Below are 461,373 nucleotides of genomic sequence, written 5' to 3'. Positions count from 1 at the left end.
CGGCGTACATCAGCATCAGTTTGCATCTCGGGAGCCTGAAGGTCATCCCAATACTGGTCATAGCAGATAAGACCAGGCTCCGTTTCAGGAATATCTTTATCAAAGATGGCTTGGAACTTGCCCGTCAACGTTTTCAGCACCTCACGCTGTGATTTGCTGATGCGTATCTGCTGGAAGTTCTCAAAGAACGAAGGATTAACGGGGAAAAGCGAAACATAATCTTCCAGTTTGGCGTGCATGTCGGTGAAGAACTCCGTAAACTTGGAAAGGTGGCGACGAATAATATCTCGCTGGGCATCAGTCTTTTTCAATAGTCGTTGCTGAACCACAAACTGCACGTCTTGCTTGGTTATGGTAATGTCCTTATAGCGGTCATTTACCTTGTTGAGCATATCGGCAGCATACTGAAACTCTGGTGAGTTATATATCAGCTCCTGCACACCGAACATCATGCGGAAACGTGATTTATCACTGGTTTGACCAAGGGCTTGCAGCACACTAAGGTCACGGTTTAAACTAACGCCATTGGCACGTGATTTCAAGTATGATAACATTTCGTCGATGACAAGCATCAGCCCTTTGTCTGGGAACTTGGCTTCAAACTGTGCCATCATTCGACGCAGTTTGTCGGCATACATGTCGGGCTTGTTATCATTGGAAATACTGTAATCTACGCCCCATGCTGCAAGAGCTTTGTCTATCTGATAGCATACAACGCGCCACAGTTCTTCGTCGGTTCCTAACTCGAAGCGAATAACTTTGTACTTGCCAGCAATATTGCCAAGAACCTTACGGGCACTTTCGTTATTCACTTCAGAAAGTAAGGTCGCATCCTCAGCTACCAGTGATACAAGTGACATTAAGTGTGACTTACCTGTACCATAGTTACCGACAATTTGCATACCAAACGTCTCGTAACTAGCAGTATAGTCGAGGTTCTTGCAAATCGCAGGTATAAATGTCTTCTCGTATGTCTCTGAGAAAACAAAGTTGCGAACAAGGGAATGGCGATAGTCTTCATTCGACAGTTGATCGAACTTCACCACCTCGTTGATTGGCTCAAATGTTATTAGCTCTTTATATTTCATATGCTCAGCTATTTTAATTCAATAAAAGATAGTCCTTGGAGATTAAGTGTAAAACGATTGTCATCCATCAACAGATAGCGGCTTCCCTTGATTGAGCCATCAGATAGCAATATCAAACACTTGTTGATGGAGAAAGATTCAATGATACTTCGCAAATCAAGTTTTAAATCTGGCTCAAAAAGAATTGACCAGTTCGATAAGGCAAGGTATGGCCCTACAATCTCATCTTGATATGTCTGCTTGAAGATTAGTTTACAGGCACTTGAATAGCCGGAAGGCTCTTCTTGTTCTTTGATAGCGGATGACAATTCTTTGCCCATATCCACAAAATGTAGGTGGGTTATTGGCTCATGGCAGAAAATGATTTTGTTTCTGCTCACTTGCGAAATGAACTGTTTTATCTTCTCTTTGCCAGACATCTGCTACATAAAAGAAGGGCTCCCAAGTGATGTCTCAACAGGCGACCAAGCCCTTTTTACACCACAAGAGAGTCCCTTGTTTATCGTTTACCCATTGTTGGGCATTTTGGTGGTCTTTGTTGAGCAATATCCATTCGTCTCTTTCCAAGAGACGTAGACAATCACAATGCCTTTGACAGATAGCGTTTTCCGATGTGTTTTGCTTACATTTTGCTAAACAAAATGAAAAAGTATCATAATAAAAGCTCCTTTTCTTTTATAATAAGGTGGATTTTGGGATAATTTGACTACCTTTGTGCCCAAATATCCGTCTCTTGGAAAGAGATTGAGAATTTTGCTAAACAAATCTCAATCTACAGCAATCCCAATATCATCTTGTTTGCCTTGTCAACCACCGACGTTTCCAAAGAAGCGAGGTAGATTTGTGTCGTTGCTTCTGAGTCATGCCCCATGCCTTCGCTGATTACTGACAACGGCACGTTCTTTGCTTTGGCTGCACTTGCCCAAGAGTGACGAGCCACATACATAGTCAGCGGTCGCTGGAGTTTCAGCATTGTGGATAGTTCTTTCAGACGATAGTTGACAAGATGCAGGGCATTGTCATATTGCCTTCGGTCATTTCCTTCCTCTTTGATGATAGGGAGAAGGAAATCTCCTGACTTCATCACTTTTTTGCGCCATCATATAGCGCACAATGATAATCAGCGAGTTACGTAAAATTATTGGGTGGTTTGGGTGGCGCAAGCGAAAAACGTGTACCTTTGCACCATGTATGTACGCAAGAAACACAATCGTTCCGGCTCTACAAGTGTGGTAGTGGTCAGTAAAGCGAGTGGAAAGTATAAAGAAATAAAATCGTTTGGCTCCTCTACATCCGAAGAGGAAATACATTCATTATGCGATAAGGCTGCTGCATGGATACGTTCATTTGGCGGTCAGCAAGAACTTGACTTTGATGACCGCAAGGGAAAGGAAGTCGAGGAGACAGAGCGTTTCCTTAGCAATATTGACAACGTGTTGATAAACGGTACTCGGCTTCTGCTTGATCAAGTCTATGACAGCATCGGCTTCAACCGGATTCCCGATGAGATTCTGCGTCATTTGGTAATCGCAAGGGTGTCGCAGCCCAGAAGCAAACTTGCCACAGTAGATTACCTGAAGTCATATTATGATGAAGATGTTGACCTCAACCACATCTATCGCTACATGGACAAGCTCTACAATACCCAGATGGAGCTTGCGCAGCAGATTAGCGTAGAGCACACCCGGAAACTGTTCGGAGGCAAGATTGGATTGATGTTCTACGACGTGACGACGCTCTACTTTGAGACAGCACAGACGGACGTATTGCGTGAACCGGGGTTTTCAAAGGATGGAAAGACGGCAGAGTCACAGGTTATACTCGGTCTGCTTGTATCAGAAGGAGGCTACCCGCTTTCATACTCTCTGTTCAACGGCAGCCAGTATGAGGGCTTCACCATGATACCAATGATAGATGACTTCAAGCAGCGTTTCAATCTGGGGAAAGATTTTGTTGTGGTGGCAGACTCAGGCTTGATGAACAAGAACAATGTCACTTTGCTGCAGGAGGCTGGCTACAACTACATACTTGGAGCCCGCATCAAGAGCGAGAGCGCAAGCGTGAAGCAATGGATTCTCTCTTTAGAGAAGGTTGATAAAGCCTGTTACGACTACAAACGTGAGAATGGGGAAAGACTTATCGTCAGTTATTCCGACAAGCGTGCAAAGAAGGATGCCTACAACCGTGACCGCGGAATTGTCCGATTGAGAAAAGCCTATAAGACCGGACGCATCACGAAGAGTCAGGTGAACAAGCGTGGCTACAACAAGTTTCTTGAAATCAGCAAGGACATAGAAGTCGTCATCAGCGAAGAGAAGATTGCAGAGGACTGCCAGTGGGACGGACTCAAGGGCTACATCACCAATACAGACCTTGACGCCGAGCGTGTCATTGCCGAGTATCATGGACTCTGGGTGGTGGAACGTGCATTCCGTATTTCAAAAGGAACTCTGGAAATGCGTCCGATGTTTCATTTTACAGAACGTAGGATAGAGGCACATGTCTGCATTTGCTTCATCGCCTATAAGGTATATAAGGAACTGGAGCGACTCATTGCCATTAACAAGATTGGGATGAGTGTCGATAAGGTGCTTGAGGCAGCCAAAACTATCACGACAATCAGGGTAAGGATGCCTAAAAACGGGACTTACTTCACTAAGACACTCTTCTTGACGGAGAAGCACCTCGCAGTGAAACCACTTTTCGACATATCTGGCAACAAATCTTAATTTGGGTGGCGCATTGACGAAGTCAGGAAATATCCGTCTCTTGGAAAGAGATTGAGAATTTTGCTAAACAAATCTCAATCTACAGCAATCCCAATATCATCTTGTTTGCCTTGTCAACCACCGACGTTTCCAAAGAAGCGAGGTAGATTTGTGTCGTTGCTTCTGAGTCATGCCCCATGCCTTCGCTGATTACTGACAACGGCACGTTCTTTGCTTTGGCTGCACTTGCCCAAGAGTGACGAGCCACATACATAGTCAGCGGTCGCTGGAGTTTCAGCATTGTGGATAGTTCTTTCAGACGATAGTTGACAAGATGCAGGGCATTGTCATATTGCCTTCGGTCATTTCCTTCCTCTTTGATGATAGGGAGAAGGAAATCTGTCTTGTTTTCAGGGTATTTGGCTATGATTTCTGCCATGCACTTCTCCCACTTGATGGTCAGCTCCTGACCTGTCTTTCGTCTGCGATAGGTCAGAATACCGTTTTGAAGATCTGTCTTTTTGAGATATGCCATATCCACAAAAGACATACCTCTTGTGTAAAAGCTGAACAGAAACATATCACGCGCAAAGTCCAATGTTGGCTTCATGGATAAGTCCAACTCCTTCAATGCCTTGATGTCTTTTATGGGAATTGCTCGCTTAACAGTCTTATCCACTCCTGTATAGACGTGTCGGAATGGATTGTTCTGTGGAGTCAGTCCTTTTTCAACGGCGCGATTATAGACCGCCCGGAGGTTACGCATGTAAAACGAAATGGTATTCATACGTACACCTCTGGCTTTCAGATAGGCTTCATAGAGAAGCATCAAATCAGAACTGATGCCATCAAGTGGCACATCCTGCTCTTCACGGAATGCCATAAAGCTATTGAGTGTAGCAGTATAGGTTTCCGATGTGCGGACTTTACCCAACTGCTTCAATTGCGCTATGACACCATGCATAAAGGTAAAGAGGGAGGACTCCTTGGTCAGTTTATGGAACATGGTAATCACGTCTTCTGCTGTGAAGCGACGGCGTTCCGTTTCCAACGAACGGACGACCTTTTCCAGGCGGGCCACATCCCAAGTCAGACGTTCTTGAATACCCAACAATAGGTTGGAACGGTTACCTTTTACGATAACGCTTTCCGATTCTGCATCCCATTCCTCTGCAAAGACCTTATAATCAGTATTCAACTGACGGACTACCCGATTGTGGATAATCTGAAAATAGAGACCTCCCTCCTTGCCATCCACTGTGGATGTTCTGAACTTTACCTTTATTGATGTCATTATGTACGTTAATTAGTTATCATGCTATCCACTTGAAGTACACATAGAAAGCTATCTCTATGGCAAGCGTTATGATTGACAGTAGGGAAAGAGAGCCAACAATGTAGAACAGTTTTGTGGAAATCCATACGCCCTCGTTGTTCTTCACGATGTCTGTGAGTCGTTGGCTCTGCTTCTGCCAACTTTCTTTCTGCTGCCTGTGATGGTCGTCAAGTGTCTGTTTCTCCTGTCCCAGCCATTGGGTATGACTGTCATGGAGCTGTTTCAGACTTTCATCATCAAGCCTCGTTTTGACAGGTGTCTGCTGTGCCTGGACAATGGCGTTGCAAATGCCCGTGATAGCGTTGTCTGCGCTTTGGGTTGCTGCTTTGAGACCTTTCTGTGTCGTTACACTACTTTCTTTCGCTTCTTTAATTGCTTCAAGCAATTTCTGCAACAGGGCAAGCGCCTCCTTAATCTGCTCCAAGGTGGCATCGAAGCGGTTCTGCTCTTTCTCTTTTTCCTCGTCATCCTTGATGGACTGCACGAGGTTATTGTATTTGTCTTTTTGTGACATATTTTTATGTATTACTTGTGTTGATAATCTGTTTATATTACTTACCTCGTTTCCATCTTCTGACAATCGGCTTGCAGAGCCAGTTTGCCATCTTGGCACAGCGTCTGGCCCTTTCCAGCTCGTCTTCATCCTTGTCTTTTCCCCAACCTGTGCCAGCATCGCCACCGCCACCATAAGACTCGGACATGGCAGTAGCTGCATCGACGTAGTTCAGGAACAACAGCATGGCGACTTTCAGAATGTCCCCATGCGTGGCATTGCTGTTTTCGGGAACCTCGATGTTTCTGTCAAGCTCCTTGTAAATTCTTTCGGGGATGCTCAGCTGTACCTGCTTGCCATCGATGAGGAATACCTGACGATAGTCGTTGAATGTGGCAATCGGTTTGGCTTGTGAGGATAATGCTTGTGCCGTTGACGGTCTATCCGTGACTGGCTTCTTGCTGTCCAATGGCTTTGGTGCTTGTATAGCCATCGGCTTCTGAACAGGATGCAGTTTCTGCCATGTATCTCCTATCTTAGTCGGCATCAGGTTGCGTCCTGTGCCCAGTTCGGATGACTTATAAGAGGTATTGCCCTTCTTGATGGAATAGCCTCTAACCACATTCTCCTTGTCACGTTGCAATTTGACCTTATAGCCTCGTCTGGTCAGCAGGGCTTCGTAATCAGTCCAGTCGAAACGTGGCAGAGATTTGAGTATTTCCATACAGTCGTCGGTTATCTGTTGGAGGTGCTCATCCCGTATCTCCATCGGATCTTTCCAGCCGTGCCGCAGATTGATGGCATGGGCAGCTGCCACAGCCCGCTCGCCGATGAAGTGACAGTCATTGATATTGCCATCCTTGTCGATGCGGTTCACCACCAGATGCAGGTGAGGAATCCCTGATTTGGCATCATAGTGGAGAGCTGCGAAGTACTGCGAGTTCTTAATGTTCGTCGGGACAAGATTTTTGTGCTTGTCATCTGGTGTTTTGGTCACCTGGTCAAGTTCATCCACAAACTCCTCTGTGAAATGTCGCCAGTCATCGAGTTCCCATCCGTCACTCTCGTTCATGGATGGGGAAACCTCTATGCGTATGGACGTCTTGTCAATGGGCTTCCGTGCGAACTTCTGCTTGAAACGGTTCATGTGAAGCACCATCTCATCCCACATGCCCATCGGGGGCAGATCCTCTGTCAGAAGGTTCACCTTCACGATGTCGGCACGGAAGTCTTTCGTGGCATAGTTGGTCATGGCCTGACCATGCGCTATGGGTCTTGCAGTTGCTATCATAGTCCTATCCTCCAAAGTTTTCCTTGATGGTGTCCCAGTGCTGGATGAGGTAGTTCACGCCCTCTATCCATGCCGTCATGATTCGCTCGTTTCTGAAGTAACGCTTCCTCACCTCCTGCGGCAGTCCGTGAAGGGCATTGCGGATGCCGACAAGTTCTGACCTTGCAGCGGAGAGACTTTTCAGCGCTTCCTCCTGTCCCTCGGTCATCAACTGCTTTGGCTGGTGTCCAAGGACTGCATCGTGGACATAGTTGCTTTTGTGCATTCCGCACTTGTTGGCATTGGTTACAATCTGGTTGTATTCTTCTTCCGTGAAGCGGACATCGATGTGGTGTCCCTTATTCTGCCTCTTTTCTGAGGTCTTAGATGTTTTCTTGTTTTGCATAATGAAATCGTTTATAATAATGAATGATAAGATTGGTAAATGAGAGATTGAAGTACAAGCCTTGGACAGCCCGGTGCGAGCTTGCGAGCGGCGCAAGAGCCCAGTGGAAGGACAGTGCAGCGAAGCAAATCTGTCAGACATTGGGACTTCTTGTTTAGACCTCAGAAAAAATCACTCTTCTTCGGGCTTGTTCGCGGCTTTAGCCTTCTGTCAGTCGCTGCCATGCAGTGGGTATTCGGCACTGTCGGCTGCATCCGCAGCTGTTGTACTTGGAATTGGCGAGACAAGTTGATTGGTCGAGCCTTCAACATCAGAGATGCCCTCTGGATTGATAGGCATAGCAGGAGTGCCGCCTAATGCAACATCATTTGATGTGCTATATGGCTTATCGGCTCCTGGCAGCAGGTTGGCATAGTGCTCGTCAAGTTGGTCTAAGTAACCTACAGGCAGCTGTCCATCCTCTCCGTATGGAGATAGTTTATTCTCTTCCCTTTCATCGTTGTTGGCATTAGCCAAAGATGGAACGGGATTGATATAAGAAGATGGAGTTTGTTGGCTGTTGCCATTATCATTAGAATATGTCGGGTTGGCATTACCTTGGTCAGCCAGATTGGGAGTGACTGTATTCCGATGATAATTCGGATTCTTGATGGGAGCATCCCGCCCGTCCACAAACCAGAACGCCAGACAATGGATTGTGTGGATAGTCGTGCGGTTATTGGCAATAGATGTGAGAATACCCACCTTATTGAAAAGGTCGATTATTTTCTGTGCAGTCTTGCGGTCACAGTGCCATAGTTCGGCGAGTTCTACTTTCGATATGGCAAACTGACCGATACCGAGGTCAGCAGAAAAGTTCTTCTTCTCGTAATGGAAAGGCTCTATTGCCGCCAAAGAGAGAAAAGTATCAAAGGCTTTCATGCGGTGGAAGCCTTGGTTGTCATCTTTGAGGAAATCAAGCTGCTCTCTGGTCAGCAGGATTCCATACTTTACGTTGTTGTACTTCATTGTAATTTTTGTTTTGTGGTGAGGGCTGGCATTGGTCAGCCCTCAGCCGTTGTTAATAATGAGATTTGAATGTGACTTGAAAACAGGGTTATGTCGGACTGGTGTCGGCTTCGTTCTGCCAGTCATGCTTATCTGGCTTTCGTTTGTGTGAAGCGAGGATGGTATCGTTCTCCTCATCTGCGGTCATCGGAACGGAATTCCTGCGCTTCGTCTCCAGCCATTTGTCAAGCTCATCCTGATACAGGATCCATCTTCTGCCAGGCTTGGTGGCAGGGATGGTGCCGTCCTCCAGTTTCATGTACATCGTTCCCCTGGGGATGTGCGTGTACTCGATGGCCTCATCCACAGTCATTGGCTTGTGGCGGTTCTCCTTTACTGGTTTACTACTCTCTGCCTGCTGTCTGGACAGCATGGCTCTCATGCCCATCACCTCATCCCGAAGCTGGGCGACGACCTGCGGGAGGTCGTTGAATGTCAAATTCTCGTTTTGCATAACTTATCACTTTTTTGGTGAATCGGCTGCAAAGGAACTCAATGATGCCATGCTGATTCCGATTATTCACGATAATCCACGAATAATCATGTCAACATGAAATAATTGGGAAAAATCTGGGCTACAAGGGGAAGAATGATAGGGAAAAGGTAAGAATAGAGCTTGCGGCAAGGTTTATTGGTGCTCCCGACAGAAGATTACAAAACAGACAGTGGGCGAAAACCGATGCAATGACATCAGCTTTCGCCCACTATCTGGGGAATTGTCAAAGAAAGATTAAAATTGAGCTTTTCCCAAAACGTAGATATTACATCGGTTTAGGAAAAAACTCAACCTTAGTAGTGTTTATATATTAGAAGGATTAGAGAATCTAAGTTAAGCGGTCTGCAAATAAATTGTCCAACACAACAGACTGATTGACAATGCTGGCGTGTTCCCCTCGGGCAACACCCATCGTCGTAATCATAACCAACTGGATGCTGTGCGTCTTGTTGTGCATCTTGCTTGCGGCAAAGGCCTCTATCTTATTTAGGAAATCTTCTTCATCGGTTTTCGTTATGGCGTATTTGCCACCAGTGAACTTCATTTCACAAAGATAGTCCGTCCTGTCGGCCTTACTTTCCAGCAGCAAGTCAATCTGAGCACCCCTTCCGTCGGGACTTTTCCCACTCCAACAATAATTCCGGTTGATGGAGGCTATACGCAGGGTGTCTTGGATTTGGGGCAAGTGTTCCACACAAAGCAGTTCAAAGGTATCTCCAGCCCATGTGTAGAAAGTGGGAGTGCCGTGAATGGAATTCCATATTCCCTTCTTCGCCTGTTTGCCTTGTATGAAACGCAAATAGAAAAGTGAAAAGAAGTCAATCAACTGATAGACCGTCTCCACACGTTCCTTGCCATAGCGTGGATATGCCCTGATGATGCCTGACTCCATAAGGTTTTCAAGCAACTTAGTCAGCGTTCCGCCAGTCTTGACATCTATGGCTGTGCTGATCTCTTTCTGGGTCATGCCATAAAACTGACTTCCCAAAACTTTGACTATATCCACATACCGCTCCTTGCTGGCATATAGTCCTGCATAAACATCCAAGAACTCTTGATGTATCTTTTCGTCGGCAAAGAAAATGCGGTCTATATTCTCAGTAATGGTCTGGCTGTTGCGTAGCTTGTCAAGATAAAATGGGACACCTCCCAATGCCATGTAGCAGATACACATCTCATATCGGGACAGACGGAATCCGTTTCGTCGATAATACTTCTGACATTCGGCCAATGTGAAGGGTGCAAGCTTGATGGTCTCAGTGAGTCGTCCGTGCAGACCTCCGTAGTCACGTATCACATTGTCAAGCATCCAGCTCGTGGCAGATCCGCACACCACCAGAATGATGTTTCTCTGACTATCCGCCCATGAGTTCCAGAAATAGCCGAGTTCCGAAATCATCTCGGACGACTGAGGTCCAGCCAACCAGGGCAACTCATCAATAAGGATGACCTTCCGACGGGAGCGTATGCCTTCAAGCAGCCTTCGCAGAAGCAGGAAGGCTTCACGCCAGCATGTAGGTCTTTCGGTCGTAGCGGCATCCAGCCCTGACAATATCAATGAATCGTAGAAATGATCCAATTGCAGTTTACGGTATGTCTCGTAATTCTTGTCCCCGTCCTTTACGTATGTTCCGACGGCAGAAAAGACAATCTTACTGCCATACACCTCACTGACCAGATACGACTTGCCTATGCGTCTGCGCCCATAGATGGCGACAAACTCGGATTTCTTGGACTTGTACAAGCGTTCGAGCGTGGATATTTCCACTTCTCTGCCTATGATATTGGGGTACTTCATGCTGAATTGTTTTTATTGCTCTGCAAAAGTACAATTTTTATTTCAGACTCATACATCTTTTGCTTAAAAATCAGCGAAAACGAGAAAATATTATTGAATTTCGCTGATTTTTAAACGTGAAATCTACTCAAAATGGAAATGATAGTCACCCTTGTCCGGCTCGTCTATCACGATGTTCCCTGTATCGGGCTGGAACTTGAAGTTGCGGATGCTATCCTGCTCAATGTCTCTCATCACATCGGGGAACATGCGCTTGATGAAGTCGGCACGGACACGTCCCGTATAGTCTTTCTTGCTGCCCAACCTCTCGGCTATGTTCCAAACAAAGTGCCGAAGGTCAAGGGTGGTAAGAGTGGACTTCAACCTGATGGGGACAGGTGTATGCTGCCAGTCATCGGCCCACTTCCTGATTGCATCACAGAGTTTTTCCAATTCCTCATTATCATAGATATATGGGGACATGGTATGTACCACATATTCCATGATGGCCTCAATGGTGTCCTGCCGTCGCTGTTCCTGCTCACGCTGATATTCCTTGCAGCGTTGGGCATAAAGGTCGGGCTGCTCTGTACTCGTCTCTGTCGTATCAGAAACCTCCTTAGTAGGTTCTGCCGAATCGGAAATCTCTATCGTAGATTCTTGCAGTTCCTCTAACAAGGACTCTTGTGCAGCTTCGCATTGAGGAGGCATTTCTGCCAAACATTCTTGAACCTGTTCTATAATATCGTTGTTCGTTGAATCTTCTGTTACTGCTTCCGCTTCTTTGTTGGTTGGAAGTATGGCGGCAGAGCATTGTCTTTCCTCTAATCTAAGTGGCACTTCTGCCAATACGGACTGGAACAGATAATAGACTGTCCCCAGCAATCCACTGGAGATTACAAAGGTTACGAACTTGGCAAAGTTGTCTTGCCCAAAGTCGTTGCCCACCTTCAATGATACGAAGAGGGAGATGGTGAGAATGACCAAACCTGGGCATCCCCACACAAGGCAGTAGTCTCTTACTGCCATGTTTTCTGTCTTGCATTTTACATTGTTCATCTTTCTTGTTCCTTTTATTATATTGATTTGTACATTTCGGAATTGTCGGTATCTGCCAGAACTCGGCTATGCGATTTCCGATGCAAAGTTACTCCGATTATTCCCGACTGCTCAAAATCTTCCGAAAAATCTGCTCCGTTTTTACATTAGTTTAGGAATTGGTCCTATCGAGTATGAAAAAAGAACCAATAATCATACTATAAAATGTTGATGGACATGACGAATGGGAAAGAAAAAGGGAGAAGCAATGCCCCTCCCCAAAGATGATACATATATATTATAGGTGTCCGATAGAACAAGATGAAAGTCGTTATTGCCCTACGACCTTTAGTTGCACCGTCTTCATCGGTTTGAGCGTGATACGGTTGACGCTCTCGCGCTTGCTCTCGTCAGCCATCGCAGCGTAGATTTGAGTGGTCGAAACGTTTTTGTGACCCAACATGTGCTGAACGGTATAGACGCTTGTTCCTGCATCTACCTGTAGAGAACCGAATGTATGCCTGCTGCAATGAAACGAGATTTTCTTGGTGATGCCAGCAGCTTTCAGCCAGTTCTTCAAAGGTGCCTGGGTCATCTTGTCTGCAAAGCCGACAAAGACGAGGCCAGTTCCTCGCTCACCGATCAGTTCTAAAGCCTCGTCACTGATGGGATTGTTCACCAGTTCCTTGGTTTTCTGCATTCTCAGTGTGACATACATTCCTCCGTCGCCGTATGGCTGTATGTTTTCCCATGTGAGTTGCTTGATATCACTCTTTCGGAGTCCGGTCAGACAGGCAAAGAGAAAGGCGGTCTTTAAGACGGGATATTGGCATGGGGTGTTCGCCAACCTGACAAGTTCATCCTTGGACAAGTGCTCCTTTTCCGTGGGTATGGTGTCAATGCGTTCCAAGAAGCCGTTGGGATTCTCCATAATCTTGTGCTCCCTGTAGGCTGTATGGAGTACGGCACGGAAGGTTGACCAATAGCCTGCCACACTATTGATATGCAGTTTGTGTTCTGTGTGGATAGTCTGAGGTGCAGTCATCAGGTACTCACGGAACTTGTTGCACAGGTCAACGTTGATTTCATCGAAGCGGCACTTGTCATTGCAGAAACGGGCGAAGTGCTTATAGACATGCTGCCACTTGCAATTCTTCTTGTCTGCTTTCAGCTTGAAGTAGGCAAGAAAGTCGCCCTTCATCTTATCACGGTCAAAGAAGTCATACCTTTCATTCACTATGGACTCATAGCGACGGCAGCGGAGGGCTTCTGCCTTCTCGCGCATACGGTCGTTGTAGTCTTTCTCCCGTTGTGACTTCGGCTTGGCATAGATGTAGATACCGAGCGATTCATGGCGCATGACCTTCATGGTAGACTCGTCCCGATAGCCAGGATAGTAGTCGAGATAGAAGGAAAGCTGTTCTCCGCCTTTTATTTTACGTGTGCGGAGGGTCACGGTCTTGCAGATGTTACTCATACTTATATATTTTATTGTTAGTAATCATGGTGGAGCGTTTCTCCACGGGTGCAAAGAAACTCAATGATGACATGCTGATTCCGATTATTTCTAATAATCACTGAATAATCTGTCAATAAGGTAGAAACTCAGAATCCAGAGGGGACCATTCCCACGGATTCTCGTTCTTCCATTACTCTCTCAACGTCTGAACGGAGCAGGAGGTTAAGCCGTCCTACCTTTGTCTTCTCAATGTGCTTCACCTTGACGATGTGGCAGATGTTAGCCTTGGTCAGTCCGTAGAGTTGCTGAACCTGCTCGACGGTGTAGTAGTTATCGTCCTCCAACAAGTCCGTCCGGCGTAGTTCGTCAAAGTGGCTTTGAGAGTAGTAGGTGTGTCCGTACTCTCGTTTACTTGGAATCTTGTGGCGATGGGCATAGGAACGAACTGCCGTAAGGTTGATACCATAGCGGTCTGCCACTTCTTGGGGTGACAGCCAATCGACAATGGCATCTGTGTCTATGGTTGTGCCAAATACTGCATCAATGTGTTTCTTGCTGTAATAGTTCCGTCCAGCTATACGGCACATGGGAATCTGATGACGCTTAGCAGATGCATAAAGCCATGACTGTTTGACCTTGTAAATCTGCTTCACTTCTTCGCCAGAATAATATTCGAGAACTTCATCGGAATATGATGATGTAGATTGGATTTTCTGCTTCTTGTCACCAACAGGTCTCTTTTTCTTTGAAGTGGTATTCTTGGGCTTCGTACAAGGTAGAACACGATTATAAGGGTTTGCATCAAACATCCTTTCGATGTCACTCCTGCGGACAAGAGCCATGCGACTGCTCAGCCGTGAGGCTGGCAACTTCCCTTGCTCAACGAGTTTATAGACATACTGACGGGTGCAGCCTAAAAGGATGGCTGCTTTGGAAAAAGACAAATACTCCTGCTGCTGGAGTACCATCACAGGCTCGACTGCCCGAAGGAAATCCCGTTGTCTCTTTTTCTTGGTTTCCTTCGCTTGCTCGGCACATTCCTCTGAGCAGTACTTCTGCATTCCGTTGTTTGTGGTGAAGACCTTACCACAATAAGCACATTTTCTGGTCTTTGGCATACTTGCGTTATTTATGGGTTCAACATTCCATTTGTTGTACCTCTCCGCAAGTCATCACAAGTAAACTATCGACATCCCTTGTCAACTTTCGCCACGATATTGCTTTTCTCAAAAGCAGGTCATGAATCTGTCAACTCTAGTAATCTATCAGCAACCCTTGTCAACTCTTTCCACGATGTGGCAAAAATAAAGCCTCGTAAATTCCCTGCGGTAGAAATACGTTGCAAATTTATAGGGAATTTCCGAAGCGACCAAAAACAGCTTCTGAAGTGTTAAAATCTAAAAGTGGCTGTAATACAATAGTTTAAGTATGATTAGTTTTCGTTATTCATGGTAGTTTAGAGGTCTCTAAATACATAACATGAACGCAGAACTTCCAATGCTCGTCACGGAGTTAGGAATCTCAATGGATGTCAGACCTGTGCAATTGTAGAACGCATAACCTCCAATAGATTTTACGCTATCCCCCAACACATACTGATTCACTTGCTCGCCGAAAATATCCTTCATCGAAGAAGATGAAGTGTAAGTCTTAGAAGCAATGGCATTACTATTGATAGTGACGGATGTCAGACCGCTGCAACCTGAGAACGCCTTACTTCCTATGCTCGTCACGGAACTGGGGATGGTAATAGATGTCAGACCGCTGCAACCTGAGAACGCCTTACTTCCTATGCTCGTCACGGAGTTGGGGATGGTATATGCTCCTTGTTTCCCACCTGGATAGCAAACCAATTCTGTTTGTGATTTGTTAAACACGACCCCATCTATAGAAGAATAGGCAGTATTATTCTCATCCACATTGATTTCAGTCAGACCGCTGCAATACCCGAACGCCAGAGTTCCAATGCTCGTCACGGAGTTGGGGATGGTCACGGAGGTCAGACCTTTGCAACTTGAGAACGCAGACTCTCCAATGCTCGTCACGGGATAAGTCTCTCCATCATAAGTGACAGATTCAGGGATATTGACCACTCCCGAATACTCATTCGAATATGAAGAAGAACTGCTTCCCCGATAAGAAACCTCAACTTCAGTGCTATTGTTAATACGTTTGTATTTGTAATAGATGGCCTTGCCATCCCCATTCGCTACCGCAAAATCATGGGCGAATGCCTTTGCTCCAACCATGCTCATGAGCACTGCGAGCAGAAATGTAAGTTTAAGTTGTTTTGCTTCCATATGTTATAAATATTATTGTTGTTGATTTTTATTTGTTTGTTCATTTTTTACATGAAAAAAGGCGAGGACCTACTTCTGGCTAATCTGTCAGTGTAGGCTCTCGCATTGCCCGAATCATCAAATTAACAGAAGCGGCACTCACCTTAATGTGATAAGGTAAGAACTGCCACGTGCCGTATTTGAATGATTCAGTTCAATTTGCGAGATTTACACCGATCAAATCAACAGCGTGACGTTAATCACATGTTTTTGCCCTCAATGTCTTGTCGATGCTCCAACTCCGACGGAGTGGGACGACTTTGCAAATCTACAAAAGTTATTTGAGACTGCCAAACATTTCTTGCAAAAAGCGATTTGCCACTTCTGTGTAGGGAGCCCCTCCCTAACTCTCCCCCAAATGGGGAGGGAATGCCTCACGGGAGAATATCCGTGAGAGATTGGCAGTTTGGGCGGATACACCGATCCGCCCCTACGGAGGGCAAATAAACTCTGACCATCATTCTTAACTTTTAATTCACTCTGTTGCTACATGAAGAAAATGCTCGCATTGTCGCTCCCTTCCTTTTCCTTTCGCTCTTTCTCCCTCTGTTCCCTTCTTCTCCATCCTTCTTCGTACTGAATATAGCCGATGCCAAGTCGGTCGCGCCATGTCCAAGGGCGTATCCGGACGCTCCCGCATTTCGGACAACGATTGGGAAAGAAAATGCTGACGTTGTGGTCGGCAATCAGGGAGATTGTGGTGAGATACGTAACCTTAAACTTCTCCCCACATTGTGAACATACGAATGCCATAATTTTATGATTTGGTGTTTTTGTAATTAAAATGTTTCGAATGCAAAGATATGATTATAATCATGAACGCGTATGCGAAAAACGAAAATGTCGAAAAAATGTCGGAAAAGGAAAGCCCCCTCCTAACCTCCCCCCACTGGGGGAGGAATCTGTGAAATCGGCGGAATCTTGGGAGGGCTGGGAATGCTGGGAGGACTGGGAAAGCTGGGAGGACTGAGAGCACTGGGAATCCTGGGAAGGCTGGGAATCCCTAATCATATTTTTTTAATCGTCTTTGACGCTTTTACCAAGCGAAGCGACTAAAAGAATTCTTAACTCTTAACTCTTCATTTTTCGAAAAGGCGTTTGACTTTTTCGCGTATGGGCTTTTCGGCGGGTTCTATTTTGCGCAGGGAGACGTGGCCGCCGTTGCCGCGCGGACTGTGTTTGACGAGGATTCTGTTGATGAGTTTTTCGGGCAGTTCGTAGGCTTTGTTGAGCTGTTCGTAGATAGCGGCGTCATAGTGGTTTTTGTGAAGGGGATTGTTTTTGTTTGGCGGAAAGGTCAGTTCGCCGTTCGAGAATGTGATTAGTCGTGCTGTGAGGCAGTTGAAGAGTGCCTCTTCGAGTGTGAGATGGTTTTTCGGGCGCTTCTGGTTGGCGATGTCGAGCTCCCCTTCGAGCCGTTCGGCGAGATAGGCTCTGATGTCTTCTGCCGTCGGTATTTCGCTTGCTGTCTGGAAGGTGAATTTAGACAGGTGCATTCCATAGAATTTTCTTATGATGTCGGCTTCGTGCAGCCCTGCCGCTCTCAGCTCTTTGCTGTTGGCGAGTGCGTCGTGCAGCGGCTTGGTCCATGCGTAGATAACCTGCGGCTTGAGTTCTTCGAGCAGCGCCATGAGGGCAGGAATCTCTGCCCGATATTCCCGTTCGTTTCCCCGGTAGGGCTTGGGTGTGAGGTGTTGGCGATAGTGCTGGAAGAAGTTGAAGAAGGCGACATGTTCCCAGAAGTCCTTTTTCTGTTGCTCGTCGATGCTGTCTTCGGCTTGGAGCATGTAGCGTGTGAAGTAGGAGTGTGTGGGATATTTGAACCCGTCTTGTGGCATCGGGTCGAGAAACGAGTCCATCTCGAGGCTGTTGGCTTCGCGCAGTTCGTAGTCGGGCTGATGCAGGCAGACGTCCATCTGGCGAATGCCGTCGGGCGAGGTGCAGCGTCCGTAGGCGGGGCAGTCGGGATAGAGGCACACCTGATGGACGCCGAGCACCAGCGTGCGCCGCCCGTCCAGTCCCTCTTCGTAGTGTTTGCCCACTCTCGGTTTGAAGTAGTATGCTGCCATGTGTCTTTCTTCTGTCCTGCAAATATCGTGAAAAAAATCCGTAGCAGCAACATTTTGCGGTCGAAATTATGGGTGAAAAGGGTGGTGGGGCGGTGAAAAAGGTCGCCGCCTTTCGCTTTTTTCGGAATTATGTGTTATATTTGCGAACAGAAATTTAACGGAAAGACTATGAAAGAAACGATTAGTAACCGCCTGGCTGCCGTGCGCGAGGTGATGCGCCGCGAGCATCTGGCAGCATTTGTTTTCCCCAGTACCGACCCCCACAACAGCGAGTATGTGCCCGACCATTGGAAGGGTCGTGAGTGGATTTCGGGCTTCGACGGCTCGGCTGGTACGGCAGTCGTGACGATGACGAGTGCCGCGCTATGGACCGATTCGCGCTATTTCATCGCTGCCGCCGAGCAGTTGGGTGGCACGGAGTTTGTGTTGATGAAGGAGCGTCTGCCCGAAACGCCGACCGTGGCGCAGTGGCTCGGTGAGCAGCTGCGCGACAGCGACTCGAAGGAAGTGGGCATCGACGGCATGACCTGTGCCTACAGCATGGTGGAAGGGTTGATCGGTGAGCTGCGGAAGGCTGGCGGACTCACGCTGCGCACCAATCTCGACATCCTCGCGCAGGTGTGGACCGACCGTCCGTCCGTGCCGCTGAACGAGGTGGTGGTGCAACCGCTGAACCTTGCGGGAGAGCCGGCACGCGAGAAAATCAGCCGCATCCGGCAGGCGCTGCGCGGGCAGCATGCTGACGGAATGCTCGTCACGGCGCTCGACGACATCGCCTGGACGCTCAACCTGCGGGGTAGCGACGTGCACTGCAATCCCGTCTTCGTAGCCTATCTGCTCATCTCCTCGACGAAAGCGACACTCTTCGTTGACCGCAGGAAGCTGACCGCCGAGGCGCTTGCCAGCCTGAAAGAGGCGGGAATCGACGTGGACGACTACGGGAATGTGCAGAAAGGGCTGAAGGACTATTTCGAATATAACATCCTGCTCGACCCCGACAGCGTCAACTATACACTCTACAAAGCCGCTTCCAGTCACCGCGTCGTGGCTGCTGCATCGCCCGTGCCGGCGATGAAAGCCGTAAAGAACGATGCCGAGATAGCGGGTTTTCATGAGGCGATGCTCCGCGACGGCATCGCTATGGTGAAGTTCCTGAAATGGCTGAAGCCTGCCGTCGCACAAGGGGGGCAGACGGAAATGAGCATCGTACGGCGACTCTATGAACTGCGCAGCGAGCAACCGCTGTTCCGCGACATCTCGTTCGACACGATTGCTGCCTATCAGGAGCACGGCGCCATCGTGCACTACGAACCCACCGAGGCGACCGACATGCCGCTGAAAGCGGAGGGGCTGCTGCTCATAGACAGTGGCGCGCAGTATCAAAACGGTACGACCGACATCACGCGAACCGTCGCACTCGGACCGTTGACCGAAGAGCAGCGACGCGTCTATACGCTCGTGCTGAAAGGACACATCCAACTCGACATGCTGACCTTCCCCGACGGTGCCAGCGGCACACAGCTCGACGCCCTGGCGCGCAAGGATATGTGGGCAGAGGGGTACAACTATCTGCACGGCACGGGACACGGCGTGGGCAGCTACCTCAACGTGCACGAGGGACCGCACCAGATTCGCATGGAGTATCGCCCGGCACCGCTGCATGCCGGCATGACCGTCACCGACGAGCCGGGCATCTATCTCGAGGGGCAGTTCGGCGTGCGCATCGAAAACACCCTGCTCATCACGCCCTTCAAGGAGACCGCCTTCGGCAAGTTCCTGCGGTTCGAAGCGCTGACACTCTGTCCCATCGACACGGAACCTATCGTGCGCGAGATGATGACCGACGAGGAGGTGCAGTGGCTCAACAGCTACCACCACCGTGTGCGTGAAGCCCTCTCGCCCCACCTCAGCGACGAGGAGCGGGCATGGCTCGACGAGGCGACGAAGGCAATTGGATGACCGCCGGAAACGCCCGTCGGAGCCGTGTATAAATATGCGGGGAGAACTGTATAAATATAACACCTCAACTTTCGTTTTCCAAAAGTTCAACTTTTAGCTTGCAAAAGTGGCACTTTTAGCTCCTAAAAGTTCCCCTTTTGGAACGCAAAAGTTGCCCTTTTGCAAACCGCTGATATACAGCTTGTTGCGACGGTGTTTTCCGACGACTCTTTTTGCATATATATACAAAATGCGGCAGACGAGGGATTGCTCGGAAATGGAGCGGCTGGATGTGTTTCAGATGAAGACTGCAGTCAGTGCGCCGGTTCTTTTATTCCGCCACGCTGCGTCCGTTGAGTGCGCCTTTTGGCAGTTTGTCTTCATGCAGCGGCAACAAAAAAGCAGGCAAATATTTGGATATTTGGGAAAAAGGATGTAATTTTGCACCCACATTTCGCAAAATGTGCGATTGTGAACAAGAAGTTGAACTAAAATTTAAAAACAAAAAAGCATGATTATTGTACCAGTAAAAGATGGCGAGAACATCGAGAGAGCCTTGAAGAAATTCAAGAGAAAATACGAAAAAACAGGTGTCGTAAAAGAACTCCGCAGACGTCAGCAGTACGATAAGCCATCTGTTTTGAAGCGACTCAAGATGGAACGCGCTATCTACGTGCAGAAACTCCGCGCCGCAGAAGACTAAAAAACGTCGGCAAAATTTGGTGGTTCGGAATTTTCTTCGTATATTCGTTGCCAAATAAGAGCGTCTGGCACCGATATGATAGATAAATTTCTGAACTATTTGCGCTACGAGCGGAACTGCTCTGCACTGACTGTGCGAAATTATGGCAAAGACCTCAAAGCTTTTGAGGCGTATTTCAGAAATCTGAGCGATGAACTCTCCTGGCAGACGGTGGACTCCGATGTGATTCGCGACTGGATGGAGAGCATGATGGATAAAGGAAACAAAGCGACTTCGGTCAACAGACGGCTGAGCGCATTGCGTTCCTTTTTTCGTTTTGCACTCGCCAGACATCTCGTGGAGAGCGACCCGTCACACAAGGTGATGGCACCGAAAAAGACGAAGCCGCTGCCACAGTTCCTCAAGGAACGGGAGATGGATGAGCTGTTCAAGGATGAGATGTGGACAGACGAATATAAAGATGTACGCGCGCGTACTATATTATTATTGTTCTACTCCACAGGCATCCGGCTCGCAGAACTGGTCGGGCTCAATGATGAGGACGTGCACTTCACGAGCAGGGAAGTCAAGGTGACCGGCAAGCGAAACAAACAGCGCATCGTGCCGTTCGGCGACGAACTTGACCACGTGCTGCGCAGTTATATGGAATGCCGCGACAGGAAAGTGGCGAGAAAGACCGACGGACTGTTCCTCACGGAGAAAGGCATGCGGATGACCGACAGTCAGGTGAGGGACGAGGTGCGGAAACACCTCAGTCGCGTATCGACCCTGAAGAAACGGACACCGCACGTGCTGCGACACACCTTCGCCACGGCGATGCTCAACCATGAGGCAGGAATCGGAAGCGTGCAGAAGCTGCTCGGGCATGAAAACCTGAACACCACGCAGATCTATACGCACACGACGTTTGAACAACTGAAAGAAGTTTACGGGAAAGCCCACCCACGGGCGAACCATAATGAAAAGTAAAACATAACCTAAAAACAGGAGGTACTTATGGAAATCAACATTAAAGCAATTCGTTTCGACGCAACAGAGAAACTGGAAGCGTTCATCCAGAAGAAAGTTGAAAAACTTCAGAAAACGTATGAAGATATCCAGAGCATTGACGTGCAGCTGAAAGTGGTGAAGCCGGCATCGGCGATGAACAAAGAGACGAGCCTGACGGTGGCAGTGCCCGGACAGAAACTTTTCGTGGAGAAAACATGCGACACGTTTGAGGAAAGTGTGGACCAATGCGTGGACTCAATGAAGACACAATTGTCAAAATTTAAAGAAAAACAGCGCAACAGATAAAAAAAAGACTGAAAAATTTTGGTGATTGAAAAATAATGCCTATCTTTGCAGCCGCTTTATGATGTATGGAATCGCATGCCGGACGGCTGCAAAGATATGCCTCTTTAGCTCAGTTGGCCAGAGCACGTGATTTGTAATCTCGGGGTCGTTGGTTCGAATCCGACAAGAGGCTCAAAGATTCATCAATGCGGCGATGGAAGCTTGCTTACAAAAGTGGCAAAGATGAAGATTTGAAAGTCTGCCTGCGGCAGGCAATCGGATATCTAATCCGACAAGAGGCTCAAAGATTCATCAATGCGCGATTTGTTCAGACATCGAAAAGCGCAAAAGAATGGGTGGTTACCAGAGTGGCCAAATGGGGCAGACTGTAAATCTGCTGTCTTTCGACTTCGGTGGTTCGAATCCATCACCACCCACTCAGTAGGAAATGCGGGTCTTCACGACTGTGAATGGCGTAACACAAACAGTGACAGAAGAACCGTTTAATGCGGAAATAGCTCAGTTGATAGAGCACTAGCCTTCCAAGCTGGGGGTCGCGGGTTTGAGCCCCGTTTTCCGCTCTCACTTGCTGTAATAGCTCAGTGGTAGAGCACTTCCTTGGTAAGGAAGAGGTCCTGAGTTCAACTCTCAGTTACAGCTCTACTTGTTTTTTAGAAGCAGAAAATTTCGATTATTCATTTAAATATAAATACGAAAAGCTATGGCTAAAGAGAATTTTGTGCGTACCAAACCGCACGTAAACATTGGTACTATCGGTCACGTTGACCATGGTAAGACAACTTTGACGGCAGCTATCACGAAAGTTTTGGCTGAGAAGATTGAGGCTAACAAAGACAAGGTTAAGTCTTTCGATCAGATTGACAACGCTCCGGAAGAAAAAGAGCGTGGTATCACTATCAACACTGCACACGTTGAATACGAAACAGAAAAGCGTCACTACGCACACGTTGACTGTCCGGGACACGCCGACTATGTGAAGAACATGGTAACTGGTGCTGCTCAGATGGACGGTGCTATCCTCGTAGTTGCTGCAACTGACGGTCCGATGCCTCAGACACGTGAGCACGTCCTGCTCGCTCGTCAGGTGAACGTTCCCCGTCTGGTTGTGTTCCTGAACAAGTGCGACATGGTTGAGGATGAGGAAATGCTCGAACTCGTTGAGATGGAAGTACAGGAAATCCTCGGTCAGTATGAATTCGAAGATGATACGCCTATCATCCGCGGTTCTGCACTCGGTGCACTGAACGGTGTTGCTAAGTGGGAAGATAAAGTAATGGAACTGATGAACACTTGCGACGAGTGGATTCAGGAGCCTCCGCGCGATACAGAGAAACCGTTCTTGATGCCTGTTGAGGACGTGTTCTCAATCACAGGTCGTGGTACTGTTGCTACTGGCCGTATCGAGACTGGTGTGATCCACGTAGGTGACGAAGTTGAACTGCTCGGTCTTGGTGAAGATAGAAAGTCTGTCGTTACTGGTGTTGAAATGTTCCGCAAGTTGCTCGACGAAGGTCAGGCTGGTGACAACGTAGGTCTGTTGCTCCGTGGCGTTGACAAGAACGAGATCAAGCGCGGTATGGTGCTCTGCCATCCGGGTCAGATCAAGCCTTTCAAGCGCTTCAAGGCTTCTATCTACGTATTGAAGAAGGAAGAAGGTGGACGTCACACTCCGTTCGGAAACAAATATCGTCCTCAGTTCTACCTCCGTACAATGGACTGTACAGGTGAAATTACTCTGCCGGAAGGCGTTGAGATGGTAATGCCTGGTGACAACGTAGAGATTCAGGTTGAGCTGATCTATGCTGTTGCTCTGAACAAGGGTCTGCGCTTCGCTATCCGTGAGGGTGGTCGTACCGTAGGTTCTGGTCAGATTACAGAGGTTTACGAAGACTAAAAACTGATTTCCGACAGTGAGGGCAGCCTCTGCCCGGATGTCGGACAGTACAGATAAGTCATCAAAACTCCCGTCTTCGGGCGGGAGTTTTCTACGGGAATAGCTCAGTTGGTAGAGCATCGGTCTCCAAAACCGAGGGTCGTGGGTTCGAGTCCTCCTTCCCGTGCAAGAATTGAAAGTTTCAATTATGTTCAAAAAAATAGTAAACTATTGCAAGGCATGTTATGATGAACTTGCGCATAAAACTACATGGCCAACTCGTCGCGAGCTGACCCACAGTGCAGTGGTTGTTTTATCTGCTTCCCTTATCATTGCATTGGTGGTGTTCGCGATGGACTCCGTGTTTAGGTTTGTGATGAGTACGATTTATCCAGGTTAAATTGCAAGAAAATGGCTGAAACAAGGAAGAATTGGTATGTGCTGCGTGCTGTCAGCGGAAAAGAAGCTAAGGTGAAAGAATACATTGAGGCGGAGATGAAACACAATCCGTTGATTACCGCTCATGTGTTCCAAGTCTTGATTCCCACGCAGAAGCAGGCAACTACCCGTGACGGGAAAAGAGTAATCAAGGAAAAAGTCTCTCTGCCCGGCTATGTCCTTGTGGAGGCGGAACTCGTTGGCGACGTGGCGCACACGCTGCGCTTCATGCCTAATGTGTTAGGTTTTCTTGGCGGTCTGGATAAACCTTCTCCGGTAAAGCAATCCGACATCAACCGTATGCTTGGCAATGCAGATGAAGCTGAATTGGATGACAGTATGGACATCCCCTATTCAGTGGATGATGCGGTCAAGGTGACGGATGGTCCATTCAACGGTTTCAGTGGCGTCATCGAAGAGGTGAACACCGAGAAACGCAAGTTGAAAGTGATGGTTAAAATCTTCGGACGTAAAACTCCGTTGGAACTAAGTTTTATGCAAGTTGAAAAGGAGTAAGCGTATTGTTACGGATGCGTTTGTTCTTTTATAATCAAACTAATTATTAACAAAATGGCTAAAGAAGTTGCTGGATTAATCAAATTACAGATTAGAGGTGGCGCTGCAAATCCCTCTCCTCCCGTAGGTCCCGCTCTGGGTTCGAAGGGAATCAACATCATGGGATTCTGCAAGGAGTTCAACGCCAGAACCCAGGATAAGGCAGGAAAAGTGCTTCCTGTTGTTATCACTTACTACACCGACAAATCATTCAGCTTCATTATCAAGACACCTCCTGCAGCTGTCCAGTTGATGGAAGCAGCAAAGGTGAAAGGCGGTTCGCCGGAGCCTAACCGTAAGAAAGTCGCTTCCGTGACTTGGGATCAGGTGCGTGCAATCGCTGAGGATAAAATGACAGACTTGAACTGTTTCACAGTAGAGTCAGCCATGAAGCTCATTGCCGGTACAGCAAGAAGTATGGGTATTACTGTAAAAGGGGATTTCCCTGGTAAATAATTAAAAACTTCAATTAGAAAATGAGTAAACTGACAAAAAATCAAAAATCAGTAGCCGATAAGATTGAAGCAGGGAAAGCATACTCCTTGAAGGAAGCAACCGAGTTGGTTAAGGAAATCACCACGACCAAGTTCGATGCTTCTTTGGATATTGACGTGCGCTTAGGCGTGGATCCGCGTAAAGCCAACCAGATGGTTCGTGGCGTTGTGTCGCTGCCGAACGGAACTGGTAAGGTGACGCGTGTCTTGTGTCTTTGCACACCAGATGCTGAAGCTGCTGCAAAAGAAGCAGGTGCTGACTATGTTGGTCTTGACGAGTATATCGAAAAGATCAAAGGTGGATGGACAGACGTTGATGTTATCATCACGATGCCCTCTTGTATGGGTAAACTCGGTCCGTTGGGCCGTGTGCTCGGTCCGCGCGGACTGATGCCGAACCCAAAGAGTGGTACTGTAACTATGGATGTTGCCAAGGCAGTGAAGGAAGTGAAGCAAGGAAAGATTGATTTCAAAGTCGATAAGGCAGGAATCATTCACACTTCAATCGGTAAGGTATCGTTTACACCGGAGCAGATCTATCAGAATGCAAAGGAGTTTATCGCTACCGTCATCAAGCTGAAGCCTGCTGCCGCAAAAGGTACGTATATCAAGAGTATCTTTATTTCGAGCACAATGAGTAAGGGTATCAAAGTTGATCCAAAGACCGTTGAATAACTCTAAACTGCGTGTAAAATGAAAAAGGAAGTAAAAGATACAATCATTGCAAGTCTTGGTGAGAAACTCAAAGAGTATCCGCATTTCTATCTGGTTGACGTGACCGGACTGAATGCAGCCGATACGAGCGACCTTCGCCGCAAATGCTTTAAGAACGACATCAAAATGACCGTTGTGAAGAATACGCTTCTTCACAAAGCATTCGAGGCAAGCGAACTGGATTTCGAACCTTTGTATGATACACTGAAAGGCAATATCGCTCTGATGTTTAGCCAGACGGCAAACGTTCCGGCAAAATTGCTGAAAGAGTATAAGGATAAGAAAAAGGAGGTTCCGGCGCTGAAGGCTGCCTATGCAGAAGAAGGATTCTTCGTAGGAGCTGACAAACTGGATGAACTCTGTTCTATCAAGAGCAAGAATGAACTCATCGCCGATGTCGTGGCTATGCTGGAGGCACCGATGCAGAGCGTTCTTTCTGCTCTGGATTCAGGCGCAAACACCATTCACGGTGTGCTTGAGACATTGAGCAAGCGTGCTGAGTAAATTTAGTTAAACAATTATTAAAAAACAATTTAAAAACAAATAAAAATGGCAGATATTAAAGCTATTGCTGAAGAGTTGGTAGCTCTTTCAGTGAAGGAAGTACAAGAGTTGAAAACAATCCTCAAGGATGAATATGGAATCGAGCCTGCTGCTGCAGCTGTTGCTGTTGCTGCTGGTCCTGCTGCTGGTGGCGCTGCTGCTGGTGGTGCAGCTGAGGAGAAGACTGAATTCAATGTGGTTCTCGCAGAAGTTGGCGACAACAAGTTGAAGGTTGTTAAGGCTGTTAAGGAAGCTTGCGGTCTTGGTCTGAAAGAGGCTAAAGATCTCGTTGACGGTGCTCCTTCTACTCTGAAGGAAGGCATGTCTAAGGACGAGGCTGAAAACCTGAAGAAACTCCTCGAGGCTGAGGGTGCTAAGATTGAATTGAAGTAATCGAACCCCACGGTTCAAACAGCACGAGGGCCGCTCTCCCTGAGAGAAATAACGGTCCTGTGCTGACATGTGATAGATTTGGTTAGGATTTTCCCAGTCGGAGAGTCCTAACCATTTTGTGTCTTTCACAAGAGCGACAGTCCGTGTAGAATCAACGGGCGGAAATCGGCACTTCATCAGATAACGCAAAAGAATGAAGGAGTAATGCAGTCATAATATATCGTGCATGGCGAGTTGACGCAATAAGCATTCCATGTACTATATATTATTACGTGAAGAAACGCTCACAAAGATACAACATGACGAAATAAAAAACGCTAACAAATTAAATATATGGCTTCAAAAATTGTTGATAAAAGAGTAAATTTTGCCAGCGTTAAAAATCCAATGCCCTTCCCGGATTTCCTGGATGTGCAGCTAAAGTCGTTCAAAGACTTTTTGCAATTGGATACTCCACCGGAGGAACGCAAGAACGACGGCTTGTATAAGGTTTTCTCGGAGAATTTCCCGATAACCGATACACGCAACCAGTATGAACTGACCTTCTTGGACTACTTCATCGACCCCCCTCGCTATTCTATCGAGGAGTGTCTGGAGCGCGGTCTTACGTATAGCGTGCCGCTCAAAGCCAAGATGCATCTTGAATGTAAAGACGAAGACCACGTTGACTTTGCAGCGATTACCTCCGACGTCTTTTTGGGTACCATCCCATACATGACAGACAACGGTACGTTTATTATCAATGGTGCCGAGCGCGTAGTCGTATCACAGTTGCACCGTTCTCCCGGCGTGTTCTTCGGACAGGGCGTCCATGCGAATGGTACGGTGCTGTATTCAGCGCGCATTATTCCTTTCAAAGGTTCATGGATAGAATTTGCTACGGACATCAACAATGTGATGTATGCATACATTGACCGTAAGAAGAAATTGCCAGTTACCACTTTGCTTCGTGCCATTGGCTTTGAGCAAGATAAGGATATCCTCCAGATATTCGACCTTGCTGAAGAGGTGAAAGTCAATAAGAAAAACCTGAAAGCAGCCATCGGTCGCAAACTTGCTGCACGTGTGCTGAAAAGTTGGAACGAAGACTTCGTGGATGAGGATACCGGTGAGGTTGTGTCTATCGAGCGTAATGAAATATTGATGGACCGTGAGACCGAAATTACGAAGGAGAATGTGGAGGAGATTCTTGAAAGTGGAGCCTCGTCTATCCTCTTGCATAAAGATGCGGAGATGGCAAATAAATATGCCATCATCTTCAATACTCTGGCGAAAGACCCGAGTAATTCCGAGAAAGAGGCAGTTGTGTATATCTATCACCAGTTGCGCAACGCCGACCCGGCAGATGATGCAAGTGCACGTGAGGTCATCCAGAACCTCTTCTTCTCCGATAAGCGATATGACTTGGGTGAAGTGGGACGCTATCGCATCAACAAGAAGTTGGGACTCGATACAGAAATGGATGTTCGTATCCTGACCAAGGAAGACATTATCGAAATTATCAAATATCTCATTCAGTTGGTGAACTCCAACGCAACGGTAGATGATATTGACCACCTGTCTAACCGCCGTGTACGTACAGTCGGCGAGCAGTTGAGCAACCAGTTCTCTATCGGTCTGGCACGTATGAGCCGCACCATCCGTGAGCGTATGAATGTTCGCGACAATGAGGTGTTTACTCCGACTGACCTGATTAATGCGAAGACTATTTCGAGCGTAATCAATTCGTTCTTCGGAACCAATCCGCTTTCTCAGTTCATGGACCAGACCAACCCGTTGGCAGAGGTGACACACAAGCGTCGTCTTTCGGCATTGGGTCCTGGAGGTCTGTCAAGAGATCGCGCCGGATTCGAAGTGCGTGACGTTCACTACACCCATTATGGTCGTCTGTGTCCGATTGAGAGCCCTGAAGGTCCGAACATCGGTCTGATATCATCGCTCTGCGTCTATGCGACCATCAATGAACTTGGCTTTATTGAGACACCGTATCGCAATGTCAAGAACAGTAAGGTGGACCTTAAGAACGAACACGTGGTTTATCTGACCGCAGAAGAAGAGCAGGAGCATATCATCGGACAGGGAAATGCGCCGTTGAAGAGCGATGGAAGTTTCATCCGCGACGTGGTGAAATGTCGTTTGGATGCCGACTTCCCCGTAGTTCCGCCTTCAGAAGTGAGCCTGATGGACGTGTCTCCTCAGCAGATTGCTTCTGTGTCGGCAGCCTTGATTCCTTTCTTGGAGCACGATGACGGTCACCGTGCGTTGATGGGATGTAACATGATGCGCCAGGCAGTGCCTCTGCTTCACAATGACGCCCCCATCGTGGGAACAGGTATCGAGCGTCAGGTTTGTGTTGACTCCCGTACGATGATTGTTGCAGAAGGAGATGGTGTCATCGAGTATGTAGATGCTACGACAATCCGCATTCTGTATGACCGCACGGAGGAGGAAGAATTCGTCAGCTTCGAGCCGGCATTGAAAGAATATCGCATACCGAAGTTCCGTCGCACGAACCAGAATATGGTTATTGACCTTCGTCCTATATGTAATAAAGGTGACCGTGTCCAGAAAGGTGACATCCTGACAGAAGGTTATGCAACGGAGAATGGAGAGTTGGCTCTCGGTCGCAACCTGTTGGTGGCTTATATGCCTTGGAAGGGTTACAACTATGAGGATGCCATCGTGCTCTCAGAGCGTCTGGTCCGTGATGATGTCCTGACCTCAGTGCATGTAGATGAATATTCTCTGGATGTACGTGAGACCAAGCGAGGAATGGAAGAATTCACACCGGATATTCCAAATGTGAGCGAGGAAGCAACAAAAGACTTGGATGACAATGGTATCATCCGTGTCGGTGCACGCGTTGAGCCGGGTGACATCATGATTGGTAAAATCTCACCGAAGGGCGAGAGCGATCCTTCACCAGAGGAAAAACTGCTCCGTGCCATCTTCGGTGACAAGGCAGGTGATGTGAAAGACTCTTCACTAAAAGCAAATCCTTCGCTTTCGGGTGTCGTTATCGATAAGAAACTCTTCTCCCGTGCCATAAAGACACGTGAGTCGAAGAAGCAAGACAAAATCATACTTGCCAAGATTGACGAGGAGTACGAGGCAAAGAACAACGACTTGAAAGACATTCTCGTTGATAAATTGTTGAAACTGACGAAGGGCAAGACCTCGCAGGGAGTGAAAGATTATACAGGCGCTGAGATTATCGCCAAAAAGGCTAAATTCACGGCAGCCAAGCTGAAGAACCTTGATTTTGAAGGTGTTCAGTCAAACGACTGGACTGGAGATGAGCATACGAATGAATTGATTTCGAAGTTGATTATGAATTATATCCGCAAGTACAAACTTCTGGATGCGGAGAAGAAACGTCGGAATCTGTCTATCACCATCGGTGACGAGTTGCCTTCAGGTATCCTTCAGATGGCAAAGGTCTATATCGCAAAGAAGCGTAAGATTGGTGTCGGTGATAAGTTGGCAGGTCGCCATGGTAATAAAGGTATCGTTTCTAAGGTTGTTCGTCAGGAAGACATGCCGTTCCTTGAGGATGGTCGTCCCGTTGACTTGGTGCTCAACCCGTTGGGCGTGCCTTCACGTATGAACCTTGGTCAGATTTTCGAGGCAATCCTTGGTGCTGCAGGAAAACGTCTGGGCGTGAAGTTTGCTACACCGATTTTCGACGGCGCCAAGTTGGAGGACCTCTCGGAATGGACTGACAAAGCAGGTCTTCCCCGTTTGTGTTCAACGCGTCTTTATGACGGTGAAACAGGTGAGCAATTCGACCAGCCGGCAACAGTGGGTATAACCTACTTCCTGAAGCTCGGCCACATGGTTGAAGATAAGATGCACTCCCGTTCGATTGGACCGTACTCGCTCATTACCCAGCAGCCGCTTGGTGGTAAGGCACAGTTCGGTGGACAGCGTTTCGGTGAGATGGAGGTTTGGGCTCTTGAGGCATTTGGTGCCAGCCATGTTCTTCAGGAGATTCTTACAATCAAGTCGGATGATACGGCAGGCCGTTCTAAGGCTTATGAAGCAATTGTCAAGGGAGAAGCGATGCCTACGGCAGGAATCCCCGAATCACTCAATGTATTGCTCCATGAACTTCGCGGTCTTGGCCTGAGTGTCAAACTTGACTAAGAATGTTATTTAAGGAATTAAAAGTTTTCTACATAAAGAAAAAAGAATATGGCTTTTAAGAAAGAATCAAAGGTTAAGAATAATTTCACGAAGATTACCATCGGACTTGCCTCTCCTGAGGAGATCCTGGAAAATTCGTATGGTGAGGTAACGAAGCCTGAAACCATTAACTATCGTACATATAAACCGGAGCGCGACGGATTGTTCTGTGAGCGTATCTTCGGACCGACGAAGGACTATGAGTGCGGTTGCGGTAAATACAAGCGCATCCGCTATAAAGGCATCGTCTGCGACCGTTGTGGTGTGGAAGTGACAGAGAAGAAAGTGCGTCGTGAGCGTTCAGGGCATATCGAACTGGTCGTTCCCGTTGCTCACATCTGGTATTTCCGTTCATTGCCCAACAAGATTGGCTATCTGCTCGGATTGCCGACGAAAAAGCTCGATTCTATCATCTATTACGAGAAGTATGTGGTGATACAGCCAGGTGTCCTCGCAGGCAAAAAGACAAGTGAAGACCTTGAGATGAATGGTTCTCACAAGTTTGACATGCTGACGGAAGAGGAATATCTCGATATCCTCGACAACCAGCTGCCCGAAGGCAACGAGCGTCTGGACGACAGCGATCCCAATAAGTTCATCGCGAAGATGGGTGCCGAAGCCATCTATGACCTGTTGGCAGGATTGGATCTCGACTCGTTGTCATACGAGTTGCGCGACCGTGCCAATAACGACTCGGCACAGCAGCGAAAGACGGAAGCCCTGAAGCGTCTGCAAGTGGTAGAGGCATTCCGCGCCAGCAAAGATATCAACCGTCCCGAGTGGATGATCATGAAGATTATTCCCGTGACACCTCCAGAGCTTCGTCCGTTGGTGCCGTTGGATGGAGGACGTTTTGCAACATCCGACCTCAACGACCTCTATCGCCGCGTCATCATCCGCAATAATCGTCTGAAACGACTGATGGAAATAAAGGCGCCCGAAGTGATTCTCCGCAACGAGAAGCGTATGCTTCAAGAGGCAGTAGACTCTTTGTTTGACAACTCGCGCAAGTCTTCAGCAGTGAAGAGTGAGAGCAACCGCCCATTGAAGTCGCTCTCCGATTCACTGAAAGGAAAGCAGGGACGTTTCCGTCAGAACTTGCTTGGTAAGCGTGTTGACTATTCAGCTCGTTCGGTCATCGTTGTAGGTCCTGAGCTGAAGATGGGAGAGTGCGGTCTGCCGAAGTTGATGGCAGCCGAACTTTATAAGCCGTTCATTATCCGCAAACTCATTGAGCGCGGTATTGTGAAGACGGTGAAGAGTGCCAAGAAAATCGTTGACCGCCGTGAACCGGTTATCTGGGATATCCTGGAGAACGTGATGAAAGGACACCCAGTTCTCTTGAACCGTGCCCCGACACTTCACCGTCTGGGTATCCAGGCATTCCAGCCGAAACTCATCGAAGGCAAGGCAATCCAGCTCCACCCGTTGGCATGTACGGCGTTCAACGCCGACTTCGACGGTGACCAGATGGCTGTCCACCTTCCGTTGAGCAATGAGGCAATACTGGAAGCACAGATTCTGATGCTGCAGAGCCATAACATTCTGAACCCGGCAAACGGTGCGCCTATCACCGTGCCTTCTCAGGACATGGTGCTCGGTCTCTACTATATCACGAAGATTCGTCCGGGAGCGAAAGGCGAAGGACTGATGTTCTATGGTCCGGAAGAAGCCATTATTGCCCACAACGAAGGCAAATGCGACCTGCACGCTCAGGTGAAGGTTGTGGTGAACGACCGCGACGGCAAGGGCAATATGGTCAAGAAGGTCGTGGAGACTTCAGTCGGTCGCGTGATTGTTAACGGAATCATTCCCGATGAAGTGGGCTATGTGAATACCATTATTTCTAAGAAGAGTCTGCGCGACATCATTGCCGATGTCATCAAGACGGTCGGTTTTGCCCGTGCCTGCGAGTTCCTCGACGGAATCAAGAACCTCGGCTATCGCATGGCTTATCTCGCCGGACTTTCGTTCAACCTTGACGACATCATCATCCCGCCAGAGAAGCAGGGCTTGATAGAGAAAGGAAACGAGGAAGTTCGCCAGATTATGGACAACTATAACATGGGATTCATCACCGACAACGAGCGTTATAACCAGGTGATTGATACATGGACCCACATCAATAACGATATCGGTAACATCCTGTTGAAGGAAATGACCGAAGCGGACCAAGGTTTCAATGCCGTCTTCATGATGCTCGATTCCGGAGCCCGTGGTTCTAAAGACCAGATCAAGCAGCTCTCTGGTATCCGTGGTCTGATGGCAAAGCCGCAGAAGGCAGGTGCCGAAGGACAGCAGATTATCGAGAACCCGATTCTTTCAAACTTCAAGGAAGGTATGTCGGTGCTCGAATACTTCATTGCTTCGCACGGTGCCCGTAAGGGTCTTGCCGATACGGCGATGAAGACTGCCGATGCCGGTTATCTGACACGTCGTCTTGTTGACGTCTCTCACGATGTGATTATCACGGAAGAAGACTGCGGCACGTTGCGCGGACTGGTATGTACCGCTCTCAAGAATGGTGACGAGACCATCTCCACGCTGTATGAGCGCATCTTGGGCCGCGTGTCGGTACATGATATCGTCCATCCTACCACAGGCAAACTGATTGTTGCTGCAGGTGAGGAAATCACAGAGCCTATCGCACAGGAGATTGAAGATTCTCCGATAGAGAGTGTTGAGATTCGCTCGGTGCTCACATGTGAGAGTAAGCATGGTGTCTGCATGAAGTGCTACGGACGCAACCTCGCAACCAGCCGCATGGTTCAGAAGGGTGAGGCTGTCGGTGTCATCGCTGCACAGGCTATCGGTGAGCCGGGAACTCAGCTGACTCTCCGTACATTCCACGCCGGTGGTGTGGCTGGTAATGCCGCTGCAAACGCTTCTATCGTAGCAAAGAATGATGCGAAGATTGAACTCGATGAGCTCCGTACCGTTCCTTTCGAGGAAGACGGAAAGGCATGCAAGATGGTCGTAAGCCGTCTGACGGAAGTCCGCTTCGTCGATCCTCATACGGGAATTGTGCTCTCAACGATGAATGTTCCTTATGGTAGCTCGCTCTATTATAAGAACAATGATATGGTGAAGAAAGGCGACCTGATTGCCAAGTGGGACCCGTTCAATGCTGTCATCGTTACGGAATATGCCGGTAAGGTGAAGTTCCACGATGTCGTGGAAGGCTCTACCTTCAAGGCTGAGACCGACGAGACGACGGGTCTGACGGAGAAAATCATCACCGACTCTAAGGACAAGAACCGTGTGCCTACCTGCGACATCGTCGATTCAAAGGGCAAGGTAATCGGTACTTACAACCTGCCGGTAGGTGGACACGTTGTCGTAGAGAACGGACAGAAAGTGAAGACAGGTACGACGCTTGTGAAGATTCCGCGTGCCGTAGGTAAGGCGGGTGACATCACGGGTGGTCTGCCACGTGTGACCGAATTGTTCGAAGCACGTAACCCGTCCAATCCGGCTATCGTCAGCGAAATCGACGGTGAGGTGGCAATGGGCAAGGTGAAGCGTGGTAACCGCGAGATTGTTGTTACCTCGAAAACGGGTGAGCAGCGCAAATACTTAGTGTCTCTCTCCAAGCAGATTCTCGTGCAGGAGCATGACGCTGTGCGCGCCGGAACACCGCTTTCCGATGGTGTGATTACACCGAACGACATTCTTGCCATCAAGGGTCCGACCGCTGTTCAGGAATATATCGTCAACGAGGTGCAGGACGTTTATCGTCTGCAAGGTGTGAAGATCAACGACAAACACTTTGAAATCATCGTTCGACAGATGATGCGCAAGGTGCAGATCAATGATCCGGGCGATACGACCTTCCTCGAGCAGGAGATTGTTGACAAGCTCGACTTCGCCGATGAGAACGACCGCATCTGGGGCAAGAAAATCGTGATTGATGCCGGCGATTCTGAGAACATGCAGAAGGGACAGATTGTGACTGCCCGCAAACTGCGTGACGAGAACTCCAGCCTGAAGCGTCGCGACTTGCGACCGGTGCAGGTGCGCGATACCGTTCCAGCTACCTCGACCCAGATTCTGCAGGGTATTACCCGTGCAGCTCTCCAGACGAGAAGCTTCATGTCGGCAGCATCCTTCCAGGAAACGACCAAGGTGCTTAACGAAGCGGCTATCCGCGGAAAGGTTGACCACCTTGAGGGAATGAAGGAGAACGTGATTACGGGTCACCTCATCCCTGCCGGAACGGGTATGCGCCAATACGAGAAACTGATTGTCGGCTCACGTGAAGACTATGAACGCATGGTAGCCAACAAGAAGAATGTGCTCGACTTTGGAGACGAAGGAGCAAGCGAAGAAACTGAAGCATAATCAGTTTTGACGGAATATGAAAAAGCGGGAGCGCAGCCTTGTTGGTTGCGCTCCCGCTTTTTTTGTGCTGTCAGCGAAGTCTTTGAATGCCTTGAATGGCGTAATAATAATTTTTTGTAGATTCAAGTAGCAAGTGCAAGTTTAATTCAGCATGTCTGTATTGCTTTTTCGTCAGGCAACATTGTCAAAGAGATTTGTGTCTTATTAAATCGATGAAGCATGATATCAGCCTTCCTGTCCTTCCCCCAAATGAACCGATTCTGTACCTTCGTGGTATGGAAGCAGTTTTTTATCAAAACCGATTAACTCTTTTTAAGAAGTTGAATGTGCGTTAAATATGGTTTGTTGCATCGGTGATTGTCCTATATGAGAGGTGTCGGCAACGTGTTGTTTTTCAGGGAGTTAAAAATGGGCTTCCAAAAGTGCCACTTTTAGCGTGCGAAAGGGGAACTTTTGCAGTCTAAAAGTGCCACTTTTGCAACCTGAAAGTTCAACTTTTGGAAAACGATCTTGGAACGATGCCAAAATAGAAGTTTCGGAAAGTCAAAACGGGCGTTAAATAATACGTAAAAAGAAGTATGGTGCTTAAATATTGTTAATGTTAAAAGGAGGTTTCTGGATTGACCGTTTCTGAATGAATGAAGGAAGGAGAAAAAGGGTAGGGGTGTTTTGCATGGTGATGAAAATGTGGGAGGAAAGTTTGTTGGTCATGGAATAAATTTGTAACTTTGTCTTTTGAACGAAAAAGCATAAAGAAATGGACAACAATCAGAACGCTCAAGGGCACCAGTTACAGATAGATATTCCTGATGATGTAGTGCAGGGTGTGTATTCCAATTTTGCAGTGATTTCACATTCCAGTTCGGAGTTTGTGGTTGATTTTGCGCAGATTGCTCCGGGCGTGCAGAAGGCGTCGGTGCGCAGTCGTGTGATATTGGCACCCGAGCATGTCAAGCGGTTGATACAGGCGTTGCAGGAGAACGTCGTGCGCTATGAGAGTGAGTTCGGGCGGATACGGATACCCACCCAGCCTGCAGGTCCGGTCTCTCCGTTTGGCATGGGTAACAAGGGTGAGGCATGACGGTGGGCGCGCGTGTGGGTAACCCTTGCGTGCAGCGCTGCCTTTGAGTGTGTTGCCCGGTTCTGGAAGGCAATTTGGAGTTCGTTTGGCATCGGACTTAGTGCGCGTCCGGCGTATTTCGGCTTTGTCAGTCGCGCGCGTACACATGCGCGTATATATAAATAATGTAGGAGTTTGTTTCTTGAAACAGTCCTCCGTTTCAGGGTAGCGTTTGAAAGAAGGACCTTGGCAAGGTTAATTTATGTTACATTTTCTTATAGTTCTGTAAATATTTTATTTTTAGTTATTTTCTTTCCGTATATATTAGGTGTTTTCGAAAAAAGTTCGTACCTTTGCACGCCAAATGCGGCATTTCGAATTGTGCCATATTATAATGTGTTGATATAACGATAAAAACAATATAAACAAAAAAAGAAAACAATTATGCCTACAATTTCACAATTGGTAAGAAAAGGCAGAAAGGTGCTTGTTGACAAGAGCAAGTCGCCGGCTCTGGACTCCTGTCCTCAGCGTCGTGGCGTATGTGTTCGCGTTTACACAACAACCCCGAAGAAGCCTAATTCGGCAATGAGAAAAGTTGCCCGTGTTCGTTTGACAAACCAGAAGGAAGTGAACTCCTATATCCCGGGAGAAGGACACAACCTTCAGGAGCACAGTATCGTATTGGTGCGTGGCGGTCGTGTAAAGGACCTGCCGGGTGTACGTTATCACATCGTTCGTGGTACGCTTGATACCGCAGGTGTGGCAAACCGCACACAGCGTCGTTCAAAATATGGCGCTAAACGTCCTAAGGCGAAGAAGTAACAAAGCGTGATGCCATAAGTTCACAGTCGGAGATGGCTGGGAGCTTATGGTCGCTTCAAGTAGAAAACATTAACCGTTTTGCTGGAGAAAGTTAGGTTGAGTAAATGTCCGGGTGCGGACGTTGAAGAACGAGAAAAGACAGCCTCCGCAGAATAAAAGCAAACAAAAAAATGAGAAAAGCAAAACCAAAGAAGCGTGTGATCCTGCCGGATCCCGTGTTCAACGACCAGAAGGTCTCAAAGTTCGTGAATCACTTAATGTACGATGGAAAGAAAACCATCTCGTACAGGATTTTCTACAATGCACTTGACACAGTCAAGGAAAAGATGGCTAATGAAGAGAAGCCGGCTCTCGAAATCTGGAAGCAGGCTCTTGATAACATCACTCCTCAGGTGGAGGTGAAAAGCCGTCGTATCGGTGGTGCAACATTCCAGGTGCCGACCGAAATCCGTCCCGATCGCAAGGAAAGTATCTCCATGAAAAACATGATCAACTTCGCTCGTAAGCGCAGTGGAAAGAGCATGGCAGACAAACTTGCAGCTGAAATTATGGACGCATATAACAATCAAGGTGGAGCATTCAAGCGTAAGGAAGACATGCATCGCATGGCTGAGGCTAACCGTGCTTTTGCTCACTTCAGATTCTAAATTTCACATAGAAGATAAAGGATAAAAAAGAATGGCAAAGCAGGATTTACGTCTGACCCGCAACATTGGCATCATGGCACACATTGATGCCGGTAAAACAACTACCTCTGAGCGTATTCTCTTCTACACGGGAAAGACGCACAAGATTGGTGAGGTTCACGATGGTGCGGCAACGATGGACTGGATGGCGCAAGAGCAGGAGAGAGGTATCACAATTACCTCTGCTGCAACTACTTGCAATTGGAAATGGAATGATAAGACTTATAAAATCAACCTGATTGACACTCCGGGACACGTGGACTTCACGGCGGAAGTGGAACGCTCGTTGCGTGTGCTCGACGGAGCTATCGCAACCTATTCGGCAGCAGACGGCGTACAGCCGCAGTCGGAGACCGTTTGGCGTCAGGCTGATAAATACAACGTTCCTCGTATCGGTTACGTGAACAAGATGGACCGCTCGGGTGCTGACTTCTTTGAGACTGTTCAGCAGATGAGAGACATTCTGGGTGCCAACCCGTGCCCCGTTCAGGTTCCTATCGGTGCAGAGGAGAACTTCAAAGGGCTTGTTGACCTGATTAAGATGAAAGCCATTTTGTGGCATGACGAGTCGATGGGGGCAGAATATGACGTGGAGGAAATCCCGGCAGACCTCGTGGACGAGTGCAACGAATGGCGCGACAAGATGTTGGAGACAGCAGCCAACTATGACGACGAGCTGATGGAAATGTACCTCGAAGGAAAGGAAATTCCGGAAGACAAACTCATCGCAGCCCTTCGTAAAGGCACAATCAGCATGGAGATTACTCCGATGCTCTGTGGCTCTTCATACAAGAATAAAGGTGTGCAGCCGCTGCTCGACTATACTTGTGCGTTCCTGCCGTCACCGCTGGATACAGAGGCAGTGATGGGTATGAACCCCGAAACTGACGAGGAAGAAGGTCGTAAGCCGTCTGAAGACGAGCCGACGGCAGCACTTGCATTTAAGATTGCAACCGACCCATACATGGGACGTCTGGTGTTCTTCCGCGTGTATTCAGGTAAGGTGGTAGCTGGAAGCTATGTGTATAATCCCCGTTCAGGAAAGAAAGAGCGCATCAGCCGCCTGTTCCAGATGAACTCCAACAAGGAAATTCCGATGGAGTCAATCGATGCAGGTGACATCGGAGCGGGTGTGGGATTCAAGGATATCCGTACGGGTGACACCTTGTGTGATGAGGGCAAGCCTATCGTGCTCGAGTCAATGACCTTCCCCGACACGGTGATTTCTATTGCTGTTGAACCGAAGAGCCAGGCAGATATCGCAAAACTGGATAACGGTCTTGCCAAATTGGCAGAAGAGGACCCGACGTTCACCGTACGTACGGACGAGCAGAGCGGTCAGACCATCATCTCTGGTATGGGTGAGCTCCATCTCGACATCATCATCGACCGCCTGAAGCGCGAGTTCAAGGTTGAATGTAATCAAGGAAAACCGCAGGTTAACTATAAGGAAGCAATCACCAAGCCGGTGGAATTGCGTGAGGTTTACAAGAAGCAGAGCGGTGGTCGCGGTAAGTTCGCCGACATCATCTGTACAGTCGGACCGAAGGATCCTGACTATAAAGAAGGTGACCTGCAGTTCATCAACGAGGTGAAAGGCGGAAATATTCCTAAGGAATTCATCCCGGCAGTTCAGAAAGGTTTCGAGAACGCCATGAAGAATGGTATCCTCGGTGGCTACCCGATGACCGACCTGAAGGTCGTGCTGACCGACGGTTCGTTCCACCCCGTGGACTCAGACCAACTCTCATTCGAGCTTGCAGCAGTCAACGCTTATCGTAACGCCTGTGTGAAAGCATCGCCCGTCCTGATGGAGCCCATCATGAAGGTAGAGGTGGTGACACCGGAAGAAAACATGGGTGACGTAATCGGTGACTTGAACAAGCGTCGCGGACAGGTTGAAGGCATGGATGAAGCACGTAGCGGTGCCCGCATCGTGAAAGCAATGGTTCCGCTGTCAGAAATGTTCGGCTACGTAACGGCGTTGCGTACGATCACTTCCGGACGTGCAACCAGCTCGATGGAGTACGACCACCATGCACCACTCTCCAGCTCAATCGCAAAGACTGTTCTTGAAGAGGTGAAAGGTCGCGCAGATCTCGTGTAAGAAAAAGTGCCGTTGAGCAAATGACTCTTTAACGGCATGAAAATAAAGTATAATCAAAAAACAATTAAACAATGAGTCAGAAAATTAGAATTAAGTTGAAGTCTTACGACCACAAGTTGGTTGATAAGTCAGCAGAGAAAATCGTGAAAGCCGTTAAGGCTACAGGTGCAATCGTCAGCGGTCCAATACCCCTGCCCACCCACAAGCGTATCTATACGGTGAACCGTAGTACGTTCGTGAACAAAAAGGCACGTGAGCAGTTCCAGCTTTCAGATTTCAAACGTCTGATAGACATCTATAGCTCAACGACAAAGACTGTTGATGCACTGATGAAACTCGAACTTCCCAGCGGAGTAGAAGTGGAAATCAAAGTGTAGTCATCGTTGAACCCTATCTATAAGCGGCGCATCCCATTTGGCGGTTGTGCCGCTTTTCGTTTTTTTTACAAATCTGTTCTTGCTCTGAACAGGATTTTTCCTAAACGTTACTATTCTATAGGGAATCAAGGAAGTGTGAAATGTGAAAGCTATTACGTCGGTTTCTGTGTAATTTGTTGAAGATTAGCCCATTTGTACTAATTTGTATCTTTGATACTTACGAGCATGAACAAATATTGAGACTGTTTCATTACTAAAACTGCGAGTAAGCAAATGCTATGAAAACTTGTTTTCAGATGGTCGAGCGTGAACTGACTATCTAAAGTGTTATCTGCGATTGTTTGGGTAATATGTGTAGGATTGGGCAATCAGTACAAGATTCTTTGTGGCTCGGAACAATATATGTTTTGGGATGATGCAGTTAGTGCAGATTATGTATAAAATGACAGACGAATTTCAGAAAAAGATACAGAAAAGTGGGGAAAATAACATTAAAATGTGATTATTTACTAAATATACGAACGTTTTGTGTGTCCTTTCAGAGAAAATGAGTAACTTTGTACCAAGAGCAATAGAATTCCATTATGGACAAAGACATTAATCGCATCAAAGTTGTGCTTGCAGAGAAGGGAGGTGCTGCGAGACTATTGAGTGTTTTGTGGAGGGATACCAAAGAACCAATAAATGGTTGGCAGAGCAGTTGGGGTGTGCGCCTACTACCGTATCAAAATGGTGTACCAATGACTGCCAGTCAACGATGGAAACATATCTCAAAATTGCAGAACTGCTTGACATGGAACTAACAGAATTAGTAAGAACAAAGAAAAGTCAAACGAAACGCCCATCTTTTTGAGTTAGCGGGTAACTATAATACATTTAGTGGGTAACTTGGAAAAGTTAGTGGGTAAGTCAAATGTAAATATTACAAAATGTATGATACATTTCAATACGAAAGAACTGGCAAAACCATTTATTAAGTGGGTTGGGGGAAAGGGGCAGCTTCTCTCGCAACTGAACATGTGCTTGCCGCGTGAATTATACGAGGACGGATTTACTTACGTGGAGCCGTTCGTCGGTGGCGGTGCGATGTTGTTCTATATGCTGCAAAACTTCCTGAAAATCAAGCGCGTGGTCATCAATGACATCAACAAGAACCTGACGGATGCCTACACGAATATCAAGCAGGAGCCAGAGGGACTGGTATATCGTCTAAAGCACATTGAGCAGCAATATTTTGGCATCAAAACGGAAGAGGCACGAAAGGAATTCTATTTAGATATGCGCCGCCGCTTCAACGAGGAGCCATTAAGCAGCCTCGACAAGACAGCCATCTTAATCTTCCTTAACCGCACATGCTTCAACGGCCTTTACCGCGAGAATACGAAGGGTAAATTCAACGTCCCGTTTGGCCGCTACGCCAATCCCACCATCTGCAACGAGGAAGTCATTTATGCCGACAGCGAGCTGTTGAACCACTACGACGTGCAGATTCTCAACGGCGACTTCAAGGGAACGGCCAAGGCCATCGATAACGTGGGCTTGACTTTCTTCTACTTCGACCCGCCCTACAGACCTCTCAGCGCGACCTCCAGCTTCAACAGCTATGTCAAGGAGGACTTCAACGACGACAGCCAGCGTGACCTCGCAAACTTCTGCCGTCAATTAAACACCCGCAAAAATGTAAAATGGATGCTCTCGAACTCCGACTGCTCAGCAAAGAACCCCGCCGACACGTTCTTTGAGGAAATCTACGAGGGATTCAACATCCAGCGCGTCTATGCTTCCCGAATGGTCAACGCCAATGCCAGCAAGCGCGGCAAGCTGACCGAGCTACTCATTAGAAACTACACGACGAAGCCACAGAACGAAATCATCGATAACCAAATAAAACTTGCATTGTAAAATATGAGCGCACATACAGAAGCGGAGTTCAAGACCTTCATGTCCCAACTCTCAGAAACCAACGCCACGCTGAGCTCTTGGACAGACTTTACGAAAGTGAAGACCAACGTGGTCAGCATCGAAATCAAGTTGAACACCCTCAACTACCTGCTTGGCAAAGAAAACCTGCGGGCAGCCGTCACCGAGCTTTGGAACAACGACAAGCGGGTGTTCGACGTGCTGCAAATTCTCATCGCCTGCCGCAAGCGCGACAAGAAGAAGGTTATCAATGCCGATGCCGAGTTTGTACTGCTCGAAAGTTACCTCGCAACGATCGACGGCGTGATGGAGTTTATAGAGGGCACTGGCCTCGCCAAGATTTTCAAGGACAAGAACGTCAAGAACCTCGTCGATTATGTTTTCGGCGTGGAAGTAGGCCTCGACTCCAATGCCCGCAAGAATCGCAGCGGCGATGCCATGGAGGGCACCGTGGAGCTGATCATCAAGGGCAGCGGATTAAAGTACCGCAAGGAAGTATATTCCAGCGAGTGGCCGTCCATCACCGAAGCCCTCGGCACCGACAAGAAGCGATTCGACTTCGTGATTGAGGCCAAGAATAAGACCTACCTCGCCGAGGTGAATTTCTACAGCAGTGGCGGTAGCAAACTCAACGAGACCGCCCGCTCCTTCACCGAGCTAGCCCCGAAAATCAATGCCGTCGATGGTTTCGAGTTCCTGTGGGTTACCGACGGTAAAGGCTGGGAGAGCGCCAAGAACAAATTGCAGGAAGCCTACTATACAATACCAAGTGTCTATAACCTCTCGACCCTCCGAAGATTTCTGGACGGTCTAAAATAGGATAAGATTAAAGAAGTAAAGACATGGGCATGATAAAGAACAAATACAATCACGCTATCGATCTCAAAAAAATCCATATCTGCAACATGGATCGCAAGGCATTTGCGCAAGCCATCATAGATATTGAATACAGAGGCTACGAGGTGGAGCAAATTGACGACGGCAGAAAGATTGTCATCACCAAACCTGGTGGAAAGAAGGCTTTCGGTCGTCCTTATAAAGAGGACATACAGGTTTTCATCTTCGACTCGTCAGACAATTCTCTCTGGCAAATCTCGCATGACCAAATCATTGAGGATGTCAGGGCAAAATTAGCTGAAGATAAAACCCAAGGCGCGAAGTTGTTGGAATATCTGGAGCGAACATACAACGGTGAGGACCCCGAAGACTTCATCAGCGATATTCGTAGCCTAAACTTTCAGACAGGAGAAACCCCAGAAGCCCTTATAAAGGCTTACAAATGGATATGGGGGCAGGAAGATGTTAACTATCCGACACAAGCAGGCAGGGCGTTATCATGGGAAAGCTTCCAAGAAATGATTGACAGCCTATGATCACTCCTTACTACCGCTCCGCCTCCCACGACTTCACCCTCCTCCACGGTGATTGCTTCGAGCTGCTCCCTCAGTTCAAGTTCTACTTCGACATGATTTTCGCCGACCCGCCCTACTTCCTCTCCAACGACGGCATTAGTGTGCAGGCAGGGAAAATTGTGTCCGTCAACAAAGGCGAATGGGACCGCGGCGGCACGCCTGAGGAAATTAACGAATTCAACAAGCGATGGATAAGCCTCTGCCGCGACAAACTGAAGGACAACGGTACCATCTGGATTTCCGGCACCTATCACAACATCTTCTCCGTAGCCAACAGCCTCACCGAACTGGGCTTCAAGATACTCAACGTCGTCACATGGGCAAAGACTAACCCACCACCTAACATCTCCTGCCGCTACTTCACCTACTCCACAGAGTTCATCATCTGGGCACGCAAAAACGCCAAGTATCCCCACCGCTTCAACTACGAACTGATGAAACAACTAAACGATGACAAGCAGATGACCGACGTGTGGCGACTACCCGCCATCGCCCCGTGGGAAAAATCTTGCGGCAAGCATCCCACACAGAAGCCCCTCGCCCTGCTCACCCGCATCATCCTCGCCTCCACCGACAAAAACGCGTGGATTCTCGACCCCTTCGCCGGCTCTTCGACCACCGGCATTGCCGCCAACCTCATCGGCCGCCGCTACCTTGGCATCGAGCGGGATCTGCAGTTCGCCGACATCAGCCGCAAGCGCCGCGAGGAAATCGACAGTTTCAAGACCTACAGCAACTACCGCTCCAAGATAAAGGACATTGCCAAGTCGGAGATATTGGAACCGTCATGTTTTGTATGTGAAGATGGTGTCATTAGTGATCTGCCTTTTTGAATAGAGAGGATCATGAAATATACAAGCAGAACTGTCCAATGGCATCACGCAATATAAAGGATGCTTTGATTGCAGGAAAGATTAAGGAGGAGAAAACGGAAAACCAAAGCCGAAACAATAAGGGATATGTGCCATTCTGGGCATAGAGTATGTAACCAACACGTAACTGGAGGCATGTTTTAAAAAATGATTATTCTTGGATAGAGCCGATAAATAAAGGGATTTTCAGGTGTGAATAGTATGTAACTGATATGTAACCCGCATGTAACTGAGAGAGGGGAATACTATCGGCTATTGTATCTATGCTTGGTGGGAAGGCAAACAATCATTCGGGGTAAAAAATGGCGGTTGATTAAAAATAATGAAAAAAGTTTGGTGGAAAGTAAAAATATTCGTACCTTTGCACCCGCTAAAAAGTGTATTGCGCTGGCTCTGAGGCTAACAATACCCGGATAAAGAGCAACTTAGCCTTCGAAGACGAAGCGGTTCAAGTTCCTTTTTAAGTGGGTTGTTGAGCATCGGGCGGCAACAAACGATCACTTAAAAAGGAACAATTATTATATAGTATAACATATTAATTATTAATTGAAATGCCAGGATTAATAGGAAGAAAAATCGGAATGACATCCGTTTTCAGTGCCGACGGTAAGAACGTACCGTGCACTGTTATCGAAGCTGGTCCTTGTGTTGTAACCCAAGTAAAGACCGTTGAGAAAGACGGTTACAAGGCTGTTCAATTAGGTTTCGCAGAAGCAAAGGAGAAAAACACCTCCAAGGCGATGATGGGAGCCTTCAAGAAAGCCGGTACAACACCAAAGAAGCACTTGGCCGAGTTCAAGTTTGACGAGGAGTTAAACCTCGGTGACACCGTCACAGTTGAGATCTTCAATGACACTCAGTTTGTTGACGTTGTAGGAACTTCTAAGGGAAAAGGATTCCAGGGAGTAATGAAACGCCACGGTTTCGGTGGTGTAGGTCAGGCTACCCACGGTCAGGACGACCGTGCTCGCAAGCCGGGTTCTATTGGTGCATGTTCTTATCCTGCAAAGGTGTTCAAGGGTATGCGCATGGGTGGACACATGGGTACAGACCGTGTGACAACTCAAAATCTCAGAGTGTTAAAGGTAATTCCAGAGCACAACCTGATTCTCGTGAAGGGCAGTGTGGCTGGATATAATGGTTCAACCGTTTTAATCAATAAGTAATGGAACTCAGCGTATTAAATATTAACGGTCAGGAGACCGGAAGAAAGGTTACGTTAAACGAATCGATCTTTGGAATTGAGCCTAACGACCACGTTCTGTACCTGGATGTCAAGCAGTATCTTGCAAACCAGCGTCAGGGAACGGCAAAGGCTAAGGAAAGAAGTGAACACGCCGGTTCTACACGCAAGCTCGGTCGTCAGAAAGGTGGCGGTGGAGCACGTCATGGTGACATTAACTCTCCATTGCTCAGAGGTGGTGGACGCGTGTTTGGTCCCAAACCCCGCGACTATCGCTTTAAGTTGAATAAGAAAGTTAAAGCGCTTGCGCGCAGATCTGCGTTGAGTTATAAGGCACAGGAGAACGCAATCATTATAGTAGAAGACTTCACTTTTGAAGCTCCGAAAACTAAAGAATTCATAAATGTTACTAAAAATCTTAAAGTTGACGGTAAGAAGCTTCTCTTTGTTTTGCCAGAATCAAATAAAAACGTATATTTGTCGGCTCGAAATCTGCAAAAGGCAGAAGTCATGCTTGCGTCAACACTCAATACGTACAAAGTTTTGAATGCTGAGGTGCTTGTCGTGACTGAAAATTCTTTGAAGACAATAGACGGAATCTTAGACAAAAAATAAGGAGGTATATAGATATGGCATTTATTATCAAACCACTGGTCACTGAGAAGATGACCAAGATGACGGATAAGTCTTCAGAGGCAAAGACACTCAGAACGAAATCGAAAAAAGCGATTGAGACAAAGAATGCTGTCGAGGAAAAGATTACTTACACAGTGAAGAGCAAGACCCGCGCGAAGAAAGGTTTGCCAGAGGAAACTCGTGAAAAAACTGTATATAAGTATGAGAAACCCGCACAGGTGAAGTATGGATTTATTGTAAAACCCGAAGCCAACAAGCTGGAGATCAAGAAAGAAATCGAAGGTTTGTATAACGTTACTGTAATTAAGGTGAACACTTGCCGTTATGCAGGCAAACGCTCTTCCCGTTACACACGGGCAGGTCTGGTGAAGGGGCAGAAAAATGCCTTCAAGAAAGTGATTGTCACTCTGAAAGAAGGTGATGCAATTGATTTTTATAGCAATATTTAATAAATAAAATGGCAGTACGTAAATTTAAACCGGTAACTCCCGGTCAAAGACACAAGATTATTGGCACGTTCGAGGAAATTACTGCATCCGTGCCAGAGAAGTCTCTCGTTTACGGTAAGCGCTCTACCGGTGGTCGAAACAACACCGGAAAGATGACTGTTCGCTACAGAGGTGGCGGTCATAAGAGAAAGTATCGTCTGATCGACTTCAAACGAGAGAAAGATGGTGTTCCAGCTGTAGTGAAGACAATCGAATACGATCCGAACCGTTCGGCACGTATCGCATTGCTGTTCTACGCTGATGGTGAAAAACGTTACATTATTGCTCCTAACGGACTGCAGGTGGGTGCAACACTCATGTCTGGCGCAGAGGCTGCACCAGAAGTTGGAAATGCACTCCCACTTGCCAATATCCCTGTCGGAACAGTGATTCATAACATTGAATTGCGTCCGGGTCAGGGTGCGTTACTCGTTCGTTCGGCTGGTAATTTTGCTCAGTTGACTTCTCGTGAAGGTGCTTATTGTGTAATTAAACTTCCTTCTGGCGAAACCCGTCAGATTCTCTCTGCTTGTAAAGCTACAGTAGGTAGTGTAGGTAACTCAGACCATGCATTGGAGCAGTCAGGTAAGGCTGGTCGCTCTCGCTGGTTGGGACGCCGTCCGCACAACCGTGGTGTTGTAATGAACCCGCATGATCACCCGATGGGTGGTGGTGAAGGACGTCAGTCTGGAGGTCATCCACGCTCTCGCAAGGGTCTGTATGCTAAGGGACTTAAGACTCGTGCACCTAAGAAGCTTTCGAACAAGTATATTATTGAAAGAGCAAATAAGAAATAAACAAGTTAATTAGAGTATTTTTATGAGTCGATCATTAAAAAAAGGTCCATATATCAACGTCTCTCTGGAAAAGAAAATCCTCGCTATGAACGAGAGTGGAAAGAAGACTGTTGTTAAGACATGGGCTCGGGCTTCAATGATATCTCCTGATTTTGTAGGACATACCGTTGCAGTTCATAATGGAAACAAATTCATTCCTGTATATATTACGGAAAACATGGTAGGACACAAGCTCGGTGAATTCTCTCCGACGCGTAAGTTTGGTGGCCATGCTGGAAATAAGAAATAACAGGGCAATAAACATTGAATAAAAGAAAATAAGATAATGGGAGCAAGAAAACACATTTCGGCTGAAAAAAGAAAAGAAGCCTTGAAGAGCATGTATTTTGCTAAACTCAATGGCGTTCCTTCTTCTCCGCGTAAAATGCGTTATGTCGTAGATATGATTCGCGGAATGGAAGTGAACCGTGCCCTCGGTGTGCTCAGATTCTCCAAGAAAGCAGCAGCAGCCAATGTTGAAAAACTGTTGCGCTCTGCAATTGCTAACTGGGAGCAAAAGAATGACCGCAAGGCAGAAGACGGTGAACTTTATGTTTCTAAAGTCTTCGTAGATGAGGGTGTTACAATGAAACGCATGAGACCGGCACCACAAGGTCGCGGTTACAGAATCCGTAAGCGTTCTAATCATGTGACTCTGTTTGTTGATTCTAAAACTAATGACGAAAAAGAATAAGTATGGGACAGAAAGTTAATCCAATAAGCAATCGTCTGGGAATTATCAGAGGTTGGGACTCAAACTGGTTCGGAGGTAAGAACTTCGGTGAGAATATTGTGGAGGATCAAAAGATTCGCAAATATCTTAACGAACGCCTTGCAAATGCGAGCATCTCTCGCATCATCATCGAACGTACATTGAGACTTGTCACCATCACCATCTGCACGGCCCGTCCGGGAATCGTCATTGGTAGAGGAGGTCAGGATGTTGATAAGCTGAAAGAAGAACTGAAGAAACTCTACAACAAAGAGATTCAAATAAATATCTTTGAAGTAAAGAAACCTGAGCTTGATGCTACGATTGTGGCCAATAACATTGCTCGCCAAGTCGAAGGTAAGATTGCTTACCGTCGTGCTATAAAAATGGCTATTGCGAACACAATGCGTGCAGGAGCAGAGGGTGTGAAGATTCAGATTACAGGTCGTCTGAACGGAGCGGAAATGGCTCGCAAAGAATTGTATAAGGAAGGACGTACTCCTTTGCATACATTCCGTGCAGACATCGATTACTGTCAGGCAGAAGCACTTACTAAGGTAGGATTGCTCGGAATCAAGGTGTGGATTTGCCGTGGTGAAGTTTACGGAGATCGTGACATCACAGCAAGTTTCAGCCAAGAGAAATCCGGCAATGCTGGACGTGGTAATGGCGGCGGACGCATGGGTAGAGGTAATCGTAAAAGAAGTACTAATCGTTAAAAAGAAAAGCTATCATGTTACAGCCCAAAAGAGTTAAATACAGAAGACCTCAAGATGGACGTGGCAATAAAGGCAACGCCCATAGAGGTACACAGCTGGCTTTCGGTTCGTTTGGAATCAAAACACTTGAGAGAAAATGGATTGATAGCCGTCAGATTGAGGCTGCTCGTGTGGCAGTCAATCGTTATATGAACCGTGAGGGTCAAGTATGGATTCGTATTTTCCCAGATAAACCAATTACTCGCAAGCCGGCAGACGTCCGCATGGGTAAAGGTAAGGGAGACCCCGCAGGTTGGGTGGCTCCGGTAACACCGGGTCGCATCCTTTTTGAAGTAGAAGGCGTTCCTTTTGAGGTGGCAAAAGAGGCTCTCCGCCTTGGCGCCCAGAAGTTGCCGGTTAAGACAAAGTTTGTTGTTAGACGTGATTACGATAAAAACGCTTAAGCTATGAAGATCAATGAAATTAAAGAACTCGAGACCAAAGATTTGGTTGAGAGACTCGAAGGAGAGGAGCTCAGACTCCATAAAATGAAATTGAATCACTCAATTACTCCACTTGAGAATCCATCACAGATTAAGGCTGTTCGTCGTGACATCGCACGCATGAAGACAGAACTTCGTCAAAGAGAACTTAACAAATAACAATGGTTTAGATGGAAACAAGAAACTTAAGAAAGACAAGACAGGGTGTCGTAATCAGCAACAAGATGGATAAAACCATTGTTATTGCATCGAAATTCAAAGAGAAGCACCCTATTTATGGTAAATTTGTACAGCATACAAAGAAATACCATGTGCATGATGAAAAAAATGAGGCAAATATCGGTGATACAGTTCTCATTATGGAAACCCGTCCTTTGAGCAAAACAAAGAGATGGAGATTAGTTCAAATAATAGAAAAAGCTAAGTAATTATGATACAGGCAGAATCAAGACTTACAGTATGTGATAACAGCGGTGCACGTGAAGCTCTCTGCATCCGTGTGTTGGGTGGTACCCGCCGTCGTTATGCAAGTGTTGGTGACGTGATTGTCGTAGCTGTCAAGAACGTTATCCCGTCAAGTGAACTGAAAAAAGGTGCAGTATCAAAGGCTTTGATTGTTCGTACAAAGAAAGAGATTCGTCGTGCAGACGGTTCTTATATCCGTTTCGATGACAATGCTTGTGTACTCCTGAACAATGCTGGTGAACTTCGTGGCAGCCGCATCTTCGGACCAGTAGCCCGTGAGTTGCGTGCAGTAAACATGAAAGTTGTTTCTTTGGCACCTGAGGTTCTTTAATAATTAATAAGGAAAAGAAATGAAAAAGATGCATATTAAAAAAGGCGATACCGTGATTGTTCTTACTGGTGAAGACAAGGGCAAGACTGGTAAGGTGCTACAAGTTCTGAAGGAGAAGGAGCAGGCTATTGTTGAGGGCGTCAGAATCGTTACCAAGAGTGCAAAGCCTTCTGCTAAGAATCCTCAGGGAGGTTTCATCAAGATGGAAGCTCCGATTCATATCTCAAACATTAGTTTGATTGACCCGAAAAGTGGCAAGCCGACTCGTATCAGCATAAAGAAGACTGACGATGGCAAAAAAGTCCGTATTGCAAAAAAATCAGGGGAGGAGATAAAGTAATATGAATACAGCACAGTTGAAAAAAGAATATGCTGAGCGAATAGCTCCGGCATTGAAAGAGCAGTTCAAATATTCATCGGCAATGCAGGTTCCTGTATTGAAGAAGATTGTAGTGAACCAAGGACTTGGAGATGCTACTCAAGATAAGAAAATTATTGATGTAGCAATCAATGAGATAACGACAATTACAGGTCAAAAAGCCGTAGCCACCTATTCAAAAAAGGATATTGCGAACTTTAAACTTCGTAAGAAAATGCCTATTGGAGTAATGGTGACGCTGCGTCGTGAGCGTATGTACGAATTCTTGGAGAAACTCGTACGTATAGCACTCCCTCGTATTCGTGACTTTAAAGGAATCGAGAGCAAGTTTGACGGACGTGGAAATTATACGCTTGGTATCCAAGAGCAAATTATTTTCCCGGAAATCAATATTGACAACATTGACAGGATTCAGGGAATGAATATCACTTTCGTGACATCAGCTCAGACCGATGAGGAAGGATATGCATTGCTGAAGGCTTTCGGACTTCCCTTCAAAAACGCTAAAAACGATTAATAGATATGGCAAAAGAATCAATGAAGGCGCGTGAAATCAAGCGTGCAAAACTTGTCGCCCGTTATGCGGAGAAGCGTGCAGCACTGAAGAAGATTATTGCAACAGCAGAAGATCCTGCTGAAGCATACGAAGCTGCTCGTAAGTTGCAGAGTATTCCGAAAAATGCGAACCCCATCCGTTTGCATAACCGCTGCAAAATCACGGGACGTCCGAAAGGATACATCCGTCAGTTTGGTCTTTCACGTATTCAGTTCCGTGAGATGGCATCTGCAGGTTTGATTCCTGGAGTTAGGAAAGCAAGTTGGTAAGACAGAGTGTGTTATTAATATTGTCGGGGGAGTCCCGATTAATTAAAACTTTTATTTTATGACAGATCCAATAGCAGATTATCTGACCAGACTCAGAAACGCAATTATGGCTCATCACCGAGTTGTAGAAGTTCCTGCGTCTAACTTGAAGAAAGAGATTACAAAAATCCTCTTCGAGAAAGGTTACATCTTGAACTATAAGTTCATAGAAGATGGACCTCAGGGTACGATCAAAGTGGCTTTGAAGTACAATCCTGAAACGAAAGCAAACGCGATTAAGTGTTTGAAGAGAGTGTCCACACCAGGTCTTCGTAAGTACACTGGTTACAAGGACATGCCGAGAGTTATTAACGGATTGGGTATAGCAATTCTATCCACATCCAAAGGTGTCATGACAGACAAGGAAGCCTCAGAGCTGAAAATCGGTGGTGAGGTACTTTGCTTTGTTTATTAATTGGAGGATTTAGAATATGTCAAGAATAGGAAAATTGCCAATTAATATTCCTGCAGGAGTGACTATTTCTCAGGAAAATGGTATCGTTACGGTGAAAGGTCCGAAAGGAGAACTCTCACAGAAAGTCGATTCGTCAATTTTGATGAAAATCGAAGACGGACAGATTATATTTGAAGTGGACGAGAATAGTCCTGTTAACTATAAGCAGAAACAGGCTTTCCATGGACTTTATCGTTCGTTGGTAAACAATATGGTTGTAGGTGTAAGCGAAGGCTTCACGAAGACACTGGAATTGGTAGGTGTTGGTTATCGTGTTTCCAACCAAGGCAATCTGATAGAGTTTGCGTTAGGTTACACCCATCCGATATTCATACAGCTTCCGAAAGAAGTAAAGGTGGAGACAAAATCGGAGAGAAACCAAAATCCTCTGTTGATTCTGGAGTCTTGTGACAAGCAGTTGTTAGGACTCATTTGTGCAAAAATTCGTTCTTTCCGTATGCCGGAGCCTTACAAGGGTAAAGGTGTCCTGTTCCAGGGCGAAGTCATCCGCAGAAAGTCTGGAAAGACCGCTGCAGCTAAGTAACTTTAATAATTTACGATTATGACAACAAAGAAAGTAGAAAGACGAATTAAGATTAAATATAGGATTCGCAAACGTGTGAATGGAACTGCTGAGCGTCCTCGTATGAGTGTGTTCCGCTCCAACAAGCAGATTTACGTTCAGATTGTAAATGACCTGACAGGCACAACACTTGCATCAGCTTCTTCTCTGGGAATGGAAACGATGCCAAAGAAAGAGCAGGCAGCTAAAGTGGGTGAGCTTATCGCAAAAAAAGCCCAAGAGGTAGGTGTTGAGAAAATAGTGTTCGACCGCAACGGATATCTGTATCATGGTCGTGTGAAAGCATTGGCAGACGCTGCCCGTGAAGGTGGACTTAAATTTTAAACGATTATGGCAATAAATAGAGTAAAAATAAGCAGTGACATCGAGTTGAAAGACCGTTTGGTTGCTATAAACCGTGTTACAAAAGTGACAAAAGGTGGACGTACCTTTACGTTCGCAGCCATCGTCGTTGTAGGTGATGGTCATGGTGTAATCGGATGGGGACTTGGTAAGGCAGGTGAAGTAACTGCTGCTATCGCCAAAGGTGTTGAGGCAGCAAAGAAAAATCTGGTGAAGGTTCCTGTTCTGAAAGGTACGATTCCTCATGAAGTAGAAGTAAGTTTTGGAGGTGCGAAGGTATTCCTCAGACCAGCAGCAGCAGGTACGGGAATGGTTGCCGGAGGTGCTATGCGTGCCGTACTTGAGAGTGTCGGTGTGACGGATGTGTTGGCAAAGTCCAAAGGTTCATCCAATCCTCACAATCTCGTAAAGGCTACTATCAAGGCTCTCTGCGAAACCCGCGATGCTTATACCGTAGCTCGTGACCGAGGCATCAGTATGGAAAAAGTATTTAGAGGATAAGGAGGCAGTTATGGCAACAATTAAGATTAAGCAGATTAAGAGTAAAATAGGCTATCCGATAGACCAGAAACGTACGCTTGAGGCTTTAGGACTTCATCGAATCTCTCAAGTTGTAGAGCGTGAAGACACTCCTAGCCTTCGTGGTATGATTAGAAAGGTTCATCATCTGGTGACCATAGTAGAATAACACTTAAAAGGAAGATTGATTATGAAATTACATACGTTAAAACCAGCAGCTGGTTCAACACATTCTCCTCGGCGTATAGGTCGTGGTCCTGGTTCAGGACTTGGCGGAACCTCTACTCGTGGTCATAAAGGTGCAAAATCTCGTTCCGGTTATAAGCGTAAAATCGGTTTTGAAGGTGGTCAGATGCCACTTCAGCGCCGTGTGCCGAAATCAGGTTTCAAGAACATTAACCACAAGGAGTATTTCGCAGTTAATCTGTCAACACTTCAGAAATTGGCAGAGGAGAAGAACCTTACAAAAATCGGAATTGCAGAACTTCGTGAGGCAGGACTTACAAATGGTAAGGAGCTTGTGAAGATTCTTGCAAAAGGCGAATTGAAGGTGAAACTGGATGTTGAAGCCCACGCATTCTCAAAGACTGCGGAAGAGGCAATCAAGGCAGCAGGTGGTAATACAACTATAATCTAAGTAAATGAAAAAGTTTATTGAAGCACTGAAGAACTGTTGGAAGGTTGAGGATCTGCGTCAGCGCATCCTCATAACCATCCTGTTTGTGGCAATCTATCGTTTTGGATCGTTTGTCGTCCTGCCAGGCATTAATCCTGCCGGACTTGCCAACTTGCAGGCGCAGACAGAGGGCGGTTTGATGTCCCTTCTTGACATGTTCTCCGGTGGTGCATTTGCCAATGCATCTATATTTGCATTAGGTATTATGCCTTATATCTCTGCTTCTATCGTCATGCAGCTTCTTGCTGTTGCTGTGCCTTATTTCCAGAAGATGCAGCGTGAAGGCGAGAGCGGAAGAAAGAAAATCAGTTGGTATACGCGAATCCTGACCGTAGCAATTCTACTCTTTCAGGCTCCGTCGTATCTTATCAACTTGCGTATCCAGTCAGGAGGTGCTCTCGCGCAGGGTATTGACTGGACGGTTTTCATGATACCGGCGACGATTATTCTGGCAGCAGGCAGTATGTTCATTCTTTGGTTAGGTGAGCGTATTACGGATAAAGGCATAGGAAATGGTGTATCTATCATTATTATGATAGGTATTATCGCACGTCTGCCGCAGTCATTTGTACAGGAAGTTACCTCACGCTTTACAGCCATTTCAGGTGGTGGATTGGTGATGTTTATCATTGAAATCCTGATACTGTTTGCAGTGGTATGTGCTGCGATTCTTCTGGTACAAGGTGTGCGGAAGATTCCCGTTCAATATGCAAAGCGTGTAGTTGGCAACAAACAGTATGGAGGTGCTCGCCAATACATTCCGTTGAAGTTGTTCGCAGCTAATGTGATGCCGATTATCTTCGCACAGGCGTTGATGTTCATCCCGTTGGCAATCGTTCAATATTCTTCGGAAAACAGCAACTCGTTTGTCCGTTCACTGATGGACCATACAAGTTTGACGTACAATATTATCTTTGCCGTACTTATTATTGCATTTACATATTTCTATACAGCCATTACGTTGAATCCGACACAAATGGCAGAGGATATGAAGCGCAATAATGGCTTTATCCCAGGCGTAAAGCCAGGTAAGAGCACGGCAGAATATATTGATACGATTATGTCGCGAATCACCCTTCCTGGGTCTCTTTTTATTGCATTTATTGCAATCATGCCAGCTCTCGCTGGTTTGCTGAATGTGCAGCAGGCTTTTGCGCAATTCTTCGGAGGAACCTCTTTGCTAATTCTTGTCGGTGTAGTCATCGATACGCTTCAACAGATAGAGAGCCATCTGATGATGCGCCACTATGACGGTCTGCTTAACTCCGGACGTACACGTAATACAGGAGTTTCTGCATATTAATATCTGTCGGAATGAAGATATTTCTGAAGACAGAGGATGAAATTGAGCTGATGCGCCAAGCGAACCAACTCGTTGGCAAGACACTTGGCGAATTGGCAAAGCATATAAAACCAGGTGTAACTACACTCCAATTAGATCAAATTGCGGAAGAGTTCATCAGAGACCATGGGGCAATCCCGACGTTCAAGAACTTTCCGAATGACTATGGAGCTCCCTTCCCTGCCAGCATTTGTACATCGGTCAACGATGTGGTTGTGCATGGAATACCTGATGACAAGACCGTGTTGAAAGAAGGAGATATTATTTCCATCGATTGTGGTACGGTTCTTAATGGTTTCAATGGCGACTCTTGTTACACGTTTTGTGTGGGAGAAGTGAGTGAGGAAGTGAAAAACCTCTTGCGCGTCACCAAAGAGTCTCTCTATCGGGGAATAGAGAATGCCGTTGCGGGGAGGCATCTTGGAGACATAAGTGATGCAGTTCAAAGTCATTGCGAACAGAATAAATATGGTGTCGTAAGGGAACTGACAGGTCATGGTATCGGACGACAGATGCATGAAGACCCTCAGGTGCCGAACTACGGACGACGCGGAAACGGAGTGCTTTTGAAAGCAGGGATGTGCTTGGCAATTGAGCCAATGATAACAATGGGAGCCCGCGATATTTATATGATGCCGGACCGTTGGACCATCCGTACCCGTGACGGAAAATGGGCAGCACATTTCGAACACACCATCGCTGTGCGTAAGGGAAGAGCTGAGATTTTGTCCTCGTTTGACGAAGTAGAGAAGATAGAAGCAAAATTATAAATCAAGATGGCAAAGCAAACCGCGATTGAGCAGGACGGAACAATATTGGAATCGTTATCAAACGCCATGTTCCGTGTAGAACTTGAGAATGGAGTACAGATTATCGCTCACATCTCTGGAAAGATGAGGATGCACTACATCAAGATTCTGCCTGGAGACAAGGTGAAGGTAGAAATGAGTCCGTACGACCTGACAAAAGGAAGAATCGTATTTAGATACAAATAAACATCGAACACATATGAAGACAAGAACATCATTGAAAAGACGTACACCGGATTGCAAGATTGTCCGCCGTAAGGGACGTCTGTTTATCATCAACAAGAAAAACCCTAAGTACAAGGTACGTCAGGGCTAAGTACGTCAGTGTGTACGCGAAGACACAAGAAAAAAAGAACATTAGTTAATCATTTAAAAAACAAAAAATGGCAATAAGAATTGTTGGAGTAGATTTGCCCCAGAATAAGCGTGGCGAAATCGCATTGACCTATATCTATGGAATAGGTCGAAGTAGTTCAGCAAAGATATTGGATAAAGCAGGCGTGAGCCGCGACTTGAAAGTCAACGAATGGAGTGACGACCAGGCTGCTAAGATCCGTGAAATTATCGGTGCTGAGTACAAAGTAGAAGGTGATCTCCGTTCAGAGGTTCAGTTAAACATCAAGCGACTGATGGACATCGGTTGCTATCGTGGAGTTAGACATCGCCACGGTCTTCCTGTACGCGGACAGAGCACAAAGAACAATGCTCGCACCCGCAAGGGAAGAAAGAAGACCGTTGCAAACAAGAAAAAAGCTACTAAGTAATTGAAAGGGTTTTAGACATGGCAAAGAAAACAACATCATCAAGAAAAAGAAACGTAAAGGTTGATGCTATGGGCCAGCTTCATGTTCATAGCTCTTTCAACAACATCATTGTGTCTTTGGCTAACAGCGAAGGACAAGTAATCTCATGGTCTTCAGCAGGCAAGATGGGCTTCCGCGGTTCTAAGAAGAACACTCCTTATGCAGCACAGATGGCAGCAGAGGATTGCGCGAAAGTGGCATTCGACCTCGGACTGCGCAAGGTGAAAGCATACGTGAAAGGACCGGGTAACGGTCGCGAAAGTGCTATCCGTGCCGTCCATGGAGCAGGCATTGAAGTGACGGAAATTATCGATGTTACACCGCTTCCGCACAATGGATGCCGTCCGCCGAAGCGTCGTAGAGTATAATAATTGACGTTATTGCAATAACGTGATATCGAAAAACGAAACATTATTTTTTATATTATGGCAAGATACATAGGACCGAAATCAAAAATTGCGCGCCGTTTTGGAGAACCCATCTTCGGTGCAGACAAAGTTTTGTCCCGCAGGAACTTCCCTCCGGGACAGCATGGCAACAACCGTCGCCGCAAGCAGTCGGAGTACGCAGTCATGCTGGCAGAGAAGCAGAAAGCCAAGTACACTTATGGCGTACTTGAGCGCCAGTTCCGTAATATGTTTGAAAAGGCATCAAAGTCGGAAGGTATCACCGGTGAGGTTCTTCTCCAGAACCTTGAGAGTCGTCTCGACAACGTGGTGTTCCGCCTTGGTATCGCCCCGACCCGTGCAGCTGCTCGCCAGCTTGTCGGACACAAGCATATTATTGTGGACGGTAAAGTTGTGAATATTCCATCTTACTCGGTTAAGCCAGGTCAGATTGTTGGTGTTCGTGAGAAGTCCAAGTCATTGGAAGTTATCGAAGCATCGCTCGCTGGGTTCAGCCACAGTAAGTACCCATGGTTTGAATGGGATGAAAGCACCAAGAGCGGGAAATATCTCCATAAGCCCGACCGTGCCGATATCCCTGAGAATATCAAAGAGCAGTTAATCGTTGAGTTGTACTCTAAATAAATCATTAAATTAATGGCGATATTAGCATTTCAAAAACCCGATAAAGTTGTAATGTTGGAGGCTGACGATAAGTTCGGCAAGTTTGAATTCCGTCCTTTAGAGCCAGGCTTTGGAGTTACTATTGGCAACTCCCTGCGACGCATACTTCTTTCATCGCTTGAGGGCTTTGCCATCAATACCGTCAAAATCGGCGGCGTTGAGCATGAGTTCTCTTCAGTACCAGGCGTGAAGGAAGACGTCACCAACATTATCTTGAACCTGAAGCAAGTTCGGTTCAAGCAAGTAGTAGAAGAATTCGAGAACGAAAAAGTCTCTATCACCGTTGAGAATTCCACCGAGTTCAAAGCAGGTGACATCGGCAAGTATCTGACTGGATTTGAAGTGTTAAACCCAGATTTGGTGATTTGTCATTTAGATGCGAAAGCTTCCATGCAGATAGATCTTACTATCAATAAAGGGCGCGGCTACGTGCTTGCAGACGAGAATCGTGACTTCTGCACGGATGTTAATGTACTCCCAATCGATTCTATCTACACACCGATTCGTAACGTAAAATACAGCGTTGAGCCTTATCGCGTCGAGCAGAAAACCGACTACGATAAACTCGTGCTTGAAGTTACTACGGATGGTTCCATTCACCCGAAAGACGCACTGAAAGAGGCAGCAAAAATCCTCATTCATCATTTCATGCTCTTCTCCGACGAGAAGATTACGCTTGAGAATCCTGACCTTGATAACAATCAGGAGTTCGATGAAGAGGTGCTCCACATGCGTCAGTTGCTCAAGACCCGTCTGATTGACATGAACCTCTCCGTTCGTGCCCTCAACTGTCTGAAGGCTGCTGATGTGGAGACGCTGGGAGACCTTGTTCAATACAACAAGACCGACCTCCTGAAGTTCCGCAATTTCGGCAAGAAATCGCTTTCTGAGCTTGATGATTTGCTCGAAGGTCTGAATCTGTCGTTTGGAACCGATATTACAAAGTATAAACTGGACAAGGAGTAAGTCGCCATTTGACAAAACCTGTCCGCTTAAAGAAAAACGTAAAAAATGAGACACGGAAAGAAATTCAATCATCTGGGTCGTACTGCAGACCATCGTCATGCCATGCTTGCAAATATGGCTATCTCGTTGATTATGCACAAAAGAATCACTACGACCCTCGCTAAGGCAAAAGCCCTCAAGAAGTATGTAGAGCCCCTTATCACACGCTGCAAGGAAGATACAACCAACTCCCGCCGCGTTGTGTTCAGCTATCTGCAGAACAAGGAAGCTCTGAAAGAACTTTTCAGCAACGTAGCAGCAAAAGTCGGAGACCGTCCCGGTGGATACACCCGTATCATCAAGCTCGGTCATCGTCAAGGCGATGCTGCTGATATCTGTTTCATCGAGCTTGTTGACTTCGACGAGAACATGGCTAAGACACCGAAGGCTGCTAAGAAGACTCGTCGTAGCCGCCGGTCAACCAAGGCAGAGACTCCTAAAGTAGAGGAAGCTCCTGTTGCTGAAGAGGTAAAGGAAGAAGCTCCCGTTGCTGAAGAAGTGAAAGAGGAAACTCCTGCCGAGGAAGCCAAAGCAGAATAAGTAGCCAACAATACTTGCGAAAGTATTAAGGAGATAGATGTTAAGAACTGCCTCTACCCGTCTTGGGTGGAGGCAGTTTTTTTGTGGTCAGACTTCTCGTTTGGACATCAAGATGGGGATTAAGTCGGGCATTTGTGCAAAGACGCATGCTGTATATTTATGCAGTGGGGTGTGGATTGGGATGCGGTTTGTAACTTATTGATAGTGAATGTATTAGGATGTACTTTCTAAAAGTTCAACTTTTAGCGTGCAAAAGTTGAACTTTTAGGCGGTGAAAGTTGAACTTTCAGCGTGCAAAAGTTGAACTTTTGGAAAACGAAAGTTCAGGTGTTATATTTATACGGTGTTTCTGTATGTTTATGCAGGTGTTTCTGTCGTGAAACAGTCGTTTGTTTTGAGTTTTGTCGTAAATAATTCTTTTTTCTGTCCGATGACCGATTTGGGAGTGTTGTTTTTTTTTTTGCGAAGTGGCATTTCTTGATGTAATGGCGTCATAATTCGGGATTTTTTTCTAAATTTGTGCCAAGAAAAAATCAGTGTCATGAAAGAACTTGCGTTAAAGTACGGATGTAATCCAAATCAGAAACCTTCGCGAATATTCATGGAGCAGGGAGAGCTGCCTGTCGAAGTGCTCTCGGGTGCTCCGGGTTATATCAATTTTCTCGATGCCCTGAATGCCTGGCAGTTGGTGCGAGAGTTGAAGCAAGCCACGGGTTTGCCTGCGGCAGCATCGTTCAAGCATGTGTCGCCGGCGGGAGCAGCAGTCGGTTTGCCTCTGAGTACGACGTTGCGGAAGATCTATTTTGTGGACGACCTGCCAGTGGAACTCTCGCCGATAGCATCGGCTTATGCGCGTGCCCGTGGTGCCGATCGCATGAGTAGCTATGGCGACTTTGTGGCGTTGTCAGACGAGTGTGATGAGGCGACGGCGTTGCTGTTGAAGCGAGAGGTGTCGGACGGCGTGATTGCTCCGGGCTTTACTCCCGAGGCTCTTGCCATTCTTCAGGCAAAGCGCAACGGGAAATATAATGTGATTAAAATCGATGCGACGTATAAGCCCGCTCCGACGGAGTGCAAACAAGTGTTTGGCATCACTTTCGAACAGGGTCGTAACGAGATAGACCTGACTTCGCCAGTCTTGTTTGAGAATATTCCTACCAAGAATAAGGAGTTTACTCCTGAAGCCCGTCGCGACTTGCTCATCGCACTGATAACGCTGAAATATACGCAGAGTAATTCCGTGTGCTACGCAAAAGATGGTCAGGCCATCGGCATCGGTGCCGGACAACAGAGTCGCATCCATTGCACGCGCCTTGCCGGACAGAAGGCAGACATCTGGTGGCTGCGGCAGCATCCGAAGGTGATGTCACTTCCTTTCGTTGAGGGCATTCGTCGTGCAGACCGCGACAATACGATAGATTTGTATATCGGCGATGAGGCAGAAGACGTGTTGCGCGATGGTTCATGGCAGCAGTTCTTCACCCGTCAGCCCGAACCTCTGACGATGGATGAGAAGCGTGAGTGGATAGCACAAAACACGCAGGTGAGTTTAGCCAGCGATGCCTTCTTTCCGTTCGGCGACAATATTGAGCGGGCTCATAAGAGTGGTGTTCAGTATATTGCACAGGCAGGAGGCTCGGTTCGTGACGACCATGTAATCATGACGTGTGACAAGTATGGCATTGCGATGGCATTTACAGGTGTGAGACTGTTTCATCATTGATAGGGCGGTATGAGTGATATAGATGAAATCATTGCCGGTGGTGGCGTTGTGTTCAAGGGCGGTGCATCGAAAAACGGTGGACGGGATGCTGAGAAGGTAAAGACCAAGGCAAAAAAGAAGAAATATATCACCGGTGCACATGGCAGCGGTTCTGCGCGGCAGAAAGCAAAATATCGGGAGCAGCGTGCGAAAAGGCGTTGATGCGCAAAACAGCAGGTAGGGCAGGCGAGAGTCAGTCTTCTTTCATCATGGCACCAGTGAATATACGCCCGCTGTTGATACCCAGCCTACGTGCGGAAAAGTAGTCGTCAGCCTGTTCGTACGTACAGATTCGTGACATGTAGATGTTCTTGTCAGGAACTCCCATTCTCAGCAGTTGCATCTGGTTACATAGCGGCAGGTCAATGTGCCATTTATAGGTGTGCGTGGCTGTCGTGTCAGAATTTGCCCGGGCAGGATATCTTTCAGCCAATGCATCCATGTCGAAGCCGGCTTGCAGAAAATCCTCATAGACCTCATCTCCGACCTCAAAATGTTTTTTTGAAATGCCCGGGCCGATGACAGCACGGAGCTCTTTGGGAGCGCAGCTGTACGCCCGGCACATCGTCTCCACCGTTTTTTGCACGATGGCAGCCACTGTCCCGCGCCATCCTGCATGGACAACGGCAACGGCATGCCGTTCCGGGTCATAGATGATGACCGGGATGCAGTCGGCAGTGGACACGCCGATGCAGATGCCGCTGACGTCGGTCATCAGCGCATCAACCCCATCGATGAATGCTTCTTTCGCATCATCGCGGAGCGACAGGAATTCAGGTGTGATTTGTCGGATGGTTGTCTGATGAACTTGGTGTGGATAGACCAAGTGTGTAGGCGCGATGCCCAGTTCTTTACAGAGCAACAGGCGATTGTCTTCGATAGCCCTTTCATCATCACCACAATACCTGTTGATGTTGAATTCAGCATAATTTCCAGTGCTCGTGCCTCCGTGTCGGGTGGTGCTGAATGCAATGATGTGTGGGACCAGGTGATAATGATTCAGTTGTGGGCGCATCAGTCTTCGTATTCAAAATCCTCCAAGTCGTCAATGTCTTCCACATCCACATATTCAATCTCCTCATCTTCTCCTTCTGCTTGCATCTCTCTGGCAAAGACGGTCATGTCCTTGTCGCGGTGCACGAGTGTGTCTTCAGCCATGATGGCTTGCAACTTGTTGTTCTCGCTGTTGAGTTCTTTCCATAAGATGTCTTTCAGTTCGTTGAGCCCTTTTCCGGTGACCGACGAGATGAATACGGTCGGCACGTCTTCAGGCAAATGTTCGCTGAGCATCTCAATGAGTTCATCGTCAAGCAAATCGCTTTTTGTCACAGCTAACACGCGATGTTTGTCGAGCATGTCGGGATTGAATTTCTTCAACTCGTTGAGCAGAATCTCGTATTCTTTCTTGATGTCGTCAGTGTCGCCGGGAACCATGAACAGCAGCAGGGAGTTGCGTTCGATATGCCTCAGGAAGCGCAATCCCAACCCTTTCCCCTCGCTTGCCCCTTCAATAATGCCGGGAATGTCTGCCATGACAAACGACTTCTGGTCGTGATAGCTGACAATGCCGAGTGAGGGTTCGAGCGTGGTGAACGGGTAGTTGGCGATTTTCGGGCGTGCGCTGGAGAGTGATGAGAGAAGTGTGGACTTTCCTGCATTGGGAAATCCTACCAGTCCGACGTCAGCAAGAAGCTTAAGTTCAAGGATAATGGTCATCTCCTGCATCGGTTCGCCGGGCTGTGCATAGCGCGGAGCCTGATTGGTGGATGAGCGGAACTGGAAATTTCCAAGACCGCCTCGTCCGCCTTTTAATAAAAGGACCTCCTGCCCGTCGTACATCACGTCGCAGACGAACTTTCCCGTCTCAGCATTGTAAACGACTGTTCCGCACGGCACGTCGATGTATTGGCTTTTTCCGTTCGTGCCATGACATTTGTCACGTCCGCCGTTTCCTCCGTGCTCGGCGAAAACGTGTCGCTGATAGCGCAGGTGGAGGAGTGTCCAGTAATTATGGTTGCCCCTCAGATAGATGCTTCCTCCGTCCCCTCCGTCTCCACCGTCGGGACCTCCGTTCGGGTTGTATTTCACATGGCGCAGGTGCATGGAACCTCTTCCGCCCTTTCCCGAACGGCAGCATATCTTCACGTAGTCAACGAAGTTCGATTCAGCCATGTGGAATTAAAGTTTGTCAATGACGTTGCAGATGTCACTGAAGATGCGGTCGAGCTCACCAAGACCGTCGATATGGTTGCGGATACCTTCTTTCTCATACCAATCTACGAGCGGTGAGGTCTGGTTATGATATACGTCAAGACGTTTCTTGATGGTTTCTGCATTGTCGTCCGAGCGTCCGCTCTCTTGTCCGCGCTTGATGAGGCGTTTCATGAGCTCATCTTCCGGCACGTCCAATTCAATCATTGCAGCTACGCAGTGCCCGCGTTTCGACAGCATTTCTTTCAGTGCTTCTGCTTGCGGAATGGTGCGTGGGAATCCATCGAAAATAACGCCTTTATGGTCGGTTCCGAAAGTATCATATACGCTGGCGAGAATGTCAATCATCAACTCGTCGGGAATCAGCTGTCCGTTGTCGATATATCCCTTGGCGGTCTTTCCCAGTTCAGTCCCGTTTTTAATCTCATTGCGGAGCACGTCGCCGGTGGAGATGTGTCCGAAACCATACTTCACAATCATCAGGTCGCTTTGCGTCCCCTTGCCAGAGCCAGGTGCTCCAAAAATAACAATGTTCTTCATGTGCTTTATGTTTTTTTATTCTTCTACAATCGTATAAATGTCTTTCAGGTTCCGTCCCTGCTGGTCATAGTCGAGACCATAGCCGAGAATGAAGTCGTTAGGTATCTCGATTGCTGCGTATTCGATGTCGAGCGGGACCTGCAGCCTGTCGGGCTTGAGCAGCAGCGTGCAGATGTGGATTGATTCCGGATGGCGTGTGCCGAGGGTTTCAATCATTCTCTTCATGGTAAGTCCTGACTCAACGATGTCTTCCACAATGATAATCGTGCGGTTGGTGATGTCTTCATTGATGCCGAATACCTCAGTGACTTTCCCGGTTGAAGTCGTTCCTTGGTATGAAGCCAGTTTGACGAATGAAATCTCACAGGGGATAGTCAGCCGGCGCATGAGGTCGGCAGCGAAGATAAACGCACCATTCAATACGGCGAGCAACAGCGGATTCTTACCTGCCATGTCTTTGTTGATGCGGTCGGCAACGGCTTGTACTCGTTCGAGAATTTCCGCCTCAGGAATTGATGGTCGGAAACACTTGTCTTTGATTCTGATGATATCCATGATATGGTAAATTTGATTTTGACGCAAAAATACTAATAAATTTGTGATTTTTTGAGTTTTCTCCGATAAAATTGCGTGCAAGATGTCGATTATTCTCTAAAAAATGAAAAAAAAAGAAGCGAAAAGCCATCGTTTTACATTTATTTATTATTTTTGCAGTGATGAAGATTTTTACAGGTAATCAAATACGAGAAGTTGACAAATATACCATCGAACAGGAACCGATTCGTCCGATTGATTTGATGGAGCGTGCTGCAAGGGCAGTGACTCATGTTGTCATGGAGACATTGTCGGAAGGATGTCACGTGGTCGTCTTTGCCGGACCCGGCAATAACGGGGGGGATGCCTTGGCTGTTGCCCGCATGCTTGCAGAGCAGAACGTGTCGGTTTCGGTATATCTTTTCAATGTGTCGAATAAGCTTACTGAAGAATGTGCCATCAATAAGCAACGTCTGCATGATTGTAAGCGGGTGAAAAGTTTCACGGAAGTCACGCAGCAGTTTGACACACCACAGCTGGATGCTGGGACGGTGGTCATCGACGGACTTTTCGGTACGGGGCTGAACAAGCCGCTCGCAGGTGGATTTGCCTCTCTGGTAAAATACATCAATCAGTCTCCGGCGAAAGTGATTAGTATTGATGTTCCGTCGGGCTTGATGACGGAGAACAATACCTATAATATTCTTGCCAATATCATCCGTGCTGACATGACGCTGACGTTCCAGTTCAAGAAACTGGCGTTCATGTTTGCCGACATGCAGCAGTTTATAGGAGATCTTCGCATACTCGACATCCGGTTGAATCAGAGTTTCATAGCCCGTGCCCAGACGCAGTTCTCCATCCTCGAGGAAAACGATGTGCGTCGTTTCCTGCTTCCCCGTGGCGACTTCGCGCATAAAGGGAGTGTGGGCAATGCCCTTCTGATTGCGGGCAGTTATGGAATGGCGGGAGCTTCTGTCCTTGCTGCACGGGCATGTCTGCGGTCGGGAGTCGGGCGGGTGACTATCCATACGCCCAGACGCAATTACGATATTATGCAGACGGCAGTGCCGGAAGCCGTGATGCAGATGGATAGGGAAGAGACATATTTCTCAGAGGCAGTAGACTCTGAGGACTATGATGCTGTGGGAATCGGTCCGGGACTGGGCGTTGCGGAAACCACGGCAATTGCGCTGATTGCGCAGTTGCGCCGTTCGCAGGTTCCCATCGTTGTTGATGCCGATGCATTGAATATACTTGCCAACCATCGCGCATGGATGCAGCAGCTGCCTAAAGGGATGATAATGACTCCCCATCCGAAAGAGTTTGACCGCCTGAACGGCAGCCCTTGCAGCGATGACTATGAGCGGTTGATAAAGGCTCGCGACATGGCGCAGAACCTGCAACTCTATATCCTGTTGAAAGGACACTATTCGGCACTATGCCTGCCCAATGGCGAGGTGGTGTTTAATTCGACGGGAAATAGCGGTATGGCGACGGCTGGGAGCGGCGATGTCCTTACGGGAATGATAACAGCCTTACTGGCTCGCGGATATAAACAGAAGGAGGCGTGCGAACTTGGAATGTATCTGCACGGACTTGCCGGTGATTTGGCTGCGAGAGATTTGGGCAAGGAGAGTTTGATAGCAAGTGATATCATTGCTTATCTTCCGAAAGCATTTAAACGATTAAACGATTAAAAATACGATTCATGAGAAAGATTATTTTGTCGGCAGCCTTGTTGCTGGCAACGTCCATTCAAGCGCAGGAAATACAAACTGAAGGCATTGATTACTTCCTGCCGAAAACAGCGGTGCGTATCGCATTGAAAATTGAAAAGAAAACCTATACGCCCGGTGAATATGCTGAGTATGCAGAAAATTATCTGAAGCGCAGCGACGTGAGTTTAGAACCTGAAGTGAAGTATGAATTGCTCAACATTCATCTGTTGTCAGTCGGGATGCCCGATTCGACAAAGATGTTTACCATTAAAATGGATGGTAAGCGTAATATCAACCATGTGGATTTGAATGAGAAAGGTATTCTGTTGGCAATAAACATGACAGGTGAGGACGAAACGGCACCCAAAACTTTCGTCCCCAGTCCTAAACCGCAGCAATTGAATCCGCGCGACTTTATGAATGCCGAAATACTTACTTCGGGTAGTAAAGCCAAGATGGCGGAGCTGGTGGCGCAGGATATCATGGAGATACGCGAGAGTCGTAATCAACTCACACGCGGTCAGGCAGACTTTATGCCGAAAGATGGTGAGCAACTGAAGGTGATGCTCGAGAAACTGGATACGCAAGAGAAGGCTTTGTCGCAGCTTTTCCTCGGAACGGAAGATGCTGATACGACTGAAGTGATTCTCAATTTTATCCCGACCAAGGAGGTTGACAAGCAGTTGCTGTTTCGTTTCTCTGATAAGTTGGGAATGACAGATATCGACGATTTGGGTGGAAGACCTTATTATATTAGTGTGAAAGATGAGCATAGCGTTCCCTCTATGCACGCTTCATTTGGAGAAAACAGGGAGAAGGACGCTTCTGGCGTGTGTGTGAATTTACCGGGAAGAATCTCCATTGGCATTCACTCCAAGGACCAGCAGATTGCCACGTTCGGACTCTTTGCTGCGCAGTTCGGTAAGTTGGTGCATCTTCCTATTTACATTTTTACCAAGAAAACGATGACAAAGATGCGCCTGAATCCTACGACGGGCTATCCGGAAACTTTCAATGTGGAGAATCTGAGATAAATGGCGGGCTGCTGATATCGAATCGGCAGACGTTATCTGCATCATCAAAATGGAAATAAAAGAAGGCGGCTCAATCATTTTGAGCCGCCTTTTCTTATGCTGTTCCGTCCCATCATTTGTCTAAATGGGACAGCTGTTTTGAACATTTTGGGCAATAGTGAATAGCTGTTCCGTCCCATCATTTGTCTAAATGGGACAGCGGACTTGACTTTAGTCCATCTGTATCAGTTTGTTGTCGCTACCGAGCACATCGGTAATCTTGTGTTTATACAGCTCTGTCATGAGGTCGCGAGCCGGACCGCAGTATTTGCGTGGGTCGAACTCGCCCGGTTTTTCAGCGAACACCTTGCGGACAGCAGCGGTGAATGCCAGACGAGAGTCACTGTCGATGTTGATTTTGCATACGGCGCTCTTAGATGCGCGACGCAGTTGCTCCTCGGGAATGCCGACAGCATCGGGCAGTTTTCCGCCATACTGGTTGATGGTGTCTACATATTCCTGCGGAACGGAAGAACTTCCGTGCAGCACGATGGGGAATCCGGGGAGTTTCTCCATGATGGCGTCAAGCACGTCGAATGCCAATGGAGGCGGAATCAGTTTTCCCGTTTGCGGGTCACGTGTACACTGTTCCGGCTTGAATTTATAGGCACCATGGCTCGTACCGATAGAGATGGCAAGCGAGTCAACGCCAGTCTTAGTAACGAAATCAATGACTTCCTCCGGCTTGGTGTAGTGTGATTCTTCTGCCTGAACATCATCTTCCACACCGGCGAGCACACCCAGTTCGCCTTCAACCGTTACGTCGAACTGATGGGCATATTCCACCACTCTCTTGGTCAGGGCAACATTCTCATCGTAAGGGAGTGAACTACCGTCGATCATCACTGAAGAGAAACCGAAGTCCACACAGCTCTTGCATACCTCGAAGGTGTCGCCATGGTCCAGATGCAGACAGATTTCCGGATGGTTGCATCCCAACTCCTTTGCATATTCCACTGCTCCTTGTGCCATATAGCGCAACAGGGTTTGGTTGGCATAGTTGCGGGCACCTTTTGACACCTGCAGAATGACAGGAGACTTCAACTCCGACGAAGCCTTGATGATGGCTTGCAACTGTTCCATGTTGTTGAAATTGAACGCAGGAATGGCGTAACCGCCGTTGATGGCGCGTTTGAACATTTCTCGTGTGTTGACGAGACCGATTGATTTGTAATCTACCATAGTTATATTAAGTTTTAAATGTTATAGCTACTGCAAAAGTACAATATTAATTTTGGAAAACAAAATTGTTCTCGGTTTATTATTGTTGTATAAGATTTTTTGTATTAAAAAAAGGATATGCCAGATAGCATACTCTCATTTTCTTTAATTTGGTTTTCTTTTTATAATATGTTGGGAATTTTATTCAGTATCATTATGGAAATAATTAAACCGAATAATCTTATCAGAAATGGAATATGCTTTTTGGAGATGTTCAATTTCATTGGAAGGAACTGCTGTGGGGGTTCCTTCAAGATGGTAATCAGGTGCAACGGCAACAGGCAGTTTGTCAGTGGCTAAAATACTTTTGCCAATACCTTTCCAAACATAATTTTCAAGCCCCAGTAAATGAAGTAATGTTGGGTAGATGTCAATTTGTCCCATTACAGAATTATAGCGCATGGCCTTAGGAGCGTTAATGATAATCAACGGAACGAAAGACTTGTTGGAGACAAATCCTTTTCCCTCCTGAGAAGTGCATAGTGTTTTGCGATCGCCTGCCAACCCTTCGTGGTCTCCCATAATGACAATCATTGTTTCACTGTAATTCGGACGCGATTGCAGATAGTCAAGTAAATAACCGAGAGCGTGGTCTGTATAGTTGGCAGTGACGAGATAATCGCGAAGCATATCGGGATAGTTTTTCCGAAGATGAATCCGATGGAGATTATCAGACAATTTAAAAGGGTGATGACCAGAGTAAGTAACAATCTGTATAAAAGCGTGTGTTCCGTGAGGCCATATCTCTCCTTTTTGCATGAGATTGACTGCTTGTCGCATGAGTGCTGCGTCACCGATGTTATTTCTGGGGCCACTAGCTTCCTCCAACTTCCAGTCTTGGCGATATTTCGCATAATCAATACCAAATGCTAAGGTCACTGCTTGTTGGTTCCAAATGGTAGGTCTGTCTGCTGTTAGCAGCCAACTACGGGTATCCCAACATTCTTTCATGGCTTGATTAAGTGTAAAAAAACGATTTTTTGGATAGAGAAGAGACCATGCTCCACTTTCTACAGGTAATAAACCAGCATTAACTATCAGTTGACAGTCAATGCTGCGCCCACCTTTTACTTGTGAAAGAACATGAGGTGCGTAGAGTGTTGTCGGTTGGCGAATTGCTCGATTGAGATGGGGTGTTATTTCTATTCCTTCCACCTTCTTTTCGAGCACCCATGACTCCAATGACTCACAAAATACAAGAATTAAATTTTTGCGTACACTAAGGGTGTCTGTTGATAGCGGTATAGCAACATGTTGGTTGAGGTATGCTGTTATTTCTTTTGCATCTTCATCACTAATCTGTGTCCCACTTGTTAATGCATCATATAGCATACCCCCGAAAATGGTATATGCAGGCGTTATACACATATAGTCATTAACCGTTTTCTTTGACTTAATCGCATGAACAAATCCACCTAAAATAAATATGAGGCATAATGAAACGGACGCTGATAGCCTGAAGCAATGCCAATAACCTTTACGCCATGAATGTTCTTTTGATTTTTTTCTCATGAAAAAGAACGGAATCATCAATAATGGCAATAGAAAATCAAACCAACGAATGGAGGCTACTATGCTTGGAATGAAATCCGTTAGATTGTCAGCGATGAGATAACTATTTAAGGGTATCGCACTGTTATAAGTGCGATTATACATTAAGTTTGCAATTAAGAGCAGGTTAAGGATGAAAACAATCGGGAAAAAGGACCAGTCGCGGCGCGTTAAGATATATGGAAATAGTAATATTAGGCTGATAGTCAAAGCATTGATATATGTCTCTGGATATGAAAACGCCCGGAATGTCGTCTGAATACACCAAAAAAAATCAAACAATAAAAATGTCAAAACGACTAATAGTAGACGGATGCCAACTTCATGAGACAGTTTAAACTTTTTGAATATTTCTTTCATCAGTTTCTCTTTTTATGATGTTACTAAGTCCATGACCGTTCCATAGAGGGGTAATAAAGTACTAATTGCTTGCAAAGATAAGCATTTTTTTATAAATAACCTTTCCCGCTTAGTTAAAGTTTGTAGAAACCCGTAACAGAAAAAGACTGCGTGAAACAGGCCGTCCTTTCTGATTTTTCTCAATGAGAAAGAATTTTTCAGCCAGATATAAGATTAAAAATAAAAAGAGTAGGATTTGTTGCCAAAGGCATGTCCTACTCTTATTTTTCTTATCTGTTGGTCGTATTACTTACTCTTTATCAGACGGTTCAATCAGTTTCCAGATGCATGCTGCGCAGGCACCACCGATAAACGGACCTACGATAAAGATCCAAAGGTTGGTCAGTGCTGTGCCTCCCTGGAAGATAGCCGGACCGATAGAGCGTGCCGGATTGACGGATGTACCGGTGTAGCGGATGCAGACGAGGTGAACCAGAACGAGTGCCAGACCGATTGCCAGACCAGCGAAGTTGTTGGTCGCACCATTGGTCTTTGAAGTTGCACCGAGCACCACGAGCACGAATACGCAGGTGAAGATAATCTCTGCAAGCAGACCGCCGATGGCTGTTACGCCAAGTTGCAGGTCGTTTGCGCCAGTACCTACAATCGCACCGTCACTTGTTGAAGTCAACAAGTAGAGCAGTGCAGCGCCGATGATGGCACCAATCACTTGGAAAATCATGTACATTGCGCAATCTTTCGCATTCATGCGACCACTCAGGAATACACCAAGCGTGATTGCCGGATTGATATGGCATCCACTAATTCCGCCAATGGCGTATGCCATGGCTACTACGGAGAGACCGAAAGCCAAAGCTGTTCCTACAACGGCAGGAATGTTGCCTGTCGGATCACATCCTAAACTCACTGCGACACCGCAGCCCATCAATGTCAACACCATCGTGCCGACCATTTCTGCTAAATACTTTTTCATATTAAGATAAGTTTAATGATAATAGTTATAGTTACTTTAATAACGCAAAAGTACTTATTTTATTTCAAATAAACAAATTTTTTGTTAAAAACATGGTGCAGAATTTCGCAGAAAACCAATAAATAGGTAGGGCGTAGAAGGATTGAGGGTAAAGAAAAGGGCATGAAAAAAGGACTACCGCTGTAGTCCAATCTTTGTTAACCTTAAATCTAATACTATGAAAAACACGATGCAAATATATCCTTTTTTGAGGGATATGTCCAAGAAAAGTGATGTTTTTATTGCAAAAAGTGGCGTTTTCTTGACATAAATCAAGTTTTTGTGTGTGCGATAACAGCAAGCAAAGCGTTTTTGAAACGCCATTTTTTCTGACAAAAAGATTTGTTTTTTGTCTTTTTTGGTTTTAAAGTGAAAAACGATGGTGCGCCGTTCGTTTTTGAAATGCGACAGCCCACACATCGAGATGCAATCGAAAAGCAACCGAAAAACGTGATTTGCCGATAAAAAACCCGAGGAATTTCTTGGCTGTTTCATTTTTAAGTCTTAATTTTGTAGCATCTAATACAATATTAATTTTAATCATCAAATTTACAATTATGAACGTTGAGAAAATCATGCAGAACTTGGAGCAGAAGCATCCAGGTGAATCAGAGTACCTTCAGGCTGTTCGCGAGGTGCTTGAGTCAGTTGAGGAAGTTTACAACCAGCATCCCGAATTCGAGAAAGCAAAGATTATCGAGCGCATCGTAGAGCCCGATCGTATCTTCACTTTCCGTGTAACTTGGGTTGACGACCAGGGTGAGGTTCAGACCAACCTCGGTTATCGTGTACAGTTCAACAGCGCTATCGGTCCGTACAAAGGCGGTCTCCGTTTCCACAAGGCTGTGACTCCTTCCATGCTGAAGTTCCTCGGTTTCGAGCAGACATTCAAGAATGCGCTCACCACACTGCCTATGGGTGGTGGTAAAGGTGGTTCTGACTTCGACCCAGTGGGCAAGTCTGACGCTGAAATCATGCGTTTCTGCCAGGCATTCATGCTCGAACTCCGTCATAATATCGGTCCCGATCAGGACATCCCTGCTGGTGACGTAGGTGTTGGTGGACGCGAAATCGGTTTCTTGAACGGTATGTATCAGAAGCTCTCTCGTCAGTATCACACTGGTGTCCTCACTGGTAAGGGTGAGACTTGGGGTGGTTCTATCCTCCGTCCTGAGGCTACTGGTTACGGTGCTCTCTACTTCACAGAACACCTTCTCCACAAGGCAGGCAAAGACATCAAGGGTCTGACAATCGCTCTCTCTGGCTTCGGAAACGTGGCTTGGGGTGCTGCCAAGAAAGCAAAGGAACTCGGTGCTAAGGTAATTGCTATCTCTGGACCGGACGGCGTATGCCATATTCCTGAAGGAATCACCGACGAAATGATCGACTACATGCTCGACATGCGTGCTTCTAACCGCAACAAGGTTGAAGACATGGCTACCAAGTTCCCAGGCAAAGCACAGTTCACTGCTGGCAAGAAAGCATGGAGCATTCCTTGCGACATCGCACTTCCTTGCGCATTCCAGAACGAGCTGAGCGAAGACGACGCTAAAGAACTGAAGGCTAATGGCTGCTGGTGCTGCTGCGAGGTATCTAACATGGGATGCCAGCCGGGCGCAATCCACTTCTTCCAGAAGAACGGTGTGCTCTTCGCTCCGGGTAAGGCAGTGAACGCCGGTGGTGTGGCTACTTCTGGTCTCGAAATGACACAGAACGCTGCTCACCTGAACTGGTCAGGTAAAGAAGTTGACGACAAGCTCCACTGGATCATGGAAAACATCCACGAGCAGTGCGTGAAGTTCGGTACACAGGCTGACGGAACCATCGACTACGTGAAGGGTGCTAACATCGCAGGCTTCATGAAGGTGGCAACGGCTATGCTTGAGCAGGGTATCATCTAATCATTCAATAAAAAAGTCCTCTTCCGAAATAAAAAAGGAAGGGGACTTTTTGTTTTCTTATGAAATACTTTCTGAGTTTTTTGCTTGTCGGCTGCAGCCTGTCGGCTCATGCACAGCAGCGGGGCGTCGCTTCCTACTATTCGAAGCGGGCAACAGGTGCCATGACTGCCAGTGGGGAGAAACTGCACCACGACAGCATGACCTGCGCACATCGGACACACCCCTTCGGAACGATTCTCCACGTGAAGAATCCTGCCAACGGGCGCGAGGTGGTGGTGCGAGTAACCGATCGCGGACCTTTCGGCAGAGGGCGCATCATCGACCTGTCGTGGGGAGCGGCGAAAGAACTGGGCATCCTCTCACAGGGAATAGCCCAAGTGGAGGTCAACGTCATCGGAGAAGGGGAGGTCTATCGGACGAAAGTAGCCTACAAACCCAGCAAGAAATATCGGAAGAGCAGCTCGGCGAAGTATAAGAAAAAGAAGGCTCAACTGAAATCCAAGAAACGGAAAGGCAAGAGCAAAAGTAAAAAACGCCGCTAAACTCGAAAAAACGGGGCTTGTATTCTTCATCTCAACAGCCATTTTCCCCCACCCGGTTCCTCCATTTATTTGGGAACAATCGGTGTGCATAAAAATACAGAAACGGGCATATAAATATACAGTTGAACTTTCGCTTTCCAAAAGTGCCACTTTCGCACTCCAAAAGTTCCCCTTTTAGCTCCTAAAAGTGCCACTTTTGCAAGCTAAAAGTGGCACTTTTGGAAACGCCTTTCTAATGTGCTGATTTCCAGTGTTTTGTATTTTAACATTCCGTCCCTTCGTTTGTGTATAAATATGCAGAACCGGTTTTGTCTTGGGTGGGCGATGAGAGGGGCGGTTGGGGGTGAATTTTATGACAGAGTTGTCAACATGTTGCAGATAGCCTTGGGAGTTTTTGCTGGCGGAAGTGGGAAATCGTGAAAAGAAAAAGCCCCAAAAGTCGGACAAGGACCTTTGGGACTTACTTCATTCTGACAGTCGTTCCTGTTCGAACAGCGTCGTATGCGTCGGGATGCTATCTGCGCGTCTGAATAGTGAATTCCGATACTTTCGACATCTGTCTGTTGCCTTGCAGCACCGAGAGGCAGAACGTTGCCGTGCCGTCTTTCAGTTTTCCGGCTTTCACCATAGCCGTATAGCGGATGGCTTTTCCGGGTGCCAGGCGTTCTACGTGCACGCTGGGCGAGATGTAGATGCGCTTGTTTCCATTCGCTTCAATCACGGTCGGCTGTATGTCGTAGAACATGTGGTCGGAGGTGTTCACCACTTCGAAAATCACTTTGCTGATTTCGCCTGAGCTCAGCGTGTTGTCGCGGTTGTCGTCAACAAAGCGCGCGTTGCGAATCTCCAGCTGGTTGTTTACGTCATAACCCGTCGTCAGCTCTTCCACGCTTGACGCACTGGGGTTCATCGTGCGTGGCTCAGAAGCGCTGTAGTCGCCCGTGTAGTCGTTGCTGTGGAAGTCGTAGAGGCGGTCGTCGCCGCTGTTCGTCGGGTCATATCCGCTCTCGTCCTTATAGGTTCCCTGCTTGTAACCATCCTGATAGCCGTCTTCGTAGGCACGCTCCTGTGCTTTCCGTCGCTGTATCTGCTCATAGCGGTCGTGCACTTCCTGGCGGTCAGCCTGATCTTTAGCCTGCCCGATAGCACCACCGATAACTGCTCCGCCAGCCATACCGATGATTGTTCCCAAATGGCTGCCACGATACCCGTCGCTGATGCCGCCGATAGCCGAGCCTAGGATTGAGCCTAACGTTGCTCCCGTATAGGCGCCGGAACCCGCATAGGTACCACAGCTGCTCATCATCAACAGTGCACCGAATGATAATACCATCATCTTTTTCATACGCTTCTTCTTTTTGTTTTTCGTTGCAAATATACAATAAAATTGTCAGTTGCGGTTTTTTACGACCGATTTTTTCGGTATGAACCACGATGCAAATGTAGTTGGTTTTCGCAAAGCGGCAAAGGGGATTTCCCCAAAGCGACATAGGGGAAACCCTAAATTTCCGCCTTTTTCTTGTCGTTTCCGAAAACAATTGCTATTTTTGCAAATGACGGAGGCGGCGACGGGATGTGAAGCGCATGCCAATCGGTCTTCTATATATATAATAATGTGTAACGTGAATCGTAAAAGAAAGGAGTATTTATGATGAAGAAAATATGGTTTGTGGCGGTGATGGCAGCTATATGCGTCGGTTGCGCCACGTCGGAGGCTACCAGACAGGCGCGTGCCGAGCGGCAGGTGAAGGAAGCTGAGGCAGTGAAGAAAGGTATAGAGGCGAAGGATTTCAAAATCAACGTGAACTATGTTTATCCGGTGGGAGCCAGTCCCATGCAGTTGTCAACGCCCTACTACCTAAAGGTAAAGGGCGATACGGTGACGTCCTACCTGCCTTATTTCGGACGTGCCTACAGCGTGCCCTATGGCGGTGGGAAGGCTTTGAACTTCGATGGGCGGATATTGCGTTATGCTGCCGAGCAGGTGAAGTCCGACCGCATGGTCGTTCACATGGATATTGTCAACGACGAGGCGGAGTATGTCTATACGGTAGATATCTTCGACAATGGCTCGTCAACGATAGACGTAGTGTCAAACAGCCGCGAGACAATCCGTTTCTCGGGAAATATGGAGATGCCAGACTAAGCGTATGGGAAGACGTATTTGCTTCTTGGTATGCTGTTGCATGGTCTTCTGTTTGGCAGATTTGTTCGGGCAAAGCACGGGCAAGTCCTGGAAAGACGGCTTTCGGGTCAGCTATGTGCAAGACCGGCAACTGAGAAAGCATGGCAATCACCTCAATTTTGTCCGATTAGACCTTGAGTGGCCCGAGCAGTTGAACGGTTCCACCCTTCAGTCCTTGCAGTCGCATCTTTGCAAGCGTCTTTTCCAAATGGAAGGAGCTTCTCTGCATTCTGCCTGCCAGCAGTTCCTTGAGGATATGGGTACCCCTTTGGAGACTGTTCCGGAAGATGGGAGCCTGAAAACCTATTATGTTACCTGCGATTTGAAGGAAGTGGCTTATGACGAGCGCGGATATGTCTCATTGCGGGCATTCCGCTACGTTGAACCCAAAGACACTTCGGAGCGAGCAACCCTCTATCAGCAACTGATTACGTATGATTTGCTCAACGAGCGGATACTGACAGTGGCAGATATCCTGAGTATGCGCATGTTGAATGACATGGAGCTGCGGGTTGCTTTGATGGAGCGGCTCCTCTATGAGGCAGGTATTTCAGAGATTAGCATGGAGAATCAGACCTTTTCGCTTGATGCTTGTTTGGTGAACGGTGGTGTCATGTTCGGCTTTACTTCGGGAGGGGAGGAAGGACAGCACCAAGAGCTGGTGATCTTGCCGTTGGAAGAAATAAGCCCGTTTCTTACAAAAGATGCCAAGCGGTTGTTGCGAGGCGAGATGAAAGCTCAGAAGAAAAAGGGTGTGAAGGGATTGGAATCTTCCGTTTCGGAGGAGAGTATCGCGTCATTGCCCGATTCGATGAAAATCCATACGGCGGTGGACGAGATGCCAGTGTTCAGCTTTGATGGGCAGGGGATTGCCCCGTATATCTCCACTCGCATGCGTCTTCCTGAGGGGATGCAATCGTCGGGCAGGGTGATAACGACTTTCGTGGTAGAGAAAGATGGCACATTATCGGACTTTTCCATTCTGAAACCTATCTCACCAGTGGTGGATCGTGAGCTGGTGCGTGTCTTGCGCAACATGCCGGCATGGCAACCGGGTAAGCTCGACGGGCAGCCCGTGCGTGTGCGGTTGGTCGTTCCCGTCTCTCTGCAAGCCGGGTGAACAAAGGGTGAGTCCCGTGGACTGTGATTGGTAAAAAAAGAAAAGGGCAGGAATTCCTGCCCTTTGTTTCTGTTTTTAAGAAGTCTCTGTTTATAGACCTTCTGGCATACCCAGTGCTTCTTGGAATTTCATTTTGAACTCGTCGTCAGCTTCCAGTTCTTTCATTGCAGGAATTTCTTCAGCAATCTTCTCAAATTCGTTCATAAGGGGCTCAATCTCTTTGAGACCTTCCAGTTTTTGCATCATTTCTCCTGCTTTAGAAGGATCTTTTTCTACTTCCTTCATCATATCAGCAATCTTTGTCATCTCTGGTTTCAGGGCTTCTGCGAATTCCATCATTTTAGCCTTCAGACCTTCTTTATCCAATTTTGCACCGTCAGCTTTCAGCTCGTTGATAATTTCTTTTGCTTTCTCGATGCCACCACCGTTAGAGCAAGATACCATGAACACGCCCATCAGAGCGATGAACATACCAACTAATACTTTTTTCATAATAAATTTGTTTTTGATGATTAATGATAGTTAATGAACTCTATATGGATGCAAATATAAACATATTTTTTCAAATTGTCAAACATATTTGCGTTTTTTTTATATCGAGTCCGCATTGATTCTTATATCGAACTGTCGTTCAATATAATTTCCACCGGGCAGTGATCGGAACCCATGATGTCGGTATGGATGTTTGCCTCTTCCACGTTGTCCATCAGTCTGTTGGACACCACAAAATAGTCAATGCGCCACCCCGCATTCTTTGCCCGTGCCTGGAAGCGGTACGACCACCAGGAGTAGGTGATTTGGGTGGGGTGGAGTGAACGGAACGTATCGGCAAATCCGCTGTCGAGCAACGTGGTGAATTTCCCGCGCTCTTCATCGGTAAAGCCGGCGTTGCGCCGGTTGGACTTTGGGTTTTTCAGGTCAATTTCCTCGTGTGCCACGTTGAGGTCTCCGCAGACGATGACGGGCTTTCGCTTGTCCAGTTCCATGAGATACGCCCGGAAGTCATCTTCCCATTTCATGCGATAGTCGAGTCGTCGCAGTTCGTCCTGCGAGTTGGGGGTATAGACCGTCACGAGGAAGAATCGTTCCATTTCCAGTGTGATGACTCGTCCTTCGTGGTCGTGCTTGTCAATACCGATGCCGTAGCTCACGCTGAGGGGCTGATGCTTGGTGAAGACAGCCGTCCCCGAATAGCCTTTCTTCTCGGCAGAGTTCCAGTAGGAGCGATAGCCGTCGAAATGGATGTCGAGCTGTCCTTCCTGCATCTTGGTTTCCTGCAGGCAGAAGAAATCGGCATCGAGCGTCCGGAAGATGTCTTCAAATCCTTTCCCGACGCATGCCCGCAGTCCGTTGACGTTCCATGAAATGAACTTCATATTCAGATGCGTGTTTTATTTAGTTCCGCTGAAGGTGAATGTCTTTATCTTCTGCGAGTTGATGATGTCGTAAGTGAATCCGTCAATCACGATAGAGCTGACATAAAGCCTCAGCATGAATTTGTTCAACCAGTAGTCTGCATACGGGAAATAGGCGCGCGAGACGTTATGGGAATCATAGAAATAGATGATGTTCGCAAAGTTGACAGTCACCGAGTGTGGCACTCCCTCGTGTTGAATGGTGGTTGCCAGGGAGTTGTCGTCCTTCAACGAGAACAGGTAATAGACCTTGTCGCTTGTCCGTTCGATGTTGTTTGGATGCACGGTGGTTTGGAATTTCACGTTCCCGCCCGCTTGTAGGATGTTCTTGTGGTTCATGTCATCCACATAGTTGGCAAAGATGGAAACGGGAATGTTGTTGGTCTGGAACAATGAGTCGGTCTCAGTGACGGTCCAGTTCACCTCGGCGGAGTCTATCTCCGCTGTGGTTGTTGCGTAAGGATTGTAAAAGAACACCTTGCCCGAATACGTTCCCTTAATAGCCTGAATGGCTGTTTTCTTCTCAGCAGGTGTCAGGTTTTCGTATGGGATGTCGTTTTCGTCGTCATTGCCGAGGCAGGCAGTCATGGAGACTATCACTGCCATGCAGGTTAGGATGAAAAGGTTGGACTTGATTTTTTTCATGATTCTATGGTATTAAGTGATGTGTTAAATTCTCTTTGATTCTCCGCGTAGCAGGTTCATGAACTCCTCGCGTGTTTTGGCTTGGTTGAACGCTCCGCAGAAATCGCTCGTCGTCGTGATGGCGTTTTGTTTCTCCACGCCGCGCATCTGCATGCACATGTGTTTTGCTTCCACGACAACCATCACGCCCATGGGGTGGAGCGTCTGTTCGATGCACTCCCTGATTTCCTGCGTCATCCGTTCCTGCACTTGCAGGCGGTGGCTGAAGATATCCACCACGCGGGCAATCTTGCTTAGCCCTGTGATGTAGCCGTTGGGGATATATGCCACATGCACCTTCCCGTAGAAGGGAATCATGTGGTGCTCGCACATGGAGAAGAAGTCGATGTCCTTGACGATAACCATCTGGTTGTATTTCTCCTCGAAGAGTGCATCGGTGAGCACTTTGTTCGGGTCTTGCAGGTAGCCGCGTGTGAGAATCTGCATGGCTTTTGCCACACGCATAGGCGTTTTCTGCAGTCCTTCTCTCTCGGGGTCTTCCCCCAGCAGGGTGATAATCTTTTTATAGTGTTCCGCCAGTTCTTCGAGTCCTGGACGGAATTCAATTTCTGGATTCATATATATAATAATGTGTAAGGATAATCAATGGACGGAAATCTTGCTCTTGACGATAATCGCCTGCTTGAATCCGAGTGCTTTCATCTGCCTCAGCACTTTCTCGGCTTCCTTGTATTCGATGAAGTTACCCACCAGACATTTCCAGTGAGGTGAGAAGAAGTGCGTGTAAACGGGCAGACTTGGATAGTTCTGTTTTGCCCGGTTCATGGCTTGATGCGCCTTTTCCCTGTCCGCACGGGTGTTGCCTCCGGAGAAGACCTGCACGCGATAGCCGTTGACTTTATGTGTGCCACGCATGATTTTCTTTCGGTTATCGACTTTCATCGTTTCCGTGCTTTCATCGTTCGGTTCCCGTTCTTTTCTGACGAGTCTTCTATGGGGCTTCTCGGTGACTGTAGAGTCTTTGACAACCTCTTTCTGGACGGTGTCCTTTTTCAGTGAATCCTTGTCCACTTTTGGCTTAGGCACTCCGTTGATGAGATAATCCAAGTCTTTGCTCTGTGTGACGGTCACCGTCCCTTGCCCCTGCTGCTTTTTCTGCAGGTGCTCCAGGAATGTCTGTGCATGGGCGGTTGCCATGCAGGAGAAGGTCAGCAATAGCGTTACGACTATTTTATTCATAATTCATTGTTTTATAGATTGAAGCGGTGTGGCAGCGATTTGCATGCCTCCGCTTGCCGGCATGTTATTTCCAAGCGTCGATGATGCCTTTGAAGTCGGCTGCTTTCAGCGATGCGCCTCCAATCAGTCCGCCATCGATGTCGGGTTTTGCAAAGAGTTCCGGTGCATTGCTTGCCTTGCAACTGCCTCCATAGAGGATGGACGTTTGTTCAGCCACTTCGTTTCCGTATCTCTCTGCAACCGTCGAACGGATGTAGGCGTGAATCTCCTCCGCTTGCTCTGCGGTGGCAGTCTTGCCTGTTCCGATTGCCCAGATGGGTTCGTATGCGATAACGATGTTCCGGAACTCCTCTGCCGTCAGGTTGAAAACACTTCCTTCGAGCTCAGCCTTCACCACTTCGTTCTGTTTTCCAGCCTCGCGTTCTGCCAGCGATTCGCCGATGCAGAAGATGACCTTCAGTCCCTTTTGCAGGGCGAGCAGCACCTTTTCTTTCAGAATCTCCGGTGTCTCGTGGTAGTATTCGCGTCGTTCAGAATGTCCGATGATGACATATTTGGCTCCGGTGCTCTTCACCATTTCTGCCGATACCTCACCCGTATAGGCTCCTTTGTCTTTGTCGGCGCAGTTCTCTGCTCCAAGTCCGATGAGGTCTTGGTTGAGGAATTGTGCGATGGAAGCCAGGTGGATGAACGGTGTACAGATGACCACGTCACAGTTGGGCTTCTCTGCTGTCAGCATTTCTTGAAGTTCTTTAGCCAAGTCGATACCTTCTTGCAGGTTCATGTTCATTTTCCAGTTTCCTGCAACGATTTTCTTTCTCATGATGTTTCTTTTTTTATAGTTGTTTTTATTTCATTTTCTTTCTTCTTCACCCATTGTGTCCATGCCCACAGCCGGTCGGCAATAGCCAGAAGCAGGAGCGGCAGGACGAACCACAGCAGGATTCGGATGATTTTTCCCGAAACGCTTTCTGCCGGCAGGCTGCCGTATTCCGATGTGGCAAGCGGCGCTTTCAGCTCCGGCAGTCTGTTGTGGCTCCACTTGCGGATAATCTGTCCGTCTTTCAGCAGCAGCAGTCCAGGGTTGCTCCGTATGATGGTTTTCAACGTCGTCTCGTCGGTCGTGCAGAACGGGTATTCGGCTCCCGTGCGCTCCGTCCATTCCCTGACCGCATCGTCGCTGCTGGCAGTCAGGCAGTAGAAGGGATATTGGTGCTCCAGACAATATTCATATATCTGGTCGATGTCGCCGAAGTTCGAGTCGTCTGCCTTGTCGAGCTGTGGTGCAATCAGCAGGAATGTGTATCCCTTGTCGCTGACGACCTCCTCCGTGATGTCTTCATCGTTGTCGCGTCTCACGATGCTGAAGTCGTGTATCGGAGGAACATATCCTTCTGCCGTCTGCACGGTCTTGCTGTCGATGAACGTCCAGGTCGAGTCTGGGTATTCGTCGAGCGTGAACGTTTTCTGCACGCCGTCTTTCTCCAGGATGAACGTCGTCTCAAACTGCGGTCCTTGTTCTCCTTCCGGAATCTCCATTCCTTCGCGGATGTTCGCTCCGATATGGTAGGGACGGAAGTCGAATATCGGTCGGTCATACAGGCACCATGCGCTGACCACGAGGATGAACACCACCGTATAGTTGATGACAATCCATTGGTTGGTCTTCGAAATGAACCGCATCATGTCCAGCGGATATTTCCAGACGACGATGGCTGCTGCAAGCAGCAACAGGTTCTTTAGCAGCGTCTGTCCGTTGGTCAGTGTGACTGCATCGCCGAAGCATCCGCAGTCCTTCACGGGATTCCATATCGCCAGCCACAGCGAGATGAGCGTCATGACAGCCATGAGCACCAGCACCATCTTCGACACCACGCGGCGATGGATGGCAAAGAGCAGGAAAATACCGAGGCAAAACTCCAGTGCTGCCAGTCCGACGGATGTGCATAATGTCAGCCAGTCGGGCAAGACGTCGTGCAGCGACAGCGCCCCTAGGTAGTCCTGTATCTTGTATTGCGTGCCCAGTGGGTCAACAGCCTTCACGAATCCCGAGAAGATAAAGGTCATCGCAAGGATGATGCGGCATACGTTGACGGCTATTCGTCTGACATTCATTATTCGTAATCCTTATTCTTCCGACAGTTTGATGACACCGAACACGGCATAGTTGATAATGTCCATGTAGTTGGCGTCAACCCCTTCCGAGACGAGTGCCGCACCTTTCAGGTCTTCCAGTTCCTTGATGCGCTGTATCTTTGTCAGGATGAAATCCGTGTAACTGCTGATACGCATAGAGCGCCATGCCTCGTCGTAGTCGTGGTTCTTTTTCAGCATCAGTTCGAGCGCCTCGCTGGCGAAGTGGTCATAGAGGGCGATCGCCTCTTCGTTCGACAGGTCCACCTTGTCCACGTAGCCACGTTCCAGCTGAATCAATCCTACGATGCCATAGTTGATCAGCGCAATAAACTCAGGTCTGATGCCCTCGTCCACCTTCGCTTCCTTTTTGATTTCGAGCGAGCGGATACGCTTGGCTTTAATGAAAAGCTGGTCGGTCAGCGACTCCGGACGCAGGATGCGCCACGACGCCCCATAGTCGTGCAGTTTTTTCTCAAAGAGCGAGCGGCATTCAGCCAATGCACTTCGGAATTGTTCTCCTGTGCTCATATCTTTCATCTTATTTTCGTGCAAAGTTACGAAAAAATCGGATAAGTGAGCAAAAAAGGAATAAGTTTCTTTTTTCGAGCGGGAGATTTTTCTTTAATAAGCGAGCGAAAAACCAAATTTATTTGAATTTTTCATTATCTTTGCAGGCATGAAACAGATATTGATTTCTTTTGCGGTATTGACCGTCATGATGGTGTCCTGTCGTCCGTCGGCAGAGGAGCGGGGCGAGAAGATGCTCCGCCAGATAGAAAGTGCCTATCAGCAAGGGCAGTACGACGAGGCGCTGGTGCTCATCAACTCACTGCGACGGGACTATCCTAAAGCTTTCAATGCGCGGAAGAAGGCACTGAGGATATATCAGAACGCAGTCCTGAAAAAAGCACAGAAAGACCTTATGCATACCGACACGTTCCTGCAGCGGGTCAACAAAGAGTATGAGCAGGCGCGCATACAGGCAGAAGCCGCTAAACAGGTGGGGACAGCCACCGCGCAACAACTCTCTGACGTCACACGGCTGCGCATACTCAGAGACTCCCTGCAAGTGCGGTTCGACACCCAGGTGGCACGGATACGCTTCATTCATAAAAAGCAAAAGGAGAACTGATTGTTCTCTCCCGTAGGGGCGGATCGGCGTATCCGCCCGAATCTTGTTGACCGCAGATTTCGCTGATTACACAGATTGTTTCTTTGCGGGCGGATACATTGATTCGCCCCTATACCACAAATGAATTTAGAATGATGATTGGAGGTTGTTTTACCACCCCACCCCTGCCCCTCCCCTCGGCGATGGGAGGGGAGTGAAGTTAGTGGCTTCCCCCGTCAGGCGTTCCCCTCCCTTCTCAGGGGAGGGGAAGGGGTGGGGTTCCCATGCTTCGTATATCCCCTTTCGCTCGGCTGGATTTACACTCCTCCCGTCAGGCGTTCCCTTCCTTCTTAGGGGAGGGTTAGGGAGGGACCATAACGCCTGCGTATCACGTCATTAACCGCAATAATACATTAAAAATTACGTTAATTGTGTTAAAAAACCAAAATGGGGGGGGGTAATTTCTCTATAAAATAGATTAAGGTATTAAACTTTTATTTTATCTTTGCATCCCGAAAAGTGAGTGTATTTTCAATTGTTAATATTCTTTGCCGAATGTTTGGTGGTTGGAAGATGCTCTCTGACTGCGATAACGCAGTGTCCCTCCCTGTTTCGGAATGGAGCATGGAGGTAAAATAAACTAAAGACAAAACAACATTTTTAAAATACAGTGTTATGAAAAGAAAAGCAATGTATATGAAACCCCTTATGGAGGTTGTACATGTAGAGGAAGAAGCTCCGTTGGCAAAGTATTCAACTCAAGGCTCTGGCGGTGCTGGTGGCTCTGTTCCCGGTGGTGGCGTTGAGGAAGCAAAAGGGTTCACCTGGGAGGATATGGAAGGTGACAACTCTGATGATGACACGTCTAAAACAAATTTTGCGTGGAGAGAATTCAAAAAGCAATAAATGCTATCTTTTAGACAGAATTTCGTAGTATTTAAAAAGTAAAACATATAATTTAAAAGACGATGAAATCAAAGAAAATGTATAGCTTGTGGATGATGGCTGCGATTGTGGCAATGTCCTTTATAGCTTGTTCTGAAAATGTGGAGCCAGAAAAAACCACATTGGATCATTCGAAAATGACATGTTTCGGTTCGAGTGAAGTTGTTACGCCCGCTGTCGTTGCAAGCGTTGACGGTTCAAATGATGGACCCAGCTTCCTGAACGGCCTGAAAAAAATCGCGATGGCTGCCAATGGAAAATTTTCATGGGTAGAAGGCGACAATATTTGGGTAAATAAAGATGGCGAATGGGTTAGTTCGGTTGATATGCAAATCAAAACTGACGACAATTGGGCTGACTTCTATTTCGACGGTGGCTATTATGACGAAACCTACGAGGTGCGTTATACTGGAACGAGTGAAGACCCGAATGTGGTTACTATTACTTCTGAACAGGTACAAAAGAAAGCCAACAACTCTGAGCACTATGCTGCTTGCGGTGATGCTGCATGGGGTGTTGCAAAGAAACTGGGTGAGTTGAAATACCGTTTCAACTTCAAAACCGGTAAAATCAACTCTACTGACGAAGATGAATATCTGGGTAACCACGAGGCTTCTTATATTTATTTTGAGCCGCGTACAAATGTTGCTCCAGCAACTGAGTACTGTCGAGTGAGGAAAGTCAAGATTACTGAATTGCAAAATAAAAACATCTGTGGAACGTATAACTTCAATAAGGAAGGTGAAAATTACCAAAAATTGAACGACGAAACACGTACCTCAAATGGCGGAAACGTCATCACTGTCTATTGTGGAGAAGACGTGCAGAAAGTTGACAACGGCGAATTGTCTCCAGCAGTAGCACAAAACAACGGATTCCCCATCAAGGAAGTGAGAGACCCAGATAAAAACCGTGCTTTCATGGTCTTGCAACCAGGAAACTATAAGTTAAAGATAGAGTATGAAGTAGCTCTTTATCTGGAACAAACTACAACACACGGTGCGCAGTGGACACCTTCTTATGAGGAGAAAATCACTACGATAGAGAAAACTTATGATATTATTTGTGAGCCCAATACCTATTATTATATGAGACATAGGTTGGATATTACTGATTCACCTACGCAATTAGTATTCCCGTTCAAAGAATATTATATGTGGGGAGCTACGGATTGGTTCTGGAAAGGTGCAGAAAATTTAGGCATCCCATATCCTGTTCACAACGATGCGTACCAGACTGATGGCGCTCCGACCGAAGACCAAAAACACTCAAATAGCTGGTTCTATAACTCTTATCAGGTAGAGGATATTTGCGTTTGGTCATTCAATGGCGATAATACGCACATGTATATTAATAGAAGTCAGGACGCAAGTAGTAGATTGAAAGCAAAAATACGTAAAGGTAAGCGTCGTGACCAACCGGCAGAAAAAATCTGGAAAGATAGTGTGTTAAATGCTAATGAAATGAGTTTCTATGTTGTATTCGGTGACCCCTATTACGACAATAAGACACCATGGATTCTCGAAGAGTATAATGGTGGCGGAACCGTATGCTATGGTGGTGTATGGCTCTTGAAGAAAGATAAGATTATAAGTGGACCGCTGGCTGCTTATAATGCTGATAAACCAATTGATCAGATAGTTTATTGGCCAAAGCATGATGACAGTTCTCCTAATGATGTGGAAAGTTTAAGTGCGCCATATCCAACCGATGCACTCGACCATTTCGATGTTGACGAGGATACCAAAAACTTTATTCGGTTGAAGATGATGGGTCAGCAATACAACCTGCGTTATATGGCACCTCCGTTCAACTTCCGCAAGCGTTATAGTAATGATGGAAGAATGGCAACTTGTTGGAGACCAGACCAAGACGGGAAAAACATTGATGACTATTTCTTCGTACCGTGTCTCGGACGATTCGAATATGATAATGAGCAGACGGCAGTAAAGACAACAGTTAAATATCCGATTGCTTATAGCGACCAAGTGGGGGAGGAGACAACAGAGGAGATGTTGATAGAAGGTACTGGTGAACCAACGCTGACGCTTGTAGGCTCGCAGGGCTATTATTGGACAAGAACTCCGTTGATGTTTAACTATTTCGGAAACTCCAGTACTAGTGGAAATGACCAGAATGAGCTATATGGTACCCGTTTCTATAAATATACTTATGACCAAAACGGAACCCTGACAAGCACAAATAGTCATTTGGATTATTATAATTTTAATTATGCTGATTATCAGCGTTATTGGGAATTGAAAGGGAAAGGCAGTTCGCGGACTGCTGCTGAAGAAGAAGAGTATCAGGATTTAATAAAAGGTAAAAAAGGCGGTTTCTTAAACTTCGGTCCAGGACTGTCACAAAATGCAATTCGTAATGTATTCCGTTTTGCAAACTATGGCACATGGAACGATAATGCCTTCTATCTCAATATCCACCACGATTACCTCGGATTGAGCTGGCAGCAGCACAGCATCTATGTGAAGACTGGTATGCGTAGAGCAACGACAGGAAAGAATGGTATCTTTAAGTAAATCCCGAATATAGAAGATGAAGAGACCCTGGGCGTAATTGCTCAGGGTCTTTTTTGTTAACCGCCGATTACACAGATTGTTTATTTGCGGGCGGATACGCCGATCCGCCCCTACATCACAAATGAATGAAGAATGATGAATAGAGATTGTTTTCCCCCGTCAGGCGTTCCCTCCCCATTTGGGGGAGGGTTAGGGAGGGGCCCTCATTTGGCGTCGAGTCCCATTTGTTTAGCCTTTTTCTTCAGCAGTTCCATGAGTGCTTCCCGCTCGTTGGGCACGCGGTTATCGAGCACGGCATCCTTGAGGCATTGTTTCAGAGCGCCAACCTCGATGCCGGGGCTCAGATGGAACATTTCCATAATTTCGTTGCCGTTGATGCACGGCTGCAGAAGCCGTTTATAGTCTTTCTCTTTCAGGTCAGTCAGTTTCTCGCGCACGATGCGGAAATTCTCCCGGAACTGTGCCTTTCGCTGACTGTTCTTACTGGTGATGTCGGCTTCGCAAAGCGTCATAAGGTCGTCGATGTCGTCGCCCGCATCGTTCAGCAAGCGTCGCACGGCACTGTCGGTCACACCATCGTCGGCAATGGCGATGGGACGCATGTGCAGGTCGACCAGTTTCTGCACATATTTCATCTTTGCATCCATCGGCAGCTTTAGTCTGCGGAAGATGCCCGGCACCATCTTTGCCCCGATGAAGTTATGGTTATGGAACGTCCACCCCGCGAGGTTGTCCCACCGTTTGCTCTTTGGTTTCCCGATGTCGTGGAGCAGAGCCGCCCAGCGAAGGTAGAGATTGGAGGAGGCTTTTGCCACATTGTCCAACACTTCGAGGGTATGATAGAAATTGTTCTTGTGGGCACGCCCGTTGCGGGTCTCCACGAGGTCGAGCTGACAGAGTTCGGGCAGGATGATTTGGAGCAGCCCACAGCGATAGAGGTCGTACAGGCCTTTGCTCGGTGTGGCGGTCATCATGATTTTGTTCAGTTCGTCGGCGATGCGCTCCCCACTGATGATGTGCAGCCGTTCGGCATTCCTTTCGAGTGCGTCGAACGTCTCTTCTTCAATCATGAAGTTCAGCTGGGCAGCGAAGCGTATGCAGCGGAGCATGCGCAACGGGTCGTCGGAGAAAGTGACATCAGGGTCGAGCGGTGTGCGTATGATGCCGTCCTCCAGGTCGTCGAGACCTCCGAACGGATCGACGAGTTCGCCGAAGCGCTTTTTGTTCAGGCAAATCGCCATCGCATTGATGGTGAAGTCGCGACGGTTCTGGTCGTCCTCGAGCGTTCCGTCCTCCACAATCGGTTTCCGCGAGTCGTGGCTATAGCTCTCCCGCCGAGCTCCGACAAACTCAATTTCAAGCCCTCCTTTTACTTTCACCTGCGCCGTTCCGAAATTGCGGAAGACGGAGAGGATTGCCTTTTTCCCCAATCGTTGTTTGAGGGCTTGTGCCACGGCGATGCCGCTGCCCACGACCACCACGTCAATATCGTTCGACGGGCGTTCGAGGAAGATGTCGCGCACGTAGCCACCCACCACATAACACTCCACCCCCATCTCGTCGGCGACGGCGGAAATCGTGTGGAATATCGGCTGGTCTAACAGTTGCGCCAGTTCGGCATCGGAATATAGTTTCATCGGTTGTTCACGCTTTCTCGCTGCAAAGGTAAGAAAAATCTGCGATTTCTGCAAGAATAAAGAAAACTGGCTGGGAATTCTGGGAACACTTAATCTTAATTCTTAACTCTTAATTTTAATTTATTACTTTGCCCTGATGGTGCTTGTGTGCGCCATGAAAACAGTCGAATATTCGCCAATATATGTTAAATGTGAAGGCAAAAATGTGGTTTTTTGGAAATAACCTATTATTTTTGCACCTTGAAAAACTTAAATACAACAAAGAAGTTTTCAGATAACGACAAAATTAAAACATATTATTGAGATGAAAAAAGACAGAATTTTGCTTGTGGCAGCGATGGCAGCCCTGTTGGTTTCCTGTGGTGGAAAGAAGGGTGGCATGCCCAATTTTGGCGACAATGAGTTTCCCGTGAAGACGGTCGGCACGTCGAATGCCGACTTGCAGACGTCGTATCCGGCAACCATCAAGGGTGTTCAGGACGTGGAGATACGTCCGAAGACGACTGGGTTTATCACCCGCGTGTATGTTCAGGAAGGTCAGTCGGTAGGTGCCGGTCAGATGCTCTTCGCACTTGACGACGGTCCGTCGCAGGCACAAGTGCGCCAGGCGCAGGCTGCGGTAAACACGGCTCGTGCGCAGGTGAATACGGCGAAGCTGACTTACGACAACAGTCAGAAACTGTTTGAGAGCAGCGTCATCGGAAATTATGAACTTCAGACGGCAAAGAACACCTATGAAAGTGCGCAGGCACAGTTGGCACAGGCGCAGGCTTCCCTTTCGGCAGCGCGCGAGGCGCTGAGCTTCTGCTATGTGAAGAGCCCTGCAAGCGGCATCATCGGCAGTCTGCCGTATAAGGTTGGAACGCTGGTGAGCCCCTCGGTTCAGCCCGCACTGACCACGGTTTCGAACAACAGCGTGATGGAAGTTTATTTCTCGATGGCGGAAAAAGACATGCTGGAGATGTCGAAGACCTCCGGCAGCATGAAGAATGCGATTGCCGAGTTCCCCGAAGTGAAACTTCAGTTGGCTGACGGTACGATTTTCAACCAGGCGGGACACGTGTCGAAGGTGAGCGGTGTCATTGATGCTGCCACGGGTGCCGTGTCGATGATTGCCCGTTTCCCCAACCCCCAGGGGTTGCTGAAGAGCGGCGGTTCCGGTTCGATTATCATTCCGAAAACCGCCTCCAACTCCATCGTCATTCCGCAGCAGTGCGTGATGGAGGTGCAGAACAAGTATTTCGTGTATGTGCTCGGAGCGAAAAACAAGGTGAAATATACTGAAATCACGGTGGCTCCGCACAATGATGGCATGAACTATGTCGTGACGAGCGGCCTGAAGGTCGGCGACAAGTATGTGACCAACGGACTGACGAAGCTCAGCGACGATATGGAAATCAAACCCATCACCCCCGAGCAGTATGAGAAAAAGGTGGCAGAGGCAGAGAAACTGGGTGAGAACCAGAGTTCTCCGAGCAAGTTCGGCGATGCCATGAAATAAATGATAAGATAACCAAAGACGAGAAAACATGACATTTACAACATTCATAAAACGTCCGGTACTCTCGACGGTTATCTCCGTGCTAATCGTCATTCTGGGATTCATCGGACTCGTATCGCTGCCGATAGAGCAGTATCCCGACATCGCCCCGCCGACGGTAGTGGTCTATACCTCCTATCAGGGTGCCGATGCCGAGACGGTGAAAAACTCCGTGCTCGCACCGCTGGAGGAGAGTATCAACGGTGTGGAGAACATGACCTACATGACGTCGTCGGCATCCAATGCCGGTTCGGCGAGCATCCAAATCTATTTTCGTCAGGGAACCAATGCCGACATGTGTGCGGTGAACGTGCAGAACCGTGTGAGCCAGGCGCAGGCGTTGCTGCCTGCCGAGGTGACGCGCGTCGGTGTGACCGTCATGAAGCGCCAGACCTCGCAGGTCATCATGTACACGCTGACCTCCGACGGTCGCTATGACGACGAGTTCCTGACCAACTATGCCAACATCAACATCGTGCCGGCGCTGAAGCGTATCCAGGGTGTGGGTGACGTGCAGTCGCCCGGTATGAAAACCTATTCGATGCGTATCTGGCTGAAGCCCGAGGTGATGAAGCAGTATGGCTTGATGCCGACCGACATCACCGGTGCACTGGCAGAGCAGAACGTCGAGGCGGCTCCCGGCGCGTTCGGTGAGCAGAGCAACGTGGCGTTCGAATATACCATGCGTTACCGCGGACGACTGAAGACCGCCGAGGAGTTCGGCAACATCATCATCAGCAGCGACCAGAGCGGTCAGACGCTGAAACTGAAGGATGTGGCGAAGATAGAACTGGGCGGATTGCAGTACAGCGTGTCCATGAAGAACAACAACAAGCCCTCAGTGATGGGTATGGTGCAGCAGATTGCCGGTTCGAACGCGACACAGATTGCCAGCGAAGTGAAGAAAGAGTTGGAGAATCAAGCCAAGAACTTCCCGCCGGGCATGGTCTATAAAATCAATTACGACGTGACCGAATTCCTCTTCGCATCTATCGAGGAGGTGGTGAAGACGCTGTTCATCACGCTGTTGCTCGTATTCCTCGTGGTGTATGTGTTCCTGCAGGACATCCGTTCGACGTTGATTCCGATGATTGCCGTGCCGGTATCGCTCATCGGTACGTTCTTCTTCCTGAGCATTTTCGGCTTCTCCATCAACCTGCTCACGCTCTCGGCATTGCTTCTGGCGATTGCCATTGTGGTGGACGACGCCATTGTGGTGGTCGAAGCCGTGCATGCCAAGCTCGATATGGGCTATAAGAGTGCACTGACGGCAAGTATCGACGCGATGAATGAGATTTCTGGTGCGATTATTTCCATCACGCTCGTGATGGCATCGGTGTTCATCCCGGTGTCGTTCATCGGCGGAACGTCCGGAACGTTCTACAGGGAGTTTGGTGTGACCATGGCGGTGAGCATCTTCATCTCAGCTCTGAACGCCCTGACGCTGTCTCCGGCACTTTGTGCCATCTTCCTGAAACCGAAGAACGAGGACGGGACGGAGCGCAAGATGAGCCGCGTGGAGCGATTCCACACCGCTTTCAACACCTCTTATGAGAAGATACAAGGCAAGTATAAGAAGAGCGTGGAGAAGCTCGTGCGCAAGCCGATGGCTATCGGCATCGCCGTATTGATAGGTATCGTTGCCCTGGTGGTTACGATGAAAACGACGAAGACCGGTCTGGTGCCCGACGAAGACACGGGAACACTGTTCTGTATGGTCAGCATGCCGCCTGCAACCAGCGTGGCACGCACCCAGGAGATTATCGACCAGGTGGACTCGATGCTGGCTTCGAACCCAGCCATTCAGAGTCGCGAGCAGTTGCAAGGCTATAACTTTATTGCCGGTGCCGGTTCAGACCAGGCGACGTTCATCATCAAACTCAAACCCTTCTCCGAGCGCAAACCGGAGATATCCAGTTTCAAAGACTGGCTGATGTCGTGGGTCATCAATCCGATGGACGCCAACATGGTGCTGGGTATGATTTATAAACAGGCAGCCCAGATAAAGGATGCGCAGATTCTGGCGTTTGCCCCGCCGATGGTGCAGGGCTACTCGCTGTCGAACGGTCTGAGCATCGTGATGGAAGACAAGACCGGCGGCGACCTGACCAAGTTCTATAACATCACCATGCAGTATCTGGCAGAGCTGAACAAGCGTCCGGAGATTCAGATGGCGATGACCTCTTACAACCCGAACTATCCGCAGTATATGATTGACGTGGATGTGGCAAAGTGTAAGCAATCGGGCATCTCGCCCTCCTTGGTGCTTACCACGCTGCAGGGATATTACGGAGGTCTGTATGCTTCGAACTTCAACGCCTATGGTAAGCTCTACCGTGTGATGGTGCAGGGCGACCCCGAAAGTCGGAAGACTCCTGAAGGGTTGAACAGTATCTATGTGCGCACGCCGCATGGCATGGCTCCTATCAATGAGTTCTGCTCCATGAAGCGCGTGTATGGTCCTGCCAACATCAACCGCTTCAACCTCTTCACCAGTATCAACGTGACGGCTACCGTCAACAGCGGCTATTCTACGGGTGAGGCTATCAAGGCGGTGGAAGAAGTGGCACAGGAGATGCTGCCGCAAGGATATACCTATGAGTTCTCCGGTCTGACCCGTGAGGAAGCCAGCTCGACGAACTCGACGGCATTGATTTTCGTGCTCTGCTTCATTTTCATCTACCTGATTCTCTCAGCGCAGTATGAAAGTTACATTCTGCCCTTGTCGGTGGTTCTCTCCGTACCGTTCGGACTGGCAGGGGCCTTCCTGTTCACGCAGTTGTTCGGTCATGCCAACGACATCTACATGCAGATTTCGCTGATTATGCTGATTGGTTTGTTGGCGAAGAATGCCATCCTGATTGTGCAGTTCGCTTTGGAACGCCGCCAGACGGGTATGGCAATCTTATGGTCGGCAGTGCTCGGAGCTGCAGCCCGTCTGCGTCCGATTCTGATGACCTCGCTCGCAATGGTGATCGGTCTGCTCCCGATGATGTTTGCTTCGGGTGTGGGCAAGAACGGAAACCAGACGCTCGGTGCCGCCGCCGTCGGTGGTATGTTGATAGGTACGATCTGTCAGGTATTTGTAGTGCCCGCATTGTTTGTCATCTTTCAGTCCCTGCAGGAGAAGTTCACACCGTTGAAATTCGATGAGGAAGAAGATGCCGACCTGGCTGGCGAACTGGAGCAGTATGCAAGTGGTCGTCCCGTAGATTATAAACTGGAGGAATAAGCTATGATGAAGAAAAAGAATATCCTACTGATTGGGCTTGCGGCATTGACCGTTGTCAGTTGTAAAAGCCTGTACGGAACCTATGAGCGTCCGGATGTGAAGACGACAGGTTTGATTCGTGACGCAGTATCCGTTTCCGATACGCTGCTGGCTACCGACACGTTGAGTTTCGGTAACCTGCCGTGGCGCAGTGTGTTCACCGACCCGCTGCTGCAACGCCATATTGAGACGGCGCTTGGAAACAACGTCAATATGCTCAATGCTGCACTCAACGTGAAGATGGTGGAGGCACAGCTGAAGGCAGCCAAACTGGCGTTCCTTCCGCAGTTCACCTTCACACCGCAGGGAACCATAGCCTCGTGGGACGGCGGCAAGGCATCGAAGACCTATCAGTTGCCAATCGCTGCCAGCTGGAATGTCGATTTGTTCGGCAATCTGCTTTCGCAAAAGCGTTCGGCACAAATGGCGCTCCTGCAGACAAAAGATTATCAGACCGTTGTGCAATGCAATATCATCTCGAATGTTGCCAACATGTACTACACCCTTCTGATGCTCGACAGTCAGCTCAATATATTGGGCGACATGACAAGGCTGACGAAAGATACGTGGGACTTGATGAAGCTGCAGATGGAACTGGGACGTGCCCGCTCGACGAGTGTGCAGAGTGCGGAAGCGAACTACTATTCCGTTCAGGCACAGACTGCAGAGATGAAACGGCAGATACGCGAAGTGGAAAACTCACTTTCGCTGCTCCTCGGACAGCCGGCACAACAAATTCCGCGCGGAAAGCTTGAGGAACAGTCGCTGCCGAGCGAGTTCTCTACGGGAGTGGGCATCCAACTCCTTGCCAACCGTGCTGACGTGCATGCGGCGGAGATGAATCTGGCACAGTGTTTCTACAACGTGCAGACAGCCCGTTCGCGCTTCTATCCGAGTCTGACGATTTCACCCTCAGGTACGTTTACCAACAGTGCAGGAGGCGGAGTCGTCAATCCTGGAAAATGGTTGCTCTCGGCTGTTGGAAGCTTGGTACAGCCTATCTTTATGAAAGGACAGCTGACGGCAGGGCTGCGTGTGGCAGAAGCTCAATACGAGCAGGCTTACAACACTTGGCAGAATACTGTTTTGCAAGCGGGCAGTGAGGTGTCGAACGCTCTTGTGCTATACAATTCGTCGAACGAAAAGAGTGCGTTGGAAACCCAGCAGATAGACGTGCTGAAGAAGAATGTGGAGCACACACAGTTGCTCTTCAAGAGTTCCGGCAGCAGCTATCTGGAAGTGATTACGGCTCAGCAGAGTCTTCTCAATGCGCAGTTGTCGAAAATCACCGATGACTTCCATAAGATGCAGGCGGTGGTGAATCTCTATCAGGCATTGGGTGGAGGTGCTAAATGAATTGATAAACGATAATAGAAAGTAATTATGGCAAGTGAAATAAGTGCAAGAGCAGAAATCGCCCCGAGAGCGAAAATCGGCGAGAACTGCAAGATATTTCCTTTCGCATATATCGAGGGAGATGTGGAAATTGGTGACAACTGCATCATCTTTCCGTTCGTAAGCATCCTGAATGGCACGCGAATGGGGAGTGGTAACAAGGTGCATCAGGGCTCTGTTGTCGGTGCCCTGCCACAGGATTTCAACTTCCGCGGAGAAAAAACCGAGTGTATCATCGGTAACAATAATATCATCCGCGAGAATGTGGTCATCAACCGTGCCACGCATGCTGGCGGTCAAACCGTGATTGGCAATGACAATGTCCTGATGGAAGGTGCGCATATTTCCCATGACACCAAGGTGGGCAATGCGTGTGTATTCGGTTACGGTACGAAGATTGCCGGGGATTGTCTGATTGATAATGGTGTGATTTTCTCGTCCAGCGTCATAGAGAATGCCGGTTCACGGGTGGGAGAAGGTGCCATGATACAGGCAGGCACCACTTTCTCGAAGGACGTTCCTCCTTATGCCATCGTGAAGAGTAATGCTACTTATGGCGGAGTGAACACTGTGATGTGCAAGAACTACGGGATAGACGAAAAAGTGCAGAAGCATATTGCTAATGCTTATCGCCTGATGTTCAACGGACAAATCAGCGTGTTCGATGCGCTTAACCAGATTAAGGAACAGATTCCTGACAGTGAGGAAATCCGCAAGGTGATTTCCTTTATCAGTGGAACGGAAAAAGGTCTTATAGGAAAAATGTAGAGGCTTCGTGCTTTTTTACATTTTGTGGTGGGAAGGGCTGGCTGTTTCGGTCAGCCCTTCTGTGTTTTCTTTTTCTGCTATTTTTATTTATAATGTCCGCGCTTTTCCGAAAATAATCAGTATATTTGCAGAAAATTGAAGATTGAAACGAAAAAAAAGAGTGCATGAGTACAAGTGATAGTGTCGTGATTATTCCGACGTATAATGAGAAAGAGAATATCGAGAAGATTATCCGTGCCGTTTTCGGTCTGGAGAAGGTTTTTCATATTCTTATTGTGGATGACGGTAGTCCTGATGGAACGGCAGGGATTGTCCGACGGCTCATGGCTGAATCTTTTCCCGATCGCCTCTTTATCATCGAGCGAGAGGGAAAGCAGGGTTTGGGAACGGCGTATATTACTGGTTTCAGATGGGCATTAGAGCATGGTTATGACTATGTTTTCGAGATGGATGCCGACTTTTCTCATGACCCGAATGATTTGCCTCGTCTTTATGATGCTTGTGCGAAAGAGGGGTATGATGTGGCTATCGGTTCGCGCTATGTGAGTGGTGTGAATGTTGTGAACTGGCCTATCGGTCGTGTTTTGATGAGCTATTTTGCTTCGAAGTATGTGCGTTTGGTGACCGGTTTCAAGATTCACGACACGACGGCGGGCTTCAAGTGCTATCGTCGCCGTGTGTTGGAAACGATAGAGCTCGACAAGATTCGCTTCAAAGGCTATGCTTTCCAGATAGAGATGAAGTACACCGCCTATAAGATTGGTTTCCGCATCAAGGAAGTTCCAGTGGTGTTTGTCAACCGCCGGGAAGGTGTGAGCAAGATGTCGGGAGGCATTTTCGGCGAGGCGTTTTTCGGTGTGATGCGTCTCCGTTGGGACGGTTGGTTCCGTAAGTATCCGAAGATGCTCGAAGCGTAAGTGTTGTAGCGATGACCATCAACGATCTTTTGTCGTCCTATGCAGCCTCGCAGCAGGCTGTTGGACTGGTTAAATCCTTAGAGAAAAAGTCAATAAAGACCATGTTTCTGGAGGGGCTCATTGCCTCTTCGGCACCCTTGTTGTTTGCAAGCATTTTTAAGAAATGCAGACAGCCGTTTCTTTTCATTCTCCAAGATGCGGAGGAGGCGGGCTATTTCTATCATGACCTGACGCAGTTGTTGGGCAATGAGCAGGTGCTGTATTTCCCTTCGTCTTATCGCCGTGCATTCAAGTATGGTCATCGCGATGCCGCCAATGAAATATTGCGAACGGAGGTGTTGGCTCGGCTTGCTGCGTTGAAGGCGTCAGAGGGGATGCCCCTCTTTGTGGTTACCTCTCCCGAAGGGCTCTGTGAGCGTGTGGTGGGGAAGCGTCAGATGGACGATTCGCGCTTGTCTCTGCATGTCGGTCAGCAGACGGGCTTGATGGATGTGGAGAATCGGTTGCGTGAACTTGGTTTCTCAGAGGTGGACTATGTCTATGAGCCGGGTCAGTTTGCTGTTCGTGGAAGTATTGTTGATGTTTATTCTTTTTCGAGCGAATATCCATTCCGTATAGACTTTTTCGGTGACGAGATAGACACAATCCGTACGTTCGGGGTGGAAGACCAGCTGTCGAAAGAGCGGAAGGAGCGGATAGAGATAGTGCCCGAATTGGCTGTGATGGTCAGTGAGCGCGTGCCTTTCATGCGTTTCTTGCCGAAGGAGACGGTCGTGGTGTTGAAAGACTTTGTGTATGTGCACGACACGATAGAGCAGATATATCAGGATGGTATATCTTCGCAGGTGCTGACCGAGCGCATGGACGAATTGCCGGAGATGGAGCGGAAGGAGCTGATGGAGGCGATGCGCCGTGAGAACAGTTTGCTCTCTGGGATGCAGTTTTCCGAGGAGATGGTGTCTTTTCGCCGTATAGAGTTCGGACATCAGCCGACGGGTGTTCCGCAGGCAACCCTCAGGTTTGATATCGTTGCGCAGCCGTTGTTTCATAAAAACATGGAACTTCTTCGGCAGACGCTCAACGAAGAGCTTCTTGAAAAGGGCTATACGATTTGTCTTCTGACGGACCAGGCGAAACAGGCACAGCGTCTGCGAGACATTCTCGGTGATGACCTTCCTTTTCAACCGCTGGAAAAGACGCTGCATGAAGGGTTTATCGACCGGACATTGCGCCTGTGTCTGTTTACGGACCATCAGATTTTCGACCGCTATCACAAATATAGTCTGCGTTCAGATGCTGCCCGTTCGGGCAAGATGGCGCTTACGATGAAAGAGTTGCAGGAAATAGAACTGGGTGACTTTTTGGTACACGTGGACTATGGTGTCGGTAAGTTCGGCGGTTTAGTGCGCATTCCTATTCCCGCATCGGCAGGAAGCGGAAAGGAAGGGGGCTATCAGGAAGTGATTCGCTTGGTGTTCCAGCGTGGCGATATTGCCGACGTCTCCATCCATTCATTATATAAGATATCGAAATACCGCCGCAGTGATACAGGCGAACCGCCCCGACTCTCCACGCTCGGAACAGGGGCATGGGAGCGGATGAAGGAGCGCACCAAGCAGCGTATCAAGGATATTGCACGCGATTTGATTAAGCTCTATGCCCGACGGCAGCATGAGAAAGGTTTTTCCTTCAGTGCCGACTCGTTCATGCAGCACGAACTGGAAGCCGGCTTCCTTTATGAAGACACGCCCGACCAGTTGAAGGCAACGGCAGAGGTAAAGGCGGATATGGAGAGTGTTCGCCCGATGGACAGGCTGATATGCGGCGATGTGGGGTTTGGAAAAACAGAGGTGGCAGTCAGGGCAGCATTCAAAGCCGCTTGCGATTCCAAGCAGGTGGCAGTGCTTGTGCCGACTACCGTACTTTGTTTCCAGCATTTCCAGACATTCAGCGAGCGCCTGAAAGGTTTTCCCGTCAGGCTGGATTATCTCTCGAGGGCGCGTTCTGCCAAGCAGACAAAACAACTGCTCCAGGATTTGAAGGAAGGAAAGATAGACATACTGGTCGGAACACATAAACTCATCGGGAAATCCGTGGAGTGGAAAGACCTCGGACTGCTCATCATCGACGAAGAACAGAAATTCGGTGTGGCGGTAAAGGAGAAACTCCGCAAGATGAAGACGAATATCGATACACTGACGCTGACCGCAACACCGATACCGCGAACGCTGCAGTTCTCACTGATGGGGGCACGCGACATGAGTATCATGCGCACACCGCCACCCAACCGATATCCTATCTATACCGAACTGGCGACCTACGGGCATGAGGTGATTGCTGATGCCGTCAACTTCGAGATGAGTAGAAACGGACAGGTGTTCTTCGTCAGCGCACGCATCAATACGCTCCAGGAAATAGAGCAAACGATACGGAAATACGTGCCCGATTGTCGGATAGCCATCGGGCATGGACAGATGAAGCCGGAACAGTTGGAGAAAATTATTCTTGGTTTTATCAATTACGACTACGATGTGTTGCTTTCTACGACCATCGTGGAAAACGGCATTGACATACCCAATGCGAATACCATCATTATCAACGATGCGCACCGGTTCGGACTGTCCGACCTGCATCAGATGCGGGGAAGGGTGGGGCGCAGCAACCGAAAAGCATTCTGCTACTTGTTGGCACCACCGAAGTCTCTTTTAAAGCCCGAAGCTCGTCGTCGGCTTGAGGCGTTGGAAACGTTCTCGGAGCTTGGCAGCGGATTCAATCTCGCCATGCAAGACCTTGACCTGCGTGGCGCAGGCAATTTGCTCGGTGCAGAACAGAGCGGATTCATGGAGGATTTGGGCTATGAGACGTATCAGAAAATTCTCAATCAGGCGGTTACGGAACTGAAGAATGAAGAGTTCGGAAGCCTTTACGCGGAGGAGATAGCGCAGGGAAGGGATGTGAAAGGTGATGAGTTCGTGGACGATTGTAGTGTGGAGAGTGATTTGGAGATGTATTTCCCGGATGATTACGTGCCGGGAAGCAATGAAAGAATATTGCTCTATCGTGAACTTGACAGTATTACTTCCGACGAAACGCTGAATGCCTATCGCAAGCGACTTGAAGACCGGTTCGGTCCGATGCCGGAAGAGGGAGAGGAACTTCTGCAGGTGGTGGCGTTGAGACGTCTTGGTCGCGGGCTTGGTGCCGAGAAAATCTTCCTTCGACAGGGTAGGATGAGTCTGCAGTTTGTCAGCAATGCTGCCAGTCCGTTCTATCAGAGTGCCGCGTTTGGAAAACTCTTGCAATATGTGGGCGTGAATCCCCGCCGCTGCAATCTGAAAGAGGTGAAGGGGCGTCGCTTGATGATTGTTGCCAATGTGGCGACGGTCAGTGAAGCTGTCGCCGTGCTGCGCGAGATAGAGGGGTGAACGCCGGTTCGTCTGCCTGAATAAGAAAAGAGGGTGTGTCAAAATAGGAATTCAGTCGTCCTACGGACGAGAAATCCAACAAATCTATACAAATCTAACAAATCAAAGTGCTGATATACAGAATGAAAGATTTTGGATAGATTTGTGAGATTTCTGCGCGAAGCGCACTTCCTCCATTTTGACACACCCTCTTTTTTGTATAGGCATGGCTACATGACTTTTGGAAGATTTTCCAGATTCTTCTGTATTTCGCTGTCGGGAATGTCGTAGTTGCGCAGGTCGCCGTTGAGATACTGGTCGTATGCGGTCATATCGATGAGCCCGTGTCCCGAAAGGTTGAAGAGGATAACTTTCTTTTCGCCCGTCTCCTTGCACTTCTTTGCTTCACGGATGGTCGCTGCAATGGCGTGACTGCTTTCCGGAGCAGGGATGATGCCCTCTGTGCGACTGAACAGGATGCCTGCTTCGAAACTCTCCAACTGTGGAATATCCACGGCGCTCATCATTCCGTCTTTGAGCAACTGGCTCACAATCACGCCGGCGCCATGGTAACGGAGACCGCCGGCATGGATATTTGCCGGACGAAAGTCGTGACCGAGCGTGTACATCGGCAGTAGTGGTGTATAACCGGCTTCGTCGCCAAAGTCATAGCGGAATTCTCCGCGGGTGAGTTTCGGGCAACTGTTGGGCTCGGCAGCAATGAACTTCGTCGTTCTGCCATCAAGAATGTTATGGCGCATGAATGGGAAGGCGATGCCTCCGAAATTGCTTCCTCCACCGAAACAGGCGATGACCGTGTCGGGATATTCGCCTGCCATCTCCATCTGCTTCTCTGCCTCCAGTCCGATGATGCTCTGATGCAGGGCGACGTGGTTAAGCACCGATCCGAGTGTGTATTTACAGTTCGGTGTCGTCGTGGCGAGTTCAATCGCCTCGCTGATGGCTGTGCCCAGTGAGCCGGAGTGCATCGGGTCGGCAGTGATGATGTCTTTTCCTGCCCGTGTTGACATAGATGGCGAACCGACCACTGCTGTTCCAAACGTACGCATGATGAGCGAGCGGTAGGGCTTTTGCTGCATGGAAATCTTCACTTGATAGACGGCGGCTTCCAGTCCGAACACCTTGGCGGCATAGCTGAGTGCCGTTCCCCATTGACCAGCTCCCGTTTCAGTCGTCACGTTGGTGACACCCTCTTTTTTGCAGTAATAGCATTGGGGCAGGGCGGAATTGATTTTGTGCGAGCCCAAAGGGTTGACACTCTCGTTTTTGAAATAGATATGTGCGGGTGTGTCGAGCGCCTTTTCGAGGGCGTAAGCGCGCACCAATGGGGTAGAGCGATAGTATTTGTATTTATCGAGCACTTCTTCAGGAATATCTATCCATGCATGCTCGGTGTCTAACTCCTGTTTGGAGCATTCTTCACTGAAAATGTGTGCCAAGTCTTCTACCGACAACGGTTCTTTCGTGGCTGGGTTGAGTGGTGGCAACGGTTTGTTGGGCATGTCTGCCGCAATGTTATACCACTGCGTGGGAATTTCGTTCTCTTGTAAGAGAAAACGTTTCTGTTGTTTCATTCTGTCAAGTTGTTTTAATAAATGTGCGAACAAAGGTAAAGCATTTTTTCTTGTCGCAAAATTTTTTCGCAAAAGATTTTTATATAATCGCCCGTTTTTTATAATTTTGCAGTGCTTATGAGCATTATACTTGCTGTTCTTATCTATTTTGGACTTTTGATGGCGGTCAGCCGACTGACATCTCGCCGTGCCGGAAACGCGGCTTTCTATCGTGGAGAACGTCGTTCGCCATGGTATATGGTGGCGTTTGGAATGGTTGGTGCTTCCATTTCCGGCGTTACATTCGTCTCGGTTCCGGGAATGGTGATGGCATCAGACATGACTTATCTTCAGACGTGCATCGGTTTTATCTTTGGTTATTTCGTCGTGGCATTTGTCCTGCTTCCCGTTTATTATAGACTGAACCTGACGACCATCTATACTTATCTGAAGAATCGGCTCGGCAAGCGCTCCTATAAAACGGGAGCAGCATTCTTCCTGTTGTCGAAAATGGCAGGAGCAGCAATTAAGTTCTATGTCGTGTGCATTCTGTTACAGCGCTTTGTGCTTGATGACATGGGTGTGCCCTTCCCTCTCACGGTTGTAATAATGGTGGCGCTGATATGGCTTTACACCCGACGTGGAGGCATTAAGACCCTGGTCTGGACGGACACGTTTCAGACATTGTGCATGCTGGCGGCGCTGACGTTGATTATCATCCACGTAATCAGTGCTTTGTCAATGACTCCCGCTGAGGCTGTGACAGCAGTTGCAGCAGATAGTCATAGCCGGATATTTGTGTTCGACGATTGGTTTTCCACACAGAATTTCTGGAAACAGTTCGTCAGCGGAATCTTCATTGTGGTCGTCATGACGGGACTTGACCAGGACATGATGCAAAAGAATCTGACGTGCAAGACGTTGCGTGAGGCGCAGAAAGATATGTGCACCTATGGTTTCGCCTTTGTTCCTGTGAATCTGCTGTTCTTGGGTTTGGGCGTACTGCTGCTCTTGTTGGCACAGAAAGAGGGGCTGGCCCTGCCAACCCGCGGCGACGAACTGCTACCGATGTTTGCTGCTACCGGGATGCTTGGCGAGGCGGTCGTGATATTCTTCTCGATAGGTGTTGTGGCGGCATCGTTTTCCAGTGCCGACTCAGCACTGACAGCCATGACTACCAGTTTTTGCGTGGACATCTGTGAGCGCGACAGCGATGAAACATTGCGTAAGCGGGTGCATCTGGCGATGGCGGTGGTTTTCATGCTGTTTATCATGACTTTCCGCATAGTGAACTCATCGAGCATGCTTGATGCGATTTATACGATTGTCGGCTATACCTACGGTCCGCTGCTCGGACTCTTTGCATTCGGTCTGCTCACCCGTCGTCCGGTCAACGACCGACTGGTGCCCTATATTGCTGTTGCAGCACCTGTCATTTGCTTCTTGATTGACAGTGCCACGAAAGCATGGTGGGGCTATCAGTTTGGTTATGAGTTGCTGTTGTTGAACGGGTTGCTGACGTTCGTCGGGTTATTCCTATCGGGATTGATGCATAAGAAAAGCGGTATCTGCTGATAAAACAGATACCGCTTTTTTCTTATCTCTCAAGCAAGTTAGAGCCTCCCCCAGTGGGGGGAGGTTGGAGGGGGCTCCTCTATACTCTTATCAAATATATTTTCAACCGAGTTTCTCTCAAGCAAGTTAGAGCCTCCCCTAGTGGGGGGAGGTTGGAGGGGGCTCCTCTATACTCTTATCAAATATATTTTCAACCGAGTTTTTCTCAAGCAAGTTAGAAGCCTCCCCTAGTGGGGGGAGGTTGGAGGGGGCTTCCTCTACAAAGTTTGCAGGTATCGCTCTGCTTCGAGTGCCGCCTTGCAACCGCTGCCGGCAGCAACAATAGCCTGCCGGTAGTGCGGGTCGGCACAGTCGCCGGCGGCAAACACACCGGGAATATTGGTGCGTGGTGTGTCGCCCTGCGTCTTGATGTAGCCCGTCTCGTCCAACTCCAGCCACTCCTTGAAAATCTCGGTGTTCGGTTGATGTCCGATGGCCAGGAAGAAACCGTCGATGGGCAGGTCGTAGCGCTCTTCGTCTGCCTCGCCTTTTCGCTTAACGAGGTGAGCACCTTCGACACCGTTTTCTCCATAGAGTCCCAGCGTGTTGTGTTCATAGAGAATCTCAATCTTCTCATTGCTTTCAACGCGCTTCTTCATGATGTCTGACGCACGAAGGTAGGGCTTGCGCACAATCATATACACCTTTGAACAGAGTTGTGCCAGATACGTGGCTTCCTCACAAGCAGTGTCACCGCCACCGACCACGGCAACGACTTTCTTGCGATAGAAGAAACCGTCGCAGGTGGCACAGGCGCTGACACCCTGACCGTTGTATTTCTTTTCGTCGTCCAGCCCCAGATATTTGGCACTGGCACCGGTAGCGATGATGACCGTGTCGGCTTCGAGTTCGTCATTGCGGTCGGTCGTCAGCCGATAGGGACGTTTCGAGAAGTCGGCTTTCACGATGATGCCGTCGCGAATATCGGCACCGAAACGCTCCGCCTGCTGACGAAACTCCATCATCATCTGGTTGGCATCCACCCCTTCGGGATAGCCGGGGAAGTTCTCAACGATGGTTGTCTGCGTCAGTTGACCACCCATCTGCAGTCCGCAATAGAGTACGGGATTGATGTTGGCGCGTCCGGCGTAGATGGCAGCAGTGTAACCGGCAGGTCCGCTGCCGATTATCAAACATTTAACGTGTTCCATATAACTTCTTTGCTGGGGATTTTAAGCTTTCAGCAGTTCAACAATCTGCTTCTCGATATTCTCTATCTTCTCTGTCGGTTCGAAACGAGCAACGACCTGTCCCTTCTTGTTGACAAGGAATTTGGTGAAGTTCCATTTGATGTCTGATTTCTCCTTGTAGTCAGGGTCTTCTTTCGACAGCATGTCGTCGAGGATGTGAGCTATCGGATGTTCCATGTCCCAACCGGCGAAACCTTTTTGTTCTTTAAGGAATTTGAAGAGCGGGTCAGCATCCTCACCGTTCACTTTCACTTTCTTGAAGCGCGAGAATTTCGTCCCGAATGTCAGTTTGCAAAACTCGTGAATCGACTCGTCGGTGCCTGGTGCCTGCTGACCGAACTGGTTGCAGGGGAAGTCCAGCACCTCAAACCCTTCGGCATGATATTTCTCATACAGTTTTTCCAGTTCGTCATATTGCGGAGTGAATCCACATTTCGTGGCGGTATTAACGATGAGTACAACTTCGTTTGCGTATGCTCTGAGCGATACGTCTTGTCCTTTTCTGTCCTTGACAGAGAATTCATAAATCGTTTTCATTTCTCGATATCTGTTATTACGTTAATAATCTTTCTGCAAAGATAGGAATTCTTTTTCAAATAACACTTTTCCTCCACAGAATTATTCAGGGAGCGTATTTCCCACCTTGACGAGATGCTCTTCGTGAATCAGTCTGCCTTCGCTGGTCACTCCTTCAACGATGATGCGGCATTCGCCGGGAATCTCTGAGGCGACGAACTCCAGTGTGTCGCTCGTGATGTTGGGATTCCAGTAGAGGGTCTTTCTCATGCCTGACGGGTGGTGGAAAGGCATGTCTCGCTGGAAGCCTAATGGGGTCACCTTCTTCTGATTGACCTTCTCCACTTGTTCGGTCGCATATACTCCGTTTTTGGTGGTGATGGACACGACACCGCTACCGCCGCGTGCGCCCCACAGGACCGTGGAACCGGTCTTGAAGACATCCACGCGTGCCACGTCCTGCATCTGTATGTTGTCCAAGTCGTAGTCTGCATCCATGAGCACTCCGTCGATGGCGAAAACGATGGGGTTGTCGCCGTAGATGCTGGTGCTGGCACGGAGGTAGAACTGTCCGTCGTGTTGGAATATGCCGGGAATCCGTCGGAGTAGTTCGTGCAGGCAGGTGACGCCAAACTCCTCTATCTGGTGCAGTCCGAACGAGAAGTCGGACGCCCGTGCATAGGCATCTCCTTCGCTGGCGGAATTGCGGAGGATGCCCTTTACCTCTACGCTCTCGAGGAAGATGCCGTCGTTGTAGAGCATCATCAGCGAGTCGAGCGAAATGTCTTCGTGTTCGTGGGCTTTGTATGGTTCGTCGTCCTTGTGGGCTGTTGCCGGGAATTCGGGGAACACTTGGTCTTTTACTTGCAGTTCGATGCGCTCGTTGCCTTTCTCCGTCTCGGCTTTCAGGACGAAAGTCGTGTTTTCGGGTGAGTCGATGCCGGTGAAGGTAAACAATCCGTGCTCGTCGGTATTGGTGATAGCGAATCTGCCGGTCTGCGGGGAGATGAGTGTGACGACAGCTTTCTTGACGGGCTTCTTGAAGATTAGCGTGCGCACCTTGCCTGAGAGTGTCTGTGAACTTTCGGGAGTGAGCGTCGGTTGTCTGAGTTTTCCTTTCGCCACTTCTCCGATGTCATATCGTTCCCACGCCTGATTGGCGATGAGCGTGTCAGTCGTTTCGGGATGGTCGTAGTGCCATTCCGGGCGTCCGATGCCGTTTTTCACGTCGCTGGCGAGCAGCAGATGCGCGAGAATCGACGAAGGGCGATGCCCTTTGGTCGTGATGGGACCGGTGACGGAGATGGAGAGATCTGCCCGTTCGCCCTCCCTCAGTTGGGGGGCTTCCAGTTTCAGTCTGACTTGCTCCGTCGTTCGGTAGTTGTCTTTGTCTGTTGAGAGTGTGAGTTGACAGCGCTCCGCATCGTTTTTGCTAAACAGCTGGCGCTGGGCGAGGAGGTTCCATTTCGTGTCGAACAACAGGAGCGAAACCACTCCGGCGGGAAGTGAGTCGCGGTGCAGCACGATTGTCTGTGAGCTGTTCATCTTTCGGGTGAGGAAAGGGTATCCGCGGCAGTGAGCCAGCAGGTAGAACTCCTTGTGGTGGAGGCTCCGGTCGATGCGGATTTTGATGTTCTCACCCTGTCGCTCGTAGTGAATCTTCTGTGGGATGTGCTTGTTTGCAGATGGCGAGCCGCCCGCTTTTCCTTTCTTGTCAGCCTTCGTCTTCCCTGTGACGTAGATGCTTTTCATGTCTTCATAGCCTTTCAGCTCGGTCATCATCTCCGTGTAGGCGCGGAGGTGGTATTTCCCGCTGACAGCCGTAGTGGGTATATCAACAAATCCGGCATATATGCCCTCGCGGTTCATCAGTTTCACGCGGTTGACGGTCAGTCCCTCATCGTCCGTCAGTTCCACATACACGTAGTGGCTTTCCTCCGTCGGCTCGTGTGTCAGGGCGTTCACGATATAGACCTTTACCCATATCCTGTCGCCCGGTGCATAGTCGGAAGCGTCTGTGTGCATATAGGTTTTCTCCTGCGGGAAAAGCCTGATTTGCTGCACAATGCGGTCAATGACCGTTGCCGGCTCCTGGGCAAGGGCAGGCATATTTGCCAGAAAGGCAAACAGCAGGACGGTCTTAATGGCTCTTGTTGCGTTCATCTTGTTTGGACAAAGTTACAAATATTCGTTTGTTTTGCCAAGCGTGTTGTCGCTTTTTTTCGTGTTCTTTACCAAAATGGGGTATTCCTTCGCAACTTTTTTGACCATTCTTTTCATGGCGGACGCTGACATTTCCTTCCATTTCCGATTGCATAAATATGCATTCGATGAGAAAAAGGGTGGTGTTTTGTAATGTTTTGGAAATCAAGTGGTTAAGTATGGGTTTTCAAAAGTGCCACTTTTGGCTTCTAAAAGTGGCACTTTTAGAGGCTAAAAGTTCCCCTTTTGCATCCTAAAAGTGGCACTTTTGGAAAACAAGAGTTGACCCCTTGCTTTTTTTGTATAGATATACGGTGATTCTGTATATATATACATTCCCGCTCTTCCCGGAAAAATGTGTTTTTGTCACGCCCATTAGACTGATGAAAATCTGGTTTTTTGCAGTGCCTTTTTGTCGGTATGGTCAGCCATTTCGCCGTCTCTCCCGTCATCAATAGGGGAATTCCTACTGAAAAATATGGAATTTACTTTTTGGAGATTCTTATAAAAGCATTATTTTTGCATCAGAAATAATCAATAACACGATAAATTATGAAACGATTTACTACAACCTGGACCCTCGTACTCATGGCAGTACTGTCCTTTTCCCTGATGAGTTGTCAGAACGACGACGAACGCTTGGCTTATTATCTGGATGGGGTGTGGCAAGGAAACATCACTACAGATAGTCAGGATTATAGCACCACAATTGAGTTTTTCCAAGACGGCTATTATGCCACCTCTGGATATGGTTATGAAACATCCAAAGGTTGGTCGTATGGACATACTACTCGTACATATTTCGAGTGGTGGGTACAAGATAGAACCATTATTCTCCACTACTCCGATTCGCATCGATACATTGTGATGGACTGTAATTGGCTCCCGGGGACAGACCGCCTCGGTGAAGTGATAGAGGGCTATTTCGTTGATTATGACACAGGGTATGACCTCGCAAGATTCTACCTGCGCAAGGTGTATAACAATGACAACTATTATTATGCGAAGGAAAACCATCATACCGAAGACGACAAATAACTACGGTCGGGAATGAAAAAGCGGGCGGCAGATTCACTCATCTGCCGCCCGCTTTATATATAATAATGTGTATTACTTCTTTTTCTTACTGCTCGGATTCATGTAGCGTTCGCCTGTCTGCTCGGCGATGGCACGCTTCACATACTCCGGATATTCCAGTCGCTTCACTTTCTCGCCGCGTCCGTATTGGTTGCGCAGGAACACGCCGTCTTTCTCAGGCTTCTCTGCCATGTCGTTGTATTTCACAATGAGGAAGAACGCCAGTTTCTGCCAGCGCGCGAGCATCTCCTGTGCCTTGTCCACAGAATAGGAAGTCAGGTATTCGATGGCTTCGTTGCGATTGGTCTTCAGCAGTGCCTGTGCCTTTGCCTCCACCGCAGGGAGTGCTACCTGATAGCTGTTGTCTAAGGAGTCGCGCACCTGTTTCAGGTCTTTGAACATGATGCCGTAGCGGGCATAGACCATGTTGGCAACCCAGTTGGACACCCAGAAGGCGTTGTCCATGGAGAACGTCACGTCGTCGGCACCGTTGATGTCGTAGCAGGGCGCCGTGCGTGTAGCGCAGCAATAGAATGGCGTCTGTGCCACCATGTTGGCTTCGTCGTTTCCGAACCAGATGATGCCGCCAATCTCGCGGGGCAGCCATGAGCGCATCTGGGTCACCCATGAGAAGGCTGACTGCGGAGAGGCGATATAGCGCTCGTTGAAATATTTCTTTCCTTTGTACGTGAATCCGATGCCCTGCGGGTAGGGGGAGTTGGTCAGACCGCGCGTAATGTCGTCGCCGTGCTCCAGCTGCGTACCCTCATAGTGGTCGCGCATGGCTGCTTGAACGTCCTGCAAAGTCAGCTTCTTGTCGGGCACAACCCATATCGGCATGTCTTCCCATGTGTCTTCCTCGCCTAAAATATAAGGAAGGTATTTCTCCATTCCCTTGCAATGGCGGTTGTAAAAACTCCATACACGGGCATCACACATACGTCTGCCGCTGAATCCAGGTTTATTGTACGCATCGCGGAAGCTGAACTCGCTGTCCTTGCCACTGAAACGACCAGACTCACGGGCATACTTGATGACATCCTTGTGGTACATCACATTCTTCTTGTCTTTCATATTGAAACGTGTGATGCGGCTTTCGTTGGCATGTGCGCAAATGGCATTGTCGGGAATACGGACAGCCACCCATACCGCCTTGCCTGAACCAGGACCTTGACTAACCACTTCCAACAGCCATGCTTCGTTGGGGTCGCAGACGGAGAACGATTCTCCCTGACTGCTGTAGCCGTATTTCTCCACGAGGTCGGTCATCACTTTGATGGCTTCGCGGGCGGTCTTTGCGCGCTGTAGTGCAAGCAGCATCATCAGCGTGTGGTCCATCATGCCAGTGGAATCGACCAAACTTTTATCTACGTTGAACGTACTCTCGGCGATGCTGACCTGCCATTCGTTGATGTTGCCTACCACATTGTAGGTTTCTGCAGCCTCGGGAATGACACCTTTCGGCTTGCGCGAGTAACAACTGATGAGTTGCCGTTGTGTGCCTGGTGCGTATTTTGCTGCAGGATAGTGGGCAAGTCCGTAGAACAGCCCGTATGAGTCGCAGCAGTAAGTACAATAGACGGAGCCGTCGCTGCTCGCATCCTTACCAACCATGATGTTCGTACACGCTTTTGACAATATGGGGAATCCCATCATCAGCACGAACAATGAAATTGCAATCTTCTTCATATTTCAATAGTCTTAAGTGAAAAAATTAGTGGTTTTTGTCAGTTATATTTCCTGAATCGTTTCAGTACGTCGCATTTCGTGATATGTCCATCCATCTGCTTGGCGTGTTGAGCCGCGAATCTGCTGAGCTCATCCAGCGCAAGATACTGTCTGGATGTGCGGAGAGGAATATTGAACCAGGTGTGGGTCGCGTAGTCATATTCTTCTTTGATCCACGGGTCTAATGGGATAAACGACAAGGCGTAGAGGCTGTTTGCCCGCATTTGCACATTTCGGCTCTGCTTGCTGACTTTCAGATAGTCGATGGCTTTGCTCACGAAATCCATCTCTCCTGCGCGCACCGTGTCGTTGACGCTCTGCCCATAATGCGTGAGGTACCAGCATTCACCCAGATAAGATGCCTGGTAATAGCCCGTGGCAAGTTCGTAGGCAAGTTGTTCGCGCTTCTCACCCTTTGCCCGTTTGAACTGTTCTTCCTTCTTTATGATATCCTGACAGAACAGGAGTTTCTGATTGGAAGTGAGTGTCGCCAAGAACGGACCTTCCGTCTGCCCCTTCTCGCTTTCAGCCTGTTTGACGAACCATCGGGGCGTGGTGTATCTCCGATGTGCGAGATAATAACTGATGTTTTGTGCCTCCATAAAACTGAACGGAACCTTTTTCAAATAGGTCATCGCCTGTTTGAAATTGCCCTCAGCCATGTAACGAGTGCCGATGAAATCGTTGAAAAAGTCCTTGTTGGTGACAATCTGTCTCTTGAGGAATTTCTCCATTTCGCCCTTCGCACTCTTGCCGGTCCACTCGAAATATCTGACCAGTTCCTCTGCCCGCAACGTGTCCAGGTTGCAGTAGTACTCACTCCATGAGTAGTTGGGGTTCCAGCTGCTGCGCTCCTCAGGCGTTTCGGGCAGTCCATACAGCTTTTCGCGGTTGTCCATGACGGCAGTCAGTGCCGTAGCTACCTCCACTTTATTCTCCTTGTAGTATTTCGGGACAAGATTGTTGTACACCAAGCGTTCCAGCATGTCGGTATAGTGATTGCCCGAATAGCTGTCTTGAATGCCCTCTTCCTTGATTTTCGCAATCAGCCATTTCATTTCATTGACGATAAAGCGCTCATAGTTTGCATCCGTTTTGCTGCCTCTCACAGACGCTATGGCACGAATGGCGCGGGCGTTGTCCTTCATGCGCTGTGTGCCGTTCATCTTCATTGCCTCTTCCAGGCTCTTCATCGCTGCTTCCTGCTGTCCGCTGAGGTATTGCAGTTCGCCGACTGCAGCTTTCCAAAGGGCGGGCGACTGTGTCTTGCCACTGCGTACGACTTGGTTCGAAAACTCGATGAAATCGGCAATTTCTGCACGTTTTATGGGTCGGGCATCGATGGTTGAGAGCCAGTCCTCATCGCTGTCCATGGTCTCTTGTGCATTGTTGACGAAGTCTTGAATCAGGAAGTTCAGTATGGGCGAATTGGGATCTTCGTCATACACATTCTTGATGCCTGCCAAATTTCGGTGTTTGCGCATCGCCCACTTGATGCTGACCATGTCTCCCTGCTCGGCATAGATGTCGCATGCCTGTTTGCGTTTTCCCGTCCGCAGCAAAGCGCCGGCATAGATGTTCTGCATCATGTCGCGGTAAACGCTCTTGCGTAGTTTAGAGCCTTTGCTGTTCCAGAGGCTGATGTTTTCCTGATTCTGCCCGAGAACCATGTTGGCGCGCATCCGTAGCAGCAGCCACTGGTCAGCCAGCCGGGTGCCCTTATAGCTCTTGGATTGTTGAATCATCTTCTGGAGGTTGGTCTTGCGTTGCGCCAACTCAGCTTTGGTGGGATACGACCATGTTTCTTTCAGTTGGTCGCTAATCTCCAGATACTCATTCAGTTGGGTGAGATAGGCAACCATCTCTTTGTCGCCATTGTCGTTTGCAATCTGCATGATGCGGTCACCGTTCCACTGATAGTTGGTGACTTCGCCATTGCTGTATTGCTGCCAATAGGCATCCAGTTGGTTGGTGAACCGGTCGTTCATCGCTTCGCGACGGAACACGCTGAACATATAATAATTATATGTGGAGCGTTCAGAAAAGCAAGCCCAGGTGTCGGCAAAGAAAAAGACAGCACTTAGGCTAAGGATTAAAAATCTTTTCATAATGGTATCTTTTTATTCGTTCAATATTCTCGTTACTGATGTCAAAAAGCACGATTTCATCGTTGATTTCTGACTTTTCCTTTCCAATAGCCTCTTTGGTCTTCATGACCATTTCAAGGGTCGGCTCCCTGACGACGATGCTGTCACCTTCTGTCGTGGGCAACTCATCATCGCTGTGCATGATGCCCACATACTTCCCTCCTCTGAACAACACCCGCCACGCATACACCGGGTAAGCGGCAGCTAATGGCAAGCGATAAGCAGACAGCTTTCGCAGATACGGGGCGGCATCCTTGAGGTCAAGAATAGGGTGCTCACAGTCGAGGCGGGTCACATCGCCCGTGTTATACATCATCAGGATGCCTCGGTCAACAGGCGGTGGCGCTTCTCCTAACTGGTGGAGGCGGATTGTTGCCGAAAGGGCTATGCCCTGTTTTTTTGCCCGCTTCCTCAGTTTAGTGAGCAGATTCATATAGCGTTCGCGTGAGCGGGCAGTCCAGTCGCAATCAATCTGTAACTCGCGGAGCGGGCTGATGTCGTTTGTTTCACACATCTGGGTAACACGTTGCAAAATCAGCGAGTCCAGCTTGTCAATAGGCTGGTATAGGCAGTCGTTCACAATATAGACGACAGGAATAATTTCCACTCCGATGGGGGCGGGCGATGCAAAGCGGACTGTCGCATTGGGCATTACCTCACCTCGTTCGTTTACAACCACATCGAAGAAGCGCAGATACATCTTTTTAATCTTGTGCTCGTGTAAGAACGCTTCTTGCACGCTGTCATTCCTGAACGTCGTGCTCCAATAATACACGGCATTCGTCTTCACACGTTGCTCTGAACATGCGCAAAGGGCGAGTAGTGTTACGAACAGGAATGACAGTTTTGTTTTCATACGTTTGCAAAAATACAATAATTTAATGGAATATCAAAATAAATTCCCCTTGCATCAGGACACAGACAGGTACAGATAATCCCAAATGAGTTGAATGTCAACATTTTGCTCTTCAAATGGGGAGTCGTTAATGTGTAAAAACTGCAATAATGTGTAACGAAACGTGAAATTCCTTTCAAAAAAGAGTTGTTTTAGGGATAAAAAGAGGGTGAAATGTTAAAATCAATAGACAGATTATCCCAAAAACGCAAGAATGTAGGAAAGGTTGTCCCAATTAGAACAAAGTGTTTGTATAACCATCCTTTTTTATATATTTTTGCAATCAAATATTTCGAGAATTAGACATTATGTATTAATAACTTTATTTAAAATCTCTATGAAGAAAAGACTAACTATGATTGCGGTCAGCCTGTTCCTCTTAATGGGTACAGCTCTGGCTCAGACGAAGATCACAGGTACTGTCATTTCAGGTGATGACGGAGAACCGATTATCGGTGCTTCTGTCGTTGTTCAGGGAGCTACGGGTGCCGGTGCTATTACCGACATTGACGGACACTTCACGATTGACGTACCTGCTGGTAAGAAATTGGTAATCAGCTACATCGGTATGACGACACAGACCGTTACGCCGAAGGCTGGCATGGTGGTCACGTTGACTTCGGATGCCCAACTCGTTGAAGAAGTGGTCGTGACGGGTATGCAGAAGATGGACAAGCGTCTGTTCACGGGTTCTACGACGAAAGTGGACGCCAAGGAAGCAAAGATCGATGGTATGGCTGATATCAGCCGTTCGCTCGAAGGTCGTGCTGCCGGTGTGAGTGTGCAGAACGTGTCGGGTACTTTCGGTACAGCTCCGAAAATCCGCGTGCGTGGTGCCACTTCAATTTACGGTTCGTCGAAACCGCTGTGGGTGGTTGACGGTGTGATTCAGGAAGATGTCATCGACGTGGATGCCGACGCGCTGTCGTCTGGTGATGCCGAGACGTTGATTTCTTCTGCTATCGCAGGTCTGAACGCCGACGACATCGAGTCGTTCCAGATTCTGAAGGACGGTTCAGCTACTTCTATCTACGGTGCACGCGCCATGGCAGGTGTGATTGTTGTGACGACGAAGAAAGGTCAGGCAGGTACAGCCCGTATCAGCTATACGGGTGAATATACCTTGCGACTGATTCCGAGTTATTCGACATTCAACATCATGAACTCTCAGGACCAGATGTCTATCTATCAGGAGTTGCAGCAGAAGGGTTACTTGCTCTATGCCGGTACGGCGAACGCTTCTTCAAGCGGTGTATATGGTAAGATGTATGAGTTGTTGAGCCAATATGACGCTACGAGCGGTCAGTTTGGTCTTCCTAACACGCCAGAGGCAAAGGCTGCTTACCTGCGTGATGCGGAGTACCGCAACACCGACTGGTTCGACGAGTTGTTCAAGACTTCCATCATGCACAACCACTCTGTCAGCGTTTCTGCCGGTACGGACAAGGCTCAGTACTATGCTTCTCTGAGTGCAATGTTCGACCCGGGCTGGACACTTCAGAGCAAGGTGCAGCGTTACACAGCAAACATGAACTCTACGTTCAACATTTCGAAGAAGGTTTCTGTGAACCTCATCAGCAACGCTTCCTATCGTAAGCAGCGCGCTCCCGGAACGCTGGGTTCTTCTACCAACGTAGTAACCGGTGAAGTGTCTCGTGAGTTCGATATCAACCCGTATTCTTACGCGTTGAGTACCTCTCGTGCCCTTGACCCGCATACGTTCTACAAGCGTAACTATGCTCCGTTCAACATCCTTCATGAGTTGGACAACAACTACATGGACCTGAACGTGGCTGACATCCGTGTGCAGGCTCGTTTGAACTATAAGCCCATCACGAAAGTGGAACTGAGTGTGCTCGCAGCAGCGAAGTATTCAACAACCTCTCAAGAGCACTACATCAGAGATGACTCCAACCAGGCAATGGCATTCCGCGCAATGGATACAGCGACTATCCGCGACAGTAACTCCCGTCTCTATTCAGACCCGGACAATCAATATGCCCTGCCAGTGTCAGTGCTTCCTTATGGAGGTATCTTCAACCGCACCGACAACCGTATGTTCGGTTGGGATTTCCGTGCATCGGCACAGTATAACGATGTTTACAACGATATTCACATTGTCAACTTCTATGGTGGTCTGGAAACCAACTCTTACGACCGTCACTCTACTTGGTGGCGCGGTTGGGGTATGCAGTACAGCATGGGTGAAATTGCCAACTACGACTACCGCGTGTTCAAAATGGGACAGGAAGATGGTACAGACTATTATACCATGAGCAACCGCCACTCGCGCAGCGCAGCATTCTTTGCTAACGCCACCTATTCTTATAAAGGACGTTACACCATCAACGGAACCTATCGTTACGAAGGTACGAACGGTCTGGGTAAGGCGCGTAGCAGCCGCTGGATGCCGACATGGAACGTTTCTGCCGCATGGAATGCGCATGAGGAAACTTGGTTTGAGAAACTTCAACCTGCACTTTCTCACTTGACGCTGAAAGCCTCTTACTCGCTGACAGGTGACCGCCCGGCAGTGACCAACGCAGAGGCGATTATCCGCAGCACAACGCCGTGGCGTTATTCTACAAAAGACAGTGAGTCTGGTTTGTATGTGTCCAGCACAGCTAACCCCGACCTGACCTACGAGAAGAAGCACGAGCTGAACCTCGGTTTTGAGGCAGGATTCTTGAGAAACCGCATCAACTTCACCTTCGACTGGTACACCCGTAACAACTATGACCTCATCGGCCGTGGCGACGTGGATGGTACTGACGGTTCGTTGACTAAATATGCAAATATTGCTGAGATGAAGTCGAACGGTATCGAGCTCAGTCTCTCAACCACCAATATCAAGACGAAAGACTTCACCTGGACCTCCAGCTTCATCTATTCTCATACGCACAATAAAGTGACGAAGCTGAAGACAACAACCCGTATGTATGCCTTCCTGACCGGTAGCGGTTTTGCACGCGAGGGCTACCCCGTACGTGCACTGTTCTCCGTTCCGTTCATGGGTCTGAACTACGAAGGTCTGCCAACCTTCCTCAACGAAGATGGTGAGGTGACGGTGACAGGTCTGAACTTCCAGCTTACCGACCAAGACAAACTTGCTTTCTTGGATTATGAAGGTCCAACCGACCCGACAGATACCGGTTCGTTCGGTAACATCTTCAAGTACAAAGGCTTGACGCTGAATGTCTTTATGACCTATTCGTTCGGAAACGCCATCCGTCTGGATGCAGTGTTCAGACGCAGCTACAACGACTTGGTTTCTACACCGAAGGAGTTCCGCAACCGCTGGACAGTTCCTGGTGACGAAAACATTACAGATGTTCCTGTGATAGCTTCGCGCCGTCAGAACTGGAACAACACCAGCCTGAGCTATGCTTACAACGCTTACAACTACTCAAGCGTGCGCACGGCGAAGGGCGACTTCATCCGTATGAAGGAAATCTCTTTGGCTTACGACTTCCCGAAGACGCTGATACAGCCGCTCGGTCTGTACAACTGCTCACTGAAGTTGCAGGCTACGAACCTCTTCCTGATTTATGCTGACAAGAAACTGAACGGTCAGGATCCTGAGTTCTTCAACACTGGTGGTGTTGCCGCTCCTGTTCCCAAGCAGTTTACACTTACACTGAGATTAGGAATCTAAAAAACAGATACAGATATGAAAACAAGAAATATAATCTATTCCGCCCTATTGGCGGTTGCAGGACTGGCAATGACCTCATGCGACCACTTCCTCGACACGATGCCGGACAACCGTACGACCATCGACAATGAGGAGAAAGTGAAGGGAATTCTTGTTGGCGCATACCCGACTCACGAGTATGCAGTGTTGACAGAGTACTCGTCAGACAATGTGGATGAATTCAACAACACCCTCGGTTCCGGAAACAGATGGTTCATGGAACTGGGTCACTGGGAGGACATTACGGAAACCTTCAATGAGGGTCCAAACTCTTTGTGGACTGATTATTACAAAATGGCAGTGCATGCTAATTTCGCACTGCAGGGAATTGAAGACCTCGGTGGACCGACCACTACATTGTTGGAAGAATGCAAGGGTGAGGCGCTCGTGTGCCGTGCTTACGCACACTTCATGCTTGCCAATATCTTCTGTAAGGTGTATGCTCCAAAAACGGCAGGAACCGACCTGGGCGTTTACTATCAGTATGGGACTGCTACAAAAGTTGGTACGGTGAATGACCGTGGCAACTTGCAGGAAGTATATGAGAAGATTGAAGCCGACCTGTTGGAAGGACTTCCATTGTTGGGTGATTCTCATTACGATGTTCCGAAGTATCACTTCAACAAGAAAGCAGCCTACGCATTCGCTTCCCGTTTCTTCCTCTATTATGGTAAGTGGGAAGAGTGCATCAAGTATGCTAATCTTTGTTTAGGCGATGTGCCAAAGGCGATGTTGCGCGACTGGGTAACGTATGCAACCTATGAGAAGTCAAGGTATGGACGTCCGGTTCAATATGTGTCGTCAGACCACAATTGTAACCTGCTCCTGTCAGCTTGCTATTCGCGCCTCGGTTCAATGTTCACGAACTATAACAGCTACAAGCACTTCGCACACGGCTCATACATCAATGGTAATGAGACATTCGGTGCTACGCATATCTGGGGAACAGGAAATAGTTCTTACATTGACGGCGGAACGGGATACTATCCCGGTGGTGACGACATTGGTTACAACGTGGCATTCCGCTGCCCGAATCTGTTCCAATACACCGACCCTGTAGCAGGTATAGGTTATGCTCGTACCATCTTCCCGATGTTTGTTGCCGACGACTGCTTGTTGGAACGTGCTGAGGCTTACATCCACCTGAAGAACTACGACAAGGCTCTTGAAGACATGAATCTCTGGATGCGCAATGTGACAACATCAGATTTGGTGCTGACAACAGATACCATTCAGAAGTTCTACAATAAGGTCGGCTATTGCTATACGGAAACGCAAGAAGACCAGACGGGTATGGTTTCAACCATCAAGAAGCACCTGAATCCGAAGGGATTTGAGATTGATGCTGAGGGTAGCGTACAGGAGACCATGTTCCAGTGTCTGCTCAACATGCGCCGCATCGAGACCATGTTCCGCGGCAACCGTTGGTTCGACATCAAGCGCTTTGGTATCGAAATCAAGCGCCGTATGATGAGAAGCCATGTTCCCGGAACGCTGGTGGATGTGCTGACCTCTGACGATGAGCGTAAGGCGATTCAGATACCACAACAGGCACGTGATGCCGGTGTTACACCGAATCCGCGTTAAGTTATTACACTGTAACTATAATAATATAATGTGATATGAAAAAATATTTGATATATTCGTTACTGTTGCTGGCGGGAGCCTTTACCATGGTTTCCTGTTCAGAAGACGAACTCAGCAAGGAGAGTGTCATCATGGTTGACCAGGTTGACCAGAACCCATTCGACCTTTGGCTGAAAGCAAACTTTATCGATACCTATAATATCGAGGTTAAGTATCGCTTTGAGGATATTGAGTCTGACCACAATTACTACGTAATCCCCGCAGACTACAATCAGGCAATCAAACTTGCACATATCGTGAAGTATGCTTGTCTGGAGGCTTTCGATGAAGCATGTGGAGTTGAGTTTACACGTGCCAACTTCCCCAAACTCATCTATATGGTGGGCAACTGGGAGTATCGTAACAACAACACGTTCGTGCTCGGTACGGCAGAAGGTGGAAAGAAAATCTTCCTCGCAGGTGTGAACCATGTGGATCAGTACACACGTACGCGTGCAAACTTGAACCACTATTATCTGAAGACCATCTTCCACGAGTTTACCCACATTCTGAATCAGACGAAGGACTATTCACCTGAATTCAGAATGATTTCCGCATCCAACTATATCGCCGGTGAGTGGAGCCAGGGCACCAATAACACAGCATCGGTGTACCGTCCCAAAGGATTTATCTCCGGTTATGCACAGCATAGTGCAGGTGAGGACTTCGCCGAGATGTTCTCTATCTATGTGACCAACGACGAGACCACTTGGAATGGCTATCTGGAAACAGCGGGAACTGAAGGTGCTGACATTATTGAGGCTAAACTTGAAATTGTGAAGCAGTATATGCGTGATGCATGGGGATTTGAAATGGATGACCTCCGTAGCATCGTTTTGCGCCGGGAAGCTGACGTGGCAAACCGTACTGTGGATTTGACAGACCTAACCGTAAACTAAAAAACGAGAAAGAATATGAAAAAGAATTTGATATTATCACTGCTTCTCCTGTTGCCGGCATTCATGATGCAGTCGTGTCTGCACAATCAGGAGGACAAATTCGATGAGGTTTCTTCGCAGCGTCTGAAAGAGTATCTGCAGAAAGCCAAGAATGTGCTCACAAGTGCGGAGTACGGATGGCTCTTCGAGATATTCCCGAAGAACACGCAGGAGTATGGTGGGTATGCTTTCATCTGTAAATTCGATGAAATGACCGCAACGATTACAGCGGAACCGCTTCCCGGAACGAATGCGCCGTCGGGTACCGACGAGTGTTATTACAAACTGGGAACGGAAGACGGACCTATCTTGATTTTCGATACCTACAGCCCCATCATGCACTATTTCGCTGAAGGAACGGGTAGCGGCTATCAGGCATACGGCGGTGACACCGAGTATGTGATTGATGAGATTACAGACGATGTCATCAAGGTGCATGGCGCACGCTCGAAGAACAAGTACTATCTCTATCGCCTGACTGTTCCGGCAGATGAATATCTGGCAGCAAGGAGCGAGTTCGAGAGCGCTTATCTCGACCCGACGGATGCTTATTACACCTGCATCACAGGTACCATCAACGGTGAGGCATTCGAAGGTGAGTTCCTGACCAGCCGTCAGATGGAATATGCCGTGGGCGGTGCTACAGGCTTGAGTACGAAGGCGTTTGTCTATACTGACGAAGGAATCCGTCTGTATAGTGCCATCACCATTGGCGGTGTGAAGATACGTGAGTTCAAATACAACTTTGACGACCACAGCTATACCGCTATTGACGAGGATGGCAAGGAATATCCGCTGGAAGGCTCATTCCCACAGTGGGTAATCAACTACGACGAATGGGCAGGCAGCTACGAGTTCTATATCAGCAGTACAACTGATACGAAAGTAATTTCAACGATGGACGTAGAACTTGTTCCGGTTGCTGACCGCAGCGTATATTTGATGAAAGGTGTGAATCCGAACTATGACCTCACGCTGAATTATAACAAGGCAGAAAACTTCCTTGAACTCCAGCCGCAGCTTATCGGTGAACCGCTGGCTAATGGTCATGTGGTACTTTTGGCAGGACGTTCACCTGTGCAACCTAATGGTTCTCGCTATGTACATTACGGACTCTATACAACAACAATAGCTTCTGGTATGAAGACCTATTGGAATGAAGAAGAACAGATGTTCAAGTGGATTGACAATGGTAAGTGGGGCAGTTACAAGATAGATTCCTACATCATCTATGTCTTCAACGGAAAGACCCGTGTGGGACAAATCTCTCTCTCTGGCGAGCAAGGAGCTTATGCCATCAACGGAGCTGCACTAATTTATGCAATGCATGGACTAAAACGTAAATAGTTATGAAAAAGTTAATAAGTTTAATCAGTATTTTTGTTTGCGCGTTTGCTGTCTTCTCTTGCAGTGACGACGAGATGACCAATCCGTATGCAAAAGAGTCGCAGGTTACCATTGATAGCACGGACGTCTTCTTCCAAGCTGCTCCGGCAGAAGGAACGATTAGCGTGTCCATCCCAAGCGGTATCTACAAGGTGGAGACAACAGCCCACTGGTGTTCGGCTACCTATAGCGGCAATACAATCTATGTCACTGTAGAGCAGAATGCGGAGAAGTCTTCGCGCGTTTGCCGAGTGAGAATCTATGCCAGCGAGGACGACTACAAAGAAGTGACCGTCCAGCAGATGGGACTCATCTTCCAGGTAGAAGGACTCAGTGGCGATATCAACTCTGATGATAACTCGAACAGGTTTGCCTATAAGTATCGCAGCAATTCAGAAACTACGATTGAGACGGTAGGCGATTTCTTCACCGCAGAACTGACAGAGGACAGCCTGATCGTTACCCTGCAGGAAAACACCACAGGTAAGATCCGTACAGGATACATCAACTACGTGGTGGGCGGACAGCCGGGAACCATCAAGGTGCAGCAGTACGACTATGAGAAGGACGTGCTTGGCGAGTACACACTTTACTATGGAACGAGTGGAACCTCAACGGCAGACTGCGTGCTTCAGAGAGATGACGAAGGAGCCTACTCCCTGAAGTTCGATGGTGGCGTAATTCCTATCAGCGTGACGAGTATGGAACTCAACGGGGCGAAGATTCAACTCTCCAACCGTGAGGTGATAGGCAATTGGACATACAATACTACCACTACGGAGAACGCCATCCTGTTGCTCTGGTATCTGAGTGGAAGCAGTATCTATCGTTCAAACACCGCCTTCACGCTGAGTGCGACGTCGGCACTCGACGAGGAGTCGGGCGTGCTGACATGGACCTTCGACGAGTTCTTCTCAAGCGGCAATACCTGCTATCGTTTCAGCGTTGTCAACACAACAGCTAAGACGTATGCAACCTATACCGCTATTATCCAGTCATGGATTTATCCGGACAGACTCGTGAAGAAGTAATAGTGTTTCATATAATTCATATAAACTCTCGATGGCAAGGGGCATTTCCGTGATGGAATGCCCCTTGCTTTTTTTTGTTCCAAAGGCAGGGTAGTGTCTTATATATAATATAATAATGTGTCGATAGATATATCGACTCGCAGTCTTATTAACCGCAGATTCCGCTGATTACACAGATTGTTTTCTGCGGGCGGATACATCAATCCGCTTGCAGATGCTCCCCACCCCTAACCCCTCCCTCGGCGAAGGGAGGAAGTGAAGTTAGTGGCTTTCCTCCCGTCAGGCGCTCCCATCCCATTTTAGGGGAGGGGTTGGGGTGGGGTCCCGTCAAACAGATTCCCGTCCCTTTCCTCATCCCTCCCTTTAGGAAGGGGTGAGTGACCTGCATAAACATACGGAGAAGGGCGTATAAATATACGGTTGAACTTTCGTTTTCCAAAAGTTGAACTTTTGCGTCCTGAAAGTTCAACTTTCACCTCCTAAAAGTTCAACTTTTAGCGTGCAAAAGTTGAACTTTTGGAAACCGCATCCTAACGTACTGAAATACAGTGGTTTGCAAATCGCCCTCCCGAACTGTCACCTATGTATAAATATACAACAGCGAAGGAATGGGAGTGCGGATGAAAAAACGGAACGCTGCCCGCAACGAAAAAATATCAAGCGTGCACGCAGATAGAAAAATACTGCAAAAAACCATTTCCTGTGGGCATGTTTTTAGTCGTTTTACGGCTTTGTTTAGATGCGGACAATCTTTCCATCTGGGAAAAAACGTCCCATCAGGTTTGAAACGGTGACAAAAAGTTAATGTTTTCAAACGAAATTTTGCAAAATGGGCAAAATAAGTACCAAAAAGTAATGTTTTAACCAAAAAAATTTGGAAGTTACTTCCTTTATATTTATATTTGTACCGATTTTCGGCGAATTTGTCCTCGCTTTTTATTGCCATGGTAATGCCCAAATCGCTTTCCTACACGGCGTTTGTTGTCATTCATCAGGCTTAACTAAAACATTAAGAAAAATAATTTAAAATATTGAAATGTTATGAAGAAAAGACTAACTATGGTTTTTGCCGGTATGTTCTTGTTGATAGGAACAGCGCTGGCGCAGACAAAAATCACGGGAACGGTCATGTCGGGCGATGATGGTGAACCCATTATCGGCGCCTCAGTTGCTGTTCAGGGAGCAGCGGGTGCAGGCGCCATAACAGACATTGACGGTCATTTTACGATCGAGGTTCCTGCAGGTAAGAAACTTGTTATCAGCTACATTGGTATGACGACGCAGACCGTCACGCCGAAGCCTGGTATGGTTATCACGCTGACTTCCGACGCCCAGCTCGTAGAGGAAGTGGTCGTGACGGGTATGCAGAAGATGGACAAACGTCTGTTTACCGGTGCTACGACAAAGATTGCGGCTGACAATACGAAGCTTGATGGTATCGCAGACGTCTCGCGTGCATTGGAGGGTCGTGCTGCCGGTGTGAGTGTGCAGAACGTGTCGGGTACTTTCGGTACAGCTCCGAAAATCCGCGTGCGTGGTGCCACTTCAATTTACGGTTCGTCGAAACCGCTGTGGGTGATTGACGGCGTGATTCAGGAAGACGCGGTGGATATGAACGCCGACGATTTGTCTTCTGGAGATGCTGTGACGCTTATCTCAAATGCTATTGCCGGCTTGAGCGCCGACGACATCGAGTCGTTCCAGATTCTGAAAGACGGTTCAGCTACCTCTATCTACGGTGCACGCGCCATGGCGGGTGTGGTTGTTATCACGACAAAACGCGGTAAGGCAGGTAAGAGCACCATCAATTATACAGGTGAGTTTACATACCGCCTGAAACCCAACTATGGTGAGTATAACATCTCCAACTCGCAGGAGCAGATGGGTATCTATAAGGAAATGGCTGCCAAGGGATGGCTTGAATTCTCTACGTTGGCAAACAGCAGCACTTCCGGACTTTACGGAAAGATGTACAACCTGATTGCGCAGTATGATGAGACGACAGGAAAATATGGACTTCCTTATACAGATGCGGCGATGAACGCTTACTTGCAGGAAGCGGAATTCCGCAACACGGACTGGTTTGACCTGTTGTTTAAGAACAATATCGTGCAGAACCATTCTGCAAGTATCTCAACCGGTACCGAGAAAGCCAGTCTTTATGCGTCAATCTCGACCATGCTTGACCCAGGATGGACTATGGACTCGAAGGTTAACCGCTATACGGCAAACATGAACGCTTCGTTCAACCTCTCAAAGAAGTTGACGGTTTCAATCCTTACCAACGGTTCTTATCGTAAGCAGAAAGCACCTGGAACCTTGGCACGTTCTACTGACGTGGTGAGTGGTTCGGTCAACCGTTCGTTCGATATCAACCCGTTCAGCTATGCGATGAATACATCCCGAACACTGGACCCCGCTCAGATTTATACACGTAACTATGCGCCGTTCAACATCTTTAAGGAGTTGGACAACAACTACATCGACCTGTCTGTGGCAGACATGAAGTTCCAGGGCGAATTGAGCTACAAACCGATTATGGGCTTGGAAATCCGTCTGTTGGGTGCATATCGCGTTCAGAAGACTTCACAGGAACACTTCATCCTGAATGAAAGTAACCAGGCAGAGACCTATCGTGCAGGTGTGGGTAACCCGACGATACAATATAACAACACCTATTTATATACCGACCCCGATAAACCCAACTCGCTGCCGATTTCAGTGATGCCGACGGGAGGTATCTATACACGTGATGATTACATGGTGGACCAGTTGGACTTCCGTGGAACCGTTCAATATAATAAGGTGTGGAAAGATACGCATATCATGAACCTGTTTGCCGGTATGGAGGCAAACCGCACAGATAAGGACAGGATGTACCATTCAGATTATGGCGTGGACTACAATTCTGCCCGTCTGATTACCATTACACCAGAGTTCTTCAAGCAGGCAAAAGAGGAAGGAACAGTCCTTTCGTCATTCTCAAAGTCATGGACACGAAATCTTGCGTATTTCTTCAGCGGAAGCTATTCGTATAAAGGACGCTATACAGGTAACTTCACCTATCGCTACGAAGGAACAAACAAACTGGGACGCGCCCGTACCGCCCGTTGGTTGCCGACATGGAACATCTCCGGTGCATGGAACGTGCATGAGGAGCCGTTCTTCCAGAGATGGATGGAGCGCATCAACGGAGCAGTTTCACATTTGGGCTTGAGAGCATCCTATTCTCTGACAGCCGACAGAGGACCTTCCAGCGTGTCTAACGCCTTGCCGATATATTATTCTGACAATGCGTGGAGACCTCAGGGCGACCAGATTGAGACTGTTATCTATCTGAGCAATATTGCCAATACGGAATTGACATACGAAAAGAAACATGAGTTGAATATCGGTTTCGACGCAGGTTTCTTGAAGAACCGTATCAATCTTAACTTTGATATCTACTGGCGTAACAACTACGACTTGATTGGATATATCCAGACACAGGGAGCCGGAGGTTTCATCGACAAGCTTGCCAACGTGGCAACGATGAAGTCGCATGGTGTGGAGTTAACCTTGTCAACTCATAACATCCGCACGGATGATTGGCGATGGGACACCGACTTGACATTCTCTTATGCAGCAAATGAGATTTCCGATTTGAAGTCGCGTTCAAATGTAATCAGTCTTGTCAGCGGAACCAGCAGCAACCACTTCCGTCAGGGATATCCCGTGTCGGCATTGTTCTCAATTCCGTTCGTCGGGCTGAATGACGAAGGTATTCCGGTTGTCATCAACCAAGACGGAAACCTGACAACGACAGATATCTATTTCCAGGAATATGAGAAACTGGACTTCTTGAAATATGAAGGTCCGACAGAACCAACTATCACCGGTGGTTTGAATAACACCTTGAAGTGGAAGAACTGGCGTCTCAACGTCTTCCTGACCTATTCTTTCGGAAACAAATTGCGTCTTGCACCGACATTCTCTTCTGTTTATTCAGACATGTCAGCAATGCCGAAGGAATTTAAGAACCGTTGGGTGCAGTCGGGAGATGAGAATATCACCGATATCCCCGCTATCGCAAGCCGTCGCCAGTATCGTAGCATCAACTATCTGGGATACGCTTATAATGCATACAACTATTCTACAGCCCGCGTGGCTGACGGTGGATTTATTCGCCTGAAGAATGTGTCTCTTACCTATGATGTTCCTCGTACGTTTGTCACCAAGCTGGGATTGAGCCATGCTTCCCTGAAGTTGGATGGCACCAACCTCTTATTACTCTATGCGGATGATAAGTTGAATGGTCAGGATCCTGAATTCGTGAATTCAGGTGGTGTGGCTACACCAATGGCTAAGCAGTTTACATTCACACTACGTCTTGGAATATAATAATGATTTATCTGAAATATATTAATGAAAAGAAATATGAAAGCGATTAGATTTGTAACTATAGCATGTTGTTCTATTGCAATGTTGATGTCCTCATGCACCGACAGTTTCTTGGATAAAGTTCCAGACGAGCGTGTTGAGCTGATTAACGAAGATCAGGTTCTTCAGCTGTTGGGTACGGCCTACTCTACAGGAAACTATGGCTGGGTATGCGAGGCTTCCAGCGATAATATAATAGACATCAATGCACCGTATAGAGCAACTCAAAGTAACGGAACACAGGTTGACGTGCGTTTCAACCTTACTTCTTACAATCGTATGGATGAGGAGTTGTATTGTTTCGAACCCGTAAAATCTTCAACAGGTAATGATTCACCGTCTTCTATCTGGGAACGTGGATATAAGGCTATTGCCGTAGCAAACCACGCCATTGAGATTCTGGATCGCCTCAAGGAAGAGAACGGTGGGGTAGAGACGAAAAAGATGACAGCAGCGTATGGGGAAGCATACATGACCCGTGCCTACCATCATTTTATCCTCGTGAATATCTTCTCACAAGCCTATAAGGACGATGCTGCCAGTCAGAAAGACCTTGGTGTTCCTTATGTGACAACGCCGGAAGACCGCGTATTGGTTTCTTATGACCGTAGCACCGTGACAGAGACTTACAACCGGATAGAAGAAGATATGCTTAAAGGTCTTGAGCGCATCAACGACGTTTACTATGCAAAACCTAAATGGCATTTCAATATAAATGCCGCCCACGCTTTTGCTGCCCGCTTCTATCTCTACAAGCGCGAGTATGACAAAGTGATAGAGCATGCCAATGCCGTTTTGGGCGAAGGAACAGCCAATCTTCCATCAATGCTGATGAATCTTGAAGGCTTTGATGATGCAACGACCGTGACGGACCGTGCCGAAATATGGCAGGGACCAACTGAGCCTAACAACCTGTTGCTCGTTGCCACCTATTCCTTGCAGTGGAGACGCTCTGTGGGATATCGTTTCGCAACGGCAGGAAATGCACTCCGCGACATCTATGGCCACTTAGGTCCCAACTGGACATATTACTGGTATCCCACGGCAGGTATTGCGGACGGATATTTCTGGGATGGAAACAGCGACCACGGATATAAGAGCTCACGCATTGCCGAACGCTTCGAATATTCAGACAAGGTGGCAGGTATCGGTTATGCACACATTATTCGCCGAGAACTTACTTGCTCAGAGCTGTTGCTTAACCGCGCAGAAGCAAAGTTGTTGGGAAATCATGACATTGACGGCTGTGTAGAGGATTTGATTGCTTATGAGGAAAGCCGTCAGTCATATTCGGAAAAGACCAAGGCAAGTAGAGCCACAGGATTGCGCCCGCTGACCAAGGCAAACATCGAAAGCTGGTATATCAACCCCGAACATAGTAATACGTTCCTGAACTGGGATTTCACGCAAAACATGAGTTCCAGCTTCGTTATCCCTTCTGATGTGACCGTGTACATGAACTGTATCAACGACATGCGTCGTTATGAAACAGCATGGATGGGACTCCGTTTCTTCGACCTGAAGCGTTTCGGAATGGAGATTTTGCATACGTTCGGTCCTGATGCAATCGAATACCGATTGGCATGGAATGACCCACGTCGGGCGATAGAACTTCCTCAGGAAGTGTTGATGGCAGGCTTGGAGTCTTCTCAACCGGAAACAGTTACTCCGGGTGACGGAAACAACTCCACTGCTGCAGATAATAAGGTTCAAAAAAAATAAATATAGAAGACCATGAAAAAGCTAATAATTTATTCCATAGTAGCCCTGTTGTCTTTCAATGTGGCATCATGCTCTGATGATGATTTGGGAGCTACAATCTTTGATACGACAGAGTATCCGTTAGATAGAACCGTGTTTACTTTCCCGCTTGATACGTTCCTGAAAGTAAACTTCCAAGAGCCATACAACCTGCGCTACCTGTACAAGTTGCAGGATATCGGTTCCGATATGGACTATAACCTGATTCCATGTTCTTATGAGCAGAGTGTCAACCTGGCTGTGCTCAACAAGTATCTTTGGTATGACGTATATAAGAAAATCGTAGGCGAACAATTCTTGAAGAAGTATAGTCCGCGCGTGATTCACTTGATTGGCTCACCAGCCTACAACCCGACTTCCGGTACGATAACGCTGGGAACGGCAGAAGGTGGTCTGAAGATTACACTTTACAATGCAGAGAATCTGACTCCCGACAATCTGGAGATGACCAACGAGTATTTCTTTAAGACGATGCACCATGAGTTTGGACACATCCTCAACCAGAACGAGAATCGTCCGACAGAGTTCGACTTGATTTCAAACACCTTCTACAACACCGCCGGCTGGCAAGACACGCCAGACTCCGTGGCGTTGGGACAGGGATTTGTGTCTAAGTATGCCTCTTCTCAGGCACGTGAAGACTGGGTTGAAGTGATTGCCAACTACATCGTGAAAGATACCGTCACATGGGAGAACATGTTGAATGGTGCAACGAAGAGCTGGGAATTGGCAACCGACGTGCCGGCAGAGCGTTTTGCAAGCTATTTCGTGAATGGGACAACCAGCGTTGATGCTGATCCTACAACTTGGAGACTGAAGCCCGGAATCCATCGCGACTCTGTCGGCTACTGGCACCGGAACGGAACAACCAGTGGCGATGTCGTTGCCACCTATCAGGTCGTGCGTAAATATATCCAGCGCGATGCCAGTGGCTATGCCGTGCCTGATGCAGAAGGAAACATCGTCTATCTGAGCATTGTTGATAAAACCAATCAAGAAAACGGACGTGACGTGATTCTGAAGAAGTTGCAGATGACCCGCGAATGGCTGATGGAGCGTTTCAATTACGACCTGGATGCCGTGCGCTATGAGGTACAGCGTCGTCAGTATATGCATGACGATAATGACAAGCTGATGCTTGACGAAGAAGGAAAGCCAGTCAATAAGCTGACCTATGTTCGCGCTGACGGTACGACACTGTTGGAGGAATTACGCCAAGAAGTTGAGAAATATAAGGCACTGATGCCTTGATGATTGGAGCATATTTGTTTAATAGATTAAATTTAAAGAATAACAGAATATGAAAAAAATATTGTCATTGTCACTGCTTTTCTGCATGGCGCTGCTCTTTTCGGGATGTGTAGGTGAAGAGAAAGACCTCTTTGATAGTACTGCGGCAGAGCGCCTGCAGCAGACGCAGAAGAAATATACAGAATATCTTGAAGGTACGACTTGGGCGATGGAGTATTATCCCATTGTTTCTTATACCGCACCGAAAGGCTTGGGTTACCTGATGCTTGTCCGTTTCAACGATAACGGAACGGTGAACATCGGAATGAAAAACTCAGTCAGTGGTAATCAATATGTTGAAGACACCTCTTTGTGGGAGGTGATTACAGACCAGGGCATGGTGCTCTCGTTCAACTCCCACAACAATGTGCTGCACACCTTCTCCGACCCGGGACTCCTTTCCACAGGTACGGGATATGAAGGCGACTATGAGTTTGTCATGGTCAATGTGCCAGAGGACGGAGAGTATGTGATGCTTAAAGGAAAGAAACGCGGTACTTATATCCGTCTCACCCGCTTGCCATATGACACGGATTTCGAGACCTATCTCACCGACCTTGAGCAGTTCAAGAACCGTTGCTTTGGCTCGACCTTCCCGAACTTTGCGCAGCTGAACATGGGAGAATATCACTATTATATGAAAAGTGTAAGTTCGGGAATGCCTGAGACCTATCCCGTAGGTGGCGACGCAATCACCGAGACGACAGTTCACCCATATCTCCTTACGCAGAAAGACGGAAAATACTATTTCCGCTTCCGTGAAACCTATATCATGAGCGACGAGGTGCAGCAGCAGGAATTCGTTTATGATGAGGAGGCAGATGTGTTCCGTGGAACAGAAAATGCTGAATATACAATCTCTGGAGAAGATGCAGGAGGATTCTTCCTGCGCAAGATGGTTGAGAACGGACAGAGCTGGACGATGACGGCATCTTCCTCTATGTCTGACAAGATGAAAACGTATATCACTGAGTTGAGTACGCAGTATGCTACCAAAAGATTTACGTTCAACAATATAGTCTTCTTGTACGACTCATCAGAAGAGACGTTCAAGTGCAGAATCGTCTATCGTGCAGCGACGGCTCCGCGTAACCGAACAGACATCTTCAACTTCACAGGAACGCAAGACGATGCAACCCACGTGACACTGGGCTATGTCGGTCCGGCAAATACTGCTGCAGAAACCAATTATGGGCAGTTCAGCGCACTGGTAGATTTGATGAATCTCCTGTCTCAGCAGTTTGTCGTATCTCCTGAGGGTGGCAACAACTTCAACATGAACAAAGTCCGTCTGACAAGTGCTTCAGACCCAGACATCTGGTTCGTCTTGTAAAAAAGCAGATGGCAAAATCTTTAATATAATATATTTTTTATTGTTTAACTAAAACTTTACTATTATGAAGAAATCTTTACTGTTAATGGCTGCATTATTCGTCGCATCGATGGGTTTTGCACAGCAAGTGAGCAAGATTGAAAAGTCCTCTCTCAAGGACGCTCATAAAATGATGCCTGTCTTGTCAGCAGAAAGCGCTGCAAACGAAAAGGAGGCAACGCTGTTTTCAAAGCCGCGTAAGTCCGTTGCAAACGGATGCTACTACTCTCGTCCGATTGGAACGTACTATAGCTTTAGTACGGGAGCTACCTATTTGAATATTCCCGCGTGGGGTGCGCTCTTTATGAACCGTTGTTCTGCAGCTGTGAAACCAACGTCTGTATGGCTCAATAATGCAGGTAATCCTTATACATCGGGTATGGACGATGACAACAACTATGATCTTTCCCTTTATCCGAGTGATTATGTGTGGTATCTGCCGCAGATTACTGCTGCTGATTGTGATACCTTCCGTCTGGGAAATGCTACAGCCAATCGCTATGCCGTAGTTGCTGACTCAATTGCTACAGGGCTGCTCCATGTGGATTTGAAGAATACAGGATTCTATTCTGCAAAGTTCTCTGATGGAGGCTATGCTTTCGGTAGCGGCGACGCAATGAAAGTGGAGGTTAATCCAGAAACGAAAGACAGTATCACCGTGACGAAGGACAAGTATTTCATCTTCTTCGACAAACCCGCAAAGCCGTTCTATCTGAAGGAACTCTTCTTCCGCGTGGCTTCCAACAGTGGTTCTTACATTGCTGACGGTGTTTCGATGAAGGCAGAGATCTATACTAGTCCGGACCCTACCACATTGGGTAACCCGACTTCTGCAGTCAACTCTCTCGGAGAGAAATTGGCAACGTTCACTTTCACCAAGGATAATATTGACACATCTTATGGCGGTCTCACCATTTTCAACGATGAAGTGGATGATTTCGGAAGTCCGATGCCGGTGATTCTGACCGAGCCGTTTGTTGTTGTTGTCAGTGGCTTTGCACAGGAAGGTGTCGATATGGGATTCCTCTGGACACAGCCTAACAGAAATCCTGTTCCGGAAGAGCGTCCTTTCCCGACGATATACCAGTATGTGAAGGAAGACGGAACTGTATATAGTTCTGGTTGGAGAAACTTCACGAGCGGTCGTATCGACCATATTATCTGCGGTCTGAACGGTATGTGGGATGTTGTTGATGTAGATCCTCTGTTCTTTGACATGACGGCTCCTGTAGAGGGAGGTAATATCGCTACGACTGAAGGTGGCGGCACCGATGGTACTGTTCACTATGCTTCTTTACAGTTTTCCAGCACATTGCCTATCGAGTCAACATGGACTGGCGAGGAAGGATTTGAGAACTATTACATCGATGAGCTGCCAACATGGCTGTCGCAGGTTGATCTCTATGACTGGTCACAAGTTCCAGAAGCAGGTGCGGCTGGTAACTATATATATCAATACGGATTTGTTATAGAGGCAGAACCGCTTCCAGCTGGTGTAGAGGGACGCAAGGCAACCATCCGCATCCTCAGCGATAAGGGTGGCGATTCTGGTCCTATCGAAATCTATCAGGGCGACCGTGATGCAGCAGGCATCAACGGCGTGACTGTAGAGGAAAAGGTTACAGGCATCAAGCGCGGTACATTCAACCTCGCTGGTCAGCGCGTAGGCAAAGACTACAAGGGTATCGTGATTGAAAACGGTAAGAAAGTGATTCGCAAGTAATTTGACATAGACTCAATTTACATAATAAAAGGAGGGGAGTGCAGAAAAACTTCCCTCCTTTATTTATGCGTTTTATTAACCGCAGATTTCGCTGATTACGTGGATTGTTTGTATTCCGAAAATACCCTAAAAAGACGAAAATAGCGAAAACTATTATTTTCGGATACGTTCGAAATTTTCGGATGTGTTCGGGATAAAAAAGAATTTCTGTCGGATTCGCAAATCTAGTACAACGAGGCAGGGTGGGGAGCCGCTTTGGGAAAGACATTCTGACTGCTCACTCCTGTCCGTTTCTTACTTTTTTTACTTTTTCGGATAAAAAAGTAATAGAAAATTCGTGCATATGAAGAAAATTGTGTACATTTGTCACCTATTATTTAAAAAGAACAAGATATGAAAAGAATTTTCACGCTTGCAGTGTTGTTCCTCTTCACGATGATTGCCTTTGCGGGCAACGTCAGTGAGCAGCAGGCACTGCAAAAGGCGATGGCTTTTTTGAAAGCCAACAACCGTTCAGGTATCAATGTGAAAGCGAAGACGGCAGCGCATAAAGCCCCGCGAAAGGCGCAGGCTGCAGCCAGTTCGTACTATTACGTTTTCAATCTGGAGAATAGCCAAGGTTTTGTGATTGTCTCCGGCGACGACCGCACGGAAGCCATCCTGGGCTATGCAGATAACGGCACGTTTGATGCGAACAACATTCCTTCGAATGTGAAATATCTTCTCGACGGCTATATCGAGGAGATGGAGTGGATGGAAGAGAACGGCTATACGGGTGTGCAGACTGCTCCGCAGCAGGTTTCCACCACAGTTGTTGCACCACTGCTGAAGAGCCAGTGGAACCAAGGTGCTCCCTACTATAATCTCTGTCCGATGCTCAGCGGAAGGCGCTCTGTGACAGGCTGTGTGGCTACGGCGATGGCGCAGATCATGTATTACCACAAGTGGCCCACAGGAACAGTCGCTAAGATTAACGGATACACCTGTGACAGCGGTGCAAAGGTAGATACGTTACAGGCTACGACGTTCGACTGGAGCAACATGACCGATATCTATAACAGCTATTCGTCGTCAGCCAGCCGTACGGCAGTTGCGAAGCTGATGGCATATTGCGGTTCGGCGGTCAGAATGAACTATCATCCCAACGGTTCGGGCGCTGTTTCCTATAATGTGGTCAGTGCGCTGAAAAACAATTTTGGCTATGCCAGTTCCGTGCAATACGTCAGCCGCGCCGGCTATTCGGTTGAGGAATGGGATGCGCTGATTACGAACGAACTTGTGAACAATCGTCCGGTGTATTACTCGGGCAGTACCTCCTCGAATGAGGGGCACGCCTTCGTTTGTGACGGGCGCCGCGCCGACGGCATGTTTCACATCAACTGGGGATGGGGCGGTTCAATGGATGGCTATTACCGTCTGTCACTGCTCGATCCATCTTCACAGGGAATCGGCGGAAGCTCTACGGGTTCAAAGTTCTCGATGCGACAGGCAGCAATTGTCGGTATTTCAAAGACGGCGGTGACGGTACCCACTCAGAATGAGACGATATCTGTGGGCAGACAGAGCATCAAAAATACGCGCGAATATACCCGTACCAGCACCAGTGCGAACTTCTCGAATATTACAATAGCCGTGCCGTTTAGCCTGTTGAGTGGAACTTATAATGTTCAAAGTGTCGGTTTGGCACTCTATCAAAACGGAACATATTCCAGCCTGCTGACCAGTAAGAATATCTATGTTTATAATACGTCCATGTACGCGGCGGGACCATCGGAGTTCACTATCGAGTTCGGCTCCGGTTTGTCAAACGGCACCTATCAGATTGTGCCCGTCGTCTATCGCAGTAGTTCCAGCCAGTGGGTGAAAGTTGCTCAGGCAGACAAAAACTATATCGAGGCAGTCATCAACGGCACAAAACTGAACCTTAAAATCTATCCGCAGGGCGATTTCCAGGTGACCAACACCAGTTTCACCGACAAAAACCTGATTGTCAACTTCGTGAACAATACGGAGGAATACAACGGATACATCTATATGTTCAAGGAAGGAGGCTCTGATTGGGGAGAAGAGATTGTTGCCGTTCCGGCAGAGAGTTCGGATAAGGTCAATATCTATGTGGATGATGAAACGTTCACGGAGAACGAGGCTTTCTTCCTCTCGACCGACTACTATAGGCGGGAATATTTCTACACGAACCTCAGCGCTGCAAATACAAATGTGACAAAGACGATTGACTTGCTCAATGCCAATGAGGAAAAGACTGCCGTCTATGGAAAGACGATACGCTTCAAAGTGGCGTTGACCAATACGGGAACGGGCGACTATCACCACCGGCTGATAACGGAGTTGTACGACGCTACCAATACCACCACCGCCATAGCCACCAACAAGCAGGTTGTGGACGTGCCGGCAGGAGAGACGGTGACGGTGGAGCAGGAGTTCGCTCTGACCGATGCGCAGATGGGTAAGACATATCTGATAAAGGCAGCACACGTGAACGGCTCAAGCAATGTGTATCTCTCAACCAACCAGTTCGATGTGGAATACGGAGCCACAGCATGGGATGCGCAAGGAAATGTGATGAGTATTCCTGCAACCGACGGGGCGTTTATCGTGCCGGAGACAGTCGTTGCCATCGACCTGCGTGTAGTAGGAACCACAAACATCACGCCGAACAGCAACCCGAATACCATCTACCTGCTGGAAAGCGTGCCCACAAGCCTGAAAGGAAAGAACGTGATGAATTCGTTGGGACGAACGGGAACGTTGACTCTGCATGACGGCTATCCGTACTATATCCCGCAACAACTTCAAGCCAAAAAGGTTTATTATAAACGCACATTCACTGCCGACGAGGCTGGCAGCTGGACGACGATAGCCTTGCCGTTCGCTCCAAATGCGGTGAGAGATGACACGGGTAACAAGGCGCTTACTTGGCACACAAGCGAAGCTGACACGGGGAAAGACTTCTGGATACAGGAACTGAGCAGCGTGTCGGGGAATAATCTGACGTTTACAAACATTGCCACTTTCACGGCAAACCGCCCCTACATCATCTCAGTGCCGGAAACGTTGGCAGGAAAGACCATTTCCTTCCAGAAAGTTTCTACCGTATTCTTCGATGTAGTTCCCGCAGCCATCACGCATACCGTCGGACAGGTGACGCTCTACGGTGTATGCGGCGATACGGATGTCAGCGGAAAGTATGTCCTCAGAAACGATAAATTCATGAAGGCTGGCAGCAGTGCCGGTGCGAAGGGCGCCCTGAAAGCAGGTGCCAATACGACGGCAGCTCCGTTCCGGGTTTATGCGACGATGGAGGGCAGCAGCTACGACCAACTGCTCATCAACTCCTCGCACACGACGGCAATACGCACCATCAATACAGACGAAATGCACGCCGACGGCAACGAGACGTGGTACACCATCAACGGCGTGCGGCTCAACAGCCGTCCGACGACGAAGGGTGTATATATCGTGAATGGAAAGAAAGTCGTGGTTAAGTGAGTGCAAAGCGAAAATTCATTTTCAGCTTTGCCGAACGTGAACTACTTCGATGAAATCAAAGTCGTGGTTAAGTGAGTGCAAAGCGAGAATTCATTTTCAGCTTTGCCGAACGTGAACTACTTCGATGAAATCAAAGTGGTTGTGAAATAGGGCAGAAGCGAATCAGAAAGAGGGGCATTTTCCGGCGGAAGTGCCCCTCTTTTTGATGTCCGCATGAATATGCAAAAACCGCCGTAAAAGTGCATAAAAATAATAGTTCCGAAACGGTTTTGCAAAAGTTCAACTTTGAGCTTCCAAAAGTTCAACTTTCACCGCCTAAAAGTTCAACTTTTAGGACGCAAAAGTTGAACTTTTAGAAAGCACCTTTCAAGCTGTTGATAATCAATACGTTGCAAAATCGAGTTTCAAAATTCTCCTGTCGCATAAATATTCATTCCGTCAGAGGCGGTGATTCCCAATCAGTCATCATAATTCGTGGAGAGTTGTATTCCTTCTGTAGGGGCGGATCGGTGTATCCGCCCGGTGCCATATATAACGTGAGTTCGATGAATTTGAAGGGAAATGTGACCCCACCCCTGCCCCTCCCCTGAGATGGGAGGGGAGCGCCTGACGGAAGGAGAGCCACAAACTACACTCCCCTCTCTTCGTTGAGGGGAGCGCCTGGCGGAAGGAGAGCCACTAACTACATTCCTCTCTCTTCGTTGAGAAACGTCTGACATGACCCCACCCTAAGATGGGAGGGGAGCGCCTGGTGGAAGGAGAACCACTAACTACATTCCCCTCCCTTCGTTGAGGGGAGGGGTAAGGGGGGGGGGCAGGGGATTATGGCGAACTGGCGTAATTCTTAATTCACAGCGGTCTGCTTATTCCAAAAAAAATCCCTGACTGCCGGGTGGCAATCAGGGATTTGTTGTGCTGTTGGGAAAGGATGTTTCCCGATGATGTGTTTGTTATTCGTTGTTCAGGCTCAGTCCCCATGATTCCATGACGTGGTCAAGACTCATGGTTTCTACTGCTTCCTCCACGGGGTCGGGCAGGTTGCAGAAGAAGTCGATGCCGGTAAGGCTTTCCAGCTCGCGGATGTTGATGGCATTCTTGGCGAGGTTGACGCTGGTGAGGATTCTGTTGGTGTGTTCGAACCACAGTCCCAGTCCAGGTGTGTAGCCTTTCGGGGTCTTCTTGAGCAGTGCCACGAAGAAGTATTTCGGCACGATGAGTCCGTCTTTGAGATAGCGGATGACATTCGGCTCTTCGATGGTTCCGCCTTTCACGACGTAGATGGTGTCGGTAGCGGCGAGGTTGCCGGTCCATGTGCGGAGTTGGTCTTCCATCTTCACCCATTCGCCTGTGTAGTTGGTTCCCGCATTGAAGTTGTTGTACTGGGGATAGGCGTTAGTGTAGTAGAAGGTCTGCAGGTTGGCTGTCAGCGAATACTGGCGGTCAGCCGATGCACACATGTGTCCGCGGTCGAATCCGGAGCCCGAGTACTGATAGTTGGTGTCGGGGAATCGTGCACTGGTGGGCAGGTCGGGGTCTTCGAGGAAGATGTCCGATACGCGTCCTGCCGTTCCGCCGTAGCCCTTGTGCATCTGGTATGCTATCCAGCGCGGTGCTTTCTTGGTGCAGTCCCACTCAACGGAATAGTTGACTCCGTATGCGTCGAATTTATAGTCGGCAGTCTTGTGTATGAGTACGAGATGCTCGTCGTCATTGGATATTCTCGGCATCTCGAGCCTGCCGTATTCTACGCGTGTCTGTGGATTGGCATTGTCGTTGGTCCAGCCGGCGGGAGTTGTTCCGCTGCCGCTGTTGTCGTCTTTGTCGTCGTCGCAAGCAACGAGTGTAAGACAGCCAGCGAGGAGTAGCCACAGTATTTTGTTTGTTTTCATGTGAGGTGTGTTTTTAAGTGCGAAAAGGTGTACTCACCACGTATATGCAACTACGTCGTGAATGCACCTCTATCGTCTTTGTAAATGAAATACGGTCTGTTATTTCTTGATCTTACCGTAGCGGTTCATGAAGCGATCCACGCGACCTGCCGTATCGACAAGTTTACTCTTACCTGTGTAGAACGGATGAGAGGTGCTGGAGATTTCTACTTTTACCATTGGGTAAGTTTCGCCTTCAAATTCCACCGTCTCGTTTGTTTTGCAAGTGGACCTTGTAAGGAACATATCGCCGTTGGACATGTCACGGAACACGACGGGGCGATAGTTTTCGGGATGAATACCTTTTTTCATTTTGTTTACTTGTTTCTATTGTTTATACTTAATATTTTCCTTTTGAGGGGTTTGGGCTGCAAAATTACGAAGAATTTTGCAGCCTGCCAAATTTTCAGTCTTTTTTCTTATTGCGCATAAGTGATTGTCACTTTCTTGATGCGGAATTGCGTACCTCCAGAAGTGCCTGTCCATTCGTTGACTATTGATACGGCATTACCCGAAAGTGTTGCCTCTGCTTGCTCATTACCAACGTATTTTGTTGATCCGTAGGTTGTACAATGCAACTTGATAGAATGGATATTTCCATTTGAAGGAGTGATTGTCAACTTGTTCTTCGCATACATACGAAGCTCATTGTAATCACCAGTATTCCAATATTTTGGAGTTGTTCCACCACCATTAACTGCAAATGCGAATGATACGCCATTGATGGTGAACGATGGGTTCTCTGCCTGGTGTGCCAGTCCGCAGGTTGTCAGGTCGTATTCAACCACGTTGCTGCTGGCGGTTGTTCCGCTGGCAGTGAACGTAACAATTGCATTGTCAGTGTCCACACTTCTTGTAAAGCCTCCGTCGGTCGTTCCACCACCGCCACTTCCGCCGCTGTTGAGCGAGTAGAGGTGTGCCTCTCCGGCTACGGTCTCGGGCGTGTTGCCTTTGTAGTTCATGAGTTTGCCGTAGATGACCACTTCGTCACCGACTTTGATATCTACCTTCTCACCAGTGTATTCATTGTACTTGGTGTTGTTCAGATAGAGAACGCGGAAACAGTAGAACTCGCCAGACTCGGTGCCGTCTTCAGAGATGTAGAAGGAAGCGTTTCCGTATGTGCCGCCGTCCGTATAGGTTCCCTTGGTGGCGATGCGTGAAATCTTACCCTTCACATATACGTTGTCAGTTTTGTCGTATTCAGTATTGGAGGTCCATGTCAGACCGCTTACGGCTTGAGCTGCGCCAAGCGGATTGTACGGATTGTTGAGTGTACCGTCGCCCTTTGCAGTTCCACCACCGCTGCCACCGTCGCCGGTATTGCCGTTGTGAGAGTATATATAGCCATTGCCTGCAGAGGTCTCAGGTGTCGTGCCTTGATAGAGCACCAGTTTAGCGCAGACGATGACTTCGTCGCCGACTTTGATGTCTGTCTTGGTTCCAGTATATTCGTTGTATTTGGTGTTCTTCAGATAGAGCACACGGAAGCAATAGAACTCGCCGGTTGCCTCACCACTGTCGGAGATATAGAAGGAAGCGTTTCCGTATGTGCCGCCGTCCGTATAGGTTCCCTTGTTGGCGATGCGTGAGATTTTACCCTTGATGTAGTATTCCTTATCGGTAACCACATCAGATTCCAGTGTCTTGCAGAAGAGGTTGGCTGCACCCGGAGTATATGGGTCTTCGAGTGTACCGGTTCCGCTGATTTCACCCATTCCGGCAGCACTCTCGCCGTTGAGGTAGTAGATGTAGTTGCCTTGTGTGAATTCGTATTCGCCGTTGCGGCTCACGAGTTTTCCGCAGATGATGACTTCGTCACCGGGTTTGATTTCGTTCTCAGAGATGAACTTTCTGTTGCCCAGTGCCAATCCGCGATATACCTGCAGCACGTTCTTTGCCGTACCGTCGTCGGAGATGGTGTAAGTAGCGTTTCCGTATTGTTTGATGTCCACCTCGCTGACGGAAACGATGATACCGCGTACATAGACAATCGCGTCACCGTCATTACCATCGGCAATGTATTTGTAGGCTCCAGCCACATTGAACGGGTCTTCTTCCGTTCCTTGTCCCAGTGGGCTGATGATGGAACCGCCGCCTTCCGACGGGTCATAATAAGGCGCCGGAACGTCTTCGCAACTTGTGAATGCCATGGCGAACACCAGGGCAAACAGTGAATAAAATAGCTTTTTCATATTCTAATCGTTTTTATTATTGTCTTTATATATATAATAATGTGTACTAATTGATGACCACATTCTTCACTTCCCAGTTTCCTGCTTTGGACTGAGGACTGGTATATTTGAATGCGATGCGGACGTTCTTATTGCCAGTATATGATGTGATGTCGCAAACTGCATCAACAAACTTGAAGTCGTTGGCAGGCCATGTGTCGATGTTGAGTTCGGTCCATGTGGCTGTGCTTGGCGCTCCAGAGTCGTAGTTGGTACTGATCCATACGGAGCAATCGTCCTTACATTCGCCGCCGAAGTAGTTGGCTGCGTGACTGAAAGAGAGTGTCGCTTTCTTCACACTGCTCAGGTCGATTGCCGGACTGATGAGCCAGCTCTCAGAAGCGTAGTTTACCTGATCTTTGTATGCAGATGCCAACATGCACGAATATCTTGCGTTGTGCGCCCAGATGTAACTCAATTCGCTTGGCATGTTGACGTTGACGATTGAGAACGAGCCTTGTCCTTCCAGGAACGTTTCGCTGAAGATGGCGGTCGGCATCACCTCAATGTCGTCGAGTGTGCGGATGAGAATCTGCCACGTGTTGCGATAGCGCGTGAAGATACCTGTGATGGAAAGTTCACCTTGCGGCATCACCTCGTTGGCAAACTCGGCGTATGTGCTTGTACGGAGCACCATGCTGCTCGAGCTGATGCCGGAGAATGCGCGGTTGGCAGCATTCGCCGTGAGTGAGATGGAACCGTCGTCGGGAGCAAAGACTGCTTTTCCGTCAGCGTCTTTCAGTCTCACGTTCTTGATGGTCATCAGTTTGCCGCAATTGGCTGCGATATAGTTTTCGTCGGCAATCTTGCTGATGTCGAAGGTGGTTGGCTTGATTGCTTCCGGGTCAGCCTTTCCAAAGAGTCTGTAATGGCTGTCCCAAGTGTATCGGCTCATGCGTCCGACGCTCTGTGCACCCGTTTTCGTATTGGTGTAGATACCACCGATTTCCGGCTGCATGCCGTATCCGCCGATGATAAGTCCTTTCAGAGAAACGAGCACCTGCTGTCCGACGGGCAGTGAACCGTAGAGTCCTGACTGGTTGATGCACACGAGGATGGCTCCCGTCTCATCTTGCAATGAGAATTCGTTATAGATATTTCCGCCGATGTCGTTTCCTGTTACTCGTCCGAGCAACTGAACATCTTCGGTGATTTCAGTCATGCCGCTATTGGCAATGACCGTAGCATATTTCTGTTTCAGCTGTTCAATCGTAATGACGTTGATTGCGTTGATATCCAGATTTCCGTAGGGGATTTCGCCCTCTTCCGGATCTGCGTAGCGCTCGCCCATACAAGATGCGAAGAGCGTGCAGACGAGTGTCAGTAAAATATATTTCAGTTCTTTCATATCTGTATGGTGTTAGAATTTGTAAGCAAGGTTAAGCATTCCGTTTGTTCCGAATACATAGTATTTCTTCGGTGTGAAGGAGTAAGCGCGGGTGTTGTTGAGTTCGCCGGTGCTGGTTGTGGTGTAGCTGCTTCGGCTCTGCTCGTATCCACCGCTCACAATCTTCCGGTTGTTTAGGATGTTTGCCACCATAAAATTGATGGAGAGCGACTGGTTGCGTCCGATGCGGATGTTCTTTCCGATGGAGCCGTCAATCATCCATCCGCCATGTCCCTTCGCTTGTTCGGGGATAGGTGCTTCGATGACTTTGATTTCCGCAGTGTTCGGGTCGATGAAGATGTCTTCCGTCTTACCGTAGTTCATACGCTTGATGGTCTCTCCGTAACGACGGTTCGGAGCGTATGAGAGATAGATGCGGTCGTAGTAGTTGGCATTGAGGTCGATGAACCATCCGCCCTGGTGGAAGCTCAGTCCAATGCTTCCTGCGGTGAGCGGTGTGCCACTCTCGCGCATACCTTTATTATATACGATGTCATCAATATATTCTCCCTTGGTTGAGAGCATGTAGCGCACCTTGGCATTGTTGAAATTCTTTGCGTCGCTGATGGTTCCGATGGTTACCAAGTCGAGGAATGAAGCGAGCTTGAAGCGCATACCGAGTTCCAAACCGTAATAGTGCTTCTTGATGTCTCTCATGCTCACGTAGGTGAATGAGTTCTCATCGTCGAAATAGAAGTTCTGCCATTCGGTCACGTTGGTCATGCGGTTGTAGTAAGCACTGAGGTTGGCGTGCAGCCAAGTGTTCTGATATTGGTAGCTGATTTCGCTGCTGAAGATACGTTCGTTGCGCAGGTTGTCCACGAAATCGTTACTCATCTCAGGTGAGACGAAAGCCGTCAGGATTTGCGGTGCTCGGTGCTCGTATCCCAAACCGACCATGAGTGTTCCGCCCTGACCGAACTTGGTGCTTGCGCTGGCTTTGACACCTCCGCTCACGAAGTCTGCTGCCTTGCTCTTACCGAACGAGAAGTCGGCAAACATACCGTTGCGCATGTGTCCTTTGCGCTGCATGCGGTCGTATGCCAGCTTGGCTGAAACGTTGTAATGGAGCGTTCCGTAGTTCTCCGTGAAGCTTGCCCACACGAGTCCTTTCTGTGCTTTCAGCGTGTAGTCGTATCCGAACTTGTCGCCTTCATAGACCAGTTTGCCGAGTCCGTTTGTCCCTGCGGTATTGAGGTCGTAGTGGATGCGTGGGTCGGAAGACGGATAGTCGCCCAATGTGTACGAGTTGATGTTGTGGAAGGTAGATGCTCCGAGCATGTCTTCCAGCGTCTGATAATGTCTTCCGAGGTTCTGTCCGAGTGTGAAGCCGACGTTCAGAGTCTTGTTCTTGTCGAGACGTGAGGTCAGTTTGGAAGACAGTGTGACTGTCGTGTTGTCGTTGTGTTTGGCTTGCAGATAGTAGAGGGCGTCTCTTCCGATGGCTGCTGCCTGCTTGTTGGCATAGTACAGCTTGTCCCAATTGATTTGGCGGTTTGCTTTCGATGCCGTCCAGAAGTTATATGCCGCCGTCCAGTCGGCAAGCGCCTGGTCTGTCCGGTTATAGTAATCGGTCTCATCCCATACGTTGAAGTAGCTGCTCGGCAGTGTCTTCCAGTAGTCGGGATGTGGATTTTCTGCGTTATTGTAATTGAGTTTCGTGCTCTTATAGCTGGAATATTTTCCGAAGAGTGACGTGGTGAGTCGATTGTTCTTGTTGATATCCCAGTCCCATGTGGCGATGGCTGATGGTGCGAAATCGTTCACTACGCGTGAATTGCGCTTGTGTCCATTCTGGTATCCCCAGTAAGGATTGTAATAATAGTCGTTTGCCAACCAGTACGCCTCATCGGTAGAAGCTCCCTGTGTGGAGCGTTCTGTGGGGTTGCCCCATGTGGAGATGGCGAGCGAGTGCCCATTGTTCCATCGTTTCTGCACGCCGAAGAAGTAGGAGAGGGCGTTGTAGAACGTACCTTCCGCATAACCTCTGTTAGCCCAGCGGTAGGTGACGTTTCCAGCGATGGCCCATCCGCGGCTGTTGAATCCGGATGCGTAGGTGTACATGCCGCGCAGCGTGTAGTTACGGTTGGCAGCACTCAGTGTCAATCGGTGTCCAGCTGCCATGCTTCCGGCGCGGAAGTCGTAATTGTTGCTTCCTGCCATTCCTGTCATTGAGAATGTGTTGTCCTCAAATGGCAGGGAGAAGTCAACGTTACGGGTCTGTTGATTCAGACCGCCGACCATTGAATAGCGGAACTGTCCGCTTTCCATGTCGTTCATCGGTGCACCGTTGATGTACACATCATTGTATTTCTGATTGAGTGCGCGATAACGGAAACGTACGGGTGAGAAAAGGAATCCCACCTCTGACGCATACACATTGCTGTTCGAGTTTAAGATGGTGACGTTGTCTGTCATGTCGTTATCCTCTCCCAACTGTGCTTCAGTAAAGGTGAAAGCCGATTCGTCCATCGGTTCAATGGTCTGCTCAGTGTTGTTCTTTTTAGTATTTTGAGCAAACGCCATTGATGCACAACAAAAGGCTAACACCGCAAGTTTCAGCTTGTTCTGCATAGTGTTTGATAAATTTGTTATAGTTTAGGGTGCAAAGTTAGGAAAAAAAATAAAAAAAGGACCTACAATCAATACTTTTTTTCCAAAAACTGCAATTTATTCGGAATAATTGCCGATATTTGCAAAAAAATAATACAAAAGCATGATGAAAAAGCAAATATTTCTCTTTTTGACGGTCCTGTTGTTCGGCGTTTCAGCATCGGTGCAAGCCCAGAAAAGCTTTTCTGTTTACGGGATTGGATTCTATAACTTGGAAAACCTGTTTGACATAACGCATGACGAGGGGAAGAACGATTATGAGTTTCTTCCTGATGGAACCAATAAATGGACGGAAATGAAGTACACCAATAAGCTTCACAACATGGCGACAGTCCTTGCTGAAATGGGGACCGACGTGTTGGCGAATGTAGGGTGTGCGGTCATTGGTGTGAGTGAGGTGGAGAACGCGCATTGCCTGGCAGATTTGTGCGAGCAGCCGGAGCTGAAGGCACGTAATTTCCAGTTTGCGCACATTGAGGGTCCCGACCGTCGTGGCGTGGACTGCGGGTTGCTCTATAATCCGTCATTGTTCGAGGTGCGCGACATGACGTTGGTGCCTTATGTGTATGAACTTCCTGCCGACAGCAATCGTGCCACGCGCGGTTTCCTGACCGTCAGCGGAACGCTTGCCGGCGAGCATGTGGCGTTTATCGTGTGCCACTTGCCGAGCCGTTTTTCCGGTTCTTATTACAGGGAGTTGGGTGCTAAGCAGATACGGGTGGTCAAGGACTCCCTTCTCCGCGAAGACCCTGCTTGCAAGGTCTTTGTCATGGGCGACATGAATGACGACCCGACGAACAAAAGCATGTATGACGAGCTCGGGGCGAAAGAGGATATGGAGAAAGTAGGCGAGGGCGACCTGTACAATCCGTGGTACAATGTGCTCGTAAAACAAAATACCGGAACGCTGAGATATGACGGCAAATGGAATCTTTTCGACCAGATTGTGATGACTCCGAATGCTGTCAACAAAAAGGGTGAGAAGGATTTTTCTACTTTGAAATTCTGGAAAAGTCAGATATTCCGTCGTGACTATCTCTTCCAGACCGATGGAAAATATAAGGGCAATCCGAAGCGTACACACGCAGGAGGCGTCTGGCTGAATGGCTATAGCGACCACCTGCCGGTTGTCGTTTATATGGTAAAGGAAAGGCAATAAGCAAAAAACAGGGCGGACTTTTGTGTCCGCCTCTTTTTTATGGTTGCAACGATAGAACGTCATCCGCTGACTCCATTCCTGCCGAAGGGAACGCGCCTGCTGATGCTCGGCAGCTTCCCGCCGGCACGCCACAGGTGGTGTATGGAGTTCTTCTATCCGAACTTCACCAACGATATGTGGCGCATCTTTGGAATCTGTTTCTTCGGAGACAAGTTGCATTTCGTGGATGAGCAGGAAAAAGCCTTTCGGAAAGAGGCACTTGAGCGTTTTCTGACGGTTGCGGGAATCGGGCTCTATGACACAGCCGTTTCCGTGCGCCGATTGAAGAATACGGCATCCGACAAGGATTTGGAGATAGTGGAGGAGACTGACATCAAGGCGCTTCTGCGCGAACTGCCCGAATGTGGCGCGATAGTGACAACAGGACAGAAGGCGACCGACGTCGTATGCCGGCAATTCGAGACCATAGCCCCCACAGTCGGTGCGTATGCTGATGTTACCTTCGGTGGGCGCCACCTGCGGCTGTATCGGATGCCGAGCAGTTCGCGTGCCTATCCGATGCGCCTGGAGCAGAAAGCGGCATTCTATAAGGAAATGTTCGACAGAGAAGTTAGCGAGATTTTAAAATTAAAACGATAGAAGATATGACCATTATTGGAATAGCTGGTGGTACAGGCTCAGGAAAAACCACCGTCGTCAGGAAAATAGTCAACGCCCTGCCGCCTCACTACGTGGCAGTGGTTCCCCTTGACTCGTACTATAACGACACGTCGCACATGACCGAAGAGGAGCGGCACGCCATCAATTTCGACCACCCCGATGCGTTCGACTGGAAGTTGCTCAATCGCCATCTGAACGACCTTCGAAACGGAATCGCCATTGAGCAGCCCACCTATTCCTACATCCTCTGCAACCGTTTGCCGGAGACTGTTCACGTGGAGCCGAAACCTGTCATCATCGTTGAGGGAATCATGATGCTCATCAATAAGAAACTGCGCGACATGATGGACCTGAAAATCTACGTGGACACCGATTCCGATGAGCGGCTCATACGCAACATCCAGCGCGATGTGGTGGAGCGCGGACGAACGGTCGATATGGTCTTGGAGCGCTATCTGCAAGTGCTTAAGCCGATGCATGAGCAATTCATCGAGCCGACGAAGAAATATGCCGACCTCATCATTCCGCAAGGAGGCGAGAATCTGAAAGGTATTGGAATCCTTTGCAAATATATCGAAGGCTTGGTGAATGTCTGAAACTGCATCATCGGAAAGCAAACGCAACAGATGTGCACGGCTTTAATAGACAGAATGATGGTGAAATTGATACTGGTGCGTCACGGTGAGACGGTCGATAATGTGAACCAAGTGCTGCAAGGACAGACGCAAGGCATGCTGAACGAGCATGGCAGGCGCCAGGCGCAGCAGTTGTGTGAGCATCTGGCAGGTCAGGCGATAGATGTCTTTATGTCGAGCGATTTGGAACGGGCTGTAGAGACCTGTCGGATTATCGCTGAACCGCATGGGGCACCTGTCGTGACAACACCTCTGTTGCGGGAGCGTGACTGGGGCGGTTTCACGGGCGAGTACATCCCCGACCTGAAAGACAAAGTGTGGCCGGCGGATGTGGAAACGCTGGAGAGTCTGAAAGGGCGCGCCGCATCGTTTCTCAACGAGTTGCGTGCGGAGTATGCCGGGAAGACCGTGTTGGCTGTCGGTCACGGCATTATCAACAAAGCCATCCAGTCGGTGCTGTACGACAAGCCGATGAACGAAGTGGACAAGATGGGGAATGCAGAGGCGAGGGAGTTGATAATCTGACCTTCCGACACGGGTGTTCGGCGATAATCGGAACTGAAACAATTCCCTGCATAAACATACAGGAAAAGACGTATAAATATGTAGTTGAACTTTCGTTTTTCAAAAGTTCAACTTTTAGAACGCAAAAGTTCAACTTTTAGGCGCTGAAAGTTGAACTTTTACAAGCCAAAAGTTCAACTTTTGGAAAGCAATCCTTAACTTATTGAGATACAACATCTTACGGATGAGAGTGTGAAACATTTGCCTGTGTATAAATATACAGCTTCTGACTTTCATCCAAAAAAACACTATTTTTTTATCTTTTTTCGAAAAAAAACGAGAAAAAATTTGGAGGATTCAAAATAAAACCATACTTTTGCAGTGTACTATTCAACTATTACACTATATAGCTTGATGAAATTGACTTCCTGAACAGTGCCTTACACCTTATTATATATATAGGAAGGGGGATTGAAAACAGGCGAAAGACTGAAGGCAGGGGGCGATAAAAAACAGGAGACAGGAGCCGAAAAGGTTGAAGGTGAGGGCAGTAAAGACTGGAACCGGAAACCTGAAAATCTGAAAAAAGGGGAGCGAGAAGAGCGAGCAATCCTAAAATCAAGAAGCAGGGAACTGTCTCAAGAGAACTGAAATATTCACAACTAAAAACATAAAAGAATATGATTGAAGTAAAAAACATGAATTATCACTATGCCGGTTCACGGCATCAAGTGTTCCGCGATTTCAACTTGTCACTCCAAGAGAATCGCATCTATGGTCTGCTGGGCAAGAACGGAACGGGTAAGAGCACCTTGCTCTATCTCATTTCGGGACTGCTCCGCGCGCAATCGGGCGAGGTCTCCGTCGATGGAGTGCCAAGTAAGAAGCGCATGTCTCAGACGCTGAGTGAGGTATTCATCGTGCCCGAGGAGTACGATCTTCCCAACATGTCGCTCAAGACGTTCATCAAAATCAACCGCCCGTTCTATCCTCGTTTCAGCGAGGAGGTGCTCAACAAGTGTCTCACCGCTTTCGAGATGCCCACCAAGCTGCATCTGAAAAAGCTGTCGATGGGTCAGAAGAAAAAGGTCTATATGAGTTTCGCCCTCGCCACCGGCACCCGTTTCCTGCTGATGGACGAGCCGACCAACGGGCTCGACATCCCTTCGAAGAGTCTTTTCCGCCGCGTGATTGCCGAGAACATGACCGACGACCGCACGCTCATCATCAGTACGCATCAGGTGCACGACGTGGAGCAACTGCTCGACCACGTGATGATTCTCAGTCAGTCGGGACTTATCTTCGACATGCCGACGGGCGAAATCGGCGAAAAATTCACTTTCGCATTGCGCCAGCCGGGCGATTCCGATGCCGATATCCTCTATTGCGAGCCGTCACTGCAAGGCAATGCCTGCATCAGTCGTCGGAAGGCGGGCGATGCCGAAACGCAAATCAACCTCGAACTGCTGTTCAATGCAGCCACGATGGGAAAACTTTAAACCGATAATCCTTTTTTAAAAAAACATTCACAACCATGAAGAATTCATTCAACATATCAAGATTCTGGCAAGTTCTCAAATGGACCTTTGCCAACAACCGCCAGTCGGTGGTGAAGATGCTGTGGATATGGACAGCCATTTTCGTGTGCTATTTCCTGTTCACCCTATTCCATTATTCCAGCATTCATCTCGTCACGAGCGGTGCTATGGGACTATTCGTCGGCATTTTCTTCACCCTGCTCATCGTCTTTCCGAGTCTCACGCTGAAGAGTATCAATAAGAACCGACAGCACAGACTGAACACGCTCATGCTGCCGGCAACTAACACAGAAAAATTTCTGTCGCTAATCATAACGGTCTTCTGCACTTATATTCTCACGATGATTGCAGCATTTCTCATTGCCGATGGCGTGCAGTTCCTCGTATCCACCATCTTCCGCCTCAACGATACAGGATTCGTAACGGCAAAACTCTACCAAGCATATATGTCAAACCGTATGGCCGGTACTAATGTGGGGTCTCAAGATATGCTTTTCAGCACCATGCTGACAATTTGGGTAATCTCTGTCTATCTGCTCGGAGGAATGTTCTTCCGTCGTTATGCGTGGCTGTTTGTCTCGCTCGGTTTCTTCTTGATCCTCATGGCAATCGGCTACTTTGGGAGCCGCTACGAGCCCGACTATATGATAGAGATAGACAAGGACGCATTCCTCTATGGTGCCAGCCTCGTTTTAGCCATCCTTTCGCTGCTGAACGTATGGCTCTCTTACCGGCTCTTCTGCCGTCTGCAACTTATCAACCACAAATGGATTAACATTTAAACATTATAAGACTATGAACAGAATTAACAACAGCATCATACTCGCACTCGTGTGCATCACATTCAGCGCTTGCCGTATCGTTCACAAAGACATGTCAGGCCCGCTCGTCACAAAGGACTTTCAGGTGTCATCGTTCGAGAAAATCAAGCTCTATGGACCGAATAACGTCTTCTTCAAGCGGAGCGACACCATCAAGGTGTATGCCGTCACCACTGAAAAGATGATGGAAGAACTGAGGATTTTCACGGAAGGGAATACGCTGGTCGTTACTACCGAAGAGCGGAGAAACGTCATCCGCATCGGAAACGCAGGAATTTCTGCTGACATCTACGTCCAGGCACCGTCGCTCTCCATGATACAAATCACCGGTAGCGGCACCTTCGAATGCTCCGACTCGCTCAGTCCGGAGAAGTTCAGTGCCAACGTTACAGGCAGCGGCGATATTCGCATGGGAGACATCGTTTGCAAAAGCGCTGACATCTCAATTACCGGCAGTGGCGACATCAGGCTCGGAACGCTTTCCGCCAACCGCGCCAGCGTAGCCATCAGCGGCTCGGGCGACATCACCATGAGTGAGAAGGACGTGCAAAAAACCGACATTTCTATCACGGGAAGCGGTGATATCGAAATGGCACTCGACAACTGTGACGAAGCTGTTGCCACCATTTCAGGTTCGGGCGACATCACTCTCACCGGTACGCTGAACAAATTGAAGAAATCAGTGAGTGGCAGTGGAGAAATCACTACACAGGGACTGACCATCAGAAAATGACAAAAACACTTACAGATATGACATTCAGTAACGACAAGGCCATCTATCTCCAAATGGCAGACCGCCTCTGCGACGAGATTCTTGCCGGTAACTACAAGGACGATGAACGCATCCCGAGCGTCAGAGACTATGCCGTCATGCTCGAAGTGAACATCAATACGGCAGTCAAGGCGTACGAGGAACTGGCACGTATGAACATAATATACAACCGCCGGGGACTCGGATATTTCGTCACGCCCGGTGCCCGTGAGGAAATTCTTCGCTCACGGCGCGAGACATTTCTCAACGAAACCCTTCCTGAAGTGTTCCGGCAGATGGAGCTGCTGGGGCTTGATGCCGAAGAGGTGTTTAAAAGGAAATGACTATTTCGTGTAGTTTTTGAGGAACATCTGAGTCTAACACATAAAAGACCGTTAACAAAATGGCGACAAAGACAACGAGCGAAACCGACTTCGAACGAATCGTGAGGGAGCATAAAAGCACCATCTACACCGTGTGCTACATGTTCTCCAACGACCAAGACGAGGTGAACGACCTCTTCCAGGAGACGCTCATCAACCTGTGGCGGGGATTCAATAAGTTCGAGGGACGTGCGAACATCCGCACGTGGATTTATCGCGTCAGCCTGAATACCTGTATCAGCATCCATCGCAAGAAGAAAAGGATGAAGACGCTGCCGCTCTCGATGGACATCAATCTGTTCGAAGACCGCGACGAGGACACCCGACAGATAGACCTCCTCCGACACCGCATCAGCCGTCTGCAGCCGTTCGACCGCGCCATCGTACTCCTATGGCTCGAGAATCTTTCTTACGACGATATCGCTGCCATCACAGGCATCAGCGTCAAGAATGTGTCCGTCAAGTTGGTCAGAATCCGTGAACAACTCAAAAAGATGTAAAACCTCAAAAACTACACGATATGGAACAGAACCATGAATTTGAGGAGATGAAACGCCAACTCGAGCTCCTCAAAGAAAAACTCGACAGGCAGACCATCATCAACGACAAGATGTTGCGCGGCAAACTGAAAAACGTGTCGCGCACCATCAACTACTCTGCATACGCCACCTTGCTCATAGCCCTCGTCATGACGCCCATCACCTACGTCATCTTCAACCGCGAACTGCAGCTGCCACTCTATTTGTGGGTCACGCTCACGGTCATCATGTTCGCTGGAACTGTTGCCGACCACGTGCTGCGGCGAAGCATACGCGACATACAGCAGCATGACCTCACAGCAGCGGGACAGGAACTGTCAAGATTCCGTCGCCGATACCTGCGCTACGAGATGATTTCGTTCCCCATCGCCATCGCATTCTTTGCCCTGTTCATCTACGAACTGGCGCAACGCTGGCAGTTCACCGACCTCACCAAGGGACTCATCTTCATGGCAATCGGCATCATAGCAGGCATCGTCATCAACCTGCGTTTCTTCAAGCAAATGTCCGAATTGCAAAAACAGATAGAAGAAGCAAAAGACTGAGCAGATGGCGTGGGCATCCTCGTCGGGCACGCGTTTGGCACATAAAAACAGAAAAAAGGGAAACCTATCCATCGTAGGTTTCCCTTTTTCTGTTTGTATTGATGATTGAATACAGTTTTTTCTTTGTTATCTGCGTCCGCCGAAATGTCCGCCGCCACGGCTGCCAGATGAACCGCCTCCGAACGAGCCGCGGCTGCCTGACGAACGTGAACTGCTGCCGAACGAACTACGACTGCCCGATGAATGTGAACTGCTTCCGAACGAGTTGCGGCTGCCAGATGGGCGCGAGCTGCTGCCAAATGTGCTGCGTGTGCTGCTCGACGGTGCTGTTGCCGTTGGGCGCTCTCGGTGCGATGATGAAGACCTGTTGTAAACATCTCCGCTTCTCGAGCCGTTAAATCTGCGGTTGTCACTGTTCGTTACGGTCGTGCGGGTAGAACTCTCACGTCCGTTAGGATTGTTGGAACGTCCGACGCCGTTGTTCTGGTTGCGGTCATTGTTGTTTCCGAAAGTGCGGTTGTTCTGCCCGCGGTTGTCGTCGTTTCCGAAGCGGCTGTTGTCACGGTTGTTGTCACGTGAGCCGAAGCGTCCTTCATTGCGGTTGTTGTCATGGTTGTTGTCACGCGAGCCGAAGCGTCCTTCGTTGCGGTTGCGGTCATTGTTGTTCCCGAATGTGCGGTTGTCCGGTCGGTTGTTACGCCCAAAGTCTTTGTTGTGACCATTGCGGTCCCTGCGGTCGAAGTGGTCGCGCATGCCGGTGTGATGCCCGCTGTGGCGTGGTCTCAGGTCGCGTCCGTGATACCAGCTGCGTCCGCCGTTCATGCGCCAGCTGTGACCGCCGCGATAGACTGTCCAGAAAGTGGGTCTTCCGAAATAGAGATAGGTGCGATGCGGATAGCGCGCATAGACAGCGAAGTGCCAATAGCCGGCATCCCAGTAGAGTGGGCGATAGAAATAGGCTGCATCGCAGAATGCACGGTATTGCCAGTCGAGCAGGATATAGCTCATGTCCAGGTTACGCTGACGCCAATACATCCCATAGAGGTCATCCCGGGTGTTGATACTCATCAGGTAATCGAGGTTGATTTCGTAAACTGCTTCATATTGTTCCTCCGTGAGGTTCAGTTCGTATGCCATCTTGTCGGCAAGGAACAGAGCTTGCTGACGTGCTTGTTCGTAGCTCATGGCATTGGCTGCTATTGTCAGTGTGAACAGTGCGACAATGGTTAAAATTAACTTTTTCATAATCGTATGTTTTTTAGTTCATAAATTCGTTTTCACACTGCAAAGAAAAGAATAATCAAGTGCATGTGAAAAGGATTTTCCCTAAACTGGGAGGGGAAAATCCCTATTGTTGTATTTCGGTGGTATTCCGTGCTCTCTAAAACTGCTCTTTAGCTCATGTACGGGTGCATTTTCTCCAACCAAATCAACTTGATTTGGTCATCAATTCAACTTGATTTGTTTTGTGAAAGTTCGACTTCTGAAAACCAAATTCACTGAATTTACTCACCAAATTCACTGAATTTGGTCATCAATTTCACTGAATTTGGTGTTATGAAGTGCAGAAAATGCGGTCAGTATGATGCCGTGCAAGGTATGCCAAGTGCCGTGACGCGGTCGCGGATGCTGTCGAGTTCTTCGCGAGAAGCTTTTTGGAGTGTCTGTTGCGGTGTCTCGCGGTCGATGGTATAAATCATGACATCTTTCGGGGCGATGCGTTTCAGTGCTTCCAGCCATGGTGTGACAAACTCGTCTCCGGTGTTGTTGACATCTTCTCCCGTGCCTGTCGTTCCTTTGAGAAACATGGTCTGTATGGTGACGTGCCCGTGGAAGAGTCTCAGTTGTTCGATGACCTCCTCCACGTTGTAGCGGTTGCTGACGGGGCGGTCCACCTTTTTAATATATTCGGCAGACACGGTGTCGAGTTTCTGGATGTTGTTGTCGATACGCATTAGTGCCTCTCTCACTTTGGGCAGATGGATGCGTGTGGCATTGCTGAGTACAGACACTTTCGCTTTCGGGAAATAGCGGTCGCGCAGTTGCAGCGTGTCGCCGATGATTTCGGGGAAGTCGGGGTGTGCCGTCGGTTCGCCGTTTCCTGCAAATGTCAGTACGTCGGGAGGTGTGCCGTCGGTTTCCATCTCTTGCAACTTCGCTTCGAGGGCAGCAGCGACTTCCTTTCGTGTGGGGCGCAGGAGGTGTGGGGGGAAGTCTTTGTTGAACCCGCATTCACAGTAAATGCAGTCGAAGGTGCATATCTTCCCGTCTGCAGGCATCAGGTTGATGCCGAGCGATGTGCCCAATCGTCTGCTGTGGACGGGACCGAAAATAGGTGAGGGGAAAATAATCGTACTCATAATGTCTGTTCGTGTGAAACTTCGTATTAAATTTCGTGCAAATTTAAGAAAATAATCGGGAATGCGGGACGGATGTGAAAATAATCACTTAGTTTAGCGTTAATAGTAGTTAAAGTCTCGTTTAGAATGATTTTTTTTCGTTACTTTGCAAGAAATTTGGTGTATTATATCCTTTTTGGAATGGGAAAGAAACATAAAAAATCCCGCAGTCACATAGGATTGCAGGATATTACTTTGTGCATAAGCACGGCTATGGTGCTGGTCTTGCTGGGACTGGTGGTCCTTACTGTTTTTACGGCTCGGAACCTCTCGGCAAAGGTGAAGGAAGATTTTACGATTACGCTGATGCTGGGTGACGACATCACGCAGGGAGAAGCGAAGGCGGTATGCAAAGAGCTCCAGTCGCGTCCGTACATCAGTGGCATGCAGTATATCAGTAAGGAACAGGCATTGGAAGAAGGAAAGAAGGCTCTCGGGGCTGACCCCTCCGAGTTTGTCGGCGTCAATTTCTTCCCTCCCTCGGTGGAGATGCAGCTGAAGGCTGACTATGCCAACAGTGATTCGTTGAAGTGGATTACGGCAGAGCTGGAGAAGAATCCCAAGATTGCGGAGATAGAGTTTCCGCAGGATTTGATAGATAGCGTGAACTATACGCTGCGCAACGTGATTATCGTTCTGCTGGTGTTGGCAGCGCTGCTGACTTTCATCTCGTTCGTGCTCATCAACAATACGGTTCGCCTCGCAGTTTATTCCCGTCGCTTCGGCATTCATACGATGAAGCTGGTCGGCGCGTCGTGGGGATTCATCCGTAAGCCGTTTATGAGCCGCGCCTTCAAGCAGGGCTTGTTGGCAGGTTTCCTAGCTGTCGTGGTCTTGGGCATCGGGCTTTATGTGTTCTATATGCAAGAGCCGGGCGTCTTGACGATTATCACGCCCGAGGTGATGGCAGTGACGGCAGGTGCGGTCCTGTTGTTCGGCATACTGATTACCTGCCTTTGTTCATGGCTGTCAGTCAACAAGTTCCTGCGCATGACTGCCGGTGATTTGTATAAGATATAGGCGTATATAATATAATGTAACACTTAATAGCAATCGAAATATGGATAAGAGAAATCTCGCTTTTGATAAAACAAACTTTATTTTGCTCCTTGCAGGCATGGTGCTGGTTATCCTCGGTTTTATACTGATGGGTGGCAGTGGGACGACAGAGACGGAGTTTAACCCCGACATCTTCAGCGTGAGACGCATCAAGGTGGCTCCGGTTGTCTGCTTCATAGGCTTTGTGTCAATGATTTATGCTATCATGCGTAAGCCAAAAGAAACGAAAGAGGAGGATAAATGAGCGAGTTTGAAGCATTGATTTTGGGACTGATTCAGGGGCTGACGGAGTATCTCCCGGTTTCAAGCAGCGGCCATCTCGCAATCGGTTCGGCATTGTTCGGCATCGACGGTGAGAGCAACCTGACCTTTACGGTTGCCGTGCATGTGGCGACCGTATTGTCCACGCTCGTCATACTTTGGAAAGAAATAGACTGGCTGCTGAAAGGGTTGTTCAAGTTTGAACTGAACGAAGAGACCCGCTATGTGATAAACATTGTCGTGTCAATGATACCAATAGCCATCGTCGGCTTCTTCTTCAAAGACAAGGTGGAGGAAATCTTCGGCTCCGGGCTGCTGATTGTCGGTCTGATGCTCTTGCTGACAGCCAGTTTGTTGGCATTCTCATACTACGCAAAGCCCCGCCAACGTGGGAAAATCACGATGAAGGACGCCTTCATCATCGGCATTGCACAGGCTTGTGCCGTGATGCCGGGACTGTCGCGTTCAGGCAGTACGATAGCCACAGGACTGCTGTTGGGAAACAAAAAGGAAAAATTGGCGCAGTTCTCATTTCTGATGGTCATCCCGCCAATCCTTGGTGAGGCACTGCTCGACATAAAGAAAACGATAGAAGGCAGTGCGGAAGCCGCTGTGGGAAAGATAGAACTGCTGCCACTCATCATAGGTTTTACGGCAGCATTCGTTGCGGGTTGTTTCGCATGTAAATGGATGATTAACATTGTCAAGAAAGGAAAGTTGATTTATTTCGCCATATACTGTGCCATTGTTGGTACAATCACTTTAGTCAGTACATTCTTTTAATCAATGAATTTCCAGGAAGGAGAGATTATCTGTATCGATAAACCTTACGGCATGTCCAGCTTCGGAGCTTTGGCACATGTTCGCCATCGGCTGTCCCGACATCTTGGAGTGAAGCGGTTGAAGACGGGACATGCGGGGACGCTCGACCCGTTGGCGACGGGTGTACTGATTCTCTGCACGGGAAAAGCCACCAAGCGCATCGGGGAATTGCAGGCGCACGTCAAGGAATATGTCGCAACGCTGCAACTGGGTGCTACCACGCCGAGCTATGATATGGAACACGAGGTGGACGCCACCTTTCCGACAGCGCATATCACGCGGACACTCATTGAGGAGACGCTTCTGCAGTTTGTCGGAGAGATACAACAGATACCGCCAGCCTATTCCGCTTGCAAGATAGACGGAAAGCGGGCATACGAACTGAAACGCAAAGGGAAAGAGGTGGAATTGAAACCCAAAATCCTGAATATTGACGAGATAGAACTGACCGATTTCGATTCCGAACTGATGCAGATGAGCATACGGGTGGTGTGTAGTAAAGGTACATATATCAGGGCTCTTGCACGGGATATTGGGGAGGCGCTTGGAAGTGGAGCCTATCTGACCGCTTTGCGCCGTACACGTGTCGGGGATGTCAGGGTGGAAAATTGCCTGACGCTCGACGAATTTCCCAAATGGTTGGAGCAACAAGAGATTGTTCCTTATGAAGAAACGAATAAAACACAATAAACGAGAAAGATATGAAACTGTCACAATTCAAATTCAAATTGCCAGATGAGCAGATTGCACTCAATCCGACTTACCACCGGGATGAATGCCGTTTGATGGTGTTGCATCGGAAGTCAAAGACAATCGACATGTACAAGACCGATGAAAACGGGAAACCTCTGAAGGACAAGAAGAAAAAGCCCGTATTCCTCGATTTCCGCAATGTGCTTGACTATTTCGACGACGGCGATGCGTTTATCTTTAACGACACGAAGGTTTTCCCAGCCCGGTTGTACGGCACGAAGGAGAAGACCGATGCCAAGATAGAAGTGTTTCTTCTCCGTGAACTGAACAGGGAAATGCGGTTGTGGGACGTGTTGGTGGAGCCTGCGCGCAAGATTCGAATCGGCAACAAACTGTTTTTCGATGAGAGCGGAACGATGGTGGCAGAAGTGATTGACAATACCACCAGCCGTGGTCGCACGTTGCGCTTTCTCTACGATTGTCCGCACGATGAATTTAAGCGCGAGCTCTACGCGCTCGGAGAAGCACCGCTGCCCAACTATATCGTAAGCCATCGGAAGGCAACACCTGAAGATTTGGATGACTTCCAGTGCATATACGCAAAGAATGAAGGTGCCGTCACGGCGCCTGCATCCGGCTTGCATTTCAGTCGTGAACTGATGAAGCGCATGGAAATCAAAGGCATCAACTTTGCGTTTATCACACTTCATTGTGCACTTGGCAATTTCCATAGCATTGAAGTGGAAGACCTCACCAAGCATAAGATGGACAGCGAGCAGATGTTCATTGAAAAAGAAGCATGTGATATCGTGAATAAGGCGAAGAAAGCCGGAAAACATGTCTGCGCCGTAGGAACGAGCGTGGTGAAGGCAACAGAGACGGCAGTAGGAACCGACGGGTTGCTGAAGGAATATGACGGATGGACCAACAAGTTCATCTTCCCGCCCTACGATTTCGGACTTGCTGACTCCATGATAGCCAACTTCTATCATCCTTACTCCACACTTCTCATGTCAACGGCGGCTTTCGGCGGCTATGACTTGGTGATGGAGGCATACGACTTGGCGCTGAAAAACGATTATCGTTTCGGTTGTTATGGCGATGCGTTGCTGATTCTTAACGACTAATCTTAAAGGAGAGGCTTTGCATACCGTATATCTTGGACTCGGCTCGAATCTTGGTGCGAAGCGCCGACATCTTCGTCGTGCCGTGACACTGATTAAAAAGCAGATTGGTGCAGTAGTGCGCCAATCTGCTTATTTTGTTTCCAAGCCCTGGGGATTTGAATCGCCCAACGACTTTGTGAATATTGCTGTTTGTTGTGAAACCTTGCTTTCACCGCATGAACTTCTTGAGCGCACGCAAGCCATTGAACGGGAAATGGGGCGGACCCACAAGTCGGTTGACGGCGTTTACCATGACCGCATAATCGATATTGATATCCTTCTTTACGATGACCTGCATGTCGATGATCCCGACTTGAAAATACCGCATCCGTTGATGTTTGAACGGGATTTTGTCATGGTGCCTTTGCGGGAGATTTGCAACGACATTCCCAGTCCCGATTTGGGTTGAATGCAAACCGCCGTCTCCTACTTCTTGAAATTCAATCGCACAAAGACGGGATAGTGGTCGGACGGCAAGCGTATTTTGCCAGTTTTGAAACCTATCTCCCGTGGAGCATCATGTCCTTTCCCCTCCGTAGTATGCTCGTCGGTTGTCCAATAGGTACTGGTCATCACCCCGTAGTTCTCAACCTCAAACTTCGGCGAAACGAAGACGTGGTCAATGCGGCTGTCGGTCATCAGATAAGGATTGAAACTGTTGAACGTGCCGTTCTCCGCAAAACGTTGCCGGGCATAAGTGTAGGAGTCTTTCAGGATATTCGATTGGGCAAATGTCTGGTAGATTTCGTTATATTGGTCAACGTTGAAATCGCCCGTTAAGATAGCAGGATGTTTCCCCCCGGTGATTTCTTTTATCTTGCTTACGACCAGCCGTGCAGCCTCTCTTCGTGCAACAATTCCGACGTGGTCCATGTGCAGGTTGAAGAAATAGAATTTCAGTTTGGTCTTCTTGTCTTTGAACAGTCCCCACGAGCAGATGCGCACACATGCAGCATCCCATCCGAGTCCTGGTCGGTCGGGTGTTTCCGAGAGCCAGAAGTGTCCTTCCTTGAGAAGCCGAATCTTGTCTTTCCGATAGAAAATGGGTTCGAATTCGCCAGCTTCTTTCCCGTCGTCGCGACCGATGCCGATGTGGGCATAGCCGGGCAGCGTGCGGTCGAAATCGTGTAATTGGCTCACTAACACTTCCTGTGCACCGAAGATGTCGGGTCGCATGAAGTTGATTTGGTCGCTGATAACCTGGCAGCGCTTTCCCCAATAGTCGCCGTTGATGGAGTCGTGGTTGTTCTTGTAGCGGATGTTGTATGAACCGACGAAAAGCGACTGTGCCGCTGCTGTCATGCAGAGAATCAGGAAAAACAATATGGTTCCTTTTCTTTTCATGTCTTTGTGTCTTTTTTATTGGTTAATAAAAATCCCCACAATAAAAAGTTATTGCAGGGATATTCTTTCTCATGTAGCACCAAAGTGCTTATCGGCGCAGACCCAGTGCCTTCACAATCGCACGATAGCGCTCGATGTCGCGGTCGTAAAGATAGTTGAGCAGTGCACGACGCTTGCCGACCAACTTGGTCAATGAGCGTGCGGTGCTGTGGTCTTTGTGGTTTTTCTTCAAATGCTCGGTCAGGTGCTTGATGCGGTATGAGAACAATGCAATCTGGCTCTCTGGTGAACCTGTATCGGTAGCACCGCCCTTACCATACTGTCCGAAAATCTCTTGCTTTTTTTCTTTGTTTAAATACATGTTGTAAATTGATTAATAAGTTTTTAATTACATCCTTCAGATGCGGGCTGCCTTAATCACAACAGGACATCCTCGAATGCATCGGATTTTCCGAATTCGGCTGCAAAGTTACGCATTTTATTTTAATGCGACAAATGTTTTTCTGTTTTTTCTGCGGGGTTTACGAAAATGAAAGCACAGGCATTTCCGACCAAATTCAGTGAAATTGAAGACCAAATTCAGTGAATTTGGTGAGTAAATTCAGTGAATTTGGTTTTCAGAAGTCGAACTTTCACAAAACAAATCAAGTTGAATTGATGATCAAATCAAGTTGATTTACTTACCAAATCAACTTGATTTGGTTAAAAGTAGTTTTATTCCATCGGCTTAATCATCGACTCGATGAACTGGATTTCATCGTCCAAATCTTTCACGAGATTGCCGTTTCCGTCGTATTCATGCTCAATGTCTGCATGCGTCTCTGGCTTCTCCCTTGATTGTGTCTTTGCGCACCCTTATTATAGGATTAATTAATATGTCGTTTGTATCATTATTGAAGATAATGTCTGGAATTCTATCTATGTCTTTTCCTTCCGTTGGTTTGTTCATTTTTATTTCCAGTTTTGACACCAGTTCCTTGGTTGAAACATTCTGTAGCCATTCACTACCAGTACTGTCTTGGGGAGATACGTGAAACCATAATTCAATAGAAATACTATCACCCGGTGCAAAATAATTATATCTACAATTACTACGGTAGCCATTAAACCGACTACAAACATCATGGAACCTAGATATTTTCAATGAATGCCTTGACTTGATACCGACTGTAATAGGGCTATCGTATGGATAGCCTATTGGAATGAATATGGAGTCATTGGATTTGTTTATAACCAAATGGTGAGTCAATATACTTCTTATAAAATAATCATTATCCATTTCGTCTGTCCTTACCTTTATTTTATCGCTAACCTCGGTTAAATTCGCATGCAAAACGTATTCATCGGAGCAAGCAAACAAAAGGAATACTAAAGTGGCAATTAATAATTTCTTCATCTTTTTAATATTTATTCCCGTAATAATTTATTTTTATACTCTAACATTAATTTTTTATAAGTATCAGTTGTTGTATTCCATGTCGGATGACTCATTATTTGATTGAATATGTTTGTCAAGACATCCCACCTTGCTCCATAATCATACCAATCCAACCCATGATGGCGGTCTAACTTCTTACCGTTGTACTTATATGGCTGAATCGGCGTGTGGTACTCCGCACGAAGCTTTTTGCCTTTCGCATCGTACGTATAAACATGCTTGCTATAGTCGGAGAAGCGTATCATACTCGGCAAAGATAATGAAAACCGAGCGCAGAACAAAATAAATTCATTTGTTTTTTTATGGCGGGTGCATCCATAAGTTCCAATAAGAAGTGCAAATGGTTTTCAATTGTAAGCCCTCAACCATGTAAAACACTCGTGGAACGCTGTCGGCAAGGGGCAGACAGCCCCGGCGAGACATTGATTCACCAGTAGCAATACAAAAAAAAAGCAAAAAGGGAGACTGCTGTCTCCCAAAGATTAGTTAACTTTGTATTGTAATGATGTATCATCAACTAACCTCACAGCAAAGGTACACAATTTTCGTGTTACGGCAAAAGAATGTAGCGATAAAAGACATCGCTGATACGATAGGAGTGCATTACAGCACAGTCTATCGTGAGTTGAAACGCAACAAAGGCACACACCATTACCATTATGGTATAGCCCAGCATAAGTGTGACGAGCGTAAGCACAGGATGAGGAGACACCGCAAGTTCTCCATAGATATGCGAAGGAGAATCGTCTCACTCCTGGTGTGTGAGCAGTGGTCGCCGGAACAAATCAAGGGATGGATGGAAAGGAATGGAGAAAAGTGCGTTTCAGTAGAAACCATCTATCAATATATCCGATTTGACCGCAAGTGCGGAGGAGAACTCTACAAACACTGCAGGCACCGCCTGAAGAACATCAGAAGGACTGCCGAAACTGCACATACTGCCATAAAGGACAGGGTAATGATAGAACAGAGGGAAGAAGAGGCTGACGGAACACGATTCGGGGATTTCGAAATGGACACCATCATCGGAAAGGACGGAAAAGGGGCAATCGTTACAATTGTCGAGAGAAGCCGGGACTTCTTCATGATGAGAAAACTCAGACACGGGAAAAACGCAAAGCAGCTGGCAAAAACCGTAGTAGCCATGATGACACCGTACATAGGAAGGATAAAAAGTATTACCACAGACAACGGAAGTGAGTTCGCTGAGCACAAATACATAGCAGAGAGACTCAAAACAAAGATCTTCTTCACACATCCATACTCATCATGGGAGAAAGGAAACATAGAAAACACCAACAAACTCATCAGGCAATATATACCAAAAGGAACTGACTTTAAACATATTTCAGAGGAACAAATAAAGAGAATACAACATAAAATAAACCGTAGGCCAAGAAAAAAACTAAACTTTTCCACACCTACTGCTGAATTCTTCAAAAAAATAACATAACTTTGCACTTGCTACTGGAATCTACAATCTTATCTTATGTAAATTTAGCGAGTTATATTCAATCCAGCGGATATGCAGCGAGGAAAATGTCAGCCTTTCTGAGCGTATCGGCTTTCTGAAGCAGCTCTGCCATCGTCACGGTGCCAACGATATAGTTGTTGTGGGCAGAATTGTAGCTTTCCTCGATATTGACAAACGAAATCAGTCTGAGGTCTTCCTTGTGCGTATAACGGTAATAGATGCGGAACGTGAAATCGTTTGTAAAGGTGGGTTTGCGAAGACTGTTCCGTTTCTTGTATTCGTATTTGTAGCGATAAAGCTGGGCGGTGATGTCGCTGAGCACAGCCGACCCCGTAGGGTGTCCGCCGGCTCCGCGTCCGAACATGAACTGCTTGTAATAGAATAATCCTTTGATGACCACTCCGTTGAACTCATCTTCCACGCTGTAGATGTATTTCTGTCGTGAGATGAGTTGAGGCATGACTGACAGGGAGAGGCGTTCGGAGTCAATCTTCTCTGCACAGCCAACCACTTTGATACGTCGCCGCTTCTCACGTGCAAAGTTGATGTCGCACTCTTTCATGTTGCCGATGCCGAAGGTGAAAATCTGTTCGGGGCGGATGTAGATGCCGAATGCGTGCATGGTGATGATGATGAGTTTGTAGAGCGTGTCCCATCCACCGATGTCCAGTGTCGGGTCGGCTTCGGCAAATCCCAGCTGTTGTGCCAGTTGGAGCGCATCTTTATAGCTCATGTCTTCGTTGAAAACCTTTGAGAGGATGAAATTGGACGACCCGTTGAGAATGCCTTTGACCGAGATGAGCAGGTCGTTGTCGTAATACTCTTCCAGATTTCTGATGACAGGAATACTGCCACAGGCAGAGGCATCGTAGAGCAGTGCCACCTGCTGTCGTTCCTGTATTTCGATGAGCTCTTCCAGATGGTTGGCAAGCATCTTTTTGTTACCGCTGACGACGGGCAGTCCTTTTTGCAGCGCATGCTTTACAATGCAATATGCAGCTTCCTCGTCGCTGATGAGTTCGACAATCAGGTTGACCGCAGGATTGTTGAAGATGTCTTCCGGTCGGTTGGTAATGGGGAGTCCGATGTCCTGATGTTTCTCGGTGTGCAACACGCAAACCTGTTCTATTCTTACATTCTCCGGGCATATTTGCTTGAGCACGTCGTGCAGTCCTTTGCCCACAGTTCCGTAGCCGAACATGCCGATATTGATTTGTTTCATGGTATTATTCATTTGATTGTTTTTTTGTTTTTTGATAGAAGTTCATGATGATGTCATTCAGTTGGTCGCTTTCCACGAGGAATCCATCGTGGCCGTATATGGAGTCGATGACGTGATAGTCAGCATGTGGAATGTGATTGACCATCCGTTTGTGGCGCTCCGTCGGGAAAAGAATGTCGCTGCTGATGGCTATGACCAGCGTCTTTGCAGTGATTTTCTGGAGGGCGTTTTCGTCGCCGCCACGTCCTCTCCCGATGTCGTGCGAATCCACGATTTGTGAAATCCGGTAATAAGAATAGGCATTGAAACGCTTGGCGAGTTTCTCTCCCTGGTAGCGTTGGTAGGAGGCTGATTGCCGTTCAAAGAGCACGGACTGGCATTCGTCTTGTGTGGCGTTGTATGCCTTTCCGCCTCTATAGCTCAGCAGGGCAATGCTTCTGGCGGTAGCCATGCCCCTAAGTCCCGCTTGGTCGGTCTCTTCTCCGAATGTGTGGTCGTTTTCTATCGCCATTCGTTGTGATTCGTTGAAGGCGGCTACCCATGGCGTGCACCGGGAGTCAGAGGCAATGATGACCGCCCTTTCAATAAATGCCGGATCTGTCACGCACCATTCGACACACTGAAATCCGCCGACGCTACTGCCAATCAGCGTGTGAATCTTTTTTATTCCCAAATGGGCAGCCAGCAGTTGGTGTGCCGTGACCACGTCTTTGACGCTGATATGAGGGAATGTCCCGTACCAAGGCTTGTCGGTGAGCGGGTTGACAGACAGCGGTCCGGTCGTTCCGTAACACGAGCCAAGGATGTTGGCGCAGACGATGAAGAATCGGTTGGGGTCTAAGAAACGTCCTTCGGCAACAGTGTTTGGCCACCATTCCCTCACATCGCTGTTGGCTGTGAGTGCGTGACAGACCCAGATGACGTTACTTCCATCGCTGTTGATCTTCCCGTAGGTGTGATAGGCTATGGTGATGTCGGGCAATATCTCACCACTTTCCAGTTTGAAATGGTGGGGATAGTGAAAGGTTTTCATAATTGTTGTCGCTTGTCTTTCAGATGAATTTACTTGCTTGTTCAAAGTCGTCAATGATGTCGCGCACATCTTCCAGCCCCATAGAGATGCGTAGCAGGGTAGGGGTGACACCCGCACTCTTCAGGTCTTCGTCGTTCAATTGCTTGTGGGTGGTGGAGGCAGGATGGGTGACGACAGTGATGGAGTCGCCCACCATGACCATATTGGCGCACAGTTTCAGTGCCTCTACAAAGCGGACGGTGCTTTCAGCATCTCCTTTCAGTTCGATGTTGAGGATTCCGGAGGTCCCGTTTCGGAAATATTTTTTTGCCAGACGATGACTTTCATGCCCCTCGAATCCTACGAAACTGATGTGTTCAACGTAATCGCACTGCTTGCAATATTCTGCGAGCTGACGAACGCTCTTGGTCTGATGTTCTAACCGCAGCGACAGCGTTTCTAAGCCGATGAGGTTCAGATAACTGTCGAAAGGCGATGGGCAGCAGCCCAGGTCGCGGAGAATGTCAACCCTGGCGCGGGCAATGAAGGCCCCGAATCCGAACGTTTCCCAGAAGTTCAGTCCGTGGTAGCCCTCTGACGGACCGTCAATCTGTGGAAATTTTCCGTTCGACCAGTTGAATTTTCCCCTGTCAACGATCATGCCGCCGATGGCGTTGCCGTGTCCGTTGATCCATTTTGTGGCTGACTCGACGACGATGTCGGCTCCCCAATCAAATGGGTTGCAGAGGTATCCGCATCCGCCGAACGTGTTATCTACCACAAAAGGAATATTGTTGCGGTGCGAGAGTGCTGCCAAGGCTTCCAAGTCTGCCACGTGGCAGGTCGGGTTCCCCATGCTCTCGGCAAAGAGGAGTCGGGTGTTTTCATCAATGAGATTCGCAATGTCCTCAATCTCGTCCGTCGGAGCAATCCTGCAGTCTATTCCCAATTTCCGCAGGGTGATGCGAAAGAGGTTGTAGGTACCGCCATACAGGTGGGGCAGTGCAACGATGTTCTGTCCGTTTTCTGCCAGCGCTGTGATAGTGGCTGTGATGGCAGACATGCCCGATGAGGTGGCAAGGGCGCCAATCCCGTCGTACAGTGCTGCCACGCGACGCTCGAAATCGCTGCATGTGGGGTTGGTGATACGCGAATAGATGTTGCCTGGAGCGGTGAGGTTGAACAGGTCTGCAGCGTGCTGACAGTCCTTGAAGTGGAAGGCTGCCGATGGATGAATGGCACTGCCGCGCGAATAGGTCTCGTCAATGGTCCTGCCACCGTGTATCTGACGAGTGGCAAAGTGTGTGTGTTTGTTTTCTTTTTCCATGATTGATGATATAATTACTGTCAACAGAAAAACATCCTGTCAACGGCTGTTTGAAAATAAATAAAAGGATTTTGTTTAGTGTATTCAAATGGGATACACAAGGTAGCGCGTAGCCACCTGTATCAAAATACAAGTGCCTACCGGCACATTCGCATCATCATCGATGAAAAAGAAAGTGCATTGAAGGGGATAAGATTCGTGTCTGTTCTCATCTCGTTATTTCTCAAATGCGCTGCAAAAGTAATTAAAAGAAATAAAACTACCAAAAATAAATAAGGATATTTAGAAAAAATCTTTGTTTTTATTATAAAATGCAAGTTGTATTGGTTTTTTATGCGACGCTATGAATGGGTTGTTCAGCCTCCCAGAAACCGCTTGATTTGTTCCAATTGTTGTTCGGCGGTTTTGCGTCCGATATCGTAAACGGCTTTCATCTCTTCGGGATTGTGCGACACGTGACCGATATCAAGCGCATGCGGCGGTCGTATGACAAGCGCTGAGCCGGCATTTTCCCTCGCGCGTACATATTCTAACTGGCGGTTATACATCAGGTGTCGTTCCGCCAGGGCGCGCACCATGTTGGGATATTTGCGCAGCCAGAGGCGCATGAGGGGTAGGAAAGGGTTTTTCTTTTTCACGTAGCCGTCGGGCTGGGTGAGAACGACTACGTTTTGACTGAAGCCCTTTTCTTCAAAAAACTGCAGGGGAATGCTGTCGGAAACGCCACCGTCGAGCAGTTTTTTCCCTCCCAGTTCCACCATCTTCGATACGACAGGCATAGATGCCGATGCACGAATCCAGTCGTATGCCTGATGACCACCTTTTTCAAGGAGATGGTACACCGCCTCGCCACTCTCCACGTCGGTGCAAACAACATAATATTCCGTCGGGTCAGCCTCGAACGTTGCATTGTCGAAGAGGTCGAGTTCTGAAGGCACTGTGTGGTAAGCAAACTTGGCGTTGAATAAGTCCCCTGTGCGGAAGAACGACCACCAGCTGCAGTAGCGCTTGTCACGGGCAAACCGCATGTTGTAGCGAATTGCGCGACCCGCCTGGTGCGACTTGTAGTTGCAGCCGAAAGCGGCTCCTGCCGATACGCCGACAATGCCGTCGAACGCAATGCCCGCCTCCAGCATCACGTCCATCACGCCTGCAGAGAACAAGCCCCGCATGGCACCACCTTCCAAAACCAATCCCTTTCTTGTCATTTTTTCTGTTGGTAAAAAAAGCAGTGCAAAGGTACGACTTTTTTCTTTTTTTTGCATCAAAAATCTTTTTGCTTTTGTTTCGATGACGAAAATATATTCTGCCCCCAGTACCTTCCCGTCGTTTTTTCTGCAGGCAATAAGCACAGGTAAAACTGAAAAACAGAATATTTCTTTACTCCGCAGGCTTATAATTCGGGATTTTTGTCTAAATTTGCAGCAAAAATATCACATATCATGATGACAGCAAACGAAATACGCGACTCGTTCAAACAATTCTTCGAGTCGAAGCAACACACCATTGAGCCTTCGGCACCGATGGTAATCAAAGACGACCCCACACTGATGTTCACCAACGCAGGTATGAACCAGTGGAAAGACATCATCCTCGGAACGCGCTCTCCGGAGCCGCGCCGCCGTGCCGACTCGCAGAAGTGTCTGCGCGTGAGCGGCAAGCACAACGACCTGGAGGAGGTGGGTAATGACACCTATCACCACACGATGTTCGAAATGCTCGGCAACTGGTCGTTCGGCGACTATTTCAAGGAAGGTGCCATCGACATGGCATGGGAATATCTGGTGGAGGTGCTGAAACTGAATCCTGAAGACCTCTACGTCACGGTATTCGAAGGTTCGAAGGAGGAAGGACTGGAGCGCGATGACGAGGCTGCCGGCTACTGGCGTAAGCATGTGCCGGAAGACCACATTATCAACGGGTCGAAGCACGACAACTTCTGGGAGATGGGCGACACAGGTCCGTGCGGTCCGTGTTCGGAGATTCACCTCGATTCACGCTCGGCGGCGGAGAAAGCACAAGTGCCGGGCAGGACGCTCGTCAATAAGGACGACCCGCAGGTCATTGAGATATGGAACCTGGTCTTCATGCAGTATAACCGAAAGGCTGACGGTTCGCTCGAAAAACTTTCGATGAACGTGATTGACACGGGCATGGGATTCGAGCGACTGGTGCGCGCCATTCAGGGTAAGCAGTCGAACTACGACACCGATATTTTCCAGCCCTACATCCATGAGATGGAGCGACTGACAGGGCTCAAATACGAAGACAAGGAGCAGCACAATGGCAGCGTGGACGTGGCGATGCGCGTGGTGGCAGACCACCTGCGTGCCGTGTCGTTCTCGATTGCCGACGGACAGTTGCCCGGTAATGCAAAGGCGGGCTATGTCATCCGACGCATCCTGCGCCGTGCCGTCCGCTACGCATACACGTTCCTGGAACAGAAAGAGGCATTCATGTTCAAACTCGTCCCGACGCTCGTCCACGAGATGGGCGACGCCTATCCCGAGCTGAAGGCGCAGCAGACGCTCATCAGCCGTGTCATCAAGGAAGAGGAGGAAGCCTTCCTCCGCACACTCGACAAGGGAATATCGATGCTCGACAAGGCGATGGACGAAATGAAAGCAAAAGGAGTCAAGACGCTCGACGGCGAACAGGCTTTCCGTCTGTTCGATACCTACGGCTTCCCGCTCGACCTCACCCAGCTGATTTGTCGCGAGAACGGATTCACGGTGGATGAGAAGCAGTTCGACGAGGAAATGCAGAAACAGAAGGAGCGTGCCCGCAACGCCGCCCAGAAAGAGAGTTCGGACTGGGTCAGCGTGGAACATCCCGATGGCGGGCAGCAGACTGAGCAGCAGTTCGTGGGATACGACTACACCGAATATGAATGTCGGATTCTCCGCTACCGAAAGGTGACACAGAAGAAAAACAGCTATTACGAACTGGTACTCGACTATACGCCGTTCTATGGCGAGATGGGTGGACAGACGGGCGACTGCGGCGTGCTGGTCAATGAAGAAGAGACGGTGAACATCATCGACACCAAACGGGAGAACAACCAGAGCGTGCACATCGTCAACGAGCTGCCGAAGCATCCCGAAGCCAACTTCATGGCGTGTGTCGATACGGACAAGCGTGAAGGCAGCGCCGCCAACCACACGGCGACCCACCTGCTCCACTATGCCTTGAAGCAGGTGCTCGGCGAGCATGTGGAGCAGAAAGGCTCGTTCGTCAGTCCCGATACCCTGCGCTTTGACTTCTCGCATTTCCAGAAAATGACCGACGAGGAGCTGCGTGCCGTAGAGCGGATGGTGAACGACATGGTGCGTCAGGACATCGCTCTCGACGAGCACCGCGACACACCGATTGAGGAAGCGAAGAAGTTGGGAGCCGTAGCCCTGTTCGGAGAGAAATATGGCGACCGCGTGCGTGTCGTCCGCTTCGGTAACAGTTGTGAGCTCTGCGGTGGTATCCACGCCCGCAGCACGGGTCAGATAGGTTTCTTCAAAATCGTTGGCGAAAGTTCAGTAGCTGCTGGTATTCGACGCATCGAGGCAAAGACGGGACGCGAGTGCGAGGAGATGCTCTATCAGTTGGAAGACACCCTGCGTGCAGTGAAGTCGCTGTTCAACAACGCAAAAGACCTGCAAGGCGTGATAGCGAAATATATCGACGAACACGACAGCATGAAGAAGGAGATTGAGAGCTTCCAGGCGCAGGCTGTGGAGCGTCTCAAGGAGCAGTTGCTCAGCAAGGTGCAGGAGGTGAACGGCATGAAGATGGTCAGTGCCGTACTGCCCATCACGCCTGATGCAGCCAAAGACCTTGCCTTCAAACTGCGACAGGCAGTGCCCGAACGGCTGCTCTGCGTCATCGGAAGTCATCATCAGGACCGCCCGCTGCTGACCGTCATGCTGAGCGACGACATGGTCAGCGAGCAGCAGTTGAATGCCGGTCAGATGGTGCGTGAGGCAGCGAAGCTCATCAGCGGCGGTGGCGGCGGACAGCCCCATTTCGCTACTGCCGGCGGAAAGAACATCGACGGACTGTCGGCTGCTGTTGATAAAGTGGTGAGTATTGCCACGTCGAACACATAACTCATTAAAAAACATAGACTATGAAGAAAATTTCATTATTCGTGATTGGCGCTGCCTGCCTGCTTACGACAGGATGCGCCACCATGGGAACGAGCACTGGAAACGGTAATGTGCTGGGCAATGTGCTGGGCTCCATCGTCAACGGCGGCTCAATTACCAATGTTATTACCAGTGTCATCGGACTGGACAAGATCAACGCGCAACAGCTCGTCGGCTCGTGGCAATACACCGGACCGGGCGTGGCGTTTACCAGTGAGAACCTTCTGGCAAAGGCGGGAGGCGAAGTGGCTGCACGGCAAATCGAAGAGAAGCTGCGCGAGCAATACGATAAGGTGGGCATCAGCAGTGCGAACACCTTTATCACGTTCACAAATGACAACACGTTTGAAGGCAAGGTGGACGGAAAACCGCTCAGTGGCACCTACACACTGGACGAGAAGACGGGTGCGCTGAAGTTGAAAACCCTCCTCTTGACGCTCAACGGCTACGTGAAACGCAGTGGATTGAACGGCATCAGCATCGTGTTTGAGTCGAAAAAACTGCTGAGCGTCTTGCAGACACTGGCTGCCATGAGTGGTAATTCGAGCATCGAAGCCATCGGAACCATCAGCAAGAACTACGACGGCATCCGCGTAGGTTTCAACATGGGTAGATAGTCGGTGCCCCACACATGAATCAAGAGACACTGAAGGCGTGGTTCACACAGTTCAACTGGGAGTATTTCAACGGTGAACTGCCTGAACCGCGCCTTTTGCTTTCCCGCTCACGGACGCGGTTGGGCTCTATGGCATATAAGCGAAAAAGGAGCTGGGGGAGGGTCAGAAACAGCGACTACACCATCCGCATCTCCACCTATTACGACTGCGGTGAACGCGAGTGGCAGAACGTGTTGCTCCACGAGATGATACATCTCTATATCGCCAGCAAGCGACTGCGCGACACCTCCTCGCACGGGAAACTGTTCCGGCAGTACATGGACCACCTGAACAGCAACTACGGATGGAACATCCGGGTTTCAACCTCTACGCGCGGTTGGCAGCCGACCGTCGCCCCCAAGCGGAAGCACCACACGGTGCTCGCCCTGCGCATGAAGAGCGGGAAATGCTTTCTCACCGTCGTCAACCCGCAATATGTTGCCCGCCTCAAGCAGCAGATAGAGACCATTCCCGACATCGGCGGCAGCTGGTGGTTTGAAAGCGACGACGACTATTTCAACAATTTTTCTGTCGTGCGCAGTTTGCGGGGGCGTTCAGTTGACCCGAAAAAGTTCGAAGAATGGGTGAGTCGGATACCCCTTTCTGCGAGTGAATAATTATACACTTAAAGACGTATAAATATGCGGTTGAACTTTCGTTTTCCAAAAGTGCCACTTTTGCGTTCCAAAAGTTCCCCTTTCAGCTCCTAAAAGTGCCACTTTTGCAAGCTAAAAGTGGCACTTTTGGAAAGGGGTTTTTAAGCCACTGATTATCAGTTGTTTGCAAAGCGGACTCTCAAAGGACTGCCGTTGCATAAATATACATGTTGCCCGTCGGCGCATTTTCAGAATCCACCCACTTTCACTCCGGGATAGTCGCCCGTCTGTTCCGCTTTCTCAGTCAGGCTGCCGATGGCTGCTTCGTCAAGTCCATGCAGGTATTGTCGGTAATGTGCGCCGCACTCCATCTGCGGGAGGGAGCGTCCCGACGGTGTTATCTCCACGGTCGTGCGCAGCGAAAAGCGTTCGTGGTCGGAGTAGGGCACGAACAGCAGCGAGTCAGCCAGTAGTCCGTTGCGCACCAATGTGTCGAGCGATTCCGCATAATGGCCGTGTTGCCGGCAATAGGTCTCCTGTGCTTGCCCGATGATGTGCAGGCGTTCCATGACCACTTTCTCGCGTTCGGCACGCTGGCGTTCGAATGTCAACGGGCGGCTGACACTCAGAAAACACGCCACGGCAAGCACCAGCACGCAGACAACCAACAGATAATTCAGACGATGCTTCATGATTCTAATTCTATTTTTTTTACCTCATCCCTGCAGAAAAGAAAAACTGTCTCAGGAAAAAAGCGGGCTATTTGTTACGCTCTCCCCTTGTTTTTTATTATCTTTGCAGAAGATATAAATTATATCTGCGGAAAGATAAGTATTTTGCAAAGATACAACAATTTGCTGAAAAAAGGGATTTGAACCGATAAAATCATGATTACCGATGAACTGGCACTCATCATACGCGAAACGTTCGGCATGGAACCGACCGCTGAACAGGAACAGGCGTTGCAGACGTTCTGCCGTTTTCTGACGAGCCGACGGTCGCAGCCGGTGATGATTATGCGCGGATGTGCCGGAACGGGAAAAACATCGTTGGCGAGTGCGTTTGTCAAGACGATGAAGCGGCTGCAGCAGAAAGTGGTGCTCATGGCTCCGACCGGTCGTGCAGCAAAGGTGTTCGCACTGAACAGCGGGCACGAGGCGTTCACCATCCACCGTCGCATCTATCGTCAGCAGTCAGGAGAAGGAGGGCTGGGGCGTTTCTCGCTCGACTACAACAAAGAGCAGGACGCGCTGTTCATCGTCGATGAGGCATCAATGATTGCCAACGACGGACAGAGTCAGAGCATCTTCGGCAGCGGACGGCTGCTGGACGATCTTGTGCAGTTTGTCTATTCCGGTCGCAACTGCCGCCTGCTGCTCATCGGCGATAAGGCACAGTTGCCGCCCGTCGGCGAGGAGGAGTCGCCGGCATTGGTGGCTGACGTGATGCGCGGTTACGGTCTTGATGTGTTCGAATGCGACCTGAACGAAGTGCTTCGCCAGGCACAGGACTCCGGTATTCTCTACAACGCCACGCTGATTCGGCAGCAGGCTACGGGCGAACGGCTCATCCAGCTGCCACGCATCCAGTTCAGCCAGTTTGCAGACATCAGTAACGTCCCGGGAAATGAGCTTATCGAGGCGCTCGAGAGCAGTTACCGCGAGGAGGGAAAGGACGAGACGATGGTCGTCACACGCTCCAACAAGCGCGCCAACGCTTATAACCTGGGCATCAGAAACACTATTCTCGGGCGCGAAGAGGAACTCACGACGGGCGATATGCTGCTCATCGTGAAGAACAACTACTTCTGGGGCAGCGAGGAGAAAGAGAAGAAAAAGGCGTTCTCGTTTATTGCCAACGGCGACCGTGCTTGCGTCCAGCGTGTGCGCAACATCCGCGAACTGTACGGCTTCCGCTTCGCCGACGTGTGGCTGACGTTCCCCGACTACAACGACGTGGAACTGCAGACAACCGTCGTGCTCGATTCGCTCCACACCGAGGCACCGGCACTCACCCGCGAGCAGGACGAGCAACTTTTCAACGCCGTCATGGAAGACTATGCCGACATCCGTTCGAAGGCGGAACGAATGAAGAAAATCAAGGAAGATCCGTACTATAACGCCCTGCAGGTGAAATACGCATACGCCGTCACCTGTCACAAAGCGCAGGGCGGACAGTGGGCGCACGTCTATATCGACCAGGGCTATATGACCGCCGAAATGCTCACACCCGACTATATCCACTGGCTCTACACCGCCTTTACACGCGCCACGGAACGGCTGTTTCTCGTAAACTGGCCTGAGCAGCAGACGGAAAGTCGGTGACAGTCATGTGCAGAGTAACGAAAGGCTGCTTTCTTTTTATGCCGAGTATCGCCTGACTTATGACTGATAAAAACGAAAGAATTCGTCATTATTCAGCGTGTTTTTGGAGAAAAGTCGCTATATTTGCAAATTAAATAGAACGTATGAAAGAATTTATTCTCTCGGAAACGAAGGCAGAGACTGCCGTTTTGGTCGGACTTATCACGCCACAGCAGAATGAGGAAAAGACACGCGAGTATCTTGACGAACTCGAGTTTCTTGCCGACACTGCGGGTGCGGTGACGGTGAGGCGTTTCACGCAGCGTGTGAACGGTCCGAGCCAAACGACGTATGTGGGCAAAGGAAAGTTGGACGAGATACGCGACTATATCCAGAGGGAAGAGGATGCGGAGCGCGAGGTGGGAATGGTGATTTTCGACGACGAGCTGTCTGCCAAGCAGATGCGCAACATTGAGGCTGTGTTGAAAGTGAAGATTCTGGACCGCACGAGTCTGATTCTCGATATTTTTGCCATGCGTGCGCAGACGGCGAATGCGAAGACTCAGGTGGAGTTGGCGCAATACCGATATATGCTTCCGCGCCTGCAGCGCTTGTGGACGCACTTGGAGCGACAGGGTGGCGGTTCAGGTTCGGGCGGCGGCAAGGGAAGTGTGGGCTTGAGGGGTCCGGGCGAGACGCAGTTGGAGATGGACCAACGTATCATCCGTCAGCGCATCTCGCTGCTGAAGGAGCGTCTCACGGAAATCGACAGGCAGAAGACGACGCAGCGGAAAAACCGCGGGCGGCTGATTCGTGTGGCGTTGGTGGGCTATACGAATGTGGGCAAATCGACGATTATGAACCTGCTGGCGAAGAGTGAGGTGTTTGCTGAGAACAAACTTTTTGCGACGCTTGACACGACCGTGCGTAAGATGACGATTGGGAACCTGCCGTTTCTGTTGGCTGACACTGTCGGGTTTATCCGCAAGTTGCCTACAGATTTGGTCGATTCTTTCAAATCGACGTTGGACGAGGTGCGCGAGGCAGACTTGCTGCTGCATGTGGTTGATATCTCTCACCCTGATTTTGAGGAGCAGATAGCTGTTGTTGAGAAGACGCTGGGCGACTTGGGTTGTGCTGAGAAGCCGTCGATGGTGGTCTTTAACAAGATTGACGCTTACAGGTGGGTGGAGAAGGAGGCTGATGACCTTACACCGCCTACGCGTGAGAACGTGACGCTGGAGGAGCTGAAGCGCACTTGGATGGCGAAGCTGAACGAGAACTGTCTGTTCATCAGTGCGCGTGAGCGGCAGAACATTGAGGAGATGAGGCGCGTGCTTTATGAGAAAGTGAGACAGCTGCATGTGCAGAAGTATCCTTATAATGATTTTCTTTATCCTTCGGAAGGAGACTCTTAAAATATCTATTAATAATAAAATTGAAGAATTATGGAAGACTATCGTTCACTGACGTTTGAGGAGATTGGCATTCTTGAGAGAGGAGGCTGTCAGGCTGAGGACTGGAATAAGGTTCTGGTGGCTGAGGGGTTCCGCGCTGAACCTTTGAAAAATGTCTCTTTCTATGGTGATGTCCGGTTGGGTGTGTTTGAGAAAGACCTTGAGGTGAGCAAGGGTTTTATGAAGCATTCGGGCATCAGGAATGCCACGCTTCGCAATGTGATTATCGGCAACGACTGCCTGATTGAGAACATCGGTAACTTCATCAATAACTATACCATCGGAAATGAGTGTTATATCTCGAATGTGAACACGATGGAGACGACTGAGGGTGCAACCTTCGGAGAGGGGCATATCATCTCTGTGCTCAACGAGGTGGGCGACGGCAACGTGGTGTTGTTCGACGGTCTGACGAGTCAGTTGGCTGCTTTGATGGTGAAGTATTGTCACGACAAGTTGTTTATGAATGCGATTAAGAAGCTTGTCAGACAGGACATTGTCTTGACGGTGCCTGACCGTGGGACGGTGGGTAACCATGTCAAGATTTTGAATACGGGTGAGATAACGAACACGCATATCAATGATGATTGTGAGATTATCGGTGCCTGTCGTCTGAGCGACTGTTCTATTAAGAGTATTCCTGAGGCGAGTGTGTATATCGGGAGTGGTGTGATTTGTGAGAACTCCATCATCTACGACGGCTCGTCGATTCTGAATTCGGTGAAGCTAGAAAACTGCTTTGTGGGTGAGGCTTGTCAGATTAGTAATGGTTTTACGGCAGAGAGTAGTATTTTCTTTGCAAATTCGTATATGTCGAACGGCGAGGCGTGTGCTGCTTTCTGTGGTCCGTTTTCGGCTTCCCATCACAAGAGTTCGCTGCTTATCGGCGGTCAGTTTTCATTTTACAATGCCGGTTCGGCGACCAACTTCTCGAACCATGCTTACAAAATGGGACCGATACACTACGGGACACTTGAGCGCGGTTCGAAGACAGCCAGCGGTGCTTATATCCTGATGCCGGCGCATATTGGTACGTTCAGTGTCTGTTTCGGCAAGCTGATGTATCATCCTGATACGCGTTCGCTGCCGTTCTCTTATCTGATTGCTTATGGCGACACGATGTATTTGGTTCCCGGTCGGAATCTGACGACGGTTGGTCTTTACCGCGACATTCGCAAGTGGCCGAAGCGCGACATGCGTCCCCGGAGCGGTCAGAAGAGTATTGTGAACTTTGACTGGCTGAGTCCTTTCTCTGTAGGCGAGATTCTGCGCGGAAAGAAGATACTTGAGGATTTGCGGTCAGCGAGTGGTGACAACGTTTCGACGTATAATTATCATGAGTATGTAATCAAGGCGAGCACGCTGCGTAAGGGTATCCAGAACTATGACATGGCGTTGCGCATCTTTATGGGAGCGACGCTGAAGCGACATACGCTGGAAGACCCCAAAACGGAGATTGGGAAAGGAAAATGGAACGACCTTTCCGGGTTGCTCTTGCCGGAAAGCGAGGAACTGAAAATTGTAGATGACGTGAAAAACGGAAATATTCAGGACATCAATGACGTGCTTGACCGTTTCCGCACCATCCACGAGAATTATGCAGAATATCGTTGGGCGTATGCTTACCAGTTGATTTGCGACTACTATGGTCTGGACAGATTTACGGAAGCGGAGGCTGAGCGTGTGCGTGAAGACTATGTGACGGCTCGCCGTGCGTGGATTGCAGAGATAAGAAGCGATGCGGAGAAGGAGTTCCAGCAGGGAGACGTAGAGGAGGATTTGCTGACCAACTTCCTGCAACAGTTGGACAAGGAGCATGAATATGAGAACGCTTCGCTAATAGACAAATGAAATCTTAAACCAAAATAACCGAGAAAATGAAATTAAAATCATGGATGATTGCCTGTCTTTTGACACTCGGAATGAGTGCGCAGGCGCAGAATTACAAGTATGAGACCGTTCCCGGTGACCTGATGCAGACACGCATCTACACGCTGCCGAACGGGCTGAAAGTTTATCTCTCTGTGAACAAGGAGACACCGCGTATCGATGCTCACATCGCCGTTCGCACGGGAAGCCGAAACGACCCGGCTGAAACGACGGGATTGGCTCACTATCTCGAGCACATCATGTTCAAGGGAACGAAGCTGTACGGCACGAACAATCCCGAAGCAGAGGCTCCGCTTCTGGACGAGATTGAGCAGCGTTTCGAGGCTTACCGCAAGTTGACTGACCCGGTTGCGCGTAAAAAAGCCTATCATGAAATCGACAGTGTGTCGCAGATTGCTGCCAAATATTTCATTCCGAACGAATACGACAAACTCATGTCTGCCATCGGTGCACAGGGTACGAATGCCTATACATCGAACGACGTGACTTGCTATACGGAGAATATTCCTTCGAATGAGGTGGAGAACTGGGCACGCATTCAAGCCGACCGTTTCCAGAATATGGTGATTCGCGGTTTCCATACGGAGTTGGAGGCTGTGTATGAGGAGAAGAATATCGGTATGGCGCAAGACAACCGCAAGGTTTGGGAAGCGATGAACAAGAAGCTTTTCCCCACGCATCCTTACGGAACACAGACGACAATCGGTACGCAGGAACACCTGAAGAACCCTTCTATCACGAACATCAAGAACTATTTCAACCGTTACTATGTGCCCAACAACGTGGCAATCTGTATGGCTGGTGACTTCAATCCCGATGAGGTGATTGTCATCCTCGACAAATATTTCGGTTCATGGAAGAAGAGTGAGACGCTTTCTCGTCCTGAATATGGACCTCAGCCAGCCATCACGGCGCCGATAGACACGACCATCGTGGGTAAGGAGGCAGAGAACCTGCGTCTTGCTTGGCGCTTTGACGGTGCGCGCAGCGGACAGGTTGATACGCTCGTCGTTATCGGCAACATGCTGACTAACGGTAAGGCTGGATTCTTCGAGACCAATCTTGAGCAGACGATGAAGGTGCAGAGTGTGAGCGCCGGTCCGTCGGGAATGGATGACTATTCGATGTTCCTCATTTCGGGACGTCCGAAACAGGGTCAGACCCTCGAAGAGTTGCGTGCATTGATTCTCGGAGAGTTTGAGAAATTCAAGCGCGGAGAGTTCAGCGACGACCTGCTCCCGTCGGTTATCAACAATATGAAACTCGACTATTTCCGTGCGCTGCAGAGCAACCGCTACCGCGTAGGCGAAATGGTTGACGCATTTATCTGCCATCGCGACTGGGCAGACATAGCTACGCAGTTCCAACGTGCAGAGAAACTGACGAAGCAGGAGGTTCTGGATTTTGCCAACCGCTATCTCAACGACAACTTCGTTTGCGTATATAAGAAAATAGGTACGGACGACACACAGAAGAAAATCGAGAAGCCGGAAATCACCCCGATACCGACCAACCGCGACATGTCGAGCGCCTTCCTGAATGAAATCAAGAATTCGCATGTGGCACCGATTCAGCCGCGTTTCCTCGATTTCAAGAAAGACCTCACGGTGAGCAAGACCAAGAAAGGTCTGCCACTGCTCTACAAGCAGAACACTGAGGACGGACTCTTCACGCTGGTGTTCCGTTACGACTTCGGAACAGAAGACATCAAGGGCTTTGAATTTGCACCCAGCTATCTCGAATATGTGGGTACAAATAAGAAGAACGTGAGCCAGCTGAAGCAGGAGTTCTACAAACTGGCATGCGACTACCGCATCAGCGTTGGTTCTTACGGAACGACGATTTCTCTTACCGGACTCAATGAAAACATGCCTGCTGCTTTGGCACTGCTGGAAGAGCTGATTCTCAATGCTAAAGGCAATAAGGACAGCTACGATCAGTACGTGAACCTCGTCATCAAGTCCCGCAACGATGCGAAAAAGAATCAGCAGCAGAATTTCAGCCGTCTGACCAGCTACGTGGAGTACGGTCCGTACAATGCGGCTCTCAATACGCTCTCAGAGCAGGAACTTCGCAGTTGTGACCCGCAAGCGATGCTCGACCAGCTGAAGAAACTCTTGCAGTTCGAACACACCGTGATGTATTATGGTCCGATGAGTGAGAAGGAACTGGATGCAGTGCTCAACAAGAACCACAAGACAGCGAAGAAACTGGTGAAGGCTCCTGCCGGTCGCGAATATATGGCTCAGAACACTCCGCAGAACGAAGTTTACATTGCTCCGTATGAAGCAAAGAACATCTATATGCGTCAGTATCACAACGAAGGAAAAGACTGGTCGCCGGAGAATGCTGCACTCATCCGTATGTTCAACGAGTATTTCGGTGGCGGAATGAACAGCATCGTGTTCCAGGAACTGCGCGAGGCACGTGGCTTGGCTTACAGTGCGTCGGCTCGCTACAACATGCCGTTCCGTCCGAACGAGAAGGAAGACTACTATACTTATATCGTGTCTCAAAACGACAAGATGATGGACTGCATCCGTGTATTCAACCAACTGCTTGAAGACATGCCGCAGAGCCAGGCAGCCTTCGACATCGCAAAGCAGAGTGTGATGAAGAGTTTGCAGAGTGCACGCACCACGAAGTTCAATATCCTCAACGCATATTACAATGCCAAGATGCGCGGACTTGACTACGACTTGAACGAGAAAGTCTATAACATGCTGCCTTCCATCACGTTGCAGGATGTGCTCAACTTCGAGAAAGAGAACATGACGAACAAGACCTACAAGTATATCATCCTCGGCGACGAGAAGGAACTCGACATGAAGGCGCTGGAGAAGATTGGTCCGGTTCATCGTTTGACGACAGAGCAAATTTTCGGTTACTAATACATTATTAATATATAAAACAGAAACATTATGGCTAACACACCAGAGTTTAAGTATGCGCCCATGTTCCAGACAGGAAAGGACGATACGGAATATTATCTGCTGACGAAAGAAGGCGTCAGCATGAGCGATTTCGAAGGACAACCCATCCTGAAAGTAAGCCCCGAAGCACTGACCATGTTGACGCAGCAGGCTTTCAAGGACGTATCGTTCCACTTGCGCCGTGCACACAATGAGCAAGTGGCTAAGATTCTCCACGACCCGGAGGCTTCCGACAACGACAAGTACGTGGCGCTGACCATGCTCCGCAATGCGGAGGTATCAGCCAAAGGACTGCTTCCCGTTTGTCAGGACACAGGAACCGCCATCATCCACGGTGAAAAGGGACAGCACGTGTGGACGGGATGCTGCGACGAGGAGGCTCTCACGCGCGGTGTCTATAATGTCTATACCGAGGAAAACCTGCGCTATTCGCAAAATGCGCCGCTCACGATGTATGAAGAGGTGAACACACGCTGCAACCTGCCGGCACAGATTGACCTTGAGGCGACAGAAGGCATGGAATACCGCTTCCTCTTCATCGCAAAGGGTGGCGGCTCTGCCAACAAGACCTACCTCTATCAGGAGACCAAGGCGCTGCTCAATCCGCAGAAGCTCGTGCCCTTCCTCGTAGAGAAGATGAAGACGCTCGGAACGGCAGCCTGCCCGCCTTATCACATTGCATTCGTCATCGGCGGAACCAGCGTTGAGCGCAACCTGCTCACCGTGAAGCTGGCATCGACCCACTTCTATGACAACCTGCCGACGACGGGCGACGAGACCGGACGCGCATTCCGCGACCTCGAGCTGGAGAAGACGCTGACCGATGAGGCACACCGCATCGGACTCGGTGCACAGTTCGGTGGAAAATACATCTGCCATGATATCCGCGTCGTACGCCTGCCGCGCCACGGAGGCTCATGTCCTGTCGGAATGGGCGTCAGCTGCTCGGCAGACCGCAACATCAAGGCGAAGATCAACAAGGACGGTCTCTGGATTGAGAAGATGGACGACAAACCCTACGAACTCATTCCCGAAGAACTGCGTCGTGGCGGCGAGGGCGAGCCTATCCGCATCAATCTCGACCAGCCTATCGCCGACGTGTGCAAGGAGCTGTCGAAATATCCCGTTGCTACGCGCGTGCTGCTCAACGGTACCATCGTTGTGGCGCGCGACATTGCTCACGCCAAGCTCAAGGAGCGTCTCGACAGTGGCGAGGGACTGCCCGAATATTTCAAGAACCATCCTGTATATTATGCAGGACCGGCAAAGACTCCGGCAGGAATGCCGTGCGGCTCGATGGGACCGACCACCGCACAGCGCATGGACCCATACGTTGATCCGTTCCAGGCGGCAGGCGGTTCGCTCGTCATGATTGCCAAGGGCAACCGCTCGCAGCAAGTGACCGATGCCTGCCAGAAGTATGGCGGTTTCTATCTGGGTTCTATCGGCGGACCGGCAGCCGTGCTTGCTCAAGACAACATTAAGAGCATCGAGTGCGTGGAATATCCCGAACTCGGAATGGAGGCTGTCTGGAAGATTCAGGTCGAGGACTTCCCCGCATTCATCCTCGTTGATGACAAGGGCAACGACTTCTTCAAGCAGCTGAAGCCGTGGTGCCCGGGATGTGCGAAATAAAGCCATTCATTTATAAAAGAAAAGTGCGCTCCAGTTTTCTGGGGCGCACTTTTCTTATGCCTTTAAGTGATATCTACGTTTGCTTACGGTATATAAAAAAGCCCCAGCGTTTCGCAACGCCGGGGGATCGATAATTAAAAAGTAGATAAAAATAATAACAATAATAATAATAATAAAGTTATGTAAATGAATTACATGCAGGAGGAGATGCCTGTTTCACAACAGACGGCGAAAAAGTTTTCCTCCTCCAGACTTTTACAAGTGGGCTGAATGCCTCACGGCAGCCTGAATACCCAACTAAAATCTTAACATCTATAAATAAAGTAATGAAAAATGAAAATCTTCTTTCTTGTGGAAAGTGCGTGAAACCACGGGCGCACGGCGCAGTGCTGACAGGCAGTTTCCGCTGCGTTTAACATAGCGGGGCGCTGCATTGAACGCAGCGGGGCGCTGTATTAAACACACGAATGCGCTACGTTCAACGCAGCGCATTCATGGATTGTTTCCCCCGTCCTTGCTTCCTTCACCCCACTCCTTGAATTCGAGCGTCGAGGCAAGGAATCGCGTGCCCCGCTTGCCGTTCGCCTCGTAGAGCCGGTCGGGCTGGAAGATAATGTGCGACGACTTGATGTTCTTCACTACCGAGAAATCCCGTACCGTGGCGGCGGGCGACGTGCGTATGCCAATCTTGAAAGAGCCGAACCCGTCGAGCTTCACGCGGTGACCCTCCTCGAGCATCTTGTTCATCACGTCGGGCAGCTCGGTCAGCACCGCCATCACGTCCGACTTACGCACCGAGGCAATGTCCTGAATCTCACGGGCGATGTCCTTCATCGTCTTCACCTGATTCACTCTCACACGGGCATACCACTTGCCCTTGTTCACAAAACCTTCACGGTTGTTCTGATACAACGTATAAAATACTGCCATAACTGAAATTAATTTTTTATAATTAGATATTTCCTGAATTATGCTGCAAAGATACGAATAAAAAATCAAGAAAAAAAGAAAGTTTAGTCAAAAAACCGTTAAAACGGGGGGTAATCGTTAAAAAAATATTTAACACGCAGAAAAATGTTCACACCACATATATATGATAATGTGTATTCATCCGCGCGAAAAGAAAACAATCGCCGTGAATCTGCGGCAAAAAAAAGAAAGATACCCGAACGGATGCGGGTATCTTTCTCTGTGTGACTGAAGTCCTGTCTGTCGCTTAGAACTCCACTTCCATGCCCATCAGCGGCGCGTGCTGCTGAGCGCCATAGACGTCGGTCTCACCGAGCGCGCCGGAAGGAATGGGACGGCGGATGGTGATCTTGACAGCCTTCGCCGGGTCGAAATAGACGAGGTGGAAGATGTCGCTCTCGGGAATGCCATAGAGCTTCGCGAATGCTTCCTTCGTGATTGACTGCGCTGCCTTCACCTTTCCGTAGGTCTCGAAATCCTTGAAAATCACGTCGAAGGTGAGCTCGTAAGGACCACTATTCTTGCTGCGGATGACCGATGCAAGTTCTATCAGTTGATGTTTTTCCATGTCTGTGTTCCTTTCTTTTTTAGAAGTTCATGTATGTGATGGGGAACGGAGCGCATGTGTCTTCGATGCGCATGAGGTGATAGACGTTGAACTCATAGACGGCGCCCATCTTGCAGTCGCTCGGTGAGAACGGGAATGCGAGGTTGCCGGCAGTGGAGATACGTCCCTCGTAGCCATAGTGGAGCATGGTTGAACGTGCGAAGCCACAGATGGTGTTCGCCTCTTCCTGCGTGGGAGCCACTGCCTCGATGATGATGAGCAGCTCGTCGCTTTGTGAGTCGGGTGTCTCGGGGAACATGTGCATCACGCCTTTCTTGCCGTAGATCTTGAAATCCAGATAGAAGTCTTTCATTCCTGAGTTGCGGAAGTTGTCTTCCACACGCTCACGCACCTTCTCTACGACGGTGTCTATCTGGCTGATCATCACGGGGTCGTGGGTGGCTGCCGGCGACATCGTGCGATAACCGACGCGGCGCACACCCTCGAGTTTCACGAAATATTCCTCCGTCGGAACAAACTTCGTTCCGCTCACTTCCACCTGTGTGTCGCTCAGCTGGTTGAACTTGGTCTCGTGCAGGTCGAGCGCACCGCCCGGTCCGGGCAGGAAGTACGGGTTTGACTTCTCGTAGAGCGAGTGGGCTGCAACTGAGAGTGCCGTACACTTGCGTATCGGGTTGAGCGGCTCAACGACGAAGCTGTCTTTCTTCAGCGTGCCGAGCATACAGTCGCTGCCGCTGCCGGGGAGTGCTGTGATGGCTGCACATTCGAGAATCTTACCCATGTGGATAGCCAGAGCCTTGTCGAATCCCTTGCTGATAGCCAGTGCCGAGAACTCGCACGGGTCGTAACTGCGACCGGCGAGAATCACCTGTGCTCCTTCTTCAAGCGCCTTGATATACGGCTCTTCGCCCATCTGGGCAACGATGTGGATGGATTCGTCCACGTCAGACTCCTTCAGCTCTGGAACGGGTCCGAGCGGAGAGATGTCGCCCTTGCGGATTTTCTCCTTGATATAGTCTTTTTCAAATTCAGACTGGATGACAGCCATTTTGAAGTGGAGATTCTTCTCTGCCACGATTTCTTTGATGATGCCGATCGTTTCCTCTACATGAGGACGTGCACCGCTTCCGCCTGCCGTACCGATCATGCAGGGAATGCCTGCTTCGAGCGCTGCAGGAATCATGATGGCGAGGTCGCGCTTCACCGCATTGCGGTCAGTGAAAGAGTAACCGGCGCCCAGATAGTAAGGTCCGGGGTCGGTAGAACCTGCGTCAACAGCAATCACGTCTGGCTGCCGGCGCATGCCTTCCCAGAAAGATTCTTCCGGGAAACCATATCCGAGGATAGCTGTCGGGGACAACACTCGGATTTCGTTTTTATTTTCAGTGTTCATCATCTTTTTATTTAAATAATGTGTCAGATGACCGGTACGAGCCATTGGCAAGCGTCAACATCTCTGATACCGGTCATCCGACTGATACCTGTTATTATTTTGTAAGAGCGAGGATGCGTGACATCTCGTTGAAGACAATCATGTAGCCCTCGTCAACACCCATACCTGGTTTTGCGAGATACTGCTTCGGCTGTGTTGCCATCGCTACGTGTGCACCGACTTCTGCCGAGCGGTTGGTCTCGTTGCAAGTACCGCCCAGATATGCGCCCATGCCGTTCTGACGGCAATAGAGCACTGCCTCGATAGAATTGTTGATACCGCCGAGGTCTGGTGTCTTAATCTGTGCCATGTGGCCAGCCTTTGCCTTTGTAAAGTCAACCACGTCCTCGAATGTGTTGCACCACTCGTCGGCTACGATTTCAGCATCTGTTCCCAGTTCTTCCATGTAGCGGCGGATGGCTGCGAGTGCTTCAATCTGAGCCTGTTTCTCGCCCATATCCACCGGACCTTCGATGCGGAGGTGGAACGGCTGTGCTTTCTTAGCAAGACCGGCGATGTACTCTGCGATGCGCTTGAAGTCATTGTTGAAAACCAAGCCGAGCGTACCATATACGTCGATGTGGAAAATCGGATTGTAGTCTGGGCGAGGCTTCTTGTCGAGAATGCGGTCGCGGAGCCACTCTACGTATGCCTCGAGTTTCTCGCCGTTCACGCCAGTCTTATCCTCTACGTGGTTGAAAAGAGCGTGAGGAAGAACGGCAGCTGCCTTCATGATCATCTTGTCGGCATTCATGTAGCGGTCGTCGCCTGACTGTGTGAAGATAGGAATCATCTCTTTGCTTACCTGTGTTCCATACTCTTCGGCAATCACTTCTGCCATGAGTTTGTGCTGGCTCTTAGCCACTGCATCGAGACAAGCCTGAGTAACGCCGTAGCGGATAGCTGTGTGATAAACCTTGCCTGTTGACGGGGAAACCATCTTGTCAACAATGTCAGCCATCTCACGGAACTTCGTGATTTCGATGCCCTCATATTTCGGAGCAATTTCCTTCTCGATTACGGGGATGAAGTTCTCAGCGAGGAACAGCGGGTCACGTCCGCCTGCACCGGAATACTGAACGGCAGCGCAGTCGCCATAAGCAATCTGCCCGTCTTCAAGAACAAACATCACAGAGATTGATTCACCCATCTGTCTTACTGAAGTAAAACCAGGAGTCATCGGCTCGCCTACATAGAAGTTGCCGTCGTTTTTTGCACCAGCCTTAATGGCTTTCTGATCGTCGAAGAAGAAACCTGTCTTCCCGGCAGAACAAACTACTTTTTTGATTTTCATTTTACAATTGATATTTAAAGTTGATTACTTTACACTTTCAGGGTCTTCGTATCTTATACGTGTTTCATGTGCTCTGTTTCCGGACGACCGACGAGGAAGCCTTTTTCGATGGCACTCACGTCGTCGATCACCATCTGCAGGGATACCTGTCGGTTTTCGAACTTCGCACGCTCTTCCAGCTTCATGCGATGGAAATCTTTCAGATCCTGTGACAGGGGCAGGTTGCCCATTTCAAGGATACGGATAGCTCCATCGTTGTCGCGTGCAGGAAGCACCTTACCAGCATTGTGGCGGTTGGGAGCGAATGGAATATCCAGCACGCCTGACTCAAATCCGGCAACAGTTCCAATGGCGATGTCGCCCTTGCCGAGTTCTTCCACCTTATCCATGATACATTTCACTTCTGCCTCGATGATGTTGCTCTCTTTCACTACGAGAGGAATCTCACGCAAATCTTGGTCGCGAAGCATGGAGATGACCTGCTTGGTAGCTTTCAGACCGCAAGCATTGGCCTCTTTCGTCGGCACACCGTATGCCTCGTGTGGAGTCTTTACGATGACTTTCGTAGCTTTCGACAATGCGGCAGCAGCTGAACCCCATGAGATAACACCGAATGCTTTCGACTCATCTTGTGGGAAACCGCCCATCCACTGGTGGAATACGGTCGTAACGCGTACATCGTCGAATCCGTATTTGTGCAGATATTCTTTCGTTTGCTTTGCCAATGCACGCATGGCAGCAACGTCTTGAATCAAGTTTCCTATCTGTCCGTAACCTACGGTGATATCCTTCACACCCTGTGTGGCTGCAAGCAGTGCTTCGATAATCGCCACTGAGTTTGAGATACAAGGCGGGATAAGTGTACCTGTCAGCGGACCGAACGGTTCGCGGTTGATGCTCACGCCAGCCTCTTCGTACATACCTACGAGGCGGTCGGCATACTGCCAATACTTGATGGTCTTGTCAATGGCGTGATTCTTTGAATAGGGGATGTTGTAGGAGATTCCGCCGCCTTCGTATGATGTGAAACCTCCGGCAATGGCGATTTCGGTCAGAAGACGTGCGTCGGGCGTTCCGTGGCGCACCTGCACGGGGCTCTTCAATGCGGAAGTAACCATGCGGCACACCTTCGCACCGTAGTTCACTGCCGGGAAACCGTTCAGCATCGAGCGTCCCGACTGCTGACTCTTCTTGATACCCACTTCGCACTCGTTATAACGGTTCAGACGCGTATAGCTGTCGATGGTCGTCGGGAGCAAGTCGGCACCGCCTTCGTTCTCCAGATATTGCAACAATTCTATCTGTTCCTGATAGAGTGCCACACCGGCGCGGGGCTGAATCAGCGTCACACCTTCCTTCTCGGCTTTAGCCAACTTCTCTCCGAAGCGTCTTTCACGAGGGATGGATAACTGATAATCCACTGCCTCTTGGAAATCGATGTCTTTGCCTGTCGGCCATTGTTGCAGAACTTCTTTCCGCTCCGCCATAAAGGCGTCGTCGGGAATTCTTTGATTTTTCAATTCTGTGTCCATACGTTTATTATATTGTTTTTTAAGTTATTTACATGCAAAATCCTTCTGCAGCTGCCGCCTCGTCGGAAACGGAGCTGTGGTATTGTTGATGTCCGGAAGCGGCGGCTTCCAGTTCTTTGGTCTCTTTGGTCATGATGTCGAAAGCCAAGTCCGGGTCAATCATGCTGAGCAAGCCCATTGATGCGTAGATATAGCGTTCGTCGAGATAGAATTTGGGGTGCAACGGCTTGGTGCATTCCGAACGGCGCAGGTCGTATAATGCTCCTTTCAGGATTTCCACCGGTCGGCGACTGTTGCGAACGACGCCTCCGATACCGATGACTGCCGGCACTTCCAACAGGTCTTTGCCTTCGAGTGTATGCATCAGTCCCATCGGCGTATAGACTTCTGCCATGCGTCCGCAATGACGCTCCACGGCAATAGCCACTGCCGACCTGCCGAGAAACTCTTCCAGACGTTCTTCTTCCGAATCGGGCGTTGGGAGCGTGTCGGGATGTTTCGAACAGAGTGCCACCCAGTTTTTCAGTTTTTCAGCATCAATCTCTTTGGGGATGCCTGTTTCCTCAATTTGTTCATAGACGTGCGGCAGGCTGTAGCGCATGCCCAAGTCGCCTTCCACCGTCCGTTTGCTCCACGGTTCTGGCAGTCCTTTCACCAAGGTGCTGTCCACGCTTGGTTCTCCCGAAGCCATCGAATAGACGTCGGTCGTTGCGCCACCGATATCCACTGCCAGCATGTCACCGTGACCAGCCTTGTTTGCCGTGCCTTTGCTGTACAGTTCACATGCCTGCAGCACTGCCAAGGGTGTCGGGATAATTTTGTGTGGGGTCATCGACTGAATCTTGTTCAGTCCTTTGGCGTCTACGATTCTCGAGATGAAGAGGTTGCGAATGGCATCGCGCGCCGGTTCGATATTGAGTTTGTTGAACTCGGGCATCACGTTTTCGGTCAGCACATAGCTTTTTCCTGCCTGTTCGAAGATGGCTTTCAGTTCGTCAGAAGCACTCTTGTTGCCTGCGATGATGGTCGTGAAAGGGCGGTCGATGGCACACAGCCGGTGGGCGTTGGCAAGGATTACCTCCTTGTTTCCGCCGTCAGTTCCTCCGCAGAGGAGTACCAAGTCGGGGTTAATCTGATAGATTTCTTCCTGTTCGCCACCACTGATTTCGTAGGCATAGGTCTTCATCACCTTTGCACCGGCGTTTGAAGCAGCTGTGCGCGCTGCCTTCACCGTTAGGTCGGGCACCAGTCCCAGTGCCACCATCTTCAAGCCTCCGGCTGCCGAGCTGCACACGAGCAGTTCGTCATAACGAAAATCAGCGCAAGGGTTTCCCTCGCGCTTTTCCGTCAGTGCTGCCCATGCCTTCCCGAAACCATCCATCACGTCGGTCTCGATGGTTGTGAACGACTGTGCCGTTCCTATCACGCAACGCGCATCGCCGTCCACTGCCGTGAGCTTTGTGAAGGTGCTTCCTATATCGACTGTCAGAATTTTCATCTCTCTCGCTGATGGCATCAATCCATCTTCAGCACTTTCTTGATATCTACAATCGTGTCCTCAATCGGGGTTCCGGGAGGATATACATAGTCGAATCCCATGTCGAGGAAACGACCTTTGACTTCTTCAAAACTCTGCTTTCCGACCACGAGGTTGCCGCCTACGAAAAGGGGAATGCCCTTCAGACCTGCCTCGTCGCACTTCTGGCGCAGACCCATGCAGTCAATCTCGCCATGTCCGTAGAGGGACGAAACGAGGATAGCATCCGCATTGGTCTCTATCGCTGCGTTGATAAATTCTTCCTGAGAAACCATTACGCCGAGGTTGACAACCTCGAATCCCTGATTGCGTAACGTCAAATCGATAATCTTGTTTCCCACTGCATGAGCATCGGCACCGATTACTCCGATGACTACTGTCTTTTTGTCCATAAATGTAAATTACGTGTATAAGTTTATTTTCAGGGTGCAAAGGTATAACCTTTTTTTGTTCTGACAAAAGAAAAACGGGAATTTTCCGCTTGCTATCTTTCCGTGTGCGCAAACAATTTTTTTTCAGTGAAAAACCTTCATCCCAAAACTGTAAAAATTGATGCCGAAGAAGAGGAAAAGCCCCACGGGGCGTTTTGTATTTTTATGCAAAACCACTTTTGTTTAGGTGTATTTGTAACTATTTGATATTCAATAGTTTGGGAAGCGCGTTCCAAAAGTTGAACTTTTAGCCTCCAAAAGTTCAACTTTTAGGCGGTGAAAGTTCAACTTTCAGGACGCAAAAGTTCAACTTTTGGAAAATGAAAGTTCACCTGTTATATTTATACAGTTTATGCGTATATTTTTTCATCGTGAAAAACGGGAGGATGAAATGCCTGTTCATATAATTTTAAGGGAGAAAAACGATTCTTTGAAAATAATTTTGTATTTTTGTGCCCTAACATTTAACACCAATCATTAAGAATATGAGAAAAATACTTTTGACAGCAGTGCTCATCATGTCAGCACTCTACGTACAGGCACAGGTGAAGTTCGGAGTAAGCGGCTCTTGTGCACCGAGCGTGAAAACAGTTTATATCTATCAGCTGAAAGGGCGTCCCACGCCTATTGACAGTGTCGTGGCGAAAGACGGCAAGTTCACTTATGTGAAGGATTTGGAGGGAAACATGGTCCTGGGCATAGGAAACAGAGAATATTACATGCCGGTTATCAACGATGGATTTCCAGTCGAGGTGAATCTGGAAGAGAAGACGCTGAAAGGCTCGGAGCTGAATATGAAACTGGCAGAAACGGACAAGTCTTTCGACCAGATGAATACGGAGCTTTCTGAAACCTTTGCCGCATTGCAGTCACAGGCAACACCAGAGAACATGGCGGAAATGCAGAAAAAGGCATCGGAAATGATGGATGAAGTGCAGGGGAAACAAATCAGCCAGTTGAAACAGCTCACCCACACGCTGATTCCTGCGGTCTATCTGCCGGAATTGGTTTACGCCATGTCGTTCGAGGACATGGCGAACTTCCTCAACCCTGCTGCACCTTATTATGATCATCCCAATATGGCAGGTGTGAAGCGGGTGTATGAGAATCTGAAGAAGCGTCAGCCCGGTATGATGTTCACCGACATGGAAATACCCGACATGGATGGTCAGATGCACAAGTTGAGCGAATGGTGCGGCAAGGGAAAAGTCGTGCTGATCGACTTCTGGGCATCGTGGTGCGGTCCCTGCCGTCAGGAGATGCCGACTGTGGTCAAGAGCTATGAGCAGTTCAAGGATAAAGGCTATGAAATCATCGGCGTGTCGTTTGACCGGAAGGCAGAGGCATGGAAAGCGGGCGTCAAGCAGCTCGGCATGACTTGGCCGCAACTTTCGGATTTGAAATACTGGCAGAGCGAAGCCGCCGGCGTATATGGCATCTCTGCTATTCCTGCGAACATCCTGCTTGATGGCGAAGGTAAGATTATCGCTATCGACCTGCGTGGCGAAAAACTGCTGAGCAAGCTGGCAGAAGTTCTCAAGTAAGAAAATAGTAATTCACAATCATCATGAAAAAACTATTGATATTATCACTTGCTCTGACCATGACGCTTGCCGTTCATGCGCAAAGAGAGCCATACAGCATATCCCTACGCACATTCGCAGGGGTGAATTTTACCAACATCAACAAGATTTCGACCAGTCTGTCGCCAAAGACCAAAGCCGGTCTCCTTATCGGGGCGGAATGGGAATATCAGATGGACCGCACTTTTGCCATATCGGGCGGATTGAACTATTCACAACAGGGTTTCAAGACGAACGGCGGGAACGTCGGACTCGACTATCTGACGGTGCCCATCCTCTTCCACGCCTACTTCCTGCACGGCTTCGGCATTCATGCCGGCATACAGGCAGGAGTGAACATCAAAGACCACAAACTCGTGGAAGACAACGTGGCGAAGTTGAATGCGGGAGTAGTTGCCGGCGCTTCGTATGAGTATAAAAACATCATGCTCGGCGTGCGCTATACGGCAGATTTTGCCGCTACCAGCATAGACGACGGTGTAAAGGCGCTGAGAAACAATGGCTTCTCCGTCACGCTCGGCTACCGCTTTGAACTGTTCAAGCGCAAACTGAAAGAGAACAAGACCGACAATCATATCGTGATGCCCTCATTGGATATATAAAAGAACGGAACGCACACAAAAAACGGGCGGACTTCCTTTTGGGGAAATCCGCCCGATTTTTCGTTATCTCATCAATCCTTTTTCTCAGTCTGATGGCTGCAGATTAAATGGCTTCACTAATCAGCCAGTACATGTATCCAAAGAACAGCAGTACCAGGACGACACCTTCCCAGCGCGCCACCTTCAGTTTGGTGAAGGCAAACAGCCATAGCAGCAGGGAACTTGCGGTCATCACGCAGAGGTCAACCGTCGTGATGCCTTGAATCTGCATCGGACAGATGATGCCCGTAATGCCGAGAATCATCAGGATATTGAAGATGTTCGAGCCTATCACATTGCCAATGGCAATCGCACTTTGTCCTTTGCGTGCTGCCACAACGCTCGTTGCCAACTCGGGGAGCGACGTGCCTCCGGCGACGACGGTCAGACCGATGACGGCTTCGGATACGCCCAGCAGGGAGGCAATCTCCGTGGCACCATTGACAAACAGGTTACTGCCAAGAATCAGACAGCCCAGTCCGAGCGCAATCAAAAAGACCGATTTCAAGGGCGAATAGCCTTTCTTTTCCGTTTCATCCTCAGTCTGAGATTTGCCGCTCTTCGCCAAGGTGTATGCAATGTAGAGCAGGAACAGTCCGAATAAAACAAGTGCGTCTATGCGTGTGATGTGCATATCGAGACACATGACCATGAGTAGGGCAGATACAACCAGGATGAACGGCAGGTCTCTTTTGACTGTCGTCCTCAGCATCGCCAGTGGCGCGGCAATCGCTGCACAGCCCACAATCAGCAGCGTGTTGAAGATGTTGCTGCCCACCACGTTGCCGACAGCGAGGTCGGGTGTCCCTTTGATGGCAGAAACGAGACTCACAAACAGTTCCGGTGCCGATGTTCCCATGGCAACAATCGTCAGTCCGATGACAATCTGCGGGATGTTCATGCGCTCAGCTAGCGCAACGGCACCGTCGGTCATGCGGTCGGCACCCCACAGCACGAGTATGATTCCAATGACTACAAGTAATATGTTCAGTAGCATGTCTTTATGTTTCTTAGTTGATAAATAATTGAAATTTCGGGGCAAAATTAGCAGAAATATAACGAAAGACCAAATTTTGAAAGCTTATTTTTCGGTGATGTAACGTGATTGTAACCAACAAAAAGCGCCCCGAATTGTTTGAGCAATTCGGGGCGCTTTTCGTTTATGGTAAATCATTCATCTTGTTCGGTTGGAGTGGGAGAGCGGTTTATCCGACCGTTATCTGGCGTGCAACCTTCACTTCCTCCTTCACGACTTTCGGCAGGTCGATGTTCAGTACGCCGTCTTCCACGCGTGCTGCAATCTTCTCCTTGTCAACGTCCTCCGGCAGAATCAGTGTCTGCTCGAATTTCGAGTACGAGAACTCACGGCGCAGATAGTGTGCTTTCTTATCTTCTTCTTTCTTCTCGCGCTTGCTTTCCATCTTAATCGTGAGGTCGCCGTTCTGATTGATGTTGATGTCGAAGTCTTCTTTGCGCATACCCGGTGCGGCTACTTCCACCTTGTATTCGTTGTCTGATTCAATTACGTTGATGGCTGGTGCCGTCGCATTTGCCTTCGGCATGAAGTCAGTGTCAAAAAAGTCGTTGAACACTTCGGGTAACCATGAGTTTCTACGCATTACTGGTAACATAATCATTTCCTCCATTTATTTAATTAGTTATACATTTTGTTTCTTGTGACATCCACCATTTTGGTTTCCGTCTTCACTCATAGGAAATGCAAGAGATGTACCAATTGCGTTTTCGTGACAAAACGACACAAACGTGTGACATTTTGTCTTACTATTGTTCTTTACAAATCGAACTTATAGCCTACCGTGATTGAGAACACGCTGTTGGTTGACGACCAGAGTCCTGACTTGAAAACCGTCATCAGTCCGAAATGATAGCGTGCATCGAGCACCACATTCTCATATTCGTAGGAGATGCCGACGGGAATGGTAACGTCAAACGACTTGACGGTAGTCCATTTCGAGTCGATCTCCTCCACTGGCTGATAGGTCTTCATGCCGTCTTCAGCAACCGTATAGATGGCTGCCTCCGACTTCATCCGGGCATCCAGAAGGAATGCCGGCTGTACGCCAGCCTTCAAGGCGAGCCCCTTTGCCACGTAGCAGTTGAAGAGTATTGGCATCGTGATGTATTGCAGGTCGAGGTGAAGGTTGTTCACGCCCGTATAAGTGCCGTCACCGTTTTCCACCGCATAGTCGTCAAAACCGACTCCCTGCATGGAATACATGGCACCGACCGACAGTGCGATGATGTCTGTTGCCTGGTATTGCAGTTCGGCTCCTCCCGTGAATCCAGCCTTATGGCGTGAGTCGGCGTGGTCAAGAGTGATGCCTTTCACCCAGTCCCACTTTGTCAGTTTGGCGATGCTGACACCAATTTTCGGAGTGACGGAGAATGTTCCGGGTTTGCTCTGCGCCGTCACCGTCGCCGAAATGGTAAGTAACAGCAGCATAAGAATTGTTCGAATTGTCGTTTTCATATTTCTGTCGTTTTTGTATAAAACGCCATTATCCGCTTTTTATTACATGAAAAAAGGGAAGAATGCTCCCCGCACCCTTCCCCGATAAATATTTGTAGATAGTTTATGGCCGAATATCAAATGAGATGCTTTTTGAGCACAAGCGTCTTTGAATTGATGTTTCTATAAGGTTCCAGCTGCTTTTTCAGTTCCTTAAACTGTTCCCTTGCGTCTTGCCAGTTGATGCCTTTGAGACTGTCGGTTGGCAGTTCGAACACATGGACGTTGTTTTTCGAGAAGAGATTGTTCCACTCGTCAGCTTTTAAGAGTGTTGCGTCCGAGAGGTCTCGGAGGTCGTACTTGAAAACCTTATAGTCGCCCTTGTTGGCTGGCACATTCCCGTCGCGCATGACAATCTGCAGTTGCACGAAGGGGTTGCCGTCTTTTTCGGATGCGACATCCAGCATGTATATCTTTTTCACCTTTTTCTCCGTGAACACGAGTTCATAGTGCTTGGTTGTGCCTGTCTGCCCACTTTTGATAAACGATTTGACGGGTTTGTTCATAATCGCTTCGTCAGCATCTTCGCTCTCTTCCCGAAATGCCTCCACCAGCTGATTGGCATATTTCCCGTTTTTACTTCTGAAGAAGTAGGTCTGTATGCGCAGATACATCTTTTTCGATTCACTGTTGCGCTTTACCACGACAGTGGCTTCCACTCCTTTCGACTCGATTTCCTTTACAATCTTGTCGATTTTTCCTTGTGCCGTTGCTGCTGCCGATACCATCAGCCAGAGCAACATCATTGTCAGTCGATTCATATTTTTCATTTTGAGGATTACAATTCTACACATTAGTTTATAATTTATATTACAGGCAAGTCCTGTATGTTGATTTGCTTTTCGGAAAAATCTCTTGACAGGCTCAGGGCTACTTCGTTGGAAACACGTTCCAGTTCGGGTTTTATCGTCCTGATGTCGGTGATTTTTTTACCGTTGCGTACGATATAGCTGTCTTTGTAGATGGCACACAGCTTTTCATATTCGACGTGTCTGTACCAACTGACTCCTACTCCGACGAGCAGCACCACGGAGGCGGCGACAGCTATGCGTGCGAGGAGCGTACGCTTCTTGTTGCTGACAGGAAGTGGTTCTTTCATGCCTCCTGCATACCAACGGAACATTTCCTGATAGGGACGGAGTTCTTTTGGCACAACGTCCGCAGCAAAATAGTCGTATAGCATTTGCTCCTCTGCGGTGGTTGTCTCTCCGTCGAGAAAGCGTTCCACCATTTTTTTGATGTTCTCTATTTCTGTCATTACCTTCATATTTTCTATCGTTTGAAACATTTCCATATCTGCCGTCTGGCGCGTGAGAGATTTTGTCGGACAGCCGCTTCCGAGCAACCGGCAAGTTGTGCTATCTGTTCTGTCTCCATCCCGTCAAGATGCTTCATGCGCAAGATGGCTTGCTGTTTGTCGGGCAGTTGTGAGATGAGTGCCTTCAGTTGTCCGTCTTGCTCTTGCATCACCAATTGTTCCTCTGGTGACAACTCAGCATCGGGCGTCAGCGACTTGTCCTCGTTGTCCTTTTTCCCGCTCCACAGTTTGCGAACAGTTATCGTGCGCATCTGATTGAGTGCCAGTCGCCGCACCATGACCACAGCCAGTCCCTCCATTGAGCGGTATTCGTCGAGCCGGTCGCGCATGGTCCACAGCTTCAGAATCGTGTCTTGCACGACGTCTTCAGCCTCTTCTCCGTCTTTCAGCAGTTGTTCCGCTTCGTTAATCAGATGGGGACGGATGCGTTGAATCTCTATTTCAAATGCTTTCTGTTCCATGTCTCTACTTATAAGACACAAAAAACAGCAGGATGTGACATCGTTTTCGGTATTTTAACATTTAGGACGAGTCATGGACAGGGTAGGGCATGCGAGAACATACGTCGTGACGGGTTGGCGATAGCGTCGTTTCGTGGGCAACAAAAAATGCCGGATTCGCGCCCGATGAGCGTGAATCCGGCAGTGGAAACAAGAATGCAACATCCACCGCTAATGAAGGGCAGGCAGAACAAGCTGCCGAAGGTTTCACAACGTACACCAACGACAAGTTTGGCTATTCTGTTGACGTGCCCGACTGGATGACACGTCACGACCCCGAGATGGGAGACGGCAACGGAACGAACAGTCCTGCCACTACGATAGCGATACTGAATAATACTTTTTTCATAATGCTTTTTGTGTTAAGAGATTAATACATTATTTATTATTATAGGTTGGTTTTTCATCTTTTGACCTATGGGTTTCTCCATGCGAGGTTCGTTGTTTTGTCATTGTTTGGCACAAAACAACTCGCTCTTCGTCCAGTCCAGCAAATATTTCCCATGATGGTAGGTCTTATATGTGAACTCTACAAAGATAAAGATAATTTTCGGAAAAAACAAATGATTCAGCTTTTTCCGTTCCGTTTAGTGATATTTTCCACTGTTTCCGGTGGCGGTGTTATTCCTTGTTGGCTTTCTTCCGCTCGTTGTGGTCGAGGATAATCTTGCGCATGCGGATGGCTTTCGGCGTACATTCCACATACTCGTCGGCACGGATGTATTCCAGTGTTTCCTCCAATGAGAGTTCTGTCTTCGGAATGATGCGTGCTTTCTCGTCGGAACCGGAAGCGCGGACGTTGGTGAGCTGCTTCGCCTTGGTCACGTTGATGACGAGGTCTTTCTCGTGGATATGTTCACCGACCACTTCGCCGGCATACACATCCTCGCCCGGGTCGATGAAGAATTTTCCGCGGTCCTGCAGCTTGTCGATGGAATAGGCGTAGGCAGTTCCCGATTCCATGGCAATCATCGAGCCGTTCACGCGGCGCTCGATGTCGCCTTTATAAGGCTGATATTCCTTGAATCGGTGTGCCATGATGGCTTCTCCCTGCGATGCCGTCAGCACGTTGGTGCGCAGTCCGATGATGCCGCGCGAGGGCATGTCGAACTCAATGTTCGTGCGGTCGCCCTGTGTCTCCATGCTGGTCATCTCGCCTTTGCGGCGTGTCACCATGTCAATCATCTTCGAGGCAAACTCTTCCGGCACGTTGATGGTCAGTTCCTCGATAGGTTCGCAGCGCTTGCCGTCAATCTCTTTGTAGATGACTTGCGGCTGTCCTACCTGCAGTTCGTAGCCTTCGCGGCGCATGGTCTCGATGAGTACGGAGAGATGCAGCACACCGCGTCCGCTGACAAGCCATTTGTCGGTGCTGTCTTCGAATGATTCCACGCGCAGGGCGAGGTTCTTTTCGAGTTCTTTCTGCAGCCGGTCGTTGATGTGGCGGCTGGTCACGTATTTTCCTTCTTTTCCGAAGAAAGGCGAGTCGTTGATAGTGAAGAGCATCGACATCGTCGGCTCGTCGATGGCGATGACGGGAAGAGGCTCCGGCTGTTCTGCGTCGCAGATGGTGTCGCCGATTTCGAAGCGCTCCAGACCGATTACCGCGCAGATGTCGCCACAGTCCACCTGCTCTGTGCGCACGTGTCCCATGCCCTCAAACGTATGCAACTCCTTGATGCGGGTCTTCTCCATCGTGCCGTCGCGGTGGGCGATGGTCACCTGCATGCCGTCCTTGAGTGTGCCGCGATGTACGCGTCCGACGGCGATGCGTCCGGTGTATGACGAGTAGTCGAGCGACGTGATGAGCATCTGTGGCGTGCCCTCGAGCTGTTTCGGAGCAGGAATCACTTCCACGATTTTGTCTAAGAGATAGGTGATATTGTCCGTCGGGGTGTTGTAGTCCTCGCCCATCCATCCGTTCTTGGCACTGCCATAGACAACGGGGAAGTCCAGCTGGTCTTCCGTCGCATTGAGGGAGAACATCAGGTCGAAGACCATTTCGTAAACCTCTTCGGGACGGCAGTTGGGCTTGTCCACCTTGTTGACCACGACAATCGGCTTCAGCCCTATCTCCAGAGCCTTTTGCAAGACAAACCGTGTCTGCGGCATCGGACCTTCGAATGCGTCCACCAGCAGCAGGCAGCCGTCAGCCATGTTGAGCACACGCTCCACCTCACCGCCGAAATCGCTGTGTCCCGGGGTGTCGATGATGTTGATTTTCGTGCCCTTATAGTTGATAGATACATTCTTCGAGAGAATGGTGATGCCTCGCTCACGCTCCAAGTCGTTGTTGTCCAATACCTGGCTGCTGAGATTCTGTCCGTCACGGAACAGGTTGCCAGCCAACATCATCTTGTCCACGAGCGTCGTCTTGCCGTGGTCTACGTGGGCGATAATCGCAATGTTTCTAATGTCCTGCATCTCTTTTTCAATATCGTGTTACGCCTTGCGGGGCTTCTGTCTCCGCTTTTGCGGCTGCAAAATTACGCATTTTATTCTGTATTCTCTTTGATTTTCCATGCTTTTTTTGAGCGTCAGCCATTTAATTTGCCCTCTACAAATCCTCTGATATGCCCTCTATACCTTACAGAAACGCGTTTTTTGCCTCACTGCGTGATGTGAGTCCGATGGATTTTCGTCGTGTCCAGCCGCCTGTTCTCCGTACTCCCCGGAAATGTATATTTATACATGGGTGACTGTTTTGGGTGTGCATTGTTAACTCGCTGTTTATCAGAATGTTAGAAATGGCTTTCCAAAAGTGCCACTTTTGCACTCCAAAAGGGGAACTTTTAGGAGCCAAAAGTGCCACTTTCAGGATGCAAAAGTGGCACTTTTGGAAAACGAAAGTTCAACCGTATATTTATACGCCCTTTTTCGTATGTTTATACAGGGTTGGTTTTACCATCTCAGCCGGATGAATAGGTTTGTTCCTGCGGCTCATCAGCAGGGGAATTCTGTGCAATTTGGGATTCTGAAATAAGTAAAAGTTTTTCAGGAAAAACAAGAAAAAGACCAACAAAGTGTAATGAAAAATCGCAAATAATACAAAAAATAACATATGATTTAGTATTATTAACGTTTCGGGGGGGTAAAACTAAAAAAATGTTTTAACTTTGCACCCGATTCTAAGAGATATACCTCGAGTATCAGCGAAAAATGGAAGTAGAGTCTATATAATAAGTAAGGTGTAAAAACGAATAGATTCTATAAGCCGAAGCGGAAAGAGAGTAATGTATTTGTCTTGGCAACAAGTTTTTGTAGTAATTGAATTGATATCTAAACAATAAAGTGATGAAGAAAAAAGAGTATGTAAAGCCTGAATCTATGGTAATCCCCGTAGAGTGTGTTTTCATTTGTTCGGTGTCCACCAGTGGTGGTCCTTCCACCCATAACGACGCTGATGAGGACGATGACGGTCCGGAGGAAGAAGGTGATCGTCCTTCAAAGAATTTCATTTTCAGTGACGAGGATAATCATTTTGAATACCAAGACGCATTATTTGGGAATTTTAATGGCTAAGTAAGAAAACATAGAAAAGTAATAAAAAGAAACAAATGATAATTATGAAGACAAAGTTTTTGTTCGCAATGTGTGCGATAGCCGCATCGTTCGCACTCATTAGTTGCAGTGATGAGCAGTTGCTCACTGAAGATATAATTGAGCCGGAGGTGCCCTATACGGGACCTGTCACGGTCTTCTCATCGGTGGCTGAAACCCCGCAAAACTCACCTTTCGGACCCAATCGCACCTCTGCGGCGAGAAACGGGAGCAAATTTCCCTTCTATTGGACCAAGAACGACCGCATTTGGGTGAAGAACACAGACAACAAGTTCTATGAGAGCCATACGGTCAGAGTGAACACAGAGAAGGACGAGCCTACAGAAAAGGTGGCTGCCGGATATTTCGATATCCATGGTTCTTTCGATGCAGCAAGCTATCCGGTTTTCTATCTCGGACAAGTGCACAATGTGTCGGAAGGCACCGATGCTGCCCATGGTACAAAAGAAACGGACGTATATGTAACTATTGCGAAAGAACAGGAGCAGATAAAAGAAGAAGACATGGACCATTTCGGTGTGGCTGGTGACTGTGGAATGGCTACAGCCAATAAGCAGTCGGACGGAACATATCAGTTCGTGCTTGACCATAAGGCGTCCTACCTCGCTATCTATCCGACGAAAGGTGCAGGCATCGACAACAACGTGACCATTGATAAGCTGGAGATTACGGCAGACGGCACCGACCTTGCAGGTGATTTCCATTTCTCAGACGGCAGCCTCATAGGTAAGACAGCGGAAGATAATGGAAAGAAATCGCAGACCATTTATTTCAAGACGGGTACGGGTGAGTATGAATACGGCTTCCCGCTCGAAGCGACGAACAACAAGGAAAAAGGCATCTACGTGGTCATTCCACCGGGCACGCATAAGTTGTCGCTGAAGTTCTATCTCTTCGATGAGTATCACCGCAAGGCGGAAGTGACCAAAACTTATAGCTCGTATGAGTACAAAGAGAATAAGTTCGTTAACCTCAAGCCAACTCTCTATCCTAACTTCTCGGACGAACTGGTTTACGAATCCGTTTGGTATAAATGGGATGCCGCATCGCCTTATGACTATACTGTGTATAACCAGAATCTAAATGTGGCAGCACCAGATACAGCCTATCAGTCTTGCAGATATATGCCGAATGTAAATGAAGTGTGGTGGTATCTCAAGAATGGTGATGTACGTTGGGATGAAACGACAGAGTATAAGGTTAAATGTTATGTAAATGTACAAGAGTATGATGACTATGGTGATCTGGTTTGGAAAAGAAAATTAGTAGAAAAGACAAGAACTGGAGGTATTTGGATTAAACGGAAAGCAGTCATTCTGGATGGAGAAGGTGGCACAACGAAGTGCGGTCATGCCAGCCATCATGGCGACGGTCCCTATTTCTGTGAGAATCATGCTTATTATGGCAAGGCAATCGGTGGCGTGGATGTACCAGGCTGGTACGATTTTAGAATAGATAGAGAGCACGATAACGATTTCAATACAGATATTGCGCCTAATTATTATGCAGGAAAACCTGCCAATACACAGGATTATTTCTTCCTTCCCGCTTTAGGATTTTATGATGGAACGACTATTTCTGAAATTGAGGATAAACCTGCTTATCAAAGAGTACAAACAGGATATTATTGGACGCGAAACGTACAACCTGCAGATGCTGGTGCAACAACTGATCAAAAGAAACAAACTCCAGCGTATTACCTGCAGTTTAATAAACACGGATTGCATATCAATGAAACGAGTGGACACCGTAATAAAGGCTACGTTGCTGGTGACGAGTGGTTCCATTAAGTAAGAAAAAAGAACGGGCACGCAAAACGTGCCGTTCTTTCTCGACTTTACTTTTTATTTTATTATCACTTTTCTGTTGCTTCATCGTTGTGAAACGGTGAAGCTTTTTTGTGCAGGGGAGAAAAATCAGGAAAATGTTGGTTGTTTGGAGATTTTACATTATCTTTGCAGAAAATAAGCTGCATCTCAGCAATTCAAGCAAGTCTTGATTGCGTTCGATTTGCATGGCCTTTGCAGAAGATATAGACGATTATGCCATTGAAGAAAGACCAAAACCTGAAAACGTACTACTCCATCAAAGAAGTTGCGGAAATGTTCGGCGTGAAAGAAAGTCTTTTGCGCTATTGGGAGACGGAGTTTCCACACCTGAAGCCGAAGACGGGTGGCAACAACGTGCGCCAATATACGGAGAAGGACATTGAGCAAATCAAGTTGATTTACAATCTGGTGAAGGTGCGTGGCTTCAAATTGGCAGCTGCGCGGAAAGTGCTGAATGCAAATCGTGACGGAGCGGACAAGAGTGCAAAGGTCATGGAGAACCTGATTTCGGTGCGCGACCAGCTGGTGAGTCTGAAAAAGCAGTTGGACATGATTGTGTAGGAGGGGCGGTCGCTCTCCGTCGCTGATTCAATATGCGTCTTACACGATGTGTTGAATCTCTTTCAAATCCTTTATCTTCTTGAGTTTATCCATAATCACCTGTACATCCTTGCGGTCGTACACCCTGAGTTCGATGATGCCGTCGAAGATGCCGTCGTTGGACGAGATGGTGATTTTGCGCATGTTGACGTTCAACTGCCCGGAGATGACGTCTGCCAAGTCGTGCAACATACCCATGCGGTCGATGCCCCGAATCTGGATGGTGGCGTCGAAGAGCAGCTGGTGGTGCATCTGCCATTGCGCATCAAGTATGCGGTTGCCGTAGCTTGACTTCAGTTTGGCAGCGACGGGGCAGGCGCGTTTGTGAATCTCGATATGCTTGTGGTTGTTGATATATCCGAGGATGTCGTCATCGGGTATCGGGTGGCAGCATTGTGGGAAAATGTATTGACTGATATTCTCTTCGGTGATGAATATGGGCATTTTCCGGTTCAGGTCTTTTGAAACGACAATATGTTCGGGTGCGTGTCGCTGCTCTTTTTCCTTTTTCTTGTCGGAGGTGAGGAAGGGCACGTATCGCCGCCACGACGTGGCTTTCTTGTTAAAGAGCTCGTCAAGGTCTTTGTTGCCCAGTATGATGCTCTTTTTGCCGATGGCGAAATAGAGGTCTTCGTGTTTCGGCTTGCCGTGCAACTCGCAGAGCTTGTCGAGTGCGGATGTGGTGATTTCCAGATTGTTCTGTTGCAGGAACGTGCGGAGGATTTCCTCGCCGTTCTTCTGTGCCTCCCGGGCATCCCTTCGGAGGATGGATTGTATTTTCGACTTGGCTTTGGCGGTGGATGCGAAGTTGATCCATGACGGCTGTACGTGTTGCGATGCCGATGTGAGAATTTCCACCTGGTCGCCACTCTTGAGCTTATGACTGAGCGGCACGAGCTTGTGGTTGACCTTTGCCCCGATGCAGTGGCTGCCGAGGAAGGTGTGTATCTGGAAAGCAAAGTCGAGACAGGTGCATCCGGCGGGCAGGGTCTTGATTTCTCCTTTCGGCGTGAAGACGAAGATTTCTGATGCGAAGAGGTTGAGTTTGATGGCGTCCAGGAAGTCCATGGCGTCCGGTTGCGGGTCGTCAAGAATTTCTTTGATGGTGCTGAGCCAATCGTTCAGTTCGCTCTCGTCCTCTTGTATCTCACTGTTTCCGTCCTTATATTTCCAATGTGCGGCAAATCCCTGCTCGGCGATGTCGTCCATCCGCTCGGAGCGTATCTGCACCTCAATCCACCTTCCCTGCTTGGACATCAGTGTGACGTGGAGTGCCTGATAGCCGTTGGCTTTCGGATGGCTGGTCCAGTCTCTGAGTCGGTCGGGGTGGGATTTGTATATCTGGCTGAGTGCCACGTAGATGTTGAAGCAGTCTCTGATTTCGTTGTTCGGGTCTTTCGGCGTGAAAATGATGCGCACGGCAAGGATGTCGTAAATCTCTTCGAAGGTGACGTGCTTGTTTTGCATCTTTGCCCAGATGGAGTAGGGGGCTTTGACGCGTGCTTTCAGCTCGTATTTGAACCCCATGCTGTCGAGTGTCTCACGGATGGGTACCGTGAACTTCTCGAAGAGTTCGTCGCGCGACTCCTGCGTGAGTGCCAGCTTTTTCTTGATAGAGTTGTATTCCTCCGGGTGTTCGTATTTGAAGCTGAGGTCTTCCAACTCGCTTTTTATCTTGTTGAGTCCGAGTCGGTTGGCAAGCGGTGCATAGATATAAAGCGTCTCGCCGGCTATTTTGTATTGCTTGTTCTTAGGTTGCGACTGCAGTGTGCGCATGTTGTGCAGGCGGTCGCATATCTTGATGAGGATGACACGGATGTCTTCGCTCATGGTGAGCAGCAGTTTCTTGAAGTTTTCTGCCTGTGCCGAAGCCTGTTCGCCAAAGATGCCGCCGGAGATTTTGGTCAGTCCGTCAACGATTTGCGCAATTTTCTTTCCGAAGATGTTCTCAATGTCCTCAATGGTATAGTCGGTGTCTTCGACCACATCGTGGAGCAGTGCCGAGCAGATGCTCGTTGAGCCGAGCCCCATTTCCTTAGAGGCAATCTGTGCCACGGCGAGCGGGTGCATGATATAAGGCTCCCCCGACAATCGCCGCACGCCTTTGTGGGCTTGTCGTGCGAAGTTGAAGGCTTTGGTGATGATGTCCACTTTCTTGCGATGCCGCGATGCGAGATAACTGTCGATGAGCGCCTGGAACGCATCGTTCACCATTTTCTCCTCAGCTGCGATGCCCTCTTGTTCGATGTTCTGTCGTTTCGTCTCGTCCATATATTATATATAATGTACGCCTAAGAAGCCTAGTCCTGATTGGTTTAGTAATTCTATTTCACACGGATTTTCTTTCCAGCCCGTATGTTCGAACCTTTGATGCCGTTAAGCTTTTGCAGATTTTTGACGGTGGTACCGTTTTTCGCGGCAATCTGCGACAATGTTTCGCCTTTCTTGACGGTCACGTTTCGGCTGCTTTGATTTTTCCCGCGTTTGCCTTTGCCCTTGCCGCCATAGTTGTTGTATCCTCTTTTCGAACTTGAATAACTCTTTTTGCTTCCCCGCCCGTAATGTGAACTGTAGCTGTTGGACGGACGGCTGTAAGAAGAGCGGTTGCTGTATGACGATGCCGTTTCTGTCACTTCTACCTCAGTGCGTTTTGCCAACAGGCTGGTCGAGTTGTAGTTGTAGATGGAGTCTTCGTTGTCGATGAACTTGTTGATGACAGCCAGCGGCAGTCGTATCGTCGAAGGCTCAGTCCCTCCGTTGACGATGTCGCGGCGATACTGTGGATTCAGCTCACGCAGCATGTTGAGGTCTGTATTGCATACGGCAGCGATTTGTTGGAGGTGCACGTCGCGGTTAACCTGTATGGTGTCGGTCTTCAGTGAGATGTCTGTCAGCATCGGACAGATGTTATGCTCACAATAGTAGTTCATGATATAGTTGGCTGCAATGAATGCCGGCACGTATCCGCGTGTCTCTGCCGGAAGGTACGGATAAATCTTCCAGTAGTCCTTTTCTCCTCCAGCTCGCCGGATGGCACGGTTGATGTTTTCCGGTCCGCAGTTGTAAGCGGCAATGACGAGATTCCAGTCGCCAAAGATTTTGAAGAGGTCGCGCAGGTACTGTGCAGCAGCGTATGAGGAACGAATAGGGTCTTTCCGCTCATCAACCAGAGAGTTGACCTGCAAGCCGTAGCGTTTGCCTGTTGCGAGCATAAACTGCCAAAGTCCGGTGGCTCCGACTCTCGATACTGCTTTCGGATTCAGTGCCGACTCAATGATGGGGAGGTATTTCAGTTCCAACGGCAGCCCGTAAGATTCCAGAGCCTGTTCGAAGATGGGCATGTAGAAATTGGATAGTCCCAGCATGAGGCTGACGTGGCGGCGCATGCGTCCAGTGTAGCGGTCGATGAATTTCTGCACGACGTTGTTATGCGACATTTCCATGACGGTCGGCAGTTTTCTGAGTCGCTCAATGTAGGTGTCGCGGTCGAATTCCGGATTGTAATCGCTCTGCTGGCACGACGGGTCCTGTTCCAGATAGGCTTTCGTGTGATACAAATCGAGCAGGCTGTCCATCTCGCTGGTCAGTCCTTCGGGGAGTTCTATGATTTCACTCTTTCCTTCTTCCGTCGTGACGGTTATCTCATATTCTTCATTGTTATACTGCGCATGCAGTGCACAGGTACTTCCGAATAGCAGTCCGATGATTAGTAAGTTTCTTCTTTTCATATTATGTTTGTTGTTTATCCTTGTTAAAAATTGATGGAGCATTGCAGTCCGAGTGCCGCTCCCTTAAACGGATTGCGCTCCGCTTGGTTGTTGATGATTGTCGGCGAGATGCTCATGCTCAAGTCTTTTGAAATGTCGAACTCCGACAACGATGCGTCCACATAGGCGTCAACAACAGATAGTGCATAGACACCGATGAGGATGAAGAAGCTCAGGTCGCGGTAACGCCTGTAATAGTCCTTACGCTTTTTGAACAGCTCCTTGTAGCGGTCCTCGTTTTCGGGTGTAATCTTATTCCCCAAATGCAGGAACTGGTTGTAGCTCTGCGTTGTCGGGTCGTCGTCCATGATGTCGATATATGCTTGCGAATAGTCTTTATACATCATGTTGTTCCAGCGGATGGCGTATGCGCAGCCTACGAATCCGCCATAGACGATAGGCAGTTTCCAGTATTTACGGTTGTAAATCTGTCCGGCTCCGGGGAGGATGATGGAGAGCCAAAGTGCGCGCTTTGCACTCGGACGCCATGTCTCCCAATCACGCTTCGCCTTTTTTTGCTTGACAGCCAGCGTGTCTGCCGTCACGAGTATCGTGTCTCCAGTGAGCGACATCTCCCGTTCAGGGCGAACCGCATCTTCAGTTTGAATCGAATCGCGCTTGACTTTTATGCGTTGTGCCTTCACCGTCGTGGCAGAGAGCAGGAGCACGATTGCCAGTCCAATGTATGCAATATGTCGTAGAGGTATTCTCACAAGTTGTTTTCTTTCAATTTGTCGAACACGTTCATAATATATTCCAGTTCGTCTTCATTCTTGAACGGGATGCTGATTTTTCCCTTCCCGTCGGGTGAGACTGTCATCGTGACTTTGGTCTTTAAGAATGAGGACAACCTTTTTTTCAAAATGTCGAACTCCTTAGACTGACGGTATCGCGACTTGCCGATGCTTTTTTCACCAGTGCCCAACTCCCCGTCTTTTATTCTCCTGACCGTATCTTCAACTTGACGGACGGAATATCCGTTTTTCTGAATCTCGCGGAACAGTTTGAGTTGTTGCGAAGGACTTTCCAGCGAGAGGAGTGCCCGTGCGTGCCCCATGTCGATTTCACGCTTCTGCAGTGCCATCTGCACTTGTGCGGGAAGTTTCAGCAGTCGCAGGTAGTTGGCTACTGCCACGCGACTTTTTCCGACGCGCTCCGACACTTTTTCCTGAGTCATGCCTTCGTGTTCCATGAGGTGAGCGTAAGCCAATGCAATCTCGATGGCGTTCAGGTCTTCGCGCTGTATGTTTTCCACGAGTGCCATTTCCATGACATTCTCGTCCTTGATGGTGCGGATGTAAGCCGGCATAGCCTTCAGACCAGCCAGTTGGGACGCCCGCCAACGCCGTTCTCCTGCAATAATCTGAAACCGCTTGTCAGCTACCTGGCGCAAGGTGATGGGCGAGACGATGCCCAGTTCCTTGATGCTGTTGGCAAGCTCTTTGAGTGCTTCTTCGTCAAACTCGCGTCGCGGCTGGTTCGGGTTCGGTTCAATCTGGCTGATTGCAACCTCGCTGATGGTCGAACTGCCCTGCGTCCGAACATCGTCAGTAGATATCAATGCGTCAAGCCCGCGTCCCAGTGCGGGATATTTTTTCTTTGCCATAATCGTTAACATTACGTGGAGCGTTTGCCCCTATGATTGGTTCTTTTGAATAATTTCGTTTGCCAGCCGCAAATAGTTCTTAGCACCTGTTGAGTCAGCGTCGTAGAGAATTGCCGGCAGTCCGTGACTCGGGCTCTCACTCAGTTTCACGTTGCGTTGAATCACAGTGTTGAACACCAGTTCCTGGAAGTGTCTTTTTACTTCGTCGTATATCTGGTTTGCCAACCTCAGACGGCTGTCGTACATCGTTAAGAGGAAACCTTCTATTTCCAGCTTCGGATTCAGTTTGCTCTTGATAATCTTGATGGTATTCAGAAGTTTGGTGATACCTTCAAGTGCAAAGTATTCACATTGCACGGGAATGATGACCGAGTTGGCTGCCGTCAATGAGTTGACGGTAATCAGTCCGAGCGAGGGAGAGCAGTCAATTAAAATGTAGTCATAATCGTCTTTCACGGGGGCAAGCATGTTTGAAATGACTTTTTCCCGTTGTTCGAAATTCAGCATCTCTATTTCTGCACCCACCAAATCAATGTGACTGGGCACGATGTCAAGCCCTTCAATGTCTGTAGTGTATATCGCTTCCTTGATGTCTGTCTGGTTGATCAGGCATTCGTACAGCGAACTTTCAATGTCCTGTATGTCCACGCCAAGACCGCTGGAGGCATTGGCCTGCGGGTCGGCATCGACCACCAATACGGCTTTTTCCAATGTGGCGAGCGATGCGGCTAAGTTGATGGCTGTCGTGGTTTTCCCGACACCACCTTTCTGGTTTGCTAAAGCTATGATTTTTCCCATGTATTCTTTCCTGTCTGCCGCAGTTCCGGCTTCTTATTACAAATAAACTTATCCGCATCGGTCCGTTGAAACGCAGACGACGCGGGAAACAATCTTTTGCATAGATAATGCAAGTCGAACGCAATCAAGAGTTGCTTGAAATCGCTGAGATGCAACTTATCTTTTGCAAAGATACATATTTTAGATGAAAAACTTGTGATATCTAAACCTTTTTTCGTAATTTTGCAGCGAAATTCAGGAAAAATGATGAAAATTAAGAAACCGTTAATACTTATTTCGAATGACGACGGCTTCCAGGCTAAGGGAATCAATGTGTTGATTGATACCTTGAGAGATATTGCTGATTTATTGGTTTGTGCGCCAGATTCAGGGCGGTCGGGATATGGATGTGCCTTTTCTGTGTTTAATCCACTCCATCTCAAGCTTCGGCGCAAAGAAAAAGGGCTTGAAGTGTGGTCGTGTGACGGGACGCCCGTTGACTGCGTGAAACTGGCTCTTGACCAATTATGTACCAAGCGCAAGCCCGACATGGTAATCGGCGGTATCAATCACGGCGACAACGCATCCGTCAATACCCATTATTCCGGAACCATGGGCGTGGCAATGGAAGGAGCAATGAAATACATCCCCTCTGTCGCATTCTCGCTCTGTGACCATGCCGAAGATGCAGACTTCGACCCTTTGCTTCCCTATATAAGGCACATCACGCAAAAGGTTCTTGAAGAAGGACTTCCCGAAGGAGTCTGTCTGAATGTCAATTTCCCGGTGGCAAAGAAGTTCAAAGGTGTCAAAGTGTGTAGAATGGCAAAAGGTACGTGGGGGAATGAATGCGTGCGCAGTATCCATCCACGGGGCTCGGAATACTTCTGGATGGTCGGTTCCTATGTCAACGATGAACCGAAGGCTAAAGATACCGACAACTGGGCACTCACACACGGCTACGTCGCCATAACACCAACGCGCGTAGATGTGACAGCATATGAAACCATGGAGAAAATCAAGCAGTGGACGGACAACATTGATGTTCAGTCTGCTGACACTATAGACCGCTCGCTTTTTTAAGAATGAGCGGTTTTTTTTGTGCTCAAAAAACATGCAAACGTAAGACGAGAAACTATTTATTAACTTTATAAAAACAACGTATGAGAAAAATTACATTTTGCAGTCTTATGCTCACACTCGCAATGACTGCGCAGGCGCAGAACGTACAGCTGCACTATGACTTCGGTCACACATTTTACAACAACCTTTCGGCGCGCCCCAACGTCACGACCACATTCGAAATGTTCAAACCCGACAAATGGGGCTCAACCTTCACTTTCACCGACATTGATTATTTCCAGGACGGAGCAGCAGGAGTCTATTGGGAAATCGCCCGCGAGTTCCACCTGACGAAAAACAAGCGCTGGGCAGCACACATCGAATATAACGGCGGTGCCACGTCAATCGAACATACAGCCATCGCCTCACGCTTCCAACACGCCGTCCTGCTCGGCGGCGCATGGAACTGGGCAAGCAAAGACTTCTCCAAAACATTCTCGCTGCAAGCCATGTACAAATACTATTTCAAGGGAATGGGGCGTGGAGGCTTCAACGGCTATCAGCTCACAGCCGTCTGGGGGAACACCTTCGCCGGCGGACTCTGCACCTTCTCGGGATTCATCGATGTGTGGTACGACAAGGATGTGCGCGGCAAACTCATCACCATCAGCGAACCACAGTTTTGGTTCAATCTCAACAAGCTGAAAGGAATGGACGGCGTTAACCTCAGCCTCGGAACAGAAGTTGAAATCAGCAACAATTTCGTCTTCGACAAAGAAGGGCGCAATGATAAGTTCTATGCCATTCCCACCATCGCAGCCAAATGGACATTCTGAACAAGCATTACATGCCAATCGGAAATACTCTAACCATATTTATCTAATCGTCTCTGACGCTTTTACCAAGCGTAGCGACTAAAAGAATATCAAGACCATGGAATTAACAACAACCCGTAAAACAATCGTCGGCATCCAGTTCCTGTTCGTAGCCTTTGGTTCGACAGTTCTCGTGCCTCTGCTCGTCGGACTCGACCCCGCAACAGCCCTCTTTTCCGCCGGACTTGGCACGTTCATCTTCCATCTCGTCACAAAAGGCAAGGTACCCATCTTCCTCGGTTCGAGCTTCGCCTTTATCGCCCCCATCATTGCAGCCTCGCAGCAGTGGGGAATGGCAGGAACCATCGCAGGAATGGCAGGCGTGGCCCTCGTCTATTTCATCATGTCAGTGCTCATACGGTGGCAAGGCAAGCGCCTCTTGGACCGACTGTTCCCACCCGTCGTCGTCGGACCGGTCATCATACTCATCGGACTATCGCTCTCCACGGCAGCCGTAGATATGGCAAAAGAAAACTGGATACTCGCCATCGTCTCACTCATAACAGCCATACTCGTGCTCACCCTCGGACGGGGATTGCTCAAACTCCTGCCCGTCGTGTGCGGCATCATCGCGGGATACATCCTCGCAGTCAGCATGGGACTCGTAGATTTCACCAGCATACAGGAAGCATCATGGTTTGCACTGCCGCCAAGCATCGCACACTTCCAGCTGCCACAGTTCTCTTGGGAACCGTTCATCTTCATGATACCAGTGGCGATAGCGCCTGTTATCGAACATATCGGTGACGTTTATGTCGTAGGTGAAGTGGCAAAGAAAGACTTTGTCAAAGAGCCGGGACTTCATCGCACCATGTTCGGTGACGGACTCGCTTGTCTGGCGGCATCACTGATAGGAGGACCTCCCGTCACTACCTATAGCGAAGTGACAGGAGCCATGCAAATTACGCGTGTCACCCATCCGCAAGTCATCCGCATTGCAGCTGCCACAGCCATCGTGTTCTCCGTCATCGGAAAACTTAGCGCCGTTCTCAAAAGCATTCCTAATGCCGTCCTCGGAGGAATCATGCTGCTGCTCTTCGGCACAATAGCCAGCGTCGGCATCCAAAACCTCGTCAACAACAAAGTGGACCTCAACCAGACGCGCAACATCATCATCGTCAGCGTCGTACTCACGATGGGCATCGGAGGAGCCGTCTTCACATTCGGCACATTCTCCGTCAGCGGAATAGGACTCTCAGCCATTGTCGGCGTGTTGCTCAATTTGCTGTTGCCGAAATCGAAAGCGGTGGAGAAGGGAAGCGAATAAGGAAACAATTCGCACCTTCTTGTTGTACTTTTACAAACCAAATTCAGTGAGTTTGGTCATCAAATTCACTGAAATTGGTCATCAAATTCACTGAATTTGGTTTTAAGGACTTCAAGGAATGGCTTCATATTCGCTCCGTTTCGTTCTTTTGATGTATGAATTTGGATATTTCAAAGAAAGCGGTTACCTTTGTCGCGTGATAGCCATGATTTCGTATATGGATAGGAACGGGCTGTCAGGTTCTAACAGAAAACCACGAAAGAAATGAAATACTATCTGATAGCCGGTGAGGCGAGTGGCGACCTTCATGCATCCAGACTGATGCGCTCGTTGAAGGAGGTTGACCGAGAGGCGGATTTCCGCTTCTTCGGAGGCGACCTGATGTCTGCCGAAGGAGGCTTCCGTGTGAAACACTATCGCGACATGGCTTATATGGGATTTATCCCTGTGCTTCTGCATCTCAAGACGATATTCAAGAACATGTCTATCTGCAAACGCGATATCGAGGAGTGGAATCCCGATGCCGTCATCCTGGTCGATTATCCGGGCTTCAACCTGAAGATTGCAAAACACGTTCATTCGAAGCTGGGAATACCCGTCTATTACTATATCTCACCCAAGATATGGGCATGGAAGGAATATCGCATCAAGAATATTCGTCGCGATGTGGACGAGCTGTTTTCCATCCTGCCTTTCGAGGTGGACTTCTATGAGAAGAAGCATCACTATCCGATTCACTACGTAGGGAACCCAACGGCAGACGAGGTGTCCGTCTTTCATGCCCGATATCAGGAAACGATGGAAGAATTTACCGACCGCCACGGAGGACTGGACGGTACCCGACGACCCATCATCGCCCTGCTGGCAGGCAGCAGAAAACAGGAAATCAAGGACAATCTTCCGGCAATGATTGAAGCGGCTAAGGAGATAGACGGCTATCAACTGGTGGTTGCCGGTGCTCCATCGATAGATGACGAGTATTACGAGAAGTTCATTGCCGGCAGCGGAGTGAGTCTGGTCAGAAACGATACCTATGCGCTGCTGGAACAATCTACGGCAGCATTGGTCACGAGCGGTACGGCAACGCTCGAAACGGCACTCTTCGGCGTGCCGCAAGTGGTGTGCTATGAGACACCGCTGCCCGCACTTATCGGATTCCTTCGGAAGCATCTGCTCAAAGTGAAATACGTCTCGCTGGTCAATCTCATTGCCGACGAGGAAGTGGTGACAGAGTTGGTAGCCGAGAAATTCTCCGTTGCAAATATCCGGGAAGAGCTCGTCAGACTCCTTCCCAATGCAGCGGACGGGCATCGTGAAAAGATGATTCAGGGCTACGAAAAAGTGCGCCGGTTGTTAGGCAGCGAGAAAGCTTCGGAAAATGCGGCACGCCAGATTTACGACCTGCTGCACAGAGAAGCGTGAGCGCCACGTCAAGAAGGATAAATCCTATCATGGCATTATGCCCCTCTTGCGCAAATTTCATCGTTTTTAGGTATTGTCCCGATGGCAAATCCTATTTACTTTTGCACAAAAAGAGAGATATGGAAAAACTTCAAGGCATAGCAGACACCCTCTACATCCCTTTAGTGGCAAGAATTATTGTGTCAAAACAATTCCCCGACTATTTCCGTGATGAAAAAGCGTTGGAACTGGAGGCAAACCTTCCGGCAAAGTGGCAGCACATAATGCTCGCTTCAAGGGAGTATGAAAATATGGCTTCAGTGGCGCGTTATTACAATATCGACGACATGACCCGCCGATTTATAGCCAGAAATGAACGGTGCAATATCATACACCTTGGTGCCGGATTAGACACCTCATATCATCGGATAAAACCAACATCAGCAAAGTTCTATGAAGTCGATTTGCCAGATGTCATCGCCCTGCGCCGGGAATTGCTCGGAGAGACCGATGGAGAAATCCTCCTGGGAGAAGACATGTTCGAGATAGAGTGGGCTGAAAAGATAGATTGCTCACTGCCGACACTGTTTGTAGCATCAGGAGTGTTTCAATATTTCCCTCATGACCGGTTAACGGACTTTGTACAAAAACTCGGAAAAAACTTTCAAAAAGCAGAATTGATTTTTGATGCGACCAATCAAGTTGGAATCCATGTGGCAAACTTCTATGTGCGCCGTCTCGGCAATCGCAATGCACCGATGCCATTCTATGTCAATCGGGCAAGAACTTTTGCACGCGAGACGGGAACCACGTTGTTGGAAAGCCGCCCGTTTTTCACCGAAACACGACGGATATTGGGGCATCGCCTGACGTTCTTTACACGCATGGCAATGCTCATAGGAGATAAATTCAAAATGTCAAAGCTGATACATCTCCGGCTTGGACAAGAAGAGATGAACACATAAGAGATGTTTTCGTCAATTCGGTTGTCGCTTTTTGAAATAGTCATTATAGACCTTAATCCCAAACACGATGATGCTACAGGTCATCGTCACCAGGTTGGTCAGAAAGAGCGACCAGATGATGTCGGGCTTATGCAGCAGTCCCTGAAGCATAAAAGCCATGGCACCGATACCCATCATCATGAACGTGGGCAGGGCGATGTCGTCGGTCTTGCGTGTGCGAATTGTGCGTATGGCTTGCGGCAGGTAGCCGAGAATCATTCCGATACTCGCCACCCAGCCACAAATCTCATAGAATGTTCCTTGTTCCATCTTGCAAATCTTTTTGTCTGCAAAGGTAATACTTTTTCCCCAATAACGTAAATCTGAGAAAAATAATGCGCTCAAAAACACTCCGCATATACCTACAAAAGCGGTAAGGCGTCAAGTGAGAGGAGTGGAACGAGGAATGTCGTCGAACCGTTTATTCCCCAAAACCTAAGCTTTTGAGCCATTTCACAACCGTCGATTTGTGGGTGCGAACGTCGTGACCGTACATTGAAAAGCCGTTGAGGACGTTGGCTTTCGGATAGGCTTTGCGCACATCATCCACACAGCTGCCCAGACCGCTACCCTCATGGGTGGTGAACGGAATCAGGGTTTTGCCGTTGAGGTCATACTTCTTGAAGAACGTGAACATCACCTGCGGATAGGTTCCCCACCAGACAGGATCGCCGATGAAGATCGTGTCGTAGTCGTCAAGATTGTCAATGGAACCCTCAAACTCAGGCAGTTTGCCGTTTTGCTGTTCCTTCTTCGCCAAATCACACAGCGGCCGATATGCCATGCCGTCGTATTTATGTGTCACGATTTCAAACTGGTCGGCTCCCGTGATTTCCGAGATGTAGTCGGCAACAATCTTCGTGTTGCCCACCTCAATGTTTCCTACGGCATAGTTGTCGCCGGCGTGAGAGAAAAATACGACGAGCAACTTGCCGCCTTCCTTCGCAACGGCCTTGGCTTCCGCATTCTTTTCGGCGCCGTTCATGTTTCCTTCAAACTTCTTGTTTCCGCTGCACGCGGTGGACACCAGCAGACAGAGCGCTGACGCCAAGATGTACTTCATTGTTTTCATATGATTCATTTTTTTTTAATCAAAGGCAAAGTTATGAAACCCCGGCCTTTTGATGGAATACAAATTTCGGGTATGTTTACCATTTTTGCACATACCGTTGTTTTCAGGTTTCCTTGCTGATGTGAGGTGAAGGTTTTACCCCAACTGATATTCTCCTGTGCGGATGGCAGCAATGACACCACCGTCAATGAGCAAGTCGGTACCGGTTATGAACCGGGCATGCTCGCCGAGCAGGAAGGCAGCGGCTTCGGCTATCTCGTCGCTCGTTCCCACGCGCTGGGCAGCACTGGCGTCAATCATGCGCTGGTAACCCTCGCCGTATTCGTTGGGCCACAGCTTGCTCGTGATCCAAATCTCAGAACGGTCGATACCGCTGTCCTTCACGGCACGTCCCACGCTGCGCTCGTTCTGGTAGGCATGAGCCGTGTCGATGTGGCGGTAACCGCATTTCAAGGCGGTCATCACCGAGTTGTAAGTTTCTTCACCATCAGGAATGCTATACACTCCCAGTCCGAACTGAGGCATCTTCACGCCGTTGTTCAACGTCAGATACGTCTGATTCTTCTGTGCCATAATCGTAACACTCATTAAAGTCATTAAACTCAAAATAATTTTTCTCATAAGGCTCCTTTATTTATTCTATATTCTTAATCAACTTTGCGGGATTTCCGCCCACGATGGTATTCGGGGCAACATCTTTTGTGACCACTGCACCGGCAGCAACGACCGCATTTTCACCGACGGTCACACCAGGGAGAATGGTAGCCCCGGCACCTATCCACGCGTTGCGACAGATGTGGACGGGTTTGCAGATAAGGATGGGATGGTCATGCAGGTCGTGGTTGTTGGAAATCAGTTGTGCGTTGGCGGCAATCATCACGTCATCGTCGATGGTAATGCCTCCGCGCGACATCATCAGACATCCGCCCATAATCATCACATTCCTGCCAATCTTCACTTGGTTGGCACACACGAGATTGAGAGGCGGCAGCACCATGCTTCCCTCACCGATATTTCCTTCAAAAAGTTCTTTTACCAACTGATTGTATTCATCGGTGTAGGGCATCGTATGATTGATGCCGAATACCAGTTTCACGTCACGCATACCACGCTCCATCTCCTCGGGAGTCGTCTTTCTGGGGTCAACTCTGAATGCTTCCATCATCATGAGGTTATTTTGTCAGGTTTACGATTGATTGTACTTCGTGGTCAGCATTTGCCGCCTCTGCTCCGTGGATGGGTGTTCCGTTGAGTACGGTTGCCGTGGGGCAGAGCTTCTTGATGAAGCGTTCGCTGCTGCCCATTCCACTGCCTTCGTTGGTGCAGAACGGGATGATGGTCTTGCCCGTGAAGTCGTAGCTTTCGAGGAAAGTATAGCAGACCATGGGCATGGTGCCCCACCAGTTGGGATAGCCAAGTATGATGGTGTCGTATTGGTCGATGCTGTCCAGTGGATTCTTCACTTCCGGACGAGCCTGTTCCCGCAGTTCTTTCTTGGCTTCTTCAATGCACGTCATGTACGATTTGGAGTATTCGTAGGTCGTGTCAATCTGGAATATGTCGGCTTCGGGTAGCAGGTCCTTAATCTTCTGTGCCACCACTTCCGTGTTTCCAAGTTTCAGTTCACGGATGCTTCCGTTCACATAGTTTTCCCCGCGACGGGAGTAATACGCAATCAATGTCTTTTTCATTTGTTTTATGTTTTTGATAATTTGAATGATTCTCACCATTGGATTTCAACGGCAAAGGTACGGGAACTCCGCGAAACTTGTGTTACACAAATTTCGGAGAGAATTGTCAAAAACGGAGAATGTGATTGTTTGGAGCGAAAAGGTTGCAGCGCATCGGTGGTGCAGGAGCACTCATGCTGTCCTCGCCGCTTCCTTATTGCAAGATTTTCTTGATTTGTTTTTCCGTTGCTTCGGGCAGCAGTCGGGTGAGATGCTCCTCCATGTGGCGATACGACTCTTCTGGAGTTCTTGAACATCGGCAGGCATCCGCACCGAGCAGGTGTTCGGGCGTGGTGAGCAGTGACCATCCGAAACCGTATTCCCGCCCGTGTTTGTCGGTTGGATAGACGAAATCTTCGGTGACGATGTGGCAACCCATTTGAAGGCGGTTGATGAAAGCGTCAAACTTTCCGCGCATCTTCGGTCCGGTCATTCCGCAGGCAGCCCGCAACTCTCGTGCTATCATGCTGCCATTCTCACGTAAGGTCTGCAGGATGATGTCCTCAATGGTGCCCTCTTCAGGGATGGGATGCTTACTGCGTCGCCAGTTGTAGAAGTCGTGCCACCACTTGCGGCTGATGAAGCCAGCCTTGCCGGCAAAGAATTTCCCGTAAACGCAGTTGCCTTCGGTCACGACAGAGCTCTTCCATTGCCATAGCGGCCACTCCCAAGAACCGTCTGGAAACTCCGTGAAACGGCATTCCTCAGCCATTAATGCTTCGGCGCTGTAGCCTTCTATTCCACTCTCCAGCAGTGGAAGAAATCCCACTTGCTGAATGCAGTCTATCAGTTCGGGACATGAATGAATCAAGTGGCGCCCTTCTGCGTCGTTCTTTTTCCAATGGTGCTTGAAGTATTCTACGAATGTGCTCATGCTTTTTTTGTGTTTTATGGAAAGGGCTTGATGGCTGACCGATAAGTTTGTCTTGTTATATTGTCTATTGCAGTTTGTCATACACCTCGTCGGTCACGGGTTCCAGCCATTCGTTGCTGGCTCCTTCCTCCACGTGCGTATGGTAGGTCAGGTGTTGGAACCATGAATCGCGGGCAGCGCCATGCCAGTGCTTGGTTTCGGCAGGGATGGCAATGACCGTTCCGGGGGTCATCGGTACAGGGTCCTTTCCCCATTCCTGGTACCAGCCGCGACCGCTTACGCAGATGAGCACCTGCACCTGCTTGTGGTGGATGTGCCAGTTGTTGCGGCAGCGCGGCTCGAAAGTGACGTTGGCAGGACCGCCGTTCTGTGCATCCATCGGTGCCAGATAACTATTGCCTGTGAAATATTGTGCATAAGCCGTGTTGGGTTCGCCTTTTGGAAAACCGCTGCGCAGGGTGTATCCCTCGCTGTCGAGCCACTGGCTGAGTTCATCCACCAGTTCCTGACTGTTGCCCATGTTTACGGCGCCCAGCTTGTGGGCGTTCAACTGCGGGGCAACGCCGTCGAGACCGCTCAGTGCTGCTACGGTGACGATCTCGCGGTCGGCAGCCGAGAGCTGGTCGCCGGCGAAGATGTCGCCGAAGAGATGTGACTTCAGGTAATAGTCGTTTTGCGGACAGAAAGCATAGTCAAACGGCTTTCCGGAGAGTTGTGTCTGATTCTTCTTGCCCAGTTCATAGGCTTTCCGTGCATCGTCCCATTCCTTAGGACGTTTCCAGGGCTTACCTTCTTTCCAATTCGGATTATTGCCTTCTTGCAACACTTTGCTCAATACGCCCAGCGCATTCAGCGAACGTGGAAAGCCTGTGTAGGCATAGAGTTGCGAGAGAGCCTCTTTCAGTTCGTTGATGGTCACGCCGTTGTCCAGAGCCTGTCGCACGGCAGGTTCCAATCTCTTCAGGTCGCCTTGTGCCATCAGGCATGCACATGCAGCCAATCCCTTCTGACGCTCTGTCAGCGTCTGTCCTTGTACTGTTGTCATAGTCAATACTGCCATCATGATTGTGATGATTCGTTTCATATTCGTAAATGTTTTTAGTTTTGTTCATCCCTGTCTCCAAATTTTATGGGAGGAGGTTCATCAACTGGATGCAAAATTACGGAATTTATCAAAAGCGTTAGTTACACAAATTTCGGGGAATTTTATCAAAAACAGACTTTCGCTCCCAATCGGTTATAAGACCTGTTACTTTAACGTGAATTTGGCGAAAAAAAACACCAAAACACATCCTGTATAAACATGCGGAAAAGGGCGCATAAATATGCAGTTGAACTTTCGTTTTCCAAAAGGGGAACTTTTGCTTTCCAAAAGTGCCACTTTTAGCTCCTAAAAGTTCCCCTTTTGGAGTGCGAAAGTGGCACTTTTGGAAAGCCGTTTTTAAAGTATTGAAATTCAAAGGTTTACAAATTGCCCTCCAACCGCTCCTCCCATGCATAAATATACAAAAGTGGGAGGCGGCTTAACGGGTGGAATGAGGGGACGGCATGAGAAGCGTCATAAAATTTTCGTCATTCTTATGTCGGACTCACGCCACATTATTTTATATAATATATGCTCTGTCGGTTGATGAGAGGGGTGGTGGTTTGCTCTTCCGTCCTTTACGTCTGGGGAATGGAAAGTGGCGTTTTTTCTCTCCGTTTTGCCTGTTAGTCGCTATATTTTAAGGGGTACGGGCGTGTGTGTTCGTCTTTTTTTCGTAACTTCGCATCCGGAAAAAGAAAAAGACTGATATGGAATATATGTCTCAGGAAGGCTACGACAAGCTCGTAGCCGAGTTACGACAGTTGGAGAGTGTGGAACTTCCGCAGGTGAGGGAGGCGATTGCCGAGGCGCGCGACAAGGGCGACCTCAGTGAGAACTTTGAGTATCATGCAGCCAAGCGTGAACAAGGGAGGCTGTTGAGCAGGATTCGCTACAAGCAGAGAGTGCTGGCTCATGCCCGCGTGATTGACATGTCGAACCGCACGAGTGACTGCATCCAGTTGCTCAGTAGGGTGGAAATCACCAATCTGGGAAATAACAGCCGGATGACCTATACGCTCACCAGCCCTCACGAGGCCAACCTTCGCGAGGGAAAAATCTCCGTCAAGTCGCCCATAGCACAGGCGTTGCTCAACAAGAAGGTGGGCGATGTCATTGAAGTGCGCGTGCCTGCCGGCACCCTACGCCTGCGCGTAGAACGTATCGAAATGTAATCTGAAAAAACATGAGAAAGCATTATAAAAAGGATATACGGAGGCAGATGTTCTTTTATAAGAGAGAAAATGTGTTCATAAATTCTTTTTGTATTCCCTTTTTTTGTATCTTTGCAATGTATCCAAAATATAAGTTGAACGAAACCTGTTGCCTATGGACTAATAAAACAGACAAAAGACATATAGATAAGAAGCGTTAGCTTTATTCTTGTTTTCTCTCGAAATCGCCAATTAGAAGAAAAACGTTCAAGAGTAGAAGTCTCAACGCTCACGTCATGACTGACGTGGGCTTTTACTCGTAATTGGAACGTTTGACGTGTTTGGCGATACGTGAGAGAAACTGATGACGAAGTTGAAGAGTCCACGTTTCTTTTCTGTCTCAGCTAAACAACAGTAAGTGGCTCATAAAAATATTCACGTCTAACATTATTAAGGATTAAAATCATGAAAAAGATTATTTTAGCGTTAATCGCCGGTATCGTAGTGGTACATGCAAATGCACAGAACAAAATAACTGTAGATGAACCTGAATTTTCGGGACAGGTGGTATATGTGAAGACTGACACAGAAGGGCTTTTACTGCCTAAAGAAAATGCTCAGATAAAAACAAAAGCTGGTGCATCTCTTTATCTCGTGGGTATTGGAAGCATCAAGTCGCGCCTGCATATACAAGGAAAAACGGCTAAGACACGCATTCCTCAATCGGCCTTGACAAAATTTATCGTCCGTGCGGTAGATAATAAGACTGATCCTTTGCAAATCATTAACATCATTCAGTTTGATATAAAAGGCAATGCTCGACGTGCAGAGATGTCGAAGTCAAATTCATTTGGAGGTGACTCAAGCAACAATATGAAGCGGATGGATTTCAATGCCAAGAAGTATGGTGAGGATTCTTATCTCGTTGCGATTGACAATCTGCCAGCTGGGGAGTATGGTATCTATGTGACCAATCCGAATGAAAAGGATGAAAAGAATTCATTGGTTATTGCTACTTTTGGAGTAGATTAAAAGATTGGATTGTTTGAATTGACGTACGCTCCGGGGTTTGGAAAAAACGCCGGGGCGTATTTTCGTGACAGGTAGGCTGAACATGGGTCCTATTTGTGGGAATGGCTCCAGGCATCTATTCCCTGAAATCGGTGGGCTTGGCTCCGAGATTGTTCTGGACGTATCGGCTGAAGTGGGAGAGGGACGAGAAGCCGAACAGGTCGCTGATTTCGGTAAAAGAGCGTGTGCGGTCGCGCAGCAGTCGGCTGATGTCGAGCGCGGTATAGCGCGTAATCCAATAGTTGGCAGGCAGTCCGCTCACCTTTTTCGACACCTCGCTGAGATATTTGGGTGTGACGCAGAGTTTGTCGGCGTAATATCCTATCTCGCGATTCTGTCGGAAATCGCCTCGTTCCAGTAAGTCGATAAACTGCTGCATCAGCTGCTGGTATTGTGTGGAAATCTTATCGAAGCCATACAGTTCTGCGTGGAAGTCGAAGAAGTCGAGTATCATCGTCTGCACGGCATTGATGAGTACGTCGCGGAAGAAGTGGTGTTGCGGCTGCGAGAGGCGTTGCCTGATGACGGAGAAGTTGTTGATGCAGCGTTTCTGTTGTTCTTCCGTGAGGCGCATGATGGGATTGTCGAACAGCGCCAGATGTCCCTTCATGCCATAGTTGCTCTGCGGTGTTGCCACCTGAAGGAACTCCAGTGTGGCAGATATCACGTCCACGCGGAAGTCCTTGCTTTCCTCAAGATGCTCTATCATGTCGCGCCGACAGGGGATAATCATACAGTCGCCCTTACCGAAGCGGAAGGCTTGGTTGTTGTAGGTAAACGTGCAATATCCTTCATGACAATAGGCATGGCACAGATAGTCGGTGAATTTTGTGTCACCGATGTTCTGGAGCGTGTCATCTATGATGATATGTTGTATGGTATCCATCTGCCAAATAACGCAAATTCCCCTTTGTGAGGGGAATTTGCTAAATGTTGTTCAGTGATTATTCTTTGCATTCACACTCCCTTGCCGTGAAGCTTTTGAGGTCTTCGGGCGTGAAGTGGCGCACATAAACGGTCTTTCCGAGTACGTTCTCTTCTGCCATGCGCACATAGACGTTGGCGCTCTTGGCGAAGAGTTCGGGTGCCCGGCTGGCATCGTCGAGGATGAGGAGCGACATCATAATCTCTGCCGTCATGTCGTAGAGTCGGCGTGCGAGGAAGTCTTGCGCGTCTTGGTTGTTCAGTTCCTTGACGTAGTTGAGTGCCTCCTCGTAGTTTTTCACCATGCCTTCCACGCGCACTTTGAGCGGTTTCATCTCGTCGCTGACTTCCTTTTCGAGCATTTCCTTCATCAGGTTGAGGTATGTTCCGTTGGTGATGTAGCGGATGGCTGCCACCACTTGCAGCTGCGTCGTTCCCTCGTAGATGGAGAAGATGCGTGCGTCGCGATAGAGTCGCTGACACTTATATTCCATGATAAAGCCCGAACCGCCGTGCACCTGAATCGCGTCGTAGGCGTTCTGGTTGGCATATTCCGAGTTCATACCCTTTGCCAGTGGTGTGAAAGCGTCTGCCAGTCGTGAGTAGAGCTTCTGTTCCTGGCGCTCTTCGGGAGTCAGCGTACGCTCACGGGCGATGTCTTCCAGTGCTTTGTAGATATCGACGTAGCGGGCTGTCTGATAGAGGATGCTGCGTCCGGCATCGAGTTTTGCCTTCATGCGGCTGAGCATGTCATATACGGCGGGGAAGTCGATGATGGCGGTATCGAACTGACGGCGCTCCTTGGCGTAGGCGAGTGCTTCGTTGTAGGCAGCCTGCGACAGACCTGTCGATTGTGCGGCGATGCCCAGGCGGGCTCCGTTCATGAGTGCCATGACGTATTTGATAAGTCCGAGGCGTGTGCTTCCGCAGAGTTCAGCCTTCGCATTCTTGTAGGTCAGCTCGCAGGTGGGCGAACCGTGAATACCGAGTTTGTGCTCGATGTGGCGCACATCCACGCCGCCGTCGCGCTTGTCGTAGATGAACATCGAGAGTCCGCGACCGTCACGGGTGCCTTCTTCCGAACGTGCCAGCACGAGGTGGATGTCTGAATCGCCGTTGGTGATGAAGCGTTTCACACCGTTCAGTCGCCAGCAATCGTTCTCTTCGTCATAGGTTGCCTTGAGCATCACGCGCTGGAGGTCAGAACCTGCGTCGGGCTCGGTGAGGTCCATTGACATGGTTTCACCGGCACAAACACGCGGGATGTACTTCTGGCGCTGTTCTTCTGAGCCAAATTCGTAGAGGGTCTCGATGCAGTCTTGCAGCGACCAGATGTTCTGGAAGCCGGCATCTGCCGTCGAAACAATCTCCGAAGCCATTGAGTACGGTGTGATGGGCATGTTCAGTCCACCGTAGCGACGTGGCATGGAGATGCCCCAAAGACCTGCTTTGCGCGTAGCGTCGATATTCTCGAAGGTCTTCGATGCGTAAATCATGCGTCCGTTTTCGAGATGCGGACCTTCGAGGTCAACACTCTCAGAGTTTGGTTCGATGATGTTCGCAGCGATGTCGCCCGTGATATCGAGCAGTTGCTTATAGTTCTCGATGGCGTCGTTGTAGTCAACGGGCGCATCTTCATACTTATCTTTATCCGCAAAGTTGCGTTCTTTCAACTCAACGATGCGCTTCATCAGCGGGTGATGAAGATGAAATTCCAATTCGGGATGGTCAGTAAAATAGTTTGCCATAATTATTTTCTCTTTATTCCTTTCAATTCCTTATATAAATTGTATGCAAAGTATAAGGCAAATAATACGTTCAACACTTTTGAAAAGATGTGTTTAGTGCAATCTGCCTCCATGGTGATGGCAAACCATATATTTGCAACCACCAATGCTGCATAGAAAAGAACCGAGAGGATGGTTAGTTTCATTTTACTTTGAATTCTGTTTGTAGTACTTAATCAGTTTCGGAACAGTTTCCTCCACCGTGCCTACAATCACGTAGTCGGCAATCTTGTTGATTGGCGCTTCGGGGTCGTTGTTGATGGAGATGATGATGCCTGAGTCCTGCATACCGGCGATATGCTGAATCTGACCAGAGATACCGCAGGCGATATATACCTTCGGATGAACGGTGACACCCGTCTGACCAATCTGTCGGTCGTGGTCAATCCATCCAGCATCGACGGCGGCACGCGAGCCACCCACTTCGCCGTGGAGCACTTTGGCGAGTTCAAACAGCTGGTCGAAACCTTCTTTTGAACCGACGCCGTAACCGCCGGCTACGACGATGGGCGCACCTTTCAGATTGTGCTTGGCTGCCTCGACGCGGTGTTCAAGCACTTTCACTACGAAAGCCTCGGGGCTGACATACTTGGACACTTCGGGGTAAACCACTTCTTTGCGGCATTCGCCGTCGTAAATGGCTTTCTGCATCACGCCTGAGCGGACGGTTGCCATCTGCGGACGGTGGTCGGGATTGACGATTGTTGCCACGATGTTACCGCCGAATGCAGGACGAATCTGATAGAGCAGATTTTCGTAAGTCTTACCCGCTTTCTTGTCCTCGTACGGACCGATTTCCAGTTCCGTACAGTCGGCTGTCAGTCCGCTGGTGAGCGATGAGCTGACACGTGGTCCGAGGTCGCGTCCGATGACCGTTGCTCCCATGAGACAGATCTGCGGCTGTTCCTCCTTGAAGAGGTTCACCATGATGTCGGTATGTGGTGCAGAAGTGTATGGGAAAAGTTCCGGAGCATCGAATACGAAGAGTTTGTCAACGCCATAAGGCAGAATCTGTTCTTCAACCTTACCTTTGATATCGGTACCGATGACGACGGCATGGAGCTCTACGCCGAGTTGGTTGGCGAGCTTGCGTCCTTTCGTCAGCAATTCTTGAGAGACCTCTTGAACGAGGGTGTTCTCTATCTCTATATATACAAATACGTTGTTCATAATCTTTTTCAATTTGACAAAAAGAATTTATATGATTTAATCGTCGTTATCATTATTGTTGTTATCGAAAAACAAAAGATAGATGATTATTGCCAGTATGGGGTGCTCTTTGCACCAGGCAATTATTCGACCGAGTAAACCCATAAAAACTTTTCTATTTTATCCGATGATTTTTTCTTCCAACAATTCTTTGATCATTCCCTCTACGTCAGCATCAGAAGCCGTCAAAGTTTTCGACTCTTTTGCCTGGAACACGATGTTTTTCACGGCTTTCACCTTCGTCGGAGAGCCGGAAAGACCACACTGGTCGGCATCGCCATCTACGTCAGCCACGCTCCACTGGTTGAGTGTCAGATAAGGACGCTCGTCGTAGAGGTAGTTGTACTCGTTGTTGTCTTCGGTACGTTCCATCGGACAGGTAGCACGCTTGTACTTCATCACCAGTTTGGCGTTGCACGGACGGCAGGGGGCTGCGCTTCCGTTGACCGTCACGACGACGGGCAGCGGTGCTTCAACAGTCTCCACACCACCGTCGATGACGCGACGGATAGTAGCCACGTTGTTTTCTATCTTCAGAATCTCTTCTGCGTATGTCACCTGGTTGAGTCCCAGTTTCTGGGCTACCTGTGGACCCACCTGTGCGGTGTCGCCGTCAATAGCCTGTCGTCCACCGATGACGATGTCCACGTCGCCGATTTTCTTGATGGCTGTTGCCAATGCATAACTCGTTGCCAATGTGTCGGCACCGGCGAAAAGACGGTCGGTCAGCAACCAGCCCGTATCAGCGCCGCGATACAATCCTTGTCGGATGATTTCACCGGCGCGCGGCGGTCCCATTGTCAGAATACCTACTGTAGAGCCCGGATGCTGCTCCTTCAGCCGGAGCGCCTGTTCCAAGGCATTCAAATCTTCGGGGTTGAAGATGGCAGGCAGAGCGGCGCGGTTGACCGTTCCTTCGGCGGTCATGGCATCTTTGCCCACGTTTCTTGTGTCGGGTACTTGCTTGGCAAGTACAACAATTTTCAAACTCATAGAATTTATGTATTATAATATGTGTATTTCGTTTATCGGCGCAAAAGTACGCATTTTTTGCTTTGTGGCAAAGAAAAATGCTGAAAATTGCACAATTGATACCGTTTTGTGCACAAATGTCATTGTTTGTGCAATTTTGTTCTATTCTTCACTTAGTCGTAAACGCCGGTACACTTTCATTTGACAAAGAAGAATTTCTTTCCGATGTCCTTGCCTTCGGGCTTGAAGTCGATGCCGAGCAGTGCGGCAATGGTCGGTGCAATCTGTTTGTTGTAGAACGGTCCGTTGTTCTCCGTCTCACCCAGTGCGGGAATATCCTTTCCGAAAGCCATAAGCCATGTTTCTTCCGAGAGGTCGGTGTTGGTTCCGTGGTCGGTCCATTGCTTGCCGATGCCTCTGCCGTGGTCGCAGGTCACGATGAAGGTGGTCTTGTCCCGATAGAACGGATCGTCCTGCGCCTGCTGCCAAAGTCTCTGGATGAACGAATCGTTGTGTGTGGCAGCCATCAGATAGTGGTCGTAGCGCCCGTTGTGAGCAAATTCGTCGGTCTCTCCGAATGACACGTACAGCACTTTCGGCTTGTGGTTTTTCATTGCTTCGGAGGCATATCGGTAGGTGATGTAGTCGAGCGTGACGTCTCCCCAGAACTCGACCATCTCGCGTTTCATGTCGTCCAGGAAAGTCTCGATGACCGATGGGTTCTCCGTGGTGGTGGGCATGTATTTTCCTGCCTGCACGGGAAATCCGCATCGTTCGTCGTTCAGGATATAGCGCACGGTTCCCCAGCAGGCGTATGCCATCACGCTGTTATTGTATTTTTTCGATTTGTTGGCAACCTCGAGCACGTTGATGTTCGGGTTGGGAACATTGTCGTTGCTGTTGATGCGCTCGTCGTCAGCCCATCCGCAGAGCGTTTCCGAGTATCCCGGATAGGAGAATTTATATTTGTTGCTGACCTGCATGAGGCTGTTTTTCCATCGGTTGCCGATGATGAGACCATGTTGCTTGATGTAGCCCCACGTAAAAGGCATGAGTGCCATTCGGCGCTCGTCCTGAGTCGGTCGCCAGTAGAGGTCGGTGATTCCCTTCGTGTTCGGAGCATATCGCTTCACGTTGATGATTGCAGTGTCTGCCCCGTTGAACAATTCCTGCCAGCGCAGCCCGTCGAGCATGATGAAGATGACTCGGCGGTCGTTGTCCGTCTGTGCCTTCACGTTGCCGAAAAGGGCTGTGAGTGCCAATAAGATAAAGAGTTTTTTCATGTCATATTGATGTTTTAGTGAATATAGCAATACCTAACGGGAACAATTCTCCGTGTTCCAATCCTCTGCAAAGATAGCAAAAACTCCTTTGATTGACGAACGATTTTACAGAAAAGTTGGATTTCATTCTGCCTTTTTCCGCTATTTTGTCACCCGGAAGGGGTTGTCGTGTCGGCATATTTTTTTACAAAAAACATCGTTTGGCGAGCGCATGATGGACGTTCGCGGCAACATTCGACATTGTATATTTATGCGTATGTGCAGAGATGACAAGGCGTTTTGCAAATATTTGATAATCAATACGTTAAGAAGTGCTTTCCAAAAGTGCCACTTTTAGGAGCCAAAAGTGCCACTTTCAGGACGCAAAAGTTGGACTTTTGGAATGTGAAAGTTCAACTGTATATTTATACGCCCTTTTCTGTATGTTTATGCAAGCGGAAATACGCAAGTTCAACCCAATGTCCGATGAGGGATAATTCGTGCGAATTTAGCTCGACTTTTACGCAAAATTATTTCTTTTTCTCGACCCGTAATTCGAGAATTTTGTCTAAATTTGCAGTCAGATAGATTGAAGTGAGGTTTTAACCTACGTGTGATGGCTATAGACAGGGCTACGGTAGATAGGATTATGGACGCCGCGAACATCGTGGATGTGGTGTCGGAGTTTGTGTCGCTGCGCAAGCGGGGCACGAGCTATAAGGGCTTGTGTCCGTTCCATGACGACACGACGCCCTCGTTCTCCGTGTCTCCCTCGCGCGGTGTCTATAAGTGTTTCGCCTGCGGGAAGGCTGGCAATGCGGTCAACTTCATCATGGAACATGAGCAGATGACCTATGTCGAGGCACTGCGGTGGCTGGCTAATAAGTATCACATAGAGATAGAAGAGCGCGAGATGACCGACGAGGAGCGTCGGCAGCAGAATGAGCGCGAGTCGATGTTCATCGTGAATGAATGGGCGGCAAAATACTTCCAACGGATTCTGCACGAGCATGAAGACGGCCGTGCCATCGGTCTGCAGTATTTCCGTTCGCGCGGTTTCCGTGACGATATCATCGAGCGTTTCCGTCTGGGATTTTGTCTGAACCAGCGCGATGCGATGGCAAAGCAGGCGCTCGGTGAAGGTTTCAAGGAAGAGTTTCTGCTGAAGACGGGCTTGTGCGGCAAGCGCGACAATGGTCAGTATTTCGACCGTTTTGGCGGTCGCGTCATCTTCCCGTGGATCAGTGTGAGCGGCAAGGTGACGGCATTCGGCGGTCGTCTGCTCGATTCGCGCACGAAGGGTGTGGCGCAGAAATATGTCAATTCGCCCGATTCCGATATCTACCACAAAGACCACGAACTGTATGGCATCTACCAGGCGAAGAAAGCCATCGTCAAGGAAGACCGCGTCTATATGGTGGAGGGCTATACCGACGTGATAGCCATGCACCAATGCGGTATCGAGAACGTCGTCGCCAACTCGGGAACGGCGCTGAGTGTCTTCCAAATCAAGATGTTGAGGCGCTTCACACAGAACATCACGCTGCTCTACGACGGCGATGAGGCGGGCATCCACGCTGCCATGCGCGGAACAGACATGCTGCTGGCAGAAGGTATGAACATCAAGGTGCTGCTCCTGCCCGACAATGAAGACCCCGACAGCTTCGCACGCAGCCACACGGCAAGCGACTTCCGGGCGTATATCGAGGCACATCAGACGGACTTCATGGAGTTCAAAACCACAGTGTTGCTCAAAGGAGTGGACGACCCCATCAAGCGTTCCGAGGCCATCAGCAACATCGTGAAAACCATCTCCGTCATCAAAGACCCCATCATCCGTGCCACCTATATCAAAGAATGTTCGCTGCGCATCGGTATAGCCGAGCAGACGCTCATCACGCAGATGAACAAGTTCATTCGCAGTCAGCGCGAGGAAGACCAGAAGACGGCGGAACGCGAGGCGCGCAACCAGCCGCCGCCCGAACCTTTGCGTCCCGCAGAGCCCACGGAGCGGATGACGAAGGTGGAGCAACTGCTGATTGAGATGGTGATGAGACACGGAGAGGAAGTCATCCTGAACACGGAAGGGCAGGACGTGAATGTGGCGCAATTCATCTATTACAGCCTTTCGGAAGACGGCATGTCGTTTCAGAACGGGCTGTATAATAAGGTGTTGGAAGAGGTTATCAACCACTGCGATGAGCCCGGTTTCAAGGCAGAAACATACTTCACACACCACTCCGACATCGAGATCAACACGCTTGCTGCCAAGTTGTGTACCGACCGCTTCATGCTCTCGCCCAGTATGCAGGTGCGCCAGGAGGAAGACTCGTTGAAGCAGCAGGTCGTACACCTGCTCTATGATTTCCAGCTGGGACACGTGGAGATAGAGTTGCAACAGCTCAAGCGGGAACTCAAGCAATGCGATGGTGACGTGGAGAAAATGATGGCACTCATGAAAAGTATAAAAGACTATCAGGAACTGCGCAACAAGATAGGGCAGAAACTTGGAAGGAAAATAGTAGGAATCAGATAAAAACATTCGGAAAAATGATATATGTTCTTTTATTGGTCATTATAGCACTCTTGATGTTGCTCCCCAGAAACTGGGAGGGACTCGTTCCCTATGTCAAGCGGATGAGCGGTCGGCAGAGTGCAAATACGGCAGATGTAAAGACGGTGGAGGCGCTGATAGACAAGGCTTTGCAAGAGATGAGCTGTAATCCTGTCTGGGAAGATGATGCGGAAAGCAGGGTCGTGAAATACGATTATCAGAACGGACATTTCAATATGAGGATAGAGCCGAAGAAATCTTTCGTGAGCATGTCCTATCTCTTTTTCTTCAACACCTCCATGGAAAACCTCTCGTTGGTGCGCAGTCTCTGCAACCAAGTGAACATGAACTCGGAGATAGAGCGTGTGGTCTATTCGCTGAACGAAGAGAAAAACGAAATAGACCTGCACATCATTACAGGCATAAAACCCACCAAGGAAGGCACGGTCGAGATGCTGAAACGGGTCATGGCAAACATCTTCGGCTGGCAGAATGCGTTCGTCAGACGGTTCAATGAACTCATCGACGAAAGCGGGAAAGCAGAAGGAGGCGACAAAGAACTGTCTGATGCCGAATGGCAGCGCGAACTGTTCCTGCTGAGGCAGCAAGAGTTGATTCATCAGTCTGTCGGCGAAGTCAGGCAGCAAGAGGGTAGCCCCCTCGCATTAGGGACGTTGGTCAAGAAAGTGATGGGCATGGAAGGTTTTGCTCCGTCCGAGATGACGGTGGCGGGCAGCGGGATAGAAAGCATTAACGGTAGGACGGAAATATTCTCCTACGACCTTTCTTCGCCACTGATAAAGGATAAAAAGTTTGTCGCTCAGGAGGCGGTTCTCCGTTTGAGCTATTTCGACCTCCGCCAGCCCGATGTGCGCCGGCAGATGACAATCCACCTTCATGCCGAAAAGGAAGATGCCAACACGATGTATTTCCGTGTGACAGTCACCGTCATACCGCTCTCCGTCAGCAGAAGCGTGGCGTTTAATACCCCCTTGAACCATGGAGAAGTCAATTCGGTGTTGGTGGCATACGACCTCACACCCTCCAAGCAGCGCACCGATGAGTTTCTCTACATGTGGAAAGAAGCGCAGGAGAAACAGAAAAACGGTGAGGAAGAAACGTTGAGCGACGAGCAGCGTCTTATCAGCGAATGTGTAGATAAAAAGACGGCGGAAAACCTGTATCGTGGCAGACAACTGTATCTGAACGAGCGCTTTTACGAGGCACTGTTCTATTTAGAAGCTGCTTACATGGAGCTGGCTCCTTATTTTGAGCAAATGAAACCGACGGTGAAAGAGAAATTCTACGACCTTTGCTTCTATTTAGGATTCTGCTACACAGAGCTGAAGCAATATAAACAGGCGTATTACTATCTGGATATCGTTTCGGGACTCCACCGCATCACCTACACCACGGAGTTTGTTAATTGCATGGTCAATTCGGGAGACATCCGCTCCCTCTCCTATATAGAACAGCTAATCAACCAGATGCGCATGGAGCAGGAACTCGGAGATGATGATGAAGACACAGCACCTCAGGAACATTTGACGAAGTTTGTCAACTTCCTGAAACGGAGAAAAGCCTATGTCTTGATAGAACGGCGGCAGTTTGAAGAGGCAAAGACGCTGCTGAACGAGCTGCTTGAGGACCCGGAAAGCAATGATTTCGCCATCAGCGAACTGGCGTATATCAAGCGGATGGAGAGTCATCTTCCCGAAGATTCAAACATCGAAGACTTAGGTTAAAGGCAAACACAGACAAGCATGATATATTTCCACTGGCTCATATTGCTCCTCTATTCGCTGATAGTGCTCGGTGCGATGGTTGCCGTCTTGCTCGACAACCGCCAGCCATCGAAGACGATGGCGTGGTTGCTGGTGCTGGTGTTTATCCCCGTTATCGGAATCGTGCTGTATTTCTTCTTCGGGCAGAACACCCGAAAGGAGAAAATCATTAGCAGGCAAAGCCTTGACCAACTGACAAAGCGTTCGATTCTGAATTTCGTTGAGCAACGCGACCTGAAACTCCCCGAAACCTATCGGACGCTCATCAGGCTGTTTTCCAACGAAGGACAGTCCCTTCCTTTTAAAAATAACAAGGTGGATATATTCACCAACGGCCATGACTACTTCCTCGCATTGTTGGCGGCAATCGGGCGGGCGCAACATCACATCCATCTGGACGTATATATCTTTGACGATGACTCGTTGGGCAATTTGATAGCGGATGCACTGATAGACAAGTCGAAGCAAGGCGTTGAAGTAAGGGTCATATACGACGATGTCGGATGTTGGAAGGTGCCTTCGTCCTTCTTTGAGCGGATGCGTGATGCGGGAATCGACGTACATGCGTTCATGCCCGTGAAATTTCCGGCATTTACGAGCAAGATGAACTATCGCAACCATCGTAAACTATGTATCATTGACGGACACGAAGGGTTTATCGGAGGAATGAATATCGCACAACGCTATGTGAGCGGTCGCAACGGAGAGCCGTGGCGCGACACCCATCTCCGCATTCAGGGCGCAGCGGTATATGGTATTCAGAGTGCATTCCTGATAGATTGGTATTTTGTTGACCGCACGCTGATTTCCGACCGGATATATTATCCGGAAATCGAACGGAAACACGAAAATGACTGTTTGGCGCAGGTGGTCACCAGCAATCCCACGAGCCGATGGCCGGAGATAGAACAGGGCTATGTGAGAATCATCCTCGAAGCCCGTCGGTATGTGTATATGGAGACCCCGTATTTCCTGCCTACCGAACCTGTCCTTTCCGCCATGCGAACGGCAGCTCTGGGAGGTGTCGATGTGCGGTTGATGCTTCCTGAACGGACAGACACGAAGTTGGCTGAATGGGCAGGTCGGTCGTATGTGCTGGAAGCCCTTGAAGCTGGAGTCAAAGTGTATTATTACAAGGCAGGATTCAACCATTCCAAGCTCTTGGTTTGCGATGACCTCCTCTGTTCGTGCGGTTCCACTAATATCGATTTCCGCAGTTTCACCAATAATTTTGAGGCGAATGTCTTTTTCTATAACGAGGGAATGGCGATTCGCATGAAGCAGGTGTTCTTGCGTGATCAGGAAAATTGCAATGTCGTTGAAGACCTCTCGGTGTTGACCAACCGTCCGTTCGTCAATCGTCTGTGGGAATCTTTCGTCCGTCTTTTCTCTCCATTGCTGTAAACAGGTACTGTCAAGAGGAGGTTGTCTCTTTTCCTAAAGACATAAACTTCGTACGGATATACGCCGAAAAACACACATAACATCGGTAATATATTTTGTTTTTTCGCTCTTTTTTTTTATCTTTGCAAAAAAATATTGATATATGGCAAATGAGGCTAAGACATCGCAGTTCTTTAGAAAGCTGTTGAAGGAAAGAGGTTACTACGATGACAAGGATATCATCGTGGAAGAGCAGCAGACAGACAATAAGAAGCTGGCAAAACTTTTGCAGAACGCTTCAAAGTCTGGAACTGGTAAGGGCTACCCTGACTTCATCATTACTTGTGGTCGATATCCAGACCTTGTAATACTGGTAGAATGCAAGGCTGACACGAAGTATCATGCGTCTGCTACGCTTGACTCATTTCGCGAATATGCCATTGACGGCGCATTGCTCTATTCGTCGTTTGTCTCAAAGGAATATGATGTTATTGCAATAGGTTTTAGCGGTGAGAAAGCATCGTTGGCAAGACTAAGTCATTACATCCAATTAAATGGTGAGAAGAACTTCCATCAATTTTTCAAAGAGGGAGAGTTACTCGACATAGACAGTTATCACCACGGACTGATGCAGAGCACCTATAAGTTCAATCAGGATTTTAACAAGTTGATTGACTATACAAAGGAGATGAACGAGGAGCTTCAAGGCAAGAAAATCAAGGAACGCTTGCGTGCTCTGCTCATCAGCGGTATCTTGATTGCACTCAAAAATGAACGTTTCAAGGCTGAATATAAGAATTATCAGACGACAGCAGAACTTGTTAATAACTTGTATTCTGCTATTTGTGCAGAATTAAACAGAAGCGATGTGCCAAACAGAAACAAAAAGTCGTTGATAAAAGGCTTCGAGTTTATCACCACAAATCAAAGCATTAACGACCCATCGGCAGAAGGAAAAACATATCTGACTGACCTGATCTCAAATTGTGACAGCAGAATCAATGGTTTTAATGTCACCCATAAGTATATCGATACAATCAGCCAATTCTATGTAGAATTTCTGCGCTATGCCAACAATGACAAGGGGCTGGGTATTGTGCTGACCCCTCCTCATATTACGGAATTGTTTTGTGAACTTGCACAAATCGACAAAGATAGTGTAGTAATCGACAACTGTGCGGGAACAGGCGGATTTCTTGTAAGTGCCATGAAGAGAATGTTGGAAAATGCAAATGGTGACATCGCCAAGGAGCAGCACATTAAAGACTGGCAACTTGTGGGTATTGAGTACGACGAGGAAATCTATACACTGCTGATTTCAAACATGATTGTACATCGTGATGGAAGGACGAACATCTTTTGGGAAGACTGTTTCGAAACAGAAAAGGATGCTCTGAAAGAAAAATTCCATCCTACGGTGGGATTGCTGAATCCCCCTTACAAGAATAAAGGAAAGGGTACGGAGGAGCTTGAATTCGTGCTGAACAACCTGTCCATGCTGGAAAAGGGTGGTACCTGCATTGCCATTATGCCTATGAGTTGCGTGATTGATACGAAAGGTGATTCCTATCTGCTGAAAAAGAAAATCTTGGAGAATAATACACTTGAAGGTGTATTGTCTATGCCAGAGGAACTTTTTTATAACTCAAAAGTGAACACTGTTACATGTGCTGTAATTATTAAGGCAGGCTATAAACATCCAGAAGGCTATAAGACATGGTTTGGCTATTGCCGTGATGACGGATTTGAGAAACGAAAAAACAGAGGTAGAATAGACGTAAATCACACATGGCCCGATATCAAGAAAAAATGGGTGAATGCCTTTTTAAACAGAGACGAAATTGAAGGGCTCAGTGTCAAAAGGTATGTAACAGCAGAAATGGAATGGTGCGCAGAGGCCTATATGACGACCAACTATGGGCAGCTGACGGAAGATGATTTTATGCAAACCGTAAGGAACTACTATCTGTTCGGCTTGAAATGTGCTCAATCGCAGGATAATGAAGTTGAAGAGGAGGAACTGCAATGAAGATGCTACGACTTGACGAACTATTTGAAGTGCGCAACGGCTTAGCTTCGCAAGAGGTTGTTCGCTCACCTCGTCGGTTGAACGAAAATTGGGTGCCCTACATTCGTCCCTCGTTCAGACAGGATACGAGCATAGATGCCTATGTGAACAAATTTCTTGTTCCATCTGATTGTTTATACCCCAAAGATACACTTTATGTTTCTACCGATGGGCAAGGAAGTCACACCTATGCTTATGTCTCTGTTTCTGAATTTGTGCCAAATTCTAATGTCTCTGTTCTTATTCCACTTGTTGAAATGTCGTTGGACGAGAAACTGTATTATGCGTTCTGTGTTACAAAAAACCGTTTCAAGTTTTCTTATGGTCGAAAGCCTAAAGGGGATAAATTGAAAGAAATCATGCTTCCAGCAAGAAGTGAGATTCCCGCTTTCGTCAAGGGGGTTGTTGAAGAACGTGTAAGTAATGACATGTTGGACTCCATAGATTTTTCTGCGCTTTCAGATAAGGCTGTAGACACTTCCCGTTTTAGCAACCTTGTTCCTTTAAGCGAATTGTTTACGGTTGAGAATGGTGTTTCTGCCAGTATTCTGTTACGATTAAAGTTTAAAAAGAATGAGAATTGGATTCCTTTTATTCGCCCCAGCTATCGCCAGAGCACCAGCATCGATGCATACGTAAACAAGTATTTGGTAGCACAGGAGAAAGTTTATCCAAAAGGAACGCTTTATGTTTCTACTGATGGTCAGGGAAGTCACACTTATGCCTATGTCTCTGTTTCCGAATTTGTCCCAAATTCTAATGTGGCAGTATTAAAGCCGAAACGACCTATGACACTTCGCGAAAAGTTGTTTTATGCGATGTGTATCTCAAGAAACCGCTTCAAATTCTCATATGGTCGCAAACCGAAGGGTGAGAAATTGGAGCGTATTATGTTGCCTCTTTCTATTAGTAAATCGTACAATGAAATGGCATTGTTAGATTATTTACGCAAACTTTCTTTGTAAAAACAAAAACCATTAGGATAGGCTCTCTAACCCTCTCTTTTTCTATCCCTGAATAAAGTTGATGCTTTTTCAGACCTTTTTTACATTTCCGGGAGTTTTTGAGAAACATGATGCAGATTTTGTAAGATTGAAAAATAATGACTACCTTTGTCAGACAAAATAAATGTCAGACACAATGCATCATTCTATAGACTATTTGCCGCAAGTGGGTGAGGAACTGGTCATCCGTATTGCGCATGGGAATTTGTCGTTTGCCAAGCGAAACAAGAAAGACGGTCAGGTTGCTTATGAGCGATATGAGTTGAACGGCAGCATTTCGATGGCAGCCAATTTGCGCAAGGCATTTCAGACATCCGACTTTCTGAAAGATGCCGGTGAGCAGGTGCTGGTGCTCGTTGACTCCAATGTGTTGCTCGTTCCGGAAAGCGAGTTCCAGGCGGAACAGATAGACACACTTTATGAGCACACGTTCTCAGATGCCGACTCGGATGTGAGGATGTTCGACGAACTGCCGGAACTGAGCGCAGTAGCGGTTTATGCCATAGGAAAAGAGCTGAAAGCCGCCATTGAAGAACGGTTTAGTGACGTGCACTATATGGCGATTGGTACGCCCGTGTGGAAATATTTCCATCATCTCCATTACACTGGTCATCAGAAAAAGTTGTTCGGATATTTTCATGATAAGAAACTGGAAGTGTTTGCTTTCTCGCAGAAACGTTTCAAGTTTTGCAACAGCTATACTGTTTCTCATGTCAACGATGCGCTCTATTTTCTTCTGTTTGTATGGGAACAACTGGCATTGGACCAGGAGAATGACGAACTTTATGTGGCTGGTGATGTGCCAGGCGAGGAATGGCTGACGGGGCAGCTCCGCCGTTATGTGCAGCGTGTCAGCGTGGTGCCGTCGGGTTCAGGGCAGATGCCCTACGACCTCAGTCTGTTGTGTCGGGAAATACAGAATCATTGATTCATAGGCTATGCGGATTATAACAGGAAAATATAAAGGTCGGCATTTCGACGTTCCACGTACATTCAAGGCGCGTCCGACAACCGATTTTGCCAAGGAGAATATCTTCAATGTGCTCAACGGCTATATCGATTTCGAAGGCTTGTCGGCGCTCGACTTGTTTGCAGGCACGGGCAGCATCTCGCTCGAACTGCTCTCCAGAGGATGTAGCCAAGTGGTCAGCATAGAAGCCGACCGCGACCATGCTGCTTTCATCCGCCAATGTTTGCAAAAACTTGGCGACAACCATGTGGCGGTGATTCGTGCCGATGTGTTCCGTTACCTCAAAACGTGCAGACAACAGTTCGATTTCATCTTTGCCGACCCTCCCTATGCACTTGATAAACTGCCGGAGATTCCTTCGCTGGTCCTGAATAACGACGTGCTCAAAACGGATGGGATATTTGTTCTTGAACATGGAAAGCATAACGATTTTTCCGCGAATGAATATTTTAAGGAGCATCGAACTTATGGAAGTGTGAACTTTTCGATTTTCAGAAAACCATAACTTGTGATATAAACAAATGTATGTTTGAAAAAATAGATACCATAGGGTCTGTTTACAAGGACGATCCCAGTATGCGTGCCGTGAATGGTGAGATTGTGCGGAGTCATGAATTATGCCTGAAAATCTCGTCCAAGAAGCCGACAGACCCTGACTATAGAGAACTGTTGGAAGAACTCTTCCAGTGTAAACTGGACGATAGCGTCGTCGTCGTTTCCCCGTTCTATTGCGATTGCGGATGCCGCATGAAGTTCGGGAAACATATTACCATCAACAAAGGAGCGACCATCCTCTCGCCTGGAGGAGTGGAGATAGAGGACTATGTTCTGATTGCTCCTGAAGTGAAAATAGTTACGGTCAATCACGACCTTAACGACCGTTATAATCTTTACCATTTCGGGAAGGTGACGATTAAGGAGAATGCATGGATTTGCGTCGGTGCCATCATTTGTCCAGGCGTGACCATCGGAAAAAATGCCGTCGTTGCTGCTGGAGCCGTGGTAACGAAGGATGTTCCAGACAACGTGATGGTCGGTGGCAACCCTGCCCGAATCATCAAGAAAATTGAAGAGAAGAATATAATAACTAACAATAAATAACATGAAAAGAACAATATTGTTTTTAACCATAGCCCTGTTTGCTATAGGTTGCTATGCACAAAAGGAGATTTACAAAATTGCGGTGAAAAACATGTATGGTAAGACCGAGACGCTGAAGCCGTACAAAGGAAAGGTGTTGCTTATTGTCAATACGGCAACGCGTTGCGGTTTCACACCTCAGTACAAGGAGTTGGAAGAGCTTTACGCCAAATACCATGCACAAGGCTTTGAAATTCTGGATTTCCCCTGCAACCAGTTTGGAGCGCAGGCGCCCGAAGACATTCTGAAGATTCGGGAGTTTTGCACGGAGAACTATGAAACAACTTTCCCGCTCTTCGACAAGGTGGATGTCAACGGAACGGAAGCTGCTCCTTTGTTTGTTTATCTGAAAGGAAAACAGGGCTTCCGTGGGTTCGACTTGAACGATCCAAAGGGAAAACGTCTGGACGGGATGCTCCGTAAACGCGATGCCGACTACGACAAAAATGCGGACATTAAATGGAATTTCACCAAATTCCTTGTTGACGGGAAGGGACGTGTCGTACGTCGTTTCGAGCCTACAGAATCGATGAACTCGGTGGATCAAGCGGTGAGTGAGCTGTTGAAGAAGAATTTCGGCAAGAAAATGAAGAAGAAAGCATGCAAGAAGGCAAAAAAGAATGCCACTTGCTGTGAGAAGAAATAATAAAAAATGCGTGGTGGAATGAGGCGGTGGCTATTTCTCTTCTGTTGCCTGTTTGTGTTAGGTAGTTATGCGAAGGTCCCCCTTCGCGTTGCTTGTGTGGGCAATAGCGTGACCTACGGATATGGTCTGGCTGAGCGCGAGACGCAAGCCTATCCGGTTGTTTTGCAGCAGTTGTTGGGTAGCGGATTCGATGTGCGCAACTTCGGACATTCGGGATCGACCCTGCTCTCGAAAGGTCATCGTCCTTATATTGAGCAACAGGCTTACGCCGACGCCTTGGCATTCCGCCCCGATTGGGTTATCATCCACCTTGGATTGAACGATACCGACCCGCGCAATTGGCCAAATTACGGGGACGACTTCATTCAAGACTACTGTCGGCTGATTGATGCCTTCCGTTCTGCCAATCCGAAAGTGAAGGTGTGGATATGTCGCATGACACCAATCGGTCATCGCCATTCGCGTTTCCAGAGCGGAACCCGTGACTGGCATGCGCAGATTCAGGAGGCTATCGGTCGGGTGGCGCATGCTGCAGAGGTGGAGTGCATAGACCTTCACGCCCCGCTCTATACCCGTCCCGAATTGTTTCCCGATGCGCTCCATCCCAATGCAGAAGGGGCGCGCATCATTGCCGAGACGGTCTATTGCCGTCTGACAGGCGATTTCGGAGGCTTGCAGTTGCCGGCATATTATGGTAACGGGATGGTGTTGCAACGTGGCGACTTGCTCCGTTTCCACGGGAAAGCCAATCGTGGGGAGAAAGTGCGCATTGCGTTCGGTGGCAAGACATCTGATGTGGTGGCTGGAGCTGACGGCGAATGGAGCGATGTGCGTAAATGCTTACCTGCAGGAGGTCCATATAAGTTGACCGTATCCACGAAAAAACAGAAAGTGGTGATCGACTCGCTGTTTGTCGGTGATGTGTGGTTCTGTTCGGGGCAGTCGAACATGGAACTTCCTGTCTCACAGACAGCAACGGCTCAGGAGGATATAACGAATGCTTCGAAGGCGCGGAACCTGCATATATTTAACATGCGGACGCGCTATCCGACGGACAATGTGGAGTGGGAGCGGGCGGTGCTCGATTCAGTGAACCATCTCCGTTTGTTTGCACCGGTGCGCTGGCAGGAGGCTGACGGGCGCGCAGTGGCAAATTTCTCTTCCATCGCATACCATCTCGGGCGCGTCTTGGCAGATAGTCTGCAAATCCCTGTCGGCATCATTTGCAATGCCGTCGGAGGCACGACGACCGAGTCGTGGATTGACCGAAAGACGTTGGAGTGGGAGTTTCCGCAGATACTTTACGACTGGTATCATGGAGATTTTGGCATGAAATGGGCTCGTGAGCGGGCGCTGAAGAATATCGCACAAACGACCGACAAGTTGCAGCGTCATCCCTATGAGCCCTGTTACATGTTCGAGTCGGGCATGCTTCCTTTCACAGGGATGAATGTCAAGGGTGTCGTGTGGTATCAGGGAGAGTCGAATGCGCATAACATCGAACTTCATGAGCGGTTGTTCCCGTTGTTGGAAAACAGTTGGCGCACCTTCTTCGCAGCGGAGCGTCTCCCTTTCTATGTGGTGCAGCTGTCGTCTCTCAACCGCCCGTCGTGGCCCTCGTTCCGCAATAGTCAGCGGCTGTTGGCAGAAAAATGCCCATTCACTTATCTGACGGTGACCACCGATGTGGGCGATTCGTTGGACGTACATTATAAGAATAAGCGACCGATAGGCGAGCGTCTCGCCCGGCAGATACTCCGTCACAGCTATTCATGCGACCTGCTTTCCGACAGTCCTGAGTTGAGGAGCGTCTCGTCGGAGGGAAACATGTTGCGTCTTTCTTTCGACCATTCGGCAGGTTTGACGGCTGCTGACGGGCGCTTGAAAGCATTTGAAGTGGCAGGCATCGACGGTCTTTATCATCCGGCAGAAGCGCGCATAGAAGGCGAAACGGTGATTGTCTTCTCCGAAAAAGTGAAAAAGCCCCACTTCGTCCGCTACGGTTGGAAACCATTCTCTGATGGCAATCTGGTGAACGGAGCCGGACTTCCTGCTTCTACCTTCAAGGCAGAGGTCGGGGAATAAAAAGAGCCTACTGAAAAAAATTCTTTCCCCCTTCAACCAGCTTCCGTACCTTCTCGGTATGGAAGCTGGTTGTTTTGTTTCGTGCGGGTTGATACGCATCTCTTCGGTTTGGGCTAACGGGCTCCAATCATGGGAATACGCACAAAAAATCCCGCTCAAAAGGCGGGATTTTTTGTTTTTAGAGAACTCCGATGGGTCATTTCTCTACGAGGATGCGCGCATCCACTGCTGTCACGCTGTTCTCGTCGGCGAGCAGCGGGTTGATGTCCATCTCCTTGATTTCCGTTGCAAAGCGGAGGAGTACGGAGAGGCGGACGATGATTTCTGCATATTTCTGCTCGTTGAGACCTTTCTGTCCGCGCGTACCTTTTATTATTTTATAGCTGCGCAGTGAGCGAATCATCGAGTATGCCTCGTCGAACGAGAGCGGTGCCAGACCGCTTGACACGTCTTTGAGCACTTCGACGAAGATGCCACCCAGTCCGCAGAGGACCACGTGTCCGAAGCGCGGTTCGTATTTGGCTCCGATGAAGAGTTCCGTGCCTTTGATCATCTTCTGCACCATGACGGCGGTTGCGTCTGGAATCTGCATCATGCGGTCGAACTCCAGTGCAAGATGCTCGGCGCTCTTGATGTCGAGTGTCACGCCGCCCACGTCGCTTTTGTGTACGGGTCCCACCACTTTTGCCACGACGGGATAGCCGCATTGCTCAGCAAAGTGCAACACTTCGTCCTTCTTGTTGCTCACAAACTCAGGCACGGTAGGGATGCCGGCACATTCCAGCAGTTGGTTGACCAGTTTCGGAGCGATGTATCCGTTTTCGTTGATGCCGTCGATGATTTCGCGGATGCGCGGCACGTCCACGCCCAGTTTTTCGATTTCGCTCTGTGCCGGTTGCGGTGTGCGCATCACTTGGGTCAGGGCGGTGGCGAGCGTCACCTCGTCGCTGAAGTTGACGTGTCCGCGACTGAGGAACTCGGCTACCTCCGGACCGGCGGTGTTCACGCTCGGCAGGATGGGGAAGATGGGCTTCTTGCATTCCAGAATCTTCTGGTGCAGCACGTCGTATGCCTCGTAGAGTTTCACCAGTCCCGGTGTTCCGAAGATGACCATGATGGCGTCGATGTTCTCGAACTTGTTCTCGCAGTAGTCGATGGCGATGCCAAGGTGTTCGGGTGTGCCCGTTGCGAGGATGTCAATGGGGTTGGCGGTCGATGAGCCGGCAAAGAGTTGGCTCTTCAGCTCGTCAGCCAAGGGTCCGTTGATGGCAGGCACTTTCAGTCCGCCTTTCGACAGTGCATCGGTCAGCATCACGCCCGGACCTCCTGCATGTGTCACGATGGCGCAGTTTCTGCCCGTCAGTCGTGGCAGGGTGAAGATACATCCGACGGTCGTCAGTTCCTCGCGTGAGAAACAGCGCACGATGCCCGCCTTGCGGAAGAGTGCTTCCACGGCACTGTCGCTCGATGCGATGGCACCCGTATGCGATGAGGCTGCGCGGCTGCCGCTCTCCGATGAGCCGGCTTTGATGGCTGCGATGCGGCATCCTTTGCGGATGAGTGAGCTGGCGTGCAGCAGCAGTTTGTCGGGGTCGGAGATGTTTTCGATGTAGAGCAGTTTCACGTGTGAGTCGCGCTCAGCGTCGAAGTTTTCGTCCATGTATTCAAGAACCGACTCGATACCGATTTGTTTGCCGTTGCCGATGCTCCACACGGAGTTGAACTGCAAGCCCTTCGTGACAGCCGATTCGAGGATGAACACGGCTGTGGCGCCTGAGCCTGACACGAAGTCGGCGCCTTTCGGATTGAGTTTCGGGATGGGTTTGGTGAAGACGGAGTGGTGCCATGAGTTCATCAGTCCGATGCAGTTCGGTCCGATGAGTGCCGCTCCGTATTGCTCGCAGGTGTCGAGAATCTTCTGTTCGAGCACGGCGCCCTCGTGGGTCTCCTCGCCGAAGCCTGCCGAGAGGATGATGAATGCCTTCACGCCCTTGTCTCTTGCCAGTGTCTCCACGGCTTCGGGACAGAATTTGGCTGCGATGACGAGGATGGCGAGGTCCGTCGGTGGAATCTCGTTTACACTGTGGAACACTTTGATGCCCTGCACCTCGTCTTCCTTCGGGTTGACGATGCGGAGCGTGCCGCTGTAGTTTCCGCTGATCAGGTTGCGTACGACAGCACCGCCGGGCTTCTGCGTATTGTTCGAGCCGCCTACGACCACGATGCTTTCCGGATGTAATAATTGTCTGTTAATCATAGTTATTTAAGGTTTTTCGTTTCGTTGATGCGATAGCGCATGAGATGTTCATGCTCAAAGATACGATTGCAAATTTACGAATAAATTCCGGATTTGCAGCCAAATGAGTGAAATATTTGCACTTTTTTTGCTATATCGCCTTGTCGGCAGAAACGCTCTTCGGAAAAGCGTTGCAGTGGGAACAGTCCTGTGATTCGGCACCGTTTGTTCGCCCTGCGCTGCCGTTTGGTTAACGCTAAGTGCAACTTTCATTAACCAAACTCGTACGGTTTTCTAAACCAATCTCGTACGAAGTTCCATACCAAACTCGTACGAAGTTGCATACCAATCTCGTACGACTTTGGTCACCAATCTCGTACGAGTTTGGTTAATGAAAGTTGCACTTAGCGTTAACGAAGGGGCTGCTTACGGGTAACGAAAGGGCACACGACGGCTTACGGAAGGGCTTTCGGGCAGCCGCTTCCGGCTCTGGTTCCAATCGTCATGGCTGCTGATTCTGCGCTATTTTCCGAGAATCTGTGCGGCGTGTTCCTTCACCTTGATTTCCTTCGGTCGGATGATGCGCTCGATTTTTCCTTCTTCGTCGATGATGAAAGTGGTGCGGAAGGTGCCCATGTATTTGCGTCCGTACATGGACTTCTCGCCCCAGGCGCCGAACAGTTCGGTGAGCCGGTGGTCGGTGTCGGCGATGAGTGTGAACGGCAGTTCGTGCTTCTCGATGAAGTTCTGGTGTCTTTTCTCATCGTCCACGCTCACTCCGAGCACTTCGTAGCCCGCCTTCTTCAGCGCCTGATGGTTGTCGCGCAGGTTGCATGCCTGTTGCGTGCATCCCGGTGTCATGTCCTTCGGATAGAAGTAGAGCACGACTTTCTTTCCCTTGAAATCGCTCAGGCGGATTTCTTCACCTTTCTCGTTGCGTCCCAGCACTTCCGGGGCTTTGTCTCCAATGTTTAGCATAATCGTTGTGGTTTTAGTTGATTGACCTACAAAAATAACGCTTTTTTGTGAAAAGTGGTGCGAGACGTGTCCTTTTTCTGAAAAATGGTTACCTTTGCAGTTGATAACCATTGCTCTTGCGCTTCGCCTGTTCAGGCGTGTGCAGGGCTTTCTGCAGCGATGAATCACTACGACCGTCAGATATTTCAGTTGGCGTTGCCAGCCATTGTTTCAAACGTGACCGTTCCGTTGCTGGGGCTGGTCGATGTGGCGATAGTCGGTCACATCGGCAATGCTGTGTATATCTCTGCGATAGCCATCGGCTCGATGATATTCAATGTCATCTACTGGGTGTTCGGCTTTCTGCGGATGGGCACGAGCGGACTGACGGCTCAGGCGCGTGGCAGGCGTGACTTGCGTGAAGCGGTGGGCGTGTTGTGCCGGTCGCTGTCGGTGGGGTTGCTCGTCGCGCTGTTGATATTATTGCTTCAACATCCCCTGCGTCTGCTTGCCTATTTCTTGATTCAGCCGCCCGCCGAAGCGCTGCCTTTGGTCGATACCTATTACCGTATTGCCGTGTGGGGTGCGCCCGCCATGCTTTCGCTCTATGGTCTTTCGGGTTGGTATATCGGCATGCAGAACACGCGTATCCCGATGTTTGTCTCTATCTTTCAGAATGTGGTGAACATCGTGGCGAGCCTGTTGCTGGTGTTCGGCGCGGGGATGGATGTGGCAGGCGTGGCATTAGGAACCGTGATAGCACAGTATGTGGGCTTGGCAGTCGGACTGCTGCTGTTGTCCGTTCACTACGGCAAGCTCCGGAAACATCTGGCGGTGCGTGGTCAGTTGCGTGGCAGGTCGATGTGGGAGTTCTTCCGTGTGAACCGCGACATTTTCGTGCGCACGCTCTGTCTGGTTGCTGTGAATCTGTTTTTCCTCTCCGCCGGTGCCTCTCAGGGGGCGTTGGTGTTGGCGGTCAATACGTTGCTGATGCAACTGTTCATGCTCTTCTCATACGTGATGGACGGCTTTGGCTTTGCCGGAGAGGCGTTGGCTGGCAAGTATTGGGGAGCCGGTGATGCGCAGGCATACCGCACGACCGTCGCGCGGTTGTTCCGTTGGGGAGCGGTTGTCATGCTGTTGTTCACACTTGGTTACGCCCTTGGGGGCACGTCGTTCATCGGTTTGCTGACGAGTGACGGGGAGGTGCTTGCGGCTTCCCGTCCGTATATGATTTGGGCGATGCTTATTCCCGTGGCAGGAATGGCAGCGTTTGTCTGGGACGGCGTTTATATCGGCGTGACTGAAACGCGCGGAATGCTGTTGGCGATGCTCCTTGCTGCCGTTCTTTTCTTCGGTCTGTATTTCCTTTTGAAAACAAAAATGGCGAACCACGCTTTGTGGCTCGCCTTCATTGTGTTCCTGTCGGTGCGCGGACTGATACAGACCTTGCGCCGTCCGCGGCTTTAAAATTTGTTGTAAGACACGTTTTCAGGTTTCCATTTGTCTTTCGGTGTGGGCGACTCAGCCGGATAGCCGATGATGATGATGTTCAGCGGAATGATGTGTTCGGGGATTCCGAGCAGTTCGCGCAGCGGTTCGTAGCGGTTTTTGTTGGGGAAGAGCGCTGTCCACACGGCACCCAGACCCAATCCGTGAGCGGCAAGGAGAATATTCTCCGTGGCAGCCGAAGTGTCCTGAATCCAATATTGCTGTGCGTCGCCGCTGAGTGCTTTCTCCAGGTTTCCGCAAACGATGATGCCGAGCGGTGCCGTTTTCAGCATGCGCTTGTTAGGGTTGATTTCCGCAATCTTCTCCAGGATGGCTTTGTCGTTGACGACAATGAAGTGCCACGGCTGCTTGTTGACAGCTGTCGGCGCTGCCATTCCAGCCCGCAGCATGGTTTCCACCTTGTCCTGCTCCACGGCTTTGTCCTGATATTGGCGGACGGATGTACGCGTCATGATGTTGTTGATGACAGCCTTTTCGGCATTCTTGCAATGGTGCTCCTGTGCTGAAAGCGAGCAGGGGAGTGCTGCCAGCATAATCAGTGCAGCACATTTGCGCAAAAGATGTGTTTGTTTCATGGTTCTTTAATTTGTTAGTAAATGACTGTTGCAAAGATACGATTAAGTGTGTGAACTGCAAAATGAAAGCTGTTTTATTTTTTCTTTTACATTATCTTTTTTTGTTGAATGCTTTTTTTTTCTTACTTTTGCAGAATAAGTTGAACTGCAAAGAATTGTGCTATGAAAAGAATCCTGTTTCTATTGGCGATGCTGAGTGTGGTTGTGCTTTCACTGTCGGCAGATAACTACACGACCTTGTGGAAGCAAGTTGCAGATGCAGAAGAGAAAGATCTGCCCAAGACACAGATGGAAGTGTTGGGGAAGATTATATCCAAGGCGCGTGCTGAGCGCGAGTATGGACAGTTGCTCAAGGCAGAACTGATGAATGTGCGCGTGCTGACTTCGGTCACGCCCGACTCGCTGGCGCCGGCGGTGGAGCGGTTGGTGCAGGTAGAGCTGCGTGTTCGTGGGAAAGACCATGTGCTGGCAGCCGTCTATGCGTCGGTCTTAGGAAAAGTCTATGCGGAAAACGCGGGACTGTCAGACAGTAGCGCCGTGTTGTCGAAAGCATATTTTCGCCGCTCGATGGAGCATCCCGAACTGCTCGCAGCGCATAAGTCAGCGGAATATGTGCCGTTGGTGGAAGAGCGTACGGAAAGCAAATGGTTCGGAAACGACCTTTTGCATGTGATAGGCTTGGAGGCAGGCGACTACGAGACGTTGAGCAACTATTACCGGACGACCGATTTGCGCACGGCAGCCTGTCTGTCGGCGTTGGGTGTGGCAAAGAAAAACCGCAAGGCAAGCGAGAAAAAAGTTGCCAAGTCTGCTTATATACGGGCACTCGATTCGCTGCTGAACGTCTATGGCGACATGCGCATCGCCGGCGAGGTGGCATTGGCACGCTACGATTTCATGTCTGTAGCGCCGGACGTGAAGATAGAAGACAAGGTGAACTATATCAACTATGCGCTGATGAAATGGGGCGAATGGCCTCGCATGAACAGTCTGCGCAATAGGATGAAACAACTGACGCAGCCCCATTTTTCCGTGTCGTTGGGAGATATGGTGTCACTACCCGACAGGGAGCGTGTGTTCAAAGTGACAAGTGTGCGCAACTTGGGTTCGCTGACGCTGACGGTGACACGCGTAGATGTGGACGGAAGTGCAACCTACAATATGGGCAATGAAAAGATTTATAACGAAATCAAGCGGAAAGCCATAGAGCCCAGCGTTATCCAGCAGACAAGGAAATACATCGGACAACCCGACTATAAAATCAATACCGACTCTTTCACGGTGAAAGGTCTGCCCGTTGGAGTCTATCTCGTGGAGTTTACGTCGGACAATAAGGACATCAAGACACAGCGGGTACTCTATTACGTGAGCGACCTGTATGTCATGACGGAAGAGCATCCCGGCAATCGTATCCGCTATGCCGTGGTGAATGCAACGACCGGACAGCCGGTGGTGAATGCGAAATTGCGCCTCTACTTCTATGCGTCGTATAACGAAAAAGGGCGTCAGGAGACACTCACGACCGATGCGAAAGGTGAGTGCTTCTATACTTATGAGAAGACCAAGCCCTATCAAGTGTGGGCTTATACGGAGCAGGACAAGTCATGTCCGAACTCAGCATTGAGAAGTCATTATTCCTACTATACCGACAAGAGCGTCCATACCGACGGTTGGGTGTTTACCGACCGTGCTATTTACCGTCCGGGACAGACGGTGCATGCCGGCTTTATCCTGCATAAGCGCTATCCGGACAATACGATGCCGGTTGTCGCCGGTCAGAATGTGGTGCTGACATTGAGAGATGCCAACTACAAGGAAGTGGAAAAGAAGACGGTGACGACCGACGAGTTCGGAACAGCCTCTTGCGATTTCGTCTTGCCACAGTCGGGACTCACGGGTGCTTTCACGATACAGGCATACGGCTATGGCTCCGCCTCTTTCAATGTGGAAGAATACAAACGCCCGACGTTTATGGTGGAATTTCCAGAGGTGAACGAACGCTATGCGGTGGGCGACACGGTGGTGGTGACCGCTTTTGCCAAGACCTACAGCGGCGTTCCGGTACAAGGGGCGAAGGTGAAATATAAAGTTGACCGCCGCGAAGCCTTTTGGTGGTGGCGGTATGGTAATCACGACACAGACTCGGAAGTGCTTGTCGAGGGTGAAACGCTGACCGATAATGACGGTGCATTTAAGGTTGAGATTCCGATGATTCTCTCCGAAGAAGATATGGAGGAAATGGATGATGCGGACGGAAAACCGACGTATATCAAGCAGCCCCGTTTCTATAGTTTCACAGTCTCAGCCGACGTGACCGACGTGGGTGGCGAGACGCACCGAGGCACAATGACGCTCCCGTTGGGAACAAAGCCTACAGCTTTCTCCTGCAACTTGCCTGAAAAGATAGAAAAGGACAGTCCGAAGACGCTGCATTTCAGCTATTGCAATGCTGCCGGAAAGGAAATTCCCGGCGACGTGCGCTATTACATCGACCGGAGTTCGCACGTCTATCGTGCGAAAGCAAACGAACTGGTGAATATCTCAGGTATCATCAGGTCGCTGTCGTCCGGTCAGCACACGCTGAAAGCCATCTGCGGCACTGACACGATAGAGGAGAAGTTCGTGCTGTTCAGCATGGCTGACAAGCGCCCGTGCATCGAGACACACGAGTGGTTCTATGCTCCTGAAACGGAGTTCCGCCGCGACGGAAAGCCCGTTTACGTGCAAGTGGGGTCGTCGGATAAAGACGTACATGTGTTCTATTCCGTGATAGCCGGCGACAAGGTGCTTGAGAGTGGCGCATTCAATCTGAGCAATGCCATTCATACACAGCAGTTGACCTACAAGGAAGAATATGGTGACGGCGTGTTGCTGAATTACGCATGGGTGAAGGAAGGAAAGATGTACACGCATGATGTAACGATAAGAAAACCCTTGCCCAACAAGCGTCTGACCTTGAAGTGGAATACATTCCGCGACCGCTTGACACCGGGGCAGCAGGAAGAATGGAACCTCAGCATCACCAAGCCGGATGGAAAGCCGGCAGATGCCCAACTGATGGCTGTTCTTTACGACAAGTCGCTGGACGACATCAGGAGTCATGGCTGGGGTTTCTATCCGTCAATGCGCCAATTTACTGCCAGAACTTTCTGGCAGGGAATATCGTTCTCCTACCTGTCAGTTCAGGGAGCGGCTAACTATCGCAGTTTGAATGTCAATGGATTGTATTTCAGTTCGTTTGACAGTTCGTTGTTCTCTTTCTACTCTTCATTCCGCAAAATGTATGGTTCGCGGGTGTCAGGACTGCGAGCACGCGGTGTTGATGTAAGAGACGAAATGTCGATAGAGCCAATGGCGGCAAAGATGGCATCGGCAGGTGATGATTCGATGGTGTTGTATGACGTAGTTTCAGCAGATAATTCTGCAGCGAGTGACAATGAGGAAGAAACGCATCAGGCAAACAACCAGGAGCAAGTGCGCGAAAATCTCAACGAGACGGCATTCTTCTTTCCGGCACTGCGGACAGATGAACAAGGGAACGTTGTCTTGCGTTTCACTTTGCCGGAGAGTGTGACGACCTGGAAGTTTATGGGACTTGCCCACGACAAGGACGTCAATTACGGACTGTTGACAGCGGAAGCCATCGCCAAGAAGGACGTGATGATTCAGCCGAATATGCCACGCTTCCTGCGTAGCGGTGACAAGGCAACGATTGCCGCCAAATTGTTCAACACATCAGAGAAAGCACTCAGCGGAACAGCCAAACTGGAACTCATCAATCCTGAAAATGAAGAGATTTGCTATACGCAAAGTCTGCCGTTTAATGTAGAGGCAGGCGAGACGGCAGGTATCTTGTTCGATATTCCGCCATCGGATGCTGCACCTATATATATATGTAAGGTGACGGCGACGGGAAAGACGTTCAGTGACGGCGAACAGCATTATCTGCCAGTGTTACCGGACAAAGAGTTGGTGACGAATACTTATCCATTCACCCAGCATGAGCCAGGCATCAAGACGATAGACCTGACCAGGTTGTTTGCCGTCAAAGACAAATCGAACAAACTGACGGTGGAATATACGAATAATCCGGCATGGCTGATGATACAAGCCCTTCCCACTTACTCAGCTACTTCGGAGGAAAATGCAATCAGTCAGACCGTTTCATATTACGTGAACAGTATCGGTGCCCACATCATGCAAGCAGCCCCCCATATCAAAACGGTAGTGAATCATTGGCGCAATGAGACGGGCGAGGAGCAGTCGTTGATGAGTGCGTTGGAGAAGAATCAGGAATTGAAAGCGTTGGTTCTGAACGAGACACCATGGGTTTTGGATGCCGATAAAGAATCGTCTCAGAAGCGCAGTCTGGTGAAGTTCTTTGACGAAACCACCATAAAAATGCGTTTGAGTTCGTCACTTGAAAAGATGAACGCCTTGCAGAACGGTGACGGCTCATGGAGCTGGTGGAAAGGAATGAAGGGCAGCATCTACATGACAACGGCAGTGAGCGAGATGTTGGTGCGCCTGAATAAGATGGTCGGTAAGCAACAAGACACACAAAAAATGCTCACCAACGCATTCCGATATATGGACAGCTGGCTTGTGGACGAGTACAAAGAGATGAAGAAAGACGAGAAGAAATATGGCATCAAGCATGTCCGTCCGAGTGAGACCGCCGTCCGCATCCTTTATATGTATGCCATCGATGGTCGTCCGCACAGCAGCAAGACGGCAACAGCCATCCAATATATGGTGTCGCTTCTGGCAAGCCGTACGACCGAGATGACCATCTACGGAAAGGCAACGGCAGCCTTGATTCTCGCAAAGAACGGGCAACAGAAGAAAGCTGCCGAATATATGAAGAGCATCAAGGAATATACGGTGGCGACAGAAGAACTCGGGCGCTATTTCGATACGCCAAAGGCGCATTACAGTTGGTATGACTATCGCATTCCGACGCAAGTGGCAGCCATCGAAGCGCTGAAAGAGTTGCAGGCATCAGATGTTCAGACCGTGGAAGAAATGCAGCGCTGGCTGCTGCAAGAGAAACGGACACAAAGTTGGTCAACACCCATCAACAGCGTGAATGCCGTATATGCTTTCTTGGACGGGAACATGGATAGGCTGGACGAGCAAGCTCCGGCAGTCTTGAAGTTGAACGGCGAACCGTTGGAATTGCCGCAGGCAACCGCCGGTCTTGGCTATGTGAAAACCGCTGTGACGGGCAATGATATGCAGACATTCACCGTAGAGAAGACCAGTACGGGAACCTCTTGGGGTGCGGTGTATGCACAGTTCATGCAGAAAGCGACCGATGTGACAGCTGCTTCTTCCGGGCTGACTGTGACGCGGGAACTGCTGCATGAGAACCGTCCGCTGAAAGTGGGCGACCGAGTCACGGTGCGTATCACGATTAAGGCTGAGCGCGACTATGACTTTGTGCAGGTGACCGACAAACGGGCAGCTTGTCTGGAACCGCTCAGACAGCTTTCGGGTTATCATTGGGGATATTACATCGCTCCGAAAGATTATGCAACGAACTACTATTTCGACCGAATGGCAAAGGGAACGCATGTCGTAGAAACGGAATACTATGTGGACCGAGTGGGAACGTATGAGACGGGAACCTGTGTCGTACAGTGCGCCTATGCTCCGGAATATTCGGCGCGTGCGAAAGCCCAGACACTTGAAATCAAATAACGAAAATCAAATAATTAAAATAGAAACGAAAAAGATGAACAAGAAATTTCTGATATGCTCGTTGGCGCTTGCGGCAACATTGCCGGTTGCCGCACAAAGACTGACGGCAAAGAGTGAGGTGATTGATTGCGGACAGGTGCTTTTCCGTCACCCTGTGACAGCACAGTTTGAATTGAAAAACAGCTCTCACCACGCATTGACGGTCAATGACGTGCGTACCAGTTGCGGATGCGTTGCAACAGATATAGGCTTGAAAACGATTCAGGGAAATGGCGATTTCAAGCTCTCAGCCACCTATGATGCCAAGCAAATGGGACATTTCGAGAAGCAGATAGCAGTTTATAGCGATGCTGCTGAAAGTCCGTTGATGCTGACCTTGAAAGGAGTTGTCGTCAGCGAAGTGCGCGATTATGCAGGTGGATATGAATACACCTTGGGCATGTTGAAAGCGGATAGGAACACGATTGAGTTTGATGACGTGAACATCGGCGACCGTCCCTTTGTGGATATCCATATCCAAAATGCTTCCAGTTCGCCGGCAACACCCGTGATGATGCATCTGCCCAATTATTTGAAAGCGGAGTTCTCACCATCGACGATAGCACCGGGACACGCAGGTGTGGCACGTGTCACGCTCCTGTCCAACATCTTGCACAGCTACGGACTGACGCAGACGAGCATCTATCTGGGAGCTTTCCCCGGTGATAAGGCGAGAGATAATAAGGAAATCACCGTCTCGACCGTCCTTCTGCCCAGTTTCCAGAACCTCTCCGAGAGCGAACTGGTCAATGCACCGCAAATCAGATTGTCGGCACGGGAACTCGATTTCAGGTCGTTCGAGGGAAAAAAGAAAAAGAGTGGTGTCATCAATATCGAGAACGTAGGACGCTCGACGCTTGAAATATCCAGCATGCAGATGTTTACCTCAGGACTGAAAGTGGCATTGGGAAAGACAAAACTGGCTCCAGGCGAGCAGACGAAACTTAAAATCACCGCCGAACGGAAGGAACTGCGGAATGTCCGCTCACAGCCGCGTGTGCTGATGATAACCAACGACCCGGCAAATGCAAAAGTAGTTATCAATATCAATCTCGAATAACGTCAACAAGAACGTAAAAGAAAAAACAATATGGAACATCCAGAAAACAACGAAGAGTATAAAGGATTGACAGTCAATTCCGGTGTAGAACAACCTGCAATCATCAACCCATATCTTAACCGAAACCGCTTTCGGAAGCGTGAGTTGTCGGCAGCAGAGATGGTCGAGGGAATCGTCAAAGGCGACGTGACCATCCTTTCACAAGCGGTCACCTTGGTGGAGAGTGTCAATCCCAACCATCAGTCAAAGGCACAGGAAGTCATCGAGAAATGTCTCCCATATAGCGGAAAGTCAGTGCGCATAGGCATCAGCGGCGTCCCCGGTGCAGGAAAAAGCACCTCCATCGACCAGTTCGGCTGTCACGTGCTTGACGAGCATGGCGGAAAACTGGCAGTATTAGCCATCGACCCAAGTTCGGAGCGCACCAAAGGAAGTATCCTGGGCGATAAGACGCGTATGGAAAAACTGTCTCTGCGGAAAGAAGCATTCATCCGTCCCAGTCCTACGGCAGGCTCGTTGGGAGGAGTTGCCCGCAAGACAAGAGAGTCCATCATACTCTGTGAGGCAGCCGGCTACGACAAGATTTTTGTGGAGACCGTGGGAGTAGGGCAGAGCGAAACAGCCTGTCACTCGATGGTCGATTTCTTCTTGCTTATCCAGCTGGCAGGGACAGGCGATGAACTGCAAGGCATTAAGCGAGGAATCATGGAAATCAGCGATGGAATCGTTATCAACAAATGCGACGGAAACAACGTGGAGAAATGCCAACTGGCAGCCACCAATTTCCGGAATGCACTCCATTTTTTCCCGATGCCCGACAGCGGATGGCTCCCGAAAGTACTTTGCTACAGCGGTTTCTACGGGACAGGCGTCAAAGAAATCTGGGATATGATTTACGAGTACATCGCTTTCGTGAAGCACAATGGTTATTTCGACCACCGGCGGAACGAGCAAAGCAAATACTGGATGTATGAAAGCATCAACGAAAATCTGCGATTGAATTTCTATCATAACCCGCAGATAGAGCACCGTTTGGAGGAGGCTGAACGTACCGTTCTCAATGGACAAAAGACCTCTTTTGCAGCCGCTTCCGACCTGCTTGAAATGTATTTCGACTATTTGAAACGAAAAGAATGAGGGGAAAGAGACTTCGGATAGAGATTGACGAGGAGAGCGGCTTCTGTTTCGGCGTGACCACCGCCATACGAAAGGCAGAGGAAGAACTGGCAAAGGGCAAACAGCTCTATTGCCTTGGCGACATCGTGCACAACGGAATGGAGTGTGAGCGGTTGCGCACGTTAGGACTCGTGACAATCAATCATGAAGAACTCGGCAGTCTGCATAAGGTGAAAGTGCTGCTCCGCGCACATGGAGAGCCCCCTGAAACCTACGAGACCGCCACTCGTAACCAAATAGAGATTATCGACGCGACGTGCCCCGTCGTCCTGCAACTCCAAAAGCGAATCAAAAAGCAGTTTAGCGAAAATCCCGATGCACAAATCGTCATCTTTGGGAAAAACGGACATGCCGAAGTGCTCGGATTGGTAGGGCAGACGGCAGGGCAAGCCATCGTCGTCGAGAGCCTCGAAGACGTGAAGCAACTTGATTTCTCGCGCGATATCTTCCTCTACTCACAGACGACGAAATCTCTGGATGAGTTCCACCACATTGTTAAATATATAGAGGAGCATATAGATGAGGGATGTACTTTCAAGCGTTTCGACACCATCTGTCGTCAGGTAGCCAACCGCATGCCCAACATTGCAGGCTTTGCAGCGCGCCACGACATCATCCTTTTTGTCTGCGGACATAAAAGTTCTAACGGGAAAGTGCTCTTCAAGGAATGTAAGAACGTGAATCCAAAATCCTATCTGATAGAATCATCCCAAGAGATTGATATGTCATGGTTTGAAGACATACAGAGTGTAGGCATCTGCGGAGCAACATCAACACCGAAGTGGCTGATGGAAGAGTGTAGGGATGCGATACTCACACATTTTGAAGGTTAAACATAAAAGTATAAAAACATGAAAAAGCAGTTATTAAAAGCAATGTTGCTCGTCGGTTGTCTTCTCTGCAACCTCCAACTCAGTGCCTCGCCCGTGCATCCGGGAGTGTGGAAAGTCATCACGCTGACCGATGGAACGAAAGTCAATGCACAACTCGTCGGCGATGAGTGGCTGAGCTTCTATCGCGACTCTCTCGGCAATGTCTATACCCTCGAAGTGAACACTCCCAATGAGAAGCTGTATGCCCTTCGGACAGCCGAACACCTGCAAGGCTTGGTCAAAAAAGCAAACGCCAGACGCGAACCTGCCAAAGCGATGAAGTCTCCTAAAACAATGAGAAAAGCGATGAACCATTCCTTCTACGACGGATTCAGAGGGAAAAAGAGAGGGCTCATCATCTTAGCCAATTTCAAAGACAAGAAATACCGCACGACAAACCCCAAAGCCTTCTTCAGCAGAGTAGCCAACGAACTCAATTTCACGCAGGGGAACTATAAGAAAAGCGTGCGCGATTATTTCCTCAGGCAGAGTTACGGCAGGTTCGACATCGAGTTTGATGTCATAGGGCCGGTCGAACTGCCCGACTCCATGGCAAAATATGGAGCCCCTGAAGGATCCAGTCACGATGTCAGGGCGGCATACATGGTGCGCGATGCCATTTATCAAGCCGCAGACTCCGTGGATTTCTCCGACTACGACTGGGACGGTGACGGCGAAGTGGACAACATCTTCGTTCTTTATGCCGGATACAACCAAGCCGAAGGTGGAAGCGAGGACACCGTCTGGCCGCATAAATGGACACTCTCCGCGGGAACCGGATCAGCACTAAGAGCTAACGGCGTGCGAATCAACACCTATGCCTGCAGCAGCGAGTTGCGCGGAAGCAGCGGCTCGACCACCTGCGGCATCGGCACCATCTGCCACGAGTTCTCACACTGCATGGGATTCCCCGACCTCTACGATACCAGCTATTCCGGTAACGTGGGCGTGGGAACATGGGATGTCATGGGAAGCGGAAGCTATCGGGGAGGCGGATACGACCCCATGGACTACTCCGGTTTCGAAAAATGGACGGCAGGATGGCTCGAACCCATCGAACTCACTGACCCCATCAAAGTGAAAGGGATGAAACCGACCGAAGAAAACGGTGAAGTATATGTCATCTATGCCGACAACCCGTCTTTAGATGAGTGTTATATTCTCGAAAACCGAGACGTGAGCAACATGTACTCACAAGGTGCACACCCCAGAGGACTGCTCATCTCGCACATCGATTACAACGAATACGCATGGTACTATAACAAAGTCAATACCTTCGGTTCCTACTATGAATGGAACAGTACTGCGGGGCGCTGGGAAACAAAGCAGAACAATCACATGCGTTGGCGGGTCATTGCTGCCGACGGACGGGCGCTCGAACAGTATCGCGGACAGCAGGACGACGTGTTCCCTTATATCAGTGGAACTACCCGAAACGACCAACTCACCGCTACCTCTACCCCTCAGATGGTGCAGTGGAACGGGACAGACACGGCACAACCGCTCACTGACAAAGAGATAACCGACATCGTGCGGAATGCAGACGGAACCATTGACTTCACATTCCGACTGGCAGACGATGAGGCAGATACCTACCAATCTCTCTATCTCGACGTGCGGACAACCACAGAGCCCACCTATCCCGAAGGAACCTACAACGTCAACACCAACCGGATGTTCCCCAACGGGGAGTGGACCACGCTCTGGCTGCCCTTCAGCATGAGCGATGCAGAAGTCAAGGCAGCGTTGGGCGACAATACGAAAGTAGCTAAATTCACAGGCGTTACCAATCCGGAGGCAGGCAAATACCTCATGGATTTCACGACGACGACAGACGGAATCGAAGCCAATGTCCCGTGTATCGTGAAAGTGGAGAACAGCAACTATGAATATACGGAGCTGGGACTGCTCATGCTGAAAGACGTGACAGCAAGCACTGCCACCATAGAACAGACCATCAACGGTTTCACTTTCAAGGGTGTCAAAAAAGCAGGCAACATCACCCTGAACAGTCCATCTCTCACCACAAACGGCTACCTCTTCAACGAGGGATTCCCCGCCACCTATCCGCAGACAGCCTATCTGGACGCATTGCAAGCCTATTTCGTGACAGAAAATGAAGGCGAAGTTGGCAGTCAGATTGACGTGGTGACAGCCATCAACGGCATCGAAATCATGCGCCAAAAAGAGTTGCCACGAGCCGTCTATCACATCAATGGGCAACAGATTAAGCACGCGTCCCATGACATCAATGCGCTTCCAAAGGGAATCTACATTATCGACGGGAAGAAAGTGGTGCGGAAATAGCATCTGCAAAATGATGTAAATCCGCCAAGAGACAATAGAAAATCCACTTGCATAAACATGCAGGAATGGGTGTATAAATATGTAGTTGAACTTTCGTTTTCCAAAAGTTAAACTTTTGCGTCCTGAAAGTTCAACTTTCATCGTCTAAAAGTTCAACTTTTAGCGTGCAAAAGTTGAACTTTTGGAAAGCCCTATCTAACCCGTTGAAAAACAATTGTTTAGAAATTGGGTCGTAAAACTTCTTCCAGTGTATAAATATGCAAAACCAACCCCTCTCCGAAGGGAGGGATGAAGAAAGGGAGGGAATAAGTTTGGGAGTGCCTATTCAGTTGCTGCCTTTCGGTATTGCTCGAGGAGCCACTGCTGTTGTTGCTCGATGGTCAGGTGGCTGTTGTCGAGTTCGATGGCATCGTCCGCCTTTCGGAGTGGTGACACGGAGCGGTGTGAGTCGATATAGTCGCGCTCCTGTACGTTTTTCAGGATGTCATTGTAATCGGCTGGCATTCCTTTCTCTTCCAGTTCCTTGAACCTGCGGCGCGCACGAATTTCTGCGCTGGCGGTGACAAAGATTTTGAGTTCGGCATTGGGAAATACGACCGTTCCGATGTCTCGTCCGTCCATGACGACTCCTTTTTCGCGTCCCATCTGTTGCTGTTGTCTGACGAGTGCTTCGCGCACAAAATCAATGGCAGCGATGGGGCTCACGTGGTTGGAGACTTCGAGTGTGCGGATTTCTTTTTCGACGCATTCTTGGTTGAGGTATGTTTCCGGCTGCAGGTTTTCTTCGTTGAGGCGGAACGTGATGTGGATGTTGTTCATGTGGTCTTTGAGCAACGGTTTGTTGACTGTTCCGTCGTCATTGAACAGTTGATGCCGCAGGGCGTATAGTGTGACGGCGCGATACATGGCGCCGGTATCTACGTAGATGTATCCGATTTCCTTTGCAAGTTTTTTTGCCATGGTGCTTTTCCCGCATGAGGAATGTCCGTCGATTGCGATTGTGATGCGTTTCATGTTTATAGTGTATAAGCGAGGTTGACTAAAAGTGATGAACTGGAAACGTGGTATTTTCCGTATGCGATGTTGAGTTTGAAGCGCTCGAGTTGCAGTCCGGCTCCGAGGGAGAGCCCTGCGAGGTGGCTGCTTTCTTCTTCGTTGCTTTGTATTTTCATTTCGTCTGCCCGTCGGAAGTTGTAGCCTGCTCCTATCCAGATTTGCTCGCCGAGGAATATATCGACACCGGCGGCGAGGTGGTTGATGAAGGAGTAGTTCCAGTGGGTGAGGTCAACGAGTGTTGCGGAGAGTCGGAAGGGTGCGCCCGTGAAGCGTTTGCTCACGCCGACCTGCAGGTCGAGTGGCATTTTCTCATATTCATCGTTGTATGCCTTGAGTTGTCCTCCCAGGTTTTTTGCCACGGCAGACAGCGACCATTCGCGCTCGGGGTCGTAGTAATTGATGCCGAGGTCAACGCCCATGGCGATGGAGTTGTAGTCGCCGATATAGGATGTGATGAATTTTGCGGTGATACCGCCTGCAAATCGCTCGCCGAGCATGTAGGAGAAATATGCGCCGATGGCGATGTCTTTTGCGGAGAATTCTCCTGTCTGGACATTGTCGGCGTTCACTTCTTTTATCTTGCCATAGTCTATGAACTGTGCGCTCAGGGCGATGGATGCTCGCTCCTTGATGACGCGGTTGAAGGTGGCGCTTGCCGTGTTGGCTCCCGACATGTAGTTCATGTAGTTAAGGTTGATGGTCTTGTCACTTACGGTTGAGAGGAGTGCGGGATTGGAGAATATGAGTGAAGCGTCGTCTTCGATGAGTGTGATGTTGTCTCCTCCCAATGCGGCGGCATGGGCACTTACGGGAAGTCTGAGGAAATTGTATGCCGTCTGACTTTCCTGTGCGTAAACCTGCCCACTGAGGAGTGTGGTCAGAAACACTAAAATGATTTTTTTCATTTAAAATCCCTTAATTTCTTGGCAAAGATACCTTTTTTTCAATTTTCTGCACTATTTTTGTAGGCTGAAAGAGGGGGCTCTCCGGCTTTTGGGCGGGAAGTCTCCTTCAGTCCACCCCTTCCCATCCCGAAGGGAGGGAATTAGTTGGGGAAGAGGACGTTTGTCCGTCATCTTATTCTTAATAACGCAGTTTTTTTGTGTTTAGTGTGTAGGCTATGGAAATAAAGAAATCACCGTCGGCAAGTCTCGAAACCGGGAGGGGTACTCATTTCCTCTTGGGACTGGTCGTCGGGCTCTCGTTGCTTTTCGTGGCACTCGAGTACACTTCTAAGGATACAGACCGGTTTGACAGTCCTTTCCTGGCAGACGAAATGATTGAGGAGTTTGAGTCTGTACCGGCACAACAGAGTGAATTGTTGGCATCGCCTGTCAAAGAACAGGTGGCTGAAAAGATAACCCTCGTCGAGGAGGCATCACAGAGCGATGACGACGTGCTGAACAAGTCCCAGGGAGAACCGGTCGTCATAGGTGAAAAGGAACTGACGGGAGACGATGCGGCGGTCATTCCGCTGACTCCCCAAACCCTTGAGCAGGAAAAGGAGACATTGAGCATCCGGGTCGTTGAGCGCCTGCCCGAATTTCCAGGTGGGATGAGTGCTTTCGCCCTGTGGCTCACAGACCATCTGAAATATCCCCCCACCGCAAGGCAGCAACGTCTGCAGGGACGGGTGGTCGCATCGTTCATCATCGGCGAAGACGGCAGTGTCATGAACCTGAAAATCGTTCGCTCTGCAGGTTCGCCGCTCGACGGCGAGGCACTTCGCGTATTGCGGTTGATGCCGAAGTGGAAGCCCGGCGAATATAAGGGGAATGCCTGTCGGACACTGGTGCATGTGCCTGTCGTGTTTAAATTGTAATCGCTTTGCTAACTGACAAATGATAAATAATAAAAAGCATATGAAGAACTGTACTGCCAGCGAGTTGCTGAAAATGGTGAATGACTATTTGGACGCTCTGCCCTATGAGCGTAAGCCAGCTTCCCTCTACGAGCCCATCAAATATGTGCTGTCGTTGGGAGGAAAACGGATTCGTCCTGTGATGATGTTACTCGCATATAATCTGTACAAAGAACGGCCGGAAGATATTCTCTCCTCCGCATGTGCATTGGAAACGTACCATAATTATACGCTTCTGCACGACGACCTGATGGACCATGCCAGCATGCGTCGCGGACATCAGACCGTTCATAAGCGTTGGGATGAGAACACGGCGATTCTCTCGGGCGATTCGATGCTGGTACTGGCTTATGAGCGTCTGGCGCTGTGTGCTCCGGATAAGTTGAAGGCTGTTCTTGACTTGTTCACCGAAACGGCTCTGCAAATAGGCGAGGGGCAACAGTACGACATGGATTTCGAGTCGCGCAATGACGTGACGGAGGAAGAGTATATTGAGATGATTCGTCTGAAAACAAGCGTATTGTTGGCTTGTGCTGCGAAAATGGGTGCCATCCTTGCAGATGCCCCTGATGCGGATGCTGACAATCTGTATCGTTTTGGCGAGCAGTTCGGTTTGGCTTTCCAGTTGCAGGATGATTTCCTGGATGTTTACGGCGACCCGAAAGTCTTTGGGAAAAACATCGGTGGCGATATCGTCTCCAATAAGAAGACATACATGCTGATAAAGGCATACGGGCTGGCTGACGGGCAACAGTTGAAAGAACTGCAGAAGTGGATTTCGGCAACGGCGTTTGACCCCGCAGAGAAAATCGAAGCCATCACACGGCTGTATAACGAGATAGGTATCGACCGATTGGCGAACGAGAAAATCAACTTCTATTTCGAACAAAGCCAGCGCTATCTTGCTTTGGTAAGCGTGCCGGAAGAACGCAAGACCGAACTCGTGAACTATATGAACGAAATGCTTCATCGGCAATATTGATAGGTGACAAATACCCATATCGGAGTGATTTGATGATGGAATTGACAGATACACATATACACCTTGACGGGGAAGAGTTTGCAGCCGACCTCCATGAGGTGGTTGAGCGTGCCCGTGCAGCCGGAGTGAACAGAGTGTTCATCCCAGCCATTGACCTGAACTCAGCAGCGAACATCCTGTCCCTCTGTCGTCACTATCCAGGGTATGCATACCCGATGATAGGACTGCATCCGGAAGAGGTGCGCGATGATTATCGGGAAGTGCTCGCAGAAATGCGGAAATTGTTCACACCGGAGGTGATAGCCGTCGGCGAGGTGGGACTCGATTTCTATTGGTCGCGCGAGTTCGAGAAGCAACAGATTGAGGCTTTTGAACAACAAGTGCAGTGGTCTGTAGAGACGCGTCTGCCACTGATGATTCATAGCAGAAAGGCGCAACAGGAACTGGTCGCAGTGCTTCGCCGATACGAAAAAGACCTTCCGGGAGGCGTGTTCCATTGTTTCACAGGCAATGAGAAAGAAGCAGCACAATTACTTTCATTCAATCGTTTCGTGTTGGGAATAGGCGGAGTGCTCACATTCAAGAACAGTCATCTTTCCGAAGTGTTGGCAGCCTCCGTACCACTGGACAGAATCGTGCTCGAAACCGATGCTCCCTACATGGCACCCGTACCCATGCGGGGAAAAAGAAACGAGAGCGCATTCCTGCAATACGTAGTAAACAAGTTGGCTGAGGCGTATGACGTGTCGCCCGAAGATGTGGCACGACAGACCAATCTCAACGTACAAAGAATATTCAAGTTGTAGAATGAAAGAAAAAAGACGATATCAATCTGGCAGACACATCGCCTTGCTTGCGCCTTTTTTGTTCATTCTCCTGTCAATACAAAGTGCAAAAGGCGAAGAGAAGAAAGACACGTTCACCCGTTACGGCTTTTCAGTTAACGTGAATCCCGGCAATGAGGTGAAGATGGACAAATACCAGAAAAAGTGGATGAAGAAAACCCGTAACTTCTCTTTCGGTGCCGAGTTGCACTATTCTGCCTTACCACAAGACAGCGATGCCTTCGCTGCCGATTACGGCTATCCGCTGCTCACCCTCGGCGTGAAATACAGTCTTAACCATGGAGTTGTCATGCATCGTTCGCCCGATCCCGACTGGGGAGAAGCAAAAGAAGTGGACTACGACTCGAAAATGGGAAATACCATCTCGCTCTATGGAGCATTCTCAAGACCATTCTTCCGACAAAAACACTGGGAAACAGACTACACCTTCTATTACGGAGTAGGATATTCACGCCGAAAATACGACCCATACCACAACATCGACAATGAACTGATCGGCTCGCGATGGCTCATATTCTTCGGAATGGGGCTCCACGCCACCTATCATTTTGCGAAAAACTGGGGCATCAGGGCAGGAATCGAATACTGGCATCTCAGCAACGGAGCCCTCAACCGCCCTAACAAAGGCGCAAACTTCATCGGTCCCTCACTCGCCGTCGTCTATCAACCCTATTACGAACCGACAACAACGACACAGGCAGGACGATATAATCCCTCTTTCGAAAAATACTGGTATGCAAACGTCACACTCGGAATCGGAGCAAAGACATTGCATGAAGACTGGCAACTCACACAGTTCCAGACACCGGAAGGAAGCGAGGATTATCGAACCGACAAGTTCAAATGCTATGCAGCCTATTCCCTGCAAGCCGACATCATGTACCGCTACGCACGGCGATGGGCATCAGGAATAGGCATCGACCTCTTCTATGGCACCTACTCCAAACGCGTGAAAGAATTAGACCAAGCAGCCGGAAGAACCCTCACACATAGCCCCTGGTCCGTAGGAATAGCAGCCAAACATGAGATTTTTTACCACAACTTCTCCATGCCCGTTTCACTCGGCTTCTATCTTTATCGGAAAATGGGAGAAAACGCAAAAGCAGTCGAAAAGCCGTTTTACGAGCGAATAGGTTTACACTACACCTTCCCGAAGCTGCAAAACCTAAAGGTGGGCATCAATATCAAAGCCCACCTCACCAAAGCCGACCTTACCGAACTGGTCGTCACCTATCCGATAAACATCAAGAAAGTGAATAAATCACTCTGACTTGTCCCCACAAAGCTGTAGTTCACAGCTCCAATTTCTTCAAAACTTTCTTCATCTTCCCAGCGATTTGGTCGTTGCAGAGGTTGCCCATGCTCCCTTCGTGTGTGTGATGGATTTGCTTGTTGGGCTTGTAAGTCCCTTGTTGCACCTGGCTGCCGATGGTCTTGTAAGCTTCACGGAACGGCACTCCAGCGAGCGTAAGGCGATTCACGTCCTCCACGGTGAACATATAGTCGTAGCGTGAATCGTTCACGGCTTCTTCGTTCACGATGACGTGTTGCAGCATGAAGTCAGCCATGCGCAGGCATTCTTTCATCTCTTCAAAAGCGGGGAAGGTAATATCTTTGAGCAGCTGCAAGTCTCTGTGATAGCCGAGTGGGAGATTAGAGAGCATCATACTGATTTCGTTGGCGATGCTCCGCAGGCGATTGCAGCGTCCGCGCATGATTTCCCATACATCGGGATTCTTCTTGTGGGGCATGATGCTCGACCCTGTCGTAAGCGCATCGGGAAAACGGATGAAAGCATAGTTCTGACTGTTGAACAGGCAAATGTCCATCGCCATTCTTCCGAGTGTCGTGGCTATGGCATTGACAGCATATCCGACGGCTAGCTCCGTCTTGCCTCTGCTCATTTGTGCGGCAATCACGTTATAGTGCAAATCTTCAAAATCAAGCAGCCGGGTCGTCATTGTGCGGTTGAGTGGGAAGCTGGAGCCATAGCCGGCGGCAGAACCCAAGGGATTCTGATTGGCAATGGCATAGGCGCTTGCCACAACTTGCAGGTCATCGACCAATGTTTCGGCGTATGCACCGAACCACAATCCGAAACTGCTCGGCATGGCAACCTGCAGGTGGGTGTAGCCCGGCATGAGCACGTCTTTATAAGTCTCGCTGAGCTGTTGCAGCCGCTCGAAGAGTTGATTGGTCTCCGAAGCCAGTTCTTTCAGTTGGGTGCGGTAGAATAGCTTCAAGTCAACGAGCACCTGATCGTTTCTCGACCGTCCGGAATGGATTTTCTTTCCGACGTCTCCGAGACGCTCCGTCAGAAGTTGCTCCACCTGTGAGTGAACGTCTTCGATGCCGTCGCAGATTTGGAAAGTTCCGTCCTCTATCTCCTGTGCGATTTGCTGAAGCCCCTCCAACAGGCGGGCGAGTTCGTCTGCCGTGAGCAGCCCGATGCTCTCGAGCATTTTGATGTGTGCCATTGATGCTTCCACATCGTGTCGTGCAATCAGCATGTCAATCTGCCGGTCATTGCCGACGGTGAATGATTCTATCCATGAATCAATGTCATAACCTTTATCCCAGAGTTTCATGTTATATAAATAAGGTGTTTATAGTTGTATGTTTTTAATGAATGCGATGTAGGTGTCGATGGCGTGTGTGATTTCGTCGATGGCAATCCACTCATCGGCACGATGGCTTCGTGTAGAGTCGCCCGGTCCCATCTTGATGGTGGGGAAGTCCATCTGTGACATGTCGCTCGTCGTAGGCGAAACATAGCGGTGGAACCCCAGCCTCTCTGCCGTTTTCACCAGTGCGTGGTCGGGTTCGATGGCTGAAGCATGTATCCTGAAAGAGCGTGGAGTGAGTTGACTGCAAACAGCCGCTTGGAGCAGTTCTGCCGTCTCTTCATTGCTGTAGGCATCGGTTGTGCGCACATCCACCACAAAGCGGCATTCGTCGGGTATGATGTTATGCTGCGTGCCGGCATGTATTTGTGTGGTGGAGATTTTGACCGGTCCCAAGAGAGGTGATTCTTTTTCAAAATGGTAGTTGCGCAGTTTGTTGATGTCGTCCAGCGCGATGTAGAGCGCATTGGTTCCTTCGTCGTGCGCAGCATGTCCGCTAACACCTTTCGCAAGACCGTCGAGCACCACCAGTCCTCTTTCCCCGACGGCAATGTCCATGCCCGTCGGCTCGCCGACAATGCCCATGTCAATCACCGGAAGTGTGGGCAGCAGGCGCCGGATGCCGTTCTCTCCAGTGACTTCTTCTTCTGCTGAAAGAGCGAGAATAAGGTTGAAGGGCAGCGCCTCGTGGTATAAAGAGCAAAAAGCAGCTGTCAGGCTCACGACCGACGCACCGGCATCGTTGCTCCCCAGTCCGTAGATGCGCCCGTCTTCGCGGGTCGGCAGGAAAGGGTCGCGGGTGTATGATACACTTGGTCGCACCGTGTCATGGTGTGAATTGAGCAGCAGGGTAGGCTTGGAAGCGTCAAAGTGGGCACAGGCTGCCCACACATTGTTGGCGTCGCGATGCACGTCCGCGATTTGCCTGGACGAAAGAAAATCCTCCAAGATGCTTGCCGTGCCTTCCTCTTCACGCGAGAAAGACGGGGTCGCAATCAGTCGCTCAAGCAGAGACAGGTATTCCTCCATAGGTCAACTGTTTTATTTTGTACTCTTTTCTCCTCTCTCTTCGTCGGGATGGATGCTGTAATAAGCGCGCAGCGGGGTTGACAAAATCTTGATGAATCCCTTGGCATCATCGGCAGTCCAGCCGTGTTGCATCTCTCCGTATTCGCCCAGTTTCGACTTCAGGAGGTCGTCTTTCGAGTCCACGCCGACAGTATCAAATCCTAACGGGCGCAGTCGCAGGATGACCGTTCCGTTGACATTGCGCTGGCTCGATGTGAGCATTGCCTCGATGTCGGGCATGACGGGCTCGAGATACTGGCTCTCGTGCAGGAACATTCCGTACCAGTTGGCTACTTGGTCTTTCCAGTATTGCTGCCATTTGCTCAGTGTGCACTTCTCTAAAAGGCGGTGGGCTTCGATGATGAGCATGGGAGCGGCAGCCTCAAATCCGACCCTTCCTTTTATTCCGATAATGGTATCGCCGACGTTGCAGTTGCGTCCGATGCCGTAGGCCGAGCCGATTTCCTCAATATATTGTATGGCTGCAATGCGATTTTCGAATGGTTTGCCGTCAACAGCCGTTATTTCCCCTTTCTCGAAAGTGATTTTCAGCAAGCTTTCTTCCGTCTTTTTCACTTGTTTGAGGTAAGCCTCTTCGGGCAATCCTTGGGTGGAGTCGAGAAGTTCTCCGCCGCAGATGCTGGTTCCCCAGATGCCGACATTATAGCTGTATTTCAATTTGGTGAAGTCTGCCTCAAACCCATTTTCCTTCAGATAATCTATCTCTTCCTGTCTCGAAAGGGCTTGGTCGCGGGTGAGGGTGATAATCTCCACTCCGGGCGCCATCACCATGAACGTCATGTCGAAGCGTATCTGGTCGTTGCCGGCACCCGTACTGCCGTGGGCGATGGCATCGGCATCGATTTCTTTGGCGTATCGGGCAATGGCAATGGCTTGAAAAATGCGCTCGCTGGACACGGAGATGGGATAGCAGTTGTTGCGCAGCACGTTGCCGAAAATCATGTATTTCAACGACTTCTCATAATATTCCTGAGTGACGTCAAGTGTCACGTAATCCACAGCTCCCAATCGGCGGGCATTCTCCTCATTGCGTTTGAGCTGTTCGTCCGAAAACCCTCCGGTGTTGGCACAGGCGGCATACACCTTATGTCCCTCTTTCGCCAGTCGCATGACCGTATAGGAGGTGTCGAGACCGCCGCTGAAAGCAACTACTATCTTTTTCTTTCTTGCTGTCATAATCATTGTCGTTTTTTGGTTTGAATGCTATTTCAGTCTGAATATCTTATTGGCAAAATTCTTCATAGCCATGGTGTAAGGGGTGTACCATGCCGACTTCCGCCGTCCTTGCCCGGGTTCATACAGCATGCCGTAGCACAGGCAGATGCGATGGTTGTTGCGCTGAAGCACATCGTAGTTCACACATCCTTCGCACCCCAGCCAAAACTCTTCGTCGTGGGTGAGCTCGCTCAGCGGCACAGGCTGGTAACCTAAACGCGAATTGAGTTTCATCACTGCCAGCGACGTCGTGAGACTGAATATCTTGGCGTTCGGATAGCGTTCGCGGGCAAGTTCGAAAGTCTTTTCCTTAATGCGTTCAGCCAGTCCCATGCGCCGATAGTCCGGGGCTACAATCAGTCCGCTCGTTGCCACATAGTCGCCGTGACTCCAACTCTCTATATAGCTGAATCCGACTGCCTGGTCGCCGTCCAAGGCAATCACTGCATTGCTTTTGTTCATCTTGCTGGCGATATAGTCTGGCGTACGGCGGGCTATTCCCGTGCTGCGCTGTTGTGACGAGTCGGTAATCATCTGCGAAATGTGTTCCGCATATTTCACATGCGCCCCATCGGCGTATAAAACTTTAATCTGCTTCATGCTCTCTCTGATATGTTCTTTTGACGATGTCTGCCGACAGAAAATAGGCATACCGTCCTGTCATTTGTAAAACATTATTGGTATATTTCGAAATGAATTATGCAAGAACCGGGTTGTTTTGTATAAATATACATTCCGTCTTTTAAACTGCCGCAAAGTTCGTTATTTCCGACAATATGAGCAAATTTTTGTTTAAAAATAATACCTATTTTGTCGCAATTTTATGCAAATATGCAGTTTTTGCCGCCAAAATTGCATATATATACAGAAGTTCGGTGGCTCATTCTTTCTAATCATCCAAATTAGTCACATATTTATCATTAGTCTAATTACCTTTAGCGCTTTTACCAAACAATGCGACTAAAAGAATACTCATTTAATGAAATATTTTGTCATTCCACCCATTTAGCGGCTTGCCGCTTTTGTATATTTATGCAATTACGACCGTTTATAATATACGTTCGTAACCTTTTGTTTATCAGGACGTTAGAAAGGGCTTTCCAAAAGTGCCACTTTTAGCTTGCAAAAGTTCCCCTTTTAGGAGCCAAAAGTGCCACTTTCAGGACGCAAAAGTGGCACTTTTGGAAAGCGAAAGTTCAACTGCATATTTATACGCCCATTTCTGTATGTTTATGCGCTTCGCTAAATGACAAATCAAAAATGATCAATGAGAAATATGTTAGAGGAAGTAAAACAATCATGCAGAGGCTGACAATAGCTGTTCAAATTCAAATAAATTGGGAAATATTCGGTTAAAAAAATTGGAAAACAAAATCTTTTTTTGTATATTTGCAAACAACAAGTTTATATATTTAATGATTTAACCCATTAAAACTATCAAATGATGAAATTAAGACAACAATTTGAACCGTGGCGGCAGTTTCTTTTCTCCGCCCTGATACTCTTTACGATGAGTATGGTAATGACGGCGTGCAGCAGTGAGGAGGATGAATATTCTGAGGAAAGAGAATCTCTTGCGGAGTTTTTCAAAAAATCCTTCCCGCAAGAAAAGGATGGTGAGGGGACAAATGTCACAGACGTTCCCTTTGGGGGATTTAACAAACAAGGGAGTGTCTGCAAAGTTATCAGTTCTTACGATGAGTTGAAATCGAGTTATCAAGGAAATGAAATTCTGCCAGAGGTTGATTTTTCAAGATATTCGTTGGTCATCGGTCGTGCTTGGCTTAACGTGGGGTACAAGTTTAAAAAACTGACTATGACAAAAGAAGAAGGAAACACTGTTGTAGCGCTCCATTTTACAGTTTTGTATGATGCGGTTTTTGCATTAGTTACCTATTATTACTACTGGGCTTTATGTCCAAAATTTACGCCTAAGAATTTAACTACGAGATTCCTTTTTGAAAAATAAATCAATTATTATTTTGAAAAATAGAATTTTATTTTTTCAATTGCATTTTTGTTGACTACACACTCTTTCAAGAGTTATTCACAAGTAACAGAAAGAGTTGAAGGAAAACTTTATTCTGTCAATGAAGGAGTACTTTGTCCCATAAACGAAGATGTTGTGACCGTGAAATTAAAATCTCATTACAATATAGATAAAGAGATAGAAGTATTGCGTTCAAACATACTTGGCTATATAGATTTGAAAGTGCCGAAAGGGAAAAGTGTTGAAAGTTATGTCACATCCTTAAAAGCAAGTGGTAAATGAGACAAAAATGAGTAATAAATGAACCGATAAATGGACAGGTGAAGCAAAAAAATAGTGAAAAATGTAAAATTGTAAGAAATATTTTATATATTTGTGGCGATATAAATTTGTGAAATGATGAAAAAGACTGGTTTTCTTTATCGGGCATACGACCTGTACGTGGATGGTTTCCGCAATATGAAGCTTGGGAAAACGTTGTGGGCAATCATTCTCATCAAACTTTTCATTATGTTTTTTGTGCTGAAACTGTTCTTCTTTCCGAACTTTTTGAGCAAGAATGCACCCGAAGGTGACAAGGCGGGCTTCGTCTCCGGGGAGATGCTGGAGCGGGCAGATGTGCCATAGCCTCACGGAATAATCGTTGAATGTAAAGAAAATATTAATCAAATTAAACAATAGGATATCATGATGACAAATTTCTTATTAAATGTAGATGCCGGGATGATTGATTGGGCGCGCGCCCAGTTTGCGCTGACTGCAATCTATCACTGGCTGTTCGTTCCTCTGACACTCGGACTTGCGGTTGTCATGGGAATCATGGAAACCTGCTACTATCGCACGAAGAAGCCCTTCTGGAGGGATGCGGCAAAGTTCTGGCAGAAACTCTTCGGTATCAATTTCGCCATGGGCGTGGCTACGGGAATCATTCTCGAGTTTGAGTTCGGAACAAACTGGAGCAACTATTCGTGGTTCGTGGGCGACATCTTCGGCGCTCCGCTCGCTGTAGAGGGAATTATTGCGTTCTTCATGGAATCGACATTCATTGCCGTGATGTTCTTCGGATGGAAGAAGGTGTCGGCAGGGTTCCATCTCGCTTCAACCTGGCTCACGGGCTTGGGGGCCACCATCTCTGCGTGGTGGATTCTGGTGGCAAACTCTTGGATGCAGTATCCGGTGGGATGTGAGTTCAATCCCGACACGATGCGCAACGAGATGGTGAGCTTCTTTGAAGTGGCATTGTCGCCCTTTGCCGTCAATAAGTTCTTGCACACAGTGACCTCGGCATGGATTATCGGAGCCGTCTTCACCGTTGCGGTGAGCTGCTACTACCTTTTGAGGAAGCGTGAGCAGCGGTTGGCTATCGAAAGCATCAAGATTGGAAGCATTGTCGGATTGGTTGCCTCTCTGCTGACAGCTGTTACCGGTGATACTTCTGCCTATATGGTTGCCAAAGTGCAGCCGATGAAGTTGGCAGCAATGGAAGCTTTGTACGACGGAGGTAAAGACCAGCCGCTCACCATCGTCTCTGCGGTCAACCCGTTCTCGCAGCCTGACTATGAGAAGGGTGGGGAGCCGGCACTGAAGATTGCCGTTCCGAACGTTCTGTCGTTCCTGGCAACGCACGACTTCCACGGATTCGTCCCTGGTGTGAACGATATCATTAAAGGCGGTTATAAGAATGCGAAAGGAGAGATAGAACCGTCGCTTGAGGAGAAAATCAAGCGCGGACAGGAGGCGATTACCGCTCTCGGAGAGTATCGTCAGTCGAAAGCGAACTACAAAGGAAAGGAGATGAGCGACGAGGTCAAGGCTGAATTGCAGGAGAAGAGCGACTTCATCAAAGCCAACATGAAGTATTTCGGATACGGATACATCAAGTCGGCTGACCAGATTGTGCCGTTCATCCCCATCAATTTCTGGGCGTTCCGCCTGATGGTAGGCTTGGGAACCATCTTTATCCTCTTCTTCATGGTGACCCTCTTTATCGTCTATCGAAAAGACATTACTACGGCGAAGTGGCTGCAGATCTGCGGAATCATCCTGCTGCCTCTCGCATACATTGCCAGCGAGTCGGGCTGGTTGGTGGCAGAGTTCGGCCGTCAGCCGTGGACCATTCAGGACATGCTGCCCACATGGGCTGCGGTGTCAGACTTGAGCTCGAACTCAGTGGCACTGACGTTCTTCATCTTCCTCGCACTCTTCACGACACTTCTTGCAGTGGAAATCAATATTCTCTGCAAACAAATCAAGAAGGGACCGGAATATTCTGAAAGTTAATTTAGACAACAAGTAATAAAGACAGAAGTTATGACTTACGAATTTTTGCAACAATATTGGTGGTTCCTCGTTTCGCTTCTTGGAGCCCTGCTCGTCTTCCTGATGTTCGTTCAGGGAGCAAACTCTTGCCTCCGCTCATTGGGCTGGACGGAAGAAGGCAAGCGACTGGTGGTCAACTCGACGGGCCGCAAGTGGGAGTTCACGTTCACCACGCTGGTGACGTTCGGCGGCGCATTCTTCGCCTCGTTCCCGCTGTTCTATTCAACGAGTTTCGGCGGCGCATACTGGCTGTGGATGATTATCCTCTTCTCGTTCGTGCTGCAGGCAGTCAGCTACGAGTTCCAGAATAAGCTGGGCAACCTGCTCGGTCCGAAGACTTTCCAGTTCTTCCTCGTGTTGAACGGAATTCTCGGTCCGCTGCTCCTGGGCGGTGCCGTGGCAACCTTCTTCGAAGGCTCTAATTTCATCGTCGCAAAAGACAATATGATTGATGCTACGGCGATTACGCCAATCATATCGCGCTGGGCAAATGCCTCGCACGGACTCGATGCCCTGCTCAATCCGTGGGTGCTCGTCTTCGGAGTGGCAGTGGTCTTCTTGGCGCGCGTGCTGGGAATCCTCTATGTGATGAACAACGTCAATGATGAGGATATCCGCTCACGAGGCTCCGCGCGCCTCATCGGAGTGGCAACGCCGTTCGTCATTCTCTTCGTGGCATACCTCATCCATCTGCTGGAGAAGGACGGCTACGCCTACGACCCAGCGACGGGCGTCATCTTCATGGAACCGTCAAAATATCTTCACAACTTCTTGGATATGTGGTATCTGACAATCGTCCTGCTGGTTGGCGTGGTGCTCGTGCTCTTTGGCATAGGCAAGACCGTCTTCTCGAAGAACTATTACAAAGGCATATGGCCCGCAGGCATCGGTACGGTGCTCGTCGTGCTCGTCCTCTTGCTCTGCGCAGGATGGAACAATACGGCGTATTATCCATCTACCGCCGACTTGCAGTCGTCACTCACCATCCAAAACTCGTGCAGTTCGGAGTTCACTCTTCGCACCATGGCAATCGTGTCGCTCTTCATCCCGTTCGTGCTCGCCTACATCATCTATGCGTGGCGCTCCATCGACAAGAAGAAACTCGACAAAAAAGAGATTGAAGAAGGAGAGGCTTATTGAGGCAACCACTCTATAACGAATGTGATATGAAAAAACTGATAGGCATATTATTCCTCATGGCGGTCGTGACATCTGCCTATGCGCAGGACGACCGCCACGAGGTGCAGTTCCTCACGAACAAGGGGCGCATACGCGTCGTGCTCTACAATGAGACGCCGCAACATCGCGACAACTTCCTGCGACTGGTGCGCGAGGGCTATTACGATGGTGTGCTCTTCCATCGCGTCATCAACCGCTTCATGGTTCAGACAGGCGATTCCGCCACGCGCAATCTGCAAGAAGGCGAGCCGATACCCGACCTCCTCGAAGCCTATAAAGTGCCGGCGGAAATCAAGTACCCGCAGTTCTTTCATAAGCGTGGGGCACTGGCAGCAGCGCGCGAGGGCGACAACGTGAACCCCGAACGGGCATCATCCATGAGCCAGTTCTATATCGTTTACGGACGCATCTTCAGCGATGCCAAGCTCGACAGGGTGCAAGAACGCGTGAGCAAGGCAACAAACGGCACCGTCGTCTTTACGCCCGAAATTCGAAATGTGTATAAGACCATCGGCGGCACACCCCATCTCGACGGACAATACACCGTCTTCGGCGAAGTCATCGAGGGTATGGACGTTGTGGAAGACATCGAATTTGTCAAGACCGACAGCACCGACCGCCCCATAGAAGATGTGCGCATCATCAACGCCAAGGTCGTGAAATAACTATAAGCCTGAATAGCAGAATATCGAGGAGTATTTCGATTGGAAGTACTCCCCGATATCTTTTCTATGAATTAAATATGTAGCTATAGATGTAAATCTGGGAACTATTGCCAACATTATAAGAATGCAGCATGTTAAGGTGTGAGCATAGCGATATTTGTTGGCGAAAAACATTCCTAAACTGTTCTTTCCACTTCTTAAATCGAATTATTCCAACTCATCAAATTTACTTTCAAGATTACTAATTCTACTATCGAGATCATCATAATCATTGTCATCATAATTATTTTTTCTGAGTGATACGATTGAAATAGAAAGAGAGGATATTGATTTATTTCCCCTTACGTCTATTGCCGACAATGGGATGGAATTGTCTCCTATATGAAGTCCTTTCATATGTAATCTTATACATTCACCTTTCTTTATTTTGCGTGCATCAAATTCGTAAGATCCGACAGCTATTGTTTGAACATCGCCATTCGCATCAATATAGAATGGGATGTTATACCCCAAATAATCATTCCCTTCAAAGCTTCCATACGAAATAGATACGGATGAGGTTAATGGGGTTGATGGTTCTGGAAGTTTGACAAGTATATTTTGGTTCTTTAAATAGATTATGCTAGGCCATGAACTCGGAAAACTAGAACCAGCCAATCCTGAATACGAGTAATTTGAGTGTCGTCTATTGTTAGGTCTACGCCCCCTTGCAAATATGTTTGGAGCCATGTTGTCAACAAAAACAATGCCTAAAGGAACTAAAGTATATTTCCAATTCTCATCTATCCCAATCATAAATAAACAGTTAGGACCACATTCTCCTATTTGGTTACAAGTAAATTCCTCTGCTGTTGATAAATTGGCATCTTTAAGGCCTTCTGATATTTTCTTTTCAATAAAAGAATTTATGCTATCCCTATTTTGTGCAGCATACAAATAGAAATATTTGCCAGGTACATTTACGTTAAACCTATATTTTGTGCCTTTTAATGTTTTTAATATAGGCGGATTACCTGATACTTTTGCATACTCATTATGACCAGAAAAGTTAAATTGTCTTATGAGTGAATTCATATTCTCAATCAATAAACTATCAGGCTTTAAATTATTCTTAAACATCCACAATCTAATATGGTTTCTATAATTTCTTTTGTAATTCACATCATATAAGCCGACACAATTCCCTGAAACTACCGTAGCAACATTTATAGGAGGAATATTTTTACTCTTGTAAAAATATGTAAAAACCGTATCATTTGTTCTAGAAGTTTGGACGGAAAATTCCTGTTTGTTATTTTGTGTGGCAAGTTTGTATGCAAATTCAGTTTGATTGAATTTTCTCACAATCTTGTTCAAATCTAAAACTATAGTGTCTTTTATCGGAAAATTCTTGCTATAGAATCCTTCAATATTTATAATAGCCGTATCTTGTGCCATTGTATCTGTCTGAACAATCAAAAGTTCCGCTATTTCAGAATTATAATGAATAACTGGTAATGATGGGATATGTTCGGTAGAGCATGAAAAAAGTATGTATGAGACACATGCGCAGATAAGAAATTTTAATGTTTTCATAAAATGAATCTATTATAAATTATAGCTGTCTTCAATCAAAAAAAAGCGTATGCAAACAATTCAGGAGAGAAATCTTGAATTGTTTGCAAATATAAGAATAATTGGCTAAACTTCCAAATTTTTCATAATGGAAATCCGACACGAAAATATGCGCCTCTCGTATCACAGGAAATGCTTTCCCGGAGGGGTGATAATGTTGGTTGGGGGATACGTCTTAAACGCAGAAAGGATGGTTTAACCCAAATCGGTCATTAGAGTTTATTTCAGAGTCGTGTTTTGTTTTTTCCAGATTAGCGACTTTGTTTTTGAAGGCGTAGCGGGCTACGGCGAAAAAGCGAAAGCGGTAAGGTGGGAAAAAGAATACGGCTATGGAATAAAGAGAGTTGTCTTGCTATAAATAATTCTTTTCCTCGGTCTAATGACCGATTTGGGTTTAAGACTCCTTGCAATTTTCGTTGGCAAGGATGACGCCCATTAAAATCAGGGCACTGCCGACCCATCCCATGAAAGTCATGCGTTCGTCGAGCACCAGCCAACTGACCACAATCGTGGCGACGGGACTCAGATAGATGTAATTGGCAGTGAGCACGGCACCGAGTTTTTTCGTCGCCACACTCCACAAAAGGAAGCAGGCAAATGACGCTACAATGCCAAGGAACAGCAGGTTGAAGAGAATCGTTGGCTCCCAAAAACGCGAGAACTCAAACTGCCAAGGCATGAAAATGAAAATCGGTAGTGTGGTCAGCAGCCCGTAGGCAAAGACTTTACGCGTGATAAACACAGGGTCGTAGCGGTTGCTGAACTTCTTCAGCATCAAGCAATAAAGACCGAAACAGAAGGATGAAACCACAGCCAGCAGGTCACCGAGCAGATTGAACTCCACCTTTCCGCAGCTTCCCTTGCCGAAAAAGATGACGATAGCCACTCCAACAAGGGCGAGAACCGAACCGAAAATGAGCGATTTCGTGGCTTTCATCCCCTTCGTAAATGCCAAAGCCAGCAGCGTGGTTATCAATGGCGAGGCGGCAACAATGAAACTGACATTGTTCGCCAACGTGTATTGCAGTGCATAGTTCTCTGAAATGAAATACATCGAACCGCCGGTCAGTCCCAAACCGACCATCCATAGCTCATCCTGCCAGCTGTCTGCCCATAATTTCTTCGGCGAAATAAAAAGGATGGCAATATAGGCAATAACCATACGGGCGAAGAAAATCTCGTCCTCGCGCATACCGTCCTGCAAAAGAACCTTGCTGCTGATAAGCGTGCTTCCCCATATTGTAACTATGATAAACGCAACGATGTGGAAGAAAACTTTGCTGCCTGTTATCTGTTTATTTGGCGTCATCCTCAATATCTATTTGCCTAAAAGTTTAAATTTTATGCAAAAATAATATATCTTTTTCACATACAAAAATAAAATCAGCTTTTTAACAAATTTCTTCCAGGCATCTTTTCCTGTATTCTCCTTCGTCACCCTCTCATTCTCTCTTCGTTTCCATTCTTTTTATCCCTTTTCCCCTTTTTTCTTCCGCGCGCGTTATATATAATAATGTGTGTTTTTCGTTTTATTTCCTTTTTCCCTGTCGTTATTCCTTGCTTTCATTATTTTTTTTTATTTTTCCGAAAAAAAGTCCGTAAAAAGTTTGCTGTTTCGGAAAATAGTGTTACCTTTGCACTCGCTTTCGCCCATTTTCGGGTGTCAGCCTTCCGGTTTTTTTCCGGTTGCACAGAAAGAGTTCTTTGAAAGTTTTCCATAGACGAGGAAGTAGTACGGGACGTCCCTTTGCCCTTTGGGCGCTGGAGACGTTGTGACGAACCGTCAATTCATCCGCCCCTTTGTGGGGCGGTCCGATACTACCGGACAGGCGTTCTGAGACAGATTATTCGGTGCGCGCTTGTTTCCCTTCCCGCTTTTCCCTTTGTGGGTCTTGCGGTCTTTTGGGATATGGCGTGTCATCGTCGATATTTTTTTTTACAATGTAGAGTTTGATCCTGGCTCAGGATGAACGCTAGCTACAGGCTTAACACATGCAAGTCGAGGGGCAGCATGACGAGAGCTTGCTCTTGTTGATGGCGACCGGCGCACGGGTGCGTAACGCGTATCCAACCTTCCCCCTGCCAGGGAACAGCCCGTTGAAAGACGGATTAATGCCCTATGTTGTGCGAAGATGGCATCAGATTTGCACGAAAGATTTGATCGGCATGGGATGGGGATGCGTAGGATTAGGTAGTCGGCGGGGTAACGGCCCACCGAGCCGTCGATCCTTAGGGGTTCTGAGAGGAAGGTCCCCCACACTGGTACTGAGACACGGACCAGACTCCTACGGGAGGCAGCAGTGAGGAATATTGGTCAATGGGCGTAAGCCTGAACCAGCCAAGTAGCGTGCAGGATGACGGCCCTATGGGTTGTAAACTGCTTTTATAGGGGGATAAAGTGAGGTATGCATACCTTTTTGCATGTACCCTATGAATAAGGACCGGCTAATTCCGTGCCAGCAGCCGCGGTAATACGGAAGGTCCGGGCGTTATCCGGATTTATTGGGTTTAAAGGGAGCGTAGGCTGGATGCTAAGCGTGACGTGAAATGCCGTGGCTCAACCATGGCACTGCGTCGCGAACTGGTGTTCTTGAGTATGCAGGAGGCAGGCGGAATTCGTGGTGTAGCGGTGAAATGCTTAGATATCACGAGGAACTCCGATTGCGAAGGCAGCTTGCTGCTGCTTTACTGACGCTGAAGCTCGAAGGCGCGGGTATCGAACAGGATTAGATACCCTGGTAGTCCGCGCGGTAAACGATGGATGCCCGCTGTTTGCCATTTATTGGTGAGCGGCCAAGCGAAAGCGTTAAGCATCCCACCTGGGGAGTACGCCGGCAACGGTGAAACTCAAAGGAATTGACGGGGGCCCGCACAAGCGGAGGAACATGTGGTTTAATTCGATGATACGCGAGGAACCTTACCCGGGCTTGAACTGCAGCAGAACGATTCAGAGATGATGAGGTCCTTCGGGACTGCTGTGGAGGTGCTGCATGGTTGTCGTCAGCTCGTGCCGTGAGGTGTCGGCTTAAGTGCCATAACGAGCGCAACCCCTTTCCATAGTTGCCATCAGGTTATGCTGGGCACTCTGTGGATACTGCCGCCGCAAGGTGGAGGAGGGTGGGGATGACGTCAAATCAGCACGGCCCTTACGTCCGGGGCTACACACGTGTTACAATGGGCGGTACAGCGAGTTGGTGTCTGGTGACAGTCATCTAATCCTGAAAGCCGTTCCCAGTTCGGATCGGGGTCTGCAACCCGACCCCGTGAAGCTGGATTCGCTAGTAATCGCGCATCAGCCATGGCGCGGTGAATACGTTCCCGGGCCTTGTACACACCGCCCGTCAAGCCATGAAAGCCGGGGGCGCCTGAAGTCCGTGACCGCGAGGGTCGGCCTAGGGTGAAACCGGTGATTGGGGCTAAGTCGTAACAAGGTAGCCGTACCGGAAGGTGCGGCTGGAACACCTCCTTTCTGGAGATGGATGCCTGTTTTTTATGGTATGTATATTTATATATTGTATGGTTTTGTCCATCCCGCTACTTTTCCTGTCTATCGGATATTATTGAGAGAGGCGAGGCTGGGCGCTGTTCCCGCTCGGATACCATCACGGAGTCCTATAGCTCAGTTGGTTAGAGCGCCACACTGATAATGTGGAGGTCGGCAGTTCAAGTCTGCCTGGGACTACACATGGGCGAGAGCCAATGTGTACCAGGTAGCAAGTCTGCCTGGGACTACGCGAGTGTTAATTGAGAATTGAGAGTTGACAATTGACAGATATGTTGACTTGACATACCACTAGTAATCATATTTATCAATTATGAATTATCAATTATCAATTATTCCAGTCACGGGGGATTAGCTCAGCTGGCTAGAGCACCTGCTTTGCAAGCAGGGGGTCAACGGTTCGAATCCGTTATTCTCCACTTGTCCGTCGGTATCTTGGTTTTTTCGCGTTTCCGCGGTTTGCGCTGCGGTTCGTGTTGTCCGGATATCCTATGGAATCGTTCTTTGACATATTGACACAGGCAAGACTGTAAGTAGATTGAATCAACAACAATACAATTTTGACAGCCAGAAGTATATGCCTGCCGTGCTTTGTCGGCTTTCCTGCTTTTGCGGGTTAGTCTTTCAGAGTATCGTGCAGTGCGGAGATAAAGCGAGCAAGGGCGCACGGTGGATGCCTTGGCTCACGGAGGCGATGAAGGACGTGATAAGCTGCGATAAGCTGCGGGTAGGTGCAAATGACCATTGATCCGCGGATTTCCGAATGGGACAACCCGGCCGTCTGAAGGACGGTCATCCTTACGTATTTTGTAAGGAGGCGAACCGGGGGAACTGAAACATCTTAGTACCCCGAGGAAGAGAAAATAACTGAATGATTCCCCCAGTAGTGGCGAGCGACCGGGGAAGAGCCCAAACCGGGCGTGTGCTTTGCGCATGTCCGGGGTTGTAGGACCGCGCTGTGGTATGTGTATTGCGAGAAGAAGGATCTGGAAAGTTCCGTCAGAGAGGGTGATATCCCCGTATTCGTAGCAATGCATGGCCTAGCGGTATCCTGAGTAGCGCGGGACACGAGTAATCCTGCGTGAATCTGCCGGGACCATCCGGTAAGGCTAAATACTCCCGTGAGACCGATAGTGTACTAGTACCGTGAGGGAAAGGTGAAAAGCACCCCTGGCAGGGGAGTGAAATAGTTCCTGAACCCGTGCGCCTACAAGCGGTCGGAGCATGTTTTTGCATGTGACGGCGTGCCTTTTGCATAATGAACCTACGAGTTGCCGTCGCCGGCGAGGTTAAGCGTCACGAGACGCGTTATCCGCAGTGAAAGCGAGCCTGAACAGGGCGTTTAGTCGGTGGTGGCAGACGCGAAACCGAGTGATCTACACATGGCCAGGGTGAAGTTCCGGTAACACGGAATGGAGGCCCGAACGGATAAGCGTTGAAAAGCTTCCCGATGAGTTGTGTGTAGGAGTGAAAGGCCAATCAAACTCGGAGATAGCTCGTACTCCCCGAAAGGCATTTAGGTGCCGCGTCGCGTGTTTCGCGTGAGAGGTAGAGCGACCGATAGGATGCGAGGGCTTCACCGCCTATCAAGTCCTGACGAACTCCGAATGCTCACGCGTAGTAGCGCGGCAGTAAGGGCGCGGGTGCTAAGGTCCGTGCCCGAGAGGAGAAGAATCCGGACCGCCGTCTAAGGTCCCCGAGTGCTGCCTGAGTTAGTCTAACGAAGTCCGGTCCCCGTGACAGCCAGGATGTTGGCTTGGAAGCAGCCATTCATTCAAAGAGTGCGTAACAGCTCACTGGTCGAGGGTCCGGGCGTGGATAATAATCGGGTATAAGGCAGCCACCGAAGGCGCGGGATAGTATATTGATTTATAGTATCGGTAGGGGAGCATTCCGTGTGCGTTGAATGGTGTACGTGAGTTATCCTGGAGCGCACGGAAACGCAAATGTAGGTATAAGTAACGATTAGGGGCGTGTGATCCGCCCCCGCCGCAAGACCGAGGTTTCCCGGGCGATGCTGATCAGCCCGGGGTCAGTCGGGTCCTAAGGCTCAGCCGAGTGGCGAGGCCGATGGCTTCACGGTCAACATTCCGTGACTTCCCCCATGAGCGATGTGGTGACGGAGCAGTGGAACCGCCGCGCACTGCCGGAGTAGTGCGTTGAAGGGTGTAGGCGCCGATGCGTATAGGCAAATCCGTACGCAGAGCCGACCCTGAGAGTACCGTCGTCCCTTTTGGGACGGTGGATAGTGTGGGTAATCATACTCCCGAGAAAACCCGCTAAGCGTTAATTGTGTGGGAACCCGTACCGCAAACCGACACAGGTGGTCGTGTAGAGTATACTGAGGCGTTGGGTGATTCATGGTTAAGGAATTAGGCAAACTGACCCCGTAACTTCGGGAGAAGGGGTCCTCACTTTATTGTGAGGCGCAGAGACCAGGTCCAGGCAACTGTTTATCAAAAACACAGGGCTGTGCAAACTCGAAAGATGACGTATACAGCCTGACACCTGCCCGGTGCCGGAAGGTTAAGAGGAGATGTCAGCCCTTTGGGTGAAGCATTGAATTGAAGCCCCGGTAAACGGCGGCCGTAACTATAACGGTCCTAAGGTAGCGAAATTCCTTGTCGGGTAAGTTCCGACCTGCACGAATGGTGTAATGATCCGGACGCTGTCTCAACCATGAGCCCAGTGAAATTGTAGTATCGGTGAAGATGCCGATTACCCGCGATGGGACGAAAAGACCCCGTGAACCTTTACTGCAGCTTAGCACTGGACTTGGTCGCCGGATGTGTAGGATAGGCCGGAGACTTTGAAGTAGGTACGCCAGTATTTATGGAGTCATCCTTGAAATACGGCCCTTCCTGCGCCTGAGTCCTAACGCGTGTTTTTATGCGGACACTGCTTGGTGGGCAGTTTGACTGGGGTGGTCGCCTCCAAAAGCGTAACGGAGGCTTCCAAAGGTGCCCTCTGGCCGTTTGGTAACCGGCCGTTGGAGTGTAATGGCACAAGGGCGCTTGACTGGGAGGCAGACATGCCGAGCAGGCAGGAAACTGGGGCATAGTGATCCGGTGCAAGTGTATGGAAACTGCATCGCTCAAAGGATAAAAGGTACTCCGGGGATAACAGGCTGATCCCCCCCAAGAGCTCATATCGACGGGGTGGTTTGGCACCTCGATGTCGGCTCGTCACATCCTGGGGCTGGAGAAGGTCCCAAGGGTTGGGCTGTTCGCCCATTAAAGTGGCACGCGAGCTGGGTTCAGAACGTCGTGAGACAGTTCGGTCTCTATCTATCGCGGGCGTTGGAGTCTTGAGCGGGTCTGGCACTAGTACGAGAGGACCGTGTTGGACAGACCTCCGGTTTACCGGTTGTGCCGCCAGGTGCACCGCCGGGTATCCGCGTCTGGTAAGGATAAGCGCTGAAAGCATCTAAGTGCGAAGCCATCCGCGAGATGAGGGCTCCTTTGAGGGTCGTCCGAGACGAGGACGTTGATAGGAGGCAGGTGTAAAGACGGTGACGTCAAAGCCGAGCCTTACTAATTGCCCGAACGCTTTTTTCCGTTGTGGCATGTTCTTCTGTCTGTCGTGATGTGCCGGCAAGTATGCCGGTGTATGAAAACAGTGTGTATTGTTTTATGGCAGTTCCTTCTGCTTGTCGTTTTGCCTGTGCATGATGTCAATCGTTTATGTCGCGTTTCGTTTTAGCGACAGAGAGATTTATGGCGGTTATTGCGGCGGTGTCCCACCTCTTCCCATTCCGAACAGAGCAGTTAAGCCCGCTTGCGCCGATGGTACTGCAATGCAATGCGGGAGAGTAGGTGGCTGCCGTTTTTTTGAATTTATTCTTGAGGCGGGTGTTCCTAACGGAATGCCCGCCTTTTTTTGTTGGCAAGGGACGGCGAGGCAAAGGGATGAGGAAAGCTCACTCTCTTGAACCGGAGGGAAGACAAGGAAAGTTGCGAGGACATAGAGGACAGGGAAAATTTAGCGCTTGGGTGGGAACAGGGAAAGCTGAGAGGAATGGAATGGTTGGGAACTCTGGGAAATTCTGCAGGAACTAAGGATATAAGAAACTCTGGGATGACCGGGACTGAGTGTTGATTGCTTTGGGCGGAGTAGGGATATTTGCACAAATGAGTATATAAATAATTGTTAAAAGGTCTTTTTAAGAAGAATTTGTTTTCAGAAGTCCATAATTAACACCTCTATATTCTGCAGGTTATGTGTTTACAATTGTAAACGCCGTAGAATGCTTTGTATAAGGGGAAAATGGGGAGGGCGTTTGTTTTGGTTGCATTTACTTTTGTAAACTTTAATACTTGGTTTCTTATCTTATAAAATACTGATATTCAGTGGGATATAAATCTTAAAAAACTAAAAGAGATTGTGTAAAAGCATTGTTGGTCGGAATGTTTTTCTTACCTTTGCCGCAGAAATAGTGAATAGTGCTTTTTGTTTTGAAGCAATTATTCGATGTTTAACTGGAGTTGAGAAGTTAGTCCTTTAAATGCCTATGGCGGATTAATTCTCGTGTATAATTCTGTTCTTGTGGATTATTCGGGCTCCAAAAAATCATTTATAATGAGTAAAAAATTTAGAGTAGTATTTTTAAGTTTATTGATGTTGACAGTATTACCATTTACAGCATCGGCTGATGATGGTTTGTCAGATTTTGATTGGAATCCAGTGATGGATGCGATTATTGAAGTAGAGAGTAAGGGAAACCCCAATGCCCGTTGTGGAATTTGGTGTGGAGTACTGCAGATAAGTCCGGCATTAGTGACGGAATGTAACAATATTCTGAAGCGGTCTAACAGTTCAAAGCGTTATACGTTGAAAGACCGTTTTAATGTAGAAAAGTCGAAAGAGATGTTTGTTCTCATTCAGTCTTACTACAATCCCAAGAATAGTGTGGAGAAAGCCATTCGTATGTGGAACGGTGGGATCGGTTATTCAGTGAAGCGTACCCAGCGTTATTATGAAAAGGTGATGCGTTTGATGGACTAACTAATTATTCATTTATCTGATATTTTGTCCGGCTGTCATTCATTTGGCAGTCGGATTTTTTTGTTTCCATGTGGCTTGTCAAGAAATATTAAAATTCTTTTTTTATTTTGCTTTTTCAGTGATTTGCATTATCTTTGCCCTATATATTTTAAATGTAAGAGTTATGATAGCAATTATTTTAGTAGGAGTATTAGTGCTCCTTGTTTTATGGTGTATCAGTCTTTACAATAATCTGGTGCGTATGCGGAACAACCGTGAGAATGCTTTTGCGAATATTGATGTTCAGCTGAAGCAGCGTCACGATTTGATTCCCCAGTTGGTTGCAACGGTAAAGGGTTATGCGGAGCATGAGAAAGAAGTTTTTATGCGTGTGACGGAAGCCCGTTCGGCTGCGATGAATGCTACGACAATCAACGAGAAGGTGCAGGCAGAGAATGCGCTTTCGAGTGCCTTGTCGGGTTTGAAAATTTCGTTGGAAAACTATCCGGAGTTGAAAGCCAACCAGAATTTCTTGCAGTTGCAGTCAGAGATTTCCGACGTAGAGAATAAACTGGCGGCAGTTCGTCGTAATTTCAATTCAGCGACCAAGGAATTGAACAATGCGGTAGAGACTTTCCCGTCAAGCATTTTTGCCAAGATGTTCGGCTTCAAGCGCGAGCCGATGTTTGAGGTTCCACAGGAGGAACGTGCGACATTGGATAAGGCGCCCGAAATCAAGTTCTGACCCATCTTTTACTTTTTGTATAAAAGTTATAGTTGTCGTTCCGTATGAAGTATGTAGGAATGCAGACGCAGATCAGGCGCAACAACAGGCTCAGCGTGTTGTTGCTCCTCTTGTTCCCTGTCATTATTTTAGGCATGGTATGGGTTTTTCTTGCGTTGCTGAACTATTTTGGAAACGGATATTACAATCAGTATGGCGAATTGGTTCACAGTCTTGATGTTGAGACGGTTAACTATTATTTTGTAACAACCATCCCGTGGGTCATACTTGGAGTCGCTGTTTGGTTCGGCATTGCTTATTTCATGAATGCCTCGATGGTGCGGCGCGCAACAGGTGCCCGTCCGTTGACCCGCAAGGAGAATCCCCGTGTATATAATATTGTGGAGAATCTGTGCATGACCTGTGGGATGGATATGCCTCAAATCAATGTGGTAGATGACCCACAGTTGAATGCCTTTGCCAGTGGTATTGACAAAGGAAGCTATACTGTGACCGTAACGACAGGCTTGACGGAGCTTTTGACCGACGAGGAACTCTCGGGTGTGATTGGACATGAGTTGACACACATCCGCAATCGCGACACCCGATTGCTCATAACGAGTATCATCTTTGTGGGAATCATCTCAACGGTGATGAGTTTGACTGTGAGGATGATGAACAATATGATTTTGTTTGGCGGCGGCAGCAGCCGCCGTGATGGAAAGGGCAACGGATTGTCCGTGATTGTTATCATGTTGATTGGTCTGATTTGTTGTGCCGTTGCTTATGTCTTTACGCTGTTAACCCGTTTTGCCATATCTCGTAAACGGGAATATATGGCAGACGCCGGTGGTGCAGAGTTGTGCGGCAACCCATTAGCATTGGCTTCGGCGTTGCGTAAGATTTCCGACAACCCAGGGTTGACAGACGTGAATCGTGACGATGTGGCGCAGTTGTTTATTGTTCATCCACAGGGGCTGACACAAGGATTCATGAATTTTTTCAGTTCATTGTTCAGTACCCATCCCGATACGGCAAAGCGAATAGAAATTCTGGAACAATTCTGATGAAGCATCTTAGATTGAACAGCCTCCTCCTTTTTCTGGGGTTGTTAATATCGTCCTACGTGTCGGCTCAGCCGTTCGATTTCAAACCATTCAAGCATTATAACGAGCGAATGGCGGAATTTCGTCGTCAGGCGCCTATAACTTCCATGGATATTGTGATGCTGGGCAACAGTTTGACAGAGAACGGAGGTGACTGGAACAAGCTGCTTGAGACGAGCCATATTCGTAACCGTGGTATCTCCGGCGATGTGGCTATGGGCATCTATAAACGTTTGGACACGATTCTTTCAGGAAAACCTCGTGCCATATTCCTGCTGGTAGGAACGAATGATGTCAGTCATCAGCTTACTCCGAAGCAGGTTTTTGAGCGATGTGTGGCGGTGATAGAGAAGATTCGGACAGACGCACCCGCCGTGCGCCTTTACGTTCAGAGTCTGCTGCCTTTCAATGATATTTACGGCCGTTGGAAACTTTTGGAAGGGAAACTGGATGATATTCCGGAAATCAACCGTCTGCTTTCAGCCTATTGTGAGGAGCACGAAATCACGTTTATCAATCTTTTTCCGAAGTTTGTTCGGCATGGCACCAACGAACTGCGTAAAGAACTGACCAGCGATGGGCTCCATCTCACGCCTATTGGATATAAGATTTGGGCTTTCGAGTTGCGAAAATACATTCAGGAGCTGGACATGCTGCTGATGCTGGACACCTTTAAGTTGGAGCCTTGAAATGAAAAAAGCCAGTCTTTCTTGATTGGCTTTTTTTAGTTGCGGAGGCAGGACTCGTTCTTCATCGAGCGTCATCGCTACGTCGCTGAAAGCGGTGGCGATATAAGGACGCGAGGTAACTGCAACCGTAGGGCGCATGTGAGAGCACTGCCTACATGAAAAAAGCCAGTCAGGAAAGACTGGCTTTTTTTAGTTGCGGAGGCAGGACTCGAACATGCGACCTCCAGGTTATGAGCCTGGCGAGCTACCAACTGCTCCACTCCGCGATTTTAGTTTTTCGGATGCAAAGGTATGCATATTTTTCGAAATATGCAAAAAAATGAAAGAAAACTTGCATCCGTGTGCGGTTAATTTGTAAAAAAAAGAGGTTGTTTGCGGATATGGCATAGTTATTTTCTTGGAAAATAATTTGTCGATTATTTGTTTGAACCAAATAAAAGTAATATTTTTGCACATGATAAAAACTATGTGCAACGATTAGTTAAATGGAGGAGCAAGCCATGTCGATATCAAAAACGAGGCAGAAATTGGTGGATGTCGCCCGACAGCTCTTTGCCATGAAGGGCATGGAGAATACGACGATGAATGATATAGCGGTCGCTTCAGGGAAGGGGCGTCGAACGCTCTATACCTATTTCAAGAGTAAAGAAGACGTTTACTATGCTGTGATTGAGTCGGAATTGGAGCGTCTTTCCGAGAAGATGGACGAAGTGGCAGCGCGTAAAATCACCCCTCAGGAAAAGATTATCGAACTGATTTACACCCATCTCAACATGATTAAGGAGACCGTTGTGCGCAACGGAAACCTGCGTGCAGAATTCTTCCGCAACATCTGGATGGTGGAGAAGGTGCGCAAGAATTTCGACCTTTATGAATCGGAGATTCTTCGGAAGGTGTTTGCTGAAGGGAAGGCCGACGGTGTGTTCGACATTGAGAATGTCAACCTCGTGGCAGACATCACGCACTATTGTATTAAGGGCTTGGAAGTGCCATACATCTATGGCCGCTTGTCGCACGGCATGACCGAAGAGGCAGCCAAGCCGCAGGTCGCCAAGTTCGTTTACGGTGCTTTGGGAAAGAGCAGAATAGATAAGACAACAAATAATTAAACAAATCAAAAACAATAAATTATGGGACTATTAACTGGAAAAACGGCTCTGATTACGGGAGCTGCCCGTGGAATCGGGAAAGGTATCGCATTGAAATTTGCCGCAGAAGGCGCTAATATTGCGTTTACAGACCTTGAAGAGAACAAAGAAACAGAGATGGAAATAGCAGCTTTGGGCGTAAAGGCGAAGAGCTATGCCAGCAATGCTGCCGACTTCGCACAGACCGAAGAAGTGGTCAACAAAGTGCACGAGGAGTTTGGAAGTATTGACATTCTCGTCAATAATGCAGGTATCACCAAGGATGGACTGATGATGCGTATGACCGAGCAGCAGTGGGATGCCGTGATAGCTGTCAATCTGAAGTCGGCTTTCAACTTCATCCATGCCGTAACGCCTATCATGATGCGCCAGAAGAGCGGTTCTATCATCAATATGGCGAGCGTGGTTGGTGTGCATGGCAATGCCGGTCAGTCCAACTATGCTGCTTCCAAGGCAGGTCTGATTGCTTTGGCTAAGAGTATCGGTCAGGAACTGGGCAGTCGCGGTGTGCGTGCCAATGCCATTGCACCAGGCTTTATTGAAACAGCCATGACCGCACAACTCTCTGAGGAGATTCGCGAAGAGTGGAAAAAGAAGATTCCTCTTCGTCGTGGCGGTACGGTGGAAGACATTGCCAACGTGGCGACATTCCTTGCCAGCGACCTTTCTTCATACGTTACCGGACAAGTTATCCAGGTCGATGGCGGTATGAATATGTAAGTCAGGTTTGCATCGTTTGCGGACGATGCATGATAAAATAATTGGATTTAAAATGTCACAAAACAGTTATTTTTGCGTATAATTAGAAATTTGCGTATAATTAGAAAAATGAGTTTTCTTTTAATACGTAAAAATAACTGTTTTTTTATATGAAAATGTGGACGATGAAATTGGTGAAACGAAAAATCTTTTTCCGCAAAGGGCTTGTCTCTAAAGTCCTTTCCGTTGTGTGTTTTCTTGGTTTTCCTGCGCTTTCAGTGGCGCAGACATCGCTTACATACCAGCAAGTGTGTGCCGATATCGACACGATGGTTTCCCTTATCGAGCAGGTGCATCCAGACCCTTATAGCCGTCTCAGCAAGAAGACATTTTATAAGGAGGTAAAAAAGTCGAAGAAACAACTGCAAAAAGGTGATATCTCCCGCCTTCGGGCATACATGGAACTCTCCCGTTTGGCAGCACTTTTTAAGGAGGGACACTTCAGTGTCTACTCGCGAAATGCATTGTTTTCAGCTGAGGAAAAAGGTTTTCCATATTTATCACTGTTTCATATAGAGCCCCAAACACATCGGCTTATACTCAAATGTGATACGGTCTTGGGCGGTATTTCATTTTTAAAAGGTGATGAATTACTGAAAATTGATCATTTAAAGGCAAAGAAAATCGTAGAAAAGAGCCTTAAATATACTTTTGGTGAACGCGATTTTTACCGCTGTACGCGGGCAGAAAACGATGGGACGCTTCAAAAATGGCTTTATCTGAACATGCCAAAGAATTATTATCGCATAGTAATGAAAACGAGTAGTGGTACAAAAACACTCATGTTGAAAGCACTGAATAAAAAAGAGATAAAGGAAATACAGGCAAAACGACCTAAGGAAAAAGATGAAGCAAAGGAAGATAAAGCATGGAGTTACGAAATGTACAACGACTCCGTGATGATTCTCCATTTCAATGAGTGCGTGATAGAAGGATTTCCTGAATTCCTGAGTGAAATGTTCCGTCAAGCCCGTACGAAAAATGTGCGCCATCTCGTAATTGATAACCGTTATAATGATGGCGGAAACTCTAATGCTTCTGATGAGATATGTCGTTATTTGACCGATAAACCTTTTATTGGTTGTTATAGAATTGTGATACGGATATCTGAACCTGTGCGAGAGTTCTATCGTTCTTATTTAAAAGAATATCCACAATTAAGCGAGAGCATAGCGTTGCCTGATACCATTATGAATGAAGTGATGTCTTTAGATGATTACCAGCAACCTTATGCAGACAGTCTTCGTTTTACAGGAAAAGTATATTTGCTCAATAGCCACGAAACCTTTTCTTCTGCAAGTTGGCTTGCAGAAGTTTTCAAATATTACAAATTAGGTATAATTGTAGGTGAAGAAACTGGTGGAATGAACATTTCTTCAGGAGATATCATTAATACGATACTTCCACATACAAAAATGAATTTGATGCTTCCGTACAAGATGTTTTATATGATAGGTGCTGAAGATGGCAGTGAGATTCATGGTGTTTTGCCTGATGTTCCTCAGCCGTCAGAAAAGGCAATGGATTGGGTTTTGAAGAAAATCTGTAATAAATAACATGAGTTCAAAGAATTCAATCGACATGATTAAAGGTGCTGCTTAGAGAAAAATAATGCTGTAATTTTTGTTTGTTTAGTGCTAAAAGCAGTATCTTTGTGGCAAAATGAACGCATCGGAGAAATCGAAGAGGCTGTCGGAGAAATCGGACTAGTCGGACTGGTCGGACGAATCTGGTTAATTGAAAAAACAAGTGTTTAGTTATGAATACTCCAAATATTTCGTCCATGAATCGCGAAGTGTCAGTGGTGATACCGATATACACCACAGCGTTGAATGATTTTGAAATTCTGTCCCTCAAGCGTACCATCGCCATGCTTCATGACTATGATATGGTGATTATCAAGCCCCAGAGTTTGGACTTGCAGCCCTTAGACACGCTTTTGAGTTCGGCAGATTATCGTGTGGAGTGTTTTGAAGATGCTTATTTTAAGGGAAGGGTGGGGTATAACCGTTTGATGATGTCGCCTGAGTTTTATGAGCGGTTTCTCTCTTCCAAATACATTTTAATCTGCCAAACAGATGTTTTTATCTTTTCAGACCAGTTGTCGGATTGGTGCCAGAAAGATTACGATTATATAGGTGCTCCCTGGTTCCCGTCCTATCAGGCATATACGCATAAGAATTGGTTGGCTGTTGTCGACTGGAAATGTCGCACCTTTATTTCCCGAATATCGTCTTTCTATTTCTCGATGAAGTTGAAATTCATGGTTGGGAACGGAGGATTATCGTTGCGGCGAACAGCGAAGTTCTACGAATTGTCGAAGAAATACGGGCAAGCAGCCATTAAGAATATGGAGCAGCATCCCAATCATTCGAAGTATTACGAAGATGTGTTTTGGTCTTACCACGTCAACCGTTTAGAGCCGCAGGCATTGAACATACCTTCTTATGAGGAGGCTGTGCATTTCTCCATGGATACCCATCCCGCAACAGCCTATCAGATATCAGGAGGGCGTTTGCCTTTTGGAGCCCATGCTTTTTACAGAAGGAAGAATTACAGATTTTGGAAGGAACATATTGCTAATCAATAAAGAAGCGCATGGAAGTAGTTTACGAAGACAACCATATTATTATTGTATATAAAGAGAGTGGGGAGATTGTGCAGGGCGATAAGACTGGCGACGAGCCGCTGTCGGAACGGGTGAAAGCGTATATCAAGAAGAAATATGCAAAGCCCGGAGATGTCTTTCTCGGAGTCGTTCATCGCTTGGACCGTCCTGTGAGCGGACTGGTCGTGTTTGCGCGTACGTCGAAGGCACTCTCCCGTCTGAACAATATGTTTCGCGACGGCGAGGTGCATAAGACCTATTGGGCATTGACAAAGAATCTCCCGCCACAGGAAGAGGGGACGCTGGAACATTGGCTCGTGCGCAACGAGAAACAAAACAAGAGTTATGCTTACGACCGGGAAAAACCGCATGCGAAGCGGGCTGTCCTGAAATATCGCCACATCGGTTCTACCGACAATTACCATCTGCTGGAAGTGCTGCTGCTCACGGGACGGCATCACCAGATACGCTGTCAGCTGTCAGCCATGGGCTGTCCCATCAAGGGCGATTTGAAGTATGGCGCCCAGCGCTCCAATCCCGACGGAAGCATTTCGCTCTTGGCAAGGAAAGTGGAATTTGTGCATCCTGTCTCCAAACAGCCCATCAGTGTGGTTTCGCCATTGCCGGACGACCCTTTGTGGCATCAGGCAGGAGGCATGGAACGACCTTGAGGCGGGGCTTTGTCGCGTAAAAAAGAATCAATTCTTTTTGTGTTGTTTCTGATTTATGCTATCTTTGCACCTAATATCGCGCGTACATATTATAATATGCGGTTGATAGCAGTTGTATGAAGAGAGTGCTGAAATGGATGGGGATTGCTGTTCTGACCCCTATCTTACTGTTCGTCTTACTGACCATACTTCTTTACATCCCTCCTATTCAGAATTGGGCTGCAAAGAAGGTGGCAGCCTATGCTTCCGAGGAAACGGGTATGGAGATTACGGTGGGCAGGGTGGCTCTGAAGTTTCCGCTTGATTTGTCGGTGACCGACTTCCGTATGATTAAGGCGAACGACTCCATTCCCGGAGTGCGTGACACGATTGCCGACGTGGGAGAATTGGTGGTTGACGTACAACTCTTGCCTTTGTTTAAGAAAAAAGTGGAGATTGATGCACTTGAATTTAACCGGCTGAAGGTGAATACTGACGGTCTGATACCCGAGGCACGGGTGAAGGGGCGCTTGGAACATTTTGCACTCGAGAGCCACGGTATCGACCTGAAAGCGAAGACGTTGCGCGTGAATACCGCTCAGTTGAAGTCTGCCGATGTAAGTGTTGAGTTGAGCGATACGGTGCCGCCCGACACGACGGAAAGCGAGAACTTCTGGAAGATTTATGTGGATGAACTGAACATCGATAAGACACGGATAGCCGTTCACACGCCTGGCGATACGACGAGCGTGCAGGCGTTTTTTGACAAGGCTGCTGCCCGTGAAGGATATTTCGACCTGAAAAAGAGCGAATACAAGTTGCAGAAGTTTGATTGGACGAACGGTGCGTTGAAGTATGACAACAATTTTGAGCCGCGTACTGATGGCTTGGATTTCAACCATCTGGAACTCTCCGACGTGAATGTGGGCATTGATTCACTCTATTATTGCGACCCGAAGCTCGATTTCTCGCTTCGAAACTGTGCTTTCAAAGAGAAAAGCGGTATGCAGGTTGATGACATAAGCGGTCCAATCAGTTTGGCGAACAACACGCTTCATCTGCCATCGTTCAGCTTCCGCACACCCAATTCCAATTTGAAGACCTCCCTGACTTTGGATTTGAGCACGTTCGACCCGCAGAATCCTGGAACGATGAATGCCGACGTAGAGGGATATTTAGGCAAAAAAGACCTCACGCCGTTCTTGAAAGACATGCCGAAGGGCTTTGTGAACCGACTGCCCAACCATCCGTTGAGAATCAAGGGAAAGGTGGGAGGCAACATGCAGCGCCTTCGCTTTGACAATCTGCGAGTGAGTCTGCCGACCGCTTTCGACATGACGGCAACGGGCTATGTGGAAAATCTGAGCGAGCCAAGTCGTTTGAAGGCAGATGTCAAGTTGCATGGCAAGACACAAGATATCGGTTTCGTCTCGGAATTGCTGCCTGCCGATACCCGGAAGCAAGTGCGCATACCCAACGGCATCGGTATTGACGGCACGTTCAATGTGAACGGCGACCGCTATATTGCCGACTTTGTCGCTTCGCAGGGAGGCGGAACCATGAAGGCCAAGGCGGTGGTTGACACCCGTGCAATGAACTATACTGCGGAGATTGATGCCAAGAACATGCCTTTGCAGAACTTCCTTCCCAACATGGGGCTGAGTCCTTTCACAGGAACGGTCTTCGCCAAAGGTAGCGGGACGGATTTCCTCTCGCCGAGGACGAAGTTGGAAGCCCGTGCCAATATCAAGAAATTTACATACGGAGGCTATGCGCTCGACGGAATGAAAGCCAAGGCAAACGTTCAGAACGGAAAGATTCTTGCCGATATTGACAGCCACAACTCGATGCTCAACGGCAATATCCAATTCAATGGACGGACAAATTCCAAGATGTTGCAAGGAACGATTGTGGCAGACCTGAAGCAGGCGGATTTGCACCGGTTGGGCATCACGGACGAGTCATTGCTGTCGTCAGTGTGTGCCCATGTGGACGTAGCCACCGATTTGGACGAGTATTACAAAGTGAAAGGAACGCTGAGCGACTTGGTTTTCAAGGGGAAGAAGGAGACTTACCGCCCTGACGATGTCCAGCTCGACGTGCTGATGAATCGCGACACGACCCATGCCGTGGTAGAGAGTGGCGACTTCTATCTCAACATGGATGGGCGTGGAGGCTACAAGCGGTTGCTCAGTCAGGTGGAACATTTCACAGACGAAGTGCAGGCACAGTTGAAGAACAAGCGGATTGACCAGGCGATGCTCCGCCAGAAACTGCCTGATGCGCGTATTTATCTTTCGTCAGGTCGTGAGAATTTCTTCAGTCATTGGATGAAAGGCGAGGGCTATCAATTTGACCAGGCGCTGATAGACATAAAATCTTCCCATGTGGAAGGACTCGACGGGCATGTGAATGTTTACGGATTGGTCGCAGACAGCATTCGCCTGGACACGGTGCGCGTGAACGTCCAGTCAGATAAAGACAACTTCGTCTATAACGGACAAGTGAGAAACAATAAGAAGAATCCGCAGTATGTCTTCAATGCACTCTTCTCAGGGGCACTCTCGGAGAAAGGTTCAGACATTCATGCCCGTTTATATGATGCGAACGATGAGTTGGGTGTGGATATCGGATTGGCAGCCACGATGGAAGAAAACGGCATGAAGGTGCACCTCACCGATACGCAACCGATACTCGGTTACAAAACCTTTACTGCCAATGCGGACAATTATATATTCCTCTCCGACGATAAACGCGTCTCGGCAGACCTTATGTTGAGAGCGGCTGACGGGCAGGCGGTGCAAATCAGTACGAACGACGAGACGGATGCGCTGCAGGATTTGACGGTCAGTCTCAGTCGTTTTGACTTGGAGAAGGTGACGTCGGTGCTTCCATATTTTCCACGTATTACAGGAAAGTTGGATGGTGACTACCATATCATTCAGACGAGCAATGAACTGTCCGTATCCTCAGCGATGTCCATCAGTGGAATGACATACGAAGGCTATCCGATGGGCAATCTCTCAACAGAATTTGTCTATATGCCGAAGAGTGACGGTTCCCATTACGTGGACGGCATTCTCCTGAAAGAAGGGGCGGAAGTCGGGACGATAACGGGCACCTATCGCTCGGAAGGGGAGGGATATATCGATGCCAGTCTCGGACTGTTCCGCACACCATTGGAATTGCTCAACGGCTTTGTTCCCGACCAGGTAGTAGGATTGAAGGGTTATGGCGAGGGAACACTTTCCATGAAAGGCACCCTGTCAAGACCGCAAATCAACGGGTCGCTGAATCTCGATTCCGCCTATCTTGTGAGTGTGCCTTATGGTGTGAGTCTCCGTTTTGCAGAAGAGCCGATACAAATCAAAGACAGCAAGTTGCAGTTCAACAACTTCAAGATGTATGGCTATAATGAAAGTCCGTTGACGATGAACGGGGAATTGGACTTCTCCAATCTCGACCGAATGATGATGGATGTCCGGATGACGGCACGGGATTTCCAAGTCATCAATGCGAAAGAGAATTATCGTTCGGAAACATACGGAAAGGCATTTGTCAATTTCTTTGCGCTGTTGCGTGGTCCGTTGGATGCCTTGACGATGCGCGGAAGAGTGGATGTGCTTGGTTCAACGGACATGACCTATGTGCTGAGAGACTCGCCGTTGACAACCGATAACAGGTTGGAAGAACTTGTCACTTTCGTTGATTTCAACGATTCGACGCAGACACACGTTACTCGTCCGACGTTGTCAGGTTTCAACATGGACCTTACTGTGAATATTGACGAAGGAGCACACATCAAATGCGACTTGAACAGCGACCATACGAACTATATCGATCTGATTGGCGGCGGTGAGTTGCGGATGCAGTCGAATGCGATAGAGCCCCTTCGGCTGACGGGTCGCTATACGTTGGCGAATGGAGAGATGAAATACTCCCTGCCGATTATACCTCTCAAGACTTTTACTATTAAGGACGGAAGTTATATAGAGTTCAGGGGTGATGCCATGAATCCGACGCTGAATATCACCGCGACCGAACGGACGAAAGCCTCCGTGGGTGATGGCGACGGCAGTGGTCGGACGGTGGAATTTGAATGCGGCGTCATTGTGACGAAGACGCTGAATGATATGGGACTAGAATTTATCATCGATGCCCCGGAAGATATGGCTGTGAGCAATGAGTTGAACACCATGTCAAAAGAAGAGCGTGGCAAGCTTGCTGTGACGATGCTTACCACGGGAATGTATCTTGCTGACGGAAACACCAGCGGCATCACGATGAATACAGCCTTGAGCTCATTCCTCCAGAATGAAATCAACCACATTACGGGCTCTGCTTTGCGGACACTTGACCTGAGTTTTGGTGTGGACAATACGACCGATGCAGCGGGAAGGATACGGACGGACTATTCATTTAAGTTTGCGAAACGTTTCTGGAACAACCGTTTGCGCATCGTTATCGGAGGCAAGGTATCGTCAGGCGCTGATATGTATAATCAGAACGAGTCGTTTTTCGATAACGTGACGTTTGAATACAGGCTTGATCAAAAATCAAACAAATATTTGAAACTGTTCTATGACCGCAACTCCTATGACTGGATAGAAGGTGAAGTGGGAAGGTACGGTGCCGGATTTATCTGGCGTCGCAAGCTGCAGCATTTCAAAGATATCTTCAAGTTCAAGTCAGATATTCCGCAGATGCCACTTACCCCTATGCGAAACAATATTCAGACAGATTCGCTTCAAACGGATTCGGTGAAGAGGCAGGAATAGGAAAACGGGTTGTGACAAAAAAGTAAGACAACGAAGATGCAAAGGAAAAAAGAGATACGGACCATGTTTCGTCTTTGGGTTGCCGCAATGTTGGTGGCTGGTTGTTCGACCACCAGTAGTTTGCCTGAAGGCGAGCAGTTGTACATTGGACTTGACCATGTGACTTATGAGCATTACGAGAAGAACGCTCATGCGTCTTTGGTGAAGGAGGAAGTTGATGCTGTCTTGGCATGTGAGCCCAATGGTGCTTTGTTTGGGAGCTCGTATCATCGCACCCCGCTTCCTTACGGGTTATGGATTTGGAATGCTTTTTCTGATTCTGAGTCGGGACTGGGGAAGTGGTTGGCGAAAAGTTTCGGAAAGCCTCCGGTGCTGATGCGTACGGTCAATCCGGAGTTGCGTTCTTCCGTCGCTCAATCGGTGTTGCGGTCGCATGGTTATTTCAGGGGGAAGGTGAACTATGAAACGCTTCAGATGAAAAATCCCAAGAAGGGGAAGGTGGGATATACGATTGATATGGGTCATCTGTTTACGTTGGATTCTATTGATTATATCAACTTCCCTTCGGAGGCGGAGGAGTTGATTTCCTTATCTGAGAAGGACAAGAAGTTACATCGTGGAGATCCTTTCGATGTGTCGGTTCTTGATGAAGAGCGTTCGCGTTTGAGTACTCTTTTCCGGAACAATGGTTACTATTATTATGAGCCAGGTTATGCTTCTTATTTGGCGGACACGTTGTCTGTGCCGGGTAAGGTTCAGTTGAAGTTGCAGATGGCTGACAGTGTGCCTGATGCTGCTTTGCGCAAGTGGTATATTGGAAAGGTTGATGTGAATTTGCGCCGTCAGTTTATGGAGCGTCTGAATGATTCGATTGTGCGTCGCCGGTTTACGCTTCATTCTAATGGTCGTCGTCCTCGTGTCCGTGCAGGTGTGTTGTTGGGCGCTTTGAGGCTGCGTTCCGGTCAGTTGTACAGTTATGACAATTATTTGGAGTCGGTGAGCAGGTTGAGCAGTACGGGATTGTTCAGTATGGTGGACTTCCGTTTTACGCCTCGTGATACGACGCTTTTGTGCGATACACTTGATATGCAACTCAATGCTGTTTTGGATAAGCCTTATGATTTTTATATCGAAGGCAACATGACGGGTAAGACGAATGGTCTGGTGGGACCGGAGCTGATATTGGGATTGACGAAACGGAATGTTTTTCGCGGTGGGGAAAAGCTCGACTTCAATATACATGGTTCATACGAATGGCAGACGGGTCATGATGCTGAGGGTACGAGTTCAGACATCAATTCCTATGAATATAGTGGAGACTTGTCTTTGGAATTTCCGCGTCTTTTGTTTCCGCGTTTTGGGAAGCGAACGGAACCAGGTCGCAGGGGTGGCGGTCCGCAGATTCGGCGTCGGCGTTTCTTCTCTACGCCTTCAACTGTAGTGAAAGCATCGCTCAACATTGTGAACAGGGCGAAATATTTCCGTCGCCATATCATTTCGGGAGAGTTGACGTATAATTTCCAGACGTCGGCAACATCTCGTCACTCGTTTTCGCCACTCATTTTGTCTTATAACTATATGAACCGGACGACAGCTCGTTTTGACTCGATTATGGAGGAGAGCCCCTATTTGAAGATGTCGATGATGGATCAGTTTATCCCCAAGATGAGTTATACGTATTCTTATACTAGTCCGCAGAATTTGCGGAATCCGATTCGTTGGGAGACGACTGTCAGCGAGTCTGCCAACATACTTTCGTTGGGCTATGCGATTGCCGGAGAGAAATGGGGAGAGAAAGAAAAGACGATGTTCGAGAATCCATACGCTCAATTTTTTAAGATTGAGACCGATTTCCGAAAGACGTGGAAACTGGGAGAGTATTCCGAGCTTGTCGGGCATCTTAATGCGGGCATAATCTTCTCTTACGGCAATTCCACGACGGCACCTTACAGCGAACAATTCTATGTGGGAGGAGCGAACAGCATCCGTGCCTTTAATGTGCGGACGTTAGGTCCGGGCGGCTATTATGTGCCTATCCGTAAATTTTCGTATATGGACCAGACGGGTGACATCAAGTTTCAAGCCAATCTGGAGTATCGCTCACGGCTTTTCGGCAATCTTTATGGCGCATTGTTCCTTGATGCGGGAAATGTGTGGACGCGACATGACGACGGATATCGCACTGGCGGGCAACTGAAGATGAAAAACTTCTTCGACCAGCTTGCTGTGGGAACAGGTGTCGGCGTTCGCTACGACCTTGACTTTTTCGTGTTGCGCCTTGATTGGGGAATCGGCATACATCTTCCTTACGATACGGGAAAGAGCGGGTATTACAATATTCCAAAGTTCAAAGATGGACAGAGTTTCCACCTTGCTATCGGATATCCGTTCTGATGAAAGATAAACAAACAAATAACTATAAAAAACGAACTGATATGAAACCAACATTATTATTACTTGCGGCAGGCATGGGAAGCCGCTATGGAGGTCTGAAACAACTTGACGGCGTAGGTCCCAACGGAGAAACCATCATGGACTATTCCATCTATGATGCCATCAAGGCGGGATTTGGCAAGATAGTATTTGTCATTCGAAAAGATTTTGAGCAGGATTTCCGTGAGCGGATTCTTGCCAAATATGAAGGGCACATACCGGCAGAATTGGTGTTTCAGAGTCTTGACGCACTGCCCGAAGGCTTTACTTGTCCTGAAGGCAGGGAGAAGCCTTGGGGTACGAATCACGCTGTTATGATGGCTTCGGGCGTTATCAAAGAGCCTTTTTGTGTGATCAACTGCGATGACTTTTACAACCGTGATGCTTTCATGGTGATGGGCAAATTCTTGTCTGAACTGCCTGAAGGAAGTACGAACCGATATTCGATGGTTGGATACAGAATCGGTAATACGCTTTCTGAAAACGGGACTGTGGCGCGTGGTATCTGCTCGAAGGATGGCGATGGGAACCTGACCACTGTTGTAGAGCGGACGGAAATCAAGCGCATGGATGGAGTTGTATGCTATAAGGATGAGCGTGGCGAGTGGGTTGATGTGGACGATAACACGCCTGTGTCGATGAATTTCTGGGGATTCACGCCTGACTATTTTGAGCATAGTGAGAAATATTTCAAGGAATTCTTGTCTGATCCTAAGAACATGCAGAATCTGAAAGCGGAGTTTTTTATTCCACTGATGGTAAATAAGTTGGTGAACGAACACACCGCAACGGTGAAGGTGCTTGATACGACGAGCAAGTGGTTTGGTGTGACGTACGCAGCAGACCGTGAGGGTACGGTCGGGCGCATTCAGCAACTTGTGGACGAGAAGGTCTATCCAAACCGCCTGTTCTGATGGATATCAATCTTTTGTCACCGCATCGGCTGGATCGGCTCAGGGAGCTGGTCGCCGATGCAACTCGAATTGTCATCTGTTGCCATAAGAGTCCTGACGGCGATGCATTGGGCTCGTCGCTGGCGTGGGCGGAATATCTTCATTCACAGGGGAAGGATGCAACGGTCGTTGTGCCTGATGCTTATCCCGACTTCCTGCAATGGCTTCCTAATGCGGAGGGCATCATACGCTATGATAAGTACCCCGAGAGGGCAGCAGGACTACTGTCGGCAGCCGATCTCATCTTTTGTCTGGACTTCAATACGACCAGTCGTGTGGGTGACATGCAGGCTGTCCTCGATGCGTCGCCGGCACAGAAAATCCTTTTCGACCACCATCTCTCGCCTGATATCAAGACGGTGATGAGGGTGTCTGAAAAGAAACTCAGTTCAACGAGTGAGATAGTCTTCCGCATAGTATGGCAGCTTGGGGCATTTGACGCGATGAGCAAGCAGTTTGCCATCTGTCTCTATTGTGGGATGATGACCGACACGGGAGCGTTCACCTACAACTCATCCGATGCGGAGATTTACTACATCATCAGTCAGTTGTTGACGAAGAAGTTTGATAAGGACCTTATCTATCGGAAAGTCTATAACAATTACAGCGCATCGTGCATACGGATGAGGGGCTATATGATGTATGAAAAGCTGCAGGTTTTCCCGAACGAGCATGCTGCCTATTTCACGATTACGAAGGATGACATGGCGCGGTTCCAATTCGTGAAGGGCGATGCTGAAGGGCTGGTCAACGAGCCGCTCCGAATCAAAAAAATGCGCATGTCCATATCGTTGCGTGAAGATAGTGAAAAGGAGAACCTGGTGTGGGTAAGCCTGCGTTCTGTCGGACCATGGCACTGCAATAAAATCGCAGAAACATTCTTCAACGGAGGAGGCCATCCCAATGCGGCAGGCGGACACTTACACTGTACTATCCAAGAAGCCGAGAAAATCGCCAGAGATGCCATACAGCACTTTGCCAAGATAAACGACCCGTTACCGAAATCGTGAGCAGGGATGCACAGGCATTGCCTTTCCCCGTAGGCGGCGAAGCAGAAATTGCCTTTCCCCGTAGGCGGCGAAGTAGAAATAGCCTTTCCCCGTAGGCGGCGAAGTAGAAATAGCCTTTCCCCGTAGGTGGCGATTTTCAATTATGTTCAAAAGAGACTGTGACTTGGTTAAATAATAATAATAATCAGTGTACAGTTGCAACTGAATGGCGATAAATTCTTATCTTTGCATTCGTAAAATTAAAAGATTCAAAGATCTAAGACAAGCAACTATGAAGAAGATTCTTTTTGTATCGCTTTTCCTCGGTGGGATGTTGATGTTTACGGCATGCCACGACAGGGAAACCTATGCTGACCAGAAAAAGCGTGAGCGCACGGCAATATCCCAATTTCTCGTAGATTCCGCCATCAATGTCATCACTGAGACGGAGTTTAAAGCCAATGGGGGAGTGACCGATGTGAGTAAAAACGAATACGTACTCTTTCAGTCAACGGGAGTTTATATGCAAATCATAAGACAAGGCTGTGGGGCTGCCATCAAGGACGGAGAAACGACGACGGTGCTCTGCCGGTTTAAGGAAGTCAATATACTCACAGACTCTGTCCAACTTACCAATAACTACTATTTCTATGCGATGATTCCAGACAAGATGTCTGTCAAGAACACGAGCGGCACATACACGGCATCATTCATCAGCGGACTCATGTATAGCAGCTACGGGGCGACCGTTCCGACGGGATGGCTCGTGCCGATGCCGTACATCAAAGTGGGAAGACCATCAAAGGAAGGAGAAGAAATAGCCAAGGTAAAACTCATCGTACCCCATTCGCAGGGACACACATCAGCAGCGACAAGCGTCTATCCATGCTACTATGAGATAACCTATGAAAGGGGATTATAGGAACTTCAAACAAAATAGAACATGACACTTATCAAATCCATATCAGGCATTCGAGGTACAATCGGAGGAGGAGTCGGCGACACGCTGAATCCGTTGGACATCGTGAAATTCACAACCGCATACGCAACCTATATTCGTCGCAGTAAGCAATCGCAGAGCAATACCATTATCGTTGGTCGGGATGGGCGCATCTCGGGAGAAATGGTGAAGAATGTTGTCTGCGGAACACTGATGGGTATGGGCTATGATGTTGTCAACATCGGATTGGCAACGACACCAACCACCGAACTCGCAGTGGTGATGGAAGGGGCTGCAGGTGGCATCATCATTACCGCTTCGCATAACCCACGCCAATGGAATGCCCTGAAACTGCTCAGCCATGAAGGCGAGTTCCTGACAGCACAAGACGCGCAAGAAGTGCTCGACATCGCTGAACAGGAAGATTTCCAATATGCAGAGGTAGATCAACTCGGGCATTATTCAGAGAATAACACCTTCAACGAACGACACATAGAAAATGTGCTCAATCTCCAGTTGGTTGATGTGGAAAGCATCAGGAAAGCCAAATTCAGAGTCTGCCTTGATGCTATCAACTCTGTCGGAGCCGTCATCCTGCCAAAATTTTTCGATGCACTGGGCGTTCAGTGTACCGTACTCAACGGCGATGTGACGGGAGATTTCGCGCATAATCCGGAGCCTCTGGAGAAAAACCTGACGGGAATCATGGACGAAATGCGGAAAGGAGGATACCACCTCGGTATCGTCGTTGACCCAGATGTGGACCGACTCGCTTTCATTTGCGAAGACGGAACCATGTTCGGAGAGGAATATACGCTTGTCAGTGTGGCTGACTATGTACTCGCACACACACCGGGAAACACCGTCAGCAACCTCTCATCGACACGCGCCCTGCGAGACATCACCGAGAAACATGGCGGCACTTACACTCCGGCAGCCGTAGGAGAAGTGAACGTGACAACCAAAATGAAAGCCGTCAATGCTGTCATCGGAGGAGAAGGAAACGGTGGAGTCATCTATCCCGAGAGCCATTACGGACGAGACGCACTCGTCGGCATTGCACTCTTCCTGACCAGTCTTTCACATAAGCATTGCACTGCCAGTCAGTTGAGACGCACGCTCCCCAACTATTACATCGCAAAAAATCGCATAGACCTTACGCCGACAACGGATGTTGACGCCATCTTGCAGCGCGTGAAAGAACACTTCCGGAATGAGCAGGTAAACGATATCGATGGTGTAAAAATCGACTTTCCCGACCGTTGGGTACACCTGCGCAAGTCAAACACAGAGCCCATCATACGTGTCTATAGCGAAGCATCGACAATGGAAGCTGCCGAAGAGTTGGCACAACAACTCATGCAAATAGTCCACGAGATGCAATAACAGATAATTGACAGCCAATGTCGCATTCTTTATAAAAACAGGCATATATGAAAAAACAACTAATCGTTTTATTGATGTTCATGGGAATAATGGGAGCAAAAGCCCAAATGAAAGCCGATTTCAAAGTAGTACCCCTGCCCAATCGGATAGTTGAAAACACAAAAGGTAGTCAGGCATTTCCTTTGGGAAACGTCTGCACCATCGTCTGCCCTGCCGACCAACCTCAAATGGTGCGCAACGCACACTTCCTGGCAGAATATCTGAAACAGCAGACAGAGCTGACCATCCCCGTGAATGCCAAACTTCATAAAGGCGACAGATACATAAAACTGGCTTTGAACAAGAAGATAACAGCCCCCGAAGGTTATAGGATAAAGGTGGAGCCGACTCTCATTACCATCGAGGGAAGCACTCCGCAAGGCGTATTCTACGGCATTCAGACACTGCGCAAGGCACTGCCCATAGCCGATGCCGGTCAGATAGAAATACCGCTGGTGACCATAGACGATGCACCACGATTCAAATATCGCGGTATGCACCTTGATGTCGGACGCCATTTCTTCAGCATCGATTTCGTTAAACGCTATATCGACATCCTGGCATTGCACAACGTGAACACATTCCACTGGCATCTGACCGAGGACCAGGGATGGCGAATGGAAATAAAAAAATACCCGCGACTGACCGAAATCGGAGCATGGCGCAAAGGAACGGTCATTGGGCGCAACACGGGAATCTATGATCACAGGCGCCATGGAGGATTCTACACACAGGAAGAATGTCGCGAAATCGTCAAGTATGCACAGGAAAGATACATCACCGTCATTCCCGAAATAGACATGCCCGGACACATGATTGCTGCACTCGCTGCCTATCCGGAACTGGGCTGCACAGGTGGACCTTACGAGGTTGAGCGCATGTGGGGCGTATTTGATGACATACTCTGTGCAGGAAAGGAAGAGACCTTCAAGTTTGCAACAGACGTTCTGGATGAAGTCATGCAGGTCTTCCCCTCGGAATACATCCACATCGGAGGCGACGAGGCTCCGCGCACCCGTTGGAAAGCCTGTCCGAAGTGCCAAAAACGCATCGCCGACGAAGGACTGCGTGCAGACGGCAAGCATTCAGCCGAAGACTATCTCCAGAGCTATTTCACCAAACGCATAGAGCAATATGTGAACAGCAAAGGGCGGAAAATCATCGGATGGGACGAAATCCTCGAGGGAGAGATTGCCCCATCGGCAACGATACAAAGCTGGCGTGAGGTGAAAGACGGACTGCGTGCAGCCGAACAGGGACACGACGTGTTCTTCTCACCCAACAGCACCTTATACTTCGACTTCTATCAATATCCGGAAACGAATTGGAGCAAGCCCCTCTTAATTGGCGGTTGCTCAACATTGGAACATGTCTATGCCTTTGAACCCTGCCCGGAAAACATCAGTGAGGCGGCAAAGAACCACATCATCGGTGTGCAAGGAAACCTGTGGACGGAATATATCAAGGATGAGGAGTTGGCTGAATACCAAGTCCTTCCGCGCATGGGAGCAGCGATGGAAACGGGATGGACACAGCCGGAGAAGAAAAACTATAGTGACTTTAAGAACCGTCAGCACCGTCTGTTCGATATCTACCGCCTGTATGGCTGGAAATATTGCACGGAAGCATGGCGGGAAAACAAGTGAGAGGGGGCAGCCTTCTTCTGAAATGTTTCTCTGAAACGACCGGATTTCGAAACAAAAACGCATAGGCTGACGCTTATGTCGTTGCATTTCTTCAGACCAAATCAAGTTGATTTACTCATCAAATCAACTTGATTTGGTCTTCAATTTAACTTGATTTGCTGAACAAAAGTTTAACCGTCGTGAACCAAATTCAGTGAAATTGGTCACCAAATTCACTGAATTTGATCATCAAACTCAGTGAATTTGCTTTTATGAAGTTCGCCTTCGATTTGACGTGAGGGGGATTTTTACTTTCCTTTCTCCATTGCTGCTCGGATGTTTCGCATCAGTCCTTCATATTTTACGCGCTTGACTGCCGAGCCTTTGAACAGCCGCCGATAGTCTTCGACGGTCAGGGATTCCCACTTTTCCTTTGTCATGCAGAGAAATTCGTCGGAGGGCAGCAGGTCGGGAATGTCGGTAGGAGGTGCGAAACGGTTCCACGGACATGCCTGTTGGCATCGGTCGCAGCCGTAGATGACGTTCTCCATGTGTGTCTTGGCTTCTTCGGAGAGTCCCTGTCGGTTCTCGATGAGTTGATAGGAGAGGCATTTCGAGGCATCGAACGACTGTAGCGACAGCACTTTCGTGGGACATACATCCAAGCATTTGTGGCAGTCTCCACATCCGTTTTTGATGGGGCTGTCGCATTCTAATTCGATGTTTAAGAAGAGTTCGCCGAGTACGAACATGCTCCCAGCCTTTGGAATGATGAGCTGGTGGTTGCGACCTATCCAGCCGATTCCTGCTTTTACCGCCCAATAGCGTTCGAGTACGGGTGCGCTGTCGCAGAAACAGCGGTAGGTGAGGGGGAGTGTGGCGTCGGGTATGCTTTGTTCAACGAATAGTGCCAGTTGGTGAAGTTTCTGTTTTACGATGTCGTGATAATCTTTTCCATAGGCATAGGCAGCAAATTGGTATTCGTCTTCTGGAATCCGTTTGGCTGGTGTGTAGTTCATTGCCACACAGACGATGCTTTTCACGCCAGGCATGAGAAGTTCAGGGTTCAGTCGCTTGTCAAGGTTTCTGCCCATATATTCCATGTCGGCATGTCCGTTGGCATCCAGCCAGCGCATCACAGCCCTCGCATCGTCGTTATGCACGCTCTCAGCCCGGGCGATACCGCAGGCATAAAAGCCGAGACGTGATGCCTCGGCTTTTATCTCATTCGATAGTCTTGAATGCATATCCCTGTTCTTTTAGCCATCGTATAGATTCCGGTAGTGCTGTCCTCAGTTTGTCGATGCTCTTCAGAGAGTCGTGAAACGTGATGATGGAGCCGTTGCGAACGTATCTTTTGACGTTGTTGACCACGCCATCTGCGGTCATCCATTTCGAATAGTCGCGGGTGACGACATCCCACATGACGACGCGAAACTCTTTCCGCAGCCAATAATATTCACTGGGGCGCATCCACCCGTGGGGCGGACGGAACAGGTGAGCGTGAATCAGTTCGTTGGCTTTGAACGTATTGATGATATAGGTAATCGTCCAATGCTTGAAAGCTCCGAGGTGGTTGAATGTATGATTACCGACCTGATGACCTTCGGCAACAATCCGTTCATAGAGTTCGGGATGCCTTTTGACATTCTCGCCCACCATGAAGAATGTGGCTTTGATGCCGAATTCAGCCAGAGTCTCGAGGATGAACGGTGTGGATTCCGGAATGGGACCGTCGTCAAACGTCAGATAGACTGTCCGCTCATCCTTCTTCATCCGCCACATGGCTTTTGGATAAAGCCACCGCATCCATCGTGCCGGTTGTTCAATCACCATACTCTTCTGTTACCTTACTAATATAGATGTATCCCTGTTAATACCAGTTTTCTCCTCCGGCTCTTTGGTATTTTTCAGCCAACTTCCCGTAAGCAGCCTCATGCTTGCTTGCCCAGTCCTCATCGTATTGGGAGGTCAGCTGAACAACGTAGCCGAGCATCTGCAGGTGCATGTAGCAATCGCGTTGCGAGTTCTGGAACCTGCGTGGCGAAAGTGATGTGTACCAGTTGACGTATTGTTCTGAGTTCTTCCAGAGTTTGTTGGCGATGTCTCTCACTTTATTTATCTTTCCGAGCTCACCATAAACCTGAATCAGTGTGTAACCGCCGCTAATCCAGTTCATGGGCACGTTGTGTTCAGGAATTTCCTTTTCCATCTTCGCAAGAACTTTGAGTGCTTTGTCGTTCTTTCCTTCATTAATCAGTTCCATTGCAAGCTGTGCGAAGAGGCGGCGATGGTTGTAGCACATGCGGATGACTGTCTCGTCGAGATAGAGACCGGGCTTGTCGATTCCACCAAACTTGAAGTGGTTCATCATTGCAGTATAGGTCTTCTCCGTATCGAACAGCGGCTGTTGCTGTAACTGAGCATAGAAGTTTTCGAATGGCGTGATGCGGTAAACAAGTCCTTCCTGCACGAAATATTTGTTGAGACATGAGAGGTAGTTGCCTTCTCCGACGGTCATAGCGATATAGATGGGGCGCTCCCAGTTGCAGTTGGCAAGCATCTCAAGCATCATCATGTCAGACTTGGAGATGTATCTGCGTCCCTCGAACGTGAGAACCATCTTGTCGGGAATCTCCATACCTTCGGGGATGGTCATGCCACTTCTCTTGACCGCCTCTTTGTCGATGGTGATGAAAACGCTGTCTGTGGGGATATAGTGGAAATCCTCGTCCTTGCTGCGCACCCAGTATTTCAGGATGTTCTTCAGTTCGAACGGCTCTTCTCCGAATCTGTTCTTAGCTTCCTCGGGATGTTCGCGATAGAATGTGAGCACCTCTTTTTTCATCTCCGGATGAATCTCGACCGATGTGTTTGTTCCCTCGCAATATTCGATGCGTTCCCAGTTGATGGGGATGGCTGGCGAATCGTATGCCGGACGTCGCATCTGGTCGATGTACCAGTCGGTCTGCAGATAGCTGAGGTTGCAGACGCGTGCATCGGTGCGCACGCCTTCAGTCTCCTGATTGTACCAGAGTGGGAAGGTGTCGTTGTCACCATTTGTAAAGATGATGGGGTTTCCTTTCTGTTGCAGTGACATCAGATAGTTGAGTCCGAAGTCGCGACAGGTGTATCGTCCGCTTCGGTCATGGTCGTCCCATGTCTGTGATGCCATCTGGATGGGAATCAGGAGGGTCAGCAGCCCTACCGCTGCAGCCACTACAGTTCCGTTGAGTTTGAGATATTTCTTCAGCAGGTCGATGATAGCGAGTACGCCCAGTCCGCACCAGATGGCAAAAGCGTAGAACGAGCCAGCATAGGCATAGTCACGTTCGCGTGGCTGTACCGGTGTCTGATTAAGATAAATGACAATGGCAATTCCCGTCATGAAGAACAGGAAGAATACCACCCAGAACTGGCGGATACCACGTTGTCCGCGGAATGCTTGCCAGAAAAGTCCGATGAGTCCGAGCAGGAGAGGCAGGCAGTAGAACACATTGTGTCCTTTGTTGTCCTTCAGCTCGTCAGGCAGCATGCTTTGGTCTCCCAGTCGGGCATTGTCAATGAATGAGAATCCTGACAGCCAGTTGCCGTGCTCCACTTCTCCATCGCCCTTGATGTCGTTCTGTCTGCCTGCGAAGTTCCACAGGAAGTAGCGCCAATACATGAAGTTGCACTGGTAAGAGAAGAAGAATTGCAAGTTCTCAATAAGGGTCGGTATCTTCACCTTTCCGTCTTCATGGTAATTAGAGTTCTTGAGGGTGCCTTTGATGCCACCTATCCAATTCCCGTTCTCGTCTTGCGACCCTCCGAACCACATCTCATAAGAGTCGGTGTGGGCAGCAGAATACATGCGTGGGAAGAGCATGTTCTGGGCATATCTGGGCTTGTCCTTCGTGCTTACGATGAAGTAGCGGTCGGGCTCGTCAGGCGATGCCTTTTCTTTTCTTTGGTATATAGGGGCACCTTCGTCTATCTGAACGGCACCTTGGCTGTCTATCAGATATTCCGAACTGTAGGCCTGTCCGTAGAGAAGCGGACGGTAGCCGTACTGGTCGCGGCTGAGGTAGTTGCCCAGCGTGAAGATGTCCTCAGGTGAGTTTTGGTCCATTGGCGTGTTGGCATCCGAGCGAATGACAATGACTGCATAGGACGAATAGCCAATCATAATCATCAGCAGGCAGAGAAGAATCGTGTTCTTGATGCGCGCACTGACAAGTTGCTGTGCATTGCGCTTACGTGTCAGGACGAAAGCGATGGCAGCAAGAATTATCACGCCGATAACTACGGCTGACCATCCGTATCCATAGAACGGTATTCCCAACATGGCAATAGCGAGTAGGAACGAGATGTTTTGCCGCTTAATGTTCTTGTTGACATAGCTTTCATAGATTGCCCATATCACAACGGCAACGAGCAACAGGATGTAAACATACAATCCGGTGTTGAAAGACATGCCCAGGACGTTTACGAAAAGCAGTTCAAACCATCCTCCGACTGTGATGATGCCCGGCACGATGCCATAGAGAACGGCGGTCACGACAACAAACGAGACGAGCAATGCAATGAGCGAGCCTTTCAGGTTGGCATTGGGGAATCGACGATAGTAGAACACAAGGACGATAGCCGGTATGCAAAGCAGGTTCAGCAGGTGGACACCGATGCTGAGTCCGGTCATGAATGCGATGAGTACGAGCCAGCGGTCGCTGTGAGGCTCGTCGGCATGGTCTTCCCATTTCAGGATGAGCCAGAACACAACGGCGGTAAAGGCTGATGAGAAAGCATAAACCTCGCCTTCGACAGCACTGTACCAGAACGTGTCACTAAATGTATAGATGAGTGCTCCGACAAGACCGGAAGCCTCGATGGCAATGAGCTTTCCTGTGGTGAGTTCGCTCCAGTCTTTCAAAATCAGCTTGCGTGCCAGGTGCGTGATGCTCCAAAAGAGGAACAGGATACAGAGTGCACTGAGCAAGGCATTCATGATGTTGACCATGAATGCGACTTGGGACGGGTCGCTGGCAAACTGCGAAAAGATATTGGCAGTCAGCATGAAGAATGGTGCTCCCGGTGGATGTCCCACTTCAAGTTTATAACCTGTGGTGATGAATTCCGGACAATCCCAGAAACTGGCAGTCGGTTCAACGGTTAAGCAATATACGATGGCAGCAATCAGAAAGGCGCTCCATCCTAAAACGTTGTCAATTAATTTAAATTTTTTCATTATCGTAAACGCGAAATGTTTTGCAAAAATAAAGTTGGATGCAAAGATACAAAAAAGATAAGAGAGAAAAGTGGATGAGTACAAATATTTTGAGCATTTTACGAGAATCCGTTCAGTTTTAACGGATTTTTGGGTCTTGTGCCTACAGGAAGAAACTGGTGCCGAAGAAGATTAAGAGGTATCTGAGGACCTTTCCGAGTGCAGAACTGATGGCTGTGATGGTCAGGTTGGCACGCATGAGTCCGAGGGCGACGGCAATAGCAGTGCCGAGTATGGGGAGGAATGCGAAGAATCCCATCCATGCTCCGCGCCCTTTCAGAAAGCGCTGAGCCTTTTGAAGGGTGGGTTTCTTGACGTGTAGGTATTTTTCTATCCATTCCATCTTTCCCATTCGCCCGACGAAATAGTTGAGCATGGTGCCTGCCCAGTTGCCCGCCGTTCCCCAAAAGACGAGTGCCCAAGGGTCTAATTTCGCTGCCAAGAGTCCAATCATGACGGCTTCGCTGCTGAAAGGCAGGAAACTGCCTGCAATGAATGCGGAGATGAACATCCCCCAATATCCGTTGTCTATCAGAAATTGAATGAAGGCATCCATAGGTTATACGCGATAAGTGCGAAGGTGAGGGTCAGTATAATAAGGAAAGCGATATTGGTGAATCGTGTTCTTGTCAGGGTGATGAAATGTGCGATGAGTGGACTTGTATTGATGATGATGAGGGTGAGCAGGATATTGTAGTGTTGAGGCTGGAGCAGGATGTAAATAATGCTGAGAATGTCTATCGTGATAAATATCTCGTAGAGCATGCGTGTGCGGATTTTGTCCAAGTAGCTGTGGCGCAGGAAATGAACGATTCCGATGATGGCAAGTAGGATGATGAACGTGAGCGTGATGAGTTGATGCTGAGCGAGTGAGGGCGGTATTTGTATGGGTTGGAAATGGATGAGTCCGGAGAAATGTGAGAAAAGTATGTCTGATTCGTGCTGGAGCAGGAGGTAAGTGCCATAGAACCAATAGGGTGTGATGAGTGCGAGGAATGATGCGAGGAACGATTTTACACGGAGTGTGCGCAGGTTGGTGGCTGTCAATAGCCATAGAAATGGTACGTAGAAGAGGATTTGTACGAAGAAAGTGCTAACAATGCCTATCGCTAAAAAGGCGAAAAACAGAATTCGCGCTGAGTCGCGGAGCATGTAGCTTTTGAAGATGGTGTAATAGAATGTGATGATGCAGAGTTGGGTGATGCCGACTTGGAGGTCTGTAAAGAGAAAAGAGGCTGCGCATGAGAGCATGAGGAATGATGATGACACCATGCGACTGTATATGCGGAGCAGGGCGTTGATGTTGTTGGTCTCGGCAAAAAGCCAGGTGGAGAGCGCAAAAAAGGCAAACTGAATCCACATCTGCTTTTCTATGAGTCCGGCAGCCAGGTATGTACCAGTAGCTATGACAGCAGCAGCCGGCAGGAGAAACCGGCTCTCTGCTATTCTGTTTTGGATTCTTCTGACTGCCATGCTGAGTGAATGAATGAGAATATCAACGTGAATTAAAGGTCGAATCCGATGTCACGGCGGAAATATTTGTCCGTGAACTGTATCTTTTCGGCTTCAGTGAAACTCTTTTTGAGTGCTTCTTTTTTATCGGTTCCGTAGGATGAAACAGCGATGACGCGCCCGCCGGCAGTCACGACAGCTCCGTCTTTCCGGGCAGTCCCGCTGTGGAATACGATGCTGTCGGAAACGTTTTCAAGCCCACTGATGGGATATCCCTTCTTGTAATCTTGCGGATACCCTCCACTGACGAGCATGACGCAGACAGCGGTACGTTCGTCAAACTCAATCCTTTTTTGGTCGAGATTGCCGGCTGCCACTCCTTCAAAGAGGTCCATGATGTCGCTCTTCAGCCGGAGCATGACGCTTTCGGTCTCGGGATCGCCCATGCGGCAGTTATATTCGATGACCATCGGGTCGCCATTGACATTCATGAGTCCGAAGAAAACGAATCCTTTATAGTCGATACCTTCATCCTGCAGCCCTTGTATGGTTGGCTGGATGATGCGTTTTTCCACCTTTCCCATCCATTCTTTTGTGGCGAACGGGACAGGGCTGATGCTTCCCATGCCTCCGGTGTTGAGCCCGGTGTCTCCTTCACCGATGCGTTTATAGTCCTTGGCTTCGGGGAGAATCTTGTAGTGTTTGCCGTCGGTAAGTACGAAGACGGAGCATTCTATCCCATGCAGATATTCCTCAATGACGACACTGGCGGATGCGTTTCCGAACATTCCGCCCAGCATCTCGCGGAGTTCCTTTTGCGCTTCCTGCAGTGTCGGGAGGATGAGTACGCCTTTTCCGGCACAGAGTCCGTCGGCTTTCAGCACGTAAGGCGGTTGCAGCGTCTCGAGAAAGCGCAGTCCGTCTTCCAAGTGTGCTCCGTCGAACGTCTGGTAGCGTGCCGTCGGTATGTTGTGTCTTTGCATGAATGCCTTTGCGAAGTCCTTGCTTCCTTCGAGCACGGCTCCCGCCTTCGATGGTCCTATGACGGGAATGTGACAAGTTTGGCGGTCGCTTCTGAATTCATCGTAGATTCCTTTCACGAGCGGGTCTTCTGGTCCCACGACGAGCATGTCGATGTGGTGGTCGGCGGCAAACGACTTAAGTTGCTCGAAATCGTCAGCAGCAATGGGCACGTTCTCGCCTACAAGTGCCGTTCCTGCATTGCCCGGTGCGATATAGAGCTTGGCACATTTCGGGCTTTTGGCAATTTTCCATGCCAGCGCATGCTCTCGTCCGCCGCTTCCCAGCAGGAGAATGTTCTGTTCTTTTTTGAATTCGATAGTCGGAACGTAGGTCTCCTTGATTTCGACAGGGTCGTTGGGTATGATTGCGTTAAAACTCATGAATCTCTTTATTTAAGGTAATCTTCGAAATATTGTGTGATACGTTCGTGCAGATGCACGCTGGCATGTCCTCTCATGTTGTGCGGTTCGCCCGGATAGACGAAGAAGTCGGGTTGCGTACCGGCTTCAACGCACGCTTTGAGGAAGGCGAGACAGTGTTGTGGAACGACCGTCTTATCGTTCATTCCCTGTATGATTTGCAGTTTTCCTTTCAGGTCTTTGGCTCTCGGAATCAGCGAAGTCTTCTCGTAGCCTTCGGGATTGGTCTGCGGGGTATCCATGTAGCGTTCGCCATACATCACCTCATACCATTTCCAGTCGATGACAGGTCCTCCTGCCACTCCTACTTTGAATACGTCAGGATGGTTGGTCATCAGCGAGATGGTCATGAATCCGCCGAAACTCCAGCCGTGCACGCCAATTCGGTCGGCATCTACGTAGGGCAGCGATTTGAGGTATTTTACGCCGCTCATCTGGTCTTGCATCTCTACTTGTCCGAGCTGCCGGAAGGTGGCTTGTTCGAAATCCCTTCCCCGGTTTTCGCTTCCCCGGTTGTCAAGGATGAAGAGGATATATCCTTTCTGTGCCATGTAGGTCTCCCAGCTGCGGCTGCTGTAGTGCCAGCGGGCATCTACATTGTGCGCATGCGGTCCGCCATAGACATAGACGACGGTGGGATATTTCTTGTTGGGGTCGAAGTCGGCTGGCTTCACGATGCGGTAGTAGAGGTCGGTCGTGCCGTCGTTGGCTTTGATAGAGCCGCATTCGTAGGTCGGCACGCTGTAGCCCTTCCATGGGTCTTCAGCGGTGAAGAGCGTGTTGACAGCCAGGCGTTGTGCGTTGTTGACCGTGATGACGCGTGGCACGTCGGGTTCGCTGTATTTATCGAGGAACCATGCTCCGGAATGTGAGAGGTCGGGTGTGTGGTAACCGCGTCCGTTGTCCAGCAGGGTTCGTTTTCCGTTGGCGATGTTGACGGCATACGTGTTTTGCTGGATGGGGCTTTTCTCGTTGGAGACGATGATGGCTGACTTGCTCTTTTTGTCGAATCCGACGAGCCGTATTACGACCCATTTCCCGGAAGTGACCTGTTTGAGCTGTTCGCCTTTTGTGTTGAACAGATACAGATGTCTGTATCCGTCTTTCTGGCTTTGCAGCAGGAACTTGTTGTTGTCCCACGGCAGGAAGGTGATGGGGTCTTGTGGCTCCACGTATTTGTCGCTCGTCTCGCGGTAGAGCTCGGCTATTTTGTCGCCGGTCGTCGCGTTGTAGCTGACCAGTCTGCAGTCGTTCTGGTCGCGGTTGAGTTCGAAGATGTAGATGGTCTTTGCATCCGGCGACCATGCGATGTTGGTGAAATAGCGGTCGGTGGGGTCGCCTGCTTTGAGATAGCACGTCTTTTTGGTGTCGATGTCATAGACGCCGACGGTCACCTGGTGGCTGGTTTCTCCTGCCATGGGGTATTTGTCGGGCTCTTCGGTGGCAATCCTCGTGTCGGTATTGACTTGCGGATAGTCGGTCACCATGCTCTGGTCCATGCGATAGAATGCCAGTTTCTTCCCGTCAGGGCTCCAGAAGGTGCCTTTGTGAATGCCGAATTCATCGCGGTGGACGGACTGTCCGTAAACGATGTCGCGGCTGCCGTCGGTGGTCAGTTGGTTGATGTTCCCGTCAGCTGTTGCGACGAACAGATTGTCGTCTTTCAGGAGTGCGCTGGCTTTTGATTCGGGGCACCATTCGAGTAGCATGCCGTTCTTTTTCAGGTCGCCGCTTTTCCAGATTTCTTTCTTTTCTTTCCAGTTGATGAGTACGGTCTCCTTGCCATTGCTCACTTGCACGACCGGCTGGTCGGGGTAGGGGAACAGGGCGTTTTGCAGGTGTCTCATCTTACCTGTTCCCTCGTTTGTCCACGCGTTGATTTCGTCGAGTTGGAACAGCGGTGTTTCCTTTCCTGTCTTCTTATCTACGATGCGGCATTCGTTGGCTTCCTTTCTGACGAGCAGGTCTCCCCACCAAGCGTAGTATTGGTTCTTGGGAGACATCTTCCAATAGTTCTTGCCGCCGAAGTTGAGGTCTTCCAGTGTGAAGAGCTTGTTTTGTGCATTTGCTGCCATGGCGATGAATACTAAGAGTAGCAGTTGTTTAATTCTCATGGTTATTCCTCCTTGTTTTTCTTTGTTCATTATGTGTTTTTCTACCAAATTTGCGATTGTCTCTGTGTTCCCTTCCTTCAAAGGGGCGTTTTCCTCTCCTGTCTTTGTCGAACGGTCGGGCGTCTTTTCGTTCTCCGCTTGCTCTCTCTTCCCGTTTTCTGTCGTATTCCTGTAGGGAGGAGGTGTGCATCTTGAAGGAGCGGATATCGTTTGCCTCGTTCTCTTCCACTTCCTCGAGTCGTTGTTTGAACTCGCGGTGTTTCTTGAAGCGGTTCTTCTGTGCCATGGCGCGCTTTTCCTCTTCCGACTTCACTTCGCCGCCCGTGCTGCGGAATTCGCGGTATTTCCCGTCAAACAGCTGGTATCTGCGGAACTCGCATTCCAGGGCTCCGTTGAACAGCGGCACCTTCAATGAGGGCTTCAGTCCTATCTGGTCGAAGCATTCCTCCCGATAGCTGAGCACCCATGCGTCGTTGCCCACGAACTGGTGTTTGAGCCGTTCGCCTATCATCTGGTAGGTGTCGAGCAGGTTGGGGGTGGAGATGCGCTCTCCGTATGGCGGATTGGTGATGATGATGCTTTTTTCTTTCGGTTGCACGAAGTCCTTGAAGTCAGCCTGTTCGATGGTGATATCCTTGCTCAGCCCCGCTGCCTTCACGTTGCGGAGTGCTTTGCTGACCGCCTTCATGTCGATGTCGTATCCGTAGATGTGGTGTTCAAACTCGCACTCATCGGAGTCGTCGTTGTAGATTTCGTCGAACATTTCGCTGTCGAAGTCTGCCCATTTCTCGAACGCATATTCCTTCCGGAACAGTCCCGGTGCCATGTTGTGCGCGATGAGTGCCGCCTCGATGGGCAGCGTACCCGAGCCGCACATCGGGTCGATGAAGTCGGTCTCGCCATGCCAGCCCGTCATGAGAATCATTCCGGCGGCGAGCACCTCGTTGAGTGGCGCTTCTACCTGCTCTTGGCGGTAGCCCCTTCGGTGGAGCGACTCTCCGCTGGAGTCGAGCGAAAGCGTGCAGCGGTCTTCGGCAATATGAATGTTGAGACGTATGTCGGGATTGGCCACAGAGATGTTGGGGCGCTCGCCTGTCCGCTCGCGGAACTGATCGACGATGGCATCCTTGATTTTGTAGGATACGAACTTCGAGTGGCGGAACTCTTCAGAGAAGACGACGGCATCGACGGTAAACGTCTTGCTGTTGTCAAGATACTGGCTCCAGTCGATTTTCTTCGCTCCCTCGTACACGTCATCTGCCGACCGTGCCTTGAAGTGGGTGATGGGTTTGAGAATTCGGATGGCTGTGCGGAGTTTGAAGTTTGCCCGATACATCATTCGCTTGTCGCCCGTGAAGGAGACCATCCGCCGTCCTTCCTTGACATCTTCAGCCCCCAATTCCCTCAGTTCCTTTGCCAGGATAGGCTCCAACCCGACGAATGTCTTTGCAATGATTTCAAACTGCCCGTTGCTGTTGCCGCCCTCCTGCGGACCTGCATTTTGCTTGCTGCTTTTCTGCGCCATGTTTTCGATTTTATCAATTTGAGTGCAAAGATAGTTAAAACCGATAGCAGGACAAAATAAAATCCGTTTATTTTTATACAGAAACATTGTCTTATGCGACCAAAGGCGGTCATTAAGTCGGGGAAAAGGTGTTTTTATTTGAATGAGGAGGATGCAGGGGGACTTTCCGACCCTCATTTTCTGAAATGTTAAAATGGAAAGAAAAAAGAGGCTCTAACGCACGATTTTTGCCCCTTTTTGCAAACTTCCCCACTTTTGCCTCGATTTTTTCAAAAAACAAAGCCTTTTCGTTAACTTACTCATGGTCAGTGGATTGTTGTTTCTGTGAAAACTTTTCTGGCGCGGAAAGTGTTGGAAATGCGCCTGAAAGTGCCACTTTCGGGTTCTAAAAGTGGCACTTTTACCCTCCAAAACTTCAACTTTTGGCTCCTGAAAGTGGCACTTTCGCAAGGTCAAAGTGCTGCTTTTGTTCTCCAAAACGACACTTTTGGATATTTTATTGATAAACTTACGGAAATCCGTTCCAGAATTTCCATTTCCCGAAATGTTAAAATCGTGATAAAAACTTTACATTTTAACATTTAAAAATCGGCGTTTCGAGAGGCGAAAATATAAAAAACAAAACATTTGTAAAAAGATGTAAAAATAAAGAAAGTATAAAAAGCATGGTGCAAAACTAAAAAACTGTAAAAAGTTTTCGTCTTTCATATACTTTATTTACCTTTGCGCAGCTTAATAAATTATTGTTCTTTATAAAAGGTTGAGTGTGTTGATGAAATACGCAATCATCGCAGCAGGCGAAGGCTCGCGGTTAGCCGAGGAGGGAGTGGCAGAACCGAAGCCGTTGGTGAGGTTGGGCAGCGAGTGCCTGATTGACCGTCTCTTACGCATATTCACAGCGAATGGCGCGTCGGAGATAGCCGTGATTTGCAACGAGCAGTCGCCGCAGGTGCGCCACCATCTTGAGGAGGTGGCGCGAAACGGCTTGGACGGGCGTGCGATACCCTTGCGCCTGGTGGTCAAAACGACCCCGAGTTCGATGCACAGCCTTTACGAACTGAGCGGTTTGCTTGCCGGTGAACCCTTCGTGTTGACCACGGTCGATACGATTTTCCGTGAGAGTGAATTTACCAGTTACGTCGAGACGTTCACCCGTATGATGACTGCTGCCGGCAGCGGTGCGTCACTTGACGGCTTGATGGGCGTGACCGACTATGTGGACGATGAGAAACCGCTTTACGTGGAGGTAGGCGACGGCTGGCAGATACGGGGTTTTCACGACACACCGGATTACTTGTCGGCAGCAGAAACAAAAACCAATCAACCTTTTGTGAGCGCAGGTATTTATGGATTATCACCGCATTCGCTCGACACACTCAGCAGGTGCATGGAGCGGGGAGAGCACCGCATGCGCAACTTTCAGCGCGCCCTGGTTGCCGATGGCTTCAGGCTCGATGCGTGGCTGTTCTCGAAAGTGCTCGACATCGACCATGCCAGTGACATTGAGAAAGCGGAAGATTTTTTGAAAACGGAAGATTTTGAGAGTGCTGTGCATATATAGGGACAAGCGTTTTTCTCCCAATTCGGTGGAAAAAGACCAGGCGATACTCGATGCTGTTTCGGCAAAGCTTCGGGCTGTCGGTCACGAAGTCGATAGCGTGGAGGAAGCCCTCTGGCAGCAGGATGGGCAGTCCTATCCGCTGATTTTGAGCATGGGGCGGTTGCCGGAGACGCTGAGGCGCTTGTCAGACTTGGATGCCTGCATCATCAACACCCCACAGGGAGTAGCCAACTGCGCCCGCCGTCGCTTGCAGACAACGATGGAAGCGATGGGCATTCCCATGGCTCCGGGCGAAGGAACCGACGGCTACTGGCTCAAACGTGGCGATGCGGCGGCGCAAAGTCATGAAGACGTGGCGTTTTTCCGGAACAAAACCGACTTGGAAGCGGGAATACGCCGCTTCAGAGAGCGAGGAATCGACTGCTACACGGTGAGTGCCCATGTCCGTGGCGACCTGGTGAAATTCTATGGAGTGAAGGGAACGGGATTCTTCCGTCACTACTATCCGACGGACGACGGACAGACGAAGTTTGGCGATGAGCAGCACAATGGCGCAGCATGTCACCATCCGTTCGATGTGGAAAACCTGCGTCGGGAGGCAGAGCGGCTGGCAGAGGCGACGGGCGTTGCTGTCTATGGCGGCGATTGCATCGTGTGCGAGGACGGCAGTTGGTGCATGATTGACTTCAACGACTGGCCCAGTTTCTCACGATGTCGGGAGGAGGCGGCAGCTGCAATAGTCCGGTTAGTTGAACACAGTTTAATGAAATAAAAAAGATATGGCACGTTTCAAGGAATTGCTGAGAGCATCTTTCAAATCAGACGACACGGAGGAGTGGCTGGATGTGCACTTCACCCGTCCGATAGGATTGGTGTTTGCCTTGTTCTGGAACAAGCTGGGCGTGCATCCGAACGCCATCACGATACTGTCGATATTCCTCGGAGTGGGGGCAGGCGTGATGTTCTATCATACAGATTGGTGGCACAACGTGGCAGGTGTGCTGCTCCTGATGTTTGCCAACTTTTGCGATTCGACCGACGGGCAGATGGCTCGGCTGACGGGAAAGAAGACCCTCATCGGACGAATGCTCGACGGCTTCTCAGGCGACCTCTGGTTCTTTGCCATCTATCTGGCAATCTGCCTGCGCCTGATGCCGCAGGAGATGCCCCTCACGGACATGAAATGGGGCATTTGGATATGGCTCTTGGCAGCTGTGGCAGGTTTCCTCTGTCACTCGCCGCAAAGCTCTCTGGCAGACTATTACCGACAGATACACCTGTGGTTTCTCAAAGGGACGGCAGGCAGTGAGCTCGACCGCTCAGAGCAGCAGCGCGCTATTTATGAGTCGTTGCGTGGCAAACGGGGACATTTCTGGGAGCGGAAGTTCTATTACAACTACGCCAATTACTGCAAAAGCCAAGAGCGGCGCACACCCAGATTCCAAAGACTGTATCAGCAACTGACGGAAAAATACAGCGACATAGCGAACGTGCCGGAAGCACTGAAAGAGCGATTCCTGGCAGGAAGCCGTCCGCTGATGAAATATACGAACATCCTGACTTTCAACGTGCGGGCTATCTGCATCTACGTCACCTGCCTGTTGGATTGCCCGTGGGTGTATCTGCTGATAGAGATTACGGTGATGACCGCCTTATATATTTACATGCACAAGAAACATGAGGACCTTTGTCGGAAAATATATGAAGAATAAAGGCTACATATTCGACTACGGCGGCACGCTCGATACGTGTGGCTGCCACTGGGGAAAGGTGCTCTGGCATGCTTATGAGTACGTTGGCGTCCCCGTTAGTGAGGAACAGTTCCGCGAGGCTTATGTGTATGCTGAGCGCTATTTGGGAACCCATCCGGTGGTCAAACCCACATTCACGTTCCGGCAAACGCTGGAGACGAAGCTCGAACTCGAACTCGCACACCTCTCAATGCTGTCGGGAAAAGAACTGGGAAGCTGCAAGAGCGCACTGTTGGAGAAACTCTATGCAGACGTGACTGCGACCACCGCTCACAGCAGGGAAGTGCTCCGCGCGCTGAAAGAGGACTATCCGATGGTGCTGGTCAGCAATTTCTATGGAAACATCGCCGTGGTGCTCTGCGAGTTTGGGCTGGACATGCTGTTCGACAGGGTGATAGAATCGGCAGTTGTCGGCATCAGAAAACCCGACCCGCAGATATTCGCCTTGGGCGTGGAAGCCTTGGGCATGAAGCCCTCAGACGTGGCAGTGGTGGGCGACAGCTTCTCGAAAGACATCCTGCCTGCCCGTCAAATCGGTTGCCAGACCATCTGGTTCAAAGGAGAAGGATGGACGGATGAGAGCGAGGATGAGACGATTCCCGATAAAATCATAACTGATTTATCGGACTTGATTGAAGATACAATAAACACGAACAAAAAGCGTTAATAAAAAACACTATGAAAGAGAGAGAAGTAAAACCCGCAGAGGGTAAGTTGGGTGTCATGGTTGTTGGGTGCGGTGCCGTCACAACGACCTTTATGACAGGTGTTTTTATGGCACGAAAAGGACTTGCTAAGCCTATCGGCGCCATGACGCAATATGACAAAATCCGCGTAGGGAAGGGAGCTGAGCAGAAGTATCTTTCCTACGGCGAGATTGTGCCATTGTCAACACTGGACGATATCGAGTTTGCAACATGGGACGTATATCCCCAGAACGCCTACCAGGCGGCGATGTATGCAGAAGTGCTCAAAGAAAAAGATATCGAACCCGTACGGGTTGAGTTGGAGAAGATTGTTCCGATGAAGGCAGCCTTCGACAAGAATTTCGCGAAACGACTTGACGGCGACAACGTGATGGAAGGCAAGACCCGCTGGGAGATGGTCGAACTGTTGCGCGAAGACATCCGCCGCTTCAAGGCTGAGAAGAAGATTGCCCGCGTTGTCGTCATCTGGGCGGCATCAACAGAAATCTACGTGCCTGTTTATGAGCCGGTACACAATACACTCGACGCGCTGGAGAAAGCGATGAAAAACGATGACCGTGAACATATCGCACCGTCAATGTGCTATGCCTATGCAGCACTCACTGAAGGCGCTCCCTTCATCATGGGCGCACCCAATACGACGGTCGATATTCCTGCCATGTGGGAACTGGCAGAAAAGACACGCATGCCAATTGCCGGAAAAGACTTCAAGACGGGACAGACACTGGTGAAAAGCGGTTTCGCACCCATCATCGGCACCCGCTGTCTCGGACTCAGCGGCTGGTTCTCTACCAACATTCTGGGAAATCGTGACGGACTGGTGCTCGACGAGCCGGCAAACTTCCGCACGAAGGAAGTCAGCAAACTATCGACACTGGAAACGATCCTGAAGCCGGAAGAACAGCCCGACCTCTATACGGATTATTTCCATAAAGTGCGTATCAACTATTATCCTCCCCGCAACGACAATAAAGAAGGCTGGGACAACATCGACATCTTCGGTTGGATGGGCTATCCGATGCAGATTAAAATCAATTTCCTCTGCCGCGACTCCATCCTTGCCGCACCGCTGTTGCTCGACCTCTGCCTGTTGTCAGACCTTGCTGCGCGTGCCGGACGCTACGGAATACAACGTTTCCTGAGCTTCTATCTCAAGAGTCCGATGCACGACTATGTCAAGGGCGAGGAGGCAGTGAACAACCTCTATCAGCAACACACGATGCTGAAGAATGCAATCCGCGAGATGGGCGGTTATGAAGCAGATGAAGAAATGGATTAAAATAAGTATGATACTTCTTATCTGGACGTTGGCACAGACAGCCAATGCCCAGATAACAGGTATTGTCGTTGATGCGCAGACGGGCGACACCATCGCCCGTCCAAGCGTGTCGTATAAAGGCAACCATATTGCCGTGTCGGGAGATTCAACAGGTTATTTCTCCATCGAACGATACAACGGATGGTATCTCACCATCAGTGCGCTCGGTTATAAGACACAACGCATTTTAATCAAAGAAAATACGCCTTCAAAGCAGGTGTTTAAACTGCAACCAGATGCAAGAAAACTGGGCGAGGTGACGGTGAGGTCCAAACGTAAGTCAAAATATTCGCGTAAAGATAATCCTGCCGTAGAACTGATGAGGCGTGTGATTGCTGCGAAAAAGAAGACCGACCTTGAGAATTATGATTTCTACCAGTACAACAAATATCAGAAGATAACGCTTGCCGTCAACGACATCACATCCGAAACAATGGAAAGCGATTTGTTTAAAAACCGCGAATGGCTCGTCAATCATATCGAACGATGCCCTTACAACGATAAACTCATCTTACCCCTTTCTGTTGATGAGACAGCGATACAACATCTTTATAGAAAACAACCGAAGACCAGGAAAGACATTATCAAAGGTCAGTCATCCACAGGTGTCAGTCAGTTGATAGAAACAGGAGTTATGTTCAACACGATTTTGAAAGATTTCTTCACCGATATCGACTTGTATGATGACCAAATCCGCTTTTTACAGTATCCTTTTACCAGTCCGATAGGAAAAGATGCGGTTGATTTCTATCGTTTTTACATAGAAGACACGGTTTATGTTGGACCAGACCGTTGTTTTCACTTGCAGTTCACGCCCAACAATCAACAGGATTTTGGTTTCCGTGGAGAAATATATGTGCTTGCTGACACTACGTTGCATGTGAAACGATGTGTCCTGACACTACCGAAAAGCAGTGTCGTGAACTTCGTGGATAACCTTCGAATGGAGCAGGAATATACCCGACTCGCTAACGGGGAATGGGTGCTGACGAAGGATGATATGATGGTGGAAATGTCTCTGGCAAAATTTCTCACGAAAGCTGCTGTAATCAGAACCACACGGTTTAGCGATTATGCGTTCGATGAACTGCCGAAAAAACTATTCAAAGGCAAAGCTGATGTTCGTTATGAAGCAGACGCAAAAATGCGCAAAGAAGATTTCTGGAATAAATACCGGACGGTGGAACTGACAAAAAGCGAATCGTCAATGAACGATTTTATTCACAGTATGGAACGGTCAAAAGGCTTCAAATATATCCTTTTCGGATTAAAAGCGCTGGTAGAGAATTTTATAGAAACAGGTTCGAAGAATACAAAAAGTAAATTCGATATCGGACCAGTCAATACCATCATATCTAATAACTTCGTTGACGGCTTGCGTTTTCGTGCGAGCGGACAGACCACCGCGGCACTCAACCCACATTGGTTTTGGAAAGGCTATTATGCGTATGGAACAAAAACACATAAAAGCTATTATAGCTCACTCGTGACATACTCATTCAATAAAAAAGAATACCAGCCGAGCGAATTTCCTTCGAGAACCCTTTCTTTTGAAACAACCTACGATGTGATGTCTCCTTCGGACATGTTCCTGAATACGGATAAAGACAATCTCTTTACCGCATTCCGTTGGGCGAAAGTGAATCAGATGTACTTTTATAATCGACAGAAACTCAAGTTCGATTGGGAAACAGACTGGGGATTCCGAACCACTGTCCAGTTTAAAACGGAAAGTAATCAACCTACTGGAGAACTGTCATTCAACCGTCTCAGCGATGGCGAAATCATCAATAAAATCCGTACTACGGAAGCAACTGTGAGTCTTGAACTTTGTCCAGGACGAACCTATGTCAATACCAAACAACATCGTATTCCTGTCAATTTCGATGCACCGGAATTAAGACTCAGTCATACGATGGGCTTTGATGGGCTGTTTGGTGGACGCTATCGTTATAATTACACAGAAGTAAGTATCTACAAACGAATATGGATGAAGAGTTGGGGACGAATCAATACGCAAATCAAAGCAGGAGCGCAATGGAATAAAGTTCCTTTCCCACTGCTTATCATGCCACCGACGAATCTTTCCTATACCATCAACGAAGGAAAATTCTCATTGATGAACAATATGGAATTTCTCAACGACCGCTTTGCAATGCTTGACATATCATGGGACCTGAACGGCAAAATATTCAACCGTATCCCCTTGTTGAAAAAACTCAAATGGCGTGAGTGTATCGGAGTAAAAGGAATGATAGGACATCTGACCGATAAGAATAATCCTTTCTTGGAAGAAAATGCAAATGATCCCAATTTGTTCGTATTCCCCGAAGGTGCGAACTTGATGGATAAGAACAAACCTTATTGGGAAATATCGGTCGGCATCTATAATATTTTCAAGTTCTTCCGCGTGGACTACGTGCGCCGCTTGAGCTATACCAAGTTGCCAACAGCCAAACTTCAAGGCATTCGCGTTGGTTTTGAGTTTACATTCTGACACATCGTTAAAAACAAAAGACAATGAGAAAGATAAAGAATCCATGGAGCAAGAAAGAAGGATACGACTGCTTCGGATGTTCACCGGACAATCCCATCGGGCTTCACATGGAGTTTTTCGAGGATGGTGACGAAGTGGTCAGCTTCTGGCGCCCGCAAGAGCACTATCAAGGTTGGGTCGATACCCTTCACGGCGGCATCATCAGTGCGCTCATCGACGAGACAGCCGGATGGGTCGTTTTCAGGAAGTTGCAGACGGCAGGCATGACGAGCCGCCTGAGCGTATCGTTCAAGAAACCAGTCATGACCACCGACCCGCAGCTGATTCTCCGGGCGCATATCGTTGAGAGCAAGCGCAACTTTATCACGATTCACGTCACACTTGAGAACGCCCAAAGCCAACTCTGTGCAGAGGGCGACGTCACCTATTACGCCATGAACGAGGACAAAACGCGCGAAATGGGCTTCACCACCTGCGACCTCGAAGGCGAAGAACTCCTGGCGTTCTGAGTGGTAATAAGGAAATAGACATTATTAATTATTTACGCGCGCACGGATGTTTGAGTAAACATCCGTGTTTTTGTTGTTTTATTCATGTTGAATTAAAAAAGACTAAAAAATATTTGCTTGCATAAAAATAAATTCGTAATTTTGTCACCGACGAAGCCAGCTCTTAGAGGGCAGGTGGGTCAAACATCGATGGATGAGATTAAGAACCAATTGTGAGGGCTAATCTCGAAAAGGCGTTTACGGACGTTACTATTCTGTGACCTCAAACTTCGCAACTTTGAAACCGTACACAGAGGTAATGCAACGGAACGTCTGCGTGGGTGATTTATATTCTAACTATATATTATTATGTATAGTGAATTATAAGAATATAATCGCTTGGCGTGGGCTGGCTGCGTTGCTTATCCTTGTACGGGGGCAAAGCGAAGGCCTGAGGTCAGGGATGGGCGAGAAGTAGAAACTCCCATGCCTTTTTTCATTTCCATAAACTTGAACTTAATTATTAATGCTGAATTCGGGAGTTCAAGAGGCAAAAATTTCTGTGAGTAAAAATGAAAAACGGAAAACTTATTCTGAGATTAGCTTGTTTAGTTGGCTATTTGCTCTTTGCAAGCCTTAGTGCCTATTTTACGGCAACATCATTGTCATTGAATTTACTCAATGGCACCAATATGTGGTTTATTTTCATATTGGTTATGATTATCTCTGTTTTAGCCGGGTGGTGTCTGACCAACGCCATTATAGAAATGAAAAAGCGAGTAGGTGCATCTCGAAGTAAATTTGCGCTTAATCTTCTTGGATTCTTTATTTTTTGGCTCTTTAGTTTTACGACAAATGTACATTATTTCTTCGTAGAAAAACATGGTTATGCGATACTTACAAAAGAATTAGCAAGTGCCAAACAATATGTTATTGATAACACAACCAATGAAGTTAAGGCTATAAATGACCGACAAAATGCAGCTCGAATGGCTATTGAAGCAGTAGTTAATACTAATCAGCAGGCGTTTTCACGTGAAATTGTCAACACCATGGATGGTCATTATGGTTTTGGCGATGCTTGTATAAGTATATTAAAGTCAACAGAAAGCAGCCTACGTAAGGATGCAAAAATGTATGGAGATAACAATGAGTATATCATATTTGATGATAAACGTGATGTTGGTGACAGAGGTGTGACACAGCGAAGTCGCATACAAGATTTACAGGTTAAATATATTACCCGTATGGAAGGAGAAAAAAATAAGAAGATAGCAGTAATAGATAACTACTATGAACGGCAAAAAAATCAAAATAATAAATTAACCGAAATGCTTGGCACCATAGAATTTCTTGAAATTAACGATTTGCCTGACGTGTTGAAAGATGGTTCAATATCAGCATTCTATAAATACAACGATAAGCAAAACGGAGAAGTTATTGCAAAAATGCCATCAGATTATTCAAAATATGCACAAAAGGCAAAAGTTTATTCTTCTAACCGCATGTTTGATACTATATCAGTATGGAGTGATATCTTTAAGGGGCGTCTCGGCGATATGACAATGTTACAATGGATTATCATAGCTTTGATATGCGACCTTGTTGCTTTTCTTCTTTTTGCTTTTTTTCGAAATTATGATACGATTTAAAATGATTAATCAATAAAGTTAAATATTATGGGAATAATCGAATCTGGAGAAAATAATCTCCAACAGCAAACATCTCCTGAAGTGTCCGCAGAAAATATTGAGAATCCTGTGTTGACATCACATAGTGAAAATGACACACAACCACTAATGGATGAACCTCTTGGTGGCGTGGCAACACCAACTATCGTTAATCAGACTGTACCAATAGTTGTGTTCGTAGGACCTCCGTCAAGTGGAAAGTCAATGATACTTGTTCGTTTAGCTAAATTTTTGCGTAGCCAAGGTTATACGATAAAGACGGATCCTACATTCTTAAACACAGTTCAGTATCAACAAGATTGTATTGACTTCGCAAATAGCCTTAACACCACAACGGCATTACAAGGAACTGTAAAGTTCTTGCTTGTCAATGTATATAAAAATGGTCAGGAAGTTGCCAAACTGCTTGAAGCACCTGGTGAAGATTTTTATACAACAGACCCAGCAAAGATAAGAGCAGGGAAAAATAATGTGGTAGAACCATATTTGGCAGCTATTATGGTAAGTAATAATCCTAAGTCTTATGTCGCTTTGCTTGATCTTGACTCTGATTTATCTTTTCGTGTAGACGGCTATCATCGGCAGTCGTATGAGCAACGCTTTCTTGGTCATTTCTATCCAGCTATCAATAAAAATAGAGATAAGATTATCTTACTTTATAACAAGATTGATATGACACCCTTCGGAGACATAAATGGGTGTAATGATCTTAAAGGTGCAAGAAAAGATGCAGAAATATATTATCCGTCGTTGTTTTCATCCATGAAAGTAACAAAATTTATGATGACGGTAGATAATTTCTCTTTTAAGACATTTTGTACAGGCATGTTTTCTAAACAAACAGATAATTTTGGAAACACTTTTAAGACCTACAATATTGCTGCGGATGTATATCCACGTGATTTATGGAAAGAAATAACAAATAAATGGTAGAGTGATATGGAGATTATTATTCATGGAAAACCATTAGATGCCAGTGAGCGTTACACATCTGGTATAGATTATGAACTTGCGAGAAGAGTTATAAATGAGTTTTTTGCTCTTGGACCGGTTAAAGAGCCAGAAGCATTGTTTGTTGAAGCACGTTATTGGAAAGGAACTTGGACTAGCGTATATACGCTATTGTTGAGTGAAAAAGTAAAAGATACAGCAGGTAGAGGAAGCTACTTTGCTTTATCACTGGTTCTTCCCCAAAAATATTGTGCATTAATTAGCGATGTGTATAGACTTCTAGAAAAGGTCGTCAAAGAAAATGTTCTTGGGGTCTATCTCAACTCAAATGTTCAATATGTCGTATCCAATTTTGAAAATACGGCAGCATTTGAAAAACTCTGTGCAAAACTACAATCTTCCTATGTAAGTTTGGGGAACGTGGAAAAAGCATTTGACGGATCATTTCACCAGACAGCAACATTTACCAAAGATACCTATTGCAGTATTTATGACTGTGACTCTTTGGCATTTGTCCAACTACTAAAAGACAAGGGACGTGTCATCGTTACGGAGAAGGAAGATACGAAAGATGATATTGCGGCATTGGCTATAAAGTATCGCCAAGAGGCACAAACCGCAAAAAATGATGCCCAATCAAAGGCGTTGAGAATCACAGAACTGGAACGTGTTGCAAAGCAACTTGAGGTGACTATGCAGGAAGCAAATCGCAATGAAGGTAAGAGATTGAGTGCGCTCAAAAAGGAGATAACGTCATTGAGGGATCAATATGAGCAGGTTAAACAAAGCAGCCAAGCATCACAACAGCAATACGAGGATCTTCGCAGCAAAGTGACACAAGCTGTAGCATCTCTTGGTGGAGTTGGAAAATCCCCCAACTATCCTCCTACAAAGAGGAAAAAAAAGAAAATCTCTGATTATTTGCCTGCAATAAATACGATGTTACTATTGCTTATGGTCATGAGTTTACTTCTAAACATGAAAGGATGTTCTGGGGATAATAAATCGTCCCAGGATTCCGAAGATATGACTGGGCAGGTTGAAATGGTGCCTGTCAATCAACTAAAAGAAGAACTCCAGAAAAAAGACGAAGAGATTCACAATTTACAGGGGGAGTTGTCTAAACTACAGCAAGATATAGAATCATATAAACAAAAAAATAAAGAAAAAGATGAAAAGATAGAAAGATTAGAAAAATCAAATAGGTCAAGAGGAGGAGAATATCCGCAGGTAGGCTTCAGTTCTAGACAGCGTGTCAATGAAACAAAAAATCCGCAAACGGGTACAGAAGGTGATAACAAAACTAAAAAATAAACCATGAAAAAGCTAGTTAAAACAACACTTATGCTGATAACAGTCTTGTTATTAGCATCCTGCAACTCAAAGAGAAGTGAATACGATCCTTATAAATATGAAATGAAAGGAGGCAAGAAAAAGCAGGAAGTTTCCAATAACGTATTCGAAATCGATTTCAAGCAGACGGATAGCAATCTTAAAACAATTCATGTCAACCTTAATGGCAAGAACAGTTACGATGCAATTTTTGACACAGGGTGTTCTGGTATATTGATATCCCCTATGGAAGCACTAGATATGATGAAACAGGGTACGTTGAGAGATTCAGATGAACGCCCCCCTATTCCTGTTCAAATGGCAGATGGAAGTATTGTTCAAAAGAGGGTGTTCAATCTTCGGGAAGTAACAATAATGGACAAGAACGGGAAGCCACATACGTTGAAGGATATTGCAGCGATATTAGAGCCTAATATGGAAGCGGCAATCCTTGTAGGTTCATCTGTTATTGATAATTTGGCAAAGAAGTCTTACACTGTAGATTTAAGGAAAAAAGTTATCCGATTTGAGTGATGAAACCACAGATATACTATTTTGGCTCACTGCCTGGAGGATTCTCATCTTATCCAGGAGACCATACCAAAACATTTTTTGAGCAGTTCTTAAGACAATCTAAAAATGAAGGGCAAATTGTCATCCATCGGGAGGGCAATTTGCTCCACTATGGATATGTCAGGAAGTTCAGCAACAATTATTTTGGCATTTGTTTATGTATAGATTGTATTTATAATGATGTGGATTTTTTGTTCTCCGTATTTGATGATGTCTATGCAGATATGATTAATGCCGGCGAAATTCTTCACATGTCGACAAATGGGAGTTTGGAATGGTCAATAAAAAGCTATGTTGAGGAATCTGTAGCTCTAAACGAATACACAACAAAGATAATTGAACGTATCAACATCTCTGGCTCTAATTCTCAAGATTTGCCACCGATGGATTTCTCAATATCAATAAACGATTGTTTGGAGATTAGCTTAGAAATGTCGAAGGATGAAGTTGTGGAAGCGATGAAACGGTACCCCAATTTATATATAGTAAAAACCGATGCTGAAATAGAGCGAGTTACAAGTTTTATCCACACATTAAAAGCAAAAGATAGCATAATTGAAAAATTAAAAAATGAAAATAATGAATTAATAGATAAAAATAGGAAAATCAGTCAGCAAAAGAAACAATTTACTTATGTGATTCTTTTGTGTTTTGCAGTTATTACCTGTGGTATTGGATTGTTGCTGTTGAACGGAAGTTTGAATGAGACGAAAGAAGAACTTTCTGATGCTAATCGAACAATAGATAATAAGAATTCAAAAATATCCATGATGAAAAAAGATATTGATAGCATTAAGTCTGATTTGGAAGTCGAGAGAGAGCAACGTCAGCAGATTGAAGAATCTTTTGAAGGATTTAAAAGTTCTATGAATGAAATAGCACCATTCATTGTAAAAAATACATCTTTTGATTATAGTACAGGATACTTATCATTTGATTATTATGGTTTTAGGGATGCGAATCTTACTTTAAAAGTTAGAGCTTTGGGAGAAAACTATTATTATAATACATCAAGTTCTTCAAATGTGAACATTGAAAAAGGAAATCATTCGAAATCAATTTATCTGAGTAGATATCTGGATGGTGGGCGATGGCATATTTTTGAACTGTTGATTGGTGATAGAGTTGTTGGAGGCTGTAGAAAATAATTTTTGTATGGAGAGTTATGTATAGAGAAATTACTCATTATGGGCTGCACTTCTTTGCCCCTTTCATTTTTGCTCTTTTTTTTAAAAAAGAACGGCGTTGGGAGGCATTGTTCATAATGCTGGCAACGATGGCTGTGGATATAGACCATTTGTTGGCAACCCCAATCTTTGATCCAAATAGGATGAGTATAGGATTTCATCCACTTCATTCCTATTATGCCATTTGTGTTTATGTTATTTTATGTATTCTCCCATATGAAAGATTAAATTGGCCTTGGTGGCTTCGTCCAATCGGAATAGGTCTATTGTTCCATATGGTTACCGACTGGCAAGACTATGTTCTTTGGCTTTAAAAAGTTTTATTATAGTTATTAACTTTAAATACAATTAGATTATGAAAAAATTAAAAATTTTGATGATTGTCATGATGCTCGTAGTGAGCAATGTGACTAGTGCGCAAACTAAATCCCAGATTAAAGCAGTTTTGGAACAATTTTGTGTAGAGAATTATGACAATTGCTTCGCCCCAAGGCAATATGTGGAAGGAACATTGATTGTAACATCTGTAGAGGTGGATGAAATTAATGGAAAGATTAAGGTAAAGGGAACTCATTCTTGCAGAGGGCAGCATGTCCCGTTTTTTGGTAGAAAAACATATTCAGAAAGAGATTACAAAGCAGAGCTAATTCCTGCTAGTGTGGGAATAAAAGTCCGATTTTGGAGATGGTATGACTCTGACCCATTCCAGAACAATGCTCATTGGGAGGGACCTTGTGAGAAAACGATTATTCCGGATTAAATTTTTATGAAAAAGTCTATCAGGTTATATAGTCTGTTGTGCATATTTTTTGTTGCTATGCCCTTTTGTGCCAGTCAGCCAAAAGTTGGTCTTGCACTTGGAGGTGGTGGCGCGAAAGGTGCAGCAACAATTGGAGTTCTGGAAGTAATAGAAGATGCCGGCATAAAAATTGATTATATAGCAGGAACCAGTATCGGTGCCATTATCGGTGGCCTTTATGCTTCGGGGTATTCTTTAAAAGAACTGAAGTTGTTGTTCTTATCACAAGAGTGGCAAGATCTTCTGGAAGGTTATAGGATAGAAGCTAAACTGAAAAGTCTTCTTTCAAATCGTAGAGTAGAACAATTTCGGGACACGAAAATTCCTTTTAGATGTGTAACGGCAGAAGAAAACACCTTTGAAGAGGTCATCCTTTCCAGTGGCATTCTCTATAAAGCTATATTAGCCTCTATGTCTGTTCCAGAAATGTACGAACCTGTGAAATGGGGTAATAAGTATCTTGTAGATGGAGGAGTTATCAACAATCTCCCTGTTGATGTGGTGAGGAATATGGGTGCAGACATAGTTATTGCTATAGATTTGCAACAGAATGGAGGTTTTAATATTGGAACATCGTTGGGACTCGGCGGTCTTGCAGGTTGGTTTTTAAGCCGTCCAGATTTTAAACGTTATTCTCAAAACATAAAAGATGCCGATATTTGTATTCATCCACGGTTACCCAATTTTACCGCTGCCAGTTTCGGGCGCAATAACTGCCAAAAGATGTTGCGATTAGGCAGGGATAAAGCTAAAGAACATTGGGACGAATTGATAGAAATAAAAAACAGACAACAATAAGTATCATGAGCAAGCGACAAAAGGTTATATTGGGAATAATGCTTGTTTCTCCGTTTGTGTGTGTCACAGCGGAATGGTTTGTTGGAATTATAAGTCTTAATTTGTTTATTCTTCTTTTAATCATGTATCTTTTTGCAATTCTGCTACTTATCTTTTTTTATAAAAACTTCAAAAATAGAGTCTTAGAATCAACAGAAGAAATGGAAGAAAAAGAAAGTTCAGAAAAATATAATGATAGAACATATTATAAAGCTGTTTCAAAATGGTGAAGATTAATTATTATAAAAATAGGAAATTATGAATGACAGGAAAATTTCGGGGGCATCAACAGCTTCCCTTATCTTTGGATTGATTGGTGTGGTCGCATGGATATTACCTTTGATAGGTTATCCTGTTACTATTGGTGGATTAGTGCTTGGTATAGTTGGGCACAAGTCTGATTCTTCTTCGAGAGCAATGGTTGGAATTGTATTGTCTATTATTTTCTTAATAGCGACAATTATTAGTTCTGTACTAGGTTTTTTGTATATGACAGAAAGATGATGATAAATGAAAAAGATAATTCTGATTGTTTTGACTATTGCGTTTGTCGCATTTTCTTGTGAAGAAAAACGTGATGCTCAGTTGGAGTATGAGCAATTGCGAGACACTAGGTATTCTTCGCCACGTGAAGGAGAGAGTGCTGCACAGGAATACATAGACTATTTTCATAATAAAAACGCACCGCGAATAAATGATGTTTATGAAATCAGGTCTCAATATAGAAAGATGGATGATTTTTTCTCGAAATCTTTTGAGAATTATGCCACTTTTATAAGTGAAAGCCGTGAGTTGAATGCGGAATTGTCGCAGAGCAACTATTCTGGTGTTCGGCAATTGTGGAAGAACCTATATGAGGAGGAACAAAATCGCTTGATTGAATCTGTGTTGGACAACATTACAGCATCGAACTTCGACTCATTTTTCAGATCGGAGATAAGAAAAATCTGCGAAAATGAATTTTATACATGGGAAATTGAATCTATAGACCAAGTCTCACTTTCTACCCCGACGCCAATAAATGGCAAAATAGGAAAAGAGGCTTCGGGGCAATATCGGATTCATCTCCGTGGAGCTGTGCTCGGACTGAGGACAAGCGAGGCCATATTATCCATTGAAGGTGCAATTGGAATTAGTGATACGGGAAGTTTTAATTACATCAGAACTGGTTATCATTTTTTAGAAAAGCCGATAGGGTGAAAACGTACGGTATTCATTTGTCGGTAGTTCGTCCATTACATTTGTAATAGTTGTGATAATGAATTGATACAAACTAAAAACAAAAGATTATGGTGAGATTAATATTTTTTTCAATATTTTTTTTGTTATTTGTTATATATGTCATTGTGCAATATATAAGGGGGGAATATGATCTCTCTTATATAGGAATGCTATTTAAGGTTGCCTTGATTGCATTAGGCGTAGGAATACTTTTCATTGGTATACTATGGCTAATTATCATTGCTTAGCCTATAATGCTTTATAATCATTCTGATTTGTTATATTATGTGTGGTTTTTAATGTTTTTTGGACACCAGTGATAACATACAACCAAATAATTTTAATGATAAGTGAATAAATAATAATAGTTTTCAATAAGTAAGAAAGGAATTTAGAAGTTGTGCCCGACACGGATAACGTCATAGATGGCAAGAGCCGAGGCAATCGTGTTGTCCCGGCTCTTGTTGTTTATGGAGGATTTGTAAGGATTGCATGATTTATGCGAAGATAAGACTTATGCGAACTTCGCAGGATTGATGCTTGGGAAGCAATTATTTGAACACGATCATGTCTGCCAATTGCAGGAAATAATCGTTCGACCAGATGTCGAGTTCGTGCGGGTCTGATCGCAAAAAACGCAGGACGTCTTGCTTGACCAGATCAATGTCCGTTTGGACAAGCCGTTCCCTCAAAGCAGCCATAAAATCATCCTTCGACACCAGAATGCCGTTGAAATCGTAGATGCGGTTTTGCAAATGTGAGAAATTCAAAGGAATTTGGTGCGCTACATACCACTGAAAGTCGTACCAGTCGCGCCCTTTTACGCGGGCTTTCCAGTTTCGAAAGACTATTGCATGCATCTTTCCTGCGAATAGGTCGGGAAGTGTGACACAGCGTACCATAAAAGTGAAAGGTTTGAACAGAATTTTCTGTTCTGTGTCGAACCCCAATGGTGGATTGGTGTCCAATTCAATCTTCACCTTCACGTTTTTTTCGGTTTGAAAAGCGATGTCATAAACATCGGTGTTGTCTTTGAGAAATGCAGACTCCACCTTGCCGAAAGTTTTTTTTTCCTTTTTCTTGATTTCCACTTCGCGGCCTGTCAGCTTAAACGCTTCGATAATCTGTGGAAAATATTGTTCGAGATGGATGTCGCTGTTTTTTTTCGTCAAAGTGAAATCCATGTCCTCAGAAAAACGGTGCAACCCGTGGAAAATCCTCAGGCAAGTGCCACCATAGAAAGCTGCATGTTCGAAAAAACCACCACGTTGCAGACCGGACAGTGTTATCCGTTGCATCACTTCGTTTCTGGCGTTACTCTTTTCAGTGGGATTCTGCGGTTGAAACTCCGCTACCATTTCATCGAATATTGTCATCGTTCAATCAGTTTTAGTAAGTTCATTAGTGTGTTTTTCTTGTTCCCGTTTTCCATGCAGGCTCGTATGATTTTCAAATCCATCTGCCGAAGGTCATCCACATTGATTCTCATATCTTCTTCAAAAAACACTTCAAGGCTCGTCACCGACTGGTCAGGCACGTGCTTTTCTGCCATCAGCATGTCGCACAAGGCTTTTTCTGGCGTGGCAATCAGATAGGAAATGTCCTCTTCCTCTTCTCTCTTGATGCCAATCGGGAAATATTCTTTTGAAACGCCTCGGTAGGAAAAAGTTGCCAAAGAATTTTCAAACTGACGGGTGTGGCGAGTTGTCACAGATGTGAGCATATACACTCGTTCAGGAATCAGACCATAGTGGCGCAAAGCGTAATGAAGGGAAACATACGAAGGACCATAGATGTGATTGGCGATAAGTTCAAGCGATGGCTGCTTACCGCTTATTTCGGGCGAAACCACATACATTCCACGTTTCAACCGAATCAAAATCCCCTTTTTCTCGAGATTGGAAATTTTCATATTGGGGGACTTGCAGTCGGCGTAAAGGCTTCTCAGTACTCCGCTGTCAATGGGAATATTTCCCAGCATTTTTAATTCGTTGTATGGTATAATAGCATTCATTTCGAGTGCAAATATACTAATTCCCGTACAGAAAACCAAGAAAAAGTTTATTTTCTGTTCGAAAAATCGTATTTTTTGGAATCTGTTGTATAACGGTATTGCCATTTCTTTGCACCAAATTGTTTTTTTAGTCAACATTTTTATAGATTGCTTTCTGCTTTCAATAAAAAAGTGTATCTTTGTATTGTAATAGCTATGGAATCCTCTTATGCCACACATCATCACATACACTGAAGAGATTGAAGAGCACGGATACTGCCAGCAGCGACCAGAACTGAAGACTGGTGATAAGTATCTGCACGAGGTTGATGGAAAGCAACGCTTGCGTATTGTGCTGTCTGTACGTTTCGACAAATATGTCTGGGAGAATGTTGCACAATGGACAACGGTGATAGAGGAGTATTTCGAGGAGGAATATACATTATGCGTTTTGTCTGTTGACAAGTCAGACGTTCCAGTGTTTGTCGCCCATGGAATGATAGGCGTCCTCACTTGTGATAAAGATAAAATTTGCGGTGAACTCGTTATCCCTCCGAAGGTAAAGGGTACAATTGTTAAGGGTGTTGCCCGATATGGCTTTTTCGAATGTCCGAACTTGACAAAGGTTGTATTTAGTCCCATGGTGGTGATAGCGTATGAATACGCATTTGCAAAAAGTGGTATCGAAGATATGGCTTTTAATGAGGAGGTGGCAGTAATGGTTCATATCACTGCCGTTGATGATTGTGAAAGATTACCGAAGTTTGATAGGATATTCGACAGGCCTTTTCCCGGGTTATACTTGATGCGTGGCGGTGAAATCTTTCAGACATGGGAAGAGAACCTACGCAAAGATCATTTCATTATATAAAAAAGATAATTATCAATTAAAAGTTGCGCCCGACACGGATGAGGGTATATAATATGGAACAATTTAATGCAAAAATAGTGAAAGACCAAGTTGTGCAATGGATTCGTGACTGGTTCGAGGAGAATGGAAAAGGCTGTAATGCCGTGCTCGGCGTGTCGGGTGGCAAGGACAGCAGTGTCGTGGCTGCGCTGTGCGTGGAGGCTTTGGGTAAGGACCGAGTAATCGGCGTGACGATGCCCAACGGCGTGCAGAAGGACATTTCCGACAGTATGCGCCTTATCAACCACCTCGGCATCCGCAACTGCAATGTGAACATCGGCGACACCTGCAACACGCTGATGGCAGCGGTCAAAGAGCAACTGGCGACGCTCGGTGCGGAGGTGAGCAATCAGACCACCATCAACCTGCCGCCACGGGTGCGCATGACGACGCTCTATGCCGTGTCGCAGTCGATGAACGGGCGGGTGGCAAACACGTGCAACCTGTCTGAGGACTGGGTGGGCTACAGCACGCGCTATGGCGATGCTGCCGGCGATTTCGCTCCGCTTGGCGGACTGACCGTGGACGAGGTGATTGCCATCGGAAAGGAACTCGGGCTGCCCATCGACCTTGTGGAGAAGACTCCTTCAGACGGTCTCTGCGGCAAGAGCGACGAGGACAACCTCGGCTTCACTTACGCCACGCTCGACCGTTACATCCGGACGGGTGAGTGCGATGACCCCAAGGTGAAAGCGCTCATCGACGACAAACACGTGAAGAACCTCTTCAAGCTGAAACCGATTCCGCATTTTGAGTATAGGTGTGTTCTATAAATAAGTCGGCAGAAATATTGACAAACTGATGTCGTTCCTTACTTCCGCGACTGTATATTTATGCAAAGACGGAGCGAGTAAAACGGGTTTTGTAAGCTTCTGAAATTCAGTATGTTAGGAGGGGCTTTCCAAAAGTGCCACTTTTGCACTCCAAAAGTTCCCCTTTTAGCTCCTAAAAGTGCCACTTTTGCAAGCTAAAAGTGGCACTTTTGGAAAGCGAAAGTTCAACTGTATATTTATACGTCCTTTTCTGTATGTTTATGCAGGTGCTTTTTCGGTGAGAAATTGCGTTTGTTTTGTCAACGTTTTTCATTCGAAGTTTCGGATTCTCACATCGATTCCCGTTCCGTCAAGTGCAGCTTTCATGGCTTCGCGGTCGGTATCGCCGAAGTGATAGGGGTAGAGCACGCGCGGTTTCACCATGTCGGCTGCCTTTCGGAGTTGTTCGGGTGTCATGGTGTATGGCTGGTTGCATGGCAGGAATGCGATGTCGATGTCTTTCACGTCTTTCATCTCTTCGATGTCTTCGGTGTCGCCTGCAATGTAGATGCGGGTGCCGTCGAGCACGAGGATAAACCCGTTGTCGCGTCCTTTGGGATGGAACTGCAGGTGTCCTTCCGTCGTGTTGTATGCTGGTACGGCATAGACCATGATGTCGTCAGCGAGTTTGAGTGAGTCGCCGTTCGCCATGACTTTTCCTTTTCCGAGAATCTCGGCGGAGTTTTTGTTGGTGACGATGACGGTGCTTTCCTTGCTGAGCGCCTTCACAGCCTCTGCATCGAGATGGTCGTAGTGCTCGTGTGTGATGAGGATGTAGTCAGCTTTCGGAAACTTGTTGTAGTCGGTGTGCGGCGGTTGTGCGTCGATGACGGGATCAACCTGTATTTCCGTGTTGCCGAACGTGATTGCCATGCTGGCATGCTTGATGGGAGTGAATGTGATTTCCTTTCCCGATTTTGTCTTGAATGTATCCATATTGTCTGTTGTTTGTGGTTTGTCTGTTGTCTTGTTTGCCGATGTGCATGCAGCGACGGCAAGGAAGGTCATCAGTGTGAGGATTGTTTTTGTCTTCATGGCAGTAAATATTAGTGTTCAACGATGATGTTTACGTGTTCGTAGCCCATGCCGTTGAGGAGTTTGGTAAACATTTCGACGGCATTTTCTTGTGCTGTTTGGATATTTTCTTTCGTGAGACACCGTTTGAGCATCATGCGCTGTGCTTTCCGGTAGAGGTGTTCCCGGTCTTTCTGTTTCCAGCTTCCCGTTTCGAAGAATGCTTTCGTGCGTGCCTCGTCGATGAAATCTTTGTCGAGCAGTTGGATAGGAGGGAGCACGACTTTGACGGTGTCTTCCACGGTCTGTATCCAGTTGTCTTTCGTTTTGCTCAAGTCGATGCCCAGTCGGATGGTGCCGTAATAGATGCGTATGAGTTGGTCGTCGGAGAAGATGCCTTTGCTGACGGTGTCCACCAGTTCTTCGTCTTCGATGGCGAGAAACTCCCATTGTCCGATGTCCTTTATCTGTTTGATTTGGACGGGTGTGATGTTGATTCGCTTGTCGGCGGCTGTTCCCAATTTCATGCCTCCGCATTTGAAGATAACGAAGAGCACCACGATGACGGCGATGCCAATCGCCATCGTCATTCTTCGGTCATTTAGGTTGTAATATCTCTTGCGTATCATTTTCCTGTCTGTGGCATTTCGGATAGTGTGGTGATATCTTTGTCGGTCAGGTCTTTTCTGAAAGAGATGGTGATGTCCTCTTTCTTATAGCCAAACTTTTCGATAATGGGGATGAGTACGTTTGCGGCACTTTGCCGTGCACGTTCGACGATGCCCATTTTCGGAATGGTCTTGATGATGGCTTGCCGTCCCTGCTGTTCGTAGGCGGTCAGTTCTTCGTCGCTGAAGTTGGAGCGTAGCAGCGCCACATACTCTTTAACCCCCTCCCGGTCTATCTTGCTGCTCGTCAGCGCCACTTGCGGGTCGGGCAGGATAATTTCAATCTTGTCGCCTTCCTGCCTGATGTTTTCAATGGAGAAATTGCTGAAATCCACGAATCCTTTCAGTGTGGCGTTCATCGGAATGGCGATTTTGCGCTCTCCCAATGGGAGGTTGATGCTGAATCGTTTCTCGAAAACAGACCCCTCCAGCTTCAGTTTGTCTTCGTGTGTGACAACTTTGTGGACGAGAAACTCGGTCGTGTAGAGGCGCGAACACTTCTGTACCTGTATCACGAGGAGCGGCAACGAGTCGTTCTTCACGTCGTTACTGTCAGTAGAACCGCCCGAGCATGATGCAAAGAGGCATGCTGCGAGGCAAATGAAAAGGATGACTTTTCTCATAGTCACACATGATTATCTATGCAAAGATAAAATAAAATTTTCATTTATCGAAATTTTACATTATCTTTGTGGGCAAATCATCATGAACGAATTTATGAAACGAATAGCTTTTCTCTGTGTGGTCGCGTTCCTTATCGCAGCATGCGGAAAGAAACAGGAGAGTAGGAACATCATCGTCAGTAAGCAGCAAGTGACGCAGGCTCCCAAGAAGCAGGAGAAGATGGAGGATGTTGATTACAATTGGAATGTGGACTGGGTTGGTTCAACCTACACCGTCTTTGTGCATCGTTTTGCGGACGAGAGCCTTCCGATGGTGGAAGACGAGTATGGAAATAAGTATTACGATAACCGGGTGTCTGTCAAGGTGATTCGCAAGGATGGAAGTGAGTTCTTCAACAAGACATTCTCGAAGACCGATTTCAGCAGCTGTCTCGATGACAATTTCCGTCGGAACGGTGCCTTGCTCGGACTTCTTTTCGTGGAGGCAGTGGGCGATGACCTGAAATTCGGAGGCAGTGTCGGCTCTCCAGACCCGCTGAGCGATGAATATATCCCGCTTGTCATGAAACTGAATCGCATGGGAACGGTACACGTCAGTCGTGACACGGAACTCGACGGGGCAGTTCCTTCTTCACCGAACAGTGCAGGAGAAATGGCTGACGATGACGGCGTGTGACGCTCATTGGGCGTGAAACCGCAGGAATAAATTTGTATAGGGAGCAGCGTCCTTATACATTATTATAATAATAAATGCACGAAAGACCGTATGAGTTGTCTTTCGTGCATTTAAGATGATACCAATTGAGAATTAGAACTTTGCCATTTTAATGGCGACGACAGCACACTCATCGCCTTTGTTTCCCATCGTTCCTCCGCTCCTGTCCTTAGCCTGTTGCAGGTTGTCGGTGGTGAGGAGACCATATACGACGGGAATCTCGCTCGTAGCGTTCAGATGGGCGATGCCGGCTGTAACACCTTGGCAGATGTAGTCGAAGTGTGGCGTTTCCCCTCTGATGACACATCCCAAGATGATGATGGCGTCGTATCCGCCGTTCAGCGTCATTTGATGTGCACCATACACCAACTCGAAACTTCCCGGTACGGTCTTGACGTGAATGTTTTCAGGCAGCGTGCCGTGTTTCTCGAGTGTGTTTACGGTTCCTTCAAGCAGTGCGCCGGTAATCTCTTTGTTCCATTCAGACACGACAATACCGAAGCACATGTTACTGGCGTCAGGCACGGCTTGTGTGTCGTAGTCGGAAAGGTTATGCAGTGATGTTGCCATTATTCAGAAACGAGTTCGATGTATTTGTCAATTTCAGGAGCTGACGGCTGTCCGGTAAATTGATTCACGTCGCCTGTAACAATGGGTGCGTTGACATATTTCTCCTTGATTTCCTGGAACACTTTCAATGCCTCAGCTTTCTTTCCCTGCTCATAGAGAATGATTCCGACTTTCTTGAGTGCCATTGGCGACACTGCGTTGTTTTCTCCGCTTTCCGATGCTTTGTCAGCCAGTTTCACACCTTTGCGATAAGCGTCGATAGCGTCGTCGTAACGTTTTTTGTTGGCGTATGCGTCACCGAGTGCCACTTGGCTCATCGGACTGATAATCAAATCGGATTTCGGGCTGAATTTCTCCAGATAGTTGATGGCTTCATCCCATTTGTCCATCTTTGCATAGCACAATCCGGCATAGTAGTTTGCCAGATTGCCAGCCTCTGTTCCGCTATAGTCGCTTGCCACCTGAATCAGTCCGGGAGCAGTTGCTCCGCTTCCTTTCAGCGCTTTCTCGTATTGCTGTTGAGCGATGAGCTCCTGAGCCGTAGAGATGGCGGTCGATGCCTCTACTGAGCGGCCGGCTTGGTAGTTGTTGTAGAAAATGATTCCTGCAACGATAACAATGATTGCAACGATTGCAGCGATGAGTGCTTTCTTGTATTTCTTGATGAAAGCCTCAGACTTGTTCAGAGCCTCATTCAGTTCGTGAGCGCCCTTGTTTTCTTGTGTTTTTGCCATTTATCTATTATATTATTGTTTAATCCTAAAAAACGTGGCAAAATTACAGATTTTATCCCATATATTGAAATTTATTATCGACTTTTTTCGTTTTTCAACCATAAATCTTCTAACTTTGCAGAAAATTACGTCGGAGATGATTGTCCGGCGAGTAAGCGAAGATGACGAAAGTAAATCTGTCTGAGAGCACATGCATTTAAGGAAAATATCCATCATTAACTATCGAAACATCCGGGCGGCAACGTTGGATTTGTCGTCGAAGATGAATTGTTTCATCGGTCATAACGGTGAAGGGAAGACCAATTTTCTGGATGCAGTCTATTATCTCTCGTTCTGCCGGAGTGCCTACAACCCCGTTGATTCGCAGTTGATTTGTCACGGACAGGACTTTTTCGTGATTGAAGGGGACTATCTGACAGACCATGGTGACGAAGAGAACTTCTACTGTGGAATGAAGCGCGGCACTAAAAAGCAGTTCAAGCATAACAAGAAAAGCTATAAGCGACTTTCACAGCATATCGGTCGGATACCGCTGGTGTTCGTCTCGCCTTCCGATACCCTTTTGATTGAAGGGGGGAGTGATGAGCGACGCCATCTGATGGACGTGGTTATTGCCCAATATGACTATGCTTACATCGAGTCGCTCTCGAACTATAACAAGGCTCTTCAGCAGCGCAATGCACTATTGAAGATGGAAGAAGAGCCGGACCTGTCTCTCATGGAGATTTTGGAACAGCAGATGGCGAAAGAGGGAGAGGTGATTTCTGAAAAACGCAGCCGTTTCATTGAGGAATTGATACCGATGTTCCAGCAAATCTATCAGACCATTTCTACCGGTCACGAGCAGGTGTCGCTGCGCTATGTGTCTCATTGCCAGCGCGGTCCGTTGCTGGATGTCATCCAGCGTGACCGCATGAAGGACCGTGCCGTGGGCTATTCGCTGCATGGCGTTCATCGCGACGACCTCGAAATGCTGATTGACGGCTATCCCATGAAGCGTGAAGGGAGCCAGGGACAGAACAAAACGTTTGTCATCGCCCTGAAACTGGCGCAGTTTGACTTCCTCCGCCGTACGGCAACTCAAACCACACCGCTGCTGCTCTTGGATGATATCTTCGACAAGTTGGATGCCAATCGGGTGGAACAGATAGTCAGGCTCGTCGCCGGAGAAAACTTCGGACAGATATTCATCACCGATACCAATCGGGAGCATCTGGACAAAATACTCGGTGCGGCAGCTTTTGAATACAAGATTTTCACGGTCAGCAAAGGCAACATTGTGCCTCAAAATACTTAAAGCAAAATTATGTTTAGAAGGAAAACGTTAATATTGTCCGACGTGCTTAAGCACTATCTGAGGGAGGAAGGGCTGGAAACGCCCCTGCTTCAGCATCGGCTGATAGAGGCATGGGAAGAGGTTGCCGGAAAGACAGTTGCCAAATATACGACAGAAAAATACATACAGAACCAGACGTTGTTTGTGAAGATTTCCAATCCGGCACTTCGGCAGGACCTTTCCATGATGCGTTCACAGCTCGTTTGCCGTCTGAATGAAAAAGTGGAGAGCATGGTGATTAGCGACATCCGCTTTTTCTGATGCCTGCCTCATCATTTTTAGGTATTTTCCTGCAATTCTTTGGTGATAAGGTTTTTATTACCGATAAATTGTGTAATTTTGCATAGAAATAAAGGATTCGGGCACAGGCAGAATCTATTTGAAAGACAGAGACATGCGTTTATCAGACTTAAAGACAGGAGAGAAGGGAGTCATCGTAAAAGTTCTTGGACATGGTGGCTTCCGGAAGCGTATCGTGGAGATGGGTTTCATTAAAGGAAAAGTGGTACAGGTCCTTTTGAATGCTCCTCTCCAAGACCCGGTGAAATATAAAGTCATGGGCTATGAAGTATCTCTCCGTCATGAGGAAGCAGAGATGATTGAGGTCATTTCGGTTTCAGAAGCGGAAAAACTTCAGCAGGAAGAGTTGATGCAGGCTTCGGATGCTGTGAGGGGTAAACTTGCAGAGGAACGTCCGATGACTGACAAGCAGTTGAAAGCTGCAGCGATGAAGAAACGGCGCATTATCAATGTGGCATTGGTCGGCAATCCGAATTGCGGAAAGACCTCGCTGTTCAACTTCGCCTCCGGTGCCCATGAGCGGGTAGGAAACTATTCCGGAGTGACGGTGGATGCAAAGGAAGGAACGGCATTCTTCGAAGGGTATGAGTTTCGTCTGGTGGATCTTCCGGGAACCTATTCTCTCTCGGCATATAGCCCTGAGGAAATGTATGTGCGCCGGCAGATTATCGACAAGACTCCCGATTTCGTCATCAATGTGATTGATTCGAGCAATCTCGAGCGCAACCTGTATCTGACGACGCAGCTAGTGGACATGAACTTGCGCATGGTTTGTGCGCTCAATATGTTCGACGAGTTGGAAGCGAGAGGCGACAAGCTCGACCTGAGAACGCTGGGAGTGCTCTTCGGCGTGCCGATGATTCCGACGGTGTTCAAGACGGGGAAAGGTGTCGATTTGCTGTTCCACATTATTATAAATATGTATGAGGGGATGGACTTCCTCGACAAGGACGGCAACATCAATCCGGAAGTGGCTCGCGACCTGCAGGAGTGGCATAAGAGTTATGAAGGAAAGCATGGAGGCGACCATGAAGAGGATTACTCGCACGGCACCCGTCCGAACAAAAGCGTATATCGCCACATACACTTGAATCACGGAGTTTATATAGAAGATGCCATCAGCAAACTTTATGAGGAATTGCAGCGGGAGGACAGTCTGCGTCACAAGTATTCCATGCGCTATCTGGCTATCAAATTGCTGGAAATGGATGCGCATGCGGAAAAACTTGTCGGCACGCTGTCGAATGGCAAACAAATACTGGCTGTGCGAGATGCTGCTGCGGCAAACATTCAGAAAGAGCTGAAGGAGGATAGCGAGACGGCGGTGATGAATGCCAAGTATGCTTTCATCCACGGGGCTTTGCAGGAGGCTGGATACGAGGAGGGAACCAAGATGGACACCTATCAGGTGACACATATCTTGGACCATTTCATTACGCATAAGTATTTCGGCTTCCCGCTGTTTTTCGTGCTCATCTTCATGATGTTCTGGGTGACGTTCACGCTGGGACAATATCCGATGGATTGGATAGATACCGGTGTCGCGGCATTGGGCGACTGGGTCGGCAGGGTCATGCCCGACGGTCCGCTGCGCGACATGGTTGTCGATGGCATCATCGCCGGTGTGGGGGCGGTCATCGTATTTCTTCCGCAGATATTGATACTCTATGCTTTCATCTCCTTTATGGAAGACAGTGGCTACATGGCGCGCGCTGCGTTTATCATGGATAGGCTGATGCACAAGATGGGCGTGCATGGAAAGTCGTTTATTCCGCTCATTATGGGCTTCGGCTGCAATGTTCCGGCAGTGATGGCGACGCGCACGATTGAGAGTCGGCGTTCACGGCTGATTACGATGCTGGTGCTCCCACTGATGAGCTGTTCGGCACGCTTGCCGATATACATCATGATTACCAGTACGTTCTTTGCGCTGAAATACCGTTCATGGATTATGATTTCGCTCTATTTCATAGGCATTGTGATGGCTGTACTGATGAGTCGCATCTTCAGCCGGTATGTCGTGAAAGGCGATGACGTCCCATTCGTGATGGAACTGCCGCCATACCGCTTCCCGACAGGAAAGGCGATGTTCCGCCATACGTGGGAGAAAGGGAAGCAGTATCTGAAGAAGATGGGAGGCATCATTCTCGTGGCAAGCGTGATTGTCTGGGCGCTGGGCTATTTCCCTCACCATGAGGAACTGACACCGCAAGAGCAGCAGGAGCAGAGTTATATCGGGCGGATAGGGAAGACCATCGAGCCCGCGTTCCGTGCGCAGGGTTTCGACTGGAAACTGGATGTCGGTTTGCTTGCCGGTGTTGGTGCAAAAGAGATTGTGGCATCCACGATGGGTGTCCTTTATGCAGGCGATGAAACGGTTGCCGATGATGAAGAGGCTGATTCAGTTAAATATGCCAACCTTCATAAAAAGATGTCAGCCGACGGCATCACACCGCTTGTCGCATTCTGTTTCCTTCTGTTCGTCCTGTTGTATTTCCCGTGTATAGCAACCATTGCAGCAATCAAGAACGAGAGCGGTTCGTGGAAGTGGGCGCTCTTCACGGTCATCTATACGACGGGGTTGGCGTGGATCGTCTCGGCTGTGGTCTATCAGGTAGGAAGGCTGATGGGATTTTAGAAAGGGAATGGAATGATACAATATGCAATCATCATCGTTTGTCTGTCGCTTTGCATTGCCTACTTCGTCTGGCATATCCGGAAAGAGGCGAGCGACCCTTGCCGGGGTTGCGATGGCTGTTCGAAGGGAAAGGGCGCGAAAAAATGTCCTTCCGATTCCGATGTAGCGAAAAAATGTTGAAAATATTTGGCTGAACGGAAGAAATGGTGTATCTTTGCATCCGCAAAAGACGATACGGTGCCTTGGATGAGTGGCTTAGTCAACGGTCTGCAAAACCGTCTACGGCGGTTCGAATCCGCCAGGCACCTCTCTGAAAATCGAAAAGGCAGCATCCATGCAAATCGCTGGGTGCTGCCTTTTTTTCGTGAAAAATGTTGTTGTGTTCATGCAAGTTCAACGAAAATAGTCAACAAAACACCCCTGCATAAACATACAGCAAAAGGGGTATAAATATACAGTTGAACTTTCGTTTTCCAAAAGTTGAACTTTTGGCTTCTGAAAGTTCAACTTTTACCTCCTGAAAGTTCAACTTTTAGCGTGCAAAAGTTGAACTTTTGGAAACTGGTTCTTAACTCGCTGAAATACAACGGTTTGCGAGTTGCTCTTTCATCTCGCCACGTCTGTATAAATATACATTTGCGGCAAGATGACGTAACGTGAATGTGGTCAGTAATGGATGCGGTTTTTGGGGGGATGAAAAAGTTCATCAACCCCGTTCGGTGTTATGTCAGGAGGCTGCCAATCGTCGCACGCACCCTTCTCTCCGTGGTCTCCATGCGGACATCTTCTTCAGCATCGGGACTGCCCATATAGACGGAGGGGTTGGTGAAACGCATGTGGGACAGCACCTTTTCGCGTGCAGAGAAATGGAACTCGCGGATTCCCGTCTGCTCGTGAATTTTGCGAATATTTCCCTCGTTTACTCCGCAGCCGGCGAGGATGATGATTCTGTCAGCCGCCTGGTCGTGTAGTTCTTTCAGGAGACTGATACCCTGTTCGGCAGTCGGTTGTGCACCCGACGTGAGAATGCGGTCGAATCCTAAGGAGATAATCTGTTCGAGTGCCTGTCTGGGGTCCCTGCAACGGTCGAAAGCGCGGTGGAAGGTAGTGGAAAGTCCCTCTGAGTGCTCCATCAGCAGGCGGTTTTTCCTCATGTCGATGTCTCCCTCTTCGGTGAGACAGCCGAAGACGACGCCGTCTGCTCCGATTTGGCGTGCCACGTCAATGTCGGCAATCATGCGTTCCATTTCCAGGTCAGAATAGAGGAAGTCTCCTCCGCGTGGGCGGATGATGACGTGCAGTCGGGTTGTGGTGAGCACTTTGCGGGCTGTCACTATCTCGCCGTAGGACGGGGTGGTCCCGCCTTCCGGGATGCCGGCGCAGAGTTCCACGCGATGGGCACCGCCTTTTTGGGCAGCCAGACAACTTTCCACGCTGTTGGCGCAGACCTCAAACTGAAACGTCTTATTTGTCATAAGCAGAATTGATGTAAGCGTGACGGGAGGTCACCGGCTATTCTTCAAACAGATTTTCTATCTCTTTGATTTCGTCTTCATCAAACCAGTCATTCAGTTTCGTGCGGGCTTTTTCCTTGACTTCGTCGGAAACGTCCACCCAAATCTTTTTCAGCACATAGATGAGCACCGCCAAGTCGTCGGTCAGTCCGGCGATGGGGATGGCGTCAGGCATCACGTCGAGCGGGCTTATCAAGTATCCGAGTGCTCCCAGAATGATGGCTTTGTCCTTGATGGATACGCTTTTGCTCTGCAGTGTGTAATACAGAATCAGAGCGGCATATACTAATTTGGCACCGGCTCGTTTGGCGATGCGCGAAATTTTCTCAACAAACTTCTTCTTCGAGAATTTGTCTTTGTATGACATGAAATCGGGTAGTTCCATAGTGTTTTAACCTAATGAGAAGCAAATTTCATTTAATGTAAATCGGTGCAAATGTACAAATTATTTCCAAAATAGCAAAAATAAATTTGGCGGTTCACTTTTTTTAGTGTATTTTCGCAGAAAATAATTGAACTATGAGTGATTTGGAACAAAGAGAACTGGCGGTGAGGCGGGCAATAGCCAAGTACCGCGATGAACCGGATTTTCCCAAGTTTGAGGATTATGGCGGCAGCGATGAATTGTTGGACGACTACTTCTATGCGCAGACACCGCAAGGCACGATGGAAGATGAGAAACGGAAGTTTACGATTTTCGGCGTCCTGCTGATAGTGCCGGTTGCGGTCATGTCGTTTTTCTTTAGAGACGTCATGGAACTTCTTTACGGGCTGCTGATAGGAGGCGTGTTGTCGGCTTTGTATTATCTTTATCTGAGGAACAGGGAAAAACGCCGATGGCAGCGTTTTGAGGATGCGCAGATAGAGAAATATATTGACGATGTCCTGCAATACAAAAGTAAAGAAAATTGAGTGATTCTCAATCAGTTGTAACAGCCCGCAACTCCTTTTGTCATAAGAGTTGCGGGCTGTTTTCTTTGTAGATTCCAGTAGCAAGTGCAAAGTTATGTTATTTTTTTGAAGAATTCAGCAGTAGGTGTGGAAAAGTTTAGTTTTTTTCTTGGCCTACGGTTTATTTTATGTTGTATTCTCTTTATTTGTTCCTCTGAAATATGTTTAAAGTCAGTTCCTTTTGGTATATATTGCCTGATGAGTTTGTTGGTGTTTTCTATGTTTCCTTTCTCCCATGATGAGTATGGATGTGTGAAGAAGATCTTTGTTTTGAGTCTCTCTGCTATGTATTTGTGCTCAGCGAACTCACTTCCGTTGTCTGTGGTAATACTTTTTATCCTTCCTATGTACGGTGTCATCATGGCTACTACGGTTTTTGCCAGCTGCTTTGCGTTTTTCCCGTGTCTGAGTTTTCTCATCATGAAGAAGTCCCGGCTTCTCTCGACAATTGTAACGATTGCCCCTTTTCCGTCCTTTCCGATGATGGTGTCCATTTCGAAATCCCCGAATCGTGTTCCGTCAGCCTCTTCTTCCCTCTGTTCTATCATTACCCTGTCCTTTATGGCAGTATGTGCAGTTTCGGCAGTCCTTCTGATGTTCTTCAGGCGGTGCCTGCAGTGTTTGTAGAGTTCTCCTCCGCACTTGCGGTCAAATCGGATATATTGATAGATGGTTTCTACTGAAACGCACTTTTCTCCATTCCTTTCCATCCATCCCTTGATTTGTTCCGGCGACCACTGCTCACACACCAGGAGTGAGACGATTCTCCTTCGCATATCTATGGAGAACTTGCGGTGTCTCCTCATCCTGTGCTTACGCTCGTCACACTTATGCTGGGCTATACCATAATGGTAATGGTGTGTGCCTTTGTTGCGTTTCAACTCACGATAGACTGTGCTGTAATGCACTCCTATCGTATCAGCGATGTCTTTTATCGCTACATTCTTTTGCCGTAACACGAAAATTGTGTACCTTTGCTGTGAGGTTAGTTGATGATACATCATTACAATACAAAGTTAACTAATCTTTGGGAGACAGCAGTCTCCCTTTTTGCTTTTTTTTTGTATTGCTACTGGTGAATCAATGTCTCGCCGGGGCTGTCTGCCCCTTGCCGACAGCGTTCCACGAGTGTTTTACATGGTTGAGGGCTTACAATTGAAAACCATTTGCACTTCTTATTGGAACTTATGCTTTTGTTGTGAAGCAAAAAAAACAATAAATTTATTTGTACGTTATTTATTTTTTACTATTTTTGTGCCCGAAAACAAAAAAAGATTGTATAATTAAAAAAAAACTGTATGAAACACTATCATGAACAAAAGCCGATGGCTTATCGGCTGTTGTTGATTCTGCTTCTGCTGAGTGTACCTTTCATGGGTATCTGTGCGGAAGGATTATCAGCGAGCAAGACTGCTGCCGTTGATCAGACATCAAAAGTCATTACGGGTAACGTAGTTGACGAGAATGGTGAACCTCTGATTGGTGTCAGCGTGCAAGTGAAAGGTGAAAGCGGACTGGCGGTAACCGACATCGACGGTAACTATCGCGTCACGGTCAATGGTGCTAATCCTACACTTGTCTTCTCTTACATTGGTTTCGCTACTCAGGAAGTCGTGACGAATGGTCGTCAGACCGTGAATGTGACGATGAAGGAAGAAGGCAGATTCATTGAAGAAGTTGTGGTGACCGCTCTCGGCATCAAGCGTGCAGAGAAAGCACTGAGCTACAACGTGCAGAAAGTGGGTGGCGACGAACTCGTGACTGTGAAGAACGCCAACTTCATGAACTCACTCGCCGGTAAGGTGGCTGGTGTGAACATCAATGCCTCTTCAGCCGGTACCGGTGGTGCCACGAAAGTTGTGATGCGCGGTCCGAAGTCAATCAACCAGAGCAACCAGGCCCTTTATGTGGTTGACGGTGTGCCCATTACAAACACCAGCTTTGGTGAAGTGACCAATGGTATCTATTCCGTACAGCCGGGTACTGAAGGCGTTGCCGACATCAACCCTGAGGATATTGAGTCGATTTCCGTGCTCAGTGGTCCCGCTGCTGCAGCCCTCTATGGTTCAGCCGCTGCTCAGGGTGTCATCATGATTACCACGAAGAAAGGTAAGGAAGGCAAAGTCAGCGTGACAGTGTCTAACAGCACGCAGTTCTCAAAGGCTTTCATCATGCCTGAATTCCAGAACTCTTACATCAACCGTCCGAACGAAGTGATGTCTTGGGGCGAGAGAGCTGAGAGTGCTTACGGCAAGTATGAGCCGAAGAACTTCTTCAACACCGGAACGAATATCCAGAACAACGTTTCGTTGACAACGGGTACCGACAAGAACCAGACCTATCTCTCTGTCGGTTCTACCAATGCGAAGGGTATCATTACCAATAGCGGTTACGACCGTTACAACTTCACATTCCGAAACACGACATCGTTCCTGGATGACAAGATGACCCTCGATTTCGGTCTTAACTACATCAAGGAAAAAGACAAGAACCTCATGGCTCAGGGACAGTATTTCAACCCGTTGACAGCACTCTATCTCTTCCCGCGCGGCGAGAGCTTCGATGCTGTGCGTACCTTTGAGGTTTGGGACCCTGCACGCGGCATCTATGTGCAAAACTGGAACTTTGGTGATGCGCTCAACATGCAGAATCCGTACTGGATTGCCAAGCGCATGAACCGCATCAACAAGAAAGACCGTTACATGGTGACCGCATCGCTCCGTTATCAGGTACTCGACTGGCTCGAACTCGCCGGACGTGTTCGCTACGACGATGCACACACCAAGCAGGAAGATATGCGTTATGCTTCTACCATCGACCTGTTTGCACACTCACAGTATGGATTCTACGGATACGACAAGATTGACGACCGTACGTTCTACGGCGACTTGATGGCAAACATCAACAAGACCTTCGGCGACTTCTCGCTCTCGTCAAACATTGGTGTTTCCATGCAGCGCACGAAGTATGACGTCGGTGGTTTCCAAGGCGGACTGAAAGCTCCGGCAAACGTGTTCTCTCCGAATGCTATCGACTATGGAACACCGACCAACGACAACCGTCCTATCTACAACCTGACACGTCACTACATCAACTCGCTGTTTGCCAACGTCGAACTCGGTTGGAAGAGCATGCTCTACTTGACAGTGACAGGACGTAACGACTGGGATTCAGCACTCGACGGAACCGACAACGAGTCGTTCTTCTATCCGTCAGTAGGTTTGTCTGCCATCATCTCACAGATGACAGAGCTGCCGAAATTCATCAACTACTTGAAGGTTCGCGGTTCGTACGCTTCTGTCGGTTCTGCCATCTCGCCGAACATCACGACACCGTGGCGTTACACCTATAACCCGGCATCGCAATCGTACAGCACAGTGACCTATAAGTTCCCGAAGACGTTCTATCCTGAGCGCACCAACTCTTGGGAAGTGGGTCTCACTGCACGTTTCTTCAACAACGATTTGACATTCGACCTGACGCTCTATCAGAGCAACACACGCAAACAGACCTTCCTCCGTCCCATCACGGCAGGTGAAGGATACAATGCAGAGTATGTACAGACAGGTAACATCCGCAACCGCGGTATCGAGCTTGCTATCGGTTACCAGCATCGCTGGGGCGACTTCGCATGGAGCACCAACTTCACTTGGAGTGCTAACCAGAATAAGATTATCGAACTCTATGAGGACAATCCTGATGAGGTCATCTCAAAGGGCGGTTTCAATGGCGCTTCAATTATGCTGAAGAAAGGCGGCACGATGGGTGATGTCTATGTGAGCACCGATTTCAAACGCGACAACGAAGGCAATATCGCACTCGACAATAATGGTAACGTGCAGCGTGTGACGCTCACCAACCCGCTGTATCGTGGTTCTGTTCTTCCGAAGGGAAATCTCGGATTCTCCAACGACTTCACATGGAAGGGCATCAACTTGGGCTTCCTGCTTACAGCACGTCTCGGAGGCATCGTGTTGTCACAGACACAGGCTTACCTCGACGAGTGGGGCGTTTCAAAGGTTTCTGCCGACTGGCGCGACAAGGGTGGCATACCCATCAATACCGGTATGATTGAGGCAGAGAAATATTATAGTGTAGTCGGTGGTAACAACCCGATTTGGTCTGATTATATCTACAGCGCAACCAACGTCCGCCTGCAGGAACTCCATATCGGTTATACTCTGCCGAAGCAGGTACTTGGTTTCGCAACCATGTCTGTCGGTCTGACCGCACACAATCTCTGGATGATTTACAACAAGGCTCCGTTCGATCCTGAATCAGTGGCTTCTACTGGCACTTACTATCAGGGCTTTGACTTCTTCATGCAGCCCAGCCAGCGTTCACTTGGCTTCAACGTGCGTCTGAACTTCTAATGTTACACATTATTTATATATATAAGGAATATGAATATGAAAACGAATAAAATAAAGGGAGGTCTTTCGCTCATCGCTTTTTCAGCGCTGACAATTCTCGCATCTTGTACGGCAGGCTTCGAGGATGCCAACCGTCCAGACGGAAACCTGAGTCGGGAAGACCTTAAAAAGGACAACTATGCTACAGGTTCGTTTATGATTCAGTTGCAGAACGAGGCATTCCCCGAGCAGGAGAACACCTATCAGATGAACGTGGACCTGATTGGAAACTATCTGGGACGTTACATGACGTATGCCAACAATGGTTTCTCCAACAACAACTTTGTGATGATGAACGCGCCTACGGGATGGGCAAACTATCCTTTCAAGGACTGTACGCCGAAGGTGGTTTCTGCTTTTAAGGAAGTGTATGATTATACTGATGGTGAAGGCATCAACTACGCATGGGCACTGATTCTCCGTGCACAGGCATTCCTTCGTCTGACCGATATCTACGGACCTTATCCTATCGGTGCAGAGAGCGATCCGAACGCTTACTCTTCACAGGAGAAAGTATATAAGGAACTCATTCTCGACCTCGATTCAGCTACGAACATTCTCGCTCCGATGGTGGCAGCCGACCCGAACCTGACGGTCAGCGCTGACTACGACCATGTGTATGGCGGCAAGTTTGCCAAGTGGTTGAAGTTCGCTAACTCGTTGAAGCTTCGCATGGCTATCCGCATGCGCTTTGCCGACCCGGCTTATGCTCGTCAGGTGGGTGAGGCTGCAGTGGCTGGTGGCGTGATTACCTCTAACGATGACAACTTGGAGATTACATACGTGCCGAACGGTCAGTACAAGACATCAGTAGAGTGGGGCGACAGCCGTGCTTGTGCCGATATCGAGAGCTACATGAACGGTTATAAGGACCCGCGTATTACGAAATACTTCAAGGCAACAGAGACGGCGGGCGACCGCGCGGTCATCGGATGTCTGGCTGGTGCTGCTATTGGTAACAAGGCAACCGCTATGTCAGTTTATTCAGCTGCCAATATCGAGCAAAACTCACGCGGTGTGTGGATGACTGCTGCCGAGATTACATTCTGCCGCGCTGAAGGCGCACTCGCAGGATGGAGTGGCATGGGCGGAAGCGTTGAAGAACTCTACAACCAGGCTATCCGTCTGTCGTTCGAACAGTGGGGTGCCGGTGGCGTAGATGCTTATCTGCAAGACGCGACCTCTACTCCCGCAGCATACGTAGATGCTGAGGGCGGTTTCGGAAAACCCATGCCGGCAGCAAGCACCATCACCATCAAGTGGGATGAAAGTGCTTCTAACGAGGTGAAACTCGAGCGTCTGATTACCCAGAAGTGGATTGCAGGCTTCCCCAACGGTGATGAAGGTTGGGCAGAGCTCCGCCGCACGGGTTATCCGAAGGTGTTCGACGTAGCACGAAACACGACTATCAAGGTAGCCAACCGCGTGCCGTTCTGTACGGAAGAGCCGATCAACAACAAGGACAACTATGAGAAAGCTGTTCAGTTGCTCGGTGGTGCAGACAATTACACAACCAAACTGTGGTGGCAGAGATAATCAATTAGCAGTTAAACATAAAGAATCAATAAGAAATGAAAACAATATTGAAATCATTCCTGATGTTCTTAGGCGTGACAATCGCGTTCTCATCATGCAGCGACTGGACAGAAACGGAGATTAAAGATCCCGAGAATCTGACCGATGCGCAGAAGACGGAAGAATACTATGAGAACCTGCGCGCTTATAAAAAGACTGACCATCCCGTTGCATTCGGATGGTTCGGTGAATGGGTAGGAAGCGGTGCTTCACTTGAGCACTCCCTTCGCGGACTCCCCGACAGTGTGGACTTTGTCTCCATCTGGGGTAACTGGAAGAATCTTGATGAAGCACGCATTGCTGACAAGAAATATGTGAAAGAAGTGAAAGGCACCCGTGCACTGGTTTGTTTCATCGTGGACAACTATGGAACACAGTTGACTCCAGAGGGTGAGACTCCTGCTGACTTCTGGCTCTTTGGGCAGACGTATGGCGAGGGCGTCGATTTGGACTCCGTGCGCGTGGCTAACTATGCCAATGCTATCTGCGACACGATTGACAAGTACGACTATGACGGTTTCGACTACGACTACGAGCCGAACTTCGGACACAGCGGAAACATTTCTAAGAGTGCTTTCTCTCAGAAGAAGTACGAGCGCATCTTCGTTCGCACGCTGGCTAAGCGCTTAGGCCCGCTCTCAGGAACAGACAAGCTGCTGGTAATGGACGGTGAGCCGCAGACGATTGCCGGCGACCTCGGCGAGTGCTTCGACTACTTCATCGTTCAGGCATACGCTTGCACAAGTGCTTCGAACCTTGACAACCGTATCGCTGCAGCCATCTCGAACCTGACGCAGCCGGCAGAGGGAACCAGCAAATATCTCTCGCCCAGCAGCCCGTTCTATCCCAGCCGTTATCTCACGGCAGAGGAGATTGCCCGGAAGTATATCGTGACCGAGAACTTCGAAAGCTATGCGGCTACTGGCGGTGTGACATTCTCAGACCGCAATGGCAACGTGATGCGGAGCCTCGAAGGAATGGCACGCTGGCAGCCTATCATCAACGGACGTACCGTGCAGAAGGGCGGTATCGGAACCTATCGTATGCAGCTCGAATATAAGGTTTCTGGCTTTGACGAGACCTATCCGTATCTGCGCAAGGGCATTCATATCATGAATCCTGTGATTAAATAAATCGAAACTAAAAACGATAAGAATATGAAACGCAATCAAATCAAATTCATATTGGGCGGAATGGTCGTAGCATTGACCATGCTTACGGCTTGTGGCAACGACCACGAATACTCCGTCAAGGAAAATCAGGCTTACATTGCGCAGACTAACACCAACGGCAATGCTTCGCAGAAGCTCACCGTGGACGATGAGCCTGTGTCTGTCAGTCTCAACGTGCGCCTGTCGTCACCTACTTCTGAGGATTGCTCATTCGAGGTGGTTGCCGACGAGTCTGTACTGACTGAATATAACAACCTGAACGTGACCAGCTATCGCATGTTGCCGGAAGACTTCTTCTCATTCTCTTCGGATGTCATCACGGTAGAGAAAGACAACTCGCTCTCTTCTCCAATCAATGTTGACGTAAGCCCGATGAGTGAGGAGCTGAAGGCTACAGGTCAGAAATATGCCATCGGTATCCGTCTCGTAAGCAAGGACGGAAAGAAGGACGTGCTCGCTTCTGGAAGCAAATACGTCATCGTGCTCGACCAAGTGCCCAAGCAGGCAGTGCCGCTGTTCAACCGTAACCTCATGTCTGTCCTCCCCGTTCCACAGCTGACACTGACGGAATACACCGTGGAGATGTGTGTGAACATGGACATCTTGGGAACACGTATCGGACAGTACAATAACCAAGCTCTTTTCTATGCAGGCGGTAATGGTGAGATCTACCTCCGTTTCGGTGATGCACCGATTGAAGGAAACCGCTTCCAAGTGAAGACGATGGGTACGCAGATGAACAGTAACATGCTTTTCAATGCCAATACATGGTATCACATCGCCGTTGTCTGCACGGGAAGCAACCTCTATTTCTATTTCAATGGTGTACTTGACAACTCTTTGGATTTGCCGAATAACCCGATGACGCTCGGTCCTGACTTCAGCATTATAAGCAGCGGCAGTTATTTCGTTGCACAGAAAGCTAAGATGTGTCAGCTGCGCTTCTGGAGCAAAGCCCGCAGTCAGATGGAGATTGCCAACAATATGTACAACGTCGATCCCAACTCTGCCGGCCTCGAAGGCTACTGGAAGATGGACGAGGGCGAAGGAAACGTGTTCAAGGATTCTTCTCCTCACGGTCGTGACGCTTATCTGAACAATTCAGGATTAAACGTGACTTGGGAACCCGATGTGCGTATCGACGGCAAGTAAACATGAAAATGATAAAACTTAAAAAGAAAAAACATGAAAAAGATAATCAATAAAACCTTGTTGGCAATGCTGCCTTTCCTGGCAGCCTGCCAGTCAGACCCTGACGTAGGCACACCGCTCTATCCCGTAGAAGAAGAGGATGTGACTCCGAAAGTCTATGTATATAATGGCACAATAGAGGGTAATGAGATGGCATCAACACTGGTAAACACACCCGCCGGACTGGTTATCCCGGAGGATACGCTCCGTTTCCATGTACGCATGTCACGCCCCGCAAGCAGTGATGTGAAAGTCAGCGTTGCACTCGACAATACCGCGGCAGAGGAGTATGATGCTACTGCCGAATTGCTGAGCACAGACGTATTAAAGTTGCTGACGGATGAAGTGACGATTCCTGCCGGTCAAATCATCTCAAGCGAGGAGATTGTCATTGCCATCAACGATGAGTCGGCAGCTGTCGAGGCATTGGAGAAGTATGCCGTGGCGGCAGTCGTACTGAATGCTTCCGGTGCCGGAGTGGCTCAAGAGTATAACACCTACATCTGGAAACTCTACAAAGAGACGCTCAATGTCTATGCCGAGCTCAACACAGGAGCCGTCATCGAAGGCATGACAGAGATACCGAAGAGCGACTGGACATTCAGCACTACAAATACAAATTATGGTAATGAAATCACTGACGGGGATGTTAGCGCATGGAACTATGGTATGGTGAGCACTCCCGGCGGCACGATGACCTTCGAGTTCAGCTCTCCGCGTAAGGTGAGCGCCTTCGCATGTATCACGCCGCAATATGCCTCTTATTACCGCTACGGTGTAGGAGCTCTCAAGGTGGAGACCAGCGACGATGGCGAAACATGGACCGGACACGGAACGGTCACGCTGCAACAGCTTACAGGTAACGGCGTTTGGACAGTAGCCAAGTTCTATGAGCCCGTGACAGCGAAGTACTTCCGTTACTCTCCACAGACCCGTGCCAACGGTTCTACAGGATATGCATACGTAGGCGAAGTGAAGATTTACGAGTAAACGTAGATTCTGAATAACTTATTAAAAAACGGGGTTGTGACCGCAGGGTTGCAACCCCGTTTTTCGGTAGAATAAATATACGGCGAAAGCGTATAAATATGCACGTAGAACTTTCGCTTTCCAAAAGTGCCACTTTTAGCTTCCAAAAGTTCCCCTTTTAGCTCCTAAAAGTTCCCCTTTTAGAGTGCAAAAGTTCCCCTTTTGAAACGGGTTTTCCAACTATTTGAATATCAATAAGTTGCGAAGACACTTTTCCGTCTTGCCCGTTTGCATAAATATTCACTTCCACCGTTGAGGATGAAACATCATTGTCAGCAAAATTCTTTTCATTGTTTTTGGCGACGAAAAGTCGGGTCGTTATCTTGATTCTCGGAAATGAAAAGAAAAACAAACTTTTCTTTTGCATTTCTCTCACTTATTCGTAACTTTGGCTGACGCCCAAGTTACTCACGCTCGAAAAAACTCAAATAGAATTTGGTTTTTCGCTCGCTTAATCGTAACTTTTCATAAATTACTTACGCTCGACAATAAAAAAGAATGCGATTCTTTTTGTATTGTCCTCGCTTAATCGTAACTTTGCAACATCAACGAAGCGACACGTTAGTATGAACAAGAGAGCGACAGGGAAGGCGTTGCGCAAGAACCCTTTTTTTGAAAAATACCAGACACCCCATGAGGTCATTCCTTTCAACCTGATACGGTTGGAAGACTACGAGGAGGCGTTCATGGAAGGCATGCGCCGTGAGAAGGAGCAGATAGAGAAGATTGTGACCAATCCGGCAAAACCGACTTTCGACAATACCATCATCGATACCGACGAGGACAAGGACGGCTACTACGACCTGCTCTCACGCGTGTCTGCCGCATTCTTCAACCTGATGGGAGCGGAGACGAGCGACGAAATGGATGCCCTGGCTCAGAAAATGCAGCCGCTGCTGACCAAACATGCCAACGACATACAGTTGGACAAACGCCTGTTTGAGCGCGTCAGAGCCGTTCACCTGCATCATCGACGCTTGACTCCGGAGGAGAAAATGCTGCTCGATAACTGCTATTCGGGCTTCGTGAGAAGCGGTGCACTGCTGAGTGATGCCGACAAAGAGAAACTGCGCAAGCTCTCAGAGGAAATGGGCATGCTCTCACTCCAGTTCTCACAAAATCTGTTGAAAGAGCGAAAAGCCTATACACTGCACATCACCAGGAAAGACCAACTCGGCGGACTGCCCGAGACGGCGGTGGAGGCAGCTGCACAGGCAGCCAAGGAACGGAAGCTGAAAGGATGGGTCTTCACGCTCGACGCTCCGAGCATGGGACCGTTCATGCAACATTCCACACAGCGCGAATTGCGCAAACAGATGTATATGGCGTACAACACGCTCTGCACACACGACAATACGGAAAACAACGTGGACATCTGCAAGCGACTGATCAACCTCCGTCGCGAGACAGCACAGCTGCTGGGCTATAAGACGTTTGCCGACTATGTGCTGAAAAAGCGCATGGCATCCAATAAGCGGAACGTGTATCAGTTGTTTGACGACCTCATCAAGGCGTATAAACCGACCGCACTCAAAGAGCGCGAGGAGGTCATCAGACTTGCCAAAAAGATAGAAGGGAAAGACTTCGAACTGAAGCCCTGGGACGGTGCGTTCTACTCGCATAAGCTGCAAATGAAGAAATTCAACATCGACTCGGAGATGCTCCGCCCGTATTTCGAGCTGTCGAAAGTGATTGAGGGCGTGTTCGGACTTGCCCGTCGGCTGTATGGCATCACGTTCAAGGAGAATAAGAAGATTCCGGTGTATCACCGTGACGTGAAGGCATACGAGGTGTTCGACAAGGACGGCAGCTATCTGGCGGTGTTCTACGCCGACTTCCACCCGCGCAAAGGCAAGCAGGGCGGGGCGTGGATGACCGAGTTCCAGGGGCAGTGGATAGACAAGAAAGGGGAAAATGTGCGTCCGCACGTGAGCGTCGTCATGAACCTGACCAAGCCGACCGCCAAGAAGCCCGCACTGCTGACACTGGACGAGGTGACCACTTTCCTCCATGAGTTCGGACATTCGCTGCACGGCATGTTTGCCAACACACGCTTCGAAAGCCTTTCGGGAACAAATGTGTGGTGGGATTTCGTGGAGTTGCCGTCGCAGTTCATGGAAAACTATGCGATAGAAAAGGAATTCCTTCGCACTTTCGCTTTCCACTACGAGACAGGCGAACCGCTTCCCGAAGAACTCATCAACCGCATAGTCAGAAGCCGCAACTTCATGGCAGCTACCGCTTGTCTGCGCCAAGTCAGTTTCGGAATGCTCGACATGGCGTATTACACACAGAAGGATGTTTTCGACGAAGACCTCCTGAAGTTTGAGAAACAGGCATGGCGGAAAGCCATCATCTCCAAACAGTTGGAGAATACCTGCATGACGGTGCAGTTCTCGCACATCATGGCAGGTGGATATGCCGCAGGCTATTACAGCTATAAATGGGCGGAAGTGCTCGAGGCAGACGCTTTCAGCGTGTTCAAGAAAGAAGGCATCTTCAATGAAAGCACCGCACAGCGGTTCCGCGACCATGTCCTCTCACGCGGCGGGACGGAACACCCCATGACGCTCTACAAGCGTTTCCGAGGTGGAGAGCCCACTATCGACGCCCTGCTGAAGCGTAACGGAATCAAAGTAAATGCGACAAAGAAAGCATAGACCAATGAGTAATAATAAGGATAAACAACGGGAACTGGACCTGCGCTATCTGCGCATGGCGCGTATCTGGGCAGAAAACAGTTATTGTCAGCGTCGAAAGGTGGGAGCACTGGTGGTCAAGGAAAAGATGATTATCAGCGACGGCTATAACGGTACGCCCAGCGGTTTTGAGAATGTGTGTGAGGACGAGGGCAATGTGACGAAGCCTTACGTGCTTCACGCCGAAGCCAACGCCATCACCAAACTGGCACGCTCGTCGAACAACAGTGACGGTGCCACGCTCTATGTGACGGCTTCACCATGTATCGAATGTGCCAAGCTCATCATACAGGCAGGCATCAGACGGGTGGTCTATGGAGAGCAGTATCGGATGGAAGACGGCATCAATCTCCTGAAAAGAGCCAATATTGAAGTGATATATATAAATGTAGAAGAGCATGAATCTGAATAAGTCAAACCGCTTTGCTCCGATATTACTGGCATTGTGCGTGATTATTGGAATCTTGATAGGCACGTTCTATACCAAGCATTTTTCCGGTAACCGACTCAGTATTATCAATTCGGGCAGCAACCGCCTCAATAATCTACTGCGGATTATTGACGACCAGTATGTGGATACGGTGAATATCGACAGTCTTGTGGAGAAAGCCATGCCGCAGATACTCTCAGAACTGGATCCCCATTCGGTCTATATCAGTGCGAAAGACGTGCAGGCAGTAGCCGATGATTTGAAAGGCTCGTTCTCGGGAGTAGGCATTGAGTTCACGATTCGTGAAGATACAATCCATATTCAGAATGTCATAGCCGGCGGTCCGGCAGAGTCGGCAGGACTTCTTGCCGGTGACAAAATCGTGGCGGTGGATGGCAAGAACTTTACAGGTAAGCAGGTGACGAACAGCGAAGCCATGCGTCGTCTGAAAGGTCCGAAGAACACGAAAGTGAAACTGGGCATCCTCCGCTACGGTCAGAAGGAAGTGAAAAACTTTGTCGTCACACGCGATGATATAGAAACAAAGAGCATTGCAGCGGCTTATATGATTGACGAGGAAGTGGGGTACATACGCATAAAAAGTTTCGGGGAGAAAACGTATTATGAATTCCTTACGGCGCTGGCACAATTATCTCAGGAGGGTTTCTCAAATTTAGTGATCGACCTGCGCGACAATGTCGGCGGTCTGATGTCGTCAGCGATAAGAATAGCCAATGAGTTTCTTCCAGCCAAACGGATGATTGTCTATACCGAAGGCAGGAAGATGAAGCGCGAGGAATATCTCAGTGACGGTCGCGGCAGTTATCAGAAGATTCCGTTGGTGGTTCTTATCAACGAGGGCTCGGCATCGGCATCGGAGATATTTGCCGGAGCAATGCAAGACAACGACAGGGCAACGATTATCGGACGCCGCTCGTTCGGTAAGGGACTTGTCCAGCAACAGATAGAGTTTTCAGACCATAGCATGATTCGTCTGACGATAGCCCGCTACTACACACCTTCAGGCAGGTGTATTCAGAAGCCTTATGTGGATGGCAAGGACAAGAGTTATGAAGAGGATCTGGTGCAGCGCTATCTGCATGGAGAATTCTTCTCCCAGGACAGCATTCAGCATAAAGGTCCCGCATTCCATACCTCCATCGGACGAACGGTTTATGGAGGAGGTGGCATCACGCCAGACATCTTTATACCCGAGGATACGTTGAACATGACATCATACTATAAAGAGGCGGTGATGAGCGGATTGGTAATGCAGTATGCTTTCCAATATACGGATGACAACCGCCAGCTGCTGAGGGAATATGATAGCTTGGCTTCGTTGCAGGCTTACCTGAAGCGGCAAGGGCTTGTAGAGCGTTTTGTGACATATGCAAACCAACATGGTTTACAGCGCCGCAACCTAATGATTCAGAAGTCGTATCGCTTACTGGACCGCTTCTTGACAAGTCGCATAGTCTATAATATCCTTAATGAGGAAGCATGGGCAGAGTATATCAATCAAGACGACCCCGTGATTAAATCAGCACTGGAAGTCATGCGGAAGAAAGAGGCTTTCCCCAAGAAGCCACAGGCGGAGAAAGGGAAGAAGGTGGCAGTTGCTAACAAGAAGTCATGGAAGAAAAATCGTGTATAAGAAAGGAGATTCGGCGTCGGAAACGGTTGTTTGCGACGGATGAGTTGGCTGCCCAGTCGCGGCAGTTGATGGAGCGTCTGTTGGTACATCCCCGCATTTTGTCGGCTCGTGTGGTCCTTATGTATCATGCTTTGCCCGATGAGGTTGACACGGCTGATGCTTTGGAAACGCTTATAGGGATGGGGAAGAAGGTGCTCCTGCCGACAGTGGTCAGCGATGAAGATATGGAACTCTGTGAGTATGAGGGGCGGGAGCAGTTGCATGAGGGTGCCTTTCACATCATGGAGTCGGGAGGCAACAGTTTTAAGGATTATGATTCTATTGATGTTGCTGTCGTTCCCGGCATGGCTTTCGATATGAAAAACAATCGTTTGGGGCGCGGAAAAGGATATTATGACCGTTTCCTTGCAAAGATTCCGTCAGCCTACAAACTGGGTGTTTGTTTTGGTTTTCAGTTTTTAGAGTCACTCCCGACAGGCGCTTTCGATATCGTGATGGATGAAGTGTTGACGGGTAATGACACTTCTATTCGTTCGTTGTAAAATACTCTTCCAGTTCTTGTCTTGCTGACTCGTGATTGTTATCCATATCGCGAATAATATTTCCGTGTTCGAGCAGCGCGATGCGCGAGCTGATATCAACGGTATGTGTGAGGTTATGACTTGAAATGAGTATTGTTGCCTGCGTCTGTTGGTTGTAGTTGGTGAGAATTTTTTTCAGTGAGTTTTGGCTTGATGGGTCTAAGAAGTTGAAGGGCTCATCGAGGATGAGAACCTGCGGTTGATGCATCATAGCCGCTATGATACCCACTTTTTGCTTGTTTCCTGCGGAAAGGTCTCTGATGAGTTTTTTGTGCCCGAGTATTTCTCCGTTCATGAATGCGTTGAATTCCTGGAGACGCTCGTTCATTTGTGTCTCATCGATTTGATGGGTTTTCGCAATGAACGTGAAATATTCCTCCGGTGTGAGAAAATCGATGAGGAATCCTTCGTCGATGTATGCTCCAGTAAAGGTTTTCCATTCTTCGCTCTTTGCAGGATTGATGTCTGTTGACGTTGAAATCAGAATTTCTCCTTGATCGGCTTTGATGAGGTCGAGCATGAGTCGGAATAGCGTGGTCTTTCCTGCTCCGTTATTGCCTACGAGTCCGAGAATTTCACCACTGTTGATGGTGAATTCCTGGATGTTGCAGGCAACTGTTTCTCCGTATTGCTTTTTTAGGTTGGAGATAGTAATCATAGGCATTGTCTTTTATGAGCGAGGAGAGTCTCCTTGTTCTGTTACTGTTTAACTGATACCTTTTCCGTGGCAGTTCTTGAATTTTTTGCCGCTTCCGCACGGGCATGGGTCGTTTCTGCCGGGCATCTTGTCTTTGACGATTGGGGTGCGGTTGATTTGTTGTGCGCTTTCCCGTGTGTCGTGTGCTGCAGCTGCCTGCTGTGCGGGGTCGTGCAGTTCTTCTTTCTGTTCGTTGTATCGTTGTGAACGTTGTTCAGGTGCTGCTTCTTTGATGTCTTCGTGCTGCATCTCGGGTATCTGTCCTCTCATGAGTATGGATGCGATTCGGTTGTTCATGCCGTCGATCATGTTGTCCCATATCTTGACACTTTCGAGTTTGAAGATGAGCAGCGGGTCTTTTTGTTCGTATGAAGCGTTTTGCACGCTGTGTTTGAGTTCGTCGAGTTCTCTGAGGTTTTCCTTCCAGCAGTCGTCGATGATGTGGAGCATGATGGTTTTCTCGAATTGTTTGACGACAGATTTACATTCCGTGTCGTATGCTTCTTTGAGGTCGCATGGAATGTTGTAAACCCTTTTCCCGTCGGTGATAGGTACCATGATGCGTTCGTATTGCTGTCCTTGGTTTTCGTAAACCTGCTTGATGATGGGCAATGCAATATCTTTGATTCGTTCGGTTTTCCGTCTGAAGGTCTCAATGGCTTGTTGGAAGGTTCTTTCCTGTATTTCCTCCCGTTTGTTGTTGATGAATTCTTCTTCGGTGAACGGTGTCTCTATGGCGAGCGTCTTGAGGAGTTGTTCTTTGGCATTTTGATAGTCGTTATTATCAATAATGTTGATGACTCTGTCCCAGATGACGTTGGTGATGTCCATTCCGATTCGTTCTCCGATGAGTGCATGGTGACGTTTTTCGTAGATGACGGTTCGTTGTTTGTTCATCACGTCGTCATATTCGAGGAGGCGTTTTCTGATGCCGAAGTTGTTTTCTTCTACTTTCTTTTGTGCCCGTTCGATACTTTTGTTAATCATGGGTGCTTCGATTCTTTCCCCTTCTTTGAATCCAAGTCTGTCCATGACGGCAGCGATTCTTTCGGATGCGAAGAGTCGCATGAGTTTGTCTTCCAGTGACACGTAGAATACGGATGAGCCAGGGTCGCCTTGTCGTCCTGCACGTCCTCTGAGCTGCCTGTCAACGCGTCGGCTTTCGTGTCGTTCGGTGCCGATGATGGCAAGTCCTCCGGCTGCCTTCACCTCTGGCGAGAGCTTGATGTCGGTACCACGTCCAGCCATGTTGGTTGCGATGGTGACAGCTCCCAGTCCGTCGGTTGATTTTCCTGCTTCGGCAACGATGTCAGCCTCTTTCTGATGGAGTTTGGCGTTGAGGACGTTGTGCGGTATGTTTCTCATCTTGAGCATTCTGGAGAGGAGTTCAGATATTTCGACGGATGTCGTTCCGACGAGTGTCGGTCTGCCGCTTTCTCTCATGCTGATGATTTCTTCGATGACGGCATTATATTTTTCGCGTGCCGTTTTATAGACGCGGTCGTTCATGTCGTTGCGAATGACTGGCTTGTTTGTCGGGATTTCAACGACGTCCAGTTTGTAGATATCCCAGAATTCTCCCGCTTCGGTTGATGCAGTACCCGTCATTCCCGCGAGTTTGTGGTACATGCGGAAGTAGTTCTGCAGTGTGATGGTTGCGAATGTCTGTGTTGCTGCTTCCACTTTGACATGCTCTTTTGCCTCAACAGCCTGATGCAGTCCGTCGCTCCATCGGCGACCTTCCATGATACGACCCGTCTGTTCGTCAACGATTTTCACTTCGCCGTCGATAACGACATATTCGTCATCCTTGTTGAACATAGTGTATGCCTTGAGCAGTTGTTGCAGTGTGTGTACACGTTCCGACTGCAGCGCATAGTAGTTCATGAGTTCGTCTTTTCGGTCGATACGCTCCTGGTCGGAGATTTGTGTTTGTGCTTCCAGTTCAGAAAGTTGTGAAGTGATGTCAGGCAAGACGAAGAGTTCTTTGTCGTTCACTTGTTTTGCGAGCCATTCCGTACCTTTGTCGGTAAGGTCGCAGGAATTCAGTTTTTCATCGACCACAAAGAAGAGTGGTTCTATGGCTTTCGGCATTTCACGGTTATTGTTTGCCATGTAGAACTCTTCAGTCTTGAGCATTCCCGCTTTGATACCTTCCTCGGAAAGGTATTTGATGAGAGGTTTGTTCTTAGGCAAGGCTTTGAACGAGCGGTATAGCGCAACGAATCCTTCTTCCGTCAGTTTCTGGTCGTTTTGCTGTTGTCCCTGAGTGATTTTCTGTTTAGCTTCGGCGAGCAACTGTGTAGCAAGTTGCCTTTGTACGCCGACCAGTCTTTCCACAAGTGGCTGGTATTCTTCGAACATTTGGTCGTCACCCTTAGGAACCGGTCCTGAGATGATGAGTGGTGTACGCGCATCGTCGATAAGTACGGAGTCCACCTCGTCCACAATGGCGTAGTTATGTTTTCTCTGCACAAGATCGGCAGGAGAGATTGCCATGTTGTCCCTCAAATAGTCGAAGCCGAACTCGTTGTTCGTTCCGAAAGTGATGTCGGCCTGATATGCTTTTCGCCTCTCCGGAGAGTTGGGCTTGTGTTTGTCGATACAATCGACCGACAGTCCGTTGAACATATAGAGTGGTCCCATCCACTCAGAGTCACGTTTTGCCAGATAGTCGTTGACGGTCACCACGTGAACGCCGTTCCCGGTGAGTGCATTGAGAAATACAGGCAGTGTGGCTACGAGCGTCTTACCTTCACCTGTAGCCATCTCGGCGATTTTTCCCTGATGCAGCACGACTCCTCCGAACAGTTGGACGTCATAGTGTATCATCTCCCACTTGAGAAGGTTTCCTCCAGCCGTCCACTCGTTGTGATAAACAGCCTTGTCGCCCTCAATCGAGATGAAGTCGTTTGCCGGGTTTGTCGCGAGTTCGCGGTCAAATTCAGTTGCTGTGACAATCGTCTGTTCGTTTTCAGCAAATCGGCGTGCCGTCTCTTTGATGATAGAAAAAGCCACAGGCATCACTTCGTCAAGGGCATCCTCATATTTGTCGAGTGCTTCCTTTTCCAGTTTGTCTATGCGGTGGAAAATTTCCTCACGCTGCTCGATGGGTGTGTCCTCGATGGTTGCTTTGAGGGTCTCTATTTCTTCCCGTTCTTTGGCTGCGGCGTTCTGTACGAAAGACTGTATTTCCTTTGTTTTTGCGCGCAGGCTGTCGTTGTCGAGTTCCTCAATTTGTTCGTATGCTGATTTCACTTTGTCCACGTATGGCTGAATGAGTTTCATGTCTCTCGAGGACTTGTTTCCGAACATGCTTTGAAGTATGTTGATAATTCCCATATGTCTTTTGTTTTTTAGATAGGTTTAACGTGTACTTTCCAAAAGTACGTGCAAAGTTACGAAAAAATCGGGTAAGTGAGCAAAAGGATGGTGTTTTTTTAAGGTCATTTATAGTTTGTCTTGTTGTTTTTTAGCAGTTGCACGTAACAAAGTCGGTGCAAGACGAGAGCAGAACAAAGAAAGCTGGCTTTCTTTTTATGCCGGGCGCAGCCCGACTTGTCACACCTTTTTTGGGGGTGCGCTCGGCTCTGCCGAGTAAGAAAAAAAGGTGTGACAAAGTGCTCTTACGAGTATTGTTGCTGCGATGAGGAAGATGGGGATGGGGTATGTCTGTATGACTGCTCCGCAGAGGCATGCGATGGTCATTGCTGCCCAGAGTGTCCATATCCGTTTGCCGAATTTTGTTTTGCGTCCTCGTATGGTCTGCCAGAGGATGGTTGCTGGTATGGGGTTGAGCATGAGCAGTAGGAGGTTGAGCGTGGTGGTAGGATGTTCGGAGAATGCGAACAGTATGAGTATGAGCGACGCGACGGTTGTGGTGATGATGAGTAGTGAGTCAAAGACGGCGACAGCCCGGGAGTGGCGTGATTTGCTGAATGTTGGGATGCTGACGGATATGGCGATGATGAGTAGGATGATGCTGGCAATGAGGGGTGTGATTATGGTGGTTCTCTCTGCGTGGTTCTCTCTGTGCGGTTGTCTCTGTATGGTTGTCGCCGTGAGTTTTGAGTCTTGCACTGCGTTCATGAGCTCGATGGGCAGGAAGAGTTGTTGTTCGGGAGTGAGTGTTTTGTCGGCTTTGACTCCGAGAATGAGGTTGATTCCGAACTGTAGCCACGGATAGGGTTGTGTGTATTGGTTGATGAGGCTTCGGGTGGTGGTGTTTGGGGTTTGAGGTTTGAGGTTTGAGGTTTGAGGTTTGAGGTTTGAGGTTTGGGGTTTGAGGTTGTTCCATATCGCGTCTTTTGCGAGTGTGGTGCAGTTTTTATAGAATATGTTGTAGCGATAGGTGTTGTTGGGTGGTGTGAGGTTGTTGTTGAGTGTATTGATAATGTTTGCTGTTTCTTCGGGTGTGAGTCGTAGGACTTGTTCGTGTATGTTGCGTCCTTCGTGGCGGTATGTTTGGCAGAATGTGTCGTAGGTTGTGGCTCCTGCGTAGTAGTCGGTTTTTCCGAGTATGAAGTTGATGATGAAGTTGGGTGCGTGTGGGTCGAAGAGTCCGTAGTTGACTACGATGTCGATGTTCTTTTCCGGGTCTTGCACTCTGATGGCTGTATGTCCGAAGAGGGTATAGACTTCCTCTTTGCCTGGTTCGCATGTGAGTAGGCTGATGGTTTGCGCCTGGCTGATTGACAATTGACAAATGATGAAAGACAAATAGGTGATGAGTGCTATGCGTTTCATATTGTTGTTGGGTAAATAGGGTTATTGTTATTCGCCTGCGAAGTTATTGTTTTTTTTTGTTTTTAGGTTGATTGTTGTGTGTTTTTTTGCTTTTTTTGTATCTTTGCGGTAAATTGGCGATGGAGTTATGAAGCGTTATCTGTTTGCTTTTATATTGTTGGCATGTGTCTTTGATGGTGCGTTGGCTCGTGTGGCGCACCTGTTGCCTGTGCCTAAGGTCGTGAGGACTCTGGACGGGAGCGGTTTCCGGCTTCGCGGTGCCGTTGCCGTGGATGATGATTTCGGCTGTGCTGTCTTGCAGGAATGGGTTTCGGAATGGGGACACGTGCGGACGGATGCGAAGCGGCGGGTCGTGGTGAAGTCCAGCCTCGTTTCTCTTTCTAAAGAAAGGGAGCGTCTTTCGGATGAATGGTATCGGCTGCGTGTGGAGAAAGACAGCATCGTGATTGAGGCGGTGAGTGCTGTTGGTGTCATCCGTGCGGTGTCGTCGCTTCGTCAGTTGGCGATGGATGGCGGGGGACGGTTGGAGTCGGTTGAGATGATGGACTATCCCAGTTTTGCCGTGCGTGGATGGATGTACGATGTGGGGCGCTCTTTTGTCTCGATGGAGGAGTTGAAGCGTGAGATTCGCTTGTTGAGTCAGTTCAAAGTGAATCTTTTGCACCTGCATCTGACTGAAAATCAGGCATGGCGGTTCGAAGTGAAGGGCTATCCGCAATTGACCGACGCCAGTTCTATGTCGCGCGACAAAGGGAAATACTACACCCAAGAGGAATGCCTGGAGCTGTCAACGTATGCACGCAAATACGGCGTGACCATCATGCCCGAGATTGACATGCCCGGACATAGTGATGCCTTCCGACGGGCATTGGGGTTCGACATGCAGACGGAAGCGGGGAAAAGTGTGCTGAAAGAGGCGTTGAGCCAGTTGGCTGGTGCTTTTCCTTATTCTCCTTATCTCCACATCGGAGCTGACGAGGTGCAAATACACGATAAAACGTTCATCAGTGAGATGATACACCATGTTCACCAACTCAACCGAAAGGTAGCATTGTGGATTCCTGCCGGAGGCAATCCAGAGGGAGCAGACCTCACTACGCTATGGAGTACGGCAGGCAGGGTGACAGGAGGGATTCCGGCTATTGACAGCCGTTACAACTATATCAATCATTTTGATGTGTTTGCCGACGTTGTTGGCATCTATCGCAGCAATGTCTATTACCGCTCGCAGGGCGACTCAGTGGTGCTGGGCAGTATGGCTGCCGTGTGGAATGACCATGCGTTGGAGAGTGAAAAGGATATTGTGTGCCAGAACAACCTCTATGCAAGTGTGATTGCTTCTGCCTGTCGGGCATGGACGGGCGGTGGCGACGGCTATATTGAGGAGTTAGGCACTCAGTTGCCGTATGAAGGCGAGGGGCTCGAAGAGTTTGTGGAATGGGAGAATCGTTTTCTCTACCACAAGCAGTGGTCGCTCCGTGAAGCGGACATCCCCTACGTGCGGCAGGGTAATGTGTGTTGGATGGTTTCGCAGCCATTCCCGAACGGAGGTTCGAAAGACGGCGCGTTCGCCCCTGAGGATGATGAGTTTAAGGGGATGGGAGCGGGCATCGATATGGGCTATGATACCTACCGGGTGCGAGGTGCCGGAATTTATCTGCGCCACACTTGGGGAAAGATTGTTCCCACCTTGTTCGGTCATGTCGGCATCAATCATACCGCTTACGCATGGACGAACGTCTATTCTCCGAAAGAGCAGGATGCCGGTGCACTGATTGAGTTCCAGAACTACAGCCGGTCGGAAAACGACATTGTTCCGGAGGCTGGCTGTTGGGACAGGAAAGGCTCCCGGATATGGTTGAACGGCAAGGAATTGGAGGGACCCGACTGGAATCGGGCGGGTGAGCGCTTAGCCCGTGAGATACCTCTCACGGACGAAAATCTGACGGGGCGGGCTCCTGTGCGCATCCACCTCCGAAAGGGGTGGAACCGTGTTTTCCTGAAATTGCCATACGTGGATAGTGGCATCAGGCTGAACAAGTGGATGTTTACTTTCGTCATCACCGACACGACGGGGCGGGATGCTCTGCCCGGAATAGAATATCATGCCGAGGCACCGTCCTCAAATCTCAAACCTCAAATCTCAAACCTCAAACCTCAAATCTCAAACCTCAAACCAAAAAGACTGCAGCAATAAAATATAACTTTTTACGTTTTCAATAGAAAAAACATCAACCCTCAAATCTCAAAACCAAAAAGATGAATCGCGTATGAGAATATTGACACTGACCAGTATGTTTTGTTATTCCGTCCTTGCTCTTGCACAGGTGGACGACAACGTGGCGAAACCGTCTTTCGCGACGGGCTTGTCGTACAAAGTGGAGGCGGAGGGCTCCTTTTCAAGCGAAATCACTCCGCTGTGGCTGCAAGCCAATAAGCACGGACTCTCTTCCTTCGAAGGAAGCAACGGCTATCTTCGCGCCGGCATCTCCCGCGACTTGAGCGTCGATGAGGGGCACCGTTGGGGAATAGGGTTCGGTGTTGACCTTGTGGGTGCGCTCAACTATACGAGTAAGGTGGTTGTGCAGCAGGCATACGTTGAAGGGCGATGGCTGCACGGTGCCCTGACCGTTGGAAGCAAGGAGCAGCCGATGGAACTCAAAAACAACCAGTTGAGCAGCGGTTCGCAGACGCTCGGCATCAATGCCCGTCCCGTTCCTCAAGTACGTATCTCACTCCCCGAATATTGGGTGATTCCATACACCAACGGCTGGCTGCGGCTGAAAGGACATATCGCATACGGAAAGATGACCGACGACAACTGGCAGCACACATTCACCAATCAGGTTCACAACTACGCAGACGACGTGCTCTATCACAGCAAAGCCGGATATCTCAAAATCGGAAACGAAGACCGGTTCTTCCCGTGGTCGCTCGAACTCGGACTTGAGATGGCAGCCACCTTCGGAGGAACAGCCTATCAGCGGCAAGGCGACGGCACCATGCTGCCCATGAAAGGGGAAGGCGGACTGAAAGGCATGTGGAATGCGTTCATTCCCGGAGGCTCCGACGTCGGCGAGACCACCTATCAGAACGTCTCCGGAAACCAAGTCGGCAGTTGGGTGGCGCGACTCAACTACGACGGTGACACATGGCGCTGGGGACTCTACATCGACAAATACTTCGAAGACCACTCCGCCCTTTTCCTGATGGACTATGACGGATACGGAGAAGGAGAAGAATGGCAGGTGAAAAAGAAACGCCGCTATCTCGTTTACGACTTCAAGGACATGCTGCTCGGCATGGAACTCAACTTCAAGTACAACCGATGGATACGCGACATCGTCTTCGAATATATGTACACCAAATACCAGAGCGGTCCGATTTATCACGACCACACGCAGACCATAGCCGACCACATCGGAGGCGTGGACAACTACTACAACCATTACATCTACACGGGATGGCAACATTGGGGACAGGTCATCGGCAACCCGCTCTATCGCTCTCCGCTCTACAACGATGACGGCATCATCGACGTCCGCAACAACCGCTTCATGGCATTCCACCTCGGCATCAGCGGCACGCCGTCAGAAGCGTTCAAATATCGCGCTCTGGCAACCTATCAGGAAGGGTTCGGTACATACGCCACACCCTATACCAAGAAACACCACAACGTCAGTTTCATGCTCGAAGGCATCTATAGTTTCCAGAAAGGACTGCTGCGCGGATTCAACGTGCGGGGAGCCTACGCCATGGACTTCGGACACATACTCGGACATAACCACGGATTCCAACTCACCATCTCGAAGACAGGACTCTTCAAGAGCCATTAGCTTCCGGTGAGAGCAGAGCGAACTTGCTCGTTCTGCCGAGCGTGAAAATGGTCGAATGAAATTCAACAAATAAACACAAACAAGCAGCATGAAAAAAGCAACAGCATATATCGCAATCCTGGCAGTGACGCTCATCGCCGTCACATCCTGCGAATTAGAGACATCAGGAAACGGAAAACTCGACGGGTTCTGGCACCTCGAACAGATAGACACCATCGCTACGGGCGGCGTCACCGACCTCTCAGAAAGCAACGTGTTCTGGGCATTCCAGCACAAACTGTTGGAACTGACCGGCAATACCACGTGTCTTTGTCGCTTCTCCCACGCCGACAAGTCGCTGGTCATCAACAACCCCTATCGGTTTGACCGAGAGAATGGAGACGAGCCCCTTGCCGACACCGAGTTGCTCACGCCCTACGGAATCAACGCCCTCGAAGAGCATTTCACCGTAGAGACGCTTACAAGTTCCAAGATGGTGCTCTCAACAGACAGGCTCCGGCTGTCGTTCACTAAGTTTTAGAAACATCATAGTGGCACTTCTGAAAAACAATTTCAGTGAATTTACTCATCAAATTCACTTGAATTGGTCATCAAATTCAGTGAATTTGGTTTCTGAAAGTTGTGCTTTCAGTTTTCGGTAGTTTGTCTTTTTGTTAATCCTCGCGTGGCTTTCCGTCTCTTATAAAGCTGTTGATGACGAGATGGAAAGCGATATAGACTATCACATCGATGAGGACGATGAAGGTCGTTGGCAGGAAGTAGTCGAGTATATTGTTGAGCAGGACAAACGACAGGGCGAGGAGAAGGATGGTGATGAGTGCCTGTCGCTGACTGCATCCGGCTCTGAGCAGTTTGTGGTGGATGTGGTTTTTGTCGGCTTGGAATATAGGCTTTCGTTCCCGCAGTCTCTTGAATACGACGCGGACGACGTCGAAGCATGGCACGATGAGGAGTGTGTAGGATAGCAGGAGGCTGTCTTTCCGGAAGGGCATGACGTTAGGGTTGTCCATGGTGAATTTGACGAAGAGGAATCCGAGTATGAATCCGAGTGTAAGGCTTCCTGAGTCGCCCATGAAGATTTTTCGGTTTTTGCTTTCTTCTCCCCAGATGTTGAAGTAGAGATAGGGGATGAGCACACCCATGAGTCCGGCTATGAGTATGCCGTATGTCCATACTCCTTCGCGCATGAAGCAGATCAGGAATCCGCCGAGTGCGATGAGTGAGAGTGAGGCTGCGAGCCCGTCGATGCCGTCGATGAGGTTGATGGCATTGGTGATGAATACGATGATGAAGACGGTGAGTGGTGCGCCTATCCAGAAAGGTATTTCGTAGATGCCGAAGAGTCCGTAGAAGTTGTTGATGTAGAGTTTTGAGATGGGCATGAGGCATGCTGCGAGAATCTGTACGGTAAATTTCGTTCCGGCTCCGAGTCCTATGAGGTCGTCGATGATTCCGATGGCGTAGATCATGATGAGACTGATGACGAACATGGTGGTCCACATGCTGAGTGTGATGTGCTGGTCGGAGAGGAACGAGTGGACGCTGACGGCAAGCAGGAGTGTGAGCATCATGCTTGGCAGGAATGTGATTCCTCCGAGTCTGGGTATGGCGTTGTTGTGTATTTTTCGTGAGTTAGGTATGTCGTAGAGGTTTTTCTTCTCGCAATAGTTGAGTATTTGCGGAATCATGATGAATCCGCAGACGGCGCTGAACGCAAATGCTATGATGATGATGGTAGTGATGCCCATGTGTCTTGTTTTTTTATAATATAACTCGCAAGCTGTTTGAATATTGTTTAAGGGTGAAAATATTTGTGGCGGATTTATTGGTGTGGTTGTATATGGTATGTATTGATAAAAGAAATATTCGGATGAAATATAATATGTGGTGTTGTGATGCGTTATATTAAAAAAAAGTATTTTGAAGGTTTCTGTCATAACGGTTACTTATAATTGTGGCTCTACGTTGAGGGACACGATAAAGTCTGTTTTGTCACAGACTTACGAGGATATTGAATATTTGATCATAGATGGCGGTTCAACGGATCATACCCTTGATGTGATAAAAGAATATGAGCCGATGTTTGGAGGAAAATTGTATTGGCTTTCAGAAAAGGATGGGGGAATATATGATGCGATGAATAAGGGGATAAGCAGGGCGACGGGTGATATTGTGGGTATTCTGAACGGTGACGACTTTTATACTTCTGATGATGTCCTGCAACGTGTTGTGTCTGCATTTAGAAGTACCCCTCAGTTGGAAGCTGTATATGGTGATGTTCATTTTATTCGTGATGCGCAGCCCGAGAAGGTTGTGCGCTACTACAGTTCCAAGCCTTTCCGTCCCCTTTGGCTCCGCTTTGGTTTCATGCCGGCTCATCCTTCCTTTTATTGCCGTCGTAGCGTCTATGACAAGGCTGGACTATACAAGACCGACTATGCCATCGGCAGCGATTACGAGATGATGGTTCGTCTTTTCATGGTGCATAAGATTAATGCCAGCTATCTGCCTATGGATTTCGTAACCATGCGGACGGGTGGTGTCAGTACCAGGAATGTCAGGAGCCGGATGCAACTTATCAAGGATGATGTCCGCGGCTGTCGTGAGAATGGTATCTATACCAATCCGTTGATGATCAGCATGAAGTATCTTTATAAGATATTCGAGTTTAAATTGTAGGGAGGATAATATCTTTGTAAGATTGCAGGCAGTCGGTGCGCGGTTGTTTTCTATGTCTTATTACGAATGAGGTCTGCAATTTTTGCTGCCTGTACATCAGGATTGCGACTCTCCATGATGAATTTTTCGGCTGCTTTGCCAAAATCGCTGCGTTCTTCGTTGGACTGACTGCACACGCTTACGATTGTATCACGCAGTGATTGCACGGTCTGTTCCGGAATAAAGTGTATGTGTTTGTCATACTCTTCGGAAAGGCAGTCGAGCCGATACATTATGGTGGGTGTTCCTGATGCGAGATATTCCATGGTTTTTGAAGGGAAGAAGTAGCGTGTGAATGTTTGTGTCGGCCGTATGGGATTTACGAGTACGGTTGCTTTTCTTTCAAATTGCAGGAGTTCGGTTCTGCTCATTGGTGGCAGAAGGGTTATCCGTGGGTCATCCTTTATGCGCTCACGTGCATTGTTCAGGTATTCTTTCTTGTTTCCATAGATTCTTATCCACAGTCTGTAGTTCGGGTCGTCGATTTGCCTGAAGGCTTCAATGAGGTCGTAGATTCCTGTACGTTCTTCGGCTTTTCCGATATATAGTACGGTCTTATGTTTCTCTTTTGGCGTAGAAAGGATGTTATGAGGGGTCCCTCCATAGATGCCGTCCACGACGACGGCTTGTTTTCCTTCTATTGGCAACATCTCTGCCATGTGTGGACTGAGCAGCACGAATGAATCCATGCGTTTGAGGCAGTGGTTGATGATACGACGGTCAATGGCTTTGGCGAATCTGTACAGTGGGTTGCTTTTTCCTGTCATGAATTGGGGCAGGTCGGGGACTATGATGCAGGTTTTTTCTACATGTTTTCTCATGGTCAGGACTGCTAACAGGAACGGGGTGTGAAGTCCATAGGACAGGATAATGTTATGCTCGCCGTTCCTGATGGATTTTCTTATTTCGGACCGCACACGTAGGAATCGTGACAGCAATGCGACTAATGGGAAATTAAGTAATCCCACATATACGTCCTCTGCTGTGTTGTCGCCGCGGTGTGAGAACGGTTGTTTGCTGAAATGCCATTTCTTTATCTTGGGAAAGGCTGAAACGGGTGCAGCGGAAATGACTCTGGTTTGGGGAAATTCCTTGTCGAGCCCTTTTAACAGTGCTGTCTGAAAGTTATGGGCAGGGAAGTCTATGTAGGACTTCAGGTGAATGAGTTCCTGTAATAATGTGTCGGGGTACAGGTATCCTATGTATATGAGATTCATGATTTATATCTTCTGAATGTTATTTTGTAATAGAGTGACGGACAATATACGGCCATGTTTCTGAACAGCCAGACGAATGGGTAGCGCCAAGGTGTTATGCGCCTGATCAATGTCAGGTAGTCCTTGTTGGAGTGAAGCGGATGGCGGAAATATGCCTTACGCTCCTGAAGGGTCATCTTGACGATGTTTTCCTTGTCGTCAGCCTTTGTCCAGTGGTCAAAATCACAATGTCCGCAGATTCCTGAAGTCACGTAAACGGGAAATCCTGCTCTTCTTGTCATTACCGAGTAGTCCGAGTCTGCGCAACCGTGCATGTAAGGATAGAAAACGCCTATGCTCCGGAATATGCTGTTGGGTACAAACATGATGTTTGCATTGAGCAGGTCACACTGTTGTGGTTTGCCCGACGGAATCAAGCGTTGCAGTTTGGCAGTGAACCTTGTCAGGAAGATTTCGCCTCCATAAGTCACCTCGCTGCGTTTTTCCTTAGATGCAATGATTCCAGCAACCAAAGCCTCTTTCCCATGACGTGTGCTGGCATATTGTTCGGCTTCGAATAGTTGGTTGAAACAATCTGCGGTCATGTCTGTATCGTCGTTAAGCAGCAGATAGTAGTCCCATTCCCGGTCTTTGGCTGCCACCTGCCATGAACAGTTCATACCACCTGCCCAGTACAGGTTCCCGTCACCTTGCTGTATATGTATTTCCTTGTCGGGAAAAGCATTTCGTACAGCCTCGGATGTGCCGTCGGTGCAGCCGTCGTCGGTCATATACACCACGATGTTCAGCTTCTCTTCCGATGTGGAATCGTAGCGTTCCTTGGCAGCATACAAGTGTCGTAAGGAAGAAATGGTTTTCTCCTTGCGGTTATGACACGTAATAATTGTAGCAATATGCTTCATTTACTTTTGTTTTAGATATATTTTACCGTCACAGTCATTGTCTGCCTCCATGTTCCCTCTGTAGAAATAGGGCGCCTTGTTATTTGGGTCACTCTCTTTTCCTTGACTGCTGAACTGGATGCTGTAGGAGGTAGGCGTATTGCGCACTTTGTTGCCATATACATGACAGTTGTTCGCACCGTCGTCCATATATATCCCTCTGTAATCCCATATCCCGATATAGTCGTGGATGTAGTTGTTTCTAATCACCGTCTTGTGATTTTGGGTCGAGACGTATATGGCACCACTGTCAATCAGCGTTCGTTTCTCGATGTTATCCAAGGTGATGTCAGTATAATACAATTCATTTTCCTCTATGATGCCTGAACACTTATATGTCATTTCATGACCCCAGAACACACCACTGTTCAGACCTGAATATCCAAAGTCCGACAGTACATTTCCCTTGACCAGAAAATCAGTTCCAATCGTCTGGACGAGAGGAATGTTGGTCATACCCGTCCCGCATTGCTCGAAACGGTTGTTCAGTACGTTGCTGTTCTTGCAGTCGTTGTTGGAACGCACAATTCCCGACGAGCAGAATATAGCCTTGTTCTCTTGGAACGTAAGATTATCCGTAGCAGTCACACACACAGCCAGGCTTTTTAGGTATCTGAACGAGTTGCCTGTGATGTTCAAACCCTTCGTAAACTTACAGTCCGACGCCTCTATCAGATACTTGTTCCAATTGTTCGCATTGCCGTTAAAGCATATACCATCAATATTAAAGGTCCTCAACTTGCATCCCTCCAATGAAACAAACGTGGTGTTGCGACATTCATGCAACCTGTCCTTTTCGGACTCTATGCGCCCGTCAGCGATAGAGTTAGGAGCAGATAACATATTGCACACCCTGAAACGTGGCATCTGTATGCGGACACGACAATGCTTCGTATAGGCATAGTCAAGGTTCACATTATACGTCTTCAGCCAGTTATCGTCGTTCAAGTCCGTACACTCAAAGAAGACACCCTCATCCGTTATCGCCGACACCTTGTAGATACTGCTCGTAAACCACATAGTCACCAATACATAAGTGTATCTGCACAACTCACCTGACTGAGGCTCCAAGCCTCGATATGGAATGAAACATCTTCCGCCGCTCCGGTCAACAACACGTATCGTATCATCAGCAATCATACTCTCGCTCCATATCGACAATTCCTGCAAATGATCATCCAGAAACGTATTCTGATGATTAAAGGCATAACAGTACCTGTCCCCTCGCGAATATCCCATACCATCCGAATAGACGACAGTACCCCTTTCACCGGAAATTGTAACAGAAGACCTCGGATAAGCAAGATCCTTTAAGTATATGTGATTCTCCGAGAATTTAAATCTCCCAGCAGCCAGTCTTACATGTATATCCCTTTCGCCACTCTCCAGTTGGCGAGTGATAATCGACGTCAGAGAATCAAACTGGCTCTGCGACCATACATCAATCACCCGTCGCGAATAAACATCAGAACAGACGGCACACGCCATAAAGCACACAACCCAATAGCCTATTTTTCCACACATTCTCATAAGCCGATGATTTCAAGATAATTCTCACAGATATTCTCCCAGTCATATCTGGGATGCCGCTGAGTGAAAGAAAGAATATTCCTGCGCATCTGCTCACGCCTGTCTGGATGCATTATCAGTTCAGAGAGGCACCGCGCCAACGACCGCGCATCTCCCGTCGGGAACAACATCCCAACATCAGGAGTGATAATCTCCCTGAAGCCCTCCAGGTCAGAAGCAACAATCGGAGTCCCAAACGGAAAAGCAGTCTGAGGAATACCACTCTGCGACATGCTCAAGTAAGGACAAACCACAGCATACGCCCGCTTAATCAAACCAACCAACTCACCATTACGGATAAAACGAGAAATTAACACATACCGGTCGTCCCCCCTCATCTCCTCTAAAACACCATCATCACCCTGCCCGCCGACCACAATCTTATAGCCACCCAAAGCCTCACCCATCAACCTTACAGCCTCATGCAAAACACCCAGACCCTTATATCGTCTGATGTAGCCAAAAAACAGAAAATACCTCTCAGGAAGCCCCTCCCGCACCTCCAATTCAGGCAACGAAGCAAAAGACTCAAACAGACCGAAAGGATTCACACGCACCAAGTCCATGTCAACACCAGCAATCCGCCCAATATCACCCCTCGAATGATCCGAAAACAACACAATCCTACAACCCTTGCGTATCACCTCAGCCAACAACCTCGACGGCTTCACACAAGGCTTGCCATGATTCCACACCTCATGCAACGAAACAACCACATTGCCACCCAAGTAACGAAGCAAGTCAGCCATATGCCCCATGTCATAGTTGCATATCACGTTAATCGCATCATAACACCGCCCGTTTATCACCCGCGCAGCACCATAAGCCTGACACCTCATAACCAGCCCCATAACACTACGCACCACAGGAACAGAACCCAGCGGCCTAACCTGCGAAAACACATAAATCCGCAGATTATCATTACCAACATACCTGCTGATACCACCATACACCTCCATCGGAACAACATTCACCCCATAACGCTCCGCACGATAGTCCAGCTCGCAAGCCTCAGGCTCATGTATCACCCTCTTGTAGTAATACAAATCAACCCCGTAGCCCCTTAAACACAACTGACGAATCAAAGGCAGCGTACTACCCATGAAACCCTCCGTAATAAAAGCAATCCTCCTCACCATAAATCTCAAATCTCAAACCTCAAATCTCAAACCTTAAAAGACTTGACAAATTGAATCAATACCTCCCGAACCGTAACACCATAGCGCCTCCTGTTTCTCAGCCAGAACAACACATTACATCTACACACACGCAAGTCCTTACGAATCATGTCATTAATATGCAACCTGAAATGCCTCGGCATCATCACCTTCAGCAGCCCTATCGTGACCAACTCCTGCCGCGTGCCAGACACATACCCACCTAAATAAGACTCAAACCACTCCCACTGCAACAACAGCGCGTCAGCCTTACCCCTGAAATGACCATCCGACGAAATCGAAAAACGATTCTTACGATACTCGAAGCAAACCCTCTCCGTATTCGCAATACCACACGGCGTAGCAGCCATCACAGCAGAAATATCATCACTGCCCCAAGCAAAAGGCAAAACGAAAAAACCACCACGCTCCATCAGCGGCACCCTCTTATAGCAAAAATCACCCACAAACTGCTGACGACCCATACCAGCCCATCTATAATAAATCAGCTCCAACGCAGACTCGTGCTCACGTCGAGGCTCCAGCAACTCACACACATCACCACACTCATCAATAATCACAGTCTGGCCATGCAAAACATCCACCTGAGGATACCTCTCAATCAAACGCCTGTACTCATCCAGACAACAAGGCAAAAGCCTGTCATCATCACCCATACAGATCACATAATCACCAGAACAAAACTTCAGGCAACCATTCCAGTTCTCACACAGATGCTCAGCACCCAAATTGCGCTCATTCACAAAATACCTTATCCGGGAGTCACTCAGGCGAGGACCAACCACCCCACCCAGATCCTCCGGCGAGCAGTCGTTCACCACAATCAGCTCCCAATCACCGCAAGTCTGAGCAATGACACTGTCAATAGCCTCACCCAAATAACGCCCTTTATATGATGGAATTACTACGGAAAACAACATATGCGACATTATTTTTGTACAAGTTCTTTCTCCATGACAAGGTCTTTCCTGTCATCAACATACAGAGAACATATATATATCATACATATCCAGTTGAATGTCTCGATACGGTTTCTATAAGGGAAGATAAATATGGAAATCACTCCCGAACAGATAATAAACAGCTTGATATACAGCGGAATCTTGTGCCTGTATGTAACCATTATCCGGTAAATCACGTAGAAATAAGCCAGAGCCCACACCCAGCCAAAATAAATCGATTCACCGAAAAAACCAATGTCAGAAGGATGATATAACTTATGCTGAAGTTCAGAAAACCACGGCTTGCTGGTGCCATGACCAAATAACACACCTATAGGATCCGTCAGATTGTAATCCATGATGTACTCGATAAACTCAAAACGTATGGCATGCGAGAAATTGTCGTCCTTACTGTCTTGAATCAGCTCGCCAAACAACTCATCCCAGAAAATCCCTAATGCCACAAGGCAAACACCACCCAGCAAACATGCCAGGATCTTTACACTCCGCCCTTTAATCATAAAGAACGATATCCCTAACGTGAATAACGTAGATGCCAAAATCTGCTTGGTCAGATAGAGATATAAAGAAACAACAAGCAACGCCGACAGTATTGCCCAGTGCAGGCGAAACGTCTTCAGCAACCTGCTCCAGAAAAAACACATTATAAGCATCTGGACATGATAACTTCCCACAAAGAAACGTACCAAACCATTCCTCTTCTCAGCCAAGACCACATCACGCAAATCCTCAGGGTCACCACCGAATATGGCAAACAAGGGATCTATCTGTTGAGCTAACTGAATTCCTACCGTTATCAATGCATACAGCCCCAATATCCACAAAATCATCTTTTCGCTGAACTTGAAATGATAGAAAATGAAAAAGAATGCTCCAACATATGTCCAAGAAAGAATTTGAGAAAACTCCTCAATCAGGATGCCACCCTGCAAAAACGATGACAAAACAATGCAAAACGGCCATATCGTAATAAAAGCAGCGTAGTATTTGAATGTGATAGGCTGATTTACATGCTGAATAAAATACAGAGTCGCCACTGCAATGCACACCATGCCCATCAGCAGATAATATCGCACCTGTACAATGTATGCCCAACCAATCAGATTGAACCCGTTGCCCAGAATCACAGCTAATACAAACACAACCAAGACCATCATGATATTCTTAGCAAGCATCATGACACCAAGTCTGTCTGTTGTCGTATTACCCGTTATCATACGTCTGTCGTTATATCCGTAACTTCTCTATAAGCCCAATCGCTACAGGAGACTTTATATAATATTTCTGAATCACTATTGTAAACAACAGCACCACCGAACCTGTCGTCAGCAGAATTATCAGGTCACTTGTAGCCATTGTCCTGCGCATCAGATAAAGAACCAAAGCCAAAGGCGCATAGCATATCATGTAGCGTCCTATAGTCCGTAACGGCAATGCATAACGGGTCTTCCTGCAGACAAAAAGCAATGTTGCCGTCAGAACGGCCAATTCAGACGAAAGCCACACAATGGCAGAGCCCGTCGCACCATACATCTTTACAATCAGAAAGTTTGCCAATACAGCCAGTGAAGCACCTATTACGGAATTTCGCAAGACAATCCTGTCATAGTTGCGAGGGATAAGAATCTGTAAAACCAGAATCTGTTCATAGCCGATAATAAATACCAAAGGAGCAATAATGCGGAATGGCAGATAAGCCCCTTCAAAACCATTTCCCAGCAGGAAATGCAGAATGTTGGGCGCAAATATGATGGAAAACACCGTTACAGGGAAAGAAAAACAAGCCAAAGCCTCGACCGAAAGCCTTATCTTCTTCCAGAATTCCTCTTCATTGCCTAAGGCATGCAGAGCCGACAGCCTGGGTAACATGACGCCCGTAAAAGCAGTAAACACAGATATGATAATCGTATACAGCTTCGTCGCAGATGTGTAGTAACCCACTTGGTCGGTGTCAGTAACAAACCCCAGCCACGTCACATTCATAGTAGTATAGATAGACGTGATAATTTTGTATAAACCCATTGAGAAAAACGTTGCCAGCAGCGGTTTTATTGATATATCCTTTAGGGAGAACGTAACAAATTTTCGGGTATAAATCATATTCCAACCAGCATTCAGCACAATTGTCGCAACCGTAAGGATGTAATACGTGGAATAATCCTCTGGCTTTCTAATGAAGACAAATATTGCTACTACATATATTAGTTTGACAGCAATGGTGCGCTTCGTGATGTAAGCAAAGTTCTCCATTCCTGTATAGAACCACTCTATCAGAAATATGTTTGCAATCAGTTTTAGGACACCAATATACAGCAGTTTGCGATATTGAGCCAATGCAGGGACAGTGTACATGGCAGTCAGCAATATGACCAATGCAATGGCAGTGCTGATAATATTAAGCAAAAGTATGCTGTAGAATATTTTTGAGCGTCTTTCCCGATCATCCTTGTGCACGGCAATTTCACGTATTCCACACGTGGCAATACCCATCATGGAGAATAAGATGAAATAGTTGATGATACTGTCAACGAAGTCGCATATGCCAATGCCACTCACCCCAAGAATGCGTGACACGTAAGGGTAGGTCAGCAGTGGAAAGACATATCCGCTTGCCGTTAAAATAAAGCTATATGCAAAATTCCTTTTAATGCTCATCGTATCTCATGTGCACCTTGTTGTCAGCGTGCAGCAAATGCCTTCTTGAATTCGGACCTCCCGACATACAGCGTAGTGCATACCGTTGCCAGGAACAGCATTGCAATGACAAATATCATGCGTCTGGGTCCCGCTGGTCTTATCGGAACCGTGCTGCATTGTAGGATGGTAAATACCGGAGTGCGCTCCTGCAGTTTAGCCTTGGCAGCCTGCAGCTGAGTCTGCATGGTCTGGTATGTAGAGAAGCACATCGACATCTCATTCTCCAGCTTGTCGCGCTCGGATGCATAGACCTGTAGAACCGTACTCTCATGGGTATCACAGAAATGGCTGTATTTCACAACTGAGCGGTCATAGTCAGCCTTTGCCTTCTCGGTAAGTTTTGTATAATACTCGACATCCATACGCGCTTTACTTGTCCTGTAGTCTGTTATTACAGCCTGTAACCGCTGACAGACACTATCTGCCAAAGTAGCTGATACCAGAGGGTCCTGGGAACGTATCGAAATGGTTACCACATCTGTCTTTTTATTCACCGAGCAACGTATCATGCCCTCCAATGCCTTGGTCAACAACATGTCCTGCTCGCTCAAGATAAACGGATCTATCTTTCCATCGGCTTTACCTACTGGTTTGTCGGAATTCTTCCATTCGTTTATTTTCTCAATCAGCCATGTTTTGGGATAATTGTAGAAAGCATCCTTCTGGTGCTTCAGTAGATAGGTATGTAGGTCACACTCAACCTTGCCGTCTAATGTCTTGACCTTAACATCAAACAGCGAAACCAGGAATTGCTTGGAACCAATAAGATCGGGATACAGTTCGGGGTATATGGCATCCTTGCTCATGCCAATACCTAAGTTCACACCGAAATTACTTGCCAAAGCCCCAAGTCCGCCACTTGACGAAAGATCTACTATTTCTGGCGCCAGAACCTCGCTCGCATCATAATATCTGGGCTGAGGAAATATATATATACAAGCAAGGATAAAGGTTACTACCCACACTTTTAGCAACAACATTTTCCTGCTCCAAAGATCCTTGAAGATCTTTCCGAAATCTATGGTTTGTCTATTGTTTTCCATACTTGAGAATTGTAGCTAATGTCCAAAATCCAAATCCTTTCATCCTATTTCACAATATTTGCTATTGTTGCAATCATCGCGGCGATGCTGCTGACGCTTGAGCCGATGGTGAGCCATTCTGTCAGTGAGCGTCCACTGTTCTTGGGCTTGCTCGGAACTATGATTTCACAGCCGGGTTGCACCTTGGCGTTATGACCGACTTTTGCCACCTTGCCGTTCATATAGATGATGTAGGTATTGCTCTTCTTCGCACGGTTACCCCATCCACCGGCTTGGTCGATGTAGTATGACGGGCGCTTGCCTTTCTCGTAGGTCACGGTGTTCGGATACATCACGTCGCCCGAAATCTTAACCGTACCGTTGTATTCGGGAACGAAGATGCGGTCGCCTTCCCGCAGCACGATGTCCTCGTCGCAACCGGGATTCTTCAGTGCTTTCTCGAAATCGACACCTACGGGATAGGTGTCACCCAGTTCCAGCAAGGCTATGTTCAAGGTGTCTTTCTGTCCTGCCTGTGCCTGCAACATCCTCAGTACGGTTTGCATCCGCAAGCGCTCGTCCTCGTTCGTGCGGCGTTCAAGGCGTGCTCCGCGAATATATGCGAGGTCGTTCAGACCGCCTGCTTTCTTGATGATGTCTGATATGCGCTCGTTCTTGCTTGAGAGGGTATAGACACCGGCAAACATGACGTTGCCTTCCACGCGGACATTCTTTTGGATGTTGAATCCCGGGCTTTGACGGACGTAAATCTCGTCGTATGGCATCAGGACGAAGCCCGGCTCGCCGTCGATGACGAAGCCATCTTTGAGTGCGAGCGTGAAGGTCTGTGAGATAATGCTGTCAGGGCTGGTTGCCTTGGGATTGTTTATGCGGCGGGCGATATCCACTTTCACCGTTGAAGCGGTCTCTTTCAGACCACCTGCCTGGAGAATCAGGTCTTCCACCGTCTCGTTGGCTGCATATTTATAGATACCGGGGTAGTGCACCTCACCATGGATGGTGAGCGTGCGTTCCTGCATCATCTCTTGTTTGGTCGGGATGAAGAGCACGTCGTTTGCCTGCAGGGGGATGTCTGCCGCTCTGCCGTCCAAGATTCCTTGCACATCTACGGGTATCACTTCCAGTGTGCGGTCGGCTCTCATGCGGTGCATCACGGCGTGGTCGGTAAATGCTTCTTCGCGCACTCCTTCGGCATGTTCAATCAGTGTGCGCACGCTGTTGATGTCGTTGCCCACCTCGTACATTCCCGGGCGGAAGACGGCTCCCTTCACCTCCACGCTGTTCTCGAAGCGTGCGATGATTGAATCTACGCTTACCGAGTCCTCGTCGGATACATGGAATGAACTGAGGTCGAATTCTTCGATGTTGTGGATGGAATATTGTCTGCCGGTCTTGCGGATGAGGCGAACCGACTTTGTATAGGCATCGCCCGTAAATCCACCGGCATATTTCAGCAGGGTAGCGACACTCTCGTTCTTCTTCATCTCGTAATACATGGGGCGTTTCACCTTACCCGTGATATTTACCAGACAGTCGTAGGTGCCCACATAAATCACGTCGTTGTCAGCCAGATGTATGTTGACCGACTTTCCGTTCAGGATATGGTCATACACGTCGATTGCAGCAATCATTCTTCCGTTGCGATAGACCTTGATGTTGCGCAGCGTTCCCACATCATTGATGCCGCCTGCCATGTAGAGCGCGTTGAGTGGGGTGGAGAAGGCGGAGAGCGTATAGGTGCCGGGTACGTTCACTTCGCCATATACGTTTACCGTCACGCTGCGTGTCTGACCGACACTCAGGCGTATGCGGCTGCTGCTGTATCGTGCTCCGAGTGTCGAACGCAGTTGGGCGTTGGCTTGCGAAACGGTCAGTCCGCCCACCTGGACGGGTCCGAAGCCTTCGATGGTCACCGTTCCTTCGGGCGACACAACGCCCTGAACGGTTTTTTGCGAGGCACCATAGACGTCAATGAACACGGCATCGCCAGGTCCCAGGACGTAGTCTCGCGGGGTGGCAATATTCATGGCTGGCGCAAACGACAGGTTCTTGTTGTTGAAGATGTCGCGTCCCCACACTTTCTTCTTGTTGCGTTTCTGCTGTTCCAACAGGCGTTTATACATTGTTGCAGTGTCCGTCGGCAGCAAGTCGTCCATCGCACCTTGCATTTCCGTGAACTCCTTGTCGTTCTCGTCGAAAGTGTAGAGTTCCGGATTATAGCCGCTATTGCCGATTCGCTGTGACGAACCTTCCTCCGTTTCTTTCTGAACGTTGTTCGTGCGTGTCCGGTCGTCGTTGGTCTTGCCGATGCTTGCGTCCGACACGGCACCCAGTCCCTTGTCCTGTGCGATGCGCTCATACTTCTTCTGTACACGGCGAATCTGGCTGATGTCCACACCGTTCTGTATCAATTTCGTTACAATCTGTCCACGCGAGTTGCCAGCCTTATACTCTTTTGCTATAAAGTTCATCACTTGGTCGTCTGTCATCGACGACTGACCAAGCACACTCAGTGGAAGCAGCACTGCTGTCAATATTACCAACAATTTTCTTTTCATATCTCAGTATAATTCTCTGTTTTCTGTTTTTTATGTTCAACTCTTTGTCTTCGCGGGAACTGATGTGTCTTTTCAGAACTCTTTCCCGCTCAGCAGACAGAATATCGTGTTTACGACAATCTTGAAGTCCATCCACAGCGAGCGGTTCTCCAAGTAGCGGATATCCATTTCCAGACGCTTCAGCATCTTCTCCATCGTGTCGGTATAGCCGTTATACAGCGTCGCCTCCGATGTGAGTCCCGGGCGCATCTCGTAGATTAACTCGTAATCATTCGTGTGCTCCATGATTTTCTCGATGAAGTAGCGGCGCTCGGGACGCGGACCCACCAGCGACATGTCGCCTTTCAGCACGTTCCACAGCTGCGGCAGTTCGTCCAGATGGTGTTTGCGGATGAAACGTTCCACGCGCGTGCTCTGTGCGGCATCGGGCATTGAGATGAGTTGAGGACCCTCGTCCTCGACCACGCTACTCATCGTCCGAAACTTGTATATGTTGAACGGTTTGCCGCCATAGCCGATGCGTTCTTGCGAGAAGAACACCCGACCGCCGCGCTGACACTTCAGTAACACTGCTATCACGATAAAGACGGGAGAGAGCAAAACCAGTCCCAATGCCGCACAGACAATATCTGTCATGCGTTTGATCGAACGTTCTGCAACCCCCATTGCGTCGTGGCTATAATTCAGGCATGAAGCCTTTTTCGAGTATATGTTTTCCAAATGCGTTTCTTCTTTAATTAATATAATAACTGAAAAAAGTGTAAAATGTTGTAGCAAAACCCATTTTTCTTTGAAAGAATGTGGCGTTTTCATGAAAAAATCGTAACTTTGCCGGCACAAAGATGCAGAAAATACCGCTGATAATCGTCGATTAACAGCCTGATTGAAAAGGGGTTGACTGGATTTGACAATCAACCCCTATTTTTATGAAGAAAACTAAAGCAATAAAACTCTACTAAACGCTGATAAATAAAAGAAAGTTGAAAAAATGGTCGTGTGGAAAGATTTGCTTTATTTAGCCTTAAATATACTTAAATTGCCACACTTTTTCCACACATTCTTTCCACACATGAAATATAATTTGTAACTTTGCCAACGGAAAAAGGTACTTACATTATGGCAAAAGCAAAGTTATTTAACTCAAAAGAGGCTCTTTTGGAGGGCTATTGTGATTTAAACAGAACTCCCCATCTTGACAACTATCTGACAAAGGGGAAAGGTGGTCGTAAGGTTTATTTGCTCGGTAGAGTGCTGCCGTCGGGCAATATATCCCTTATGCGTTATTCATGTAGCAATGGCAAACGCCAACGTGAAATGCTTAACGTAGTGTTGAAACTTGAAGTGGATGCAAACGTAAAGCGAGAGAATGAAGAAAAGTTGAGATTGCAGGCTTTGGCTTGTGATGCGCTTAACGCTGACCTTGAAAGGAGAGAGGCAAACTTTCAATCATCTATAAAGTCAAAAGTCTTGCTTCTTGATTTCATTAGACAAGTTGGTGAGGCTGCGTTGCGAGAGACAGGAAACCGTCATAGTATGTATGCAACTATGAACTCTTTAGCGAAACACGTTGAGGCTTATGCAGGAACGGACACACGTTTTAAAGAAGTTAATGAGGATTGGTTACGTGGCTTTATCGACTATCTAAAGCATGATGCACTTAACGTAAATTTCACACGTACAGAGAAAGAGGGTAGGCGCAAAGAGATAAATATATCTCAAAACACACAGCATCGTTTGATAGTGAACATTAACTATGTACTGAATAAGGCGGTGAAGAAGCACCTAATCACATCAAACCCTATGGACTTGTTAGATAATAGTGATAAGGTATCAGCAAAGTCTGGCACACGTGAGTATCTTACAAGTGAAGAAGTGGAATTGTTGATGGGAACGCCATTTACACATGGCAAATATCATATAAAAGAAGCGTTTTTGTTCTCATGCTATACTGGGTTACGCTTTTCAGACCTCAAACAACTAAAGATGTCGGATTTTCGCTTTGACAGAAAACATGGTTGGTATCTTAAAATAAAGATGGTTAAGACGAGAGAACCGCTTACAATCTTTATCCCGAATGTTGCTTATGATTTATTGCCTGCTACGGAAGATGAAGATAGACCAGTGTTTGACCTACCTAAAAATGATTATGCGAATCAGGCTCTTCAAAGATGGTTGAAAGATGCAGGTATCAAAGGAAAGCACATCACTTTCCATTGTGCTCGTCATTCTGCGGCAACAATATTGTATAGTGCAGGATTGCCATTGCAGACAATTCAGAAGCAACTCGGACACATCAAGGCGCAAACAACGGAGATTTACGCTAAGATGATGGAAGACGCTCAACATGAGGCAAGTAGTAAGATGGATGAACTTTTTAAGCATTGATGTTATGGCAAAAAGAGCAAAGAAAAGTGTAGTAAGTTCTGAATGGACTAAGCCAAACGATGAATTGCTCAATAGTCCTCACATGTGGACGGATATTGAGGATATTAGCGTTCCCGTTGATAATTCTACATTAAGTTCAATGGTAGAGAGCATTGAAAAAATAAAAGAAAAAGACCCGCTGTCTTCATGGCTGATGGAAAGTTCTATTAAATATATGGATAGACCATTGAAAGTTCTAAAAGCAGCAGCACCAAAGCACATAATAAAAGAAGTTAAATGTTGTTTTGATTGTGTTCTACATGGTGAGCAGGTGGCAGAACTGTTACCCATGCTCAATGAATTAGTTTTCGCTGTAGAACAAAACATAGACGATGTGGAGGCGTTGTTAAAATGTGAAAGAAAACGTGTACGGGTAAAGAATAACAGACATTTGGCTTATTTCCTGCATACTCTGGAAAAAGAAGAATTGATTTGTTTCGATTGGAACCAAGTAGCAGAAGACAACAAGGTTTTTGAATCTAAGAAAGGGACGGTGATAACTGCATCAAACTTGTCCTCATCGCTTAATCGTTTTGGTTTTTTAATCGATAAAGATAAAGATAGTGAACGTGTAATAGAGATAAAAAAGAAGATTGAAGATGCCGTTAAGAGTGCAAAAGGTTGATACCTTTTTGCACCTTTTTTTCTATCAACCCCATTTAAGTTTCTTCTGTTTGCTTTTATTGTACTTTTGCATCGGCAACGGACAAAAGTGCGCACAAATCCAATGCCATAAATTTAATTTTAGAAAAAAGAATTATGGCAAAAGAAACAAAAGTGGAAACACCACAAAAAGCAGACAGATACGCAAAGTATCTGACCGCAAGACAAGCCGCTGATTACATTGGCGCAAGTATAAACTATCTCTACAAGTTGACAGCAGGACATAAATTGCCGTTCTACAATCCAATGGGGCGCAAGTTGCTGTTTAAACGTACAGAACTTGACGCATGGGTTGAGGCAGCAAGAGTGCCTACTGACGATGAACTGATTAGTAGAGTGCAGACTGAACAAATAAAGAAAGGAGGTCTGTTATGATTGACACCGTTAAGTTAAGACTGAATTATACGGAGTCACCAACATTCAATGTTGGTCAGTATTTAGACAATTCCAAAAGTAACATGAACACAGATACTGGTGAGTTGTGGGGGAGTGGTACACTTAGGAATATGCACGTGTTCTATAATGGCGGTAGTATAGTCGTTGAGGGCAGTATTGGAGGTTTCCTTTTCCCGAATAATTCACGCATACCAAAGAGACAAGACGTAGGGACTGCAATAGAGCAATTAAGTGATTTGCTCCATCTGCCAATGTCAAACGCTCTGGTGGTTCGCTTGGATTGTGGCTATCATTGGAATATGGAACGTCCAGCCAACCATTATTTCCCTCTGTTATGTGAAGCAACCTATTTTGAACGATTGAATCAAACGGCAACTACGTTGAAGTATGCCAAAGGGGGAAAGAAAGAAACTAATGTACTCATCTTCTACGATAAGGCTAAAGAGTGCAAGAATAAAGGGAAACCGCTACTTGACGGCTTTGGCGAAAACGTGTTGCGGTATGAATGTCGTTGGGTGAGTAGGGTGTCACGTCAATTCGGTTTAGGTCAACTAACAGCATCAATCCTAACCAACGAAGATTTCTATCACTCAATGGTAAAAAGATGGGGCGATTTCTATGAGAGTATCAATAAGAGCTTTCGTGGCGATTATGATATGCCATTAATGGGTAATGTGCGTTTGGCAAATGATTTTATTTATAGCATATTGTTAAATCTCCAAGACGCAGGCGTTGTTATTGACATTGAAAAGACAATGAAAGATAGTAATGTCTTTGGAGAAAAGGGGTGGCAATATGATAACCTACGACGGAGTATTATAAATCGTAGGGCAAAAGTTGAACAATATGCTTCTTATGGTTTGACAGATGAACTTAATGATAAAGTTCGTGATGTTGTAAATAATTGCGAATAAATGTCTTCTAACGGCTTTTCGTGGCATTGGTGGTAAATCTATCACTAATGCTGCGAAAACCGCTTAGAACGGCTTGAAATAGGTTTAAAAGATATGACAAATAGAGAACATACGCAACAGCAGGTTTTGGGATTGTCGTTTGCTATATTCGATAATAACATGAATAGCCTCATCAATGAAATAAACTGCGCCATCAAGAAAAGCGAAACACCAGAGTGGAGGGAACAATTAGAACGCTCTTTCATTTTGATGCAGGAGATTAGAGAAAGAGCGTCTGAAGCAATGATAGTGATAGATGAATATGAACGAAAAACATCAATAGGAGAAAAGTTAATAAATTGGTTGTGCGCTACCTGGTATAAAGTCATTCACAATCAATGATACTAATACCATATTGAGTAAATATTGCCAAGGTAGGTATATATACATATATGCGTGATATATTAATTAATACAATATAATTAATTATATAATAATAGAGGGAGCATTATCGGAAATGTTAAAAATGGAGTTCCCTAAACAGTTATTTTGCAATAATCCATGAGTTTTGAAATATTTTGTGTACATTTGCACCTGCATCTTGGATGCTAACATATTTGCTCAATCGCTCTCGAATCACCACCTCGAAAAGATGCGAGCAAAAGAATATACATTGGGAACGTGCCCATAATGGCGCGGACTTATCCCATAGTATATTCGGCTTGTGGTGAGCCTGAGAGCGTATGGCGAGGGTCTGCGCTTTCTTTTTTAAGTTAGTGCATGACATAAAGACAGTATTAACTTAAAACAGATAATTATGAGTGACATTCTTAGTATTTTGACCAAAGACGAAAAGGATTTTATAGAGAAGTACGGGATAAGCCCGTCAGACATTTATGATGCTCGTGGTGAAATCGTAAAGGTGTATCACGATAAAGCAAAAGCTCTTGGATGCAAATTTGTTGTCAATAGCTGTATGTATGGTCACAGATTAAAAGACCGAAATGGTCATTGTATTGTATGCCATCCTAAATATATTACATACCAAAAACGTGAGACTAATGGCGGTATTCTGTATATAGCCAAATATGACAAATATTGTAAAGTGGGAATAATAGAAAGTAAGCGGACTTCAGTTGAAGCATTAATCAGACATCGTGAGTATCAGTTGAACAGCGAAGATGGCTATGGGGGATATGTCGGGTGGAAGATTCCTAAATACTGGATTGTTGATAAGAATATTGGGAAAGTAGAGCGTGGAGCACACATTTTACTGAATGATTATAAGGTTGATAGTTATTATTGGCACAGCGCAGAATTAACACCAACAACGGAGCTTTTTAAGTGTTCATTAAAAAAAGCGGAAGAAGCTGTTCTTATGTCTTTAGAAACTAACAAATAAAGCCGACGGGCAACGGCATATAAACGCCCACCTAAAACAATGAAAAAATTAGTATTTTTTTTAGCTGCATTCCACTTTGTTGTGTCCTGTAACACGAAGGGTAATAGTTTGGAAAGCGAAAGTGTCCTTAATAAAGAACAGTTACAAGGTGCATGGTATGCCAAGTCTTTAGAAGTGAATAATCAAATTATTGATACTCATGAGCATCCAGAATGCTTGTCTGCATTTGTTTTCAAAGATGATAAGGTGAAACTTATTCAAATGAGTAACAATTCAGAAAATGGAGGCTATTATAAAATTAGCAATGATACTATTTATATTCATGATTTAGTAACAGACCAATGTGTCATGAAACTTAAAGTTAATGAAATAACTGAGAAAAGATTAGATTTAAACGTATTAGACGAGCAAGGTGTTAAAATGATGTTAGAACGAATGGAAGATAAACAATAATTTGTGTAAATATGACAAAAAAAAGAATTAACTATTTATGTTTGACTATACTTATATTGAGCGCATTTTTTTCTGGTATGTGTTATGATTTGATAGGGAATGACATCAAGAATAAAGAGTTCAATCTGAGTATATCGGAAAAGGCAAACAAGGATAAGATGTCTATTGATGGTTTTCTCTATGACATGGGGAAAAAAGGATATGGTTCATATCAGTCAGACCGTTATGATTACGAAGAACATCAACGCAAATATGAGAAGCGTCGTGACGAGATTAACAATCTTAAAACCGTAAGAGCGATTTCCTCAATTGTTATTATGATTATTGGCATATATTCCGCTTTCATTATTTACAAGAAAAGAATAAATTAGTATAATAAAGGAGATATGAAAAAATGTTTGTTTTTAAGTGTGATGACACTATTTGTTTTGTTCTCTTGCACACAAACAAAAGAAGACAAGATTAGGAATGAGTTTAAGAATTATGTTAGTTCAAACTTCGATGACCCTAATAGTTTAAAAGAAATATTGAGTATAGAACCAATTGATACTATCACTTACGAAAGTATTCGGAATGGTGTTATGGCTCTTCATGGTATTGATAGTTTAACGAATTCAAGTGATACTATTGAAAAGGAGCAAAGTGAAATAATATTAAGCAAAATAAGAGCGCATAAATATAATCCTTATTACAAGGAAGAACTAATGTCTATGGTTTTGCGTAAAGCGGAACTTAGCAGAGCTTTGATTTCGTGGATTGATGACTATGGTTTTGCTTTGCTAAACGCCATGAGTGATTCCACGGATAATTCATTGAATCGATTAAAGGGGCTTAATATATGTCAATACAAATTAAAGGCAAGGATTAAAGAGAAAGATGGCTTAAAACTTAGGGAGTATTATGCCTTAGAAGATAGTGTCGGTTTTAGATTTTTTGATAATAAACCCACATTTAATGATTATTCAGAAGGAACAGCAGAATTCTATAAAGTGGCAAGGGAATATGAAGACATCATGACTATCCGAAAAAATATAATAAATGAGAAACTGGAGGTGAATCAGAAAATGCTGAGAATCTTGGATTAGTTTTTTTAAATTTTTCGGAACTATTATTGGCACCAAGTAAAAAGAGCGCAATCACAGAAAGCCCCGCTCCACCTCTTTTAATACATATTTTAATACATAAGGCTCTACATATCTTTCACAGACTGTAGAGCCTTAATTTATGAGCAAAGAAACAACCATTCTTTGATGCAAAGGTACAAAAAATCATTGAAAAGACCATAAGACAACCCAGTTTGTGATGTTTAGAAATAAACTTTGAGGGTACTTAACTATACAAATTAACACCTTACTATAAGGAGATTATATAGTCTTTCTTTGAAGTGTGGAACGAATGTTAAGTTGATAAAAACTTTGTAAAATGCTTGTTTTATCGGAGAAAAGTTGTATCTTTGCACCATGAAAAGGGCGTGAAAATGTGGTTATGAAGTACCTTTTTCCACACTTTTGCCACACACGCACCTTTCTCTGTATCAAAACGGCTTGATAATCAAGAGAAAACAACTAAATGGGGTTGACTGGATTTGACGGCAAGATGAGATGGTATGTAAGCACGCGGAGACTCGTTGGCTTTCTCCTAAAACAAAGTGAACAGACAATTAATTGGCAACAATAAGTATGCTCTCGCTGCTTAATCGAAGCACAGTAGATTATTAGCTTAATCCAGTCACCAGGTGACAGGACGAGACGTCACTCCGAGGGTAATGTTCCGAATCTGAAGATCAAGTGGCGCACGTAAAATCGGAAATAGCACAGGTATGCCTCGATGCAGGTGTGAAATCTTAGAGGATAAGGCATCAGTTGGTGGTCCAGGTCTTGCTGCTGCTCGAAAACCAAAGGCTGGAATAAGCGTGTAGAAAGCATATGGTTTCCTTGTTCGGACGAGGGTTCGAATCCCTCCAGCTCCACCCGAAAGAGCCCGAAAAAGGGCAGTACGCACAAGGGAGGACTTCAGATTGATGTCCTCCTTTTTTGTAAAAGAAAGACCAATGCAACCATAAGAAAAACGAAAAACTATGAAGAGAATCATCATGATTGTTACGCTTCTCTGCGTCATGGCATCAGTATCGGCGCAGCGGACGGGTTTTGAAGACGCCGTGAACAACCTTGTCTATACCCGCGAATCGCGTGAGGATGTGCAGGAACGTCTTCAGCAAATAGCGGAGCAGATGGCGTCGAGAGAGGCAAAAGTCGAGACCGTTCGCTTGACCGACGGCGAAGGAGGAAATGCTTTCTGGACCGATGGCATGGTCTGCTATTACCTGCATTCCTCGCACGATGGAAAGCGCGGGACGAAAGTGGTTCTCGAACCGTTCGATACGGAAATGGGGCATACGCTCGTGTTCACTCCCAACCGTCAGGGAACGCTTCTCCTCCAAGGGAAAGGATATAGCCTGCAATGTGCACGGGCAGGGAAGTGGCAGATGCTCATCGTGCGCAATCAGCAGGGGCGTGCCGTAGAACTGTACACAAAGAGTGAGGCACAAAGGGACTTCTACCGTTTTCCGCTCACCGACACACGGCGGGATATGCATGATGCGTATGACGGTCTCTACCAGACAGCGACGGGAAATTACGTCGTTTTCGGACCGGGCGAGTGTTATGATGTCAAGACTTACGACAGAGACCCGGGGTGTTTTTTCGGTGTACCTGTAGGGACTGAAGACAATAACTACACCGACAGAATCTCATACGGCGGCGGACGAATCAGCCGAGGCAACCCTTCTTCCGAAAAATACCAGATGGACATGCCTGGTGGCGGCGGTGCAGGAGCTATCATGCACGCAATGGTGTGGGCACTGAGACCCACGGCGGAGGGCATGGATGTGAAGGTCGTATATGATGAGCCGTTCGTTGATCATTCTCCGCGACTGAACGAGACGGAATCGCTCAGGCATGTTGCGTCGCCATACGGCGAGACGGTGCCCGGGCAATGGGCATTCGCGTCGGTAAGACCCGTCTCGCGAGGAATGCTCCATCGCTTCTCTAAAAACATTCTCCGACTGATGCGCAACGAAATATACGCCCGTCACGGACACCGGTTTCCGACTGCCCCTGACCTCCAACAGCACTTTGATGCACAGGCGTGGTATCAGCCCCGGAAGACGCCGACACCTCTCACGGCGATTGAGCAGCTGAATGTGCAAATCATACAGGCGGAAGAAGCCGACAGGCAGTAACTGCCCACTTATCTTTGACAGCAAACGGCTATAAAAGCGTTCTTTTATCTTCGTTTGGGTTGAGTGTATGCTGAAATCACAGAATTGTTTTTTTGACGACAGCGAAGAGCAGGGGAAATCTATCGTTTTTCTTGACAGTTTTCGAGTGGCGGTTTAGGTTTCTTTACAAAAATTAACGCGCTACAAGGCTGTATATTTTAGTCGGTGGACTCTCGGAAGGGCGGAAGCGTTTTGTGCGCTCCTGCGAAAAGTTCTCTGAAAATCAACGGGTTAGAAAGCGGTAATTTATGGTTTATACAAAATCTATGCGAGGTCGTGTTGTGAAAGTTGGACTTTCACCTCCTCAAAGTGCAACTTTTAGCAGCTAAAAGTTATGCTTTTGCAGCCTAAAAATTCAACTTTTGGAAGCCGTTTTCATACTTTTTCGAGGAAAATCGTGCCCGTTTTGCATAATTATTCGGAAACTCTCGTATATTCATTCAGAAACTTTCGTCTTTCGTGTAAGCATTTTTCGGGTGAAATCTTTACATTTTAACAATTAAAAAAAACGACTAATTCCCGCCCACATCGTCACAGAAAATTGCTCGAACGGAGAAGTTTTCTTTATCCAGAACCCCCATTTTAACGATTTTGGGAAGACCTTTTTGCCTCTTTTTTACTGTTCGCTAAATTGGAATTTAACTTTCCTCCTTCAGATATAACACAGACTCTCGCAGGTCGATAATCAGCGTGAAATGGTGCCAGATATCATTACCAATGATGGCAGAGTACACATCACTCGCCATGGCACCCGAGGTGTCGGTGCTATAACGGACTTTCTGCTTTGGTACGGTAATATCGCCTACCTTAAGTTGCTCAATGCCGAATTCATAGCCGGCAGACTCACCGCCAACACCCCCGTGTTTAAAGTGGAACGGGTTTTTATCTTGGATTTTATCCAGTCCAAACTTTCCAGCTGCCTTGCTGGTGAACACAAGGCCACCGCCAGAACCAAGGTCCAGAAGAGCCTTGCCGGGTATTGTATTGCCTGAAGAAACAGTAACCTCAAAGGGCAAAAGAATTCGTCCGGGATGTTTAGGATCTGTTTGTATCGGAATTCGGGAGTAGTCCTTAGTCTGCGATGATGTCAGTCTGTCTGACACTGTGAGTTTACTGCGTTTGTAATCAATGGTGATGACTTTTCCCTTCCACTGACTAAGCCCCAAGATGCCATCGGCTTTATTACCTAGAATGGCGCGCAGATCGATGATGGGCACCATTTGTGGGGAATACTGCTTTCCTTCCAGCGAGATATTTACTCCGGAAAAAATAAGTACGGTTGGTTTGGTCTCGTTCCCCGCGCCACGCACCATTGCCTTTCCCATCTGGGAATATTTGACTCCGCTCTCGGCAAGCCATGTGCTGTCCAGATACACATCGGCAGAACCTGTGTCAAAAACAAGGTGTGCAGTTTTCCCGTTCACCTCTGCATTCAGATATATGTGATTGGAAATAAACTCAAAGCTTTGTTCCTGAGCATATAAGGCAGCACTCAGGAGCAATAGAAAAAGGGTTGAAAGAAGTAGTCTCATATCTTTATACGTCGTTAAATTCCGATTTAACTGTCTGCAAAGGTACTCATTTTTCATGAGAAAGTCTTCAGTTATAGTGTTAAATTTGTCTTTTCATCTCACTTTTCTCATCCATATCTTTGCATAAAACATCATGCTACGATATGGATATTTCTAATCTTACTTCGCTTATCAATGCCCTCCGCGCAGAGAGAATGTTTCTTATTACTCACAAAAAAGAGACATTGCTTTTCAGCGATGTCTCTTTTGCTCGTTTGGATTGCTCACAAAAAAGACATTGCTTTTCAGCGATGTCTCTTTTGCTCGTTTGGATTACTCACAAAAAAAGACATTGCTTTTCAGCGATGTCTCTTTTGGGTGCCCGATGGGACTCGAACCCATGACATTCAGAACCACAATCTGACGCTCTAACCAACTGAACTACGGGCACCGTGTTCACGCTTCCGTGATGGAAAGCGGATGCAAAGGTACGTGTTTTATTTCAAATCACCAAATTTTTGGAATGATTTGTTACGCGGCAGTGTCCGATGGGGCAGGATTTGTGCCCATCGGATTTCTGCCGTTTGTTTGCCTGTTATTGTGCAGCGGGTGCCTGAGCAGGAGTCTCTGCGGCTGGTGCAGCAGGTGTGGCAGGTGTTTCTTGCGCCGGTGCTGCTTGTCCTTGACTTGCGCCGAATGGCTGTTGGTTCTTCGGACTTGTCAGCGGATTCTCTGTGGTTTGTTCCATCGCACTCTGTTGAGTGGTGGCAGAGGGTGCTACGTATGCGCAAATCACGCTCAGCACGACCATGGCGATAGCCAGTCCCCACGTGATTTTTTCAACCAGGTCGGTTGTCTTTCTTACGCCGGCAAGTGAGTTGGCACCTGCAAAATTGGAGGAAAGTCCTCCTCCCTTAGACTCTTGAATCAGCACGATGAATATCATCAGGAGTGCTGCAATGACAATGAAAATTACGAATAGTGTGTACATTGTTTTGTTGTTATTTGTTTTTATTATTGATAATCAATTTCTCCAAAAATCGGATTTGGTCTGCAAAGTAAGCATTTTTTTTTGGATAATTCAAATTTAATCGCTGAATAATTTCCAATGCTTTCTCAAATCGTCCTTGTTTGATGTAGATTCTGGCGAGTGTCTCGGTGAACAGTCCTTCTTGCTGACTGCTGTTTCCTTCCTCGAGTTCGGGCAGGTATTCGGGTGTCTCCTTGAGGTCGATTTTCCCGTTTTTCTGGTTGATGAAGTTGTCGATGAGTGGTTGCCCGATGAGTGGTTGTGCCTTTTCTTTCTCTTCGTCTTCTTGTGCGAGGAGGTAGGCAACGTAGTCGATGGTTGCATCGGCGGCGTTTGGTTTCCTCTTTGCCGGTTGTACCGGTTCGTCTTTCTCGGGCAGTGAGTTGAGGAAGTCGTCGATGAGTGAGATGGAGCGACTGCCTTTTTCTTCTTTGTTTTCAGCCTGTGCCTGTGTGTCGCTGTTCTTGAAGGCATAGTGGCTGGCTTCCACGAGGTTGAAGATGATGCGCCTGTCGGTGATATAGACGGCTGCCCTTCGCAGTTCTTCGTCGAATGATGAGTCGTGCAGCAGGTAAAGGTTCTGCAGCATGAGCAACCGTGCTGTCTGGTAATATGGATATTGTGCCGTGAGCTCTCTCAGTTGGTAGAGAGTTTCTTTGCTCATGGTCTCGGGATGTTTGATGAGTGTCGTTATATCCATATCTTGGCTTTTCGGTTGTGGTGTGAGCGCTCGTTTACCAGTTGGCTACGGTAGCGTTGAATATCTGGTCGGTGATTTCTTTGACCATCTGCGTGACGAGTTCTTCCTGTACGGAGGTGAGCGAGACGGTTGTCTCGTATGTTGCTGCTGCGGTGAACTGCCGTTCGAAATCTTCGTTGTGGTTGACGTTGTTGGTGAATCGCACGTTGACCGTCATCGACAGCTCTGTCTGCGCGGAGTATCCTTCGCTGGAGACGCTTTTGTTGCGTTGTTGGTACTGCGTGATTTCACCTTCTATTTTCAGGTCTCCGTTGCGCTTCACTTGTTGCAGCCGTGTGTGGTTGGCAAATACATCTTTGAGTTCGTTGTTGAAGATGGCTTGCATGGGTCCCCAAACGTAGCTTGAACGAATAGGGAAGTCGGCTATCTGTATGGTTTTTGTTTTATTGTAGTCGATGCTGGCGCCGTTGAATTTATATCCTTCGAACGCGCAGGCGGTGAGCATGCAGATGGTGAGCACGGCTGCGGCGAGCAGGGTGTAGGGTCGGCGCCATGCTTGATGTGTTTGCTTGTTTGTGTATGTCTTTTTGTTTTCCATCGCTGCTCTTTCTTTTTAATCTTCGTTCAGCCCATAAGCTTTCAGCTTTCTGTAGAGTGTACGGTCGGAGATGCCGAGTTCCTGTGCGGCTTTTTTTCGGTTCCATCCGTTGCGTTCGAGTGCTTTTTCAACCATCTGCCGTCCAAGTTCGTTGAGGTTGAGTGTCTCGGGTTCTGAGATTTCTTCGGCTTCAGCCACTTCGTAGGCGTTGTTTTCCGGGCGCACTTTCTCTACGGGCAGTTGTGCATTGATTTCCGCTACTTTTGCATTGAGCGTCCTGGCGTCGTCGAGTTGTTTCCTGAGCGAGTTCATGTCGCGTCTCAGGTCTGACACGTTTCCGCGCAGTTCATACAATATTTTATATAGTATCTCCCGTTCGCTTTCGTAGGAATGTTGTCCGTCGGGCGAACTAATGAGCGTGAGTTGTGTGCTCTCCGGGTCTTGCGGGATGAATTTCTGCAGTGTTTCCTTGTTGATTTCACGGTTTTCGCTCAGCACAGACATCTGCTCGGTGATGTTCTTCAGTTGTCTGACATTGCCCGGCCACTTGTAGCGCAGGAGGAGTTGCTTGGCATCCTCGGTCAGTGTGATTTTCGGTGTGCGGTACTTTTCTGCCATTTGCAGTGCGAAGAGGCGGAACAGCAGCACAATGTCTTCTCCCCGTTCGCGCAGAGACGGCATTTGTATGGGGATGGTGTTGAGCCTGTAGTACAGGTCTTCGCGGAACCGTCCGGCACTGATTGCCTTCTGCATGTTGACGTTGGTGGCTGCTACGATGCGGACATCGGTCTTCATGACTTTTGTTCCTCCCACGCGGATATATTCTCCTGTTTCGAGCACGCGCAGCAGTCGGGCTTGTGTGGCGAGCGGCAGTTCGCCCACTTCGTCGAGGAAGATGGTGCCTTTGTTGGCTACGCCGAAGTAGCCTTCGCTCTCGCCGATGGCTCCTGTGAACGAACCTTTCTCGTGTCCGAACAGTTCGCCGTCGATAGTTCCTTCAGGAATAGCCCCGCAGTTGATAGCGAAATATTTCTCCCGTCGGCGTGGCGAGTTGTCGTGTATGACGCGTGGTATGATTTCTTTTCCCACACCGCTTTCGCCAACGATGAGCACGCTGAGGTCGGTAGGCGCAACCTGAAGGGCTACGTCAAGTGCACGGTTCAGCGCATCGCAGTTGCCCACGATGTTGTATCGTTGTTTGATTCTTTGCAGTTCAGACGTATTCATCCGCTCGAAATATTTCTTTGAGGTGACAAAATTACATATTTTATTGGAGATAACTGCAATTTTGGCAGTTTTTTTATGATTTATTGTAATTGTCCTCTTTCGGTCGGGAGCTTGTCTTTTTCCTTTTGTTCGAACTTGATAAGGAGTAGTCCGATGAGTGTCCATATCAGTTCACGGATGCGTACGATGAGTGCAACGAAGATGCCGTCGCTCGTGCGGAATCCAAGTGTCGTGATTGACATGAGGAATCCGCCTTCCCGACCGCCGATTTGCAGGGGCATGAAAAAGAGCAGGTTGGCAAACAGGGTGGTAAACGCGAGGATGAGTATGCAGGCGATATAGTTGACGCTGGGATAGAGTACGAGGAGGATAAAGAATATTTCAAGAGCCGACAAGATGCGGCAGACGAGTTCGGAAGCCAATGCCGTAGCGAATATGTGCGGCTTCTGGCTGTGCAGGGCGGCTATTTGCCGGTCGATGGTGTCGAGTTGCTCCCGTCTTTTTTCGATGAACGGTATCGCCCATCTTTTCACATAAGGGATATGGCGCAACAGGTTCATGGCTCGTTTGGCAAGTCCCTTCCGGTATCCCGACATGAAGAACCAGATGCCGAGCAGGCAGAAGATGGTGCTTGCGGCGAGCAGGCTTCCGATGAGCAGGTTGACGGGCTGTGTGAGCAGATAGAGAATGACGGATATCAGCCAGAACCAGAAGTGGCTGAAAATGTGTGTCATGACGAAGAGGATGACCGATGATGAAGCGCGTTCGGTTCCGATTTTCGGGGCAAGCTGCATGATGCGGTAGGGTTCTCCACCCATCAGTCCTCCCGGCGTGGCATAGTTGAGTGCAAATCCGGAGACGGTGGTCTTGTATAGCCACCAAAATGAGATGGGTTTGTCGGAGCCGCCACTTTCGGTTGCCGTGGTCTTGATGATGATGTGCCACGTGAAGGTGTTGAAGATATAGAGCCCTGCCCATAATGCCACTACTGCAAAAAACCAGTAGCCGGCACGTTGCAGCCCGTTCCACACTTCCTTGAAGTCAAGCTGTGAAAGCATGACAATAAGCAGCACCAGTCCGAAAAGGAAAAAACCGTTCTGATATTTCTTTTTCATGTCGGGGATGAGTGAGCCTGCACTTTATTCTTCATCTTGCTCAGTCTGTGGCTTCTCTTCTTTTTTCTTTGGGATGGCGAAGCGTACTTTCTCGCTGTCGTCTCTCCGTTCCCGGTAGAGTTTTGGAAGCGGATTGGCTAACGGAAGGTCGTAATTTGTGCGGCTTCTGGCGATGTCAATGGCAAGATAGATGGCTTGGCGCAGAGGATTCTCATCGGCAGTGTTCTTTCCCGTCGCATCGTATTGAATGTCGATGTTGGGTGCTGTGCGAATCAGGTTCAGTCCTGCAGTGTATATGGTGCCTTCGTTTGCTTCGGCGATGAGTTTGAACGGAATGCGTCCCTGCTCTTCATGCAGTGCGAGGGTGGCGTCAAAACTCTGGTAGGTGTCGTTGGTGAAGAACTCGTCGGCAGCGAACGGTCCGAAAGCGTTGATTCGGTTGCCCATGAGTTCGTTCACGGCAGGAGTGATGATGTCCTTTTCTTCGTTTCCGATAAACTGTTTCTCACTTTGTGTGGGGTTCAGTGCGAGTACCGCAATTCTCGGATTGGAAATCTGGAAGTCGCGTTTCAGGCAGCCGGCGAGGGTTGTTGCTTTCTCAACAATGAGTTCTTTCGTGATGTTTCGGCTGACTTCCGCCAATGGTATCCGACTTGTTGCAAAAGCAATTCTGAGGTCATCATATACCAGCATGTTGAGTGCTTTCCTGTCTTGTTGCAACTGTTTCTCAATGTATTCTGCCTGACCGTTGCACGGGAAGCCTTCTTCCTTCATCTTTTCGATATTGACAGGACAGGTGACAACGGCGTCGATATGTCCGTTTTCATAATCTTTGACAGCATGCTCCAGTGCGATGCGTGCTGCTTTTGCCGCCTCCGTTGAAGGAATTCCCATTTCCACCTTCACCTCCTCGTCGAAAGTGGTCAGGATGTTGAGCTTGTTATCGTGCGCATCACTGGGGTGACCGATGATGTTGAATCCTGTTTGCAGGTCAAGCGCTTTGCGGTGATAGGCAGCCACTTTGGGCGAGCCGTAGATGATAGGCGTGCAGAGTTCCAGCATGGCGGGCTCTGAGAAAACTTTGAATATCAGTTCATATCCAATTCCGTTGGTATCGCCGTGAGTGATGGCGATGCGAATTTTTCTTTCTTCCATATTGTTCTATTGTTTTAGTTCTATATTCTTCTATTTCTTTTTCGCAGCATCTTTCAGTGAGAGCATGGCAGTCTCCAACAGTCTGATGTGATTTCTCTTTTTCATGTTTGGTGCATAGACAAATCCCAACACCGTCAGATTGCCGCTCTTCAGCATGACGAAAGGTCCGCCCATCGCGTCGCCTTTCATCGCCCACAATCCTTCTGTCATGAGGGGTTGCTGCTCTTTCATCGGCTGCTGCTCAACCAGCGTCATGTACATCTCATCCGTCTCGCCTTTGATATTGGCTTGGAGGATGCTGTCGATGTTTTCGCCTTTGAACAGACAAACGTTGCGCATGACACTCGTCCCATCGTCTGATATCCACAGAAAATCCTTTCCGCGTTTGAGATGAGTCATGTCAGCCGGGATGCTGATGTCCACACCAAACATCTCTCTTGCAGCCTTTTCAGACTCTGGGGCGTGTGCCTTCTGAAGGTTCTGCATCTCGTTCCTTCGTTCTTGGGTATGGAGCAGTTGTCTGAGTTCCCTGCCTATGGTTTTTCTCTTCTCCCTGATGGTTCTCGCATTCGCTGCCTTCACGGAGATGATGATTTGCGGAGAGGCATATGCGTCGTGCTCATATTCTATCGCAACAGTCTCATGCTTGTCGGCTGCCGTGTCGATGATGACCACGTTTCTTGCCTGCTTCATGTTCCATCTGAAATGATTCTTGTCGGTAGTCGAAACGTCAAATGCAGGCTCCGGTTGCGGGAGGAAGTCGATAGTTGCAGACAATTCCTCGGAAAAGATGCTGTCAATATCATCCACAAGCACCACCTCGTAGGCTCTTCCTGCACTTTTCGTCTGCCATGAGCCGCCCGACTGACATGCTGTGCAAAGCACGACAAACAGCAAGCTAACCACCCACGCCCTTACGATATTTATCATTTGCCAATCATCAATTTGTTATTTAGCGATGCGCTTCCCCGCAAGCATTCCGCATGCGGCCTCGATGTCTTGCCCACGCGATGCTCTTATCGTCGTGAAAAAGCCATGGGCTGTCAGATAGTCGCGCAGACGCAGCATCCCTTCTTCGTCACTTGACGGGAGATCCACTCCTGGAATCTCATGAAAACGAATGAGGTTGATGCGGCAGTCCAATCCTGATAAGAGCTTCACAATCTCCTTGGCATGCATCCGACTGTCGTTCAGTCCCTTGAAGACAATGTATTCAAACGAAAGGCGGCGCTGATGAGAGAAATCATATTCACGCAGCGTCTCAACCACCTCGTCTATCGTCATCGCCCCTTCGGCAGGCATCATGTTGAGCCGTTGCTCATGGATGGGGGAGTGCAGACTCACAGCCAGATGGCAGTCGCACCCGTTCAGGAACTTGCGCAGTCCTTTCCTCAGCCCCACAGTGCTTACCGTGATACGCTTTGGACTCCATCCATATCCCCATGATGCGGTCATCACCTCAATGGCAGCCAGCACATTCTCCACATTGTCCATCGGCTCACCTTGACCCATCATCACAATATTGGTCAGTTGTTCCCTTTCGGGCAAGGCATAGATTTGATTCAAAATGTCGCCGGCAGTCAGGTTTCCGTCGAATCCCTGCTTGCCCGTCTGACAAAAGGCGCAGCCCATCTTGCATCCCACTTGCGACGACACACACAGCGTTGCGCGGTCGCCATCGGGAATGAATACCGTTTCGACAAACTTCCCGTCCGTCGTAGGGAAGAGATACTTGATAGTTCCGTCTTTCGATGTCCGGCAGTCAATCGGTGCGCGGCAGCCAATCTCATATTCTGCCGCCAGACGTTCTCTGTTCGCTTTCGACAAATCCGTCATCTCGCTGATGTCGGTCGCATGGCGCACATAGAGCCATTTTGCTATCTGTCCGCCCGCAAACTTAGGCATGCCTAACGACAGCGCAATCTCACGTAATTGCACCAGCGAAAGACCAATCAACTGCTTTTTCATACCTTCCATCAACTTTCGGGAATCAATCAGATTATACTTCTCAGACTGCAAAGTTACGATTAAGTGAGTGAAAAACCAAATTTTATTTGAGTTTTTCCGAACGTGAGTAGCTTGGGCATCAGCCAGAGTTACGATTAAGTGAGTGAAAAAAGCAAGCATTATTTTAGCGTGATCCGATATAAGGATGACGAGAATCCTGCGATGTCTCTCATTCCGTTTCCGTCATTCTGCTCGTTTGTCCACTTGCTGCTTTTGTATATTTATGCAAGGGTAGAGCTGTTGGAAGGTGTTTTGTAAACTTCTGAATTTCAATACGTTAAAGAGTGCTTTCCAAAAGTTCAACTTTCGCACTCTAAAAGTTGAACTTTTAGCGCCTAAAACTTCAACTTTTGCAAGCCAAAACTTCAACTTTTGGAAAGTGAAAGTTCAACTGCATATTTATACGCCCTTTTCTGTATGTTTATACGGGGCATGTTTTGGTGGTTATTCCCATCGAATTCATGTCATTTTACTTGCATTGTTTTTCGAAAATATGGTCTAAGTTGGATGCGTGTTTTGTGTAGCAATGAAGGTATGCGTTGGTGATGTGAACTGGATATGGGAAATAAAAGTACCCGTTTCTTTTTGTCATTTCTTAACTATTTTGTATTTTTGTGGTGATTTTTGCGGGCATGTTATTATTTCCCTCTTTTTTGCGGGATGTTTTTTATGTAGATAATCGCTGATTAAAAAGGAATGATGATGCCCTTTAAATGTATTTGTGATGAAGAAGATAGATTGTTTTTTAGCTTGCGGCGACCTGGATGCAACCTTGTCAACGGTTGCGGCGTTGCGGTCGTCGTACTACGTAAATCGTATATTCTTGCTGACTTCTTCGGAACTTTCTTCAAAGGAGGAGGCTCCGGAGGGTTGCTCGTTCCTGGAGGCGGAAGGGCTCACGTCGTCTGATGCTCTCCGGCAGATGAGCGAACATGCGCAGTCGGCTTATGTGATGTTGTGTCTGAAGTCCGCTCCCTATCGTTTTGGTCAGCATGCTGTCAGCCGTTTTCTTCAGGTGTTGGAAAGGACTGCTGCGGAGTTGGTTTACAGCGATTATTATGAAGAACGCCATGAAGGGACTGGGGGCAACGTCGCGAAACACCCTGTCATCGATTATCAGTTGGGCAGCGTGCGTGACGACTTCGATTTCGGTTCGGTGCTGATGTTCCGTTCGTCTTCGCTTCATGACTATGTGGCTGGCGGGATAGCCGACTATCACTTTGCGGCGTTGTATGACTTTCGGCTTTTCCTAAGCCGACGCGGCAGGATATTCCATCTTGACGAGTATCTATACACGGAGCAGGAGTTCGATTTGCGCCAGAGTGGAGAGCGCCAGTTCGACTATGTCAATCCCCGTAACCGCGAGGTTCAGATAGAGATGGAGGCAGCAGCCACTGCCCATCTTGAGGCGATTGGGGCGTTGGTGGATTCGACCGCTTTGGAGACGCCCGATTTCGGGGAGGCTGCCTTTGAGTGTGAGGCTTCGGTGGTAATACCCGTATTCAATCGTGCGAAAACCATTCTCGATGCCGTTCGGTCAGCACTCAATCAGCAAACGACTTTCAAGTATAACGTCATTGTGGTGGACAACCATTCCACCGACGGGACGACGGAACTGTTGGACGGGCAGTGTGACGATGACCGGTTGATTCACCTCATTCCCGAGCGAAGGGATTTGGGTATTGGCGGCTGTTGGAATGTGGCTGTCGATGACGACCGTTGCGGACGGTTTGCCGTTCAGTTGGACAGTGACGACCTTTACAGTTCGCCTCACACGCTGCAGCGTATTGTGGATGAGTTCTACAAACAGAAGGCGGCGATGGTGATTGGGTCTTACCGCATGTGCAACTTTGCATTGGAGACGCTTCCTCCCGGTCTGATTGACCATCGTGAATGGACCGACGAGAACGGGGCGAACAATGCCCTGCGCATCAATGGCTTGGGAGCTCCGAGAGCATTCTTCACACCGCTGTTGCGTGAGATACATTTTCCCAATACGAGCTATGGCGAGGATTACGCCTTGGGCTTGGCATTCAGTGGACGCTATCGCATCGGGCGCATCTACGACGAGTTGTACCTGTGCAGACGATGGGAAGGAAATAGCGATGCCGCTTTGTCGGTAGAGCGTCAGAATGCCAACAACTTATATAAAGATCGCTTGCGCACGATGGAGATTCTTGCGCGCCGGCAACGCAACGAGCAAACTGCCGTCGGTTCTGCGGGAGGCAACGACTTGCATCGCTTCTTTAAACGCCAGTTGGAGCGTTGGACGGATGCCCGTCAGCGCTTCCGCGATTTAAGTGATGTGGCGGTGCGCGAACTGGGACTTGGCAACTATTTTGCGACGGTGCAGTACAATCCTGCCCGCATCCGCTCAACCGCGGCTAATATCGACCAGAGGAGTATCGCTGAGCGTCCGTGTTTCCTATGTGAGAAAAACCGTCCGGCGGAGCAGCTCGTGAAGGCAGCCGGCTCCCGTTTCGAGATATTGGTGAATCCCTATCCGATTCTTCCGGTCCACTTCACAATAGCAGCCCGCAAGCATCAGCCGCAACGGATTCTTGGCAATTATGGCGTTTTCTATAAGTTGCTTGACGAATATCCGGAGATGACCATATTCTATAATGGTCCTGAGAGCGGTGCGTCGGCTCCCGACCATCTGCATCTGCAGGCAGGGATGGGTGTCGCACTGCCTTTGCAAACAAGTTGGCAGCGGCTGAGTCGCGAGTTGGAGGTGGTCGTTAACGAGGATGAGAACGAAGGACTGTATATCGTTTCCGACTATTTCTGTCCGGCATTCTTGATACGTACCCGCCGGAAGGAGTCGGGCGAACGGCTTTTCAAACGCCTCTATCAGGCATTGCCTTTGTCACCGGAATCTCCTGAACCGCAGATGAACATCGTGGGATGGCGTAACGGCGAAGACTACCTCATGGTGGTATTCCCGCGCAGACAGCACCGCCCGGCATGCTATTATGCAGAGGGCGTGCAGCAGTTGCTCATAAGTCCGGGAGCACTCGACATGGCAGGACTGGTCATTACCCCTCGCAAGGAGGATTTCGATCAGCTGAGCAGCGAACGGTTGCAGGAAGTTTACAACGAAGTGAGCATCTCCGCAGAGGAGATGGAAGCGGTGGTCAGCCGCATACGCACCGAGTCGATAGACGGCATGCTGGGCTCGTCGTTGTCAGATTATGAGACAGAGCCGCAGGTGACGGTGGGCATCGTGAGTGCCGAGGAGATACATTTCACGTTGAACCAGCCCTATATGGCGAAAGGTGAGACGATTGAGGGTGCACAGAAAGTGTCGTTTGCGGAAGGCAGCATCTTGTGGAACGGCAGACAATATCGCGAACTGACCTTCATTCCGCAGAGCGGCGACGCCTCGTTCTCAATAGACGACGTGACCATCGGGGTGCATTTCCATTGGGAGCGGAAGGAGACGCAGGTGTTCCAGGGAGTGCTCCGGCTCGTAGTGGAGGCAGATAAGATTTGTGCCATCAACGAACTGCCAGTGGAGAACTATCTGACGAGCGTCATTTCGAGCGAGATGAATGCCACCTCGTCGCCCGAATTCCTGAAAGCCCACGCCGTCATTTCGCGCAGTTGGCTGCTGGCACAGATGGAGAAGCGGAAACAACTGAAGGATGGCACGAACAGTTTCTTCTCGTTCATCAAGAAAGACGATGAACTCATCCGTTGGTACGACCGCGAAGACCACTCTATTTTCGACGTGTGTGCCGACGACCATTGCCAGCGCTATCAGGGCATAACGAAAGCCACTAACAACCATGTGGCTGAGGCGGTGCGCGATACACGCGGTCAGATACTGATGTTCGGCGATGAGATATGCGATGCGCGCTTCTCGAAATGTTGCGGAGGAGTGACCGAAGAATTCCAGTATTGCTGGGAAGACACACCGAAGCCTTATCTCGTTTCCGTGCCCGATACGGCAGACGCAGCCAATCCCGCTGCTGAACCTTTCTGCAACACGCACGACGAACGTATTCTGAAACAGGTGCTCAACGACTATGACCAGGAAACGCCCGACTTCTATCGCTGGGAAGTTTCCTACACACAGGAGCAACTCTCCGCGCTCGTCAGCGAGAAGTTGAAGATGGACTTCGGAAAGATTCTCGACCTCATCCCGCTGGAGCGAGGCAAGAGTGGGCGCATCTCGAAGCTCAGAATCGTGGGAACCGACAAGGAATTCACCATCGGTAAGGAGCTCGAGATACGGCGTGCGCTGAGCGAAAGCCACCTGTACAGTTCCAACTTCGAGGTGGAGACGGAGCGCAATGCCAGTGGCGAGCCTGTGCGCATCACGCTGAAAGGTGCCGGTTGGGGACATGGCGTGGGACTGTGTCAGATTGGAGCCGCCGTGATGGGAGAGAGAGGTTATCATTATAATGAAATATTGTTGCACTACTATCGTGGGGCAGAAATTAAAAGGATATATAAGTAATGAAAAAGAGTAAAAATCCTTGGTCGTGGATACCGACCCTATACATGGCAGAAGGTCTGCCTAATGTGATTGTCACGTCGGTTGCCATCGTGTTGTATATGAGGATGGGATTGAGTGATGCAGAGATAGGACTCTATACCGGTTGGTTGGGTTTGCCTTGGATTATCAAACCCTTGTGGAGCCCGTTTGTTGATTTATACAAGACGAAACGCTGGTGGGTGATTGCCATGCAGCTGCTTTTAGGCTCTTCGCTGGCGGGAGTGGCTTTCACGCTGAACACCGACTTTTGGTTCCAGGGGACGATGTTCTGTTTCTTCCTGATGGCATTCTCGAGTGCTACACACGACATCGCCGCCGACGGTTACTATATGTTGGAACTCGACGAGCATCAGCAGTCGTGGTTTGTGGGCATTCGCAATACGTTCTATCGGTTGGCGGTGATTTTCGGAAACGGGGCGCTGGTGCCGCTTGCGGGCATCCTGGAAGAGCGCTATCCCGGTCGCAACGCTTTCGCCTGGAGTCTGGTGTTCTATGGCGTGGCGGCTCTGTTCATCGGTTTTTGGCTTTGGCATTGTTATTTCATGCCGAAGTCTGATGGCGACACGCGCAATAATGTGACGGCATCTGAAATCGTGCAGGGACTGAAGCGGATGTTCGTGTCGTTCTTCACGCGTATGCCATGGCGTGAACTGCTGTTTGCCATTATCTTCATCATGTTTTTCCGTTTCCCCGAAGCCTTGCTCAATGCGATGAGCAAGACGTTCCTGACACGTCCTCAGGAAGATGGCGGACTGGGACTGACGCTGACCCAGTATGGCATCTCCTACGGCACGGTGGGACTTATCGGTTTGTTGCTCGGCGGTATCGTCGGCGGTTGGCTTGCCAGTCGCAACGGACTGAAACGTTGGTTGTGGCCTATGGTATGCGCCATTACGCTCCCCGACATTGTGTATGTCTATATGAGTTATGCCATGCCCGACAATATTGTGCTCATCAGTTCGTGCATCTTCATCGAGCAGTTCGGCTACGGATTGGGCTATACCGCGCTCACGCTCTATATGCTCTATTTCAGTATGGGCGAATTCAAGACTTCTTACTATGCCATTTGCACGGGACTTTCATATTTGGGCTTGCAGGTGCCGGCTATGTTTTCGGGATTCCTGAAAGACGCTGTCGGCTACCGCACGTTCTTCGTCATCGTCATGTTCCTGTGTGTCATCACCTTCATCGTGACGGCATTCATCAAGATCGACCCGGAGTTTGGTAAGAAAAAAGCCGCCTGAGTAGTAATTTTTTTAAAGAACGCGAACAATGAACGACAAGTATATTAGCCTTCTCCGACGCACCGAACAGAAGAATCCATGGTGCTGGATTCCCTCGCTCTACGTGGCGAAGGGCTTGCCGTATATGGTGCTGATGATGCTTTCGCTCATTATGTTCAAACGCTTAGGCATGGGAAATGCGGAGATTACGTTCTACACCTCCTGCCTCCTGCTGCCGTGGGTGCTCAAACCGCTGTGGCGACCGGCAATCGACCTCTCGCTGACACGCCGCACGTGGATTATTCTTACCGAATTGCTTATCACTCTCTCGCTCTGTGGCGTGGCACATTTCGTTGATTCCAAGTCGTGGCTTTCGGGCACCATGTTCTTCCTCTTCCTGATGGCTTTCAGCGCTGCCACTCACGACATCGCCATCGACAGTTTCTATCAACTTACCGTCGAGGAGGACGAACGGCTGTCGTTCGTTCGCGTCCGCCGTTTCTTCTATCGCCTTGCGATGGTTCTGGCACAGGGCGTGCTGGTGATGGTGGCGGGCAATCTGGAAGTGATTACCCGACAAGTCAAGAACTCATGGGCTATCGTTATCTATATCGTTGCCGCCTTGCTCTTCGTGCTCATGCTCGTCCATCTGCTGACGCTTCCCCTTCCGGCAGAGCGGCGGATGAGGGGAGAGCGGGTGACCTTCGACAAGATACGGCGCATATTCCGTGCCAACGTCAGGACTTTCATGCAAAAACCACACGCACGTGCTGCCATCTTCTTCCTCCTTACCTACGTCGCCGTCGAAGGACTCTTCGCCAAAGTGTCGATGCTCTTTCTCATCGACCGCGCTAGCATCGGCGGCTTGGCACTCTCGCTGCAGGAGTTCGGCTTCGTGCAGGGCACGGTGGGTGTCATCTCGCTCGTGGCAGGAGGCATCGTCGGCGGCAATGTCGTGCGACTCCATGGCTTGCGGCGTTGCCTTTATCCGATGGCAGCCGCCTTTGCATTGCCGAAGATGGTCTTTATCTTCCTGAGCTATGCGCTTCCCGAAAGCCTGCTGGCAGTCAATCTGTGCGTCATGGTCGAACAGTTCGGCTATGGCTTCGGCATGACAGCCTACATCCTTTTCCTCGTTCGATTCAGTCAGGGACGGCGCACGGCAGCCCACTACGGCATCGGAATCGCCCTCATGTCGTTCACGCTCATGCTGACGGGCATGGTTTCCGGTGCGTGGGTCGAAGCCGTCGGCTACCGCACGTTCTTCATCATCACCACCATCTCGGGCATCCTCACATTCGTTGCTGCTTCGTGGGTGAGGGGCGTGGACGAGGATGATGAGGACACCCCCTCTCCCTAAAGTCCCTAAGGTCTCTAAGGTCCTTAAAGTCCTTAAAGTCCTTAAAGTCTCTCCCCCTAGTTATTGCTGGTCAGGGTGTACTCTCTTAATTGTTAAAATGTAAAGATTTCACCCGAAAAATGCTTACACGAAAGACGAAAGTTTCTGAATGAATATACGGAACTTTCCGAATAATTATGCAAAACGGGCACGATTTTCCTCGAAAAAGTATGAAAACGGCTCCCAAAAGTTAAATTTTCAGGCTGCAAAAGCACAACTTTTAGCTGCTAAAAGTTGCACTTTGAGGAGGTGAAAGTCCAACTTTCACAACGTGACCTCGCATATATTCCGTATAAACCTCAAATTTTCGTTTTCTAACCCGTTGATTTTCAGAAAACTTTTCGCAGGAGCGCACAAAACGCTTCCGCCCTTCCGAGAGTCCACCGACTAAAATATACAGCCTTATAGCGCGTTAATTTTTGTAAAGAAACCCAAAACGTCACTCGAAAATTGTCAAGAAAAGTGATAATCGATTCGCTATTTTAGGAAAATCAACACCTTAATTCTTATGCGCATGACTTTTTATTCCTCGGCAAATCGTTTGAGAAGGTTGTCGTAATGGTCGATGCGGCGGTCGCGGAGGAAGGGCCACCAGCGGCGCACTTGTTCGCTACGTCGTAGGTCGATGTCGATGAGTTGACAGGTCTCTTCGTCCTTCGGAGCGCGGAAAAGGAGTTCGCCTTGCGGTCCGGCAACGAACGAGGAACCCCAGAACTCGATGCCGTTTGTTTGTCGGGAGGGGTCGGACTCGTGTCCGACGCGGTTGACGGTGATGACGGGCAGTCCGTTGGCTACGGCATGTCCGCGCTGAACGGTCGTCCATGCTTCCCGTTGCCGTTCCTGTTCGTCTTCCGTGTCGCTGCTCTCATAGCCGATGGCAGTGGGGTAGATGAGCACTTCTGCACCGTGCAGCGCCATCAGGCGGGCAGCTTCCGGATACCACTGGTCCCAACAAACGAGGACGCCTAGCCGTCCGACGCTGGTGTCGATTGGGCGAAATCCGAGGTCGCCGGGTGTGAAATAGAATTTTTCGTAATAGGCAGGGTCGTCGGGAATGTGCATCTTCCGGTATTTGCCGGCGATGCTTCCGTCGCGCTCGAAGACGACCGCCGTGTTGTGGTAGAGTCCGGCAGTGCGCCGTTCGAAGAGCGAGGTGACGAGCACGATGTGGTGTTCCTTAGCCAGTTTGCCGAAGAACTCGGTGGATGGACCGGGTATCGGCTCTGCCTGGTTGAAGTTGTTGACGTCTTCCACTTGGCAGAAATACAGCCCGTTGTGCAGTTCTTGCAACACAATCAGTTCGGCACCGTCGTGTGCCAGTCGGGCGATTTTCTCGGCAAGGCGCTGCATGTTGTCCTGCATGTCAGTCGTGTTGTGCTGTTGTATGATTCCTGTTTTCATCTTTTGTCATGTGTTTTATGGGTTCGTATGGATGGCTCCTTCGGGGAATTGCATGGTCAGACAATGTATGCTTCCATGCTGCCGGATGATGGTGCGGGCGTCGATACCAACGATTTCGTGTGTCGGGAATGCCAGCTGTAGGGTTTCGAGTGCCGCACGGTCATTTTCCGGCTGAGCGTATGTGGGACAGATGACGGCACCGTTGACGATGAGGAAGTTGGCGTAGGTTGCCGGCAAGCGCTCCCCGTCCTCGCAGATGGCATCGGGGAAGGGCAGCGGCAACAGCCGATAGGGCAGTCCGTCGGTCGTCCGCAGGGTTTCGAGTTGCTGCTCGAGCCGCAGGAAATCCTCGTAATGGGCATTCTTTTCGTCGTTACATTTTATGTATATGAGGGTGTCATCGGGTGCACAGCGTACGATGGTGTCGATATGCCCGTCGGTGTCATCGCCAATGAGGTTTCCGTGGTCGAGCCACACGACGCGTCTGGCACCAAGTCGCTGACACAATTGTTCATCAATCTCGTTGCGGTGGAGCGGTTGATTTCGATGGGGAGCAAGCAGACATTGCGCCGTAGTGAAGACAGTTCCCCGTCCGTCGCTCTCGATGGAGCCTCCCTCAAGCACGAAGTCGAGATGATTCTCATACGCACCATTGAACACGCCGCTGTCAAACAGGCGCTTGTTGATGGCGTTATCCAGCGTAGCGGGAAACTTGTCGCCCCAGCCGTTGAAGCAGAAATCAAGAAGGCGGAACGTCTTCCCGGCATGTGTCCCATCACACTCTTCCACCGTGATAAACGCATGGTCGCGCGCCCAAGTGTCGTTGCTTGGACATGGAACGAAAATGATGTTTCTCTCGGGCAGCAGCGTCTGGAGGCTGCGGATGTGTTCATCGTCAGGCACGACGATAAGCACGGGCTCAAACCGCGCGATGGCTTTTGCCAACTGGATGAACGTCCGTGTGATGTCATCCAAGTACGGCGCCCAATCGCTCTCGGCGTGAGGCCAAGTCAGTTGCACACCGCCCTGTCGCTCCCATTCTGCGGGCAGCCGCCGTTTGCTCTTTTTGTTGTTCATTTCGTTTTCTCGTTATCATCCATGATATCCTTGCAAAGATACGAAGTTTTTCTGAGAATAATTGTTTTGATGAAAGAAAATAAGCGATTTTATTTCGTTCAGCTCTTAATTTTTTTCGTACCTTTGCACGATATGAATAGGCAAAGACAGTTTTTCCCGTTGTTGCCCGGCAGCCCGTTATGTGTCGTGCTGCTTGTGCTGCTGCTGACGGCTTGTCGGGTGGGAAAGGGCGAAAAGCCGCTGGTGGGTGGCACGTATGACTATCCATCGGGCGAGGTGCATGTGGAAGATATATACGTTCTGGAAGAAGATACGTCAGACGAGGAGTCGGAACGTAGTGAAGACCTGCGCAGGGAGTTGCAACGGATGGTTCCTGCACCACTGACCGACCGCCCTGAACAGATATTGTGGCGAGAGGGGTATGCGACGTCTTACAACAGTGAGACACGCCTGCCCAACTGGGCAATGTGGCTATTGAAAGGCGAACATACTTCCGGTGCTCACAAACGACAGGGCGTGAAATATCATGAGGACGAAGACGTGGCACCGCCCAGAGCCACGAACGAGGACTATTACAATTCGGGTTGGGACCGCGGTCACATGTGTCCGGCAGGCGACAACAAATGGAGTGCGCAGGCAATGGAAGACTGCTTCCTCTTTACGAATATGTGTCCGCAGAACCACAATCTCAACGGTGGCGACTGGAACGAACTGGAGATGCAATGCCGGAAATGGGGGAAGCGTTTCGGGGAAATCTATATCGTCTGCGGGCCGATTCTCTTCCGCAGTGCCCATAAGACAATCGGGAGAAACAAGGTGGTTGTGCCCGAAGCTTTCTTCAAAGTGGTGTTGCGCATGGGCGACGACCCGAAAGCCATCGGATTCATCTATCGCAACGAGGCGGGCAACCGACCGAAAGGTGACTACGTGAACTCGTTGCGACAGGTGCAGCGCATCACAGGCATCACCTTCTTTCCGCAGTTGGCAGCCGACGTGCGCGAACGCTTGCTCGACGATGCCGACCTCGACGACTGGTGGTGAGAAAAACGATTTCTTGAATGATAAACAAAAATAAGATGATGAAACAGCTAACAAGTATTCTCTTGCTGACAGCCATGTTGCTGTTCAGCATGGGTTGCAGCAAAAAAGACAAGCAAACGGAGAGCGGGTCGCAAATAAATGGTTTCTACTCGGGTGAAAAGACTGAGGTCGCATCTGCCAACCAGACGAAGCCCCATGTGAAGATGATGGAACTGCCTGCACCGCTGACCGACCGTCCCGAACAGATTTTGCGACGCAAAGGATATACTGCCTCGTATAACCGCGAGACGAAGCAGCCCAACTGGGTGGCATGGCATCTGACGAAGAGCCACACCTACGGGAAAAACCAGCGCACGGACGAAAAGTTCACCGAAGACAATGACGTATCGGCTCCGCGTGCCACGGATTGGGATTACTACAACTCGCGCTACGACCGCGGACACATGTGCCCGGCAGGCGACAACAAGTGGGATGCCGAAGCCATGCGACAGTCGTTCCTCTTTACCAATATCTGTCCGCAGAACCATAACCTGAACAAGTACGAATGGAACGATCTGGAAATGCTGTGCCGCGACTGGGCACGCCAGTATGGAGTTGTGGACATCGTGTGCGGACCTGTTTATTATAAAGATGCCGACCGAAAATATATCGGCAGGAACCGTCTGCCCGTACCAGACGCTTTCTTTAAGGTTGTTCTTTGCAGGAAAGGAACTCCGAAAGCCATCGGATTCATCTATCCGAACGACGGCAAGAAGCGCTCGATGAGCGATTGTGTGCACACCGTCGATGAAGTGGAGCGCATCACACGCATCGACTTCTTTCCTGCTCTCAGCGACGACATCGAGAACAGGGTAGAGGCGAAAGCCAATCTGAAAGCGTGGTAAGCTGAAAAGAGAAATGAGCGAAGAAATTTGTTTTTTCGCTCATTTATTGGATAAAATTCTCTCGTTCGAAGAAAAAAGCGAGCTCATTCTTTCTCACTTAACCGAATTTTTTGTAACTTTGCAGCGTGAAAATAAAAGAGGTAATTGCTGCCCTTGAACATTTCGCGCCTCTGCCCTTGCAGGAAGACTTTGATAATGCCGGCTTGCAAGTAGGATTGACAGAGGCGGAGGTCTCAGGGGCATTGTTGTGTTTAGACGTGACTGAGCAGACGCTGGACGAGGCGATACAGCTCGGTTGCAATCTGATTGTGAGCCACCATCCGCTGATTTTCCGCAAGCTTAGTCAGATAAGCGACGTGAACTATGTGCAGCGTGTGGTGATGAAGGCGATAGAAAACCGCGTGACGATTGTCTCGATGCATACCAATCTGGATAATGCACGGGGCGGAGTGAACTTCAAGATAGCAGAGAAGATGGGCTTGAAGGATGTGGACTTCTTCGTCAGAAAACCGGGTGAGGATGCCGGAAGCGGCGTGATGGGACTCCTGAAGGAACCGCTGTCGGCCCAGGAATTCATCATGATGCTGAAACGGACGTTTGGCGTTGCTTGTGTGCAGGCAAACGAACTGTTACAGCGACGGATAGAGAAGGTCGCCATTTGTGGCGGCGCAGGCTCGTTCCTCCTCGACGATGCGGTGGCTGCCGGTGCCGACGCGTTCGTGACGGGAGAGATGCACTATCATGATTTCTTCGACCATGAGCAGAAGATACAAATCTGTGTCATTGGTCATTACGAGAGTGAGCAATATACCGCTGAGGTGCTTTGCGAAGTGATTGAAACGGCATGTCCCGAAGTGAAGTGCCACCTCTCGCAGGTCAACACCAATCCTATCACATATCTCTGATGTGAATTGACGGAAAAGAAAGATATAAATCATAAAATAAACAGAAGATTATGACAAAGAAAAAAACAACGGAACTGTCTGTAGAAGACAAGCTGAAGGCACTCTATCAGTTGCAAACCACCCTTTCGGCAATCGACGAGAAACGGGCATTGAGAGGTGAGCTGCCACTCGAGGTACAGGATTTGGAAGACGAGATTGAAGGACTTTCTACGCGTATAGAGAAAATCCAAATGGAGATAGAAGAGTTCCAGACCGCTGTCTCGCAGAAAAAAGCCGACATCGCCACTGCGGAGTCGCTTGTGACACGCTATCAGACACAGCTCAACGATGTGAAGAACAACCGCGAGTATGACACGCTGAGCAAGGAAATCGAGTTCCAGACACTTGAGATAGAGCTCTGCAACAAGAAAATCAAGGAAGCCCTCGTGCGCATCGAGGAGAAAAAAGAAGACCAGAAGAATGCCGAAGAACTCATCAAGGAACGCCGGTTGGCACTTGAAGAGAAGAAGAGCGAACTCGATGAAATCATGCAAGAGACGCGCGAAGAGGAAGACAAACTGAAAGCGCATGTGGAAGAATTGGAAGTGCAGATCGAACCGCGACTGCTCACTAGCTTCAAGCGCATACGTAAGAATGCCCGCAACGGACTGGGTATCGTGTACGTGCAGCGTGATGCCTGCGGAGGATGCTTCAACAAGATTCCGCCACAGCGTCAGCTCGATATCAAGATGCACAAGAAGATTATCGTTTGCGAATACTGCGGACGCATTATGATTGACCCGGAACTGGCTGGCATTAAGCCCGAAGTTGTTGCTGAGGAGAAGCCGAAGCGTAAGCGCGCCATCCGCAAGACGGTCAAGAAGAGTGAGGAAGAAACTCCTGCTGAAGATTGATTCCCCATCTGTACGAAACAAAAAACGTCTCCCATGGCTACAGCTGTGGGAGACGTTTTTTGTTTAAACTATTTATCGTTTGTCATTTAGCGAAGCGCTTTAGAACTGGAAGTAGATGAACGGCTGGATATTGCTGCTCTTCACCTGAATGACGATATAGATGACTGCAACGATGAGCAGTGCACAGACAAAAATGTTTGCTCGCTTCATTCGTCCGATGATGCGCTCTTGCCAAGGGTCGGGCAGATAATGGGTGACAAAAGCCAGCGCAATCAGCATGAATACGAATTTGTAGCTTTCAATCACCTGCAGGAACAATTCAGGGTGGAATGCGGTCAACATCTGCTGTAGCTGAGCATAGATATTCTCGAACGATGTGTTGCGGAAAAAGATGCACGAGAAGACCCAGAAATGGAACGTGAGCAGGATGGCAAAGAAACGTTTCACCCCTTTGCTGTGATAGTGTGAATCGTGATGAAACACCTCCATGCGGAAAAGTTTGTGGATGCAGCATCCCACTCCATGGATGGCTCCCCACAATAAAAAGTTGAGCGATGCACCGTGCCATAGACCGCAGAGCGTCATTGTGATGAAGATGTTCCAATAGTTGCGCAACTTACCGCAGCGGTTTCCTCCTAAAGAGATATAAACATAGTCGCGAATCCACGACGAAAGGGAGATATGCCATCGTCTCCAGATGTCGGAAATGCTTTCGGCTTTGTATGGCGCGTTGAAGTTCATCGGGAAGCGGAAGCCCAGCAGCAGCGCAATACCGATAGCCATGTCGCTGTAACCGCTGAAGTCGCAATAGAGCTGGATGGCATATCCGTAGAGACCTAACAGGTTTTCCACGCCCGTATAGAGATGGGGATTGTCGAAGATACGGTCAACGAAGTTCAGGCTGATATAGTCGGAAATCACCGCTTTCTTGAACAATCCGATAAGGATGAAATAGACTCCTCTTGCGAACATCTCGCGAGTGATGCAAAGCGGTTTCCTGATTTGTGGCACGAAATCGCTCGCACGGACGATGGGTCCAGCCACCAGCTGCGGGAAAAACGACACGTAAAAAGCATAGTCGAGCACAGAGGACAGGGGGCGGAGCTTGCCTCGGTAGATGTCGATGGTGTAGCTCATGCTTTGGAAAGTGAAGAAACTGATGCCCACAGGCAGGAAGATGTCCCAAGGCTGGAAATTGTTGCCAATCATCGTCGAGAACATCCCTGCGAAGAAATTGGTGTATTTGAAGTAAGCAAGCAGTCCTAAATCGACAAGGATGCTCAGGAAAAGCAGCATTCTTGCCCGTCGTCGCCCATCATTCTCACCGCCCTCCGTCCGTGCCTTGTGGATGGCGTTGCCGAGCAGGAAGTCGCAGACGGTGACAAGGGCAAGCAGAAAGAAATAGAATCCGCTGCTTTTATAATAGAAATAGTAAGAGAAGGCTGTGACAAACAGCAGGCGTGCCGTCAGCTTTTTGCGCAGGAGCATATAGACGAACGTGAATCCGAGGAACAGGAAGAGGAACAACCCGCTGCTGAAAATCATCGGCTGTTCGGGGTTGTACCTAAGTATCTCTGTCAGGTTGTTCAGTAGTTCGCTCATCGTCAGTTCTTTTTTGTATTGCGTCTCACGTAGTTGTCATAACCTGCCACCATCGACTTGAAAAGATGTTCGGCGATTATCTTCCCGCCTTTCAGGTTGATGTGCGTATAGTCTTTGTTTGCAGAGTTGCTGTCCACCAGCTTTTTCATGCTTCCCCGTCCGCCCATTGCCGTGAATAGGTCGAAGAAGGCGATGCCTTTCTCTGCAGCCATTTCGCGCTGACAGGCAACCATTTCTTCCACGCCCTTCATCGTGGTGATGCCCTCGGCGGTGCGCTGACTGCGGTCGGACACGCTGACGATGAGGAACGAAGCATAGGGGAACGCTTGTTGCAGATGGCTGACCACCTTTGCTATTCGTTTGCAATAATGGCGTAGCGATGCCTCGGTGGTCTTCGAACTAATCACGTTAAGTCCGAAATGGAGCACAAAGAGGTCAATGGGGCGCAGCTCGGCAAAGTCGTGGAGCGTGGAGCCTGGTATCGAAATGAGTGTGAATCCGGCGGAACCGCGCATGCTGTAGCTGTCGAGAATCACGCCGTGGTCGGATTCCAGTGCCATGCCGTAGAGGTAGGTCTTGCTGTGGACATTGGCGAAGGAGTAGCCGATTTTGTCTGCCTCTCCCTTTGTTTCAATCATCTGCACTTTCCCTGAACCTGCTGCGTGGCTTGTCTGCGCTTCCTGCGAACCGTTGGTCACCCTGATGGTCAAACCCTGTTGTGTGCGGAAAAAGAGCCGTGCGTTCTGCCATTTTGAGGCGTGAGCCATGTGGCGTGTAGCCCTTGTGTTGATTCGGCTGCCTTCTGAAGGGATGAAGTAGCGTTGGTTCATGCCTTGCACTTTCAGGTCGAACGTTTTTTTCACGATTTGGAACTCCTGTATTCCGCTGTAGTCTTGCAGGATGGTGCGGCGGAATCCCTTGTTGAAAACGCTGCCCGCATCAATCCATCCGGGTCCGTTTCCTCCAAACTTTTCTTGCAGCATCTCCCGCAAGTCGCAGGTATAGATGTCGCCTTCGATGAACGAGTCGCCGAAATAAGCGATGCGCACAGGGCGGTTTTGTAGTTTTGCGGAATAGAGCATGGCGTAGAAATGGTCCATACCGCCGGCGTTGTCGCCGCCGTAATCCTCAATCATCGTCACGCCAGGTGGAACAATCTCCTTGAAGTCTTCCGCCTTTGTGTCTTTCTCTTTCCTTTCTTTTCCCTTCTTTTCAGCCAGCAGACTTCTCGATGTGGATGGAGGGGGTATCACGTCCTGATGCTCCTGTTCGCCATTGCCGTTGAACACGTCGCTCAGGATGCTGACCGTCCGCAGTGGCGTGTCGCCGATAGTGAGCGTAGGAAGCAGGTGCATCAGCAGCAATATTGTTACCACGATGCCCATGAGCATGAATGTCCGTTCCGTGTTCCTCATCCGTCTTCTTCGTTACCTCTGTTGATAAATTCTCCCAGTCCTTTCTCAGTTTAATCCGCGTGCCTTATAGATACGCTCTTTTGCCTCGTTCAGTTCCTGGAACTTCTTCTCGGCAGCGCGCCGCACGTCCTCGCCGAGTGTTGCCACACGGTCGGGATGATGCTTGAGTGCCATCTTCCGGTAGGCGGCTTTCACCTCGCTGTCGGTAGCATTGGGTGTGATGCCGAGCACTTTGTATGCCGACTCCAGGTCGTCGTGTCCCAAGTTGAGCATCGAATCCACATCGCCGGCTGACATGCGCAGATGCTGCGCCACCTCTTTCAGGTGGCTTATCTCGATATCTGCCACGCTCCCGTCTGCCTGTGCGATGAGCACGAGGAAGTTGAGCAGCTGTAGGCGTTCGCCGTAGTTGGTGTTTGCAGCAATCTGCCGGCAGCAGTCCCAGATGGCTTGCCGATAGCTTCCGGGGCGGGCTGCCTCCATCCGCTTCTGCTCCTCAAACAGCCCGAGCAATATCTCGTTGCCCTGCCGTTGCGCCTCTGCACCGAAGTTCTGGCGCAGCCACTGCCTCACAAACTCCATCTCCGAGTGCATGATGCGGTTGTCTGCCCTGATGATGTAGGAAGCCAACACTAAAAGCGAGAAGAGGAACGAGTTGCGCTGCCCCTCATTATACGAAGTCTCCCTGCCATAGTCGTTCTGCTCATTGGAGATGACGACCGGTTCGGTGGTCGCATCAAACAGTTTGCCAATGAAAAAACCGGCCAATGCGCCCAGAGGACCACCGACCATATAGCCAAGGAAACCGCCTATCCACTTGCCAATGCCCATAATGTTCTTATCAATAAAAAAAACGTGCCGTGACGCACACAAATATCACCGACAAAGGTACGGAAAATCGAGCGCAGAACAAAACAAATCCATTTATTTTTTATGCCGAGATGGAGTACCTTATGTAAAGGTACGGAAAATTGAGAGTAGAACAAAACAAATTCATTTGTTTTTTATACCGAGATGGAGTATCTTATGTAAAGGTACGGAAAATCGAGCGCAGAACAAAACAAATCCATTTATTTTTTATGCCGAGATGGAGTACCTTATGTAAAGGTACGGAAAATTGAGAGTAGAACAAAACAAATTCATTTGTTTTTTATACCGAGATGGAGTATCTTATATATTAAGGTACGGGGAAAAACACGGAAACGCTTTCCCGTCTCCTGCAAAATGATTATATTTGCAAATGCTATGGAACAGAACCAATACATCAAGCAGTTTCCCGACCTGATGAAGGGAAAGAAAATACTCTACGTGCACGGCTTCGCCTCATCCGGACAGTCGGGCACCATCACCCGCATCCGCGAAGTGTTTCCACAAGCCAAGGTCATCGCCCCTGACCTGCCCATCGACCCCGAAGAGGCAGTGACACTCTTGCGCAACCTCTGCGCAGCCGAACAGCCCGACCTCATCATCGGAACCTCAATGGGAGGCATGTACGCGGAGATGCTGCACGGATACCATCGCATACTCGTCAATCCCGCACTGCAGATGGGCGACACCATGAAAGAACATGGCATGATAGGGGCACAGACGTTCAGCAGCCGACGGGAAGATGGCATACAGGAGTTTATCGTGACAAAAGCACTCGTCAAGAAATACAAAGACATCACCGACCGCTGTTTCGGAAACCTCAGCAGCGAGGAGAAACAGCACGTATGGGGACTCTTCGGCGACGCCGACACCACAGTCAACACCTACGACCTGTTCCGCCAACACTATCCGCGTGCCATACGCTTTCATGGCGAACACCGCATGAACGACCACAGTTTCATGCACTCCATCGTGCCCGTCATCAGATGGATAGACGACCGCCAGCAGGGTAGGGAACGCCCCATCATCTACATCTCCATCAGCACCCTCATCGACCAGTGGCAGAAGCCGCAAAGCTCGTCGCAGAAAACCATCCGCACACTGTTGGAAAACTACAACCTGTTTTTCGTAGCACCGGCACCGACCGATGTCGACTATTATGCGCAAACCAACAACTGGCTGTACGAACACATCAATGTGCCCGCATACGGACACACCATCTTCACCAATCACAAGACACTGCTCTACGGCGACTACCTCATCGACGACGAGGACGTGCAAGGTATGGCAACACTCATCCGATACGGAACCGACACCTTCAAGACGTGGGAACATATCCTCGACTACTTCTCACGACTTGGTGGACAATGACCCGTCCCGTTGGCTGCCATCTTCCCATGTCTGTATATTTATACGTAAGCAGATGTTTGGGGTGTCCGTTTGTAAACCGTTGTATTTCATGGAGTTAGATATGGCTTTCCAAAAGTTCAACTTTTAGCTTGCAAAAGTTGAACTTTTAGGCGGTGAAAGTTGAACTTTTAGGACGCAAAAGTTCAACTTTTGGAAAACGAAAGTTCAACCGTATATTTATACGCCCTTTTCCGTATGTTTATGCAAAGGGTTTTATAGGGTATCTAATCACAATAGTAGAAGTTGGTAAAGTCCTATGGATTCTGCCATAGTATCCCTTTTTGTATGCTTCTATTCAAGCACGAATCAGGCTAAGCAAAATTAAAAATGAACGAAAATCCACATATTTATTATTTATCATAGAAATATTTCGTATCTTTGCACAGGTATCAACAACGAAACATAAGAAATATAAGTAATAAAATTCGTTGTGATTTGCTTAAAATTTCGTATCTTTGCACAGGTATCAACAACTGATAATGGTATGAAAGTTGTGGATTTGAAGTTGTGATTTGCTTAAAATTTCGTATCTTTGCACAGGTATCAACAACTAGATTTCAAGTAATGACACAAGAAGAATTGTTGTGATTTGCTTAAAATTTCGTATCTTTGCACAGGTATCAACAACAGCAGCGTTTCATTGAGCGTGCGTTGAGTAGTTGTGATTTGCTTAAAATTTCGTATCTTTGCACAGGTATCAACAACATACAATGACGTGATGGATGTGGCGGAAACGTTGTGATTTGCTTAAAATTTCGTATCTTTGCACAGGTATCAACAACCAATGGCAGTTGGATGTTCGAGTACGCCCTGTTGTGATTTGCTTAAAATTTCGTATCTTTGCACAGGTATCAACAACAGGAATTGGGTATTTTGTTGAAGACCAATGATTTGCAAAGGAGATTAGAATTAAAAAAACTCCTGCAAAGTAAGGGGAGAATTTCACGGGAAAGTGGAATTCTCTCTTTTTGTATGGGGGCGTTGATGTGTCTGAAAACTTTCCTTAAAAGTTTTTTAGAAGAGAGCGTTAAAAGAGTTCTAACTGTTGACCAAGTGCGTTAGTATGTTGGGGCTTGTTGCCATAGAATAGCTCTATATTGCCAAATTGTTTGTCGGTGATGCAGATGATGCCTACCTTTCCGAATTCGGGAAGGAATGATTTGACGCGTTTCTTGTGGACTTCAGCGTTCTCCATACTGGCGCAGTGGCGTATGTATATGGAGAATTGGAACATGGTGAAGCCGTCTCGTATCAGGTTTTTCCGAAACAACGCATACGCTTTCTTGTCTTTTTTTGTTTCGGTGGGCAGGTCAAATAATACGAGGAGCCACATAACTCTGTATTCGCTAAAACGTTGCATGTCGTATGTTTACATTTCCGGGTAGGCTATCTTGCGAAGCTCTCCGCTGTAACATTTGTATAGTGAGGCGGTGGTTTGTGACACGCCGACCATGAGAGGGCTCCGTTTTCCACCGATAACTACATCTAAAGTTGGTATGGATAGCAGCTCGGCTTTGATGTCTTTTGACAATTCAATGTCTTCACCATATTGGTTGGTGATGTCATAAACCAGTTTGTCCACGTATGGACGATATGGTTCCATGATGTCGTCTGCCAGACAATAAGCGTTGTAGCGATTGTGATGATGAATGCCGAACGTGGGTAATAGTCCGCTGGCAACGAGTGAACGGGCAACAACGGCGCGCAGGATGGCATAGCCGTAGTTGAGCAGATGGTTAGGGGAGATGCCTTCGCGGTCTCTGACGAATCCGTCAATGTGTCCGAATAGGTTTTTCCAGTAGTAGGCTGCTGCTCGTGCTTCCTGATTATCGGTGTCGCCGCTTTTCACGTCGTTAATCCATCGTTGCATGCACTTTGTTTCTGCATTAGAGGATTGCTTCAATACCATCATCTGGTTTCTTATCTTGTATTGGATGGTCTGTTGCCACAGTTGTTTGCGTAAGGGTAGGGATGCTTCTATCTGGTGGCGGAAACGCTCACTCTGCGTAGTGTTCCCTGAGAGAGGCAGCAACAGACCGACAGGCATGGAACGGCTGTCGCAGGTAATGACGGCACAGTTGTTCTCGAGCAATGCATCAAGTACGCCGGTGGTAATGGTAATCTGTTTATGGTCGAGCACGACAACTCCGATATCTTCAATCGGTCGGGTGATTTCTGCTTCTTTCTTGATGTTGTCGAGCAGATTCTTCGCATTTTCCACCTCTGGCATTTTGATAACCAGCTGTCTGTCTCTTAATGAGAGATAGGCGGGATTGCTGAAACAAAGTGTCTTTTTTATCATAGGCTTATTCTATCGTTTCAGTTTCTTTCCGTTTAGTTCGATGATGTTACCTAATCTGTCCACCTTGATGGGAATACAAATTTCTTTTATCATTTCACCAGTGATAGCGCGCTCCATTTTATTTTGTGTTGAGAACTCAAATTTATTTACTATGGGAGATGCAACATGATGTTCAATACACATAAATTGAAGTTGTCCACAAGATACCATTTTATATATTCTTTCCTTATTAATTGCCTTAATCCCTTCTTTCAACTCTTCTTGTGTGGGCAGATACACTAAATCATTCGGTGAAAGGATGAACATAAGTTTGGCATCAGATGCTACCAAATGTTGCTCTTGCAGATAGATTTCAATGTTGTTGCGCCATTGTGAACCGAATTTCTTTTGGCAGTCAATCATCATGTTGAGAGGAATGGTCAAGTAAGAGCGAATTGTTTCCGTTTCGCCTGTTTCCTTGTTTATCTTTTCCGTTCTGAATATAGCAAAGAAAAGGTTGGTACCCTTGTCGGCTTCAACAAATTTCTTAGCTTTACATCCTGTTTGTCCGATGGAATACTTGTTACCGCTTTCAAAACGACGTACTTTATAAATTGGCTTGTGCGGTTTTCCGCTGTTTAGTTCTACAATGTTGCGGTTCATTTCATCGATTCCATCAGCAGAAAATGCAAGTCCAGGATTATTGTCTTTTGCGTGTAAATGAGCTGTCAATATTTTTTGTATACCAGTGTCTGTAATACCTTTTATTTTGGCTACAGCCTTGTCGTATTCTTTTATTCCAGACATATATCCAACCAAGTCACTCATGAAACGCGTGGCAAAGTAACGGTCTTTAGTCTCTTTTGTATAATAGTAAACTTCTATTTTCTTGATGTCGATATCTGACCACACATCCTTGTTGTCTTCTACATATTTCTTTATGTATTTGGCATCGTAGTGCTCTCTCAACAATTCCAAAACTTTTTCCTTGAAATCCTTGTTTACGATTGCTTTTGGATTTTTCAAAGCCTCATTTAGCGACACCTCCTTTTTGAAACGCAGATTCACTTCGCCCCAACCAGTATCTTTATGCATAGACTTGCGAATCGCCCAGCTGTCGCCTTTCTCTTGCTTAATAATCACTTTCTTGCCATTCTCGTCGTAATGTGTATAACTGTTTGTGGCTTTGTTGATTACACGCAAATTCTGTTTGAAACTGACAATAATGTTTTCCAGGGCTTGCTTTGCGTCTGTAGTAAATGAATCCCATGGTTTGATGAACTCTTTGGCGATTTCACGCTCTTTGCTGTCAATAATGATTTTTTCAAATCGGCGCAGTTTGCGTTGCAGTTGATAGCGGTTGGCATTATATTTGGAATGTGCTGCCTCGTTATTCAATAAGTTCACATGGTCACGGGTTGCGCAGGCAATCACAATGGCATCCATGGCGTGGTGACGATGGTCGATACGCTTTTTATTGAATCCTTTTTGCAGTTCGAGAGGCATCGCAGGAATTAGATGTCCTTCTGCACTAATAGTCGTGAAGCATTCCTTGCCCGTCAATTCATTCAAGCGATGGAAACGAGGCAAGATAATACTATTCCAAACATCGTTCATACCCCAATCTTTTTTCAGTCGGTCGGTAATGGATCCGTTGCACGAAATCAGATTTTTTGAAACAGCTTCCTGTTCCCATTCCCCGTTTTCGAGTTTCTCGCGGACGATGTTCGACAGCAAGCCTTTTACCAATTTGCTGATATATCGGCTGTCGTTCAATTGTCTTTCAATAAATCCGTCGGGGATTTCGTCCATCAACAGTTTTTTCATCTTCGTGCGGTTGTTTGCGTAGTGTTCCTTCACAAACTTCTCGTAATCTTCAACCGACAGAATCTCGACCGTTTTCCCTTGGCTGATTTGAACTTTTTCACCTTTGTGACTCTTGATAAACTCGAAACCCAACTGTTTGTCTTTTAGCTTGTTTACTTCTGCTTCGCAAATCACCTTGTTGCTGAACGAGTCATCGAAGTAGCGTGATTGTGGAATCACATGTTCAATTTCGTAAGCCGAGGTAAACAACTTGGCAAGAGGAATCATCTCGCCCGTGTAGGGTGAGCGGTATTTTTGCTCTAACCAGCACTTATATCTTATTATGTCTGCTTTTGAAGGCTGTGAAGATTTGGAAATTTTGCTGATGAAATCAAAATCTTTATCCTCTTTTGTGAGATTGTCCAATGCATTCTCCTCATAAATCCGTAGTATGTCTTGTTGGCTTGGAGAATAAGGGCGAACATTCTCGATATCAGGGTCGTTCACAAACTCCATCAACATCGCCTTGATGCGCAGGTTAGTGTTCTCGTTCTGCTGGATGCGCTCTGTCATTCGTTTGCGTTTGTCGGCAGGGTTTTTCATCTCGCGCCCCAACTCCAGATGGACTTCGTCAATCTGCCCTTCTTGTTTCCAAATATCGCGGACTGTTCGTAAGGTTTCGGTAATTACCTGTTCAACAATGGGATTACGCAAAGAATGTTGCTTGAATCCTTTCAAATAATTATCAATATCTTCAGGCTTTTCCCATTTTTCAATCTCTTTGGCTTCGGAATGGCGGTCATAGACAATATAACAAGCCAACCAAACAGGCAGACTTCTAAAATGCTCAATATTGGTTAGGTTGATAGCCTTTTCGCGCACTCTGTTCTTGATATTTTCATCGTATTCGCCAGTCAGAATCTTGTCTATACGTTCTTTCGTCTTGTTTTCAATATTATCAACACTCCAATATTTACCCATTCGCATCAACGGCAGCAATTTCTTGATGGCCTTTTCGGAGTACGAACCATAATCCTTCTTGAACGGCTTGACTTTGGAAAACACTTCGGCAAACGAATCGGAAAGACCATTCTTTTCGGCATATTTCTTCATAGCTTTGCCGATTTCTGTTTTGTCTTCCACCGAATAAAGGATATGCCAAAGCGATATTTCCTTTTCGCGTGTGAGGAAACTTGCATCAATACTGCATTTCGCCAATCCGCTAAGCATTATTGCTCTCGTTTCGTTGCACGGATATTCTTTGTCCTCAACGTAGTTCCAACGATAAGGATAGTGGTCTTCTCCTTTCTCTTTCTTGAAATTGAAAAATGAGTTAAGTAACGTGTCTTGTTTGATGGAAGCTCTATTGCTGAGCCAATCGAAGAGTTTCACATAATCTTCTTCGGTTTTCAACAATTCGCAGGTAACATCCACATCAGTCAGCATTTTCCCATCTAAATTTTTCTCTCGTTGGTAAATCCTCAAGTTCTGTACGAACTGCCAAAGGCGGAACTCCTGGAACAGTGGATTCGATTTAGCGATGCACTTTATAGGATATTCTTTGCCGTCTTTGTCGAAATGACTCTCATAGGGACAATCGCTGATAAGGGACTTCTTGCTCTTCAGCGGACGTTGGTAGAATAAAATATCGTTGATGAAAAGGTTAGCGAAGTCAGTCCTGGCAATGTTGTTGCGGTGCGTCTCGTTGTTCGGGTACAGTTCCTCAATGCACTATCATATAAAATCTCGTCCTTCAATTCAGGTATCAGGGCTATTTGTGTTTCAAGAATTTGCCGTAACTCCTCTTTGTAATATTTGCGTTCAACTGTGCGTACCAACTTGCCTATGATTTTCTGGTTGGGCTTTTGCAGTAAGTTGTCATAGATGTAGCAGCCTATGGTCTTATTACTATTGTCAATGTCGAACTCCGTTTTTTTCTTCAGCAACGTCCAGTCGTCTTCACTCGGTGCACGGAACGACCGCTTTACATTCCCTTCCTTGTCTTTCTTAGGGGTTCCATCTTTCTCTAAAGAGGTGGTCACTATAAATTCCTTAACCTTTCCCTCCCAATCCAAAGGCATTTTGCTGGTGCGGCGATAGACCATACCGTTCTCCAAATACACATTGTACCATACATCATCGCCCTTCTTCTCGTCGGTGGCTTCAACTCTTACCACTTTCTGGACGATGAATTCGACTAACTTGTCTCGCTGTTCATCTTCATCCTCACCACGCAGTTGGTAATAGCCACGTTTTTGGTTGAATTGCAGCAGAATCCACGCAAGTTCTTCTTTGGCAATTTTATGTGTCAACGCTTTCTTGCGTAGATAGTAAATAGTCCAGTCGTAAGGAACTTTCTTGCCATTCGCAACAAGTTGAGGTTGGTTTACAGCAAAATCAGCCAGCATTTCATTGAAAGAATCTTTAAATAAAAACTCCATTTTGCCAGTGTTTTCCTTACGCCAAGCAAGTTTAGGTTCATTATTATCAATAAACTTGCCATATTGATTAATTTGCATAGCAAAATGTTGCGGCAAAAACTTGATTGTTTTCAACACTCGTAACATCCTTTCACGCCGCAGCAGGTTGCGCTCGTGTAGGCGTCGTGTCCCTCTGAATCTCGTTCGTTCTGCCGTTTGTGAAATAGAGTTTCCTTTATCGAAATCACCAAGAATATCCGCAGACATTGGAATAATTCGACTGCCTGTCGAACTTATTCCAATAGGTTTTAAATAAGTTGATTCATTTTCACGTTTTGCTTCTTCCGCATTCACCACAGCCCAACCAATACTGTTTGTGCCTAAGTCCAGTCCTAATATTTTTTTCATGGTATATTGTATTATTTGTTTTTTATTTTTTGCAAATATAGCAAAAAAGTACAAGAATATTTGTGTGAATGGGGAAAAATGTCTATTTTTGCCGTATGAAATTTAAGCAAATCACAATAAGGATTATTCCGTTGTGAAAACATCAGGTTAGCCCATCGTCCTTTAACGGTGGGCATTTTTTGTCTTACGAGTTTACAACTCGGAATAGTCGGGGATTTCTTCGAGGAAGTGGTAGGTGTTTTGTTCGTAGTCCATGTGGCAGCAGATGTGTTGCATGCCGTTGCTGACGATGAGGTAGTCGGCATGGAGTAGGAGATTGTAGGCGGAAATCTGGTCGAAGACTTTCTGGGTGAGGGCTATGGTGGGGGATTTGTATTCGATGAGCATGTGCGGACGGAGCTCCTTATTATATAATAATGTGTCGGCACGCAGGTGCTTTCCGCCGATGCGTAGCTCTATCTCGTTGGCTAACAGGGCGGTGGGGTAGCCTTTATGCTCGATGAGGAAATGAACGAAATGTTGGCGCACCCACTCTTCGGGCGTCAAGGCGACGTACTTGCGGCGCAGGACATCGAATATCATGTCGCGGTTTCCTGTTCTTCGGAGACGCAGGTCGTAGGTGGGAAGGTTCAGTTGATACATAGCATATTCGTTCATTAGCATCTGCCCTGGCTGATGGAGGGCATTGGATGGTGATGAAAGCTTTTTGCGGAAAACGACAGATTTTTATGATGACAGCTCTGTGCGAATTCGATTTTTTGTATTATCTTTGCAATCACAAATGCAAAGATAGCGTTTTTATCCGAGAATAAAGAAATCATGGCAGCAAAAAAAGATAATGCGTTCGACGGCATCATGGCTCAGCTGGAAGCCAGGCAGTTCGCCCCCGTGTACTTGCTAATGGGGGAGGAGCCGTATTATATCGACCAGATTTCTGACTTCATTGAGCAGCATGTGCTGAGTGAGGAGGAGCGCGATTTCAACCAAAGCATTGTCTATGGATTGGATGTCAGTGCGGTGCAGGTGGCTGACATGGCACGGCGATATCCCATGATGGCTGAATATCAGGTGATTATCGTGAAGGAAGCGCAGAATATCAAGCAATGGGATGCGCTGGAAACGTATTTCGAGAAACCGATGAATCAGACAATTCTCGTTATCTGTTATAAGAACGGAACCATCGACGGACGGAAAAAAATAGTCTCCAAAGCGAGGACTGCTGGCATCGTATTCGAGAGTAAGAAGATGCGCGACTATGAGTTGCCTGCGTTTGTCGCCAGCTATCTGAAAGGAAAGGACGTGAGCATCGATAACAAATCGGCACAGATGGTCGCCGAACATATCGGAGCTGACCTGAGCAGACTGACGTCGGAACTTGACAAAGTAATCATATCGCTGCCTGAGGACAAACGGGAGATAACACCCGAGATTGTTGAAAGGGAAATAGGCGTGAGCAAGGATTACAACGGATTCGAACTGCGCAATGCCATTGTTGATAGAAATGTGTTCAAAGCGAATCAGATTGTCAAGTACTTTGCGGGAAATCCTAAAACTCAAAAGGATAGCATGTATGTGCTTGTACCGATGTTGTTCAACTACTTCCAGAACCTGATGATAGCCTATTATGTGCCCAACAATCAAAATCCTAACACTCTGGCGGAGGCTCTGGGCTTGAAAAATGCATGGGGAGTGAAAGATTACCTTGCCGGAATGAGGAACTATTCTGCAACGAAAACGATGCAGATTATCTCAAAGATTCGAGAAACGGACGACAAAATGAAGGGAATTGGTAATCCAAATACTGATGCCGGGGAGTTGATAAAGGAACTGATTTTCTTTATCCTTCATTGAAAATGGGGGAGTAGGCTTCCGAAATCCTATTCGAATCGGAAAAAGCAAAAAACTTATTTAAAGAGCGCGAACATTTTGAAGGGTACGAATGATATCCAACAATTGAAAATGAGGGGTAGCCTTTCGAAATCCTATTCGAATCGGAAAAAACAAAAGAACTTGTTATTAGGGTGTAAACATTTTGAAGGGTACGAATGATATTCAGCAATTGAAAAGAGGGGAGTAGGCTTCCGAAATCCCACTCGAATATGAAAAAACAAAAAAACTTATCATTAAAGCGCGAATATTTTGAAGGAGGATGGATGGTAATTCTATAATAAATGGTGTAGGGTAGGCTGTCAAAATAGATGTTTTTTCTCCATATTTTAGACGAAAATATAGAATTTGGGGGGCATTTCTCCCCCAATACTTCCACTATTTGAATCGCAAATAGATGTTTTTTATACACGTTTTACTCACAATTTATCCCAGATTTTTCTAGAATTTGATTTTTCTTGAACAGAATTTTCGGGGATAATTATTCATAAAATCAGCAAGTTAAGTTGATTTTCGATGCTCATATTTCGCATATTTTTAAGCAAAACGTCCCTTCGTTCGAAATGAGCAAAATATGGCGATTTTTGCTCGTTTTTCGCCTTCAATATTTAGTTTTCGCAGATGTTAACATTTTGTTTTGTTGATTTCAAAACAAAAACCCAAACAAATGGGCAACATTATACAATTATGTAAAGCACAAAACTAAACACAAGCAGTCGTTTATATATTTGAATAGCATAATTTAAAATTAAAAACACAAATCAAAATCACGAAAAATCGATGATTATACAAAGGCAATTTTAATAACATAAGTATATAATAATCAACATGTTATATAAAAATACTCATCTTTTCCGTCAAGAAATAGGAGGGTATGGACGAGGCATTTTGCATAATACACCTTTAATTCACATTTTATTTGTAAATAACTGAAATTATTCCAGATAGTTATAAAAAATCATTCTACAAATGGATTGTGTACACATTGTCGCTTTTGATTTGTAAATGAATAAAAAATTTCGTTTTCACTGATTTGAATTTACAAATAAAAATAATTCAAATTTCAAAACTTTGATTCTTGAAACAAAATTTTTTCAAAAAGATTTGGAAGTTTAATTTTTTTGCTTTACTTTTGTAAACTGAAACGAAAAACGGCAAAAATGCCTCAAAAACGACATGAAAGATAGAATTCGACAACTGATGGAGTCACAACACATGACTCAGCAGACATTCGCTCAATTTATTGAAATGTCTCCGGCATCATTGAGCAGTATTTTTAATGGACGCACAAAACCAACTTTGAATACGGTTGAAGCGATTCGAAAAAAAATTCCGACTATCAGTATTGAATGGCTTATGTTCGGAAAAGAGCCGATGTTCCTCGACGATGTTGGTGGAAAATCTGCACCTGAACCAGCCCATGACGGAATGGGTGACCTATTTTCCAGCGTAGAAAATAAAGTTTCCTCCCCTGTCCAAGAGCAAGGGTTGAATGTTTCAAAAGGAAATAGTGGCACCCAGAAGCCCTCTTCGAAGGAAGAAGTGCTGTATGTAGAGCGTGCTGCCCGGCAGATTACCGAGATACGTGTATTCTTCGATGACCAGACTTATGAGTCGTTCACGCCGAAGAAGTCGTAGCGCATGATTATTCAAGACAATTATTATTCTGATATAAATTAGTTTTCATTTTCTGAAACCCGGCAGATTCCACACTACCCAGTGGTGTTGGAATCTGTTTTTTTATGTTTCTTTCATTGCATTATCTGTGTGAAATTTTTGCCCTTGGGTGTTGAATTCTGCTCATTTCTGTTGTTTTCAATGCCGTTGTCACCTTCGATTGTTTATCCCCGTTTTTGCTTTCGTTTTTTATTAATTCTTCTCTTTCGGATGAGAAAAGGTTTTCCTTTTGCTCGCTTACCCGGAAATTTTTCGTAAATTTGCGGAAGAAATGTATAGAAACGTGTATGTCGGAGAGATACCTATTTGTTTCTGGTTACATTTTTTCCTTTTGCTAATAAATATATTAAGGTGATGAAATATATCTTAGATTTGAACGTGGTAACGGTAGAGCACCTTCACGAACGATATGTGCTCATTCGTCTGACGCATGAGAAGCCTTTGCCGCCGATGTTGCCAGGACAGTTTGTAGAGGTTCGTGTGGATGGTTCTCCAACAACGTTTCTGCGTCGTCCTATTTCCATCAACTGGGTGGATGAGCAGCGCAACGAGATGTGGCTGTTGGTGGCGGTTGTCGGTGACGGTACGCGCACTTTGTCTTCACTCCGTGCTGGTGACCGATTGAATTGTGTGTTGCCGTTGGGTAACACATTTACACTTCCCGACGCAGCCTCTCCCCGTCTGCTGCTTGTCGGCGGCGGTGTTGGAGTGGCTCCTTTGCTTTTTATGGGTAAGCGGATAAAGGAGGCGGGTTTTGAGCCCACTTTCCTTCTCGGTGCCCGTTCGTCGAAAGACTTATTGGAACTGGATAGTTTTAAGTCGTTGGGACGTGTGTTTGTGACGACGGAAGACGGGAGTGAGGGTGAACGGGGTTTTGTGACCGACCATTCGCTTCTGTGCAAGGAATCTTTTGACCGTATTGCCACCTGTGGTCCTCTACCGATGATGCAAGCTGTTGCTCGTTATGCGCACAAGGCGGGAGTTGAGTGTGAGGTCTCTTTGGAGAACAAGATGGCTTGCGGCATTGGTGCCTGTCTGTGTTGTGTGGAAAAGACGACATCGGGCAATGTGTGTGTATGTAAAGAAGGTCCTGTAATCAATACAAAGAAACTGACATGGCAGATTTAAGTGTAAGAATAGGTGCGTTGGAGTTGAAGAATCCCGTGATGACGGCTTCGGGAACGTTCGGTTATGGTGTTGAGTTTGCTGACTTTGTTCCGTTAGACGAGTTGGGAGGCATTATCGTAAAAGGCACGACACTCCATCCGCGCGAAGGAAACGATTATCCGCGCATGGCTGAAACGGCTTCGGGTATGCTCAATTGTGTGGGACTTCAGAACAAGGGTGTAGATTACTTTTGTGAACAGATTTATCCGCAAATAAAGGATATTGGCACGAACATGATTGTCAATGTCAGCGGTTCTTCGCTGGATGATTATGTGCAGTGTGCCGAGCGGATTGGCGAGTTGGAGCATATTCCGGCGATTGAGTTGAATATTTCTTGTCCGAATGTGCGCCAGGGCGGTATGGCATTCGGTGTCACTTGCGACGGAGCGGCAAGCGTTGTCCGTGCCGTCCGCGAGCATTATCATAAGACTTTGATAGTGAAGCTCTCTCCTAACGTGACTGATATTGCGGAGATTGCGCGTGTTTGTGAGGCAGAGGGTGCTGACAGTGTATCGCTCATCAACACGCTGATGGGAATGGCTGTCGATATTGAGCGCCGCCGTCCGATGTTGAGCATCAACACTGGCGGTTTGAGCGGTCCTGCGGTCAAGCCTGTTGCCCTGCGCATGGTGTGGCAGGTGGCTAAGGCGGTGAAGATTCCAGTCATCGGTCTTGGTGGAATTTGTAGTGCTACGGATGCGATTGAGTTTCTCATGGCGGGTGCCACAGCCATTCAGATAGGTACAGCTAATTTCCTGGATCCGGCAGTCACCGTCAAGGTGCGCGACGGAATCAACGACTGGCTGGATGCTCACGGCTGTCGCTCGGTGTGGGACATTATCGGGACACTTGATGCCTGATGGTTGCGCATTTTTCCATTTAAGTCCTCTCCGATAGGTCGGAATTCCGGCTGTTGAAAGGGGAAAAAGAAAAAGAGCGATCAAAAGGATCGCTCTTACCAACACAAAAACTAAACTAGACTTAACTGATTTTCGGATTTTCACAAACCCAGAAGAATCGTTTGCAAATATACGAATTATTTTTTAAATCCAATAATTTTATAAGAAAAAGTTTCGGAAAAGTGCGTTTTTTTTAGTTATTTAACTATTTTCGATAGCAAATAGAAGTCAAAAACCGTCATTGCTGCCATTGCTTCGACTATCGGAATGGCGCGTGGAACGACACATGAATCATGTCTTCCGTGAGCTTCGAGGGTGGCAGGTTGTCCCGTTGTGTCGAGGGTTGGTTGTGCCGTCATGATGGTGGGCACAGCCTTGAATGCTACTCGGAAATAGATGTCTTCTCCGTTGCTGATGCCTCCTTGTATGCCTCCGCTGTGGTTGGTCAGTGTCCCGATGCGCCCGTTTTTGTTGACGAACACGTCGTTTTGTTCACTTCCCCGCAATCTGCAGGCGTTGAATCCCTCTCCGTATTCGAATCCTTTGGCTGCATTGATACTCATCATGGCGTGTGCGAGTGCGGCATGCAACTTGTCGGTTTCCGGTTCTCCAAGACCTGCCGGGCATCCTTTGATAACGCATGTGGCGATGCCTCCGATGCTGTCGCCTTCCTTTTTCATTTTCATGATGAGTTCTTCCATCTGCTTGGCTTTCTCTGCGTCCGGGCATCTCACGTCGTTTTGTTCCGTCATCGACAGGTCGTACTGGGTGTAGTCGCCTTCAAGTCCGATGTCTCCTATTTGTGAGGTGTAGGCTTGGATGGTGATTCCTGTTTGGCGCAGTGCCAGTTTTGCCAATGCGCCTCCCACACATCTGCTGATGGTTGTTCGTGCCGATGCCCGCCCTCCGCCCCGATAGTCGCGCGTACCATATTTATATAAATAGGTAAAGTCGGCATGTGAGGGTCGTAACAGGTGGCGTATTGCTTCGTAGTCTTCTGTTCTCTGGTTATTGTTGCGCACAATGAATGCGATAGGAGTGCCTGTCGATTTGTTTTCAAACACTCCGCTGAGCAGCTCCACCTCATCAGTCTCGCTTCTTCCGGTTGTCAGTTGGCTTTGTCCGGGTCGTCGCCGATTGAGTTCCGCTTGTATGAAACTGACGTCGATGTCGATTCCCGGCGGCATACCGTCAACCACTCCCCCGATAGCTTCTCCGTGGCTTTCACCGAAGGTTGTCAGCGTAAAGATATGTCCGAACGTATTGCTCATTGTCGTGGTGCATTGGTAGAGACTGTAATAAGTGTGTGTCAGTGGCAGTGTCCGCAGCCACATCCGCATCCGCCTTCTTTCTCGTGTTTGCTGCCGCAATCGCCTTGGCAGTCGTCACATCCGCATCCTTCTCCGCTCATGTGTGCCAGCATGCTTTGAAGTTCATCGTTGGTGGCTTCACGCGTTTCAACAACTTTTCCTTTGAAGTTGAGTTCCTTTCCTGCCAGCGGATGGTTGAGGTCGATGCGCACATCGTCGTCGTTGATAGCCACTACGCGTCCGAGGAAGCGGTTTCCGTCTTCGTTCTGGAGGGGCACGACGGCATCGATGTAGATATTGTCGTGGTCAAAGTGTCCATTGATGCTGAAAATCTCCTTGCTCAGGTTCACCACTCGCTCGTCGTTATATGCTCCGTAGGCTTCTTCGGGCGACAGGATGAAGTCAAATTCTCCACCTTTTTCCAGCGGTTCCACTACTTTTTCAAATCCTTCGATGGTCATTCCCAGTCCACTGATAAAGACAAACGGCTTGTCGGCGTTGGTTTTTTCTATCAGGTGCGGCTTGCCGTCTTCCACGATGTAGAGTTGGTAGTCAACTGCGATGTACTTGTTGATTGTATCCATGTTTTTTTGTTTTTTATTTTTCTTGTGTGCAAAGGTAAGCAAAATAAATGATAGTTATTGAAAAAAGCGAAAAAAACGGCATCTTTGTGTTTTTCTTTCCGGTGATTTAATTTGTGTGTCTCGTTTTTTTTTATTTATTTTGCAGAACAGATATAGTATTCATTTGATAAGTATTCAGCAATGAGATACCTCTTGATATGCCTGGTATGCGCATTGGGAGTGTTGCGTTCCGGTGCCCAGCGTCCTGTCTTTGAGAAGATGTCTTCGCTGGTTCGTGAATTAGCCTTGCGGGACCATGTGTCGCAGAAGAAGGTTTTTGGGAAGAAATCTTCTCCCCGCATCTGTGCGTTTGTGCGTATGGATTCGGAGGGCGAACGCGCTTTCGGCGAGAACGGCTGTCGGGTGTTGGCACAGGTTGGCGACATTTATATTGCCGACATTCCCGTTCATCGTCTTTCGGCGTTGTCCCGACATACCGGCGTGAAGCGTATCGAAGCCAATCGCAGCCATTCGCTTGTCATGGATTCCACTGCCATCCATCTCAATACGCAGCCGGTTTATGAGGGAACCAATCTGCCGCAAGCCTATACGGGCGAAGGGGTGGTGATGGGAGTTGTCGATGTGGGCTTCGATGTGACGCATCCTAATTTCTTCGATTCCACGGCAAGCCGTTACCGCATCAAGCGTTTCTGGGACCAGTTGTCCACGGACACGGTCGGCAGTGCCTTGTATGTAGGTGCCGATTATACGACGGAAGAGGCTATCCGGGGCTATGCCCATTCGCGCGACGGACTCATCCAGACACATGGCACCCACACGCTGGGCATCGCTGCCGGCAGCGGTTACGATTCGCCTTACCGCGGCATGGCATACGAGAGCGACATCTGTATCGTGAACAATGCCGTTTCGAGCGACATTGCGCTGATTGACAGTGCCGACATTTACAAGTACACCTATGCCACGGATGCGTTGGCTTACAAATACATTTTCGATTATGCAGCGTCGGTAGGGAAACCTTGTGTCGTCTCCTTCAGCGAGGGCTCGTCGCAGGATTTCCGTGGCGACGACCAGCTTTTCTATGAGATGATAGAAAACCTGACAGGTCCCGGCAGAATCTTTGTGGCGGCAGCGGGCAATGACGGCGGCAGAAAGACTTATTTCCGTAAGCCGCAGGGCACGGAGAGCATGGGTGCATTCTTCTATTCCGGTGGCAATGTGGTCAGCTTTACAGCCAAGTCGCAGTCGTCGTTTGCCATCCGAACGACCATTTACGAGACGCCGCGCGAAGTGAAAACAGTTAGCACTGCCGAAGTCCTTTCCTCGCCCGATTCGATTTATACGGACACGCTTGTGGCAGGTGGCAGGCAATACGTCTTGACGGTTACTGCCTATCCTTCATGTTATAACCCTTCGGAGACGGCATACGATTTCTATCTCAGGGGCGATGCACGCCTCGGAATGGAGCGCGAGATATCGGTAGAACTGGTCGGAACCGATGCCGACGTGGAACTGTTCAAGGGCTCGGGCTATATCTCTGCCAGCGCAACGAATCCCTCGTTGGATGCCGGCGAGATGGTTTGCAGCATCCATTCGCCGGGAAGTGCGCCTGCGGCAATATGCGTCGGCGGCACTGCTTATCGCACGGGGGTAGTCAATTATCAAGGCGTTTATCGCCCTTACAACATGGGAACGGGTGGCATCCGCTACCGCCACTCGTCGGTCGGTCCCACGTATGACGGACGCACGAAGCCCGATGTGATGGCACCGGGTGTGAACGTCATCTCGTCTTACAGCAGCTATTATCTGGAAGCGAATCCTACCGCCAGCGACATTGCCAGCGATGTGGTTCATTTTGACTATAACGGCAGGACGTATGTGTGGAATGCCAACAGCGGGACGTCGATGTCAACGCCAGCCGTTGCAGGAGCTATTGCCTTGTGGTTGCAGGCGAAGCCGACACTGACGCGCGAAGAAATCATCGGTGTGTTCAGCCGCACGTGCAAGCGTTACGACCCAGCATTGACTTATCCCAACAATTATTATGGGCATGGCGAGATTGATGTCTATCGCGGTTTGCTTGATATTCTGGGGATAACCGCCATAGAGGGAGTGTCGCAACAGCATACACCGGCGCGCATCGGACTCCGTGCGGGCGGCTTGCTGACGATTGAGACGACCGAACCGGCAGCCCGTCTGTTCACGGTGAGAATCTATTCCGTGGGTGGAATGCTGCTCCATACGGCGCGGATGTCAGCCGGAAACACCAGCTATTCGCTCGATTTGAGCCGTTTGCCGTCAGCCGTCTATGCCGTGCAGATAGATGGCCATCCAGCCATTGCCGGTTCAACCCTCATCCGTTTGTAGGCGGCGAACAACCCTATATATAATATGTGAGGATATTTCCCTGACATATTCAAATGAAAAAACCCTATTTTTAGGTATTGCACGTTATTTTTTTATGCCCTATCTTTGCACTCGGAATCCTCCATTGAGGATGTGAGTGTGACGAAATCATTCGCGTAAAATGATCATATATTCATAATGTTTTTGTATTAAAAGGAAAAGGCTGTCGCGAAGACAGCCTTTTTTTGTTGTTGGAAAGCGCATCTTTCTGCCCATCATCGTCAGACTTTCTGCATCCCGTTTCGCCACCGTCGATTAACAAATCAACTTGATTTGGTGTCCAATTCAACTTGATTTGCTTTGCGAAAGTTGAACTTGTAAAAAACAAATTCAGTGAATTTACTCATCAAATTCAGTGAATTTGGTGACCAATTTCAGTGAATTTGGTTTGCGAAACGCTTACTTTTGCGCTTCGCTATTTGATAAATGATAAATAATAAATGACAAATATGTCTTATAGTGCTGCCGATGCAGGTGTTTCGGGTGAGTTTTGCGTTGCGTTACTTGTTCGTGATGCGGAAGTATTTGTCGAGTACGAGCAGCGAGATGAGGTCTTCCCGTTTCTTGTCTTTGAACTGTGCTACGTATTCGTTGGCGTGTCTGATGATGGCTTTTGCCTCGTCGGGGTGTGCGATGTAGTAGTCCATCTTTTCAATCAAGTCGGAAAAGTCGGGCTTTATCTCGATGTAGTGGAAGTCGGGGATGAGCGTTCCCTCCATGAACCACGTCTCGTAGGTGGGGCGGGGCATGACGGCTACGGAGTTGGACGACATGATCCACCTCAGGTTGCTTGCCACGTCGTTGCCTTCGAGCGAGAGGATGAACTTGTATTGCAGGTGGTCTCTCAGCGTGAGCAGTTGTCCTTTCCATTCCGGTTTGGCATCGTCTGTCGAGGCTGCATCCACCTTCGGGTGGCTGAAATATTTCTCAAGAAACTCCCATCGGTTTTTGTTGCTTTTGATACCGCCTCGGAATATTGCCATGTCTTTTTTCTCCTCGAACTCCATATGGTCGTTGAGGAAGACGAAGTGGCGCACCTTGTCGAGTTTCATGACCACCGAGTTGCGGTTGTCGCCTTCGATGGGTCGGCTCTTGACAATCATCGGTATCTCGGGCACTTCGGTGATATCGCCGAGCAGCATGGCATATTTGAGGTGCTTGGGGAACCATCGTGCATACTCCATCGTGTCGAGGAAATAGACCGACGGGTGGGTTCGTTTCTGGCTTCTGACAGGCAATGCCGCCTTTTTCCATGCCTCTTGGTCAATCGCGCAGTCAGCGGCAAGCTTGTTGTAGTAAGCCACGCGTGAGAGGATGTAGTCCTTGTCGTCGCGCTTGTCCAAATCCTTCAGTTTGCCATCGAGCCATGGTCGCAGCAAGACATGGGGGAAATATGTCTTCGTATAGGCATTGATATAATACTTATATTTGGGGTTCTTCCCATTTTTGAGTAAGTATTTGAATCGATGTAGTTTCATAGTTGTCAACAGACGACAGATGGCTCTGCTGTCAGATTTCTGTATGTTTTTTTGAATGTTTGTTCAATAAATGCGCACAAATATAGTAAAAGAGACTGAAAAAAAATCAGTAATGCAGGATTTTTTTTGGATAAAAGGCTGTATTTCTTACGAAAAAGTCGTATATTTGTATGCGAATTAAATCTCGAAGGATGAAAGACAGTACCTCAAAAGGATTTATCTCACACAAATACTTGAATATTAAAAAGCGTGACGGATTCGCTCTTTAATGCTTTCCGTGCAGCCTCGGAAAAGGTTGTGCGGAGTTGTCAGGCTGCATGGTCAGCCCCCTCTTTTTATCAATTTCCCCGATACATTATTTATTAACTTCATAAAGCAAATACTATGGAATTACCATTTGCAGAATCTTGGAAAATCAAGATGATTGAACCCTTGCGCAAAAGCACGCGTGAGGAGAGAGAACAGTGGCTCAAAGAAGCCCATTACAACGTGTTTCAACTGAAAGCCGAGCAGGTGTATATCGACTGCCTGACCGATAGCGGTACGGGTGCGATGAGCGACCGCCAGTGGTCGGCACTGATGCTGGGCGACGAGAGCTACGCCGGCGCTACCTCGTTCTACAAGTTCGAGGAAGTCGTGCAGCGCATCTTCGGCATGAAATATGTCATTCCCACCCACCAGGGACGTGCTGCCGAGAACGTGCTCTTCTCGTATCTCGTGAAAGAAGGCAATGTCATTCCAGGCAATGCCCATTTCGATACGACGAAAGGACACATCGAAAGCCGCCACGCAAAGGCGATTGACGTGACCACCGACGAGGCGAAAGACACCCAGTTGGAAGTGCCGTTCAAAGGCAACGTGTCATTGGAAAAACTCGAAAAAGTGCTCGTAGAGAACAAGGGCAACGTGCCCTTCATGGTGCTCACCGTGACGAACAATACCGTCGGCGGACAGCCCGTCAGCATGAAGAACATCCGTGAGACCTGCGAGCTCTGCCACAAGCATGGCGTTCCCGTGGTGATGGACTCAGCGCGCTTTGCCGAGAACTCCTATTTCATCAAGACCCGCGAGCAGGGATATGCCGACAAGACCATCAAGGAGATTGCCCGCGAGATGTATAGCTACGTGGATGCCATGACGATGTCTGCCAAGAAAGACGGTATCGTGAACATGGGCGGCTTCATCGCCACCAACAACGAGGAGTGGTTCGAGGGCTGCAAACTCTATTGCATCCCCTTCGAAGGCTATATCACTTACGGCGGAATGAACGGTCGCGACCTCAATGCGCTGGCAGTGGGACTCGACGAGAACACCGAGTTCGAAATGCTCGAGACGCGCATCCATCAGGTGGCATATCTGGCAAAGAAACTCGATGAGTATGGCATTCCGTATCAGCGTCCGGCAGGTGGACACGCCATCTTTGTGGATGCCGACAAGGTCTTGACGCATGTGCCGAAAGAAGAGTTCCCCGCACAGACACTGACCTGCGAGCTCTATCTCGAAGCCGGCATCCGTGGCTGCGAAATCGGCTATATGCTTGCCGACCGCGACCCCGTTACCCGTGAGAACCGTTTCGGCGGACTCGACCTGCTGCGCCTGTGCATCGCCCGTCGTGTATATACCGACAATCACATGAATGTCATCGCCGCAGCCTTGAAGAACGTATATGACCGTCGTGAGAGCATCACACGTGGTGTCGCCATCGAGTGGGAAGCACCGCTCATGCGCCACTTCACGGTGAAGCTGCGCCGTCTCGGATAAGAGGCTTTATATGGCGTTAGCGGAACTAAGAAACTGGAAAAATAACAGATGACACTTATGAAAAAAACACTTTCAGACCGCCAGTTGTTGCTCTGTGCCTGTGCTTGTTTAGAGGCACAGGGCGACTTGCGGCGTCTTGACCCAGCCATCCGTCGCGCTTTGGATGGCGGTGTGACCATCAACGAGCTGAAGGAGGCTTTCTCCCAACTCTATGCCTACACGGGTTTTCCCCGCTCACTCAATGCCTTGGGCACGCTTGAGAAGGTGCTTGCCGACCGCAAGGCTCAGGGTATCGCCGACAGCGAGGGCAAGCCGTGGAAGCGTCCGGAAATTTGGAACGATGCGGCACAGGCATTGAAGCAGGGAACGGAGGTGCAGACGTTGCTCGAGGGCGGCATTCCGTGGGACTACGACTTCTGTCCGCAGAACGACTATTACATGAAGTCGCACCTCTTCGGCGACGTCTTCGCCAGCGACCAACTCAAGGCTTCCGACCGCGAACTCGTCACCGTGTCAGCCCTCAGCGGCATGACGGGTGTTGAGCCCCAGTTGGAAGGTCATAAAGAGTGTGCCGTCTATATGGGCAACACCAAGGAGCAAGTGGACGAGCTCTGCCAGTGGCTCAGGGAAGAAGGCTACAGTCTGTAACCGGCAGACAAGATGGTCATCTCAAAGAAAAGTGAAACAAATCAAGTGTCAACTCTAAGAAAGCATTGAGAAAATGAAGATCGTAAAGTACATGTTGTTAGTTGCTTTCGCCGCCTTCTTCGCTTCCTGTTCAGATGATACGGAGGTCATCACGGTGGCATCCAAGCGTGCCTGTTATTGCGATTTCACGGGAAAGGTGGTCCCCACCTTTATATATAAGACGGGGAACAACGGTGCCTGGAAGACCGCGAGCGAGATCAACGGCTTTGTCTATGAGCCCGGATATGAATATGTCTTGGAAGTGACATGGCATGAGAGAGACCCGAGGGTGCAGGATGCGGCGTCGAGCTATATGCAGGTGGAGCGTGTAGTCTCCAAGACACAGAAGGAGACCACTTTCCCTTCGACCTTCCAAATGAAAATCTACGACGAGTCCTGGTCGGCACAGAAGCCATGCGAGGAAGTCTTTGGCAATGATTGACGACCGCCATTTCTGATGATCAATGTGGTATAACAACGGGAGCCGCCTCTCAGTCTGAGAAGCGGCTCCCGTTGTTATATCTACCCAGTCGGTGGTTAAATCTCGCCGTCGCCGTAGATGAATCCCTGCTGTGCGGCAGCAAAGTCGAACACCTCTTCCGGACGGAAGAAACGTTTCAGTTCGATGGCTGCATTTTCAATAGAATCTGATGCGTGGACGATGTTCTGCTGGTTGCTCATCGAATAGTCGCCACGGATGGTGCCGGGAGCAGCCACACGGGCATTCGTCGCACCTGTCATCGTGCGTACCACCTGCACGGCATCCACACCGCGCAGCGCCAGAGCCACTACGGGCGACACCTGCATCGACGCAGCGAGGGCAGGGAAGAAGGGTTTGTCCACGAGGTGTGCATAGTGCTCACGCAATATCTCATCGCTCAGTTGCATCATTTTTAATCCTACAACCTGCAGTCCGCGACGTTCAAAACGGTTGATAATCTCACCCATTAGGTTGCGCTGTACGCAACTGGGTTTCAGTAATACGAGTGTTGTTTCCATAAAATAATATTATAGTGTAGTTATGATTGATATTCTTAATCAGTTTTTCGGCTTATACCCGTTGTATCGTTCCAGCGCCTTCAGGCAGATGTCCTCGTAGGGCAGTCCGAGTTTGTCCATCATGTTTGGAAACACCTTGAAGAAACTGCAGTAGTAGAGTGCGAGGAACTTGTAGCCGTCGATTGTCCGCTCGGGCATGTTCTGGATGGTGTAGCGCCCGTTCATCCTCACGCCGTTGTGCCAGAGGGCAGCCGTCTCCATGGCTATCATGCGGCATTTGCCGATGCTGATGGTGTCGAGATACTCCATGACGACCGTCATCTCCGTGAGCAGCCGCTCCGGGTCAATCACGTCCGGTTCGTCGCTGACGGTCGGCAGGTCGGCAGACTGCTTCGTGGTCTCCTTCGCATCCTCCTGCACTGGTTCGCCACTCGATGCCTGTTCCTGTTCCCCAATCATTTCGAGTGGGGAGAAGAGCAACTGCTCCGACGAGTCCTCCGTATGTTTCTTTTTCTTCTTAGCCATGGCGATTTGCGGTGCAAAGTTAGTGCAAACTGAGTGAAATACAAAAAGAATCTCATTCTTTTTTATATCCGAAGTACAGCCTAACTTGGACGTCAGTCAAAGTTAGTGCAAACCGAAGACAATACAAAAAGAATCTCATTCTTTTTTATATCCGAAGTGCAGCCTAACTTGGACGTCAGTCAAATATACGAATAAGTGAGGACAGTGCAAAAGAAAAGTTATTTTCTTTTCATTGTCGAACGAGAGTATTTTATACAAAGATTAAAAAATCTGCTTGAATTTACACATTATTATAATAATATAATAGAAAAAAATCGTATCTTTGCCTTCGAGTTGTGCGCCTCAGCGGAGACGAACAACCATTTTGAGGAAAAATAATAACATAGCGTTAGTGCTATTCGGTATGTCCCTGAATCTCGCAAATTCAACAGACATTATACCGCCTAATAAGACTAACGTCTACGCGATAGCGTGGACGGCTTATCTGGTATAATGGGTATGCGAGAACCAAGGGACTAAGATAAGTGTCAGTTGCGCTTTTCTTGTCCTTAGGTTCTTCAAATCCATCATCATCCGAGATAGTCCTTTCGCTGCTCAAATCTATTGCGTAGATATGTCAGACATACCTATCTCGTCCCACTTCTTTACTAACCGTGGTGGGAATACGTTGATGAAAGAGTTTGAGGGCATACTCCAGAACAACCCTCAAGTGAAGAATCTTGATGCCGTCGTGGGTTTCCTTCGTGCGTCGGGCTATTTTGCTTTGCGTCCCTTTTTGGATGGCATCAACAAGGTGCGCATCCTTATTGGTATTGATGTAGACAAGTATATTGCCCGTGGCCATCAGAAAGGCATGCTGTTTATGGGTGCAGAAGAAGAAGTGAAGGAAGAATGTCTGCAACTCTTGAAGAAAGACATCGAACAGTCGCATTATAATAAAAAGGTGGAGGACGGCATGCTCCAGATGCTCCAGGATATGATTGACGGCAAGCTGGAGCTGCGCGCTCATCCTTCGAAACGCATACATGCCAAGTTCTACATCCTCTATCCCGACAACTTCAATCAACATACCTTTGGCGCAGCTATTACGGGTAGCAGTAATCTCAGCGGTAATGGTCTTGGTATTGGTGACGACAAGCAGTACGAGTTTAATGTGAAGCTAACGCAATACGAAGATGTTGCTTTTGCCCGTCATGAGTTTGAACTGCTTTGGGACGAGGCAAAGAATGTTGCTATCGACGCAGAAGACTTCAAGGCAACTCTTGATGATACGTATGTCAAAGAAGATGTGTCGCCCTATGAGCTCTACATCAAGATGCTTATGGAATATTTCTCCGATCGTGTCTTGGCTATTGACAACGATGATCCATTTGATATGCCCGACGGCTATTCTAAGTTAGAGTATCAGACTGATGCTGTCATCGAGGGCTATCAGAAGCTGATACGCTACGACGGTTTCTTCCTTGCCGACGTGGTAGGTCTTGGCAAGACGGTCATTGCTACGATGATAGCCAAGAAGTTCCTCATCGAGAATGGTCGCGACAACACGAAGATACTTGTTGTCTATCCACCTGCCGTTGAACAGAACTGGAAGACAACCTTCAAAGACTTCAATATAGATAAGTATGCCCGTTTCGTGACGAACGGCAGTCTGTCGAAAGTCCTTGACGAAGACAACTACGACTATTGGAATGCTGACGAGTATGACTTGGTACTTGTCGATGAGTCGCATAAGTTTCGTACCCATACCACAGGTGCCTTCCAGCAGTTGCAGGAGATTTGCAAGATGCCACGCATCAACAAAGGTAATATTCCCGGATATAAGAAGAAGGTGATGCTCATCTCTGCTACTCCGATGAACAATGCTCCTGTTGACTTGTACAATCAGATTCTGATGTTCCAAGACCCTCGTCAATGTACTATCGACGGTGTGCCCAATCTTACCGCATTCTTCTCTCCCTTACAGGTGGAATTCCGTAAGTTTCGCAAGCAGGACGATTTCGATATCAAACAGTTTAAGAAACTTGCTGAGCGCGTCCGCGACAGAGTTATCAAACCTCTCACAGTCCGTCGCACTCGAACAGACATAGAGAGCATTCCCCGTTATACGAAAGATGTGAAAGGTTTCCCGAAAGTTGCTGACCCTATAAAAAAGGATTACGAACTGAACCCGCATCTTGCCAGCCTTTTCGACGATGCAATGACCATAATGGATAAAGGACTCAACTACGCTCGCTATAAAGCTATTGCTTACTTGAAGCCAGAAGCTGCTCCTGGACTCTACGACAACGCAGAACTTATCAGCCGCAGTTTGGCAGGCATTCGCAAAAACGGAATGGTGAAACGATTGGAGAGCAGTTTCTATGCCTTCAAGATTTCCGTCGAGAACTTCCGTCAGGCAAATCAGAATATGATTAGTATGTGGGAGAACGATCGCATCTTCATAGCTCCAGATATGGATATCAACAAACTCTATGAGATGGGTTATACCGACGATGAGATAGAGGAAAAACTAAACGAGAAGGCAGAAGAAAATCCGAAGAATGCTGTATTCAAACGTGACGACTTCCAGCCGGAATACATCGAGCTGCTGCGCCAAGACCAAGAACTGCTCGACCATATGTGGTCACAATGGGAAAACATAGACGACGATGATGACTCTAAGTTTGCCAAGTTTGAACAACTCCTTGCCGACGAGCTGTTCGATAAGGACAAGAACCTCGAAGGCAAGTTAGTGGTATTCTCAGAATCGGTTGATACCATAGAATATCTGTCGCGGCGCATCCATCGCAACGATGTGATGGTTATCTCTGCCAAGAATCGCGACCAGCAGTTCAAGACCATACGCGAGAACTTCGATGCCAACTGGAAGCAGCAGAAGAACGACTACAACATCATCCTTACTTCCGATGTGTTGGCAGAAGGTGTGAACCTGCATCGTTCTAACATCATCATCAACTACGATACTCCTTGGAACTCAACCCGTCTGATGCAACGTATAGGTCGTGTCAATCGTATCGGCTCTAAGTCGGATACCATATATAATTATGTGTTCTATCCTTCGCGTCAAGGTAACAAACAAATCAAACTCAACCAGATTGCTTTGAGCAAGATACAGACTTTCCACACCACGTTTGGCGAAGACAACCAGATCTATTCAACAGACGAGATTATAGACCGTGATTTGGATAAACTGTTCAAGGAGGGAATAAAGAAAGAACAGGAAGACCGCAACCTGGAATTGCCGTTCTATGAGGAGTTGCGCTCACTTTACCAGCAGAACCGTAAGGAGTACCAGCGCATAGAAAAACTATCTCTGCGTAGTCGTACTGGAAGAGAGAAGCGAGAAGTGGAAGGCACCTTGCTTGCAGACTCAACCCTTGTGTTCCTGAAGACTAACTTCCGCAAGTTGTTCTACCTTGTCAACGACCAAACGGCAAGTGAATTATCTGTGCTTGATGCTCTCAAATATTTCAAGGCTACACCACAAGAAAAAGCAGTAGCAAGAATAGCACAACATCATGACCATGTTGAGAAGGCTGTGAAGAGTTTCCATATAGCCAAGGTGAAAGAGATGCAGGAAGAGGAATCCAATCAGAACCAACGTAGCAACCTTGGTGCTCAGGTGACGACAGCTGTCAGTCTTATCAACAGCATGTTGCCACATGTGCAAGACGATGAGGTGTATGTCAAACTGGTACAGTTGAAGAAACTGACAGAACGAGGCACCATCACCCTCATAGCCAAACGCTTGCAACGCATACAAAAAGACCTGATGCGTCAAGGTGGCAGCAAGGCAAAGATGACCTTCGACGAAGCCCTGAAACAGGTACTCATGATGGCAGACAAGTATAACGCCTACTATCGGGACACACAAAAGGCAGAAGAGGAATCGGAGCCAACCATCATCCTATCCGAGAGTTTTCAATCATGAATTATCAATTATCAATTAACCTATGGACTACAGACCTATCATCGAATCAAAATACAATCGTGAGAACTGGCAGCAACTGCTGCATGACATCTTCGGACGCAAAGTAGAGTTCTGGAGCACACCTTCAGTCGTGTCAACCAATAGTCAGTTTGCCCGTCAAGCCCTTTGGCTGGGTACTATTACGTTGAGTGATGATCAGACCATCTCTATCTATGAGGTGGAACTATCCGATAGTGTTGATATTGAACGCAATCGTCGAGGCATCCGTGATATGTTGCTCACCCAATGGCGTAACAATGGAAATGCTGGAGCTTTTATGTTCTGCTATCGTAAGAATGAGAGCGTACTCCGCTTCTCTTATGTTAGTGAATCGTGGACGTTTGCCGATGATGGAACGTACCAAAAGGAGTCAACCGATACCAAGCGCTTCACGTATCTCTTAGGTGAGGGGCATCGCAGCCGTACGGCTATCCAGCAATTCGAGAAACTGCGTGATAGTAGTCTTACGTTGAAAGACCTAACGAAAGCGTTCTCTGTAGATGCTGTCAGCGATATGTTCTTCGATGGCTACAAGAAGCAGTACGAGGACATTATTCAGTATGTCACAGGCAAACGAATGGTTAAGAAAGGCAATAAATGGGAAGAAGAAATCAAGAACGACCCCTGCGAGGAAATCATGCAGGAGTTTGCCCACTTCCCTAACCCGGAGAAAGCTGTCCGTGACTATGTGAAGAAACTGATGGGCCGTTTGGTTTTCCTCCAGTTCCTACAGAAGAAAGGTTGGCTGGGTGTTCCTGCTGGTGCTAAATGGGGAACAGGTGATGCAGAGTTTATCCAGAACCTCTTTACCCAAACAACAGATAAAGATCACTTCATCGACAATGTTCTCGAAGTCTTATTCAACGACCTCAATACAGAGCGCAAGGATGATAATTCTCAATTGTCAATTTTCAATTATCAATTAAAAGTGCCTTATCTCAATGGAGGTTTGTTCGAGCGTGATGCCACAGACGAAACGGAGTTTCCTTTGCCAGCCAAATATATGCAGAGCCTGCTCGACTTCTTTGCCTCCTATAACTTCACCATCGACGAGAACGATCCTGACGATGCAGAGGTAGGTGTTGACCCAGAGATGTTAGGCCGTATTTTCGAGAACCTGCTGGAGGACAACAAAGACAAGGGTGCATTCTATACGCCCAAGGAAATCGTCAGCTATATGTGTCGTGAAAGTCTCATTGCCTATCTCCAGACAGATATTGAAGACGATGCCACAAAAGAAGCTATTCGCCAGTTTGTAACCACTCATGATGTCAACGCTCTTGGAACTAACGACAAGTTCCGCCAGCAAGTAGATGATGCTCTAAAAACTGTCAAGATATGCGACCCAGCTATTGGCTCTGGAGCATTTCCAATGGGATTGTTGAAGGAACTATTCTTATGTCGAACAGCCCTTGAAGGAATAGAGCAGAATAAAGCCGCAGAAATCAAGAAGTACATCATCCAGCAAAACATCTATGGTGTAGATATCGAGCGAGGTGCTGTTGACATCGCCCGCCTCCGCTTCTGGCTTTCTCTGATTGTTGACGAGGAAACACCACAGGCTCTGCCCAATCTTGACTTCAAAATTATGCAGGGAAACTCGCTGTTGGAGCAATATAAGGGTGTTGACCTTTCAACAATAACGGAATTGAAGACGGAAAAACATGATATGTACCAAACGACTATGTTCGATGACATGATAGATGTCTTACGTCTTGATTTGCGCAAAATGCTTGAAGAGTATTATGATTGTACAATCCATCACAAAAAACAAATCCTTCGCACAAAAATTATAGATAACGTAAAGCAACAATTACGCGAGCAAAGTATAAACGTTAATTTTGGAGACCTTGACCTATCTGGTAACAATCAATTCATGCTTTGGCATACTTGGTACTTTGATGTATTCACACAAGGAGGCTTTGATATAGTTATTGGAAATCCACCATATGGCGCCAATATAGACAAAGATATTGAGATATACAAGAAAAAATATAAAGCATTGGTAAAGAACTATGCAGATATCTACAAAATGTTTATTGGAGAAGGATTAAATATCACAAACAATAAAACTGGATATTTGTGTTACATAACCCCTAATACATATTTAAGTCAGCCACGTTATAAAGATATTCGTTCAATTCTTGTTAATTATAAGATTGAAAGAGTTGTTAATTTGGGGATGGGTGTTTTTGAGAATGCAGTAGTTCCTGTTTGTATATCATTAATTAAGAACACAACCACCGACGGTATTGTTAATTATGTAGATGCAAGTAAATCAAACAACTGGATTGTTAATGGTGTCGTTGAGATAGTAAATACTGATGAAGTAAAGAAGCAAAGCGATTTGAATTTCTTGCCTTCATCATCAACAGGTGCACTTGTGTTTAATGATGTTTTTGATATACGCGATGCAGGCATACAATATCACAGAAGCAATATTGGCCTCAAAAATAAAGGAGGCAATGATCTCTATGAGCGCCTTTTTAATAAAAACAAGATGTATTTTATGAATAGTCACCCTGTTTGGTATGGTAAATTAATAAACCGCTATTATTGTTCTCCAGATACAGATGAATACTTTAATCTCGACTATAAAACAATATTGAAATCAAACGAGCAAGTTAGTTTCAGCAAAGAGGCATTTGCGAGGAAGGATAAAATAATATGGAGACAAACTGCACCGTATCCTATTGCAACAATAGACACCAACTACATATGGTTTAGAAACACTATTCAATGTGCATGGGTTAGAGAAGAGTATTCAAATAAAATTAGCATGCTCACATTTCTAGCAATTATAAATTCCTCTTACATCAGGTTCCTTTACAATAGGCTTGTTCAAGAATCTGGTAGAGTATTCCCTCAAGTAAAATTAACTCATCTCAAAAAATTACCAATAGTACTTCCTGACGAACAGTTAGGAAAAGATTTGGCAGTATTAGCTGATAAAATAGTAAATACAAAACGTGACAATCCTTCAGCAGATACATCACTTTGGGAATCAGGAATCGACCATCTCGTTTATCAACTATATGACTTATCAGAGGAGGAAATCAATATTATAAAAGAATCATAGAACATTATAAATATGGAAGGTAAAGTACGAAAGAAAAAATCACCAGCCCTATCGTTGCGGGTAACAATTAACAGAAAGAAAATACAAGAGAAAAATGCTACAGAGACATTTCTTTCTACAATCAAGGCTTTTGGGCCTGAGCAGGTTGCAAACTTACAGGATGTCCGCATTGAAGGATTTCCAATAGTTGTGTCTTCTATGGACTGTCGAATGCAAATGAGGCAGTTGGGTGAAGGATGGTTCGTTTGTACTCACATGCCAACAAAGAGCAAAAAGAGTCTGCTTGAAAGAATCGCAAAACTGTTGGATGTAAAAATCAAAGTAGAGATATTTTGAATAAAGTGCACGGAAGAGACCCTACGTGCACTTTTGGGGCATCCTGTGATAAGCACCGCATAGCATAAAGCGAATACCAAAACGAACAATTCATATATTTCCGCTCAATGAGCTGTGATGCATTGGATATGTAAGGAACATTCTCCCCAAACTAGTGTGGCATACAACATTATTAATTGAATTATAATCGAAGGCTAAAAATTCATTTCCACACTGTTACCTGAATGCTCTTTTAACCAAAGGGTTATTACATTTTTGAAATTTTCAAAAGCAGTGATGTACTCGCCTAATGTTATCTCTTTCTCATTTAAAAGACCGACAAAATTGTTATCAGACAATTTTGCAGCATCTCTTTTTATGACTGCATAGTTATCTTGCCAACCCTCTATGCCAACAATACAGTCGACCGATAAAGATTTACTAGCTTCTACTATTGTAGGCGGCATAAAAGGATCATTGCATAATGACATAATAGGATCTAATATCTCAAAATAATCCTTAGTAAAGCATATTGGTTGACTTAAATATTCCGAAAAAATATCCTTCAAATTTTTATTGTTCAACCGTACTATTAATAAAAAAATGTTAGATTTTGGCCCCTCAACAATAAAGAATAGTTTATTAAACTCTGTTACTAACTTAAAAACAATATCTGTATTCTTTTCGATTAATTTAGAATCTATTCCATATTTATTATAAAGAAGGATTGCCAAAACAAGAGTTCCCAAAGAACAGATAGCAGTAACTATGTTTGTACCATTAGATATGACATTAGAAGGATCGCCCTTAAAGCATAATAATATAGATAGTAATATTATAATCACAATCGCTAATTGTAAAAAAACACTTTTCATTGTACGAAATAAACTATTTAATAACAATAATGCATATTCGTATTCTACGAATCAATCTAACCATTTCGCTCTTAACAAGCATATAGACCCTTGTGCCGGAATTTTAAGACCAATCTTTCTGAGCCTTTCTGCCTTAGTGTTATATCGCTTTTAATTTAAATGCCATATCAAAGTTAATCATCTGTCCGCTGTCAACATACTTTTGCCATGCATCTTCGTTGTGACTGATGTCCGAAAGCCTTGTGGAGTTCTCTGTCTTGAAACGCTGATAGATGGATTCTAGGATTTTGAGTTCTTCGTCTGAGAATTCTGAAAGGTCAGGAGAAAGTGTGGAGGTGAGTTTTGTACCTTCTGCTCCAGAATCAAAATGCACAATCTCTTGTTGGATGTCATCGTAGAAACTATAGATTCTGTCCCATCGAACAGGCACAGGGCCTCGCTGAATGGCTTTGTAAGCCAAACCACTCATTCCTTTGCTGGTCATTTTATAACTATAGAAATCTGTGTAGAACAGCAATTTGTTCATCATCGTGAAGAATACCCCATGATACTTCTCTATGTAGAAAAGGATGATGTTTTTGAGTTTGTTGATAGACTGGGTGGCATAGCCATTGAAGATGTCCCTTCGACTTCCATTGAAGATATAATCCTTGATGAATGCATCATTGGCATCTGTTTTGACTGATTTTACCTTATTGAGTATCTTGGCAAATTCGTCTTCCTCAAACTGATTCCTGGCATTGGTTACAAAACTCTCAAAGATGTGTGGATTCTGAATAGACATCAGAATCTTGCCATTAGCCTCGCTGGGCATATCTCCATTTTCGTATAAGCGATACTGGTTGTCACCAAATCCAAGAATCTGTGACATCTTAGAGGCGGGCAGACCATAGCGCTGACGAATACGCTTAATCTCGTCAGGGAAGGGAATACCGTATTTGGCCCGATACTGATTATATACCTGTCCGACATTGACTTCGTCCAATGCTGTAGTGGTGAAGCGCTCTTTGGTCTCATTGCACTCATAAAACTGGTGTACGTACTGGAATTTCTCCTTACGGAACGTCAGTTCTGATAACTCGTGGCGGAGGGTAGCATGACCTCCAGTAAATGGACTTTGCATATCGTTTTATTTAAATGGATAGTTCATTGGGTGTTCTGCAATGTGGAAAGAAATGCATAATGCACTTGATCCCTTCCCCAATGTAATCTTGATGTAAACTTCCTGTCCTTTAACGTCTTTTCCAAAGACCCACATCTCTCCACATTGGTTGAGAGTGTCTATGACAGGTCCTTCAGAGTAGTCCTCGACTTCTATATTGATTATAACAGAGTCCCGATACTTAGGCGTAATTTCCAGATCAATCAGTGTCTGGGCATTTTTACCTCTATCATCTCTATATATAATTCCGAAGACTTTGATCTTTTCCTTCATTTGATTCAGGAAACGCTGTACTTCTTCTTTTGTTGCCATTATGTTGTTTACAATTTATTTTCTGTTGCAAAAATAAACTTATTAGTTGAAACGACAAAGAAAATCGATGATTATTTAGCGATAAAGTTGAAAAGTATTAAAAGTATTAAAGTCATAGGAGGCCAGCGATTGATTCCTTTAGTTTTGTTGGGGTGGGTTATGGACTCATGAACCTAGAACTATTGACAGCTGCCTAAACCTCTACCGCATTTCCAACCATTACAGGTTGAATTAAAGATAGAGAAAAGAAGCCAGAATAAGAAAAATGCTCCTATTTGGTAGTTATAATTTGTGAAAACTGTGTATTGACACAAAAAACAGTTTGAAGAATCAACTTACTTTCGTATCTTTGCAACGGCTTTATGCCATCAGTAGAAACAAATTTTTAAATGAATTATAAAGATGAAAAAGACAGTTTTAACCCTTTTGTTGGTGCTGATCGCTGGGATGGGCGTGCAGGCACAGTTGTTGTACAAAATTTCTGGTAACGGACTGAAGGCTCCGAGTTATGTCATCGGTACGTATCACCTCGCACCCGTGTCGTTCACTGACAGTATTCCTGGACTGAAAGCGGCGCTGAATGCTGCGGAGCAGGTGTATGGGGAAATCGACATGGAAGAGATGATGAAGCCTGATAACTTGATGAAGATGCAGCAGGCGATGATGCTTCCAGAGGGAACGACGCTGAATATGCTCCTCACAGCAGACGAAATGACTCGTTTCAATGCCTTCCTGAAGCAACTGTTGGGCGTGGACATGACGAACCCAATGGTGGAAATGCAGATGGGAAAACTCACACCGCAAGCACTCAACACGCAACTGACCGTATTGATGTATATGATGAAGAAACCTGGCTTCGATGCGCAGAATCCTTTTGACGGCTATTTCCAGAAGGTGGCAAAAGAGCAGGGGAAACCAGTTGGAGGCTTGGAGACATTCGATTTGCAGATGGAGGTACTGTTCGGTTCAATGACATTGGAACGCCAGAAAGAATTGCTGATGTGTCTTGTTGACAATAACGACGTGATGATAGCAATGATGGAGAAGGTGATTGAAGGCTTCTTTACGCAGGACTTGAGCAAGGTGCAGGCGGCGATGGACGAGAAACAGCATAACAGTTGTGACTCTACACCAGAGGAGGATGCACGCTTAATCTATAAGCGCAACGCCGACTGGATGACGAAGATGCCTGCCATCATGGCTGAGAAACCGACCTTCTTTGCTGTCGGTGCTGCTCATCTCACAGGCGAGAAAGGACTCATCCACCTGCTCAAAACAGCAGGATATACGGTGGAAGGAGTTCAGTAGTAATTATGAATTAAGAATTATGATTAGGTTTTCGAACCAGTAATTGTCAATTCTCAACTATCAAGTCTTAATTCATAATTCTTAATTCTTAATTATCAATTGCGCGCGTGCCAGTGCGATGTCGATGTGGTTACAGATGTTCTCTTCGCCTAAAAGTTGGTTGAAGCCGTTGTTCTTCAATACGCTCTCCACTTTCGGAACGACACCCGAGAGCACGATGGTGATGCCGTCGTGCTGGCTCATCTTACAGAGGTTCTCTAGGTTGTGGAGCCCCGTGGAATCGATGAACGGCACCTTTCTCATGCGGATGATGCGCACCTTCGGACGCTTGCCGTAGCGTGCCATGATGTCTTCGAAGCGGTTGCCGGCACCGAAGAAGTAGGGACCGTTGATTTCATAGACCTCCACACCTTCGGGGATGGTGAGGTGTTCAAGATTTCCACGCTCCATGTCGGCATCCTCGTTGAGGTCTATCTCGTCGAGAATGGCGCGCACCTCAGTGGTTTCTGCCATTCGCCGCATGAAGAGCAGACATGCGCAGAGCAGTCCTACTTCGATGGCGATGGTGAGGTCGAAGATGATGGTGAGGAAGAATGTGAGCAGCAGGACGGTGATGTCGCTCTTCGGATTGTGCATGACGGCGATGAAAGAGCGCCATCCGCTCATGCCGTAGGACACGACAACGAGCACTCCGGCGAGGCATGCCATCGGGATGTAGCGTGCCAACGGCATGAGAAAGAGGAATATCAGCATCAATACTCCTGCGTGTATGATACCGGCGATGGGGGTCCGTCCGCCGTTCTTGATGTTCGTCATTGTGCGAGCAATGGCTCCCGTGGCAGGTATTCCGCCGAAGAGCGGCGAGACAATATTTGCCATGCCTTGTCCTATCAATTCCGTGTTGGAGTGGTGGTTGTCACCAATCACACCGTCTGCCACCGTTGCCGAAAGCAGCGACTCGATGGCTCCGAGCACGGCAATCGTAATAGCCGGTCCTACCAGCATCTTAATCGTGTCCCATGAGAGAGCCGGAACCGTTGCTGAGGGGAGGGTGGAACTGATGTCGAAGCGGTCGCCGATGGTTTCGATGGTTGTCACGCCGGCATATTCTTTCAGCAGGAGCACCACCACGGTGACGAGGATGATGGCAACGAGCGAACCGGGAATCTTCTTCAGTACGCGCTGCGACAAGACGATAATCACGATACTTGCGATGCCTATTCCTGCGCTCCACGGGTCGATATCGCCCAGATGCGAGAAGTAGGCACCCCATTTCTCAATGAAGTCAGCCGGCACATTGTCTATTCTCATGCCCAGCAGGTCTTTGATTTGGGTCGTAAATATGGTCACTGCGATACCGGCGGTGAAGCCTACGATGATAGGATAGGGGATATACTTGATGATGGTGCCCAGTTTCAGCACACCCAAGAGGATGAGGAAGACACCTGCCATCAGCGTGGCAACCGTCAGTCCCTGTATGCCATATTGCTCGATGATGCCTGCCACAATGACGATGAAGGCGCCTGTCGGACCGCCTATCTGCACCTTGCTTCCGCCGAATGCGGAGATGACGAAGCCTGCCACCACGGCGGTGATGATGCCTTTCTCGGGCGATACGCCGGAAGCGATGGCGAAAGCAATAGCCAGCGGCAATGCCACGATGCCCACGATGATGCCTGCCATCGCGTCGGCGGCAAACGTCTTGCGGTCGTAATTCTTGATGACAGATGCCAGTTTCGGGCGGAAAACATCCTGCAGATGTCCAGAAATAGTCTTGTTCATAATCGTGTTTTTGCTATAACGAGATATGACATTGTTTCTAAAACGCCTGCAAAGATAGTGCAAGTTGAGAGAAGAACAAAAAAAAAGCTTGTTTTTATTTTCGTTGTCGAACGTGAGTATCTTATAAAAAGGTACGATTATTTTATAAAAAAACACGTCCAATTCACTTTATTCTATTATTTTTTCTTAATTTTGCAAACACATAGAGCAATGTTGTTTATAATAATGAAAAAGTCATAACCAAGTAATCAACGCAAAAATGGAAAAACGAAGAGCGAAAGATATGATGAGAAAAGCGCTGCTGCTGACAGCCGTAGCCATGATAGTTGTGCAAGTCAAAGCATCGGTGGGCGAACCTTTCAAATATGGTGAGATGCCGACGTTTAATGCAGAAGTGAACATGAGTCTGCACGCTGACAGGGAAACCGGTGTGGAAAGACTGATACTGATGGAGACAAAGAGCGAGCCGGACGGCGCAGAGCGTGCAGAGACTGCAAAACTGATGTGTCTCTATCCGGCATCACTTTCGTCGCCTTCATGGACATGGATGCGTACCAACGAGGGAGTGAAGCCATACAAGGTGATGGACGACCTGACCTTCGTCGGTGTGCCCCTCTTCGTGGCAGGTATCATCGCCAAAAGCGAGAAGAAAGCTTTCCGGCAGAACGACGGTACGAAACACGTGCTGCTGACGGAGTTTAAGACGCGTATCGACGACTATACGCAGTATTTCGGACCAGCCGTGACGCTGGGACTGAAAATCGGTGGCGTGGAAGGACGCTCCGACTGGGGGCGCCTGCTCGCCAGTTCAGCTATGTCCTACGGTATCATGGCGATACTCGTCAACAGCATCAAATATACCTCAAAGGAAATGCGACCCGACGGCTCGTCAGCCAATTCCTGGCCCTCGGGACACACGGCAACCTCATTCGCCGGTGCAACCATCCTGCATAAGGAATACGGACTGACCCGCTCGCCGTGGTACTCCATCGCCGGATATGGCGTGGCTACGGCAACAGGCGTGATGCGTGTGCTCAACAACCGCCACTGGGTGAGCGACGTGCTGTCGGGTGCAGGCATCGGTATCCTGTCAACCGAGTTGGCTTACGCCCTGAGCGATATCCTTTTCAAGGGCAAGGGACTGTTGCGAAACGACCTCAACAGCGACGCCAATATCGTCACCAACCCCTCGTTCTTCAGCGTGTCAATGGGAGTGGGATTCGGAAGCAAAAAACTGGATTTCGACTTGGAGAAGTTTGACTTGGAAGGAGGTGAAGACAGCAAGGTGCTCAACTTGAAATTCGGAACATCTACCGCCGTGGCTGCCGAAGGAGCTTACTTCTTCAACAAATACATCGGTGTGGGTGGACGACTGAGAGTGAACAGTTCGCCTATCAAGGGATGGGACGGAGTCGAGCAGATTGCGACAAAAGACATCTTCAGGACGATACTGGAAATCGGCAATGATGACATGGCTGAACTCCTCGTCGCAAGGGGAACACCCGGCACACCCGACTACCAGCCGGGCATCATCGACGATTTCAACCTGAAAATCCAGAGCGACCACCTCACAGAGTTCGCTGCCGACCTCGGTCTGTACTTCAACCTGCCGCTGTCCGACCGCTTCGCACTGGGCAGCAAACTGCTCGTCGGGCGCAGCATCATGCAGGAGCTCAATCTCGATGCCGTCGTCTCGGGAGGAATGAAGGACTTTGATTTCGAGGAAGACCCGAACGACGAAGATAATTTCTTCGTGAGAAACGTCCGGCATCTGGGCAACTACTCCACCGAATGGGACTATTTCACCGTCGGCGGAAACAAGACCTTCAAGGTCGGAACGGGCATCTCGCTGACCTACGCCTACAAGTCGAACTTCGCGTGGAAAATATTCTGCGACTACGACTATACGCGCAAAACCTACACGATGACCTACAACCCGGGCGCATTCATCATCGATGCACTGCCCAACATCAGCTCACTCATGGGCTTGAAGTATAGCGACACGGAAGAGACACAGCGCATCAAGAAGGCGCGCAACACCTTTGTGTTGGGAGGCTCCTTCGTCATCAACTTCTAAGATACGGGTTTCTAATCCGATAGAAAAGCATTGAGAAACCACTCGGCAAGACTGTCGGGACGGATGTGCCGACGTGCCTCGTCGGGTGTGAACCAGTCATACGCATCGATTTCGTTGTTCGTGTGCAGCTCATGGTCGTCTGCCACATAGGCGGTGAAATTGCACATCAGCGTGTTCGACGGCTCGAAGAAGCTGGTGCGGTTGAAGGCAATGCGGTGTGCCGTCAGCCCCATTTCCTCTTTCAGTTCGCGACACACAGCGTGCTCAGCCGTCTCTCCCCGGTTTACGTATCCTGCCACGAGGATGTAGTGGGGGCGTCCGTATTGTTTCACGAGGAGCACCTTCCCGTTTTGCTCGTTGATGACAATCAGGCTCACGGCGACGTTATACATCGGGAAGCGGAATGCCTCGCACTGCTCGCACCAGGGCACGATGCCTTCGCCTTCGAGCGCCTTTTCCGTCAGCAGCGCCCCGCATTCGGGGCAGTGTTTGTGTTGTTTCATATCAGTCTTCTTCTTTAATATTTGTATTCCTTCTGCGGTTTCGCCTCACAGCCGTCGGTCATTTCGCGATGGATGTGTCGGGCGCGCTTTCCTTCGCCCGCTTTGTAGCGTTCACCGTAGGGCGTATAGTTGCATTTGAATCCCGTGATATGCCTGTCGGTGCTGAAGTTCTTCGGGTCGTCAACAGGCGTGCTCTGCACGGAAATATGGAATTTCCCCATCTCGCGCAGTTCAACGACATAGCCATCCTGCATATACTGCTTCACGGTGTCGAACAGCTCGCGCAACACGAGGCGCACGTCCGATGCCTTTGCCGTACAGTTCTCCTGTATCGTCTGCTCTATCTGCTCCATCGACACCTTTCCTTGCTTCACCGTGTGA

The 461,373-nt window shown here is 48.1% G+C and carries 387 protein-coding genes, 10 tRNA genes, 3 rRNA genes, 1 other RNA gene, 3 pseudogenes and 1 CRISPR repeat array (2 of these 405 only partly in view); of the genes and pseudogenes, 242 read left to right on the top strand and 162 right to left on the bottom strand.

All coding sequences use genetic code 11. From position 1 onward, the window contains the following. The 3 genes and pseudogenes from GRF55_RS09890 to GRF55_RS09880 all read right to left on the bottom strand — a co-directional run. Positions 1–1,088: the 5' portion of a DUF6079 family protein gene (locus GRF55_RS09890; protein ID WP_220368246.1), read on the bottom strand. Its footprint begins 2,581 nt before the window's first position; only the first 1,088 of its 3,669 coding nucleotides appear in the window; it begins with the start codon at positions 1,086–1,088; its stop codon lies beyond the left edge, outside the window. A gap of 8 nt (positions 1,089–1,096) precedes the next feature. Continuing rightward, complete coding sequence (locus tag GRF55_RS09885; RefSeq protein ID WP_220368245.1) at positions 1,097–1,408, bottom strand: hypothetical protein; 312 nt, start codon at positions 1,406–1,408, stop codon at positions 1,097–1,099. 452 nt (positions 1,409–1,860) lie between these two features. After that, a pseudogene (locus GRF55_RS09880) lies at positions 1,861–2,160 on the bottom strand (tyrosine-type recombinase/integrase); the annotation flags it as partial. A 115-nt stretch (positions 2,161–2,275) separates the two neighbouring features. On the opposite strand from GRF55_RS09880, the gene GRF55_RS09875 reads away from it, so the two are divergent. After that, positions 2,276–3,817, top strand: a complete 1,542-nt coding sequence (locus tag GRF55_RS09875; RefSeq protein ID WP_172774742.1) for an IS1634 family transposase — start codon at positions 2,276–2,278, stop codon at positions 3,815–3,817. 79 nt (positions 3,818–3,896) lie between these two features. On the opposite strand, the gene GRF55_RS09870 is transcribed toward GRF55_RS09875, so the two are convergent. From GRF55_RS09870 to GRF55_RS09810, 13 genes are all read right to left on the bottom strand, one after another. Then, the gene (locus GRF55_RS09870; protein WP_220368244.1) at positions 3,897–5,090 is read right to left on the bottom strand and encodes a site-specific integrase; all 1,194 of its coding nucleotides are present in this window, start codon (positions 5,088–5,090) and stop codon (positions 3,897–3,899) included. A gap of 19 nt (positions 5,091–5,109) precedes the next feature. Further along, complete coding sequence (locus tag GRF55_RS09865) at positions 5,110–5,646, bottom strand: hypothetical protein (protein ID WP_220368243.1); 537 nt, start codon at positions 5,644–5,646, stop codon at positions 5,110–5,112. Between the two features lie 37 nt (positions 5,647–5,683). Further along, positions 5,684–6,916, bottom strand: a complete 1,233-nt coding sequence (locus GRF55_RS09860) for a relaxase/mobilization nuclease domain-containing protein (protein ID WP_220368242.1) — start codon at positions 6,914–6,916, stop codon at positions 5,684–5,686. Between the two features lie 4 nt (positions 6,917–6,920). After that, the gene (locus GRF55_RS09855; protein ID WP_220368241.1) at positions 6,921–7,301 is read right to left on the bottom strand and encodes a hypothetical protein; all 381 of its coding nucleotides are present in this window, start codon (positions 7,299–7,301) and stop codon (positions 6,921–6,923) included. 210 nt (positions 7,302–7,511) lie between these two features. After that, entirely contained in the window at positions 7,512–8,309 is a 798-nt protein-coding gene (locus GRF55_RS09850) for a hypothetical protein (protein WP_220368240.1), read from the bottom strand. A gap of 88 nt (positions 8,310–8,397) precedes the next feature. After that, complete coding sequence (locus GRF55_RS09845) at positions 8,398–8,802, bottom strand: helix-turn-helix domain-containing protein (protein WP_220368239.1); 405 nt, start codon at positions 8,800–8,802, stop codon at positions 8,398–8,400. Between the two features lie 370 nt (positions 8,803–9,172). Further along, the gene (locus GRF55_RS09840; protein ID WP_220368238.1) at positions 9,173–10,642 is read right to left on the bottom strand and encodes an ATP-binding protein; all 1,470 of its coding nucleotides are present in this window, start codon (positions 10,640–10,642) and stop codon (positions 9,173–9,175) included. Positions 10,643–10,765: 123 nt separating this feature from the next. Beyond that, positions 10,766–11,680 carry a hypothetical protein gene (locus tag GRF55_RS09835; protein WP_220368237.1) on the bottom strand — a complete coding sequence of 305 codons (915 nt, stop codon included), beginning with the start codon at positions 11,678–11,680 and terminating at the stop codon, positions 10,766–10,768. Between the two features lie 310 nt (positions 11,681–11,990). After that, on the bottom strand, positions 11,991–13,136 hold the full coding sequence (locus tag GRF55_RS09830; protein ID WP_220368236.1) for a site-specific integrase: 1,146 nt from the start codon (positions 13,134–13,136) through the stop codon (positions 11,991–11,993). Between the two features lie 128 nt (positions 13,137–13,264). Further along, positions 13,265–14,236: a helix-turn-helix domain-containing protein gene (locus GRF55_RS09825; RefSeq protein ID WP_220368235.1), complete on the bottom strand. Its 972-nt coding sequence runs from the start codon at positions 14,234–14,236 to the stop codon at positions 13,265–13,267. Positions 14,237–14,584: 348 nt separating this feature from the next. Continuing rightward, the gene (locus GRF55_RS09820) at positions 14,585–15,418 is read right to left on the bottom strand and encodes a leucine-rich repeat domain-containing protein (RefSeq protein ID WP_220368234.1); all 834 of its coding nucleotides are present in this window, start codon (positions 15,416–15,418) and stop codon (positions 14,585–14,587) included. A gap of 525 nt (positions 15,419–15,943) precedes the next feature. Further along, the gene (locus GRF55_RS09815) at positions 15,944–16,210 is read right to left on the bottom strand and encodes a hypothetical protein (RefSeq protein ID WP_220368233.1); all 267 of its coding nucleotides are present in this window, start codon (positions 16,208–16,210) and stop codon (positions 15,944–15,946) included. A 326-nt stretch (positions 16,211–16,536) separates the two neighbouring features. Further along, complete coding sequence (locus GRF55_RS09810) at positions 16,537–17,526, bottom strand: hypothetical protein (protein ID WP_220368232.1); 990 nt, start codon at positions 17,524–17,526, stop codon at positions 16,537–16,539. Positions 17,527–17,694: 168 nt separating this feature from the next. On the opposite strand from GRF55_RS09810, the gene GRF55_RS09805 reads away from it, so the two are divergent. The 59 genes and pseudogenes from GRF55_RS09805 (at position 17,695) to GRF55_RS09515 (ending at position 61,420) form a co-directional block, all read left to right on the top strand. Then, a complete protein-coding gene (locus GRF55_RS09805) occupies positions 17,695–19,485 on the top strand; it encodes an aminopeptidase P family protein (RefSeq protein ID WP_220368231.1) in 1,791 nt (596 codons plus the stop codon). 490 nt (positions 19,486–19,975) lie between these two features. After that, positions 19,976–20,167 carry a 30S ribosomal protein S21 gene (rpsU, locus tag GRF55_RS09800; RefSeq protein WP_220368230.1) on the top strand — a complete coding sequence of 64 codons (192 nt, stop codon included), beginning with the start codon at positions 19,976–19,978 and terminating at the stop codon, positions 20,165–20,167. A gap of 75 nt (positions 20,168–20,242) precedes the next feature. After that, positions 20,243–21,136: a tyrosine recombinase XerC gene (xerC, locus tag GRF55_RS09795; RefSeq protein WP_220368229.1), complete on the top strand. Its 894-nt coding sequence runs from the start codon at positions 20,243–20,245 to the stop codon at positions 21,134–21,136. Positions 21,137–21,163: 27 nt separating this feature from the next. Continuing rightward, complete coding sequence (hpf, locus tag GRF55_RS09790; RefSeq protein WP_220368228.1) at positions 21,164–21,463, top strand: ribosome hibernation-promoting factor, HPF/YfiA family; 300 nt, start codon at positions 21,164–21,166, stop codon at positions 21,461–21,463. 98 nt (positions 21,464–21,561) lie between these two features. Continuing rightward, positions 21,562–21,635: transfer RNA gene (locus GRF55_RS09785), tRNA-Thr, on the top strand. Between the two features lie 161 nt (positions 21,636–21,796). Then, a tRNA-Tyr gene (locus GRF55_RS09780) sits at positions 21,797–21,879 on the top strand. A 71-nt stretch (positions 21,880–21,950) separates the two neighbouring features. Continuing rightward, positions 21,951–22,023: transfer RNA gene (locus tag GRF55_RS09775), tRNA-Gly, on the top strand. A 7-nt stretch (positions 22,024–22,030) separates the two neighbouring features. Next, a tRNA-Thr gene (locus GRF55_RS09770) sits at positions 22,031–22,102 on the top strand. A 61-nt stretch (positions 22,103–22,163) separates the two neighbouring features. Continuing rightward, positions 22,164–23,357 carry an elongation factor Tu gene (gene tuf / locus GRF55_RS09765; protein ID WP_220368227.1) on the top strand — a complete coding sequence of 398 codons (1,194 nt, stop codon included), beginning with the start codon at positions 22,164–22,166 and terminating at the stop codon, positions 23,355–23,357. A gap of 93 nt (positions 23,358–23,450) precedes the next feature. Continuing rightward, positions 23,451–23,523 (top strand) — tRNA-Trp (locus GRF55_RS09760). 21 nt (positions 23,524–23,544) lie between these two features. Further along, positions 23,545–23,736, top strand: a complete 192-nt coding sequence (secE, locus tag GRF55_RS09755; RefSeq protein WP_220368226.1) for a preprotein translocase subunit SecE — start codon at positions 23,545–23,547, stop codon at positions 23,734–23,736. 11 nt (positions 23,737–23,747) lie between these two features. After that, positions 23,748–24,290 (top strand): transcription termination/antitermination protein NusG, encoded by a 543-nt coding sequence (gene nusG, locus GRF55_RS09750; protein ID WP_220368225.1) that lies wholly within the window; start codon positions 23,748–23,750, stop codon positions 24,288–24,290. Positions 24,291–24,344: 54 nt separating this feature from the next. Then, positions 24,345–24,785: a 50S ribosomal protein L11 gene (gene rplK / locus GRF55_RS09745; protein ID WP_220368224.1), complete on the top strand. Its 441-nt coding sequence runs from the start codon at positions 24,345–24,347 to the stop codon at positions 24,783–24,785. A gap of 20 nt (positions 24,786–24,805) precedes the next feature. After that, on the top strand, positions 24,806–25,498 hold the full coding sequence (gene rplA, locus GRF55_RS09740) for a 50S ribosomal protein L1 (protein ID WP_220368223.1): 693 nt from the start codon (positions 24,806–24,808) through the stop codon (positions 25,496–25,498). 18 nt (positions 25,499–25,516) lie between these two features. Then, a complete protein-coding gene (rplJ, locus tag GRF55_RS09735) occupies positions 25,517–26,041 on the top strand; it encodes a 50S ribosomal protein L10 (RefSeq protein WP_220368222.1) in 525 nt (174 codons plus the stop codon). Positions 26,042–26,086: 45 nt separating this feature from the next. Continuing rightward, positions 26,087–26,473, top strand: coding sequence for a 50S ribosomal protein L7/L12 (rplL, locus tag GRF55_RS09730; RefSeq protein ID WP_220368221.1), 387 nt, complete (start codon positions 26,087–26,089; stop codon positions 26,471–26,473). 333 nt (positions 26,474–26,806) lie between these two features. Next, positions 26,807–30,619 carry a DNA-directed RNA polymerase subunit beta gene (gene rpoB / locus GRF55_RS09725; protein ID WP_220368220.1) on the top strand — a complete coding sequence of 1,271 codons (3,813 nt, stop codon included), beginning with the start codon at positions 26,807–26,809 and terminating at the stop codon, positions 30,617–30,619. Positions 30,620–30,667: 48 nt separating this feature from the next. Beyond that, positions 30,668–34,999, top strand: a complete 4,332-nt coding sequence (gene rpoC / locus GRF55_RS09720; protein WP_220368219.1) for a DNA-directed RNA polymerase subunit beta' — start codon at positions 30,668–30,670, stop codon at positions 34,997–34,999. 757 nt (positions 35,000–35,756) lie between these two features. Next, positions 35,757–36,080: a DUF3467 domain-containing protein gene (locus GRF55_RS09715; RefSeq protein ID WP_220368218.1), complete on the top strand. Its 324-nt coding sequence runs from the start codon at positions 35,757–35,759 to the stop codon at positions 36,078–36,080. A 423-nt stretch (positions 36,081–36,503) separates the two neighbouring features. After that, positions 36,504–36,884, top strand: a complete 381-nt coding sequence (rpsL, locus tag GRF55_RS09710; RefSeq protein WP_006283661.1) for a 30S ribosomal protein S12 — start codon at positions 36,504–36,506, stop codon at positions 36,882–36,884. Positions 36,885–37,054: 170 nt separating this feature from the next. Then, on the top strand, positions 37,055–37,531 hold the full coding sequence (gene rpsG, locus GRF55_RS09705; RefSeq protein WP_220368217.1) for a 30S ribosomal protein S7: 477 nt from the start codon (positions 37,055–37,057) through the stop codon (positions 37,529–37,531). Positions 37,532–37,562: 31 nt separating this feature from the next. After that, positions 37,563–39,677 (top strand): elongation factor G, encoded by a 2,115-nt coding sequence (gene fusA / locus GRF55_RS09700; protein ID WP_220368216.1) that lies wholly within the window; start codon positions 37,563–37,565, stop codon positions 39,675–39,677. Positions 39,678–39,748: 71 nt separating this feature from the next. Beyond that, a complete protein-coding gene (rpsJ, locus tag GRF55_RS09695; protein ID WP_220368215.1) occupies positions 39,749–40,054 on the top strand; it encodes a 30S ribosomal protein S10 in 306 nt (101 codons plus the stop codon). Between the two features lie 584 nt (positions 40,055–40,638). Continuing rightward, positions 40,639–40,907 (top strand): annotated as a pseudogene (locus GRF55_RS09690) (helix-turn-helix transcriptional regulator). 80 nt (positions 40,908–40,987) lie between these two features. After that, positions 40,988–41,956, top strand: a complete 969-nt coding sequence (locus tag GRF55_RS09685) for a Dam family site-specific DNA-(adenine-N6)-methyltransferase (RefSeq protein WP_220368214.1) — start codon at positions 40,988–40,990, stop codon at positions 41,954–41,956. Between the two features lie 3 nt (positions 41,957–41,959). Further along, positions 41,960–42,793: a type II restriction endonuclease gene (locus GRF55_RS09680; RefSeq protein ID WP_220368213.1), complete on the top strand. Its 834-nt coding sequence runs from the start codon at positions 41,960–41,962 to the stop codon at positions 42,791–42,793. Between the two features lie 29 nt (positions 42,794–42,822). Beyond that, a complete protein-coding gene (locus GRF55_RS09675; RefSeq protein WP_255563784.1) occupies positions 42,823–43,347 on the top strand; it encodes a hypothetical protein in 525 nt (174 codons plus the stop codon). Then, positions 43,344–44,219 carry a site-specific DNA-methyltransferase gene (locus GRF55_RS09670; protein WP_220368211.1) on the top strand — a complete coding sequence of 292 codons (876 nt, stop codon included), beginning with the start codon at positions 43,344–43,346 and terminating at the stop codon, positions 44,217–44,219. Before GRF55_RS09675 ends, GRF55_RS09670 begins: the two co-directional genes overlap by 4 nt. 590 nt (positions 44,220–44,809) lie before the next feature. Continuing rightward, the gene (gene rplC / locus GRF55_RS09665) at positions 44,810–45,424 is read left to right on the top strand and encodes a 50S ribosomal protein L3 (RefSeq protein WP_220368210.1); all 615 of its coding nucleotides are present in this window, start codon (positions 44,810–44,812) and stop codon (positions 45,422–45,424) included. Continuing rightward, complete coding sequence (gene rplD / locus GRF55_RS09660) at positions 45,424–46,056, top strand: 50S ribosomal protein L4 (RefSeq protein ID WP_220368209.1); 633 nt, start codon at positions 45,424–45,426, stop codon at positions 46,054–46,056. Before rplC ends, rplD begins: the two co-directional genes overlap by 1 nt. Positions 46,057–46,070: 14 nt before the next feature. After that, positions 46,071–46,526: a 50S ribosomal protein L23 gene (rplW, locus tag GRF55_RS09655; protein WP_255563783.1), complete on the top strand. Its 456-nt coding sequence runs from the start codon at positions 46,071–46,073 to the stop codon at positions 46,524–46,526. An 8-nt stretch (positions 46,527–46,534) separates the two neighbouring features. Continuing rightward, positions 46,535–47,362 (top strand): 50S ribosomal protein L2, encoded by an 828-nt coding sequence (rplB, locus tag GRF55_RS09650; protein WP_220368208.1) that lies wholly within the window; start codon positions 46,535–46,537, stop codon positions 47,360–47,362. A gap of 22 nt (positions 47,363–47,384) precedes the next feature. Beyond that, the gene (rpsS, locus tag GRF55_RS09645) at positions 47,385–47,651 is read left to right on the top strand and encodes a 30S ribosomal protein S19 (protein WP_220368207.1); all 267 of its coding nucleotides are present in this window, start codon (positions 47,385–47,387) and stop codon (positions 47,649–47,651) included. Positions 47,652–47,687: 36 nt separating this feature from the next. Continuing rightward, a complete protein-coding gene (rplV, locus tag GRF55_RS09640) occupies positions 47,688–48,095 on the top strand; it encodes a 50S ribosomal protein L22 (RefSeq protein ID WP_220368206.1) in 408 nt (135 codons plus the stop codon). 2 nt (positions 48,096–48,097) lie between these two features. Continuing rightward, a complete protein-coding gene (gene rpsC, locus GRF55_RS09635; RefSeq protein ID WP_220368205.1) occupies positions 48,098–48,832 on the top strand; it encodes a 30S ribosomal protein S3 in 735 nt (244 codons plus the stop codon). 14 nt (positions 48,833–48,846) lie between these two features. Further along, a complete protein-coding gene (gene rplP, locus GRF55_RS09630; protein WP_220368204.1) occupies positions 48,847–49,275 on the top strand; it encodes a 50S ribosomal protein L16 in 429 nt (142 codons plus the stop codon). A gap of 3 nt (positions 49,276–49,278) precedes the next feature. Beyond that, positions 49,279–49,473 (top strand): 50S ribosomal protein L29, encoded by a 195-nt coding sequence (gene rpmC / locus GRF55_RS09625; protein ID WP_220368203.1) that lies wholly within the window; start codon positions 49,279–49,281, stop codon positions 49,471–49,473. An 11-nt stretch (positions 49,474–49,484) separates the two neighbouring features. Beyond that, positions 49,485–49,742, top strand: coding sequence for a 30S ribosomal protein S17 (rpsQ, locus tag GRF55_RS09620; RefSeq protein WP_220368202.1), 258 nt, complete (start codon positions 49,485–49,487; stop codon positions 49,740–49,742). A 2-nt stretch (positions 49,743–49,744) separates the two neighbouring features. Then, positions 49,745–50,110, top strand: a complete 366-nt coding sequence (rplN, locus tag GRF55_RS09615; protein WP_220368201.1) for a 50S ribosomal protein L14 — start codon at positions 49,745–49,747, stop codon at positions 50,108–50,110. Positions 50,111–50,129: 19 nt separating this feature from the next. Next, complete coding sequence (gene rplX, locus GRF55_RS09610; RefSeq protein ID WP_220368200.1) at positions 50,130–50,450, top strand: 50S ribosomal protein L24; 321 nt, start codon at positions 50,130–50,132, stop codon at positions 50,448–50,450. 1 nt (position 50,451) lies between these two features. Further along, positions 50,452–51,006: a 50S ribosomal protein L5 gene (gene rplE / locus GRF55_RS09605; RefSeq protein ID WP_220368199.1), complete on the top strand. Its 555-nt coding sequence runs from the start codon at positions 50,452–50,454 to the stop codon at positions 51,004–51,006. Between the two features lie 5 nt (positions 51,007–51,011). Then, positions 51,012–51,314, top strand: coding sequence for a 30S ribosomal protein S14 (gene rpsN, locus GRF55_RS09600; RefSeq protein WP_220368198.1), 303 nt, complete (start codon positions 51,012–51,014; stop codon positions 51,312–51,314). 58 nt (positions 51,315–51,372) lie between these two features. Further along, positions 51,373–51,768, top strand: coding sequence for a 30S ribosomal protein S8 (gene rpsH / locus GRF55_RS09595; protein ID WP_220368197.1), 396 nt, complete (start codon positions 51,373–51,375; stop codon positions 51,766–51,768). 16 nt (positions 51,769–51,784) lie between these two features. Beyond that, entirely contained in the window at positions 51,785–52,351 is a 567-nt protein-coding gene (gene rplF / locus GRF55_RS09590; RefSeq protein ID WP_220368196.1) for a 50S ribosomal protein L6, read from the top strand. Between the two features lie 18 nt (positions 52,352–52,369). Beyond that, the gene (rplR, locus tag GRF55_RS09585) at positions 52,370–52,714 is read left to right on the top strand and encodes a 50S ribosomal protein L18 (RefSeq protein WP_220368195.1); all 345 of its coding nucleotides are present in this window, start codon (positions 52,370–52,372) and stop codon (positions 52,712–52,714) included. A gap of 6 nt (positions 52,715–52,720) precedes the next feature. Continuing rightward, complete coding sequence (rpsE, locus tag GRF55_RS09580) at positions 52,721–53,233, top strand: 30S ribosomal protein S5 (protein WP_220368194.1); 513 nt, start codon at positions 52,721–52,723, stop codon at positions 53,231–53,233. 10 nt (positions 53,234–53,243) lie between these two features. Further along, positions 53,244–53,420 carry a 50S ribosomal protein L30 gene (gene rpmD / locus GRF55_RS09575; protein WP_220368193.1) on the top strand — a complete coding sequence of 59 codons (177 nt, stop codon included), beginning with the start codon at positions 53,244–53,246 and terminating at the stop codon, positions 53,418–53,420. A 21-nt stretch (positions 53,421–53,441) separates the two neighbouring features. Next, positions 53,442–53,888: a 50S ribosomal protein L15 gene (gene rplO, locus GRF55_RS09570; protein ID WP_220368192.1), complete on the top strand. Its 447-nt coding sequence runs from the start codon at positions 53,442–53,444 to the stop codon at positions 53,886–53,888. A gap of 4 nt (positions 53,889–53,892) precedes the next feature. After that, positions 53,893–55,230 (top strand): preprotein translocase subunit SecY, encoded by a 1,338-nt coding sequence (gene secY, locus GRF55_RS09565; RefSeq protein WP_220368191.1) that lies wholly within the window; start codon positions 53,893–53,895, stop codon positions 55,228–55,230. An 11-nt stretch (positions 55,231–55,241) separates the two neighbouring features. After that, complete coding sequence (gene map / locus GRF55_RS09560; protein WP_220368190.1) at positions 55,242–56,039, top strand: type I methionyl aminopeptidase; 798 nt, start codon at positions 55,242–55,244, stop codon at positions 56,037–56,039. Between the two features lie 6 nt (positions 56,040–56,045). Further along, positions 56,046–56,264, top strand: a complete 219-nt coding sequence (gene infA / locus GRF55_RS09555) for a translation initiation factor IF-1 (RefSeq protein WP_220368189.1) — start codon at positions 56,046–56,048, stop codon at positions 56,262–56,264. A 13-nt stretch (positions 56,265–56,277) separates the two neighbouring features. Next, a complete protein-coding gene (gene rpmJ / locus GRF55_RS09550) occupies positions 56,278–56,394 on the top strand; it encodes a 50S ribosomal protein L36 (protein ID WP_220368188.1) in 117 nt (38 codons plus the stop codon). 67 nt (positions 56,395–56,461) lie between these two features. Beyond that, positions 56,462–56,842: a 30S ribosomal protein S13 gene (rpsM, locus tag GRF55_RS09545; RefSeq protein ID WP_220368187.1), complete on the top strand. Its 381-nt coding sequence runs from the start codon at positions 56,462–56,464 to the stop codon at positions 56,840–56,842. Between the two features lie 17 nt (positions 56,843–56,859). Then, the gene (rpsK, locus tag GRF55_RS09540; RefSeq protein ID WP_220368186.1) at positions 56,860–57,249 is read left to right on the top strand and encodes a 30S ribosomal protein S11; all 390 of its coding nucleotides are present in this window, start codon (positions 56,860–56,862) and stop codon (positions 57,247–57,249) included. Positions 57,250–57,306: 57 nt separating this feature from the next. Further along, positions 57,307–57,912 carry a 30S ribosomal protein S4 gene (rpsD, locus tag GRF55_RS09535; RefSeq protein WP_220368185.1) on the top strand — a complete coding sequence of 202 codons (606 nt, stop codon included), beginning with the start codon at positions 57,307–57,309 and terminating at the stop codon, positions 57,910–57,912. Between the two features lie 12 nt (positions 57,913–57,924). After that, complete coding sequence (locus GRF55_RS09530; RefSeq protein ID WP_220368184.1) at positions 57,925–58,917, top strand: DNA-directed RNA polymerase subunit alpha; 993 nt, start codon at positions 57,925–57,927, stop codon at positions 58,915–58,917. Between the two features lie 45 nt (positions 58,918–58,962). Further along, positions 58,963–59,496 (top strand): 50S ribosomal protein L17, encoded by a 534-nt coding sequence (gene rplQ, locus GRF55_RS09525; RefSeq protein WP_220368183.1) that lies wholly within the window; start codon positions 58,963–58,965, stop codon positions 59,494–59,496. Between the two features lie 541 nt (positions 59,497–60,037). Next, complete coding sequence (locus GRF55_RS09520; protein WP_220368182.1) at positions 60,038–61,219, top strand: phosphoribosylaminoimidazolecarboxamide formyltransferase; 1,182 nt, start codon at positions 60,038–60,040, stop codon at positions 61,217–61,219. Between the two features lie 9 nt (positions 61,220–61,228). Further along, positions 61,229–61,420: a hypothetical protein gene (locus GRF55_RS09515; RefSeq protein ID WP_220368181.1), complete on the top strand. Its 192-nt coding sequence runs from the start codon at positions 61,229–61,231 to the stop codon at positions 61,418–61,420. Between the two features lie 31 nt (positions 61,421–61,451). Here GRF55_RS09515 and pgeF read toward each other — a convergent pair whose 3' ends face one another. From pgeF to hpt, 4 genes are read right to left on the bottom strand one after another with little or no spacing between them, the layout of a single operon-like run. Further along, positions 61,452–62,273: a peptidoglycan editing factor PgeF gene (gene pgeF / locus GRF55_RS09510; protein ID WP_220368180.1), complete on the bottom strand. Its 822-nt coding sequence runs from the start codon at positions 62,271–62,273 to the stop codon at positions 61,452–61,454. Continuing rightward, positions 62,273–63,430, bottom strand: coding sequence for a GTPase ObgE (obgE, locus tag GRF55_RS09505; protein ID WP_220368179.1), 1,158 nt, complete (start codon positions 63,428–63,430; stop codon positions 62,273–62,275). Before obgE ends, pgeF begins: the two co-directional genes overlap by 1 nt. Before the next feature lie 6 nt (positions 63,431–63,436). After that, a complete protein-coding gene (locus GRF55_RS09500; RefSeq protein WP_220368178.1) occupies positions 63,437–64,009 on the bottom strand; it encodes an adenylate kinase in 573 nt (190 codons plus the stop codon). Between the two features lie 15 nt (positions 64,010–64,024). After that, positions 64,025–64,564 carry a hypoxanthine phosphoribosyltransferase gene (gene hpt / locus GRF55_RS09495; RefSeq protein ID WP_220368177.1) on the bottom strand — a complete coding sequence of 180 codons (540 nt, stop codon included), beginning with the start codon at positions 64,562–64,564 and terminating at the stop codon, positions 64,025–64,027. A 161-nt stretch (positions 64,565–64,725) separates the two neighbouring features. On the opposite strand from hpt, the gene GRF55_RS09490 reads away from it, so the two are divergent. Continuing rightward, positions 64,726–66,243 (top strand): NAD(P)H-hydrate dehydratase, encoded by a 1,518-nt coding sequence (locus tag GRF55_RS09490; protein ID WP_220368176.1) that lies wholly within the window; start codon positions 64,726–64,728, stop codon positions 66,241–66,243. Between the two features lie 11 nt (positions 66,244–66,254). Then, on the top strand, positions 66,255–67,298 hold the full coding sequence (locus GRF55_RS09485) for a DUF4831 family protein (RefSeq protein ID WP_220368175.1): 1,044 nt from the start codon (positions 66,255–66,257) through the stop codon (positions 67,296–67,298). Positions 67,299–67,508: 210 nt separating this feature from the next. On the opposite strand, the gene GRF55_RS09480 is transcribed toward GRF55_RS09485, so the two are convergent. From GRF55_RS09480 to GRF55_RS09470, 3 genes are all read right to left on the bottom strand, one after another. Further along, complete coding sequence (locus GRF55_RS09480; RefSeq protein ID WP_220368174.1) at positions 67,509–68,519, bottom strand: class II fructose-bisphosphate aldolase; 1,011 nt, start codon at positions 68,517–68,519, stop codon at positions 67,509–67,511. A 180-nt stretch (positions 68,520–68,699) separates the two neighbouring features. After that, positions 68,700–70,469, bottom strand: a complete 1,770-nt coding sequence (locus GRF55_RS09475; protein ID WP_220368173.1) for an LTA synthase family protein — start codon at positions 70,467–70,469, stop codon at positions 68,700–68,702. Positions 70,470–70,758: 289 nt separating this feature from the next. Next, on the bottom strand, positions 70,759–71,442 hold the full coding sequence (locus GRF55_RS09470) for an MIP family channel protein (protein WP_220368172.1): 684 nt from the start codon (positions 71,440–71,442) through the stop codon (positions 70,759–70,761). Positions 71,443–72,038: 596 nt separating this feature from the next. Between GRF55_RS09470 and gdhA the strand changes: the two genes are divergently transcribed. Together gdhA and GRF55_RS09460 are read left to right on the top strand one after the other, a co-directional pair. Beyond that, complete coding sequence (gene gdhA / locus GRF55_RS09465) at positions 72,039–73,382, top strand: NADP-specific glutamate dehydrogenase (RefSeq protein WP_220368171.1); 1,344 nt, start codon at positions 72,039–72,041, stop codon at positions 73,380–73,382. Positions 73,383–73,441: 59 nt separating this feature from the next. Next, on the top strand, positions 73,442–73,924 hold the full coding sequence (locus tag GRF55_RS09460) for a septal ring lytic transglycosylase RlpA family protein (protein WP_220368170.1): 483 nt from the start codon (positions 73,442–73,444) through the stop codon (positions 73,922–73,924). A gap of 514 nt (positions 73,925–74,438) precedes the next feature. Here GRF55_RS09460 and GRF55_RS09455 read toward each other — a convergent pair. Then, positions 74,439–75,269: a hypothetical protein gene (locus GRF55_RS09455; RefSeq protein WP_220368169.1), complete on the bottom strand. Its 831-nt coding sequence runs from the start codon at positions 75,267–75,269 to the stop codon at positions 74,439–74,441. A gap of 303 nt (positions 75,270–75,572) precedes the next feature. Here GRF55_RS09455 and GRF55_RS09450 point away from each other — a divergent pair, with 303 nt between their 5' ends. Both GRF55_RS09450 and GRF55_RS09445 read left to right on the top strand, forming a co-directional pair. Then, positions 75,573–76,070, top strand: coding sequence for a DUF4251 domain-containing protein (locus GRF55_RS09450; RefSeq protein ID WP_220368168.1), 498 nt, complete (start codon positions 75,573–75,575; stop codon positions 76,068–76,070). 4 nt (positions 76,071–76,074) lie between these two features. Next, positions 76,075–77,229 carry an energy transducer TonB gene (locus GRF55_RS09445; RefSeq protein ID WP_220368167.1) on the top strand — a complete coding sequence of 385 codons (1,155 nt, stop codon included), beginning with the start codon at positions 76,075–76,077 and terminating at the stop codon, positions 77,227–77,229. 90 nt (positions 77,230–77,319) lie between these two features. On the opposite strand, the gene GRF55_RS09440 is transcribed toward GRF55_RS09445, so the two are convergent. From GRF55_RS09440 to GRF55_RS09405, 8 genes are all read right to left on the bottom strand, one after another. After that, the gene (locus GRF55_RS09440) at positions 77,320–77,721 is read right to left on the bottom strand and encodes a hypothetical protein (protein ID WP_220368166.1); all 402 of its coding nucleotides are present in this window, start codon (positions 77,719–77,721) and stop codon (positions 77,320–77,322) included. Between the two features lie 122 nt (positions 77,722–77,843). Beyond that, positions 77,844–78,605, bottom strand: coding sequence for an exodeoxyribonuclease III (locus GRF55_RS09435; RefSeq protein WP_220368165.1), 762 nt, complete (start codon positions 78,603–78,605; stop codon positions 77,844–77,846). A gap of 15 nt (positions 78,606–78,620) precedes the next feature. Beyond that, positions 78,621–79,289 (bottom strand): DUF4840 domain-containing protein, encoded by a 669-nt coding sequence (locus GRF55_RS09430; protein ID WP_220368164.1) that lies wholly within the window; start codon positions 79,287–79,289, stop codon positions 78,621–78,623. A gap of 24 nt (positions 79,290–79,313) precedes the next feature. Then, a complete protein-coding gene (gene folE, locus GRF55_RS09425; protein ID WP_220368163.1) occupies positions 79,314–79,907 on the bottom strand; it encodes a GTP cyclohydrolase I FolE in 594 nt (197 codons plus the stop codon). Positions 79,908–79,931: 24 nt separating this feature from the next. Further along, complete coding sequence (locus GRF55_RS09420; protein WP_220368162.1) at positions 79,932–80,528, bottom strand: SPOR domain-containing protein; 597 nt, start codon at positions 80,526–80,528, stop codon at positions 79,932–79,934. 64 nt (positions 80,529–80,592) lie between these two features. Next, the gene (tpiA, locus tag GRF55_RS11855) at positions 80,593–81,351 is read right to left on the bottom strand and encodes a triose-phosphate isomerase (protein WP_220368161.1); all 759 of its coding nucleotides are present in this window, start codon (positions 81,349–81,351) and stop codon (positions 80,593–80,595) included. Further along, the gene (locus tag GRF55_RS11850; RefSeq protein WP_220368160.1) at positions 81,348–82,643 is read right to left on the bottom strand and encodes a BT_3928 family protein; all 1,296 of its coding nucleotides are present in this window, start codon (positions 82,641–82,643) and stop codon (positions 81,348–81,350) included. The genes tpiA and GRF55_RS11850 overlap by 4 nt, the downstream gene beginning before the upstream one ends. A 12-nt stretch (positions 82,644–82,655) precedes the next feature. Beyond that, the gene (locus GRF55_RS09405) at positions 82,656–83,201 is read right to left on the bottom strand and encodes a DUF1599 domain-containing protein (RefSeq protein ID WP_220368159.1); all 546 of its coding nucleotides are present in this window, start codon (positions 83,199–83,201) and stop codon (positions 82,656–82,658) included. Between the two features lie 139 nt (positions 83,202–83,340). Between GRF55_RS09405 and GRF55_RS09400 the strand changes: the two genes are divergently transcribed. The 3 genes from GRF55_RS09400 (at position 83,341) to GRF55_RS09390 (ending at position 87,257) form a co-directional block, all read left to right on the top strand. After that, positions 83,341–83,796 (top strand): hypothetical protein, encoded by a 456-nt coding sequence (locus GRF55_RS09400; protein WP_220368158.1) that lies wholly within the window; start codon positions 83,341–83,343, stop codon positions 83,794–83,796. Between the two features lie 654 nt (positions 83,797–84,450). Beyond that, complete coding sequence (locus tag GRF55_RS09395) at positions 84,451–84,681, top strand: hypothetical protein (protein ID WP_220368157.1); 231 nt, start codon at positions 84,451–84,453, stop codon at positions 84,679–84,681. 77 nt (positions 84,682–84,758) lie between these two features. Then, positions 84,759–87,257, top strand: coding sequence for a hypothetical protein (locus GRF55_RS09390; protein WP_220368156.1), 2,499 nt, complete (start codon positions 84,759–84,761; stop codon positions 87,255–87,257). A 203-nt stretch (positions 87,258–87,460) separates the two neighbouring features. Here the strand turns inward: GRF55_RS09390 and GRF55_RS09385 are convergent, their stop codons facing one another. Further along, positions 87,461–88,894 carry a CCA tRNA nucleotidyltransferase gene (locus GRF55_RS09385; RefSeq protein WP_220368155.1) on the bottom strand — a complete coding sequence of 478 codons (1,434 nt, stop codon included), beginning with the start codon at positions 88,892–88,894 and terminating at the stop codon, positions 87,461–87,463. A 304-nt stretch (positions 88,895–89,198) separates the two neighbouring features. Between GRF55_RS09385 and GRF55_RS09380 the strand changes: the two genes are divergently transcribed. The 6 genes from GRF55_RS09380 (at position 89,199) to mfd (ending at position 100,210) form a co-directional block, all read left to right on the top strand. Further along, a complete protein-coding gene (locus GRF55_RS09380; protein WP_220368154.1) occupies positions 89,199–90,395 on the top strand; it encodes an efflux RND transporter periplasmic adaptor subunit in 1,197 nt (398 codons plus the stop codon). A 28-nt stretch (positions 90,396–90,423) separates the two neighbouring features. Beyond that, positions 90,424–93,666 (top strand): efflux RND transporter permease subunit, encoded by a 3,243-nt coding sequence (locus tag GRF55_RS09375; protein ID WP_220368153.1) that lies wholly within the window; start codon positions 90,424–90,426, stop codon positions 93,664–93,666. A 6-nt stretch (positions 93,667–93,672) separates the two neighbouring features. Continuing rightward, positions 93,673–95,061: a TolC family protein gene (locus GRF55_RS09370; protein ID WP_220369692.1), complete on the top strand. Its 1,389-nt coding sequence runs from the start codon at positions 93,673–93,675 to the stop codon at positions 95,059–95,061. Between the two features lie 27 nt (positions 95,062–95,088). Continuing rightward, positions 95,089–95,868: an acyl-ACP--UDP-N-acetylglucosamine O-acyltransferase gene (gene lpxA, locus GRF55_RS09365; protein ID WP_220368152.1), complete on the top strand. Its 780-nt coding sequence runs from the start codon at positions 95,089–95,091 to the stop codon at positions 95,866–95,868. 164 nt (positions 95,869–96,032) lie between these two features. After that, on the top strand, positions 96,033–96,785 hold the full coding sequence (locus GRF55_RS09360) for a polyprenol monophosphomannose synthase (protein WP_220368151.1): 753 nt from the start codon (positions 96,033–96,035) through the stop codon (positions 96,783–96,785). Positions 96,786–96,796: 11 nt separating this feature from the next. Further along, positions 96,797–100,210: a transcription-repair coupling factor gene (gene mfd / locus GRF55_RS09355; protein ID WP_220368150.1), complete on the top strand. Its 3,414-nt coding sequence runs from the start codon at positions 96,797–96,799 to the stop codon at positions 100,208–100,210. Between the two features lie 209 nt (positions 100,211–100,419). Here mfd and GRF55_RS09350 read toward each other — a convergent pair whose 3' ends face one another. Beyond that, positions 100,420–101,784 carry a TrpB-like pyridoxal phosphate-dependent enzyme gene (locus tag GRF55_RS09350; protein ID WP_220368149.1) on the bottom strand — a complete coding sequence of 455 codons (1,365 nt, stop codon included), beginning with the start codon at positions 101,782–101,784 and terminating at the stop codon, positions 100,420–100,422. Between the two features lie 117 nt (positions 101,785–101,901). Here GRF55_RS09350 and GRF55_RS09345 point away from each other — a divergent pair, with 117 nt between their 5' ends. Further along, positions 101,902–103,338, top strand: coding sequence for a sodium:solute symporter (locus GRF55_RS09345; RefSeq protein ID WP_220368148.1), 1,437 nt, complete (start codon positions 101,902–101,904; stop codon positions 103,336–103,338). A 257-nt stretch (positions 103,339–103,595) separates the two neighbouring features. On the opposite strand, the gene trxB is transcribed toward GRF55_RS09345, so the two are convergent. From trxB to GRF55_RS09330, 3 genes are all read right to left on the bottom strand, one after another. Continuing rightward, positions 103,596–104,528 (bottom strand): thioredoxin-disulfide reductase, encoded by a 933-nt coding sequence (gene trxB, locus GRF55_RS09340; RefSeq protein WP_220368147.1) that lies wholly within the window; start codon positions 104,526–104,528, stop codon positions 103,596–103,598. Between the two features lie 21 nt (positions 104,529–104,549). Next, complete coding sequence (locus tag GRF55_RS09335; RefSeq protein ID WP_220368146.1) at positions 104,550–105,104, bottom strand: glutathione peroxidase; 555 nt, start codon at positions 105,102–105,104, stop codon at positions 104,550–104,552. A gap of 81 nt (positions 105,105–105,185) precedes the next feature. Further along, positions 105,186–107,246: a TonB-dependent receptor gene (locus GRF55_RS09330; protein WP_220368145.1), complete on the bottom strand. Its 2,061-nt coding sequence runs from the start codon at positions 107,244–107,246 to the stop codon at positions 105,186–105,188. A 591-nt stretch (positions 107,247–107,837) separates the two neighbouring features. Here GRF55_RS09330 and GRF55_RS09325 point away from each other — a divergent pair. Continuing rightward, entirely contained in the window at positions 107,838–108,323 is a 486-nt protein-coding gene (locus tag GRF55_RS09325; protein WP_220368144.1) for a hypothetical protein, read from the top strand. 72 nt (positions 108,324–108,395) lie between these two features. Here GRF55_RS09325 and GRF55_RS09320 read toward each other — a convergent pair whose 3' ends face one another. Genes GRF55_RS09320 through GRF55_RS09310 form a run of 3 tightly spaced genes read right to left on the bottom strand, consistent with a single transcriptional unit; the run spans position 108,396 to position 113,093 of the window. Next, entirely contained in the window at positions 108,396–110,051 is a 1,656-nt protein-coding gene (locus tag GRF55_RS09320) for a C69 family dipeptidase (RefSeq protein WP_220368143.1), read from the bottom strand. Between the two features lie 38 nt (positions 110,052–110,089). Further along, positions 110,090–112,198, bottom strand: coding sequence for a hypothetical protein (locus GRF55_RS09315; protein WP_220368142.1), 2,109 nt, complete (start codon positions 112,196–112,198; stop codon positions 110,090–110,092). After that, positions 112,176–113,093, bottom strand: coding sequence for a hypothetical protein (locus tag GRF55_RS09310; protein WP_220368141.1), 918 nt, complete (start codon positions 113,091–113,093; stop codon positions 112,176–112,178). Before GRF55_RS09310 ends, GRF55_RS09315 begins: the two co-directional genes overlap by 23 nt. A 376-nt stretch (positions 113,094–113,469) precedes the next feature. Between GRF55_RS09310 and GRF55_RS09305 the strand changes: the two genes are divergently transcribed. From GRF55_RS09305 to GRF55_RS09255, 11 genes are all read left to right on the top strand, one after another. Continuing rightward, complete coding sequence (locus tag GRF55_RS09305; RefSeq protein ID WP_220368140.1) at positions 113,470–116,787, top strand: SusC/RagA family TonB-linked outer membrane protein; 3,318 nt, start codon at positions 113,470–113,472, stop codon at positions 116,785–116,787. 15 nt (positions 116,788–116,802) lie between these two features. Then, entirely contained in the window at positions 116,803–118,413 is a 1,611-nt protein-coding gene (locus tag GRF55_RS09300) for a RagB/SusD family nutrient uptake outer membrane protein (protein WP_220368139.1), read from the top strand. A 35-nt stretch (positions 118,414–118,448) separates the two neighbouring features. After that, positions 118,449–119,351 (top strand): putative zinc-binding metallopeptidase, encoded by a 903-nt coding sequence (locus tag GRF55_RS09295; RefSeq protein WP_220368138.1) that lies wholly within the window; start codon positions 118,449–118,451, stop codon positions 119,349–119,351. 15 nt (positions 119,352–119,366) lie between these two features. After that, positions 119,367–120,737: a DUF4302 domain-containing protein gene (locus GRF55_RS09290; RefSeq protein WP_220368137.1), complete on the top strand. Its 1,371-nt coding sequence runs from the start codon at positions 119,367–119,369 to the stop codon at positions 120,735–120,737. A 2-nt stretch (positions 120,738–120,739) separates the two neighbouring features. After that, the gene (locus GRF55_RS09285; RefSeq protein ID WP_220368136.1) at positions 120,740–121,807 is read left to right on the top strand and encodes a BACON domain-containing protein; all 1,068 of its coding nucleotides are present in this window, start codon (positions 120,740–120,742) and stop codon (positions 121,805–121,807) included. Positions 121,808–122,848: 1,041 nt separating this feature from the next. Next, positions 122,849–126,187 (top strand): SusC/RagA family TonB-linked outer membrane protein, encoded by a 3,339-nt coding sequence (locus GRF55_RS09280; protein WP_220368135.1) that lies wholly within the window; start codon positions 122,849–122,851, stop codon positions 126,185–126,187. A gap of 36 nt (positions 126,188–126,223) precedes the next feature. Continuing rightward, positions 126,224–127,948: a RagB/SusD family nutrient uptake outer membrane protein gene (locus GRF55_RS09275; RefSeq protein WP_220368134.1), complete on the top strand. Its 1,725-nt coding sequence runs from the start codon at positions 126,224–126,226 to the stop codon at positions 127,946–127,948. A gap of 12 nt (positions 127,949–127,960) precedes the next feature. Continuing rightward, a complete protein-coding gene (locus GRF55_RS09270; RefSeq protein ID WP_220368133.1) occupies positions 127,961–129,238 on the top strand; it encodes a substrate import-associated zinc metallohydrolase lipoprotein in 1,278 nt (425 codons plus the stop codon). Positions 129,239–129,287: 49 nt separating this feature from the next. Continuing rightward, complete coding sequence (locus GRF55_RS09265; RefSeq protein ID WP_220368132.1) at positions 129,288–130,610, top strand: DUF4302 domain-containing protein; 1,323 nt, start codon at positions 129,288–129,290, stop codon at positions 130,608–130,610. 64 nt (positions 130,611–130,674) lie between these two features. Next, positions 130,675–132,372, top strand: a complete 1,698-nt coding sequence (locus GRF55_RS09260; protein WP_220369716.1) for a hypothetical protein — start codon at positions 130,675–130,677, stop codon at positions 132,370–132,372. Positions 132,373–132,765: 393 nt separating this feature from the next. Next, entirely contained in the window at positions 132,766–135,879 is a 3,114-nt protein-coding gene (locus GRF55_RS09255) for a C10 family peptidase (RefSeq protein WP_220368131.1), read from the top strand. Between the two features lie 950 nt (positions 135,880–136,829). On the opposite strand, the gene GRF55_RS09250 is transcribed toward GRF55_RS09255, so the two are convergent. The 5 genes from GRF55_RS09250 to GRF55_RS09230 all read right to left on the bottom strand — a co-directional run bounded on the left by GRF55_RS09250 (position 136,830) and on the right by GRF55_RS09230 (position 144,002). Then, positions 136,830–137,768, bottom strand: a complete 939-nt coding sequence (locus tag GRF55_RS09250; protein ID WP_220368130.1) for a DNA/RNA non-specific endonuclease — start codon at positions 137,766–137,768, stop codon at positions 136,830–136,832. A 99-nt stretch (positions 137,769–137,867) separates the two neighbouring features. Further along, positions 137,868–138,119, bottom strand: coding sequence for a type B 50S ribosomal protein L31 (locus GRF55_RS09245; protein WP_220368129.1), 252 nt, complete (start codon positions 138,117–138,119; stop codon positions 137,868–137,870). Positions 138,120–138,226: 107 nt separating this feature from the next. After that, positions 138,227–140,002 carry a hypothetical protein gene (locus tag GRF55_RS09240; RefSeq protein ID WP_220368128.1) on the bottom strand — a complete coding sequence of 592 codons (1,776 nt, stop codon included), beginning with the start codon at positions 140,000–140,002 and terminating at the stop codon, positions 138,227–138,229. 46 nt (positions 140,003–140,048) lie between these two features. Continuing rightward, a complete protein-coding gene (locus GRF55_RS09235; RefSeq protein WP_220368127.1) occupies positions 140,049–141,389 on the bottom strand; it encodes a DUF5689 domain-containing protein in 1,341 nt (446 codons plus the stop codon). Positions 141,390–141,401: 12 nt separating this feature from the next. Then, positions 141,402–144,002, bottom strand: a complete 2,601-nt coding sequence (locus GRF55_RS09230; RefSeq protein ID WP_220368126.1) for a TonB-dependent receptor — start codon at positions 144,000–144,002, stop codon at positions 141,402–141,404. Between the two features lie 145 nt (positions 144,003–144,147). Between GRF55_RS09230 and GRF55_RS09225 the strand changes: the two genes are divergently transcribed. The 10 genes from GRF55_RS09225 to GRF55_RS09180 all read left to right on the top strand — a co-directional run bounded on the left by GRF55_RS09225 (position 144,148) and on the right by GRF55_RS09180 (position 151,576). Beyond that, positions 144,148–145,200 carry an endonuclease/exonuclease/phosphatase family protein gene (locus GRF55_RS09225; RefSeq protein ID WP_220369691.1) on the top strand — a complete coding sequence of 351 codons (1,053 nt, stop codon included), beginning with the start codon at positions 144,148–144,150 and terminating at the stop codon, positions 145,198–145,200. Positions 145,201–145,239: 39 nt separating this feature from the next. Further along, positions 145,240–145,839, top strand: a complete 600-nt coding sequence (locus GRF55_RS09220; protein WP_220368125.1) for a uracil-DNA glycosylase family protein — start codon at positions 145,240–145,242, stop codon at positions 145,837–145,839. 5 nt (positions 145,840–145,844) lie between these two features. Beyond that, positions 145,845–146,456, top strand: coding sequence for a uridine kinase (gene udk / locus GRF55_RS09215; RefSeq protein ID WP_220368124.1), 612 nt, complete (start codon positions 145,845–145,847; stop codon positions 146,454–146,456). A 57-nt stretch (positions 146,457–146,513) separates the two neighbouring features. Continuing rightward, positions 146,514–147,020, top strand: coding sequence for a histidine phosphatase family protein (locus GRF55_RS09210; RefSeq protein ID WP_220369690.1), 507 nt, complete (start codon positions 146,514–146,516; stop codon positions 147,018–147,020). A 659-nt stretch (positions 147,021–147,679) separates the two neighbouring features. After that, on the top strand, positions 147,680–148,498 hold the full coding sequence (locus tag GRF55_RS09205; RefSeq protein WP_220368123.1) for an ATP-binding cassette domain-containing protein: 819 nt from the start codon (positions 147,680–147,682) through the stop codon (positions 148,496–148,498). A gap of 35 nt (positions 148,499–148,533) precedes the next feature. After that, a complete protein-coding gene (locus GRF55_RS09200; protein ID WP_220368122.1) occupies positions 148,534–149,319 on the top strand; it encodes a hypothetical protein in 786 nt (261 codons plus the stop codon). A gap of 13 nt (positions 149,320–149,332) precedes the next feature. Further along, positions 149,333–150,091 carry a head GIN domain-containing protein gene (locus GRF55_RS09195; RefSeq protein ID WP_220368121.1) on the top strand — a complete coding sequence of 253 codons (759 nt, stop codon included), beginning with the start codon at positions 149,333–149,335 and terminating at the stop codon, positions 150,089–150,091. A gap of 17 nt (positions 150,092–150,108) precedes the next feature. Next, positions 150,109–150,453 (top strand): GntR family transcriptional regulator, encoded by a 345-nt coding sequence (locus tag GRF55_RS09190; protein WP_220368120.1) that lies wholly within the window; start codon positions 150,109–150,111, stop codon positions 150,451–150,453. Between the two features lie 59 nt (positions 150,454–150,512). After that, positions 150,513–150,992, top strand: coding sequence for an RNA polymerase sigma factor (locus GRF55_RS09185; RefSeq protein ID WP_220368119.1), 480 nt, complete (start codon positions 150,513–150,515; stop codon positions 150,990–150,992). A 20-nt stretch (positions 150,993–151,012) separates the two neighbouring features. Beyond that, positions 151,013–151,576 (top strand): hypothetical protein, encoded by a 564-nt coding sequence (locus GRF55_RS09180; protein ID WP_220368118.1) that lies wholly within the window; start codon positions 151,013–151,015, stop codon positions 151,574–151,576. Between the two features lie 126 nt (positions 151,577–151,702). Here the strand turns inward: GRF55_RS09180 and GRF55_RS09175 are convergent, their stop codons facing one another. Both GRF55_RS09175 and GRF55_RS09170 read right to left on the bottom strand, forming a co-directional pair. Next, positions 151,703–152,821: a hypothetical protein gene (locus GRF55_RS09175; protein WP_220368117.1), complete on the bottom strand. Its 1,119-nt coding sequence runs from the start codon at positions 152,819–152,821 to the stop codon at positions 151,703–151,705. Between the two features lie 332 nt (positions 152,822–153,153). Beyond that, complete coding sequence (locus GRF55_RS09170; RefSeq protein ID WP_220368116.1) at positions 153,154–153,936, bottom strand: radical SAM protein; 783 nt, start codon at positions 153,934–153,936, stop codon at positions 153,154–153,156. Positions 153,937–154,116: 180 nt separating this feature from the next. Between GRF55_RS09170 and GRF55_RS09165 the strand changes: the two genes are divergently transcribed. Genes GRF55_RS09165 through folK form a run of 6 tightly spaced genes read left to right on the top strand, consistent with a single transcriptional unit; the run spans position 154,117 to position 158,385 of the window. After that, positions 154,117–154,995, top strand: a complete 879-nt coding sequence (locus GRF55_RS09165) for an ABC transporter permease (protein WP_220368115.1) — start codon at positions 154,117–154,119, stop codon at positions 154,993–154,995. Positions 154,996–155,035: 40 nt separating this feature from the next. Further along, positions 155,036–155,278: a DUF3098 domain-containing protein gene (locus GRF55_RS09160; RefSeq protein ID WP_220368114.1), complete on the top strand. Its 243-nt coding sequence runs from the start codon at positions 155,036–155,038 to the stop codon at positions 155,276–155,278. After that, positions 155,275–156,078, top strand: a complete 804-nt coding sequence (locus GRF55_RS09155; protein WP_220368113.1) for an undecaprenyl-diphosphate phosphatase — start codon at positions 155,275–155,277, stop codon at positions 156,076–156,078. The genes GRF55_RS09160 and GRF55_RS09155 overlap by 4 nt, the downstream gene beginning before the upstream one ends. A 3-nt stretch (positions 156,079–156,081) precedes the next feature. Then, positions 156,082–156,807 (top strand): tRNA pseudouridine(55) synthase TruB, encoded by a 726-nt coding sequence (truB, locus tag GRF55_RS09150; protein WP_220368112.1) that lies wholly within the window; start codon positions 156,082–156,084, stop codon positions 156,805–156,807. Positions 156,808–156,818: 11 nt separating this feature from the next. After that, positions 156,819–157,937, top strand: a complete 1,119-nt coding sequence (gene queA, locus GRF55_RS09145; protein ID WP_220368111.1) for a tRNA preQ1(34) S-adenosylmethionine ribosyltransferase-isomerase QueA — start codon at positions 156,819–156,821, stop codon at positions 157,935–157,937. Positions 157,938–157,953: 16 nt separating this feature from the next. Further along, positions 157,954–158,385: a 2-amino-4-hydroxy-6-hydroxymethyldihydropteridine diphosphokinase gene (folK, locus tag GRF55_RS09140; protein ID WP_220368110.1), complete on the top strand. Its 432-nt coding sequence runs from the start codon at positions 157,954–157,956 to the stop codon at positions 158,383–158,385. A 17-nt stretch (positions 158,386–158,402) separates the two neighbouring features. Here folK and GRF55_RS09135 read toward each other — a convergent pair whose 3' ends face one another. From GRF55_RS09135 to GRF55_RS09125, 3 genes are all read right to left on the bottom strand, one after another. Further along, positions 158,403–159,320 carry an endonuclease/exonuclease/phosphatase family protein gene (locus GRF55_RS09135; RefSeq protein ID WP_220368109.1) on the bottom strand — a complete coding sequence of 306 codons (918 nt, stop codon included), beginning with the start codon at positions 159,318–159,320 and terminating at the stop codon, positions 158,403–158,405. 88 nt (positions 159,321–159,408) lie between these two features. Next, the gene (gene rpsO, locus GRF55_RS09130; protein WP_220368108.1) at positions 159,409–159,681 is read right to left on the bottom strand and encodes a 30S ribosomal protein S15; all 273 of its coding nucleotides are present in this window, start codon (positions 159,679–159,681) and stop codon (positions 159,409–159,411) included. Positions 159,682–160,122: 441 nt separating this feature from the next. Next, positions 160,123–160,716, bottom strand: coding sequence for a hypothetical protein (locus GRF55_RS09125; RefSeq protein ID WP_220368107.1), 594 nt, complete (start codon positions 160,714–160,716; stop codon positions 160,123–160,125). A gap of 547 nt (positions 160,717–161,263) precedes the next feature. Here GRF55_RS09125 and GRF55_RS09120 point away from each other — a divergent pair. Continuing rightward, on the top strand, positions 161,264–162,211 hold the full coding sequence (locus GRF55_RS09120; protein WP_220369615.1) for an IS30 family transposase: 948 nt from the start codon (positions 161,264–161,266) through the stop codon (positions 162,209–162,211). 58 nt (positions 162,212–162,269) lie between these two features. On the opposite strand, the gene GRF55_RS09115 is transcribed toward GRF55_RS09120, so the two are convergent. The 4 genes from GRF55_RS09115 to GRF55_RS09100 form a co-directional block, all read right to left on the bottom strand. Next, positions 162,270–163,466 carry a homoserine dehydrogenase gene (locus tag GRF55_RS09115; protein ID WP_255563782.1) on the bottom strand — a complete coding sequence of 399 codons (1,197 nt, stop codon included), beginning with the start codon at positions 163,464–163,466 and terminating at the stop codon, positions 162,270–162,272. Next, the gene (metX, locus tag GRF55_RS09110; RefSeq protein ID WP_220368106.1) at positions 163,459–164,487 is read right to left on the bottom strand and encodes a homoserine O-acetyltransferase; all 1,029 of its coding nucleotides are present in this window, start codon (positions 164,485–164,487) and stop codon (positions 163,459–163,461) included. Before metX ends, GRF55_RS09115 begins: the two co-directional genes overlap by 8 nt. 19 nt (positions 164,488–164,506) lie before the next feature. Next, on the bottom strand, positions 164,507–165,793 hold the full coding sequence (locus tag GRF55_RS09105) for an O-acetylhomoserine aminocarboxypropyltransferase/cysteine synthase family protein (protein ID WP_220368105.1): 1,287 nt from the start codon (positions 165,791–165,793) through the stop codon (positions 164,507–164,509). A 356-nt stretch (positions 165,794–166,149) separates the two neighbouring features. Beyond that, positions 166,150–167,001 (bottom strand): patatin family protein, encoded by an 852-nt coding sequence (locus GRF55_RS09100; RefSeq protein WP_220368104.1) that lies wholly within the window; start codon positions 166,999–167,001, stop codon positions 166,150–166,152. A 234-nt stretch (positions 167,002–167,235) separates the two neighbouring features. On the opposite strand from GRF55_RS09100, the gene alaS reads away from it, so the two are divergent. The 3 genes from alaS to GRF55_RS09085 are packed head-to-tail and all read left to right on the top strand — an operon-like array spanning position 167,236 to position 171,205. Then, entirely contained in the window at positions 167,236–169,893 is a 2,658-nt protein-coding gene (alaS, locus tag GRF55_RS09095; RefSeq protein WP_220368103.1) for an alanine--tRNA ligase, read from the top strand. Positions 169,894–169,913: 20 nt separating this feature from the next. Continuing rightward, positions 169,914–170,549: a DUF4923 family protein gene (locus tag GRF55_RS09090; protein WP_220368102.1), complete on the top strand. Its 636-nt coding sequence runs from the start codon at positions 169,914–169,916 to the stop codon at positions 170,547–170,549. A 14-nt stretch (positions 170,550–170,563) separates the two neighbouring features. Then, the gene (locus GRF55_RS09085) at positions 170,564–171,205 is read left to right on the top strand and encodes a SprT-like domain-containing protein (protein WP_220368101.1); all 642 of its coding nucleotides are present in this window, start codon (positions 170,564–170,566) and stop codon (positions 171,203–171,205) included. A gap of 227 nt (positions 171,206–171,432) precedes the next feature. Here the strand turns inward: GRF55_RS09085 and GRF55_RS09080 are convergent, their stop codons facing one another. Beyond that, positions 171,433–171,876 carry a hypothetical protein gene (locus GRF55_RS09080; RefSeq protein ID WP_220368100.1) on the bottom strand — a complete coding sequence of 148 codons (444 nt, stop codon included), beginning with the start codon at positions 171,874–171,876 and terminating at the stop codon, positions 171,433–171,435. Positions 171,877–172,071: 195 nt separating this feature from the next. Here GRF55_RS09080 and GRF55_RS09075 point away from each other — a divergent pair, with 195 nt between their 5' ends. From GRF55_RS09075 to GRF55_RS09055, 5 genes are all read left to right on the top strand, one after another. Continuing rightward, entirely contained in the window at positions 172,072–173,508 is a 1,437-nt protein-coding gene (locus tag GRF55_RS09075) for an ATP-dependent RecD-like DNA helicase (RefSeq protein ID WP_220368099.1), read from the top strand. Positions 173,509–173,651: 143 nt separating this feature from the next. Beyond that, positions 173,652–174,905, top strand: a complete 1,254-nt coding sequence (gene hflX, locus GRF55_RS09070; RefSeq protein WP_220368098.1) for a GTPase HflX — start codon at positions 173,652–173,654, stop codon at positions 174,903–174,905. Between the two features lie 30 nt (positions 174,906–174,935). Next, positions 174,936–176,795, top strand: a complete 1,860-nt coding sequence (locus tag GRF55_RS09065; RefSeq protein WP_220368097.1) for a DUF4954 family protein — start codon at positions 174,936–174,938, stop codon at positions 176,793–176,795. A 26-nt stretch (positions 176,796–176,821) separates the two neighbouring features. After that, on the top strand, positions 176,822–179,725 hold the full coding sequence (locus GRF55_RS09060) for a pitrilysin family protein (protein WP_220368096.1): 2,904 nt from the start codon (positions 176,822–176,824) through the stop codon (positions 179,723–179,725). 30 nt (positions 179,726–179,755) lie between these two features. Continuing rightward, a complete protein-coding gene (locus tag GRF55_RS09055; protein ID WP_220368095.1) occupies positions 179,756–181,402 on the top strand; it encodes a fumarate hydratase in 1,647 nt (548 codons plus the stop codon). Between the two features lie 492 nt (positions 181,403–181,894). On the opposite strand, the gene GRF55_RS09050 is transcribed toward GRF55_RS09055, so the two are convergent. From GRF55_RS09050 to glmS, 7 genes are all read right to left on the bottom strand, one after another. Continuing rightward, positions 181,895–182,332, bottom strand: coding sequence for an HU family DNA-binding protein (locus tag GRF55_RS09050; protein ID WP_220368094.1), 438 nt, complete (start codon positions 182,330–182,332; stop codon positions 181,895–181,897). A 286-nt stretch (positions 182,333–182,618) separates the two neighbouring features. Further along, on the bottom strand, positions 182,619–182,939 hold the full coding sequence (locus tag GRF55_RS09045) for a DUF4387 domain-containing protein (protein ID WP_220368093.1): 321 nt from the start codon (positions 182,937–182,939) through the stop codon (positions 182,619–182,621). A 19-nt stretch (positions 182,940–182,958) separates the two neighbouring features. Further along, the gene (locus tag GRF55_RS09040) at positions 182,959–184,335 is read right to left on the bottom strand and encodes an acyclic terpene utilization AtuA family protein (RefSeq protein ID WP_255563781.1); all 1,377 of its coding nucleotides are present in this window, start codon (positions 184,333–184,335) and stop codon (positions 182,959–182,961) included. Between the two features lie 91 nt (positions 184,336–184,426). Next, positions 184,427–185,665, bottom strand: coding sequence for a methylaspartate ammonia-lyase (locus tag GRF55_RS09035; protein WP_220368092.1), 1,239 nt, complete (start codon positions 185,663–185,665; stop codon positions 184,427–184,429). Between the two features lie 53 nt (positions 185,666–185,718). After that, complete coding sequence (locus tag GRF55_RS09030; RefSeq protein ID WP_220368091.1) at positions 185,719–187,197, bottom strand: methylaspartate mutase subunit E; 1,479 nt, start codon at positions 187,195–187,197, stop codon at positions 185,719–185,721. A 28-nt stretch (positions 187,198–187,225) separates the two neighbouring features. Then, positions 187,226–188,695, bottom strand: a complete 1,470-nt coding sequence (gene glmL / locus GRF55_RS09025; protein WP_220368090.1) for a methylaspartate mutase accessory protein GlmL — start codon at positions 188,693–188,695, stop codon at positions 187,226–187,228. A 17-nt stretch (positions 188,696–188,712) separates the two neighbouring features. Beyond that, positions 188,713–189,126, bottom strand: a complete 414-nt coding sequence (gene glmS / locus GRF55_RS09020) for a methylaspartate mutase subunit S (protein WP_220368089.1) — start codon at positions 189,124–189,126, stop codon at positions 188,713–188,715. 524 nt (positions 189,127–189,650) lie between these two features. Between glmS and GRF55_RS09015 the strand changes: the two genes are divergently transcribed. Continuing rightward, entirely contained in the window at positions 189,651–190,709 is a 1,059-nt protein-coding gene (locus GRF55_RS09015; protein ID WP_220368088.1) for a TlpA disulfide reductase family protein, read from the top strand. 23 nt (positions 190,710–190,732) lie between these two features. Further along, positions 190,733–191,350: a porin family protein gene (locus GRF55_RS09010; RefSeq protein WP_220368087.1), complete on the top strand. Its 618-nt coding sequence runs from the start codon at positions 190,733–190,735 to the stop codon at positions 191,348–191,350. A gap of 103 nt (positions 191,351–191,453) precedes the next feature. Here GRF55_RS09010 and GRF55_RS09005 read toward each other — a convergent pair whose 3' ends face one another. The 7 genes from GRF55_RS09005 to typA form a co-directional block, all read right to left on the bottom strand. Then, complete coding sequence (locus GRF55_RS09005) at positions 191,454–192,386, bottom strand: calcium/sodium antiporter (RefSeq protein ID WP_220368086.1); 933 nt, start codon at positions 192,384–192,386, stop codon at positions 191,454–191,456. Positions 192,387–192,594: 208 nt separating this feature from the next. Beyond that, on the bottom strand, positions 192,595–193,008 hold the full coding sequence (locus GRF55_RS09000) for an Hsp20/alpha crystallin family protein (protein WP_220369687.1): 414 nt from the start codon (positions 193,006–193,008) through the stop codon (positions 192,595–192,597). Positions 193,009–193,181: 173 nt separating this feature from the next. Next, on the bottom strand, positions 193,182–193,880 hold the full coding sequence (locus GRF55_RS08995; protein ID WP_220368085.1) for a porin family protein: 699 nt from the start codon (positions 193,878–193,880) through the stop codon (positions 193,182–193,184). A 116-nt stretch (positions 193,881–193,996) separates the two neighbouring features. Further along, positions 193,997–194,680, bottom strand: a complete 684-nt coding sequence (locus GRF55_RS08990) for a DUF5024 domain-containing protein (RefSeq protein WP_220368084.1) — start codon at positions 194,678–194,680, stop codon at positions 193,997–193,999. Between the two features lie 44 nt (positions 194,681–194,724). Continuing rightward, positions 194,725–195,186: a hypothetical protein gene (locus GRF55_RS08985; RefSeq protein WP_220368083.1), complete on the bottom strand. Its 462-nt coding sequence runs from the start codon at positions 195,184–195,186 to the stop codon at positions 194,725–194,727. A gap of 5 nt (positions 195,187–195,191) precedes the next feature. Next, positions 195,192–195,698, bottom strand: a complete 507-nt coding sequence (locus tag GRF55_RS08980) for an RNA polymerase sigma factor (protein WP_220368082.1) — start codon at positions 195,696–195,698, stop codon at positions 195,192–195,194. Positions 195,699–196,358: 660 nt separating this feature from the next. After that, positions 196,359–198,161, bottom strand: coding sequence for a translational GTPase TypA (typA, locus tag GRF55_RS08975; RefSeq protein WP_220368081.1), 1,803 nt, complete (start codon positions 198,159–198,161; stop codon positions 196,359–196,361). A gap of 870 nt (positions 198,162–199,031) precedes the next feature. On the opposite strand from typA, the gene GRF55_RS08970 reads away from it, so the two are divergent. The 3 genes from GRF55_RS08970 (at position 199,032) to GRF55_RS08960 (ending at position 201,688) form a co-directional block, all read left to right on the top strand. After that, on the top strand, positions 199,032–199,259 hold the full coding sequence (locus GRF55_RS08970) for a hypothetical protein (protein ID WP_220368080.1): 228 nt from the start codon (positions 199,032–199,034) through the stop codon (positions 199,257–199,259). Between the two features lie 44 nt (positions 199,260–199,303). Next, entirely contained in the window at positions 199,304–201,088 is a 1,785-nt protein-coding gene (locus GRF55_RS08965; RefSeq protein ID WP_220368079.1) for a hypothetical protein, read from the top strand. A gap of 252 nt (positions 201,089–201,340) precedes the next feature. Continuing rightward, positions 201,341–201,688 (top strand): MerR family transcriptional regulator, encoded by a 348-nt coding sequence (locus GRF55_RS08960; RefSeq protein ID WP_220368078.1) that lies wholly within the window; start codon positions 201,341–201,343, stop codon positions 201,686–201,688. Positions 201,689–201,727: 39 nt separating this feature from the next. Here the strand turns inward: GRF55_RS08960 and GRF55_RS08955 are convergent, their stop codons facing one another. From GRF55_RS08955 to GRF55_RS08935, 5 genes are read right to left on the bottom strand one after another with little or no spacing between them, the layout of a single operon-like run. After that, complete coding sequence (locus tag GRF55_RS08955; protein WP_220368077.1) at positions 201,728–203,998, bottom strand: bifunctional (p)ppGpp synthetase/guanosine-3',5'-bis(diphosphate) 3'-pyrophosphohydrolase; 2,271 nt, start codon at positions 203,996–203,998, stop codon at positions 201,728–201,730. A gap of 53 nt (positions 203,999–204,051) precedes the next feature. Then, positions 204,052–205,455 (bottom strand): lytic transglycosylase domain-containing protein, encoded by a 1,404-nt coding sequence (locus GRF55_RS08950; protein WP_220368076.1) that lies wholly within the window; start codon positions 205,453–205,455, stop codon positions 204,052–204,054. Between the two features lie 23 nt (positions 205,456–205,478). Next, entirely contained in the window at positions 205,479–206,207 is a 729-nt protein-coding gene (locus GRF55_RS08945; RefSeq protein WP_370626710.1) for a DUF5683 domain-containing protein, read from the bottom strand. Then, positions 206,204–207,103 carry a ParB/RepB/Spo0J family partition protein gene (locus GRF55_RS08940; RefSeq protein ID WP_220369685.1) on the bottom strand — a complete coding sequence of 300 codons (900 nt, stop codon included), beginning with the start codon at positions 207,101–207,103 and terminating at the stop codon, positions 206,204–206,206. Before GRF55_RS08940 ends, GRF55_RS08945 begins: the two co-directional genes overlap by 4 nt. Positions 207,104–207,130: 27 nt before the next feature. Beyond that, positions 207,131–207,898: a ParA family protein gene (locus tag GRF55_RS08935; protein WP_220368075.1), complete on the bottom strand. Its 768-nt coding sequence runs from the start codon at positions 207,896–207,898 to the stop codon at positions 207,131–207,133. Between the two features lie 246 nt (positions 207,899–208,144). Between GRF55_RS08935 and surE the strand changes: the two genes are divergently transcribed. The 5 genes from surE to GRF55_RS08910 all read left to right on the top strand — a co-directional run bounded on the left by surE (position 208,145) and on the right by GRF55_RS08910 (position 213,447). Further along, positions 208,145–208,960 (top strand): 5'/3'-nucleotidase SurE, encoded by an 816-nt coding sequence (surE, locus tag GRF55_RS08930; RefSeq protein WP_220369684.1) that lies wholly within the window; start codon positions 208,145–208,147, stop codon positions 208,958–208,960. An 80-nt stretch (positions 208,961–209,040) separates the two neighbouring features. Beyond that, entirely contained in the window at positions 209,041–209,775 is a 735-nt protein-coding gene (locus GRF55_RS08925) for a DUF5020 family protein (protein ID WP_220368074.1), read from the top strand. A 97-nt stretch (positions 209,776–209,872) separates the two neighbouring features. Continuing rightward, on the top strand, positions 209,873–211,081 hold the full coding sequence (locus GRF55_RS08920; RefSeq protein WP_220368073.1) for a uracil-xanthine permease family protein: 1,209 nt from the start codon (positions 209,873–209,875) through the stop codon (positions 211,079–211,081). A gap of 264 nt (positions 211,082–211,345) precedes the next feature. After that, positions 211,346–212,503 carry a lipid-A-disaccharide synthase gene (gene lpxB, locus GRF55_RS08915; protein ID WP_220368072.1) on the top strand — a complete coding sequence of 386 codons (1,158 nt, stop codon included), beginning with the start codon at positions 211,346–211,348 and terminating at the stop codon, positions 212,501–212,503. A gap of 119 nt (positions 212,504–212,622) precedes the next feature. Then, positions 212,623–213,447 (top strand): class I SAM-dependent methyltransferase, encoded by an 825-nt coding sequence (locus GRF55_RS08910; protein WP_220368071.1) that lies wholly within the window; start codon positions 212,623–212,625, stop codon positions 213,445–213,447. 12 nt (positions 213,448–213,459) lie between these two features. On the opposite strand, the gene GRF55_RS08905 is transcribed toward GRF55_RS08910, so the two are convergent. The 7 genes from GRF55_RS08905 to GRF55_RS08875 form a co-directional block, all read right to left on the bottom strand. Beyond that, positions 213,460–213,756, bottom strand: a complete 297-nt coding sequence (locus GRF55_RS08905; RefSeq protein ID WP_220368070.1) for a SemiSWEET family sugar transporter — start codon at positions 213,754–213,756, stop codon at positions 213,460–213,462. A gap of 151 nt (positions 213,757–213,907) precedes the next feature. Further along, complete coding sequence (locus GRF55_RS08900; RefSeq protein WP_220368069.1) at positions 213,908–214,558, bottom strand: flavodoxin; 651 nt, start codon at positions 214,556–214,558, stop codon at positions 213,908–213,910. 135 nt (positions 214,559–214,693) lie between these two features. After that, positions 214,694–215,131: an aldo/keto reductase gene (locus GRF55_RS08895; RefSeq protein ID WP_255563780.1), complete on the bottom strand. Its 438-nt coding sequence runs from the start codon at positions 215,129–215,131 to the stop codon at positions 214,694–214,696. 61 nt (positions 215,132–215,192) lie between these two features. Then, positions 215,193–215,720 carry a DapH/DapD/GlmU-related protein gene (locus GRF55_RS11785; RefSeq protein ID WP_220369682.1) on the bottom strand — a complete coding sequence of 176 codons (528 nt, stop codon included), beginning with the start codon at positions 215,718–215,720 and terminating at the stop codon, positions 215,193–215,195. A gap of 10 nt (positions 215,721–215,730) precedes the next feature. Next, the gene (locus GRF55_RS08885; protein ID WP_220368068.1) at positions 215,731–216,249 is read right to left on the bottom strand and encodes a flavodoxin; all 519 of its coding nucleotides are present in this window, start codon (positions 216,247–216,249) and stop codon (positions 215,731–215,733) included. 193 nt (positions 216,250–216,442) lie between these two features. Continuing rightward, on the bottom strand, positions 216,443–217,162 hold the full coding sequence (locus GRF55_RS08880; protein WP_255563779.1) for a hypothetical protein: 720 nt from the start codon (positions 217,160–217,162) through the stop codon (positions 216,443–216,445). A gap of 64 nt (positions 217,163–217,226) precedes the next feature. Next, a complete protein-coding gene (locus GRF55_RS08875; protein ID WP_220368067.1) occupies positions 217,227–218,246 on the bottom strand; it encodes a carboxymuconolactone decarboxylase family protein in 1,020 nt (339 codons plus the stop codon). A 710-nt stretch (positions 218,247–218,956) separates the two neighbouring features. Here GRF55_RS08875 and greA point away from each other — a divergent pair. Next, positions 218,957–219,421, top strand: coding sequence for a transcription elongation factor GreA (gene greA / locus GRF55_RS08870; protein WP_220368066.1), 465 nt, complete (start codon positions 218,957–218,959; stop codon positions 219,419–219,421). Positions 219,422–219,865: 444 nt separating this feature from the next. Next, positions 219,866–220,432: a hypothetical protein gene (locus GRF55_RS08865; RefSeq protein ID WP_220368065.1), complete on the top strand. Its 567-nt coding sequence runs from the start codon at positions 219,866–219,868 to the stop codon at positions 220,430–220,432. Positions 220,433–220,547: 115 nt separating this feature from the next. Here GRF55_RS08865 and GRF55_RS08860 read toward each other — a convergent pair whose 3' ends face one another. From GRF55_RS08860 to GRF55_RS08840, 5 genes are all read right to left on the bottom strand, one after another. Continuing rightward, complete coding sequence (locus tag GRF55_RS08860) at positions 220,548–221,357, bottom strand: helix-turn-helix transcriptional regulator (protein WP_220368064.1); 810 nt, start codon at positions 221,355–221,357, stop codon at positions 220,548–220,550. Between the two features lie 58 nt (positions 221,358–221,415). Then, positions 221,416–223,143, bottom strand: a complete 1,728-nt coding sequence (locus tag GRF55_RS08855) for an acyl-CoA dehydrogenase family protein (protein WP_220368063.1) — start codon at positions 223,141–223,143, stop codon at positions 221,416–221,418. 186 nt (positions 223,144–223,329) lie between these two features. Beyond that, positions 223,330–224,352, bottom strand: coding sequence for an electron transfer flavoprotein subunit alpha/FixB family protein (locus GRF55_RS08850; RefSeq protein ID WP_220368062.1), 1,023 nt, complete (start codon positions 224,350–224,352; stop codon positions 223,330–223,332). A gap of 159 nt (positions 224,353–224,511) precedes the next feature. Next, positions 224,512–225,384, bottom strand: a complete 873-nt coding sequence (locus GRF55_RS08845) for an electron transfer flavoprotein subunit beta/FixA family protein (protein ID WP_220368061.1) — start codon at positions 225,382–225,384, stop codon at positions 224,512–224,514. A gap of 176 nt (positions 225,385–225,560) precedes the next feature. Further along, positions 225,561–226,646 (bottom strand): alkaline phosphatase family protein, encoded by a 1,086-nt coding sequence (locus GRF55_RS08840; RefSeq protein WP_220368060.1) that lies wholly within the window; start codon positions 226,644–226,646, stop codon positions 225,561–225,563. 595 nt (positions 226,647–227,241) lie between these two features. Here GRF55_RS08840 and dnaG point away from each other — a divergent pair. From dnaG to GRF55_RS08790, 10 genes are all read left to right on the top strand, one after another. Beyond that, positions 227,242–229,161 (top strand): DNA primase, encoded by a 1,920-nt coding sequence (gene dnaG, locus GRF55_RS08835; protein WP_220368059.1) that lies wholly within the window; start codon positions 227,242–227,244, stop codon positions 229,159–229,161. 14 nt (positions 229,162–229,175) lie between these two features. Beyond that, positions 229,176–230,924: a hypothetical protein gene (locus GRF55_RS08830; protein ID WP_220368058.1), complete on the top strand. Its 1,749-nt coding sequence runs from the start codon at positions 229,176–229,178 to the stop codon at positions 230,922–230,924. Positions 230,925–230,942: 18 nt separating this feature from the next. After that, on the top strand, positions 230,943–232,367 hold the full coding sequence (gene cls, locus GRF55_RS08825) for a cardiolipin synthase (RefSeq protein WP_220368057.1): 1,425 nt from the start codon (positions 230,943–230,945) through the stop codon (positions 232,365–232,367). 142 nt (positions 232,368–232,509) lie between these two features. Then, positions 232,510–234,375 (top strand): class I SAM-dependent DNA methyltransferase, encoded by a 1,866-nt coding sequence (locus GRF55_RS08820; RefSeq protein WP_220368056.1) that lies wholly within the window; start codon positions 232,510–232,512, stop codon positions 234,373–234,375. A 2-nt stretch (positions 234,376–234,377) separates the two neighbouring features. After that, positions 234,378–235,379, top strand: coding sequence for a restriction endonuclease subunit S (locus GRF55_RS08815; protein ID WP_220368055.1), 1,002 nt, complete (start codon positions 234,378–234,380; stop codon positions 235,377–235,379). Positions 235,380–235,554: 175 nt separating this feature from the next. Continuing rightward, positions 235,555–236,346, top strand: coding sequence for a DUF3822 family protein (locus tag GRF55_RS08810; protein ID WP_220368054.1), 792 nt, complete (start codon positions 235,555–235,557; stop codon positions 236,344–236,346). A gap of 10 nt (positions 236,347–236,356) precedes the next feature. Further along, positions 236,357–236,893, top strand: coding sequence for a 16S rRNA (guanine(966)-N(2))-methyltransferase RsmD (gene rsmD, locus GRF55_RS08805; protein ID WP_220368053.1), 537 nt, complete (start codon positions 236,357–236,359; stop codon positions 236,891–236,893). A gap of 20 nt (positions 236,894–236,913) precedes the next feature. Further along, on the top strand, positions 236,914–237,489 hold the full coding sequence (locus GRF55_RS11780) for a DapH/DapD/GlmU-related protein (protein WP_305076399.1): 576 nt from the start codon (positions 236,914–236,916) through the stop codon (positions 237,487–237,489). A gap of 1 nt (position 237,490) precedes the next feature. Beyond that, the gene (locus GRF55_RS08795) at positions 237,491–238,174 is read left to right on the top strand and encodes a glutathione peroxidase (RefSeq protein ID WP_220368052.1); all 684 of its coding nucleotides are present in this window, start codon (positions 237,491–237,493) and stop codon (positions 238,172–238,174) included. Positions 238,175–238,180: 6 nt separating this feature from the next. Then, the gene (locus tag GRF55_RS08790; RefSeq protein ID WP_255563778.1) at positions 238,181–240,259 is read left to right on the top strand and encodes a GDSL-type esterase/lipase family protein; all 2,079 of its coding nucleotides are present in this window, start codon (positions 238,181–238,183) and stop codon (positions 240,257–240,259) included. 196 nt (positions 240,260–240,455) lie between these two features. Here the strand turns inward: GRF55_RS08790 and GRF55_RS08785 are convergent, their stop codons facing one another. Next, a complete protein-coding gene (locus GRF55_RS08785) occupies positions 240,456–242,516 on the bottom strand; it encodes an acetate--CoA ligase family protein (protein ID WP_220368051.1) in 2,061 nt (686 codons plus the stop codon). Positions 242,517–243,017: 501 nt separating this feature from the next. After that, positions 243,018–243,473: a thioredoxin-dependent thiol peroxidase gene (gene bcp / locus GRF55_RS08780; RefSeq protein ID WP_220368050.1), complete on the bottom strand. Its 456-nt coding sequence runs from the start codon at positions 243,471–243,473 to the stop codon at positions 243,018–243,020. A gap of 159 nt (positions 243,474–243,632) precedes the next feature. Between bcp and GRF55_RS08775 the strand changes: the two genes are divergently transcribed. Beyond that, positions 243,633–244,922 carry an MATE family efflux transporter gene (locus tag GRF55_RS08775; protein WP_220369678.1) on the top strand — a complete coding sequence of 430 codons (1,290 nt, stop codon included), beginning with the start codon at positions 243,633–243,635 and terminating at the stop codon, positions 244,920–244,922. On the opposite strand, the gene GRF55_RS08770 is transcribed toward GRF55_RS08775, so the two are convergent. Next, complete coding sequence (locus GRF55_RS08770; protein WP_220368049.1) at positions 244,919–245,539, bottom strand: nitroreductase family protein; 621 nt, start codon at positions 245,537–245,539, stop codon at positions 244,919–244,921. The two genes, GRF55_RS08775 and GRF55_RS08770, sit on opposite strands and share 4 nt — an antisense overlap. A 162-nt stretch (positions 245,540–245,701) precedes the next feature. Between GRF55_RS08770 and GRF55_RS08765 the strand changes: the two genes are divergently transcribed. From GRF55_RS08765 to GRF55_RS08745, 5 genes are read left to right on the top strand one after another with little or no spacing between them, the layout of a single operon-like run. Next, on the top strand, positions 245,702–251,242 hold the full coding sequence (locus GRF55_RS08765; protein WP_220368048.1) for an alpha-2-macroglobulin: 5,541 nt from the start codon (positions 245,702–245,704) through the stop codon (positions 251,240–251,242). A 34-nt stretch (positions 251,243–251,276) separates the two neighbouring features. Beyond that, entirely contained in the window at positions 251,277–252,341 is a 1,065-nt protein-coding gene (locus GRF55_RS08760) for a DUF1573 domain-containing protein (protein ID WP_220368047.1), read from the top strand. A 30-nt stretch (positions 252,342–252,371) separates the two neighbouring features. Continuing rightward, complete coding sequence (meaB, locus tag GRF55_RS08755) at positions 252,372–253,478, top strand: methylmalonyl Co-A mutase-associated GTPase MeaB (RefSeq protein ID WP_220368046.1); 1,107 nt, start codon at positions 252,372–252,374, stop codon at positions 253,476–253,478. Then, positions 253,475–254,350 (top strand): 4-hydroxy-3-methylbut-2-enyl diphosphate reductase, encoded by an 876-nt coding sequence (locus GRF55_RS08750; protein ID WP_220368045.1) that lies wholly within the window; start codon positions 253,475–253,477, stop codon positions 254,348–254,350. Before meaB ends, GRF55_RS08750 begins: the two co-directional genes overlap by 4 nt. An 18-nt stretch (positions 254,351–254,368) precedes the next feature. Then, positions 254,369–256,696 (top strand): M6 family metalloprotease domain-containing protein, encoded by a 2,328-nt coding sequence (locus GRF55_RS08745; protein ID WP_220368044.1) that lies wholly within the window; start codon positions 254,369–254,371, stop codon positions 256,694–256,696. A 321-nt stretch (positions 256,697–257,017) separates the two neighbouring features. Here GRF55_RS08745 and cmk read toward each other — a convergent pair whose 3' ends face one another. Together cmk and porQ are read right to left on the bottom strand one after the other, a co-directional pair. Continuing rightward, positions 257,018–257,710, bottom strand: coding sequence for a (d)CMP kinase (gene cmk / locus GRF55_RS08740; protein WP_220368043.1), 693 nt, complete (start codon positions 257,708–257,710; stop codon positions 257,018–257,020). 2 nt (positions 257,711–257,712) lie between these two features. Continuing rightward, positions 257,713–258,657 (bottom strand): type IX secretion system protein PorQ, encoded by a 945-nt coding sequence (porQ, locus tag GRF55_RS08735; RefSeq protein WP_220368042.1) that lies wholly within the window; start codon positions 258,655–258,657, stop codon positions 257,713–257,715. A gap of 215 nt (positions 258,658–258,872) precedes the next feature. Here porQ and GRF55_RS08730 point away from each other — a divergent pair, with 215 nt between their 5' ends. Genes GRF55_RS08730 through GRF55_RS08715 form a run of 4 tightly spaced genes read left to right on the top strand, consistent with a single transcriptional unit; the run spans position 258,873 to position 262,710 of the window. Then, positions 258,873–259,574 carry an energy transducer TonB gene (locus tag GRF55_RS08730; RefSeq protein ID WP_220368041.1) on the top strand — a complete coding sequence of 234 codons (702 nt, stop codon included), beginning with the start codon at positions 258,873–258,875 and terminating at the stop codon, positions 259,572–259,574. A 40-nt stretch (positions 259,575–259,614) separates the two neighbouring features. Next, positions 259,615–260,595 (top strand): polyprenyl synthetase family protein, encoded by a 981-nt coding sequence (locus GRF55_RS08725; protein WP_220368040.1) that lies wholly within the window; start codon positions 259,615–259,617, stop codon positions 260,593–260,595. Between the two features lie 35 nt (positions 260,596–260,630). Further along, a complete protein-coding gene (locus GRF55_RS08720) occupies positions 260,631–261,401 on the top strand; it encodes a TatD family hydrolase (RefSeq protein ID WP_220369677.1) in 771 nt (256 codons plus the stop codon). Between the two features lies 1 nt (position 261,402). Continuing rightward, on the top strand, positions 261,403–262,710 hold the full coding sequence (locus GRF55_RS08715; RefSeq protein ID WP_255563776.1) for an acyloxyacyl hydrolase: 1,308 nt from the start codon (positions 261,403–261,405) through the stop codon (positions 262,708–262,710). A gap of 22 nt (positions 262,711–262,732) precedes the next feature. Here GRF55_RS08715 and argH read toward each other — a convergent pair whose 3' ends face one another. The 4 genes from argH to GRF55_RS08695 are packed head-to-tail and all read right to left on the bottom strand — an operon-like array spanning position 262,733 to position 266,968. Beyond that, entirely contained in the window at positions 262,733–264,028 is a 1,296-nt protein-coding gene (gene argH / locus GRF55_RS08710; protein WP_220368039.1) for an argininosuccinate lyase, read from the bottom strand. Between the two features lie 18 nt (positions 264,029–264,046). Beyond that, the gene (locus tag GRF55_RS08705) at positions 264,047–265,093 is read right to left on the bottom strand and encodes a M20 family metallo-hydrolase (RefSeq protein ID WP_220368038.1); all 1,047 of its coding nucleotides are present in this window, start codon (positions 265,091–265,093) and stop codon (positions 264,047–264,049) included. A gap of 12 nt (positions 265,094–265,105) precedes the next feature. Continuing rightward, on the bottom strand, positions 265,106–266,329 hold the full coding sequence (locus GRF55_RS08700; protein WP_255563775.1) for an argininosuccinate synthase: 1,224 nt from the start codon (positions 266,327–266,329) through the stop codon (positions 265,106–265,108). Positions 266,330–266,356: 27 nt separating this feature from the next. Continuing rightward, complete coding sequence (locus GRF55_RS08695; protein ID WP_220368036.1) at positions 266,357–266,968, bottom strand: GNAT family N-acetyltransferase; 612 nt, start codon at positions 266,966–266,968, stop codon at positions 266,357–266,359. 841 nt (positions 266,969–267,809) lie between these two features. Between GRF55_RS08695 and GRF55_RS08690 the strand changes: the two genes are divergently transcribed. From GRF55_RS08690 to GRF55_RS08670, 5 genes are all read left to right on the top strand, one after another. Continuing rightward, the gene (locus tag GRF55_RS08690; RefSeq protein WP_220368035.1) at positions 267,810–268,337 is read left to right on the top strand and encodes a hypothetical protein; all 528 of its coding nucleotides are present in this window, start codon (positions 267,810–267,812) and stop codon (positions 268,335–268,337) included. A 420-nt stretch (positions 268,338–268,757) separates the two neighbouring features. Further along, positions 268,758–268,985: a DUF4492 domain-containing protein gene (locus GRF55_RS08685; protein ID WP_220369675.1), complete on the top strand. Its 228-nt coding sequence runs from the start codon at positions 268,758–268,760 to the stop codon at positions 268,983–268,985. Between the two features lie 63 nt (positions 268,986–269,048). After that, on the top strand, positions 269,049–270,638 hold the full coding sequence (locus GRF55_RS08680; protein ID WP_220369674.1) for a cytochrome ubiquinol oxidase subunit I: 1,590 nt from the start codon (positions 269,049–269,051) through the stop codon (positions 270,636–270,638). Positions 270,639–270,668: 30 nt separating this feature from the next. Next, the gene (locus tag GRF55_RS08675; protein ID WP_220368034.1) at positions 270,669–271,817 is read left to right on the top strand and encodes a cytochrome d ubiquinol oxidase subunit II; all 1,149 of its coding nucleotides are present in this window, start codon (positions 270,669–270,671) and stop codon (positions 271,815–271,817) included. Between the two features lie 26 nt (positions 271,818–271,843). Next, entirely contained in the window at positions 271,844–272,521 is a 678-nt protein-coding gene (locus GRF55_RS08670; protein WP_220368033.1) for a peptidylprolyl isomerase, read from the top strand. Between the two features lie 207 nt (positions 272,522–272,728). Here the strand turns inward: GRF55_RS08670 and GRF55_RS08665 are convergent, their stop codons facing one another. From GRF55_RS08665 to GRF55_RS08655, 3 genes are all read right to left on the bottom strand, one after another. Next, entirely contained in the window at positions 272,729–274,096 is a 1,368-nt protein-coding gene (locus tag GRF55_RS08665; RefSeq protein WP_220368032.1) for a hypothetical protein, read from the bottom strand. Between the two features lie 433 nt (positions 274,097–274,529). Then, positions 274,530–275,444, bottom strand: coding sequence for a DMT family transporter (locus GRF55_RS08660; protein ID WP_220368031.1), 915 nt, complete (start codon positions 275,442–275,444; stop codon positions 274,530–274,532). Positions 275,445–275,918: 474 nt separating this feature from the next. Then, positions 275,919–276,056, bottom strand: coding sequence for a hypothetical protein (locus tag GRF55_RS08655; protein ID WP_220368030.1), 138 nt, complete (start codon positions 276,054–276,056; stop codon positions 275,919–275,921). Positions 276,057–276,073: 17 nt separating this feature from the next. Here GRF55_RS08655 and GRF55_RS08650 point away from each other — a divergent pair. From GRF55_RS08650 to GRF55_RS08610, 9 genes are all read left to right on the top strand, one after another. Beyond that, positions 276,074–277,604, top strand: a 16S ribosomal RNA gene (locus GRF55_RS08650). A gap of 139 nt (positions 277,605–277,743) precedes the next feature. Then, positions 277,744–277,817 (top strand) — tRNA-Ile (locus GRF55_RS08645). Positions 277,818–277,982: 165 nt separating this feature from the next. Beyond that, a tRNA-Ala gene (locus tag GRF55_RS08640) sits at positions 277,983–278,056 on the top strand. A gap of 227 nt (positions 278,057–278,283) precedes the next feature. Continuing rightward, positions 278,284–281,194, top strand: a 23S ribosomal RNA gene (locus GRF55_RS08635). Positions 281,195–281,352: 158 nt separating this feature from the next. After that, positions 281,353–281,465, top strand: a 5S ribosomal RNA gene (gene rrf / locus GRF55_RS08630). The 16S, 23S and 5S rRNA genes sit together here with 2 tRNA genes alongside, the layout of an rRNA operon. A gap of 750 nt (positions 281,466–282,215) precedes the next feature. Further along, the gene (locus GRF55_RS08625; RefSeq protein WP_220368029.1) at positions 282,216–282,641 is read left to right on the top strand and encodes a lytic transglycosylase domain-containing protein; all 426 of its coding nucleotides are present in this window, start codon (positions 282,216–282,218) and stop codon (positions 282,639–282,641) included. Positions 282,642–282,804: 163 nt separating this feature from the next. Then, on the top strand, positions 282,805–283,365 hold the full coding sequence (locus tag GRF55_RS08620) for a LemA family protein (protein WP_220368028.1): 561 nt from the start codon (positions 282,805–282,807) through the stop codon (positions 283,363–283,365). Between the two features lie 44 nt (positions 283,366–283,409). Beyond that, positions 283,410–284,411 carry a M48 family metallopeptidase gene (locus tag GRF55_RS08615; protein ID WP_220368027.1) on the top strand — a complete coding sequence of 334 codons (1,002 nt, stop codon included), beginning with the start codon at positions 283,410–283,412 and terminating at the stop codon, positions 284,409–284,411. Next, the gene (locus tag GRF55_RS08610; protein WP_220368026.1) at positions 284,411–285,139 is read left to right on the top strand and encodes a GDSL-type esterase/lipase family protein; all 729 of its coding nucleotides are present in this window, start codon (positions 284,411–284,413) and stop codon (positions 285,137–285,139) included. Before GRF55_RS08615 ends, GRF55_RS08610 begins: the two co-directional genes overlap by 1 nt. 193 nt (positions 285,140–285,332) lie before the next feature. Here GRF55_RS08610 and GRF55_RS08605 read toward each other — a convergent pair. After that, positions 285,333–285,405: transfer RNA gene (locus tag GRF55_RS08605), tRNA-Met, on the bottom strand. A gap of 234 nt (positions 285,406–285,639) precedes the next feature. Here GRF55_RS08605 and GRF55_RS08600 point away from each other — a divergent pair. From GRF55_RS08600 to GRF55_RS08545, 12 genes are all read left to right on the top strand, one after another. Beyond that, positions 285,640–286,248, top strand: a complete 609-nt coding sequence (locus GRF55_RS08600) for a TetR/AcrR family transcriptional regulator (protein WP_220368025.1) — start codon at positions 285,640–285,642, stop codon at positions 286,246–286,248. A gap of 21 nt (positions 286,249–286,269) precedes the next feature. After that, positions 286,270–287,007, top strand: coding sequence for a 3-oxoacyl-[acyl-carrier-protein] reductase (fabG, locus tag GRF55_RS08595; RefSeq protein WP_220368024.1), 738 nt, complete (start codon positions 286,270–286,272; stop codon positions 287,005–287,007). A gap of 149 nt (positions 287,008–287,156) precedes the next feature. Next, positions 287,157–288,602 (top strand): S41 family peptidase, encoded by a 1,446-nt coding sequence (locus GRF55_RS08590; RefSeq protein WP_220368023.1) that lies wholly within the window; start codon positions 287,157–287,159, stop codon positions 288,600–288,602. A gap of 203 nt (positions 288,603–288,805) precedes the next feature. Continuing rightward, a complete protein-coding gene (locus GRF55_RS08585; RefSeq protein ID WP_220368022.1) occupies positions 288,806–289,636 on the top strand; it encodes a DUF5672 family protein in 831 nt (276 codons plus the stop codon). An 8-nt stretch (positions 289,637–289,644) separates the two neighbouring features. Then, positions 289,645–290,325 carry an RluA family pseudouridine synthase gene (locus tag GRF55_RS08580; protein WP_220368021.1) on the top strand — a complete coding sequence of 227 codons (681 nt, stop codon included), beginning with the start codon at positions 289,645–289,647 and terminating at the stop codon, positions 290,323–290,325. A gap of 116 nt (positions 290,326–290,441) precedes the next feature. Next, positions 290,442–295,082, top strand: a complete 4,641-nt coding sequence (locus GRF55_RS08575; protein ID WP_220368020.1) for a translocation/assembly module TamB domain-containing protein — start codon at positions 290,442–290,444, stop codon at positions 295,080–295,082. 36 nt (positions 295,083–295,118) lie between these two features. Beyond that, positions 295,119–297,476: a BamA/TamA family outer membrane protein gene (locus tag GRF55_RS08570; RefSeq protein ID WP_220368019.1), complete on the top strand. Its 2,358-nt coding sequence runs from the start codon at positions 295,119–295,121 to the stop codon at positions 297,474–297,476. Between the two features lie 41 nt (positions 297,477–297,517). Next, complete coding sequence (locus tag GRF55_RS08565) at positions 297,518–298,429, top strand: nucleotidyltransferase (RefSeq protein WP_220368018.1); 912 nt, start codon at positions 297,518–297,520, stop codon at positions 298,427–298,429. After that, the gene (locus GRF55_RS08560) at positions 298,429–299,478 is read left to right on the top strand and encodes a bifunctional oligoribonuclease/PAP phosphatase NrnA (protein ID WP_220368017.1); all 1,050 of its coding nucleotides are present in this window, start codon (positions 298,429–298,431) and stop codon (positions 299,476–299,478) included. The genes GRF55_RS08565 and GRF55_RS08560 overlap by 1 nt, the downstream gene beginning before the upstream one ends. Positions 299,479–299,749: 271 nt before the next feature. Next, positions 299,750–300,379 carry a DUF4827 domain-containing protein gene (locus tag GRF55_RS08555; protein ID WP_220368016.1) on the top strand — a complete coding sequence of 210 codons (630 nt, stop codon included), beginning with the start codon at positions 299,750–299,752 and terminating at the stop codon, positions 300,377–300,379. 21 nt (positions 300,380–300,400) lie between these two features. Beyond that, positions 300,401–301,783: a phosphoglucosamine mutase gene (gene glmM, locus GRF55_RS08550; protein WP_220368015.1), complete on the top strand. Its 1,383-nt coding sequence runs from the start codon at positions 300,401–300,403 to the stop codon at positions 301,781–301,783. A 47-nt stretch (positions 301,784–301,830) separates the two neighbouring features. Beyond that, a complete protein-coding gene (locus GRF55_RS08545; RefSeq protein ID WP_220368014.1) occupies positions 301,831–303,468 on the top strand; it encodes a beta-N-acetylhexosaminidase in 1,638 nt (545 codons plus the stop codon). A gap of 287 nt (positions 303,469–303,755) precedes the next feature. Here GRF55_RS08545 and queG read toward each other — a convergent pair whose 3' ends face one another. The 8 genes from queG to GRF55_RS08505 all read right to left on the bottom strand — a co-directional run bounded on the left by queG (position 303,756) and on the right by GRF55_RS08505 (position 315,243). Then, positions 303,756–304,694, bottom strand: a complete 939-nt coding sequence (gene queG, locus GRF55_RS08540; protein ID WP_220368013.1) for a tRNA epoxyqueuosine(34) reductase QueG — start codon at positions 304,692–304,694, stop codon at positions 303,756–303,758. Then, positions 304,672–305,283, bottom strand: coding sequence for a polysaccharide deacetylase family protein (locus GRF55_RS08535; RefSeq protein ID WP_220368012.1), 612 nt, complete (start codon positions 305,281–305,283; stop codon positions 304,672–304,674). The genes queG and GRF55_RS08535 overlap by 23 nt, the downstream gene beginning before the upstream one ends. A 37-nt stretch (positions 305,284–305,320) precedes the next feature. Beyond that, positions 305,321–308,671 carry a DUF2723 domain-containing protein gene (locus GRF55_RS08530; protein ID WP_220368011.1) on the bottom strand — a complete coding sequence of 1,117 codons (3,351 nt, stop codon included), beginning with the start codon at positions 308,669–308,671 and terminating at the stop codon, positions 305,321–305,323. Positions 308,672–308,813: 142 nt separating this feature from the next. After that, positions 308,814–309,266, bottom strand: a complete 453-nt coding sequence (locus GRF55_RS08525) for a YqaA family protein (RefSeq protein ID WP_220368010.1) — start codon at positions 309,264–309,266, stop codon at positions 308,814–308,816. Then, entirely contained in the window at positions 309,242–310,183 is a 942-nt protein-coding gene (locus GRF55_RS08520) for a hypothetical protein (RefSeq protein WP_255563772.1), read from the bottom strand. Before GRF55_RS08520 ends, GRF55_RS08525 begins: the two co-directional genes overlap by 25 nt. A gap of 32 nt (positions 310,184–310,215) precedes the next feature. After that, the gene (gene purD, locus GRF55_RS08515) at positions 310,216–311,565 is read right to left on the bottom strand and encodes a phosphoribosylamine--glycine ligase (RefSeq protein WP_220368009.1); all 1,350 of its coding nucleotides are present in this window, start codon (positions 311,563–311,565) and stop codon (positions 310,216–310,218) included. An 8-nt stretch (positions 311,566–311,573) separates the two neighbouring features. Beyond that, positions 311,574–313,718 carry a DPP IV N-terminal domain-containing protein gene (locus GRF55_RS08510; protein ID WP_220368008.1) on the bottom strand — a complete coding sequence of 715 codons (2,145 nt, stop codon included), beginning with the start codon at positions 313,716–313,718 and terminating at the stop codon, positions 311,574–311,576. Further along, positions 313,708–315,243, bottom strand: coding sequence for a class I SAM-dependent RNA methyltransferase (locus GRF55_RS08505; RefSeq protein WP_220368007.1), 1,536 nt, complete (start codon positions 315,241–315,243; stop codon positions 313,708–313,710). Before GRF55_RS08505 ends, GRF55_RS08510 begins: the two co-directional genes overlap by 11 nt. A gap of 772 nt (positions 315,244–316,015) precedes the next feature. Between GRF55_RS08505 and GRF55_RS08500 the strand changes: the two genes are divergently transcribed. From GRF55_RS08500 to GRF55_RS08415, 18 genes are all read left to right on the top strand, one after another. Further along, entirely contained in the window at positions 316,016–316,804 is a 789-nt protein-coding gene (locus GRF55_RS08500) for a sugar phosphate nucleotidyltransferase (protein WP_220368006.1), read from the top strand. Then, positions 316,788–317,576, top strand: a complete 789-nt coding sequence (locus GRF55_RS08495; protein ID WP_370626709.1) for a hypothetical protein — start codon at positions 316,788–316,790, stop codon at positions 317,574–317,576. The genes GRF55_RS08500 and GRF55_RS08495 overlap by 17 nt, the downstream gene beginning before the upstream one ends. Before the next feature lie 7 nt (positions 317,577–317,583). After that, a complete protein-coding gene (locus tag GRF55_RS08490) occupies positions 317,584–318,516 on the top strand; it encodes a CDP-alcohol phosphatidyltransferase family protein (protein ID WP_220368004.1) in 933 nt (310 codons plus the stop codon). Continuing rightward, positions 318,482–319,222: an HAD family hydrolase gene (locus tag GRF55_RS08485; RefSeq protein ID WP_255563771.1), complete on the top strand. Its 741-nt coding sequence runs from the start codon at positions 318,482–318,484 to the stop codon at positions 319,220–319,222. The genes GRF55_RS08490 and GRF55_RS08485 overlap by 35 nt, the downstream gene beginning before the upstream one ends. 11 nt (positions 319,223–319,233) lie before the next feature. Then, the gene (locus tag GRF55_RS08480; RefSeq protein WP_220368003.1) at positions 319,234–320,541 is read left to right on the top strand and encodes an inositol-3-phosphate synthase; all 1,308 of its coding nucleotides are present in this window, start codon (positions 319,234–319,236) and stop codon (positions 320,539–320,541) included. 7 nt (positions 320,542–320,548) lie between these two features. Further along, positions 320,549–323,077: a DUF5686 family protein gene (locus tag GRF55_RS08475; RefSeq protein ID WP_255563770.1), complete on the top strand. Its 2,529-nt coding sequence runs from the start codon at positions 320,549–320,551 to the stop codon at positions 323,075–323,077. A 23-nt stretch (positions 323,078–323,100) separates the two neighbouring features. Then, positions 323,101–323,586 carry a PaaI family thioesterase gene (locus tag GRF55_RS08470; RefSeq protein ID WP_220368002.1) on the top strand — a complete coding sequence of 162 codons (486 nt, stop codon included), beginning with the start codon at positions 323,101–323,103 and terminating at the stop codon, positions 323,584–323,586. Between the two features lie 551 nt (positions 323,587–324,137). After that, the gene (locus GRF55_RS08465; protein ID WP_220368001.1) at positions 324,138–325,217 is read left to right on the top strand and encodes a hypothetical protein; all 1,080 of its coding nucleotides are present in this window, start codon (positions 324,138–324,140) and stop codon (positions 325,215–325,217) included. 27 nt (positions 325,218–325,244) lie between these two features. Continuing rightward, positions 325,245–326,189 carry an ATP-binding protein gene (locus tag GRF55_RS08460; RefSeq protein ID WP_220368000.1) on the top strand — a complete coding sequence of 315 codons (945 nt, stop codon included), beginning with the start codon at positions 325,245–325,247 and terminating at the stop codon, positions 326,187–326,189. A gap of 6 nt (positions 326,190–326,195) precedes the next feature. Beyond that, entirely contained in the window at positions 326,196–327,521 is a 1,326-nt protein-coding gene (locus GRF55_RS08455) for a hypothetical protein (protein WP_220367999.1), read from the top strand. A gap of 3 nt (positions 327,522–327,524) precedes the next feature. After that, positions 327,525–328,073: a retroviral-like aspartic protease family protein gene (locus GRF55_RS08450; protein WP_220367998.1), complete on the top strand. Its 549-nt coding sequence runs from the start codon at positions 327,525–327,527 to the stop codon at positions 328,071–328,073. Beyond that, the gene (locus GRF55_RS08445) at positions 328,073–329,260 is read left to right on the top strand and encodes a hypothetical protein (protein WP_220367997.1); all 1,188 of its coding nucleotides are present in this window, start codon (positions 328,073–328,075) and stop codon (positions 329,258–329,260) included. The genes GRF55_RS08450 and GRF55_RS08445 overlap by 1 nt, the downstream gene beginning before the upstream one ends. A gap of 17 nt (positions 329,261–329,277) precedes the next feature. Further along, a complete protein-coding gene (locus GRF55_RS08440; RefSeq protein ID WP_220367996.1) occupies positions 329,278–329,613 on the top strand; it encodes a DUF6122 family protein in 336 nt (111 codons plus the stop codon). Between the two features lie 41 nt (positions 329,614–329,654). Continuing rightward, positions 329,655–330,059 (top strand): hypothetical protein, encoded by a 405-nt coding sequence (locus GRF55_RS08435; protein ID WP_220367995.1) that lies wholly within the window; start codon positions 329,655–329,657, stop codon positions 330,057–330,059. 6 nt (positions 330,060–330,065) lie between these two features. Beyond that, on the top strand, positions 330,066–330,896 hold the full coding sequence (locus GRF55_RS08430; protein ID WP_220367994.1) for a patatin-like phospholipase family protein: 831 nt from the start codon (positions 330,066–330,068) through the stop codon (positions 330,894–330,896). Positions 330,897–330,901: 5 nt separating this feature from the next. Continuing rightward, a complete protein-coding gene (locus GRF55_RS08425) occupies positions 330,902–331,165 on the top strand; it encodes a hypothetical protein (protein WP_220367993.1) in 264 nt (87 codons plus the stop codon). Positions 331,166–331,193: 28 nt separating this feature from the next. Beyond that, a complete protein-coding gene (locus tag GRF55_RS08420; RefSeq protein WP_220367992.1) occupies positions 331,194–331,439 on the top strand; it encodes a hypothetical protein in 246 nt (81 codons plus the stop codon). A 6-nt stretch (positions 331,440–331,445) separates the two neighbouring features. Then, a complete protein-coding gene (locus GRF55_RS08415) occupies positions 331,446–332,135 on the top strand; it encodes a hypothetical protein (RefSeq protein ID WP_220367991.1) in 690 nt (229 codons plus the stop codon). A gap of 572 nt (positions 332,136–332,707) precedes the next feature. On the opposite strand, the gene GRF55_RS08410 is transcribed toward GRF55_RS08415, so the two are convergent. After that, positions 332,708–333,532 carry a nucleotidyl transferase AbiEii/AbiGii toxin family protein gene (locus GRF55_RS08410; protein ID WP_220367990.1) on the bottom strand — a complete coding sequence of 275 codons (825 nt, stop codon included), beginning with the start codon at positions 333,530–333,532 and terminating at the stop codon, positions 332,708–332,710. Next, entirely contained in the window at positions 333,529–334,068 is a 540-nt protein-coding gene (locus GRF55_RS08405) for a hypothetical protein (protein WP_220367989.1), read from the bottom strand. The genes GRF55_RS08410 and GRF55_RS08405 overlap by 4 nt, the downstream gene beginning before the upstream one ends. A 310-nt stretch (positions 334,069–334,378) precedes the next feature. Between GRF55_RS08405 and GRF55_RS08400 the strand changes: the two genes are divergently transcribed. Beyond that, on the top strand, positions 334,379–335,020 hold the full coding sequence (locus tag GRF55_RS08400; RefSeq protein ID WP_220367988.1) for a hypothetical protein: 642 nt from the start codon (positions 334,379–334,381) through the stop codon (positions 335,018–335,020). A 53-nt stretch (positions 335,021–335,073) separates the two neighbouring features. Continuing rightward, positions 335,074–335,832, top strand: a complete 759-nt coding sequence (gene nadE, locus GRF55_RS08395; RefSeq protein WP_220367987.1) for an NAD(+) synthase — start codon at positions 335,074–335,076, stop codon at positions 335,830–335,832. Between the two features lie 309 nt (positions 335,833–336,141). Here the strand turns inward: nadE and GRF55_RS08390 are convergent, their stop codons facing one another. From GRF55_RS08390 to GRF55_RS08380, 3 genes are read right to left on the bottom strand one after another with little or no spacing between them, the layout of a single operon-like run. Next, entirely contained in the window at positions 336,142–336,906 is a 765-nt protein-coding gene (locus tag GRF55_RS08390; protein ID WP_255563769.1) for an MBL fold metallo-hydrolase, read from the bottom strand. A gap of 11 nt (positions 336,907–336,917) precedes the next feature. Further along, positions 336,918–337,514, bottom strand: coding sequence for a DUF4230 domain-containing protein (locus GRF55_RS08385; protein ID WP_220367986.1), 597 nt, complete (start codon positions 337,512–337,514; stop codon positions 336,918–336,920). After that, the gene (locus tag GRF55_RS08380) at positions 337,511–338,176 is read right to left on the bottom strand and encodes a DUF4230 domain-containing protein (RefSeq protein WP_220367985.1); all 666 of its coding nucleotides are present in this window, start codon (positions 338,174–338,176) and stop codon (positions 337,511–337,513) included. The genes GRF55_RS08385 and GRF55_RS08380 overlap by 4 nt, the downstream gene beginning before the upstream one ends. Positions 338,177–338,270: 94 nt before the next feature. Between GRF55_RS08380 and GRF55_RS08375 the strand changes: the two genes are divergently transcribed. Next, positions 338,271–338,852, top strand: coding sequence for a DUF4738 domain-containing protein (locus GRF55_RS08375; protein WP_220367984.1), 582 nt, complete (start codon positions 338,271–338,273; stop codon positions 338,850–338,852). A 132-nt stretch (positions 338,853–338,984) separates the two neighbouring features. Here the strand turns inward: GRF55_RS08375 and ribH are convergent, their stop codons facing one another. Both ribH and GRF55_RS08365 read right to left on the bottom strand, forming a co-directional pair. After that, a complete protein-coding gene (gene ribH, locus GRF55_RS08370; protein WP_220367983.1) occupies positions 338,985–339,461 on the bottom strand; it encodes a 6,7-dimethyl-8-ribityllumazine synthase in 477 nt (158 codons plus the stop codon). Further along, the gene (locus tag GRF55_RS08365; RefSeq protein WP_220367982.1) at positions 339,461–340,195 is read right to left on the bottom strand and encodes a tol-pal system YbgF family protein; all 735 of its coding nucleotides are present in this window, start codon (positions 340,193–340,195) and stop codon (positions 339,461–339,463) included. The genes ribH and GRF55_RS08365 overlap by 1 nt, the downstream gene beginning before the upstream one ends. Positions 340,196–340,385: 190 nt before the next feature. Here GRF55_RS08365 and GRF55_RS08360 point away from each other — a divergent pair, with 190 nt between their 5' ends. The 4 genes from GRF55_RS08360 to GRF55_RS08345 all read left to right on the top strand — a co-directional run bounded on the left by GRF55_RS08360 (position 340,386) and on the right by GRF55_RS08345 (position 344,777). After that, positions 340,386–341,492 carry a DNA replication/repair protein RecF gene (locus tag GRF55_RS08360; protein ID WP_220367981.1) on the top strand — a complete coding sequence of 369 codons (1,107 nt, stop codon included), beginning with the start codon at positions 340,386–340,388 and terminating at the stop codon, positions 341,490–341,492. Between the two features lie 9 nt (positions 341,493–341,501). Continuing rightward, positions 341,502–341,792, top strand: coding sequence for a DciA family protein (locus GRF55_RS08355; protein WP_220367980.1), 291 nt, complete (start codon positions 341,502–341,504; stop codon positions 341,790–341,792). Positions 341,793–341,925: 133 nt separating this feature from the next. Next, a complete protein-coding gene (gene feoB / locus GRF55_RS08350; RefSeq protein ID WP_220367979.1) occupies positions 341,926–344,469 on the top strand; it encodes a ferrous iron transport protein B in 2,544 nt (847 codons plus the stop codon). A 236-nt stretch (positions 344,470–344,705) separates the two neighbouring features. Then, positions 344,706–344,777, top strand: a tRNA-Cys gene (locus GRF55_RS08345). Between the two features lie 414 nt (positions 344,778–345,191). On the opposite strand, the gene GRF55_RS08340 is transcribed toward GRF55_RS08345, so the two are convergent. Further along, entirely contained in the window at positions 345,192–345,944 is a 753-nt protein-coding gene (locus tag GRF55_RS08340; RefSeq protein WP_220367978.1) for a copper homeostasis protein CutC, read from the bottom strand. A 37-nt stretch (positions 345,945–345,981) separates the two neighbouring features. Beyond that, the gene (locus tag GRF55_RS08335) at positions 345,982–346,368 is read right to left on the bottom strand and encodes a YkvA family protein (protein ID WP_220367977.1); all 387 of its coding nucleotides are present in this window, start codon (positions 346,366–346,368) and stop codon (positions 345,982–345,984) included. A 134-nt stretch (positions 346,369–346,502) separates the two neighbouring features. On the opposite strand from GRF55_RS08335, the gene GRF55_RS08330 reads away from it, so the two are divergent. Beyond that, entirely contained in the window at positions 346,503–346,895 is a 393-nt protein-coding gene (locus tag GRF55_RS08330; protein ID WP_220367976.1) for a hypothetical protein, read from the top strand. Positions 346,896–346,987: 92 nt separating this feature from the next. On the opposite strand, the gene GRF55_RS08325 is transcribed toward GRF55_RS08330, so the two are convergent. Beyond that, positions 346,988–347,935, bottom strand: a complete 948-nt coding sequence (locus GRF55_RS08325) for an IS30 family transposase (RefSeq protein ID WP_220369615.1) — start codon at positions 347,933–347,935, stop codon at positions 346,988–346,990. Positions 347,936–348,307: 372 nt separating this feature from the next. On the opposite strand from GRF55_RS08325, the gene GRF55_RS08320 reads away from it, so the two are divergent. The 5 genes from GRF55_RS08320 to GRF55_RS08300 are packed head-to-tail and all read left to right on the top strand — an operon-like array spanning position 348,308 to position 356,274. Beyond that, on the top strand, positions 348,308–351,307 hold the full coding sequence (locus GRF55_RS08320; RefSeq protein ID WP_370626763.1) for a SusC/RagA family TonB-linked outer membrane protein: 3,000 nt from the start codon (positions 348,308–348,310) through the stop codon (positions 351,305–351,307). A gap of 36 nt (positions 351,308–351,343) precedes the next feature. Further along, positions 351,344–352,882: a RagB/SusD family nutrient uptake outer membrane protein gene (locus tag GRF55_RS08315; protein WP_220367974.1), complete on the top strand. Its 1,539-nt coding sequence runs from the start codon at positions 351,344–351,346 to the stop codon at positions 352,880–352,882. A 35-nt stretch (positions 352,883–352,917) separates the two neighbouring features. Further along, on the top strand, positions 352,918–354,054 hold the full coding sequence (locus GRF55_RS08310; RefSeq protein WP_220367973.1) for a glycoside hydrolase family 18: 1,137 nt from the start codon (positions 352,918–352,920) through the stop codon (positions 354,052–354,054). A gap of 24 nt (positions 354,055–354,078) precedes the next feature. Next, positions 354,079–355,245, top strand: coding sequence for a BT_3987 domain-containing protein (locus tag GRF55_RS08305; protein ID WP_220367972.1), 1,167 nt, complete (start codon positions 354,079–354,081; stop codon positions 355,243–355,245). A gap of 33 nt (positions 355,246–355,278) precedes the next feature. Further along, a complete protein-coding gene (locus GRF55_RS08300; protein ID WP_220367971.1) occupies positions 355,279–356,274 on the top strand; it encodes a discoidin domain-containing protein in 996 nt (331 codons plus the stop codon). Positions 356,275–356,431: 157 nt separating this feature from the next. Here GRF55_RS08300 and GRF55_RS08295 read toward each other — a convergent pair whose 3' ends face one another. Next, positions 356,432–356,680, bottom strand: coding sequence for a hypothetical protein (locus tag GRF55_RS08295; protein WP_220367970.1), 249 nt, complete (start codon positions 356,678–356,680; stop codon positions 356,432–356,434). 199 nt (positions 356,681–356,879) lie between these two features. Here GRF55_RS08295 and GRF55_RS08290 point away from each other — a divergent pair, with 199 nt between their 5' ends. From GRF55_RS08290 to GRF55_RS08275, 4 genes are read left to right on the top strand one after another with little or no spacing between them, the layout of a single operon-like run. Further along, entirely contained in the window at positions 356,880–358,973 is a 2,094-nt protein-coding gene (locus GRF55_RS08290) for a M3 family metallopeptidase (protein WP_220367969.1), read from the top strand. A gap of 4 nt (positions 358,974–358,977) precedes the next feature. Continuing rightward, a complete protein-coding gene (locus GRF55_RS08285; RefSeq protein ID WP_220367968.1) occupies positions 358,978–359,424 on the top strand; it encodes a dCMP deaminase family protein in 447 nt (148 codons plus the stop codon). Then, positions 359,411–361,096 (top strand): S41 family peptidase, encoded by a 1,686-nt coding sequence (locus GRF55_RS08280; protein ID WP_220367967.1) that lies wholly within the window; start codon positions 359,411–359,413, stop codon positions 361,094–361,096. Before GRF55_RS08285 ends, GRF55_RS08280 begins: the two co-directional genes overlap by 14 nt. Beyond that, positions 361,075–361,638 carry a 5-formyltetrahydrofolate cyclo-ligase gene (locus GRF55_RS08275; RefSeq protein ID WP_220367966.1) on the top strand — a complete coding sequence of 188 codons (564 nt, stop codon included), beginning with the start codon at positions 361,075–361,077 and terminating at the stop codon, positions 361,636–361,638. Before GRF55_RS08280 ends, GRF55_RS08275 begins: the two co-directional genes overlap by 22 nt. Here the strand turns inward: GRF55_RS08275 and GRF55_RS08270 are convergent. The 3 genes from GRF55_RS08270 to GRF55_RS08260 all read right to left on the bottom strand — a co-directional run bounded on the left by GRF55_RS08270 (position 361,622) and on the right by GRF55_RS08260 (position 367,120). After that, complete coding sequence (locus GRF55_RS08270; protein WP_220369669.1) at positions 361,622–362,335, bottom strand: ABC transporter ATP-binding protein; 714 nt, start codon at positions 362,333–362,335, stop codon at positions 361,622–361,624. The two genes, GRF55_RS08275 and GRF55_RS08270, sit on opposite strands and share 17 nt — an antisense overlap. A gap of 48 nt (positions 362,336–362,383) precedes the next feature. Then, positions 362,384–365,716, bottom strand: coding sequence for a preprotein translocase subunit SecA (gene secA, locus GRF55_RS08265; RefSeq protein ID WP_220367965.1), 3,333 nt, complete (start codon positions 365,714–365,716; stop codon positions 362,384–362,386). Between the two features lie 219 nt (positions 365,717–365,935). Beyond that, on the bottom strand, positions 365,936–367,120 hold the full coding sequence (locus GRF55_RS08260; RefSeq protein WP_220367964.1) for a DUF4105 domain-containing protein: 1,185 nt from the start codon (positions 367,118–367,120) through the stop codon (positions 365,936–365,938). A gap of 127 nt (positions 367,121–367,247) precedes the next feature. Between GRF55_RS08260 and GRF55_RS08255 the strand changes: the two genes are divergently transcribed. The 3 genes from GRF55_RS08255 (at position 367,248) to GRF55_RS08245 (ending at position 371,476) form a co-directional block, all read left to right on the top strand. Then, on the top strand, positions 367,248–369,317 hold the full coding sequence (locus GRF55_RS08255) for a family 20 glycosylhydrolase (RefSeq protein WP_220367963.1): 2,070 nt from the start codon (positions 367,248–367,250) through the stop codon (positions 369,315–369,317). 73 nt (positions 369,318–369,390) lie between these two features. Then, entirely contained in the window at positions 369,391–370,956 is a 1,566-nt protein-coding gene (locus GRF55_RS08250; protein WP_220367962.1) for a capsule assembly Wzi family protein, read from the top strand. Positions 370,957–371,044: 88 nt separating this feature from the next. Further along, the gene (locus GRF55_RS08245) at positions 371,045–371,476 is read left to right on the top strand and encodes a lipocalin-like domain-containing protein (protein WP_220367961.1); all 432 of its coding nucleotides are present in this window, start codon (positions 371,045–371,047) and stop codon (positions 371,474–371,476) included. A 133-nt stretch (positions 371,477–371,609) separates the two neighbouring features. Here GRF55_RS08245 and GRF55_RS08240 read toward each other — a convergent pair whose 3' ends face one another. Further along, on the bottom strand, positions 371,610–372,704 hold the full coding sequence (locus tag GRF55_RS08240; protein ID WP_220367960.1) for an MraY family glycosyltransferase: 1,095 nt from the start codon (positions 372,702–372,704) through the stop codon (positions 371,610–371,612). A 172-nt stretch (positions 372,705–372,876) separates the two neighbouring features. Here GRF55_RS08240 and GRF55_RS08235 point away from each other — a divergent pair, with 172 nt between their 5' ends. Next, positions 372,877–373,635 carry a glycosyltransferase family 2 protein gene (locus GRF55_RS08235; RefSeq protein WP_220367959.1) on the top strand — a complete coding sequence of 253 codons (759 nt, stop codon included), beginning with the start codon at positions 372,877–372,879 and terminating at the stop codon, positions 373,633–373,635. 50 nt (positions 373,636–373,685) lie between these two features. Here the strand turns inward: GRF55_RS08235 and GRF55_RS08230 are convergent, their stop codons facing one another. From GRF55_RS08230 to GRF55_RS08185, 10 genes are all read right to left on the bottom strand, one after another. Then, positions 373,686–374,891 carry a glycosyltransferase family 4 protein gene (locus tag GRF55_RS08230; protein ID WP_220367958.1) on the bottom strand — a complete coding sequence of 402 codons (1,206 nt, stop codon included), beginning with the start codon at positions 374,889–374,891 and terminating at the stop codon, positions 373,686–373,688. Next, complete coding sequence (locus GRF55_RS08225) at positions 374,888–375,793, bottom strand: glycosyltransferase family 2 protein (RefSeq protein ID WP_220367957.1); 906 nt, start codon at positions 375,791–375,793, stop codon at positions 374,888–374,890. The genes GRF55_RS08230 and GRF55_RS08225 overlap by 4 nt, the downstream gene beginning before the upstream one ends. Next, positions 375,794–377,362: a right-handed parallel beta-helix repeat-containing protein gene (locus GRF55_RS08220; RefSeq protein WP_220367956.1), complete on the bottom strand. Its 1,569-nt coding sequence runs from the start codon at positions 377,360–377,362 to the stop codon at positions 375,794–375,796. Beyond that, positions 377,359–378,540, bottom strand: coding sequence for a glycosyltransferase family 4 protein (locus GRF55_RS08215; RefSeq protein WP_220367955.1), 1,182 nt, complete (start codon positions 378,538–378,540; stop codon positions 377,359–377,361). Before GRF55_RS08215 ends, GRF55_RS08220 begins: the two co-directional genes overlap by 4 nt. 26 nt (positions 378,541–378,566) lie before the next feature. Beyond that, positions 378,567–379,508 (bottom strand): glycosyltransferase, encoded by a 942-nt coding sequence (locus GRF55_RS08210; RefSeq protein WP_220367954.1) that lies wholly within the window; start codon positions 379,506–379,508, stop codon positions 378,567–378,569. Then, the gene (locus GRF55_RS08205) at positions 379,508–380,758 is read right to left on the bottom strand and encodes a hypothetical protein (protein ID WP_220367953.1); all 1,251 of its coding nucleotides are present in this window, start codon (positions 380,756–380,758) and stop codon (positions 379,508–379,510) included. The genes GRF55_RS08210 and GRF55_RS08205 overlap by 1 nt, the downstream gene beginning before the upstream one ends. A gap of 10 nt (positions 380,759–380,768) precedes the next feature. After that, a complete protein-coding gene (locus GRF55_RS08200; protein ID WP_220367952.1) occupies positions 380,769–382,196 on the bottom strand; it encodes a flippase in 1,428 nt (475 codons plus the stop codon). A gap of 23 nt (positions 382,197–382,219) precedes the next feature. Next, on the bottom strand, positions 382,220–383,281 hold the full coding sequence (locus GRF55_RS08195; protein ID WP_220367951.1) for a Wzz/FepE/Etk N-terminal domain-containing protein: 1,062 nt from the start codon (positions 383,279–383,281) through the stop codon (positions 382,220–382,222). Between the two features lie 44 nt (positions 383,282–383,325). Then, complete coding sequence (locus GRF55_RS08190; RefSeq protein ID WP_220367950.1) at positions 383,326–385,839, bottom strand: SLBB domain-containing protein; 2,514 nt, start codon at positions 385,837–385,839, stop codon at positions 383,326–383,328. A 72-nt stretch (positions 385,840–385,911) separates the two neighbouring features. Next, positions 385,912–386,475: a sugar transferase gene (locus GRF55_RS08185; RefSeq protein ID WP_255563764.1), complete on the bottom strand. Its 564-nt coding sequence runs from the start codon at positions 386,473–386,475 to the stop codon at positions 385,912–385,914. A gap of 480 nt (positions 386,476–386,955) precedes the next feature. Here GRF55_RS08185 and GRF55_RS08180 point away from each other — a divergent pair, with 480 nt between their 5' ends. From GRF55_RS08180 to GRF55_RS08130, 11 genes are all read left to right on the top strand, one after another. Further along, positions 386,956–388,224: a site-specific integrase gene (locus tag GRF55_RS08180; RefSeq protein WP_220367949.1), complete on the top strand. Its 1,269-nt coding sequence runs from the start codon at positions 386,956–386,958 to the stop codon at positions 388,222–388,224. Beyond that, positions 388,184–388,888, top strand: coding sequence for a hypothetical protein (locus GRF55_RS08175; protein WP_220369715.1), 705 nt, complete (start codon positions 388,184–388,186; stop codon positions 388,886–388,888). Before GRF55_RS08180 ends, GRF55_RS08175 begins: the two co-directional genes overlap by 41 nt. A 134-nt stretch (positions 388,889–389,022) precedes the next feature. Continuing rightward, positions 389,023–389,301, top strand: a complete 279-nt coding sequence (locus tag GRF55_RS08170; protein WP_220367948.1) for an excisionase family DNA-binding protein — start codon at positions 389,023–389,025, stop codon at positions 389,299–389,301. Positions 389,302–389,384: 83 nt separating this feature from the next. Further along, positions 389,385–390,236, top strand: coding sequence for a phage/plasmid replication protein (locus GRF55_RS08165; protein WP_220367947.1), 852 nt, complete (start codon positions 389,385–389,387; stop codon positions 390,234–390,236). 93 nt (positions 390,237–390,329) lie between these two features. Next, positions 390,330–390,617 (top strand): hypothetical protein, encoded by a 288-nt coding sequence (locus tag GRF55_RS08160; protein WP_220367946.1) that lies wholly within the window; start codon positions 390,330–390,332, stop codon positions 390,615–390,617. Positions 390,618–391,032: 415 nt separating this feature from the next. Next, positions 391,033–391,617 (top strand): hypothetical protein, encoded by a 585-nt coding sequence (locus GRF55_RS08155; protein WP_220367945.1) that lies wholly within the window; start codon positions 391,033–391,035, stop codon positions 391,615–391,617. A 39-nt stretch (positions 391,618–391,656) separates the two neighbouring features. Next, positions 391,657–392,070 (top strand): hypothetical protein, encoded by a 414-nt coding sequence (locus GRF55_RS08150; protein ID WP_220367944.1) that lies wholly within the window; start codon positions 391,657–391,659, stop codon positions 392,068–392,070. An 11-nt stretch (positions 392,071–392,081) separates the two neighbouring features. Further along, positions 392,082–392,441 (top strand): hypothetical protein, encoded by a 360-nt coding sequence (locus GRF55_RS08145; RefSeq protein WP_220367943.1) that lies wholly within the window; start codon positions 392,082–392,084, stop codon positions 392,439–392,441. Between the two features lie 15 nt (positions 392,442–392,456). Beyond that, positions 392,457–393,155, top strand: a complete 699-nt coding sequence (locus GRF55_RS08140; RefSeq protein ID WP_220367942.1) for a hypothetical protein — start codon at positions 392,457–392,459, stop codon at positions 393,153–393,155. Positions 393,156–393,641: 486 nt separating this feature from the next. Next, positions 393,642–394,042, top strand: a transfer-messenger RNA (tmRNA) gene (gene ssrA, locus GRF55_RS08135). A gap of 105 nt (positions 394,043–394,147) precedes the next feature. After that, positions 394,148–395,311, top strand: a complete 1,164-nt coding sequence (locus GRF55_RS08130) for a YARHG domain-containing protein (RefSeq protein WP_220367941.1) — start codon at positions 394,148–394,150, stop codon at positions 395,309–395,311. Positions 395,312–395,988: 677 nt separating this feature from the next. Here the strand turns inward: GRF55_RS08130 and GRF55_RS08125 are convergent. The 10 genes from GRF55_RS08125 to rlmN all read right to left on the bottom strand — a co-directional run bounded on the left by GRF55_RS08125 (position 395,989) and on the right by rlmN (position 404,663). After that, positions 395,989–396,882 (bottom strand): aspartyl protease family protein, encoded by an 894-nt coding sequence (locus tag GRF55_RS08125; RefSeq protein ID WP_220367940.1) that lies wholly within the window; start codon positions 396,880–396,882, stop codon positions 395,989–395,991. A gap of 356 nt (positions 396,883–397,238) precedes the next feature. Further along, positions 397,239–397,312 (bottom strand) — tRNA-His (locus GRF55_RS08120). Positions 397,313–397,456: 144 nt separating this feature from the next. Further along, complete coding sequence (secG, locus tag GRF55_RS08115) at positions 397,457–397,852, bottom strand: preprotein translocase subunit SecG (RefSeq protein WP_220367939.1); 396 nt, start codon at positions 397,850–397,852, stop codon at positions 397,457–397,459. A gap of 10 nt (positions 397,853–397,862) precedes the next feature. Then, positions 397,863–398,591 (bottom strand): tetratricopeptide repeat protein, encoded by a 729-nt coding sequence (locus tag GRF55_RS08110; protein WP_220367938.1) that lies wholly within the window; start codon positions 398,589–398,591, stop codon positions 397,863–397,865. Positions 398,592–398,625: 34 nt separating this feature from the next. Next, complete coding sequence (locus GRF55_RS08105; protein ID WP_255563867.1) at positions 398,626–399,096, bottom strand: LptE family protein; 471 nt, start codon at positions 399,094–399,096, stop codon at positions 398,626–398,628. A gap of 108 nt (positions 399,097–399,204) precedes the next feature. Then, the gene (locus GRF55_RS08100; RefSeq protein ID WP_220367936.1) at positions 399,205–400,416 is read right to left on the bottom strand and encodes a sigma-54-dependent Fis family transcriptional regulator; all 1,212 of its coding nucleotides are present in this window, start codon (positions 400,414–400,416) and stop codon (positions 399,205–399,207) included. Positions 400,417–400,496: 80 nt separating this feature from the next. After that, entirely contained in the window at positions 400,497–401,531 is a 1,035-nt protein-coding gene (locus GRF55_RS08095; protein ID WP_220367935.1) for a lysylphosphatidylglycerol synthase transmembrane domain-containing protein, read from the bottom strand. 24 nt (positions 401,532–401,555) lie between these two features. Next, positions 401,556–402,686, bottom strand: coding sequence for a PdxA family protein (locus GRF55_RS08090; RefSeq protein WP_220367934.1), 1,131 nt, complete (start codon positions 402,684–402,686; stop codon positions 401,556–401,558). Positions 402,687–402,716: 30 nt separating this feature from the next. Continuing rightward, the gene (locus tag GRF55_RS08085) at positions 402,717–403,616 is read right to left on the bottom strand and encodes a DUF4837 family protein (protein ID WP_220367933.1); all 900 of its coding nucleotides are present in this window, start codon (positions 403,614–403,616) and stop codon (positions 402,717–402,719) included. Between the two features lie 18 nt (positions 403,617–403,634). Further along, on the bottom strand, positions 403,635–404,663 hold the full coding sequence (rlmN, locus tag GRF55_RS08080) for a 23S rRNA (adenine(2503)-C(2))-methyltransferase RlmN (protein WP_220367932.1): 1,029 nt from the start codon (positions 404,661–404,663) through the stop codon (positions 403,635–403,637). A 751-nt stretch (positions 404,664–405,414) separates the two neighbouring features. On the opposite strand from rlmN, the gene GRF55_RS08075 reads away from it, so the two are divergent. Genes GRF55_RS08075 through GRF55_RS08065 form a run of 3 tightly spaced genes read left to right on the top strand, consistent with a single transcriptional unit; the run spans position 405,415 to position 411,780 of the window. Then, the gene (locus GRF55_RS08075; protein WP_370626708.1) at positions 405,415–409,158 is read left to right on the top strand and encodes a DUF4922 domain-containing protein; all 3,744 of its coding nucleotides are present in this window, start codon (positions 405,415–405,417) and stop codon (positions 409,156–409,158) included. Then, positions 409,158–410,441 carry an MFS transporter gene (locus GRF55_RS08070; RefSeq protein WP_220367930.1) on the top strand — a complete coding sequence of 428 codons (1,284 nt, stop codon included), beginning with the start codon at positions 409,158–409,160 and terminating at the stop codon, positions 410,439–410,441. The genes GRF55_RS08075 and GRF55_RS08070 overlap by 1 nt, the downstream gene beginning before the upstream one ends. A 28-nt stretch (positions 410,442–410,469) precedes the next feature. Then, positions 410,470–411,780 (top strand): MFS transporter, encoded by a 1,311-nt coding sequence (locus tag GRF55_RS08065; protein WP_220367929.1) that lies wholly within the window; start codon positions 410,470–410,472, stop codon positions 411,778–411,780. A gap of 561 nt (positions 411,781–412,341) precedes the next feature. Here GRF55_RS08065 and GRF55_RS08060 read toward each other — a convergent pair. After that, positions 412,342–413,220, bottom strand: a complete 879-nt coding sequence (locus tag GRF55_RS08060) for a carbon-nitrogen hydrolase (protein WP_220367928.1) — start codon at positions 413,218–413,220, stop codon at positions 412,342–412,344. 15 nt (positions 413,221–413,235) lie between these two features. Beyond that, positions 413,236–414,297: an agmatine deiminase family protein gene (locus GRF55_RS08055; RefSeq protein WP_220367927.1), complete on the bottom strand. Its 1,062-nt coding sequence runs from the start codon at positions 414,295–414,297 to the stop codon at positions 413,236–413,238. Between the two features lie 132 nt (positions 414,298–414,429). Here GRF55_RS08055 and GRF55_RS08050 point away from each other — a divergent pair, with 132 nt between their 5' ends. The 4 genes from GRF55_RS08050 (at position 414,430) to GRF55_RS08035 (ending at position 418,020) form a co-directional block, all read left to right on the top strand. Beyond that, positions 414,430–415,338, top strand: coding sequence for a DNA/RNA non-specific endonuclease (locus GRF55_RS08050; RefSeq protein WP_220367926.1), 909 nt, complete (start codon positions 414,430–414,432; stop codon positions 415,336–415,338). Between the two features lie 35 nt (positions 415,339–415,373). Continuing rightward, complete coding sequence (locus tag GRF55_RS08045) at positions 415,374–416,222, top strand: DNA/RNA non-specific endonuclease (RefSeq protein ID WP_255563763.1); 849 nt, start codon at positions 415,374–415,376, stop codon at positions 416,220–416,222. Between the two features lie 125 nt (positions 416,223–416,347). Then, complete coding sequence (locus GRF55_RS08040) at positions 416,348–417,127, top strand: Nif3-like dinuclear metal center hexameric protein (protein ID WP_220367925.1); 780 nt, start codon at positions 416,348–416,350, stop codon at positions 417,125–417,127. 50 nt (positions 417,128–417,177) lie between these two features. Further along, a complete protein-coding gene (locus tag GRF55_RS08035; protein WP_220367924.1) occupies positions 417,178–418,020 on the top strand; it encodes a zinc ribbon domain-containing protein in 843 nt (280 codons plus the stop codon). A 99-nt stretch (positions 418,021–418,119) separates the two neighbouring features. Here GRF55_RS08035 and GRF55_RS08030 read toward each other — a convergent pair whose 3' ends face one another. The 3 genes from GRF55_RS08030 to GRF55_RS08020 are packed head-to-tail and all read right to left on the bottom strand — an operon-like array spanning position 418,120 to position 421,868. Continuing rightward, the gene (locus tag GRF55_RS08030) at positions 418,120–419,622 is read right to left on the bottom strand and encodes an MBOAT family protein (protein ID WP_220367923.1); all 1,503 of its coding nucleotides are present in this window, start codon (positions 419,620–419,622) and stop codon (positions 418,120–418,122) included. 2 nt (positions 419,623–419,624) lie between these two features. Continuing rightward, positions 419,625–421,037, bottom strand: a complete 1,413-nt coding sequence (locus GRF55_RS08025; protein WP_220367922.1) for a hypothetical protein — start codon at positions 421,035–421,037, stop codon at positions 419,625–419,627. A 45-nt stretch (positions 421,038–421,082) separates the two neighbouring features. Then, positions 421,083–421,868, bottom strand: a complete 786-nt coding sequence (locus tag GRF55_RS08020) for a DnaJ domain-containing protein (protein ID WP_220367921.1) — start codon at positions 421,866–421,868, stop codon at positions 421,083–421,085. A gap of 414 nt (positions 421,869–422,282) precedes the next feature. Here GRF55_RS08020 and GRF55_RS08015 point away from each other — a divergent pair, with 414 nt between their 5' ends. After that, entirely contained in the window at positions 422,283–423,275 is a 993-nt protein-coding gene (locus GRF55_RS08015; protein ID WP_220367920.1) for a YqiA/YcfP family alpha/beta fold hydrolase, read from the top strand. Positions 423,276–423,741: 466 nt separating this feature from the next. Next, positions 423,742–424,173: a CRISPR direct-repeat array (repeat unit 47 nt; unit sequence GTTGTGATTTGCTTAAAATTTCGTATCTTTGCACAGGTATCAACAAC). 168 nt (positions 424,174–424,341) lie between these two features. Here GRF55_RS08015 and cas2 read toward each other — a convergent pair. From cas2 to GRF55_RS07995, 4 genes and pseudogenes are all read right to left on the bottom strand, one after another. Then, positions 424,342–424,674: a CRISPR-associated endonuclease Cas2 gene (cas2, locus tag GRF55_RS08010; protein WP_220367919.1), complete on the bottom strand. Its 333-nt coding sequence runs from the start codon at positions 424,672–424,674 to the stop codon at positions 424,342–424,344. 9 nt (positions 424,675–424,683) lie between these two features. Continuing rightward, positions 424,684–425,616 carry a type II CRISPR-associated endonuclease Cas1 gene (gene cas1 / locus GRF55_RS08005; RefSeq protein ID WP_220367918.1) on the bottom strand — a complete coding sequence of 311 codons (933 nt, stop codon included), beginning with the start codon at positions 425,614–425,616 and terminating at the stop codon, positions 424,684–424,686. Positions 425,617–425,625: 9 nt separating this feature from the next. Next, a pseudogene (cas9, locus tag GRF55_RS08000) lies at positions 425,626–430,229 on the bottom strand (type II CRISPR RNA-guided endonuclease Cas9). Between the two features lie 192 nt (positions 430,230–430,421). Further along, positions 430,422–430,871 carry a type I restriction enzyme HsdR N-terminal domain-containing protein gene (locus tag GRF55_RS07995; protein WP_220367917.1) on the bottom strand — a complete coding sequence of 150 codons (450 nt, stop codon included), beginning with the start codon at positions 430,869–430,871 and terminating at the stop codon, positions 430,422–430,424. A 177-nt stretch (positions 430,872–431,048) separates the two neighbouring features. Here GRF55_RS07995 and holA point away from each other — a divergent pair, with 177 nt between their 5' ends. The 4 genes from holA to GRF55_RS07975 all read left to right on the top strand — a co-directional run bounded on the left by holA (position 431,049) and on the right by GRF55_RS07975 (position 435,820). Continuing rightward, entirely contained in the window at positions 431,049–432,080 is a 1,032-nt protein-coding gene (holA, locus tag GRF55_RS07990; RefSeq protein WP_220367916.1) for a DNA polymerase III subunit delta, read from the top strand. Between the two features lie 1,212 nt (positions 432,081–433,292). Beyond that, on the top strand, positions 433,293–433,754 hold the full coding sequence (locus GRF55_RS07985; RefSeq protein WP_220367915.1) for a helix-turn-helix transcriptional regulator: 462 nt from the start codon (positions 433,293–433,295) through the stop codon (positions 433,752–433,754). Positions 433,755–434,144: 390 nt separating this feature from the next. Then, positions 434,145–434,921, top strand: a complete 777-nt coding sequence (locus tag GRF55_RS07980; protein ID WP_220367914.1) for a dihydroorotate dehydrogenase electron transfer subunit — start codon at positions 434,145–434,147, stop codon at positions 434,919–434,921. Beyond that, positions 434,909–435,820 carry a dihydroorotate dehydrogenase gene (locus tag GRF55_RS07975; RefSeq protein WP_220367913.1) on the top strand — a complete coding sequence of 304 codons (912 nt, stop codon included), beginning with the start codon at positions 434,909–434,911 and terminating at the stop codon, positions 435,818–435,820. The genes GRF55_RS07980 and GRF55_RS07975 overlap by 13 nt, the downstream gene beginning before the upstream one ends. Before the next feature lie 236 nt (positions 435,821–436,056). Here the strand turns inward: GRF55_RS07975 and aroC are convergent, their stop codons facing one another. Together aroC and GRF55_RS07965 are read right to left on the bottom strand one after the other, a co-directional pair. Next, on the bottom strand, positions 436,057–437,130 hold the full coding sequence (gene aroC / locus GRF55_RS07970; protein WP_220369666.1) for a chorismate synthase: 1,074 nt from the start codon (positions 437,128–437,130) through the stop codon (positions 436,057–436,059). A 38-nt stretch (positions 437,131–437,168) separates the two neighbouring features. Next, a complete protein-coding gene (locus GRF55_RS07965) occupies positions 437,169–437,753 on the bottom strand; it encodes a peptidylprolyl isomerase (protein WP_220367912.1) in 585 nt (194 codons plus the stop codon). Positions 437,754–437,933: 180 nt separating this feature from the next. Here GRF55_RS07965 and GRF55_RS07960 point away from each other — a divergent pair, with 180 nt between their 5' ends. Continuing rightward, positions 437,934–440,117: a S8 family serine peptidase gene (locus GRF55_RS07960; protein ID WP_220367911.1), complete on the top strand. Its 2,184-nt coding sequence runs from the start codon at positions 437,934–437,936 to the stop codon at positions 440,115–440,117. Between the two features lie 539 nt (positions 440,118–440,656). On the opposite strand, the gene GRF55_RS07955 is transcribed toward GRF55_RS07960, so the two are convergent. Then, complete coding sequence (locus GRF55_RS07955) at positions 440,657–441,634, bottom strand: glycosyl transferase family 90 (protein ID WP_220367910.1); 978 nt, start codon at positions 441,632–441,634, stop codon at positions 440,657–440,659. A 384-nt stretch (positions 441,635–442,018) separates the two neighbouring features. Between GRF55_RS07955 and GRF55_RS07950 the strand changes: the two genes are divergently transcribed. From GRF55_RS07950 to GRF55_RS07940, 3 genes are all read left to right on the top strand, one after another. Further along, positions 442,019–443,395 (top strand): tryptophanase, encoded by a 1,377-nt coding sequence (locus tag GRF55_RS07950; protein WP_220367909.1) that lies wholly within the window; start codon positions 442,019–442,021, stop codon positions 443,393–443,395. A 57-nt stretch (positions 443,396–443,452) separates the two neighbouring features. Continuing rightward, on the top strand, positions 443,453–444,043 hold the full coding sequence (locus GRF55_RS07945; RefSeq protein ID WP_220367908.1) for a carboxymuconolactone decarboxylase family protein: 591 nt from the start codon (positions 443,453–443,455) through the stop codon (positions 444,041–444,043). 73 nt (positions 444,044–444,116) lie between these two features. Next, entirely contained in the window at positions 444,117–444,524 is a 408-nt protein-coding gene (locus GRF55_RS07940; RefSeq protein ID WP_220367907.1) for a DUF4377 domain-containing protein, read from the top strand. Positions 444,525–444,619: 95 nt separating this feature from the next. Here GRF55_RS07940 and ndk read toward each other — a convergent pair whose 3' ends face one another. Both ndk and GRF55_RS07930 read right to left on the bottom strand, forming a co-directional pair. Then, on the bottom strand, positions 444,620–445,081 hold the full coding sequence (ndk, locus tag GRF55_RS07935; RefSeq protein ID WP_220367906.1) for a nucleoside-diphosphate kinase: 462 nt from the start codon (positions 445,079–445,081) through the stop codon (positions 444,620–444,622). Between the two features lie 39 nt (positions 445,082–445,120). Next, positions 445,121–445,606 carry a hypothetical protein gene (locus tag GRF55_RS07930; protein WP_220367905.1) on the bottom strand — a complete coding sequence of 162 codons (486 nt, stop codon included), beginning with the start codon at positions 445,604–445,606 and terminating at the stop codon, positions 445,121–445,123. Positions 445,607–446,219: 613 nt separating this feature from the next. Here GRF55_RS07930 and GRF55_RS07925 point away from each other — a divergent pair. From GRF55_RS07925 to GRF55_RS07915, 3 genes are read left to right on the top strand one after another with little or no spacing between them, the layout of a single operon-like run. Beyond that, positions 446,220–449,540, top strand: coding sequence for a helicase-related protein (locus GRF55_RS07925; protein ID WP_255563762.1), 3,321 nt, complete (start codon positions 446,220–446,222; stop codon positions 449,538–449,540). A 22-nt stretch (positions 449,541–449,562) separates the two neighbouring features. Further along, positions 449,563–452,658, top strand: coding sequence for an N-6 DNA methylase (locus tag GRF55_RS07920; RefSeq protein WP_220367904.1), 3,096 nt, complete (start codon positions 449,563–449,565; stop codon positions 452,656–452,658). A 12-nt stretch (positions 452,659–452,670) separates the two neighbouring features. After that, positions 452,671–452,994 carry a hypothetical protein gene (locus tag GRF55_RS07915; protein ID WP_220367903.1) on the top strand — a complete coding sequence of 108 codons (324 nt, stop codon included), beginning with the start codon at positions 452,671–452,673 and terminating at the stop codon, positions 452,992–452,994. A 194-nt stretch (positions 452,995–453,188) separates the two neighbouring features. Here the strand turns inward: GRF55_RS07915 and GRF55_RS07910 are convergent, their stop codons facing one another. The 3 genes from GRF55_RS07910 to GRF55_RS07900 form a co-directional block, all read right to left on the bottom strand. Continuing rightward, complete coding sequence (locus tag GRF55_RS07910) at positions 453,189–453,818, bottom strand: hypothetical protein (protein WP_220367902.1); 630 nt, start codon at positions 453,816–453,818, stop codon at positions 453,189–453,191. 169 nt (positions 453,819–453,987) lie between these two features. After that, complete coding sequence (locus tag GRF55_RS07905; RefSeq protein WP_220367901.1) at positions 453,988–454,971, bottom strand: type II toxin-antitoxin system antitoxin SocA domain-containing protein; 984 nt, start codon at positions 454,969–454,971, stop codon at positions 453,988–453,990. A gap of 6 nt (positions 454,972–454,977) precedes the next feature. Continuing rightward, positions 454,978–455,322 carry a toxin gene (locus tag GRF55_RS07900; RefSeq protein WP_220367900.1) on the bottom strand — a complete coding sequence of 115 codons (345 nt, stop codon included), beginning with the start codon at positions 455,320–455,322 and terminating at the stop codon, positions 454,978–454,980. Between the two features lie 402 nt (positions 455,323–455,724). Here GRF55_RS07900 and GRF55_RS07895 point away from each other — a divergent pair, with 402 nt between their 5' ends. Further along, positions 455,725–456,630, top strand: coding sequence for a TraB/GumN family protein (locus tag GRF55_RS07895; RefSeq protein WP_220367899.1), 906 nt, complete (start codon positions 455,725–455,727; stop codon positions 456,628–456,630). Between the two features lie 81 nt (positions 456,631–456,711). On the opposite strand, the gene GRF55_RS07890 is transcribed toward GRF55_RS07895, so the two are convergent. Further along, positions 456,712–458,412 carry a SulP family inorganic anion transporter gene (locus GRF55_RS07890; RefSeq protein ID WP_220367898.1) on the bottom strand — a complete coding sequence of 567 codons (1,701 nt, stop codon included), beginning with the start codon at positions 458,410–458,412 and terminating at the stop codon, positions 456,712–456,714. Between the two features lie 283 nt (positions 458,413–458,695). Between GRF55_RS07890 and GRF55_RS07885 the strand changes: the two genes are divergently transcribed. Continuing rightward, complete coding sequence (locus tag GRF55_RS07885; RefSeq protein WP_220367897.1) at positions 458,696–460,489, top strand: phosphatase PAP2 family protein; 1,794 nt, start codon at positions 458,696–458,698, stop codon at positions 460,487–460,489. 11 nt (positions 460,490–460,500) lie between these two features. Here the strand turns inward: GRF55_RS07885 and GRF55_RS07880 are convergent, their stop codons facing one another. Next, the gene (locus GRF55_RS07880) at positions 460,501–460,992 is read right to left on the bottom strand and encodes an NAD(+) diphosphatase (RefSeq protein ID WP_220367896.1); all 492 of its coding nucleotides are present in this window, start codon (positions 460,990–460,992) and stop codon (positions 460,501–460,503) included. A gap of 14 nt (positions 460,993–461,006) precedes the next feature. Then, positions 461,007–461,373, bottom strand: partial view of an HU family DNA-binding protein gene (locus GRF55_RS07875; protein WP_220367895.1) — the 3' portion only. It continues 68 nt past the right edge of the window; only the last 367 of its 435 coding nucleotides appear in the window; its start codon lies beyond the right edge, outside the window — the gene reads right to left on this strand; the stop codon is at positions 461,007–461,009.

This window comes from Prevotella sp. Rep29, assembly GCF_019551475.1.
Taxonomy (GTDB): Bacteria; Bacteroidota; Bacteroidia; order Bacteroidales; family Bacteroidaceae; genus Prevotella.
Note: the sequence above shows the minus strand (reverse complement) of the source record. Positions and strands in the feature narration are given on the sequence as shown.

Coding starts and splice junctions, on each gene's coding strand:
- fabG (WP_220368024.1), top strand. CDS start 286,270: ATGGGACTATTAACTGGAAAAACGGCTCTGATTACGGGAGCTGCCCGT.
- GRF55_RS08520 (WP_255563772.1), bottom strand. CDS start 310,183: ATGGCAGTCAGAAGAATCCAAAACAGAATAGCAGAGAGCCGGTTTCTC.
- GRF55_RS08545 (WP_220368014.1), top strand. CDS start 301,831: ATGAAAAAACAACTAATCGTTTTATTGATGTTCATGGGAATAATGGGA.
- surE (WP_220369684.1), top strand. CDS start 208,145: ATGAAAATTAAGAAACCGTTAATACTTATTTCGAATGACGACGGCTTC.
- GRF55_RS08530 (WP_220368011.1), bottom strand. CDS start 308,671: ATGAAAAAATTTAAATTAATTGACAACGTTTTAGGATGGAGCGCCTTT.
- greA (WP_220368066.1), top strand. CDS start 218,957: ATGGAATATATGTCTCAGGAAGGCTACGACAAGCTCGTAGCCGAGTTA.
- GRF55_RS09375 (WP_220368153.1), top strand. CDS start 90,424: ATGACATTTACAACATTCATAAAACGTCCGGTACTCTCGACGGTTATC.
- GRF55_RS09295 (WP_220368138.1), top strand. CDS start 118,449: ATGAAAAAATATTTGATATATTCGTTACTGTTGCTGGCGGGAGCCTTT.
- GRF55_RS08415 (WP_220367991.1), top strand. CDS start 331,446: ATGAAAAAGATAATTCTGATTGTTTTGACTATTGCGTTTGTCGCATTT.
- GRF55_RS09305 (WP_220368140.1), top strand. CDS start 113,470: ATGAAGAAAAGACTAACTATGATTGCGGTCAGCCTGTTCCTCTTAATG.
- GRF55_RS09325 (WP_220368144.1), top strand. CDS start 107,838: ATGAAACGATTTACTACAACCTGGACCCTCGTACTCATGGCAGTACTG.
- GRF55_RS09685 (WP_220368214.1), top strand. CDS start 40,988: ATGATACATTTCAATACGAAAGAACTGGCAAAACCATTTATTAAGTGG.
- GRF55_RS08840 (WP_220368060.1), bottom strand. CDS start 226,646: ATGAAAAAACTCTTTATCTTATTGGCACTCACAGCCCTTTTCGGCAAC.
- GRF55_RS08300 (WP_220367971.1), top strand. CDS start 355,279: ATGAAAAAGATAATCAATAAAACCTTGTTGGCAATGCTGCCTTTCCTG.
- GRF55_RS08900 (WP_220368069.1), bottom strand. CDS start 214,558: ATGAAAACAATGAAGTACATCTTGGCGTCAGCGCTCTGTCTGCTGGTG.
- rplA (WP_220368223.1), top strand. CDS start 24,806: ATGAGTAAACTGACAAAAAATCAAAAATCAGTAGCCGATAAGATTGAA.
- GRF55_RS08245 (WP_220367961.1), top strand. CDS start 371,045: ATGAAAAAAGCAACAGCATATATCGCAATCCTGGCAGTGACGCTCATC.
- bcp (WP_220368050.1), bottom strand. CDS start 243,473: ATGCTAAACATTGGAGACAAAGCCCCGGAAGTGCTGGGACGCAACGAG.
- GRF55_RS08045 (WP_255563763.1), top strand. CDS start 415,374: ATGATGAAACAGCTAACAAGTATTCTCTTGCTGACAGCCATGTTGCTG.
- GRF55_RS09485 (WP_220368175.1), top strand. CDS start 66,255: ATGAGAAAGATTATTTTGTCGGCAGCCTTGTTGCTGGCAACGTCCATT.
- GRF55_RS08765 (WP_220368048.1), top strand. CDS start 245,702: ATGAAAAGAATCCTGTTTCTATTGGCGATGCTGAGTGTGGTTGTGCTT.
- GRF55_RS08445 (WP_220367997.1), top strand. CDS start 328,073: ATGAAACCACAGATATACTATTTTGGCTCACTGCCTGGAGGATTCTCA.
- GRF55_RS09050 (WP_220368094.1), bottom strand. CDS start 182,332: ATGGCAGTATTTTATACGTTGTATCAGAACAACCGTGAAGGTTTTGTG.
- GRF55_RS08360 (WP_220367981.1), top strand. CDS start 340,386: ATGCATTTAAGGAAAATATCCATCATTAACTATCGAAACATCCGGGCG.
- rplL (WP_220368221.1), top strand. CDS start 26,087: ATGGCAGATATTAAAGCTATTGCTGAAGAGTTGGTAGCTCTTTCAGTG.
- aroC (WP_220369666.1), bottom strand. CDS start 437,130: ATGAGCAATACGTTCGGACATATCTTTACGCTGACAACCTTCGGTGAA.
- GRF55_RS08725 (WP_220368040.1), top strand. CDS start 259,615: ATGAAGAACTGTACTGCCAGCGAGTTGCTGAAAATGGTGAATGACTAT.
- GRF55_RS08830 (WP_220368058.1), top strand. CDS start 229,176: ATGATATATGTTCTTTTATTGGTCATTATAGCACTCTTGATGTTGCTC.
- GRF55_RS09715 (WP_220368218.1), top strand. CDS start 35,757: ATGGACAACAATCAGAACGCTCAAGGGCACCAGTTACAGATAGATATT.
- GRF55_RS09825 (WP_220368235.1), bottom strand. CDS start 14,236: ATGCCAAAGACCAGAAAATGTGCTTATTGTGGTAAGGTCTTCACCACA.
- GRF55_RS08230 (WP_220367958.1), bottom strand. CDS start 374,891: ATGAATCTCATATACATAGGATACCTGTACCCCGACACATTATTACAG.
- GRF55_RS08320 (WP_370626763.1), top strand. CDS start 348,308: ATGGGTATCTGTGCGGAAGGATTATCAGCGAGCAAGACTGCTGCCGTT.
- GRF55_RS08155 (WP_220367945.1), top strand. CDS start 391,033: ATGAGTGACATTCTTAGTATTTTGACCAAAGACGAAAAGGATTTTATA.
- glmS (WP_220368089.1), bottom strand. CDS start 189,126: ATGGACAAAAAGACAGTAGTCATCGGAGTAATCGGTGCCGATGCTCAT.
- GRF55_RS09000 (WP_220369687.1), bottom strand. CDS start 193,008: ATGCGTAGAAACTCATGGTTACCCGAAGTGTTCAACGACTTTTTTGAC.
- GRF55_RS09200 (WP_220368122.1), top strand. CDS start 148,534: ATGAAGAATTCATTCAACATATCAAGATTCTGGCAAGTTCTCAAATGG.
- rplW (WP_255563783.1), top strand. CDS start 46,071: ATGGCATTTATTATCAAACCACTGGTCACTGAGAAGATGACCAAGATG.
- GRF55_RS07900 (WP_220367900.1), bottom strand. CDS start 455,322: ATGGCAACAAAAGAAGAAGTACAGCGTTTCCTGAATCAAATGAAGGAA.
- GRF55_RS07995 (WP_220367917.1), bottom strand. CDS start 430,871: ATGTATCAACTGAACCTTCCCACCTACGACCTGCGTCTCCGAAGAACA.
- GRF55_RS08885 (WP_220368068.1), bottom strand. CDS start 216,249: ATGAAAAAGACATTGATTGCGTATTACTCCCGTCGCGGGGAAAACTAT.
- rpsE (WP_220368194.1), top strand. CDS start 52,721: ATGGCAATAAATAGAGTAAAAATAAGCAGTGACATCGAGTTGAAAGAC.
- rpsD (WP_220368185.1), top strand. CDS start 57,307: ATGGCAAGATACATAGGACCGAAATCAAAAATTGCGCGCCGTTTTGGA.
- gdhA (WP_220368171.1), top strand. CDS start 72,039: ATGAACGTTGAGAAAATCATGCAGAACTTGGAGCAGAAGCATCCAGGT.
- GRF55_RS09680 (WP_220368213.1), top strand. CDS start 41,960: ATGAGCGCACATACAGAAGCGGAGTTCAAGACCTTCATGTCCCAACTC.
- GRF55_RS08585 (WP_220368022.1), top strand. CDS start 288,806: ATGAATACTCCAAATATTTCGTCCATGAATCGCGAAGTGTCAGTGGTG.
- GRF55_RS08480 (WP_220368003.1), top strand. CDS start 319,234: ATGAAAGAGAGAGAAGTAAAACCCGCAGAGGGTAAGTTGGGTGTCATG.
- GRF55_RS08705 (WP_220368038.1), bottom strand. CDS start 265,093: ATGGAGGAATACCTGTCTCTGCTTGAGCGACTGATTGCGACCCCGTCT.
- GRF55_RS09805 (WP_220368231.1), top strand. CDS start 17,695: ATGAAAGAAACGATTAGTAACCGCCTGGCTGCCGTGCGCGAGGTGATG.
- GRF55_RS09435 (WP_220368165.1), bottom strand. CDS start 78,605: ATGAAGTTCATTTCATGGAACGTCAACGGACTGCGGGCATGCGTCGGG.
- GRF55_RS09205 (WP_220368123.1), top strand. CDS start 147,680: ATGATTGAAGTAAAAAACATGAATTATCACTATGCCGGTTCACGGCAT.
- GRF55_RS08920 (WP_220368073.1), top strand. CDS start 209,873: ATGGAATTAACAACAACCCGTAAAACAATCGTCGGCATCCAGTTCCTG.
- GRF55_RS09455 (WP_220368169.1), bottom strand. CDS start 75,269: ATGAAAAAGATGATGGTATTATCATTCGGTGCACTGTTGATGATGAGC.
- GRF55_RS08450 (WP_220367998.1), top strand. CDS start 327,525: ATGAAAAAGCTAGTTAAAACAACACTTATGCTGATAACAGTCTTGTTA.
- GRF55_RS08925 (WP_220368074.1), top strand. CDS start 209,041: ATGAGAAAAATTACATTTTGCAGTCTTATGCTCACACTCGCAATGACT.
- GRF55_RS08200 (WP_220367952.1), bottom strand. CDS start 382,196: ATGAGCATTAAAAGGAATTTTGCATATAGCTTTATTTTAACGGCAAGC.
- GRF55_RS08100 (WP_220367936.1), bottom strand. CDS start 400,416: ATGAATACGTCTGAACTGCAAAGAATCAAACAACGATACAACATCGTG.
- GRF55_RS09260 (WP_220369716.1), top strand. CDS start 130,675: ATGAAGAAATCTTTACTGTTAATGGCTGCATTATTCGTCGCATCGATG.
- GRF55_RS08375 (WP_220367984.1), top strand. CDS start 338,271: ATGAAACGAATAGCTTTTCTCTGTGTGGTCGCGTTCCTTATCGCAGCA.
- GRF55_RS08475 (WP_255563770.1), top strand. CDS start 320,549: ATGATACTTCTTATCTGGACGTTGGCACAGACAGCCAATGCCCAGATA.
- GRF55_RS08670 (WP_220368033.1), top strand. CDS start 271,844: ATGAAAAAACTGATAGGCATATTATTCCTCATGGCGGTCGTGACATCT.
- argH (WP_220368039.1), bottom strand. CDS start 264,028: ATGAAACTCTGGGATAAAGGTTATGACATTGATTCATGGATAGAATCA.
- GRF55_RS08190 (WP_220367950.1), bottom strand. CDS start 385,839: ATGAAAAGAAAATTGTTGGTAATATTGACAGCAGTGCTGCTTCCACTG.
- GRF55_RS08985 (WP_220368083.1), bottom strand. CDS start 195,186: ATGAAGGTAATGACAGAAATAGAGAACATCAAAAAAATGGTGGAACGC.
- rplV (WP_220368206.1), top strand. CDS start 47,688: ATGGGAGCAAGAAAACACATTTCGGCTGAAAAAAGAAAAGAAGCCTTG.
- rpsQ (WP_220368202.1), top strand. CDS start 49,485: ATGGAAACAAGAAACTTAAGAAAGACAAGACAGGGTGTCGTAATCAGC.
- GRF55_RS09445 (WP_220368167.1), top strand. CDS start 76,075: ATGGGAAGACGTATTTGCTTCTTGGTATGCTGTTGCATGGTCTTCTGT.
- GRF55_RS09370 (WP_220369692.1), top strand. CDS start 93,673: ATGAAGAAAAAGAATATCCTACTGATTGGGCTTGCGGCATTGACCGTT.
- GRF55_RS09345 (WP_220368148.1), top strand. CDS start 101,902: ATGAGCATTATACTTGCTGTTCTTATCTATTTTGGACTTTTGATGGCG.
- GRF55_RS08625 (WP_220368029.1), top strand. CDS start 282,216: ATGAGTAAAAAATTTAGAGTAGTATTTTTAAGTTTATTGATGTTGACA.
- GRF55_RS09005 (WP_220368086.1), bottom strand. CDS start 192,386: ATGCTACTGAACATATTACTTGTAGTCATTGGAATCATACTCGTGCTG.
- GRF55_RS07945 (WP_220367908.1), top strand. CDS start 443,453: ATGAAAAAAACACTTTCAGACCGCCAGTTGTTGCTCTGTGCCTGTGCT.
- GRF55_RS08655 (WP_220368030.1), bottom strand. CDS start 276,056: ATGACACGCCATATCCCAAAAGACCGCAAGACCCACAAAGGGAAAAGC.
- GRF55_RS09815 (WP_220368233.1), bottom strand. CDS start 16,210: ATGGCATTCGTATGTTCACAATGTGGGGAGAAGTTTAAGGTTACGTAT.
- GRF55_RS08310 (WP_220367973.1), top strand. CDS start 352,918: ATGAAAACAATATTGAAATCATTCCTGATGTTCTTAGGCGTGACAATC.
- GRF55_RS08965 (WP_220368079.1), top strand. CDS start 199,304: ATGAAGACAAAGTTTTTGTTCGCAATGTGTGCGATAGCCGCATCGTTC.
- GRF55_RS08950 (WP_220368076.1), bottom strand. CDS start 205,455: ATGAAAAGAAGAAACTTACTAATCATCGGACTGCTATTCGGAAGTACC.
- GRF55_RS07925 (WP_255563762.1), top strand. CDS start 446,220: ATGTCAGACATACCTATCTCGTCCCACTTCTTTACTAACCGTGGTGGG.
- GRF55_RS08590 (WP_220368023.1), top strand. CDS start 287,157: ATGAAAATGTGGACGATGAAATTGGTGAAACGAAAAATCTTTTTCCGC.
- queA (WP_220368111.1), top strand. CDS start 156,819: ATGAAACTGTCACAATTCAAATTCAAATTGCCAGATGAGCAGATTGCA.
- metX (WP_220368106.1), bottom strand. CDS start 164,487: ATGAAAACCTTTCACTATCCCCACCATTTCAAACTGGAAAGTGGTGAG.
- hpf (WP_220368228.1), top strand. CDS start 21,164: ATGGAAATCAACATTAAAGCAATTCGTTTCGACGCAACAGAGAAACTG.
- GRF55_RS09255 (WP_220368131.1), top strand. CDS start 132,766: ATGAAAAGAATTTTCACGCTTGCAGTGTTGTTCCTCTTCACGATGATT.
- GRF55_RS08325 (WP_220369615.1), bottom strand. CDS start 347,935: ATGTATCATCAACTAACCTCACAGCAAAGGTACACAATTTTCGTGTTA.
- GRF55_RS08580 (WP_220368021.1), top strand. CDS start 289,645: ATGGAAGTAGTTTACGAAGACAACCATATTATTATTGTATATAAAGAG.
- mfd (WP_220368150.1), top strand. CDS start 96,797: ATGACCATCAACGATCTTTTGTCGTCCTATGCAGCCTCGCAGCAGGCT.
- GRF55_RS09440 (WP_220368166.1), bottom strand. CDS start 77,721: ATGAAAAAAGTATTAGTTGGTATGTTCATCGCTCTGATGGGCGTGTTC.
- GRF55_RS08465 (WP_220368001.1), top strand. CDS start 324,138: ATGAAAAACGGAAAACTTATTCTGAGATTAGCTTGTTTAGTTGGCTAT.
- GRF55_RS09080 (WP_220368100.1), bottom strand. CDS start 171,876: ATGAAGCATCGTCTGAATTATCTGTTGGTTGTCTGCGTGCTGGTGCTT.
- GRF55_RS08775 (WP_220369678.1), top strand. CDS start 243,633: ATGAATCACTACGACCGTCAGATATTTCAGTTGGCGTTGCCAGCCATT.
- GRF55_RS08910 (WP_220368071.1), top strand. CDS start 212,623: ATGGAAAAACTTCAAGGCATAGCAGACACCCTCTACATCCCTTTAGTG.
- GRF55_RS08420 (WP_220367992.1), top strand. CDS start 331,194: ATGAATGACAGGAAAATTTCGGGGGCATCAACAGCTTCCCTTATCTTT.
- GRF55_RS09040 (WP_255563781.1), bottom strand. CDS start 184,335: ATGATGAACACTGAAAATAAAAACGAAATCCGAGTGTTGTCCCCGACA.
- GRF55_RS08770 (WP_220368049.1), bottom strand. CDS start 245,539: ATGAAACAAACACATCTTTTGCGCAAATGTGCTGCACTGATTATGCTG.
- GRF55_RS08880 (WP_255563779.1), bottom strand. CDS start 217,162: ATGAGCACATTCGTAGAATACTTCAAGCACCATTGGAAAAAGAACGAC.
- GRF55_RS08405 (WP_220367989.1), bottom strand. CDS start 334,068: ATGAAAATTTCCAATCTCGAGAAAAAGGGGATTTTGATTCGGTTGAAA.
- GRF55_RS09250 (WP_220368130.1), bottom strand. CDS start 137,768: ATGAAAACAAACAAAATACTGTGGCTACTCCTCGCTGGCTGTCTTACA.
- GRF55_RS08145 (WP_220367943.1), top strand. CDS start 392,082: ATGACAAAAAAAAGAATTAACTATTTATGTTTGACTATACTTATATTG.
- GRF55_RS09195 (WP_220368121.1), top strand. CDS start 149,333: ATGAACAGAATTAACAACAGCATCATACTCGCACTCGTGTGCATCACA.
- GRF55_RS08220 (WP_220367956.1), bottom strand. CDS start 377,362: ATGAGAATGTGTGGAAAAATAGGCTATTGGGTTGTGTGCTTTATGGCG.
- GRF55_RS09160 (WP_220368114.1), top strand. CDS start 155,036: ATGGATAAGAGAAATCTCGCTTTTGATAAAACAAACTTTATTTTGCTC.
- rpsM (WP_220368187.1), top strand. CDS start 56,462: ATGGCAATAAGAATTGTTGGAGTAGATTTGCCCCAGAATAAGCGTGGC.
- meaB (WP_220368046.1), top strand. CDS start 252,372: ATGGAACATCCAGAAAACAACGAAGAGTATAAAGGATTGACAGTCAAT.
- GRF55_RS08400 (WP_220367988.1), top strand. CDS start 334,379: ATGCCACACATCATCACATACACTGAAGAGATTGAAGAGCACGGATAC.
- GRF55_RS09030 (WP_220368091.1), bottom strand. CDS start 187,197: ATGGACACAGAATTGAAAAATCAAAGAATTCCCGACGACGCCTTTATG.
- rpsK (WP_220368186.1), top strand. CDS start 56,860: ATGGCAAAGAAAACAACATCATCAAGAAAAAGAAACGTAAAGGTTGAT.
- GRF55_RS08185 (WP_255563764.1), bottom strand. CDS start 386,475: ATGACAGATATTGTCTGTGCGGCATTGGGACTGGTTTTGCTCTCTCCC.
- secG (WP_220367939.1), bottom strand. CDS start 397,852: ATGTACACACTATTCGTAATTTTCATTGTCATTGCAGCACTCCTGATG.
- GRF55_RS07930 (WP_220367905.1), bottom strand. CDS start 445,606: ATGGCTAAGAAGAAAAAGAAACATACGGAGGACTCGTCGGAGCAGTTG.
- lpxA (WP_220368152.1), top strand. CDS start 95,089: ATGGCAAGTGAAATAAGTGCAAGAGCAGAAATCGCCCCGAGAGCGAAA.
- rplD (WP_220368209.1), top strand. CDS start 45,424: ATGGAACTCAGCGTATTAAATATTAACGGTCAGGAGACCGGAAGAAAG.
- GRF55_RS08855 (WP_220368063.1), bottom strand. CDS start 223,143: ATGGCAAACTATTTTACTGACCATCCCGAATTGGAATTTCATCTTCAT.
- GRF55_RS09845 (WP_220368239.1), bottom strand. CDS start 8,802: ATGCAAAACGAGAATTTGACATTCAACGACCTCCCGCAGGTCGTCGCC.
- GRF55_RS08425 (WP_220367993.1), top strand. CDS start 330,902: ATGAGCAAGCGACAAAAGGTTATATTGGGAATAATGCTTGTTTCTCCG.
- GRF55_RS08895 (WP_255563780.1), bottom strand. CDS start 215,131: ATGGCACAGAAGAATCAGACGTATCTGACGTTGAACAACGGCGTGAAG.
- rpsL (WP_006283661.1), top strand. CDS start 36,504: ATGCCTACAATTTCACAATTGGTAAGAAAAGGCAGAAAGGTGCTTGTT.
- GRF55_RS09810 (WP_220368232.1), bottom strand. CDS start 17,526: ATGGCAGCATACTACTTCAAACCGAGAGTGGGCAAACACTACGAAGAG.
- GRF55_RS08130 (WP_220367941.1), top strand. CDS start 394,148: ATGAAGAGAATCATCATGATTGTTACGCTTCTCTGCGTCATGGCATCA.
- nusG (WP_220368225.1), top strand. CDS start 23,748: ATGGCTGAAACAAGGAAGAATTGGTATGTGCTGCGTGCTGTCAGCGGA.
- rplK (WP_220368224.1), top strand. CDS start 24,345: ATGGCTAAAGAAGTTGCTGGATTAATCAAATTACAGATTAGAGGTGGC.
- GRF55_RS08955 (WP_220368077.1), bottom strand. CDS start 203,998: ATGGACGAGACGAAACGACAGAACATCGAACAAGAGGGCATCGCAGCT.
- GRF55_RS07955 (WP_220367910.1), bottom strand. CDS start 441,634: ATGAAACTACATCGATTCAAATACTTACTCAAAAATGGGAAGAACCCC.
- GRF55_RS08790 (WP_255563778.1), top strand. CDS start 238,181: ATGCGTGGTGGAATGAGGCGGTGGCTATTTCTCTTCTGTTGCCTGTTT.
- GRF55_RS08385 (WP_220367986.1), bottom strand. CDS start 337,514: ATGATACGCAAGAGATATTACAACCTAAATGACCGAAGAATGACGATG.
- GRF55_RS08460 (WP_220368000.1), top strand. CDS start 325,245: ATGGGAATAATCGAATCTGGAGAAAATAATCTCCAACAGCAAACATCT.
- GRF55_RS08990 (WP_220368084.1), bottom strand. CDS start 194,680: ATGAATCGACTGACAATGATGTTGCTCTGGCTGATGGTATCGGCAGCA.
- GRF55_RS08660 (WP_220368031.1), bottom strand. CDS start 275,444: ATGACGCCAAATAAACAGATAACAGGCAGCAAAGTTTTCTTCCACATC.
- GRF55_RS08305 (WP_220367972.1), top strand. CDS start 354,079: ATGAAACGCAATCAAATCAAATTCATATTGGGCGGAATGGTCGTAGCA.
- GRF55_RS09190 (WP_220368120.1), top strand. CDS start 150,109: ATGACATTCAGTAACGACAAGGCCATCTATCTCCAAATGGCAGACCGC.
- GRF55_RS09380 (WP_220368154.1), top strand. CDS start 89,199: ATGAAAAAAGACAGAATTTTGCTTGTGGCAGCGATGGCAGCCCTGTTG.
- rpsO (WP_220368108.1), bottom strand. CDS start 159,681: ATGTATTTAAACAAAGAAAAAAAGCAAGAGATTTTCGGACAGTATGGT.
- holA (WP_220367916.1), top strand. CDS start 431,049: ATGGCAGCAAAAAAAGATAATGCGTTCGACGGCATCATGGCTCAGCTG.
- rplE (WP_220368199.1), top strand. CDS start 50,452: ATGAATACAGCACAGTTGAAAAAAGAATATGCTGAGCGAATAGCTCCG.
- GRF55_RS08810 (WP_220368054.1), top strand. CDS start 235,555: ATGCATCATTCTATAGACTATTTGCCGCAAGTGGGTGAGGAACTGGTC.
- GRF55_RS08215 (WP_220367955.1), bottom strand. CDS start 378,540: ATGGTGAGGAGGATTGCTTTTATTACGGAGGGTTTCATGGGTAGTACG.
- GRF55_RS09850 (WP_220368240.1), bottom strand. CDS start 8,309: ATGAAGTACAACAACGTAAAGTATGGAATCCTGCTGACCAGAGAGCAG.
- GRF55_RS07915 (WP_220367903.1), top strand. CDS start 452,671: ATGGAAGGTAAAGTACGAAAGAAAAAATCACCAGCCCTATCGTTGCGG.
- GRF55_RS08205 (WP_220367953.1), bottom strand. CDS start 380,758: ATGATAACGGGTAATACGACAACAGACAGACTTGGTGTCATGATGCTT.
- GRF55_RS09060 (WP_220368096.1), top strand. CDS start 176,822: ATGAAATTAAAATCATGGATGATTGCCTGTCTTTTGACACTCGGAATG.
- hflX (WP_220368098.1), top strand. CDS start 173,652: ATGAAAGAATTTATTCTCTCGGAAACGAAGGCAGAGACTGCCGTTTTG.
- GRF55_RS09830 (WP_220368236.1), bottom strand. CDS start 13,136: ATGAGTAACATCTGCAAGACCGTGACCCTCCGCACACGTAAAATAAAA.
- GRF55_RS08745 (WP_220368044.1), top strand. CDS start 254,369: ATGAAAAAGCAGTTATTAAAAGCAATGTTGCTCGTCGGTTGTCTTCTC.
- rpsU (WP_220368230.1), top strand. CDS start 19,976: ATGATTATTGTACCAGTAAAAGATGGCGAGAACATCGAGAGAGCCTTG.
- rpsG (WP_220368217.1), top strand. CDS start 37,055: ATGAGAAAAGCAAAACCAAAGAAGCGTGTGATCCTGCCGGATCCCGTG.
- ndk (WP_220367906.1), bottom strand. CDS start 445,081: ATGGAAACAACACTCGTATTACTGAAACCCAGTTGCGTACAGCGCAAC.
- tuf (WP_220368227.1), top strand. CDS start 22,164: ATGGCTAAAGAGAATTTTGTGCGTACCAAACCGCACGTAAACATTGGT.
- GRF55_RS09870 (WP_220368244.1), bottom strand. CDS start 5,090: ATGACATCAATAAAGGTAAAGTTCAGAACATCCACAGTGGATGGCAAG.
- GRF55_RS08410 (WP_220367990.1), bottom strand. CDS start 333,532: ATGACAATATTCGATGAAATGGTAGCGGAGTTTCAACCGCAGAATCCC.
- xerC (WP_220368229.1), top strand. CDS start 20,243: ATGATAGATAAATTTCTGAACTATTTGCGCTACGAGCGGAACTGCTCT.
- cas1 (WP_220367918.1), bottom strand. CDS start 425,616: ATGATAAAAAAGACACTTTGTTTCAGCAATCCCGCCTATCTCTCATTA.
- GRF55_RS11850 (WP_220368160.1), bottom strand. CDS start 82,643: ATGAATGTCAGACGAATAGCCGTCAACGTATGCCGCATCATCCTTGCG.
- rplB (WP_220368208.1), top strand. CDS start 46,535: ATGGCAGTACGTAAATTTAAACCGGTAACTCCCGGTCAAAGACACAAG.
- GRF55_RS09480 (WP_220368174.1), bottom strand. CDS start 68,519: ATGGTAGATTACAAATCAATCGGTCTCGTCAACACACGAGAAATGTTC.
- typA (WP_220368081.1), bottom strand. CDS start 198,161: ATGCAGGACATTAGAAACATTGCGATTATCGCCCACGTAGACCACGGC.
- infA (WP_220368189.1), top strand. CDS start 56,046: ATGGCAAAGCAAACCGCGATTGAGCAGGACGGAACAATATTGGAATCG.
- GRF55_RS08330 (WP_220367976.1), top strand. CDS start 346,503: ATGAGTGATTTGGAACAAAGAGAACTGGCGGTGAGGCGGGCAATAGCC.
- GRF55_RS08700 (WP_255563775.1), bottom strand. CDS start 266,329: ATGACAGCAAGAAAGAAAAAGATAGTAGTTGCTTTCAGCGGCGGTCTC.
- GRF55_RS09390 (WP_220368156.1), top strand. CDS start 84,759: ATGTATAGCTTGTGGATGATGGCTGCGATTGTGGCAATGTCCTTTATA.
- GRF55_RS08470 (WP_220368002.1), top strand. CDS start 323,101: ATGAGAAAGATAAAGAATCCATGGAGCAAGAAAGAAGGATACGACTGC.
- GRF55_RS08600 (WP_220368025.1), top strand. CDS start 285,640: ATGTCGATATCAAAAACGAGGCAGAAATTGGTGGATGTCGCCCGACAG.
- GRF55_RS08175 (WP_220369715.1), top strand. CDS start 388,184: ATGAGGCAAGTAGTAAGATGGATGAACTTTTTAAGCATTGATGTTATG.
- GRF55_RS08255 (WP_220367963.1), top strand. CDS start 367,248: ATGAAGCGTTATCTGTTTGCTTTTATATTGTTGGCATGTGTCTTTGAT.
- GRF55_RS08510 (WP_220368008.1), bottom strand. CDS start 313,718: ATGAGAATTAAACAACTGCTACTCTTAGTATTCATCGCCATGGCAGCA.
- GRF55_RS08160 (WP_220367946.1), top strand. CDS start 390,330: ATGACAAATAGAGAACATACGCAACAGCAGGTTTTGGGATTGTCGTTT.
- GRF55_RS09670 (WP_220368211.1), top strand. CDS start 43,344: ATGATCACTCCTTACTACCGCTCCGCCTCCCACGACTTCACCCTCCTC.
- GRF55_RS08295 (WP_220367970.1), bottom strand. CDS start 356,680: ATGCAAAAGAAAAGTTTGTTTTTCTTTTCATTTCCGAGAATCAAGATA.
- GRF55_RS07880 (WP_220367896.1), bottom strand. CDS start 460,992: ATGAAACAACACAAACACTGCCCCGAATGCGGGGCGCTGCTGACGGAA.
- GRF55_RS08035 (WP_220367924.1), top strand. CDS start 417,178: ATGACAAAGAAAAAAACAACGGAACTGTCTGTAGAAGACAAGCTGAAG.
- GRF55_RS09170 (WP_220368116.1), bottom strand. CDS start 153,936: ATGAGTACGATTATTTTCCCCTCACCTATTTTCGGTCCCGTCCACAGC.
- secY (WP_220368191.1), top strand. CDS start 53,893: ATGAAAAAGTTTATTGAAGCACTGAAGAACTGTTGGAAGGTTGAGGAT.
- GRF55_RS08795 (WP_220368052.1), top strand. CDS start 237,491: ATGAAAAGAACAATATTGTTTTTAACCATAGCCCTGTTTGCTATAGGT.
- GRF55_RS08485 (WP_255563771.1), top strand. CDS start 318,482: ATGAGGACCTTTGTCGGAAAATATATGAAGAATAAAGGCTACATATTC.
- cmk (WP_220368043.1), bottom strand. CDS start 257,710: ATGAAACGCATCACAATCGCAATCGACGGACATTCCTCATGCGGGAAA.
- GRF55_RS09280 (WP_220368135.1), top strand. CDS start 122,849: ATGAAGAAAAGACTAACTATGGTTTTTGCCGGTATGTTCTTGTTGATA.
- GRF55_RS08490 (WP_220368004.1), top strand. CDS start 317,584: ATGGCACGTTTCAAGGAATTGCTGAGAGCATCTTTCAAATCAGACGAC.
- GRF55_RS08905 (WP_220368070.1), bottom strand. CDS start 213,756: ATGGAACAAGGAACATTCTATGAGATTTGTGGCTGGGTGGCGAGTATC.
- rpsJ (WP_220368215.1), top strand. CDS start 39,749: ATGAGTCAGAAAATTAGAATTAAGTTGAAGTCTTACGACCACAAGTTG.
- GRF55_RS08620 (WP_220368028.1), top strand. CDS start 282,805: ATGATAGCAATTATTTTAGTAGGAGTATTAGTGCTCCTTGTTTTATGG.
- cas2 (WP_220367919.1), bottom strand. CDS start 424,674: ATGCAACGTTTTAGCGAATACAGAGTTATGTGGCTCCTCGTATTATTT.
- obgE (WP_220368179.1), bottom strand. CDS start 63,430: ATGGCTGAATCGAACTTCGTTGACTACGTGAAGATATGCTGCCGTTCG.
- queG (WP_220368013.1), bottom strand. CDS start 304,694: ATGCATTCAAGACTATCGAATGAGATAAAAGCCGAGGCATCACGTCTC.
- GRF55_RS09075 (WP_220368099.1), top strand. CDS start 172,072: ATGATTACCGATGAACTGGCACTCATCATACGCGAAACGTTCGGCATG.
- GRF55_RS09515 (WP_220368181.1), top strand. CDS start 61,229: ATGAGTGATATAGATGAAATCATTGCCGGTGGTGGCGTTGTGTTCAAG.
- GRF55_RS08240 (WP_220367960.1), bottom strand. CDS start 372,704: ATGGGCATCACTACCATCATCATCATAGCATTTGCGTTCAGCGCCGTC.
- GRF55_RS09865 (WP_220368243.1), bottom strand. CDS start 5,646: ATGTCACAAAAAGACAAATACAATAACCTCGTGCAGTCCATCAAGGAT.
- GRF55_RS09275 (WP_220368134.1), top strand. CDS start 126,224: ATGAAAGCGATTAGATTTGTAACTATAGCATGTTGTTCTATTGCAATG.
- GRF55_RS09045 (WP_220368093.1), bottom strand. CDS start 182,939: ATGGAAAAACATCAACTGATAGAACTTGCATCGGTCATCCGCAGCAAG.
- rpoC (WP_220368219.1), top strand. CDS start 30,668: ATGGCTTTTAAGAAAGAATCAAAGGTTAAGAATAATTTCACGAAGATT.
- glmL (WP_220368090.1), bottom strand. CDS start 188,695: ATGAAAATTCTGACAGTCGATATAGGAAGCACCTTCACAAAGCTCACG.
- GRF55_RS09125 (WP_220368107.1), bottom strand. CDS start 160,716: ATGAAGAAATTATTAATTGCCACTTTAGTATTCCTTTTGTTTGCTTGC.
- GRF55_RS08995 (WP_220368085.1), bottom strand. CDS start 193,880: ATGAAAACGACAATTCGAACAATTCTTATGCTGCTGTTACTTACCATT.
- GRF55_RS09475 (WP_220368173.1), bottom strand. CDS start 70,469: ATGAAAGAAATATTCAAAAAGTTTAAACTGTCTCATGAAGTTGGCATC.
- GRF55_RS07920 (WP_220367904.1), top strand. CDS start 449,563: ATGGACTACAGACCTATCATCGAATCAAAATACAATCGTGAGAACTGG.
- GRF55_RS08060 (WP_220367928.1), bottom strand. CDS start 413,220: ATGAAAACAGGAATCATACAACAGCACAACACGACTGACATGCAGGAC.
- GRF55_RS09385 (WP_220368155.1), bottom strand. CDS start 88,894: ATGAAACTATATTCCGATGCCGAACTGGCGCAACTGTTAGACCAGCCG.
- rsmD (WP_220368053.1), top strand. CDS start 236,357: ATGCGGATTATAACAGGAAAATATAAAGGTCGGCATTTCGACGTTCCA.
- GRF55_RS08165 (WP_220367947.1), top strand. CDS start 389,385: ATGAACACAGATACTGGTGAGTTGTGGGGGAGTGGTACACTTAGGAAT.
- secA (WP_220367965.1), bottom strand. CDS start 365,716: ATGGGAATTATCAACATACTTCAAAGCATGTTCGGAAACAAGTCCTCG.
- feoB (WP_220367979.1), top strand. CDS start 341,926: ATGCGTTTATCAGACTTAAAGACAGGAGAGAAGGGAGTCATCGTAAAA.
- GRF55_RS07950 (WP_220367909.1), top strand. CDS start 442,019: ATGGAATTACCATTTGCAGAATCTTGGAAAATCAAGATGATTGAACCC.
- GRF55_RS07975 (WP_220367913.1), top strand. CDS start 434,909: ATGGCAGATTTAAGTGTAAGAATAGGTGCGTTGGAGTTGAAGAATCCC.
- rplR (WP_220368195.1), top strand. CDS start 52,370: ATGACAACAAAGAAAGTAGAAAGACGAATTAAGATTAAATATAGGATT.
- GRF55_RS08015 (WP_220367920.1), top strand. CDS start 422,283: ATGGAACAGAACCAATACATCAAGCAGTTTCCCGACCTGATGAAGGGA.
- GRF55_RS09035 (WP_220368092.1), bottom strand. CDS start 185,665: ATGAAAATCAAAAAAGTAGTTTGTTCTGCCGGGAAGACAGGTTTCTTC.
- GRF55_RS08065 (WP_220367929.1), top strand. CDS start 410,470: ATGAACGACAAGTATATTAGCCTTCTCCGACGCACCGAACAGAAGAAT.
- GRF55_RS08875 (WP_220368067.1), bottom strand. CDS start 218,246: ATGAAACGAATCATCACAATCATGATGGCAGTATTGACTATGACAACA.
- GRF55_RS08315 (WP_220367974.1), top strand. CDS start 351,344: ATGAAAACGAATAAAATAAAGGGAGGTCTTTCGCTCATCGCTTTTTCA.
- GRF55_RS09270 (WP_220368133.1), top strand. CDS start 127,961: ATGAAAAAGCTAATAATTTATTCCATAGTAGCCCTGTTGTCTTTCAAT.
- GRF55_RS08110 (WP_220367938.1), bottom strand. CDS start 398,591: ATGGATATAACGACACTCATCAAACATCCCGAGACCATGAGCAAAGAA.
- GRF55_RS08430 (WP_220367994.1), top strand. CDS start 330,066: ATGAAAAAGTCTATCAGGTTATATAGTCTGTTGTGCATATTTTTTGTT.
- GRF55_RS08845 (WP_220368061.1), bottom strand. CDS start 225,384: ATGAGTTTGAAAATTGTTGTACTTGCCAAGCAAGTACCCGACACAAGA.
- GRF55_RS09530 (WP_220368184.1), top strand. CDS start 57,925: ATGGCGATATTAGCATTTCAAAAACCCGATAAAGTTGTAATGTTGGAG.
- GRF55_RS08390 (WP_255563769.1), bottom strand. CDS start 336,906: ATGAAGACAAAAACAATCCTCACACTGATGACCTTCCTTGCCGTCGCT.
- GRF55_RS09885 (WP_220368245.1), bottom strand. CDS start 1,408: ATGGGCAAAGAATTGTCATCCGCTATCAAAGAACAAGAAGAGCCTTCC.
- GRF55_RS08860 (WP_220368064.1), bottom strand. CDS start 221,357: ATGGATACCATACAACATATCATCATAGATGACACGCTCCAGAACATC.
- GRF55_RS08850 (WP_220368062.1), bottom strand. CDS start 224,352: ATGAACAACGTATTTGTATATATAGAGATAGAGAACACCCTCGTTCAA.
- GRF55_RS08570 (WP_220368019.1), top strand. CDS start 295,119: ATGCAAAGGAAAAAAGAGATACGGACCATGTTTCGTCTTTGGGTTGCC.
- hpt (WP_220368177.1), bottom strand. CDS start 64,564: ATGGATATCATCAGAATCAAAGACAAGTGTTTCCGACCATCAATTCCT.
- GRF55_RS09285 (WP_220368136.1), top strand. CDS start 120,740: ATGAAAAAGTTAATAAGTTTAATCAGTATTTTTGTTTGCGCGTTTGCT.
- rplC (WP_220368210.1), top strand. CDS start 44,810: ATGCCAGGATTAATAGGAAGAAAAATCGGAATGACATCCGTTTTCAGT.
- GRF55_RS08970 (WP_220368080.1), top strand. CDS start 199,032: ATGAAGAAAAAAGAGTATGTAAAGCCTGAATCTATGGTAATCCCCGTA.
- GRF55_RS08555 (WP_220368016.1), top strand. CDS start 299,750: ATGAAGAAGATTCTTTTTGTATCGCTTTTCCTCGGTGGGATGTTGATG.
- GRF55_RS08030 (WP_220367923.1), bottom strand. CDS start 419,622: ATGAGCGAACTACTGAACAACCTGACAGAGATACTTAGGTACAACCCC.
- GRF55_RS08340 (WP_220367978.1), bottom strand. CDS start 345,944: ATGACAAATAAGACGTTTCAGTTTGAGGTCTGCGCCAACAGCGTGGAA.
- GRF55_RS08575 (WP_220368020.1), top strand. CDS start 290,442: ATGAAGAGAGTGCTGAAATGGATGGGGATTGCTGTTCTGACCCCTATC.
- GRF55_RS09180 (WP_220368118.1), top strand. CDS start 151,013: ATGGAACAGAACCATGAATTTGAGGAGATGAAACGCCAACTCGAGCTC.
- ribH (WP_220367983.1), bottom strand. CDS start 339,461: ATGGCAACATCACTGCATAACCTTTCCGACTACGACACACAAGCCGTG.
- GRF55_RS09315 (WP_220368142.1), bottom strand. CDS start 112,198: ATGAAAAGATTTTTAATCCTTAGCCTAAGTGCTGTCTTTTTCTTTGCC.
- GRF55_RS08610 (WP_220368026.1), top strand. CDS start 284,411: ATGAAGCATCTTAGATTGAACAGCCTCCTCCTTTTTCTGGGGTTGTTA.
- tpiA (WP_220368161.1), bottom strand. CDS start 81,351: ATGAGAAAGAAAATCGTTGCAGGAAACTGGAAAATGAACATGAACCTG.
- GRF55_RS07885 (WP_220367897.1), top strand. CDS start 458,696: ATGATGAGAAAAGCGCTGCTGCTGACAGCCGTAGCCATGATAGTTGTG.
- GRF55_RS09055 (WP_220368095.1), top strand. CDS start 179,756: ATGGCTAACACACCAGAGTTTAAGTATGCGCCCATGTTCCAGACAGGA.
- GRF55_RS09235 (WP_220368127.1), bottom strand. CDS start 141,389: ATGAAAGAACTGAAATATATTTTACTGACACTCGTCTGCACGCTCTTC.
- GRF55_RS08435 (WP_220367995.1), top strand. CDS start 329,655: ATGAAAAAATTAAAAATTTTGATGATTGTCATGATGCTCGTAGTGAGC.
- GRF55_RS08260 (WP_220367964.1), bottom strand. CDS start 367,120: ATGAAACGCATAGCACTCATCACCTATTTGTCTTTCATCATTTGTCAA.
- GRF55_RS08785 (WP_220368051.1), bottom strand. CDS start 242,516: ATGATTAACAGACAATTATTACATCCGGAAAGCATCGTGGTCGTAGGC.
- rpmJ (WP_220368188.1), top strand. CDS start 56,278: ATGAAGACAAGAACATCATTGAAAAGACGTACACCGGATTGCAAGATT.
- rpsC (WP_220368205.1), top strand. CDS start 48,098: ATGGGACAGAAAGTTAATCCAATAAGCAATCGTCTGGGAATTATCAGA.
- GRF55_RS08535 (WP_220368012.1), bottom strand. CDS start 305,283: ATGGTGATTGAACAACCGGCACGATGGATGCGGTGGCTTTATCCAAAA.
- GRF55_RS07940 (WP_220367907.1), top strand. CDS start 444,117: ATGAAGATCGTAAAGTACATGTTGTTAGTTGCTTTCGCCGCCTTCTTC.
- GRF55_RS08565 (WP_220368018.1), top strand. CDS start 297,518: ATGAAACCAACATTATTATTACTTGCGGCAGGCATGGGAAGCCGCTAT.
- GRF55_RS09300 (WP_220368139.1), top strand. CDS start 116,803: ATGAAAACAAGAAATATAATCTATTCCGCCCTATTGGCGGTTGCAGGA.
- pgeF (WP_220368180.1), bottom strand. CDS start 62,273: ATGCGCCCACAACTGAATCATTATCACCTGGTCCCACACATCATTGCA.
- GRF55_RS08750 (WP_220368045.1), top strand. CDS start 253,475: ATGAGGGGAAAGAGACTTCGGATAGAGATTGACGAGGAGAGCGGCTTC.
- GRF55_RS08525 (WP_220368010.1), bottom strand. CDS start 309,266: ATGGATGCCTTCATTCAATTTCTGATAGACAACGGATATTGGGGGATG.
- GRF55_RS09820 (WP_220368234.1), bottom strand. CDS start 15,418: ATGGAAGCAAAACAACTTAAACTTACATTTCTGCTCGCAGTGCTCATG.
- GRF55_RS09835 (WP_220368237.1), bottom strand. CDS start 11,680: ATGAACAATGTAAAATGCAAGACAGAAAACATGGCAGTAAGAGACTAC.
- rpsH (WP_220368197.1), top strand. CDS start 51,373: ATGACAGATCCAATAGCAGATTATCTGACCAGACTCAGAAACGCAATT.
- GRF55_RS08960 (WP_220368078.1), top strand. CDS start 201,341: ATGCCATTGAAGAAAGACCAAAACCTGAAAACGTACTACTCCATCAAA.
- GRF55_RS08280 (WP_220367967.1), top strand. CDS start 359,411: ATGAATCTGAATAAGTCAAACCGCTTTGCTCCGATATTACTGGCATTG.
- rplN (WP_220368201.1), top strand. CDS start 49,745: ATGATACAGGCAGAATCAAGACTTACAGTATGTGATAACAGCGGTGCA.
- GRF55_RS09120 (WP_220369615.1), top strand. CDS start 161,264: ATGTATCATCAACTAACCTCACAGCAAAGGTACACAATTTTCGTGTTA.
- GRF55_RS08760 (WP_220368047.1), top strand. CDS start 251,277: ATGAACAAGAAATTTCTGATATGCTCGTTGGCGCTTGCGGCAACATTG.
- GRF55_RS09245 (WP_220368129.1), bottom strand. CDS start 138,119: ATGAAAAAAGGTATTCATCCCGAAAACTATCGCCCCGTCGTGTTCCGT.
- truB (WP_220368112.1), top strand. CDS start 156,082: ATGAATTTCCAGGAAGGAGAGATTATCTGTATCGATAAACCTTACGGC.
- GRF55_RS09135 (WP_220368109.1), bottom strand. CDS start 159,320: ATGAAAAGAAAAGGAACCATATTGTTTTTCCTGATTCTCTGCATGACA.
- GRF55_RS08270 (WP_220369669.1), bottom strand. CDS start 362,335: ATGATTACTATCTCCAACCTAAAAAAGCAATACGGAGAAACAGTTGCC.
- GRF55_RS09360 (WP_220368151.1), top strand. CDS start 96,033: ATGAGTACAAGTGATAGTGTCGTGATTATTCCGACGTATAATGAGAAA.
- GRF55_RS09240 (WP_220368128.1), bottom strand. CDS start 140,002: ATGAAAAAGCTATTTTATTCACTGTTTGCCCTGGTGTTCGCCATGGCA.
- GRF55_RS08275 (WP_220367966.1), top strand. CDS start 361,075: ATGGAAGAAAAATCGTGTATAAGAAAGGAGATTCGGCGTCGGAAACGG.
- GRF55_RS08225 (WP_220367957.1), bottom strand. CDS start 375,793: ATGAAGCATATTGCTACAATTATTACGTGTCATAACCGCAAGGAGAAA.
- GRF55_RS08815 (WP_220368055.1), top strand. CDS start 234,378: ATGCTACGACTTGACGAACTATTTGAAGTGCGCAACGGCTTAGCTTCG.
- GRF55_RS09470 (WP_220368172.1), bottom strand. CDS start 71,442: ATGAAAAAGTATTTAGCAGAAATGGTCGGCACGATGGTGTTGACATTG.
- GRF55_RS09090 (WP_220368102.1), top strand. CDS start 169,914: ATGAAGAAAATTTCATTATTCGTGATTGGCGCTGCCTGCCTGCTTACG.
- GRF55_RS09310 (WP_220368141.1), bottom strand. CDS start 113,093: ATGAAAACAAAACTGTCATTCCTGTTCGTAACACTACTCGCCCTTTGC.
- GRF55_RS09015 (WP_220368088.1), top strand. CDS start 189,651: ATGAGAAAAATACTTTTGACAGCAGTGCTCATCATGTCAGCACTCTAC.
- purD (WP_220368009.1), bottom strand. CDS start 311,565: ATGAGTTTTAACGCAATCATACCCAACGACCCTGTCGAAATCAAGGAG.
- GRF55_RS08070 (WP_220367930.1), top strand. CDS start 409,158: ATGAAAAAGAGTAAAAATCCTTGGTCGTGGATACCGACCCTATACATG.
- fusA (WP_220368216.1), top strand. CDS start 37,563: ATGGCAAAGCAGGATTTACGTCTGACCCGCAACATTGGCATCATGGCA.
- cls (WP_220368057.1), top strand. CDS start 230,943: ATGATATATTTCCACTGGCTCATATTGCTCCTCTATTCGCTGATAGTG.
- GRF55_RS09350 (WP_220368149.1), bottom strand. CDS start 101,784: ATGAAACAACAGAAACGTTTTCTCTTACAAGAGAACGAAATTCCCACG.
- GRF55_RS09335 (WP_220368146.1), bottom strand. CDS start 105,104: ATGAAAACGATTTATGAATTCTCTGTCAAGGACAGAAAAGGACAAGAC.
- GRF55_RS09085 (WP_220368101.1), top strand. CDS start 170,564: ATGAATCAAGAGACACTGAAGGCGTGGTTCACACAGTTCAACTGGGAG.
- lpxB (WP_220368072.1), top strand. CDS start 211,346: ATGAAATACTATCTGATAGCCGGTGAGGCGAGTGGCGACCTTCATGCA.
- GRF55_RS09220 (WP_220368125.1), top strand. CDS start 145,240: ATGGTTGCAACGATAGAACGTCATCCGCTGACTCCATTCCTGCCGAAG.
- GRF55_RS09330 (WP_220368145.1), bottom strand. CDS start 107,246: ATGAACGCAACAAGAGCCATTAAGACCGTCCTGCTGTTTGCCTTTCTG.
- GRF55_RS08615 (WP_220368027.1), top strand. CDS start 283,410: ATGAAGTATGTAGGAATGCAGACGCAGATCAGGCGCAACAACAGGCTC.
- GRF55_RS08455 (WP_220367999.1), top strand. CDS start 326,196: ATGGAGATTATTATTCATGGAAAACCATTAGATGCCAGTGAGCGTTAC.
- GRF55_RS09065 (WP_220368097.1), top strand. CDS start 174,936: ATGGAAGACTATCGTTCACTGACGTTTGAGGAGATTGGCATTCTTGAG.
- GRF55_RS09460 (WP_220368170.1), top strand. CDS start 73,442: ATGAAATACTTTCTGAGTTTTTTGCTTGTCGGCTGCAGCCTGTCGGCT.
- folE (WP_220368163.1), bottom strand. CDS start 79,907: ATGAATCCAGAAATTGAATTCCGTCCAGGACTCGAAGAACTGGCGGAA.
- GRF55_RS09400 (WP_220368158.1), top strand. CDS start 83,341: ATGAAACAGATATTGATTTCTTTTGCGGTATTGACCGTCATGATGGTG.
- GRF55_RS08505 (WP_220368007.1), bottom strand. CDS start 315,243: ATGGCGCAGAAAAGCAGCAAGCAAAATGCAGGTCCGCAGGAGGGCGGC.
- rplX (WP_220368200.1), top strand. CDS start 50,130: ATGAAAAAGATGCATATTAAAAAAGGCGATACCGTGATTGTTCTTACT.
- GRF55_RS08665 (WP_220368032.1), bottom strand. CDS start 274,096: ATGAAAACATTAAAATTTCTTATCTGCGCATGTGTCTCATACATACTT.
- GRF55_RS08210 (WP_220367954.1), bottom strand. CDS start 379,508: ATGTCGCATATGTTGTTTTCCGTAGTAATTCCATCATATAAAGGGCGT.
- GRF55_RS09430 (WP_220368164.1), bottom strand. CDS start 79,289: ATGAAAAAAATCAAGTCCAACCTTTTCATCCTAACCTGCATGGCAGTG.
- GRF55_RS08365 (WP_220367982.1), bottom strand. CDS start 340,195: ATGGCAAAAACACAAGAAAACAAGGGCGCTCACGAACTGAATGAGGCT.
- GRF55_RS08720 (WP_220369677.1), top strand. CDS start 260,631: ATGGAATTGACAGATACACATATACACCTTGACGGGGAAGAGTTTGCA.
- GRF55_RS08865 (WP_220368065.1), top strand. CDS start 219,866: ATGAAAAAGATTATTTTAGCGTTAATCGCCGGTATCGTAGTGGTACAT.
- GRF55_RS08195 (WP_220367951.1), bottom strand. CDS start 383,281: ATGGAAAACAATAGACAAACCATAGATTTCGGAAAGATCTTCAAGGAT.
- GRF55_RS08085 (WP_220367933.1), bottom strand. CDS start 403,616: ATGATAAATATCGTAAGGGCGTGGGTGGTTAGCTTGCTGTTTGTCGTG.
- GRF55_RS08355 (WP_220367980.1), top strand. CDS start 341,502: ATGTTTAGAAGGAAAACGTTAATATTGTCCGACGTGCTTAAGCACTAT.
- glmM (WP_220368015.1), top strand. CDS start 300,401: ATGACACTTATCAAATCCATATCAGGCATTCGAGGTACAATCGGAGGA.
- GRF55_RS08730 (WP_220368041.1), top strand. CDS start 258,873: ATGGAAATAAAGAAATCACCGTCGGCAAGTCTCGAAACCGGGAGGGGT.
- GRF55_RS09185 (WP_220368119.1), top strand. CDS start 150,513: ATGGCGACAAAGACAACGAGCGAAACCGACTTCGAACGAATCGTGAGG.
- GRF55_RS09675 (WP_255563784.1), top strand. CDS start 42,823: ATGATAAAGAACAAATACAATCACGCTATCGATCTCAAAAAAATCCAT.
- GRF55_RS08380 (WP_220367985.1), bottom strand. CDS start 338,176: ATGAGAAAAGTCATCCTTTTCATTTGCCTCGCAGCATGCCTCTTTGCA.
- GRF55_RS09855 (WP_220368241.1), bottom strand. CDS start 7,301: ATGCAAAACAAGAAAACATCTAAGACCTCAGAAAAGAGGCAGAATAAG.
- GRF55_RS08020 (WP_220367921.1), bottom strand. CDS start 421,868: ATGGGCATTGGCAAGTGGATAGGCGGTTTCCTTGGCTATATGGTCGGT.
- GRF55_RS09210 (WP_220369690.1), top strand. CDS start 146,514: ATGGTGAAATTGATACTGGTGCGTCACGGTGAGACGGTCGATAATGTG.
- secE (WP_220368226.1), top strand. CDS start 23,545: ATGTTCAAAAAAATAGTAAACTATTGCAAGGCATGTTATGATGAACTT.
- rpmC (WP_220368203.1), top strand. CDS start 49,279: ATGAAGATCAATGAAATTAAAGAACTCGAGACCAAAGATTTGGTTGAG.
- GRF55_RS08715 (WP_255563776.1), top strand. CDS start 261,403: ATGAAAGAAAAAAGACGATATCAATCTGGCAGACACATCGCCTTGCTT.
- GRF55_RS07890 (WP_220367898.1), bottom strand. CDS start 458,412: ATGAACAAGACTATTTCTGGACATCTGCAGGATGTTTTCCGCCCGAAA.
- GRF55_RS09490 (WP_220368176.1), top strand. CDS start 64,726: ATGAAGATTTTTACAGGTAATCAAATACGAGAAGTTGACAAATATACC.
- GRF55_RS08125 (WP_220367940.1), bottom strand. CDS start 396,882: ATGAGACTACTTCTTTCAACCCTTTTTCTATTGCTCCTGAGTGCTGCC.
- trxB (WP_220368147.1), bottom strand. CDS start 104,528: ATGGAACACGTTAAATGTTTGATAATCGGCAGCGGACCTGCCGGTTAC.
- rplP (WP_220368204.1), top strand. CDS start 48,847: ATGTTACAGCCCAAAAGAGTTAAATACAGAAGACCTCAAGATGGACGT.
- GRF55_RS09500 (WP_220368178.1), bottom strand. CDS start 64,009: ATGAAGAACATTGTTATTTTTGGAGCACCTGGCTCTGGCAAGGGGACG.
- GRF55_RS08250 (WP_220367962.1), top strand. CDS start 369,391: ATGAGAATATTGACACTGACCAGTATGTTTTGTTATTCCGTCCTTGCT.
- rplQ (WP_220368183.1), top strand. CDS start 58,963: ATGAGACACGGAAAGAAATTCAATCATCTGGGTCGTACTGCAGACCAT.
- GRF55_RS09265 (WP_220368132.1), top strand. CDS start 129,288: ATGAAAAAAATATTGTCATTGTCACTGCTTTTCTGCATGGCGCTGCTC.
- rpoB (WP_220368220.1), top strand. CDS start 26,807: ATGGCTTCAAAAATTGTTGATAAAAGAGTAAATTTTGCCAGCGTTAAA.
- GRF55_RS09320 (WP_220368143.1), bottom strand. CDS start 110,051: ATGAAGAAGATTGCAATTTCATTGTTCGTGCTGATGATGGGATTCCCC.
- GRF55_RS09450 (WP_220368168.1), top strand. CDS start 75,573: ATGATGAAGAAAATATGGTTTGTGGCGGTGATGGCAGCTATATGCGTC.
- udk (WP_220368124.1), top strand. CDS start 145,845: ATGACCATTATTGGAATAGCTGGTGGTACAGGCTCAGGAAAAACCACC.
- GRF55_RS08055 (WP_220367927.1), bottom strand. CDS start 414,297: ATGAACAACAAAAAGAGCAAACGGCGGCTGCCCGCAGAATGGGAGCGA.
- rpmD (WP_220368193.1), top strand. CDS start 53,244: ATGGCAACAATTAAGATTAAGCAGATTAAGAGTAAAATAGGCTATCCG.
- GRF55_RS08180 (WP_220367949.1), top strand. CDS start 386,956: ATGGCAAAAGCAAAGTTATTTAACTCAAAAGAGGCTCTTTTGGAGGGC.
- GRF55_RS08980 (WP_220368082.1), bottom strand. CDS start 195,698: ATGGAACAGAAAGCATTTGAAATAGAGATTCAACGCATCCGTCCCCAT.
- GRF55_RS08290 (WP_220367969.1), top strand. CDS start 356,880: ATGAACAAGAGAGCGACAGGGAAGGCGTTGCGCAAGAACCCTTTTTTT.
- GRF55_RS08680 (WP_220369674.1), top strand. CDS start 269,049: ATGACAAATTTCTTATTAAATGTAGATGCCGGGATGATTGATTGGGCG.
- GRF55_RS09225 (WP_220369691.1), top strand. CDS start 144,148: ATGAAAAAGCAAATATTTCTCTTTTTGACGGTCCTGTTGTTCGGCGTT.
- GRF55_RS08690 (WP_220368035.1), top strand. CDS start 267,810: ATGATGAAATTAAGACAACAATTTGAACCGTGGCGGCAGTTTCTTTTC.
- GRF55_RS09840 (WP_220368238.1), bottom strand. CDS start 10,642: ATGAAGTACCCCAATATCATAGGCAGAGAAGTGGAAATATCCACGCTC.
- GRF55_RS08050 (WP_220367926.1), top strand. CDS start 414,430: ATGAATAGGCAAAGACAGTTTTTCCCGTTGTTGCCCGGCAGCCCGTTA.
- GRF55_RS09175 (WP_220368117.1), bottom strand. CDS start 152,821: ATGAAAAAGTTAATTTTAACCATTGTCGCACTGTTCACACTGACAATA.
- alaS (WP_220368103.1), top strand. CDS start 167,236: ATGATGACAGCAAACGAAATACGCGACTCGTTCAAACAATTCTTCGAG.
- GRF55_RS08105 (WP_255563867.1), bottom strand. CDS start 399,096: ATGCTCACCGCCTGCGCGTTCGAAGGATATAAATTCAACGGCGCCAGC.
- GRF55_RS09115 (WP_255563782.1), bottom strand. CDS start 163,466: ATGAATAATACCATGAAACAAATCAATATCGGCATGTTCGGCTACGGA.
- rlmN (WP_220367932.1), bottom strand. CDS start 404,663: ATGGAAGGTATGAAAAAGCAGTTGATTGGTCTTTCGCTGGTGCAATTA.
- GRF55_RS08820 (WP_220368056.1), top strand. CDS start 232,510: ATGGCAAATGAGGCTAAGACATCGCAGTTCTTTAGAAAGCTGTTGAAG.
- GRF55_RS08285 (WP_220367968.1), top strand. CDS start 358,978: ATGAGTAATAATAAGGATAAACAACGGGAACTGGACCTGCGCTATCTG.
- GRF55_RS07895 (WP_220367899.1), top strand. CDS start 455,725: ATGAAAAAGACAGTTTTAACCCTTTTGTTGGTGCTGATCGCTGGGATG.
- GRF55_RS07965 (WP_220367912.1), bottom strand. CDS start 437,753: ATGGATACAATCAACAAGTACATCGCAGTTGACTACCAACTCTACATC.
- GRF55_RS11785 (WP_220369682.1), bottom strand. CDS start 215,720: ATGGAAGCATTCAGAGTTGACCCCAGAAAGACGACTCCCGAGGAGATG.
- GRF55_RS07960 (WP_220367911.1), top strand. CDS start 437,934: ATGAGATACCTCTTGATATGCCTGGTATGCGCATTGGGAGTGTTGCGT.
- GRF55_RS09420 (WP_220368162.1), bottom strand. CDS start 80,528: ATGAATAAAATAGTCGTAACGCTATTGCTGACCTTCTCCTGCATGGCA.
- GRF55_RS09875 (WP_172774742.1), top strand. CDS start 2,276: ATGTATGTACGCAAGAAACACAATCGTTCCGGCTCTACAAGTGTGGTA.
- porQ (WP_220368042.1), bottom strand. CDS start 258,657: ATGAAAAAAATCATTTTAGTGTTTCTGACCACACTCCTCAGTGGGCAG.
- GRF55_RS08335 (WP_220367977.1), bottom strand. CDS start 346,368: ATGGAACTACCCGATTTCATGTCATACAAAGACAAATTCTCGAAGAAG.
- GRF55_RS08560 (WP_220368017.1), top strand. CDS start 298,429: ATGGATATCAATCTTTTGTCACCGCATCGGCTGGATCGGCTCAGGGAG.
- GRF55_RS08025 (WP_220367922.1), bottom strand. CDS start 421,037: ATGAGGAACACGGAACGGACATTCATGCTCATGGGCATCGTGGTAACA.
- rplF (WP_220368196.1), top strand. CDS start 51,785: ATGTCAAGAATAGGAAAATTGCCAATTAATATTCCTGCAGGAGTGACT.
- GRF55_RS09405 (WP_220368159.1), bottom strand. CDS start 83,201: ATGAAAGATATGAGCACAGGAGAACAATTCCGAAGTGCATTGGCTGAA.
- GRF55_RS09290 (WP_220368137.1), top strand. CDS start 119,367: ATGAAAAAGAATTTGATATTATCACTGCTTCTCCTGTTGCCGGCATTC.
- GRF55_RS09105 (WP_220368105.1), bottom strand. CDS start 165,793: ATGGAAAAAGAAAACAAACACACACACTTTGCCACTCGTCAGATACAC.
- GRF55_RS09100 (WP_220368104.1), bottom strand. CDS start 167,001: ATGACAAGAAAGGGATTGGTTTTGGAAGGTGGTGCCATGCGGGGCTTG.
- GRF55_RS08170 (WP_220367948.1), top strand. CDS start 389,023: ATGGCAAAAGAAACAAAAGTGGAAACACCACAAAAAGCAGACAGATAC.
- GRF55_RS11780 (WP_305076399.1), top strand. CDS start 236,914: ATGTTTGAAAAAATAGATACCATAGGGTCTGTTTACAAGGACGATCCC.
- GRF55_RS09395 (WP_220368157.1), top strand. CDS start 84,451: ATGAAAAGAAAAGCAATGTATATGAAACCCCTTATGGAGGTTGTACAT.
- GRF55_RS07985 (WP_220367915.1), top strand. CDS start 433,293: ATGAAAGATAGAATTCGACAACTGATGGAGTCACAACACATGACTCAG.
- GRF55_RS08695 (WP_220368036.1), bottom strand. CDS start 266,968: ATGAAGCAGATTAAAGTTTTATACGCCGATGGGGCGCATGTGAAATAT.
- GRF55_RS08090 (WP_220367934.1), bottom strand. CDS start 402,686: ATGGAAGAAAGAAAAATTCGCATCGCCATCACTCACGGCGATACCAAC.
- GRF55_RS08675 (WP_220368034.1), top strand. CDS start 270,669: ATGACTTACGAATTTTTGCAACAATATTGGTGGTTCCTCGTTTCGCTT.
- GRF55_RS08140 (WP_220367942.1), top strand. CDS start 392,457: ATGAAAAAATGTTTGTTTTTAAGTGTGATGACACTATTTGTTTTGTTC.
- GRF55_RS09520 (WP_220368182.1), top strand. CDS start 60,038: ATGAAAGAACTTGCGTTAAAGTACGGATGTAATCCAAATCAGAAACCT.
- GRF55_RS08935 (WP_220368075.1), bottom strand. CDS start 207,898: ATGGGAAAAATCATAGCTTTAGCAAACCAGAAAGGTGGTGTCGGGAAA.
- rpsS (WP_220368207.1), top strand. CDS start 47,385: ATGAGTCGATCATTAAAAAAAGGTCCATATATCAACGTCTCTCTGGAA.
- GRF55_RS07905 (WP_220367901.1), bottom strand. CDS start 454,971: ATGCAAAGTCCATTTACTGGAGGTCATGCTACCCTCCGCCACGAGTTA.
- GRF55_RS08150 (WP_220367944.1), top strand. CDS start 391,657: ATGAAAAAATTAGTATTTTTTTTAGCTGCATTCCACTTTGTTGTGTCC.
- rplO (WP_220368192.1), top strand. CDS start 53,442: ATGAAATTACATACGTTAAAACCAGCAGCTGGTTCAACACATTCTCCT.
- GRF55_RS08095 (WP_220367935.1), bottom strand. CDS start 401,531: ATGAAAAAGAAATATCAGAACGGTTTTTTCCTTTTCGGACTGGTGCTG.
- GRF55_RS09155 (WP_220368113.1), top strand. CDS start 155,275: ATGAGCGAGTTTGAAGCATTGATTTTGGGACTGATTCAGGGGCTGACG.
- dnaG (WP_220368059.1), top strand. CDS start 227,242: ATGGCTATAGACAGGGCTACGGTAGATAGGATTATGGACGCCGCGAAC.
- GRF55_RS08440 (WP_220367996.1), top strand. CDS start 329,278: ATGTATAGAGAAATTACTCATTATGGGCTGCACTTCTTTGCCCCTTTC.
- GRF55_RS09165 (WP_220368115.1), top strand. CDS start 154,117: ATGGGAAAGAAACATAAAAAATCCCGCAGTCACATAGGATTGCAGGAT.
- GRF55_RS09860 (WP_220368242.1), bottom strand. CDS start 6,916: ATGATAGCAACTGCAAGACCCATAGCGCATGGTCAGGCCATGACCAAC.
- nadE (WP_220367987.1), top strand. CDS start 335,074: ATGGAACAATTTAATGCAAAAATAGTGAAAGACCAAGTTGTGCAATGG.
- GRF55_RS08500 (WP_220368006.1), top strand. CDS start 316,016: ATGAAATACGCAATCATCGCAGCAGGCGAAGGCTCGCGGTTAGCCGAG.
- GRF55_RS09230 (WP_220368126.1), bottom strand. CDS start 144,002: ATGCAGAACAAGCTGAAACTTGCGGTGTTAGCCTTTTGTTGTGCATCA.
- map (WP_220368190.1), top strand. CDS start 55,242: ATGAAGATATTTCTGAAGACAGAGGATGAAATTGAGCTGATGCGCCAA.
- GRF55_RS09010 (WP_220368087.1), top strand. CDS start 190,733: ATGAAAAAACTATTGATATTATCACTTGCTCTGACCATGACGCTTGCC.
- GRF55_RS08685 (WP_220369675.1), top strand. CDS start 268,758: ATGAAAAAGACTGGTTTTCTTTATCGGGCATACGACCTGTACGTGGAT.
- rplJ (WP_220368222.1), top strand. CDS start 25,517: ATGAAAAAGGAAGTAAAAGATACAATCATTGCAAGTCTTGGTGAGAAA.
- rpsN (WP_220368198.1), top strand. CDS start 51,012: ATGGCAAAAGAATCAATGAAGGCGCGTGAAATCAAGCGTGCAAAACTT.